We start from the raw sequence: 461,373 nt of genomic DNA, 5'->3' as shown, positions 1-461,373 counted from the left end.
GCATTAGGTCAAGGTTATAACGGAGGATTAGCACCTTTAGCTACAGGCTATGGAGTGGATATTGCAGAAAAGACAACAGATGACACAACAAGCCCTACTCATAATAACCAAACTTCTCAGGCAACCGCATCTAAACCTATCGACTTAGAAAAGAAATTACAAGAAAAAGCTCCCAGGCTAATTAATCTAGCCAAACCAATTAAAGTTTGCTTAGAAAAAAAACAACTTACGGATGTCAAAGCTAAAGTTGCTTTTATTTTAGATGCTTCAGGCTCAATGACTAACCAGTTCAAAAGTGGCAACGTACAAGCTGTACTAGATAGAATCACGACACTTGCGGTTCAGTTTGACGATGATGAAGCGCTAGAGTTATGGGCTTTTGCTGATAAATTTAAAAAATATGCCGATGTATCACTTGATAATTTAGATGATTATATAGAAATACTCACCACAAAAAGTAAGAAGAAAAAAGGTTTTTTTTCTTCAATTTTTTCTGAAATTATTGAAGATTTAGGATTTGGCAATAACGAACCCCCTGTTATCAGCGATATAATAAAAAGCTATCAAAACTCAAATTTACCTGCTTATATAATTTTTATTACTGATGGCGGTATTTATAAAGATAAAGAAATAGAAAAACTCATCAAACAAGCCTCAGACTTTCCAATATTTTGGCAGTTTGTGGGTCTAGGTGGATCAAATTATGGTGTTCTGGAAAAACTAGATGACCTTTCCGGACGCACTACAGATAATGCTGATTTTTTTCCTATTGATGACTTCAAGAAAGTTCAAGATCAAGAGTTGTATGATCGATTATTAAATGAATTTCCTGGTTGGCTACGTGAAGTAAAAAGAATTGGTATCATTAGTTGACCTAAGAGGCTAATGACAGCCTCTTAATCTGAATTGTATATCAAAGACTTTGGGCATTCTGACTAAACATTTTGAGTTATTCCTCAACATGCCTTGGTCGCTCCAAGGCTGAGATTAATCTTCATCATCTTCGTCATCATCACTCACTACATCAATCACAGCCCCACCCACTTTAAAAGGTACTTTGGCAACTTCTATGGTCGCATCAACTGCGGTCCCAATAATAGTACTCACACAGCCACTTATTAAACAGCTTGCTAGTAGCATTACAGATATCTGACTCTTCTTATTGATTACCATTCATCAGCCTCAAAGTAGCACATAAACGCTGTAGTATAATAGCCCAACAAGATTGAAGCTATTTGTGAGTTACCGCAATTATTACACAACTAGCAAGTATAGATACTTATTAATAATTTATCACCGCTATATGACATAACTAATGATATCTAAAAAACCTCACACAACACCAACTAACAAGCCAGCTTGTTGTTATGGATGACATCATCTACACTCACTACAAGGTCAAAGTTATATACAAAGATATAGAAGGAAAAATAATGGCCCAACCGAAAGCTATCGAGCACCCTTTGTATGACCTCCTGCAAGACGAAAAAATTAAAGAATTCAACAAAAAAAGAGCTTCAGGTGACACATGCGACTTTTCTGGAGGGCACTTTAGAGGACTGGACTTACGAGGAATGAATGCAGATGGAATCAACTTTTCAGGCGCTTACTTTCGTGCAGCCGATCTACGTGGGGTTGACCTTTCAAACGCAAATATAGAAGGTGCTAGCTTTGCTGATGCAAAAATCTCTGGAGTCTATTTTCCCAAACAGGTGTCCCCAGAAGAAATACGTCTATCAGTAGATAAGGGTACCAGAGTGAGATATAAGTAATCAACAGTTTTCCTATAAAACTACCTTTCTAAATACTCAAGAAAGAAGAAGTTACATAACCCACAAGTTATACTTATTGATTATCAAGAACTATAAGTATTTATTCAAAATATTTTCATAACGTTGACTACTTTTAAGATCATTTATTTTTTTGTCAACCTCATCAAAGAGAGCAGAAATTTTTGAATTTTTATGAAAAGCAAACCTGTAATTATAACTACTTATATGCTTTCTAGAATATTTAATTTTATTTTTAAACTGATATTTTTTAGCCAACCATTCACCGGTTCTGTCAGCTACAATACCACTATCAACTCGCTTATTTAGAATCATCTTCAAGACTTTCAAGTCAGAGTCAACTTCCATTCGACCTATAGCTTTTTCTTCAAAATAGGGTTCAAGAGTAGGATAATTATATCCTCTATGAGTTGCTATATTCTTACCCAATAAATCTTTTGGTTCATTATATAATAATAAATTTTCTGATAAATACCACAGCACATCATTTACTGAAACTATCGTATTAGTAAAATGATAGTCATTTGAATCTTCCATCCACTCTTTAGCGGTTGCAATTATATCAAGTCTTCCCTTATCAAGAAATTGGTGTATACGCTTTCTTGGAAGGGTTTTGATTTCTACTTTGTAACCTAAATCATTCATTACCACTTTTAAAATATCAAACATTATACCTTTATTCTTTTTCTGGCTTGGCATTACATAAGGGGGAAAATCATTTGCTGTAAAGCCAAATCTAACGGTTGAATACAATTCACTAGCTTCAATATTAAAAAGCACACATGAAAACAATACCAATACAGTTGAATAGAGCCTCTTCATCATAGAGCCGCTCCTCGCTAACAAGTTATTAATTTATCACGCAGCTAACATATTACATCAATATAAAACCACAATAATCAATATAAATCAACCAATAAACTCACTCTATAAAAACCATATAAGCCTTACTGATCAAAAAATAAAAAATTACATGCAATTTAACAATAAATTAAAAACTATAATATTTTTTTTAATTTATGCATTTAAAGTTAGTACATCCTTTTTTAAATAAATCTGTTATTATATCAGCCTTTAATGGCTTACTATATAGATATCCTTGTACCTGATCACAACCATAATCCCGTAATATAGCTAGCTGACTTGAGCTTTCAACCCCTTCAGCAACAACGGCTAAACCTAGGTCATGACTCAAGGCAATAATATTACGAGCCAGTACAGAGTCTGTTCTATTTTTGTCAATATATTGAATAAAACTACGATCTAATTTAATCTTGTAAATAGGTAAACGTTGTAAATAACTTAAAGAGGAATAACCTGTACCAAAGTCATCAATTAAAAATTTAAAGCCATATTCTACCATTTTTTCTATATTAGCAATTGCTAGCTCAAAATTACTAAATATACTACTTTCAGTTATCTCAAATTGTAAGCTTGATTTATTTATCTCTTTATCCTTAGAAATAGATTTTATAAAGTGTAAAGAACTGTCATCAAGTAGCTGTACACTTGATAGATTAACAGTAACAAGTATTGGTGAACTAATATTTTTAATACTACTCCATTGTTTCAATTGTTCACATACTGTTTCTAATAACCACTTGCCAATTGGAATAATTAACTCAGTCTCTTCAGCTACAGGAATAAACTCTACAGGAGACAACTCTCCTTCAGCTGGATCATTCCAGCGGATTAAAGTTTCTAGACCCACTAATTGCTCAGTTTCAATATCTACTATCGGCTGATAAACCAAGTAAAGATGACTATCCTTTAGTGCTTTTTGTAGCCCTTGTTCTATATTAAAATGCCGAGATAGCTCTTTGGATTTATTATTAGAAAACGTATTTGTATCTCCACCAACACCGACTGATTTAGCACATATTCTTGCATTTTCTAATAACTCATAAGCAGTACGTCCATTTTTGGGAAATTGGCTAACACCTATTTTTAGTTTTAAATGTAGTGGCTTTTCATTAATCCGCAAAGGGTATTCAAATAATGAATGAATCTTTTCAGGTAATAACTCACAAGTGTTTTTACTACAGTCTTCAATAGCTAAGATTGCAAACTTATCACTATCTAAATGTGCCACAGTAAATTTTCTATTCAGCGAAGAGCCAAGACGTTTAGCTACATTAACTAAAACATGATCACCCCATTCTTTACCCCATGCATTAATTAAATTTGAAAAGCGTCTAATATTAACAACACAAATAACTATATGATCATTGACAGAATGATTAACGATTGAATGCTCTAGTCGATCAAGAAATAATTTTTGGCTTGGTAGGTGGGTAACTGAGTTAAAGTAGGCATTTGAAATACATTCATTCTTCAACTGTAATATTTTAAAGGTTTTGTGCAATTCATTTTCAATTAAATGAGAAAAAACAAGTAAATGTTTTCTATCCTTATCACTAAAGCTTCTAGCTTTGTAGTCTATAATACAACACGTTCCCACTGGCTGTTTTCTCGGGCCACGTAAAACAGCCCCCGCATAAAATCTAATAAAAGGTTTATCAATAACAAGAGGATTTTTTGAAAACCTTTTATCTTCAACTGCATTTTCTACAACAAGTATTTCTGACTCAAAAATAGCATGTCCGCAAAATGAAATATCCCTTGGTGTTTGTGATACATTAAGCCCGCAGGCTGATTTAAACCATTGTCGATGAGTATCAACTAACGACACTAGCGCAATCGGCACATTAAAAATATCTGCAATTAATGACGTTAAGGAGTCGAAGCGGTCTTCAGCTTCTGTATCAAGAATATCAAGCCGTTTAAGATCTTTAATTCTCTCAAACTCAAAGGAAGGTATTGGAGCAGGCTTGTAGTCAATATCTGTATATTTATCCATAACTTATAGCTTAATACATCAGTTATCCCTACTTTACCTTCAAGTATATATCATATCCTCGTGTAGTTTCATACTCACTATAGAGTGCCTCTAACGATTTCACTTATCACACAAAGAGATTACGATTATATTTTTAATATATATTAAATAACTAAAGTTTAACCATAATATTTAATCCACTAACTGAAGCATAGTGCTAAAAAAACTACCTACTTTAAATGAAGCCAGATTAGTGATGCTTGCTAATTTATTGTCACCCAAAAGTCATCACTCATACCATGAAATTATGTCAGCAACTATTGGTATCAGTGATGGGAAAGATATGCTAATTTACCAACATCCAAACTCTTATGAAGATATTAAAAGAACAGCTATCGGAAGAGACGCATTTGACCAGGTAGAAATTGCAAGCAAAAAAAATAATATTAACCCTGATATAGAACGATTTCATTGAGCGAGTGACATGATTATAATACAAAGTATAAACTATATCTATATTCAAAAAGCTACCTAATTATCATCATACCTAAGCTATATTTAGTAGCTTACCTGGTAGTGGAGGTGTTCTCAGTGCTACAAATGCTAGCCTAGGAATAAATTCTACTAAGCTAAATCTTCGATTAAATCGATACTGAAATTCAGCAAGATAACGTTGTGCATATTTAGCGCGAATAGCATGATAAGTACTACGTAAAGCACTTTTTAAGTTTCCAAGGATGGTGTTAACCCAATAAAATTCAGGTTCCTCTACTGATGCACGACCACCACCGCATACAATTTTATCATGAAGACAACCTGCTTCTATGACACCATTAAAACAGGCCAGTCCATCGGAGATTACGGTACTGCCCTTGGCCAAATTCTGCCTACTCCAAGCCGTTATCTCTTCTTTATTAAACCCTTTTAAAATGCTCAGTTTAATTCGTGTCGGTTGACCTTGTTTTGTTGTTTCTACGGCTGCTACAAAAGGTATTTTCCCATCTGCTCCCCTACCTCTTTTGCAACCTGTACGCTCACCACCAAGATAGGCATCATCAATTTCAATAAAACCCGACAATTGCTTGGTGCCTTCTCTTTCTTGCATCACTTTCATGAGCTTATGTTTCATTCTCCAGGCAGCTTGATAGGAAATACCTAAATGGCGATGTAATTCTATGGCTGATATACCTTTTTTGTCTTGGGAGATCAAATACATCCCTTGGAACCAAGTCTTTAATGGTAATTTGGTTGATTCAAAGATAGTACCTGCAGTTACAGATGTTTGCTGGTGACATTTATAGCACTGCTGAAGCTTTCTAGTAGTGAGTTGACAGCATTTGTCGTATCCACAATTGGGGCACTGAAAACCTTCTGGCCATCGCAATTTGTATAAGGTATTAAAGCATTGTTCTTCTGTACCATATTGTTTGAGAAACTCGTTTAAACTCAGGCCTTTTTGAAATTGAACTTTGTTGATAGCCATTATTTATACCTTCTCAATTAAGTTTCCATGCTGTTCAAATATACAGCAGTTAATGGCTTAGGTATAGTGATAATTAGGAAAAGCTAACACATAGATATGTGTTAGCTTTTTGAATCAATCATCCATGGGCTCAATCAACACCAGATTATGGCTAATATCATATCCTTATCTGGTGTCATAATTGGTTTAAAACAGCTCGAATAAATTTCATAATCTAACATAAAATTATAATTTTATATTTATTAATAAAGTTTTTTTGAAACCTCTTACAGTTGATTACCATAACACCACTGCATAAATATTGCACTTTCGTTGTCACCGTAGTAATTACGACGTACTAGTTTTTGTTTAAACCCCAATGATTCATATAATTTAAGTGCACTTTTATTTGTCTCTCTCAATTCCAGTTTAACATTGTATATATTGAGAGCAATTGTCTCTTTAAGCACATGCTCAAGAAGAGCTCTAGCCACTCCTCGCCTTTGATAAGCAGGGTTAGTGGCTATTGAGTAAATACGGACAGATAGCCTACGAACAAATACAAGTATATACCCCATTACCTCTGTTGAGGAATCATCTTCTTTAGCAACAAGGAATAAATTATTCGTTCTCATATGATAACGAAAGCTGCGTTGCGTAAGCATACCATCTGATGGAATAAATACACGATTTTCAAGCTGCACAAGCGCAGGTAGATCTTGTGCCACGGCTTTTTGAATAATGAAATCCACTGGTAATACCAATCAACGCTTGTATATTGTATACTTTGGTATCAACTTACTCGGGCGGTAGGACATTTTAACCTTCTTAAGGTTTTCAAACCCCATGTCATCACCCACATTGATGTGTGATACTCCATATTCAGCAGCAAGTTTTTTTGCAAACTCCCTAAAAATAAACTGAGCACACCCTAAAATATCAAAATCTGTTTTTTCTATAATGACACTTGCAGTATCAACATTAATTTTTTCGCCTACTGTAAACCCTTTTACTTTTCCATCAATGATAATGACCAGACCAATTAAGTTAAGTTTTTCATAGTCATTCAACATGCGTTTCACAGCAATACGCTCACTATGAATGCCATCAAGAAATGCTTCCGTTTGCTCAACAGGCAAATATTTCATGCGATCAGAAATCCATTTATTCAGTAGCTCCATAATCCCAGGGGTGTGCCTGTTTGTATCAAGTATATCTACTTCATAGCTAGGGTTAATTCGCTTGAACTTATTAATTTCATTACGCTTTGCACTGAAAGCATTACCTTTTAACTCAATCAAATCAACACAATCATAGACATAGTCTACAAGTGTTCGCTCAATAACATAATCTTCAAGTAAATCGAATAGTTCAGCTCCTTCTTCTAGCTCATTAACAAACACTGAAGCAATAAACTCGTCAACATAGTCAATCTTTGTGTATATCTGGGCACTGTTATTTTCTTCCATTAGATTAAAGCATATGGTAATCGCTTTAATGACATCATCTTGTTTTCCAATTGGGGGAAGTAACATCGAAAGCTCCCCATTGGTAAGAAGGAAGAAACAAAAGGTGTTCTCAATAACCGAATAAAACCCACTACCACCACTCAACCATAAATAGTTTGCAGCAAAAGTATAATCACTGGTATCTAGATTTAACGATGCCAGGTAACGATCCATCGTTGGCTTTGCGGCCAAATCAAAAGGTAGCAACTCGTACTGATTAATTTGAAGAAAACTCATATGTTAAAGTTCATTCTCATAGTTAATATTAGATCACCTCCCCTTCCAACAAACAGCATAAGGGGCTATACACCAACACCACATACATAACAGTTACAAACTACTCTGGTTTAGAAACTTTCTGGCCACTATTGATAGTCGCAGCCATTACATTTTTAAGACTTTAAAGGGTAGACTTTGCTCAGCCCCATGCGTCTTTTTTTAGTGATAACTCTATAGCACAGGCAAGGATGAAGAAGCAATAGGTACTTCTAAACAAGATACATAACGTCTGTCCGTAACACATACTTAGTACCTTCCGTTAACCTTTCCCCTTCATGCCAGGTTTCGTGGACAAACATCAACGCCTTCCCTGTTTCTGGCTTAACACTAAAACCACGAAAAAGGGTATCACCACCTTGATAGCCATCATTCAAATAGATCAGAAAACTCAGCCGGCTTTCTAAACCATCCTCCTTTAAACGACCATCTTTGTGCATTTTAAAACGCTGCCCTGGTGTATACTTGTAAAAACGAAACTGGCGAGATAAACATTGCGCAGTACAACCATCCAACACAGGGAGTTCAACTTGCGCTAGTTTTTGCCAAAACTGTTGAGCTAACTCAGGATCATTAAGAAAAACCCTTTCGTTATTGCGAACAAACGGCATGGATTTATAACCATTATGGGTTCGCACAGTAGCTTCATCAAAGCCAATATTTTCGGCTTGTTCAATTAGTTTGGTGCATTGATCATTTAAAATAAAGTGATTGATAGTCCATACACTATCACTGACATATTCAATAAGCATATAAAACTAATATCTCTCGTATATAGGCCAATCACTTGGATCTATACTTGAATCCTCGTCATCAAAGCTTTCAGATTCTATCTGTATTTCATTTCCAAAAGGGTCAAGAATACAGGCAGCATATCCACCTGGATGAGAACACATTAATGTAAACTTTACACCCTGATCTTTTATTTTTTTACAATATGATAAAAAGTTTTTTTCAACAAAGTAAGTAAATAGTGCGACCCTACTTTGTTTTTTATTCTTTTCCCTTATCTCTCTATCCATTTGCAGCCGTATTCCAATCTCATCATACTCAATATTTTTAGGTACAAAAAAATCTCTCTTTTGCTTAAAATCCAATATTTGAACAAAAAAAACTTCCGCAATTTTAGCATCATCTACAGGAACAAATATAAATAACTTTGGCATATTAACAATCTAATTTTGACATTGGCCTTTGACTCACTGGAGCTTCGGCTCTCGCCTTTTTAATTTGTTTAGATGCTCCCTTATAAACCTTAGCACCTACCTCTTCTAGAGTTCTTAACTCAGTTTTATAAAACGAGCTTCTATGTTTTGCAGCATCTTCACCCATATCAATAAAGACATAACCTTCTTTATGTCTATCTCTTATCCACTGAGCATTTGCTTCGTTTGCAACTATTTCCCAATTTTTTGAACCAAACCTTTCCCTTACTGCACCAGACTCTTCCATAAGGGATGTCCAATCTTTCTTAATTGTTCTAAACTCTTCATTTGGTCTTAATTTCCTCATATTCTTTGCATACGCTTCTACTGCTGCTTGACCCTCTCCTATCAGAACGTAATTTGCAAGCCCTAAAGGATCAATCCAATGCACAGGATTTTGAACGTAGCTATATAGGTTATTTCCACCCACCAACCCAATCGGATCCTGATTAATAAACCGTCCTAACCCTGGGTCATAATACCGGTGTCGGTTGTAATGCAGGCCAGTTTCTTCATCAAAGTATTGGCCCTGGAACCGCAGGTTGTTTTGGATATGTTCCACTTGTTTTCTAATGACATTGCCATAAGCCCGGTATTGAACGGACCAGACGATGTTGCCTCTGGCGTCGCTGATTTCCTGTGGAGTGCCTAAGTGGTCTAGGTGATAAAAATAAACCTGGTTATCCTGCACTAACGCAAGTGGTCGAAAAGACTCTGGTTCATATAGGTAGGTTTTATGGATATTTTGCCTGGTTTCTGATAGCAGGACATCCCCATTCCAGAGGAATTCGGTTTCACCAAAATTATCTTTTTTACTGACTCTTCGCCCGAGTGCGTCGTATGTAAACTCAGAGGTTTGGCTGGCGCTTTCAACTTTAATGAGTTGGTTTGCGTGATTGTAAGTGTAGCGAGTGACCAGTTTGCCGTTCTTACCGCGTTTTTCGGCCGCTAAATTACCGCGACTGTCGTAAGCAAAATGGCGGTCCCCTTGGAATAACAGCCGGTTACCTTGTGATTGACCATTGAGGTAATCTGTTTGCGCTAAAATAGTACCTGCAGGGTCATGGGCAAAACTTTCTTTAATAATGCCATTAACTACGGTTAGCCGATCTAGAGCATCATATTGAAACTGGGTTTCGCCTTTTTTCAAGTCTTTGATTAAGGCTAAATTACCTGCACTATCATAGCCATATTCCCGCTGGATGATTAACTGCCGTGTTTCTCGGCTACCCACTCGGTGGCGGGTAAGCCTTCCCATTATGTCGTATTCAAACTGGCTTTCTACTACCCCTTGAATACGGTTGATTTCCCGCCCGTGGTTATCACGCCTTACTTGCGTGATTAACTGGTCGTTTAAGGCTACATCAGTAAATAAACCATCAGGCGTGTAACGGTAATGAATACTTTGACCATCAGGCAGGGTGGTGTTAATTCGGTTGCCTAATGGGTCATAACGGTGGCTGATGGTTTGGTTATCCTGACTTTCTTGGGTAAGTAAGCCAAGAGCATTATATGCCAAGCTCAGTTGGCGATGAGGGTTATTGGCTTCAATTAAGTGCCCAGCAGCATCGTATTTAAAGGTGCTGACTTCACCATCACTGGTTTGTTTTTCAAGCAGTAGTCCCAGTTTATTACGTTTAAATTCGGTAATGGGAATACTGGGTTGTTCGGGGTTTGTTGGGCTTGCTGCTTCCCTTCGGTTTGCATCGGTTGTTGGGATTTTTGGCCCATCAATATGTCTGATTAATTGACCGGATTTGTTGTACTCATAGTGTTGTTCTCGGCCATCAAAACCCACCTCCTTAATCAGGTTCTCATTGAGGTCATAAACTAATTGATAGGTTTCGCCATTTTCGTTTTTCAGGCCCGTTAAATTACGTTCGGTATCGTAAAAGTATTCAAACACTTGGCCAGCAGGGTCAATGCGTTTTTTAACCTGAGCTAGCCCCTCATATTCATACTTTGTGGTGTGGCCGACTTCATCGGTAAAGGCTGTCAGCTGCCCTGCGGGGTTATACCCCAGTTTAATCTGTTTACCATTGGGTAGTTGCGCCGCAATCGGCTGGCCTAAGGCATCATATTGATAATAAGTTTGGGCCCCTTGACTGTCTTGGCTGGCAACTACCTGACCTAGTTCGTCATAATGGTATTGGGTGATTTGACCTTCGGCATCGGTTTGGCTAATTAACTGGGCTTGTTCGTTCCACTGTAGTTGCCGTACATTCCCCATAGCATCGGTAATTTGTACGGGTAAGCCCAAGGGATTGTAGTCAATTTGGGTTGGGTTAGCATCTGGATCAAGGGTTTTAACTAACAGCCCTCGCGCGTCGTATTGACGGCCCCAACGGTTACCTAATGGGTCAGTTAATGTAGTTGGCCGACCTTCGTCATCGTATTCAATCGCGTGGCTATTACCTTCCGGGTCGGTGACTTTTATCAATAAACCATCAGGACTATATTCATAAAGCGTGGTATTACCTGTCGGATCAACTGTGCTGACGACATTACCGGCATCATCATATTGGTGTTCAGTCACCCCTCCTAGAGGATCTGTTTCACTGATAATCTGGCCATTGTCGTTATAGCGATACTCAGTGGTGGCGTCACGACTATCGGTAGAAGTGCTGCGGTTTTCATCTGGGAACCAGGTAAATTGATAATCATAAATGCCATTGTCCCCCCAGTTGCGTAAACACTTGCCTTGTGGCGTGTATTGATCCCATTCGAAATAAAAGCTAAAGCCACTTTTTAAGGTACGTTGGGTGATAACATGATTGTTATAAGCGTACTTTTCCCCATGGCCTAAGGCATCCAATACCGCAACTAAATCCCCATGACTGTCGTATTGGTATTGCACGACAGGTTGGGTATCTGGTGGGGTGTCGGCATCTGGCCCTCGAGTAATGGCCGTAATCCGGCCTTGTGGATCATGATAAAACCAAACGGCCTGCCCCCAGCTGCTGGTCAATTGAGTGGGCTGTTCCGCATTACCATGACTGATATGAATGGTGTTATCACAGTCATCCCGCAGTCCAATTAATTGGCCCTGTTTGTTTGCAGCATCGCCGGTAAGTCGGAAGATTTTTTCTGGGCCTTGCTGGGGTTTAATCGAAATTAAATCATTACCTAAATCAAAAACCCGTAGTTTTTCAGTTTGGTTATAACTTTGGCCATTAGCTGGCGGTAATGGTAAGGGAATTGAGCGACCTTCCTGATTGAAATAAAACAGTTGGCTACCTGCTTGTTGAAGCTTTTCACCTAACGGGGTGGTCCAACCTGTGCCTAACTCGGCAGCTTTATTATTACTGGTACGGTAGGTGCGGCTCCAAACAAAACTCAGTGGCCCACTTAATACAAAATCCGTTTGCTCAAGTAGCTCTTCGCCTGCCACCATACTAATCGGACAACCACTGGTGCAGGTTTTATCATTACTGGGAACTTTTTGGCCATTACCGTTTTCACCCGAGGCTTTATTGGTTTTTACTTCCGGTTTTTGTTTGGCAGCCGCCACTTTTTGTTGTTTAGATTGCTTCGCATTAAAATCGCAGGATTCACATTTGCCTTTTTTTTGTTTTTTGAATTGGTTTTTGACTTTACCTATGGCATCGCCCACCATGCCACTGACTTTACTGGCAGCTTGTCCTAATGCCTGTTCAGCCTGATCGGCCACCTTACCAACTTGTCCTGCTACTTTACCCACTTGATCAGAAATTTGTCCAACGACTTTACCCGCTTTTTGCGTAGCAATTTCTGCGACTTTTTCCAGTTTTTTTAGTTGCTTGATGCGGGCCTGCATTTTGGCAATTTTTTTGCCAATATCTAATACTTTTTTCGCCGTATGCCCTGCTTTTAAAGGCTTAGCAATCGCATCACCTACATAAGGGATAACCGACACCAACGACAAAGCACCACCTAAAAAATCACCACGGGCAAAACTCATCCCCGCACCTACCAAATCAGAGGCAGGCGTTGGATCAATTAAACCAGCTACATCCACAGCAGCAATCGCCATTTCAGAAGCTTTGGCTTTTTCTAATTGGGCTAATTCCTTTTCAGCATTGGCAAGCGCTAGTTTAACGTTCATTTACTTTACTGCTCGAATTTACAAAGTAACTGTTCTTTTAAAAATATTATATTTTAATGCTGTTATTGATATATAATCTCCAAAGTGAAGGGCTATTTATACCCCTAGGGCACAAGAGCGAGGCAATGAAGCCCCAGGAGCTTATGTACAATAAGTGACTGGGGGAATTGCGAAGATAACAAAGCATAAAAGTCATTCACGAAGAAGATTTAATCCCATGCATCAATATCATAGGCTTCAACTGCCGCCTCCCATTCTTCTTCTGTCGTGGTTTCAACCATATATTCAAACCGCTCATCTTCAGGAATCGACTCATCAGTAAGACGGGCTTTAATTCCTGGCTGTTCTGCAAAATTAGGGGCAACCACAAACATCATCACTACAAAGCTAATTAAATCCACTTCATCTGTTAACCCATATTTGGCTCCTTTTTGTAGCCCCTTATAAGTCATTTCTTGCAAATCATGATCAGTTTGCCCTTCAACCAAATCCGCCTGTTCTTCTTTTAAATGCTCAACCATTTGCCACGACAAATTTAATTGCGCCTGAATGTCAAATGCCTCAACTTGCTTATCTGTCAGTTTTAACCAAGGCATGGTTAGCTGTGGGTTTAATTGAAAGTCAGCCGCAGCAGCATTATTTAAGCTAAACCAAGTATTCGCTTCCGCCTGAATAAATAACCCTTCTACCGGGCCCAACAATAGCTGTTGCTGTTCTGGTTTACTGGCACCTAAATAAGCAAATAAAACACGTGGGTCAGCAAAACGAAATAACATCGGCTCCCCTTCCGGAGTATTCACTTTAAGCAAGCTTCGCCAATGGGTTAACTGAGTTTCAAATGAGTGTGAGGATAAATAGATAATGGGAAATAAGTGATTATTAGTTGCCTCAGCTTGTTCAATACACCAGTCTAAAAAAGGGCTATCCTCAGTCACTTTAACTAAATAAGGCGAGGCATAAACCAGCTCAGCAAACTCTGTTTCCATAAATAATGGTTGGTAGTCAGGCTGGTCTTCTTTTAAAAACAACTCGGCAGGCAGCGACTCACTGGCAGCGGGATCAAATAATACATAAATAGCCCGTTTTTCATTTTGATCCAACTGAATTTCAATGGTTGTTTTAATATCATCGCATGGGGTCATTACAACATCCTTAGTCAAGCTTAATAATGAATTACTAAGCTTTTAACTTACAATTCTGTACTAACGCTTTTGCATTGGTCATAGCATCAGCCAAGGCAATTTGTTGGGCCATACTTGCAAACTGAATCCCTTGCCCTTCAGCAGGTGCTGGTGGCGGCGTTGGGGTGAATTTTTGCCCGCTAATATCTTTATCCGCTTCTACAGCCGTTGTCGGCGCATCGGGGGATGACGCTGTACCCGTTCCAGGTGAGCCGCCACTGTTAAGGCTAACCGTTGGGCCGTTTAACGTTACTCCTGAAGGATCAAATTTAATAAAAGAGCCTCCTGCCTTTATGGTTAATTCCATTGCTGCATCTAATACGGTTTTCTGGCCACTTTTAAAATGGACTTCAGAGCCCGCCTCTTCTAAATAATTATTACCAACTTTTAATTGACGACTTTGACCTATGCTTTCAGATACTTTTTGCGCGACTTTATTAAATTGGCTGACATTAACCTTATGATGGCTATCCGCCTTGATATGTTCAAAACGGTCTTTTTCGACAATTAAATGCCGATCCACCTCAACATGATCACGACGATCATTTTTAACCCTAATATCCATATCTTTTTCAGCATGGATAAAAATTTGCTCCTGCCCTTTTTTATCTTCAAACCGAATTTCATTAAAACCTTCTCCCCCTAACGAACTATTGGTTTTAGTCGTACTGCGGGTTTTATGCTCAGGCAAATCATAAGGCGGCATACTTTCGCCATTATAAACCGACCCCATTACTAACGGCCGATTAGGGTCACCATCGATATAATCAATAATCACTTCATGACCTATTCGAGGTAGCTTAAAAGCCCCCCATTCACCACCAGCCCAGTCCTGGTTTACACGAATCCAACAAGAGGTTTTTTCATCCTGCTGGCCTTCTCTATCCCAATGAAATTGTACTTTTATTCGACCATATTCATCTGTATAAATTTCTTCACCAGAGGGGCCAGTGACAAAAGCCGTTTGGGTACCATCAATGGGAATAACCAAAGGTTTTTTACCTTTCGGGCGAAAAGGTGTATCCGCTTCTACTGCAAAGTAATCATTACTGTAACTACTACCGTCATCACCGCTGGCACTATCTAATGACTGGGTTTGATACCCGGTATGATTGACTTTCTTTAGCAAATACTCCTTGTTATAGCCTTCCCGTTCATAGCGCTTTAAAGCAAAAATATAGCCTGGTATTAAACGACAACTATTACTTAATCCCCCAACTTCATAACGTTGTGTTTCATTGGCTTCGGTTTTTACTTTAGCGTAGTGTTGCCCTTCACTCTGTTCAGTATAATTGCCAGGAAATACATATTGCTGCAATTCAGAAAGTTTTTCACCAGACTGCTCAACTTCTAAAGTCATTTTAGGTTTTTCAAAGTTATAATCACGAGTGACAACTTTACCTGGCACTGTTCTCTCCAAGTGATGAAAAGTCAAGCTCACATCACTCTCGGCTTCTAAGCCAGATCTTGGGTGATACTCCAATTCGTTCAGAGGAATTTTTTGAAATACTGGTTTAGCATCACCCATTACTAGTACATGTTTATCTTCAGAATGCTCAAAATGATAATGAATTCCCTCTTCCTCCATTAAACGGCATAAGAAGTCATATTCACTTTCATTGTATTGAAGGGTATAAACTCTAGGTTGATAGTTACCGGTTAACTTTAGCTGGTAATGTTCTTCGGTTATGTTTGCTTCATCCAACACTTTTTTGATAATTTCAGGCACCGATAAATTTTGGAAAATTCGAGTACCCACTCGGTGTTTTAAAAACCAAAACTTAGGCACCATTACCAACTGGTAATGAGTAAATTTTTGTCCCCAATACATACGTGAAAACGAAGCAACTTCACCATGTATAAAACGAGGGCTATCCGGGTCTTGAATGACTAACAGCGTAGGTTTACCCACTAAACCTTCAACATCAATTTCCTTGTTAGCGCTAACTACCTCTATTGTAAACTTATATAACCCTGAAATTGTTTCTTCACCAGAGAAGTACACCACCCTGCAGTCATTTAAGTTAGCTACCTGTATATTAAAAATGCTTTCGTTTGCTGCCAATGTCATAAACCTTCCCTACTAACTAAACAATCGCATAATGACTAATGAACACACCATCTTCTGTACCCTTCCAGCATAATCTTCAGGGGATGTAGTTTTCTCGACCAACTGGTTATATTTACATCACATGTTTAACTTTTATTGTAGACTCATTTAAACTTTTACGATTATCTCTTTACGAGTGCATTCATTACTCCCTGCGTAAATAAAATACTACGCCTGCCAGATATTCCCTACATATGCTACCATCCCTATGCATTACACTTAAGTTAGAAAAAAGCACAATGCGAAACTGTTGCACTCGCTCACAGCGAACAGCTTTAATTTGGGAATACTGATGAACACTGCCTTCAATATCACAACTCGTTATTTAGCTGTTGGTTTATTAACCATTGCTATCAGTGGCTGCGGTACAGGCTCAAAAAGCTACCGTCCCGTTGGTGCATCCAAACCAGCAAACGTGGTTATTCAAACTAAAAAGCCTGCTCCAGTAAGCCAAGCGGACAGCACACAACCAACAACCAGTACCCAGACAACCTCAAGACCAACTGAGAGTACTGAGACTGATGTACATTACATTAGGCCTGGCCAGTCTGCTCCTGATTATCGACGACCAGACACAACAGCAACTAACAGCCAGCCACTGAGCAGCACAAGTACAACTCGCCAGCCCTTTAACGGCAACAGACCCTCAACCTATACAATTAACAAAATTTCAAAAACAGTAGCGGTACACTGTACCAAACAAGCGCTAAGTCAGTCCTTCAACTTTAATCGTAGAAGTAGCCAACAAGGGCCTCAAACGTTCTGCAGTTATCAATTTCCCAAACACTGTGGAAATCACCGTTTTAGCTTGATTGAATCCGGTGCCAAACAAATACTGATGTTTCATGACCAACAGTTGCAACTTAATTTGCTGGATAGCCTTAGTTTAAGTAATCAGTCCCGAGCAGGGGTATGGGATTTAGATGACTACGTTAGCTCTACCGCAAGAGACGTATCCAGTCTGTTTAGTGGTAACGCTCAACAAGATCGTTTAGTAGGCAGGATTATTCAAGCCTCTGCTAGAGATAAGCAACGATTAGCAGATAATTATATGAGAGCAGTCAGTCAAACCGCCAACTGCTTCTAGTCTTTTTTGCTTATTCGCACAAACTAACAGATAAGGGCTAACAGGGTATGTTACCCCTTATGTCACACATCAAATTAGTCTAGGTTTTTGGCGCTCGCCAATCATCATCCCCTTCAGTACCACAAACCTCATGAGTCCACGTAATTTTTCGGTAGGTAAAATGCACATCTTCAAGGTGGGTAAAATGTGCAACCCCAGGGTCTTGACAGTTAGGCATTGACGCATTAATAGCCACAATAATGGCGTCAACTATCTTAATAGTAAAATAATGCTCTTGAGTCCCTTGAGCAGAAGTACGATACCAATGGATCTCACAATTAGTCAGTCGCTCACCACTAGTTAATGCGTTGTAAAGGAGTGGCGAACTTTTATCAAATACTTTTGTTATCACTAATGGCTGGTGAACCCGTTGGCCAGTTGGCTGACCACTTTGCGGATCACGGGGAATAATGACATCATGACGAAAAGCCTCAACCAGAATTTGGTCTTCATGGCCTTCCTGGTAAATATTCCCCACTGAGTCCTCAGTGAAAGTACCAGCAGTTATTAAGCCTTGCTTTTCACCCTCAATTTTCATATACGCGGGAGTTGGCATAATCTACACCTTTTTGCTTTTTAAACATTACATAGCCTCTAGCTTGTAGATCAACTGACTGTGCTAGAGACAACCCCAACAATGGTTGCTTAACAGTGTAGACGCCTTCAGGAAGAGCGCCATATCTAAAGCCATATACTCATCACAAATGAGTTTTAGACTGTAATGAGTCATATTATGAGCGTATTTCAATAGAGGCCAGCAGCAAATAATTACTAGATTTGCCTATATATACATTTTGCAAAATGACAAAGAAAAGATTGTTTAATTGACTGGGAATTATAATTATAAAGTAAGCTCTGGAGTTATTCCGAACACAGAAAACCTACCAAAGTGGATCTAAAATTATCCATAAATTTAATGAAAGCTTATATTCTTTACAAAATCCCGTGAAATATAGTCAGTTTTTGATTTTTATAGCATAATCCAGACAAACACAAGTCTATATAGTCAAACATTTACCACTCATTAAAATGATTTTTATTATATAAATAACACGGTTGCACAACTACCAGTAAAAATAAAAATCAACGCAATAATAAAAATATACTCACAGTGAAGAATGGCAATAAAGCCAAACCAATTTAGCAGATCAAATTGGAACAGCTTTAGGTAAATGTCAGGAAGGCATTTATAGAAATCATTCACGAAGAGTAGAAAAGGGAAGAATATAATGAAAACAAAAACCTTATGGTCCTATGCTAGCCAATTTTTTTATTTATTAATACTTTTTTTAGCAAAGCACGTATATGCTGATAAAGCCTTTAATCAACCTGATCATAGCCCACCGATGATTGTAGGTGGCTCTCCAACCTCTGCAGCTGCACAACCTTATCAGGCTATGTTATTAATGAATGGGCGACAAGGTTGTGGTGGTACCTTAATTGACCCTTACTGGGTTTTAACTGCAGCACATTGTATCGATCAAGCAAATATTTATAACTTAACTGTCAGGGTAGGCGCTACTCGCGTTAGTGATAATGCAGGTCAAACTATACCTGTTAGCCAATTAATTGTTCATCCATACTGGATGGGACTTCAAAATATTCGTAGTGGTTGGGATATTGGCTTAATTCGACTAGCTTATCCTGCAGACGCCCGCTACACCCCTGCGAAACTACCCAACACTGAAGTCATGAATAATACGGCATCAGTCGGTCAGTATGGCACTGTATCAGGATGGGGAGCTACTCATGCAGGAGGTCGAGGCAGCGACCAGCTATTAGCAGCCCAACTTTCTATTATTTCGAATTTATCCTGTCAACAACAACTTAACTTCCCTGTGCCTAACTCTGCAATTTGTGCTGGTTATCCATTTGGTGCCTCTGCCTGTAATGGCGACAGTGGCGGTCCCTTTGTCACATCCTATGGCGGTGAATTCTACAGCATAGGTATTGTAAGCTGGGGAGAGCAGTGCTCAAGCACCAGCGTATTCACCAAAACTTATAGCTATAATAGTTGGATTACTCAAAATACAGGTATAAAACCCGTGGAATGGTAGTATCCTCTTCGCTAATTTTTTAGAATTTAGATAACAAATTACAATTGCAGTAAATATATAACCACAGTAAATGCTATATTTTACTGTGGTTATTCCTATTGATAGCTTTCTTTAGCTTTAAGCAATAAGCGGCTATTGGGGTGATATTGCAATCCTTTTTTAATAAACCGAGAAGCCTGTTGTTTGTCACCCGCTTTGGCATGATGTTCAGCTAAATTATAATACAATTTTGCCATTTGCTCTAAAGCATCTTTCAGCATAAATTTATCACTTGCCCCTAACAAGCGACGCAGTTTTCGATAAGAACTCTCTGCTCCTTTTTCATCACGCGCTTTCACTTGAATTGCAAACTGGGTTTTCAAAACTTTAACTTGTGCTGCTCGATTAGATGCTTGTAACTCTGTTTTATAAGCCGCTTCAGAAGCTTTTAAAATAGCTTGCTCATCAGCTAATCCAAATAAATTAGGGGCTAAGTTATAGGCTTTTTTTAGATCATTGCGGGCAGCAGAATAGCGTTTTGCCTGTCGCATTTGCTTAGCGTGTTCTAAATAGGTTAAAGCCATTTGCTGTTGAGTGCTCATTAACCAGTCATCGCCATTAGTTAGTTTAGATTTTATTGCTTCATATTTTTGCTCCAGTTCAAGCCCCCAGTTAGCGTGGCTAAATGGTTGACGTAACATTTGCTCAATTTCTTGTTTAATAGTTTCTATGCTGTTATTAGCCAGAATTGCTGCTATGGTATTCCTATCAACACCCTGAGTATTCTGACCTCTAACCACTCTTACCCTATCAACTAAATCAATTAAGCGCTTATCTTCCGGATAGAGCAAAATCGCCGTTGCCAAGATTTTATCAGCTAAGTCTATTTTTCCACTACGGATAGCCTCTGATGCAGCCTCACTATAAGCAATAGCCAAACGAGGATCGGATAACATGACATGCTCAGGATCAATCTTTCGCACCACTGCAATAATATCCAACACATCCCGTTCGCTTTCTTTTGGATAAATTTTATTTTCATCCAATAGCACGTTAAATTCCTGATAAAAGTAATTAATTAATTGATCCTGACGCGCTTGTATTTTATCAAATAATGCATTTAGCTGTGCGGAATCTGGATAATACCGATTGCCTTGAGAGATAACATTTCTTGCTCCAACAAAGTCAAATCGCTGCTCTTCCTTTGAAACCTGCTGCATTGCTTTTGCTTCTAGTAATTCAAGTATGGTTTTCTTAGCTTCATCAATGACTTTTTCTTGAACATTAGGTTCTTCTTGCTCAATTAGATTAAAAGCTTCCAATGCACGCTCAGATGGCAATTGATGTATAGCTCGTATAACTTCATTTGCTCGTTGATCAGCCAGGATGGATTTCACCATATTATAACCAACCGGCGCAGCCCCCAGCATTAAAGCCATTAATACCCCTACTAATGTCAGTGCCCGGCGTTTCGGCTGACCAGCAAAAGCATTAATAAATTCATCAACTGTTTTTGGTCGGTTTTCCTTATTGAAAGCCAGCGCACTGGCTAATGCTTTCCAGCGATTGCTTGACAACTGTTTTATTTTAGCCGGCTGCTTCTTTTCTTCTCGGGCTTTTAGTGCAGACAACTTTTTAAATGGATGTGTTCCGGTTATACATTCATAAATAACACAAGCAAAGGCGTACAAATCGTCCCGTATATCTGGCTCTTGTCCCAGCAACATTTCCAAACTGGCATAGGCAGGAGTTAAAGCCCCCAGCTGCCCAGCATCAAATAAGGTTTGCTCACCCTCGCCATGAGCTTGACTAGAGACTGCCCTGGCGATACCAAAATCAAATACTTTAGCAGTGCCATCACTCACAACAAAAACATTACTGGGTTTAAAGTCAGAATGAATAATCCCTCTCTTATGGGCATAGCTCAAGCCATTAGCAACACCACGGGCAATTTTCAGCACCTTTTGCATCGGCATGCCGTCGGGATAATCCTCCCGGATTAATTCATCCAGTGCTTTCCCTTGCAACCATTCCATGGTCATAAAAACCACATCGTTTTCCCGGTCAAAATCATAAACCGTAGCAATATTGGGGTGAGCTAATTCCTGGGCTTTACTCGATTCCCGCTGCAAAGCTACTAGTGATTCCGGGTGCTGACGAAACTCTTCGTTCAATACTTTAATCGCCACATAAGGCTGACGATCATTAGCCTCCTGCTTACGCCGATCCAAGGCTTTATACACCACCCCCATACCACCAGAGCCGAGTATCTTGACTAGCTCAAATCGTTCTTTTAAAACCGAGCCAACCCGAATGGTCGCCCGGCGTGGACCACCACTAGGATTACTACTATGAGTTAGTGGCTGGGAAGTAATAGGCTTACCTGATAACTGAGTAATATCCTCAGGCAAAGCACCTGTAGCAGCTTGTCCCACTACTTCAGATAACTGATCAGGTTTGCTAACAACTGTGGCTTCATCAGCTACAGTTGTCGTATTTTTAACGTTAGTTGAGTATTTTCCAGTGACAATGGTTTTATCTTCTTCATCAATATTATGATCAGCAGCTTGCGCTTGAGATGGCTGATGGGGTGGAATTACGACAGTTTTATCATCACCGACCAATTGTGTTTTATCACTGTCTACCAACTGGTTTTTATCTTCATCTACTGACTGCTGGCCAGTTGGCTGAACATCGGCATCATTAGTTGGCACTTCATATTTACTGCCTAGTTTTATTTTTTTATGTTGTGTCTTATTATCCGATGCCATATTTGCTACTAATTTATATTTAATACGCCAAGTGATTTACAAATTACTGTTAAGGTTTTTTTGAGACTGCTACCAAAGAAGACTAAAACCCATATTCAATCGACCTTTCTTCAAACACATCAATTACACTAACAGTTACATTATCTTTGGCTCGCCCGGCTACTGTTTGTTCAATTAGCGCTTCAACACACACTTCAGGTGTTTCATGTTCCAGTGCTTCTTTTATTTCTGCTGCAGGCAGCTCTCCATACAAGCCATCGCTGCAAAGCAACAAGCGATCACCAGGCTCTAAATCAAAAACATTAACATCGACTTTTAAATCTCCTTCAGTGCCCACGGCTCGGGTAATCACATTTGACTGCGGGTGATTAATCGACTCTTCAGGAGTAATAATGCCATTATCAACCATTTCCTGAACCACTGAGTGATCATGACTAATTTGATAAATTTTGTCGCCACGATAAACATAAAGCCGACTATCGCCGGCCCAAAGACAGGCACACTCATTTTCAAACAAAAAGGCAACAACGACTGTACTACCAATTATGTAGTTACCCGGCTTAATCGTTACATCTTCCTGCAACCGCCGATTAACTTCTTTTAATGCAGACACAATTTGTTCAATACCCTGGTCTAACGAAACAGCTTTGGGTAACTTAGCTAAAGACTCAACAATTAAGCGGCTGGCAACATCACCAGCATAGTGTCCTCCCATACCATCAGCGATTGCCCAAATGTGGTTCTCTTCCCCACTATAATAAGCATCTTCATTAATAACTCTAACATTACCAGGGTGTGTATCAGCAGCAGACTGAAAGCGAAGCTTACATGGCATCATTAAACTTATTTACTCCATAAGTGTGGCTGAATCAGTATGGCTTATTGCATTGCCTAAGTTCAACCATCCTCCTTCATGCCACATGCCAGTCAATAAACTGGTAAATGCCGGCAGTGCAGGAAGTCCTTCACTGCATAACAATGCCGGTTGAATTTGTGTGGTGCCTTGAGTCCACCAGAAACTGTAACTATTAAAGAGCTTATTAATTAAATATTCACTAACAGCCGGCATGGCTTGTAATGGTCTTATTTTGCCCACATCAAGTGTTACCTGTAAATGAGGACGACTGTGCATTTTAGCCGTTGTACCTGTAAATAAGTCATCCGCTTGTCGTATGGTGGGATTGCCTAGCTTGTTAAGGTCCTGTTCCATGGTTTCTAAATCGAAATCATCATCCAGCACGCTATAGGCGATATCTTCCAACCTCTCTATCCAATAACCACACTCTGCCATTAGTTTCATTGGACTTATTTTTTGTTGAATATGTCCAGCAAAGGTTAATGGAAAGTAACGCCCCACTTTATCCATGCTGGGGATAATGACACCATACCAGATGCCCTCCCCACAAACTCCATCAGATAGCAAGAAGCGCCAAACCGGCGCATTCAAATACAAATTAAGCCATTGGTCAGCAAGCACTTTCTGGCTATGAGCAATTCCCCCTTGTAACCACTCATCCCAATGATCTAAAAACTCCCGCGGTAACCGGCGAGAGATAAAGTCCCCATGGGAGGGGATCTTGCCATAAAAGCCTGTTAACAACATAGCTAATCCACTATTTAAAGTCTTTGCCTTTTTTATTACCCACTGCGTAGAGCCAAGCCATTCGCACAGGGTAATTTTATAGCCTGTTTACTGCGCGATAACTTCTCAACAGCCGGCTATTAAATGGGTTAATTACACTGTTTGCTGAGATTTCATAATCAGCCTGCCGTCCATCTAACTGATAAGACACCCTAAACCGATCAGCAATACTGGTATTAGACACTTTAAAGTGATCCATCATCCTGAAAAATGACCAAGTACCTTTTTCTTTGTAACCAACCCGTAAGCCGTTTAAGTCTTCAAAAATAATACCAGACTCATTTAAACTATTATCCACAGGCCAAACCAACCGCGTAGGCACCCTTGGGCCATGTCGATAAACTAAGCGTTGACCATCAATATTCAGCTGAAATTTACCAATATTGGCATCCAAATAAACTGGCTTCATGGCAAACTTAACATTGGGTTGTTTTGCCCCATCAGGGAAAAATACCCGGCGGATTTTGTCAGAGGTTTCAAACTGTTTTAAAGCACTACCGCTAATTCTGATTGACTGGCCATCAACCTTTTTAATACTCCAATTACGGCCACGAGTATTCACAAAAGGTTTGATATATTGCTGGAAGAAGTTATCTTCTACCCCACCAGGACGGAAATACTCAGAAAAGTCACGCAAGGTCACTTCGCGCTGGCTATTACCATATAAGGGATAACGACCATCTAAACCTTTTTTGTACAAAGGTAAAACCGTATTAGCATAAATTTGATTGAGATAACCATTTGCACCACCAATCATTAATTTCCAGCTTTGATCAGCAATATCCATTAACCAATATTTAATCGGCTCTGGCGTGGTTGCCGCTATGGTACGCACTTTACGAATATGTTCATCACTGCCGCCAATTTTACTTTTGGCTGCTTTATAAGACGCTTCTGCTGGATCACTACTTTGTGCAATCGATGCCACATAGCTTTTCAAACCATTTAACGTATCAATAATCCGATCCAGCTCACTATTACGGTTATCACCTGCATCACTGACTTGGTTAACATCACGAAAGTGTTTTTCAACCGGTGTTGCAACTGCACTACTAATCGCGTCAGTTTTGATATTGGATTTTTTCGCAACTTTACCTGCCACTCTGGCTAAGCGATCAACTTTAGGTGTTCTAATACGAGCTGCTTTTTTTATTTCGTTGGCTTGCTCCAACTTATCTAAATTACCTTCAGTAAATAACGACAGTTGTGTATTTTTCCTCACATCATCCAATACTTGCCTAAATGGTGAGTAGCTACCTGTAATCTGACTTAACTGATTAGCAGCCTCTGATAAGTTGGCAAATGGCTTCAACCGTAGTTGATTTAAGCCAGTCTCCCAGTGTTTGTTGTAGTCTTTAAAATACAAACTCTGTACTTGATCATGAAATTTCTTGATATCTGCTGGGCTATAATCAGTTTTTGAAGTACCCAATACCCAGTTATCTTTAGCTAGCTCAGTTAAATACTTTAAGCTCTCTGGTTTAAAGGTACGATAATAACCATCATAGGTGTACAGGTTAGGTATTTTATGATCTGTATTGGTAAATATTTTGTTAATTTCTTTACCCAATACATCTTCAAAACTACGATAACGATCAGGCTTGATATAATCTTTTTTAATTTGTGAATAAACTTGTACTGGTAAAGGGATTTTTCGCAACTCGTAGCGAGCACGTTCAACTAAGTCATTATCCAACTCTACAGGCTCAAAGCCGCCCGCAATTAAATCATCCAAATATTCCTTAAGGGTATTTTGTTCATTAGCTTGCCCCGGCAACGTTGCCTCCCAGTCCAGTGCCATCCAGTTTTTAATAAAGTCTTCATTGCGCCGCTCTGGCATACCTAACATTAAATAGGCTTTTAGGGCCAGCAATAAATATTCTGGTTCATTAAAGCCACTGCGCATTTGCTCTTCTAATCGCCTTTTTATCGAAGGCAAATAAACTTCTTCTAATTGATTATAATAAGCCTGCCGAGTAACCGGTTTAATTCGATTCCCCTGATATAACCCCAGCCTTTCGGTAAAAGCGATATTATCCGTATCAAACACACCAATCGCTTCTTTTAAAGGTGAAATAACCGGAATTGTATCTACCTCACCATAATGCCGAGTCAGTTGCTTTTTGCCTTTTTCAAATCCTTCTAACTGATCTTCAACATCATTTAATTTCAACTCATTTTGCGTAAAACTAGTGGACCAAGCAAAAGCCCCCAGAGCCGCTGTACCGACTACAGCCCCATATGAAGCCCTTTGTACCCACAAACGGCTACTTTCATAACGCCTATTAAGTCCGACTAGTCCTGCCTCAGCAAAAATTAAATCGTTAAGCAAACGAGTGATGAAATAGCTTCGTCCAGTGCCTGCTGCATTTGGCTGCGCAGCCATACCCATTTGATTGGCATAACTATCAACCACCCGGTCAATCATAGTGACATTCTGGGTACCACTGGTGAAGTAGAAGCCACGGATATATGGCTTGTCATGAAAACGAGAGCCAGAGAATACTTTTTCAATAAAATCACTAACAACTGGCTTTAACTGCTGTATTTGCTGGCTAAAGGTTAAAATTCTGCCACGACGGTTAACATCTCGTTCTTGATGAATTTTTGTCAACATTTGCTCATCAAGTCGTTTGATAAGCTGCTCAAACCCCTGATTAAATAGTTCAACAACATTAAATTCATCTTTTTCTGGGAAAGTGGTTCCCCACACCTGAGCACGTTCTTCTCGACCTAAATCTTCAAAGAACTCATTAAAGCCAGTAATTAAGTCACACTTGGTAAACATCAAATAAACAGGAATTTTAATGCCTAACCGCTTATTTAACTCTTGTAACCGTGCTTTAACTGCTTTGACATGGGTTGTGGTTTCTACTTCGCTTTGGGCAGCTAAATCCTGCAGGCTAATCGCTAAAACCACGCCATTAATTGGACGGCGCCGACGGTTTTTCTTTAACATATCCAAAAAGCCTAGCCAAGCCGTAGCATCAACACTTGCATGACTATCTTGGGTGGTATAACGCCCTGCGGTATCAATTAGTACTGCTTGATCGGTAAACCACCAATCACAGTGGCGAGTGCCCCCTATTCCTTTTAAAGCTTCTTTACCAAACCTCTCAGCTAATGGAAATTCCAAGCCTGAATTCACCAGTGCAGTGGTTTTACCACATCCTGGGGGGCCAATAATAATATACCAAGGCAGTTCATAAAGCCCCTGGCCTTTACTACCTTCAGTTTTTTTCAGCACTTCCAGCGCTTCAGCAAAGCGCTCTTGTAATATACCTAACTCTTCTTCTGATTCATTGCCCGTATCAAATTGTTGAGACGCAGCATCCTCTTGGATACCTTGGATAAACTCATTATTTTCTTTTTTCGCCTTCATTGAGAGGCGGACATTATTAAGCCCCCATAAGATTAAAATCGCCATTATAATCAGCAACCGAACTACTTCACCTGCTAATGGTTTCTTTTCAGCAATGGCAATTAAAGGGCCAACGAACCAGATTAAAATACATAAAGCAACCACTCCAATTAAGGTGATTACCCATTTTTGCTTAATAAACTCTATGAATCGCTTCATGAATACTATCCATTAAAAAAACAGCACACTTTTCCGGTTATTGGCTCACTCTTCAGTGGCAGTCTCTTCTTCAGTTGCTGCAGGTTGTTCCTCAATTGTTGCTGCTGGCTGCTGCTCTTCAAACTCAGTTTCTTCAGGGATAACCCGCCCTTCTTTTACCAAAGGTTTAAAGCCAGTTTCTAATGCGATTGTTTCTTTATTAAGGAAGTAAGCAAAGCCAGAGTACATACCCAACACAATCACTGCACCAACCACTGCCACCACCCACAATGGCACAAAACGTATTAAAACATTTCGACGATCTTGAATGCCTTTCCACTGGGTAGACAGCTCACGCTCATGATCACCTTTTAGCATCCGCAACTGCCGGTATAAATCATCACGCAACTCTTCCAGCTTGACATTACCCCGGTCGATAACACGATATTTACCTTCAAAACCCAGGCTAATCAGAATATACATCAGTTCGAGTAAGTCTTGATTACGATGTGCATCAGAACGCAGCCGCTCTAATAAAACAAAGAATTTTTCACCGCCCCAGGTTTCACCATGAAAAATACTCAACAAGCTACGTTTACTCCACTGAGCCTGGCTACCCCATGGAGTAAGGGCAATGGTTTCATCCAGATAAGTGCAAAGCACATAACGGGAGGCGCCTACTACTTTTTCTTCAATATTTTGTTGGCGCGCTTTCATTTCGAAGTTTTTTATTTCCTGGCAAAGCATATCCCGCAACTGCTCAACATTGCTTTCCTGTGCTTGATTACGCAGCCGAATTCCCATATTAATCAGGGGGGAAGCCGCATTTACTAGGGAATTAACACCTGTTACTTCACGACTAACAACTTGTCGCCACTCATCACTGAAAGTTGCCGGTTGTTGCTGATAGGCAATATCAGGTTGACCAGAAGGAGCCATAGGCTGCTGGGCCATCCCCCGATTACGACGACCAGGGGTAGGTTTGACTGGCTGACCAGAAGATTGATGAAAATTAACTACTGTTTTATCCGAATTCTCGTCGAATCCATCCATGCCAATGCCTCTGTTTTACTGCTGTTTAATTGCCCAGAACTCTAACTCTAAGCCAGGAAAATCCCCTGCCACATGGAAGGCGAAACCACCAGATTTAGCAATGCTTGGCCAGATATCTGAATGAGGATCCAGCTGGAAGTAGCAAAAACCAGCATGATAGGGAATTTGGCGCGGTGCCACATTTAATGGGGAAATACGAATACCAGGCAACTGTAGTTTAACCAACTGCTCGATTTGCTCCACGGTGCCTATTTTTACCTGTGATGGAAAACGGCTGCGAATAATTTCGTTAGCCACACTGGCTTTTGCTGCCAGAATGAAAACTGCTGAGCGGAACAAGTTACGATCATTAACCGTAGCCACTCGAACCCCATAACCACGATCTTGCAGATCAAGTCGCACGGCATTTTGTTCCAATACTGTGCTGAGTGATTGACGCAAATCAGCCATGACTTTCATAAAAGTGGTTTCTAGATCATCGTGCTGATAGGTAGGTAAATCGGTTGGCCGTTTTTGTTTAGTGGTAAAAGTAGCCAGTTCACCAGCTAGCATCACTAAATGGGTATAAAATGTTTGAGGGTGCAAAATATCTAAACTGGCAACATGCTTATAATAAGGCTCATGTCGATTAACCAACTGCAACATTAAAAAGTCAGCGATATCCGACATCCCTTGTTTGGCAGCCCCTTGTAACCTAGCTGCTAATGCTTCTCCACGGTGATTTAATAATGCTTGTACTTCACTTAAATAACTTACCAGTTTGGGAACTGCCTTAATATCAACGCAGGGAGGAATATAGTCTTCATCCAGCACGATACTTTTATCTGGACGAGACTCAATGATCTTGCAAACTCCAAGTTTGACATAAGCCCCTTCCACATCATCTTCTAGCTTCAAGGTCAGCCTTAATTGCCCGGTTTTAATCTCAGCAATCGTGTCATCACCTGCATTACTGTCGTGTACGACAGTTTGGTTATGAGTGAACCTGGCAACAAGTTGATCATCGGAGTTTTGATCTGCTTCGATATCATCCACCGATGATAAAGGGCAAACCAAATAAACCATCTTTTCTTGGATATTTTCTGGCACATCCAATGCCAGCTGCCCATTAGCCGTATTACGCACTGAAAAAAGAGTGCCATCAGGTAGCACCCCATCACAGCTATTTATAACAATTTTCCCCAGAGCCAAGTGTTGCTGGTCAATACTTAAGTTTTTCACCCCCCAACTGTAAGCCAAACAACTACGTAATCGCTCTTTTAGTTGAAAATCATAAAAACGGTCATGTTGCTGAAAATGCTGTGGCCGTAAAAACATGCCTTCTGACCAAATGACTTTATCCTGCATGGGCATTGATGTGTTCCTTAACTTCTTGAGGCTGTTGCAAAAGCTGCTTTTGCAACAGCCTCCTGACAGAATGCTATTGAGTTAAATTAATACTTAACCGGTTAACCAATAAGGTAGCGGAACTACGCTCTTTGGGTTTCACTGGTATAACCAAGCGCCAGTTAGCATTTTCAATGTCTCGATAGGCTGCCAGCACTGCGACAAAATGAGTATTAGGGTGCAGTAGCAGCCGGTGTTCTACTTGGGTGCCTGGGCTAAATTCATGCTCTTCCTGATTTAACAGACTGCTACCCAAGATTTGTTGCGGCTGCTGATATAAACCAAAAAACTCTGCATTTTCAAATACGGTGGGTGTTGTTAACTCAAACAGTCGTATAACCACTGGCGATGGGCGCTGATTATGGTCTGGGTTTACATCCGACGCTACTATATACTTTAAATCTAACTTGGTTTCGTTTGAGGGCATACAAGCACTTAACAAAAAAACTGCTGAAAGCAGCATCAGCCACTTTGCTAACAGCTGCCCAAGATATTTTTTAGCAATAATGCTCTCTCTAACTGCAAGCTTCACTTTCTAACCTCCTTTCTTACCGTTTAAATAGGCTTGCACTTGTTTTTCATAGGCATTGGCAAATTCATTACCAAATAAAGACTGAAAAACATTTTCTTCTTCTAAAATGTCTTGATAAAACTCTTTGTAGGCTTCCCAATAACGGGCACGTTTATTACCTAACACCATCCCTTTGCTTTTTGAATCTTCAAATTTCTGCTCCAACCGCTCAGGGTCAAGCCGTTTTAACATATAGTTGAGTGCCGAACGCGTCGCAGACATAACCGCCAACTGATGTATTTGAAAGTCATTTAGCGCTTCTTCCACTGCTTCAACAGGATCAAGATAGCCTATCATTGGATTAACCAGCATTTGCTTAATGGCTTGTTCTTCATTCACACAAAACTTCAACGGATTATTTTCTTGAGTTTGAATCATGGTGACTGACATCCGAAACTCATTCTTCAGATTAGCCCGACTCATTAATAATTGAATCAACCCACCGATGGTTTTTCGGGTGATTTGGCCAATAATTCTTGGCAACACTTGCAGCTGCTGAGGTGAAACCGCATCTGGGTCAATACCAAGCTCATCCAGCAACATTAAAAATGCTTTATCCATTTTCACTGGTGCTTGAGGAACAGTTGGTTGCGGTGGTGGTGATGACTGGGCAGCTGGCTGGTTGTGGTTTTGGTATTGTCTAATTACCGGCTCTTGGTGGCTGGGCTGGGCTGGTTGTTGTGGTCTTGAGCTAGCTGGTGGCTCTGATACTGAACTAGCAGATGGCTCTACCTCAAACGATGACGACTGAGGTATGTCTGGTTTTAGCTGTTCCAGTGGTGTCTGATTTGCAAAGGACATTTCTGGCTCTTTTTGTTCAAAAGAGTTGAAAGACTCCTCTGCAAATGGACTTTTTTCTGTTGGGTCTTCCTCTGTTTCTGGCTTATCAACAAAGCCAAACATGGTTAGCCCAAACCCGCCATTTTCAGTAGACTCGCTGCTTGGTTCTGGCTGAGCAGAGATATCTTGATCAGGTATATCTGCGGGTACCTCTTGAAAAGACTCAGTAGTAAATTGGTCAAACGCGCTGAAGCTCTCCCCAGAAAAGCTGTCATTACTAGAAGACTGTTGTTCATCAAACGGAAAGATAGGCTCTTCTGGCGCTGCCTGTTCTAACTCTGGCCGTTGCTTAAAATCTTCAGAGAAGGTTGGTTGTTGTGGCTCCTCAAAGTCTGGGAATGAGTCTTTTTTAGCAGCAAAGTCATCAGCTGGCTCTTGCGACTGGGGTTCTGGTTGACCAGCAAAATAATCAGTCGGTGGCTCTGTTTTCTGCTGCTCGGTGGCACCACCAAAGCCAGCTAAAATATCTTCATGGGGTTTTCCCTCAGCTGGCTGTGGTAAGTTATAAGGGTCTGGATCAAGCGCAGAAAAACTCTCAAAACTTTCTTCGCTGCTTTGCTCTGGTGGGGGGTTATCTAAACTGGCGTTAAAGTTTTCCCATTGGCTTTCTTGGGGTTTAGGTGGCTCGAAGTATGAGTCCATCACTGAGTCATGATCTTTTTGTAATCCATCATCACTTAAAAAGCCTTTATAAGGATCATGGCTACCACCACTCCCAAAGCCATTTAATAAGTCATCTCCACCAAAACCACCAAACGATGAAGACTCTGCTGGTTTTTCATCACCAAAGGCTGAAACTGGATCAAAACGGTCTTGGTCCACAGCTGATTGAATTAGGTTATCTTGGCCAAAACCTGCTGCGGGATGGCCAAAGTCCCCCCCTGTAAATTCTGTTTTATCAAAGTTATGGGGTATACGGTGGGCATCGTCTCTGACTTCAACCACCATTTCAAAGTCGGCAAGTTGAAGCCTGTCACCATGCCTGAGTTGATATTGATTCTCACGCCCAAGCGGTTCTACAGAACCATTGATAAATACACCATTAGTACTTGTGTCAGTGAGATAAAAGGCCCCATCACGATAGTTGATGGATAAATGCTTACCAGAAAGATGACGTTGTTTATCTGGCAACACCCAGTCACAACCAGCAGATCGCCCCACTGTACCACCAGAGGTTTGAAACAAACGGCTGGCCTCAGAACCCATTTCATGTTTTTGAGCACTTACTACAAGAAGCAACAGCTCCATGTTTCTGATCCCTTACTTCTGATGAGAATGTTACAAAGATTTACAAGCCCAACCACAAGGCGAGAGCCGAATAAAAAGCACTGCTGATTACCACCGAATAAATAATGAGCGCCGTTTTTCAGTGCCTGGCTAGTAAGCGTAATAGTATTGCAACACCCTCTAGGTTTGACGAAAAAGCTAAAAACAGCTGCCTGTTTATTCCACTTCATGATAAAGCCTACATCTGCTTCCTTAAACTGGCAAAGTAGCGAAAAGCCTGCTTTGTTATCAGCCGTAGCGAGAAACTGTCTTATAATTCACACTTCTTAAAGGCAGCAGCAATTATTCAACATATTGATTAAAAATGCACATTTCAGCTGAATCGACTGACTAAAAAGCACTCACTTAATCATTAAAAGTAGTACAACTCTACCTTGCTGGGGGAGCCTCTGACGTAAATAAAAGGAAACACAATTTTCTAACAGTTATCTTTTAAACAAGCTATTAGACTTAAGATGAAAATACTATTGGTTGCGCACTAGAATATAGTGAACAAAGAGTAGACATATTATCTTAATAAATAACCCTCACTTATTTTTTTCAATTTGGCTATAGCCAAGTAAAAGTCATCCGGGTATAATCCTGCCTCCATTCCGGGCCCATAGCTCAGTTGGTTAGAGCGTCCGACTCATAATCGGCAGGTCCCAGGTTCAAGTCCTGGTGGGCCCACCAGTTTACAGCAATAAGAACAAGCTTCTTGTTGTAACAAGACACTAACAAAACGCCCAAATCACGGGTGTGTCAACAAAGTGTCAGCCCTAACCCGGGGTTACCCAATTATCTCGATTAACGCACCGAGATGGTTATTACAAAGCCGGCTAATGTCGGCTTTTTTGTTTAAAAATACCCATTAAATCCCCTGTTTATTTATTGCCCTTATAAACCCATTAATCACCATTGCGCTAGCAACTAAAAAAAGGCCGATGTAAAATTTAACCTATTTCAGTCAATATCAGTTAAAATAGGTAAATATTTACATACCCCTATTACACTAGTAATGCAGACAGTTGACAAAAAAGCGGATAAAAAAATACCCAACAGCTAAAGAAGCAATTGGGTATTGATTGACACAAAAAAGCAGAGTTAAAAAGTAACGCTAAAAGGTGGTCGTCTCAGCCGGTTGTTTGATTGCTAAAAACTGCATCAGCTTCATAATATAATCAATCACCAGGGTCATCCCTTCCCGATCAGCTACGGCATAATTAATAATATTCCCATCTGCTTCCTGCTCACCCAGCAAAGTTTGCAGCAAGAAATTCAGGGTTTCAGCCTGAGCAATTGCATCTTTTACTGACAGCTGAATAAAGGGATTTAATTCGTGTAGCTCAGCCTCACACAACCAATACACTTTATTTTTACCGACTACCTGAATTTTACCGGCAGCTAAGGCTTTTTCTTGTTCAGGGGTTAATTGAATCGCTTCCATTGTCGTTATACCCCCAGCCCTAATTGATTACGGTTTTGCCCTAACAATTCCAGGTTAGGCATGGGTTCACCTAAGCAATTACACAAGCTTGTTAAGCGACGTTTTAATAAATCAAAAATAAACGCATCTTGGGTATGGCTTAATTCTTTCACTAATTTCACAATGGTTTTAGTGATTTTAACTTGGTCTTGTTGGCTCACCTGGTCATAACAACCTTGCTTACGAATAGTAGGGATAATTTCACAGCACACCCAATTGGTAAAATCTACGGCTAGGGATTTATTCGAGCGAAACACCAACCGATACAAAGCCGGCTCGCAAATAATATACATATCCTGTTGAAAATCCCCATTCGGTAAGCTGGCAATACTGATCCACTCGGCTGGAATATTCCGCAGGGATTTACCTACCCCCTGCCAACGTAACCCCACCGCCTCACAAACATCCTTAGCACAAAACCAAATCTCACCACTGTGATGTAAGGCAGTACGGATTTTAGCGCGATTATATTCAAAGGGATTAGGGACGATATGATAAGGGTTAGGTACTAACTGAAAGGGAGTACTTGCATTTAAAGTAGCCATCCTGGCCTCCTTGGTATTTTAGTTTAAAAGCCTTTCGGGAAAGGCAGGTGTCAACTACCGTACCAAGACGGCGGGGGCTATTCCCATAGAATGGTATTATATTTACCCCTCTCCACCCGCCATAACAAACATGCATGGCAAAGCAGGATTGTGCGCAAACAACAGGCACAAAAAAACCGCAAATCTGACGGGTGCGGAAACCGCTTGGTATTTAGTAGTGATTTAAGGCTACACCTGAGGTGTGTTAGGTGTCAAGATGTTGGAGTGTGAAGGTTTAATTTAATTTTTATAAACTATGAATCACTTACTCTACTCCTCTTTCCTTGTAACTGGTTCCAACCAATATTTATATTTCAACAAATAAAAGTACCTATATAATAAATATTCCAAACGATAATCGATTCACATAAAATAAAAAATACTCACCCTCCTAAAATTGAAAATGATTTCATGCTCACTACCAGTTACTTTCCAATTATTTCAGTCGTAATAGATCTAACATTAGGATTAGCCATTAATCCTTGTATCTTAGGGTTGCTTTGCAGTGCATTAAGATCACCACTGCTAATAAGACGCATAAGCTCCGGATCAGCAAGAATAGCTTTTATCTGTGGGTCATTCTGTAGCGTTTGAATAGCTGTCATTGCTTTAGGGATATTAACAATAGAATTGATTGATAAATCATTTCCTGAACTAGAGACAACTTTCCCTTTGCTGATTGAGCGAACCTTACTTTGCTCTATCCGCACTTGCCCTAAGCTAGACGTATTGATTAAATAAACCCCACCATTGAGTGAAGTGACATCTCCTACAATTATAGTTCCATCTACCAACTCAATGGTTTCAGAAAATGTTGTTACACTGATAAATAATCCAGCTGATAATATAATAGTTTTAAGCATGGAAAACATAGTTCACCCTATAGTTACTTAACGTATCAGAAACCTTATGCAAAGAATCTACAAATATTTCGAACTTATTAAAAAAACAGACTTTTATTTACTTACTTGCATCAATCCCCATTTGCAACGACTTGATATTATTTATCAATAAACGATTAGGGTAGTAATCTTGGTATTTTATATGAGAGCTAATTTCAGCCAAAATCTTCTTGTTTAACCAACATAATGCATGGTTATATTTGGTATCTTCAGATATTTCATGTAAGTACATACTCATATCTAGTAGGATACTCGCACATGCTATTCTTGCAGCACTATCCAAATTTCCTCCTCTTTTTTCTTCAATCTGAGTAATAAAGTAACTATCTAAAAAGCTAAGAATAGCTTGCACATCATCACTTTGTAGCTTTTTCGTTGATTGCAGTTCCATATATAAAGTTCCTACAGGATATTGAAAAATCAAAATAAATTACATTTCACTATATTTAAACTTGAAGCTGTTTTACATAATTCACTCTAGTTAGACTTGTATATTAGTCTAACCCTTTTGCTAAAAGTTCATTTATTAGCATATACTTAAATAAGTAACTTAACTTTCCCCACAAATATTTTAAGGTCAATAAAATAGGTGTTCTCATGTCAGTAATCAATAAAAGAGAGTTAAATTATATATATCATTGGAAAACAAAATCTAATGATTCTAGACTAAAAGGAAACTTAGGGATGGATTTATTCAATAAAAATGAAGGTTATGAAGTTCTAAACCTTATTAACAAGATTGCGCAATCAGAAGGTTACTCAAAAGATGAAGCTTTAATGATCGAGAAGCTAATCAAGAGAAATTTTCATGCTAACAATATATCTCAATCAAAGGTTTACCACTGGATTAAAGAAGAAATGGAAAAATTAGACAATGAAAAATAGAGTTTTTATCTCGCAATACAGTATTTTTTATTAGCTGTTAAAGCTTATAGCTTTTTAACCAAGTTGTTTCTATTTGCTATTCCATATAGTTTAAAACATTTGAACAAACATAAATTTGTTTATTAAATCACATACCCAAGTACTGAGAAATAATGACATGTCGTACCTGCTAAAACAAATAAATGTCAGATGAAGTGGCCAAACTTTAAGCACGAGCCTGTGGCAAAAAAATGACTCCGACTGTATCCCCCGCCAAGACAAAGCGATATCTGGCATTGTATGTTCAGGTCTAATGGAGCCGGACTCTTGCCAATGGGTAGTGAATGATAAAGTGTAGATGAAAGGTAAAGCAGTATAACTCTCGAAAGAAAGATGCTAACACCAACAATAATACCAACATCGCCATATTTAAGAAATGGGGCTCCAATCAATACCGCAATCAAACCGATTCCGTGACTGATGCTGTTTACAATTTCTTCTCCTTGAGATTGTGGATGGCTAGAAGTTATAAGCAACATTTTGATATCACCTATTCGATATAATGAATGGGTATTTACAGGTGGGTATGGTACGTACTATGCCGAATTAAAACCTTACTAAGTTAGTAACCCACTTAATTATCCAGTTTTTTTTCAAAAGCAGCCCATAAACTCAACAGTGAGATACCTAATATTGCAGAAAACAATGACGCTGAAAAAATCCCCAGCTTGGCAGAATTGATTAGGGTTGGGCTAAAAGCTAAATTGGCAATAAACAACGCCATTGTAAAGCCAATACCTGCCAAAAAGCCTCCCGCCAATAATAATAACCAGCTTAAGTTCGCTGGGCGTGAAGCTATACCTGTAAATACAACTATCCAACTGAAGATAAGTACTCCTATCGGTTTACCTAGTGTAAACCCCAAAAAAACAGCTAAGGTAATGGAGTTTCCAAAATCTGTGAAATTTATTAATATTCCAGCATTAGCAAAAGCAAAAAGTGGCATAATAACGAATCCAACCCATGGGTGTAACAACGCTTCCAATCGCTCGACTGGTGATAGTGCTTCACGTGCTGCAGCCTCCGCTGTTCGTAATGCCATTCGGTGATTCGTGGCTTTTTTTTATGATGAGCTTCTGGCATCACTCCCACACTGTCCAAAATGGTATGCAGATGTTTATCAGTTACCCATTTAACGGTTGGTGTCATCAAGCCAAGGATGATACCAGTAATTGTTGCATGTACTCCGGATGCATCAATTATGAGCCAAATTATCCCACCTATTAGAAAATAGAGAGTTATGCTTCGAACACCAAGCAATGTCATAACCCTCACAATAACAACGCCGATAGCAGATAAGGCAAGGATTTCCCAATGAATGCGACTACCATAACCAATGCTTACAACTAGGATAGCGCCAATATCATCAACAATAGCTAGTGACAGCATAAATATTCGTAAACTCTGGGGAATGCGAGCCCCCAGTAATGCCAGACACCCAATAACAAACGCTGTATCCGTTGCCATTACGGTACCCCAGCCATTCTGGCCTGGCTGACCTAGTTGCAGCATTAAATAAATGGTAGCTGGTATTAACTACCTCCCAGTGCCGCCGCTATTGGTAAGGCTGCCATACATGGGGTACGTAACTCACCGAGCACAAGCTCCCGTTTAAGTTCTAGTGCAATAAGAAAAAAAAACAATGTCATTAAAGCTTCATTGATCCATTCACGTAGTGAGCGACTGAATTCTAGCGAACCAATATGAATACCTATTGGAATTTCCCATATTGCCATAAAAATATGGCTCCAAGAAGAATTAGAAAGTACGAGTGCCGCAATAGTAAATAATAAAAGTACCCAGCCCACAGCTGTTTCAATGTGCAAAAACCGCTTTACTGGCCTAGCTAACCAGTCAATGAGTTCTTTGGGAAGTTGAGTTGGATGCCCTCTATCATTAAGTTGGTTATCGCTTTTCATATTTTTTATATCAGACAATCATTCGAAAAAATAACTTCAAAATAAAAATAAATTAAAAGACTCTCTTAAGAGCACCTTTAATAATTTTATCCGGTACAGTATTACTCTTTAATGTTTATACTTACGTTATTATCAGGACTCATACCTTTTAGAAACTTGAATAGGTCACTGTCAGTGGATAAAACGAGGGTTGTATTTTTGCCAATAATAGACTTATAGGATTGCATCATGCGGGTAAACTCATAAAAAGCAATAGCTTCAGGGCTCTGGTTATACGCACTTGAATAAATTTCAGTTGCTTTGGCATCAGCTAATCCACGAATTTGTTCAACTTGATGATAAGCTTCAGATTGGATTTTGTTCAGATCACGTACGCGATTACCACGGATTCTAGCTGCTTCACCATTGCCTTCTGATAGAAAGCGTTCAGCAATTTGACGGCGCTCACTTATCATTCGGTCGTAAATTTTTGGGCGTACACTGGCATTATAATTAATTCGTTTAAACCGTATATCGAGCAGTTCAATACCAAATACATGTACTTTTTCAGCAGCAGCTTTAAAAATTTCCTGTTCAACTAATTTGCGACCTTTGTTGATTGGTACTAACGCACCAAGTTTCTGTTCCCGTTCTGTTTCAGTCAGCAATTCATCTCGTAGTGGCTCGCGATTTTTGGTAGTACGAATAATTTCAATTAATTCATGCTTTGCCACAGCGTTTCGTGTTTCGCTGCCTAATATATCGTCCAAACGGGATTGAGCACTGCGTTCATCGCGTAATCGCAAAAAATACTGTAAGGGCGCAGTAATTCTCCATCGAGCATATAGGTCAACTGAAATATATAGCTTGTCTTTGGTTGGCATATCTGATGGTGTTCCGTCCCACTCAAGTACTCGCTTATCAATCGGATTAACATCCTGAATAAAAGGAAGCTTAAACTTGAGTCCAGCATTGGTTACAGGTAAGCCTACTGGTTTGCCAAACTGGGTGATAATCACTTGTTCAACTTCACTCACAGTGTAAATAGAACTCTTTACCACATAAATAACAATGAAAAAAATTGCTAAAAATGTAAGCTGCTTAAAGCCATTCATGGTTTACTTCTCTTATAAGCATTAAGATTTAATAGTGGCAAAATATTTTTTGCTTGCTCATCCACAATAATTTTAGAGCGTATACCAGGCATGATTTCCTGCATCGTTTCAATATAGATACGACGTTGCGTCACTTCCGGCGCTTTAATATATTCCGCTAACAACGCATTGAATCGAGCTACATCGCCTTTAGCCTCATTAATCCGTTTAAGTCGATATCCATCAGCCTCACGAATTCGTTGGTCTTTCTCCCCCTCAGCTAAAGGAATGACCTTATTGTAATCTCGTCGTGCTTCGTTAATAAGTTTTTCTTTTTCTTGTTGAGCCTGATTGACCTCATTAAACGACTCCTGTACCGCTTGGGGAGGATTGATATTTTTCAACTGAACTTGGTCAATACTAATGCCCATTACATACTTAATTGATAATGCTTGCATCTTAGTTAATGCTTCTGTTTCAATTTCCTGTCGACCAATAGTAATAACTTCATCTACGGTGCGATCACCAACCACTTCGCGCATGACTGACTCAGAAACATATCGAAGCGTTTCACTTGGCTCACGCACTTCAAATAAGAATTTAACTGGATCAGAGATGCGATACTGAACAACCCATTCCACTAAGGCAGCGTTCAGATCACCTGTTACCATCTGCGTTTCTCGCTTTTCCTCATTAGGACGAGGGCTTTGGTATGGGTCATTAGCACCGGGCGTCGTAAAACCAAATTCCTGCTTCAACTGCCGTTTAACGGGAACAATTGTTGCCTTGTCAATACCCATCGGTAGTTTAAAATGCAATCCAGGTGGTACATTTTTTAAATACTTACCAAACCGCTGGACAACAGCAACAGAGTCGCTTGGCACGGTATAATAGGCTGTCCAAATAACCAGTCCTACAAGCCCAATGACAGCCAAGATGACAGCACCATAGGGAACACCATTTGCCATCAACTGACGGGGCCAGTTCTGCCTTTGTTGGATAAGTGTGGCCTTTTTTTTCCAAGGGTCATCTGTGTCGCTTCCGCCATTGTTTGATGCCATCGCTGTATTGACCTACTTGTTGTGGAAGGGATCTTTTTGTAGTGACTCTGAACACTTTCAACAAACTAAACTACTTTCTATCTTAATAGAATAGTGTATGCACTTTAATTAGAAACAATCCTAGAGAAAAGAGTTAATACAGAATGATTACACTGCTGTATGAAGGGGATAATAATGAATTTAACAATGGATTTAATTTATTTCTTGACTATTGCAGATCGCCAATATTGCACAGACTTATTACTGACTCTGTTAATGATTACATTTACTTGCTCTTTATTACACAGTTTTGCACTTTGTGAAAAAACCACCCACCGACATACTTCTTGATCTGTAAGGGCTAGCCGCTTATTACTGCACTGATTTCATTTTCACAAAACTTTTATGACGCAAAACCCGCAGGGGGGAGGATGAGTGCTTTTTTCCGGTCCCTGGGATTCCGGGACCCTCTTCCATAGCGGTCTCAGTCTTCGGCTGGATGGAAGTGGTGTTACATAAATAAGAAAATAATCTGACGCAGGTAGAGACAGATGCTAGTGAAATAGCAGGATAATGCTTAAGTTAAGAAAAGCTATGGGTTACTCAACATAGATTGCTAAGATGCAAGGCAATACTATAATCAAACAAATATATTCATATAGGCAAACATCGGAATAGACTTTAAAGACTTCACAAGGTGCACTATGGGGAAGTCTTTAATTAATAGATATAGCAAAACAAGGTTTTGTACGATTCATTAAATGTTAATATAGAAAAGGAGCAGGTCTTGAAAGAGCGGCCAGTACTCGAAGCTAGCCTTGAAACTTCAGAGGCTTTAATTGACGCCCTAACTTCTAATGAAGTTCTTTCTAATATTCCTTTCGTAGGTACTGCTTTTAAAATATTCAAGGCTGCCGAATCGGTTCGTGATAAAGCCTTTGCTATGAAGTTGGAGAGATTTGCCAATCCTTTAAGTGAACTTTCAGATGATGAAAGGCAACGTTTCCTGGAAAAGCTCCAGCAAAACCAAGAAGAAGCAAAAAAAGTTGGTGAAACTCTATTTTTAGTCATTGATCGTTTAGCCGATGTTGATAAACCTGAAATCCTTGGTTTAGTGTTTATCGCTTATCTGAATGAGAGTTTCCCGTATAGTGACCTTCGCCTCATGTCGCAAGCTATCGATATGTCTTACGCCGAGGATCTTGGACTCCTTGTGAATAGCGAATCAGAACCAGAGCAATCAAAGGAGGATTGGATGCAACGTTTGGCATCAGCTGGGCTTACAAAGTCAATAGGAGGAAAAGCATGGAATGATAGTGGTGAAATTTATTACCAAGTAACTCCGCTAGGAAATATGTTGCGCAATGCATATCGAGAGGTCAAACAAAGGATTGGTTAAAAGTCATTTAATAACGGGAACTAGATATCAAAATTATAATTAAAAAATGTGCTAGTTTTCCCCAGCTTACTCAATATAAGATTCAGTCAAGACCAAGCTAATAACCAATCTGTCATATACTTCTTAATAACTACCTTAGCTTTGAGTAGGAAATCAAAATATGACAAGACTTTACCTTCTTGTAAGTATTATCACATTTTTATATGGATGTACTAATTCTAGCAAAGTATACGAAAAAAATGGTAGAGAAGCTCTGCTTATTGAGTGTGGTGCAGCGCTATCGTTTTCGATTTGTCATGAGAGAGCAAAAAAAGAGTGCTCTAATGGCTATATAACATTATCTGAGTATGCTGGAATTAACCGTAAAGAAATAAGGGTTAGATGCAACTAGACTTCTATGATTTCTAGACAAACAAGAAAGGATAAAACATGATCACAATTAAGTGTGCATATGTAAATTTATCTCCAGATGCATTCCAGCTTTGGGCAAACCACTACTATAAATGTAAGCAAGATTTTCAAAGCCCATCAAAATTTTCACCTGTACCATATTTCTTGCTTTGCAGGTCAATAGAGTTGACACTTAAAGCAAGGCATCTTCATGGTGATACTAAAAAAGCAGTAAAAGATAAGTTTAGCCATAACTTGAAAAAATGTTATGACGCACTAAAAGAGGATTTTAAACTATTAAATAAAGATGAGTACAAAGTGTTAAAATTTGCTAACAAAATATACTCGAAAAAAGGCTTTGAGTACTTTAATGCTGAACACGCCATTAAAGGTTACAAAAATTACCCTGAGCTAAATAAACTAGATGTAATAGCTAAAAAATTAATAGATAGTTATGTCTAAACTATCTATTAATTAATACCAATCCAAAGTCTGGCTTAATTTTGTATAGAATCCACTCAATCCAGCTAACAATTAGAGCTTTAGTGCGTAAAATCATTTCCTGTAGGCTTTTGGTTTGCGCTATCTTAAAAACTTAAGCTCTAAAGCATAGCATTTAAGTCAGAGTTTTGTTGACTAACACTACCTGCCTGCTTTATCAGATTACGTTTATTAGTCGGCCCAGCTGGCGTGTGTTCATGACTGGAAAGGTCTAAAAAGGCCTGCTCAACCACTGTCATAAATTCTGACAGCAACTGCAGCACATTATCACTTTCGTTACCTAGCCAGACCTTACCGCCATCTTTCACTTGGGTAATTTGCTTTAGCTTAGCCAGGCTGTGTTTAATCCCGTTAATGTGTTCCTGCATGTCATTACCCACGACAGTATGACTATCATTGCCTGTCGCTACCTTGAGATTATCAATAGCGGCTAATTCAGCTGTACCACCGGAATGCAGTTTAAGGCTCCCCATCGCCTCTATAGCTTTGGTGCCACCAATTGTTTCAGTGCTGTGCTCAGCTACTGTCGTTTGGCTGGTTTGTGTTTTGGTTTCCTGGTGTAGGGTTTCCAGCTGATAACTTAAACTCTCATCCCTGATACTACTGTCTGAGATTCGTTCCCAGGCGCCCTTGTGATCGCAACGTTGGTAGCTTGACGGATTAGGCTGCCAACGTTGTTCTTTTTGCTCAAGGTTAGGGAATGATAAACCATTCGGTAATAACTGTTGTATAAAGGGCTTATTCGGCAACCCATACGCAAACCCGACCACCACCCAGGTGCCAACCTCTGGTAAGCCATATAAACCCTGTTCCTGACCTGCAATCGCCATAGGGACAGTTAGACTGTGCAAGATGGGTAATTGTTTATCGGGTTTGCCTTGTGCGTTTAATACTTCGATATCTACCGCATAATGAGGCCTAAACTCATCACAGAGACTCCCTTTCTCAGGTAAATCACTGATGGCCACTACACGACCAAAGCGGGGTAAATGGTATTTCCCTGCCAACTCTGGAAATAAACTTAAAACGATACGTTTAATAGCCTCTACCATGATATGACCATTTGGTTATTATTAATCTGAGTTTGTTTTATCCGGTTGCCATCTTCCAATAGCACCCCTGGGCGTATTTGGGGTATTGCTGCAATTTGGGCACTGTTATGGGATTGGTGATTAATAAAAAACTGTTCAGGGATTTTTATTGGTTTATTTTGCCAATAACTGTGCTGCCAACTCCCCACATACACCTGACCATTCCCTTGCTGTTGCCAGCAATAATCATTGATGTTAAAAGCCTGCGCTATTGAACTCATGGCAAACAGCCCATTATTCAGGCTGTAAAAATAAGGGATTTTAGTGGTGCAATAGACTTGCTCGGGAGTAATAAACGTCAGTCGGGTTTGTTTAGCGATTTGGTTTAACACGTCATTTAAATGCACATGCCGTAAATTCATGGATAGCGGGTAATGCAATATACCGGTTAATTCCCTACAAAATAATTGCTGCTGATGTTTATCCACTGGGGTGATTTTTTCGATATAGCCTACAAATACCTGCTGTAAATTATCACCATACCCCATGGCCATTTTTACTACGGTTTTTGCTGTTAATGGGACTTTAGGCCGTACCACAAAGGTGGCACGACCGGGCGTATTTAAGGCCAAGCGGATATCATGCCGCACTAGCGGTATTATCTGCTGATTGATCATCAGTTGGCTTTTCAGTTTCACGGGGACCTATTTGCTCGTCTATTTGTTTTAACAGCTGTTCAAACTCGGTTAATTCCGGTTCATTGCTTGCTTGGTTGTCTGGTCCAATGGGCTGGCCATCGGCTTGTTGTTTTTTCGGGTCTTTTTTCGGTTGGCGTTGCTCAACCTTTTCCGGCACAGAGCGGTATTCCGCTAAGGTAAATTGCACCTGCCATAAGCGTTTATCAGCGGATTCTCGCGCACTCAAATTGTCGTTAAACTGCACCTGGCGGATATTCATCGCTTTAGCGGTATTATCCACCAGGGTATAGACCGTTTGTTTACCAGCTTTATCCATGCCCTCGGCTAACTCAATCAATCGGGTTAATTGCTCGGGTTGGCTTTGTTTGATCTGTAGAGACACGGTTAGGGTTTTGGGTTTAAACCCTTTATGAGCACGGTCGGTGGCGCTACTGGCACCGCTTAACTCTTCATTGCTGATCCGTAAACTCCCCACGACCTGCAGGTTGCTACCTTGGACCTGATAGTCACCAATCATCATAAGTTAAACGCCTCCTTGAGCGGCTGTAAGGCGTCTGTCGTACCAGCAAGTAAAACACCTGCCGTTAATACCTGATCATGGCCCGGTACGCTCAGTTGGGTTAATTGCTGGCTGATATTCCCCATTAAGTACTGCCCTACTACATCTTGTAGGGTTTGTGTGGTTTGTTGCCAGGTTTGATTAAGCTGGGTGAGGTATTGGCGTTTTTTAGTAATCAGTTCAGTTAAGATCGCTTTGGGTGATTGATCATCGGCCATCGCTTCTATCGCTGCCTGAGTTGCCCCCAGTTGCTTTAAATAATTTTGCGGGCTTTGCCACTGGGTCAATTGTAATTGCCGCCAATACGGCATCTGGGGTGCTTTGGGTTGCTCCCATTTAGTGGTCTCCAACTCAATTAACGCTTTTACGCGCCGGGTGAGTTGTTGTAATTCCGGTATCGGCATCACCTGGTTAAATGCCGTTAGGGTTTGGTAGAACGGCGTTAAATGCGAGGCAGTGACTAATACCACAATGGCCGCCTGGCTGTTGTGTGGCTGCTGCAGGTCGCGTTTGTCCTGGTATTTTTGCTGTAACGCTTTAATCGCATTGGGTGCGGATAAATACCGGTGATGCCCCTCCCCTTCACCTACCGTATGTTGGTAGGGGTGCACAACACAACAATGGATGTTTTGCTGTAAGTGTTTATTAAAGGCGACTCTTAAGTCCAAAATAGTCTGAGCAGAAGCTTTATTTTTATTTTCAATATAATTATCGTGTAAGAGCATTACTTTAGAGGCCAACGCCTGTAATGGGGCGTTGGCCTTTACTATAACGGCAGCTTGTTTTTCTTTTACATTTCCCAATGTCATTGGAGTTTTAATATGGATAGCCTTCATGATTAAAACACTTCAAATACGATTGAAGCACTTTCAATATTTGCATAATCCAGTGGTAACCCTTTTTGAACGTCTTCAGTCGTTAAACGCTTTATTCCCATCGAAAAAAGCTCTTCATCACCATCAATCGTATTGCCTGGTTGAATTTTTTTCACATATTCGCTTTGATGGTTTTGCATATACAGCAAGTCATCAATGATATCGCCGGTTAATGTACTAATACTGACTTCACCGTTACTATTATTGCTTGTCAACCAAAATTCATCATCACTATCTAATTCAACATTCATGTTGTCACCATGATTGTTTCCTCTCATGGTAAATAATGCAGTATGTGCTTTATCAACTGATTTAAACAAAACATTTCCCTGCTGCAGTTGATTTCTAATTGTGACTAATAAACGAAAAGAACGATCACGATAACCTAGCGGCAACCATAGCGTACCATTGCCGGAAATTTGTGGACGATATAAACGTTTAGTGGCGATAATGGCAGGGTAATAATCACCGTTTTCAACTTTACCAATCAACACATCATCATAAGAGGTATCAAACTGCACATCATGTTCAGCTAAATTATTTGGATTATAGGGAGTATCATTTAAATCCTTTAAATCAAACCCACCTAGTGGCGACCACCTCAAATGATAGACTTTACTTTCATCAATAAAAAATTGCCGCTGATTTTCTGAATAACTAGCGGTATTAAAATCTTGCCAGCCTCGCCAGCGAATAACTTGATCCGACAAAATCGTTAATTGTTGGTGCTCAATAATGACCGCTAACCGATTGGTAGGGGTTAAGACTTCCGGCATAATAGGCAGCTGTAACGCCAACGATTTTGTTAAATACTGATTATGGGGGTTATCACTAATAAAATGCTCGGCAAAGCCATCGGTGACCCGTCGGGTATCAATCACTTCCCCCTGGCTATTAATTTCGGCTAATTTTGCGACCCAATGACGGCGTTCAAACCGATCCGTATAGTCGGTTAGTTCAGCAGTTACTTTAAACTCCACTACCGTTTCAATATCACTGGTGACACTGCCTTGTTGGCAGACATCCACCCAAATCGCTGTGGGCTTTTCGGTGACTTTTATTAAATGTTTTTCCGTGGTGACCCGAACACCGCCCACATACCCCACACCCGCCGTAATTAAATAATGAGCATCCTGTCGAATGACTTTAAATCCCTCACTAAAAAACACGTCATGGCCGTATAAATCCAGATTGGCTAGCCGTTGTCGTTCATCAATACCATTTAACCTTGCAGTGTAATCAATTTGCCAGGTGTCGGCGTTAACATCGACTTGGGTAATATCCTGGGCGCCGCTGAAGGCCAACATAAAATTACGGGTTAAACTGTTCCCCGCCTGGCTACCCTGGGTTTTGCGTTTCCATTGTTTGGGTACATAACTGACGGCGACGAGAGTATTATCATCCGACACTAAGCCCAGCCAATTAAATTCAAAGTCACCCACCGAGGTATCCATCACCAGGGAGTAAACAACGGCATTGGGATTAATAAACCCGGCTTGGGTCACTGGGGCTTGGTATTGAATTAAATCATCACTCGGCAACGGCTCGTGCCGATTTTCTGGATCAGTGTCATTTAAATCCGGTAGATTAGCCAACACAAATTGTTTAATAATCAGCGGACGTTGCATCCCTTGTTTTTCGGCAATCAATCGCTCGCCGGCATGGGTTATGACAGGCATTTTATTTTCCTTTTATTTCTGCATTTTTCTTTATAACTGAGCACATAACACTTGTTGTGAGTGGTCTAGTAATTGACTTTGGCCGTATAAATGGGCGGTATTATGTAATTGTGCAACTTGGGTCATCTGGTCATGACTAAATTCATTAACGCCAATAAATAATTTCACCGGGGTAATGGTGCTAAACACATAACGCCGACAGGTACGGCCATACATCTGTAAAATAATGCTAAGTAATTCCGGGTGTTGGGCGAGCTGACTATCGGATAATTTCAGGGTAATAATATCCCAGTCCAGTCCCGGGGTGCGTTCGTCCACTTCACAATAGCCAACCCCCAACCGTTCGAGTATTCGTTTAATGCCTGCGGTTGAACCGGCATCAACATTATTGATAAAGGCATACTGCACCCGCTTTCGAAACAGGCTTAACGGCTCCTCTTTAAACCGGCTAATGTCCCGTTGCCAGGCTAAAAGATTTAACACCCCTTCGCTACAGGTGCCCGGGTCTAATTGCGAAAGTGGCCAACGTAACCAGTCTTCCACTTCCGAATAAAATTGCTCACAGCTATTGGTGAGCTTGGCTAATTCCGGCCCACCTAACCAAAAGGGTAATGTTAATTTAATCATGGAGTACCACCGTTAAGCTGTTAATTTGGGGCAACCATAACTCGCTGACAATATCGGTATTCTCAAAATGTAACGAATCAATATCGGCAAATTGTCGGTGTAATTCCTGGGTGAGTTTCGAAAAACTAAACCGGCTGCGTGGACTCACTTGGGTAGGTTGATAATTATCGGTGGTGCTTTCCCGAAAAGCCGCTTTAATAAAGTGTTCAATATTGGTTTTTAATTGTTGTTTATTGCCTTCTGTTAAAAAGGTATTCGGCCACACATTCAGTTTGATATCAAAGGCTTTTTCTGGCAGTGCAAATACCTGCAGGTCATCCCCATGACCGTGATTACCTTCCGACTGAATATACTGGTTTATTTTTTCCAGGTATTCATCTGCAGGGGTATCCGCCGCAAATAAAATAAAGGCATTCGCCGTACCTGGCCCACGCGGTGCGTTATGCTCAAAATAAATATGACGGCTATCAATCCCAGCAAACTGCGCAATTAAACTCCGGTAGACACTATCGGTATGCCACTGATTGACTGCGCCAAATTGATTACGGGCACGCCAGCGCAATGCCTCGTCGGTTTCTTCATCGGCACCAGGTGTCGTCAACCACCCATCCGGGTTGGTCACCTGGGTAATGCCATTAATGGGATTGGGTAAAATCGCATAATAGCCCGGGGCCAGGTTATAGGCTTTACCGGGTTCGGTGGCTTTTACTGGCGCTTTAGTAATTAATTCCCCTTCTGCAAAAGTGGTGGCTGTTGTGGTTTTCACCTCATAAATAATGCCATTAATAGCAACAGATTGAACGGCTGTATTTTGTGGAATGGTAATGGCGGCTTGGGTATTTGCTCGGTGAAATTCGATTACCCCTTCAGCGTTTGTGGCGGGCTTGCGTTCAATATGCACCGCCCAGGCTAAAATATCTAAATAGCGGCCCCGGGCATGTTGTAAAAACGCATTCGGCAGTACCTGGTCAATCAATAAATCAATTAGCCACAACACCGGTTTTGTAACTAAAGCGGTAATAATTCGCCAGAATGGGGAATAGCGGCTGTCATTGCTTAATTGGCTACCATCCGCTTTGGCCAATTGGTTAAACCGGTTTTTTAATTGGTGTTCTTCGGTGGGTATATTGGCATCCGCCACCAGGCGTTTAAAGAGCGAGCGCATCGGGTACCTCAACCGGTCCATAGTCATAAGTGTCTGCTGTTAATAAATAACGGCCTTGGCTGGATTCATGAAACACAATGGTGCCCGGTATTAATCGCTCGTCGTCTTCAATTAATAAGGTGAGTTGCTGAATTAATCCCTGGCGTTTTTCTGGGTGACGCTCGCCAATCATTTCCACCAATAAACCGCTTTCCCGGATCGCATGTTGTATGTCTTGCGCTATACTGGCTCTATCACTGATTAATTGCGGTTCACCCGCGATGGTTAATGCCAGGTCATTATTTTCAATTAATAAGTCAATGTAGTTCATTAGGGCGCGGCCATTATCCATTCATTTGCTAAAAATTGACTGTCCACCGATTGGGTATAAATATGATTGGTTTGATAATTATTTTGGTTATGTTGTTGCTGATTGTTGTTAATGGTGCTTGATAAACCACCCACCGGTACTTGGGATTGCAATGGCTGTTTTAACTTCGGCATTTGTGGTGTGAGCTCGGCTTTATCGATTTCAATATGAATGCCGGGGATCATATTGATTTTATCGATCACCCAATCCACAATGCTGCCTAAAAATTCAAATACCCCAATATCCGCAAAGGTCTTTTTGAGTTTGTCCCACCATTCACCTAATTGTTGAAACCCTTTAATTAATAATCCAATGCCCGGGCTTAAAAAACCCAGCACTTCCATTATGACTTGAAAAACACCCACCTCGGCTAAGTGGGTGGTAAAACGTTGCCATAATGCCCCTAACCAATTAAAGCCCTGGCTGAGCAAGCCGATGGCTGGACTTAAAAAAGATAAAACCTGTCGCAGGATTTGAAAGACGACGGTATTGGCCAGTACGTCTAATAACCATTGCCAGCCATTCACTAGCCACTCTATGGCGTCTGTCGTCCAACTGACAGCGGAATTAAACCAGCCCAGGGGCACATCTAAAATCGCTTTACCCACAGCAATCAGCACTTGTTTACAGGTATCCCAGTGCTGAATCATTTTATAAACGCCGAAGCTGATTAAGGCGACAGCCGCAATAATTAATCCAATCGGGCTTAATAAAAACGTTAGCGCCGCCCCCATCGCGGATAGAGCCCCACTGACCACAACGCCTAAAATGCCGAACAAACCGGGTAAAATCACCAGGGTAAATTGCAAGACCTTACCCGCAAAACTCACCGCATAAAAGGCCCATTTTAATAAGGTGAATAAGCCGGTTAAGATCGGAATTAATAGCTTAAGTCCCATTAATGAGCCATACACTAATCCACTGATTAAGGTTAAGGTGGCCATCCCTGCAATAAGCCCCATGATGCCTAAAAAGAAATACCCCACCCAGCGGGTAACATTCGGAAATAATTGGGTCCAGCGTTGTAAGGTTTGCCCCATATCCGCCAATCGATCAATGACGGGATTAATCACCGGTAGCAAGGTAGAACCAAAGCCAATTAATACCGCATCCACGGCGGCACCAAACCGCTCCCAGGCATCCACCTGGGCCCTGGCCATCATTTCCGCTTTGTCTAAGCCTTTAATCTCACCCAGCTGATTAATATTGCTATTAAGCCCGTCGATATCCTTCATTAATAATTTAATTAAACTAACGGCTTCATCGGAGCCAAAGGCTTTTTTGAGTGCATCAGACTCGGCAACCTCCAAGGTGTCACCAAATTTTCCTTTGAGCTTGTCGAGAATATCCGCCATGGGTAATAAGCGGTCTTGGCTATCGGTAAATTTCAGGCCCAACTTGTCTTGGGCAATGCCTACCCCAGATAAAAAGGCTTTGTATTTAGTCCCTGCTTCCGAGCCGGACATGGTGGCTTGCAACCGACCTAAAATCGCCATTTGTTCATGCATAGCAATACCCGCTGCCGTCGCATTAGCGCCCAATGCAGTAAAAGCCCCCGCCATTTCGCCGCCGGTGGTTTTAAACATTTGCACCGCACTGGCCGTTTGACCTGCCACGGTATTCACCCAGTTGGCATTGCCCATGACTTCGGCTTGCTCACTGAAAATACCGTACATGGTGCCCATATAACTGGTAATAGTGGCCGTATCGGATTTAGTGGCCGCCGCTAATACCCCACTGGCTTTGGTGAATTGACCTAACTCCTCACCGGTTAAGCCACTAATGGCTGACTGAATATCGTAACTGGCCCGCACAAACTCCGAGGCCGACTTGCCGTATTCCACCGAAAAATCCAGGGCCGTATTTTTTAATTGGGCTAAATCACTGTCGATAACGCCCAGTGATTTCACTTCCCCTAATGCCCGATCCATATCAATGGCCGGCTCTAAGGCGGCTTTCAGCGTATAACCAACCCCCATTAATCCAGCAATCCCCACCCCAACATTGGCAAAGGCTTGGGTGGCACCGCTTGATAACTGGTCAAGGCGATTTTGTAAACCTGCTATCGGTGAGGTCAGCCGGTCGGTTAAGGAAATAATAAAATTTAATCGACCGGTGGCGGCGTTTGCCATACTGCAATTACCCTTTTCAGTATCATTAGCCTGTTAATATCAATTACCCTTTAAAGGCTTTCGCTATCCCATTGGCCACCGCGATTTGCATTTTTTGCCAATAATCGTGTTCAAAAAAACAGGCGGCGCCCATGGTTTCCGTCGTGACCGGCTCATGGGGAAAATGTTTTTTCGCCAGCCACTGCAATTGCAATAAATGGTTTTCGGTTAGGTGGTTGCTGTAGTCACTACAGGCTTTACCACAATGTTTAATTCCGGCACATAGGCTTCCATTAAAGCCGTCGCAATTTGTATTTCTGCAGCAGGTTGTTTGAGTAACTGTCTTAAGCGGTCTTTATCGTCAGCCACCACCGTTTGCATACAAAAGTTATAAGCCATGGCCACTTTATTTTTATGGGATACCCCATTCACGAAGCGGTTATATTCATCCAGGGTAATGGTAAACGTCAGGTCTTGTTCACCGATCGTTAAGGTAAAGGTTTGGTTACTCATGTGGTTTTCCTTGTTTAATAAGATGGTTAAATAATTGATCCAGGCGCTTCTGAATCGTGGTTAATTTGCTATCTAAGGTGGTGATATCGGTTTTTTTGGCGTAGTTTTCAGCCACCCACACTTTGAGGTTTAACACTTCCCGCTCATTGGTGGCGACTTTGTTATATAAATAAATATTCCAGGTCACTAAATTACCGAGTAATAACACCACGATTGACACGGCTAATTTATGTTTTAATTCAGGGTGATTACTTAGCATGGCGGCTTACCTGATTAAAAAAAGGCATCACGTTTTGTATGGCCCGCTCCCCGAATAAAAACCCTAACACCAGTAAATTAATAATGGTCAGTGCCTTTTCTTGTTGTTCACTCAGCTGCCAGAAAGCAAACCAGCACCAGTCTAAATATAACGTGGCAAAACCCCACACCGGACGTTGGGCACCCCGTAAAAAAAGTAATAACCGACCTAATACAGGTAACGACAATAAATCTTTGGCGGTCCCTTCCAGTTGGCTAATGCGTTCAGTTAATAGTTTTTCAGCTTGATTAATCAGTCGTTGCGTCTGCTGGGCGTGCTTTATTTGGAGTTCACGACACGCTAATTCAAACTGTGTTTTTTGCTCGGGGGTTATATCCGGCGGAAAATATTTCACCGCCGTATCCACCAGTTTATCCACTAAACCGCTACTGGTTAAATCAGCCATTTTTTTTAAGATAGCGCTAAACATATTAATAGCTCCAAATAAAGGGTCGTGGCCGATAGACTGTCGCGGTAGAAGCATCCAAATGAATAAAGCGACTGCTGCCTTTTTGTTGGATACCAACCCCGGTAAAACCTAACACCAGGGCCTGTTGAATCACCTGCAGCGCTTGTTGCCCTCGGCAACGGATATCCACCGCTTCGCCTAATTGATGGGTACCCTGATGGGTTTTATGTTTTTCTGCCGGGTGATTCGCACAGCGGTAGCCACTGGTCACGGGCAGCGGAAAATTACACGCTTCCCGTAAAGTAATGAGCCGTTCCATAAAAGCCGGTTGCATTACGCATTGACCACAGCCACAACGACAAGCTAATTCATGTCTAGAAAAATACGGCCAGGGGTGATTTATGGTTTTAACAGTTTCCATTTTCTTCTTTATGATTTTTTATTCAGCAATGGATTACGAATCAGATTGCACAATATGCTCAGTTTCTTCTGGGCGTAAATACGGTACGCCATTAATTCGCACAAAATCACTGTCAGTGACTTCATAGGGTAATTTAATGGAGGATTTTTCCCCGCCTTTGCTGTCGATATCTAACAGGCTGGAGATTTTAAACAGGCAGCCGAACACCTCGACCTTTAATTCGTTGTCGCCGGATTTAGCAAAATACACCATGTCAAACGGTTCCAAGCCTTTAAAGCTACCTTGCTGTTTGGCGGCATCCAGGACTAACTGAAAATTCACGCTATCCAGTTCCACTTCACCGGAAGCAGACACGTCACCATCCACATAACCGTCAGGCACACCCCGGGTATAAGTTGGGCTACGGTTATCGGTAATATCCAAAGTGGCTTTATTGACGTGCACCATAAAGTCACCAATGTGAATATCAAAACTTTTGCCAGAAATATGCATGGCTTAGGTTTCCTTTTCGGTTGATAAATCCAGCGCAATATTGACGGTGATGGATTTAGGGGCGTTATAAGGCTGTAGACTTAAATAAATTTCGACGTCTTTTTTACTTTTCCAGATAATTTCAATATCCCCCTCACTGGGTTGGTGAATTTCCCCGGGAAAGACTTGATCCATAAACCGCACCGATTTACTCATTTTGCGTAGAGGTCGCATAAAAAAGGATTTATTGGCAGCAATGGAGGCGTCCGTGCTATTTAATAACCGGTTACCAATCCGACTAATCGCCAGTAGGCGTATTTTACGGGCGGCTTTATCCACAATCCGTAGGTGTTCCATCACCTGATAATCACCGCCGGGTTGCTCCAATAAATTGGCATCGCCCCAATAAGTTCCCGGGTAATCGGGATAAGTCTGGGGTACTGAAAGCCGTATTTTATCCAGCTCGGTAATAATAGCCGTGGGCAATGATTGGCCTTCTTTATCTGAAGGTACTGGGCCTAATAAAATTAATGGCCCGGTCGCCACCCGCATCGGGCTATCGGCAATACTCACCTTGCTGTTACATAACCGTCCGGCTAACACCCCTACGTTATTACCGTGTAATTGCGGCACCACACAGACCCGAGGGGCGGCCACCTCATTGACTAATTTTTTTTGCGCCACTAAATACTCAGACCACGACTGTTCGGGGGTAATGCTGGATGTCGTTGCGATCATAATCACCCGTCGGCCGTATTGATTGATTGCACTTAATGAAGCCGCGTGCATGGCTTGTAAATCCGTTTTATTGGTCACTGGGGTGGTAATCACCACCGCCTCGGGTGACACGTCCTGAGTCATGGCTAATTCAAAGCCCGCTTGCCAGGTATCCCCATCTTTTAACGGGACGGCATAAGCCGCCCAATGTTGGCCGCCATTGGCTTGTGCCGCTGTTAATTGGGTTTTTAAATCCGAATCGCTGCTACCCAGCAAATTATCCAACTCGGTTTGGGTGTTAATGGATAACACTTCACCGTGTCGTTGGGAAGCAGCACCAATAAATAAAAAAGTACGCTCAATTGCTGTAATTGGTCCCTGATAAAGATTTAAATTATTAACCGTGACCCGTCCCAGTGCCATGTGATTACCTCATTGCGTGCATTAACTGTTGTAATTGGTCCGCTAACAGTTGGTTAATTTCTTGATTCGTTGCCCCTAAAAAGGGCCTAGCTTCAAGTGGAATACGCCAACGGGATTGCTGCGGTTTATTTAATAACTCCCGTAAAATGGCCCCTGCTATCCCAAACGTTAAATGTTGAGTGATCCAAGCAATGGTGGGCCGTTTTCGTCCACTGCCCCGCTGACGCTTAATGGTATAGCCTGCCCGGATTAATGCTTTAGCCATTGCTTTGCTACAAGCCCCATCATAAGTAGACCGGGGAATCGCCGGCAGTTGTTGCTTCGTCATGGTTTGCGGCAAGCCTTCCTGTTGCCGCTTGGCAATTTGTCCACTTAATGGATTTTGCCAACCCACCTCGGCTTGTTGGGCATTGGCTTTTACACCCAAGGTTCTGCCTAATCCCCGCAACATTTTTTTACGCTTGCGTTTGTTTTTACGGGCTTTAAAGGATCGACCGGTTAAATCTTTTTGCTGGCGAATGCGAGCCCGACTATTTTTTTGGACGGCCTTACCCGCCTTCCATAATAATTTGCGTTTTTTATTGGCCGGCAACTGCAGTAGTTCTAATTGCTGGATTGCAGACAAGCCATTGTGTTGGAGTCGAATCGGACTAGCGGGTGCTGGCATCGGTCACCTCACCGGTTTCTGCGACCCATAAATCATAATCGCCCGTATCATAACGTTGGTTATCGTAAGCAATCGGGCCGTCAGTGTTTTCAACTAAATAGACCGACTCACAAAAAGGAATAGTCAGTTGTATATCTGTGGTGTGATCGCTTTTTAGATCATAATCAAATTCAGGATTATCCAACTCAAACCGGGTAAATCGGTCATGGTCCTGTTCCACTAGCCAAGCGCTTATAATCGCTGCAATATGATGAAAAGACGCTTTCACTTCGGTTAATTCGATAATCCCATCATAATAAACCTGGGTAATTTCCAAGCCTTGTTTGCCCGGTTTACTGATAATATCCATGCGGCCATTTTCCGGGTAAGCCTCGATTTTTTCCGAGGTCACCAGGCGCAGTTGAATTAAATAATTTTTTAAGGCATTCAACTTATTCATAATAATTCAACAGTAATTAACGGCTGGTCTTGTAATTGACTCAATGCCCGCTGCGACACCGCTAACCAAAAGTCATAGGTTTCCTCATTGGTTTTGGCGACATGCTCGGCTTTTTCACTGGTAAAAATTACCTGGTATTGCTGCAGCACATTGGCTTTGGCCAAACTCATTACTGCCCGTTGATATAAAAAGCTATCTCGATGTTGTCCACCAACGTTGGGGCTAGCTTTATCGGCTAATTGATTAATCCCTTTTGCTTGCAAAGTCGCTTTAAAATTATCTAACTGACTGTTGATCGCAATTACCGCTTGGATTAATTCACTTTCGATTAAATCTTCCGTGTATTCATGCAGCCGGTAAAGCTGTTGAAATTCCCCCACCGACACCGCAGGGAAAAAGTCATCACTGGTAATGGTACCCGTCGCCGGTTGATATAGACTGTCGTGAATACTCATCTTATTTAATTCTGCTTTGTTCGCTAGTAGTCGTTTAAAAAAGGTCAGGGCACAGCCCAATCAAAAAGTAAAATACCATTGCTTTTTTTATTGGGCGGCCCGACCTGGGTGGGGGAGCTAGTCGCCTTTTTCCAGTTGTTTGCGTAATTTATCCAGCTTGGTTTTTACCTGGGCTTTACCCCAGCAAGCGTCGGCTTTTTCGTAATAGGCCACAGCGGTTTCAATCGCTTTATTCATTTCTGCCTGCGTGCCCGCCACTTTAAAAAACTTGGCTTTTATTTCCGGGATCACGGCCCATGCGTCCGTTTCGATTAACGACAAGGCTTGCTGAAAAATCGTCTCGGCCTGATCCACCCGAAAATCCAACGCCCGCAGTATTTCGTCACAAACAAAGGTCACCACATCCCGGCGTTTAAATCGGTCTGGCATCGGTTGTTGCTGGTCAATCGCGATTAAGGCTAATGTAAAAGCCGTTTCCAATTCACCGGTATCAAAATGCCACACCACAAAATAGCTAAAAACTTCATTCGGGTGCTGCAGACCAGATTCAATATAGCGATCAATATAATCCTGGTATTTAGGAATAAGTGTTTCACGCTTATACGCCACTTTATCCGGACGGTTACGCATGTCAGATAAAATCGCCAGGTCACCTCGCAAGGCGCGTAATTGCACCTGGCATAACTGCTTAGCATTTTCCACAGTGGCAAAGGCATTTTCTGCACTGTAAGGCACCGGTTCGCGGGGATAAGTCGCCGCTTGTGCTAACCGTTGCCGTTGCTGCATCGCCAAACTTAACATTAGGTTTCACCTTTAAATTTCAGTTCGGCAGGTTCCACAAAGCTGACTTTTTCGTACTGCTCCACCACATAGCCTTCATTGCGTGAGTTGTAATCCTCTACCCGCTTCCGCTTGGGATTATCAATGACTTGTTTACGCCAGGAGCCCCGTTGCACATAAAGGGATAAATTAGAAAAGCTGGTGACCATGGCTAACCGTTGGGGCATCCCCGGAAAATTAAACGCCGGTAATCCGCCAATGGTTTGAATCACCTGTTGCCCTTCAATTTTTTGTTTTTCGGAGGGGGTTTCACCATGAGCCTGGTATAAGCGCATATGGTAATGGCCTAATAAATCACTGCCCAATAACGCCACTAAATCCGGGTCACCCTGAAAAATGGGATTAATTAAATAACGTAAATCCACCACCAAGGCGTCCAAGTTCGGGTAATCGTCCCCTAGCACAATGGGTTTATTATCCGACTTATGGAGGATTTGCCCGGGCTTTTTCTCCCGCATGATTTGCAACCAGCCTTTATTCACATCCTCTAATAACGGGTTGTCATCAGGATTGGTTTCGGTGGCTACTTCTTTGCCGTACCAACCGACTTTAACTCGATCCACCCCAATTTGATGTTGGACGGCTTTACTGTAGCGAGCGCTAAAATCTTTAAACTTGGCCCAGGTATCCACTTGGGCATAGGTTAAACAGACATCGGAATCCGTTTCATACAACTGGTAACCATCATTATCCAGTTGGGCCACATTGCGGGGTTCACGGTCTTTTTCTTTGACATTCGTGCGTCCGGTGACCGAACCGCTGACACCTAAAAAGACTTTTTCACCCTGCAATTCATCCACCGGCACCACATTAATTTTTTGTAAAAAAGGGTTACTGTCTACAATCGCGTCATGCAATTTTTGCTCAACCGATGGTGTCACATTAAATTGCTCGGCCACATCATCCACCCCATAGGTGGCAGCCATATTGGTTTTTAACGTTGTAAATAATTCTCGGGTATCGCTGCGCATTACAACACCTCAATGTGTTCATCAGCAGGGCCTTCGCCTGCTGGGGTTTGAGTGCCTGGTACGGCTTGCTGGCTTAGCTCGGTGAATTGTTGGCTTAAGTGTTCAATCGCGGTTTTTAATCCATTAAAATCTTCGGCTGATACACCAGTCGTATTATCAGTATTATTTTCCGGTGGCGTGTTTTTATCTGCCGGGGGATTATTGTCAGCCGGTGTGTTTTTATTATCACCCTCTTCCTCAGACGACGTATGTAGTTTAGCTAGCGTCGTCGTCAGCTGGGTGATCGCCTCCGTTTGTTTTTGCTGGTTTTCCAGCATTTGATTAAATTGCTCTTTATCCATCGGGTTGCCCTGTTCCTGGGTGTCTTTGGGTTTACTAAACCAGCGACTGAATAAGCCGGGTTGTTCGCTCATGTCGTCAACACACCACTGAATGGGTTGACTAAAATAACTGTCGGCCGATTGGCGGCGGTGACTGAAGTGTAATTGTGAGGTGCCCACACTGGCGGGTTGGTCGGTAATGGCCAGGCCCAATAAATAGGCTTTACCCGTATTCGCAAAGTTGGGCAGAATTTCCCCGGAAAAAAATAATTGTTGTTGCTGTTCGTTTAATTCATATAACCGTTTATTGGGTTTTATTTTGGCGAATAAACACTGTCGGTCTTGATCATCCACTTCGGTTTTTAATTCAACCACCTGACCAAAATTGCCGTAAAAACGAAAATGTTCATACCATAACAACGCGGTGTATTCTGCCGGATTATAGGCAGCCGCCATATCCAAAATGGCCTGGGCCTCAATGGTGCGCCCATCCACTGTCGGGCCGCTTTTCATGATACAAAGCCAATCCGTGATTGTTGGCATATTCGTTTTCTCTTACGTTTTTCAATTGTGGCGTGGTGGTGGTTTTAAAGATAATCAGGGTTTTTATCAGGAGCAACGGCTTGATTTACGGGATTTTCCTACGGTGGGTAGTTTAGGAAAAATGCGCAATAAAACCCGCTTATTTTTTGTGAATAGCCTTTTATGATTAAGGCATGAAATATTCAGACGACCTCAAACAACAAGCCAAACAGTTGTATTTACAACGACACAAGGTGCCGGAAATTGCCAAACAATTGGGCATTGCATCGAAACGGATTATTTATTATTGGGCGGCGCAAGAAGGCTGGACCGATTTAATCCAAAGCGAAACGGCAGAATCGGCCTTAGCCCGGCGGCTAATTATTTTATCAGTCCGAGAAGCTAAAACCGATCGCGAACTTAACGAAATGGACCGGCTGGTTAGCCAGTTGGCTAAGCTGCAAAAGAATAAAGCCTGTGCCGAGTTATCACAGACAGCTTTAGCCGATAATTCATTGCCTAGTCATCGATCCGATAAGCCCCGTAAAAAGCGTAAATCGATTAAAAATGATATCAGTAGCTTAACTGCCCAGGATTTTGAAGAGAAGTTTGTTAGCCAATTATTTGATTACCAGCGGGCATTACGTGAGGTGAAAAGCAATCGTCAGCTAAACCGGATTCGCAATATTTTAAAAAGCCGGCAAATTGGCCTGACCTATTATTTTGCTGGGGAAGCATTCGAAGATGCGGTGTTAACCGGTGATAACCAAATCTTTTTATCGGCCAGCCGTTCCCAGGCCGAAGTCTTTCGCAGTTACATTACCCAGTTTGCAAAGACATGGTTTGATATTGAATTAAAAGGTGATCCCATTGTGTTAAGCAATGGGGCTGAATTGCGCTTTGTTTCTACGAATGCCAGCACCGCCCAAAGTTATCACGGCCATGTGTACACCGATGAGTATTTCTGGATACCCAAGTTTAAAAAGATTAATTCGGTGGCCTCGGGTATGGCCATGCAAAAAGATTGGCGCAAGACGTATTTTTCCACACCCAGTGCGATGGGCCATGAGGCTTACCCGTTCTGGATGGGGGAAGCCTTTAAAAAGCAAAATAAAGACATTGAATTTCCCAGCCAGGCCGAATTAAGTGAGGGGGCCTTATGTCCCGATGGCCAATACCGGCAAATCATTACCATTGAAGATGCTATCACCGGCGGCTGTGATTTATTTGATCTTGACCAATTGCGCTTGGAATATTCCGAGGATGAATTCAATAACTTGCTGATGTGTCAGTTTATTGATGATAAACAAAGTGTCTTCAAGTTAAATGAGCTTGAGCAGTGTTGTTCTGATCGCACCTTGTGGCTGGATTTTGAGCCCCACCATAGCCGGCCATTTGGCGACAAAACGGTGTGGATTGGCTTTGATCCCAGTCGTACCCAGGACGCGGCCACCTGTGTGGTAATGGCGCCCCCTGACCCGGAATATGGCGACCGGTTTCGGGTATTGGAAAAACACCAGTGGTATAACGCAGACTTTTCTTATCAAGCCCAGCAAATTAAAGCCCTCACTCAGCGGTTTAATGTGCAGTACATTGGCATTGATATTACCGGGATTGGTCGCGGCGTCTATGAGTTAGTGAAAGGCTTTTTTCCCAATACCCAAGCCATTCATTACAGCGTCGATAGCAAAAACCAGTTGGTGTTAAAAGGCTTGGATGTGGTCCGTAAAAATCGGATAGCCTGGGATATTGAGATGACCGATATTCCCCATGCCTTTTTGACCATTAAACAAACCACGACCCCCAGTGGCCAAATGACTTATAGCGCTAACCGCACTCAAGAAACCGGCCATGCGGATGTGGCCTTTGCCATTTTACACGCTTTATTTAATGAGCCGATTAATACCGAGTATCAACAGACCTCGACCTGGGCCTTTGAGGATTAATTAATATGCGCAAAAAATCGACCCCATCTGTTGCATCAATTAAAACCCCAACACCGCCCCAAGACTTGACGGTGTTTAGTTTTGGGGAACCAGAATCGGTGTTGATGGATCACTTACACGACCGGTTAGGGGTATTTATCCAACCCAATGGGGAGTATTACGAGCCCCCTGTTAGTCAAACCGGGTTAGCCAAATTGTTACGGGCTAATCCCCACCACGGGGCATGTGCGGGGTTTAAGCGTAATATGTTGGTCAAGCATTATGTGCCAACCGACAGATTACATCGCGCTGATTTACATCGCGCCTGCTATGACTTTCTGGTGTTTGGCCATTGTTATTTTAAGCGGGTATTAAATCCGTTTAAGCAAACAATTCGATTACAACATGTGCCAGCGATTAATATCCGCCAAGGGGTGCAGCCAGATCGCTATGTATGGGTGCAACCGGATCAGACCGTTACTTGGTTTAAAAAAGGGGAAATTATCCGATTGATGGAATACGACGTGTGTCAACAGTTATATGGGTTACCCGAGTATTTCAGTGCCATGCATTCTATTTTATTGAATGAGGCTTCCACGTTATTCCGCCGCCGTTATTACAATAATGGCGCCCATGCGGGATTTATCTTTTATACCAATGACCCGGGTTTATCCCCGGAAAGCAAAGACGTCTTGCAAGAGAAAATCCAACGCTCGAAAGGGGTGGGGAATTTTCGGAGTTTGTTTCTCCATATCCCAGGTGGCACAGAGCATTCCGTCAAAATTATCCCGGTCGGGGATATTGCCACCAAAGATGAATTCGAGCGAATTAAAAATATTAGCCGCAATGACATTATCAGTGCCTGGCGAATGCCGCCGGCGTTGGCGGGGATTATGCCAGAAAATACCGGTGGCTTTGGGGATATTGAAAAAATTTCTCTGGTGTATACAGATAATGAAATTCGTCCATTATCGGAAATTTTTTTACAGCTCAACGATTATTTAAGTACAGCAGCTATTCACTTTGATTTATGATTTTTTTATTATTTATCAACACCTTATGACAGTTTATGGTATACTACAGGTTTAATGGAATCGAACAATAAACAGGGGGATTTTCCGATGCGGGTTATCTGCCCCAGCTGTGAAAGAAAAGCGATTATTAAGTCACGCGCCAGTCTCAGTAAGGAAGTCTCGGATTTATATTGTCAATGTACCAATGTGCATTGCAGCCATTCCTTCGTGATGAAACTGGCCTTTAGCCATACATTAAGCCCACCGGCGAAACTTATGGACCAAATAGTGATTGAATTTATTCGGGAATTACCTAAACAAAAAAAGCAAGCGATCACTAAAGCGTTAGCAGAGACCCGTTAAGGTCTCCACTTTTTTCGATTACGTTTTACAATCGTTCATGGCATCATTCAGGCAGTAACATAAGCCTTGTGCCTCTGGCCGACTGACGATTTTGCAGTCTTCATCCGGCGGGATATCAGAAAATAATGATTGAAAGATCAATAATCGAAAATAATTCCGGGTAAGCTGCTCCCGGTATTGTTGGTTTTCCATTTTATATTTTTCAAGTTCATTTGTTAATTGTGTTATATCGTCCATTACAGGCATTCCGTTGTACTCCTTTCGGTACTGATGATTAATGAGGTTGTATGGATGATTCAATTTCCACTATTTCAACAGGAGGAAATAGCGCTCAACAATATAGGTCTTCGCGCTTAGCCGCGCGATAATTATTATTTATTTTCAAGTGATATATATATCACAACTGTTGTCTTAAATGTAGTCTCAACCATGAAGTGCTCCTTACTGATTGAGGGGTGAAATTAAGTATTACTTAACATGCCGTAAAGAGAAGTAAAATAATATGTATATAGATAAAAGACGCGGCCAACGCTTAACGAAAGCCATGCGCACTCGGGAAATTTCGAATAAAGATTTGGCCCAAAAAATCAAAGTCTCTTCCACTGCCGTATCACACTGGCGACAAGGTAAAGAAATTAAAGTCACTCACCTTATCCACATCTGTGATTTATTATCATTATCAACGGATTGGCTACTGACCGGCGATGAGTGGTATTTTTTAAAGGGTTTAACGAAGGAACAACAACAATCCGTGGTGCGTTTAATTGAATCACTACGCCAAGATAATCGGGATAATAAAATAGCGGGGTATCGGCAGAAAAAAAAGCCAGATGACTTACGCTAGGTTGCTGGTTGTCAGGGCCCTTAGAACATGTTTTAACAATAAAAAAATGTAGAACTCACTCAAATAATGTTTGGTTTGCAATCTATGAGTCATCTCATGTGAGGGTGGGATTTTGATTTATAGTGTAAAAGCAAGTATTAACTTTGATTCGCTGAAGTAAGATAGGTTAATGGCTAAACGGTATGCATTCACTATTTTTAAAACACGTTCTAAGGCTTGATAATTTACATAGCGTATTAGTAAAGACAGTTGTTTATTGTGATAGCTCTTGTTTGCTTCAAAAGCCATCCCTAAATCAGGAATGGCGCGCAAGTGATCATGCTTCAATTCAAAGCTTAATGAAAGGGATATTTAATATTTCCAGAAACCGTTCCCCAGCACCCCATCCAAGCAACACAGTAGTCATGTCCTCTGGAATCAGTTGACATACATATATTATATCGTTCTAAGTAATAATCACGCCGCTCAATACACAAGTTAAACGGAACCCTTGAAATTGTTGCTGTAGTCCCATCGGTTGCCGTAGCTTTTACAGATAATTTGGGAAGGTTGCTTTTATCATCAAATGCTTCCGCCGCACCATTTATAGTATAATCAAAATTTACAAAACTACCTTTAGCATCGTCAAATACATTGTCTCCATTAGAATCCCAGCTGAAAGTTACGTTATCAGTATTGTCACCAAATGCAAAAGCACTCGCATTAACTAGTGTCATTGTTGTATTTGGTATACTCAATATAACAATAACACTTGCATCTGTATCCATGTGTACTTCTAAATTCGAGGCTAAGTTTTGATCATTTGCATAAACGGAAGTTGCTACTAAAACCAAACCTGCCATTAATGATAATTCTTTCATATATTTCTCCTTATAATAACTGAAATACTCCATATAAAAATGGCGCCAAGTCGATGCTCTAATACTGTATTCAAATAGTCAATACGGACTTAAATGATAACATCTAAAGGCGATCACTCACTTTTATTTTATACAACAGAAGCTGAGTATTTATAAATATTAGATGTCATATTTTTCGGTCTACATCCACTTGAAATGTGTTGTAGCATTCGAGGAAAACATGGGCAAAAATAATAAATAAGAAAAACACACCTTTAGGCGTTACCAAAAAAAAGCCGGATGATTTACGTTAGGTTGCTCCTTCAGTGACAGGCTTTTACACTAAAAGAGCAACGTTTGTTGGTTGTCAGGGCCCTTATAGGATTGTGGCGATCGGATAAGGGCCTGGTTTTAACTTAATTGCACTACCTTTATGCCTTGATTGCCACAGGCGTAAAATTCCAGGTCTTCCCGACGGTAGCAATCACTGACCAAAGGCCCTAAGCACCAAAAGTGATAGCCATTTAAATCCTTTTCGATTTGGGTCACCTGCATGAGTCGAGGTTGACCGTTTCGATCGAGTCCTTGTTCATAGTATTTAGAGCTAGGCCGTAGCTTCGCACAGAGTTTAAAAAGCATGGTTTCTCCTTGTTGTTAGTGAGTAGTTCCTGTTATTGATTAATAATCAATGTCTTACCGGGTAGATACTCAGCCGCGATTCGACGACCGATGTAGTATTTAAGAAAGCGCGGTAACCGTTGCATATACACCGCCCGTTGTGCAGGGCTTAATGCCATCACTTCTCGATAAATTTGCTCTTTTAAATACGTTCGCATCGCGGGTGGTTGCTTATTGATATAGCTTCGGATGCTCCCTGGTTTTTTACGGACCAGATACGGTAATAAACAAGCCACTCGAAAGTCTGTGGCCGAACGGGTCATTTCCATAACACTCCCTTCTTTATTCCTGGTTGGTTGTTGTCTGTGTTGGTAATACCTGACTGTTATACTGCTCAGCCAACCGACGACTGATGTCGTGTCGCAGTGCTTGGGGTAATCCCTTCATATACACCGCCCGTTGTGCAACCGGTAAAGCCAATACTTGCCGGGTGAGTTCCTGGCGCATCCGCTCTTTCATTGCCACTTGCATGGCAGGGGTTTGCTTACTCATAAAGGTGCTAATGGTGGTCTTATCCTGTTTGAGTAAGTGCCGTGCTAGGCAGGCCAACTTATAGTCTTCACTCGTTGTATCTTTTTTGTTCATCAAAGGTCCTTTTTCATTGTTTTAGCGGTTTGCTCGACCCAGGTATCGGAAAAACCTGACCTTCATGACCTGGCCGATTTTCGTTTGTAACTTACTGTTTTCTATAGGGTTTTAGGGTCATGGAATTTTCATGACCATTCCTAACCATTTTCCATAACTAATTGATTTTCTTAGCTTTATATTCATGACCAAACAAGACTATTAAGCCTTCAGTAACAACCTGACTAATCAGGTTTTGGTCAGGTAAAAGTCAGGTTTTTAGGTTTACTATAAGCTTCTGTTTTAGTTAGGTTTTTCGGTACTTTTTGGGCGTGGTCATGAAAGTCAGGTTTTTCCGATACACACCCTACTTTTTGAAAATAAGGGATTAAATAAAAGTATTGCATTCTTATTACTGTGCTCCTTTGCTGAATAACCAACACCACTTACCTTTGCCAGTGATGGCACTTTTAATCGCTGCTTGTTTGATAAATTGATGGCGTTGTGAGTTGGGTAAGACGGCTTTTAATTCCCGGGTGGTAATGGTTTCTACCCGTGCGGTTTGGCAAAGCTGATTAAACTCATTGAGGTTGATCGCAATCACGCGGCTATCCAAGCTATGGTTAAGTCGTTGCCGGGTAACGATATTCGGGCCAACCATTCCCGGTTGTTGCTCTTCTGCCTCGTTGAGTAGGTCATACAGCTCCCAAAACAACTCTACTGTCGGGTGATCTCCCCCTAAGCGTTGGTCTTGATACACAGCCCTTTTATAAAGATGCTGATACAGCCTTTCTAATAAGGCGTTATCCAACTGGGGAATGACCTGCTGTAAAGCCTTTGCAGCGGCTAACACTTTGGCATGCACCTGGATTACCCGGTATTCCTGGATTTGTTTAGCCTGCGACAAGCGTTCTGAATATTCTGGGTAGGCTTGCCTAAAAGCCTGTAATATCCCTCGCTCTTTTAACAACGCTTGAAATAAAAACCCGGCTAATTCATCACTGCCCATCCGGTGCAAGTTAGTCGCGATCTGTCGTGTTTCTGGCGTATGGTGCTCTTTGGTGCAATGCAAATACACTATCCGCGATAACAGGGCTTTGGTGCCGTCTACCTGGGCATTTTGGGCTATCACCACTGCCGCTCTAAAAGGTGGTTCAATAGTTTCTGAGCCTTGAGTTTTTACCCCAATTGCCCGAATCCCCCGGCCATTAAACGCCGTTTTTAATTCCTCTAAATCAAAACTACGCTGTTTGGCTTTATCGTTTTCCCGATCCCCTTCGATTAATACCACCGGCAAATTACTGACCCGCATAAAATTACGCGCCCGGCTGGCTGGGGTGGCTTTTACCGGGTCAAACCCTTCATAGTTTTCAATACCCACTAACCGCCATAAGAATTCCAGCAAGGTGGATTTACCCGCGCCATGCTCCCCGGTTAATTCTAAAAAGGGCCAGGATTCAAACTCGGCGCGGATTTGTTCGGCAAATAAAGTCCCAAACCAAAACGCTAACGCGGCTACGCCATTTAAATCAAAACAGGTCACGAAGTCATTAAACCAGCTAGGCTCAAACTGCGGTTGTAGTTTTACCTGGTAATTTTTGACGTTGGTTTTGAGTTTATGTTGATTCGCGGTAATAAAATCAAACTCGTTGTAACGGAGTAATTGCCCTTGATAAAACCCAAACTGATCAAAAATATAAATGCCTGATTCCCGGTCATAACCGATATAATCCACCGTCCTCACATAATGCACCTGGCGGCTAAACCACTGATCCCTGAGTTTTTTTAGTTCGTAATGAGCACCGTCAAAGGTTCCGCCGGCCGTTCTGGCTAATAAGGCTTTATTAAAACTGCTGGGGGATTCCAGTGATTGCCCGTCTAACGGTACTTTTTGCGGGGCATTCTGCTTGGCGTGCTTGACCAGAAAAAAGTATTTTTGCTCCTGAGTTAAAGCATTTTGTTCGATGTATAAGAATTCGGGGTAACAATTACTGATTTCCCGTAGATTAACATTGCCATAGAACTTACTGCGCCCTTCCCGTGAATCAATCGCAATATCGCCCTCTTCTAATTCTTCATTGAGTTTATCACTGACCTTGGCACTGTAGACTTTATTATTAAATTCAAACACCCGATGTTTAATCGGCTTTTGTAGATAACAATAATAAGCTCGTTCTTCCGGGGTTTTAGCCTTAAAAATATTACCCCGACTAATACAGTCCTCGATAAAGTCATCCGTGAGCTTTTGTCGTTGATAGCAGTCATCCCAATCCAGATCTTCATTGCCGGTTAAGGCAATACACACCGATTGTTTTTGTTGTTTTAATTGCTGGTAATATTTTAATGCTGCATTTCGTCCAGCTTTATCATCGTCATAAGCCAACACCCAATGTATTTGGTCTTGTTTATGTTGGTTAATCAGTTCATTAGGTAAGTTTTTACAGCTAAACGCCGCGATGGCTTTTTTACCTGTTAAATAAAACGCAATGGCATGAAAGATTCCCTCAACAATAAATACCGTGTCTTTGGGGTTTATCTGTTGGCCTGGTGGAGTCCAACCATCATTACGGTATAAACTACCATCAGCTTTGCGTTTACCCCCGAAGTGGGCTTTTTTATTGAGCCTACGGATGGCGGTATTGTCTAACAGCCGTTCCCACCAGCGAGTTCTTTCAGCATCTAAATAGAAACGCACCGTACTGGCATACAGATACTGTTGGGTGTTGCTATCCACTAAAAAGCGGGGACGGTGTTGTTCATACCAACCAGACAATTTTGCAATATCAAAGCCCCGGTTATTAAGAAAAAATTTAGCGGTGGCATTCGGGTCTTCTTCCGTGGGTGGGGCTATATCACTGCTATCCCCTAAGCTGTCCCGGTAGCGCTCAAAAGTTGTTTGTTGCCAACCGCATTTGTTCTCATGATTACACTTCAGTTGATAGGGATTACGATAGGAAATAAACACTGAACGTTTACGACAATTTGGGCATACCCCCTTTTCAAAGTAACGCTTGGTTTGGTTTAATTGAAAACGAAATTCTTGATCTTGGGTTAGACGCTGGATGATGGCGTCTAGCTTTTTTTGTTCGACCATTGACTTACCTTCCTTATTATTCGTCTTTAAACACACTGTCTATTTGCGCCACGTTGATCAGTGACTCGTCTATCGGGCCAGTCATGTCCAATGAGGGGTTGTTTTGCTTTAACCACTCATTGACGATATTGACTGGGTAACGCTCGCGCCCTAACACCTCAATGTGAGGGGGCACTAGGCCTTTCTTCTTGTACTTATGGAATGTTTGGCGGGTCACCTTGAGCTTGTCGCAGAGTTCTTCCTGCGTAAAAAGCTCATCCTTGCTTATATCCATTCGCATATCCGCTCCTTTTATGTTTTAATTTTTAAGAAGGAAATGGGTAAATTCCGTTAAAGTAGGTAAAAACAGGTATAATTACGTCAACCAACCCTCTTAGAATCATATTAACGCACAAAGAGGGTCTGTCAACAACTATAAACCATCAACAAAAAAGGACTCATCGGTCATGTCATCCACAGCTATTGCTATGCCCAGCACGCTAGAACAGCGGATTCGCTATGTGCAGGATAAGGTGGGCACCTTGGAATTATCGAAGTTATCAGGGATTTCAACGTCTCAGCTGAACCGCTATTCAGCCGGCCATTCCAAGCCGACCGTGAAACGGATTGAGCAGATTGCGACGGCGGCGCAGATCAATGCACACTGGTTACTCACTGGAGAAGGCTCCGCTAATCATGACCAGTTGCCCTTTGTATCCAGCACCTTGTGTTTTATTGATGATGTGAAAGGCCACCCTCATGATGATATGGCGTTCAGCACTACCCTACTCTACGCATTGAAAGCCTCCAATGATGATTTGGTGCGTTTTGATGTGCCAGACGATGCCATGTCACCCACCTTACACCCCGAAGATACGGTGTTAGCCACCAAGAAATTCAGTAAATCCAATGGGCTGTTTTTACTGGAAGCGAATGGGGTGGTGATGATACGGCGGTTGGCGTACGAAATTGATGGGTCAATTGAGTTAATCACCGATAACAGTGCGTATAAGAATGTTGAATTGCACCCTGATCAGCACCAACAAATTAATTTAATCGCTAAAGTCATATGGCGTAGTGGCAAGTTGTAATGGCAAGACAGAAAGTATTTATTCAGGGGGAACATTTTATCGGGGAGTTCCCCCATGATGCGGAGATTGGTTTTCAGGCATCAAAACGAGGGTTAAGACGGCGGTTATGTAAAGTCGATGAATTGCGGGGCATGAAAAACGAGGAACGCATTAAAAGACTGCAAGCGCTGTATGTGACAAAGGAAAAGGCTATACGGCATGACCAATTAAAACAAGAAGCCCAGGATAAACAACAAACATTAATCCGACAAAAAATGACGGTGAAGGATGCCGGTAAACAATGGTTAGCTGAGATATTAGCCACCAATAACCCCAAGACTTACCGGAATTATAAGCGGACCATCGATTTATATTTAGCCGCTTGTGGTAATCATGTCCTACGACAGTTTAGCCGTCGCCATAACATTACCTTTTTTAATTATTTACAGGCGATGCCCTCACCCAATGGGGGTACCCTCAGTGCGGCGACTCAAAATTACCATATGCGCCAGCTCAATGCGTTTTTAATGTGGGCCTATGAGCATGAGATCATTAACAAGCGGCATCAATTAAAAAAGGCAGTACAACCCCAGAAGGATATGGAAACCCTCGATATTGAGTTACTGGAGCGCTTAGGTAAGCATATTGAATCTCGCTTAACCCATGCACAGACTACCCGAGAACATCGTCACTTAGCTAACATGCTACGGGCCTATAAGATGGCCACCCAATCATTACTGCGCATTGGGGCCATATGGGCGATGAAATTAGAGTGGATTGATTTAGACAGTAAGTTAATCCGAATTCAGGATAACCTGGAATTAGACTGGAAACCTAAAAAACTGAAGTGGCCAAATAAACCAATTAACCAGCACTTATTCAGTTTTTTAATGGCCGACTTAGCCACTCGTCCACCACAAGAGCGGTATTTTTTAGATAACGGTAAAGGCCAACCCTGGTATGCCGATAAAAGTGATATCTCGAAGTTTGCGACCAAACTCTGTAAGGAATGTGGGTTGCCTGCGATTAAACCCTTTCATTGGGGGATGCGGGCCACCATGATCACCCATTTACTCTTAAACGGTGCTGAGCCTCATAAAGTACAACAACTGGCGGACCATAGCAGCTTGGCAACTACCATGTTGTACTTTAATACCCGTAAGGTAGATCAAGCGGAAGTGGCTGAGCTGTTGCCCGAAGTGTAACTTTAGGATGATTCAATATTAAAAAGTATCAATTAATACCTATTCACCTCATTAAAAACATTAAAAATAACAGTAAACACAAACTTATTTTTATATAAAATTTTAACTCTTAGGATCATAGAGTTTCAGTCCAGCAACATAGTACTTTAATACTAAAAAAGCAGATAAAGCAAACAAAACCGAGCCATTACTAGCAACTTTTAAATTCATTATGCCCCAATAAAATTTTTGTGATAAAAACACCCTGATTTATAACTGGCATAGATGCAGCCGACTAATAAATACATTAACAGGAAAGGATATCAGTGAAGAATATTCCACTACTTACTTTTTTAATGTTACTGACCTCACCAGCATGGTCCAGTGAAAGCAAAGTAGTCACTCTAAACTTAACGCAAAGCTGGGTGGGAATTACAGCATTAGCTGTTTTTATAATCGCTTATATACTAGTCATTTTTGAAGAAAAGCTACATTTAAGAAAGTCTAAACCCGTCTTATTAGCAGCAAGCATCATTTGGGCTCTAATAGCATTGATGTACCATAACCACCAGTTAACTGACGTGGTGGAGTCTTCAATACGCCATAATTTTCTTGAATATGCAGAGCTTTTTTTCTTCTTGTTAGTTGCTATGACGTATATCAACGCCATGCTAGAGAGAGGAGTTTTTGAAGCTTTACGAAGTTGGCTAGTAACAAAAGGCTTTAGCTATAAAGCCCTCTTTTGGTTGACCGGCCTACTTGCATTTTTTATATCCCCCATTGCGGACAATCTAACAACTGCATTAATTATGTGTGCTGTAGTGTTAGCCGTTGGTGATGGTAAACCCCAGTTTGTTGCTATCGCTTGCATCAATATCGTTGTTGCTGCTAATGCCGGCGGTGCTTTCAGTCCTTTTGGTGACATCACAACGTTGATGGTATGGCAAAAGGGTATTGTAGAATTCGGTGAATTCTTTACTCTTTTCGTTCCCTCCTTAGTAAATTTTCTGTTGCCCGCACTCATCATGCAGTTAGTATTGCCTAACGGTTGTCCTCCCCCTTCAAGAACACAAGAAAGGCTACTTAAGGTTGGAGGTATACCGATCGTAATTTTATTTTTACTTACCATCATCACTGCAGTGAGTTTTCACAATTACTTACATATACCACCAGTTTTTGGGATGATGGCAGGGTTAGCTTATTTGAAATTTTATGGCTATTACTTACGACGTAAATCAAAAACCTGGACTCACAGTACAGAAAACCCACCAGGCTCAACAGACGATCCATTTAACTTCGATGTTTTTACCAGAATTGCTCACGCCGAGTGGGATACACTTTTCTTTTTTTACGGCGTCATTCTAGCTGTTGGGGGACTTGGATTTATCGGCTATTTAAGTTTAGTCTCAGAAATCATCTACGGGCAGTTAGGCCCAACCTATGCTAACGTGCTGGTCGGTATACTCTCCGCCATAGTTGATAATATTCCCGTGATGTTTTCAGTACTTACTATGAATCCTGAAATGTCACACACTCAATGGCTGCTTGTTACTTTAACTGCAGGTGTTGGCGGCAGCCTGTTATCTATTGGATCAGCTGCAGGTGTAGCACTTATGGGACAAGCTCGGGGCCAGTATACTTTCTTTAGTCACCTGAAATGGACACCAATAATTGCGCTTGGCTATGGTGCAAGTATTTGGGTACATATTCTATTGAATGGATGAGACTAACTAGAACCTTAAAGCTCCTCAGAATGGGGGCTTTTTCTCAACGAATGACTAGTAGATCCCAGGTTCAAGTCCTGAAAGGCTCATCAAAGTACAACAATATGAACAAGCTTATTTTATCAACGGAAATTAGTTTACATTCCTTGTTTTAAATCAACTTACCGTCGCTATCAGTCAAATTTCAGTAAACATTTTGTATTAGTCTAAGTCTCGTCAATCACTCAACACAAAAAGGAATTTGATATGATTAAACGACTCTTACTACTACTTTGCCTGCTACCAGGTATCGCTCTATCTCAACAATATTCAGATTATCAACTATCTAATGAGGCTAACCCACTAGCAACTAATGTAATTCCTGGTGGCTGGTCACTATTTAGAAGCGACCTTAGTATGAATGAGTACTTTGTGTTTAGTGAAGCTTTACGTTATTCCGTGGGTGTTAAGTACACTCCAATCGCCGTATCTACACAAGTTGTTGCTGGAACTAACTACCGGTTCATTTGTAATGGTGAGCCTGTTGCTCCTGGCGCTGCTCCAACAGCAGTGGTGATTAATATTCACCAGTCCTTACATGGTGATCCAAAGATCATGTCAATCAACGATATCCAGTAACAAACCGCAACCGAGCCCCATTATATCGGGGCTTTTTATTTGCTTTTTTAGCTTACTTCTCGACTCATAATCGGCAGGTCCCAGGTTCAAGTCCTGGTGGGCCCACCAGTTTGCATCAATAAGAACAAGCTTCTTGTTGTAACAAGACACTAACAAATCGCCCAAATCACGGGTGTGTCAACAAAGTGTCAGCCCTGACCCGGGGTTACCCAATTATCTCGACTAACGCACCGAGATGGTTATTACAAAGCCGGCTTATGTCGGCTTTTTTGTTTAAAAACGCCCATTAAATCCCCTGTTTATTTATTGCCCTTATAACCCCATTAATTATCATTGCACTAACGACTAAAAAAAGACCGATGTAAAATTTAACCTATTTCAGTCAATATCAGTTAAATAAGGTTAAAATAGGTAAATATCTACATACCCCTAAGACAGTTGACAAAAGATCGGATAAAAAAATACCCAACAGCTAAAGAAGCAATTGGGTATTGATTGACACAAAAAAGCAGAATTAAAAAGTAACGCTAAAAGGTGGTAGTCTCAGCCGGATGTTTGATTGCTAAAAACTGCATTAGCTTCATAATATAATCAATCACCAAGGTCATCCCTTCCCGATCAGCGACAGCATAATTAATAATATTCCCATCTGCTTCCTGTTCACCCAGCAAAGTTTGCAGCAAGAAATTCAGGGTTTCAGCCTGAGCAATTGCATCTTTTACTGACAGCTGAATAAAGGGATTTAATTCGTGTAGCTCTGCCTCACACAACCAATACACTTTATTTTGACCGACTACCTGGATTTTACCTGCAGCTAAGGCTTGTTCTTGTTCCGGGGTTAATTGAATCGCTTCCATTATCGTTACACCCCTAGCCCTAATTGATTACGGTTTTGCCCTAATAATTCTAGGTTAGGCATAGGCTCACCTAAGCAATTACACAAGCTTGTTAAACGACGTTTTAATAAATCAAAAATAAATGCATCTTGGGTATGGCTTAATTCCTTCACTAATTTCACGATGGTTTTAGTGATGTTAACTTGCTCTTCCCTGCTTACCTGGTCATAACAGCCTTGCTTACGAATGGTAGGGATAATTTCACAGCACACCCAATTGGTAAAATCTATCGCCAGGGATTTATTCGAACGAAACACCAATCGGTATAAAGCTGGCTCGCAAATAATATACATGTCTTGCTTAAACTCACCATCGGGCAAGCTGGCAATACTAATCCACTCGGCTGGAATATTCCGCAGGGATTTACCTACCCCCTGCCAACGTAGCCCCACCGCTTCACACACATCCTTAGCACAAAACCAAATCTCACCACTATGATGTAGAGCTGTGCGGATTTTAGCGCGGTTATATTCAAAGGGATTGGGGACAATATGATAAGGGTTTGGTACTAGCTGAAAGGGAGTACTTGCATTTAAAGTAGCCATCCTGGCCTCCTTTTTGGTTTAAGTATCTGCGTGGCTTTTGGGAAAGCCGGGTGTCAACTAGAGCCCAAAAAGGTGCTCCGGGCGCTATTTCCCTGAAAGGGTATTTTATTAACGCCTCTCCACCCGGCATAACAAACATGCATGGCAAAACTATAATTGTGCTCAAATTACAGGCACAAAAAAACCGCAAATCTATCGGGTGCGGATACCGCTTTTTGGTTCTAGTGATTTAAGGCTACATCTGGGGTGTGTTAGGTGTCAAGGAGTTGGAATGTTAAGATTTGGTTTCAGGTATACTTTGAATAGGCTACTTTAGAAGCGATTTAGCAACAACTACCGAAAAATGTATATGCATGAATGAAATTTAGTCTATATAGCTGCTCATTCAAGTAAATCCCTTGAAAAATAAAAACACCTGAACGAGCTAACTCTTTAGTAATTACTAAAAAATGCTTAATAATTTAATTTAGAACTTCTATAAGCTCACCTTCCATATTATAAAATGCGTATAAAAAGCACCCTTGCCCATCAAAAACAAGTCTCGGTTTTGAAAGCACTTCTTTAGGAGTTTTTCCAAAACCTAGCATAATAAGCTTTTGAACGTAGCTATCACAGACTGCAATTGCTACCACTTTCTTACCTATAAACCATCTTGAGCTACCAAATAACTGCACATGGTATTTTTGGTCTTCTAGAAAATCAACTTTATTAGACTCCACTAACCCACTAAAATTTTGAACTATGTGATCATGCTTCAACCCTGTTAATTCAAAATACGGTGGTCTCATTTTAAAAACTTTGAGTGTTTTTTCAGACTTTTCCAGATTACTCTTAGAAAGAAGTGTAGTACTTATTAGCCTGCTACTATTAGCAGCGTTAGCAAATACTGACAAAAATAAAACACAAATTGCTAAGACTAGTATTCTAAATTTATAGAACATATTTTAATATCCATCTCTTGAAGGAACATCAATTCCATTTTCTCTATAATCTTCTCTAATCTGATTTTCTGTGTCACTACCCTCAAATGGCCAACTTCCTACTGTTTCTCTCTCCTCAAAGAATCTTGTAAAACTAGTATCGTCTTCTAAATCTCTTTTAGCATGAATTAATTCGTGTCCAAGGATAATCTCAGGTGGTATTTGCATATCTGGCCTCTTAGATTTAAAGTAGCGGTTGTACTGTAACAGATTCTCGTCGGGATCATATTTGTTTACAGGTCCATCAGTTATAACAACAACTTCTTTACTTTTTTCAATGTCTTTAACTATACGATCGGCATTCGCAGAGTTTTTTCTAAGAGTATTTAGAGCATCTTTTAAAACATCTTCCATTACAGAAGAACTTCCAATGATTTTTATTTCTAGCCCGTCAGGATCAATGTACCCGTATGGATTATTATTAGCATATCTGTTAAACCCAAAAACAGGGTTATCCTTTTTGATATAATCCAGCACATCCACCGGATCAATCGCCATAAACCGACCCAACACAGGGTCGTAATAGCGTGCTTGCATGTACACCAAGCCCAGGTCACGGTCTTGCACATGGCCTGTAAAACCACGGCGGTTAGTCGCCGCTTTCGGGTCTTGGGTTAATTGCTCAACCACAGTCATAAACTCTGATAGCAGTTGCAGTACATTATCACTTTCATTCCCCAGCCAGACCTTGCCGCCGTCTTTTACCTGGGTGATTTGCTTTAGCTTAGCCAGACTGTGTTTAATCCCGTTGATATGTTCCTGCATATCGTTACCTACGACAATATGACTATCATTGCCAGTGGCGACTTTGAGGTTATCCACGGCGGCTACTAATTCAGCTGTACCACCCGAGTGTAGTTTAAGGCTCCCCATCGCCTCTATGGCTTTAGTACCACCAATCGTTTCCGTGCTGTGCTCCGCGACTGTCGTTTGACTGGTTTGGGCTTTTGTTTGTTGGTTTAGCGTATCTAGCTGGTAGTTAAGGCACTCGTCTTTAATTTCACTCGGAGGTTCGAGCCACGAAGAGGCATTTTTTGTGATGCAAATTGTTATGTATTTTTAAAAACAATGCCGTTCTCATTTATACGACAGCACCATTTAGCTGCCTTGCTCCACAAACCATTAATATTGGGATTATTTAACTCTACGAAACCATCTGCTAACAAATATTCCTTTGTACCGTCCAAATACTCGTTATATTCATAGATAGAAATAGGTAAACCCTCGCTTAACTTTAAAGATTTACCCTCTGAGTCAATCACATCATCTACTTTTGAAAGTAGTACAAGATTTTCTTGTACCATTTCATTGAAATCTACTTTTAATCTTGGTCTATTCATAATTAGGTAACGACACATAACACTGTGGTAATTTAACTGCGTTGCGGAAGTCAAACTTTCAGTAATATAGAAGGAAGCATACCGAGAAATGAAACGAAGCAATACATGTAGAATTGATCGATTTATTATGCAGTTTCTTCCCAGTAATCAAGGTTTTCATCTCCACTCAGCTTCGCCAACCTACCTAGAAGAGCAATTTCAAAGGATTGGCAAACCGTTTTCGTAAATGGGCAAGCCAAGTCAAATTCACATTTACCGTTGAATTTTGCAATTTTAGTGCGTGAGTGCTGCATTAAGAGATTTCTAATCTCTCTTTCAGTAATTAGCATTGCCTCAAAAGAACGCCAGCCATCTTTTCCTTCTACACCTTTCCAAATACCATCATACAACACATGCTCTATGAGCAGTTCTGCTTTTTCTTCTGGCAAAGGTTCACAGCCCATTTCATTCGCCATTTTTTCGATCGAGTTTTTTACTAACTCTATATTGGGATACATAAACTTCCTAGCCGATAGTTCCATAGTTTATAAGGGTAGATTCATCATTTGGACTTGTATCTAAGACACCTTCAAGTAATTTTTTTGCTTCATCAAAATTTTGATGCCACTTGGAACTATCTTGCCAAGTTTCATCTATCAATAACTTCGCTCTCTTGTTTATATCATCAATATTCATGTTGAGTCTTAACACTTCAATCAGTAGTGTACGCTAGCATACTCAGCCACGAAGTAACATTGCTGACTTGACTTGTTAAGGGTTGCTCTAGCATTTGTTGAGTAAACTCATAAGCAACTGGAGACAACCCGATAGTAATTATTACTGCGACTAAAATACTTTGATAAAAATCAGCGCCAAGCTGCCAGTACAAAACAAAGAATAAATAAGCCAACAGTAGTCCCGATAGTGCCGTAGCCAATGTCAGAAAAGACAGTTGCTGGAAAATTAGAATAAAAATTACCGAAAGTGATTTACAAATGAGTGTCACGAGCAATGGTGCAATTACAACTAAAAGCAAGTTACGAAATTTAGGGTGGAAACAAGATATGAGGCATAAGAGTACCGACGTAATAATATAGATCCACCAATATTGATCGGTAACTCCCGCTGTCCAATTACCAACAAGCAAGTATGCACTGATACTATGCGTTAAGTACATAACAGCAAAGCAGCAAAAAATAAGTACTGTGATGGCTATCCGTAACTTCATATGACCCTTTTATTAAGCATTGATAGCTTCTGTTAATTTTTCAATCGTTCTTTTCCACTTGTCCTGGCCTTCCCATAGCTCTACAAGCTCTGACTTATCTGACATTACTAAAATTAATACTTTATTTGCTTTTGCAATCAGTTCACTACTTGGCTTTAAGCCAATATTCTTCACCCAATTATCTACATCTGCTGTATAAGCATCAGATTGAGTTCCTCTACCAAGAATTTTAGCAATAACCTCGACAGCAGCTATTGCTTCTTCACCTTCCGATGCCTCTAAATAGTCCTGATCTGCGCTCAATGCTTTATCAATCGTTTGCTCTAAAAATCGTAGATCGCTATATTCTTCAAGATCATATTTCCAGTCACAGGAAGTATCATTTCCAAACGGTTCGTGGGACCATGCACCCATGCTTTTCTCCTTTATTCGTAAGAGTGGAAATAGATAACTCAACGTCCATAAGAACGCAGTTAATGGCTCTATGATGTTTAGTCTTCCCAATAAAACAGTGCATCAAAAACATGCTCTGAATCCAGTATTGTAGGTATCTCGACTGAAAACCATAGAGGCTTTAGAACTTCTTTCTTTAAAAGCAGCGTATATTTGTATATATTCAGAAAATTTCGCACCTCATTTAACTCGATGCTCCAATCCCCTACTGGATATGACGAGATACATGAACAGTCCAAAAAATGGGAAGCAAAACCATCAGTTTCATTTATTGCTTTTTCACCCTCACCAAATACCGCAATTGGAGCAAGACGAGAAATATAAAGGCTAATGCCTTTTATCTCTATATAACCATCTTTTTGCACATAAAAGCTTTTATCTTTCTTCGTAATGAATAAATCAAAATATGAAGCATAACCAGAACCATAACTATCAGGTTCTAATATTACCTCCAACACTTTGCTGCTCTCAATTTTGTTGCATAGTTTCCTAGCATATTGATTACAGGCTTTAGTATCTGAATTAGAAAAAGGCGGGAAGTCACCAACCGGATACCTCCCTACAATTTTTCTTATGTTCGACTCATTGATATTCATGCTTTATAAGACTAACGCTTTTATCAAGAACAACGCTCCAGCACATGAAGTGTGCTACTTATATTTAGTTGTTAAATGTTGAAATCATATGCTTGGTCCTTAAATTTAATAACAAACTCTTTAGCTTGCTCTAGATTTTGTGGATATCGTTCCCGCTGCCAGACAGAACCTTCTTTACGGTATACCTTTTGAAAATTAAAGCCATTCTCTACTAGAAACTGAACTTTTTTCCACTGCTTATCATTGGACTTTTTTGGCGGACGAAATCTTATGTCCATTGATAATGACTGACCACCACAGGTAGGGCACTTACGATAAAGTACACCCTCAAATGGGCGTTTATATGTGCTCCGGCAGTTAAAACAAGTATAGGGAACTAAATTTGAACGTGTTGGATTACTCATAATATTTAAAACTGCCCAGCTTTACTGCATCCAATGAGGGCCTACAGCCATCGCGAATTTAATTGCCTTATTGCGAGTAGTCAATATACTTTGCAATCCGTTTTATATATGACTTACGATACTTCTTCCAGTCACCATGAATATATGTTTGATAGAACTTATAAGGATGATCAGTAATGCTCAAACCCTGTAAGTATTTATATATCATATCCAAGTGTTTTTTGTTCCAAGCCCAAAGCACTTCACCACGACCTTGTATTTGATAATACGGTTCAGTCAAATCTAGATAACAGAGACTATTCTTTCTATAGCCGCACTCTGTACAAGTCACCAAAAATGGGGACTGTCGCCAGCTCGGGGACATATCCCCCACAAGCTCAAAGTCTGGGTTAGCGAGTGTATCTTGGGCAATGGCCAAACCATCGCATTTAAAACACTTAATATCTATCTGAGCTGGCCGACTCTTGTGATCATAGCGAACATGGTTCATTCCTCCACCGAAAAATGAGCCTCTCTTTCCTATTTTCTTACCTGTTGGATTCTTCACTGCAAACCTTCAAACCATTGCTATGAGTAAGTCTCACTCTAGCGTAATACATCCCTTTACGTTGACGTATAACAGCCGAATACATTTTAACCAAGCCACCCTTTTATTACAAAACAAAATCAGCCAATAACTACTGATTAGCTGTTCCCAACTCCATTCGACTACATTTCAAACAGACTAGGGTTATCAAATGGCCTCCATTGATAGGTATTGCACAATTTTTCACTTCTTTGCACTTCCTTTCACTTTTTTGCATTTTGTGAAATTAGCAGTTAGTACCTAGCCACCATATACAGTGGGGCCTAGAGTCACATCACTGCATCACTTTTAATTTCACAAAATACTTATGACGCAAAACCCGAAGGGGGGGGGAGGATGAGTGCTTTTTTCCGCTCCTCTGGATTCCGGGTCAGAATTTTTTGTCGCAATGACAACGGATTAGGAATGAGTTTGAGACACCACTAATGCAGTTGAATAGATAGGAGTAAAAAGCGGACTAACGCCCTGTCAGGGGCTTAGGGATGATTGCGAGTTTAAGTGAGGTATCTAGTGAGTAGAGACTGGGCATTTCCGGTTTTGGGACCAGTTTTGAAGGGGGGGGTAAGTTGATAATGGATCACTCAGTAGATCTTATAACCTTGTGGCTTAGATTTATACACCACAGAAGAGTTCAGAATGCAACCACAGTTGTGCGTCAGAGTAACGTTCATCAATAACTAGTTTTACATATTTCAATATAAGGTATTAAAATATGATACTTCTATTATTTTAGTATCTTAAATATTGTTTATAAGTAATATTCGTATCGTTACCAATAGGGTAGTGAAAGCTAATACCTAAATTGGTAACGATGCTTAACTAATCAGCTTCCCGCAAAAAGAGTAATACTTGTTAGGAGTAAAAATGCGTATTTTGTTTGTGATTATATTGATTATCATCATAACAGGGTGTTCTGCAGCTGGAGTTATCTATACTTCTGATCCTGGTAAAAAACTAGCTCAAGCAAATGAGCTAGTTTTAATGAATCGTCCAATACCTGCTGAGAAACTAGCTAAAGAGTCATTAAAAATATTTACTTTAAATAAAGATGTATTCGGTCAATCTGAAGCAAATTTTTTCTTGGGAATTTTTTATAAATATAAATCTAATTGGAAAAATGTGCCAACTGAAAGGTTTTTGAATAAGTCATTAGAACATTTAACCTCTTCTGCTTCAGGCTTTTTATCTTTGGAGGAAAATATACAAGCTTCAAAGGTACTATTTGAAATTGGACAAGCATATCGAGCTTTGAATAAATTACCTGCAGCTTGTCAAAAATATAAGAAATCTCTAAGTCTATTTAATAGCGGTAAAGGGAAGCATCAACACTTTAAGATTAATAATCAAAAGCTGAACAGTCCACAAGAAATCATCCAGACTCATATAGATAACTTATGCGTTCAGCCCCCTGTAAATCAATAGCATAGATTGCAAGTTGCCCTAAAGCATTACCTTTAAATCAGAATTCTGCTGATTTACCTTGCCTGCCTGTTGTATAAGACTGGGTTTATTAGTCGGCCCTGCTGGCGTATGACCATGCGTTGAAAGGTCTAAAAATGCATGTTCAACCACAGCCATAAACTCCGACAGCAGTTGCAGGACATTATCACTTTCATTTCCCAACCAGACCTTGCCGCCGTCTTTAACTTGAGTAATTTGTTTGAGTTTGGCCAGGCTGTGTTTAATGCCGTTAATATGTTCCTGCATATCATTACCTACGACGGTATGACTGTCGTTGCCTGTCGCTATTTTTAGGTTATCGATAGCGGCTAGTTCAGTTGTACCGCCCGAGTGTAGTTTTAATGAGCCCATCGCCTCTATGGTTTTAGTGCCGCCAATCGTTTCGGTGCTATGCTCAGCGACTGCCGTTTGACTGGTTTGGGCCTTTGCTTATTAGGTATTTATAATCACTTTCCATCAAAGTCAACACTAGCCGTTTCTTCAATAATAAGTTTTGCTTTGTTTTCGATGCACCAACTTTCAAGCTCATCTTTTAGCTCAATATAACTATTTCTTGCCCATTCAGGTGCCTTGAGTTGCCAGGTACTTTCTGAAGGTAAATATACAGAGAGTACTCCCATTGGTAGCTCAAGTATGAACTGGCCTCCTTCGCCTATCACAATTAGCTCTTCTTTCCATTTCACCTGGAATTTAAATTTGCTCATTGGATACCAAACAGAAATTTGTTATATATTTACTCTTTAATACCATTTTTATAATGATAATGATCTAAAGTTGCTGTGGTGAATGTACCAATAAAATCAGGATCATTTTGCTTGATTACGAGTTTCTCTGGTTTTATATTCAAAAGATCATTTTCCACAGCCCATTCAAATAGCCCTTGATTTATTGGCATAGCACTAAGCATACCTGTTAATTGATGTTTAGACATCCACTCTTCAGCTTTTTTTATTTCAGTGAAGGCTGATGATGGAAATCTTCCACCTTCTCCAATAAATATCCAAATATTATTTTCTGGTTTCATGATATCTTTAACACATTACTTCTCTGCTCAGCAGGTGACATAAATTGATCCGCTGCAGTTTCTTATTAAGTGTGGGCACCTATTACACTCTTCATCTTTTCTATTATACCTAGCTGCTCACTATTGGTGATGTACGCTTCTAGCTTATGCAGCCAAACATTAGCAGCATTCCAGTCTAAGCTAACTTCAACACTCGTAGTTCTATTTATTAGCACAGGGGAGCCATGTATGACACCTTTACCAGAATCACTGAATTTTGTGAGCATTAGCCAATATTCACAGGAATCATCTGACTGAAAGCTAATAATTAGAGAGCCACCATCTCTTAATTCTTCAACGCTTAATACATGGTTGATGTTCATAAAATACTTAATGCTTTTAGCTACATGACCAGTTGTCAGCTTGACTTCCTTGTTAGCCACGTATCTTATCAAGCTTACCTTCAGCTACCAATTTAAGTATATTTTCAATTTTGGACACTACGATTGACCTACCTTTAGAACGTAGTTCGGCTAGCTGATTACCATGAAAGTCACCGTCAAAAACTTGCAACTTATAAGAGCCATTGATTAAATCGCCTTCAGGATACCACCCAAGATCCAGTAAGCAGTTATAATTCTTATGGTACATTTGAAGCATGTCTTCCTTAAAAATCCACCATCGGTCATCTTCAGGAATTAGGCAGTCATCAGGATCAATCTCCCAAAAACCATTGTTGTAATTTATAAACCAACCAGCAGGAATACGTAAAGGCTGTAGTTCCAAGTTAGAGAAATCTTTATTCACTTATTTATGCCTATTTTTTAATTAACTAATATGTCCAACACTTTAATAAACTACGCCGCTCCAAACCTTGACTAATTTTTTAAGCCGATAATTTGCCTAGCTTCATCATTCAGCTCAATCATATAGCTCATTGAAGATAGAATGCGATACACATTTTTGAGATCCATAATAGTTCCTACTTCCAATATTTTAGATGGTGAAACCCATAAAAACTCATCACATTCATCTAGCTTTAAGCATATTTTTTGATTTTGATCCGATAGTTGACACCTAAAGTAATTATTACCATTAATCTTGGCGACTAGGTGACAAGCTTTAATATCTAAACTTGTTTCTTCTTTTACTTCCCTAATACAGGCTTCTTCCGGTGACTCATTCTCTTTAATCCCACCACCTGGGAAACACCATTGACCCGATCGAGACGTTTTAAGGCTACGCCTAATCAATAGTATCTTTTTCTCATTTTCAATGACTGCCCATGTTGCCATAAAATTCAAGCAACTTGTTGCAGGTTCAGCACCGAAAGTACAATTTTCGATGGCTTTGTTATAACACTATATTTTGTCTTGAAAAACAGGCGCACCATATAATTCTATCTCCCAGTCTTCATATGGTGGTGACACCTCATATGATGGATCGCAATATGATTTTAAATAGTCAGTTGCTCGCTTTTGAGCATGCGTGAAGTTTAAAACATTTCCTTCTTCATCAAGCTCTATGACATTTGCAAATATAGCAAAAACCATTTCAATTGCGCTCGGCTCTGAGCCATAAAGATCCAAGTACTCAACGTCTTCTAACATGGAGTGGGTACCACTTGCCATAAAATAGGCAAATGTTCGTAATGCACCACTAAAATCATTGCTCAGTTTCATAGTTTTGTACAGATTTCCATCGGGTTATAACACTCAGCTAAACCAGGGCTTGCTTGATATTTTTTAATGTCACAAGCCCCAACTTTACAGCTTAATTAACTTAACATAAGTCTATCAAAACCAATGGCAAACCCCACACCTTGTCTATAAGCCCCTCCACCTAATATCTGTTTTTGGGCTCCCAGACCAGGCACAGAGATTTCGAAACCATCTTCAGTGTAGTAATCAAGGCCTCTTTTTACCGCGGAATCTAACTCATATTCAGATGTTTTAACTGAAATCATTTTTTGAGCAATCACAATCAACTCGTTTGTCGCAATGTTTTTATCGCTTGGATTGAGAATCTCTAATCCAAACTGGAAGAATTCACGATACCGACCTAAGGAAGGACGCTCATATCGCCAGCAACGCTCAAAATACCAAAACTTGACATCCTTTTTTCTTTTAAAGTGTTTATCTGCTAAAAGCTGGATAGTTGCGGTTCCTTCGGGCCTTAAACATAGCTCACGCCCCTTTTTATCAGGGAATGCATACATTTGCCCTAAAATCTCTGGACCTGCCTTATCTGTATAAACCGTAGTAGGTTCAATACTTGGAAGCACAATTTCAGAAAAGCCATACTCTTCGGCAACATTAATAAGCCGGTTCAGTAGTTCTCGCCTTTGCTTCGCTTCTTCGCCAGATATTATCCTAACCCCTCTGGCCTGGGCATCAATTTTATATTCCATGCTACATCACTCAAATTTTTCACATTAAAAAAGCCCTCGCAGCCAGGCTGGGAGAGCTTTCTTAGTGAATGGGCTTAGTATTCATCCAAGCAATAGCTCCCCCAGCCAAATATGTGGCTGTGAGTGATGAATATGAACTGAGGTGCATTTGAATATAAACATGGTGAGATTCTATTCCTCAATGAGTGCTGCTGTCAATCCGTAAGGCATAATGCCAAGCTATGCAACACTTTCAGTGCGTCCTTGGTTGAACTTCCTGTTAGCAATTGTTATTAAGCATACATATTTTCTTGATAATTCATAAATAAATTGTTTTGTTCACTAGATACTTTTCTGAAAGATACCAGAGGGTCAAAAGAAGGTTTATATAATGACCGTTGTCTGCATGAAAGTATTTTCTGTGAAAGCCCTACAATCTCAATTTACCCAATTGAAGATGATAAATAAAATTTTATTAACCCTTCCTTAACCCTTCCTTCTATAAAATTACCGAAGTAATAACAAAGTTTTTTTGGACTACTCTAGCCTACACCAAAATGAAGATAACGGCTGCCTCAGTTGAACAAGTGGAATGTTGTTAGTAGTGATCTATAAATTTATATACAGACTCAAGAGAAAAAAAGTAGTATGTTAACTTTTTTATTGGTAGAAGATGATAAGGATTTAGAACTGGAAGATATCCGTTGTAATTATGCCAGTAATAGGGTGGATGGGCCTAAGCTAAAGGGTCAGCACTATTTCAACACTTTATTATTAGATCTGAATTTACCCCGCCTGGATGGCTTGATTGTTTATCAGCGATTACGGGTTAGCGGTAATGATACACCTATTTTGATGTTGACTGCTCGTGATCAAATGTCGATGGAACGCCTTAAACGCGTCTTCAGCATTGATACCTCCCAGTTCCCTCAATGCCACCAGGGGTCTGTGCGAATTATTACTTGTATCGAATATCCGCTGATTATTTCAACTATTTTAAGTCACTTCCCAGTGGCCTTAACTGCACAACCAGCACGCGCACCTCCTCTTCAACAATACTCTCTGTTTTAGAAATTACTGATTTATTTACTTATCATTTATTCTTTGTGGACAACTACAAGGACAAGAGAAGGGTATGTCTTTTTTCAATATTAGCCTAAAAAGCTAGCCATTGGCCAGAGGGCACCTATCGCTTTAACGGAAAATGGCGCCTTGTGTTTGAAAAAGCATAGGCAAACCAGCTAATAAATACTTCCCATACTTGGGTTATACTTTAAAATAACACTTATTTTTACCGCTTTTAATTAAGGAAAACAGAATGTTAAAAAAAACTATACTAGTATCTTTTACTTTTTTAAGTGTAAGTTCTATTGCTGACATGACTTCAACAGAAGAACAAAATAAAAAGCTAACAAAAGAGTTTTATGCTGAGGTAGATAATAAAAATTATGATGTCATTGACAGACTATTTATCGATAATTATGTTGAGCATGAAGTTGTACCTGGCGTTCCTCCAACTAAAGAAGGAATGAAACTGTTTTTTGCTAATACAGGAAAGGTTTTTCCTGACCGTAAACATAATATAAAATTTATGATGGCTGATGGTGATAAAGTGGCTGTATATCTGAATGTTACTGGCACACATAAAGGAGAAATAATAGGTAAGCCTGGCTCAGGTAAAACTTTCAGTATAAGTGCTGTTGATATATTGCATTTTAAAGATGGTAAATTAGTAGAACACTGGGGTTCTGGAGATTATTTAACCATGTATACTCAACTTGATTTTATAAAAATGAAATAACTTCGTTGGCTCAATATGGATTTCTGGTGGGGTAGATTAATAAACTCTAGCAAATCATTTATTAATCCCTTACCAAGACATTTTAAATTATACGCAAACTCAAACAACACTAAATAATAAAGCAATGAGGACCTTCAAAATCTCCTATCTGTCTGGTAGTCACACATTCATATACATAACCGCCCCCATGGATGGGATAGTGGCTCTATCATTGCTTCAATAGCAAAATCTGACTTTTTCCAAAGAACATAGTTACTTACGTGTTCGGCACCCATGCCATAATATTTTCATTAAACAACTTTTCAGAACCTGCCCTTGAAAAATAATTTCTTAACGTACCCTCAATTTCAAAACCAAAAGAACGAAAAAAGCTAAGTGCCCGCTGATTGTCAGAAGCCACCAAAAGCTCAATTCTTGTATACCCCTCACCCTTTAATTTACTTAATAATTCACTAAAGAACTTCTTACCGATGCCCTTTCCCTGAAATTTCGGATTTACTGCCAAAGAGCCAATATACACAGAATGATTCAGCCGACGAGTTCGCCGTATTACTTTGCACACAACCTCTATGCCCATTGAACCTTCTTCTACAATGAGTTCTCCCCCACTGATGAGCTCTAAATATATTTCATCGAACTCTTGTCTAGAACATGGATCAAAACCCATATTGGGAGCTACAGATTCATCTGAGTAGATTTCATATAAATCTTCAATATCAGTAACTTCTGCTTTTCGCATATTTACTCGAAACACGTAGCACTTGGGTAATCTTCACCACCAAGTATCAGATTAAACCTTTTGTTATGCACTTGCCGCTAGCAGTTTAATGAAAGCTATTAATATACGTCACACTGCCACATAACAGCCGAATATATTTTAACCAAGTCACACTTTTATTACAAATCAAAGTCAGCCAATAACTATTGATTGGCCGCTGTCGAACCCATCCAACTAAATTTCGAACAGATCAGGACTATCAAATGCCCTCTTCGATAGGCATTGCACAACTTTTCACTCCGTTGCACTTCCTTTCACTTTTTTGCATTTTGTGAAATTAGCAGTTAACACCTAGCCCCCATATACAGCGGGCTCTGAAGTCACACCACTGCATCACTTTTGATTTCACAAAATGCTAATGACGCAAAACCCCCAGGGGGGGAGGATGAGTGCTTTTTCACGCCCTTTTGGATTCTGGGTCCGGCTTCTTGCCCTAATGACATCTGATAAGATAAGAGATGTGTTGGAAAGCCACTTAGACTCTTGAAAACAAAAGTAGGCTCCAGTCCTGTTAGGGAGTTGTAACAGAACTTCTCTGGGTTACCCCCTCCATTCTCCCCTCACAATTTCGTCTACTCTTATTAGAAACATACTGGCCTTGTTGTATATTGATGTTTCTGAGGAGAGCCAGCCCTAAAATGACCTATCGAATCAAAACCTTTCGTGGCAGCATATACGAGCTTTACACGTCCATTGAAGAACCTAGCGAAGGCTTCAACCCTATAGGACTTTGCAGTGAAAGAGAAATTCGCGAGTTCTTTCAAGAGTGTGTTTCTTCCGCTAGCAGATCACCAAATGGTACGCTTGATGGCATAAGGATAATGGAGTATTTGCTCGGTTTTAGTGCTTCAGAACAAGAACTAGAAGACCGATTTGTCGAAGCTGTAGAATGGAACCGGCTCTATATTGCCAGCAATAAAGAGTCCATACTCATGCCTTTTGTTGTGAGAGAAAAGAAACATATCCCAACGACTCAAAACTACAAATCAATTGACCAACTTCAAAAAGATGCTGCTGAGCTAAAAGCGGATAATCAAGATAAGTCTTTGGCTGATACTGACATAGAGTTTCCCAATTGGTTAAAAATACAAGCTAACTATGATGATGCTTGGAACACACCATTGCCTGCAGAAAATGTCCAGCTGAGCATCATGAGTAATTTAATCAATGACAAAGTAACACTCAATAAAGGCATTGGAATAAACTCTATCGCTAGCAATATTGATGAAGCTCGTACCACTGCAAAAGAACCTGGCGTTGCATTTATAGAAAGCTTGCCAATTGGTAGTGCTCAGGTTGATTTTCAACGCCAGCCAGGCTTAGAAAAAAAGATCGCCAGTTTGCGTGAAGCATTAGAAATGAAGCTTGATGGTGCCTACCGTGACACTGTAAAACAAATGTCGGAGTTTCAGGGGCAATGGGAAACCTATGGTTATATGTCAATCGCCCTCAGTGGTGGTGAAGGACTTTACGCCGGCTCATCAGATTGGATAGATGATCAAGCCGACTTATTTGAAGCAGAAACCTGGAGTAAATTAGGTGACACAATTTCAGAAGCTACAGGTAAAGCCTTTGATACAGCAGCCGATTATGCCCAGGAAGTCTATGAGCGTGCAGTAAAAAATGCTAACGAAGCGGCTGAATGGGTAGATGAGCATAGCGATGAGTTACACAATTTTCATTGGTGGTCTACCCAAGCAGAAACAGCTATTGAAGAGGCTAAAAAAGCTTATCGTGATCACAAAGCAAAAGTACAACAACACTTGGATGATGCCGCAGACTTTTTATCAGAAAGCAAGGAAAAGGTTGAAAAGCTTTATAAGTATAAAGAGGAGATATTAAAACTACCTCAATACATCACTGAAGGTGATCCCATCAAAGTAGAAAACTTTGTTGATACTGTATTGATGGATGTTGATCCTGAACTAGCAAACAGTGTAAAAAATAATCCTAATTTTTATATTGCCTTAGAGCTTATTGCAGACCATGACAGTGCTTTAACTTACTTTGCGTATGTTGATTTATTTATGGAGGCAGTTCCTCCTAACTTTTATGCCTATATTGCTGGTAAAGGCGGCTCTTATATTGCAATTGAAGTACTGCTACTGATAGCCCTTTCATTTTTAACTCTAGGCACAGGTACCATAGCAAGAATTACAATGCTTGGGGCAAGACTGGCTACCAGTAGTGCACGAGTGGCTGGTGTGACTAAAAAAATAACCCAAGCTCAAGCCGCTATCCAAGCATTTAAACGAACTCTTGAGGATTTTGCAGACTCCACAAAAATATTGAAAGACTTAGGTGAAACATTACATAAAGCGCGTAATGGTAGTATTACTCAAAAAGGCTCCGTTAACAGCACCTTGACAATCAAAAAGCAAAATCAGAAAAGAAACTCTCGTTGTAGAATTTGTCATAAAAGCGATCATACCACACCCCGAAGTCAGCGTGGTTGTGTTGTTTATAAGTAGAGAATTAATATGACTGAAGGAATTATAAATAAAGACAGTAGCGACTATAGAAAATCTCTTTTAAACAGAGTTGAAGGTAAAGCTAGCCATCCACTAAATAATGGAATCTACATGCAAGCTCATCATTTAATTTCCGAAAAAGGAGTAAATTTATCTGGCATGGGGAATCTGCTAAAAATGAGAGGATATAATATTAACGCAATAAAAAATTTAGTATTTCTTCCATGCACCTTGCCTGGCGCCTGCCATTTGAATGTACAACCGCATAGAGGTGACCATACATACCATGATGATGAACACCCAATAAGTTATCACCTTGAAGTAAGAGATAGAATCAGAAGATTGGAGTCATCGGTAAGGACCTGTGGGTCTAATGCATCTGAGTCAAAAATTCAGAAGTTACTTGATATTGAAAGTAAAGAAATACTCAGGAAAATACAAAATTTTCGAATACCATTAACTTCTATTATGAAAAAATTCAAGTCAGGTAATGAGGTAGGCTGCGGAAATTGCATCAATGTAAAAGAGCATGAAAAAGACTCGCTTGCTTGTACATCTCAACGAGACCATTATGGTGAAGAGCATCCGCTTTTCAAAAGCGGTAAAGATAGCCAGAAAATTACGAAGAAAAAACCTGCAAACAGGTATGTACTAAAGGTGGGAAGATGAATGAATATAATGAGCAGTACTATATAGTTACAACATATTATGATGATGATCAAATTCACCCTTGCCCGGATCAAAAAACATTTAATAGAAGCTATTCATATGAGCGCTTACTTCCTGGTGGATCCCCACTGTTTTTCTATAATGGCTTTAAAGACGAAGACTTAAAAGCTAATCGAAAACGTAACCTAACTGATATTATGCTGGATGGAGCAAGCTTAATTATTAGTGATAGAGTAAAAAAGGATTTACACCTATCAGACATTGATGGAATGCAAGTTTATCCAGCAGTATATATAGATGATGAAGATAATTGGCATGAAAGTTATTGGTATCTCAATTTTTTTAAAGAACTAGACTGCTGGGATAGAAACTTATCTATTATTGAAAGCCTTGATGATTTTGAAGAAGACGACGAAGATTAAGATGTTTATGATGATGAAGAGGATGATATTAGCGAACAACTTTACTTTGAAGTAATTAAATACCATTTAAGTAAAGAGATTCTAGACGACATACCTTTAGAAAAGCGATTTTTATTTAAGATGGGGGGAGCTAAAAAGGCATACATTTTTGCTCATGAGTTAGTAGTTGACTTGATGAAAAGGAAAAATTTTACAGGAGTACGCTTCTTTAAAGTATCCGAGTTTGAGGAAGGTGATCAATATTAATACTGATTAGAGAAAGCACAGTTATTGCCATGAGATGATTAGCTTGAATATTTATAATGAACAGTACTATATCACCATAAGACCAATTAATGACAATCAATTATACCTAAAGCCAGATAAAAAAACTGAGCACAGGGATTATGATTTTAGAAAATTGCAACCTGGAGGGGCACCACTATTTCTCGAAAATGGAACTAAGGAAAAAGATAAGCGGTTAGGTAAACAACGTCATTTAACTGATGTACTTATGGAAGGTTCGAATTTACTGGTAAATGACAATATTAGAAATCATCTAGTATTGAGCAGCATTAAGGTTATGCAGCTGTATCCCGCAATTTATATAGATGATGATGACGAAGATGATGATATTGACTATGATGCTGAAGTGACTCAGTATTACCTTGACGATAAGGTACTAGATGAAATACCCGAGCATCAACGTTTAATGTTTAAAATGGGAGGAGCTACTAAAGCATATATATTTGCTCATCAAGTAGTTGTTGATTTTTTTACATCTAGAAAAATTTCTGGTGTGCGCTTTATGAAGGTTTCAACCTTCAAAGAGGGTGATCAGTTTAGACCTTGGATTAAAAAGTATACCTATATTTGATAGATAAATGACTAACTATAATGAGCAGTATTATATACTGGATACATTCTATAACGATAATCAATTACACATTACTGCAGACAATAAAACATCAAATAGAAACTATGAATATGAAAAGCTAGTTCCAAGTGGCGTACCACTTTTTTTTGAGAATAGTTTTAAAGATAAAGAAAAAGCTTTAGGTAGAAAGCGTCTATTAACTGATGTATTATTTGATGGCTCAAGCTTGGTAGTAGTTTATAAAATACATGATTTTTTAAAAATGTTTAGCACCAAAGGAATGCAGCTTTATCCTGCTATATACATTGATGACGATACAAACTGGCATGAGAATTATTGGTATCTAAATTTCTTTGAAAAGCTTGATTGCTGGGATAGAAAGCTATCGGTACTTGAAACTTTTGATGATGAAGATGACGACTTTGATGCAGAGATTCGCAAGTATTATTTAGATAAAAAAGTACTAGATGCAATCCCAGAAGAGCAACGTTACTTGTTCAAAATGGGAGGAGCAACAGAGTCATACATTTTTGCGCATGAAAGATTAGTTGACATTTTTAAAAGACGTAATTATACATGAGTACGCTTCTTTTAAGTATCCGAGTTTGAGGAAGGGGATCAATATTAGAGAAATCCCAATTATTTCCATAAGATGATTAGCTTGAATATTTATAATGAGCAATACTATATAGTTACAACATATTATGATGATAATCAAATTCACCCCTACCCAGATCAAAAAACATTTAATAGAGACTATTCACATGAGCGCTTACTTCTTGGCGGAGCTCCACTGTTTTTTTCTATAATGGCTTTAAAGACGAAGACTTAAAAGCTAATCGAAAACGTAACCTAACTGATATTATGCTGGATGGAGCAAGCTTAATTATTAGTGATAGAGTAAAAAAGGATTTACACCTATCAGACATTGATGGAATGCAAGTTTATCCAGCAGTATATATATAATTGGCATGAAAGTTATTGGTATCTCAATTTTTTTAAATGACTGGACTGCTGGGATAGAAACTTATCTATTATTAAAAGCCTTGATGATTATGAAGAAGACGACGAAGATGAAGATGAAGATGAAGATGTTTATGATGATGAAGAGGATGATATTAGCGAACAACTTTACTCTGAAGTAATTAAATACCATTAAAGTAAAGAGATTCTAGACGACATACCTTTAGAAAAGCGATTTTTATTTAAGATGGGGGGAGCTAAAAAGGCATACATTTTCCTAATTATCATCATACCTAAGCTATATTTAGTAGCTTACCTGGTAGTGGAGGTGTTCTCAGTGCTACAAATGCTAGCCTAGGAATAAATTCTACTAAGCTAAATCTTCGATTAAATCGATACTGAAATTCAGCAAGATAACGTTGTGCATATTTAGCGCGAATAGCATGATAAGTACTACGTAAAGCACTTTTTAAGTTTCCAAGGATGGTGTTAACCCAATAAAATTCAGGTTCCTCTACTGATGCACGACCACCACCGCATACAATTTTATCATGAAGACAACCTGCTTCTATGACACCATTAAAACAGGCCAGTCCATCGGAGATTACGGTACTGCCCTTGGCCAAATTCTGCCTACTCCAAGCCGTTATCTCTTCTTTATTAAACCCTTTTAAAATGCTCAGTTTAATTCGTGTCGGTTGACCTTGTTTTGTTGTTTCTACGGCTGCTACAAAAGGTATTTTCCCATCTGCTCCCCTACCTCTTTTGCAACCTGTACGCTCACCACCAAGATAGGCATCATCAATTTCAATAAAACCCGACAATTGCTTGGTGCCTTCTCTTTCTTGCATCACTTTCATGAGCTTATGTTTCATTCTCCAGGCAGCTTGATAGGAAATACCTAAATGGCGATGTAATTCTATGGCTGATATACCTTTTTTGTCTTGGGAGATCAAATACATCCCTTGGAACCAAGTCTTTAATGGTAATTTGGTTGATTCAAAGATAGTACCTGCAGTTACAGATGTTTGCTGGTGACATTTATAGCACTGCTGAAGCTTTCTAGTAGTGAGTTGACAGCATTTGTCGTATCCACAATTGGGGCACTGAAAACCTTCTGGCCATCGCAATTTGTATAAGGTATTAAAGCATTGTTCTTCTGTACCATATTGTTTGAGAAACTCGTTTAAACTCAGGCCTTTTTGAAATTGAACTTTGTTGATAGCCATTATTTATACCTTCTCAATTAAGTTTCCATGCTGTTCAAATATACAGCAGTTAATGGCTTAGGTATAGTGATAATTAGGTACATTTTTGCTCATGAGCTAGGGCCTGTTAACACTAATTAGTTTGTCGACGATAAGTGCAAAGTGAATAAAAAAGCGAAAAGCAGTATCTAATTTTTCAAATCGAGAGAATATACGTCTAAAGCCTTTTAGCCTACGAAATAAGCGTTCAACTTCATTACGTTTCTTGTACATTTCACGATCATACTTCCAAGGTGATAACCGATTACTTTTTGGCGGAACCACAGGCTGCATATTTAAATCAAATACGAGTTGCCTGGTTTCGTCACCTTCGTAGGCTTTATCCATAATGACGTGCGCACCTTCCCAGCCAAAGTTTTCAAGCCTTTTTAATAGCTTTCTACCTTCCGATGCATCACCTGCTTGACCTGGAGATAATGAAAAAGTGACCGCCGTTTGATCATCTGCTGCTACCAGGTGAATTTTAGTTGACCATCCTCCTCTTGATTTACCAATCGCTTGTGGACCGTTTTTTTTAACGCGTCTGTACCATCAGGATGAACTTGTATGATTGTGCTATCGAGCGACACAAGGTCAACCTGGATATTGATGACATCAGCTTCTTGTAATACAAAAAAAACATCATCTAAAACACCTTTTTTGGCCCATCGATTAACGCGTGTATAAATGCTGTGCAGTTGCCAAAATATTTCGGTAACCCTCGCCACTTACAACCATGCTCGGCAACATAGAGAACGGCGTTGAGTACTTGTATATTCGATAGTTTTACATTGCCGCGCTGAACAGGCAGCAAGTGTTCGATCATTTTAAATTGTTGTGTTGTAATCTCCATGAGCCTATTGTAACAACATTAGTGTTAACAGGCCCTAACATATGTACTCGACTCTCGCAAGGATGAAGCCTTTTGGAATTAAGTTATTTTCTACAGATAACTGGGAAGCTTACAGCCGACATATTCCAGCAGAAAAGCACGTAATTGTGGCAAAATATGTAGAATACATTGCTAAATCACATGATTTTAATTGCAAGATAATGCTTACCAACTACATATTAATTATAAACACACAGCCCCCACCAACCCGTACGGCGATAGGAAATATTCAATCCAACAATCTGAAGGAATTATTTGCTTAGATGGACAGGTTCAATTTACGTTATCTCACTATATAAAGCCCCGTAAGGTTTCCTGAATTCACTAAATATTCAGCTACGGAGTTTTAACGAGGTTCAACATTACAACTTTCCTCCCTTCATCAGCAAGCTTATAAAAAATAGAGCTATGCTATGAGATGCCAGATAAATTATATAAAACCATGATTTGTTTGAATTTCTTATAGTTTGGCACCTCAATACACTGAAACACCAGTTCTAAATATATATCTCATCTTACAGACTCAATTGAAATACTTGACTTATCCCTTTAGTTACCCACGTCGTCCCAGTAGTCTCACTTGTTATCCCAGAAGTTTAAGTGTTATCCCAAAAAGCTTGGTGAGGCACACTAGCCGCGCTAAACCTGGCACTCGTTACTTCAAAACCAAAAGGAACTGCTTCATAATTAAAAGACTATTATTTGTTATTTGCTTACTTCCAGGAATTACCCTCAGCCAACAACTTTTAGACAATCATAATGAAGCTACTTCATTAGTAAACACTCTCACTCCTGGTGGTTGGACACTTTATAGAACTGATATATCAGCCGCGATGACTATAACGTCTTTACTAAGGCTATGAGTGGCTTCATGGGTACCAAATACACTCCTTTTGCTGTATCCACCCAAGTGGTTGCAGGCATCAATTACAAGTTTATTTGTAATGGAGAGTCAATTAATGGAACTCCCAGTTTAGCAATAATAAAAGTTCATCGTCCCTTACAGGGAGAGCCTGAGTTCCTAACAATTACTGAAATTGATCAATAATAACTAATGTTCACTATCTATCTTCTTCCTGGTTAAATATATTCCCTACAAAGTTCCATTTATGCCCCTTCACAGGGGCTTTTTTGTTTGCTTTTTAACTTACTTCTCAACTCATAATCAGCAGGTACCAGGTTCAAGTCTTGGTGGGAAACAGCTGAGTTATTGACTGAAGTTTAACAACAAGAAAAATCTGTAAATTTTCGCCCTAATATAGGTCTTGCACTTTTTCAAAGAATATCGAACACTTATACATAAGTACTGATGTAGCATCTTATTCTTTTAATCAATAACTATTAATATTCTATTGTTTTAAATCAATTTACCGTCGTTATCAGGAAAATCAAATTTAACCATTTGTATTACCCTAAGCTTCGTCAATCACTACAGACAAAAAGGAATTTGATATGACTAAACGATTATTACTGCTACTTTGCCTGCTACCTGGTATCGCACTATCTCAACAGTTTTCTGATTATCAATATCGAGCTAACGAAGCGGCTTCATTAGCAAATACCGTTATTCCTGGAGGTTGGACACTATATAGAACAGATTTAAGTCGTGATGAAATGACTGTATTTAACCGAGCCTTAGATGGTCTAGTCGGTGTTGGATATACACCCTTTGCTGTATCTACCCAAGTCGTTGCAGGTACTAACTATAAGTTCATTTGTAATGCACAACCTACTTATCCCGATGCCGCTCCCTATGCTGTTGTTATCAAAGTCTACCAATCTCTTGACGGAGAGTTAGAGCTTCTATCCATCACTGACATTTCAGAGTAATAACTAATAGACAATCAATTTTTATTAACTCCTAATAAATAAATCACCCTATGAGGCCCCATTATTTTGGGGCTTTTTATTTATTTTTAGATTACTTATCACTTCATGATCGGCAGGTCCCAGGTTCAAATCCTAGTTTGCAGCAATAAGAACAAGCTTCTTGTTTTAACAAGACACTCACAAAACGCCCAAATCACAGGTGTGTCAGCCCTGACCTGGTGAAGTCATGCAAGCACATTGTGAATGGCTATTTGAAGACACGATAGACCGAAAAAAACACGCTTAAGTGAGTTAGTTCTGATCTAACTCACTTAAATGCCGTTATGTATTCCTGCACTAGAACGACTATCGTCACCAGTGGCTACCTTCAAAATAACCACCAGCTCTGCAACAACACTCGAATACAGTTTAAACAAGCCTAACACCCCATATGTCTTTAGTACTAAATAGTGCCTGACCGAAAACTCCTTAATCCCTTCATTGACAAGGCTTACCATACGTAAACACCACCTGAAGTTTACAGCCTTATGTTTGGAGAATGCTTAAAATCAGCCATTTTTCAGTTAAAATAGGCAAAACTTCGGTGGATACAACAGTATGCGGCACGTACACAACCCTCAACTTCAGTTTGGTCAAACAGACATCTCAACGATTCATTTTGACCCTAAATCCCGAGATGATATTCCCCAAGCGCTGAGAGGCTTACAACACCTGTATTGTACTGATGAGCTTCGAAACCAGGTGTTTAGCATTATTGAAGAGGAGATGGCCAGCCGGGCCAACCCAATGCTAGGGCGCCCTGGGATGGATTGGTGGAAAATACTGGTGATGGGGATACTCCGGCTGAATTTAAATTGTGATTTTGACCGTTTGCATGAACTGGTGAATCAACATCGAACCATCAGGGCCATGTTGGGTCATGGAGAGCATTGGGAAGATTTAACGCCCTACCATATCCAAACACTCAAAGATAATGTCCCGCTGCTAACCCGGAGATGCTAGATAAAATTAATACCCTCGTGGTTGAGTCAGGTCATGCCCTGTTAAAAAAAACACTGAAGAAAGCTTGCGGGGCCGCTGTGACTCATTTGTAGTTAAAACGACGGTCCATTACCCTACCGATATTCATTTATTATGGGATGCTTTACGAAAAGTGATATTGCTGATCAGTCGGCTATGTGAATGCTACGGGCTGAGTGATTGGCGACAATATCGGTATAATTTAAAGGCACTTAAAAGATGTTTCAGACAAGCGCAGAAAAGCAATCAAGCGAAAGGTAAAAAATCAGCGGCAGCCAAGCAGGCTGCCTATCGGCACTATGTCACCCACGCCAAAGGGCTTATGCAAAAGGCCCAATACACCTTAGCCAAATTATCAGCATTGTCTGCGCCGGTCTGGGAGTTACGAAACATTCATCATTACCTGAGCCATGGGCAACGCCAAGCCTCTCAATGCTGGCGACGGGTGATTGAAGGAGAAGTCATCCCCCAAGATGAAAAAGTGTATTCAATTTTTCAACCACATACAGAGTGGATAAGTAAAGGTAAGGCTGGCGTGCCTGTTGAATTAGGCATCAAAGTCTGTGTACTAGAGAGCCAAGCAGGTTTTATTCTGTACCATCGCGTGATGGAAAATGAGCAAGATGTCGACGTAGCAGTAGACATGGTGAAAGCCACAAAGGCTAAATTTCCTTTACTCCGTCAGTGTAGCTTTGATAAAGGCTTTTATTCATCGAAAAACCAATTGAAATTGGAGAAAGAATTAGATCAGGTTGTGCTACCTAAAAAAGGGCGTTTAACAGTTAAAGAAAAAGCAGATGAAAATGAAGACCAGTTTAAAAAAGCAAGAAAACAACATTCAGCTGTAGAGTCTGCCATTAATGCCCTAGAAGTCCATGGACTTGATCGATGCCCTGACCATAGCATTCGTGGGTTTAAGCGCTATGTGTCACTGGCCGTGTTGGGACGGAATATCCAAAAGTTAGGGGTTATTCTTTACCAACAAGAAAAAGAAAAACGCTATCGCCAAGCAAAAAGTTCACGTCGAAAAGCCGCGTAATAAATATTTTGCCAATAAACAAAGCATTATCATCTAGTCATAAAGTCACTCTAGAGGGGGCAGCCTGCTTAAAATTAAGCAACTCCACCCTTTCTTGTGGATAAAAAACCCTATTTTTACTGGAAAGCTATTTTTGCTAGCAAAAATAGCTATTGTTAAACAATTTATAATCCTAAGAGCAATTTACGGCTTTTTCTGTCAGGCACTAAATAGTTTCCCTGCAATACTCCACTTGAGTGGTTTAATCTTGGGTACTTTGGTGTACCGTATCTAGTTGGCAGTAAGACTCTGCAAAATAAAATGACTAAACAAATGAAACTTTTAGCAGCAATATTGACTAATCGCCTTCATAGTAATAGGTTCCACGTGCAGGATATTGATTACTCGGTTCTCTAATCCACTCCAGCCCACGTACTAATGATTCAAGTTCAGGACGTACAAATGGATTATTTGAGATATCCACAACTTGAATATTACCTTCATTATTAACAATAAATAAACCAGGCTCTGAAAAAACATGGTCTGTTTCCTGCTCTGATCGTGGATATGAAAGATATAGACCCAGTTGTTGCATTTGCTCAATAGTCAAACCATAAGCCAATTTAAAATTTACTATTAATTGCTTTTTATGATCTTCTAGTTGCTCTTTACTATCTGCAGAAACAGCTATTAGGTCAATTCCAATTTTCTCCAATCTTTGTTTAAATTCTTGCAACTCATTTAAATACTTTGTACACAATGGGCAATGCTTTCCTCGATAAGCTACTATCATTTTCCAGTCAAAGCTACCACCAGGTTTACCAAGTTCTTCTTGGCTGAGGTTTTCTAGTATTGTATTTAATACAGGAAAGCGTGAGCCAGCCACTATTTTTTTACTATACATAAAACTATTTTCTAAAAAATTATACTATAACTTTACTATTAGTTTACCTCTATTCTCACCAGTAAAGAGTAAATTCAATCCGGTGATTGCAGACTCTAAACCTTCTATTATATGAGAACGATGCTTAATTTTACCCTGCACAACATAAGGAGTCAGTTTCGTTAATAAGCTTGGTATATCTTTGTAATGGTCAGTCATAGTAAAACCTTGTATACTTAGTCGCCTTTTAATCACATTCATCCAGCTTGGCCCAGCTGCTGGCACGGCCTTACCATAGTCAGCAATTAAACCACAGACAATGACTCGACCATGAGGATTCATACGATCAATAATCAGCTGCTGAATAAAGCCTCCTGTGTTTTCATAGAATAAATCAATGCCATCAGGGGTAAGTTTGGTTAATTGGCTATCAAAAGCTTCTGTTTTATAGTTAATCGCACCATCAAAACCCAACTCACTCATAATCCAGTCTGCTTTTTCATCACTACCAACAACTCCTATAACATTTAACCCTTTAGCTTTAGCAAGCTGACCTACGATTGAACCAACAGCACCTCCAGCACCAGTGACAACAATAGTTTCACCTTTTTTAGGCTTACCTATATTTAATAATCCTTGAGTGGCTGTTAAACCTGGTAGTGCAAGAACTGATAAAATGGTTTCATCAGGTAATTGAACTTCAACTTTATTAATAGCTTTACCATTTGTGATTAAATATTCCTGCCAACCCATTTGCCCCATTACTCGATCACCGACAGCAAAATCGGTATTCTTACTTTCAACCACCACACCTATGCCTGAGCTACGCATTACAGATCCAAGCTTTATTGGTGGCATATAACTTTTAGTATCCGAACTCATCCATCCAATCATCGCAGGATCTAATGACATATGAGTTTGCTTGACTAAAAACTCACCAGAATTTACTGCAGGTAATTTTTTTTGAATTACCTCAAATAATTCAGGTTTAATGACTTTTCCCTCAGGACGATGAATTAAATTAATAACAGTAAATTTTTTCATTATTTTCTCATTTTAGAATAAATCAGATACTTTATTTTTATGTCTTTAAAGACTAGAATTTACTACTAACTTTAAGTTAATAAATTCCAACAAAATTGATTCACTCAACTACTGCTTAGCTATTAGTTTTAAGGATATTTATTAACAATTAATATTATGTGTAATGGATTATGATTACCATTACACATAATACAGCTCAGCCTGGCTTACTTTCTCAATTAGGGGGTCAAACCTCGGGATATCATTTCCCAAAGATAAACGTCAATATGAGTCCTTGCATTGATATCAAACTCCTTTTCTCTACCTAACCGGTATTTCTTAGATAATAAGCGATATGCATAGTCAATTACCTCCCTGCTATACGAGTCATACCACTCAAAAGGCACATCACTTTTTAGGTGGTCATGAAGGTTTGTCGTTTTAAAACCTTCATGTAAGTATTTTCGGATATCTGAAATATACCCTTGCAAAAACTTAACATCCTCTTTATACCCTAGGTTACTATGACCTGTTACCATAACATCCCAATCCATACTTAATAAAGTATCTATATCGTTTTGGTACAATATGGGATCTTCAGCTAATGAAAAATTTCTGAACTCTAATTGATCAGGATGAACTATATCAACAGCATGTAATATCTTGCGGTTTCCATCTTTAATCAAAAATATCGTATTGTCTGACGCATGTCCAATAAGGGTTTTATTTACCTTTATATCATGCCCCTCAAAATTTATTCTATTAGAAATAATTTTTGTTGGCTCTGGCATATTCATCTTATGAGCAATAAACGAATTTCTAACTTCTTCAGTTGCATACAAATCAATAACTCTGTTACCAAGTTCTTCAATGATTTCTCCTACACCACCAACATGATCTGCGTGTGAATGAGAGTAAACAATAGCACTCAGTGGTTTATCTGTTATTGTTTTAATCGCATCAAGTACCCGCTTGCCTCCCCACATAGGCGCATCAATAAGTAAGACTGAATTTTGGCCTACAATTACAGTAACATTGTAATAGGATACAGATACCCAATAGACATTTTCACTCAGCCGTTGAATTTCAAATGGCTTGTGATATCGATCAAGTTGCCCTCCTTCAATCTTCTGCAAATCAGAAGCAATTTCTATAGGAGATGCAGGTTTGTAGATAAACTCTGCAGCTGTTGTACTCCCAACTAAAGACAGAGCAAATACAGACACTAGTACCTTCTTCTTATTAATCCTTTTCATTGTTTCCTACTTTATATTTACTTAGTGGTTATAACCCTATCTTCGTACTTCATAAGAGTTATGTTGTGAAGCCATCTGCTGACTGTTTTAGTCATTTCTGATGGTATTTGTTGCTTTTTAGATAACTTACCAATTAAGGGTATTTATGTTATTCTCATAGTATAATAATTATACATAGTGTATAAACCACCCTTGGTATGTTTTATATACCATAGTGATACAGTAAATTAAGGTCAAGTAGGCACAAAAATGTGTTTAAGTATGGAAAAAGTTACCTATGAATAAAAACAATGAGTTAACAAATAATAATTGTGATCTTGAAAATTTAGACTGCCCGATAATCACAGCAATGAACGCAATTGGAGGAAAATGGAAGTTGATTATCTTATTTCACCTTAGAGACAATACTTTAAGATTTGGCGAGCTAAAGAAACAGATTCCCAAAATAACTCAGAAGATGTTGACTCAGCAGTTACGTGAACTGGAAGCAGACCACCTGATAGAGCGAAAAGTTTATGCTGAAGTCCCTCCTAAAGTTGAATACAAAAGTACCAAACTAGCTGACGAGTTAAGGCCTATTTTAAATATGTTATGCTCATGGGGTGAGCGTTTCATTGATATTACCAAAAGTGGTTAAAAAAACCACAGTTCGATATTTACTAGAATCAGAAAAAAACAGGTGAAAACGATGTTTTCACAAAAAAATCACCAAATTAGCTTAATAATGTGCGCACCAGACGTCATAGTGATTTGTTTATTATGACTCTTATTACACAAAAAAATCAGATTGCTTGTAGGTAAGAGGGGTACTCTTACCTTTATCAATACAGGCAAATATTTTTGCAATAACTAACATTTGTTCATTCAACTCCTGAGCACTAGCGACTTTGCATAAATATGTAGAACAACAATCACGAATAGCAGGAATCCCCCATTCTGTGTTAACAATTACAGCATGCGACTTATCTACCAATTTTTTCTGTTTACTACCCCCAAACTGACGAGCAATTTCTATCTGTGATTCAGCAAGCAGGTTTAGTGTAAATCGCTTATCGACCAAAGCTTTTTGAGTTCCTAACGCGCCTCTAGGCAAAGAAACCAAAACATGTTCCTTTTCAACTTTAGTCAACCACGCAATAGACATGCCGAAGAAATCTTCTTGAGTACCACAAAGAACAACCCCCACTCCATTTAAAAACACAATTTTCTCCTTGAAGCATAACGCTGCACTTTGCAGCTAGTTTCAAAAGTTATCGAAACAGCACCTTGTTAGAGCTTTCTTTTACCAAAACTTCCACCATGGCCTTTGAGCTACCTTCTTTGCACCTTTTTCTAGGCAGCCTTCAAATGGGAAGAATACTTCAGGAACCCATTTAATCATTCAATCTAATATTCAGCATTCCCTGTACTACCTCCAATACAAAAAATAAAATGCCCTAAACACACGATAAGTGTCATCATAAATGTAACCATATTGTAACTACTGATTAGCTGTATTCAACTTCATTTGATTACATTTTAAACTATTCAAGCTCATCAAGGGGACCTCCATTAATGCCATTGCACAAATTTTCACTTTTATGCATTTTGTGAAATTAGCAGCTAGTACCTAGACCCCATATACAGAAAGGCTTAGAGCCACATCACTGCTTCACTTTTAATATCACAAATGTATCCTTCATATTGATTTCAATATACTAAATAAAAAGGATATGGGTACGGTTAAATCTGTGGGAGCCCCTTAGTAAAAACGGGGGGAGAGGTTATCTTAATTATATTTTATGATAATTCTTGCTTTGTTTTACCTTCTTCAATAATTTCTTCATACTTATCGTAGTGCCCAGGGCTAATGCACGTCATACAAGCGACCTCCCCTTTATAATCAATATTAACGCCAATCTGAAACTCATTAGCTTGGGTGGATGAAATCGTCAAGATAAATAAAGCAAATACAATTTTTTTAACATGACCTTTCCTTTGACTAAAATTTATGAAAATTAATGTAATTACTCGTACGTATTAGTAGTCCATTACATAAAAGCCATCCGTAGCGTGCTCGAATTATTCTACAAAATATTTGCATATGCAATAGTTGCATTTTATATTTTGACTTATGAATTTTTACTAACTCTGATCAACCGGTTGCTATTTGGTATCAAAAATCCTCTATAAAACTCAGTTTTTGCATTCTAAAATATAAAATACCTTTACAACTCTACTAGGGCTTGTTAGCACTATTTGAATATCATTGTTGTGACTGCAAGTACGCTAAGAGACAAAATTCAGGCTACCGTGGTCACCCACCTGTGACTGATTTTAGCCTCATTTAACGGACACCTCACTTTAGGAAATTTGTCGCTACAGAGTGAAAACCATTGAGACAGATATCAGTCTACACTGGAGGAGGGACTGCCCACATCTAATAATTATAGGGAAATTTTGATGAAAATTAACGGTAAACAACCTAACTTTCTGATTATCACTACTGATGAGGAAAGATTTCCACCTCCTTACGAAAACCCTGAAGCCAAAGAATACCGACTAAAGAACAGCCTGTGTCTTGGCCAAATGCGCCGCAACGGCATAGAATTTATTAATCACAACGCAGCATCAACTGCCTGCGCCCCAAGCCGAACATCTATCTATACTGGCCAATACCCATCACTACATGGTGTCAGTCAGACTCCTGGTATTGGCAAATCATCATTCGACCAGAATATGTTCTGGTTGGAACCAAACACTGTACCAACCATGGGGTCTTGGTTTCGTCAGGCCGGTTATCAGACATACTATAGGGGGAAGTGGCACTTGTCTGATGAAGACATTAATATTCCAGGCACTCAAACTACACTGTTAAGTAATTCTACAACGGGCCAACCCTACCCAGAAAAAATCAAACTGTATGATAAAGCCAATCGTCTAGATAAATACGGATTTGACCAATGGATTGGCCCAGAACCTCATGGGGCAGCAGAAAACAACTGTGGTACAGTTCGTGATCCAGGATTTGCTGACCAAGTATGCAGAACACTAGCAATGCTGGAAAAAGCAGCGCAAACAGGCGAACAACAGCCATTTTTGTTGGTGTCTTCCTTTGTTAATCCACACGATATTGTATTACCACGCCAAAAGACCTGGTTTGAAGACTTTTATAAACAAAAAAAAGCAGGCAATCTGCCCCATGTAGCTGCAGCACCAAGTCAAAATGAAAGCCTAGCGGATAAACCTCGCTGCCAAAAAGACTATCTATATACCTATCCCCGTATGTATGTTCCCCAACCACCAGACGAAACCTACCGTCAGTTTTACTACTTTCTAATGGCTGAAGTGAACAAACATATAAACACCGTATACGAAGCATTGAAGAAAACTTCATTCTATGAAAATACCATAGTAGTGTTTACATCTGATCATGGTGAATTGTTAGGCGCACATGGTGGCTTACACCAGAAATGGTATACCGCTTATCAGGAAGTATTGAACGTGCCCCTGATAGTGTCTAACCCGATTTTATTTGAAAAATCTCGACAGCTAGACCTAACAACTTCTCATATCGATTTATTACCAACTTTACTAGGCCTAGTAGATGTTGATTTAGAAAGCACACGCTGTGCTTTAGCTAAAAACCATAGTGAAGCCCGGCCTTTGGTTGGACGTGACTTATCGAAAGTGATACTAGACCAACAAGTACCAGTAGAAGAAACTATCTACTTCATGACCAACGATAATGTAGAAGTTGGCGCCGACATGACTAATCCAGTGACAGGTGTTGCCTATAATAGTGTTGTTCAGCCCAACTATATTGAAGCTATAGTGACCAAACTACCGGATTTAACCGGAGATACACGTTGGAAGTATGTGCACTATTTCGATAACGCCCGTTACTACGCTGGAGAAGGGACCCTTGCAGGACAAACCGGCAATCGACACAATGCGGGCAACCTGATTGGTGCAAGCAACCCAGACGGCATCACCACCAGTCGCTTTATTCCCAGCGAATATGAATGCTATGATTTAACCTCGGATCCCACCGAAGAAAACAATCTGCTCAGCCCATTGTGTCCTAATCCAGTAAATGATCAGGTGCTTAATGCACTCAAAGCCAATATGCAGGAACAGCGTAGAACCAAGCGTCTGCTACCACATAACATTAATAATGAAGACGAACTTGAAGAATCTAACAAAGTACCACTGCGGGACTAGTTATTTTCTTTAATAAGATGCCGTAAAAAATAGTAGGAAAAATAAAACTCAGTTAAGTTAAGCTATATTATTCATAACTTATCTATAACTGCGGCTAATTCAATCGTGTATTTTGCACGATTGAATTACACTGCTTAATTTTTTGTAAGCGGCTTAAATTTTACAGTAAGATTCTGTAAAGAAATCTCTATTTATTTTCCTTACTTATTGCTTTTTTGCATAGTTAAGTTTTTCTCAAAAAATGTTAATACACGATATTCATAAGTTTTCTTTTTTACATGATGAAAATTAACATGGCCCACCCCAGGAATCAGCCATAAGCTTTTTTTAGATGAGCGAATACTTTTACCTAATTATCATCATACCTAAGCTATATTTAGTAGCTTACCTGGTAGTGGAGGTGTTCTCAGTGCTACAAATGCTAGCCTAGGAATAAATTCTACTAAGCTAAATCTTCGATTAAATCGATACTGAAATTCAGCAAGATAACGTTGTGCATATTTAGCGCGAATAGCATGATAAGTACTACGTAAAGCACTTTTTAAGTTTCCAAGGATGGTGTTAACCCAATAAAATTCAGGTTCCTCTACTGATGCACGACCACCACCGCATACAATTTTATCATGAAGACAACCTGCTTCTATGACACCATTAAAACAGGCCAGTCCATCGGAGATTACGGTACTGCCCTTGGCCAAATTCTGCCTACTCCAAGCCGTTATCTCTTCTTTATTAAACCCTTTTAAAATGCTCAGTTTAATTCGTGTCGGTTGACCTTGTTTTGTTGTTTCTACGGCTGCTACAAAAGGTATTTTCCCATCTGCTCCCCTACCTCTTTTGCAACCTGTACGCTCACCACCAAGATAGGCATCATCAATTTCAATAAAACCCGACAATTGCTTGGTGCCTTCTCTTTCTTGCATCACTTTCATGAGCTTATGTTTCATTCTCCAGGCAGCTTGATAGGAAATACCTAAATGGCGATGTAATTCTATGGCTGATATACCTTTTTTGTCTTGGGAGATCAAATACATCCCTTGGAACCAAGTCTTTAATGGTAATTTGGTTGATTCAAAGATAGTACCTGCAGTTACAGATGTTTGCTGGTGACATTTATAGCACTGCTGAAGCTTTCTAGTAGTGAGTTGACAGCATTTGTCGTATCCACAATTGGGGCACTGAAAACCTTCTGGCCATCGCAATTTGTATAAGGTATTAAAGCATTGTTCTTCTGTACCATATTGTTTGAGAAACTCGTTTAAACTCAGGCCTTTTTGAAATTGAACTTTGTTGATAGCCATTATTTATACCTTCTCAATTAAGTTTCCATGCTGTTCAAATATACAGCAGTTAATGGCTTAGGTATAGTGATAATTAGGTACTTTTATACAACCACTGTGTATCCTCTAGTGTTGTTCGCGTATCCTTTTCGCCTCCAATAACTAAGATGGGCTTTGTTATATTTTCAATGTCTTTCACTGGTTGTAAGTCACTTGGCTTAACTCCCAGTCGCAGTGGCAATTGGTAAGTAAGCAAAGGTTCGAAATAAGTACCCCATTCTCCCATTCGAGCGGTAAGCCGATTAGTAATTGCCTTTTTAATCGTTGGGTAAACAGACTCTATCACTATTGCTTCAACTGGTAATGGCACATCATTCAATACAGCAGCTGCACCACCTAATGACGTTCCAATAATCCCAACTGTCTGGAGTTTCGCTTTTTGCTTAAAAAGTCGAATAGCTAGTTTTGCATCTTGTGCTTCTAAATATCCAAACGTTTTATAATCTCCTCCACTTTCTCCATGAGCTCGTAAATCAAATAACATCACTGAATAACCAGCTTGGTATAGAAATTTAGCTCGTGATAACATGGATAATCGATTACTTTGATTACCATGTATCAAAAGCACACCAGCACTTGAGACAGAATTCCTTATAAGCCATCCTTTAAGCTGAATATTATCTATACCTCTAAAGGTTATTATTTCTACTGGTAAGCTCATTTCAGGCTTAATGATATTACTCAACGTTGGACGAATGAGCTGTGTCCCAACCGCGTAAAGAACAGTTAATGAAAGAGTCAATACTGCTACAACCCCTACAATTAATTTTTTCATTGTTACAGCTCATAATTTACTTACAATAATTATTCATCATTTGACTTGCTTACTTTTCTTTATTTTTATCAAAGACATATTAATAAAACAAGCTAAAACTAGTCACGTAAATGTTTTGTCTTTTCAACCATAAAGTCAATGAATGCCCTAAATTTTGGCAACATAGCGTTTTTCTTATCATAAAACAAATAGCCTTCCATTTTTTTTGAAAATATATCTTCAAACAACGAAACTAATCGCCCTGATTTTAAATAAGGCCTACATATTAGCTCAGGGCAATCAATGATCCCCAAGCCTTGCAAGCCAGCAGAAATAACAGCATCCACAGAATTAAACATAATTTTTGCAGGTGGAATAACAGCTTCTACGTCAGCGAAAAATTTCAATGTTTGTTGTGGTGATCGAGTTTTATGATAGATAAACTCATGATTTTTTAACTCGTTTAAAGTTTTAGGGGTACCAAATTTTTTCAAGTAAGTCGGTGATGCCGAAAACATCGCAGAAACTGATAATAAACGCCGACAATATAAGTCTCCAGGTACCTCTTTATAACGGTTGCTAAATCCAACTAATATATCCACTTCTTGTCGGCTAAAGTCAGGGATTCGATCAGATATTTCTACATCAAGCTGTATCTTAGGATAGCGATTATAAAACTCTGATAGGTGTTCAATTAAAAAACGATGCCCAGTATAAACTGAAGTAACCACTCTTAACTTACCTGCAGGCTCTTGATGGGAACGCTCAGCAAATGACTCTGTAACCGCTAACAACTCCTGCAGCTCCTTACAGTGCTCATAAAAACGAGCCCCCTGTTCCGTTAGTTTAATTATCCGAGTGGTTCGTTGTAATAACGAAAAGCCAAGTTCTTGTTCAAGCTTTTTCATCTGAATACTGACTGCAGCTGCAGATAGGTCTAGCTTACTAGCAGCGCGGTTAAAGCTTTGTTTTTCAACTACTTCTATGAAAGTCATCATGTAAGGTAGTGCAGCTATCATTGAGCAGCCTTCTCTATTATTAAATATTTTTTAATAATAAGTTAAAAGAAAACATATTAATTAAATGTTGTCAATCAATATACTTCTACTTCTATACAAGAACGTCAGTGATAACAATGAACACAGCAGTAGCAAGTGATGAACTCTCTCCTCCACCGGTATACTTACTGATGCTATTAATGAGCTTTGCCTCTCTAATAGCAGTATTAATAACGCCCGCATTACCAGATATCAGTGAAGCCTTTCAATTAGAGTCATCACACTCAACCTGGCTAGTTACTGTTTACTTGATTGGATATGCATTAGGCCAGCTGCCTTATGGGCCATTATCGAATCGCTATGGGCGTAAAAAAGCCGCTTTGGCTGGCCTAGGAGTAGCCTTATTAGGTAGTTTGATTCAACCAATAGCCATTGCTGAAAACAGCTTTTCACTTTTGGTATTCGCCAGGGCCATTATAGCTTTTGGCGGTGCATGTGGCCCTGTGATTGCGTTGACAGTATTATCTGACTGTTATGATGAACAAAATTCTAGAAAAAAGTTATCTACACTGTTTCTTGCTTTTGCTCTTATGCCTTGTATAGCTATCGCTATTGGAGGATTTTTAACATCACACTATGGATGGCAAAGTACTTTGTATATCGCCAGTATTTACATTGTCGCTATATTAATAGCTATATACATTCAATTGAATGAAACACTACCTGCAAGCCAATATAAGCAAATTCAGCTATCCGGTAGTTTAACTGGGGTAATGAAAGTTTTAACAAGTCCTAGCTATTTTACCTTTACTCTACTGGCAACAGCAGGTACAGCAACTAGTTATATTTTTACTAGCCTATCTCCCTTTATCTCTATCAATATTCTTAACATTAACCCTCAAGATTTTGGGTTGCTAAGTATTATTACATCAGTAGGGTTATTAATTGGCTCTTATCTATCTAATAAAGCTAGTCTTATATACTGTGGTAGAAGAGTACTTACGTTAGGGGTTACCATACTACTCATCAGTAGTATTATTTTATTTGTTTTTTTTAGCATAAATACAATAAATATATACAGCTTATTTATACCAGCATTTTTTCTATTTATAGGAGTAGCATTAATTCTTCCTAATGCAACAACACTGGCAATATCTTGTATTGAAAATAAGGCCAGTGGGGCAGGATTAATGAGTGCCAGCAACTTATTGCTGACAGGTATATGTGTTTCAGTGAGTGGCAATTATGCAGAAAGCAGTATCATGGCATTGCCTACTGCCGTACTAACTATTTCATTAACATGTTTAGCCATTCTTATGTATCGGGCGATAAGAAAAAATTTGTCATTTCTGCCCCGCTAGCGCCAACAAAGAGCCAGCCCCGATAAACATACTACCAAAGACCCGGTTTTGTATCTTCATATGGCGCTCACTGTGAACATATTGAGCTAAACGAGCGGCCAGCAATCCATAACCAATCATCACCACTAGGTCCACAAGCACAGAGGTTGACCCTAAGATAAAAACTTGTATCCCTTGCGGTAAATCAGGGTCAATAAACTGAGGAAACAGGGCAACCAAAAAGACAATACTTTTCGGGTTTGTGACATTGACTAAGAGCGACTGAAAGAAGAGCACCCAATAGTTTTTTGGTATGCAACTTGAGTTAGACGTGGTTTGCTTTTGAGTACTAACCTCTCTGAACTTTTGAATGCCCAAATAAATCAAATACAATACACCAAACCATTTGATCCAAAGAAATAGTGTTTCAGACTGGGCTAAAACGGCACCTAGACCAACACCTACCAGCGTAATAACAATGACATTACCAAATTGTAATCCTAGGTTAGAAATCAAACTGACCTTAAAACCATGATTCATTGCATTTGAAATGGTATTTACAGCGCCCGCCCCAGGGGAAATGCTTAGTATCACTGTTGCAACAAAATAAGCTAGCCAAACTTCAATAGCCATCACTAGTTTCCTTTGACATATTACGCAAAGAGATGAGACCTACTTAGCTTCAATAACTAATTGAATGACTCTATAGACTACTTTGGTCACCTACTCATTACAAGCTTTTGGCCACAGGATGACCAACATTTACATTAGACTATACTTTATAGCGCTAAGTCCCTTCATATCCGGTCTTTTTGCTGCTTGCCCTTTTTCTAAGGACAGGTATATTAGAGTACATGAGATACCTAATTATTATAGTCATCGTCATTGTGGCAGTAATTGCCGCCTTTATGTCAATGGATGACGATCTAAGCGATCAATCCAAAAGTTATTTAAATTTGATTCAAAGTAGAATCGAACAAGGCAGCGAAGCTTTTTTTTTCTTGTATGGCATCTCTGCTTTGGAAGGTGAAGACCCTATTATCAAAGGTAAAGCCCTATTAGCTGAGCCACAAGAACTAAAAAATAAAGCAAGTTCTTCAACCAATGATAGTCAAACACTTTCTAAACCAATGGAGAGCAATGAGCTTTACTGTCGGTTTTGGGAGGATGGCTGTTTTAAAAAAGTGGTTAGTGCCTCATCAAAATGGCAACATGAGATTGATAGCAGAGCAACCCTGCTGAGTCGATATAAACATTTCTTTAATTATAATGAGTTTTCAACACTAACAGAGCCAACCTTTTTTACACCATTGCCTGAGTATAAATATCTTAATTATGCTAATCGTTTACAAGTCTTCTCTTCACTTCATAGTGCCAAAAAAGGCAATGCTCTTGAAGGTATTAAAAATTTAATTGAGGACACTCATTTACTAAAAAGACACCTAGCACTATCAGATGACCTTATTTATAAAATGATTTTAATCAACTTAATTTCAAATAATTTAGAGGTAATTGCTCACATAAAGACTGTTTATCAGATTGAAACACACCTAGAAATACCACCGCTAACAAAAGCAGAAACCAGCTTAGAAGCACCTATGGCTAGGGAATTTGTGATGCTTTATAACGCCTATGCCGCTATAGAAAATGACCCACAGTACTTAGATAGTGAAGACATACAACTACCCAATTGGCTTGTAAGACTTGGCTTTAATTTGAATAAAACAGCCAACCGCTCAGCTGAACATTTTGCAAAAATTATTAAGCTATCTACTATACCCGCAACAGAATTTACAAATTCACTCCAACAAATACAATTAGAGCAACAGCCTGATATAGAGTTAGACAATATCATTGGCTCAATAATGAATAAGCTAGTAGCTCCAAATTATGTGGAATACGTAGCCCGATTACATGACCTAAGCTGTAAAATTGCATTAACTAATCACATGTTGAGTGATAAAAAGGTTGCTATAAATAATCCTTATGGTGATGCGAAATTCTCGATCCAACAATCAGAAGATATTACCTGTTTAGATGGTCCTCTAAAAGACAAGCATAATTTACGCTGCCTCTCTATGTAAGGTGAAGGTGGTGGATTTCATTTCTAACCATTGATTCTCGGGATTATCAGCTTGTTGGATTACCTGTTGATATTTTTCAGCGCATTTCTGGCAGCAACATTACTGCCGTTTTATTCAGAAGTGCTGGTCATTGCTCAATTACTCAAAAAGCCTGAAGCCTGGTTTTTAATCTGGCTAGTGGCTTCTGTGGGAAATACTCTGGGTGCTGCGGTAAATTGGCTAATTGGTCGATATCTTCTTCACTATCAAGACCGTAGGTGGTTTCCGTTCAAACAAAAACAGTTATACAAAGCTCAACATTGGTTTCAGAAGTATGGTGTGTGGTCTTTGCTTATGGCTTGGGCCCCTGTAGGTGGAGATGCATTAACGTTTATCGCTGGCTTGATGAAAGTCAGGTTCTGGATATTCTTTTTGTTGACGTTCATGGGTAAGGCTATACGTTATGCCGTAGTAGTCTATCTAACCATCATTACCCTCTCCTGACTATTTTTCCTTTAATTTTTATAGCGTTTACTGGTCATTACAAGGTAATTTAACAAGCGTATCTTGACCTAAGGAACACTAAATAAAACAATAATCAAGGAGGGAAAGATGTTGTTATACCACTGGCTCCTACTTAAAATCTCATCTCAACGATTGCCCTATTCCTTATATCTAGCAATTGCTAGCTTGCTCCTTTACGGAGTATCCAGTAATGCCTTGTCAGCCTATAAATCAAACCCTGAGGAAACCCGCCGAGTTATTTTTGTAGGTAATAACTGGGAGGGGATGATTGATGTAATAGATGCTGAAACTTATGACAAAGTAGGACGTATCAACGGCATTCCAGATAAACAACAGCGAATAACTGAAATTATATTTAACCCAATAAAGCTGTTGGCTTTTCAGGCAATTCGACACCTGATTGGCGAAGGTCATGATCAACTTGTTGACGACATGTATAGCACCAAAGATGGCCAGCTGCTGATTGTTTCCCGACCTAGTCTTGCAGATGTTGTAGGCATAAATATCGTAACTAATGAAATAGCCTGGCGTTTTCCTGTGAAAGGTATCCGTTCAGATCATATGGCATTGTCTCCAGATGGAACTCAGGTAGCTGTATCCGCTTCAACAGGCAAAGTGGTTCATATTCTGGATGTGGAAACAGGGAAGGAATTAGGGCAATTTCCAAGTGGCGACTCCCCCCATGAGAATGTTTATTCTAAAGACGGCAATAAAATATATCATGCCAGTATTGGTATGGTATTTACCCCTTTAGATGAATATTTTCTGGATTTCACCAAAGGAAAGCGTACATTTCAGGTCGTAGATGCCAAGTCACTCGAGATAATTAAACAATTTAACATGGCTAATAAGTTAAAAAAAGCTGGTCTTAAAGGGCTAAGCCCCGCTATTCGACCGATGACTCATACGCCAGACGAACGCCTTTTTTATTTTCAATTATCATTCCTTCATGGCTTTGTTGAGTATGATATGCAGGAAGACAAAATCACCCGGCTAGCACAATTGCCTAACCTAGTTCCTGCTATGCCAATCAGCCAGTATGTTAATGACTCTGCCCATCATGGTATTGCGATGAATAGCGCTGGTGACACTTTATGTGTAGCGGGCACCATGGATGACTATGTTGCGCTAGTGGACCGTACTACTTTTGAGTATAAAGTACTTACCGGTCTAGGAGAAAAACCTTACTGGGTCACTAGTGACCAGACTGGGGAAAATTGCTATGTTTCCTGGAGTGGAACCGATCAAATATCAGTCATCAACTATAAAACAGCTGAAGAAGTGATTCGTATTGATGTTGGAAACCATCCTCAACGAATTCGTGAAGGCTATGTGCCAGCAGCTTGGGCCAATTAACTAGTATTTTCTTTATACAACAAATGCTTTTAACATAAAGGAGGCTTTGCCTCCTGTTGTATTACTTCTATACAATTAATACCCAATATGCTTCGCTTTATTTGCTTCTTGTTGGTCAAGGCTAAATTTGATGAATTTAATCTACACCAAAACAAAAGCTCAGACTCGTTGTTCATAATCACAAATAAAATCATATTGCTCCTGGGTATCAGGTATACTGACACCTCGTGCAGCTGACACCATATCAATAGCAGCTTGAGCACTATATTGATCTTTTATTAATAAACAACACGCAAGCATACCTGTGCGTCCTATACCAGCACGACAGTGAATAGCAATATCTTGGCCACTGACAAGCTCTTTATATAAGCTATTAACTAACTCATTAAATGGCGTTATTTGAGACAACCCCCTGTCCTTAATTGGAAAACTAAGATATTTAATTCCCAAATGATGAAGCTCATTCTGCTCTTTTTGTAACCCCAACTCATATTCTTCAGTTGTCTCAAGTAGTGAAACTACCTTATTTATTCCAATAGAAGACAAGTAATGGACATCTTCTTTTAACCACTCTGATGAGGGTTTAGGCATAACGTATAACAGTCCATTACCAATTTTTGTTACTTCATATACCTGTGGAATCATAAAATCTTCATATTATGTTTTTAATAAGTCAAGCATACAAGCTATAAGCATCCTGCTTGACCTATTTATACTAACCAATAATAGCTGTTAAACAAGAATCATTGTATAAAAATCAACAATAATTTTATTTGCTTGGAATATACTTCAATATATCAATCAAGTATTCCCAAAATTTACCAACCGATGCAATATGTACTTTTTCATCAGGAGAATGAGCATTTCTAATAGTTGGTCCAAAAGAAATCATATCCCAATGGGGATAAGGGTAACTCAGTAAACCGCACTCAAGTCCTGCATGAATAACTTTAACTTTCGGCACAGCTCCAAATAATTTCTCATATCGATCCTTCATCAGACTTAATATTTTCGAGTTAGGATTAGGCTTCCAGCCTGGGTATTCACCTGATAAGGATACTTCTGCACCAATAGTTTTAAAAGTAGCTGCTATACTGTTAGCCAAGTCATCTCGTGCTGAATTAATCAAGCTTCTCACTAGGGACAATACCAACACCCTATTATTATCTGATTTTACAATTGCAAGGTTGTTTGAAGTTTCTACAATACCTTTGAACTCATGACTCATTCTTGATGGACTAGAAATACAAGCAGCTACAGAGTAAATTACCTTTTTTATACTTTCATCAGTGTAAGTTTTTTTAGGTAGATTCACCTTAACAGCCTTAATTGATAAATTAGGTTCGACTGAACCATACTCTTTTTTTATAACCTGATCAAAGCCGTCTAATGCCTGCTTAAATTCAACTTCCTTATGCTTCTTTACAACAATAGTTGTGAATGATTCTCTGGGAATAGCATTACGCAAAGTACCGCCATTGAATGACGAAACCTTTAAATTCAGCTTATCTATACTTTCAAGTAAAAATCGATTAACTATTTTATTGGCATTCCCTCTACCTTGGTCAATATCTAAACCTGAATGCCCACCTCGAAGTCCTGTTACTCTCACTTCATAAGCGATATCATCATTATCCGTATTTTGCCAATTCATTGTGATCTCAGCACTTATATCAATGCCACCAGCACAACCAACATAAAGCTCCCCTTCATCTTCAGTATCCATGTTTAACAGAATATCACCTTCCAAATAGCCAGCTTCTAAACCAGCAGCACCAGTCATTCCCGCTTCTTCATCTATCGTTAATAGCACTTCTAATGGCCCATGCTCAATATCACTTGCAGTCATAACAGCTAGTGCTGCCGCAACCCCTAACCCATTATCTGCACCCAAAGTTGTGCCTTTAGCCGTTACCCATTCGCCTTCAATTAATGTGGTAATTGGGTCTGTGAGAAAATCATGGTCTGAGTCAGCATTTTTTTGTGGAACCATATCCACATGACCTTGCATAACCACTCCACGTAGGTTCTCCATACCAGGAGTTGCAGGCTTTCGAATAATCAAATTTCCTACTTTATCTCTTTCATAAAACAGATTATGCTCTCGGCACAAGGACTCAACGTAACATACGACGGCTTCTTCGTGTTTTGATGGCCTGGGAATTTGGGTAATTTGATAAAAAATACTCCAAAGGGATGTAGGAGTTAAACTTGTAATTGTTGTCAAAACTTGCTCCTAAATATGGTACACCTTAAATTCTGCAGAATACCACTACCTGCAAGGTTATAAAAGCTAACTAGTCTTTTAGTCTCTCCAATTGCTGTTTCAAACGATTTCGATCAAATACATATAAATACAGCATTAAGAAATCGCAAAGAACTCCAAGATGTGGTTTGGTTGCATGAGGTGAGTTTTTCTGGAATATAAAATGACCTATCAGGGCAATGCTATACCCTACAATACCTATCAAAATACCAACAAGAATATTTATATAAATAAAACCCAGTAGTCCCCCAACAACACCAATTGATGTACCAATGTAATGGCACATTCGATTAGCGGGATTTGTGTGAGACTTTAAATAACTAAGCCAATAGTTATCAAATTCGATATTTTTTGAAATTTTATTCATAATATGCCACTTTAAACTAATCCATTAACTTACCTATCGCCCTCATAGGCAGCATTATAATCTCAGCTGAAATTTCTATAGATAACTCAAGCATGTCAATCCACCAATACCTATCACAATGGTTAATATGCCTACTTCTTTTAGGCCAAATATAACGTGCAGCAATAAAGCCTAGCAGTGATACTATTAGAACAAGCCAGCTGAAGCCATTGATTAATAACAACATAAGTAAAAAGAAAGAAGTGATAAATAAGGTTGTAGAAAAGAATACTCTGAATGGGTACATAAACTTTATCTCCTTTCTCATACAAAAAAAGCCCCTAAAAAGGGGCAAAACGCTGATGGGCATGAAACTTATTTAACTTTGCTTTTTCGCTTTTAATCGGGCTAGCACATCATTAGCACTAGACGCATTCGGTTTAATACCTGCAGCTTTCATTTTACTCTCTAAATCACTGTCACCCTGCTCAGTTGATAGCTCATGTGCAGCTTCCATTTGTGCAGCACGTTCAGCCTGCTTTTGCTTAATTCTCTCTAAAGAGTCTGCAGCAGTGGTCATTTTAGAGTTTGCACCACTGTAACGGGCCGCAACTGCTGCTTGTGCTTTTTGCACACTGTCGGTAGCTTTAACCGTATCCACCTGTTGTTTTAATCTCTTCAAGTTGCTTTCTGCATGCTTCACGGCATTACGTAAGCTTTCGACACTTTTGGTATACCCTGTTTTTACTTCCTCTTCAGAGGTCAATTGAGCTTCCAGCTCCGCAATTTTCTCTGCAATACTTACAGCTAAAGCTTCGTCACCTTTGTCTAATGCCTGCCCAGCATATTGTTCATATTCTTTAATTTTAGCGGTTAGCTGATTACATTTATCCGTAGCAAGTTTTTGCTTAGCCATAATATTCGCTAAAGCGGTTTTAGAACGATTTAACTCTTCACTAGCATCTCGAATTTCCTGATCAAGAATACGAAGCGCCTGACTATCAACAACCGCTTCTCCAGCTTCAGTTGCCGCACCACGAATAGCTGTCATTAATTTACTTAAAATACCCATGCGCTTTTACCTCTCTCTATTCAAGTTTTGCTTGTATTTGGGGTGTGGGATAACTCCTTAACCACCATTACCTGTAACAATGATTTTTATGTTACATGTCAGAGCAAAGTTTGTCCACAAGTTTTTACATGTAACAACAAAACAATAGTTCATAGCCTATCTATATTAGGTGGCTATATCAGAGTAACTAATTGATATTTATGAGTTTTATACATATAAAGGCTTGCGCCTATAAAGCTATTTGATACAAGGCCAAGCCGTAACCAGAACCAAAAATCATTAGGTGGACTTCATTGATTAGTCTTTGTATCAGCCTAATCACTTGTTCTAAATTGCTATTTACTCAGTCACTCACTATAAAGTAGATAAACCAAATCCCACTTTTAGCTTTGCTGACGAAACAATAATCATGAACATCAAAAAGTATCTAGCTGCTGTTTTTTTAGCATTACTCAGCTGGATTACACTGGCTGCAGAAGAAATTTCTATTTGGACCTACTATGAGTCCCCACCCTTCGGTATTAATAATGACGGCAGCGATATTACCAACTTCCTGGCGAACCACTTAACAAACAACAACAGCGGCAAGTGGATATTTAGCGCTAAATACCTACCTCGTACTCGTTTGAATAAGTATCTGGAAGAGAACCAAAAAGGTATTGCAATATGGGCGAACCCTATTTGGTTTGGCGATAAAAACGAATCTCGCTACAATTGGACCAATAGTGTTGTTCTAGGTAGAAATGAAATCGTCTCACTAAAAGAAAACGCTGTACCTTACCAAGAGCCCAGCTCGCTCATAGGTAAAAAGTTTGGCGGTGTTAGAGGGCACCGCTACATTGGTATTGATGACTTAGTAAAAAGTGGCAAAATTAACCGCAAAGACAGCGCTTCGTTTGAAAAAAACTTTCTAAAGCTTTTAAGTCAGCGAGTCGATGTCATTCTTATCCCCCGCGGAGAACTTTTTCATCTAATGAATAAAAACCAAGTGAAAGATAAAATCTATATTGCAAATACACCTCATCAAGTCTACGAACGAAAGATTTTAGTAACTAAAAATCTTCCTGGTATCCGTGACTTTATTAATAGCCAGCTTGAAACCCTAAAAAATAATAACGACTGGAATACACTATTAAAAAATGCAGGAATTTATCAAGAAAACCCGTAGCATCATCTAAGCCCGTTTACTTGCAGCCTATCAACCAGAAATGTTTAGAATAACCCACTCTAACAAAGTTTGAGTCTGATTTTGTCCTACCATACTTGATGTTTAAAAACTCTTTTTCAAATAACTTTTGCAAATCAGCAGCAACTGCCCTTATACTGAATTGCAATAAGAAGCTAGTGCAACTTGCTCTAACAGGGTTTAGAGCATATTAAGAAGGACAAACCTCAAACTGACTATACTATAGTGATAGCCTACACTTTGTCGCATTGCTTTTGATGGTTTAGCAATAACGCTAATTATGAAAGACCACCATTCACTTTTATCTTTTCCAGTCAACCTAAACTATGCCGATGAGCTAAATAATGACTTTCGCAGGCTTAAGTTCAGTCCTGATATAGAAACGGTATTTCGAAGTTACTATGACGAAGAAACCCTGCGTATGCGACAGCTGGCCATTTTAGTAGGGTGTGTTCTCTGGCCACTTTTCACTGTTATGGATATTTTTATCGCACCAGCACAACACTTATCTATCTTCTTGTTTATTCGATTAGCTGTAGTAATGCCAATATTGTTAGTTATGTTGAAAGTGGTTTACTCCATTCGCTGGCAGGCTTATACACGATATTACGCAGTGCTAGTAGGGGCATTTGTCAATGCTGGGGTTGTTATCATTGTTAATGTAGGCCATTTCTATAATCCGGACTACCCTTATGAAGGCATTATTTTAATTTGGCTATTTTGCTTCTTTCTCTCTGGCATGGTAGTGAGAGAAGCTATTCTGGTTACATTCCTACCCTTTATATGCTATATCGGCATTGAGCTATTGATCATAGGGAATATTGCCCTTGCCATGACCAGCAGCCTTATTTTATTTGGTGCATACATCATTTGCGCTATTGGATCTTACTTAGTTGAGTTTCGCACACGAGAAAGTTTTTTAACCAAAGGCATGCTAAGCCAGCTAGCAGATACTGATAGCTTAACTGGCATTTTCAATCGCCGATATTTCAATAATCAGTGCTTAAGACTATGGAAACAAGCATGCCGTGAAAATAAATGCCTTGGAATCCTTTTATTAGATATCGATCATTTTAAACAGTACAATGATAACTATGGGCACAGCGAAGGTGATGAGGCACTAAAACAAGTTGCCAGTTTTTTACAAAAGCTAGCAAAACGTCCAATGGATGTAGTGGCCCGTTATGGAGGAGAAGAGTTTGCAGTAATCCTATATGACATTAACATGGAAGGACTGGAAAGATACTGTCAAAAGTTGGTAACAGGTGTCCACGATTTAAAGATTCCCCATGGTTTCTCTCCAAGCGGCGATTTTATTACCATCAGCTGTGGCGCCCGCTTAATGGCAGCCAACAGCAGCACAGCATTGAACCAAGCCATTAAAGATGCAGATCATAGTCTTTATGAAGCAAAAGCCCAAGGTCGTAATCAATACAACATTTACGGGCTTGATTTATTACCTAGAGACTCAGTAATGAAAATTTTATAAGGATAACCAATACTCGTAGGCTTGTTCCAACTGCAACTCATTAAAAACCTTTATTCCATGCTGAACCAACAATGCCGCTGTTACTCCCTCACCTGGTCTTAACTGACCAGAAAACCTTCCGTCGTATATTGCTTCATTACCGCAAGAAGGGCTGTTTGCCTTGAGAACAGCAAGTTGAATTTGATACTGCTGAGCCAGCGTTAAACATTGTTCAGCTCCTATTTTAAACGCCTCGGTTACGATTGCACCTTCGTTAGTTACAACTTCAGCTTTTGCTAGAATTTCTTCTTCTGTAGCAACTTTGTTATTTATAGTAACAGCTGTATTGTTCCAAATATTTTTTCCTGTTCCCCTTAATATTTCAGCTGGTGAGCGAGGTATTGACAACCCTCCTGCTACTTCAGGACAAAAGGCAACAATAACCCCTTGTCTTTGCCATTCAGTAATAATGGAATGGGATGCAAGACAATCACTACCATTGTAACGAACCTTCTCACCTAGCAAACAACTGCTTATCAATACTTTCTGCTTCATTAAAATGCTTATTAACAAACTTATACTCTTCGTGAATGGTTTTTAGGATTTGTTGTCGTCGCTAAGAATTCAGTTTATGCAGGAACAATAAACAGTCTTCACCCTAATCATTTATTGAAACATAAACTCATAGGGCTTCATCGCTCGACGACCATCCCTAAAAGCCGTTCACTTTGACTATATAAACCTAAAGATTTTACTTATTTTCAATAAAAGGTTTCAGCAAATCAATAGGTAGAGGGAAAATAATAGTCGAGTTTTTATCTACAGCAACTTCTGTTAGGGTTTGCATATAACGCAGTTGTAGTGCTTGCTGTTGCTGGGACAGGACTTTAGCTGCTTGAAGTAGCTTTTCAGAAGCCTCCAACTCTCCTGTTGCATGAATTACCTTAGCTCGTCTTTCACGCTCAGCCTCTGCCTGCTTGGCAATTGCACGAATCATACTTTCATCCAAGTCCACATGCTTTATCTCAACATTACTAACTTTTATTCCCCAGTTATCAGTTTGTTCATCTAGAATCGACTGAATAGCTTCATTGAGGTGGTCTCGAGCGGTTAACATTTCATCCAGCTCATGCTGCCCAAGTATAGATCTCAGTGTTGTTTGCGAAAGCTGACTGGTTGCTTCCAAAAAGTTTTCCACATTGATTATGGCTTGTTTTGCATCAACAACTCTAAAGTAAATAACCGCATTCACTTTTACAGACACATTATCACGAGAAATCACGTCCTGCGTAGGTACATCCAGCACTCTTGTTCGTAAGTCTACTTTCACCATCTGTTGTATAAGAGGAATAACAATTATTAAACCAGGACCTTTTACTCGATAAAACTTTCCTAATAAAAATACAACAGCTCTTTCATACTCCCTCATCATATGAAAGGTATTAGCTAAAATTACCACAGCCAACAAAACAACTGATGCCCAAAAATAATGCATTAGGTTTCTCCCCGTATTACTGTTAATGTTAAACCACTAACAGCCTTTACTATAATGTTGTCCCCCTGTTTTAAGGGTAAATCTGTTACTGCTTTCCATAATTCTCCATCAACTTTCACCATACCTTGTTGGTCAAAATCCGAGATAACAACTCCGCTACGCCCTACAATTGTATTAATGCCTGACACGACAGGTTGCCTGCGACTGGTAATCAGCATTTTTAGTGTTACAATGAATACCAATATTGATACCAAAGTGAAAGCCGCAATAACGGGCAAGCCCACTTGGTATGGAACCTCTGGCGAGTCAATCAACATAATTGACCCTAAAATAAATGCTACAATGCCACCAATCCCTAAAATGCCAAAGCTTGGAGAAAATGCCTCAGCTAACATAAGCAAAGCCCCCAAAATAATTAGTCCAAATCCCGTCCAATTAAAGGGCAGCATTTGAAAAGCATAAGCAGCTAGTAATAAACAAATAGCGCCAGTAATTCCTGCCACGCCAATGCCAGGATTATAAAACTCCAAAATTAACCCATAGATGCCAATTAACATTAATATATAAGCAATATTCGGATCTGTAATAACCTGTAAAAACCTGTTCCTCCAATCAGGCTTTACATAATGCAGAGGCTTACCAGCAACCTCAAGTGTCACTGTAGCTTCATTAATGGCGACTTGTTTCAGATGTAACTGAGTAACCAAGTCCTCTAAATCATTGGCAATGAAATCAATAACCTTTTCTTTTAATGCTTCTTTAGCTGTTAAACTCGCCGCATTTCTTACTGCTTGTTCTGCCCACTGACTATTACGATTACGCTCTTTTGCCAAGCCTTTAATATAAGCAACAGCATCATTAATTTGCTTCCTTTCCATAGTAGTGTGTGCATCGTTAGGGCTATCCTGGTTACCACCCTCTTTACTTTCTGATTTATGATTTTCTTCTTTTTCCGTTTGCTTAGGTAGTTGTGGGGCCCCTATTTGAACTGGGGTTGCGGCTCCCAGGTTGGTTGCAGGCGCCATCGCTGCGAAATGGCTAGCATAAAGAATAAAAGTACCTGCACTGGCTGCCCTGGCACCTTTAGGATAAACAAAAGTAGCCACTGGTACTTTACTGGCTAAGATAGCCTGGACGATATCTCTCATTGCCATATCCAAACCACCCGGAGTATCCAGCAACAATACAACTAACGATGCATTTGCCTCTGCAGCCGAATTCATACCCCTGATGATATAATCTGCTGAAGCAGGCCCAATAGCTCCTTTTACTTCCAATACCCATATTGCTTGCTGGATTACCAAAGCATCATCTTGAATAGTATCAGCTGCACTAAATTTAACTACGCCCACCAACTGGAAGAGAAAAAACAGCAAGAGCACAAAACTTTTTGCGTTCCATAAAGCTTTTCTATGAGAGCCTAATACTCTGCTACTATTATTCATTCTGGTTACACGTTAGTCTACAGTTCCTATTTGCCCCTTCAACTCTCTGCTATACATCCTTGGCAAAAATCATACAAAAACAGTTTTATCTTTAATAACTATAGTCAATATAGTTAAATTGCTTCGGAACGAGCATTACCCTGAAGGGAAGTTATGAGTAAAAAAGACTATTGCAAATATCATCAACGTGAGCCTGCTACCTGGAAATGTAGAAAATGTTTAAAACTCTATGGTGATTGTTGTGTTATCAAACCACCTCAGTTCCTGGCTGCGCCCAAGTGTTTAATGTGCGCAGAGCCACTTACCTATCTTGGCTCTTCTAATAAAATCCCTCCATTTTGGACGCAAATTAACCTATTTTTTCTCTATCCTTTCAACCAAGATTCAATAATATTTCTATTGATAGCATCGTTTGCATTTGCAGCACTAACCCTGACCGGACTATTAGGCATCGTTAGCTGGCTAATACTGGTGAGCATTATCTTTAAATACTCTTATTCTATTATCGAATTAACCAGCCAGGGAGATATGAATCCGCCCAGTGTTGCCACTTTGTTTTCAGGCACTGGCTTCAGTTTGTTTCTCAGGCAGCTCATTGTATTTTTTCTTCTAGGTGGTTTGTTATTTTTTCTAGCCAAAATCAGTATCTTTTTGTTTTTTATCGGGCTAGTAGCGGTCATCTTTACATTTCCTGCCAGTATAATGGCACTTGCATGGGATCACTCAGTACGTTCTGCTATTGATCCTACCCGGTTATGGTTTATCATCTCCGGTATTGGCTGGCCCTATTGTATTCTTTGTATATTTTTATTTATCTTATCTATTGGTAATACCTTAGTCGAAACATTTATTGCATCCAAAGTCCACCCTTTATTATTACAAAGTGTCAGTACTTTTTTTAATGGCTATTTTGTTTTAGTTATGTTTAGTATGATGGGATACACCCTTTTCCAAAGCCAGGAAAAGCTAGGCTATACGGCAGATATGGAAGATGATAATGAACTATCAGAAGAAGAATATTACGTAAAACAAACACTTGCAGATGCTGAAATCTATTTTAAAGAAGGCAAGCTAAACGAAGCATTATCAGTAGTACAGAGCAAAATAGACCAGTTCCCCAATAATTTGGATATCCACAAACGCTTTCATGAGTTATTAACAGAATCGAATGATGAACAGCGCCTTGTTTACCATGGAATTGCCTATCTTAAACTATTACTCCAAGCCAATAACAGCTACCAGTCTTCGCAGGTTTATTTAAATTGCCGAAAAGGGGCTAGCTCATTATCAATCAAAGATCTAATTGAAACACCTAAAATGCGCCATCAAATGGCAGAAGCCCTTATCAAATCAGGTAAGCCCAAGGAAGGTTTATTGGTAATGAAAAACCTTCATCAGCTCGACCCTCTATACCCCGGCTTACCAAAAGCCTACTTATTGGCAGGTAAAACCTATTCTGATCGACTACATATGGATAAACAGGCTATTCAGCTTTTGAGCTTTGTTGCAAAAAAATTTCCAAAAACAATCGAAGCCAAAGAAGCTATGGAATTTATTAAAGTAGTTAACAGCTTATAGAGCAGAGCCTGATCCAGAGGATCATTTACCCCCTCTGATTTCCCAACTAGATGTTGCTATCGCTCATTAGGTAGTAGCTAATAAACTCTTCTCCCTCTGAGGAAGAAGAGTTTTATTTTGGATTACGCAACAACTTTGTAAAGAAGAGGCTACTTATATTTAATACAGTCACTTTTTAGCTAATGACATTCTAGCCAATTTTGCCTCTTCAGATTGAGGAAACTGTTTAATTAGTAAATTAAAATACTTCGACTGAGTATTTTTATCACCCTTTTTACCATAGCTATTACCCAGCAAATAAATAATTTTTTGGATACCTTCCGGAAACTGGTTTTTCTGTAAAAGATTTTTAACCAGTTTTTCAGCACAAGCAAAATAATTATGATTAATAAATTTATTAGCCAAGAGTAAGCTAAGTTTAGGCACCCGCAAAATACCTTCAAACTTTGTTATATTATAATAGTCATTAAACACTTCGTTAATTAACTTAATACTATCAGGTGATGCAGGCAGTTTAAATACAGAAAAAACCAGCTGGTTATATTCACTTTTTGGATCTTGATAAACAGGACGGTTTTTTAATAAATTATAATACTGCCGATAAGTATCGAGTTGTTCTGGATAATCTTCAATTATTTTTTTGCAAAGTGAGCGAGCTTGATCAAGTTTCATATCCGAAATTAGCTGATCTAATCTCTCAGTTTTTTGATAATATTCAGCTAAAGGATCAACTTTGTCAATATAGTCTGTATCTACTGTTATTAACCGCTGTTTAGTCGCTAGTACTATGAAATAGCCACTTAACAGCCCACCTAAATGCGCCCAATAATTGACATGATCTTCAGCAGCTAGCGCCCCATAAAGCTCTTTACCAACCCAGAATGGGAATACCCAAAACGCAGGTGCTTTTATATAGTTAAAATAAAAAAGCACCCAATAAAAAAACTGTATCTTTCTTGCTCCATATAAGGCAACATACATGCCCATCAACCCAGAGATTGCCCCAGAAGCCCCTACACCAGGCCGATACTCTCCCCATTCTAAAACCACATAGAGAACATTGGCAAATATACCTGTTAGCATATATAAACTGAAGTAGGTTAAACGACCAAAAGCAATTTCTAAGGAATACCCTAGAATAAACAGAAAAATCATATTCCCAAGCAAGTGGTCAATACTGCCATGCATGAAAATAGAACCCAACATCCCTGCTGTTGTAACATTACCTGGAATAATTCCAAAGCGGATAATGCTCGCATCATTCCTTAATACTTCAAATTCTTGTCGGCTTTTTATCCAATTATTGATTTCCTGTGTTCTTGGTTTGTTGTCAAGCTTTGCTTTCAAATAATAGTCAAAGCCAAGGTCATTCATAATGTCTAAACGAAGTATCTTATCTTTTTCATGATCTACCAGTCTGATTGCATGCTTATATTGATCAATGTCTTTTTGTTTCAAATATTGTAAATAAACATCCCGCTCATAGCTGTACAATCCATGGTTTTCATAATACTTTAAAGCACGGTAATACTTTTCATCGTCATTAATCTGATAACCAAAGTAGATAATTACATTAATCAAGATGACTAATAAAGTAGCAACTGGTGGATTTTTCCAGTTAATTTGATGCTCTACTGGGATGATTAGCATGCAATAAAACCTAAACCCGTGAAAAACAATCAACTTATCTGCCTCTGCTACATCCTTCGTACTGGCTGTCAGCTGGCATAGAACTATGTAGAGTAACAGAACAGAGTGTAGCTGCCACCTCTTCCTATTAGTACTACACTGTAAGCATCAGGAAAATAGTAGCTTATTCGTCATACAACTAATAAACCTACTATTAAAACAAAATATGCATAATCATGAAGCACTTGCTGAACGATATTATCTTTATCATTGTTGGTCTAACAATTAACCAACTAAGTATTTGCTATGGAGAAGACTGGAAAACTATGCGTAAAGAAATGGTGCAAGAAATAGCCGAAGAAGTTAAAGAAACCAGCTATTTTATAGGCAAATCCAGTTTATATGATACAGTAATGAAGGCCATTGCAACGGTGCCAAGACATGAGTTTGTGCCCGTGTCAGAACAACCCTGGTCATATGATAACCGCCCTCTCCCCATTGGTTATGGACAAACCATTTCACAGCCCTATATCGTGGCTTTAATGACTGACCTGCTTGAGCCAGACAGCAATGATATTATTTTGGAAATAGGTACCGGCTCAGGCTATCAAGCTGCAGTGTTAGCCTCATTGGTCAAACAAGTATATACCATAGAAATCGTTGAAGAGCTTGCCAAAATCTCTTCGGAACGACTTGCTAAACTTGGTTATGATAATGTGATGACCAAGCTTGGTGATGGTTATTACGGTTGGCCAGAACATGCACCATTTGATGGAATAATTGTTACAGCTGCTGCCGGCCAAATTCCACCACCTTTGATAAAACAATTGAAAATTGGTGGTAAAATGATTATTCCAGTCGGTGACCAGTTTTTTACCCAACACCTTATTTTAATTGAAAAAACTTCAGACAACCAAGTAATAACCCGTCAAGTGCTGCCAGTTAGATTTGTGCCATTAACGGGTAAACACTAGTCATTTCTACATGATGGGCAAAAGCTCGGTTGATATTAGCCGTCACTCTTTACCTTTTAAAGTACCTTATATAAGTATTTTTATTATCTCAGTTGCACTACTGAGTTATGAAATTCTACTTATGAGGCTTTTTGCCATTATTCAATGGAGCCACTTTGCCTACATGTTCATTAGTCTGGCTATCTTAGGTATAGCAATTAGTGGAACATTTATTAGTCTTTATATCAAATGGTGTACTCAACACTTCACCCTAATTTTTACAGGGAGTTATTTGCTATTTGGTATTAGTACAATCGGTTGTTTTTATATAATACAAAATATTCCCTTTCACCAACAAGCTTTGCTTTGGAGTTATCAAGCCTGGCTACAGTTTACGATTATTTTTCTTTTACTACTAATTCCTTTTTTCTTCTCTGCAAATTGCATAGTGCTGTGTTTAAAATATTTCAAACAAAGTATACCTACAATATACGGAATAAATTTAGTAGGCTCAGGAGTAGGAGCTGGCAGCATTATCATCCTACTAGAAATATTATTACCTCAAACTATTTTACTTATATTAACAAGTACAGTTGTTTGCACATTATCTATTGCTTATTATGAATTAACAGCCAAATTAAATTCAAAGCTACTTTTAAGCATCACTATTAGTGTGACTATTTGCTTAAATTTACCACTACTACAGCAGCCACTCAAAGTCAATCATTTTAAATCATTTCATCAAGTTTTACAGTTACCACAAGCAGAAGTTGTCTTGCAATTATCTAACCCCCTGGGTTTAATAAATATTGTAGAAAGCCCTATAATTCCATTTCGTGCAGCAGCAGGCTTAAGTCTCCAATCAACAGCAGCTATTCCAGAACAGTTAGGTCTATTTATAGACGCCAATCATTTTACTGCTATTAACCAGTTTTCTGAAAACCAACCAAACAAGCTAGCATTTTTGGCTGACATAACATCAGCACTGGCATACCAAATTAACAAAAAACCACAGCAATTAATTTTAGGTTTATCTGGCGGCAACAGTTTACTTCAGGCATTTTATCATCAAGCTAAGCATATAGATGTTATCGAGCCGAATCCTCTACTTATCAATATTTTTACCAAAAAACTGGTCAACTATACCGGCTGGACTTATATCAATAAGTATGCTCAACTTTATAACCAAAGTTTTCGTAGCTTTTTTTTAACTTATCCAGACAAAAAGTATGACATTATTCAGCTTGATTTTCTTGATGGTAGCCATATAGGTAGCAATCTTTATTCACTTTCAGAAAATTACAGTTACACGCTTGAAGCACTGGAACAGTATTGGCAAGCACTAACCCCCAAGGGAGTCATTCAGTTTACTCAGTCACTAGATTTACCCGCTCGCAGCAGTCTTAAACTAGTCAATAGTATTAAAGTTATGCTTAGTAAACAAGCTATTAGCACACCAAAAAACCATTTACTGTTAATCCGTAGCTGGAAGACCTTAACAATTTTACTAAGCAAACAACCATTCACTTCTGATAATATTACAAAGGTTATTGGATTTTGTAATACCAGAGGGTTTGATACTATTTATTATCCAGGTATCACATCAAAACAAACAAATAAATATAATATTATTCATACACCAACCTTTCACCAGCTTATTAATCAGGTTCTCAGCAAAGAGAGCCAAGTTTTCACTTCAAACTATAAGTTCAACATTTCTCCAACATCAGACCAAAAGCCTTTTTTTAATCATTTTTTTAAATGGGGTTCCTTGAATGAGTTTATTAAGCTTTCAAAGACTGGCGGCATATCACTTGTTGAAACCAGTTACCTTTTGCAACTAGCTATTTTAATAATTTGTATAGTTTTCAGTTTATTACTTATCATTATCCCCGTTATATTACGTGCCAATCACTATACTATTCATTATTTACTAAAAAACCGTGCTTTAGCTTTTACCGACTATTTCTTATTAGTTGGGGTTAGTTTCTTTTTCATAGAAGTAGCATTTATTCAATACTTTATTCTATGGTTCAATAATATACTACTAGCCGTTACAGTAACCACTTGTAGTTTTTTATTATTTGCTGGTGCAGGAAGCTTATTAACTAACTTACTCATTAATAAAGAACTTAGCTATGGACGTATTATAAATACTTCAATAATTTGGATCTTATTATCACTGCTTTTACTCTGGTTTATCCTACCAATGCTATTTGAGTGGTTAAAAGATAGTTCTCTACTAGCCAAAAGTGTCGTTGCTGCAGCCAGTATCTCTCCTTTAGCTTTAGCAATGGGTTTACCCTTTGCTACAGGGTTAGCATCTCTACACCAACAACCCGCTCAATTGATTCCTTGGGCATGGAGCATTAATAACAGTGCATCCGTCACTAGTATTTTATTGTCCCCCATTATAGCAATCGAGCTAGGGTACAACAGCTTGTTGTTAATTGCTGCTTGTTGTTATGTTGCGGCTGCTTATTCTTTTCATAAATTTAAACCCTAAAGGTCATTCGCGAAGAGTATACATGTATCGCTAATACAAAAGCATCCTGAAGGAAGCTACACTGTCAAGTAACTTTAAAATAATTCAATACTAGGAAGTACCTAAAAAGAAGTAAAAGGGGCTATCCGCCATGAAATTTCTTACTCTACTTGTTTGCTCAGTTTGTATAAATATACAAAGCTATGCTGCAGGGTTAGTGCTCTTCAACTGGCAAGAGTATTTATCAACCAAAGTCATTCAAAAGTGGCAGGATGAAACTGGTATCCCGTTAAAAGAAGTCTATTACGACAGCGATGAAATGCGTGATGAGGTCCTAGCGACCAAAAGTGCTGAGCAATTCGATCTGGTAATCATCGATAGTATTTCTGCTCAGCTATTTGGTAAGAACAACAAGCTATTACCACTAACAACCTCAGAAGTAAAAAATATTACCAATATAGAAAAGCGCTGGCTACGCAGTTGTGGTAACTTTGGTGTTCCTTACTTTTGGGGCACAACAGGCATTGTTTATCGTGCAGATAAAGTCAGCTCCCCTCCCACATCTTGGAAGGATTTACTTTATCCATCACCAGCACTTTCTGGACACATTGGCATGGTGGAGGATTTTACAGATACATTGATCCCAGCGTTAAAACTAAGTGGTTATCCTATTTTTAGTGAAAATGTTAATCATCTAAAAGCAGCTTATGAGTTATTAAAGCAGCAACTACCCAAAGTCCTTACTTATAACTACATAATTAGCTATATCAGTGCTAAACCTAATGACGAGGAGCTATTCATGGCTCTGGCTTATAGTGGTGATGAATATTCACTGAATGACCTAATTGGTAAAGAAATTTGGAAATTTGTAGTCCCCAAGGAAGGAACGTCATTATGGGTGGATTGTATAGCAGTACTCAACAGTAGCAAAAATCAACAACAGGCTTTAACTTTTATTAATTTTTTGAATTCATCAGAAATTGCTGCACTAAATGCAAATGATACTGGCACAGCTACCGCAAACAAAGCTGCCATGCCTTTTATTGATGAAGAACTAAAAAGTGATCAGAGTCTTTATCCTAGCTTAGAAATATTAGATAAAAGTGAGCCTTACCGCATTATCTCTGATAAAAGTATGAGTCAGCGTAACCGGATCATGAGAGCTTTAAGTAAAGAGCATGAGACTAAATAAACGCGTTCGTGTTTTAATATTACCTGTCTTAGTTTTTAGTTACCTGGTTACTTTTATTGGAATTTACCAAGTACAAAAGCAATCAATCATCCACTTTCAATCCAGTGAAGCCAGATTGCAATTAAACCAGCTAGTTGCCAATTTAAACCGCTATTTAAGTTTTGCCGACACTTATTTCCCTTCATTGATTCGCAGCACAGAAATCCATCAATTTCTAAAAGTAGAAGATAAACGTTTTAAAGCATTAGCTATTGAGGGCAACTTAGAAGAAGCTATCAAAGAACTGGACGAAGTTAACATAGGTTATTTATCCCTGGCTATTTTAGCACCAAATAACAGTGTTGAATTTTATTACGAAAACAGCGATGACCCTTTCAGTGAAATTGATCCACGCTTACCTGAAATGGTTAAAGATATGCGAAAAAACTATACCGCTAGTGGCAGAACTTTAATAAACAATAATGGAGCCACTCGGCTAGTCTATGTTCGATTTATTGACCGCTACACATTACGCAAGCCTTTAATGAAAGAATGGCCACAATCAGTTGCAATATTAATGGCATTTGATGCAACCGGTTTCGATCAGTTGAGAGAAACCTTAAAAAAAGAAAATGGTAGAGTCGCTCAGCTATACCCTAGTGGTAAAGAGCCAGCTCATTTGAAGAAAACAGCAATGGTCAAAGTTTCTCAAACAATCCCTAAACTGGGTTCAATTTACTTAGAAATTGACAACAAACTTATTCAAGAATTGCTCAATGAACTTTATTTAAGAATTTCAATTTCATTTGTACTATTAACATTATGTTCTTATGTAGTACTCAACAACCTGATAAAACGCTATATAACTGGTCCTATTCAAGGATTAGAACAAGAAATCACCGAGGTACTTGAAGGACATAAAGAACAACCACGTCCTTCAAAAAAGGATGACGAAGTTGGCAGCTTAAGTCGTGTTTTTTCTAAACTCTATGGCCAACTACATGGTGCTTATGAAGTCACCAAAGAAATGGCTGAAAAAGATGCACTCACTAAGCTTTATAACCGTCGCATGTTCACTCGCTGTTTAGAACGAGTGCTTAACCGAGCAGAGCATAAACAGCAAAAAGTTGGTTTGTTATATGTTGACCTAGACAACTTTAAGTTCGTTAATGATAAATATGGTCATGAAACAGGTGATATTTTATTAAAAGCTTTTGCAGAGCGCTTACAAGACACAGTACGTACTACCGACATTGTACTTAAGTTCTACAACCATGATTTAGCACGACTGGCTGGTGATGAGTTTGCAGTGCTGCTGCATGATTTCAATAAAGAAGCCGTATTATATAAAGTAGCAGAACGAATATTATCTTTATTTGATAATGGCTTTACTTGTGAAGTAGGCCATTTTCCTATATCCGCCAGTATTGGCATTGCTATTTACCCTGATGATGGTGCTAACCCAACAGAGCTTATTTCTAATTCTGATGCAGCTATGTATCAAGCTAAACATGGTGGACGAAATCAGTATGCCTTTTATTCTCAAGAACTTGCCTCACAGGCACGTAGAGATAAAGAAATTGAAACTGAACTTAAAAAGAAAAATTTTTCTGAGTTTGAAGTTTATTACATGCCTATTGTCATAGCAAAAACAGGCAAAGTTGCGGGTGTTGAGGCTCTATTAAGGTGGCACTCTAAATCCTTAGGTTTTGTTTCACCCGCAGAATTTATCCCCATTGCAGAAAGTAGAGGCTATTTTGAAGATATTGACTTATGGGTTATTCAACAAGTAATTCGTGACTCGAATACTTTACTCAAAATATTTAACAGCAATATAAAGCTTTCTATAAATATTTCTTCAGCACAACTTAGCTCACAAATATTTAGTGAAAAAATAACTAACCTATTTAATCAAACTAATCTTAAAGAAATTGTTTTCCAGCTAGAAATAACCGAAACGTTTGAAATTCAAGATTTAACAAAAGTAGAAACCAACCTACATAGTCTTCGTAAACTTGGCTTATCCTTAGCAATAGACGACTTTGGCTCAGGCTATACTTCATTAGTTCAACTATTAAACTATCCAATTGATACCATTAAAATTGATAAATCTTTGGTTGATATGATGGTAGATAAGCGCCGCTGCGCCATGGTGGTGGCTCTGATCAAGTATTGTAAACAACAAGGTTTTCAAGTGACTGCTGAAGGGATAGAAAGAGAAGAGCAAGCATCTATACTCATTGAAGCAGGATGCGACTTTTTACAAGGTTTCTACTACGCTAAACCAGAGCCATTATCTGCGCATATTGCAAAGTCCCAAGCTGGCCAATCATAAATTGCTATACAAACTTAGCGTATGTAGGAATACCCTCAGCCCCATTAACAGGTCGATATTTACCTGAAGTATAATTTTCAAATAAGCTTTGGCCTAGCTTCATTTCTGCTACTAACTCTTTCACTGAAAATGCTACAAAACGGCTAGGATTTGGCATAATAACAGGCGTTAACTGTTGTTGCAGCAGTAATTTATTGACAACCAATACACCAATTGTTCGGATATTACCATCAATAAAGGGCCTCGCTCTGGCCAATTCCTGACAGCAGCGGGCAATAGCCGATAATTTATCATATTCCGTTTTGGACAAGCTTTGTGCCTGGCTGTACTCTGCTAATATATCTTCAACTAAATCCACGCATTGGGCAGTGGTTTTAGGATTAATATTCAAGCTAACTTGGTTTTGGTCCTGATATTCCAGCGTCCCTTCCTTTAATTTCACACCCGCTACTTCAAAACAAGGCTCCAGTTGATATCCTTTAATTAATTCAATTAACCCTGCTTCAGATGCATTACTCTTCAGGTCTAATAAAGAGTCACCAACAACTAAGCTTTTGGATGTTGACTGCTGGTCCTGATAGCTGGCTGGCAGGGTAATTTCTGGCAATCCATATTGTGCCTGGATCAGTTGTTCCTGCATGGTTTTACCCACTGGTAACACCCCTGCCACCGCCTTATCATGCAATTTTTCCAATAACGCAGCATCTAATGGCTGCTCAACATTAGAAAGCATGAAGCCAAAACCATTATACATGGCGGCTAAATAACCGGCTTCATCCTCAAAACCATATTCGCCTTTTAGCGCCTGCTGATAATGATTAACCATTAACCGCCAGGCTTGCTGTTTATCAAATGCCTGGAAAGATTTATGACTATCCATGGCCCGATGCAATTCAGGCTCTACTTCCAGCTTGCGGGAAATACCTATTAAAATAGTCAGCAGCTTGTCTTTTAACCCTTTAAATTCAGGATTAATTTTATCATTATCAAGAATTGCCTGTTTCAGTTTGGCCGCCACCTCTAAGGTGGGTGCAGGTGATGACGCACCTTTCTGCTTCATCTCAATGGCACGTACAAGGGCTTTAGTTAGCTCTTGATGTGATGCCTGATCAGTCAGTTGTTTAGCTAAAAGATTGCTAATCGCCTTGTAAGACGGGTTAGTCGCAAGTTTATTTCCCCCAGGCAGAGCTGTTGACTTATTTAAAACACCACTGATCATTTATAAGCACCACGATCATTTATCAGCAAGGCAATCATTATCAGTAAAGATATACTACAAGAACCAGCATGAATTATAAGGAGCATATGTAAAATAATTCCTGTTTTCTCCCTACTTACAAAGCCATTTACTTGCAAAATACTGTTCAAGCAAAGGAATTCCCTGAAAAACTACTCTTTATCAAAGCACGTTTAAATAAATACTGGAAAATTATTTTATACATGTTCCTTGACGTGCATTGTATAACAATTTCAACTTTTATATATGAACAATCACTCACTTTGGCAACCACTTGACGGCTAAAATAGGGTGTCAGTTGTACAACCAGGTAAAGATTTTAGGCATCACTTCTAGTTCGTTTTAGCCATTGATAGTAATATCTACCTCCGCCCTCTTATTATCCAATGGTTTTATACTGTGGCAATTTCCAACAACATATTCCTTACCTTCATAGCGAAAGTCAGAAAAACGCATTTTACTTTAAACAAAAAATTAGCTGTGCTGTTTAGCGTTATACTGATTTTGTTTTGTAGCATCTTCAGTTATATCGCCTATGAAGAAATTAATACCAGCGCCCATCAACAGGCTGAAGCCTTTGGACTCACCATTAGTAAACAAACAGCAAACATGGCTGGAGAACTACTGATGGCCAATGACCGAATCAGTTTAAATGTATTGCTTAACGACTTAGTAGCAAACCCCTACCTTCATAGTGCCCGTATTTACAGCGCTAACAACCAGCTGCTAGCTTCAGCTACTACCAAATCAAGCAAACAACAACTCGCCACGCAAAAAACTTATACAGCCCCCGTTCATCACCAGGAAGTGTTTGTTGGCCTGGTTAGAATCAAACTCAATGATGTATATATCAGCAAGCCAGCAAAAGACGCCACTACCATGGTTGTTTTTACTAGCATTATGTTACTTATCTGCGGCTTGCTATTATTTATCCAGCAAACTAACCGGCTCAGCCTTGATTTACGAAAGCTCACAGCTATCATTCAGCGAAAAGACAAAGATGCTATTTATAAACTAAAAAATACAACGCGCAACGATGAATTAGGCCAGCTTGCTAGAGCAGTTCCTGACTTATTACCACCAGCCTCATCAACCACGCCCCCTGTTGCGAAAGTTCCTAGTAATATCCTCGATTATTCTGCAACAATTTGTGTACACTTTTCAAATATTGATAATCTTAAACAGTGTTTAACCAGTGAGCTGTTTAATCAAGCCCTTACCCAGCAACTTAGCTATATTGAACAACTGACTAGCCAACATGATGGTCATATTAACTACTCAACGGAAGGTGATATTTTTATTAGCTTCTTGCAAAACCAAGCGGAAGACTTCTTTTTTAAAGCGGTGCAAGCTGCGATTGATATTTTGAATTACCAGCCAGGCAACCAACACACCAATAAAATTACTATGGGTATCGGTGTAAGCATTGATAACCAACCACACAAACACCCAACCCTTACCAAACACCCTGCCTTACAAGCCAGCGCCGCATGTGAAGCCAAACAACTAGCAAACCTGGCAACAGCAGAGCTATTTATTCATGAAGCAACATTGGAAATCTTTGACGACAGTAGAATCCAGACAGAGGCTGTCTTAGAGTTACCAAAAATCAAGCGGATTATTGCTATTGAGTTTGATGACGATGATGAGCAACACAGCCAAGCTGGTTAGATAAATAGCAAGTTCTTTCTCCCCCGAAAGGGAGAAAGAACTTATTTGAGTTACTCTTCTTCTGCCTCTATCACCTCTACACCATCAACTTTCTGGAACCCCCTCGGCAACTTGCTACCTCGACGCCCTCGCTCACCAACATAATGTTCAATATCTTCAGGTTTAAGCACCAACTTACGTCGCCCAGAGTACACCATTAAGCTGTCTGCTCTACCCAATACTTGTAGGCTGACAATATACTCTTCCCGCTCTGCTGCACGAGCAGCAGGGATATTAATAATTTTATTGCCCTTACCCCTAGCCATCATTGGCAAGTCAGCAATTGCAAATACCAACAACCGACCTTCATTGGTAAATACCGCCAGGTCTTCATTCTCTATATCTCGAACGACTGATGGTGTTAACACCTCTGCCCCTGCAGGTAAGGTCAATACGGCTTTACCTGTTTTGTTTTTCGTCAACAGGTCTGTGGCTTTAGTAACAAATCCATAGCCTGCATCTGATGCTAATAACAATAAGGTATTTTCATCACCATTAAACATGCCCTTAAAGCTGGCACCAGAGGGTACGGATAAGCGCCCGGTTAACGGCTCACCCTGACCTCTTGCGGATGGCAAAGTATGGGTTGCAACAGTATAAGAGCGACCGGTGGAATCTATAAACAAGGTAGGTTCATTACTCTTGGTGCGCACTGAAAACATGTAGTCATCACCCGACTTATAGTTTAGCGCGGTAGGATCAGCCTCATGGCCTTTAGCTGCTCTAACCCAACCTTTTTTCGACAGCACAACCGTTACTGGATCTGAAGATAATAAGTCAGCTTCAGTTAATGCTTTGGCCTCTTCACGGGCAACCAGTGGTGAACGACGGTCATCACCATATTGCTTAGCATCCGCTTGCAGCTCTTTTTTAATCAAGGTTTTCAACCGTGCTGGTGAGTTAAGAGTCTTTTCCAGCTTATCTCGCTCTTTACTTAACTCATCCTGCTCACCCCGGATTTTCATTTCTTCCAGCTTGGCTAACCGGCGTAGTTTTAACTCTAAAACGGCTTCAGCTTGTTCATCAGATAAGCCGAAGCGTTCCATTAATGCTGCTTTAGGATGGTCTTCAGTACGAATAATCTCAATCACCTCATCTATATTGAGGTAAGCGATTAACAGACCTTCTAATAAATGAATCCGCTTATTAACCTTATCCAAACGGTATTGCAGTCGTTTAGTAACAGTATCCCGACGGAAACCAAGCCACTCATTTAAAATAACATCCAACGATTTAACCTGTGGGCGACCATCTACCCCGATCATATTCAGGTTAACTCGGTAAGTGCGCTCTAAATCCGTCGTAGCAAATAAATGCGCCATCAGCTGTTCAATATCCACCCTATTTGAGCGAGGTACTATCACCAACCGAGTGGGGTTTTCATGGTCAGACTCATCCCGCAAATCCGCTACCATTGGCAGCTTTTTCTTTTGCATCTGATCTGCTATTTGTTCAAGTACCTTGGCCCCTGAAACCTGGTGGGGCAACGCGGTAATCACCACATCACAATTTTCAGTGTGGTAAATCCCTCGCATCCGCAAGCTACCACGACCAGTTTGGTACATTTTTAAAATGTCTTGCTTAGGGGTAATAATTTCTGCTTCGGTAGGAAAGTCTGGGGCTGGGATATATTCCAGTAACTCAGGTAAAGCAGCCTTGGGGTTATCTAACAAATACACACAGGCATTCACTACTTCTCGCAAGTTATGAGGTGGAATGTCAGTAGCCATCCCCACCGCAATACCCGTACTGCCGTTTAATAGTACCGTCGGCACACGTGCGGGCAGCATTACTGGTTCATCTAGCGAGCCATCAAAGTTCGGCTGCCAATCGACAGTACCTTGCCCTAGTTCGGACAATAGCAATTCCGAAAAGCCCGATAACCGCGATTCGGTATAACGCATCGCTGCGAAGGATTTAGGGTCATCGGCCGAGCCCCAGTTCCCTTGCCCATCAACCAGCGGGTAACGATAAGAAAACGATTGCGCCATCAACACCATGGCTTCATAACAAGCACTATCACCATGTGGATGATACTTACCCAATACATCACCCACCGTACGAGCAGACTTTTTATACTTGGCTGTATTTTTCAAGCCAAGCTCACTCATGGCATACACAATACGTCGCTGGACAGGCTTAAGGCCATCACCAATATGTGGCAAAGCACGATCTAAAATGACATACATTGAATAGTTCAAGTATGCACTTTCTGTGTACTGGTGTAGCGACTGGCGCTCAACCCCATCATCGCCAATCACGATGTCATTCATAAAGAATTACCTGCTTTAGCTTTCTAAACACTTTAAACTTTGTGAACGGTCTATTTAACTCAGCTATCTAAACTGTATATCAGACGTTCGTAACTTCAAAAGATCATGAATATAGTATGCATACCCAATAGTAAAGGGTAAAGCTACGACTTTTGGATAAGATATATCACCTATAGTGGTGTTTATTTGATCAGAAAACAGCCTGTAAGAGATAAACCCTTAATCTATACACAAGTAGTAACCATTCCTTAAACAGCAAATGAATGATAGATCACTACTTACTGTAAACATATAATCACCCAGATACATAAGTCTAATAACAACTCTTCAAAAAGCAGGTATATCCTTTATAAAAGTAAAACAACAATATTATTTGTATAACATTCACCCAACAATAAAATTTTCAGGAGCTAACAGCTGTTAAGATTTGTTCCAGTTAAATTTGTGAGCATTTAAAGTCTATTTTTAAATTCAGTATTTACAAGCATAGTATTTTTACGACAGTCTCTAAACATTCGGTATTAATAAGGGAAACATGAAAAAAATAAATGTAATCTGCACAAGTGGTAGTGGTAAATCCACTTTTGCGAAAATATTAGCACAACAACTAAATTACTCATATATAGAAATGGACTCAGTATTTTGGAGTAAAAACTGGTATTGGATGGTAACTACCGTCGTACTACACCGATAAAGTGGAAAGAGGTCGATACCATTATTTGGATAGACTACAGCTTTACTAGAACTTTATACCAAGCAATAAAGCGCCCCCTATCTAGATCCCTGACCAAACAAGAACTATGGCCTGGCACAGGCAATCGGGAAAGTTTTAGCAAACTTTTCTCAAAAGACTCAATTGTACTTTGGACAATCAAAACTTATTTTAAAAATAAGGCTAAATATGCGAAGCTAGCTGAAGATAAAACATACCAGCATATTCACTTTGTTCGCTTGAAAAGCCCAAAAGAATGCCACAGATATTTGAGTCAATTACTTTAAAATATCTCTTTTAAAACCTGATAACTCCCCTACCACAACACAATAGGAACTCATTAAGGTTGGCCTTAACAAACCTATCAATATAAGGTCGCCGTATCCTACGGGGCTAAAGCTTTAAATTGGCTTTTCAATCCAATAGCTAAAGTCTTTTTAACAAAGATTTACCTTTAGCAGTCAGCCAAATTAGCTTGAAGCGCTTATCCTCTTTATCCTGTTTAACCTTGATAAGCTTTGTACTACCACTACCTTCCCTTCCCTCTTCCAAACGACGAATCGTAGTAGCAACATTTTTCTCATTAACACCCATAAACTGAGACAACTCAGATACAGAGCAACCCTCGTTGTCTTTGATAGCCATAAGTGTAGCTAGCGTCCTAACGGTAAGGCGAGGGTGTTGGGTAGATAGATTAACTAGTTTTTTTGTATTCATTGTTGGCACTTCTATTACTCGCTTGAGATAATGATAATAATGGCAGGTAACTGGGGAATATCAAGGAATACAAGCTACATCACTTGTTAAAATCCTCATAAGCGGGTTTAGGGAGGCCAACCGCTGTTTTCCTGTAAGTTGGCCTGTAGAAAAGTGGGTAACTGTACAATCAGGTCTGAGACTCTACACATTATACGAACAGCTTTAATTTACTCAAAGTAATCCTGTCGAATGACCATCTTAGTGCTATCTTCCGTCAACCACTTATAAATTGCTTGCTTTTTCTCTTTCACTGATTTTAGGTAAAACTCGACATCTAGTGATTTATTTACTTTTAAAGTTTTTCCACCTTGCTTCGCTTGTTCTTCATTCTTCAAATACCATTCAGCATCTTTTTTAGTTTGTTTCAAGTCCTTATATTGCACCCACGGGCATCGTTCCATATCCAACATTTTATTAGGTAAGGTTAATTCAAACTCACCATTAATATCTTCATTTTTCAACCCAGAGTTACCTGTAGTACTGATTTTTGCTTTAACCCCCCAATAGGCGTTAGGCATAATTGGCTTATTAGGGTCAGAGTAATAATGAGGGCGTGAGTCTAAATTGAAATTCCAGTGTTTATAGGTGATACCAAATGGTCTCAATGCTTGTACTTTTTTACCCGTAAAGTTGGTGTACTCAGGTATAATCCGGGCCATATAAACTTGTTTAGTCTTATCTTCATAAATATCCTCTCCCATCATCAGACCAAACAAGCTAAAACCCCAAGCTTGACTAAGCGGATCTTCCTCTAAATCAGATATAACTGTTAAGGCGGCACTATCAGTTAAGCCTTGAACGACATCTCTTGCCGCACTAGAGACACTATTAATATCAGCTATACGCCATTTAATGGATTTTTCACCTCTTCCTTCACGGACAATCTCTCCAACATGTTCAAGCTGCACACCAAAACTTGGCCCTTCATTACCACTATTAACTTCCTCCAAAGTTACTTTAGCAGGAATATTTTTCCAGTTAATATTTTGATTTTTATATGATTCAAGTTTTAATTCATCACAAACGACTAGCACCACAATCTCTATTGGAGATGCCCAGTTATAATGTACAGCTGTATTAATAGGTCGGTCATCATCATAACGTACATTATTATAGCCAAGTGCTTTGATGTAACTTGCATTAGGATAAATATAATGTTTTTGTCCTTTTAGCCGAATTAGTAAATGAGCTTCTGGATTATCAAATAACTCTGGATATTCAAAGCCTTGCTCACCAATGGCTAAAAAATCAGGGTCTAGCAATAAATGCTCATCTTTTATTGCTGCCCCCTTAGAGCCAGGATGTTTATATTCTCGCTCAGGGTCTAAAGTAACATGAAACACACTATTAAAAGAAAAACCTACTTCATGGGCAAGGCGACTTGTATCCTCACCATAGATATGGCCTTTAGGATAGTCTTGTCCAGATACACGAATGTAACGCCGAGTTGAACTGTTATTCCCCAGTGTCACTTCAAAGAAGTAATCCATCCACCAAGCCCCAAAAAATGTTTTATACTCTTTGCGACGTTCAGCAAAAAACTTACTGGCTAGAGGTTTAACCCCTAAAATAACCTGACTACCATACTGATAAGAAGGATGATAAATAACCCCATATAAACAATCCTTATTTAACATTTCGAGTACTTCTTTGGTTTTATCTTCAGACCTTAAATCCTTACTTGATAACTTACGAACCCAAGTGGCCTGTTTTGGCCCTTTCATATTCCACCAATCACAGCGAGTTGGTTGAAACTCTGCAGGGAGAATATAAGTTGTACCTTCCAGATCTAGTTTTTTAAGCTCCTCTCCCACTTCTTGTTTTAAAACTACAATTATTCTTAGTTGATGGTAGGGTGAAATAGCACCATATTTATGAAGTGGCTTCCAATCATTATCATTTTTTGAAAAACGATCACGAACATAAATACATGTATACTCATATGAGTTATAATCCAAGAATGCAAAGTCAGTCCTAAAACTTTGCATTAGTCCAGTCATACTGCTGGTATCAATATAGTGAATTGGGAAATATTGCTGAAAGTCGGCTTTTCTAGCTAAATCAACAGGTGCATTAAACCTTGCGCCAATATAACTCGCACCATGAATATAATATGTTGATTTTCTGTTTAAAAAGAAACTGGCAAAACCAGCTCCTCCTCCAGACTTTAAATCAACAGGCGAATAAATATCATGTATTCCTTGAGCTGTTTCCATAGCCTTTACTACAAAACTTTTTTGATTAGCTACATCATCTGAAGCCCACTCAGTCATTAAGTGCTTTTTCGATATAGAGCCTCCAGTTAGTACATCGATAATTTCTGCCATTTGCACCCTAGTTGCCCAGTATTCATCTAGTCCAACAGGCACCACAGCATTAAAATCGGCATACCAATCATCACTTAATACATAAGTTTGGATATACTCTTTAACAAAAAATTTCTCCAATGCTTCTTCATAGTTCTGATTTTGCCCAGCACTCCCTCCTTTGCTCGTAGCATAAATGCTAGCCCTAAAGAGTAAGCCCACTAAACCATTTAGTGCCATTGCACGAATATGAAACTGTATATATAAGCGCCGGAAGTATTCATTTTCTTTACTACTATTTTCTAAAGCATGAATTTGGTTAACATAGTCTAGCTCTTGATAATGGTTAAATAATTTTTTGGCTTCTTGCACCCCATGACCATGCAAAATATTATTCAACTCATCCATTACTGAGCACAGTGCTTTAACACCATCTTTAAGTAATTTAATACCAATTGCATAAAGCTGTACTCCAGGTACGTAAGATAGAACCCCTAACACAGTATCTAACGCCGACTCTGCTGCTGCAACAATTTTCTCATCAATTTCAGCTTTAGTAGCTACTGCTTTAGCCCTGAACTTTTCTAACATATCCGTCCCTTCCCTGCTGGGGGGATATATATAATTAAGGGGGAATTTAGGAATAACCGCCACTACCCGTCGGCTTTTCTCATAATCTACTTTACCACTAATAATAATAGGATCTTGCTCTCCTACGCCTATTACATTGACCCGATGCGCTTTAATTTTACTCGAAATACCTAATAACTTTTCCTGAACAGTTTTTGCTCGCCGCTCTGATAAGGTTAAATTATATTTAGTGGGGCCTTTAGGGCAAGCATGACCTTTTAGTGTAATCGATAAATAAGGCAGCTTTTCCATTGCCTCAGCTAGCTGATTTAAACTACGGTCAAACTCAGTGGAGCTTTGATCAAAAGGGAATACCACATTTAAATAGAGAGAGCCATCTGTTTTATCTTCAATGAGCTGGGTTTCTACTCCAGACTGAATTATCTCCTCGAGCTTTTGCTGATAAGCCTCAATTTTTTGCTTATCTTCTGTTTCTTCTACAGGCACAGCAATATGCTCATCATAAGCTTTTACTGCCCCAATCCAATCACTGGTAGTACTACTCCCTTTTTTCAGTGAGTCACTCACCCCTTTTATATCATTAAATAATGAAAATACAGATGCAACTGTGCCCGCCACCGACAACCCTCTCATAACAGGCACCATAAACCGCTCAGGTATTCGAACCGTATGGGCAAAGGTTTGGTTATAGCTAGGGTCAGAAATCCACCAAGCACGAGTTGCAAATTGCCTAAAATCTGGCAAATCTCGTGTAGCAGGGTTCACAAGATCCAGAAAATCTCGGGAGGCACTAACTAAATCATTCCCTGAAGTAATTAAATCAATTGCAGTATTAAAGTTTGAATCTGTACTTATAGCTTTCAAATTACTTATTATTAGCATCGCCCAAGCTTTAGGGCCATCTGCCCCTAAAATACCTGTAGCAAGGTCAGTATACCCTTTAGCAACATTATAACTATGTAACGCCGTTTCTATTCCTTCAGGACCATGATCAGCCTCTTTAGCCTTTTGCTCAGGCACATCCCCCCGATCAGAAGCCACCATTACTCTATTAGCATATAAATTAGGAAATTGCTTTACCAAAGATTCTTCTACACTAAAAGGATCACCATTAATTATTTCAAATTCACCAATAGGCTTTTTAATACCAAAGCGAAACTTTTCTTTTAGAATATAAAAACCATCTTCTTCTATTTTATTTAAATAGCTAGTTTTTTTTATACGTTGCCATGCCTGTTCTGATGGTATAATTTTAAGTTGATAAAAATCGGGGGGCAATTTTGATTCAGATACTATAAACGCAACATACATCGTTGTATTGGCAGTAGCTAGAGGTTCAACATTCTTCCTCACTCCTATAGGCTTACCATTTTTATCAAGCAGCTCTACTATTGTATCCACGTAGTCCATATTAGAAAACACAACTAGTATCACTTGATAATATGGAATTAAAAACCCTCTAATGGTTTTACGATTATATTGCTTATACCAATCTTGATATTTTAACTCACTTTCATCTTTTTTTCTTATTTTATCTTGATCAGGCTCCCTCATTCTAACTACTTTTGAATCACTAGTTACTTTTTTTACTGGAACCTCAACCGCTTTTAGCTTAACCGCTTTACCGTTAAAACCACCATCCAGCTTATCAAATAACTCCACCATCGTTTCTGCCCAAGTTTTCTCACCCGGCTTGGCTCCTGCATATATATAGCTAGCAGCCGATAATGGTGGGAAAAAGAATGCTTCTTCTTTATTCTTAGCATAAATATTAATCGGTTCCCCTATTTTCCAACAGGGGACCTTTTCTTGAGATACAGTAACCTGTAGTTTTGATGCTTCTTTTTTATTGGTATTAGCATCTTCAGCAGCAACAATAGTGACAATCGCACCTATTTCATCGGTTTGCAGTAAAACTGGTTGCTTCTTGGCTTTCTCTTTATCATACTTTCTTGTAGAAGTTAGTTCACCCTTATCATATTTTTGCCTTTCTACAAACACCATCGACTCTTTAGCCAGTAATACATTTGGCTGTAAGCTAACTTCTCCCTCGGGATTACCACTTTTATCTACCGAAGCCGATAAAAGATAAACTCTGTCTTTATTTACTTTTTTCATCGAAAACTCTTATTATAAACTGAAAAAGATTTAAATAGACTTCCTCCCCTTGGAAAGTTTTTAAGCCTAGTTATTTTCTTTGTTTTCAAGTCAATACTCTGCAAATAAAATGAAGACTTTTCTGAACTACCTCCCTCTGCTTGGTAGCTGAGAAGATATAGTTTATTATCTGGCCCAATGAATGATTTTTTCTGAGCTGAATATGTATAAAGACTGCTCTTTGGTTCACTAAAACTAAAAACTCCCCTTTTATAGTAGTCTCCATAGGTTGTGTATATATACCTACTTTGATTTGTATTTACATACACCTCATCGTGGTTAATCTTTTCACTCCACTGCCACTTCTTGACAACTTCACCACTTTCAAAGTCAGATATCATAAATTCCTTACCAGAAGCAGAGAACACTTTTTTCCCAGAATCAAACAAATAAAAAGGTGATCCAAATTTATGCGAATGCTCTTTTATTTCGCTTGTCTTCAAATCGTAGCGTTTCACAGTTTGAGCATTCAAGTAGTGAAGAAAACGACTATCTTGACTCCAATTAAATGAAGGAATTCCAACACCATCCTCAATAACTACTCGTTTACGCTTTTTTAGATCCCAAATACAACGATAATAGCGTGACTTTGCAGGGACTAGCCAAGTATAAGCTAAGTAACGATTATTTGGTGAACGAGAGATAGTTGCTCCAAAAGGACCTATTTGCCCTTGTTCTCCACCACCAAGCTCGTTATTTGAGGCAACCTGCCTTAAATCTCCTCCAGTTAAATCTGAGCTCCAAACTTCTCTGATAGCCTTTTTGCTGGTAGGAGGTTTCCACAAAAACTGGATCCGTGGTGTTTTATATATAGAAGGATCATTAATATCTTCTTTAGCAAATTTAAACTCAGGTGGTTTAGGCTTGGCAGCTTCTTTTGCTGCTTGTTGTGCTTCTTCAATAGCAGCTTGGGTAGCAGGATTGATCACTGCCTCATCGGTTTGTTCACAGCCTGATAGCAACAATATGCTGCATAAAACTGATATCACTGCTTTATTCATTAGTTTACCGTTTATTTCCTTCATTCTTTTTAGTAAGGAATATTAAAAATTCCTCTTACCCTTATTACATTCTAAAGTTCACACAAAAGTTGGAGATATGGAGTGACAGGGGATTCTGTAGCGGCGACAAGGATGTCGCTTTAGCTCTTGATGAGCCAAGGATGGCACTTCAAGAACGGAGGAAGAATGGCCTGTAACTCTATATCAAACACCCAAACCTGTTTTCTAAAACCCCTAATAACATATGTTACTCTTCAGCTGTACTGAATGACTGAGCCACTTGATCATTTTCAGTTAACTGCTCCATAGTCATCTTATAAAATAAAAACTGTGGTGGTATATCCAGCTGATTTGGGTCTTTAATTAAGTCGAAGGTATCCCCTTCTGGGTAATCCTCAAATGCCGTTTGTACCCAACCTGGCTCTACATCTTCCATATCTTTAACAAAAATAGTTTCAGTCCAACCGCCATTACTTTGTAAAGTAAACGACATATCAACTGGCTTAGGCATACCAATGCCATACTCATACGTCAAAATAAATGAACGCGGCACTGCATCCAAATACGCCACTGCAAACTTGTGGCCCCGATGTTCATCCAAATAATTGGAATGCTTTTTTCTGGGGTTTTCTGGTGGTGGGACGACTTCTGGGTCTTGATCTAGCAGTGCAGGTGCTATTGGGCCAACGGGGCCTTGATTTAGGTCGAAGTGTTTGCCGCTTTCGTATACATCAATAGCATCAATCGGTGTGGTACGTTTGTTCAGTTCTACTGGGCTGCCTTCCAGTTGGTCTATTTGTTCCCAGGTTAGTTGCTTACGGGAATACATCATTCGGTAGCCGGTTATTATGCTGCCGTTGGCTTTAAATGGAATCCAAATGGTGTGGAAAACAGTGCCTAATGCCTCTCGCTTTTCCGGGTTGTCTACGGCAAATTTATTGGTGCGCATACTACGGTAGTAGTGTAACCGGGTGTCACGATAGGTTTGGTGTTTATTAACTAACAGCTCACGCCATAGCTCATTACCTTTAAACACATACACCCAACCGCCTTCAGGTAGGATATCCGACTCTCGTCGTAGCTTGTTTTCAGTAATATAGCCCAGAGGTTTCACTGGGATGATCACATTATCCCATTCCTCCATTTCTGTATCTTTATGCACTGGTTGGACATTCTCAGCAAACGGCAGATTAAGCGGAGGCTCTGTAGCACCGGCATTGAACTTATGCATCATTATCCGTAAGCTCAAATTGCGCGGCTTATTCGGAATATTACTGATAGTGACCAGGCTACGGTGCAACGTGCCGTCTTTTTTATAAGGAACTGCTCCCTCATTGAGCTCGACCAAACCATCCTGACGATTACCCGAGATCACCACTTGGTTCATATCCTTGCAAATGCCAGCCACTTCCACGACTATTTTGTAATCAAGGTCCTGCTTTTCTTCTACATCGGGCCTGACGGGTTCCGGTACATACTCTGGTTCTTTCGGCTTACGAGGCTTAACCTTAAAGGGAATACGGGTTGGTTCACCGCGAACACTGATTTGTAGAATGCCATCCTGAACCCGCTTCACTACTTGGTCTTTAAGATCACCTGCACCTGACGATCCTGCAATAGTGGCGAGTTTGCTCTCCAGCATGGGATCAGATCTGCAACATTCATCCAAAAACTGTCGCATTTCATTGTAGGTAGTAAATGGCTTTTCGAAGAAGTCATCTTCACTGGGGTACCCGCGGTAATGTATTTCGTAGGTTTTTCCGCCAGAGGTGAAACGGGCAGACATTAGACAAGCACTCCTTAGCAACAACAATTGATATCAGCAGGCATTGGCTACTATATTTTCTCATTAAGGATAGTACTAGTGCTGCATCCTATAAATAAGAGGCAGCTCCAAATTGTAAAATAAAGCGGGCACCTTTATCACTATCAGCAAGGGTAATACTGCCTTGATAGGTTTTCATTAATGATTTGATAATGCTTAGACCCAGCCCTGTACCACTTTGCTCTCTACGGGTAGTAAAAAAAGGTGTGAAGATTTTTTCTCGATTGGCTAGAGATATTCCTTCACCATTATCAGCAATTGTCAATGCGACTAATTGATTAGTTGTTTTAACATCAATATTTATTATTGAAGCACCATGCTGTTTTGCATTATCAAATAAATTGAGCAGAATGGTTTCAAGGTTATCCTCTGCCATTTTTATCCAACAACTGTTTTGTTCAGGTAGTTCAAGCTGTAATCCCACCTCTCGATAGCGTGGCGCCAATTTGTTCAATATTGCTATTAAATCAGCCGTTTCATTATCACTTGTTTGGCTGTCTGCTCTAGCTAATTCCAACAGACGGGTAACCAAACGCTTTAGCCTGTCTGTATCCTGCTGAATATTTGAAAGAAATTGTTGCTTAGTGGCAGGCTCCATTTCATCCATGTGATCCATTAACAACTCCGCTGCACCTTGAATACTGGTTAGCGGTGTTTTTAATTCATGAGAGACATGGGCAGCAAATTCGCGGATATATTCTGATCGCTCATGCAATGACTTAGCCATTTTCGAAAAACTTTTTGATAATAGCTCCAGCTCTTTGGTAACAGGGTATTCCAATGGCTCCATTGACTGATGATCACCTTCCGAGACTTTGGTCGTTTTTTTAATTAACCGATAAATTGGCTGTGAGATAGTATAAGAAGTAAAAAGTGCTAACAGGAATGTTAAAACAATGATGGTTATACCCGCTAAAATCACCTTGTCTTTTTCTGCATATAAATGTTTTAGAATATTTTTAGGGGTTCGGGACAAATAAACAATCCCCCACAGTTGTTCACCTTGAATTATAGGAAAAGCGACAAATACCCTAATGCCAGTGCCTCGACTGATCGAAGCCAATGCAGGTGGTGGTTCATCGGAAATCCGTTGCCTGATAACACTGGTGTAACGCCCTTCCATTGCAGATTTTATTTCATGCAAGTGGGCAAAGGACAAGCCAACCTCTCGCTGCCCTGCAATCACATTACCTTGATAATCCAATAGCCGGATGCCTGTAAGAGTGGTTTTTTGCGAATCTCGCAATACGGTTGATAAAGTGTTGCCAACTTGAACAGCTAATGCATCTGCAGGGGATTGTGGTGTTACTCCATTTGGCCTAGGAGGAAATAACTGATTATTAGCCAAATCAATTTGCGGGTAAACAGGTGTATAATAATTATCAATTTTCTGTTTAATATAGCTGGTTACTTTTATTCCATAATTAGATTTATCCAGCAATAAACTCGACACTTGATGTTTATAGCTAGCAGCAATTACCGCCGCCTGAGAAATTAACGATAATTCTGTTTGCCTGACCAACTCGTTTTCATAAATTCTAAAGAAAAATATACTCCCCAAAGGTAAAACCAGCACCGCCAAACTGACAATAAGAAACACCGTTCGTAATTGCAGCCTACCTCGGTATTGCTTGCCATCTGTCAGCATGTTTTTTTGGCTAACCGATAGCCCACACCATGAACTGTTTCAATAATTAATTCACACCCAGCTTGCTGAAACTTGTTTCTTATGTGCCTAATATGGCTATCAATAGTACGGCCACTGACGTGGATATTCATATCATAAGCAGCATTCATGATGCTATCACGATCAAACACTTTTTCTGGGCGACGTATAAAGCTATGGATAATCGAAAACTCCATTGCTGTCAGCTTAACCAGCTTACCGCTCCAAAACACTTGATGAGTTTCTGGCTCAAGCACTAATAGGCCATAAGTTAACTTTTCATATTCATCTGCTTGTTGAGATAGCGTTTGCTGTTGATCAGCACTGGTTGGCTGTACCCGTTTTAAAATCACATTGACTCTGGCAACCAGCTCTCTAGGGCTAAAGGGCTTAGTGACATAATCGTCACCCCCTATTTCCAGACCAATGATTTTATCTACCTCATCATCCCGTGAGGATAAAAATAAAATCGGCACTTCCGAGGTTTTTCTAATAGCCTTACAGACTTCCAATCCATCCAGTTCCGGCATATTAATATCCAAAACAATCAAGTCAGGCTGATGTTGTTCAAACAACTGTAACGCCTGTCGACCATCCTTTGCTTCCACTGGCTGCATACCCGCCTTTTCTAACGCAAACACTATAACCTGGCGAATATGCGGGTCGTCATCTGCTATTAGTATTTTCTTATCCACTGGGTGCTTAACCCCCACCCCGTTTAGCCGGATACCCTAACTTATTCAGCTCATCCACCAGGGTATCGCAATGATCACCTTGAATTTCAATCACTCCCTGCTTTACTGCTCCACCAGTGCCACAACGTTGTTTCAATTTTTTCGCTAATGCCTTCAAGTCATTACCTGTCAGCGTCAAACCTTGGATAGTGGTTACGGTTTTTCCCCCTCTACCTTTCACTTCTCGGCGCACTCTTGCAATCCCATCTGCAAACACTTCTGGCGCCGTATCAGTTACCTTTTCTGGTTTGACCCGACCTTGTTCAGTAGAATACACTAGTCGACTATTATCAGATGGTTCACGTTTTGTCATATGGGGATACACTCTACATACTGGGTAATCTAAATCATAGATTTTACCTGGGATAATAGCCCAAGCAACTGCTGTATTAACCTACCAATAACTATACCCTTCTTGAGTGGACCATTCACTTTGGCTATATATGCCCCCTATAATTAAGCTAATAAACTATTCATTCGCGTAAAATACGCCCTTATGAGAGAGAGCCATGAACACTTCGCAAGAAATTTTCACACTTGGTAGTGATTTTATTATTGCCGTTATTTTAGTCGCAATTATCTCTCTCATTATTATAACTATTGTTTGTTATATCATTGATATTACCCAAACCAAGCATGCTATACGCCGTAACTACCCTGTCATTGGTCGGTTTCGCTATTTTTTTGAACACCTAGGAGAATTCTTCCGCCAGTACTTTTTTGCTATGGACAGAGAAGAGCTTCCCTTTAACCGGGCTCAACGTAGCTGGGTGTATCGCACCGCCAAAAACGTAGACTCTACAATTGCTTTTGGATCAACTCGCAACTTGAGTACTCCTGGTACGGTCTTATTTGTTAACTGTCCATTTCCAACATTAGAAGAGGATGCAGTTTCCCCCCAGCCTATCACCATTGGCCCTTACTCACACCACCCCTACACCACAGAGCGTTTTTTTCATATATCTGCAATGAGTTATGGGGCTATTTCCAAACCTGCAGTGCAAGCATTATCCCGCGGCGCCAAGACAGCTGGGTGCTGGCTAAATACTGGAGAAGGAGGGTTATCCCCTTATCACTTAGAAGGTGGCTGTGATCTGGTTTTTCAAATTGGTACAGCCAAATACGGCGTAAGAGATGAACATGGACAGTTAAGTGATGAAAAACTTCAAGAAATCGCTGCTCATCAGCAAGTCAAAATGTTTGAAATTAAAATGAGCCAAGGGGCTAAACCGGGTAAAGGGGGAATATTACCTGGCGTTAAAGTCACTTCCGAAATTGCAGCCATTCGAGGCATTCCTGAAGGGCAAAGTTCAATTAGCCCTAATGGCCATCCTGATATAAAAACCGTTGCCGACTTATTGGATATGATTCACCGGATTCGCACAGTAACTGGCAAACCCGTTGGTTTTAAAGCCGTTATTGGTGCCTATGGCTGGTTGGACGACTTATTTGCACTAATTAATCAGCGAGGCATTGAAAGCGCCCCAGACTTTATCACTATCGATAGCGCTGATGGTGGTACCGGTGCAGCCCCCATGAGCTTAATGGACTACATGGGGCTGCTATTAAGGGAAAGCTTACCTCTAGTTGTAGATAAACTTGTAGAATACGGCTTACGTGACCGAGTAAAAGTTATTGCATCGGGTAAATTGATTAATGCAGCAGATGTTGCCTGGGCATTGAGCTTAGGCGCAGACTTTGTAAACTCAGCACGCGGTTTTATGTTTGCATTAGGCTGTATTCAAGCACTTCAATGCAACAAAAATACTTGTCCCACAGGCATCACCACTCACAACCCGAGGTTACAAAAAGGCCTAGTCGTTATGGACAAAACAACACGTGTTGCCAACTACGCAAAAAACATGGAGCATTACGTTGGCGTCATTGCACACTCTTGCGGAGTGAAAGAACCTCGCCAGCTAAAACGCTATCATGCCCGCGTAGTAACCGATAACGGCCTTTCCATACCACTGGATCAATTACATCCGAATATCATCGCCACCGATAAAGTGCCAAGTCATCACTCAACAGCTGCCACCACGTCAGATCTACCAAGTTAATAATTACTCATTTAATGAAACCGGAATAGTTTGATCAACTAATCAGTAAATACCAATTGCCAATTTGGCTAATAGCATAATAGCTATTCACAGGTTAAAGTTACCGGCTGATGCTGCATCCTGTTCAGCATTACCGCTAGCTAAATGAACAGTCAAAGCCTGGGTAAAGAGCTATGTTTACATAAGGCTGTATGTGCATTGTAAGCCCATCATTTTGTTTTCAGACAATAATGGGTTTGAGGAAAATCACATATCCTTGATCAATTGGCACATTTTTTGGGTTATGCTTTGGACCATAGTAAAACTATCGTTATTATTGGTCCCAGATTAGACATATCCTTCTCAAATGACTTTAGAGAGAAGTACAGGGAACATGACATGAAGAAAAAACTATTGGCATGCGCCATTTGCACCAGTCTTGCTTTTAGCTCTGGCTGCGAAAACATGAATCTAAATAAAGAGTCGCTTGGTACAGCGATAGGTGGTGTTGCAGGTGCTTTAGCTGGCTCTCAAATTGGCAAAGGTAAAGGTCGAAAAATAGCCATTTTAACGGGTGCTGTACTAGGTGCTTATATCGGTAATCGAATTGGTGCTCACCTAGATGAACAAGATCGTATCGCATTACAACAACGCTCAGTAGAAGTACTTAACCAAACCAAAGATAACCAACCTGTTGTATGGAAGAGCGAGAAAACAGACGCTTCAGCGACGATTACACCTTCCAATAGCCGCAGTGAAAATCGCCCTGTTTCAATCGTTAGAGATAAGCGGGTAGAGCCTGTTGCTAATATGACACTCATTGGCAAGCCTTATAAAGTCGTAAAAAGCGTAAATATCCGTAATATGCCCAGTACCATCGGCAATAAAGTGGGTGGTCTTAACTCTGGGGATGTAATTACTGCTGTCGGTCGCACTAAAAGTGGCTGGATTTTAGTGGCAAAAAATAACATCACCCTTGGCTACGTCAGTGGCTCTTTCCTAAAACCTCACAGTGCTGCATCTTCATCAGGAGACTATCAAGCAGTCGCCATGCGTGATGGTGGCGTTACCCTGGAGCAAGTGAAAAAAGACCAGTCTGGCGCAATTGATCTGGACAGCGTTAACCTAGACGATATCGAACTGGTAGAAGATAAAGTCGTTGCCCAAACTGACTGTAGAAATGTGGATTACAAAATAACCAATAAAGGACAAGAAACCACAGAAACCTTCAACGCCTGTAAAGGAGCTGATGGTGCATGGGAAATTATTTAAAGTGGTCTCGAGCTACCAAGCCCCCACATTTTAGTTATGTTCCCAAGCTCGCTTTATGTATCTTTTTAACTGCTGTTTTCTCGCTAGCACACGCTAGCGAGAAAACAAAACGCGTTGCCTATTCAAAAAAGTTTGGTATTGAAGTTTTTGCCTTATACCAAGGTAAAAGTTGGTGTAACCCTATTGTTAACATTGAGCTAAAAGCAAACAACCCAGCTATTTTTAAGTCTCCTAACATCAGTGCATTTATTAAAAAAATAGGAGCTGTGTTGCCTACAGAGTGCGAGCAAGCCCACCAGTTAAACATACAGGGTAAAGATCAGCAGAACCAATTGCACTTTACTGCAGAAGCCAGCACTAAAGACCAAATTGCCTGGCAGGTGACTATTTTAAAAACAGCCCCTACCGCCGTTGAACCCAGTCAACCAACGGTTCCTACTGCTCAGCCTGACACCAACACCCTGGTTGCAGAAGAAGCTAAGCCAAGCAAAAAAACAACAGTAGCAGCCTGGCAGCCTCCTAAATCACAACCGCCAATAAAATATTCAGCAGGCGCGCAAGACTTTGAAATATCAACAAACGACTGGCGTTGTAAACTTAAAATTAATCAGCTAAATAATCCTCGTGAACAAAAACTACTTGTGCTCAAACCCCAAGGGTTAGGCTGTGATGAAAATCGCCTAGCCTATGGACAAGGTGTCGCTAATATTAGCTTCTATGACGGGCGAACTTACGAACAGTTAAAAGGTAATTTTTATTTGGGTTACCATTTTGACTATACCGTTGCAATAAATAAAAAGTTTTTGCTTCATCGCTCCCGTATTGATAAAAGAGAAGCCCTCTCCTTTTATCTTGGTGAATTACCTGTTTTTGATACACAATTAATTGGTGTTTTATTTCACACCAACCAGGGCTGGAGTTTTAGTAATGGCGCTGTTATTGCTCTTACCCAAAATAAATCTTTATTTCAAAATACTCGCCTAATTAAACAATTTGAAAAAGCTGTCAGTGCCAAAGCAGCCGCTATTAGTCATGCAACAAATAACTATAACCTATACGTAATGGATCAGCTTGAATTACCTATTAAACAAGATAGTAACATGATGTATAGTGCACAGTTTACCAAGCAAAATGAACAGTGGCAGACTGCTGACGATACTATCAAAAATTATATTGCAGGTAATATTAACCAAGCAACTCAAACAGCCCTATCACAAGGTTCCTTAGCTAGCCGCATTCAACAAGACACTAAGCGACTGAAAAAAGCAGCCTTAGAAGATCGGCTGACTTATTTATATGATGATGTCGATAAAATCAGCAACCCGTTATTACAGGCAGCACAATTTTTCTACACCCAAAACAAACTAAAAACATTTGTTTTGGTTAAAGTTAATAAAGTTGGCAACCCTGCCACCGTAGACTGGCCCTACCCTATCGAATTACATAACACAAACAATATTAATAAACTGGGTTGGTTTTTGGTTTGGGGAGAAGTTAGAGGAAACCCCAATAAAGTTTCCCCCAGTGGTTTTCTTATTCCACAAATATTTGTCGATAAAGTCAAAGCTTGCGAGCAAGAAGCCTGCCGTGAATACAATGATGTCACTCATTTAGTACTCGAACGCTACCAAATGACCGAGTGGCAATAGCCCCATAGGGATTGATGCATGATTAGAGTTTTAATAATTATCGGCTGTGTTATTGGTATTCTTACTGGTGGCTGGTTTTATTTGCAACTCAATGCTGTACAGCAGTTTGAAAAGGCTTTAATAGACATAGAGCTAGATCAACATCTCAGCTATCAAAGCATATCAATGAACCCTATCACTGGTGTTATTACATTAACCAAACCTGTGTTAAAACACCAAGGTGGAGCAAGTAAATGGGGTAACTTGCCCGCTTTTAATTTAGAGGCTGAAACATTACAAACCAGCTTTACCCAGCTGCAAGACATTACCCATTTACAGCAAGGTGAATTAGCGATAACCGGCTATAAAGCCAAACTAATTGAAGACGCCGATTTATACCGCACTATTGGTGATAACCAATTTGTTTATATGTTGGTTGCAATGGGCTATGACAAACTACCCATTAATTTTCATGTTGACTGGAATTACAATCAAGCTGAAGACTTGTTAACACTCAACCTTAAAACGAGTGCAAATCAGTTAGGCGAAATTAATGCCAAATTATCCTTAGATAGGCTTTCACTACTTGAGACAGCCGCTGCACAATTAAATATTGTTAACCTGTTTAGTAACCAAACAGACTGGGAAAGTGTTCGCTTAACGCAACTGCAAGCGACTTATCTGGATCAGGGCTTTATTCGCAAATTTCAACAATGGTTCCAATTGGCCCAAGTCAAAACCCCTGACTCTACGATTATTGAATTACTTTCAGAGCCACATTATCAGCAACTGCTAACACAGTTAGAGTCACAACAAGTTGTCAAACGTAATGCCCAGGACTGGCTTGATGCCTTAAAAAGTTTTATTGATAACCCAGCCCAACTAACCATTTCAACTAATTTTAGTCGTCCCATTAGCTTTCGTGCTTTAAATAGTCAGCCCTCTACAGGTAAGGTGGCGGAGCTACTTGAGTTAGATTTGGATATATAGTTTGATAAACTCAGCTACTTGATGTTTCTGCTTCAAGCTGAGGAGCCTGCCGAGTTGGCTTAGTGGTTTCTAAATGACTATATGCCCGCTTCTTTTTGAAAATAATTTTAGGTTGTTTTTTATTCTCTTGAGCTTCGCTTTCAAAGCTAGTGTTTGTTTCCTCCATAAAAGGTAAGTGAACACTTTTAGTTCTATAGTTACCAAACTGTGGCGAGTTAGAGCTTTTTAGCGGACTATTTTTAAAGTTATTTCCTTTAACCAGCTGTTTTTTCTGTTTATTTTTCTTAACACGCTTAAAATAATCATTTAAATCTTTTTCTATCTCTTCCCTATTTTCATAAATCTCTAAGCGCTTTACTGGCACCTCATCAGGTGCAAATATTTTCGTTTTAACATGAATTTTATCTTTATAATGCTCAGGTTCAAATTCAATTCGAACATCATCCCCGATACAAATAGCATGACCTTTTTTAATGGTTAATTTTAACATCAGCTCAACTCTCTCCTACTAGTTACACCTTTCGCCGTGAGTATTCCTGCTATTGGTTCTACATCTAAAAATGAAGCACGACTGTATACTTCAATGACCGTGTGGCTACAGTTCATAATCAACATTGCAAACTTTTCATTGCTTAATTTTAATAAGCAGCCTATAAAGCACATCCAAAAGATAAGTAATTATTAACAAATAAATTGCTACTTGTTCACTTCCCTATTATTATATGCGAGAACGTTCGTACTAATCATAGATTGGCTATTTGCCCTTCATACACATATCCTTCGCATTGTGGGTATAGCTGCATTGGACATAACGACAATACTCTGGCTGTAACAATCGTTACCATTCGCCCTGAGCTTACTGCAACCAAAAAAAGACGACAGTTTATACCCTAATACCCAATAAGCAAATACGCTATAATGTGAAGAAGTTCATAAATAATCGGGTTGATTATTTCCTTCTTTCAACTTCTACTTTTTTCTAAAACGTATGTATAGTCATACGACACCCAAATTGTAATACCTAAGCATACTACCGTAGTTATCTATAAACCGAGATAAACAACTGGGTTATACTCTGCCGATACCTAAAAATACCTTAGCTTTAAGCAGTTATCATTTGCGGTAAATAAGCAATTCTTAAACCAGCTTTAGAATATGATATAAATCAGCAGCTTAAAATTTTATATTGGTTATAAACTACAAGCCTTGTAAAAATAACAAACAAAAAAGCCGTGGTTTTGACACGGCTTTTTGACAAAAGTTTAATCTAAACTAAATTTATCCTTTCTGTAACAAGTCCATTAAATCAATAATACCAGCATTAGCTCTAGAAATATAAGATGCCATCACCAATGAATGGTTTGCCCAAAAACCAAATCCACCACCATTAAGCACCATTGGGCTCCAAACGGTTTCCTGGGTGGCTTCTAGTTCACGGATTATTTGCTGCAAACTGATCAACGCATTCTTCTTTTTCAGTACACCAGCAAAATCTACTTCTACTGCTCTTAAAAAGTGAATCAAAGCCCAAGAAGCACCTCTTGCCTCATAAAATACATTATCAATTTCAAACCAGGGCGTTTTCTTTTGTTCTATAGTTTGTTGGTAAGTTGCACTTTCTGCATCAGGATCACCAGCAAGTGATGTATTTAATCGGGCTTTCCCTACACTGGCACTTAGTCGTTGTGACATGCTACCTAGTCGACTTGATACATCTTGCAACCAGTCATTCAAGTTATCTGCACGGGTATAAAACTGTGCATCAGGCTCACTTGGGTTTGCCAACTTTTCAATATATTTATTTAACAGCTGCAAGCCTTCTTTATATTTACTTTCAGTGCTGGGCAAGATAAAGCTTTTATTATCGAAACTGAACTTAGGTTCTGCTTTTGCTAATAATTTATCTTCAACAGACTGGGATTGAGAGCGACTAAAACTCTTTCGCATGGCTCTTGATAAGTCACGAACCTGAACTAATACTCCAAATTCCCAACTTGGAATATTATCCAAGAGTACCCCAGGTACCATCACATCGTTAGAAAGATAGCCGCCCGGCTTATTTAATAGTGTTCCTGTAACTTTTGATAAAGTAGTCGATGTAGTGAAACCAGGCACAACTTCCATTTGCAATTCTGCAGCTTTTTGTTTAGCTGCTTCCTTTACATCAAACAGGTCTGGCTCAATACTCCAATAGCTGCCTATTGCAAAGCTCACAATAGCCAGCACTACAACAACAGCAATAACCGTTTTTGCCAGTTTACCTCTCACCAAAGGGACCTTTTCTACAAATCTAAATAAACTCAATTTTGCTGAATCAATTGACATATTGGCTTCTCTTCCATACTTAGCGCGACAGAGCTAGATTATATATCGTATAACCTGATTTGAATAACACTTAGAAAGGCCCAAAGGGTTATTTACATAACGATGTGGGTAATTTAAAGCGACTCTGGTCGGTGTAATAAATATCCCTGACCACCGTCAATCCCCAAACTTATCAACAACTCCCATACTTCTTCTGACTCAATTCCTTCTGCCAAAATAGTAATATCTCGACTATGGGCAATTTGTACCAACGACTGAATAAAAAACTGATTGTCTTTACTCTCCAGCAACTGTTTTAAATAACTACTATCCACTTTAAGGTAATGAGCTGAGAGACTTTGTAAATAAGCAAATGCATTGGCCCCCACGCCAAAGTGATCAATACTAAAGCTTCCTCCCAACTTATTGAGCTTGGTTGCTAATTGTTGCATAACAGGCAACGCAAGTTGTACACAATATTCCGGTACTTCAAATACTAGTTGCGATAATAACTGTCGATGCTGCTCAAACTTATCAAGTAACCAGTTACTAAACGCTTCACTCTGTAGCGACCTGGGAGACAGATTCACACAATAAGGGCAGTCTGCCGATTGTTGCTGCAGATGCTGAATAACCAGCTCAACAATTAATTTATCAAATTCCTCTGCTAAACCAAAACGCTCTGCCATAGGCAAAAACACCCCTGCAGAGACTATATCGCTGTTTAATTTAACTCTGACCAAGACTTCTTTTTGTATTAACTGTCGTTTATTGTCATACACTTGTTGTCCATAAAGTATCAGAGATTTACTCGCTAACACTGTTTGTAACTGCTGATGCCATTCGTTTGCTGGCCAATCCATATAATCAGCCTGCTCCACTTCGACTTTACTGCAAGACCAGCCACTTGCGCCCTTAGATTGCAACTGTCGTAAACTAATATCTGCATCAGTTAACAGCTGCACCAAAGAACAACGATTTAGCCGCAACACTGCTGCCACATGCAAGGTATCTGGTGCATGAATACTTTCTAGTAATTGCAAACCTATTAGCTGACGATAAAGGGTTTCCGTTAAGCTTTGCAGTAACTCTATTGAAACCCTTGGTACAAATACGGCAAAATCACCTCCGCTGCGTCGGCTTAATACATTGCCTGGGTAGTCATGAAATACAGCTTGTAATTGTTCCGCCACTTGCTTGACTAATGCATCACCCGCTTCCCTGCCCTGCTCTAAATTCAGCTGCTGCAAGTGCCTTATTTGTAACAACACAACCCCACCCCCTGACTCTCCCTGCTCCGACTCCATCCAAGCACCGACTCGATTATCAAATGCTTGTCGGTTTGGCAGCCCAGTAACAGAATCACGATGAGACTGATCTCTTAATCTTTCGATAACCTCGACCTGCTCATTAAATAGATATTGCAGACGTTTAGCCATGTTATTCATGGCCTCAACCACTCGCCTTAAATCACGGGTTTTAGGTAACTGCGGTTGTACTTCAAATTGTTTTTCACAAATAGCCTTGGCTTGTTTTTCCAACAATGACAATGGTCTTAATATTAATCTCAATAAAAGCGTAAGCGCCAACCAGGAAGCCAATGCCACCAAAGCAAACAATACTAAATTTGATTTAGCTTTATGCCATAAATTTCGGTATGCAAAACCAGGGTGACTGGTAACCGCCAATTTACCCAACATTACCCAGCCCTGGTTAACTTCAGATGTTGCTGTTGGTACAGTCAATTGAATCCAATTAACAAACCATTTAGGTACACCTTCCAGCCGAACAGGTTGCTGACTATTTACTAATACCTTGCCATCAATATCAGTAAAAATAATTTGTTGGTAATAGCCACGGTCAAAGATGGCATCTATCATCGAATCGATTGTAGCAATATCCCCACCTTCAACAGCTGCAATTGAAAGCCCCAATGACGTCGCTGTATCCTGGGCATGAGACTCAAGTTGTTCTTGCAAATAGGAGCGGGCATCGTAGACATTCAACAAAAAGTTGGCTGAAAATAGCACGACAATAATTAGGGTTAAAAATATCAGTAACAGCCTTAACACCGTCATTTCAGGGCTCCTTATTAGCTTCCCTATAAATAAATGGCTTTCAGCAATTTAAAGGGCTTACTATTTATAGGGTGTAGCACCAGTTACAACTTTTCACCTTGCTGCTGTTTTAGCATCCTTTCTCTTAACTCTACCCACAAACTAATTCGTGTGGATTTACCGACCCGTTTACCTTCACCACGCTGTTTGGCCAACCATAAACCGTCACCATTAAAGTTATAGACAGGTAACAAGTCTTTACGCGTAGAGGCAGGCTTTATTTCACTAATTAAATTATCTAGTATGAGGGGAATACGTTGACCTTCAGGAAAATAGCTCAACACCATATGGGCTTGATTAAGGCTTAAAGCTTTAACGTAGGTAATGCGCATTTTCTTATCTGGCACTCCTAACAGGCGCAAAGTGAAGTATTTTGCAATGGAAAAGTCTTCGCAATCTCCTGCCCCAGATGCCATAAACTCAACAGGTGTCGCCCAATAATCTTCTTTTTTCCAATGATCAATATCGTTAACAAAGCGTAGCTGATTAAAAAATCTATTAACGGCAGCAAGCTTTTCTGACTCAGATAAATTCTGGCTTTTTGTTACTAACTGTTGCCATTGCTTTAATCGGTTAACCGCTGACTGACCATAACCACTTTTAACCTGCTGCAAAAGCTCCTGAGACAAGCTCAATTCATTTGCCCAAGTTATGCTCAGCAGGCTGGTAATCAGTAGGAAAGTGCCTAGCTGGCGCTTAAATCTCGCGGTAATTCCTATTGTTACCACTCATTCCACCCATTCCCCCCTAACCCAGATTTGCCGGGCTAGTCCGGTTTTTTGTTATCAGTGAAATGTGGTGTAACTACAAGTGAGTTACACCACTATAGTAAGCATAGTCAAAGAGAGGAGGGAAAGATTAAGGCGCTTCATACAGGTAGGTTACTAAATGTCGTTTATTAATTAATCACTCTTCAAACATTACTTAGCCTGGCCTTGCTTAATTAGGTCGGCGACTTCTTGTAAACTGGGATGGTCTGGTTGGATTTGCTGAGCCTTGTTCAAATACTCTTTCGCTTTAACCCAACGCTGTTGCTTAGCTGCCCGATAAGCCCAAGCAGAGTATTGTTCTACAATCCGTGCTATCCCTTGATTTGCTTCAACATTATCTGGTTGTAAGCGAATTACTTCACGATAATAACTTAAAGCGTTATCACCTTTTGGTGTAGTTAGACGTCGTTCCTTGAAGGCATCTTCTGCTTCAAGTAAAAGCCAAGCTATTTGGGTTTGAAGATTACTCTGCTCTTGCTCTGGTTGATCGCTATCAGTTTGTTGAGCATCAGCATATTCAACCAACGGCTGACAACCAGTGAGACTAATTATCATGACGACTGACAGCCAAAAATGTACTACGTTATGCAGCATAGTAATAAGTATCCAGTTGCTTTATCTAATTTAAGCTATTGTATTGTTTCTGGTATTGAAAGCAGGCGAATAGTTGAGTCAAACCAAGCTATAACCTATAACTTACAAGAAAACCTTAACATTAAAACATGTCGCTTACTCACCAAGAAATTGCCAGTTAGTTAGATGCTATTGTAAGGGCCTTCAATTTTATTATGACTGAGCTTGTAGTAAAGCCATCAACCACTTCACAAACAGCACGTTTAAAGGACCATTTTGCTCAACGCGTAACAAACCGTGCCCGCCAGGTTATTGAGTGCTGGCATCGACTCAATACTGAGCACTGGTCTAAACAGTGGCTAACTGAGTTTCAACGCGCTAATGAAAAGCTACTTAAATATGCTGAACGCTTTAAACAGCAAGCCCATTCTGACATTGCCAAACAAATCAGTGATGTACTACATAACTTCAATAAAGAAAAAGCCCCTGACAGCGACGTTATTCGTCACTTAAACGACTTAATTATCAAGCTCAGTTATACTGCCCTGCGCAAAGGCGACACCACTGTACAAATCACTTCTATCCCAACCAGTAAGCCCGTTTATATCAGCCTAAACCACTTCAGTATGGCCACTAAACTACTAAAGCAAATGGAGTATTTTGGCTTAAGGGCCAAAGTTTTTCACACTCATGATGAGTTTATGAAAGGGTTTGAAAACCGCCATCCTGCCGTTATCGTTATGGATGTTGATTTCGGAGGTGAAAAACGTGCTGGCATTGAGCTAATCAATAATATCCAAGCTCAAAAAGAAACCCCTATCCCCATTTTGTTTTACTGTCATGAGGAAGAAGATGACATCCTCACCCGCCTAGCCGCTGCCCGAGCAAATGGCTGCGAATTTTACACCCATGGACTGGAAGCAGGCCATGTAATCGAGCGAGTTGAGCAACTTACTCGCATTACCTTAAACGACCCTTATCGAGTGCTCATCGTTGATGACTCCAAAGCCCAGGCATATTTCACCCAAAGCACCTTAAATAAGGCAGGTATTATTACTCAAGTTGTCACTAAACCGCTAGAAGTACTGGATGTATTAGAAAAATTTGATACTGACTTGATCATCATGGACATGTACATGCCCGACTGTAATGGTATGGAGCTGGCAAAAGTCATTAGGCAGCAGGAAAAGTACGTTAGTATCCCTATTATTTATCTTTCGGCAGAAGGAGATATTGACAAGCAGCTCGCCGCAATGGGTGAAGGTGGAGACGATTTTTTAACCAAACCTATTAAACCCCGTCACTTGATAATGACTGTACGCAACCGTGGTGAGCGAGCTAGAACATTGCTATCACGAATGATTCGCGACAGTTTAACTGGTTTATACAACCACACCTATACCTTACAACAGTTACAGACTGAGGTAATGCGCTCAGAAGAGTACAAACACCCTTTAGCCTTTGCCATGATTGATATCGATAAGTTTAAGAGCGTTAATGACACTTACGGCCACCCCATGGGTGACCGAGTGATCAAAAGCCTTGCCCTGTTCCTAAAACAGCGCCTAAGAAAAACAGACACCATTGGCCGTTATGGTGGAGAGGAGTTCGCAATCATTTTACCTAATACAGAACAACAAGCTGCACTTGGGCTTCTTGACGATATTCGTGAGCACTTTTCACAAATGAAACAACCTGCTCACCCTACTGACTTGCAGGTAACCTTTAGCTGTGGCTTGGCTATGTTTAATGGCAGTAACGGTGAGCAACTCTCAGTTCAGGCAGATAAGGCATTATATGAAGCCAAGCATGCAGGACGAAACTGCGTAAAAGTGTATCAAGGTAGTTAAACATGCAGTTCACTTGATTGGATTAGAAAATTTTCTACCCGTTCCTTATCCCGTGTTATCCTCTTTCCCCAACATTAAGGAAATAATGCTTATCTGAAAGTTTTTCTTTCATCAGCAGCTCTGGTAGATAAAGAGCAATACTTATTAGTGACAGCTCTAATTACAGATGCAGGAACCTCGACTGAAAAGCTTAGTCAAACGTCATTTAATCATCAGCCACCAAAAAATACTGGAATAACCTGACCATGCACCGGCTTTCTCTTGTTTTTGTTATTTTTTTCAGTTTCTTTTCAGTTAATTTGCAGGCAGGGCTTGATGATTTATTCGGAGGTAATGACGACCCAGCAGCCTACCTTGGTGATACTGAATTTTTACCTGTTGAAGAAGCTTTTCAGGTAAGCGGCCAGATCGTTAATCAAGAAGCATTGATTACTGTCAAAGTCACTCCAGAGCATTACCTCTATAAAGAACGCTTTCGCTTTCAGTCTCTCACAGAAGGAATAAGCCTAAAAGAGCCAATCTTTCCCAAAGGGAAACTTAAATTTGACCAGTTTGCACAAAAAGATCTGGAAGTATATCCAACAGATGTCGTAGTAAAACTTCCCCTCAGCCAATCCAAAGACATTTTAGAAGTAGCTGTCACTTTTCAAGGCTGTGCGGATGCTGGTTTATGTTACCCACCCCATACCATTAATTTAGCCTTAACACCTGGTAACACTTCATCGGCAGAAGCCTCAACTACTACCAATGCGCTTCAATCAACTAATAAGTCTGCCAGACAAGTCTCTGCAGTGCCTCCTTCCGAAGAGTCACAGCTCTATTCGTTACTTTCATCTGGTAGTTGGGTACTGATTATTTTCTCATTCATTGCAGGTGGGATTGCTCTGAGCTTTACCCCTTGCGTACTGCCAATGGTACCAATTTTATCTAGCCTAATTATTGGCCAACAGAAGCACTCTACTTCTCACAGTAGAAACTTCTGGCTAAGTGTTGCTTATGTAGCAGGTATGAGCCTAGTTTATACCGCTCTTGGTGTATTAGTCGGGTTGCTAGGTATTAGCTTCAACTTACCTGCAAAACTACAGTCCGCCTGGGTGCTGGTCCCCTTTGCTATTTTCTTTGCCGTTTTATCGTTAAGCATGTTTGGCTTATATACCTTGAACTTACCCCAGGCACTACAGGCAAAAATTCACGCCATCAGCGAACAGCAAAAAGCAGGGGCTTTTACTGGGGTTTTTATCATGGGCATGTTATCCGCCGTAATGGTATCCCCTTGTGTATCTGCTCCCTTAATAGCCGCATTAACTTATATCAGCCAAACCGGCGACCCACTGATTGGGGGTGTAGCTTTATTTAGCTTAAGCATTGGTATGGGCCTTCCTTTGATTTTAATTGGTGCTGGAGCTGGCAGCTTAGTACCTAAAGCTGGCGCTTGGATGAACTCAGTCAAGAATGTATTTGGTGTTATGCTGCTAGCAGTAGCCGTATGGATGCTAGAAAGAGTCCTACCAGGCCCTGTTACACTGGTGCTTTGGGCAGCGCTTTTAATTGGTAGCGCTGTTTATATGGGAGCACTTCAATTTGAAAGAACCAAAGGCTGGCCTGCCTTATGGCAATCCCTTGGCATTGTTATGATGGTTTATGGTTTCTGCCTGATTATTGGTGCTGCTCAAGGCCAGCAAGACCCGCTTCGCCCCCTGTCTTTTGCTAGTAAGGTCAGTGCAAGCACTGCTTCTAATTCCAGCAGCAATCAAATTTTTACCAAAATCTACACAGCTCAAGAGCTACAGCAAGCATTGGCATTAGCCAAAAGTCAGCAAAAGCCAGTAATGGTTGACCTATACGCTGACTGGTGTATTTCCTGTAAAGTTATAGAGCGAGAAGTGCTTCCTGCAGAAAACGTAAAGCCTCTTCTCACACAATTTTCGTTGATCAAGCTGGATATCACTGCTTTTAATCACGAACAGCAGCAATTACTCAAAAAATACTCAATTTTTGGCCCGCCTGCCCTGTTATTCTTTAACAAGACAGGTGAAGAACTGCCAAACCTCCGTGTTCAGGGAGAAATCACCGCAAACTCCCTGGAAAATCATTTAAGATCAACGCTAAATCGCAGCTAAACTCTGAAAACTTTGACATTTGCTTCTATAATTACAAGTTCAGCTTATAAATTGGATAAAGTTACGCGATCTTGCAACTAATATTAGAGACTTTGCCTTTAAAGTCTTTAATCATGCAAATAGTGGACAGCAGCTGCCATTTTATGCACAATCGGCCGTTACATTTTTGATCATTGACTCTGTCATTACCCGTTTCTGGTAGCAGCTGAGTGTGACCACAATCGGTAAGATTTGTAGTACAAGCAGAGACAGCGCAAACTCTGAGAGCCTTAAATTATGGCAACTATCTTAGTACTGCACGGACCTAATTTAAATTTATTAGGTACTCGAGAGCCGGCCGTTTACGGCTCGACGACTTTGGATGATATCAACTGTACTCTGACTACTCAGGCCGTTGATCATGGTCACCACTTACAGACGCTGCAAAGTAACGCAGAATACGAGTTAATCGAACGGATTCATGACGCAAAGCGTGAAGGGGTTAACTTTATTATTTTTAATCCTGCGGCTTTTACGCATACGAGCGTGGCATTGCGCGATGCATTATTAGGGGTAGCCATACCTTTTATTGAGGTTCACCTTTCTAATGTCTATCAACGTGAACCTTTTCGGCATCATTCTTACTTTTCAGATGTTGCTGTTGGCGTGATTTGTGGGCTGGGAGCACAAGGCTATGAGCTTGCGCTTCAAGCAGCCATCAAGCACCTTAAAGGCTAAAAAAGTATGCTAAATCGCTACTACTTAGCCCCTTTAGCCCCTGACAAAATTTAAGACCAGAGTATAGGTAACAACCGCGAGGATGCTTTATAGCAGCAAGTTCTCGCTGTTTTGCCACTGTTTTAACAATAAGTTCAATTTATCCGAGATGACACTATGGATATTAGAAAAGTAAAAAAGCTAATCGAGTTACTTGAAGAATCAGGCATTGACGAGTTGGAAATAAAAGAAGGGGAAGAGTCTGTACGGATTAGCCGGCACTCTAACTCTCCGGTAATGGCACCTGCTCAATATGCTATGCCTGCTGCTCCTGCTGCACCCGCACCTGTTGCAGCTAGTGCACCTGCCGCTTCAACCGAGACAAAAGAAGAACCAGCAAAGTCAACCGGCCACCAAGTTAAATCACCCATGGTTGGTACTTTTTATCGCGCGCCCTCACCTAGCTCGCCAGCTTTTGCTGAAGTCGGCCAACATGTTAAAGCCGGTGACGTGCTTTGTATCGTCGAAGCAATGAAAATGATGAACCAAATCGAAGCAGATAAAACCGGTACAATCGAAGCAATTCTGGTGGAAAATGGTCAGCCTGTCGAGTTTGATCAACCGCTATTTACCATTGTTTAAACTGACTCGATAGTAGCAGGATACCCACCATGCTTGAGAAAGTACTCATTGCCAATCGCGGGGAAATTGCACTACGGATTTTACGGGCCTGCAAAGAGCTTGGCATTAAAACCGTTGCCGTTCATTCAAAGGCAGACGAATCACTAATGCACGTGCGTCTTGCAGATGAAAGCGTCTGTATTGGTCCTAACAACCCCGCCGAAAGTTACTTAAATATTCCAGCACTCATCAGTGCCGCAGAGGTGACTGATGCTGTTGCAATCCACCCTGGTTACGGCTTTTTAGCCGAAAATGCCGACTTTGCAGAGCAAGTTGAAAACAGTGGATTTACCTTTATTGGCCCATCACCTGATGTAATCCGATTAATGGGTGATAAGGTGTCAGCCATCAAAGCTATGCAAAAAGCAGGCGTGCCCACTGTACCTGGATCTAATGGCCCACTTACGGGTGACAAAGAGCGCTCTATCGCCATTGCCCGAGATATTGGCTACCCCGTTATTGTCAAAGCATCCGGCGGTGGTGGTGGCCGCGGTATGCGAGTTGTTCACAGTGAAGCTCACTTGCTTAGCGCCATTAATGTTACACAGTCTGAAGCCTTGGCTGCATTTGGTAATGAAATGGTTTACCTGGAAAAATTCCTGGAAAACCCACGCCATGTTGAGGTTCAGGTATTAGCTGATGGCCAGGGTAATGCTATTCACCTGGGTGATCGTGACTGTTCTCTACAGCGCCGCCACCAAAAGGTTATAGAGGAAGCTCCTGCACCCGGCATTCCTGAAGAAGCACGCAATGATATTGCAACGCGCTGCGTTAATGCTTGTATCGAAATTGGTTACCGTGGCGCAGGCACCTTTGAATTTTTATATGAAGATGGCAAGTTCTACTTCATTGAAATGAACACACGGGTTCAGGTTGAGCACCCAGTTTCAGAAATGGTAACTGGTGTCGATATCGTCAAAGAGCAACTATTGATTGCAAGCGGCCAACCTTTAAGTATCAAACAGGAAGATATCACCATTAAAGGCCATGCAATTGAGTGTCGAATCAATGCAGAAGACCCTAAAACCTTTATGCCATCACCTGGAGAAATAAAGCACTTCCATGCCCCTGGTGGTATTGGGATTCGAGTTGACTCTCATTTATACAGTGGCTACAGCGTTCCTCCCTATTACGACTCACTAATCGCCAAAGTCATTAGTTATGGCGACTCCCGAGAAGTTGCTTTGGCTAGAATGCGTCACGCACTGGACGAGCTGGTAGTTCATGGCATTCGTACCAATGCGCCACTACATGCTGAGCTAGTAAGAGACGCTAACTTCGCCAAAGGTGGGGTTAACATTCATTATCTAGAACAGAAATTATCTCAATAACTAACAGATAGCGACTGAGGCGAGCTTTACTAAGCTCGCCTCCCTTCATCAATCAAGCTAAAAACTTTCCTCTCATGCCCTGGATTCAAGTCAAACTGGATACAACCCGCGACCAAAGTGAAATGCTGGAAGACTTACTACTGGCTATTGGCGCTAAGGCGGTTACGCTACAAGATGGTCAAGATCAGCCGGTGTTTGAGCCAGCCTTAGGCACCACACCACTCTGGGACCACACCCAAGTTGTTGGTTTGTTTGAGGCAAATACAGAAATTGACCTGGTCATGGCGTTTTTAGCTAATGAGCTTAGCCCTCAGCCACTGCCGAATTATAAAGTAGAGATTGTTGAAGATAAGGACTGGGAGCGGGAATGGATGGACAGCTATCACCCTATTCAGTTTGGTAAAAGACTTTGGGTATGTCCTAGCTGGCGAGAAATCCCCGACCCAAATGCAGCCAACTTGATTTTGGACCCAGGCCTGGCATTTGGTACAGGCACTCACCCCACTACAGCGCTTTGTTTAGAGTGGCTGGGTAACCACGAAGTCACTTCCAAGCAAGTGATCGATTACGGCTGTGGTTCTGGCATCCTGGGTATTGCTGCTTTAATTTTGGGTGCAACGAATGTCACTGCAATTGATAATGACCCGCAAGCATTAGAGGCTACTATTGCTAATGGCCAGCGCAACAAAATAGCACCAGACCGCTTAAAAACTTTTTTACCAGAACAAGCTCCAGATCAACCTGCCGACATTATGTTAGCCAATATATTAGCAGGCCCATTAATCAATCTTGCCGAACGGTTAGCTTTATTAACCAAAACTAGTGGTAAAATTGTGCTTTCTGGCATTCTCAAAGAACAAGCTGAAGCAGTAGTAGAATGCTATAGCCAGTGGTTTACAATGAAACCGCCTGTTATCAAAGATGACTGGGTATGCATTTGTGGCGTTAAGAAGTATTAGTAGGAGCTGGCTAATCAGTCGCTAAAAATTTAAACCTTTATGGAAGCACCTTACAGATTCGAGGTCATATTTTTAGCCAAAGCAAGTAGTTTGGCGCCTATAGAGCAACATAAAAACTACGAATACCTACACAATACTGGCTATTATTATTAATCATTAGTTAAGATATACCCAATGTGTAGGGTTTAACCACTCACCAAGGGTATTACGACCAATTCAGTCGCTGGGAAGTTACGCGAACTATGGCAGAAACCTGGGTAACCCGCTGTCCTCAATGTGGCACCTCCTTTAGGTTAACCAAAAGCCAACTTAATGCAGCCAACGGCTCAGTACGTTGTGGCTCCTGCTTGCACGTTTTTCTAGCAACCAACTACCTGATTAGTGATAAGCAGTTTTCTCAACAGCCCTCTACCCCGAAACCACCCGCAAGTAGCACCAAGCCCAGCCAGCCTGCTATTCCTTCCACAAATAATCATGAAAACAATGATAATGGTCTACTCATTCATGATGATATGGATGATGATGACGGCGAAAACATTGAGCTGAGTGATGAGGTTCTGTCGATAAGCAGTAAGCCCAATGCAGGCCCTTCACCAAGCAAAAAACCTGCTACAGGCCCAGAGCAGAAAAACAATACTGATGAGTCATGGGCACTAGCCTTATTGGAAGAGCTGGAGCAAGAAGAGCAGCGGGAAGCAGAAGTCATTAACCAGCATAGTGCTCAAAAAAAAGCGAAGGAGCACAAGTTCACACGCTCTCATCAGCCGCCTCTAGCTAAATCCGCTCAAGCTGGCTCAGCGTCACCAGCTCAGCCCATACAATCACAGACAGAAAGTGCAAAAAGCGCTGTTAATAAACCTACTGCTAAACAGCCTGTTACCGATGATAAAGCAGCTGCCCTCCAAAAGTCTGTGGTATCTATATCACCACCCACTGACACTACAATAGATGCCCATGAAAAAGAGCAACGGCCAACAAAGGAAGCCTTAGCTGCTAGCCATGATCACGATTTATTAGGAGATCTTAAAGCAGACCCTATTGAGCTAATTTACCCCAGTAAATTTGCTTGGTTCAAAAGACTTGGCTGGCTATCAGTTAACCTAATTGCCATTTTTGCTATTGTGGCTCAACTGGCCTGGTACAACTTTGATGAATATGCCACCAAATTAAGCTGGCGACCTTACTATGCAACTGCTTGTAAGATAGTTGGCTGTCAGCTTCCTCCACTGGTTGATGTGGATAAAATCGTGAGTCGCAAACTAATTGTCAGGAGCCACCCCAAATTTCAAAATGCACTCATTATTGATACTGTCATTGTCAACAAAGCCCAGTTTAAGCAGCCTTTCCCTGTTATTGAATTCAGCTTTTCTGATTTAAGTGGCCGGCTGGTTGCCTCCCGGCAATTTCAACCCGATGAGTACTTATCTGGAGAAGCAGCCGGGTTAACCATGATCCCTTCCAATGTGCCTGTACGCTTGTCACTTGATGTGGTTGATCCTGGCCCCACTGCGGTTAACTACAATATTAGCTTTTCTCCAAGCCCTAACTAACCATTGCTATCAACTAATGACTCACCCAATAAATCATAATAATCTGACTGGCTTATAGTGATTACTTAACCCAGAAATTCACCTCCAGCCGATTACTGACTTTAAAACAAACAATTTTTTCTTTCAGGTGCTTTATCCATAGCCAGCAACAGAGTATGATAGCCACCCCTTCCAATCAGTGAAGACGAACCCTAAAACCTAATCGCTATTCATTCAGTCAATATTATCTGATATGTTTGATTGATGGCGCGATTTGCTTAAATATTAATCAGACACTAAAGGCTAAATGTGCTCCAAATTGGCCCTTATACAATTGAGCCGCCTGTTGTACTTGCACCCATGGCAGGTGTAACCGACAGGCCTTTTAGGCAGCTATGCAAACGCATGGGGGCCGGCCTGGTTGTGTCTGAAATGGTAACGTCTGATACCCGCTTATGGCACAGTCGAAAATCTCAACTTCGCTTGGATCATACTGGCGAAACAGAGCCTCGCTCAGTGCAAATTGCGGGTGGTGACCCAAAGATGATGGCGGAAGCTGCCTCCATGAACGCTGATCGAGGCGCTCAAATCATTGATATTAATATGGGTTGCCCCGCTAAAAAAGTATGCAATAAAGCGGCAGGTTCAGCGTTACTGAAAGACGAACAATTAGTAGAAGCTATTTTAAAAGCGGTTGTTCAGGCTGTCCCCCTACCGGTCACCCTGAAAATCCGCACCGGTTGGGATCAAGCAAACCGTAATGGTACAACCATTGCTAAAATTGCTGAGGATTGTGGTATCGCGGCGCTGGCTGTCCACGGCCGAACTAGGGCCTGTGGTTATAAAGGCGAAGTTGAATACGACACAATCGCAGCAATCAAACAATCGATGAGTATCCCTGTTATTGCTAATGGAGATATTCGATCACCTGAACAAGCCAAAGCGGTTTTAGATTACACCGGTGCTGACGCGGTAATGATCGGCCGGGCTGCTCAAGGGCGACCCTGGCTCTTTCAAGAAATTAACCATTTCCTGCAAACAGGCTCACATTTACCGCCTCCCAGCCTCAGTGAAATCAAAGCAATACTGCTCACACATTTGGATCACCTATATCAGTTTTATGGCGACTATATGGGGATACGTATTGCTAGAAAACACGTCGGCTGGTACCTGGCAGCGCAACCTGGTGGAAGCTGTTTTCGCAAACAGTTTAACCAGCTTGAAACAATTAGTGCTCAGCGCGCCTGCGTTCAGGAGTATTTTGAACGTTTAATTAACGGAGAGGACATTGCGGCATGACTGCATCTGAAACTACTTCTCAAGAACAAGCTCACTCTGCAACTGAAAACCATGAGCTTCGTCAACACTTGACAAGTCCGGAGCAAGAGTCACAGACATTACGTGACAGTGTAGAAAAAGCTCTAAGTAATTATTTTTCTCACCTCGAGGGCCAGACAGTAACTGACGTTTATCAAATGGTACTTTCTGAGGTTGAGGCTCCACTGCTGGAAGTGGTCATGGGCTACGTCAAAGGCAACCAAACCAAAGCTTCTCAGATTCTTGGCTTGAACCGAGGCACACTTCGGAAAAAGCTAAAGCAGTATGGCCTGCTATAATTAGTTCAAAAAACAAAGGCGGATTTTATCCGCCTTTTTTATTTAACTTAAAAAATCTGCCACCCTGTAATATCGCTATGCACACCCCAACTATTCAACGCGCTTTAATCAGTGTTTCTGATAAAACTGGCATTGTAGAGTTTGCCACTGCACTTCACCAACAAGGTATTGAAATCCTCTCCACTGGTGGCACATTTAAGCTGCTTAAGGAAAACTCAATTCCTGCTGTTGAGGTTTCTGATTACACAGGTTTTCCTGAAATGATGGATGGCCGAGTAAAAACCTTACACCCAAAAGTACATGGCGCTATCTTAGGCCGACGAGGCCAAGATGACCAGGTGATGGCTGAACATAGCATTAAGCCCATTGACCTGGTTGTAGTCAATCTCTATCCATTTTCACAAACTGTTGCCAAGCCAGACTGCTTGCTATCAGATGCGATAGAAAATATCGACATCGGTGGCCCAACTATGGTGCGAGCAGCAGCGAAAAACTTTAAAGATGTCGCTATCATCGTTAACAGCACCGACTATTCAGCCATACTAGAAGAGTTGGCTGAAAACAACCATAGTTTGAATGACCGCACTCGCTTCGACCTGGCAGTAAAAGCCTTTGAACATACAGCTGGTTACGACGCAGCTATTGCCAACTATCTAGGCAAACAGATCTTGCAGACTGGTGACCAGTCAACTGCGTTCCCTCGCACATTGAATTTGCAGCTCAATAAAGTAGAAGACATGCGTTATGGGGAAAATCCTCACCAACAAGCCGCTTTTTATGTAGAAGCCACTCCAGTTGAGGCTAGTGTCTCCACCGCCAAACAGTTGCAAGGCAAGGCGCTATCCTTCAACAATGTAGCTGATACAGATGCCGCATTAGAATGTGTTAAAGCCTTTGTAGAGCCAGCCTGCGTCATCGTTAAGCATGCTAACCCCTGTGGTGTCGCGGTAAGCAGCGATATTTTGCAGGCCTATAACCTAGCCTACCAAACTGATCCAACCTCTGCCTTTGGGGGCATCATTGCGTTTAACCGACCATTAGATTCTCTCACTGCTCAAGCGATTATTGAGCGTCAATTTGTTGAAGTGATTATTGCTCCAGCCATAGATGAGCCAGCACTTGCCGTTCTTAACCAAAAACAAAATGTACGTGTCTTGGTATGTGGTGATCTACCTACAGTGCCTAGCCCTCAGCTTGACTACAAACGGGTAAACGGCGGCCTGCTAGTTCAAGACAGCGATATCCATCAGGTTCGTATGGAAGACTTAAAAGTTGTTACTGACCGCGCTCCCACAGAAGAAGAGTTAGCTGATCTGAAGTTTGCTTGGAATGTAGCGAAATTTGTGAAGTCCAATGCCATCGTTTATGCCAAAAACGGCCAAACCATTGGCGTAGGTGCAGGACAAATGAGCCGGGTGTACAGCGCTAAAATTGCAGGCATTAAAGCCAAAGATGAAAACTTAACCGTTGCTGGCTCAGTAATGGCGTCTGATGCATTTTTCCCTTTCAGAGATGGCATTGATGCCGCAGCTGCTGCTGGCATTACTGCCGTGATTCAGCCCGGTGGTTCGATGCGTGATGAAGAAGTCATCCAAGCTGCTAACGAAGCAGGTATGGCTATGGTGTTTACTAGTGTTCGTCACTTCCGCCACTAAGGTTAGGTAACAGAATGAAAGTATTAATTATTGGTAGTGGTGGGCGTGAACATGCCCTCGCCTGGAAAGTAGCTCAAGGTGAGCAAGTCACTGAAGTGTTTGTTGCCCCAGGTAATGCAGGTACAGCACTGGAGCCTAAGCTGACCAACGTGGCAATTGACGTCTTAGCTATTGATGAACTCATAGCATTTGCCCAAGCCAAGAATATTGGTCTTACCATTGTTGGGCCTGAAGCGCCATTGGTGGCAGGTGTCGTAGATGCCTTTGATTCAGCAGGTTTAGCCTGTTTTGGCCCCACTAAAGGAGCAGCCCAACTGGAAGGCTCAAAAGCCTTTACCAAAGACTTTTTAGCAAGACACCAGATTCCTACCGCCGAATACCAAAACTTCACTGAAATTGAGCCAGCCAAAGCTTATATCCAAGAAAAAGGTACCCCTATAGTGATCAAGGCCGACGGCTTAGCTGCTGGTAAAGGCGTTATCATTGCCCAAACTGAAGCTGAAGCTTTTGCCGCTATTGAAGATATGTTGGCAGGTAATGCCTTTGGTGAAGCCGGCCATCGAGTGGTGGTTGAGGAGTTTTTACAAGGAGAAGAAGCCAGTTTTATCGTAATGGTTGATGGCGAACAGGTATTACCTTTGGCCTCTTCACAAGACCATAAGGCCCGCGATGATGGTGATAAAGGCCCTAATACTGGTGGAATGGGTGCTTATTCACCCGCTCCAGTCGTCACTCCAGAAATTCACCAGCGAGCCATGGAAGAAGTGATCATGCCAACAGTTCGGGGCATGACTGCCGAAGGTAACCGCTACCGAGGCTTTCTATATGCTGGTTTGATGATTGCCAGCGACGGAACCCCCAAAGTGCTTGAGTACAACTGCCGGTTTGGCGACCCAGAAACGCAACCCATCATGATGCGTCTAAAGTCTAGCCTGTCCAAGCTCTGCCTCGCTGCTATTGAAGGCAAGCTGAATCAAGCCAAGTGCGAATGGGACGAGCAAGTCGCTTTAGGTGTGGTGATGGCAGCAGGTGGTTATCCAGAAAGCTATGCCAAAGGCGATATAATTAGCGGCCTGGATAATCTCACCCATGTTAAGGTCTTTCATGCAGGCACCAAACAGCAGGATGGCCAGGTTGTTACCAATGGTGGCCGAGTATTATGCGTAACGGCTTTAGGTAAGACTGTTCAACAAGCCCAAGATGCGGCTTATCAGGCAATCGAGCAAATTTCTTGGAATAATGCTTATTATCGAAAAGATATTGGTCACAAGGCTATTGCCAGAGAACAAGCTAAGTCATAATCAAAAGAGCCTGTTGACACTTGCTCACTATACAAACAAATGCCAACAGGCCCTGACTAAATAACTTTATGAAATACTCAGGTTAGACAACCTTTTAACGTTCGTTATAATGCTAATTTAATCTAGAAGGGATATCGCTCGTGCACAGGTCTGAAGTACAGGCTAGCCGCCACAAAATACTCCGATGCCTGCTCGCGATATTGCTCTGGGTTTGCCTTCCTGCAACAGCCGAAGTTGTTATCAAAAACACCAACTACCAAGTTGACCTTGCCAATTATTTTGAATTTTATGAAGACAAAAAGGCACTGCTAACTATTGAGCAGGTAAGATCAGAAGCTTACACTCATCGATTTTCACCCTACCGGCAAAAATTTTTCCAGTTTGATCAAAGCCATTCGGCAATCTGGCTTCGTACAACGATTCATAACAACACAGCCACAGCTCAATCTCCTTTTATCACTTTACTAGGTGCTGATATCAATTGGCTTGATGCTTATGTTGAACAGGACAGCCAACTAAAAAAAGTGAATACAGGAGACCAACAGCTGTTAGATGGCCAATTAGCCAGCCACCACCGCCTGCTGATTCCACTACACTTGGCCCCTAATCAAACAGCAGTGGTCTTCTTACGCGTTCAGTCACAGCAGTCCCTCAACTTTACCAGCTACTTAAAGTCACCTGCCCAGGCACTAGTAAGCAGCAACCGCAGTCAATGGTTAAGCGGCTTATTATTTGGCCTGTTTTGTTGTGTCGCTATTTATAACTTGCTGGCGTTTTTTCACTTAAAAGAACGCAACTTTTTGTATATGTTTGCCTTAGTTAGCTGCTCCCTAATATTCCAAGGTTCCTGGCAAGGAGTGTTCAGCCAATTCAGTTCCCTATCCTTTGCCTCACAATCACAGCTTAGTGATATCGCCCTATTACTTGGCTGCGCTTTTGCCAGCCACTTGAATCGACGTTACTATCAAATAGGGATCGACCACCCTAAACTTGACCTTTATTTTGCCTGGCTTTGTGGTGCCTGCCTGCTTGCCACACTATTTAGTACTCTTTTTCCTGCCTGGCAGCCAGCTAAACTCAGCCTATGGCTAACCAGCTTTATCGTATTTAATATTTTTGGCTGCTCACTGTATTTCCTCAAGCAAGGAGATAAATGCGCCCGTTTCATGCTAGCTGCCCAGTCTCCTTGTGCATTAGCTATTTTAATCAATATCGCTCTCACTCTAAATATTATTCAGCTAGCGCCTTATAAAGCAGACTGGTTATTGCTTAGTATCACTAGTTTAACCTTGTTTGGTGTATCCTACGCGTTCAGTTTGCAGTTTCATATACAAGCAAAAGAAAAGCTGGCCGCTGTAGAACAACTTGCCAGACGCCCAAATAACCAGCTTAATCAGGCCGACTTTCTGGGCAAGATCAGCCATGAGTTACGTGGCCCAATGAATGGAATTTTAGGGATGAGCGAATTACTGATGGATACCAGCCTCACCCCCAAACAGCAAGACTATGCCAATACGATTTACCATGCAGGTAATGAGCTACTAAACCAGCTAAACCAAATGCTCGATATCAGTCGCTTAGAACAGCATGCATTACAGCTGGAAAACACTGATTTTGAATTGCCAGGATTAATCGAAGCTTGCGTTAATATGTTCCGACTAACAGCTGAGCAACGCAGTATTGAGCTGATCAGCTATCTGCAGCCAGATGTTCCAGCTATTATTAATAGCGACCCCAACCGGCTTCAGCAAATTTTGCTTTCGTTGCTAAACCATGCATTTAAACAAACCACTGCAGGCGAAATATTACTGGCAGGTACGGCCGAACAATACGAGCAAGGCCAACAGTTACGTATTGTTGTCAAAGATACCAGCGATGGCATGAGCCAATTTGAAAGACAACAGTTGCTAAGTAAAAAAGTGACAACAACTGAATTACTTAACAGCAACCAGCCTGATATTGCCATTGGAATTATTGTCGCTAAAGCCTTGATTCAACAAATGGGCGGCACCTTTAGTATTAACAGTGAAATCGGCATTGGCACCACTTTTTGTTTTACCCTGCCGCTTGCGCCTGTCAAACAAGCTAAACAACCTCAACAGGAGTTTGACTTTAAAGGGGTTCGTGTGCTTGTGGTTGATGATAATGAAACTTGTCGTAAAGTACTGACCCAGCAATGTCTTAGCCTTGGCATGGATGTTACTTCTGCCAAAAATGGTAAAGAAGCATTAGCTTTATTGCGAACCAAAGCGAACTTACAAGCACATTATGACTTGGTTATTTTAGATCAAAATATGCCGGTTATGAATGGGCTACAACTGTCGGCCAAAATAAAAGAAGACCCCAATATTAGTAATGATGTATTGGTAATCATGCTTACTGGCGTCAGCCACATGCCTAGTATTATTGAAGCCAGAAATGCCGGGGTTAAACGAATTCTAACCAAACCTATTGCTCACTATACCTTGGAAAGTGCCTTAAAAGAGGAGCTAGTTAAATTCCAGCCACAGTCAAGCATGATGGCTAAAGATTTCCTCACTCATCATGAGCTTCCACAAAACTTAAAAGTTTTAGTGGTTGAAGATAATCCTACCAGTACCAAAGTCATTAAAGGAATGCTTGCCAAGTTGAATGTCACACCTAAAGTGGCAACCAATGGCAATGAGGCCGTTGAAGCGTTTAAAAATCAACGTTTCCAAATTATTTTTATGGATTGTGAAATGCCTATTATGGATGGCTTCGAGGCTACCGAGCGCATCCGCCAATGGGAACAACAGCATAGTTTGCCCCCTACTCCAATTATTGCCCTTACCGCCCATGGCATACAGGATCAAAAGCAGCGGATTGCTGCAGTAGGCATGAATGGCCAGCTCACTAAACCTCTTGAACTGGTCGCACTTCAGGAAACTCTACAAGTCTGGGCATTACCCAGAGTAGAACCTGTGGTCGAAAGCTAGCCTCTCTTATTAAACATCAAATGACTCGATAATCTGTCGCTCTTGATCACTTAATGCTACTTGCCTGAACTGGTCAATAGCAACTGACGTATTTGTTGCTACTGGTTCTTCTGCTTCATTGGCCACAACTGCATCAGCCGTATTGCTGTTAGCCTGGTCAGCTGTCACCTGATTATTTGCGTTAGCTGACTGGTTCGGATTAGGGATGGCCACCACATCTGCGTTATTAGCCTGAATATTATTCTCATTGGCAGCTGTTATTTCATTATCTACATTAGCACTCACATTAAGACTTTGTTCAGCTGTGTTAGATTGATTTTGTTGTGCCTGATTATTTTCGTCAGCATCAGGAACGACTTCCCGAATATCAACTGCTAACACAACTTCATTATTATTGTTGTTAGCTGAGGTATTGAGAGAGGTTTGATTTGCCGTAGGTTGCTGAGTGGTTAAGTTGTTCTGTACAGGTGGTGGATTAGCGGTAGTTGAATTGGGGCTCTCAGCATCAGTCTGTTGCACCTGCTGCTGTGGTGCTTGCAAAGTCTCTCTTGGCTGCGTAGCGGCACCAGACTCATCTGCCCTAACATCATTACTGACCGCTACTTGAGCCTGCTGTGGCTCATTATTCAGCCTGACTGTCACAGGTGGTCCATCCACAGCAGTGGACTGGGCACTAGGGGGAGGCGGCTCTGAAAGGGTGATTGGTTGAGTTGCTAAATTTGCTTGCGAGGCAAATGTATTACGTGCTTCCCGGCTGATTTGTACTTCAATACCTGCTGGTTGCTGTACCCTGGCTTCCCGCTGCTGTTGCTCCTGATTTAGCTCAGGACGCTGAAGCAACCTATTTGACGCCAGTGATGAAGTATGACCCACTTCCATAGTATAAGCCCCACCATTAACCTTGGCTGATACCCATTTTATAGCATATCCAGTCAGGTTATTTTACTGGTGGTTAGATGGTTTACTAATAACAGTCAGAGCTAAAGCTATTTCAGCTGCAAGGGACTAAAACCATGCCTATTTACTCAAAACCCTCATAAGCCCCAGGCGCTAAATTCTCAAACCGGGTGTACTTGCCAATAAAGGCTAGCTTAACGGCCCCTATGGGACCATTCCGCTGCTTACCAATAATGATTTCTGCTACTCCCTTTTGCTCAGTATCAGGGTTATAGACTTCATCCCGGTAAACAAACATGATTACGTCAGCATCCTGCTCAATCGCTCCCGACTCCCGCAAGTCGGAGTTAACTGGGCGTTTGTTAGGCCGCTGCTCAAGGCTCCGATTCAACTGAGAAAGAGCAACAACTGGAGTATTAAACTCTTTGGCCAGCGCCTTTAAGGATCGGGAAATTTCAGAAATTTCGTTGGTACGACCTTCAGAGCTACCAGGTACCTGCATCAGCTGCAGGTAATCCACCATCACCAGGCCTAAGTCACCATGTTCCCGAACAATGCGCCGCGCTCTTGAGCGCATTTCAGTTGGGCTGATACCTGCCGTATCATCCACAAACAATTTCTTCTCGTTGACCATGTTTACTGCCGCCGCCAGCTTTGGCCAATCATCTTCTTCCAGCTTACCAGTACGTACTTTGGTCTGGTCAATTCGCCCAAGTGAGGACAGCATCCGCATCATCAACTGCTCTGCTGGCATCTCTAAACTAAAAACCAAAACTGATTTGTCAGAGTTAAGCAATGCATTCTCTACCAGGTTCATTGCAAAGGTCGTTTTACCCATCGATGGACGACCTGCCACGATCACCATATCTGAAGGCTGTAACCCTGCAGTCATTTCATCCAGATCAGTAAAACCTGTGGTGATACCTGTTAAACTGTCACCTGCATTGAATAACTCATCAATTCTATCAATAGCTTTATTCAGTAGTTCTTTTACTCCAACTGGCCCACCATCTTTCGGCCTGTCTTCTGCAATTTGAAAAACTTCACGCTCGGCCTCATCAAGAATTTCGCTACTGGATCGCCCACCAGTGTTATAAGCCCGATCAGCAATCCCCTGGCTAACTTTGATCAGTCGACGCAAAATTGACCGTTCATAAACAATATCGGCATAAGCACGAATATTTGCGGTGCTGGGTGTGTTTTGTGCCAAATCGGTTAAATAGGCTAAGCCTCCACTACCCTCTAATTGGTCAAGCTGAGTTAGCTCTTCTACTATGGTGACGGGGTCAAAAGGCTTCCCAGCTGCTACAGCACTGGCAATAATGCGGAAAATATGTTGATGGGGACGATGATAAAAATCGACAGAGGTAATGCGGTCTGATATAGAGTCCCAGGCACTATTATCTAATAACAGCCCACCAATGACGGACTGCTCGGCCTCTAAAGAGTGAGGTGACTCCCGCAGTGATAGGGTTGTCTGTTCAGCTTGTTCAGTTTCTAGCGAAGGGCCTTGATCCATTGCCTACTCGGTATTCAGCTTAAGATAGGGAATAGATAATTAATCTATACACTACAAGCAGTGTAGTTAGATTGAATTATAGAAAAGTGCTTATAACACAGAATAAAAAGCACTCGCAATTGCAATGGGTGCGAGTGCTTTTTACATACTGAGTAATTAATTTTATTAAATTACTCAGCTTCTACGAAAACCTTCAGAGTTGCATCAACATCTGTGTGCAAGTGAATACTTACATCAAACTCACCTATGTGACGCAACGGCCCTTCAGGAAGACGGATCTCACTCTTACTGACTTCAACACCAGCTGCAGAAATAGCATCAGCCAAGTCACGAGTACCAATAGATCCGAATAGTTTGCCTTCGTCGCCGGCTTTCGCAGTTAAGGTCAGCGCCAATTCGCTGATAGCCTCGGCCCGCTTTTGTGCAGCAGTTAAGTTTTCTGCTGCAACTTTTTCCAGCTCAGCACGACGAGCTTCAAACTCAGCCACATTCGTTTTAGTGGCTGGAACCGCTTTATTGAAAGGAATCAGAAAGTTTCGGCCATAGCCTGGCTTAACTGAAACCTTGTCACCTAAATTGCCAAGATTGGCAATTTTTTCTAACAAAATCACTTCCATCTTGCTTACCTCAAGATTTTTATCCCTCTTAGCGGCCTATTGGCTTATTCATTCGGCGTCGAAAGTCAATAAAGCTATCTAAGAGGGCAACTAAAACCGTAAAAGGAAACATAACTTGGGCAAAAACCACCTGAATCAAGTAGAACACGGCTAAACCCAAGGCACTATTACTCTGTAAAGCAATGATCGAGTGGAACATCGCCAGCCCTGAAAAAAACAGGGGTGTTAAACCAATCAGCAGTACCGTAGCAAAGCCCACGTTGATATTCATCCCTACTATTACTATCAACAGTATTGCGATAGCCAATTTAGGAGGAATCCGTAACTGGAACAGCTCTTTATGAAACCCACCGGGCACATAGAGTGCTGATTGCCACCACCGAGCTAGCATTAATGCAGCTACGGCTAACAGCTGATGTAGCCAAGCATTAGCACCAGCAACCACCTTCAATAACAACGCTTGAAACTGCTGGCTTATTGCTGCACCACCCTGCTTATCGAGCTGCTTATAAAAGCCCGCCTGGGTGAGTACTTGGTGTAGCTGATCAGCAATAGTCTTTAAAAGGTCTGCTTGAAATGTTAGTAACACTAACATCATTGCCAGCCCAATCAAGATGCTGACTAATAAAGTCAGCAACCAAGACATTGAGCGCCTTAATACCACAGCTAACAAGCTAGCACCCAGGATAGTTATCAATGGGCTGAAGTCCTGTCGAAAGACAACCAACCCCACAGCAGGCATCAAGCCCCAAGCCAAAATCATGCTGCCTGACTGCCAACCTCGACGTAAAATAATCAAGGCTACCGTAGCCGCACTTAACCAATAAGTGAAAGGCACTATAGCAGACACAGCGGCTACACCCGCTGCGTGCTTAGGGCTACGCATGATAAATTCAGCCAGGCCTCGCATTATGTTTCCTTTACACTAAACAACTGTCGCCGGCTAATAATTAGTGGCGATCAGTGTATGGCAATAATGCGATATAACGTGCGCGCTTAACGGCAGTTGCCAGTTGTCGCTGATACTTCGCTTTAGTACCTGTAATCCGGCTTGGAACGATCTTGCCAGTTTCAGAAATATAAGCTTTCAGGGTATTGGTATCTTTGTAATCGATTTCCTTTACGCCTTCAGCGGTAAAGCGGCAAAACTTTCTGCGACGAAAAAAACGTGCCATAGCAACGTCTCCTATAAAATGTTAGGAAAAACCCAGGTGAATTAATCTTCCGCTTGATCAACTTCTTCGGTTTGATCAACTTGATCAGCTTTTGACTGATCATCACGACGCTGCTCACGAGTATCTTCTGGCTTCATGATAATTGAAGGCTCAGTAATTGCCTCGTTACGACGTACCACCATATGGCGAATAACTGCATCGTTGAAACGGAAAGAGTTTTGCAATTCATCCAGAGCTTCATTGCCACACTCAACGTTCATCATCACATAGTGTGCTTTATGAACTTTCTGAATTGGGTAAGCAAGCTGGCGACGTCCCCAATCTTCTAAACGATGGATCTTACCTTCACCCTGTTCAATCAGCTTGGTATAGCGATCGACCATGGCGCCAACTTGTTCACTTTGATCAGGGTGAACGAGAAACACAATTTCATAATGACGCATAGCATCTCCTTTCGGATTAATAGCCTTCTGCTCAAGCCAACAGCACTATTGCTATTAACCGCAGTAAGGCAAGGAGCTAAATAGTTGCTTAATAGCATTTCAATGCTTTAAAGCAACTTAACTGGTTAGCCTGAATTGATTGTTGAAAGCATATCCAGGCTTAAGTGAACCGCGCATTCTAGTGAAGCTGGGCACAACTTGCAAGCAACTACAAGCTTAGCCTGAATTTGCTACTGGTGGCTATTATCAAGCTATAGAGGCAAGAGAAGTCCCTTTTAGTGACAATCTATATTAGAAAGGTGCTAACAGACCTGGTTAATTGGTTCTCCTGCCAAAAAAGCCGCTAAGTTTTCACCAGCCATATTCACTAAGGCTTGTCGAGCAGTTTGAGTTCCCCAGGCATTATGCGGGGTAATATAGAGATTAGGGATATCAGGCTTAAATAATAAATGCTCCAAGGGTGGAGGCTCCTCACTCACCACATCCAAGGCTGCCCCACCCAGTAACCCCACTTTTAAAGCATCTATCAGCGCTTGCTCTTCTATTAGCCCACCACGAGCAGTATTGACCAGCAAAGCACCTGGTTTAACCAAACGTAAAGTATGGCGGTTAAATAAATATTCGGTTTGCTCAGTTAACGGGCAATGCAAAGAAATAACATCAGCCAATGGTAAAGCCATTTCAAATGGCAACCGCTCAATTCCCTTTACTGGCTGACTTTGGTGCCCCTCAAAAGTAGCTGCAACTACCCGCATGCCAAATGCTTTTACCAATGCAGCAACAGCCTGGCCTAGCTCGCCCAAACCAACAATAAGGCAGGTTTTACCAGCCAACTCTAAAATAGGCTTATCTAGCAAACAAAAGTGCTCGCTTTGTTGCCACAGCCCCTGTTTAACCGCAATTAAATAATCTGGCTGACGGGTAGCTAAGTTAAGTATTAACGCTAATGTATGTTGAGCAACACTTTGAGTTCCATACCCCCGCACATTGCTTACAATAACTTGATGTGCTTTTGCCGCCGCTAAATCAATATTATTAGTGCCTGTTGCTAGTACTCCAATATACTTAATTTGTGGATTATCTTTTAAAGTTTGTTCAGTAATCGCAACTTTATTGGTTAAGACAATCTCTGCACCTGCCAACCTGTCATTGAGTTGCTGACCAGTGCTTTGCTCATAACACCACCACTCTAGCAATTGTTGGGTAATTGGCTGCAAGTTGAGATCATCCGGTGCTAATGAAGCCACATCAAGAATAATCCCTTTCATGAACTATTACTCCACAGTTAATTTTTGCTGTAATCGACGCTGGCGAACCGCTTCAAATAAACAAACACCAGTGGCAACTGACACATTAAGACTGGATACAGCGCCCGCCATTGGAATATTGACTAGAAAATCACAGTGCTCTCTGGTTAAACGACGCATACCCTTGCCTTCAGCCCCCATAACCAATGCAATTGCGCCCTTCAATTCAACCTCATAAATCGATTGTTGTACTTCTCCTGCTGTACCTACAATCCAAACACCATTTTCTTGAATTTGCTTAAGAGTTCTCGCCAAGTTGGTAACAGAAAATAATGGTATTACTTCTGCGGCCCCACAGGCCACTTTTCGAACCGTAGCATTTAAACCAGCGGATTTATCTTTAGGAATGATAACCGCATCAACGCCTGCAGCATCAGCAGTACGTAAACAGGCTCCTAAATTATGGGGATCAGTCACTCCATCAAGAATTAACAGCAGCGGCTCATGGGATAAATTTTGCAAAAAGCTTGTTAGCTCTTTTTCACCAGCAGCAGTAATCGGTTTTACTTTTGCTAACACCCCTTGATGCACACCAGTAATATCCCGAAAGTAGTCTTTATCAGGATAACTGACTCGAACACCATGACCATGAGCCAACTCAGTCAGTTTAACTAATCGCTCTGGAAGTTTTTTAGCTCGTTGAATGTTTAACTCAACCACTTGCTCAGGATGTTGTTCAAGTAACGCTTGAACTGCATGTATTCCTATTACCCAATCAGGTTTTGACATATTTTTACAATCAACTACTTTGCAGCCAGCACGTTAAAAAGCTGGCTATGTTATTAATTTACAGTTTTTCACTTAGTAGGCCGTTTTCTCGGCATTTTAACATTATCTGCAGGCACAGCCTGACGAAACTCTGTTTGTTTAGCCGCTTTTTTAGCTGACTTTTTAATTTTATGTTTAGGCTTTTTCTTTTTACCCGTTTTATCCAATTCAGTTTTAGTAGGTTTACGTTTATTTTTGCCACGCCGAGTCTTTTCTTCTGAATCTTTCGTGTGAAATTTTCTTTTAGCGTTTTTTTTAGTTGACTTACTGGTTAATTTTATTTCCTTATTTTTTCCTTTCCGCTTTCCTTTACGTTTAGATGGAGTAAATTCAGCCACCTCAAAGTCAATTTTCTTATCATCTAAATTAACCCGTACCACAGTAACACTAATAGAGTCACCCAAACGGTAAGTGACACCTGTACGCTCTCCTCGCAAACGCTGATGAGCAGGGTCAAAATGATAATAATCACCTGGCAAATTACTAATATGTACCAAGCCTTCAATATAAAAATCAGTTAACTCAACAAAAATACCAAACCCAGTTACTGCAGAGACTACTCCAGGATAAGTTTCACCTATATGAGCTTGGATAAATTCGCACTTCAACCAATCGACAGCATCTCTAGTGGCATCATCCGCACGCCTTTCTGTCATTGAACAGTGCTCACCCAAAGCCATCATATCAGCTGGCTGGTAGGGAAATATATTTTTCTTGGCGATCACTCGAGCGCCTTTTACTCGCTGTACATTCACAGAGTCATTTTTACTGCGAATCACATGACGAATGGCACGGTGCACCAGCAAATCCGGATATCGGCGAATAGGCGAAGTAAAATGGGTATACGCCTGATAAGCCAAACCAAAGTGACCTTTATTTTCTGGCTGGTAAACCGCCTGACTTAATGAGCGCAACAGCATGGTTTGAATAATATGGGCATCAGGCCGATCAGCTATTTGTTCCATTAAATGCTGATAGTCAGCTGGCTTGGGTTTGGCTGACTTTAAGGTCAGCCCCAACTCACCTAAAAAGCTCTTTAAATTAAGCAGCTTTTCCGACTTTGGCCCCTCATGCACACGATATAAAGCCGGCAATTGATGTTTTTCCAAAAACCTAGCAGTGGCAACGTTAGCGCACAACATGCACTCTTCAATTAGCTTATGAGCTTCATTACGTTCCGCTGGAATTATTCGCTCAATTTTACGGTTTTCACCAAAAATAATTTGTGTTTCTGTCGTTTCAAAATCAATAGCACCGCGCTTTTCTCGGGATTCACGTAGCACATGGTACAGATCGAACAAACTATGCAAATCTGGCAGGATTGAGGCAAATTGCTTGCAAAGTGATTGACCTTCCCGAGAGCGAGCCTGGGTCAACATTTTATTAACTTGGTTATAGGTTAGTCGGGCATGGGAATGAATCACTGCCTCATAAAAGCTGTAACCACTTAGCTTTCCTTTAGCACTCACCGTCATTTCGCAAACCATTGCCAGTCTGTCGACTTTAGGGTTTAACGAACATAAGCCATTAGATAATACTTCAGGCAACATCGGCACAACATGCTCTGGAAAGTAAACCGAATTTCCTCGCAAAAATGCTTCTTTATCTAAAGCACTATCCACCTTTACATAATGAGATACGTCAGCGATAGCTACATATAGTCGCCAACCACCACCTCTCTTGGTTTTACAGTAGACAGCATCATCAAAATCTTTTGCATCTTCACCATCAATGGTAACAAAAGGCAGCTGTCGTAAGTCATGGCGCGCTTTTTTATCGGCCTCATCAACATGATCAGTAAATTGCTGAATGTCTCCAATTACTTGTTCCGGCCATTGATGAGGAATATTGTGGGCACGAATGGCCACGTCAATTTCCATGCCTGGTGCCATATGATCACCCAACACCTCCTTAACAATACCGATAGGTTGTCGGTGCAGAGAAGGCTGCTCAACCAGCTCAACTATGACATATTGACCATGTGCCGCTTGGAGTGAGCCTGGCTCTATTTGAATATCAACATTAATTCGTTTGTTATCTGGTACTACAAAAGATGCACCGCTTTCAGTGAAATAGCGGCCAACTAATTGATGGGTGTTGCGTTCCAACACTTCAACAATCACCCCTTCCCTTTTTCCTTTGCGATCTACTGAGGCAACCCGAGCCATAACCCGGTCACCATCCAATACCTGACGCATTTGCTTGGCAGATAAAAATAAATCATCACTGCCATCTTGTGGGATTAAAAAGCCGTAACCATCTCGATGGCCCATTACCAACCCCTGGACTAAGTCCATTTTTGCAGCTAGCCCAAATGCACCTCGACGGGTTTGCAATAACTGGCCATCCCGCTGCATAGCACGTAATCTTCTGCGTAGGGCTTCTTTATGCTCGTCAGAGATTATGTCGAGCTCTTTACAAAGCGCAGCATGGCTTGCAGGCGCTCCTCGTTGGTCGAGTAACTCCATAATAAGTTCTCGACTAGGAATTGGGTTTTCGTATTTTTCTGCTTCTTCCGCTGCTTGCGGATCTTTTTCTTTCCACCATTCAGGCATATTATTACTTTCTTTTTCCTAAAATATTATGGGCTAACAGCTTCAACTTAGCACTGATTAGACCCTTTAAGTTAGTTCAAAACCTCCTTTTTGATGAAGGTCTGTACTTGTCGTAACAAGGATTACGGATGACCTTTAAACCGACAAAGCGTAGCCTCTGCGATTAAAAACCTAAATGTATATTGTCGGTGAGCAATGTGTCGTATTGCATCCTTGTTTATAGGATACAGCACTTATCGTCAACTAAGGAACTCTCAATAACTAACTTGAATTTTCCCCTCAAATCCACCTCGCCTGGCTATATAGCAAATGCTTGACGTGTCATCACTTTTGCACTTTGCGATGCGAGCACTTCGGGGACAAAAAATTCTCGAGTTATTTCACGAGTATTCCTAAAGAATATACCCTGCACTATAGCTATTCAAAATTGAGAGGATTTACTTGGCGGGCTAGCGTTATCTTTGCTTTTATATTTATTTGCTGACTACTTCACTACTGCTTAACAATTACAATTTAACGGATTCATCCATTTAAATACTACCTTGCTTATCTAATAACGCAGAGCAAGGTAGCACTATTTATTAAAAAACTGAGGGTAGCTTAACTAAAAGGATGGCGTAATACAATTGTTTCCTTTCTATCAGGCCCAGTTGAAATTATATCAATTGGCGCTCCCACCAATTCTTCTACGCGCTTAATGTAAGCTTTAGCATTTTCAGGTAGTTGATCGTAAGACTGCAAGCCAATCGTAGACTCTTTCCAACCAGGCATTTCCTCATAAATAGGCTCAACATCTTGATAATTGTCCGCATCAAAGGGTGAGCCAGCCATATTTTCACCCTGGGCTCGATAGCCTTTACAAATTTTAATGGTTTCCAAGCCATCTAACACATCCAGCTTGGTTAAACACAGCCCTGAAATACTATTGATTTGCACCGAATAACGTAACGCTTCAGCATCAAACCAGCCACACCGGCGGGCTCGTCCAGTTGTTGCACCAAATTCATGACCTTTTTCAGCCAGATGCTTGCCAACCCCACAGTCTAATTCCGTTGGGAAGGGGCCTGCTCCAACACGAGTGGTGTAAGCTTTCGTTATGCCTAACACATAATCTAAATACAAAGGGCCAAAACCGCTACCTGTTGCTGTACCACCTGCAGTGGTATTAGATGAAGTAACAAATGGATAAGTACCGTGATCAATATCCAGCAATGATCCCTGAGCACCTTCAAATAAAATATTATCACCTGCTTTACGGTAACTATGTAAATCTTCAACCACATTACTGATCAGAGGAGTAAGCTGTTCTGCCATCACTAAGACATCATCCAGCACTTGCTGATAGTCTAATGGCTGCTCCTGGTAATATTGGGTAAGCACAAAGTTGTGATATTCCATTACCTCTTTTAACTTAGTGGCAAACCGTTCTTTATGTAACAAATCCCCTAACCGAAGGCCGCGTCGAGCTACTTTATCTTCATAAGCAGGGCCAATTCCACGACCAGTGGTGCCAATCTTTTCTTTACCACGGAATTTTTCTCTCGCTAAATCAAGCGCTACATGGAAAGGTAAAATTAATGGGCAAGCAGGACTAAGGCGCAAACGCTCCCTCACAGGAACACCATTTTGCTCTAATTCAGCCATTTCTTTTAACAAAGCATCAGGCGCCAAAACCACACCATTGCCTATATAACACTTGACGTTGTCACGCAAAATGCCAGAAGGAATTAAGTGCAATACGGTTTTTTTACCATCAATTACCAATGTGTGGCCAGCATTATGACCACCTTGGAAGCGAGCAACTGCAGCTACACGCTCTGTCAGCAAATCAACAATTTTTCCTTTGCCTTCATCACCCCATTGTGTGCCAAGCACAACAACATTTTTACCCATGATCACATCTCTAAAGTTTAAATTGACTCAATTAACTTTCAGGACACCTCTAAAAATAGCAATTTTTAGAGTCACCTTTTAATAACTATTCAATCAGTTACCTATTTAAAGCTTACAGTGCAACCACTTGCCAGTTGCCATCGATAAGCTGCATTGTTCGGTTGCAGCCCATCTCTTTTGGCTGCTGAATTTGATCAGGCAGTTCTCTGATTACCCTTTCTCCTTGGGCTCGTAATGCCTGAATAACTTCCAGTGTCACATCAATAGGTGCCCAAATAGCATTATCAGCAGGCTCAACTGGCGTTATTAAATCAAGTAATACTTTCAAATCAGAACTAAACCCAGTTGCAGGGCGAGAGCGCCCAAAAACCTTACCTATTCCATCATAGCGACCACCTTGAGCTACTGCCTGCCCCTGACCTGGAACATAAGCCGCAAATAAAATCCCAGTATGGTAGTTATAACCTCTTAATTCACAGAGATCGAAATAAATAGATAATGACGGGCTAAATTGATGAATAGCTAAGCCCACTTGTTCAAGTGTGCGAATAGCGTTGTGCACGTTTTCATTGGCATTCGATAAAACTTTTCTTGCCTGATTTAAAGCATCAAAATCACCTGCTAACTCAGGCAGCGCCAATAACATATTGGCAACATCAACATCATCAACATAATTAGCCACAAAGCTAGTTAACTCCGTAGCATCTTTACGCTGTAAAATATCAAATAATTCTTGCTGACGTTCTTCAGATAGTTGAGCTTGGGCCACTAAACCACGAAAAATACCCACATGGCCCATATCCAAATAAACATTTTGGATATTTAAGCTGTTGAGTGTCTCTAACAATAAACTAATAACCTCAACATCACTGGCTATGCCACTATGCCCATAAAGCTCTGCACCCACCTGAATAGGACTACGCGAAGCTGCAAGAGAGCAAGGCTTAGTATGAAATACACTGCCTGCATAACAAAGCCTGACAGGACCCTCCCGTTTCAAAGTATGAGCATCCATTCTTGCTACAGAAGGCGTAGTATCCGCACGAAGCCCTAATAAACGGCCTGTCAGCTGATCAATTATTTTAAAGGTTTGTAAGTCAAGGTCATGACCTGCCCCAGCTTGGAGGGATTCCAGGTATTCAAGGTGAGGAGGAATAACCAGGTCATATCCCCAGCAATGGTATAGGTCTAGGAGTTGACGCCTTAGCTGTTCAATTTGCATTGCTGCAGGCGGTAACACTTCATCTATACCGTCCGGCAATAACCAACGATCTGCAACTGTCATGTTATATCCGGCCTTTTATGGATAGTGTCTCTCTTAATTTTTTAAGAATTAATTTGTTGCTGCCTTTTAAGCTGTTTTAACTTAAATTGCTTTAATAAAATCAAACTACCAACTTATTTAGCTTAATTAGCGCACACTTACAATTCATGATTAGGGAAATACTTCTTGATGTATTTACGAGTTAACTAGATATAACAAACCAGTTCCTACTAACATGCTGATCAAGCCTGCCAATCGTAACTGGCGATCCTCAAAGGTTGCTAACTTTGCCACTAAGTCTCGCCAACGGTTGGGATATAAGAAAGGGATTATCCCCTCAATCACCAACATCAGGCAAAATGCAACTAATAACTCGTGCCAAAAACTCATGATTTCCCTTAGGCAATAAAAAAACCGGGTGATGACCCGGTTTGGATGATACTAACATGATTTATCAGCAAAATTGAAGCGATTTCAACCAGCTTGCTCCCAGCTACCTGCCCCCGTTTTTAATCAAGTGAATACAAGCAGCTTATTGATTTCTACAGCTATTCAGCTTACTGACTACTTACTGCACTGGAAGTATTTGCCGCCCCATTAGGTGCTTTTAAGTACTTAAAGAAATCACTATCAGGCTTTAACACCATAATATCACCCTGCTGTTTAAACGCTTGGCGATAAGCTTGCAGACTACGATAAAAGTTATAAAACTCTTGATTACTGCCGTAGGCTTCTGCATAGGTGGCAGCGGCCTCCTGATCACCTTCACCTCGCAACTGCTCTGCTATTTGGTAAGCCTTCGCCAGCAACTCACGGCGTTCACGATCTGCTTCTGCACGAATCTCTTCTGCCTTTTGCTTACCATAAGAGCGAATCTCCTGAGCTTCTTTTTCCCTTTCAGTTACCATCCGCTCATAAACAGAGTCACTGACCTGCTCTGGTAAATCAATACGCTTGAAGCGTACATCAACGATTTCAATACCATACTTTTCTTTGATTTTAACCTGCTCATTCAGGCTCTTTTTAATACTGAAAATCAACCGATCACGCAGATCTGCAGGCTCCTCTTCAGGCGTACTAGAAGCTGCTTGTTGTTTTTGAGAAGCTTTTTGCTCCTCTATTTTAACCTCAACTCCAGAAGCCAGCTGAACAGCAGTGTTATCAAGCACCAAAGTTTCTTGAGCACACTTAAAACGAGAGCGCTTTTTCATATTAGGCTTACCTGAAACCACTTCTTTCAGCTCGCATTGAGCAATTAAGTTACGTAAGCCAGATTCAATTAATTGTGCCAGCAGTCGATTTGCCTGAACAATATTGCCAGATGTTGCTGTATAAAAGCGCTGCACATCAGCAATTCGCCATTTCACAAAAGAGTCAACCACTAACGCCTTTTTTTCTTGAGTAAAAAAGCGCTCTTGCGCCGCATCTAATGTCAGTAATCGACCATCAAAAATTTTCACTTTATCAATAAAAGGAAATTTAAAGTGCAAGCCAGCAGGTACGTCCGGTTTTTTTACCTGCCCAAACCGCAGAACCACTGCTCGCTCACGCTCACTAACAATATAAGCAGACTCCCAGCCAACAATAACAATAGCCAGCGCAATAATAATGGTTGCTAAGCTTTTACCTGTCATCTTGCAACCCTCCCCGTCCGGCTAGAAGAAGTACGCTTACGCAATTGGTCCGCTACTTTGTCAGCAATCTCATTCATTTCTTGCTGGGTAAGCCCAGGCTGACCTAATGAAGAGGCAGAAGCTGAGTTAGCTCCCATCAGTTTATCAAGTGGCAAATACATCAGGTTGTTACCACCTTCTACATCAACAATGACTTTGTTGGTTTCACCTAACACGTCTTGGATAGCTTCTATATACATCCGGCTGCGGGTAATTTCTGGCGCTTTTTGGTACTCAACCAACACTTGCTTGAAGCGAGCAGTTTCACCATTTGCCTTAGCAATTATTTCTGCTTTATAAGCCTGAGCCTCTTCTTCTATCCGCTTACTTTTACCCTTTGCTTGGGGAATAATCGCATTACGGTATGCAATTGCCTTGTTTTGCACCCGCTCACGGTCTTCCCTAGCACGAATCACATCATCAAACGCAGCTTGTACTTCTCGGGGTGGCTGAGTACTTTCTACGTTGACCTTGCTGATATAAAGACCAGACTTATAGTCATTCACATATGTCTGAAGCCTTTCTGCTACTTCAGTAGCAATAAGGCTACGGCCTTCGGTTAAAACCGAGTGCATTTTTGAAGTACCCACCACATGCCGTAAAGCACTTTGTGTTGCCTGTTCTAAAGTACTAATTGGGTCGGCAATTTCCAGCACATAGTCTTTCAGATTGGAAACGTTGTACTGAACGGACAAAGACACCTCGACGATATTTTCGTCTTCAGTCAGCATCTTCTGTCTTACATTGTAGGTACGCAGCTCAGTCACATTTTCCTGATATTTTGAGTCAATAGGAGGAAAATAAAAGTGCAAGCCAGGCCCTACGGTTTCTTTGTACTCACCAAAACGCAAAATAACCACTTGCTCTTTTTCATCTACGGTAAAAGCAGCATTCCAAAAATATAAAATGCCAAGCAAAACAAATGCTAATGGAAAAATTCCGCCAGCACCTGAGCCAGACGACCTACTGCCGCCCTGGCCGCCCCCTTTACCACCAAACAGGCTGCCAATTTTTTCATTTAATTTACGGAAAGCTTCATCCAGATCAGGAGGGCCCTGGTTATTATTACCACGTTTCCCCCCGCTGCCCCAGGGATCTTTATCATTTCCGTTACCACCCGGTTCGTTCCAGGCCATAAACTTCTCCATTACACCAGTGTTGGATTAGTAGGCTGATTAACAAAGTTCTTGTTATGGCTATAATACTTGTTAATTTGGATAAATCTACGACTGTGCATTGTAAAAGCGGCAGTTGCCGCCTTCAACAGTAAAGATTAATGAGTTGCCAATAATAACGCTTCAGGACTCACTCCTGAGCGACCTAACAACCTGTCGTAGTCTTGCTTAGGCATTCTGATTTTTACTAGCGTATTACCCGCAGCATCTACTGTCTCAGATTGCACCGCCCCCAGCTCATAGAACTGTGCTCTTAAACGACTTTGCTGAGGCGTTAAGGTAATTGTTTGCTGAACCAGCTGATCCCCCATCTGCTCAGCAATTGCCTTGATTAGTAACTCTGTGCCATTGCCTTGTTGAGCAGATAACCAAACCCTGGTGGGTACACCTTTTTCATTATAATCCACTCGTGGCCGTACATCAGATAATTGGTCAATCTTGTTGTATACCTGAAGGCAAGGCAACTCATTAGCACCGATTTCTTCTAAAACCGCTTCAACCTGTTCAATGTTATCCTGATAATTAGGGTCACTAACATCAACTACATGAATTAACAGATCAGCCATTACGGTTTCTTCTAAAGTTGCTCTAAATGCTTCTACCAACTTATGCGGCAAATGCCGAATAAAACCTACCGTATCAGCTAAAACAACAGGACCTAAATCAGGCACTTTAATTTTTCTTAATGTTGGATCCAGTGTGGCAAATAACTGGTCAGCCGCATAAACTTCTGCTGAAGTTAAATAATTAAATAAAGTCGACTTACCTGCGTTGGTATAACCAACAAACGAGATACTGGGTACTTCCGCTCTTTTTCGGGCTCTGCGCCCTTGGTCTCGCTGCTTACGAACCTTATCGAGACGCTTGGTAATTGACTTAATTCTTGCGCGAAGCAAGCGTCGGTCTGTTTCTAACTGAGTTTCACCAGGCCCCCGTAAACCAATACCACCTTTTTGTCTTTCCAAGTGGGTCCAGCCTCTAACCAAGCGAGTACTCATGTGCTGCAATTGAGCCAACTCGACCTGCAGCTTTCCTTCGTGGGTGCGTGCACGCTGGGCAAAAATATCCAGAATCAGTCCAGTACGATCAAGTACTCGACACTGTAATTCTTTTTCCAGATTACGCTCCTGAGAGGGGCTGAGTGCATGGTTAAAAATCACCAGTTCAGCTTTATGGCTTTTAACCTGATGACGAATTTCTTCAAGTTTACCGGTACCAACTAAATACTTTGGATTAGGCTGCTGCTTGGGGATGGTTAGAAAGGCTACTGGGTTTGCCCCCGCAGAGCTGACAAGCTCTTTAAATTCACGGGGGTCTTCCCTATCTTGATCACTGACTAACTCAGGATGTACCAATACCGCTTGCTCGCCACCTTGATGGCGTTCAAAAAACAACGACAAACTCCTTAATTATTACCAGGCTCGCCACTTTGCTCCTGCCCTTGCATTGGTAATCTAACGGCACGGGTGGGAACCACTGTAGAAATAGCATGTTTATATACCATCTGGCTGACGGTGTTTTTCAGCAAAATAACAAACTGGTCAAATGACTCAATTTGCCCTTGTAGCTTAATACCATTAACCAGATAAATGGAAACAGGTATACGGTCTTTGCGCAACACGTTCAAGTAAGGGTCTTGTAGAGAATGCCCTTTTGACATTGCTGTACTCCTTTAATTAAATATCAAAAAAATTAAAAAAATGCTTACTAATAAATAAAATAATCCGCTTACAAAACTTCAAACCTAGAAGTAAGGCCAACAGCTTTAGCAAAAGCCAATCGCTTTAGTTAAAGTTCTATACCTGTCATTTCCAGCGTTAGCAGCGATAAGCGCAAACCAAACAATAATAATAGTAGCTGTATATGATAGCTTAAAATTAAAACCTAAGCTCTATATAAGTTCCTGCTCCAGAAATTTCAAGGCCTGAGCAGTTAAATCCTGATCAAGGCTGTCGAACCAATGGAGCCCAGGCCAACTGCGTAACCAGGTAAATTGACGCTTCGCCAGCTGACGTGTAGCAACAATGCCTTTTTCGATCATCTCTTCATAGCTTAGTTCCCCCGCCAGATACTCCCAAGCCTGGCGATACCCTACTGAGCGAATAGAAGGCAAGTTAGGGTTAAGGTCAGAGCGTTCCCGAAGGGCCTCTACCTCTGCCAACAATCCCTGGTCAACCATCTGTAAAAACCGCTTTTCTATCCGCTGATGTAAAACTTTCCGTTCTTGTGGCGCAACTGCCATACTAATAACCCGGTAGGGAAAACTCAGCTGTTGAAGTTGCTGTTCCTGACGATACTGAGTCATGGTTTTGCCAGAGCTTTGATAAACCTCTAGCGCCCGCTGCAACCTTTGCGGGTCATTTGGATGAATCCGTTGCGCAGATTTAGGGTCAACTGCTGCTAATTGGGCATGAATATAAGCCCATCCATGTTGGCTCGCTTCAGCCATAATCTGTTGTCTAATTGCGTCATCAGCAGCAGGCATTTCCGCAAGCCCATCTTTAAGCGCTTTAAAATAAAGCATGGTGCCACCAACCAGTAAAGGTATTTTTTTTCTGGCAACAATGTCTGCTATTAATTGCAATGTATCAGAACGAAAATCAGCAGCAGAATAAGGTTCTGCAGGATCTTTTATATCAATTAAATGATGTGGATACTCAGCTAATATTTCAGGGGCTGGCTTTGCTGTCCCAATATCCATTCCCTTGTATACCAGAGCCGAATCTACACTAATTAACTCACAGGGTAGATGCTTCGCTATTTCTATTGCTAAATCAGTTTTACCCGATGCCGTTGGCCCCATTAAAAAAATAACCGCAGGCTTAGGCTGGCTAGTCGTTTTTTTCTCAGTATTTTCGATGCGGTCCACTACACACTACACTTCAAGTCAGAAACAAACATTAAAAAGACTTAACGCCCTCTCAAAAACAGCTTATCTAATTCTGCTAAAGAAAGCTGAGTCCAAGTCGGTCGGCCATGGTTGCACTGACCACTACGCTCAGTTTGCTCCATGTCTCGAAGCAGCGCATTCATTTCAGGGTGAGTGAGTTTTCGATTAGCCCGCACCGAGCCATGACAAGCTATGGTGGCTAAAATTTCATTGATATGTGCTTGAATCCGATCACTGGTACCATGCTCCAGCAAATCAGACAACACTTCATGGACAAGCTGACTGACATTAGCCTGCTTCAACAGTGCTGGAATAGCTTTAACCACCACCGTTTCTGGCCCCATCCGGAGCAGCTCAAAACCAAGGCTGGCAAATAGTGATTGGAACTCCTCTGCACAGTCCGCTTCTCGTTGGCTCACTGCCATGGATTCTGGCACCAATACTGGCTGGCACTTTATTCCTTCAGCCTGATAAGACTGCTTCATCCTCTCATAAGTAATTCGCTCATGAGCTGCATGCATATCTACCAGCACAAGGCCATGTTGATTTTCAGCCAGAATATAAATTCCTTTTAGCTGTGCTAATGCGTAACCCAATGGTGGTATTTCTGGCTCATTATGCTCACTTCCAGCATCGACTATAGGCTCCGATAAAACCCCTGGCTGTGCTGCAATAATTTCATCTGCAGCTTCGGCCAGCTTCCCATAACCCGCCAGCTGTTCAGCTACTTGATACCTATTAGGTTGTTGAGAGTATGTTTGAGGCTGACTACCAAAAATCGACTGACTAGCTGCAGGCTGATTAAAACGGATTTGCTCTTGCTGTTTAAACTCACCCGCTTCAGCGCCTGTAGAAGCACTTGAACGAGTCTCAATAGCTGATGGCTGAACAGTAGAAGATAGCTGATCGCCAGGGCGTACTTCAGCTAATGCATGATGCAATGTACTGAACAAGAAATTATGGACAGTGCGACTATCTCGAAACCGTACTTCATGCTTGGTTGGATGAACATTAACATCGACTGTGGCAGGATCAACGCTCAAATACAAAACAAAGGTTGGGTGTCGCCCATTATAGAGCACATCTCGATAGGCCTGACGAACTGCATGACTCACCAACTTATCACGAATCACCCGACCATTTACAAAGAAGTACTGTAAGTCAGCCTGACTACGAGAATAAGTGGGCAACCCTACCCAACCCCATAAACGCATTCCAGCAGACTCAACATCCAAGCAAACGGCATTTTCAATAAATTCAGGGCCACAGGCCTGAGCCACCCTGCGATCTTTTTCTTGCTGGGTTTTAGCTACTTTAAGCTGATGAATAGTACGCTGGTTATGACGCAAATTAAAACTGACATCAAAGCGACTTAAGGCTAACCGTTTGACCACTTCTTCCAAATGACCAAACTCAGTTTTTTCTGTTTTGAGAAACTTCCGTCGGGCCGGGGTATTAAAAAACAAATCCCGAACTTCAACCGTAGTGCCCACCGGATGAGCAGAAGGCGCAACCACTGGCTGCATATCCCGTCCTTCAGTTTGCACACGCCAGGCACTGGATTGGCCTTTAACTGCAGAGGTCAACGTTAATCGGGAAACCGAGCTGATGCTTGCCAGTGCCTCTCCTCTAAAACCAAGACTGGCAACCGCCTCAAGGTCTTCAAGCTCAGTAATTTTACTGGTGGCATGGCGACTTAGCGATAATGGCAAGTCATCTTTCATTATGCCAGAGCCATTGTCGCGCACTTTAAGCAGCTTTATACCACCTTGCTCTACTTCAACATCAACTCGGTTCGCACCGGCATCAATGGCATTTTCCAACAACTCTTTAGCAACTGATGCAGGCCTTTCCACAACCTCACCAGCCGCAATCTGGTTAGCTAAGCGAGTACTTAATAATTGAATTCGTTTCATACAGCGTTAGATCAAGCGACTAGTTTTATTACAAGCATTTAGTTGGGAATTTGCAGCACCTGCCCTTCACGGATCACATCAGCTGCCAATTTATTGGCTCGGCGTATACTGGCAACCGATACATTGTGACGAGCAGCAATGGTAGAAAGGGTGTCCCCTCTGCGAATGACGTAATGAGTAAGATCACGACTGACTCGAGCAGCCAGTAGTGTACCTGGTGGTGGCCGATCATCAAAGTACTCTTTAATGCCTGAAAAAATCGCTCTAGCCAATTGCCGTTGATGAGACCTGTTGGCCAGCTTTTTTGATTCAGAGGGGTTTGAAATAAAGCCAGTTTCCACCAGTATCGAAGGAATATCCGGTGACTTCAACACCACAAAAGCTGCCTGCTCCACATGCCGTTTATGTAAGCGATTAAAGCCTCCTATACGTCTTAATACCTTACTTCCTACATCCAAGCTAGCGGTTAAGCTGGCAGTCATTGATAAATCTAACAACACACCTGCTAGCACTTTGTCTTTATCATCCAAACTGACGCTGCCAACCCCACCAATTAAGTCAGCATTGTTCTCCCGACTGGCCAGCCAACGAGCCGTTTCTGAAGTGGCACCACGCTGGGATAGTGCAAACACAGAAGCACCATAAGCACGCCGGTTTTTAAAGGCATCTGCATGAACTGAAATAAACATATCTGCGTTGGCTTCTCTGGCCATTTGAGTTCTGCGCCGTAAGCCAATGTAGTAATCGCCTTTTCGTAACAACACCGGCTTAAAACCAGGTTCTTGTTCCAACAGGTACGCCAACTTTCTGGCAATTGAAAGCACCACGTCTTTTTCTCGCAATCGGCCAAAGCCAACGGCGCCGGGGTCCTCCCCACCATGCCCAGCATCTATGGCTATGATGACATCACGCTGACCAATAGGGGCAGTCGCTTTGGCCACTTGATCAACAGACCTTGCGGGGGTTTTAATTTGATTGAACAAATCAATGACCAACCGATTACCATAGGTTTCGTTTGGCTTTAGCACAAAGCTTTTTGGTTTTAATGGCTGCTTTAAATCCAGTACCACCCGAAGGTCACGCTGATTGCGAGCGCCTGAACGAATCCTGGCAATAGGGGTTTTACTCACATCCAGTTTATCAAGAGATGTGCTCAAGCTTGCTGACTCTAAGTCAATCACCAGCCGATCAGGGTTTTCCAGCTTAAATACTTTGTGCTCAATAGGGCCTGACAGGTCAAATACCAGCCGAGTATTGTCAGGTGCCGGCCAAACCCGAACCCCCTCAACTGTTGCCGCCTGACTGCTTGCTACCCCCAAGCAAAACCAGATCAAAACAAAAAGACTACTGAGTCTCATCTATCTGATGACTCCTTATGATCATTTATTAGTGGCCATGCAAAATGTCATGTGCAATAGTGTTTTGCAAGGCACTTGTCGTCATTTATTCGTTATTCTGTGACAAACCTGTCGGCCTTTTTCAGTGTGAGCAGCAAGCTTGACCGTACGCCCTTGCCCCTGATAACTCAGTGTGACAGTAAGGTCTGCCTGGGGCAAAAAACCTTCCCCTCTTTCTGGCCATTCAATTAGACATAAGTTGTCGTCCAGCAAATAATCTCTTACCCCTAAAAATTCCAGCTCTTCAGGTTCTCCTAGCCGATATAAATCAAAATGGTAAGCTTTATACTCATCCAGCTCATAAGGCTCGACAATGGTGTAGGTAGGGCTTTTTACTGAGCCTTGATGACCCAATGCTTGTAACACACCACGGCATAATGTGGTTTTTCCTGCCCCTAAATTACCCTCTAAATAAAAAATACCTTTACCGTCAGCAGCTAATGCAAGCTGCTTACCAAAATCGACGGTTGCTGCTTCGTTTGCCAGAACAAAAGTAATATTTTCAACCATGCCCACTCTTCACTGCCATCTGGTTTATCTGTTTTCTGATTAGGGGAATAAGCTCCGTTGCCCTCAACCCATAGTAGCCGCCAATCAACTCTGCTAACTGGTCAGCACTATGGCTATGCAGCCAGGTACCTAAGCCAGCAGCATCTACTGTGCTTACCCCCTGTGCCAGTAAGGCGCCAAGCAAGCCACTTAACACATCCCCCATACCACCTACCGCCATGCCTGGGTTCCCAACATTAGCCAGCTGAATCTGTCCTTTAGTACAAACCAGGCTACCTGCCCCTTTCAGTACAATGGTGCTGTTATATTGATCAGCCAGCAGCTCTACAGCAGCAAAACGGTTTTGCTGTATTTTTTGGGTAGATACCCCCATCAACCGGCCGGCTTCTCCTGGGTGAGGTGTCAATAACCAGTCGCTTTGCTTTTGCTCTAGCAAAGTGGGCTCTACAGCCATTAAATTCAATCCATCGGCATCAATTACTAAGGGTAAACCTGAATTAATAGCAGCTAACAAACACTGTCGAGACCAATGGCTTTGGCCTAGTCCTGGGCCTACCACAATAGCAGTTTTACCCGCCAGCACCCGTGCAATCTGATCTGGGTTATCACAGCCAACTGCCATTACTTCCGGACAGCGTGCCTGTATAGCAGAAATATAAGCTGGACGAGTCACCACTGAAACTAATCCAGCTCCGGTATGAAGAGCAGCTTCGGCAGCCATGGTAATGGCACCCGCCATACCGTGGTCACCACCAATTAGCAGCAAGTGACCAAAAAGACCTTTGTGACTGTTTTGACGACGTATGGGTAAAGCATTTGAAAAACAGGCTGGATCAAGCAAATGGCTATTGCAAGGGGTCGCATGGTAAACCAGCTCAGGCACCCCCAAACCAGCAAAGCTAACGTCACCCGCAAATTCAGGCCCTTGGTGGGTATACAGGCCTCGCTTACGGCCAATAAAAGTGACCGTATTCTCTGCTTTAACTGCTACCCCCAATACAGCCCCAGTATCCGCACATAACCCAGAGGGGATATCAACAGCTATGACCGGCTTCTCAGTTACGTTAAGTGTTTCAATAACAAGAGCATAGGTATTTCGAACCGAGCCAGTTAGCCCAGTCCCCAGTAACGCATCAACAAACACATCTGCAGTTAGTTCATGTTTTTCTTGCCAGGGGATTATTGGTACTAACTGCTTCAGGCACCACTGATAGGCAGTAAGAGCATCTCCCTTTAACTTACCTGGGTCACCCACTGCAATAACTTCAACCTCAACACCCTTCTGCTTGGCCAAGCCTGCCACGATATAGCCATCACCTGCATTATTGCCTGAACCACAAAGCACTTGCAGGCTATAACCCGCTTTGCCAAACCACTGTAGGCATTGTTGCTGCAGTACCTTGAATGTGGCTTTGCCTGCACGCTCCATTAGGGTATAGCCAGGAATCCCCTGCTGATGAATCGCATAGTGATCCAGTTGCCTTACTTGTTCTGCAGTGTAAAGCGGTTGTGATAAACTGTTGGCCATAAGCGTTGTCAGTACAAGTCACTCCAATGAATGTTGAGATTATTAAGTGTATTTAGCAATTATACGTCAGCTATCTTCTGTCACCAATGCGAGCTAATTTCAAGGGGCTACACCTGTTACAAACAGGCCAAGATCACTAGGCAAAAACATTAATTTGACCAATAGCGATATATTCAAGTTCCCAATAGTTGTAGACAAGTCATTCCCCTATTATGAAGCAGTTACCTGAAGCCAAACTGAATTTACTGGCAACCGACATCAAACGCTGGGGGAGAGAACTTGGCTTTCAAGATATTGGCATCAGTGGTGTCGATTTAGGCCCCCACGAGCAGCATTTAAGAGATTGGCTGGAGCCTGGCTATCATGGCGAAATGGACTATATGGCAGCCCACGGCACCAAACGCAGCCGTCCTGCAGAGCTGGTACCCGGCACTTTAACGGTAATTAGTGCCAGAATGGACTATCTGCCAGGTGACACGGAAACCGTACGTATTCTTAATGAGCCTGATCAAGCCTATATCTCTCGCTATGCACTTGGGCGGGACTACCATAAAGTGATTCGTAAACGCCTAGCCAAGCTTGCCGCAAAGATCACCGACGCGGTTGGCGAGTTTGGCTATCGTGCCTTCGTAGACAGTGCCCCAGTCTTAGAAAAAGCCATCGCAGAGCAAGCTGGGCTAGGCTGGATAGGTAAAAACACTCTGGTACTTAGCCGAAAAGCTGGCTCCTGGTTTTTCCTGGGTGAGTTATTTACCGACTTGCCATTACCTGCTGACACTCCCACCGATAAAAATCATTGCGGTCGCTGCACAGCCTGCCTGGATATCTGTCCAACCGATGCGTTTGTCGGGCCTTATCAATTGGACGCAAGACGCTGCATTTCCTACTTAACTATTGAGTTGAAAGGGGCAATCCCCATTGAGTTGAGAAAAAAAATGGGCAACCGAGTATTTGGCTGTGATGACTGTCAGCTAGTTTGCCCTTGGAATCGCTTTGCCAAACCCACTCAGGAGACCGACTTTTTACCTCGCCATAAGCTGGATAGCTCATCGCTAGTGGAGCTGTTTTTATGGACTGAAGAAGAGTTTCTCAACCGAACAGCAGGCTCGCCTATTCGGCGCTCAGGCTACCAAGGCTGGCTAAGAAACTTAGCCGTTGGGTTAGGCAATGCCCCCACTTCAACAAAGATATTAGAAGCTCTGAAGAGCCGCTTAGAGGATAGTTCTGAGCTAGTTAGAGAACATATCGAGTGGGCCTTGGAGCAGCACCTAAATCCGCAAGCTAAAGACTAACTTGGCTCTTTGGACTTAGCATCCAGGCGAATAAAGTGCTCTCGATAATAACGTAGCTCTTCAATCGACTCACGAATATCTTCAAGGGCAAGGTGGGAATTTTTCTTGTTAATATGCTTTAGAATTTCCGGGGTCCAGCGCTGGGCTAGCTCTTTAAGCGTGCTGACATCAATACTGCGATAATGAAAAAACTTTTCTAGCTTAGGCATGTACTTAACTAAAAAACGACGATCCTGACCGATAGTATTACCACACATAGGTGAAACCCCTGCCTCAACATATTGCTGCAAGAACTCGATAGTGAGCTTTTCTGCGTGGGCCTCATCTATATTGCTGTTTTTTACTCGCTCGGATAGCCCTGTTTGGCCATGGGTAGTGGTACACCACTCGTCCATTGTCAGCATATGTGCGTCAGGCTGATGAATCGCAAACACAGGGCCTTCAGCAATAACTTCTAAATCCTGATCAGTGACTATGGTCGCTATTTCTATAATACGGTGCTGCTCAGGGTCTAACCCTGTCATTTCGAGGTCAATCCAGATCAGGTTTTCAGCTTTCGACATCAACGCATCCTTAATCGGATAAAGCGGCTTACATTTAATTAAAACGCGCCTTAATACATAGTGATAGTATTGATTCGCAAATTTCGCTCAATGATAATGCCGATTTATGGCTTCTAGCAAACTGTTTGGAATTATGAAAAACCACTTTTATGAGTAAACGCCGTCTAAACCGCCGCCAAGCTTGGCGTATTGAAAAAATTCAGCAAGAACGAGCCAAGCGAGCCGAAAGAAAAGGCGACTCGTTAGAACAGCAACTGACTTCAGGCAAACTAGGGCCTGAACAGCATGGACTGATTACTACTCACTATGGCGCCCAAATTGATGTCGAGCCATTAGACCAACCAGGTACCCGCTATCGCTGCCATATTCGAGCTAATTTACCAGCCCTGGTAACAGGAGACCAGGTAGTCTGGCGAGCAGGAGCCAATCAATCCGGGGTCGTTGTCGCTAGCCTGCCAAGGAACTCACTGCTGTCTCGCCCAGATAGCCGTGGCCAACTAAAACCCGTCGCTGCCAATATAGACTATATTGTGATTGTAGTTGCTCCACGGCCCACCCCCTACGCTAATTTGATTGACCGTTATCTGGTTGCTGCTGAACTCAGTGACATAGAACCTGTTATTCTCCTTAATAAAACCGATTTGCTTACTGATGAGCCTGAGTTTGAAAGCACTCTGACAGATATGCTGAATATTTACCGTCAGATTGGCTACCAAGTTTTACATGCATCTACAACGCGTGAACACGGTTTGGATCAACTAACTTCACTACTAGATGCCCATACTAGCGTATTTGTTGGTCAGTCGGGGGTAGGAAAGTCCTCTTTGGTGAATGCTTTATTACCTGATGTAGAAGCTAGAGTGGGCGATTTATCTGCCATCACAGGTAAGGGTACCCACACCACTACTGCAGCCACTCTTTTTCATTTCCCCACCGGGGGTAAGCTGATTGACTCACCCGGCATTCGTGAGTTTGCCCTGTGGTCCATGGATCGCGCTACCCTGGCACAAGGCTTTAAAGAGTTCAAAGAAATACTGGGGTTATGCAAATTCCGCGACTGCAAACATGAACAGGAACCTGACTGTGCTCTCCGCCAAGCAGTTGAAGAGGGAAAAATTCACCCCAACCGGATGGCAAGCTTTAAACACATTGCTCGTTCATTAGAAGAAAGTAGCTAAGAGTATTATTTAAGCTGGTTTTGTTTCGCTTTTTCTCGAGCATCGAATATATTCAGCCGCTTTCGATCAAGTAGCGGCTGTTGAGGACTGGGAGACCCTTTCTCAGCCTCTTTAGATTTACCTGAAACTCTTGATAAGTTCGTTTCTGCCTGTTTACTTAAAATTAAAATATCAATGCGACGGTTAACCGGACTTCTTGGTTTTTTAGCATCAAAAAGTACAGAATCACCCAGCCCAACCACTTGAGCCACTTGCTGCTTTTTCACACCACCAAATATTAGAGTTCTGCGGGCCGTGTTAGCCCGGTCAGCAGACAACTCCCAGTTGCCATAGTCATCCCTAGTACCAAATGGCGTCGCGTCTGTGTGCCCACTGATGCTGATTTTATTGGGTACCGACGCGATCATAGGGGCTAGCTCTAATAAAATATCTTCAAAATAAAATTTTAATTCGGCACTACCACTGGCAAACATTGGTTTTTTGTCAGCATCAACTATCTGGATGCGCAAACCATTTGGTGTAACATCCATAATCAACTGGTCTTTAAATTTGTTTAATACCGGGTTTTCGTTAACTTTTTTCTTTAGCACCGCTAACAGTGCTTCCAGCCTTTGTTGTTCCAATTGATCAGCCAACGTGGTCTTAGCGCCCACTTCAGTTAATTCATCCGTTTCATCCTGCTGAGTTTTGTGTTGCTTAGGTGAGCCGATACCACTTTGATTGGAAACTACTGGGCTTCCACCTAAATCGATTGCATAAGGGCTGGCTTTATCACTTTGGCCAGTAGGGTCTTGAAAATAACCTGCAATTATTATTTTTTGCTCCTCAGTAGATTGAGAAATCAACCATAACACCAGAAAAAATGCCATCATTGCAGTAGCAAAGTCGGCAAAAGCTATCTTCCATGAACCACCATGATGACCATGCCCGCCTTTCTTGACCCGCTTGATGACTATAGATTCTTCACGTTCCATAACTACCGTGATCTAATATGCTGCTCCAGCTCTAGGAAGGATGGACGAGAATGTGCGTAAAGTGCTTTACGACCAAACTCAACGGATAGCGCTGGTGGCATCCCCCCTAAAGACGCAACCAGACAGGCTTTTACGCACTCATAAGCATTGAGTTCTTCTTGTACATTATGTTCCATTGCCTGAGACATCGGCCCTACAAAACCGTAGGCAAATAAAATACCTAAAAATGTCCCAACCAATGCAGCAGCAACATGAGCACCCAATTGCTCAGCAGGCCCCCCAAGGTCTTTCATGGTGATAACAATTCCCAAAACCGCAGCGACAATCCCAAAACCAGGAAGGCCATCAGCCACTTTAGTGACCGCGTGAAAAGGGTGCTCAAGTTCTTCAGCCAAGGTTTCAATTTCCATATCAAACAGGCTTTCCAGCTCATGAGGCGCCATATTACCAGACGACATCAACCGTAAATAATCAGCAATAAATTCTGTCAAATGATGATCACGTAAAATTGTAGGGTAACGAGTAAAAATAGCGCTGCCAGAAGGATCTTCCAAATCAGCTTCAATTGCCATCATCCCATCACGACGACTTTTATTTAAAAGCTCATATAAAAGCCCCAGCAGATCCATAAAAAAATCATTATTAAATTTTGAACCAAATAAGACAGTAGGAATTTGTTTTAGTACATGGGTAAATGTAGAAAAAGGATTCGCAATAAAAAAAGCACCTAGCGCCGCACCACATATTATCAGTACTTCAAAAGGCTGCCACAGCGCCATTAACTCGCCATGAGAAAGTACATAACCACCAGCCACGCTGCCGATGACAATCAAAATACCTATGATCTTAAACATCTTCGCTTAAGCCCTAAGGTTAAAAAAAAACCACCTGGTAATAAATTAATAATCATTACTTTATATTTTGACACTGCGTAAAATAACCAACGTAGTGAATCTTATTGCACTCATTCCCTTGTCATTATTGTTTAAGCAAAAAAGCCAAAATTCACTAACATTTAATAGCGACTGACTATAATCAAGTAAAGGCCATTAGACTGTTTTAGACAAATCTAACCATGGAAACGACACCACCCGTGCATGGAGTAGCTGCATGGCAACAGCTGTTGAAAAAAAAAGCTTTGCCTATTCCACAAACAACAAAAGCTGCCTTATTAGAGGCTATAGCTGGAGATAATACCTTGCCACCGTTGGTTGCTATTATCCGACACTGCCCGCTGACTGCTTTCCATATGTTTCACCAAGCCAATAAAAACCGCGACATTACTCATGACACACGAGTAAAAAGCCTTGAACATGCTATGGCCATGCTTGGTGTAGATGCCATTAAAGCATTTATCAAGTCAGTTAAAGCCTTTGATCCGTTAAGTAATAATTTAAAGGTTAGCTGTTTTATCAAAGAAGTAACCAACAGCCTGCATGCTGCCCACCAAGCCCAATATTGGTTCAAACAAAAAACCCATAAAACCAGCGAAGAAGTTTTTTGGGCAGCCCTCTTCTTTAACGTCACCCGCTGGGCTATGGCGTTACATAGCCCAGAAAAAATGCAGACGATTCAACAGTACGGTGGTAAACATGCATTGACAGTAGAACGCCAAATTTTGGGCTGTACCATCTCAACGCTGCAATTGGCACTCGATGACTATTGGGCACTACCAGGAATTAGCCACCATGCATGGGAGCAGTTGAGGGAAACCAAGTCAACTAGCTGGATTGCAATGAGCCGATTTGGCAGGCAGAAACCAGAACATGGGTATACACTGGCTAGCCAACGAGCAGAAAGACGATTTCAACAAAAAAAAGAACAAGACCCTCAGTTTAGGCTTTTGCTGGGTACTACTGCGGCATTTGTATTTTGGGCAAATGCGTTGGCTCAGAGCAGTCGATATAGTTGGTTTAGCCTGAGTAACAACCGACTTAGCGGGATAATGGCTGCGTTGTTGAATAGGGGCTGGGATAAAACCACCCAAGCTATCCACCAAGAAGCCGTCCATCTTTCTCATAAGCTAACCTATGGCTATGGCCCAGCACCAGCCACAGGCCTGGTTAACCCCGAAGTGCTTTACCATGAACCAAAGCTGGCAAAACTAGTTAGTAAAGCGAGCGAACCTCTCCCAGCACCAACAGAAGAAACCAAAATCACTATTGAGCCAGCCATAAAAACTGCTCCACCCACACCACAAAGCATTGCTGAAAAACATGGCAATATTGAGCATTTCAAACAAATTGTAGAAAATCTAAAGAATCAGCCAGAAAGATACCCTACACTTGCTTCTTTGCTTGATATATTAACTGAAGCCATTATGGAAGCTTTAGCCTACGAGCGGCTAGTCATTGCTTTAACCAACAAAGAAAGGACCCGATTAAAAGTATTTCGTTGCCATCCCAAAACTGAAAAAGTGGAATTTGAAATAGTTTTAGCAACCGCGCCTTTTTTAAATGATTTATTAAAAAAACAGCAAACCATTTGGGTAAAAGGCAAAGAGCAGCCGGATATTTGGGCAAAAATACCAGGTCCTTTTAAAAAAGCCGTAGGACACGACCACTTTATGCTACAGACGCTCACTATGCCAAACAAAGCAATTGGCATGTTATATATGGATATGGCCCACTCAAATAGCCTATTTAAAGTAGCTGATTTTAGATATATGCAAGCCTTAGGTAACGCCTGCCGAGTCACTTTACTGGAAATGGCGCAACGAAAAAAACAGCGGTAACCAAAAATAAAACCATGCATATGTAAAATAATCTGACAAAATACGCTACTACCTATCTTTAGTATCAAATTCAGTTATCACCACTAGATTTAGACAAGTTTGTTCAGTCATCATTTAAGCTCAATATACTAGAATAACTGACTGCTAGACTGCTTACGAAAAATCCACTGCTTTACCTACAACTTTAGAATATATTCTGCAAACCAAAAAAACTGAACTATTTCATAAATTATAAAAATAAACAAACCTTGACCAATTTTACATTCAATAAAAAATTATACGCGACGCAAAATATAAATCTAACTAAAACCTTGGAATTATTCAAAGTATTAAATGACTAATGGTTGATAAAAAAACTAGCGTGAGTATTTTATTTAAAACGCCTTTTATAGAAGCAATCATTTTTTACCAGCTGTATGAGAAATGCAGCAAAAAACAAAAGGCGTATTTAATAAGATGAGCTGTTATACAAATAACATTGACAGAAAACAAACTAAATTTGTGATCACTGTCAATAAACATTTGATATCACCTAAACAACATTGGAATACATAAACAGCGTTTTCATGAAGAATAATAGGAGCAACTGGATGACCCAATCAATCAGCACAAAGCTATACCAATGGTGTGGTCTATTGCTTTGTCTGATGGGCACCATTTTCAGTAGCGCCGCAATTGCAAGCCAAACAGTTCGCATTAAAGTAGATACACTTAATGTTCGTGCCAACCCCAGTACCCAAGCTAGCATTATTGGTACTGTTACGGCGGGTCAGGTTTATGTAAGCATTGATAACCGAAGTGGCTGGCGAAGAATTTGGTTTGATAGTCGCACTGGCTGGATAAGCAACAGTTATGTCAGCCAAGCCAGCAGAAAGTCCAAAAAAGTCAAAGTGGGCTCACTCAATATCAGAAGTGGCCCTGGTACTCACTATCGAACTGTAGGCCAAACTTCTCGTAATGCAGAGTGGGCAGTGGCCGAAACTCGTGGAGGATGGGATAAAATTTACTTTGGAGGCAATCAGCGCTGGATTTATGGAAAATTTCTAAATAACCCCAACCCACCCAGACCACCAAAATCTAACGCTGGTTTCATTCAGCTACCTGCACAAGGAAAAGGGTTTTATTCTACAAAGCCCGCCAACCGTTCTTGGGGCTTGCCTCGCTTAGTTTACGGCTTACAAAAATCCTCTTTAGCCTGGCACCGGGATCACTCCAATTGGGGCAAAATTGGAATTGGCGACCTGTCGCTTAAACACGGTGGTCGAATATCAGGCCATGTCAGCCACCAGCGCGGAGAAGATGTTGATATTAGACTTATTCGCAGAGATGGTGCTTCAAAAGGAACTACCATTTACCAAAAAAACTACTCTAGCAAACGAAGCCTTGAGTACATTAAAAAATATCTAAAAAAACACTTTGAAGTTGATTTAATTTTCTTTAATGATAATAAAGTGTTTAGCATGCTACCGTCACACTCAGGTAAACGCTATGGCGACTGCCGGAAAAAACCAGGGGCAACAGGTGTTGCCTATGTGATGTGCTGGCCTAACCACCACGATCACTTTCACCTACGTATTAAGTGATATATATGGACGTTACAGGTCTTATTACTCAAACAGAGCAAAAACTAAAAAAACAACTTTTTATTGGTATTTGTCTTTCTAGCCTAATCAGTGGCGCTTTGGGTTATTCACTTGGACAACATAATACAGTTGTACCGGTCACTCAGCTAACAAATACAGACACCACTAAAAATGACAAGTCGACTATGGAAGACAATCCATTTACAGTCTCTCCTGCCCAAGAAAATCAAGAATTAGCAGCTGAAGAAACCTCAGAGCAAAATAAGTCTGGTGAAAACAGCGAAATCGTTAAAACACGTCCCGAACAAGCAATTATTGATTTGTTTGCCAAACTAGAATCACTAGCTGAACATCCAACTCCTTTTGCTGAAGGGTTACAGCAACAATTAGAAGCAAAATTGTTACAAGAAATACAGCAAAATCCAGCAGCATTAAAGTGGGCTATTGCCAAGTTCCGCTCTAACTTAAGCTCGATCCCTGGGCAGATGCTGGGCGTATTATTAGGCACCATCCAGGACCCGGAAGTTGAAGAGCTTTCTTTAGAGCTGACTGGAAGCACTGTTAAATCAGAAAAAGTTGCTGGGTTAGAATTAATGAGCCGCCTTGGTATTTTCCAGCAAAAACAGCGAGACAAAATTCTTAATGTAATTAATAGTGAAACTGACCCTGAAGTATTGGGTGCTGCTATTTTTGCTATGCAGAAACACCCTACCAGCCCTGATGATTCCCGCTTAATAATGGATAGTTTCCAATCATTGAGCCAACATCCAAACCCAGAGTTAAGAAGGCGCTCTTTAATCGCAATTGCCGACTGGGCATCTGACATTGACCAGCTTCAACCCGTAGTAACTGCCTTAAATGATAGCTCTGTAGATGTTCGCGCTGGTGCCGCATTCGCCTTGGCACGTTCTCGCTTTGTTAATGACTCGGCCACCAGTGCACTAGTCAGTACTCTGCAAGACACAGAGGAAGACTGGGCTGTACGCGAGCTTGCCTGGCAAGCACTTGCTGACATACCTATGAATAAAGAGCAATATCAGGCTTTTAAAGAGTTTGATGATCAACGCGCGGTGATGTTTGAAGCCAGTGACTACAATCCCGGCGGGGATGACATCATGGCGCCTTAACCTGGATAGTAGTGATTAAAGAAAGGCAAAATAAAAGGGGCAAAATCAAATTTGCCCCTTTTTTTGTTAAACGACTATTAAAGAGCTTGTTTATTATGCACCACATTAAAAATATCAGAAAAGTTCTGTGCTTTTTCTGGAATATTTAAAGCAGTGTCAGTGACTCTTGATAGATAAGCTGCAGATACCACACCAATCATTGCATCGCCCGCCACCACTAGAAGATGTTGGGCCCCTTGTTGCTGAAGGGTTTTTACTAGATTACCAACTTTAGCATGACAAATATCAGAATACTTTAAAATTCCCAATTGCTCAATTGGTACCATGATATCTTTGACAGTTAATTCTTGCCGCTGCTTATTCATTTTATTAGCAATAGCCAAGACTTTACGTCCTTCTAAGTCTGCAGTAGTAATAATGCCAAGAATATCATCATTTTTACTTACAACAAATTTAAGACAGTCATGACTATTATGCATAATCAATAACGCAGTATTAATATTTGTGTCTGTTTCCATAACATGGGCTTCAAGCTGAATAAATCGCAATAAGGCTTCTTCAGCAGGGCTTTCAAACCGAAGCCGTTTAGTCATTACTGAGGCTTTGTTTACTTGAAAATCATTTTGTTTAACAACAGGAAGTTCATTGAAGCTAGTCATTTTAATACCCTCAATTATAATTTTATCTGCTAATTCTAAGTTATTTATGCAAATAATTTTTATACTGGAGGGGCTCTAGCTTCTAAAAAGCATTTGAACTGCTCAAAAGGATATACAACTTTTCCAAAAAGGAAATATTGATTGATGGTGCGGGTAATTAAGGGTTGATGTTGGGATGCAACTATATCTAAATCAGAGGTACAGCTGTCTTCAGCAGCACACAACTCAATATTACTATCATTCTTTACATCAACCACTGCCAGCTTATAATTGGAAGCCACGCCAGCAGTAATAAACCCAATAAGTAAAATGGTTAAAAGGTTTTGTATATTACTGTTGCATCTAAAACTGTTCATGACTTACCCCAAAGCCGTGGGTAAAGATTATGTATTACTTTTAATTCATTTATAGGCTTCAATAGCATTAACCTCAATCAGTAGTAATACTTAACCCAAGAGTAAATAAACCTAACTAATATATAGCAATGCTTATTATGCAACCAAAGCTAACCAGATAACCTAATCACTGGTAGCTATTAGGTCGATCTATTACAATTCTCTTGATACTAACTGATTGCGATGCCAAAAAATGACTCAGCCCTTGCCACTACTGCCTTTAGTTATAGATCCAAAATCTCTTCAACAGTTTCAAACTCACCCCGACATACTGTTAGTTGACCTTTCCCGACAGGAAACTTACCTAGAGCAGCATTTGCTGGGCGCACATCATATTGCGCCGCAACAGCTGATGTTAGGCCAGCCGCCAGCACCTGGCAAACTACCCTCAAAAACGCAACTAGAACAATTACTCAGCAGCATTGGTTTTACTGGCAAACAGCACGTAGTTGTATATGATGATGAAGGTGGTGGCTGGGCAGGTCGCTTTATCTGGACTCTGGATGTTATTGGCCATAAACAGTATTCTTACTTAAATGGCGGCTTACATGCCTGGTTGGGAAATGATTTACCAGTGACTGCTGAAATTCCCCCTCAGCCGCAACCCACTCAAGTTGCTATTACAATTGACACCACCCCTATAGCGGACGTTGACTATATAAAAAGCCAACTAAATTCTCCTGATTTTGTAGTGTGGGATGCCCGCTCACCAGCCGAATATCAAGGGATCAAAGTGCTCGCTCAACGTGGTGGACACATACCAGGTGCCATTAACTTTGAATGGACTCGCGGTATGGATCAGCAAAACAATCTAAAAATACGTGATGATATCCAGGAACAACTTGAAAACTGCGGTATTACTGCAGACAAAACTATCGTCACTCATTGCCAAAGCCATCACCGTTCAGGCTTCACCTATTTAGTGGCAAAATCCTTAGGGTTTAAAAATATTAAGGCCTATGATGGCTCTTGGTCAGAGTGGGGAAATCTACCCGATACCCCTATTGAAAAGTAACCTATGCAGTCTTTTTTGTTTTCGTAGTATTGGTTTTATAAGCTTATACAAGAGGTAATGCGTGAAATCTCCGTTGTTTGTTAAATTACAGCATTTAACCCCACACCACTGTTTATCCAGAGCAGCCTATTGGGTGGCAGAATGTCGTTGGAGCTGGTTTAAAAACGCTTTTATAAAATGGTTTATTAAACGCTACCAAGTGGATATGAGCTTAGCTGAAAATGAATATCCAGAATCATTTGAGCATTTTAATGACTTTTTTACTCGTCCATTAAAAGCAGATGCCCGCCCGATTCCAACAGACGACAATATTATTATAAGCCCTGCTGACGGTGCTGTTAGTCAATTAGGCAAAATAGAATATGGCCGGGTATTCCAAGCCAAGGGCCACGACTATAGCCTAACAGAGTTAGTAGGTGGAGATGTTACTCTAGCTCAAGAGTTTAATGACGGATCTTTCGCGACCATTTACTTGTCACCAAAAGACTATCACCGTGTTCATATGCCCTATGGTGGTACACTTCGCTCAATGATTTATGTTCCTGGTCGGTTATTTTCCGTTAATAAAGCTACTACCGAACATGTACCAGGCTTATTTGCTAAAAATGAGCGAGTGGTTTGTATATTTGATACGGATATAGGTCCAATGGCAGTAATAATGGTAGGAGCAATGATTGTTGCTAGCATTGAAACTACCTGGGCAGGATTAGTCACACCACCTAGACGCCAGTTAAAGCAAACTGATTATACCGAAGCAGCAAGACAACCCATCAAATTAGCCAAGGGCGATGAAATGGGTCGCTTTAAATTAGGCTCTACGGCAATTGTTTTATTTGGTAAAGATGCTATTGATTGGGAAGCAAGCTTAAAGGCTGATAGCACCGTATTAATGGGAAGTGCAATCGGGGAAAAAACTACCTAACCTCAAGGGCACCTCTAAAGTTAAGAAAAGGGCTTAAACACCCTTTTCTTTTATCTTTTATGTAACCTTATCTTGTAACCAACTCACTTACAGCACGATAAGCCTGGTCAATAGCTACATCCGTATAGGCATCTGCACCCGAGTCTGCGTTAGCAATAGTAATTGGTCCAAAAGGCTTACTCCCTCTTATATGTGGGCCATTTTCTTCAAAGTCATCCCCTTCATTTAAATCAGAGTAATAATAGGAGTAACCATGCCCCCAGCGGTTAATAGTGATTGCTTCAATATCACGATCCGCATCAAACCCCACAGGACCTAGCATACCATTTAAATGGTCTTTAATTTCTTTTTCAAACTGAGCAAAAGTTATACTCAGTATTTCTCTCCGCCCTGCCTTAAATTGTTCTTTAACAGGCTGACCGACTTTCCCCATTGGCACAGCAATCATGGTTAAACTCATCGGCATATCCGGGTTACTACTATGTTTATATTTCCCAATATCAACTGGGTAATCAACCTGAACAATGGTGTGAAAATTACCTGGGCAGTAAGCAACAGCAAGCCCCTGTTTTTGCACTGCCTGCCAGTTTTTTAATACAACTGTACTGTAAATCAGCGGCATTTTTACTAATTCAGTTAAAGCCTCTTTTTGCGTATCAGGCAACTGGGGTACCAAGTGTGGGATCATCATATTGTAACAAGCCAGCACGCAATGCTTACTTTTTACTGTAAAGGCTTTGTTGTTATTCACATAAGAAACAGTCACCCCACTCGCTTCACGCTTTACATTATAAACCGTGCTATTCAATCGTAACCTGACCAATGAACTTGGTTTATCCAGACGATTATAATAAAACCTGGCAGTAACCAAGTCTTCCATGGTTTTACCATCAGCCACACCAGGTATCAACTGACGCACTAATGCTCTGGCAATCGAGGCATTTCCATCAGGAAAATGATAAATATAATCTTCCTCTTTATCCACACCTAGATCTTCACCTGCCGCTTTCAATATTCCATACATTTGATCAGCATCAATACCAGGACAACCACTATCTACCGCCTCATAAACAGATAAGGTATCAGTCCCCATTGCCCAGTCGTCAGCGATCATATAACGAAGTAAACGCAGCACCAATGGGTCAGTTACCCCGTATTCGTCTTGTACAAACTGATAATAAGACGTGTTATGTAAGTATATTGCCTGCTTTTTGACTGGCATGGATAACATCTTTTTCGGCTTATTTGAAGTCAAATTTAATAGTTGCTGACGCGCCGTTTCAGATAAAGGCATTTGCTTAATGGCTTGTTCAGCATTAATAGCATTATCCTGAATCCCGGCCATAAACTCGGCAAGCTCCTTAAACACAAATGGTACCGTTGTATCCTTGCCATAAACAGCCTTACTAAAATAAGTGATTCCACTCAGCTGATTACGTTTAAAAAAGTCTTTTTTATATGCTTTTTGGAAAAAGGAAGTTTCAATATTCAGCTCTTTGAGCAGTTGCTTAGCCTCTTCACTATAAGAGCCAGGGTTCTCGATGGATTGAGTTCCTCCATAGCCAAGCCGCATTTGCCCATTGATATTAAACTCATTACGTCGTGCATGCCCACCAAAATCATCATGATTATCTAACAATAATATCCGTGCTTTTTTTCCAAACTGTTTTTGATAAAAATAAGCAGCGGATAATCCACTGATACCCGCTCCAACTATAATTAAGTCATACTCTTCTTTTAATTGAGTAGGCTTACCAAAGTCTTTTTTTCCAGCCCACGCAATGGAATGAGCTGCATCATACGAACCTGGTTGACTACCTCGCATACCTGTTTTTAATGGAGGATAATCTTTCAATTCACCAGCAATAGCCGTATTTGTAAAACCAAACTGGGCCAGTGGTGCTGCAGCCGTACTGATCAGCACACCATTAAGAAAATCCCTACGTGTTATAGACATGACGAGACCTCATGACAGTTATAATTTTCAGTAAAAACACAAAGTCAAATTGATTAAATAATATAAAACGTCGGTAAGTCCATTTATAGCCCTGGTAGCCCAGAAATTGGGGCTCGACACTGCTCCGTAGAATGAGCACATTTCACCCGCGTCCAATACCTTATCATTGAGCGTTGTAATCGTAACTCATATTTGGGGATAGAGAACAGTTTAGCTTGTACACTCTCTGTCGGATAAATTGTCTGATCATTAACAACAGCTTTATCAACTAATGATGTCGAAGCAGGTACATTATTAGCGTACCAAACATAGTTAGTGATTTTGGCAATTACCTCAGGCTCCATTAAATAGTTTAAAAAAGCATGGGCAAGTTCAAGGTTAGCTGTATCACTGGGTATAGCGACCGCATCTATCCAACGAGAAGTACCCTCTTCTGGAAGAATATACTGCAATTCAAAGTCTTTTTTAGCTTTTTTGGCTTGGGAAATAGCTTGAAGAATATCACCAGAATAGCCTATAGCAACACAAACCTCGCCCTCTTGTAAACGCTCCATATAACTTTCAGAGTCAAAGTAAGTAATACCTGATGCTAACCCCCTTAAGTATTTCGAGGCATACACAATATCAGAACGCTTCTGGCTATCGCCATGCCGACCAAGATAATTTAAAACCAGAGGAAAAATCTCAATTTCACTATCTAAATAAGAAATACCACAAGAGGCTAGCTTAGTTGCATACTCTGGATTAAAGACCAAATCCCAAGACAGTGGAACTGTATCAACATTAAGGGCTTTCTTTACTTGCTGGATATTAACACCAAGACCAACTGTTCCCCACAGATAAGGGTGCACATAACTATTAGTCGAATCGTATTTTTTCAGATCTAATAGTGCTGTTTTAGAAAGATTTTTAATATTAGGTAGTTGTGTATTATCAAGCTTATATAAAACATTCCGTTCAATCAAAGCTGGTATATAATCAACGGGAGGGAATATTATATCATATAATCCACCAGGATTTTTGACTAAAAATTTTTGCCTAAAGCCATCAATATCATCAAAAGTGTCGTACTCTATATCAACATTGTATCTATCAGCAAAATCATTGAGCACTGACTTATCAATGTAAGCAACCCAATTTAAAATTCGAAATGTTTTTGCAACTGCTACTTCCGATAAAATCAGAATAATCAAAGCAAGAAAATACTGCATAAAAAATACTACTGATATCAACCATTACAATAATGTTCAACATGCTAACATAAAAGAAAACAGGGCGCACTCATCCTCATACCCAACCACTATTGTTCACATATCATACTATTATTGATCTAGTACACACTACTTATCCAACCTTGTTTTTAGCATAATAAAACCACATAGAAAGACCATTCAGAATTAAATTTAGCTATAAAATTGGTATTAAAATGGAGTAGCTAAAGCATTCTATTTCTTTGAGTAGCTTCCCTTTACAAAAAAATCAATAATTCTTTTTTAATTAGAAAATAATTAAAAATAATCGCTCAAGCGATTAAATAACCCCAACACGGCTGCTAGCTAACTTTACTTTTTAATATAAACGCTCTTTAAAAAACATTATATAGTGCATAACCGACTTTCATAATCCACAAAAAAATCACCCACTCAAAAACTTGTATACATTTCTTAATAAAGGAACGCATTTAAATAAACATGGTTTTGTGAACCAATTAACTCTTTGTTTATGCACTTTTTATAGTATAATTTATCCGACAAAGCTTATGTCTTTAACTCAAGCTAGGAAAGCAAACAAAACACTCTGACTTTTCGTGCCAACTGTTTTAGTTACAACAAGACACAGCACAAAAGCAATGAAAACTTTGCAGTCTATGTCGTGTTTTGTAGTAACGGGATAAATTGGGAATATCAACGAAAATGAAACTTTTCGTGAACGTTCCTTAGTTGCTTAATATTATTTTAGGTTAGCAGTATGGGATCTACCGATATTACTCCTGAACAGGTTATTGAAACGGGTGAACAGCTTGAGCATGCAGGCATGCTAGTGACAGGCTTTGCATTACGCAAAAACCTCAAAGCAGGTGATCCAAAAGCCTTGATGGAAATATGGAAACGCCATATAACAGATAGAAAGATAATTGACCCAAATCTAACCAATGAATTTGTAGCAGCTATTTCAACCAGTCTTGAGCAACAGTTGCAGAAGCTAGAAGCTAACTTCCACCGTAGTTATCAAACAATTAGCCAGGACGCAACTTCCGCTATTGAAGAGTTAGAAGTTGAATTAGAATTAGCTAATACTCAAATAGAGCAACTCAAACATCAGTTAAACCAAACAGAACAACAAGCACAAATCAGCTTAGATGAGTTTTCTAGTTTAAGCACCGAAAACACCGCACTGATTGAGAGACAGCAGCAGCTCAACCAACAACTGTCCCTTACTGAACAACAAACGAACAACTTAAGGTCTGAGCTTAAACAGGCAAATAGCTTTATAGACCACTTAAAATCTGACAAAACAATGCTGTGCCAGCAATCTCAGCAGGCAGATAAAGAATTAAATGAACTGTATAGCCAACTACATCAAGAGCAACAGAAATCCATTACTTTAGAGCATTCTAAAGTGTCACTGCAAAAACAGTTAAATGATCTAAAACAACAGCTTGAAAGCACCCAGCAACAAACAGAAGCAAACAGCCAATCCACAGGCCAATACCAAGATAAAATTCAACAGTTACAAGTTGAGTGTGCTGAATTAAAAGCACATAACACAGAACTAAAAAGCCAACTATCCACCTCCCTTGCCCAGCAAGACAAACTGTTATCCCATAACCAGGAACTTGAAAAACAAGTGATTGCACTGGTCAATAAATATCGAATTTTATTAAAACAATAAATAACAGCCTCTTGAAAGTGGAACGTTACCAAAAGCTGGATGAGTTTTTTAATAGAGGCCTTAATGTTAAGGCTTCTTTACTTTTTTAGTAGCTATTTCGACCTTACTTCGTATGCCATCAATTGCTTTCAGTCAGTGCCGCCTGAACTTCTTTGTCACTTAAAATTTCGGCCAACTGATCACGATATGCTTGCAATACTTTATTTTGTGGTGAATCTCCTGCTTCCTCTTCTATAACATCACGTCCAGCAAAGTTTTTTTCCAAAGTTTTGCCTTGCTCATATTGATAAACATAGACATTAGAGTCTGTATCAAAATTAAATGAGGATACCCAATTTAGGTTAATACTGAAATACCATTCATTTAATAGCAACACAAATAATTTATTGGCTTGATCTTTTGAAAGTAAACTCTTTGCTTCAGCAGCGCTAGGCACACTATTAAGCGCTATTGCTTGTGAAGCCCAACCTTTATTATTTAATCCAGTAACTACACGATGAGCTAAAAACTCAGATAAATTACGTTCTTTATCTTCTTTTTCTGTAGCCAACACCTGCTTTACATGCCAGTCAACAGGAATACCAAAGGATGCATGAGCTAACCCCACAAAATCTTTTGGCTTTCCTTTTTTTACTCGTTTTCTTTCATCTACTACAGCAATAAGTACTTTATCTTTGGTTACATACTCAACTGAAGGGGCCTGTTCATTAAGGGGAATTGGAGTTACACAGCCAGACAAAATTGATAATGCTAAAGCAACAAAAGCCAACCTATACATCAATATACCTCGTTGGATAAATAAAAAGCGGCACGAAATGCAATATAAGCTCAACAGGCAAACACAGCATTTTACGAGGCGCGGATGTTAATACATATTAAATACCAACTCTACCCCTTGTTCTTACTTAGTTCTGAACAATTAACGTACAACCAACATAGGTTATCGCTAATATTTCTTACCCGCCTGAGGATGCTCTATATTATCAAGGTTGACCAAATCCCATGGCTGACCTGCATTACGATAGATGCGTTTATTTTGATTAGGGTAATCAGCCACATCATGATTTAAACGCTGCCCAGCAACAATGCATTTAAGCAAGAGACTACCTGTGTTTTTCAAGGTATGAGCGAGGCCATCAGCTCTATAGCCTATAAAATCCCCTGCACTGACTTTAGTAGATTCACTCCCAATAACGGCTAATGCCTCTCCTTCGAGAATATACACACATTCTTCTTCAAACTTATGAGCATGAAGCTCTGTGCTCTCAGCACCAGGAGGCACTTCAATAAGATGAAAACCAAGCCCGGTTAATCCCGTTAAATCTCCTAATGATTTATTAATGCGCTTGGCATTGGTATTTAAGAAATGGGTTTTATTTAACCCTTCCATATTATCAATTTCTGTTTTTTTTATTATATATTTATCCATTTCATTACCTTAATTTAAAATTTTGCAATATAAGCTTCAACTAACTGACGCTTTTTCACCCAATCCTTCCCTCAAAAAATACCCTACTCATCAGTTAGCTTCTATAAGCACTCACCTAGCTTGATAGTACAACAAAACATCAAAACAAGACTCACATACCAACTACAGTTAACTTTTCTAAAAAAAACTAATTAATTGCACAAGTTTAATTAAGTACGTCGGGTTACTATTTGCAAACACCAAAGATAACTAGAACGGGAACTATGACGTATACGACAAGCGTAGGTGGCCTATCCACACACCTGATCAACAATCAACCACCATCAGTTTTGAAAGCTACTGACGGCAATCGAACGCTATCTCCATTGGGCTGTTCTATATCGCTGCTTGATGCGGGTAATAATACCTTTCGCAAATCTGTTTTTAGACTAAACCTCCACAAACAAAGCCCCGAACTTAAAAGTCTAAAAAAAGAAATAAAACTTACTCAAACAAGCCAAAACCCCAAACAATTGCAACAACTTGAACAAGCGCTTGAGCTTTGGATAAAAAAACAGCCCAAAGAAGTAAAACAAAGAGGCAAATTAATTCCACAACTAAAAACTGCTATTAAAGAGCAAAAACAATTATCAGACCCAAACTATCAAGCTTTTGAGAAAAAAAGAAGAGATGAAATACAAACAGAACTAACCAGCTTAGTGCAAAAAAAACAGTTTAATAAGCAACTTGAAGAAATAACAAAAGAGCTTCTTGAGTTACAGCTAGGACTTAAATTTAATAACCGACCAAGATGTAATGCAGACATTCGTGAAGCTATCGTTAATGCTTTCTCACCCCAAGCAGAAAGTTATATTCTACATAGGTACCCAGAATTTAAAGATGATGGTCCTATTAACATTGGTAAACTAATGGACTCCATTGATTCACTGGGCACTTTGGTTAACCCCGGTGTGGTTACAGCACAAAAAAGCAATGCAAAACAGATAACCCCTTTCCAGCAAAACCTGTTTCTTGGTAACAGAACGTTTGGCAAAGTGGGTATTTGTGCCGCCCTTTCAGCAAAATGGCTGACTACTCAACATGCCAACATCAATTTCTATGAAGATATCGGCTTTAATGATGGCATCAAGGCTGATGGTCACACCGACGGCCACGAGGAAGTAATGAATTTAGCCATTCGTTACTATGGCGGGCACTCTGGAAATAAAAACACCGATGCACATTGGTCTGCTGATGTACCTCATGGTTTTTATGCGTTAATGGATTATTTTAAAAATTATCAATTATCGATGGATATTCAAAAATCAGATACCACCAAGGGAGCTGATTTAAGTGCTATTAGTAAGCCTGGATTATATTATCTTGGTATTCACAGTGGTAAAGGTGGCGGACATGGCCTGGCCGTTAAAGTGTCAGCCACTGCTCAAAATAAAACAACAGGATACACACTGTTTGATCCAAACTATGGGGAATTCCATTTTAACAATGAGCAACATTTTAAACAGTTTACTTACTCGCTTATTAACCAACTATACCCTGAGCTAAAACATAGCACGTTAGTCGTTGGCCTAAAATAACAAGCCATAGAAGCGCTTACTTATAAAAAAGCGAGTGGATAACAGCTTCACTCGCTTTAAGTAGCACATCAAGATCGCTCAAAATCAAACGCAATAACATCAGCAATTTCTTGGGTGCCTGCCAATAGCATTAATAACCGATCAACACCAATCGCCACACCTGCACAATCAGGTAGTCCTTCAGCTAATGCAGTTAATAAATGCTCATCATGTGGGTTTTGCGGATAACCTAATTCTTTACGCTTATTTTGATCGTGCTTAAATCGCTTGGCCTGTTCAATACCATCAACTAATTCATGATAACCATTAGCCAGTTCAACTCCGTTAATAAATAGCTCAAAGCGACTAGCCACTTGCTGGTTATCAACATCAGTATCTACTCTCGCTAATGCAGCCATAGAGGCTGGAAAGTCATATACATAGACACCTGCCAGCTTATTTTCTGCTGCCCAGCCCAAACTAGGCTCAATATAGTGGGTAAATAATAAATCCAATAACGAGTTTCTTTCTAGGCCAACTAAATGATCATCAATTTTTTCATGGACAATTTTTTCTAATTTTTGTGTTGCTGTCCGATGGGGATTAATCCCTAAATGTTCTTCAAATACTTGCTGGTAAGACACTCTTCTTAGTTCGGTAAAATCAACAATTGATGACAACAGTTTGGTCATATCATCCATTAACTGGTGGTGATCTAAACCAATTCGATACCACTCCAGCATAGTAAACTCTGGGTTATGCTTACCACCAGCCTCACCATTTCGAAATACATGACAAATTTGATATATATCTTCATGAAACGCAGCCAGCACTCGCTTCATATGAAACTCAGGCGATGTATGCAAGTAAAGCGTTTTTCCATCAGGCTCACCAATAGGCTTAAAATGCGTAACAAAGCTATCTAAGTGAATATCCGTGACCGATGCCTGTGACAATATTGGTGTTTCCACCTCTATGACTTTCTCATTAGCAAAGTAATCTCTAACCCCCTTGAGGATATCTGCTCTTAATTTGATATTGGCTAATGGGGCAGAAGGTTGCCAAAATTGTTGGGTCATGGGATTTCTCTGTGGAGATGGGGCGCTACAAAGTTTGGCAGCAAGCACCCATCCTTGGGTTACGTATTAAAATGAGAAGCTACTTAGTGGCACGGCTAACGTATTCGCCAGTACGTGTATCGATTTTCAGTACATCACCTTCATTCACAAACAAAGGTACTTTTACAACCGCACCCGTGCTCAATGTTGCAGGCTTAGTTCCACCCTGAGCTGTATCACCTTTTAAACCTGGGTCAGTTTGGGCAACTTCTAAAATAACAAAGTTCGGGGGCGTAACAGAAATAGGGCTGCCGTTGTACAATGTAATGGTGTACACGTCTTGCTCTTTTAGCCAATTAACCGTATCACCTACCGCTTTAGTATCAGCAGCGTACTGCTCATAAGAGCCATCAGTCATCATGAAGTGATAAAATTCGCCATCAGAGTACAGGTACTCCATATCCACATCAATAACGTCAGCCCCTTCCAGACTTTCTCCAGATTTGAAGGTTCTTTCCCATACCCGACCAGTGTTTAGGTTACGCAACTTAACTCGGTTAAAAGCTTGGCCTTTGCCAGGCTTAACAAATTCGTTCTCTAATATCGAGCAAGGCTCTCCGTCCAGTAATACTTTGAGACCTGAACGAAATTCATTGGTAGAATAGCTTGCCATTTTTCCTCACCACAAGTTTTAGTAAGCACCTATGATAACTCGAACCGCTGCCAGTGTAGATACCCATTTTACAAGTAGTCGCTGGCAACAGATTTTGTCCAGTGTTGTCACTAATGCCGATGAATTATTTAATTTATTACGCTTAAACCCAGCTGAAGCGCCGCCACATATTGAAGCAACTCAACAGTTCCCCTTACGAGTACCTTTGCCCTTTATTAATAGAATAGAGCCTGGCAACTGGGATGACCCATTACTACTACAGGTGTTGCCCACTGCACAAGAGCTTGCCCCCCAGCCTGGCTTTACTACCGATCCATTAGGCGAACAAGATAAAAATGTGGCTAAAGGAATTATCCACAAATATCAGGGCCGCCTGTTGCTTATTGTTGGCACCAGCTGCGCTGTTAACTGCCGTTACTGTTTTCGACGCCATTTCCCGTATGAGGACAACCGTCCGAATACTCAACAGTGGCAATCTGCGCTGGAGTATATCACTAACGATAATAGTATCAGCGAAGTAATCTTCAGTGGCGGTGATCCACTTGCCGTTAATGATAAACGGCTGGCGTGGTTAGTTGAGTCCATTGCAGATATCCCTCACGTCAAACGGCTACGAATCCACAGCCGATTACCCATTATGATTCCCCAACGGATTACTGATGAAATGATTCGCTGGTTTACAGGTACCCGACTTCAGCCTGTGATGGTGATTCACTGCAATCACCCAAACGAAATCGATCAAGATGTTAGAGCAGCTTTACAAAAATTAAAGCAGCATAATGTCACTCTGCTTAATCAAGCGGTTTTACTCAAAGGTATTAATGACCAGCTGGAAACTCAAATACAACTCAGTGAAACCTTATTCCAGCAAGGTGTGCTTCCCTACTATCTGTTTCTCTTAGATCGGGTATCAGGTGCAGCCCACTTTGAGTTGTCAGAGCTTACAGCTAAGCAGCTAGTGGGTAATATGCTTAAACAATGCCCAGGTTATCTAGTGCCCAAGCTTGCTAGAGAACAGGCAGGCGCACCAACTAAACTGCCTATTTTACCCGCCTTATAATCTCAACAGTCACACCTTTATTCAATATCGCACTCTATTTGTAAATATTTACTTATTTGTAGGGTGCAGATACAACCTGCTGTTTGTCATAAAAATTCAACACTAAGTAAACGCTCACGACAGAGCACTTTAACTATTAGCCTTTAACTGCCAATTATGATTATTAGCTAATCATTGTCGATAATTTAATCTTAATTTTATTCAGGGCTCCCAGCGAATGTGGTCTATATAAATAGTAATAACAACGACAAATATAATACCGGCTGCTTTGCGTCCATGAATGGAATCACCTCTCCAGCACTAAAAGTGCCTAAACAAGTACGCACCATGCTGTCTTTCGCACCCATTAATGTGCGAAAAATAGAGGCTTGGCTTAATGACCTACCAAGGGCCAACCTAGGGATGATGTCCAAACAACTTTATCATGCAGCGGTAGAGTTAAACCAATTGAAAGTAGCCCCAGAAACCCGGCAAGAGATGATGGAGAGTATTCGCCCTTCCATCTACTATGTTTGTCACCAACTCAGCCAACATTTTTTAGGTCAGGTTATTGTTCTCAGCCCCCAACAACGTAAAGTCGCAAACTTAGCACTTACCTTATTGTATCACTTAGGTACCGGTTACAAACATGTTGTACTTAATTTGTATACCAGCAGCAAACCACAAGAACAGTCTTTATTAGCTAATGCCATTCATCGTGCTATCTCCGACATAAGCCACAACTTATTACAGGCGCTGCAACTGTTTGCACCAATTCCTCAGAGCATTTGGCTAGAGCTGAACCAACTCTATTTGCTGGCTGAGCAGAAGAAAATACTTAACCATCAACTGGATGATCCACAAAATACTTATCAACACGCAATTTCTATTGCAGATTGTTACAAACGGGTCATCATGCTTAGTTGCAGCAGACCAAATCAAGTGCGTCAGCAAAGCCTGCACCAAATATTTCATAGTTTAGAATTATGGGGAAATATTATTGAAATAGCGCCAGCCAGCAGCCACCATGGTGAGTTTATCATTGCCCTTGACCATGATATTGGCCCCAAACATACGGCACTTGCTAATGAGTCAAACAATGATAACCAACGGGTAATTAACCCAGCTGAATTACGCAATAAATTGAAAGAATTTGTTAATACTCCCGCAGGGCAGCGGGAAACCCTATCCCTGACGGTGCCAGAAGGGCTCACTGATGACTTAATTAACCACTTAGTAAAAGCCTGGGGGCCTTTACAAAACCGGGCATTTAAGCGCGCTAGTAGCTCTGGTAAGCTAACCATAACTGTTGGCTTAAGTGCCACACACTACTACTATACTGGCGAGCATGAATTTAAAGAGTGGCTTCATGGCCCAGATATTCCAGCTCCTCAACAGCCTGATAACAAAACAGCTGATACCTGGTCTTCTAGCTTTGGGGCAGCAGCCAATCCTCAACGAATAGCAGGTAACCAAAACACGACAGCCAGCCAACAAGCTGACAGCCAAGCTAAGAAGCCTTACCCGGTATTTACTACTCACTTAATTAATAGCAGCCCCGGTGGTTATTGTGTGAACTGGCAGGGCAATTTGCCTAACCAATTACAAACAGGTGAGCTAGTCGGTTTGCATGAAAACAATAGCGATAACTGGAGTTTAGCTGTTATCCGCTGGATAAAATTGCATTCTGATCAACAAGCACAGTTAGGCATCGAATTGCTAACGCCTAATGCTAAGCCCTGTGCAATTGCCTTGCTAAAAAAAACCGATGATGACAGCCAGTTTATGCGAGCATTTTTTATTCCTCCGATTAAGGCTCTGTCTCAACCAGCTAGCTTGATTACGCCTAAAGTACCTTTTCAGGTTGGTCATAAAGTCAAACTCAGCGAAGGTGGAGAAATCTACAAAGGTCAGCTCGTTCAGCAAATTACCAGTACTGGGAGTTTTTCAATGTTTGAATTTCACGGGCAAGACACACCGAAAGAAGGCCAAAAACAAACCAGTAGCAAAGACGACAGTAGTGATGAAGATTTTAGTAGCTTATGGGAAATGCTATAAGTGGCCATATAAAATTGGGGACTGTTATCTGCCAACCGCTGCCAAGTGACCTATCCTATAGTGATGCTTGGATAAAAAAACATAACATTAAGTCATTTAACATTTAATCTGTGATGAGTATTATGTTAATTTCACTAAGTTGTCACAAACAAATTTTACCTCACACAGATATAAGATTGACGAAGTCAGTTAAACCATTAATGACGTATAACCCGGCAGGTTGGCGCTTTATTGCCAAGTACCAGCCTTGAAGTATACCTTTAACTTAAAGCAATTATGCAGAACGACAGTAATACAATTCGCTTATTGATCGTCGAAGCCTCTCAAAATGAGGCCGAGCAGATGGTTAGTCTATTTCGCAATGCTGGTCAGGCCACTCGGGCTCACCGGGTTACTTCTGTTGATGATTTAGAAGAAACAACCCAAGCCCAAACCTGGGATCTGTTACTAGCGTGCCATGCTATGGATGAAATAAATGCTGATACTGCCAATGAAACTATTAGCCGGTTAAATAAAGATATCCCTATTATTTTAATGGCAGACGAGTACAACAGTGAGTCCTATACCAATGCATTAAAAACTGGTTTTAAGGATGTTGTGCTGTATAACGAAGAAGAACGTCTAGTGCTGGTCGCCAATCGGGAACTACAAAATTTACAAGATCGCCGCCAACGCCGTATTGCCGAAGTAAATTTACGAGAAACGGAAAAACGCTGCCAGCTATTACTTAATAGCTCTATGGACGCGATTGCCTACGTCCATGAAGGCATGCATATCTATGCCAACCAATCCTATGTTGATCTATTCGGTTATCCCGATGCAGATGACCTGGCTGGCGTTCCTATTATTGATATGGTTGCCTCAGAAGATTTAGACGCATTTAAACGCTTTCTAAAAAACTATCAGTCGACTGAAAATGCCTCCGATGAAGAGCTGGCATGCCATGGTATCAAAGACAATGGTGAAAAGTTCAAAGCCAAAATGAGCTTCTCACCCGCCTCTTACGATGGTGAACCTTGTACTCAAATTGTTATCCGAGTTGACCAAGGCAATGCTGAGCTTGAAGAAAAACTGAAAGAAATTAGTACCCAAGATTTATTAACAGGTCTATTCAACCAACAGTATTTTTCTGAGCAGTTAGATAAAGCTATTGATAAAGCGGTTGGTGGCAAAGGTAACGGTGCCGTATTTTATATCACACTGGACAGCTTCGATAAAATTAGAACTGAAATGGGGATATCTGATGCCGACTTAGTGTTAGCCGACCTAGGCACACTATTAAAAGAATACATCCCCGCTCCCAGTATTTTAGCCCGCTCTGGTGATGACTTATTTTTGGCCCTAATCCCTACAGATAATCAAACAGAACTATCAGAGCTAGCTGCCAAAGTAAATAAAAGCGTTGAAGAACACCTTTCTGAAGTAGGTGGCAAAACAGCACAAACCGCCTGTAGTATTGGTATTACGATTATCAACGAAACTACCGCTAAAGCGAAAGATATTTTAGCTCGTGCCCAACGAGCACGTGAAAAAGTGTTAGATAAAGGCGGCAACAACTATCACTTCCATACAGCAAAAGACGACTTAGAAGAACAAGCCATTGAAGGCAATGTCGTTGCAATGATTCAAAAAGCATTGCAAGACAACTCTTTCAAATTATTGTTCCAGCCAGTCATTAGTCTTCGAGGCGACAGCGAAGAGCACTATGAGGTACTGCTAAGGTTAATCAACCCCAATGGCGAAGAAGTGCCCCCTAAAGACTTTTTATCTGCAGCAGAAAAGTCACAAATGGCAACTAAAATTGATCGCTGGGTAATTTTGCAATCAGTCAAGCTGTTAGCCTCTCACCGCGCTAAAGGTCATAAAACCAGGCTATTTATCCACTTAAGCGCTTCCTCTATTCAGGATAAAACCCTATTACCCTGGGTGAGCGTGGCACTAAAAGCAGCAAGATTGCCGGGCGACTCAATTATCTTCCAATTAACTGAAGAAGATGCCACGACTTATTTAAAGCAGGCTAAAGAACTAACCAAAGCCATTGACGAGCTTCGCTGCAAAGTATCACTTACCCACTTTGGTTGTGCCATTAACCCATTTACCACCTTAAAACATTTAACCGTTCATTATGTAAAAGTCGATGGTAGCTTCTCTGGTGATATCGGTAACCCAGAAACCCAAGAAAATTTAAAAACCATGATCAGCTCATTACAAGGACAAGGCAAACTCACTATAGTGCCCATGGTAGAAAACGCCACCATGCTAGCAACCTTGTGGCAGGCTGGGGTTAATTATATTCAGGGTTATTATTTACAAGGCCCCACCGCCGAAATGGATTATGATTTTACGAGTGATGATGATGAGTAATCATTTCAGCACACTGTAAAAACCTTACCAAAAGCCCAGTTTATCTGGGCTTTTTTTAGTTTTCATCCTATTCTAATAAGCTATTAAGAAAATAATTTCCCTATATAAAACAATATTCATATAGCAAAAAAATCAAGGGGGTTTTTAACATTTCTTATATTCTAGATTACTCTATTTTATAATACCTACATTTTATCAGTTACATATGACCAACTTATCCTTCACAATCAAACAACTACTAGTCTGTTTAATAGCAACCACAAGCATATGCGTTAATGCACAATGCAAAAAAAATAACTTTATCATTGGCTGGGATCCATATGAGCCTTACGGTGTGGTAAATGAAAACGGTAAGCTAATTGGGCTGGATATTACATTAATCAAGTCTGTTTTTGATATTGCAAAGTGTAACTATGAAATTGTTGTCATGGCATGGAAACGATCATTGAATGAAATTAAACTTGGTAGAATAGATATTCTTCTTACCGCATCAAAAACAAAGGAGCGAGAAAAATTTGTTTACTTTTCTCCTCCTTATAGAAATGAAGAAATGCGAATAATGATTAGAAAAGGAGAAGAAGATAAATGGGAGCTAAATAGTCTTGAAGACATCATCACCAGAAAAATGAAAATTTCAGCCACTCTTGGCTCTTGGTTTGGAGAAGAGTTCGACAAGCTAGTCAAACATAATGAAGAATTTAAATCACTTGTCACAAGAACACGAACAACCGATCAAGGCATAAAAATGGTTGTTACAAATAGAACTGATGGGGTGATTCAGGATGTTATTGCAATTAATGCTAAAGCTATCCAACATGGCATTAGAGATAAATTTTCTGTACATCCCTATATTGTTGAGTCAGGGCCAGTGCATTTTATGTTTAGTAAAAAATCAGTAAACATTGAAGATGTTGAGTTAATCAGCCAATCGCTAGAAAACTTCAAAAAAACCACAAAATATAAAGAGCTATATAAATTTAATTAAAATCATATAGCTATACTTCTATATTTTATCAATTATTACTTCTATTAAATCCCCTGCACTTCTCCATACCAATAGCTCAAACTACTTTATTATTTATATGAGCTATCCAAGTAGTCAATTAAGCACTTCAAAGACTCTAATTTATTTAATAAACATATTATGCGACAATAACGACCTTTGCTGTCACTAATAACACTTTTATGTAGTAATACAATGAAAAATACGATCTCATACTTAGCATTTGTATCCTCACTTGTCGCAGGTTGTACCTATACCAATTATTCATTAGACACAGCTAAACAAGCTAAGGTAGGCTGGCAATATGCTTACTCCTCTCCTACCATCACATATGTTAAACAAGCCAGCTTACAAAATAACAGGCTACTATCATTGTGTTTTGCCGCTAAAGAAAATGACAACCATTCTCAACGAGAGTTTACCTATACAATTGATTTAGCTGAGTCCAATATAGAAAACAATAACAGTGTAAAAAGCGATATATTCACTATTCATGAAATGGACAACCTAAAGTTTTCTGAAGGCTGTAAAAATACAGTCAGTGATGAGAATAAGCTCCCTGTTTTAGAAGCAGAACCTCAAATGCTAAAACTACTTTCCAAGAATATCGATAAAACAACACTTTATCTCATTAAGAAAAAAAATCCTCGGCTTAACTACCTAGCATTAAGTTCCCCCAACCCAGTTATTAATAACTATAAAACTATTTTATTTAAAATCAAAAAACTAAGAAAAATTAACGGTATTTCTATAGACAAAGAAATTTTGTGGTACGCAGCTGTTCCGTTTGCTGCTATTGCTGATACGGCTACGGCACTAGGGTATGTAGTCATGGGTATCTGTTCTAACACAGACTCGACAACGGAAGACGATCCTAGATTTGATCGCCATAATCCTTGCTTAGGTGGTTTTTAGCAATCATCCATTGTGCGCCTTTGAGAGATACTTATTTGAGACGAGTTCAAAGGCACATATAGAGATTCTACTTAAACTAGCTCAACTGCTGTATATCATGCTCAGTTAAGCCTAATAAATACAAAATGGCATCTAACCCTAAATAAGAAATAGCATGTTTAGCTGAGGCTTTAACTAAAGGCTTCGCCTGAAAGGCCACTCCCATGCCTGCAATCCCTAACATAGGTAAATCATTGGCACCATCTCCCACAGCAATGACTTGCTCTAGACCAACACCTTCCTGTTTAGCCAATATTTTTAATAATTCCGCTTTGCGTTGGCCGTCCACTATTGTGCCTTTTACTTCTCCAGTAACTTTACCATCAACAATATCCAGTTGATTAGCATGTACATAATCTATCCCCAAATGCTGTTGTAAGTATTCAGCAAAGTAAGTAAAACCACCGGATAAAATAGCAGTTTTAAAACCCAATCGCTTCAAGGTTCTGATCAATTTTTCAGCACCAGGAGTAATGGGCAATCGCTGTGCTATTTCACTTAGCACTGCCTCATCAAGTCCTTTCAACAACGCCATTCGTCGTCTAAAACTTTCATTAAAATCCAGCTCCCCTTGCATTGCTTGCTCTGTGATTGCAGCAACTTGCTCTCCTATACCCGCTGCCTTTGCCAATTCATCAATCACTTCAGTCTGAATGAGGGTTGAGTCCATATCAAAAGCAATTAAACGGTGACAGCGACGAAAAATCGAGTCTTCTTGAATTGCAAGGTCAACCCCCTGTTCACTACTGATATGCAATAACTGCTGACGAAACTTAACCAAGTCATCAGGCTTACCTCTTAGTCTAAGCTCAAAACAAGTCACTTGATCAGTATTATCACTTTTAACTGGCTGACGCTGTGATAACCGTTTCATATGACTTATTGCCAGACCATGCTGGTTAACTTCTGCTATTACATCAGACAGCGCTTTGGTGTTAATTTCTGGTGCTAAGAGAGTGACCTGATAATGTTCAGGTGTTTTGTCTTGCAGCCAGGCCTGGTACTCCTGTTCACTCAATTCACGATAGCTTATATGTGCTTGCCATACTTCTTCAATAGGCTGCAAGCGCTCAACAAGTTCATCTTCCGTAAAAGCAGGCGGCAATTGTAGTAACAGCGTCAGGGCAACTTGATCTTGAATTTGCATTTGCCCCAGATCCAGCACTTTAATAGCGTCATCAGCCAGCTGTTGAGTTAAGCTAGGCAAAATATCCACCTTGTTTTCGCCTGCTACTGTTAATATCAATAGATTCGCCATGCCAAAGCCTTCAACAAAAGTAAATACTCATCATCCTCAAGAAAATCCATTTTAACTGTTATTTGCTTACTAATCTATTATAACCCATCCTTCACTATCCAAAGCCTAATAATGCATAGACAATACCTCATGTGCCAGCCGAAGATTGCCAATTTTATTAATAATACATATACTGCTTTATTTTTATCAGCCCGCTACCTTAATTATACGGATGTAAATCATGCAACAAACAGTATTAGGACTTGCAATCTTTGTTAGCGTTGCTACTGCTCAACCAATCCAAGAAACTCAAGCAAACTATATTGACCAAGAGGTTAAAATACCAGACAAGCTTGTTACAATTAAACATAATAATGGCCAAACAACTATCCAGCTATTTCAAGAGCATGGCAGTGGTGCTTATTATGACTTTACTACACAAAGCTTATATACTGTCAGCGACCGTGGTCCAAATATCAAATGCAAATATACTAGGGCTTTTTTTGGTACAGCGAGTTTTTGCTCCAAAGGGCGTGTTATTCTAAATCCTGAGTTTCAACCGGCTATTTTTCAATGGAAATATAATAGCGCACAAAATAAATTCAAGTTAACAAAAAAAATTTCCATCACAACCCAATATGGCACCCATGCTTTAGGTTTGCCATTACCAAGTTCCAAGCCACACAAGTTAATCGATATTAAACGCCGTCCTATTCCAATATCCACCAAAGGAATTGACCCAGAGTCTATTGTTAAACTACATGATGGTAGCTTTTATATCTCCGACGAGTATGGCCCCTCATTACTCCACCTTAATAAAAATGGCCGAATTCTAACCCGCTATGTACCTTCTGGCGCCACCAATTTTATTGAGGATGAAGAAATACCCGTCGTAGGTTTACTACCGAGCATTCTACATAAACATAAATCAGGACGAGGCATCGCAGGTATTGCAATCAGCCCAAACAATAGATGGCTATTTTTCATCCAGCAAAGCCCCTTAGCCAACCCAAATAAAAAAACCTATGAACAATCTCGCTGGGTAAGACTGTTTAAAGCACGGTTAAATAAGAATGGTTCAATCCAACAAGTAGTCAACGAATATATCTATCCATTGGATATTCCTGCCACCTTTATGAGTAAAGATAAAACTCAGGGGGACTTTAGTATTGAACAAGATGACGTAAAAGCTAGTGATTTAACAGCCTTAAGTAATGATACTTTATTAGTATTAGAACGTATTTATATCACGACGAAAATTTATCGGATTGACCTAAACCAAGCAACTGACATTTTAAATACTCAATGGGATGATGTAACCCAAACCCCAAGCTTAGAACAACTAGACTATTTAAATAGCTTTAACCTTAATCCAGCTCCAAAAAACCTGGTGTGGAGCACCCTTAATACTCCTAACACACAATACCCTGGGAAAATTGAGGGAATGGCGCTTATTAACAAAAATCGTTTGTTGTTAACGAATGATAATGACTCAGGTGTTTATGGCTCTCACACCCACTTTTTTTCAGTGGATGCGCCTCTTTGGAAGTAATTATGAGGCAGTGTGCAAGGTACTTTGATTTCGCCCACCTTCTTTAGACTTATAAAGTGCTTGGTCTGCTGCTTCAATCCACTCTTTAATACTTGTTATCTTTCCATTAATTTCAGCTAACCCCAGGCTAATCGTAAACTGAATGGATTGATTATGGTGGGTAACGGGTGTTTCACTAATGTCTTGACGTAATCTCTCGGCAAAATTCAGCCCATCTTCAGCTTTGGTGTTTATTAAAATAACGCCATACTCCTCCCCGCCATAACGTCCACTGATATCCGATGCTCGCTGATTTTTTCTCAGTAAATCAGCTACTGTTTTTATTACCTCATCACCTGCCTGATGCCCATAGGTATCATTTACCTTTTTAAAATGGTCAATATCAAACATTACTAGAGTAGACGGCTCCTTAGTGCGTAAATAGCGATTAAATTCTCTAACCAAGCATTCCTCCCAAAAGCCCCGATTGAATAATCCTGTCAGTCGGTCTGTTCGACTCATTATTTCTAACTGGGTATTGGCCTGTTCCATGCCTTTTTTATTAACAGCGATATCAGTCACATCATAAATTAGAATACAAATATGATTAACCGTGCCATCTGCTGACATTAATGGATTGATTGTCAGGTTTTGGTACATATATTCTTCAGTACCAGTAATCGGCCTAAAATTTTTAAAACGAAAGATAAACGGACGTTGTTCCCATGTGGAAAAAGTTTTATTTTTTAATAAAAATACTGATTCTGTTTTACGTAAAAACCAATCTTTAGGGATTTCACCAAACAAGTCAAATACATTTTCTCCCCTTACTTCCAGTGCATTTTTACCACTATGATTCTCCATAAAGCTGTTCCAAATTTGGATTTTATAGTCCCTATCAACCACGACTAATCCTACTTCAATATCCTGAAGCATTCCCATCATCCAATGCAGCTCTTTAAAACCTGTATCTACAGCCATTACCAACCTCAAGTTAATAGATAGGAAATTTTTTCTCCAAGTGCTTTCATTGAATCTTCAGTAAACAGCAGCAGTAAATCGCAACTAATATCGTAGTTCTCAATGTTATAACACAGTTCGATGGCCAGCGTTTGCTTCCAACGCCAAGCACCTTGACTTAGCAACCTTGAAACATCGACATGTTGTCCTAACACAATTGGATGGCCCTGACTAAATGCAATATCTAACTGCTCAGCAATACCTTTAATACAAGCGCCAATTAGAATATTGGCAACTTCCATTACTAGCTCTAATTCAATCGTTTCGGTTAATTTACCTTCATAATGAAGCAGCTTGGCCATATCTTCAAAAGAGGAATCATAAAAAAGTAGCAAGGCTTCACCTGCAATGCCAGAACCGATAAAGCCCTGACAAACAGCGGAAAATGTATCTTTACCTTCAGAGGTTTGCAGCGCCATTTGTAGTTCGGTTACCTCTAACATATTTACTTTCGGCACTGGCAATAAGATAAATACATTTAACAATTTTGCTAATAAAGCAGCAGCCTGCCCCATAGCCACATTGGCGATTTCCTGATAACAATCCATTTCATCAATGCTGGCATTTAATTCTTGAATTTGCGCTTGATGGGTTTGGATAATGGCACTATCGTTTGCTGCAGCATATAAACCATAGCGTTTTAAAATTACTTCAATATCTTCTGCTGCAACAGGCTTTTTAATAAACTCCATAGCCCCTAACTGCAAAACCCGCTTTCGAGCATCTTCTTGAATATCACCAGACACTACAATGGTCACTACATCAAGGTTGTTATTTTTTATTTCACTAAGCACCTCATAGCCATCCATAACCGGCATATTCAGGTCTAAAAATAAAACCTCCCCTTTACCATTAGCTAACGCCTCCATACCCTCCTGACCATGTTTAGCAAAGGTTACTTCAACATCCCACTCTTCAGGAAGGGCTCGCGCCATTTGTTTGCGTGCTACTGTGGAATCATCACAGATCAATACGTGTGTAGACATCGTTCTTATTAGTTAATTAAATGAAACTACTTGTGATTGTTCTATTAAGCAATCACTTCATGTTTATTAATTAAAGATGAGAGTAACCAGTAACGCTAATTTATTTCAGCATCAACAGAACCAGAAAAAAGAACTCTGAAAGAGAGAACAAAAGCAAATGGTGTATAAGAAAGGGGAGATAAGCAGTGCCGCCAGTAGCACTGCGCAACTCATATATTATGATAGAAGCTTATTTTGATGGGGCTCTGGTAAACCACAATACCCCTCCACCAACAGCAAGCATAAAAGTCGCCACTAAATTAAATAATCCCATATCGGTTCCATCACTTTGCAAGCTAGCCATTGACTGAGACATAGCAACTAACAAAAAACCAAAGCCTAATAACTCATCCATAGTTGTAAGACATTATCTGTATAAAAAGGTAATTTTAATAGCAAATTCTATTAAATAAAATATTTTTGTAAGAATAAATTAGACAAAAGAATTAACACCCACTTGAAACAGTTGTATTAATTTAACCAAAGACAAAAGCAGAATAGCCATAAATTACGGAGACTTAAACGTTTAAGATAAATATCGCGTAACTTAGTCAATATTAAATAATACGTATTTTCCGCAATTCATTCACCAAAACAATAAATGAGAACAATTATTATTTGCTGATAATAAAGTACTCAATATAACCACATATTCCTAATCTGGAAATACCGCTTTGAACAAAGTGGAGCGCTATACCCAATAAAAAGGATTTTTAGGTGAGGCTATCGATCAACGAGCTCCAGTACAATTTAAGTAGCTACCGCAGTTTTTACAGCCCTTATGAGCTTACATAAATAGGTGGTTGGGGTGAGTAACAAAGAAAGCAAAACCTAAAAAAAGATTCGCAACAGGTATACACCCAAATATTTTACACAACGTTAAGGTACACTCTTTATTAGCTGCTAACACTTCCGTAGACTATTCAACCAAAGAATATGACTATTATATCCAGGAGTGTCTCATGCCAGTTTATCGTTCACGCACCTCAACCCATGGGAGAAATATGGCAGGCGCCAGAGCCCTATGGCGTGCTACTGGAATGAAAGATGATGACTTTAAAAAACCAATTATTGCAATTGCCAATTCATTCACCCAGTTTGTACCTGGACACGTTCATTTAAAAGACCTTGGTCAATTGGTAGCCAGAGAGATTGAGCAAGCGGGTGGTGTAGCTAAAGAATTTAATACCATTGCCGTGGATGATGGCATTGCCATGGGCCATGACGGCATGCTGTATAGCCTTCCTTCTCGTGAGCTAATTGCTGATGCCGTGGAGTACATGTGCAATGCCCATTGTGCTGATGCCTTAGTTTGTATTTCCAACTGCGATAAAATCACTCCCGGAATGTTGATGGCCTCGCTACGCCTAAATATTCCCACTATTTTTGTTTCTGGTGGCCCAATGGAAGCAGGTAAAACCAAGCTGGCAGGTCAGGAGCTAAAACTAGACTTGGTTGATGCTATGGTTGCTGCAGCAGATCCTACGATTTCTGATCAGGATGCTGAAGCTTATGAGCGCAGCGCATGCCCAACCTGTGGCTCTTGCTCTGGAATGTTTACTGCCAACTCAATGAATTGTTTAACAGAGGCACTGGGGCTATCACTCCCCGGCAACGGTAGTCTATTGGCCACCCATGCAGATAGAGAACAACTATTCCTTACCGCTGGCCGCCAAATTGTCGAAATCACCAAGCAGTATTATGATCAAGATAATGAGGCTGTTTTACCAAGAAACGTAGCCAACTTTAAAGCATTTGAAAACGCCATGATGCTGGATATTGCCATGGGTGGCTCCACCAACACCATTCTGCACTTATTAGCTGCGGCTCAGGAAGGAGAAGTTAATTTCACCCTGGAAGATATCGACCGCTTGTCTCGAAAAGTGCCACATTTATGTAAAGTGGCCCCTGCCACCCATCAATATCATATGGAAGATGTCCACCGTGCAGGTGGGGTATTTGGAATTTTAGGTGAACTGGCTCGTGGAGGGTTATTACATACCGACATTCCTACTGTGCATAGCAGTAGCATGGCTGAAGCAATCACAAAGTGGGATATCACCCAAACCACGGATGAGCAAGTACATACTTTATATAAGGCAGGTCCTGCAGGCATTCCTACCCAACAAGCCTTTAGCCAAAGCACCCGCTGGGCTTCTTTAGATAATGACCGGGAAAGTGGCTGCATTCGTAGTTTAGAACATGCCTTTTCAACAGAGGGGGGACTGGCTGTGTTATATGGCAATATTGCCGAAAATGGTTGTATTGTAAAAACGGCAGGTGTTGACGAAAGCATTTGGGTATTTGAAGGCCCCGCCCGCATTTATGAAAGCCAAGATGCCGCCGTAAGAGGCATTTTAGAAGACGAAGTACAACCAGGTGAAGTGGTTATTATTCGTTATGAAGGCCCAAAAGGTGGCCCTGGCATGCAAGAAATGCTTTACCCTACCAGTTATTTAAAGTCGAAAGGCTTAGGTAAACAGTGTGCCCTATTAACTGATGGACGTTTTTCAGGGGGTACTTCCGGGTTATCCATTGGTCATGCTTCACCTGAAGCCGCAGAAGGCGGAGCGATTGGTTTGATAGAAAATGGCGATCAAATCAGAATTGATATCCCTAACCGCAGTATCCAACTATTAGTGGATGATAAAGAATTGTCAAACCGCCGCCGCACCATGGATGCCAAAGGAAAACTAGCCTGGAAACCCTCTCACCCCAGACAGCGTCGCGTCAGCACTGCGTTAAAAGCTTATGCGGCATTAGCAACTAGTGCAGATAAAGGCGGGGTTAGAAACTTAGATCAGTTGGATTAAACATTAATTACTTATCATCAAAAAGCGCTTGTTAATTAACCTCAACAAGCGCTTTTTTAAAACTAATTAAAAGAAAACTTTAACTATCAAATCTTCGCCTGCGTACCTGTCCACCAAAGCCCAACATCAATAAAATACCACCTAACATCAATGAAATCATATTAGGTTCTGGTACAATGCCAGGATTACATTTTTCAGTTTGCTCACAGGCCCTTAAGTCTCCCACAAAAGCTACAGAGTCATAAATAGTATCAGCTGTGTCAGCAATAACTATTTCCAACGTATGCTCATCTAGGGTTTCATCTAACAAGCCAATCACAGTTAGCACATCAGAAACACCGTCATATTCAATGGGTAAATTATCAGTACCCAATTCATTATTATTAAAGTTATGAGCATTAGCCCCAGTTAAAAAGGAAATTAATGAGCCATCCTGAAAATAGGCGTAATTTTTACCATCCACAATAAACGTAAAAATATCCGTCACAGCTTGATCAGGAAATTCTTCAGTGGCAAACACAAACATTGATTGAATAGCTTTAATCCCTTCTGCCACCGTAAATTTTACTTTTACCGAGTTATAGTCACGGTTAGCACTTGGTAACCCTGCGTTTTTTAATATATTCCCTACTCCAGCATGAGAAACTGAAGGTAAAGGTGGTGCACCAGAACGAGAGTGGCTGTAGTCAACATAGTTATTGGTTTTCGGTACATTAGCCGATCCAGTGGACAGCACCGCTCCTCGACTTAATTGAATACGTTTGCCACTGGTTGCATGGGTCATATCCAGGTTTGTAAACGTACCAGATTGAGCAGTATATAGATTACTTTCATCACCTAAGCGGCCATGAAACTCAGCGCTACCTTCAATAATTTTAATCCCGCTATTATTGGCCAGCATACTGTTGATAAGCGTCATTGCCGGGTCTTGCCCTTCGGTCTTATTCAACAAACCAATATCAAATGATGCTTGCGCCTGAGATGACAGAATTGCCCCCGCAAAACCTAACGCAGTAATAAGTTTTTTTATTGACATGAATTGTTCCTTGTCTATTTTATAATCGCGTTTCGCTATTAAAAAATCATGCCATACTTGGCTTAGTTATTTCGCTATTTTCTGAAGCCTTTGGTAGTAGGTGGCGGAGCAAGACTTGATAACTGTTGTAGATACCCAACTCACATCACGCAATAATAGCGAAACAGTTATCGTAAAATTAACTGACAAAACAAAAGGGAGAAATGGTCATTTAATCGTCCCTTTTCTAAACGACCATTTAGTCAAGTCAAGTTAAACCCAGCAAATCAATGAGTTAAACAAATGTAAAATTTTGTAACGCAATCCAAAGTTTTCTAAGCCTAGGCGGAAGGTTACACTCGATTTAGGATTTGATAGGAGTATTTCAACGGCGGCTGATGATCCGTTTCTTGAATCTGCTCATCTACCAGCTGCCACTGATTGTCGTCAAACTCAGGAAAAAAAGTATCGCCTTCAAAAGCTCGGTGCACTCGCGTTAAGTAAAGCCGGTTCGCCAAAGGCAGTGCCTGCTGATAAATTTGTGCGCCACCAATCACCATCATCTCTTCACAACCATCAATCAGCCCAATGCTTTCAGCCAAGTCAATTGCCTCATCAAGGGTATGCACCACTTTTGCTCCCGCTGCTGCAAAGCCTTGATTGCGAGTAATCACAATATTAGTCCGGCCAGGTAACGGCTTACCTAAAGACTCAAAAGTTTTACGCCCCATAATCAGTGGCTTACCCATAGTGAGTTGCTTGAAATAACGCAGATCACCTGGCAAATACCAAGGCAGCTTATTATTAATGCCAATAGCATTGTTTGCTGCCACTGCAGCTACTAAACAGATACGCACCTTGTTATTACCTCTTAACCCTGTTTGCGACAAAAGCAGGCCATTCTAGCTTGAATATTTCATCAGATCACATAGTTTTCAGGCATAATCCTACACTACCAATATCTTTGCACCCTTCCGAGCCTACTTAGCGTGCCCCCCCCCTAAACAACTAAGCTTGCTACTAACTCCTAACAACTTTATCTGTTTAAATAGCCTGTCAATACAACTTGTGTCTTATTCTCCAGCAACAAATAGCATATAACATACTACTAAACAGAGTTTTAGCTATTTAAACAAGGAACCACGCAATGCGCCTGCCATACTATGAACTATCCAGCGAAGCACTCAATCATTTTCGCCAAGTTAAAAACTACCTGGCTGGCAGTTCACTAGATATAAGACTTGTTGAGCTTATTTACTTACGTATCTCTCAAATTAATGGCTGCGCTTTTTGCCTTCAAATGCACGCTCAGTCACTAAGAAAAGCTGGCGAAACCAATGAGCGTATTGATTCCCTAGCAGGCTGGAAAGTGAGCAACTTATATACAGATAAAGAACAAGCTGCCTTAGAGTGGGCTGAGTCAGTTACTCGCATCGAATCAACGTATGCTAATGATGATGCCTACAAACCTTTGCAAGATCACTTTTCAGACCAAGAAATTTCTGACTTAACATTTGCCATCTCTCTAATGAACGCGCTGAACCGATTGGCCATCGGTATGCGGCAATAATCGTCTAAACTTTGCTGTATCTTTCAAGTAACTAAGCTAGTAGATCGATTATTATTAGCTTTTTTTGTTTGCTGAGGAGATTCATATGGCATCAGGGTCCAAGAAAGTCATTGTTGCTGCACTTATTGGCAATAGTTTAGTGGCTGCAACCAAGTTTATTGCCTCATTTCTAACTGGTAGCTCTGCCATGTTCTCCGAAGCTATTCATTCTGTAGTAGATTCTGGCAACCAGATTTTATTGCTGTATGGGCTAAAGCAGTCTAAAAAGCCACCCAGTGAAGAGTACCCTTTTGGTCATGGCAAAGAGGTGTATTTTTGGAGTTTTGTGGTCGCTATCTTAATTTTTGCAGTAGGTGCTGGTATTTCTATTTATGAAGGCATTCACCACATTTTACACCCCACTCCTATTACCAACCCAATGGTTAACTATATCGTTCTCACTTTGGCTATTGTTTTTGAAGGAGGCTGCTGGTGGGTGGCAATGAAAGAATTTAAAAAAGTTAAAGGTGATCTTGGGTATGTAGAAGCCGTACATAAAGGTAAAGATCCTTCATTATTTGTCGTATTTTTTGAAGATTCTGCTGCTATTTTAGGATTATTAATTGCTTTAATAAGCGTTATTTTAGTTCAGATGACAGGTATCCTATATTTTGATGGCATCGCCTCTGTATTAATTGGAATTATTCTCGCTACGACCGCTATTTGGCTTGCCTATGAAACAAAAAGTTTACTCATTGGAGAGAGTGCCAGAGGCCATATCGTAAGAGGTATACGTCAATTGGCCAGTGGCGAATCCGGCGTAGAATATGTTAACGAGGTGGTCACCATGCAAATGGGGCCAGAGTTTATTTTAGCAAACCTCAGTGTTGATTTTGATGACGACTTACAAGCAACAGACATCGAGCGTATTATCGTTAGGTTAGATCAAACCATAAAGCTGACCTATCCAAATGTAAAACGGGTATTCATCGAAGCTAAATCCCGAGTCGATGCCGTTTCCAGCCAAATTCAACCAGTTAATCTTGGAGAATAAATAACAACTTATAACTATCTCAATATACACGTTGAAGTTGGTATTATTACTGAATGCCAAGGATGGTAAATACAATAGAAAATAAATGGTCCCTTAGCAATCCTGTGTAATTTAAGTTTTTAAGTTTTACAGGCTAGCCAAGCAGCACATTGTTTAGCTTACCGGCAGGCTCCCCTCACTAAGCCGCAACCTTGACACAAACTTTTGCAATTTTTCGCCACTTATATGGAATGAACAAAGTCATTCAATGAATTATTCGTTTCAAATATAGTATATAACATTTTATTTTCGTTATTATTATAGACAATATAAGTCGTATTTTTGCGCGCGCCACACTACCCATTGAAAATATTCAAAATATGCTAATATTCAACTGAGTTTAAAAAATATTTGCAATAAAATTGATAAGGAAATTAGAAAATGTGCACTGAATTTATCTTACCATCTCAACTTTCACCACAGTTAAAAGACTTTCCTTTTTCTGGTCGAACTATGGACTTTGAGTATAATTTTGACTGGACAGTAGCGGCAATTCCTGAAGAAACTAAACTACATGCTGTTGGTAGCAAAGACTTACCTGTTGCTAAAAGGCTTCCGGGTTATAAATGGGAGTCTAAATACGCCTATATAGGAGTAGGAATTCGTGCAGAAAAAAATGTATTAAGTAAAGTATTCGACTCTGTATCAGATTTGCCCAGCAAAGTATCTGATGGCCTTAATTCAGAAGGGCTTACAGCTGCAGCACTATGGTTACCCGGCTCTGAATATCCTCATTTAGATAATGTACCTAGTGATGATTATTACCTACTTTCAATGATGGATATCTGTTGTTGGGCTTTAAGCCAATATAAAAATATACCTGATTTAAAAGCTGACTTAGAACAAATTAGTCAAGGAAAGCCAATACAAGATGGTACAAAACTCTATATCTGGGACCCACTACAGTTCAACTCTGATAGTACTGTAAACCTTATGCCACTTCATTTTCAATTTCATGATAGGCAAGGGAATAGTTTATTGCTGGAATTTAGAAATAGAAAACTGGAGATTACCGATAATACTGATTTAGGTGTTTTAACAAATGCTCCTTTTTATGACTGGCATCGTACAAACTTACAAAATTACTTAAATGTTACTAATATCGAACCCAACAAAGAAGGCAAACCCATTATAGGAATGCATGTTAAAGCGGCTGGAAACGGTAGTGGTACTATAGGGCTTAGTTCATCACCTTTACCAGCTGACCGCTTTCTTCGTACCGTACAAAGTTTAAACTTTGGTATTGACTGGATTAAAGATAACAGTCATTTCCCGAAAAAACTACTAGCTTACGTAATCAACATTATAGCTGGCGTAGTCGTTGCGCCAGGTGTATGTAAAACCCATAAAAATGAAGGCACTGGCGATTATACACAGTGGTGGATAGTTCGTGATCCCATTGAAAAAGAGTTACATTTAGCGACTTACGATAGCCTTGGAACATGGACAGTACGTTTTAAAGACTTTAAGTTAAACGCAGGCAGTAAACCAGTTTATCTTGACTTAAATGCTGCCATAGAAATGCCAATATTAAAACCATAAAAATAGGTATGTTTAACTGCATGACCATTATAGTTGTTTGGTCATGCCTCGATCTAACCCTGATTGATGAGTATGTAGCACTGAAACCTGCCACTTACTAACTTAGTGATTCAGGCAGCCTCTGTCCGCCATCCACTACTATAGTCTAACCTGCTTCATCGGCAGCAAAAAAAAAGCTGCATTGCTGATATCCTCTACACTCCCAAGATGGTTAAAAGGAATAGAAGATGACATTGAATAAAGATAATGAAAAACCAATTAATGCAGTAATCGTTATGAAAGAAACAAAAAAATCACTAACCTTTAAGTCTACACATAGAATATGAATAATTATTAAAGATGTTCTAAAGTCAAACGATTTATAACATACAAATTGACTTCAATCAAAAAAGCATTAAAAAACTTACCAAACCAACTAAGTATTGTTAAAATATAGCACACAACTATTGTATTACTTTGGTACGAGCCAAAAGCTTAACCTGCCTTAAATGGCCACAGAAAACAGTAGTCATTTTCTATAAACTGCGATAGGAACCACGTAGTATTATGCCTATATCAACAGGTATTAAATGGTAATCGCCCCTATATAATCAAGGAGAGTATTTTGAAAATCACAAACATCGCTGCTTTAGCAGGTGCACTTATTACCTCACCTTTTGTTTCAGCTGAAGGTACCAAAGAAGTATTAATGGGGGTTGATATTTTACCAAACTCCATTGAATTACACGTTGCATCAGGTGGCTGCACGAGTACCAATAGTTTTACTATTAGTGTAGATAAAACTGCTTCACCACACTCTGTAACGGTCCTACGCATTCAGCCAGATTTCTGTGAAGCCCACATTCCTGATGGAATAAAAGTATCGTTTGACAGAGCTACTTTGGGCTTGGATGGAAAGGTCGAGTTTATTCTTACTAACAGGATTGGTAATACTTCTAATCGCCAATAACTGACTGTATTCATTAACTTAATGCTTACCTTCTTCATAGAAAAATTGACTAATAAAAATTAGTCAATTTCTAACCAGCTTTGCTTCTTACAAAGATCTCAAGTTATTAACTGGAATGATGACTGGTTAAAACCATAGCAAGTTGAGTAATAGAAAAGTTCACTTAAAATGTTGAGTTAGTCAGCTTTTAAATAAGCTCTAAACTTAGTCTTACAATTTACAAAGGAGCATTCCTAAAATAACCCATTAACCTAAGCTACTCATGAAAAACTTAACAGCCCAACCAGGTTCGCTTAGCCAATAAGGTAACACACCAAATATTGGCAGCATTACTAGTAATTCAAGTGCCCAGGAAGTAGCACCTTTATTTAGCTTATAAGTACGAAACACCAATACCAGTAACGATGCTATAATCACAATCAAGCACCACACTTGGGTTAGTAACAGGCTTTTACCAAAGCTTGACAAGTTTAAAAAGAACTCAACGATATTAGTATGAGCATTAGCAAACTCTATGGCTTCAGCTCTTAAATTACCTTTCAAGTTATATACTGCCGAAATATTAAGCCCTGCAATTGAAGCTATTATTAATGACACAGGCATATCTTCATCATTAAAGCCTTTTTTAAAGAAGCCATGAATAATGTAGGTGGTAATAAATCCTGCGAATAATAAAGAGCTCGCAAACATAATGTCTACCAACCAGTGGCCATACTTGGCAAATACCCAGGTTAAAACAGCACTCACAAAGAAAAACCCGATAACCATAGCAAATACATAATCAGTACTATCGTTAGTGTTATTACTACTGTGATAATAATTATGCACCTCATGGCGGTTATTTGAATGATTAATATGATTAACCTGATTACTATTTCCTTTAATGCTTGTTTTTTGTGAAGTATTGTTATTTTTTTCCACTTGCTGATGCTTTGCCTTCTCTTTATTCCGCGTAAAAAGCCAACTCCAAAATACTCCAGCTAAAGGCCCCAATACTAAAATACCTAACCAATAATTTGACAGTAATTTATCCATTCAATACTCCAATTGTTGTTTAATAAACTAAATAACTAATAGCTTCTATAAGCCATATTTGACAGCTTATAGAAACTAAGAAGTGCCCTTGAACTGAATCAGTTATTTTTCTTTTCTTACCCCTTTAAAAGGCGTTTTGCTTGATGTTTTCACATCCACAAAACGCCCTGTTTGCATATCCCTTTTCACATAATTACCTGAAGGGGTTTTGGTTTGAGACCAACCACGAACAGCACCATTACGATGTCCGTCGCCTTTTGGAGGATTAGTAGCCATGGTTTTCTCCTTAAGAAAATTTCATATAAATGATTGATAGTGCTATATAAGTCTGCAGTCGATTAGTTATAAAGCAATTGGCGTGCCACTACTGAAGTATGTCAGTAGCACAGGTAAATCAAGTGTCTAGCTGAATTAGGCAAAATTCAGGCAAACCATATAATAAAAATATTTATGTGATAATAAATATTTTTATTTAACCTTTAACGCTTGCTCAACTTAACCACACCGCACATTATGAACGTTGTATTAACTATTTTATTGTGTAAAAATTACATTTCTACCAGATAGAAACAGCCTGAGTTTTGCTTTCAAAAATAAAAGGAGTAGTCCTTGCAATTAGTCGATGTAAGTTGGATAGAGAAAAACTGGGTAGCCGTTGAACATGAGCCTGTTAATGAACAACCCTGGTATTATAGATACCAGCTTAATCCAGTAATTTTTTCAATTCGTTACACCACACCTTGTGGCCTACTGGTTGAAAAAACTGCCACATCAGAAGAACTTATGGAGTTACTGGGTTGTTTGCCAGAACCTGCCGACTATACTGCTTGCATTATGTGTGGTTATTGCATAATGCATGAGGATAATATTATTCAGACGGTAATTGGTAGTACTGGGATTCCTCATTAATGAGTAGTTCATCCTCCAATAAAATGAATAAACACGTTGCCATGTTAGAAGCTGGTAATAAAATAGCTATGGATCAGTTAAAGAAAAATCTAACCGCACCTGTTTTACCCAGCCTTCTGCGCTAGATGAAAGCCGCTATTCTAATACCCATTTATTAACTAAAAACGAAGGCTGGGAGCCACTACATACTAATTTATGTCAGCATTTATTTTCGTCATTTTCAAGCATATTTTCCTGAATATAACTCAGATAAAAAGCTAGCAACGTTATTAGGTGTATCCAGTGACCGTCGTATAAGAGAGTTTAAACAAGGCAAACGCAAGGTACCTTATGGAGTATGGCGGAAATTTTTAGTGATAACTGGGCAAGCACCACAGGAAATTATTCCTGTGCTGGGGATTTTTACACCCTCTCCCCCTGGGAGAGGGTGTACCTGCTTTAAAATAACTACTAAACGGAACAGCCAGCATTTTTATTCCAATTAACATTGCTGTCGCTAGTCTTGCAGTTGCAGACTAACCCCCTCATCCTAACCTTCTCCCCCAAGGGGGAGAAGGAACTTAGTTTCGAGTCCTTCTGCAACAACCTTTAAAAAATCAAATTTCATTGATTCAATAGGCCTAGTTTTAAAGCTTTCCTGCGAAGGCTTTTTGGCTTAAGCTCAAAAAAAGTTCATTAAAACCGACTTTCGATTCATGAAAAGCTCTTAGCTTCTTTCTTGTTTCAATAACAACCTTTTCATATTTTTCTTGCATTTCTATTGGGGGATTCAAAATTCTTATATCCTGCATTTCTTGCGCATTGATGTTTGCCATTCCCACAATACTTTTACACATATTTTGTAGAGTATTTTTTCCATGCTTTGAGTTTAGATACCCAGATAAATAATAACTGTTACCTTTTTCATTAGGTCTAACTCTAATTAAATATCCAGCAAAAGCCATAGGAGCATTTTCTTCGTAAACCGCTGTTTTCCCAACTAGCTCTTTACTATTTGTCCTATTGAAAACTAAGTCTCCTTTTTTTAAAGTGTATTTAGATTTATCTTTTTCATTTAAGTCTATGTACTTCAAATCAGAAAAGTCCCAGCTTCCCTCATAAGTAATATTTCCCATGCGAAGGATTGGATACTCTCCATTAGTCTTAGAAGCCTTTGATGAAGACCCGTAGTTTGCTGTATCAACTAAATCTCTGATTGTACCTACTGCAAACCCCTTCGGATTCGTCACCGGATCACCAAACATATCCAAAAACACTGAGCGAAGAAACTCATCAGCTAGTTGAATCGCTTGTTGGCGTTTACGGCGAATTGCATCTGCCTTATCCAAAATAGCAGCAATGCGTTTTTGTTCGGCTAGGGATGGGAGGGGTATTTCTACAGCCTCTAGCTTTCCTTTGGTAATGTGTTTTAAACCAACCCCACCATGAGCCTGGTCAATTATCATATATAATTTAGAGTTTATTGCATATCGAAGATAAGCTTTATCAACTTTTCTTTCGTCAACATCAACCCTAAATATATGTTGATTTAAAAAACCTTTACCTCTCTTCCAGAAAAAAGCGCCAAAAGAAGTACCTGGAGTTCCAGACCAAGAGAACAATAAGTCTCCAGTATTAATATGAAATTTTTCATCTACTTCAAAATTACAATAATTAAATGGTTTAGTTTCATCATTCAAATTTTGAATACGAATAATTGGCACACCAAAATCAGACCATTCAATTGGTTTAAAAGCTCTTCCATTTTGCAATTTGCAAGTTTCACCAAAAGGTACTAAGTTCACACCCCCCCCTCCTGAGTCGCTCTACTATTTCCCTCCATCCACAACACTTGTGCATCCATACACGTCGTCATCCAAAACGCACTAGAATAATTCATTAAAGCATTTCCTCTAGTTCGTTAATATCCGCCAATATCTCCATCTCCAACGTCTTTAGCTTTTTCAAAATCTTTTTCGGGGGTTCGTAGGTTTCTTCTTCGTATACCACTTCTTTATAGCGGTTGATGGATAGGTCGTATTTGTTGTTTTTAATATCCTCGGCGTTTACTACAAAGGCTTGTTGGGTTTTGTCGCCAAAGTGTTTTTCTATGGTGGCTGGGCGGGAATTGTTCTCGATTAATTGACAGTATTTGTGCCATTGTTTAATGGCATCGGGTAAGTCGTTACTGCCTTCGCCGGTTAACGGGGTGCGTTTGTCGTCTAATGAGTAGCCATCCGCTTGTAAGTCATAAAACCATACGCGCTCGGTGGTGCCACCTTTAGTGAACATTAAAATGGCAGTACTCACCCCCGCGTAAGGTTTAAATACTCCGCTAGGTAAACTGACGATACCTTCCAGCTGGTTATTTTCAATTAATTCCTGGCGTAATTGCTGATGGGCTTTACTAGAGCCAAATAACACCCCGTCAGGCACAATAACCGCCGCACGACCTCCTAAGGTCAAAGCTCTTAAAATATGAGCAACAAATAACAGTTCGGTTTTTTTGGTTTTAACCAGCCCCAATACATCCGGGTTGGTATTAGATTCATCCAGGCTGCCTTTAAATGGTGGGTTCGCCAGGATGACATTAAAAAAGTTTTCTTCTTGCTGAGGAAAGTGCTCTTTTATCGATTTACTTAAACTGTCTTGGTAATGGATATTGGCACCATTGACGCCATGCAGCATCATGTTCATGCTGGAAACCCGCAACATGGTGCTATCAAAATCAAAGCCCCAGAACATGTGCCTATTTATATGAGTTCGGTAGGGTTCTAACAGGTCACCGGAATAGTGAAGATTGCCATCTTCATCTTTAAACGTACCCGCCTCACTGGAATAAACTTCATTTAAATATTCCATAGTGCGAGCTAAAAAGCCCGCAGTGCCACAAGACGGGTCGCAAATCACATCAGTGGGTTGGGGGTCTATTAGCTCAATCATCGCATCAATAATATGACGAGGGGTACGAAATTGGCCATTAATACCTGCAGTGGTGAGTTTACTTAATAAATATTCGTAAATATCCCCTTTTACATCACTTTGGGTTAGCGGCAGGTTATCCACCATTGCTACAGCAGAAACTAATACTGACTCATTTTTTATGGCCAGATCAGCATCCTGCATATATTCCCCAATATGAGCCAGGGCACGCAAAGCACTACCCACCGTACCAGCCTGGTTATTGCTTAACGCTGATTTTTTAGCCAATTTTTTTGCTTTGACGTCTTTAGTCTGCTCAGGATGACCCAGGCTGGCAAAAAAAGGAAAAACGTTGTTTTTAATATGTCCATGTAACTCACTGCCGCTCATATTTTTAAAGTTTTTCCAGCGCAGTTGTTGCCCTTCTGTCGTATCAGGAAAAACTCGGTCAAATGGCTTTTTGGTTCTGGCTGCTTTTCGCTCAGCTACTTCTTCTTGCATATCCAGCATTCGCGCAAACATCAGATAGCTGATTTGCTCGATTACGGTTAAGGGGTTGGTAATTCCCCCTGTCCAGAATTTTTCCCAAAGTTTGTCAATGTCGTTTCTTAATTGACCTGTTAGCATTTAATGGTCTCTACTTCTTGGGTTGTATATATACCCAACGCTTTGGAGGCTGTCGCAAAGAGGGTTTTGCCCCCTCATCCTAACCTTCTCCCCCACAAAGGGAGAAGGGACTTGGCTTGAAGTACTTCAGGGGCACTCATTGGGTATAGCAAATTGCACAATAAATAATGGTCGCTAATATTAAGCTAAAGCTTTCTTTTGTTCATTCGTTTATTTGGGCACTTGTGATTCTGTTTCAGCCCGTAAAAACGGTTTTAGAACCCCTATCACTCGCTCGGCATCTTCAAGTGAAAATACGCCATCAATACCTTCATGGCAGATATGGGTGAATGGGGGTTCAAAAAGCTTACCCAATACAATAGAGCCATGCTCCGCTAGGTAGTTTTTCAGCAGATTCATAAACTGTACTTGCTTGGCTGTGAGGTCGGGGTGCACATGTAGAAAGCCTTCAAAGTGTTTTTCAACGGCTTGCAGGTCCAGCCCAATTAATTCGCGTATAGTAATATGCAACTGTTCTGCGGTACGGCCATAAAACTCATTGAGTACTTCCAGGTTAACACCAGGATGACTGGTAAGAATGGTTGAAGTCAGTGTTTTTAGCTCTGTTTCAACAATGGGCTCATCTCGATGAATTTTCTGCAAAATAGGGTTAGCTGCCACCATCTCATCCAGTATAGATTTTAACCGGCGCCGGTAGAGCATAGCCTCATTAGCTCCTACAATTTTAAACTCCCGTTCTTCCTCCCTTACCCCTGAATCACCCGTGCGGGTTGAAGGCATAGCAAATACACCACCCCCTACTGACTGACGATATTTCATAATGCCACGCAATTCTTTACGGGCTTTTTCCAATGCATCAATGCTAGGGTTTTGCCAAAACTCAGCACTGCGCACCTTAGCAATGACTGCATCCTTTTGACGTACAGCTTGAATGTTAACGGCTAAAGTATCAAGCTCAGCTAATAGCTGATCACGCCCATCTTCAAAGCAACTGGCCTGCTCAACCAGACAGCATTTAATATTGGCCACCAACTTATCAAATGTTGTGGCATGCTTATCCCTCAACACCCGAGCACTCATCAATGGTGCAATATTATTCGCAAGCTTATGTTGGGTGGTTGCATCAAACCGCTGGAGCAGATCCGTCTGTTGTAGCTGATGAACCAACCGCAACTCCCGTTTAACTGCAATACTGGTATCCGGCAGATCATTTATATCAGCCCGTAACAATTCAATTGCCGTATCAAAAGCTGCTGCATGGTTCTGTTTTAATGCAGCTTGCGCCAGTTCCAACCGAGCTTCGAAAGTGGTTTGCAACAGTGATTTACCACCGGTGTCTTCTGGCTCTCGGTATTCTTCTTCGAAGTAACCAAAATTACCGTAGTGGTCAAAGATAAAAAATTCGGTTTTATCTTTACCTGGACCAAACAAGTTAGAGCAAAGGCGAGTACCCCGACCAATCATCTGCCAGAATTTAACCCAGGATTTAACTGGCTTGGCAAACACCAGATTAACTACCTCTGGCACGTCTATCCCGGTATCTAGCATGTCTACCGAAATAGCGATACGAAACGGGTTGTCAGCCTTTTTAAACTCTTTAATCAGGCTGTCCACTTTAGGAATACGGTTATGAATAACTTTACATACCTTACTACCGTATTGGGGGTAAAGCTTACAAAACAGTTTTTCAAGATGTTCCGCATGGTCCTGTCGCTGGGCAAAGATAATCGTTTTGCCTACCAGTGAACCGGTTTCGTCTTTAATACCATTATTGATTAGATTCTCTAGAATAATCCGGTCAGTATCTTCACTGAAAATCTTTCTGCCGATATCCTTACCGGCAATTGTCGTGTTTTGTGCCTCTTCCAGCCCCAGGTCTTCTTCCAGTTGGCGTTTTTGCTCTTCGGTAAGATCATTGTAGTGAATCCCTTCCCGCAAAAACTCAGTGGTCAGGTCCTTAGCACGATATGGCACCAGATAAGGTGGCTCGTTATTAATCGCTGCATCCAGCCCAAACTCGTAGGTAGGGTCAGTATTTTCACAGTCGAATATATCAAAAGTGTTGCGGCTGATAAATTTAACCGGCGTAGCTGTTAACCCCACTTGCAAAGCATCAAAATAATCAAATAAATCACGGTATTTGTTGTAGATACTACGGTGGGACTCATCCGCAATAATTAAATCAAAAAAGCCAACATCCAGCTGGGTAAAACGATTCATCATGCCAGGGTAAGTGGCAATGTAAATGCGTGCGGTTTGGTCTATTTGATTAGTTTCACCAATCACACAGCGGGGCTCACTGGGTAGATTTTGCTTAAAGGCGTCATCGGTCTGGCTACGCAGCTCTTTGCGGTCACATAAAAACAGTACCCGTTTAGACCAGCCAGTGCGCAACAATAATTCTGCCAAAGCAATGGCCACACGGGTTTTTCCTGTGCCTGTGGCCTGAATAATCAGCGCCTTTCGCCGTTGATTCTGAAAATGCGCCGCCACGGTTTTAATAGCTTCTATTTGGTAAGGTCGGTCAGCAATATCCAGATTAGGGTTATGCTTTTCTAATTCTGCTGTTCGATAATGACGTTGATAAATCAGGTATTCCAGACTGTCTTTACTATAGAAGCCGTATACTGGCCGATAGGTATTGTATTGATGGTCATCCCAGATAAAGCTTTCATAACCATTGCTATAAAAAATAACGGGCCGTTGATAGCCCATATATTCCAGGGCATCGGCATATAACCTGGCCTGCTCACGACCCGCCTGAAGGCTGGTATTGCCCGACCTTTTGGCTTCAACTACCGCTAACGGCTGGCCATTATCCCCCCAAAGTACATAGTCTGCTGCACCTTTTCCTGAAATATTATCAGGGAAATCAACCGCTACCTCCTGACCAACCTGATCTTTGTTGTTTATATCCCAGCCTGCTTGCAACAACATAGCATCAATTAATAACGCACGGGTTTTGGCTTCGTTCCATTGCAATGAGTCAGCCACTTGCTGGCTGGCATTCAGCCGCTTTTGAGCATCGGGCTTCACTGGGGGCTCCAAATACTCAAGGTTTTTGGTGCGCTCTCTTTCTAGCTGCTCTAATATTTGCTGAACCTCTTCCTGCTTTTTATCCAGCTCTTTTTTGTAACCACTGACAGATTTTTTTAGCTTTTTCAGTTCAGCTGTTGGATCAATAATATCTTGAAAAGGTGGAATACTGTCTTTTTTCTTACTGTAGTATTTAATCCCCATATACATGGCAAGCTGATGGGCTGTACCCAAGGCCATGTGGGCACTGCGAATATCTCCTTTGGCACCATGGGCAGTATCGTTACCTTGAATGCGTAAAAAATTAATTTGATGGATCAGAGGCTTGCTGACACAGCCTTCAAATACTGGGTTTTTTATAAGTTCATATAGATTGGATTGCGGCATCCTCGGTAATAATTCCTCCTTATAAATAGCCTTGGTGACTTCTTCAGCAAAGCCACGTAACCGTGTCAGCGCACTGCCAGGGTCAATAAATAATACGGCTTCAGCCAGCGAGCCTAAATTAGCAAGCGCGTCATTTTCGGGCCGAAGAAACTCAAAGTTAACTGATTTGATAATGTTTTTTATATCCATAACAAGTCTTAAGCTAAAATCATGCCACTTTTTATTTTATACCGTATTTTTCCATCCAGTTGTTAAGGGTTTGATAGTTTTTTAACCCTAGCAACGCTGCCGCTTTACTCTTATTAGCATGGCAATGCGCCATTGCCCGCTCAATATAATGGGTACATACTTCTTCAATAACGCCATTAATATCAATACCTTCTGTTATTTCTCGACCCAATATAGGATCTTTCGCTGCTGGCAGTTGCTGCAAGGCATGTTTGATATCAAGATCAGTTAATCGCTCACCTGGCTGCCATAGACTGGCTCTTAACAAAGTGGCATACAGCTCCCTCACATTACCTGGCCAAGAATAGGTTTGGATAACTTTTTTTGCCTTGGCAGAAAGTTTTTTATGTTTGTAACCAATTTGGCAGGCCGCGTCGTTATTGATCTGTTCAAGCAGGTTATTAGCAAGCAAACCCAAGTCTTCGGGGCGAGCTCTTAAAGGCGGCAAGTTGAGTACACCAATCGCTACCCGATAAAACAAATCTTCCCGAAAATGCCCATTCGCCACCTCATGGATCAGGTCTTTATTCGTTGCAGCAATAATTCTCACATTCACTTGCTGCTCAGAAGTTGAACCAACTGGGGTAAAAGTGCCATCCTGCAAAACCCTAAGTAGGCGCACTTGGGAGTCTAACGGTAATTCACCAAACTCATCCAGGAACAGAGTACCGCCATCTGCTTGAGCAAAATAGCCTTTATGCGCAGCCGTTGCACCCGTAAAGGCTCCTTTCGCATGGCCAAATAACGTGGAATCAATCAGGTCTTTGGCAATTGCACCACAGTTAAGGGTTAAAAATGGTTTGTTAGCTCTAGGGCTACTGTTACGAATCGCCTTTGCGAACAGTTCCTTGCCCGTGCCGGTTTCTCCATAAATCAGTACTGGTACATTACGCTGGGCAATCATGGCTGCCCGCTGTTTCAGTTCCTGTATTATTGGGTTTTGAGTAATGATATGATCAAAAGCCGCTGTTGTTGGCGCTACCCCCTCCATTAAGTTTTTTAACTGCTGATCATTACGCTCCACCAAAGCAGGTAAGAAGTCAGCAGCAATATCAAAGGGGATAACTTCTTCTTTAACCCCCTGTTCACGGGAAGCCTGCAAAAAACGAGCAGAATACTTCGCTTTACCCACTAAGATAGAAACCGCCGACATGGCTGGTGTACCCGACGTAAGCTGAATAGTGATATTAGCTCCTGGATGTCTTTTTGCAGCCTCAGCCATGACACCATCAAATGCAGTGTAAATATCTCCAAAGTGGATAGGGCTGGTCAACTGAACCGGCTTGACAACAACATCACCAGAAAATACTACACCAAGTTTACTTAAAAAAGAGTCAAGCGGATCAAATGAGCCATCTTGAAGTAAATAAAGCACTTCAAAATGCGCTTCCTCTAAAATTCGCAGCAGTGGGCCAGGCGATTCCCCCTTCGATATTCCTTCAAAGTCAGCGCGGCCCAGCCAGGAAACTAATACCTTTGTCATTCAACTAACTATTTACCTATCCAGAGAAGACTTATAATCCAGAAGCAGTATAAGCAGGTCGGCTGAATGATTCCAATTTACCCACTCTATTTGTTATATCCCCAACCCTTCCTGTTTACATTTAGCCTGCCATGCTCTTAGTTCCCGTTGTGAAATGCCCATACCACTAATGGTAAATGGCTGAAGATTTTTCAGGTCAACACTCACATCGGAATAAAATTTTTCCTGGTGTTCAGCTGGAATTTCTGTTCTGGTAAATTCTTCCAAGCGAAGACGTAACGCAGCTCCACAAATTCCTTCGGCAACAATTTCACCAATTAGACGGCGTCGTTGTTCACGATAGCGCACTCGCAAAGAATCAAAACCAATAGCTCCTGTAACTGCCGTATATTGTTCACAACTACGTAAATATGAGTGCACATAAATTTCTGCCAAAGGCCTCACATTATTAAGCTCATAAGTCACTATCACTGCTGAGGCGTAATCGTCTTTATCTACATCAATAAATGACAATGGCACTAAGTTATTTTTTACCAAAGGAATATTTGCACTCAAACGAGCCGTACGTTTATTAACATCAATAAATGCCTGCAAATAAGCAATATGCACTAATAGAAAAAAACTTTGTTCAAAGGGGTTTTCAATTTTATTCGCTTTAGAAACCACTCGTTCAAGTTGACCAGTCAACCGCTCTACTCCTTCCATTGGCATATAAGTGGTAGCAGATACCCTTACAGCATCTTTGCGAATATGCCCTGCAGCGCCAGGTGCTACTAAACCATCTGCCAATAAATAATGCAGGGTTTGTATATTTTCCATATTAATTTGTAAACGATTGATACCATCAACCAAAAACTGTATTGCATCCTTGTGGTTCAGAATCATCACTTTATCAGTATCTATTTTATCGGAAGCAGCTGTACCCTCTAATAAAAGCTTTTCGGTATCAATTAACGAATAGGTATTCCCTTCAAGCCTTGAAGAATGGTAGGAAAGATCAATTAGCATTCGATTAAAAATTTTTCGTGCGTAAGTACCTGCTGGCATTTCTGAGCTTAAACGACTACCCACTGATTTCAGACGATTACGCTCTGCGTCAGTTAAATAAAATGTTCTATTTGGCTGGTAAGCTTCAAGCCATGCCGCATTATAAGAACAAGGAGAGCGCTGATAGAGTGGCTGACGAACTTGATCGATCAACTGCTGACATTGTGGAGTATACAGCTCTATTTTTTCTTCAACCTTAATTGCTGCCTCTGCCGGTAAAAGTGGCTTAGCATAAACCGAAGGCAAGAGGTAGCGGCGACCTTTTCGTTCTCCAATAGCCTGTAGCTTACCCTCTTTAACCAGCTGAGCCAGCCAACGCCGTAAGGTACGGTCAGGGACTTCCAACCCTTGCTTGATTTCAGCGAATGGGACTGGTTCTTCAAACTGCTGAAGATGCTCTAACAAAGTGGCAATATCTATATGATGAGGCATATATCCATCCTACATTTTGGCCACTTATCGGCCACTTATCGGCCACTTATCGGCCAAAAATCGAAGATATCGACCTTTATTACAACACAAACTGGTTTTATCGGCCACTTATCGGCCAAAAAAAGAATATATCGGCCACATCCACCTTTGCCTGATAAATGTTATAGTTAGTCTTATTTAGGGGTAACTGATTGTTTATATCGATGATAGATACAGCCAATACTGTTCAACAATGGGAACAAGAGCTACAAAGGCTGGTTAAGGGCCATTTTGCTGCTGCCCATCAACGCGTAGATGTTGTTTATCAACAGCACTTTGCTTCTTTACGTAGAGTGCTACATCGGCATTGGCAGCATCGGAAGGATATTCCTCGGGATTTAGCTAATATCCCCCGTGCGAGCTGGCGATTGGCCAAGCGTTTAGGGGGACGGCAACTTGATAACACCATCAAGCTGAGCCATAAAGAAATCGCTGTCGCCCAAGTGTTAACTAATGATTTACTGGCACTACAACAACTTGAACAAAAGTTAGTCGAACACATAAAAAAACACCCACATACTGATATTAATCAACTGAATGAGTTGCAAAACTTAATTAATGAATTTACCCCAGAGCAGGCTCAGCAACGTCTTCAACAAGCACTTAGCCGTCTAACGTTAACCCATGAAGGTAGCCGGGATATGGTTATCTTTTTCACTTTAGGACTGGTAGGTCGCTCATTCAGCGATAAGCTGGCATTCGGCAGCGCACTGGGGTTGGGGTCAGCGGCTGCAACCAGTCTCTATCTTAGTCAGCAGTCATTTTGGGGAGCCCTTTGGGCCAAATGGGCAGGCGTACCAACCTGGGTTTCAGTGGGTGGTGCATTTGGCGGCGCTTTATTTCTACTGGCTGCAACGCCGATTATTGCCCCCCTAACTGAATATGGCGTTAATAAAGTCAGAGCAAAAAAATTCCTTCATGAAGTAGTGACAAGGGTTGAGCAAAAGATTTTACAAACCAACCCCGACGCTACCAGCGTAGTTGCTCATATTGGCACTTATATACAGCTACTGCCGGATTTAATACAAGCGCTTCGGGTTATTCGGTAGCCTCATTCTAACTAAAAAATATAAAGTGCAGATAAATCATAATCTACTTGCACGGGCAAATGTGCTGATTTATTTGACTTATATATACCAAATTTAAAATAAGGCACCCATTGATCATTATTACCAATCGGCCCATTATAATATGCCAGTTTTTGACCTGTTTCAGAATTATATAACTGAACCCTACCATTTTTTAGTGTATCAAAGTAATTATTTTTCCAGTTAGGCCAGTCAACAATAACCGTTAGATTAATCCATTGATCAAATAATGAGAGTGTAATGGGATGTTTCCAAATAATACTCACTCCAGATGCCCAGTCACGATTATATGAGCTGTCAGAATAATTTATTGAATTTACAACAGAAAAAGGCTTTAACTGCTTTTCTTTATAGTCACAAACATAAAACTTCCCTATTACAGCTGGTTTTTCCCCAGATATTGAAATTTTGGGACACCTTGTTAGTCGCCGGTCATGAACAGGATATCTAAAATAGTTTGCAATAAGGGCAAGATAACCATCTTTTATTTTTAAAGCCATTGGCGGAAAACCACCTTGATCAAATAAATAGCTTTGTTGTTTAAGTACATGATATTGGGTTAGTGACTCATTCAATGCATCATCAGAAGAATCAACAATATCAAGCTGTTGATACTGCCATGGCTGATCATTTTCATGACGGTATGTCAGTCGATCTGGAGTGCCATGCCATTGAGCAATAATTACAGACATATCTTTAGATAAAAGACTCGATTGATTAGTCGTAGATAATAGTGGCTTTATCTCTCCTCTAAAAGCTGACGGCAGCCGGAATCTCAGCTGATAATATTGATAATGAGAGTTTGTTGGCCATTGCCCTGCCATCATCGATCTTGTTTCAGACTTAAACTGCAATTCCATTTTAGAGTGTTGTTTAAGCATAAATTTGTTAAGAGGAAAAAATCCGGTTGTAAATTCTACTCTTTGTCGCCCATCAGCAAGTGAGCCAAACTCAGGTAGTACTGTTATGGGAATTGCTGATAATGAAATTTGGTTGAGTCCATATATATGACTAGGTAACCTACCTAATGAATGCTTAACACCAACAGGAGCAATAGCTGCTTGATGTAATTTAAACGTACATTTTTGATCAATCAAAAATCTTTGGGGATTGATCTTTCCTTCAATTGTAAAATCGCTAATATAGCAGTCTTGCTGAATATAATCGTTTATAGAATGGTTTCTATTTGATTGACCAAAGGCTTGGCTACTCAAAACCAAGCCAAAAAATAAAAAGTTAGCACAAATTTTCAAAATATTTACCTTGTTGACTTTTATTGCTTTGTGCGAACTATAAATTCTTTCAATAACTGGATCAATTTCTTGCTTAATCAAAATCATGAAAGACAAATTAAAAACCAATATCCATCTCTCTGATACTATATGCGAATGGTATATTTTTACTTCCTATCTTCTGACTCAGAAACACCTTCACTATAACCTACCCAACGATTCATTAAGTGAGCTAGCGACTCTTTATCAATGGGTTTAGCGATATAATCATCCATACCAGCATCAAAACAAGCTGCTTTATCTGCTTCTGAAACATTAGCCGTCATTGCTATGACAGGAACATGACGGTGTGGTGGTGTGGACTGTTTTAAATCTTTAACTAGTTTTAAACCATTTTGATCAGGCAACTCACAATCAAGAAATACCAAATCGTAAGGGTGTGCCTTATATAACATCAGTGCCTCTTTTCCACTGGCTGCAGTGGTAACATCACAGTGCATTTTCGCTAGCATCCGTACAGCTACCATTTGGTTAATGGCATTATCTTCTACAACTAATACTCGATAATGGGGCTTTTCAACCAATTGATTTAATAACGGGGGGTACACAATTGCACTATCTCGTAGCATATCTCTGGTAACAATAGAATCATCATCGGTTGCCAGTATCCGACAGATCATATCTTTTAAAACCTGAGCTTTGACTGGCTTAACTAAAAAACCTGCAAACCCAGCTTTAGCAAACTGTTCTAACGCTACCGTTTCATCAGAAGAACTTATCATTATCAGCTTAGTATCAGAAATGGTTGGATCTTGTTTAATACCTCGACCTAATTTTAAACCATCCATTAATGGCATTTGAAAATCCAGTAAAGCCAGTTGATAGGGCTGATTGGACAATGCTGCCTGGGTAATCCGTTCCAATGCTTCACGTGCCGTACTTGCCAAGTCACATTGCATCCCCCATTTAACTAATAAGCGATCAAGGATGTAACGATTTACTTGTGTGTCGTCGACTACCAGTACTCTCACATCTGTTAAAGAAACATCGGGTACCGGTTGTTTATGTGCTTGCTCATCGGTATGGAACGGCAACATTATAGTAAAAGTAGAGCCGACACCTGGCTCACTTGACAGGTTAATATTTCCTTCCATTAAAGCAACTAATTGCTGACAAATTGTCAGACCTAACCCTAAGCCGTGAAAAGCTCTGGTAACAGATGCATCACCTAATTCAAAGGCACTAAATAAGCGTTCCTGTTCTTCTTCAGGAATCCCCATGCCCGTATCTGTGATATCAAGTTGTATATAAATCTGGTCATTTTCTTGTTTTTGCAACCCTACTTCTACCATGACATAACCTGTTTCGGTAAATTTAGTGGCATTACCAATCAGATGATAAAGTATTTGCCTGACTCGTCCAGGATCGCCTGATAATATCCCTGGAATTTCGTCACCATAATGCATAACCAAATCAATAGACTTTTGTTGAGCTGCACAACGGTAAAACTCAACAACCTCATCAACTAATGCTTTTAAGTCAAAGCTAACCCGCTCTAACACTAACAAGCCTGCTTCTAACTTGGCATGGTCCAGTAAGTCATTAACAGTAAAGAGTAGTATTTCTCCTGAGCGACGAATTTGTTCTACATAACTAAATTGTTCTCTATTTAATGAGGTTTCTTGTAATAGCCCGGTTAAACCAATTACACCATTAAGCGGGGTGCGAATTTCATGACTTAGCACAGCAAGAAAGTCAGCCGAATGGGGTTGTTGATAAGGTGCTTTTTCTGCTACTGGCTGTGTTTGTTCAGTTTGAATATTAATAGGTACTGAAGCCAGCTCATCAGCATCAACGGTTTGTATTATTTGAGTGATTTTAGGTAAGCTAAATAGCAGACCTAAAATTACTATGCCATAAGCAAAACTGCTTAACAGTACAGCAGCCGTATTAAACACCAATTGTGGCTGAGTATAACCTAACCCCCAATACCCTAGCGCTGCAAGCGTTAAAAAAACATAGCCACTAATACCCGTTGCAGTAAAATCATTTTGTACTGACTTTAATGCTTGTAACATACATAACGTACTCATCAGGGCAACTACACTCACACTAAGTGACAGTAGCGTTTTAAAACCATCCTGCACAGCCAATAACATAAATAGGCTTACTCCCCCTGCTACAGCTGCCAACATGATAGCAACGACCCAAGCAGCTAAACGGGGAAACAAACTACTTAACTGTTTTTGATAAAATAGCGTCACTGTAACTGTAATAAAAATTAAAATACTGCTTGAAGCCTTGCTATATAATACGGCATCAGCAATTCCTAACCGGGGGGGCATAGCAATAATAGCGGGTAACTGTATTGCAGATAATAAAATGACAACCTCCAGTGAACACCCAGACCAAAAAGCGACTAAAAAGAGTAGGATTAACGGGGAATTTTCAGATGGTTGTGAGCGAGGCCAAAAAATCAGAACAGATGTAAGTAATAACCAACATAACAGTAGATTGGAGAAACACAGCCAAAGTACAGGGTTATATTGCCAATTGCTATCAATTAAAGGTAAACCTGGTAGTTGTTGAGCGATAAGCCAGGGAACAATACTAACAGTACAAATAAATAATAAACTTAACCACTTAAATACAGCTGGCGTCTCTTCCGGATAAGCTGATAGCGGTTGTTGCACATCCATTGTGGTAAACCCTAAAGTGTAAGCCTATGCTATGGCTATATATTGGTTATAGTGCCGTACAGTATTAGCTCTTTATCTTTATAAAAATATAGATGAAATTTAGCAACATCCATTCATGTGCTTTTAGCTTTCTTAAGGTAAAGAGTCAGTAGGCATATCCTGTAGCCAGGTTCTTTGAGTTTTTTCCAAGCGGCCAGATTTTACCAGGGCCTGCTTTCCCTTATCAAAAGCAGTAATTAACTCTTTTGCCCTCGGGTTATCAATTGAGCTCACAACAAATTCGTAAGTACTGTCAAATGCTGGTAATTTACGATATTGGTTTGACCAGTTCGCTTTATTTAAGGCGTAATCAAAAATTGGAAAGTAACCAGCAAAACCATCAACCCGATTATTATCAAGCATCTTAAATCCCTGCAGCACATCACTTACAGGCACCTTTCTAATACTTTGTAATGCTTTCCACTGCTCTCCATAGTTCCAGCCTCTCATTAAGCCAATACGAAGATCTTTAAGTGCATTCAAACCTTTCCACTTTATAGTACTGTTTTGCTTTACATAAATTAAAAAATCAACCTTATTAATTGATTCATTTGAAAATAATAAGTACTCACTTCTGTCCTTAGTCCAACCCGCTGGAAATAGTAAATCAACATTCTGTTTTTTTACTTCCTCTATAGCTCGTGCCCAAGGGTAAACTTTCAAATTAATGGTATAACCTTGCTGATGGAAGCTATCACGAAATACATCCCAGCTATAGCCCATAATATTATCAGAGTCTACTCCTGGTGGAACGACTTCATGGTGCGCTGCACGTAAATTTCGTTTAGCAATAATAAATGGTGGATACCCTACCAACGTAGCTACACTTAGCTGTTTTAATTGACTTAAACTTGCCTGTTCCTTATTTTGACCACTGACTTGCTCTGTAATACCTATTAAGCCCAGGCAAAATGTAACACTGCATAAGGTGGACCTGATCATATATAATTACTACAAAAACTTTAACTAAAACAAATACTTAATCGGCTGTATCAAGTAACCTGACAATAGTCAGGCACAAATACTGCCATAGCAACAACATATAACTTCAATATAGCCATAATAGGTATAGAAACATAGCTTCTCTCATCACCTCACAAGGCAATAACAAAATTGTAGCATAATTGTAGCTATGACTTGCTCAGATATTTTCTTGCCTTGAAGCTGGTGACTTATTTAGGTTAAAGAGGAATGTAAAATAAAAGACTTTATATTGCTTTTGTGCATTTTCTATTCTTCATCATCTTCTTGCTGGTGTTTTACATCATCTTGCTGTTACATTTTTTAATCATAAATGGCATTATTTACTACCCATTAGACTTTGAGAATAAAATGCTCAAGGAGAAGTATATATGGCTGTAAGCTTGCTATCTTAATGATAGTCGGCTTAGGTTGTATACTAAATGCTGTTTTAAAGTTACATGGCTTTTAATACATAACTGATAAGATAACTTTTAACAATCACTTTCAACAGTAGTGAATAATGGCTAGTTTTGCATTAAGAGTTGTTCAGGGTTAACTATACTGATCTTTGCTTGCTAGCTTGCCAACATAAAAACATGGAGATGCATATGAAAAAACCAATCTTTAGCAGGAAGCTGTCTGCTTTTTTATTGGTAATCCCACTAGTGCTTACCGGTTGTGCCACTCAAGGCCCATGGTATGAAGACTGGCGCAATTGTGCTTATGTAGGTGCCACGACAGGTGCTGTTATTGGATCATTCGAAGACTCAGAAGATGCTGCTATTGGCGCAGTGGGGGGCGCAATAATTGGTGGTGTTACCTGTGCTCTGATGAATCGTGACACAGATAGTGATGGCGATGGTGTGCCTAATAGTCGAGATAAATGCCCTGCTACTCCTAGTGGTGCTCCAGTTGATGTACATGGTTGTGCACTTGACTCAGATAACGACGGTGTACCTGATTACCGTGATGAATGTCCAAATACACCTCCTGGCGCCAAAGTTAATGTGCGTGGTTGTCTCCTCGACTCAGATAATGATGGTGTGACTGACAATAAAGACCACTGCCCTAACTCACCTCCTGGAGCTAAGGTCAATGCATTGGGTTGTACAAAAGCCTTAAAACTTGATGGTGTTGAATTTGAGTTCAACTCAGACAAACTTACCTGGGCAGCTAAAGAATACTTAAATTCAGTAGCTGAAAAACTCAAATTACATGCAGGTACTCGGCTTGAATTAGGTGGCCATACAGACAGCCGTGGCAGCGACCAATACAACAGAGACTTATCTCAAAGACGGGCAAACTCAGTTCGCCGTTATTTAGTCAGCCGCGGTATTAGAAGCAATGACTTAAGAGCAGTAGGCTATGGTGAATCACGCCCAGTTGCCGATAATAACACTGACTCAGGTCGTGCCCGCAACCGTCGAGTAGAACTAAAAGTATTAAATTAACAACACCCAAAAAGCCCGTCTTATGATGGGCTTTTGCCATTAACTTAATTTATATCACGCAAAGTTTTTACCCCTTATTAACAGTAATCACGCAACTAAAATCCTAGCAGCAAAGTATTCAAAACAGTGTCAATAAGCTCTCGTCTAGAATATTTGATAGCCATTAGGTTAATGGTAGATTCATATATCATATAGTTGTTACCTCATTTTGCTCATGGACCACTATGCAACAACTCACTAACACTTTATCCTTACGTTTTGTTTGACAACAGGTAATGGCTGATGAAGAAAAAAATATACATTGCCTATACAGGCGGCACCATTGGGATGCAACGCTCTGATAAAGGCTATGTTCCCATGAGCGGGCTAGACAAACTGATCACCAACAAAATACCTGGTCATATGTCAGCCAATATGCCTGACTATGAGCTACATGAATATGATCAGTTAATAGACAGTAGTAATATAATTCCTGAAAACTGGCTAGCTATTGCTAAGGACATTGCAGACCGTTACAACGACTACGATGGCTTTATTATTTTGCATGGTACTGACACCATGGCTTATACAGCATCAGCCTTATCGTTTATGTTACAAGGCATTAACAAGCCAGTCATTGTTACTGGTTCGCAAATCCCTTTAAGCGAAATACGAAATGATGCCCAAGACAACTTAGTCACTGCAATGATCCTGGCCAGTCATTACCAAATTCCAGAAGTGTGTTTATATTTTAATGGAAGGTTATTACGTGGCAATCGCAGCAGTAAATTAAAAGCCTCTGGATTTGACGCGTTTGATACACCTAACTATCCATGGTTAGGACAGGTAGGTATTCACATTGAAATTAATCAATCGGCCTTATTACCTGCCTCTACTACAGAGCCTGAGTTTATCTTGCCAGAAAGCTATCGCCAATGGCGAGTAGTGCCTTTAGTGCTTTACCCAGGAATGCCATCAGAACTTATTGATAAAGTCGCAGAACTTGAAGTAAAGGGATTAATACTACAAACCTACGGGGTAGGCAACGCTCCTGATAATGATAAAGCACTACTGAAATCGCTAACCAAAGCCAATGAGCAAGGGATCATTTTGGTTAATCTAACCCAATGTATTCAAGGCCGTGTAGATCAATCCAGTTATGCGACTGGATCAGCACTAGCCGACACAGGCATTATTAGTGGTTATGATATGACCTTAGAAGCAGCTTTTACTAAATTACATTATTTATTAGCTCAAAAACTCACCGTAGAAGAGATCCGCCAAAAAATGCAAGAAAGCCAATGCGGCGAGCTAACCTGTTAACCGCTTTAGTAACCAATATTACTACCAGCAGATAATCTGCTGGTTCTTCCTGCCTTTTTTACTATATTATTAGCCAAATGCCTGCCAAATTAAGCATAGCCTGCATTGATTTATTGGCTGGAAATGAAGTAATTAGACAAATATTTCATGAAAAATTTACTAGAAGCAAAATATAATGACATATCCAAGCAAATCATTTTTATAGAGCCAGCACTAAAAGTAAACGAACTACATCTCGCTATTTCAAAGAATTCAGCTAACCACCTTAAGAAACTACGTGATTTTAAGCATGGCATGAAAAAACTGCTACCTGATGGTACTTTTTTAAAAATATTAAATAGTCACAACATATATACTTCTTCTCAATAAACTTACCCCCCTCAACAAAAATCATCTAAATAGTTTTATCATTCATTTTTGCCAGAAAATATTATCTTAAGCCCCCTTTCACTCATTTTTAAAGTATGCTGATGATCCCAATTGATTTTACTAATAATTTTTTCTATCGCTGGCTCAATCTGGCTAGAGCTATTAAAATTCAAACCTAATTTACAACTCTTAGTTCTACAATCCACTGAATTTAAATAAGCACCTTCAATTTCCCCTAAAGAAATTGACTGACGAATAGATACAATCGCGTCAGCTGCCCAGCCTTCATCTACTGGCAACGCATCATGTTGTTGTTCTGCAAGAATCATTGGGTCCATATTATCATGAGTTTTTATACTATTAGTTTCATTTAGTCGAATATCAGTTATGTTTTGCTCTAACGATATATTTTCCATAGGATGATATTTCTTTATCTGCTCCGAAAGCTGTTTTATTTCCAATAAAATGAGCTCATTTGAATCTAGATATGTTTTAACCTTTTCAAAATCTTCACTACTTTCTTGATCCTTTATAAGATCTATCAACTGTACTTTAACCCCTTGAAGATCGAGCCGTAAATCATTAAACATAGTTTTATAGTTATTTTTATGATTTAACAATATTTTACTATCGAACATTAAAAATATGGCATTTACCATTAATGAAGTAATCAAAATCATAAAAAAAATGATTAAGTAGTTTTTAGCCGAAGACTTTTCCATACTGCCTCCAATAGATAAATAAAGAACGGCTAATGCATATCTTGCATTAGCCGTCACTTAGTTTATTAAAGCTCATTAGCAGAATATGAATAAAGTGTAGAAGATGGCGGTAATTTACACTTCATATGCATCGTATATTTTGATCCACCTTGATTTAAGTTTGGGAAGTCAAGCTGCTGCATTGCAGTTGATGAGCCAGAAGAACGCTTAACACTACCACCAGCTACATTCCCAGTATCATAAACACGATAGAAGGCACATTCTACATCTAGTGATGCATTCTGATCTTTTACTCTTACATAACCAGCAGATGCCTCATTATTAGCCGTTGTATCGTCTCTAACTAATGGGCACTCAAGATAAAGCCACTTTGAGGATGATGTATTCTGAACATAACCAAAAGGGTGACTATATCTGTACTCTGATGAATACGTACTACTAGAGGTTATTGGTACACAATGTGTGCCTTGATAGTTTTTTATATCAGCTGCATGACTAAAAACAGCAATAGTACTAGACATTAGCATACCAAATATTGTTAAAGATTTATTTTTCATCATCAAACTCTCCATGTTTAAACTTAAAAATCAATTCACCTATTTATGTGTAAAAGCACAATCCATATTTATATTTATTTGCAATATCAGTACAACCCAAATCAATTTATTACAATTCACTATTTTTAAACACAAGGAAAAATAATAATATTTTTTAGGAATCTAAAGATAGAATATGGCTTTTCAACTGACAAAGAGTTTTCAGGAATAAGTTTTCTCCTACTTATATATAAACAGAGAAACATATAGTAAACTGTATACCAATCAAACAACTGACGATATAAATCTAACTTTATAGCAAAATGTCTTAAGAGCTTTTAATTTTTTATCGCCTTTAAGCCAATCCATCATTTAGTTCGAATTAAAGTATCCACTTACTAAAACACATCATTAATCAACTTAAACATTAACAATTAAACATAAGATGCTTTCAATCATTTTAAGACTAGTTAGTCAAATCTAGCAAAAAGCTACTTCTAATTGCTAACAACAAATAAATTCAAAGCTTTTATAGTAAGTAAGCTTTTTCACACAGATATCAATACACAACTTGTAAGACGCAAATTATTTCTAAGTGTATACAACAGCATTAAGATAACATTACAATACCAACAGATTTACTATAACCAGCTATAAAAGTAAGCACTTACAGAATCATTGCACAAAAAATATGTTATTCAAAATCAATAAACATATTTTCTAGCTATCTTAGAAAAATTTACTTACTGCACTTAGGAGTTTAAATTTTGGAGGTCCAAGAAAAAATAGCTTCCCACCATCCAGACCAACTATCTGGAATTAAGGTGCTGTCTTATAATGACCTGTTAGAAAATAAATCATGTAGCGGACTTGGATTACATCACAGGGAAATTTTGGGAGTAATATACCCTGAAAGCAGTACCGAAGTACAATTTATTATGTCTACTGCATACAAACATAAGACTCCTGTATATCCAGTCTCATGTGGTAAAAATTGGGGATATGGAAAAAGCTGCCCCCCTAAAGAAGGTTGCATCATTTTAGATATGCATAAAATGAATCATATTATTGATTTCGATCCAATACTAGGGAGTGTAGAAATTGAACCCGGTGTAACACAAGGACAGCTTTCTCAGTTCCTAAAAACTACAGATTGGATGATAGATTGTACGGGGGCAGGACCAGATACTAGTATTATTGGTAATATATTAGAAAGAGGATTTGGACATTCCCCCCTAGGTTATCGTGTACGTCATTTCGCTATTACTGAGTTAATACTATCTAACGGCGAAAATTATTCTTTATCTCTACCAGGAAAATATATAGGGCGTGTAGGCTTAAGTGCTGGAATTCATGAGATATTTACTCAAAATAATATAGGTATTGTTACTAAAATTCGGCTTGAACTAGTTCCACGTCTTGAATGTAGCTTGCGTTGTATTATTAAACTTAAAAGCCATGCAACAATTGGTCAATACATCAATGCAATGCGAGAACTTAAATCAGAAGGCACGGTCGATGCATTACCACATATAGGCAACCATTATCGCATGCTTGGTATGTTTTCTCAGTTTGATTTTACTAACTGGAATAACAAAACAGGCCCCAATACAAGCGACATAAATAGTTTACTGAGGAAATTAAAAATATCACCATGGATGGCTACATTTTCTATTTTTGGCCATACCTCCGTAGCAAAAGCAAAGGCAAAAAGAATAAAAAGAAGACTAAAAAAAATAGCAAATGTATATGTTATTTCCTACAGTTTTTTCCAAAAAACTCAGTCTTTAGCCAACTGGTTTTCAAATAATGCTAGCTGGATACCCAACATTGAGTCCACTAATAAAAAAATAACTGAAATATCAAAAGCAATGGGAATTTTTGAAGGTGTTCCAGATAATGTTGCGCTTAAAGGTTGTTATTGGAGAAATAGAAATAGTAAGCCTCGAATAGACGTAGATCCAATTGATAATGGATGTGGTTTTTTCTGGCTCGCACCCTCTCTACCCATGATTGGAAAAGATATTGAAGAGTGCCTATCTGTAACGGAGTGTGAGTTTGATAAGGCTGGCTTTGAAATGGCAGTGACATTAACTGCAGTGACATCAAGGTTATGTCAAGCCATTATCAGCTTATATTATGACACATCAAATTACGATGAAACGAAATTAGCCCACGAAACCATAAAAAAACTAAGAAAACAATATATTGATTATGGTTGGATACCTTATAGAAGAGCTGTTGACGAAATGCCTCTTGACGATGGAATAGAGCAAGATGCTCTTTCTTTACGAAAAATCATTAAACAGGCTATAGATCCTCAAAACTCTATAGCACCCGGACGTTATGAGTGTTAGGCTGAAAAAATGAGATTCACTTCAACAAAAATAATTAAAGATAAACAGGGACTACAAGAGTTCAAAAACAAATATTACCATGTTTCTGGAAATAATGTTGATAGTAAGTACCTTGAAAAGGCTTCAATAGTTCGAGGGATTTACAATAAAAAGTCCGAGATAATTGGTGGCTATGTATTAAACTCTAACATTCCACACAGATACCTTTCCGATATTCCTAAAGAAGCACTATTACAGAGTAAAATCCCATCAAAAAATAATTTGGTTGAAGGCTGTTGCATATGGATGAACAATGAACTTAGCTCATTTAAACGAGGTTGGATCTATCTTTTGACATTTTATGATTATTGTTCATTAGGTAAGCGTTACATGCTTGGTGCATCAATTGAACCAAAAGTAGTAAAGCTACAAAGATTAGTCTTTCCAACTGTATTATATGAAGGACCTATTGCTCATGCACCTTGGTGCTGTATGTACTACGGAACTCGTCGTCATATGGTCAGACTGATATTAGTTATTATCTTCAAGTACTGGGTATCAGGCTTTATAAAATACAGAATAAAATCTTTCAAAAACCTATTTACTTTACAAAGTAAAACATAATTTGATACATCCACTCAAGAAAGGAAGCATTCCATTACTTATTCTTATTCTATAAAGTCCATTCGATTAATATACTTTCGGATGAGGTATAGCTATATAATGATATTCAAATAGTGCTAACCGGCCTCAGAAACCTCCATTTTCCTATGGAGGTTTTCAGTTAATTTTTTTCCTAAAACATAGGGTGCCTTCTGAGTAATTTAACTAAAGGGCTTCTCTAAAGCTCATTTCCGGAAGTTTTATTTTCATAAAAACACTTCACATTATACAAAGTAGTGCTTGCTATCGCACTAAGTGCATCTTCAGTAAAAAAGCCTTGATGACCAGTAATCAATACATTAGGGAATGTTAATAACCTACCTAATACGTCATCAAGTAATAATTCGTTAGAATGATCATCATAAAGCAATGGCTTTTCATTCTCATAAACATCAAGACCTAGGTTAGAAATTTTTCCCGATTTTAATCCTGCAATAACTGCATCAGTATCAATTAGCCCACCACGGCTCGTGTTAAGCAACATAACACCATCCTTCATTGCCTTAACCGCTTTTTCATCAATAATATGATAATTATCTTCAGTCATAGGACAGTGTAAAGTAATTACATCAGATTCAGCTAGAAGCTCAGGAAGACCTACATAGTTAACCCCTAGCTCAAGACAAGCTTCGTTTTGCACAGGATCATATGCAAGTACTCGACACCCCATGCCATGCATTATTTTTACAACAGCAGTTCCAATTCTACCAGTTCCTATCACACCAACAGTTCGATTATGGAAGTCAAAACCAATAAAGCCATTTAAAGCAAAATTACTTTCTTTAACCCGGTTATAGGCACGATGTATCTTACGATTTAACGTCAGCATCATACCTACAGTATACTCAGCAACAGACTCGGGTGAATATGCCGGCACATTGGCAACATTAATGTCGTATTGCTTGGCAGCCGCTAAGTCCACATTATTATAGCCAGCAGAACGTAGCGCAATTAACTTAGTATCACCTTTAGCAAGCTGTTCAATAACTTCCCTATCAACTACGTCATTAACAAAAGCACAAACAGCTGGATACTTTTCAGCCAGCTTTACCGTTTCAACTGTCAAACGAGGTTCGAAAAATGAAATATCTAAACCAAACCCATTATTAGCCTGTTCAAAAAATGCTTTATCATAACTATGGGTATTAAACACTGCTAACTTCATTGACATCTCATGATTTTCCTTTACTTTTAGCTGATTAAAAAATCAGCTATCTAACTTTCTATCTTATACTAACAATTAGTTTTATTATTTGACTTACAACAGTGTTGAATCACTACAATAACTCAATTCAGTTAACGTCTTCCTCCAGCCAATTCAATAAAACTACCAGTGCAGTATGATGCCTGGTCAGATAATAGCCACATAATGGCATTAGCTACTTCTTCAGTTGTACCACCCCGTTTTATAGGAATTGCCTCTTTTAATCGATCGACACGACCAGGTTCACCACCACTGGCATGGATATCAGTATTAATTAACCCAGGCCTAACAGCATTTACTCTTATCCCCTCAGCAGCTACCTCTTTAGCTAATCCTATCGTCAAACTATCAATAGCTCCTTTAGAAGCTGCATAATCAACATATTCATTAGCCCCTCCAATAAATGAGGCTGCAGAGGATACATTGACTATTGCGCCTCCCTGTCCTCCATGCTGAGTAGACATTCGTATAATCGCTTCCCGTGCACAAAGCATACTGCCAATAACATTAATATTAAAAATACGTTGCCAGCGCTCGACTGACATATTTTCAAATTTAGTTTGTTGATCAAGCACTCCTGCATTATTGACCAGACCCGAAATAGGTCCTAAGTCATTTTCTGTAATTTTAAATAAATGCTTTACATCTATCTCTTTACTGACATCAGCAGCAACAGCAATTGCCTTACTACCTGTTGCCTGAATAGTATTGACTATTTTATTAGCAGACGCTTTATCTTTTTGGTAATTAACGCAAATGGCATAACCTTGCTTTGCAGCTAATAACGCTGTAGCAGCGCCAATACCCCGACTTGCTCCAGTAATAATAACTACCTTTGTCAATGCTATACTCCCAGTTATAGTTAAACCAGCAAAAATAGTAATCAATCTCCTTGGATTGGTAAAGTGTGTTTATAATAGACTATATATAATTCTCTTGTAGTTTAATATATCATTAAATCAGAACACTTATTTTCTGTATAATCCTCTCCGTGAATTTTCTAAATAGTTATCATATTTACCACTATTCTTTAGTTTCTTAAGACCTGTATTAAATAACTGCATCAGATGACCACTGCCTTTTATTTTTTTACTTAAAATCAAGTGGTATGTTGTTGTATTATATGGCCGCGCATGATGAGTAACTTTACTTATTTCTTCCTCAGAAAAGTTATCATACAAAATTGCATAACCTGCATCCAAATCAGAAGGTAAAATGTCGACTCTTTTATTTATTAACATTTTAAAAATAGCAATTTCAGAATAGGCTCTTTCCACTTTAATATCTTTATTTGATTCAAATTGGTATTTATAGCCAATTACACCGCCTACTTTCAGCTTGACAAAATCAGAGTAATCCTTCCAGTCGAAAGGTGTTGACTTCAAATGAAATAAAACTGATTTTCCATGAATGAGTATATCGCTAAATAAAAAATCCTTTTCACGCTCAGGATCAGGGCTCCAAATAAGAGAGCCATCAAATCGCCCTTCTTTCGCTTCAATATAGGCCCTTTTCCATGGCATAAAAACATATTCTACTTTAATATTTTCACTAGCAAATGCCTCTGTCACCATATGTGATGCAACACCGTAATGTTTAAGATTTTTTGATTGAAAAGGCAGCCATTCCCCATTGGTCAAACGGACAGTTTGTTGACTGGCTGCATGTACCAAGTTAATAGATAAAAAACTAATTAACAAATAGAAAAACAGCTGCATATCGGCAGTCCTATACAAACTACGTGCTAACTTACAGTATAGCCGTAGACACCGTCAGAATTGCTCAACCACAGTAAAGTCATCCTCACCCAACAACCATTGACCACTCTCCTGTCGCTGCCATAGCTCCCTACTAATGTAGCCTCGACCAACGTTCATTTGCCAGTTAGCTGATAAAACAGCATTATGCTCATCGAGTACTTCAATGCTGACATCTTTATACACCAAATCCGTCGCCCCAGTGGACTGAACAAATTGTTGCCAAAAATCCAAAATTGCTTTACGCCCTATAAATTGCCCAACAGGTCTTGCATCCATTACAGCATTTGGCCTGTAGGCATCAGCACATCCGTTGATATCCCCATTGTTGAAACTTGCTATCCACTGCTTGCTAGTGGCTAATACTTGTTTTTTAACTGCTTTAACATCATTCATCATTTTTCTCCATTATAGCTTGTTAACTTAAATGCTATTATATTTGTACTGATTTTTTTAATAATTATGGTTTTATTGAAATTACTGATTAGTAATACTGAACAATAGTCAAAGTTGGAAGCCAATGAAGAACATTTATCGAATGTTGGTGTTCGCAGAAGTTGTACACACCGGTTCCTTTACCCGAGCAGCAGAAAGTCTAGGGCATACCCGATCAGCAATAAGCCAGCATATTAGCCTGTTAGAAGAAGAGTTAGAGGTAAGACTAATGAACCGCTCTACTAGGCGGCTCAGCTTAACTGAAGAAGGTAGAGTCTTTGCCCGCCGCTGCCAATCGATTAAAGAGTTAGTCAATATTGCATTCGACGAAATACAATCACAAGCCAGTAGCCCCGAAGGCCCTCTGGTTATTACAGCACCTCATGCATTTGAAAACCAGTTGGTATTGCCAACACTCACAGAGCTTTGTAAATTATTTCCTAAAATTGAGCCTAAACTGATTATTAACGACCAACGCTTAGATTTACTCACCCATAATATCGATATAGCAATTAGCGTAGGTTCATTACCGGACAGCAACTATAAAGTAAGGAAACTTGGTGAGCTCACTGAAATATTCTGTGCTGCTCCAGACAAACTCCATCAATTAGGCGAGATAAACCAGCTAGAGCAATTGGCAGCACTTCCCCATATAGCAACCAGCTGGCAGGAAAGACGAAAAAAACAGACTCTTTTATGGAATGGTAAAAAAGTTAAACTAGAGCTAAACCATCGATTTCGAGTGAATACATTACCTTCAGCCACAAATTTAGCAGAAAAAGGCTTAGGTATAACACTATTACCTGATATTTACGCTAAAGAATTAATCGAGCAAGGTAAATTAATACAGGTTTTCCCCCATATTGTATCAGAGCCACGGGATATAAACTGTCTTCACCCCTATAGCCAACAAGTACCATTAAAAGTACGTACATATATCAACTTACTTATTGATAACATAAGTATTAACAACAAATAAAAGCTAATATCATATTATAACAATCACACTCCCCAATAATGTAAAAAGCGTAAATTCAGTTGTTAATAAACTCTACAGTTGATACTAAGGTGACGTATATTACCTATGATGTAAGGAGTATTCAATTGAATAAGCTTTTTAGTTCCCTATTACTATCTATTGGTTGCATTGTTACGCCAGTTACTACTGCAACAGAAGTTATCAAGTTAAAACAAAATATTTATGCTATAGAAGAAGATGGATTCACTAGTTTGGTTATTTTATCAAATAATGGAGTATTAATTACTGATCCAGCTAATACTTCAAGAGCAAAAAAACTACAACAACAAATTAAAAAACTAACCAAAAAACCAGTAACAAAAATAGTCTTATCACATGAGCACTATGATCATGTCGGAGGAACTGAAGTATTTAGTAGTGCTCAAGTTATTTGTCATAATAGCTGTGAAAAAGTATTTCAATTAGATAATAGAAATATCGCACCTAAAAAAGTACATTTTACATTTGATAAAGAACTTACTTTTAAAATTGGTAATACTCCTGTGAGTCTACATCATTTTGGACCTGCCGATGGGTTTAGCAGCACCGTACTTCACTTACCCGAAGATGCTATTGCCTTTAGCGCAGACTTATATTCAGATCGCTATTTAATTCCAGGTATGTGGATGGAAAACGATAACTACCTTGGTGTTTTAAATGCGCTTAAACAAATGCAGTCCTGGAAGTTAACACATGCTGTGAATAGCCATGCTACATCAACTTCAGTACAACCACTCAATGAAAATGTTGAGTTTGTTACAGACCTTTACAACCTGATCAATAACAAAATTAATGAAACGATTGAATCCGAGGGTGTTGGAAAAGTATTTGATGGACTAAACAAGTGGCCACAAACACTACAATTGCCAAAATATAGAGATTGGACTAACTACAACACAGAACTATCTGCCCATATTCGCAGAATGGCCCTATCTATTTTTCACGGCGGCTAGTGCCCCTCAATAGCACAAACTTTGATATTTAGTCTTGTTAGGCAGCTTCTGACAAGACTATATCCTGCCTCTCTCCCACTTTATCCTCACCCAACAGTAATTCTTATGTGTAGCATCAGTTTTTCCTGCTACAACAACCATAGCACTTAAGTTACAGTTCTATACTTCTAGCATGTTCTTAATCTTGGAGCGATATCAATGATCTCTCTCAAAAATAAAACTATTTTACTAACGGGTGCCTCAGGTGGAATTGGCTTAGCAACAGCTAAATGCCTATTAAGAGCAGGTGCAAAATTAATTCTGCACTACAATAGTTCTGCAGAAAGCATTAATTTGCTACAAAATGAATATGGCGCTAACCGCTGTCAGCCAATTCAAGCTAACTTAGCAAAACCTGAACAAGTTGATCAATTATGGCAAAATGCCCTTGCATGGCAAGGCACTATCGACGGATTAGTCAATAATGCAGCTTTTGAGTCACCCGTAGCTATTGATGATGCCACATCAAAATGGCGGGACTTATGGAAATCAACCTTAGATATAAATGTTATCGCAGTAGCAGATTTATGCCGTTATGCCATCAAACACTATCAACAACAGACTGGTGGTGTGATTATCAATTTAGCCAGTAGGGCTGCATTTCGAGGTGATTTACCTGATATGATGCATTATGCAGCTTCAAAAGGTGCTATTGTTTCACTAACTCGCTCAATCGCTAAAGCTTATGCAAAAGACAGTATTTATGCATTTAATATTGCTCCCGGCTGGGTCAATACAGATCGTATCCAGAAAAAACTAGCTAAACCAGGTAATGAAACATTACTTAATGAAGTCCCCACAGGCAAACCAGCACCACCAGAAGAGGTTGCCAATATAATTGCATTTTTACTATCTGGCCTATCAAATCATGCGACTGGTGCAACCATTGATATCAATGGCGCATCCTACTTCCACTAATTGCAGAAAAATATATACAATGATCAAAAACAACCCTGATTTATCCAATAGCGCTGTTGTTATTATCGATGTACAGACTGATTATATAAGTAATACAACTACTTTACTAGAACAGCAGAAAACTAGCCTCCTTGATCAGTTTCCTGAATTCCCCGATAAAATTTGTTTACTGTTGAAAAATGCCAGAAACAATAAAGTACCCATTATTCATATTCGAGAGAAAGATAATAGTCAAAAAAGCACATGGATTTCTTGGTGGAATAAATTACACCCTCCAGGAAATGTTGCTTTAGGTGAAGGATCTCCAGAGCCCTATGCAAAAGAGTTGAATAATGAAAAAGTATTTATCAAGTGGACCTATGACTTATTTCATAGTATTGGTGACGAGTTTGAAGCTTATTTAAAAGACAATAATATAAAGCGACTATATATGTGTGGTGTACTAACTAAAGCATGTGTTATGTTTTCTGCTAGCTCAGCCTTTTGTAAAGGCTATGAAGTATACGTTCTAGAAGATTGTTGTGCTGATAGAGATAGAGCACACCATGACGCGGTACTTAATATCTACGACGGTTATCATATTAAAGTTATTAACTCGAATATTCTATGGCAAGATAGCAAAGCAACTGATTAACCTGACTCACTTTGAAGCAAATTAACTAAAAAATTTATTAAACTAGTATTAACCGTTTGTACTGGGTATAACAGCACAACTTCTCTTTGGTACTTTCTAATATCCACATGGTTAATAGCAATATTATTTGCAATTTTTTCAAGCCCTTTCCAATAAGGGATTAAACTTACACCTACATCTTCTGATACCAATACGGCAATTGCCTCCAAACCATCTAAATCACACAATGGTTCTACTGCTATGTGCTGATCATGTAAATACTCTATCGCTAATCGGCCACCCCAGGAGTTTGGGTCATACTGAATATACGGCCCAGCTTGTATAGCTTGTTTAATCGGCAAGGATAAAGACTTAGGTTTTATAAAAACCAGGGGCTCTGCATAGAGTGTTATTTTTTTCATCATTTTTGGTGTATCAAAAGGTGGATTAACCACTATAACAGCGTCCAACTCTTCAGCCATTAGCCTCTCATACAATGAGGCTGATGTACCTGGTACTATACTCAATTTAACATCTGGCGCTTGAGTCATTAGTTTTTTCAGTAATTGTGGTATTAAACCTGTTAGTGCTGTTGAAATAGCACCAATACGCAGTTCACCCGTTAACCCTAATGGGTCTAAATCAGTTCTTAATGCTTGTATCTCTTGCACAATTTTTCTCGCCCGAGGGACCAACCTCATACAACTTTCTGTTGGTTTAGCCGTATTCCCAATACGAGAAAACAGTGTGACTCCCAGTTCTCTTTCTAAAGCCTGAATACGTTGGCTAACCGCTGATGAGGTTAAGTTTTCAAGTCTAGCTGCATCAGCTATTGAGCCTTTATCTATTACAGCGAGTAAGCTTTTTAAAAAACGTACATCCATAAGTTTTCCTAGCGATTAGCAACAGTAACTTTCATTAACAAATGGTTTCCTACTATTGCTGAATAAGTTAGGATTAATTTTATAGTAAAAAACTCAGGAAATACAATTATGCAATCTATTTTTCACTTTGCTTATCATGTTAATGATTTATCTGAAGCTAGAGATTTTTACGGTAATACATTAGGCTGTAAAGAAGGCCGAAGCACTGAAACTTGGATTGATTTTAACTTCTTTAACCATCAAATATCATTGCATCTTGGCGTCCCATTCACTACCACACTGACAGGTTTTGTAGGTGAACATCAAGTTCCTATGCCTCACATAGGAATGATTTTAGAGCTAAATGAATGGCAGAAAGTTGCAAACCGCTTAACTCAAGCAAATATAGATTTTATTATTCCACCTACTATTCGTTTTGAAGGTAAACCCGGAGAACAATATACAATGTTTTTTTCTGATCCAGCAGGAAACCCTATCGAATTCAAAGGTTTTCAAGACTTTAAGCAAGTTTATGAGAAATAGTTAACATATAGTGGTGCTTGCACCACTACCCCAAAGGCTTTCCTAATTATCATCATACCTAAGACCTGGTAGTGGAGGTGTTCTCAGTGCTACAAATGCTAGCCTAGGAATAAATTCTACTAAGCTAAATCTTCGATTAAATCGATACTGAAATTCAGCAAGATAACGTTGTGCATATTTAGCCCGAATAGCATGATAAGTACTACGTAAAGCACTTTTTAAGTTTCCAAGGATGGTGTTAACCCAATAAAATTCAGGTTCCTCTACTGATGCACGACCACCACCGCATACAATTTTATCATGAAGACAACCTGCTTCTATGACACCATTAAAACAGGCCAGTCCATCGGAGATTACGGTACTGCCCTTGGCCAAATTCTGCCTACTCCAAGCCGTTATCTCTTCTTTATTAAACCCTTTTAAAATGCTCAGTTTAATTCGTGTCGGTTGACCTTGTTTTGTTGTTTCTACGGCTGCTACAAAAGGTATTTTCCCATCTGCTCCCCTACCTCTTTTGCAACCTGTACGCTCGCCACCAAGATAGGCATCATCAATTTCAATAAAACCCGACAATTGCTTGGTGCCTTCTCTTTCTTGCATCACTTTCATGAGCTTATGTTTCATTCTCCAGGCAGCTTGATAGGAAATACCTAAATGGCGATGTAATTCTATGGCTGATATACCTTTTTTGTCTTGGGAGATCAAATACATCCCTTGGAACCAAGTCTTTAATGGTAATTTGGTTGATTCAAAGATAGTACCTGCAGTTACAGATGTTTGCTGGTGACATTTATAGCACTGCTGAAGCTTTCTAGTAGTGAGTTGACAGCATTTGTCGTATCCACAATTGGGGCACTGAAAACCTTCTGGCCATCGCAATTTGTATAAGGTATTAAAGCATTGTTCTTCTGTACCATATTGTTTGAGAAACTCGTTTAAACTCAGGCCTTTTTGAAATTGAACTTTGTTGATAGCCATTATTTATACCTTCTCAATTAAGTTTCCATGCTGTTCAAATATACAGCAGTTAATGGCTTAGGTATAGTGATAATTAGGAAGGCTTTTGTGACAGTCAAAAGAAAGAAAAACTAAAATAATTAATAGTAATAAGCGTTTTTATTTAGTGTTTAAAATTCAACATACCTTCAACTTATTAATTCTGCTACACTTACAAATATATTAAAACTAAAGTTTCACCAAAACATTTAAGCCACTAACTGAAGCATAGTACTAATTAAATTATTATTATGGGTTTTGGTAAATATCCCCAAACCCTTGCTGAATTTTTCCTGTTCAGTTTCTTCCGCAAAGAGACGGCGGATATCAGAAAAAGCGAAAGAGCTCCGGTTTGCAACAGAGTGGCGACGAGTAGGTTTACTAGACTGTTGTGCCACATAAAACCAAAGCAATGACATGGCCATCATACAAAAATGGAGATGGTTCGTCACGGCATGCTCTGTTCTAGCCTGACAAGATAAGCTCCCTAATTCCTGTTTTAACTCTTTAAACCCAGCTTCAATCTTCCAGCGTGCACCGTACCATTCAATTATTTGAGTCACCGTTAAAGAGGTATCTGTTGAGTAGAGAGCAACCCAAGAAGCTCGTCCGGAATAAATCCACACGACTCTAATCTGTGTTTTTAACGATTGACTCATCACTAGCTCAGTATAAGCCTGTACCGCGCGGGTCTTACCGTAGAGCTTAACCTGATACGTTGTTGCATTTCTTTTATGTCGCCTTGCCAGAGTTGCTACATTGCCACGACGCTTGCCGTACTTTCTAGGCGCTCCTCTTTTTCTTTTCTTGGGTTGAGTAGGCTGATCATATAAGACACTATTCGAACGCAATCGAGAGAGGAGATGAAACTGTTCGCCAAGTGCTTTTTTCAAAGGCAAATATAATGACCCGTTACCAAACCAGTTATCACAGACTAACAATACTGAGCGATGGCCACATACTTTAACTACACGTAATATCATGGTAATTGCTTGATCAATCCGTGTTTGAAAGTCTTTTTTAGCGACATCTTTATTCAGCTGATAAAAACGAAAGTTTAGAGGTAAACTAGCCCAACGACCGTGAATATTTTTTAAGCAGCTCAGTTTGACAATATTTTGCCCCCAGATATAACGCGACTGATTTTGTTTAGCTGCATGATCAAAGTGTTTGCCACAAGCAAATATGTTTCTTCCAGTTTTAGGCAACATAGAATCATCTGTGGCAAGCAGAATAGGTCCTTCTGTCTGATTTAAGGGTAATATTTTTTGCCAGACAATTGGCCATAATTTATCCCAAGCTAACTTAGGAGAAGCCATAAATCCATAGAATCGACGGAGGGTGACGTTATATTTAAAGAGCTTTGTTATTGCTCGGTAGATATGTGAAGCTCTGGAACCTATTACTGGTAGCATAATGGCGATCAAAGTATAAACAAATAGTGCCTTTCTTTCTCCATTTTGCTTAATTTGAGTTTGCAATTCCTTAAGAAGATCGATTAAACTTTGCACTGAAGCCTCTTTTTTGGGTGTTGTTTTTTGGCGAAAACTAACATATCAAAAAAGGGGCTTTTTTGTTACTGGAATGGTGAAACTTCAGTATTAAAATAACCTGAGTGAGTTTTATAATAAGCCAAACTGTAATTAATAAGACAGTTTTTTGTTATCTTATTTAACATGCTTAAGATATACTCCAGCCAATAGATATATAAAGTATAAATGAGAATAAAGCATGGAAAGCTTAAGAGAGCAAGAAAGCCAAATTCCTTCTATTTACCCCAGCCTTGATTCTACATCATCTACATTAGTTCAAGTTGTTCAACAACTGTCTTTGGCCCACAGCCTAGAAGATGTCATGAAAATAGTTAGAACAGTTGCAAGAAAATTAGTAAATGCAGATGGAGCAACTTTTGTACTTCGAGAGAATGAGCAATGTTATTATGCCGATGAAGATGCTATCAGCCCACTATGGAAAGGAATGCGATTCCCTTTAAGGGCATGTATTAGTGGCTGGAGCATGCTGCATAAGGAACAGTTATGTATTTCAGATATATACAAAGATAGTCGTATTCCCCATGATGTGTATAAACCGACCTTCATACATAGCTTAGCAATGACTCCAATTCGTAAAAAAGATCCTATAGGAGCAATCGGTACTTACTGGGCCAAAAGTTATACGCCAACAGCTAAAGAATTGGATGCTTTACAGGCCGTCGCTGATGCCACATCAATAGTCATAAATGATTTAGCAGCTAGAAAATCGCTTGACAGAGTTAGAATCAGCAAATCATCAATTAAGCCGGCTTACCTGGATGGCATCTCATGATCTTAAAGAGCCCCTCCGTGGAATCAGTATGTTATCTTCACTATTAGAAGGTTAGTTACTGATAGGTGAGACACAAGGTTCTCTTACCCTTCAAAAAAATTCAATACAAGAGCTACCTCTCAAAGTATATATAGAAAAAATTAAAGACTCAGCCAAGCAAGCCTACCAATTGGTAGCTGATTTGCTAGAAATTTCATTAGTAGAAAATCATATCCCTTCATTGCGAGCTGTCGATTTAACTAATTTAGTACAAGACACGCTTAAGATATATGAGCAAACCATTGCAGAAAAAAACACCAAAGTGTATTACGATCAGCTACCTACTGTTTGGTCTGACCCTGTTTTATTATATCGAGTTTTCCAAAACATCATTTCTAATGCAATAAAATTTCATAAAGATGATAGTAATCCTAGAATAGAGATTAAAGCAAGTTTAGAAGGTGCATTTTGGCAAATTACTATTTGTGATAATGGTATAGGTATTGATTCCCAGCACTATAATAAGGTATTTGAATTTTTCAATAAGCTTAATACACGTGCAGACTATGTAGGTAGTGGTGTTGGTTTAGCATTTTGTAAAAAATCTATTGAATCAATAGGCGGTTCTATATGGATCAAATCACAACCAGATAAAGGCAGTTGCATTTACTTTACCTTACCAAGGAATGTCACATGAATACCCGTGGCCAAACCAATAAAAAGTGCAGGATAATCCTTATAGAAGACTGTGAGGAAGATGCACTGATTTTAAAGTACTTTATCCGTAACGCTAAACTCAACGTGGAAGAAATTGTTCACTTTGATGATGGTATGTCAGCCTATGAATTTCTAGACTCGGAAATAGTTGATGACAGATTACTTACAAATAATTTAGTTATATTGGATTTAAACCTACCAAAAATGACAGGACAAGAGATTCTTGAAAATCTGCAGAAAAATAAAAAAAACACGGTTGTCAATATAATTATTCTGTCAGGTTCCGAAAACCCTGCAGACAAAGAGAAGTGTTTTTCTTATGGTGCTAAAGCATATTATGTAAAGCCCTGGCACATGGATGGTTATAAAGAGTTTACCGAAAGCCAACTACGAGATGAAATTCACCTTATTTGCTCTATAGATAATTCACAATAAAATATAATTCGAAATTTCTTAGAACTGTTATATCAAGACTTCTAGTAGGTGAAATACTACTAATGTTTCATTCTACTTATAACTTCTCTATATTCTTTAGCTTCTTTAACAACTGGCGAATTAGGGAACTTTCCTTCTATAAAATCCAGATATTTCAAAGCTAACTGATCCTGGGATAGGCCTTCACACAATGCTTTTGCAGCCAATAAATAGGCTTGAGGTATTTCATAAGACCCTGGAAACTGCTTGTGCATATCTTTTACAAGTTGCACTGTTTCTTTGTGTTTTCCTATACTATAAAGCCCTTGAGCAACGCTGTTTCTTAACTCAGCTGTTGGCAGGGTAAAATCTGAGGCCTGATTAATGACATTGCAATATACTTGGGCAGCTTGACGTTGATTCTTAGCATTTATTAATAACTGGATCAAATGTTGGCCATGTCTGACTAACCGGTCCTGCTCTTTAGTTAAAAGCAATAAGTTATGATATTTGAGGTTTAAATCCAATACTTCAGGATTCTTTTCTAACACCGAGCGAAGGCGGCTAACAGCTTCTTCATAGCGCTTTTCTTTTTCTAAAACCGTACATTCCGCCATCGAAGCAATTCTTATATAGGTTGCCTCATCAGCATAGTAGTCGTCATCGTAGTTAGCATCATAGCCAAGATCTTCCTGGTGACGATAGAGGCAGTAACCCATCATGGCATGGAAAACAAATACAGTATATTCAGAAATAAGTGCAAAAAATAATAATCCTATAATTGTTAATAAAATTGTAGAGCTAGCCCCTTCACTTTCTCCACCTAAATAAACAGATGCCATAATAGGTAGCACATTCAGCACTGCAAAAAATATTAGCAAATTTATATAGTCCCCACCTAGCGTTTTAATCATCTCAAATATTCTACCAGGGCTAATAGCCTCACCTACATTATGCTCTTTTGCCATTATCATAATAATGGCTGGCCAAGCCAGTGCGACAATAAAAGCATATAGCAACACAAAATACTTTAAAGTAAGTAAAATAAAAAAACCTATACCGATAAAAACTAAAGCAACACCCAGCATTCTAAGGAATAACAAAAAACCTCGACCACTAAATACGTCTTCGAGTGGTGGTGGCTCCAAGTTACCTTCACTGATTTCAGAAATAACCTGAAAAGTGTATTTAAAATATACTGAAAACCAAATTACTCTGAGAACAAATGATATAACTACTGACTGGACACTACTGATCATTGCTGAAATCAAGGCCATCACAACAATAAAAATGATAATGTTCCAATCAAGGCCATATTTTAGAAAGTAAGGCACTTTCATCCAAAAAGGATCAGTGCTCTTGGTGCCACCTAAATAATCTAATGAAGAGCTGCATATATAGCATTTCGTCATAGGATAGTGTTCAGGAGGAATTGGTACGCAATCACCACAATATAAACGCTTACATTTACCACACCGCCATACAGCAGGCTCATTAGCATGGTACTTACAGTTCAAAGGTTCTGCCATTTAGTTACCTCTTATAGCGAACAGCATCATGCTTGCAGCCCAATCCTTTTGAGGCGACTTATTGATTATCTGATTAACAGCAGTGTAGTTCACTCAGTTAAACTGTGTGTTTTGAAAGCAACCGATAAACTCCATCTATCGGCTGCTTTAATAGTAAAACTAAAAGCAAAATCGTTTTTCAGGTAGGCGTTCTTTGTGTAGAAGATGAAAAATAAAGTTGAGTTTTGAGCCACACAACTCAATTATTCCTTTATCGGCATTCTGCTCGCTTTCAGACTATCTTTTATTGCTTTCAAGTGCTTTTGAAAATCAACCCCTCTTTTCAAAGTGACTCCTGTTGCCAAGACATCTAACACTGTTAAGTGCACCATGCGCGAAGCCATCGGCATATAAACGTCAGTATCTTCCTGTGTCGTTACACCAATTGTTAAAGTGCATTCATCTGCTAAATAAGAATTAGGTGCAGTAATACCAATAACCGTGGCGCCAGCTTCACGCCCCATTTTGGCAACTTCCACTAATTCCCGGGTGCGGCCAGTGTAGGAAATAATGACAATAACATCGCCTGTTCGGGCTACAGAAGCGACCATTCTTTGCATTAAAAAGTCATCATAAGCCATTACGGGAATATTAAATCGGAAAAACTTGTGTTGAGCATCCATTGCCACTGGGCCTGATGCCCCTACTCCAAAAAAGCTAATTTGTTTTGCCTGGATTAGGTAGTCAACTGCTTTGGTAATTTCGTTAGCATCAATGCTTTGCCTGGCAGAATCTAAGCTGGCAATACTAAAAGAAAAGATTTTATCAGTGTATTCCTGAGCAGAGTCATCTTGCTCCACATTACGACTAACGTAAGGGGTACCACTAGCCAAACTTTGAGCCAGTTGCAGCTTAAAGTCAGGGTAGCCCTTAGCATCAAAGCTACGGCAAAAGCGATTAACTGTCGGCTCACTAACTCCTGCCTCCTGAGCCAATGCAGCAATACTGTAACGCGTAGCGGATTGTGGGTCTTTTAAAATGACATCCGCTACTTTGCGTTCTGAGCGGTTTAGCGTATCTAAACTGGTTTTAATACGCTCGATTAAATTTATAGATCGAGTCATAAAGCAATCAGATGACCGGTTAAGTGACGAAGGGGCATATTGTAGCCAATAGTATTTTGCCAAGTATTGCTATTATCCCGCCTGCAAGCACCTAAAAGTATGCAGTGACTTAGGTTGCAAGCACTTTGCTGGCTATACTTGAACTTAAAAATGCGGCTTATCATAACTTGGCTTACCTGACCCTACCAGTATTTAAATGATCAAAACTTATAGCAGCATACTACTTACTCTAGCGATATGTAGTAAATTTAACAAACTAAATTGCAATATCAAGGTTTTACCCCTATCATCAGGCTAAAAAAGTAATTAGATAACTACAAATAGATCATTTGTATGAAAGCTGGTTATCAGTATGAACTCCAAACAAGACAAAGTGTGTGACTTAGCCATATTTGGTGCCCAAGGGGATCTGGCGCTCCGTAAGCTCTTTCCTTCTTTATTTCAGTTGGATAAAGCCGGTTTGCTGGCACCAGAAACTCGAGTTATAGGTTTAGCCCGTGACAACATTGACCAGCCTGGCTTTAAAGCCAGCGTTGTAGAGCACCTGAAAAAGTATATTGCTGCTGATGAGCTGGATAACGAAACACTGCAACGGTTCAGTAACCGCCTTCAGTATATCAAACTGGACTTTGCCACCGAGGAAGGTTACGACCAACTGGTTGCCAGCCGCGCAGAGGTTGATCACCGTTTAATATGCTATTTTGCTACTCCAGCTTCTGTTTATGGCCCTATCTGTGAAAACCTGTCTAAACACCAGCTAATAGACAACGAAACACGTGTGGTGTTAGAAAAACCCATTGGCTATGATCTAGAGTCCTCCTGTAAAATCAACGACCAGGTAGCTAAGTATTTCCACGAGTGCCAAATTTATCGTATTGACCATTATTTAGGTAAAGAGACTGTTCAGAACCTCATTGCTTTGAGGTTTGCCAACAATTTATTTGGTTCTCAATGGGACTTAAAGCATATTGACCATATAGAAATAACAGTAGCGGAAAAAGTAGGCATCGAAGGCCGTTGGGGTTATTTTGACAAAGCAGGTCAACTACGCGATATGGTGCAAAACCATCTATTGCAATTACTTTGTTTAATTGCCATGGATCCGCCCAGTGATTTGTCTGCTGACAGTATTCGCGATGAAAAAGTAAAAGTGCTCAAAGCGCTACAGCCTATTACGCCAGAATTACTAACGACACATGTAGTACGTGGTCAGTATAGTGCTGGCACTATTGATGGCAAACCAGTACCAGGCTACCTGGAAGAGGAAAATGCCAAACCTAGTAGCAGTACTGAGTCCTTTGTTTCACTGAAAGTAATGATCAACAACTGGCGCTGGGCCAATGTGCCGTTTTACCTAAGAACCGGTAAACGGATGCCAGAAAAACTATCTCAAATCATTATCCACTTTAAGCAGCAACCGCATTATATTTTTGCCCCTGAACAGCGAAGCATTGCTAGCAATAAATTAATTATCCGACTGCAGCCTGATGAAGGAATTTCTCTACAGGTAATGACTAAAGACCAGGGCCTGGATAAAGGCATGCGGTTACGAGCAGGTCCTTTACAACTGAGCTTTTCTGATACATTCCACACTGACCGTATACCCGATGCATATGAGCGTTTATTGTTAGAGCTAATGAAAGGCAACCAGTATCTGTTTGTACGACGCGATGAAGTGGAATATGCCTGGCGTTGGTGCGACCGAATTATTCAGGGCTGGGAAGACCAAAACACCCGCCCACAAAAATATCCTGCAGGCTCCTGGGGGCCGGTTTCTTCAATTGCAATGATTACTCGAGATGGGAGATCCTGGTATGAAGACTCAGCTTAATCAAATAGAAGCGCTATTGAATAATAAGCTTGTTAATTTTGATAACGCTGACCAGCTAACCACTGCTTTAGCTGAGCATATTACCAAGCAATTAACAGAAGCTATTGCAGATAAAGGCAAAGCAACCCTGGTATTATCAGGTGGGCGTACCCCAATACCCCTATTTAAGCAGTTAGCCAATGCAAACATAGCATGGGATAAAGTTTACATTACTCTAGCCGACGAGCGCTGGGTAAGTCCCAGCGACGAATCTAGCAACGAACGTTTAATTCACCAATACTTATTACAAAACCATGCAGCTAATGCCAACTTTACTGGTTTAAAAACACATCATGACTTAGCCACCGCCGGTGAAACTGAGTGCAACAACCTATTGGGGAAATTGCCCTATCCATTTGATGTTGTGGTATTAGGGATGGGTAATGACGGGCATACAGCTTCATTATTTCCAGAGTCATCTCGTTTAGCAGAAGGGTTGGATCCAAACAACCCCAATCACTGCCTTGCTATCACCCCAATGCATGCCCCTCATGAACGAATGAGCTTAACCTTTGCTTCGTTGAAACAGGCCAAACAACTTATTTTACACCTTTGCGGTACAGAAAAACTAAACACCTTACAAACAGCCTGTGAGGATGGGCCCATAGAAGATATGCCAATCAGGGCATTTTTGCGCAGCCATCTGCCGTTGACAATTTATTGGAGCCCATAGGGAATAAAGGTTTTAAACATCATGACAACTATACAACTGCCAACGTCTATTACAAACCAGATTGACCATATTTGTAGTCAATCACTGATAATGCCAGTGATTACGATTAACTCAGCTGAACAAGCACAGCCTTTAGCAGAAGCATTATTAGCTGGTGGCATAAATGTATTAGAAATAACCCTGCGCTCTGAACATGGCCTGACAGCTATTGCAGCGCTGAGAAAAAAATTGCCAGAAGCTTGGATTGGTGCTGGAACAGTAACTAACCGAGAGCTATTAAAACAAGCCCAAGAAGCTGGTGCACAATTTATTGTAACCCCTGGCAGCACTAATGACTTACTGACAGCTGGTGTTACCGCTAATATTCCACTATTACCAGGCATTGCTACAGGCTCAGAATTAATGATGGGACTTGAAAAAGGCTATCAACGGTTTAAATTTTTCCCAGCCTCAATAAATGGTGGCACAGCAGCATTAAAGGCATTTTCAGGCCCATTTAGCCAAGTAAAATTCTGCCCAACTGGTGGCATCAATTTAGAGAACGCAGCAGAATACTTAGCCTTGAAAAATGTTATGTGTATAGGCGGCAGCTGGGTAGTACCGAAAGATGCCGTAGAGAATGGAGACTGGAAGAAAATCACCACTATCACTAAAGAAAGTATTCAAGAGTTAAGTTAACCCATCAAACGGAATGGTGCATTAATAGCACCATTTCAACCCCTTCAAGATAATTGAAACGAATCAAAAGTATTTACCCCTTTCATAAAGCCTTTTTGACTTACATCAACCGATGCTTATATTCCTATAACAATACTATTTTATTAGCTTTATTTAATCATACAGGCCACTAAAATAATGCTCTCATAATCAATAATTTAATGAAGGAGTAAATCATGTTCGCTCGCATGGGACTTGCTATTATTATATGGGCTTTAACTATCATAGCAATTAATGCTCAGGCAGCTAGTATAAGCACTTACACTCAATCCAGCGAGCAAACTTACAACCTATTAGATAAGGAATAAAGTGCAATCAAATAAAAAACTGACTGTTAACATACCCTTCACAAATAATTTTTATGGTGCTAAAAAGTAGTCAGTTAGCACCATAAAAATTCTATGCTTTGGGTATTAATTAGGGTAACATTTTTACTTTTAAGCACTATCACTAGTTATGTCTAAAATACACACCATTTTTTAATAATAGTTTTTTAGCTTTATAGGCAAGTAAGCGGTGTGTGGATGCTGACGGATGCAACCCATCCCAGAATAAATACTCATTGGGGTCATCTGCTATTTTATTATTAGACCAGTTCCAAGCCGGCTCAAGAACATGCTTTATAAGAGTATTGGTTTTTTCATGCTTGAATTGCCCCGTTGACTCAATGCGATCTATCACTTTAGTGAACAGCTTATGCACATCAAACAAGTAAATAGTTGGTTGCTCATACTGCTGAATATCAAGCTGAGCTAATTTATCACTTAAAGTTTTATTAAACTCTTCAATAAACACTTTGGTTTTCTCTGCATAAGGGTTTAATACAGCCCCATATTGAAATGACGGCAAGTTCATAACTAAAATGTGTTTAGCACCCAATCCTTTTAACTGACTAATTTGCTGTATCAGTTTTAAAGCAGCTCGATGCCCAGTATCATTCAAATCACCAAACAGAGTAAACCACAGATTGTTAGCTCCTCCTTGCAAAATAACCAGATCAGATGACAAGAAGCGACCATGTTGAGCAGCAAAATCATTAATCTGCTGACCAATATTTGGCATAATAGTACCACCTGAAGTTAAAGTAGCTCCATCTTTTAAATCAATATCAACAAAATATCCACTACCTGTCATCGCACCACCCACAGCCCAGTTATTACCCTTCAAAGGTTGGATAGATAAAGGAAATGAAAAATGCTCAGTACCATTATTAATTTCTAAAATAGAGTCTATACCAGCCATTGCAGGAGTAGAAGGTTGTCGCCACAAACTAATATTTAATTGGTCTACCCAACTAAATCCATTACTAAAACGGGCACTTACATTAGGTGGCATTCCCCTAACACCAATAACCCCTTTAGCAGCCTGATTCATCTGCAAGGTAATTAAATGCTTATTACCTGCATCAGATAAACTGTCACCAAAGGCAATAATCCGACTAATTCTTTCCTGTTGATTTGCTAATAACAAAGCAGGCAAAATCGCTAATATTAGTACAATTATCCTCAACATAACTCCCTCAAGAAATTCATGAATAAACATCAAAAATACAAGGCAAAACCATTCTATATAAATATCTTATAATGCAGAACAAACATATGATGCAATTTAATTCAAAGCAACAACATTATTATTAATAATTGTTTTATTTATGTTAATAGACTATTAGTAAGTGCATACTCCAAAACCATATAAAAGCACCCCTTTTCTTTTATATATAATTAGCCAAATCATATTTCACATAACTGTATTTTTTATACCAACAACAATATTTACATTAGTAATAGAATAGTTAATTGATAGAATTAGTAGTCATATAATATATTTTAACATCTACAAGCTTTTAGTTTGCTAGAATAAATTAACACAGTTGAAAATTTTCTTTCACTGATACTTAACAATTTACCTAGCTTAATTTAACTACGGCTCTTTGGTTAATATAATGGCTAATAACACTAGTTCTCACTTAACGGTTGAACCTCTTCCTGAGCCTATAAAATCTACTAGAGCGCTGCATAACAAAATTGAAGTGGGAAGTAATCCATTATCCTATCGCCTTGATGTTTTACTCATTGTATTTGGCTTTCTATCACAAGAAAAAAGACAAAAAAATATTGATATTTTAAATAAGCTGAATACTGACTCCGATATAGGTCATTATTTAATAGATAAAAAGCTAATTACAGAAAGGGAGTTTCAGCGTGTTTTAGCCTATAAGCTAGGTATGCCTTTTGTCTCCCTTATAGACATAGAGTTTGATTCAAACATCATTAATCTGTTACCTGAGGAAGTTGCTAGAAACCATACAGTAATCCCAATATTAGATCTTGGTGAAAAATTAGTTATTGCATTGGAATTACCAATACAAAGCCAAACAATAAAATATTTAGGTTTTTTAACTAATTGTGTTATAGAACCTGTGGTTGCAGAAAGAAAAGATATTGAGTTCGCAATAGCTAGGTTGTATGGTAAAAATAGCGAACTTGAAGCCATGGAAGAGTTTCAAGATCATTATCATGAGAAAAACAAACTAACCAGCAAAGAGAACCTTCTACTTGGCCAGAAAAAACCCATTGTAAAACTTGTTCATAATATGATTCTTGATGCTATTGGTAGTAAAGCTTCAGACATTCACTTAAGGCCGGGGGAAAAAGATGTAGACTTACTATTCAGAATTGATGGTAGTTTAATAAAAATTCGAACTTTTACTAAAGGTCTACTAGCCCCTATTATAAGCCGCTTGAAAGTCATGTCTGGAATGGACTTAGCTATTCACAATTTACCACAAGATGGACAAGCCTATCTAAAGAAAAATGAACGAAAAATTGATTTACGTTTTTCAATAATACCCTCAACATATGGAGAAAGTGCTGTTATAAGAATTCTTGATGCAAAATATGGCATGAAGAATTTATCTGGCATAGGTTTCTCTGGAAATGATCTAACTTTATTTACCAATTTGCTGCATCGATCAAATGGTATCATTCTTGTTACAGGGCCAACAGGATCAGGCAAATCGACAACCTTGTATGCAGCGTTACAAGAAATAAAGAGTCGTAATGTCAATATTATTACAGTAGAAGATCCCGTTGAGTATCACATTGATGGCATTATACAAATACAAGTTAATCATTCAATAGGCTACACTTTTTCTCGAGCATTAAGACACATCCTAAGACATGATCCTGACGTGCTTATGGTAGGTGAAATTAGAGATTTAGAAACAGCGCAAATGGCAATTGAGTGCAGCCTAACAGGCCATATAGTGCTTTCTACGCTACATACCAATAGCGCGGCTACAACCATAGCACGGTTATTGGAAATTGGGATTGATCCTTACTTAGTTAACACTTCATTGTTAGGAGTGTTAGCTCAACGCTTAGTGCGGTGTAATTGCCAACATTGTTTGGTAGAAGAAAAAGTAAGGGCTGGAGTCCACTCAAGCTTAGGCCTTAAAAATGATGAATTGTTTTATCACGGTAAAGGCTGTGATCATTGCCGAAATACAGGGTATGTAGGACGCCATGCCGTTTATGAACTGTTGGTTATGAACAATGATATCCGAAAAATAATTAATAACAGCGGTAGTGCCGAAACGATTAAATCAGCGGCAGTAACAGCAGGCATGACACCACTTACCCAGCAAGCACTCAGACTAGCTCGTGATAAAACAACCTCTTTAGAAGAAGTATATCGAACTATTTTAGACTAACAAAAATTGAAGCTTGTTCACAATGGAATTATTTATTATGCATATATCTCTAACCAAACCAGAACTAAATAGAGCCTTAATCAAGGCAACTGAAATGTGGGAAAAAGGTGATGATCGTGACTATTTAGCAAAGTCATTACTTTATCACAATCAACTAGTAAAAACATTAGATACCGTCTATAAAGCAGCTAAACTGTATTTACATTCAGGTAACAGCGCAAAAGAACATGCTCAACTCATTAGAGCAATAGAAAAAGTAGAACAGTTCGACTCAATAAAAGAATGGTAAGCAGATATAGTCAAAGCTTGTAGTTTTTAGAGGCCTAACTTTGCAATAGCAAATTAGCCTCCTAATCATCATGTTAGAATAAGCATAGATGCATACTAAACCAGCATCTATATAATATATAACTATGATTTGAACTGATTAAAGCTTAAACCAAATTTTGATAAATACACTCGCAAGCGATGACTGTCATTACTCGATGCTTTTTGTGTCCGAGAATAGTTAAACAGCTCGCGTCCTGCAGCTGATATTGACGACTGTTGCTGGCAAATAGCAATTACTTGCTGCAATTGCAGTTGATCAAATAAATCCATGACTTCTAATTGATCTTCATCAAAGTATTTAGTTAAATCAGCCCTTGCATTTTTAGTAGCAGATTGGTTGATTTGCCAATGGTGTGAAAGCCGCTCAATTTCATGACAAACAATTTCTTCATTAATCCTTCCCCCTTCCGCCAAAGTCAGCATCCGTTCAACACTGGCATTTAAATCACGAAAATTACCACGCCAACTGGCTTGCGGAGAAGTTGCGAAAGATAAATATTTCTGTTTGGCTGGCTGATTAAAACTAGCTTTATGGGCTGTTTTTCTTTCATACTCTTGTAATTCGTAATTCAGGTTAGGCTCAATATCTTCTTTACGCTGAGCCAGTCCTGGTAGTTGATAGGTCCATAAATTAATGCGTGCTAATAAGTCATCACGAAATAAACCTTGTTCAACTGCCTGATATAAGTCTTTATTAGTACCGGCGATTAACTGAAAGTCACTTTGCACTGGTTTATCACTGCCCAAAGGATAAAACGTTTTTTCTTCTATGGCGTGTAATAACATAGCTTGCTCATCTACCCCTAGCTCACCAATTTCATCAAGGAATAACAACCCCTGATTTGCCGCCAACAATAAACCATCTCGCTTACTTTGCGCCCCGGTAAAAGCCCCTTTAATATGACCAAATAAGGCAGACATAGCATTATCACCTTTTAAGGTCGCACAATTAACCGCAATAAAGGCACCAGCAACTAGACCTTTTTGCTGTTTAAGCTGATAAATCCGTTTCGCCAGCATCGATTTACCTGCGCCGGTCGGCCCAGTAATGAGCATAGGTGCCGTACTGCGAACCGCTACTTTTTCGATCTGTTCGATCATTTGGTTAAAGGCTTTATTTTTAGTTTGAATACCGCTTTTTAGAAAAGACTGGTCATCTAAGGCTTCTTTTTGAAAACGCTGAGCTAAAGCATCATACTTGGATAAATCCAAATCAATAACAGAATAAGTACCAATGGCATTGCCTTCTTCGTCTCTTACACCTGGTGACGACTGTAGCAAACGAGCCGGTATATAGTTTGCCTCACACAGTAAAAACCAGCAAATCTGCGCCACATGGGTGCCGGTAGTAATATGCAGATAGTAGTCTTCCTTTTCTGGCTTAAATGGATAAGACTGACAAAACTCTAACAGCACACTGTAAACTTCTTCAAAATCCCAAGGGTCAATAAAACGGACAGGGTATAAATTATAGGCCGTATGGCTAGACACCTCCTGCACATCCTCACATACCTTGGTAGCCAAGTTCTTATCCCTTGGCTGATGCAGCAACTCTAAACGATCCAGCTCAAAATCCTTTTGCTGAAAAATACTCACCGTTGGCCGCCAACTATTCCAGCGCTTCGCTCCTTTACCACGACGATCTTTCGATGTACCCAACAAACCAATCACAACCTTGGTCTTTTCCATTCACCATCTCCAGCATTGCCATATAAAATCTATATAGATTCATAGTAATCCATTTAGATCAATAATGTATATCCCCCACTTTTCCAAAAAGCAATGGCAATTTCTGCTATATCAGCAAACCAACCCAAGCATTTTTTCAAACTTTGAAGCTACAAGAAAACCCAGACTGAACTTGACCGGCAGACAACACCAATAAAAGACAACAAATTTTATTTTGAAAAACTCAAACCTTTTGGTTCAATATTGTCCTTAACAACTTATTAATTGTTCTGATACTTACCTTGGTAGAGTTCTTCATGGTATTGCCTCAATTTCCCACTTTGTTTCAACTGTTCCAACCCTAGGTTGAATAATATCAACACTTGTTTATTTTTCTCGATTTTCTTCGATAATAAGAGGTGCAGGTTTCTCTCCTTAGACGGGGTGAGACTTTGAGTATGATGGGTAATTAGTTGCTGATCTTTCAGTCTGAATTTTGTTTGTAAAATATAATAACCAACTTCAGTAGTAATGGGAAAAATATCAATTCGCCCAGCTAATAATTTAGCAAAATTTTGTTCATCTCTAGGAACCCGATGAATAATGAACTCTTGGCTTTGCTCTGCCTTATCGTACTCTTCATTATACCCATAACCAATTGTTCCCCCTATTCTCATACCTTTAAGATCATCAAAACTATTCCATTTAAAAGGGAAATTTTTCAAGTGAAAAAAAACCGTATTAGTTCCTAAAACTGAATCACTGTAATAAAAGTCCTTTGCAAATTTGTCTTTATAACGCCACACAGCAGTCCCATCCAAATCGCCCCGTTGTGCTAATATCATACCTCGTTTCCAAGGAAGAAACTTATAGTTAACCTTAATACTCTTTAAAGCAAAAGCTTCAGTTATAATGCGTGAAACAAACCCATAATATTTTAGTTTCTTGGAATGGTAAGGGGGCCACTCTCCATTAGCTAAGTTGATCGACTCTACTGCCATGCAGTTGATAGAAAAGCTTAAGCTAAGTAATAAATTTAAACCATATATAGCCAGTTTTTTCATCAAAAAACCTAAATTTCAACTGTATTAAACTGCTCTGCAGTTTCTATATTTGCTGATAATGCACCCCATTATACGTTTCAAATATCAGTCAGGCTCCTCTCACCTAAACCCTTCACAATTTCAATAGTAGTTATCTCTTGAGAACCAACTAAACTCCAATTTTCCTTCATCATCAGATAACAACCATGTCAATATTATTCTAAAGGTTACACCAATAGAGAACCTGTGAAAGCTCTAATCCACCAAAACTTTCTTACAACTACCTTACATTAGTTTAGCCTAAGCCAAGTGCAAGAAAATTTTATTTCTATCTATATTGATAATATATTATTTATATTGATAATAAATTTAAAAAGTTCATTTAATAAATCTATAGCCCACCAACCTCTACAAACCTTGTGTAACCCTTACCTATCAAGACCTACAGCCATATTAAAGTAGAAACTAAAAAAGTTGGCACACTAATCGCTATATGAATACTGTGCAAAACGGAATGCTTTAGCAGGCCTGGTTGTTTGCTTAACACCAAAGCCAGCCTGGCAACTCTTGTTTCAAGTAAGTTGTACCAAAGCATCCAAGACACAGTGCCCTGTCACGGCATAGATTCGTAAGAATCTTATTGGTTTTTTATGATATGGCATACAACCGGGTTCGAGTCCCAAAAAACCACCATTAATACTGGCTTAAAACCAGTGCTTGATAGCTCATTTGGTAGAGCAGTTGCTTAGGGAGCAATGGGTAGAAGGTTCAAATCCTTCTCAAGCTATATAAATGTAAAAGACTACGAAAGTAGTCTTCCGTAAAATATACCTAAAGCGAAGGGTTTTTAGAGGAGGCCATCAAGTGATGAGTCCCATGAGCCTATAGATAATAGGTGATTGGGGTGAGTCACGATGATAACAAAACCTAAAAGCGATTCGCAAAAGGTATAAAAAAGGTTAGCGGTTGTTACCGCTGTTTAGCTTAATTAAATAACAAAATTAAACTTGCCAAAACTGAAAGTGAATGCAGGAAGCAAATACTTAAAAGAAGGTAATTTTAGTAAGGTGACTTAAGCTGTATTAACAGTTACATGTTATTTAATTATTTAGGTTGTTTTTGAATCATTCCTTGCAGGGTTACATTCTGTGGATAAAACACACGAGAAGTACTAATGCATGAGAACCATTCTTTAACCACCACTACTCAAGTAACCGCCCCTAACTTCTTTTGTCTTCGTGAATGAGTTTTAGAGTTTGTTGTCGTCGTTCTTCACCCCAATCACCTATTATCTATAGGCTTATGGGGCTTCATCGCTCGACGGCCTCCTCTAAAACCCCTTCACTTTGACTAATAAGCCCTGCATTTTAGGGTATTTAGATTTAATGGAGATGTATTGTGTTTAAGAAAATGGTTGTTGGCCTTAATGAACGGCTAATTATTGTTAAAGATAAAAGGTTAAACAAAGTTCTACCGACAGGTGTACATTATCTGCCAGCTTGGCAATATGATGAAGTAGCGCTTATTAGTACAGAATCAATATGTTTTGCTGACAGTAATATAGAGCAATGGCTGAAAGAACCAGCATTTTTGCAAAGTTTCGATAAACTGGAATTAGGCCGTTTTGAAGTTGGGTTAGTTTATAAACACGGTCAACTATGGCAATTATTAAACCCAGCTACTACCCACTATTTGTGGAAAGATTTAGATGATGTTGAAGTACGTACCATTAACATAGAAAATAGTTTTTACATTGAAGATAGCTTGCTGTGGCAGTTAACAAACAAAGAGCAAACTGTTATTAATGCCAATACCAACAACGTAACCACCCATAAAGTTAGCGCAGGATTTGTTGCATTAATTTATGTTGATAGCCAACTTATCGACTTGCAAGGTGAAGGTGAATTTGGTGTTTGGCAATATCAACGTAAAATTGATGTAGTCATGATAGATACCCGTAAAGGGTTAAAGCTTGATTATATACTGCAGGAAAACTGGTTAGAAATTCCTGCGGTAGCCGAGCAAATTGCACTATTTAAAACTGAAGCTCAGCAAGTTGGACTTTTGTATGAAGTACAACATGGTCAACGTCGCTTTAATCAATTGTTGGCACCTAATATCGAAGTAGCTGTTTGGCAGCAAAATAAAGTATGGGAGCTTGACCTGGTTGATATCAGTAGCAACTTTCGTGTAACTAAGTCATTACTGGATAGTTTACGCCAGATATTAAGTGGCCAATGGCTAATGACCTCAATTGCTCAACAGCACATTGGTCTGCTGCTACAAGATGGTCAATTAGTTAATACCCTGAGTACAGGCTTGCATGCTTTTTGGCCATTTGGTCGTCAATTGGAAATAAAACAGTTTGATCTACGCTGGCAAACTGCTGAAATTAGCGGGCAAGAAATATTAACCAAAGATCGCGTTAGTGTGCGGGTTAACCTAAACGCCAACTATCGTATTTTAGATGCGGTAATGGCTTTTGAAAACGTTAACAATGTTAATGAGTTTATTTACCGTACTTTACAACTAGCTTTGAGAGAAGCCATAGGCACACGAAACCTGGACGACTTGTTGATGGATAAAGAGCTGGTTAACCAGCTATTGCTAAAGCAATCTGCACAGCACTTATCATCTATCGGGATAGAGCTTGGTCAGCTGGGAATAAAGGACATTATCTTGCCTGGTGAGATGAAGGAAATTCTCAACCAAGTGGTTAATGCCCAGAAATCTGCAGAAGCTAACAGCATCAAACGTCGCGAAGAAACGGCTGCTACCCGTAGCTTGCAAAACACCGCTAAAGTAATGGAAGGCAACCCAACGTTGCTGCGCCTGAAAGAGCTGGAGTCGCTGGAAAAAGTAGCTGAAAGAATTGATCAACTGAATGTATATGGAGGATTGGAACAATTAATGAATGGATTAGTGAAACTAAAATAAATTCTGTGGTGCATACATATGCACCACTGTTTTTTATCAAAGCTTTAATCTAACGAGAATTACAAGAATATCTACTGACAAATAGCCCATCAGGATTTTTGGCTTTAGCAATATCAGCTGTTGGATAATTATCACACATTTTTGTAATTCTACTGCCAAGATTAAATTTATCTTCAATATGGTGTTCTTCAGATGCAATAACTCGACCTTCTTTATAAGCATAAAATGTGTATGTTCCCTTTGGCAAGCCACCAACTGCATTCCTTATCCATTGCCCACTACAACCACTGAGCAAAACTGAACCAATAAAAAACAATATCAATTTTTCTTTCACAATAAATCATCCAACTATGTAAATACCTAGAGAAAAAAGCTACCAATGATTTACAAAATTCAAATCAAACGTTACATGAATGTAACTTTAAATTCAACAAACCTACATGCTGTCACGTATAAATACTTATAGGACTTAATTTATATACTACTTTCTCTAATTATATATGAACTTACCGCTTCCTTGATAAAGGTAAATACTTTTAGAAGCTCTAACACCAGAAGAGCTATTGATATCCAATATATTAATTACTTTTCCAATTGAATACCGAACCATCACTGAAATGCATCACTACCATATTGGGCTTCACCACTTGCTTGTTTAGCAGATAATCTTTACTGCTAAAATTTGCTGTAATCGTGGAACCATCACTAAACATGGTTTGCTGCACTTGACGGTTTTTTGTTAAATCAACAAATTTAACTAAAGTCTTATCCCAAAGTTTTTCATGGGTTAATTGAAATCCTTTCGCGTAGTGCTTTAAAACAGGCAACCGTTTTTTTAGGCTATTACGACTAATATGCAACATTGGCGGTGTGTTATATAACATGGCGGTTAAATCACGTACCACTTTCACATCGGTAAACTTTAAGCTGTCTGCTCCCCAATGGAAGCCATTAATAACAGCATCATGAAAGACTGCTTGATATAACGGTAGCTTATACTCAGGCGCGAACAACAAATCTTTATAAGGTGCTTTGACTTGAACAGGCTTAAAGAAAACCTGCGGCTCATCATCTGGCCACCAGGCACCAAGATAGTATGGTGATTGCTTATTTTTACGCATGTCTGGGTCGAGCCAGCCAAATCCCATGGTTTGAATGCCATGAGCAAACAATATTGATGACGTATTAATTGCGTTACCATCTTCAGAGCCTAACGGTACTTGATATCGATCCACGAACCACTGCAAGCGATAATTAAATCCTTTTGCCATTGTCGACTGGGAGTGTAAACGTTTGGGCTGGTAGTCCTCATAAAGCATTCCAGTGGCATCAGCATCCAAAAATAAACTATTAAAACCGCCATAGCGCATTATTTTCGTGGAACGCTGCTGGAAATAAGCTTGCATACACTTTGGATTGGTATACACCCCTTTTCCTTGAAAGCCCATTTTTTTATGGCCATCTTTTTTAACAATGGCACAGTTTTCCCGTAACTGACTTGGTATCTGTGCAGTCAGCCAATTATCATTTACACCCATCGGTATTGCTGTATTATACGAGTCATAGGTACCTATTAAATAGCCAGCCTGTTTTGCTGCTGTGACAGCTTCTGGATGATAAAAAGCCGGAGTCCAACTGGGGGTCAGCAATAACAATTTATTCAATTTGGCTGTTTGCAAAGCCTCTATGACAGGTTTAGATAGTGCCTGACAGAAAAAGCCGTAAATTGCTCTTAGGATTATAAATTGTTTAACAATATGCTTATTAACAATAGCTATTTTTGCTAGCAAAAATAGCTTTCCAGTAAAAATAGGGTTTTTTATCCACAAGAAAGGGTGGAGTTGCTTAATTTTAAGCAGGCTGCCCCCTCTAGAGTGACTTTATGACTAGATGATAATGCTTTGTTTATTGGCAAAATATTTATTACGCGGCTTTTCGACGTGAACTTTTTGCTTGGCGATAGCGTTTTTCTTTTTCTTGTTGGTAAAGAATAACCCCTAACTTTTGGATATTCCGTCCCAACACGGCCAGTGACACATAGCGCTTAAACCCACGAATGCTATGGTCAGGGCATCGATCAAGTCCATGGACTTCTAGGGCATTAATGGCAGACTCTACAGCTGAATGTTGTTTTCTTGCTTTTTTAAACTGGTCTTCATTTTCATCTGCTTTTTCTTTAACTGTTAAACGCCCTTTTTTAGGTAGCACAACCTGATCTAATTCTTTCTCCAATTTCAATTGGTTTTTCGATGAATAAAAGCCTTTATCAAAGCTACACTGACGGAGTAAAGGAAATTTAGCCTTTGTGGCTTTCACCATGTCTACTGCTACGTCGACATCTTGCTCATTTTCCATCACGCGATGGTACAGAATAAAACCTGCTTGGCTCTCTAGTACACAGACTTTGATGCCTAATTCAACAGGCACGCCAGCCTTACCTTTACTTATCCACTCTGTATGTGGTTGAAAAATTGAATACACTTTTTCATCTTGGGGGATGACTTCTCCTTCAATCACCCGTCGCCAGCATTGAGAGGCTTGGCGTTGCCCATGGCTCAGGTAATGATGAATGTTTCGTAACTCCCAGACCGGCGCAGACAATGCTGATAATTTGGCTAAGGTGTATTGGGCCTTTTGCATAAGCCCTTTGGCGTGGGTGACATAGTGCCGATAGGCAGCCTGCTTGGCTGCCGCTGATTTTTTACCTTTCGCTTGATTGCTTTTCTGCGCTTGTCTGAAACATCTTTTAAGTGCCTTTAAATTATACCGATATTGTCGCCAATCACTCAGCCCGTAGCATTCACATAGCCGACTGATCAGCAATATCACTTTTCGTAAAGCATCCCATAATAAATGAATATCGGTAGGGTAATGGACCGTCGTTTTAACTACAAATGAGTCACAGCGGCCCCGCAAGCTTTCTTCAGTGTTTTTTTTAACAGGGCATGACCTGACTCAACCACGAGGGTATTAATTTTATCTAGCATCTCCGGGGTTAGCAGCGGGACATTATCTTTGAGTGTTTGGATATGGTAGGGCGTTAAATCTTCCCAATGCTCTCCATGACCCAACATGGCCCTGATGGTTCGATGTTGATTCACCAGTTCATGCAAACGGTCAAAATCACAATTTAAATTCAGCCGGAGTATCCCCATCACCAGTATTTTCCACCAATCCATCCCAGGGCGCCCTAGCATTGGGTTGGCCCGGCTGGCCATCTCCTCTTCAATAATGCTAAACACCTGGTTTCGAAGCTCATCAGTACAATACAGGTGTTGCAAGCCTCTCAGCGCTTGGGGAATATCATCTCGGGATTTAGGGTCAAAATGAATCGTTGAGATGTCTGTTTGACCAAACTGAAGTTGAGGGTTGTGTACGTGCCGCATACTGTTGTATCCACCGAAGTTTTGCCTATTTTAACTGAAAAATGGCTGATTTTAAGCATTCTCCAAACATAAGGCTGTAAACTTCAGGTGGTGTTTACGTATGGTAAGCCTTGTCAATGAAGGGATTAAGGAGTTTTCGGTCAGGCACTAGATAATCCCTGCCCCCAGTTAACTGCTGGTTTAAGAAAAGCTATCAGTTTTTCTTTCGCTAATTTTTTGCGTTCTTGTGCTGCCTGATACTGTTGATCAATAAAATTTCTTTTATTGGGATTAGAAGAAACTGGTACTACTTTTGTGAGTGCTTGCTTAAGCATGTCAATCACACTGCGTTGATGATACTGGCTAACCCATTGTGCATTTGGATTAATTTCTTTAAGCACTTGTTTTTGCTCTTTAGAAAAGTATTGACTTAACCATTTTGATTTGAGTGATGTTAAGTACTCAATCAAACCTCGCCAATTCTTCACATCTTGCCTACTCAATAAGTGTTCGCCAAATAAGTAAATGTGGGTTGCACCAATAATTTTCTCTCCATCGTTTAACTTGGCTAGTTTTTCAGATAATAAAGGCAGTTGATTTTGTTGTTGTAAGTACAGTCGATAACGCCGCGCACCTGATAATAAGTCATTGCCTAAATGTACCAGTACTGAAAATTGCTCTACCGAGTTTAACTGATTAAACGTATGACTAGCAGTCATTTTTAACTGACCATTTGCTTGCTGAAAATGCAGTTTATTATTGTAAGGATTGAGTAAAATCCAACTAACAGTTTTTCCTTGGCTGGTGGTTTGACTCCAAAAGGGTAATTTTAAATCCCAAGTGGTATCTATTTGGTCAAACTCCTTTGCTAAATACTGTTGCCAACCTTGGTGTTTTACAGGTACACGAAAGCCTTCAGCTAATGGCAATAATAGCTCATTAGTGGTTTTTGCCGGGAGTGAAAACCATGTCAATGTTTGTTGTGGGATAAAGTGTGACTGGTTAGTTTTGTGTTTGGATAGATGTTTAGTTTTCTCACTTTCTCGAATTTTTTCAAAGCTAATGAATAGGTCATTATTGTTAAGAGTAGCTTTTCCTTGAACTCCCAATTTAGACCACAGCCATCGTACACTACTAGCAGACACCTGCTCTAAATTTGTCGTTATTTTTTTGGTCTTTGCAGCACTAGCAGCAAACTCACCCGATGAGGTCTGCCAGACTAATGCCATGGTTTCAGGGTTAAAATCAACCTTAAAACGACCATTAACAAGCTCAATAGCATTTAACTCTGTTGCAGCTAAAAAATTAACTAAACAACTAATTACATATATGTAAAAGTGATTCATAATTAGGTATTAACTTATCTACTTTAGCTAAATGTGTTTAATACCATAACAACGTATCATGAAATGTCATGCCTATGTCATTTTATACCCAACACGAATGACTTTTAGGTGCAGCCATCAGGTAACGACAGCCTCAAAAAATACGTGATTAGGAATAAAGATAACTTTAATTTTATGGTTTAGCGAACAGGCAAAATAAAAATTAGGGTAACTAGTAATACTAATAATTATTTCAGAATATCTCTTTATTACTGTAGATAAGACCAGAAGGATTAATTAGAAGGATAGTATGCTTGTGGTGCATGCATATGCACCACTATTTTCTTGCAATAAGAACTTAATTAATATAATTATTATCAAGTGCAGCGGCTGCACCAATCAACCCAGGATATTCACTCAATACTAAATAGGTAGGTATTTTTTCTGCGTAGTTTTGTAAACGCCCTTTATTTTCAAAAGACTGTCTAAACTGACTTTCTGCAAAAAAATCCTTAATGCGAGGAATGATACCACCCATTATATATACCCCACCTTCGGCACCTAAAGTCAGCGCCGCATTACCTGCAGCCGCTCCTAATAAATCACAGAAATGGGCTAGCACCTGATGCTCTATTGAATTTTCGTCACCTAAAGCTTTAGACGAAATATCTGCTGCCGTTTGCTGTTTTATGGGCTGGCCATTTAACTGACAATGGGCTTCATATAAATCAACCAAACCTGCTCCACACAGCAACCTTTCTACAGAGACCCTTGGATATTTTTTTAAAAAAACTTCCAGCACCCCCATTTCAAACTTATTACGAGGCGCAAAATCTACATGGCCACCCTCACCAGACAAAGCTAACCAGCCACTACTGGTAGCAGCCAAACCGGCCATACCTAACCCGGTTCCAGGGCCAATGACTAATTTGGTTTTATTGGCAACGACTTCTCCACCACCTATTTTCATTAATTCATCATCAGTTAAATAGGGGACAGACAAAGCAAGTGCTGTAAAGTCATTAATCACTTTGAATGAATCAAAACCAAACTGCTGTTGTACCGCTGACCGGGAAAAATCCCAATGGTTATTGGTCATTTTGATTTGGTCTTGATGAATAGGACAAGCAAACGACAAGCAAGCTTGTTTGATATCAGGGTTTCCTACTGATGATAAATAATCAGCTAAAGCATCTGGCATATTTTTATAATCTGCACAGGGGAGCACTTTAATTAATTCAGGCTGTACTCCCCCGTCCAATACCATAGCAAACCGGGCGTTAGTACCCCCAATATCCCCAACGACAACGGGCTGGTTCATTCAATTTCCTCATTCGCAAAACCAAACACTGAAGCCCCCTGCTCTGCACCACTAGCAAAAGCACGCATTTGCCCAAACAGTTCTCTACCCATTCCTTGATGCGAGTGAGCCAAGTCCACTTCAACTGCTGTACGCTGCTGCCAGTCTTTTTCATCGACTAATGCAGTCAACTCACCTGTTTGTGCATTTAACCGCACGACATCGCCATCTTGCAGCTTGGCTATAGGACCATTCTGGGCGGCTTCAGGATACACATGAATAGCGGCAGGCACTTTACCAGAAGCACCTGACATTCGGCCATCAGTAACTAAAGCCACTTTAAAACCTTTATCTTGTAACACCCCCAAATAAGGCGTCAGTTTATGTAATTCTGGCATACCAATCGCCTGAGGCCCTTGGAATCGAACCACCGCAATAAAATCTTTTTCCAGTTCCCCACGTTTAAACGCTTCAGCCAGATCATTTTGATCATGAAAAATAACGGCAGGTGCTTCGACGATTTGATTTTCTTTAGCTACTGCAGATACTTTGATAACACCACGACCTAAATTACCATTTAATACTTTTAAGCCTCCTTCTGGACTAAACGGCTCAGCAACAGGTCGCAATACATCAGCATTATGGGTTTTCTTAACCCCATCTCGCCACACTAATTTATCTCCATCTAAAAAAGGCTCTTGCGTATATTGGCGAAGTCCTTCACCAACAACAGTTGTGACATCATCATGAAGCAAACCATTATCCAGTAGCTCACGAATTAAAAAGGCCATACCACCCGCAGCTTGAAAGTGATTAATATCTGCCTGCCCGTTAGGATAGATTTTGGTTAATAAAGGCACCACCGCAGAAAGCTCAGAAAAGTCATCCCAGGTAATTTTTATTCCTGCTGCTGCAGCCATCGCCACCAAATGCATGGTGTGGTTAGTAGAACCACCAGTCGCCAACAATGCAATTACGGCGTTAACAATCGTCTTTTCAGATATCACTTGATACATTGGCGTAAAATCACTACCTAATGCAGTGATTCGAGCCGCTTGTCGAGTTGCTTCTTTGGTCAGCTCATCACGTAATGGAGTGTTGGGATTAATAAAGGAAGCCCCTGGTAAGTGTAACCCCATCACTTCAACCAACAACTGATTACTGTTCGCTGTGCCGTAAAAAGTACAAGTACCTGGGCCATGGTAAGACTCAGACTCCGCTTCCAGTAACTCCTCTCTGCCCACCTTACCTTCTGCAAACAACTGACGAATCCTAGCCTTTTCCTTATTTGGTAAACCTGATGGCATTGGACCTGCTGGCACAAAAATTATGGGTAAGTGACCAAAGCGCAGAGCCCCAATGAATAACCCAGGCACAATTTTATCGCACACGCCTAAACACAACGCTGAATCAAACATATTGTGGGAAAGCGCTACTGCTGTAGCCATAGCAATCACATCACGACTAAACAAGCTAAGCTCCATACCTGGTTGACCTTGGGTAACCCCATCACACATTGCGGGTACACCACCTGCAAACTGGGCCACAGAGCCAATTTCATGAGCAGCTTGTTTAATGAGTTCAGGAAATGCTTCCAAGGGTTGGTGAGCAGATAACATGTCGTTATATGACGAAATAATACCAATGTTAGCTTGGTTCATCATTTTCAGTGCCTGCTTGTCTCCACCAGAGCAAGCTGCAAAGCCATGGGCCAGGTTGCCACAGGATAGTACGCCACGATGAGGACCCTTTTGCTCTGCATGCTGCATCGCTTGCAGGTAAGCTTGTCGAGAGCTTCGGCTTCTCTCGATCACCCGTTGGGTTACTTGTTCTACTATTGGATGCATAGGGTCTCCTCGTTTTTGATCTACCTAAAACGTCAGGTATGGGCTCAGGTTCCTGAAAATATTGTAATATTACATAACTTTTTAAATTTATTTCAGTATGCCAGCTTGTTAACTGGATTTTTTATTTGTAATATTACCAAACAAACAGAATAAGAGTCTTCATTTTATTTTCTCACAAACTGGCAAGAGTCGCCTGTAATGTGAACACTTACTCTATATGCATGCTTATATAGCCTGTATCAGCTTGTTAGGAGGTTCTAATGACCATTCGGGTTGCCATTAATGGTTATGGTCGTATCGGTCGCAACATTTTGCGTGCGTTGTACGAAAACGGTTATCGAGATCAAATCCAAGTCGTTGCTATTAATGACTTGGGCGATGCTGAAATTAATGCCCACCTAACACGTTTCGACAGTGTCCACGGACGTTTTGCTGGAGAAGTAAAAACCGAAGGCAATAACTTATTGGTCAATGGCGATGTTATTCGTATCAGCTCAGAGCGCGATCCAGCCAAACTGGACTGGGGATCACTCAATATTGATGTGGTTTACGAGTGTACTGGCCTTTTCACCAGCAGAGAAAAAGCCGCTGCTCATTTACAAGCCGGCGCAAAGAAAGTGATTATTTCAGCGCCAGGTAAAGAAGTAGATGCCACCGTAGTGTATGGTGTTAACCATGATGTGCTTCGTCAGTCACACCAAATTATCTCCAATGCTTCTTGTACTACCAACTGTTTAGCCCCCATCGCTAAAGCGCTGAATGATACGATTGGCATCGAGTCTGGCTTGATGACGACTATTCATGCCTACACTAATGACCAAAATTTATCAGATGTTTATCACCCAGACATGTATCGGGCTCGTTCAGCTACTCAATCCATGATTCCAACTAAAACTGGTGCAGCTGCAGCAGTTGGCTTGGTGCTGCCAGAGCTTAACGGCAAACTAGATGGACAAGCGGTTCGCGTACCAACCATAAACGTCTCATTGGTCGACTTAAACTTTGTTGCCAAGCGCGCTACCTCCGTTGATGAAATCAACAGCATTATGAAAGCAGCCAGTGAAGCTTCTTCTATCCTGGATTATAACGATATTAAGCTAGTGTCTATTGACTTTAACCACAGCGTTGCTTCTTCCACCTTTGATGCATCTCAAACACGAGTAAATGGTCAGCTGGTGAAAGTAATGGCTTGGTACGATAACGAATGGGCTTTCTCAAACAGAATGCTCGATAACACGCTAGCTTTAATTAATGCACCTGCATAAGTAACTGAAGATTGTCTGATGATTCGCAGAACTAAAATTGTTGCAACCCTGGGCCCTGCCTCTAGCGATATTGATACGATAGAAAGTATGATCGCCGCAGGGGTAAACGTTGTTCGCCTGAATTTTTCCCACGGCGAAGCCCAGGATCATATCAACCGAGCACAGTTAGTTCGTGAAGCTGCAGCCCGTCAGCAAGCCTTTGTAGCAATTTTAGGCGACTTGCAAGGACCTAAAATTCGTATTTCGCGCTTTCAAAATAAGCAAATTCAACTAAATAATGGTGATACTTTTATCTTAGATGCCAAGCTGGATAAAGAAGCTGGCACAGAAGAACGGGTCGGAATTGAATATAAAGCATTAGTCGTCGATTCAAAGCCTGGCGACATTTTATTATTAGACGACGGCCGTATTGAACTAGAAGTGACTAATGTAACTGAGCATGAAGTCATTACCAAAGTTATTATTGGCGGTCCGTTATCTAATAACAAAGGGATTAATCGTCAAGGCGGCGGGTTATCAGCAAAGGCACTTACTGATAAAGATAAGCAAGACATTAAAACAGCTGCAAAAATTGGCGTTGATTATGTGGCGGTATCTTTCCCCCGTTCTGCAGAAGATATGGAAGAAGCTCGGCAGCTTTTAAAAGAAGCAGGCTCAAGTGCAGGTTTAATTGCCAAAATAGAGCGTGCTGAAGCAGTAAATGATGACGATATTTTAGATGGCATTATTAAATCGTCCGAAGGGGTCATGGTGGCCCGTGGTGACTTAGGCGTAGAAATTGGTAATGCACAATTGGTTGCAGTGCAAAAACATATTATCGAACGCGCCCGAACCTTAAATAAAATTGCGATCACCGCGACTCAAATGATGGAGTCGATGATTAATAACCCAATGCCAACAAGGGCTGAGGTATCTGACGTAGCCAACGCTGTATTAGATGGCACCGACGCCGTTATGCTTTCAGCCGAAACTGCAGCGGGGCAATATCCAATACAAACCATTGAAGCTGTACATAATGTTTGTATTGGAGCAGAAAAACACCCTCTCGCTTCTCGATCAAAACATCGAATTGACGAGCCATTTAAACGTACTGATGAATCAATTGCATTGGCAGCCATGTATACTGCCAATCATTTACAAGGTGTAAAAGCAATTATTGCCATGACAGAAACAGGGGCAACCCCCTTAATCATGTCACGAATTCGGTCTCATTTACCTATTTTTGCTTTTTCACGTAGAAAAGACACCCAAAACCGAGTCGCTCTTTATCGCGGGGTTTGTACTGTTCCCTTTGATACTGAAAAAATTGACAACGCCGCAGTTAATCAATGCTCTATTGATAGACTGAAAGCACTAGAAGTTGTTGAAGACGGCGACCTGGTTATTATCACTAAGGGCGACTATGCCAATGCCCAAGGTGGCACTAACACCATGAAAGTGGTTAAAGTGGGTAACAAAATTCTTTAGATCAGTAAAAGTTATTTATGACTTTTTCTGGTTTAGGGAATCATGGGAAATTACTTAAGCTCCCAAGTGCAAGGCTGTTTTCAGTCCTGTGGACTTTTTAGAGGGTACTATTTAGTACCCTTTTTTTTGCTTTTTTATAATCGAATGATTAATGTGGTGCCCAAGGATCAGTAGCCAAAACAACTGTTGCTGTTTAGCCAACAACAATCAGCTATTGTTAAATATCATCACCATCCCAACCATGTTTTTTCATTATTTCTTGAATCTTTCCCTGTTGTTTTAATAAATTAAATCCTTTATTAAAATTTTTTAGCACGCTATCATGCTTTAATGATCTTTTAGGAACCATTAAAAACAACTTGTGAGAGACTAGCGGTTTATCCAATATATCTATTTCAACATCGTGGCCTTTAAATTTTGTTTTTAATAAATACTGAGTTACCTTTTTTTCTGCAACAATCAGATCTATTCGCCCAATTAACAACAAATTAATATTTCTTTCGGTATGGACTTGTTCCAGTTTTTGTAAATAGTCAGCCTTATTAAATTCATTGGTATAGTAGTAGCCTCTTACAACACCAATTCGATACGGAGATAAATCTGTTAAGGATTTATAACTGATTTGCCTGCTCTTTTTTTTAAAAAACACCAAGTGGCTGATTGAAATAGGTTCAGAATAGCTAAACAGTTTCTCTCGTTCTTTTGCATAAAAAGCTCCCACCAACCCATCGTATTTACCCTTCTTGCCTAGCTCAAAAGCTCGATTCCATGATGTATATAAAATACCTGCCGTTTTCCCCACTTGCTGAAAAGCTTGATAGATAATATCGGCAAAATATCCCTCATCAGGTAGCTTAGGGCCAAAATGAGGCGGCCAAGGCTCAGTGGCTAACAAATAATCACGTTTAACCTCTGCCACCACTGTACTCACAGTCAAAATACAAAAAAACAACACTCTTTTCAGGGTAGGCAGAACAGACATAGTTACGGCTAGCTTCATACTATTTACTAAAAATAGCATATTAACTTTAAGCCTGTACTTTAGGGATTGAAAGATGTTTAAGAAAAGAAGGCAGGATAGCCAGCCAAGCAGGCGGGTCATTCACGAAAAGAATCAATAACCCATTTACTCAAAGTGAAGGATTCTTTAGGCAAGGCCATCGAGTCATGAGTTCAAGTAGCGTTTTATATAAACTAAAGTAGCTACCGCAAGTCTTACAGTAGCAGACTTGCCCCCAGGAGTTTAGATCAACTAAATAACTGGGGTGAAGGCAAATAAATGCTCCTCGGCAATTGCTCCTGCATTGCCCTAATACATGACATCCATGTAGTCACCATCCTTAGTGATTAGCGAAGATAACAAAGCCTAAGGATTATTCACGAAGGCTGTGTTATTCAGATACTTAGAAAGTAATTAGCGATCAATACGCTCGTCAGTATTAGGATCAAAAAATACCGCTTTGCTCATATCAAAGCTTAAATCCAATACTGCATCTAGCCGAGCATCACAGTCAGGGGAAACCCTTGCAGAAATTTCCACACCATTTAGCTCAGACATAACTAACGTATCAGATCCCATTGGCTCAGTAACATGCACCGGACAAGCAATTGTGCGATTCAATGGTCTTGAAACTAAATGAGGTAAAGGCTCAGTAATTTGCTCTGGACGAATACCTAAAACTACTTGCTTGCCAACCCAACTTGATAGCCCTTCGCAGCGCTCGGGAACTGGTAATAACTGTGGTTGACCACCTTTATAGCTTACTTCAATTTGCAAGCCTTTATCAGACTCTACAATTTGTGCAGGAATAAAGTTCATTCCCGGAGACCCCATAAAGCCCGCTACAAAACGGTTCGCTGGGTCATCATAAATCTCTTTTGGTGTACCTAACTGCTGTAACTCACCATCCTTCATTACTGCAATACGGTCAGCCAGGGTTAATGCTTCAATTTGATCATGGGTCACATAGACAATAGTGGTTCCTAAGCGTTTGTGTAGCTTTTTAATTTCTGTGCGCATTTCTACCCGCAGCTTAGCATCCAGATTACTTAATGGCTCATCAAATAAATAGATTTGCGGTTTCCTCGCTAAGGCTCGTCCCATTGCTACCCGTTGACGCTGACCACCAGACAAATGGGCTGGTTTGCGATCAAGTAAATGCTCAATCTGTAGCATTTTTGCAACCCGCTCAACTTCTTGAGCACGTTCTTGCTTAGACACACCCCGCATTTCCAAACCAAATGCAATATTATCCCGAACCTTCATATTGGGGTATAAAGCATAAGACTGGAATACCATGGCTATATCCCTGTCTTTTGGTGCACTGTTGGTAACATCATTGCCATCAATCATAATCCGACCATCGGAAATATTATCGAGACCAGCAATTGAGTTCATCAGAGTGGATTTACCACATCCAGATGGCCCTACTAAAATCAAAAACTCTCCACGATCTATGGCTATATTAATACCTTTTAATACTTCGTGGTCACCATAGCGTTTTTTTACATTATCAATAGTTAAAGCAGCCATTATTTATCCCTCCATTACCCCTTAACAGACCCAGCAGTTAAACCACGCACGAAGTACTTACCCGCCAAAACATAAACCAGTAAGGTAGGCAACGCAGCAATGATGGCGGCAGACATTTCGACATTATATTCTTTCACGCCAGTACTGGTATTTACCAGATTATTCAGCGCAACGGTTATTGGTTGTGTATCACCTGCCGCATAAACGACCCCAAACAGGAAGTCATTCCAGATTTGGGTAAACTGCCAGATAACACAAACTACAATAATTGGTGTTGAAACAGGTAATAAAATTCGCCAGAAAATTGTAAAGAAGCCTGCACCATCAATTTTTGCTGCACTCACCAGCTCTGAAGGCACAGAAACATAGAAATTGCGGAAAAACAAAGTAGTAAATGCCATACCATAAACAACATGAACTAGCACTAAACCTGCCGTGGTATTAGCCAAACCTAACCACCCGAGGGTTTGAGCCATGGGTAACAGCACTACCTGAAATGGAATAAAACAACCAAATAGCAACAAACCAAAAAATAAGTCACTACCTTTGAATTTCCATTTTGTTAATACATAACCATTCAATGCCCCCAGAAAAGTGGAAATAAGTACTGCAGGCAAAACGATTTTAATAGAGTTGAAAAAGTAACCAGAAACACCTTCACAAGCGACACCAGTACAGGCGCTTGACCAAGCCTTGCCCCAAGCATCAAACACAAACTCTTTTGGCCAGGAAATTAAGGTACCCGTACGAATATCAGCCATACTTTTAACTGATGTTAAAAGCATTACCACCAATGGCATTAAGTAAAATAAAACTAAAAATGCCAAAATTGCGTAAATAAATACCCGCCCTAGTTTTGCAGAAGAGGTCTGCGGCCCTAATACAGTATTATCATGCATTGCGGGTACCTCTCAGCTCTGAATATAAGTAAGGAATCAGAATCGCTAATACACCAGCTAGCATCATCATAGCACTAGCAGAACCTAAACCAATTTGGCCACGAGTAAATGAGAAGGCATACATAAACGTCGCAGGTAAGTCTGTAGAATAACCTGGACCACCATTAGTTAAGGCTTTTACCAAGTCAAAACTCTTGATTGCGATATGACACAGGATAATAAAAGCACTGAAAAATACTGGACGTAAACTAGGTAGAATAATCCGCAAGTAGATTTTTGGTAAGCTCGCACCATCGATTTGTGCTGCTTTAATTATTGAACTATCTATTGAGCGCAAACCAGCCAAAAATAACGCCATGACAAATCCGGAAGACTGCCATACCGCAGCTATAACCAGAGTATAAATAGCCATATCAGTGTTAACTAGCCAGTCAAAAGTAAAGTTTTCAAACCCCATGTCTTTAACTAAACGCTCAAGACCTAGACTAGGATTTAAAATCCATTTCCAAGCTGTACCCGTTACAATAAAAGAAAGCGCCATTGGATAAAGAAATACGGTTCTGATGGCCCCTTCCGCACGAATGCGTTGGTCAAGCAAAATAGCAATAAAAATGCCCAATGCCAGACAAATTAAAATAAACAAACCGCCAAACACAAATAAGTTATCTACAGCGACACCCCAGCGGTCATTTTCGAATAATTTTTCGTATTGCAAAGTACCCGCAAATTTATAATTGGGTAAAAAACTGGATTTGGTGAAAGACAACACACCCGTCCAGATTACATATCCATAAATAAATACTACGGTCATTAAAATGGTTGGCGAAAGCACCAACTTAGGTATCTGATCCGCAACTAAGTCAAGCAGCGGCTTCTTTTTTACTTTTGCAGTCACTACTTGCATCTCTTCTGCATGCACACTCATAGTACAAGCTCTCTTTGTTTAATCTGCTTATAGAGCCCTAACCAGCCAGACAAAAAAACCAGGCTAATATTTTTCAGTAATTTAAAACAGGCTATAAAATAGTCGAAAATGCTAGCTGCAGTTGTAGCCACAGCTAGCATTGACCACTTACATACTGGCTTTAACAGCTTTGGCTAATTTCTGAGTGGCTTCTTTAGCAGACATTTTGTCACTATTAAAGAAGTTAGAGACCACATCAAAAATTGCACCTTGTATATAAGAGGTTGTAGACATTCCATGAGCCATACTTGGCACTAAGCCACCCGACTTACTAGTGGAAACAAAGCTGTTCATGGAGTCTTTGGCACAACTATCAAACTTATCCATATTCATTCCTAAACGCACAGGTATAGAACCTTTGTTCAGGTTGAATACTTCTTGGAATTCAGGCTCAAGAATGGTTTTTGCCAAGGCAGCCTGGGCCTTTTTGTTCTCTGGGTCTTTCACATTAAACATAGCAAAACTATCTATGTTAAAAGTAAAGCTGTTTTGCGTACCCGGTGCTGGAACACAGAGGTAATCTTCACCTGGCTTTTTGCCCGCTGCAGCAAATTCACCTTTAGCCCAGTCTCCCATTAACTGCATCGCTGCTTCACCTTTAATCACCATAGAGGTCGCAATGTTCCAGTCACGGCCAGGAGCATCTTTATCCATATAAGGCTTCAAGCTTTTGAACATTTCAAACACTTCAACCATTTTGTCGCTTTGCAAGGTTTTCATGTCATGCTCAACAAAGGCTTTGCGGAAAAACTCTGGACCACCAAGACCTAACGCAACTGATTCAAATACAGTTGCATCCTGCCAAGCCTGGCCACCATGAGCTAGAGGTACAAAACCAGCTTTTTTGATTTTTTCAGCCGCTTCTTTAAATTCAGCCCAAGTGGTAGGTACTTTAGCACCGGCTTTTTTGAAGATTTCGGGGTTAACCCATAACCAGTTTACTCTGTGCACGTTGACTGGCACAGCTACATACTGATCATCATATTTCATTACTTTACTGACGATTTCAGGCATTAAAGAAGACCACTTGTTTTCTTCTGCCACTTTATCTAAGTCAGTAAGAAAGCCCAGTTCTCCCCACTCTTGAATGTCCAGCCCCTTAATCTGGGCAGCAGAAGGAGGATTTCCGGAAACTGCACGAGACTTCAATACAGTCATCGCACTTTCACCACCACCCCCGGCGACAGCGAAGTCTTTCCAGGTGTGACCTTGTTTTTCAAGCAGTTGTTTCAGTACTGCGACAGACTTGGCCTCACCACCAGATGTCCACCAATGCAATACCTCAACTTCTCCAGCATAGGCACTTAAGCTCATAACACTGGAAGCAGCAATGGCAAGTAATGACTTTTTAAATTTTTTCATAAATCAGACCCTGTAAATAATTATTATCGTCGTCTGTCTCTGACAAATGCCCCTAAAGAGTGCACTCCTGCACTATAGCGACTACCTGGAGTGTATTAAGAGCGCTAGAGGATGTAACGTAAGATAACGCAAGCTAATGTAACAAAGTCTTACAAGTGTGGCACTTAATCTTTAAGAGGCGGGTGAATTGGTTGCTTTTCAATCAACCCTGTTAAGATTTGGTTACAAAAAAGTCGAAGGGCTGAAAAAAGTTATATCTAGCATCTAAGCAGTTTGCTACAAACGTCACACTCTAATTTGTTACAAAACGGTGATCAACTATCAGTTCTGACTAAACAAAATGACTAAATGACAACAATGAAGTTTTAATGTCAAAAACATTAAAGCCAGCAGAAGCTGATTAAAAGCTATCCTCTATAGCCCTTGTCAGTTTCTCAGCAGCCTGTTTTGGGGTGATTTTTTCATTACGGAAAAAATCTGTTACTATATCAAAGATCGCATCTTGAGTATATATTGAGGTAGCCATACCATAAGAAAAACTAGGCAATACATTAGCATAACTGTCTGCTACAAGGGTGCTCCTGCTTGCTTTTGCACATAAATCAAAGGTATCAACATCAATATCTTTACGAACAGGTATAGAACCTTTATTCATGTTAAATGTTTTCTGAAACTGCTTATCCAGGATATTTTTTACTAACGATGCTTGAGCTTTTTTATTATCAGTATCTGATATCTCAAACATAATAAAACTATCAATCACATAAGAAAAAGTTTTAGAAGTAGATGGCATAGGTATACATAGGAAGTCCTTCCCTAGCTGTTTTTCTTCAGCAATAAATTCACCTTTAGCCCAGTCACCCATAATCTGCATAGCAGCCTTCCCATTTATCACCATACTTGTAGCTGTATTCCAATCTCGATCAGCAATATTTTCATCCATATAATTTTTTAGTTTTCTAAAAGCCACAAAAACATCAATAATTTTCTCACTACTTAAACTCTCTTTATCCAACTCCACAAATGCTTTTTTATAAAATTCCACACTAGTCATTCCCAACAATAACATTTCAAACACAGTCGAGTTTTGCCATGCCTGATCTCCATGGGCAATAGGAATAATTCCTACTTTTTTTAATTTATCCGCTGCAAGCCAAAACTCTTTTAACGTTGTAGGTATACTTACACCCGCTTGTTTAAACAGCTCCGGATTTACCCACAACCAATTCGCACGATGAATATTAACTGGTACAGCAACATAATGACCATCATACTTCATTGTGTCATTTACAAAGTCATGTAATATTTCTATCCAATTTTGTTCGGCTGCTATTTTATCCAAATTAGTGAGTAAACCTAGCTTACCCCACTCCTGAATATGTTTACCTTTAATTTGCGTAGCTGTGGGTGGGAACCCAGATAATGCTCTGGACTTTAATACAGCCATTGCTTTGTCACCACTCCCACCAACTACAGCAAAATCCTTCCAACTATGACCTTGCTCTACCATTTTTTGCTTGAGTACATCCAATGAACGTGCTTCTCCACCAGAGGTCCACCAGTGTAATACTTCTACTTCCCCAGCAACTAATATCTGACTATATGCCCAAACTAACAAACTAAGAAAAAGGTAAATTCTCTGTTTAAATTTCATATACCAACCTTATCCTCATTCATTTTGGCTATATACTTTATTTGCTGTAATTCAACTACCTTTCTATACTGTCAGCAGACGCTTTCGTTTCCACACACATACCACTTAGTTAATATAGATGTTGCAAACTGATTTTGTACAATAAGCTAAAGACTTGGTGTCAATTATTGTTTATCAACAACACCCTATCGCTTTCTTGTATCAATTTTTTACTCTGTCTAAACCTAGCATTTACAGCAGGTTATGTTCAGCATTTAAATGCAACTCCTCCCCCTATCACTACATGCCATAATACTTCTTTAACTTTTGCAGCCCCTCTATCTCCTCCATATCATACAGATAGTCAACAAGGTTTTATTGATCAGTTTGTGAAGTTAATTTTTGCTGACATTGGTTGCAAAGTTAATATTATTACTCTTCCCGCCATGCGTGCATTAAACAATACGAACAATGGAAAATTAGATGGAATTTTTTTATTTTCTAATGAATTAGATATACAGGAATACTCTAATTTAATAAAAATCCAACCAAGCTATTTTAATTACTTCTTAGCTTTCGCTGGGTTTGGTAAACTACCTGAGTCGACCCAGGAAATATCAAACTACAGAGTAACTACTATAAGGGGCATGTCATTACCTCATACTCTTTCAGCGCATGAACATATTTTTCAAGCAAAAGATCTTATTCAGATAACAACATTATTAAAACGAAATCGAGTAGATATTGCTATAATACCAGTAGCAATTGCATACTTTTATAAACAACAAAATTGTTTTAGATCACTAAATATAAAAGTTTATTCAGAGTTAAATGTAAATTTATACATTTACTTACATAAGCGTCATGGCCCCATAGAAAACACTCTCAGTAACAGTGTTCGCCGACTAAAGCGTAGCAAAAAATATCAACAGTTGTTACAAAACTCTATTAAAGAAGGCCTGAATATACCTCTTCCAGAGTGCTAATGCCTTGGCAGGCTAACAACAACAACCAATCCACATTCTGGGTGGTTATCAAGAATAAGTTCACCGCCATGGGCTTTCACAATACTTCTAGCTATTCCTAAACCTAAACCCGTGCCACCAGTATTTCGATTGCGGGATTTTTCGATACGATAATAAGGCTCAAAAACATGTTTACGCTCTTCGAGTGAAATGCCAGGCCCATAATCACGGATAATGATTTTAACTTCCTCAGTACCATCTATTAAATTAACCTCTGCTCGCTCGCCATAAAAAATAGCATTATCGATCAAGTTGGTTAAACAACGTTTAAGGGCCAGTGGTTTCCCCATATAGGGTTTATTTATTTTCCCATTAATATTAATCAAGTGACCAGCTTCTTCCACGTCTCGTTTTAGTTTATAAATAATATCCATTAAATTAGTCGGTGACTGCGGCTCATCCAACTCCGTATCCTTGGCACACTGCAAAGCACCTTTAACCATAACTTCCAATTCTTCCAGATCAGTGACAAATTTTCCCCGTATTTCATCCTGATCTAACATCTCTGCTCTGAGCCGTAGCCTGGTAATCGGTGTCTTCAAATCATGAGAAATAGCAGCAAACAACCTAGCGCGATCGTCAATATAACGTTTTAGCCGTTGTTGCATAGCATTAAACGTACGCGCTGTGGCGATCATTTCTTTACTGCCTTCTTCTGCAATAGGTGGATGATCCAAATCTCTTCCTAAATCATCCGCGGCTTTAGATAACTTAGCTAAAGGCTCAGTCAGCCAGCGTACTGCAAAAAATGAAATAAGTAGTACACAAAGAATGGTCAAGCCTAAAAATAAAACTCGTTCAAATGAAATAAACTCTGTTTTAGCTAAAAACGTCGGGTGTGGTATTAGTGCAGCAACATACAACCACTCCTGTTCTTCCAGTTTTATTTGGGTGACTAAAATAGGAGGAGATAAAGGCTTAATCAGTAAGCTATGGTGCGCCCAACGAGGCGGTAAATCTGTCAGATAAGTATTATTATTAAAAACTTTGAGTTTATCTGCTTCAGCAAATTGCACAATAATTTTTGGTTTGCTGCCTAATTCCTTACGCAAAATTGTATAAAATTGATCAACCACGATGTCATGCAGATAACTCTCAGGCAGATCATCGACCATAATTTGCTCTTGATTCACGCTAACAAAAAAACGAGTTCCTCCCATGTTACGTAATTGATCAAGCACAATATGACGATACTGAAGAGGTAAAGACTGGAAAAACTTTACAGTAGATGCAACCCCATAAGCCATATGATTAGCCATGTTAGTGACACTGGCTTCCTCTGCCCGGCGTGCCTGAGTTATCCAAATAGCACTACTGATGAGCTGAGCCAGCAATACCCCTAATAATAAAACAGCCACTAGCCGCCAACGTAACGAGCCAGGCCAAAGCTTTTGTTGCCAGAGTTCAGATATCCACTTCATCTTGCTGGGTTACAGGTACAGCTAAAACGTAACCAACCCCCCTCACCGTTTTAATAATCTGAGGGTTCTTGCCATCATCACCTAAGCGATGGCGTAAACGGCTAATATGCACATCAATTGAACGATCAAATGGACTGGCTTCTCGCCCACGGGTTAGGTCAGAAATTTCGTCGCGTTTTAGAATGGTTTGTGGACGCTCTAAAAAGAGCATTAACAGAGCAAAGTCAGCACCAGATAAAGTGACTTCATTCGAGTGTTTTTCAGTACCAACATTCTTATCATTTAGTGTTCGGGCATCAATAAGCTTTCTGGCTGTCGAGTCTAAGATCCAATTGGAGAAACAAAAAAACCTTTTAGTCTCAATGGGTTCTGGTTGTCTGTCAGTTTGCCCAGTTCTTCGTAAAATAGCTTTAACCCTTGCCAATAATTCACGAGGATTAAAAGGCTTGGCCATATAATCATCAGCCCCCATTTCCAAGCCTACAATGCTGTCAGTTTCTTCGGAACTGGCTGTTAGCATGATGATAGGCACATCCGACAACTGACGAATTCTTTGGCAAAGTAAAAATCCATCTTCTCCAGGCAACATTATATCCAACAAAATTAAATCAACTGACTGCTGAGGAAATAAACGAAAAAGCTCAACTCCATCACTGGCCTGAAGGACTTGAAAACCATTCTTTGCTAGATAATCATGGAGCAACTGTCGAAGTTCATTATCATCATCGACAACTAAGATTTTTTTTTCATTATACATGCGGTGTTTTATTGCCCCCTAACGTCAGAGGGTGTCGTACAACAATTAACTGCGCTCACAACTTTTTGCAACACCCTCATCACCTGCTATACCAACTATTCACATCAGGCATTCACGAAGGTATAACTATACCTAATGCAAAGGGTTTCACCAAACTACACGACGACGGTGGAACTTGCGAGTTTTGCTTTTGATTAGATTTATCTATTCGTTCACGCAACCGCCAAATCTCTTGCTCTAATTCCCGTATCCTCTGCTCAGTTTCGTACACATGCTGCCCTTGCCGTAAAGCCCGTAAAAATTCTGGCTCTTCTTCTGCAGAGCAAACACCAGTATAGCTATAGCCATGACGACCCAAATAATACCCATTAGCTGGCCGACAATAGTGGCGAACCCCCTCCTCTCGACCCTGTTGATAAGTACTCAACTCTGGTACAACACCATGCTCAGCACAGGCCTTACGGTGTTCAGCAACAAAACTGGGTAAGCGGCCTTTCGCTCCGTCTTCGTATCCGATCGTTCGCCAATTAGCCACTAAACACTCTTCTCGAGTTAAAGTGGCACAACCTGTCAGACCAAGTATTGTGAGGCTCACTAACCACCAGTGTCTAAACTGATCTCCTGTTATAGTTCTGGACAGCATTGTGTGAACCCCTGCTTACTCAGCTACTTGTTTCATTATACAGCTTGTCACTGCTCCTGTGTTTTCCCTGAATATCGAGCTATTGTTGATTATCTTCGCTATTCCTGACAATGCCACCTGACAATATCAAGGTCATAAACTTGCCAGGATCCATATCCACTAGTGTCACCTGCGACTTTGGCACCAGTAATAAATTACCCGCAATATTGAATGACTGAGGCAAATAAACACTGACATGCTCCTCCATATCCTCTAGCCCAACAGCCATTTCACTCATAAACCCCAATAGCTTGACAGACTTATCTATACCCAAAGAAACTAATACTGGCTGATTAAAATTTGTCTTGTTACCCACTACTGCTGCAAAAACATCACTAATTGCTCCATGAAGCATTTTTAATATGGGAATACGATTTAATAATTCTTGAAACCAGGAAACAATTTTGTGGCCAAGCCGATGGGAGGTGAATGCCCCCACCAAAGTCATTCCAACCACTACCACTAATAAACCTAAGCCAGGGGTTTGGAGCCCAACCAAACCATCTATCCAGCGGCTGGCAGCAATAATCAAGTAGAAAGACAACACTATAGGTAAAACAATCGCAGCTCCTTTTAGAAAACTACCAATTAATCGCTGTGTAGGACTTTTATCTAGCATTCAAATGCTCCCAATATTGATTTAACATACACTTTGTTTGGTCTATATTCTCAGTATACTGGTTTTCAATCGGCAACTTTATACCTCTGTTGCTGTTTATTTATATTGAACTTTGTACTAAATGACATAATCTTTTAAATATTACCTAATCAAATAGTCAGTAACCTTAATCTAAAAGTAGTGCTCAAATCGAATGAAGCAATATCACCAATCACCCTTTGTTATTTTATTTGTTTGCTTTTTTGCTTTAACAAGCTGTACTAATCAATCTTTTCGTGTAGAAAACCTAGCCAAAACCGATACTGATCTAGTTACCGATTCCGTTCGGCAAAATATGGATAAACAACTAAAACGCTTATTAGTAAAACTGTATAAACGTAACCCTGCAGAACTCGCTAAAAATCCACACCATACTATCGAGACACGCACCAAGCAACTGTTTAACAAACCAGGTCTCATGCGTTTTCCTGAGTTGTCTGGTAAACAGTCTATAGACGCTATGCTGCTCGCATTTGACAACCATTTTAACGGTGATAGGGTATTTGCCTTAATGGCTGGCTTAACCGATATGATCAAACAGTCTTATAATTATCGCAACGAGTTTTTTGTATTAAACGAATTAGACCAGCAAAAGCTATATAATAGCGCAAGAAATATTGAAGTATTGGCCTGGAGACTTAATCATCGGCGTAACCAGCAAGGAAAACCTTTTTTACTTACTAATGCAACTAACACGAAATCCCCAAACCTCAGCTTTGAACGTTTATTTGGCAAAATGATTGCGCTACAAGATATGATGGCGATGATAATTGCTGATAAGACCAACCGAACTATTAATTTTATTGTTAGGGGCGTGGCAACCGGAACTTTTATACCGATTTAAGTACATTATCATCAAGCATAGTGGCAGTATTTTCTTTTAATTGCTTAAGCTATTTTTAAGCCAACTAACGCACAAAGCACTTTGTTATTCAAAGTTCTAATAATGCACCAACACTTATAGTGATAATACCTAAATTATAGTGAATCGCGAATAACTAATGATAAATTGTTTTATTAAATTTGTAGGCTAAGTTAATAGGATTGAGCTAGGATTGACTAGTCGGCTGTTGTATAGGAAAGGAGCCTCAGAGTATGTATCTCAGGAAAATAAAATCACACCATTTACCCGTCCATGAGCTCAACATTATTTCCCATGAAGGTGATATATACATAGCAGAAGTCCGTATCCATGATCATGTCAGTGTTATTCGAGATGAAATAACAGACCAACCGGTTATTTTCCATAGTGTTAACAGTGTTAAAGAAAGCTTTCACGGCATCAATATTGGCTACATGAATCTTATCCACTATACCCCTTACGATGAAATGATAGGGAATGATGCCGAATGTGCTGGGAAAACCATTATGCACTCAAATGTGGCCTAATAATCTACTTTACTTCCTAAAAACCTTTCAACAACCCGGCAAAATAGCTCGGGTTTTTCTGCGTGCAGCCAGTGTCCCGTATTCGGTATTTCCCTTACTTGTGCATTAGGAAACATTGCTAAAATTTCACTACGATGGCTTGGCTGCAAGTAATCAGAGTTACCACCTTTAACAAACAATACCTCCCCTTGATAGGGCTGATCAAAAGTTTGCCCATCAATAATATTATGGTACTGACTATGCAAGGCAGTTAAATTCATACGCCAAGCAAAACCTGACTCTGTATTTTTAACCAAATTTTTTAATAAGAAACTTCTCACTGGCATCTCTGAAATATATTGCTGTAAGATTTTATCTGCTTCTATTCTTGATTTTATAGTTTTTGGATTAATAGCCAACAAGCCTGCAAATACATCATTGTGTCTAGCACTGTATTTCACGGGAGCAATATCGGCTACTATCAATTTTTTCACATACTGTGGGTAAGATAAGGCTAGCTGCATCACCACCTTCCCCCCCATGGAATGCCCCAGAAAACGAGCTTTATTGATACCTTTGTCTTGTAAAAAATATACAAGATCACTGGTCATCAACTGGTGATCCATTCTATCCGAGTGAGGTGAACGACCATGATTACGCATATCAAGTGAATATACAGTAAATTGCTTAGCCAATATTTTGGCTATGCCTCCTAGATTTTCCAGCGAACCAAATAAGCCATGTACCAGTACCAACGGCTCACCATCACCAAATTCTTTATAATGAAGTTTTAACATGCTAGCTTTGCTTTCAAACAGCCTTTCTATCAAATAAGCGAAATTATAATATGACTTCAATTATATTAAAATATACATTTCAGTATACCTGTACTTTCAACAGCATTGCTTTTGCATACTCATCATAACTACGCTATTACACCACTACAATCTGTCTAGTTTGACTATAGTTAAAATTTAAAATTCGCTTAAATTATAAATTTAATCTGAAGTACCAACCAAACTGTATTAGAATAATATAACAAGGTACTTTGCAGACACGGGGTAGCAAAATGGAAATTTCCCCTTTTTTCTTTTATGCTGGCATCGAAGTTATTGCTGTGCTGGCTCTTTGTTGTTTTCTGCTTAGCTTCCTACTATTTAAAGCAAAAAAGCTGCACTATAACATCTTGCAAGAGCTATATAACTATCAACCAAATAAGCACCCACCATTCATTGAAACTTTAAAATATTTTAAAAACCATTCGCCAACAGCAAAAATACATCAGCTTAAGTCTGTTTGCACTGAGCAAGAAAAAGTTATTAGTATAATGAAACTACAACTGGAGAAACTGAGCTACCATGAATCTCCCGATGATGAAGATGGTGACTCACAAGAACTCATTCAACAGCAGAGTGAAGTCATCAAACAGCATGAAGAGACTATAAATAGACTTCAACAAGAACTCGAAAGTGCAAACTTAAAAAATAGCGAACTACAAGCGTTATCAAGCAAACACGACTTGATCTCTGGCTCTGAAGAAAACCTTCGCTCTATTATTCAAAGGTTTATTATAGAAACAAAGGAGCTAATGAGTTGTATCTATACACTTGAAAAAGAAAACGACTCACTTAAATCCAAGCTAAGTATGGGCTGTATTGAAGTAAGCTAATTAGCAATAGGAATAAGCAAATACAACTGGCTTCTCCGAACAGATAAAACCCTTTAATAATCAAGTACTAAGCCCTCTATGTAGGCAAGCACACTGTAAATATTCCTACCAGCGTAGGTGGTATCACGATCGCCATAAGCACATTCGCTTATTTATTTTCCAACAAAATGATTCAAAATACACGTTACAAATTTTCACAGATTTTGAAACTTTAAAATAGCCAACGTTATACATTGCTTGCGGATGGCTAGTTATAACAAGCTCCTGATTGCAACTCATCGCCACCTTAGTCAAGACTAATTCACGGATTTGCAATTGAAGGTAACTGGTTAGTAGCTAGCAATCAAAAACTGTGACTTTAAGGTTTGAGTTTATCTCTGCTTGAGACTATGTTTTACCGCCCGTTATTCACTACTCAATGTGAAAAAGGATGCAAACATTTAAAGGACAACTCCATGAAAAAAGTAACCCTTTTTGTTTTATTTGCTGGCTTAACTCTCGCTGGCTGTTCAAACAATACAGTCAATGATGGATATGAATCTCAGTACATTTCTAACATTGTGACTAAAGAAGCCGCTTCTACTTGTACTGAATGGGCAGCAGAAGATAAAGTTCCTTCACAATCAGTTAATAAATACGTTAATGAATGTGTTTCCTACTTAATAGGCGAAAGTGATGAGCCTGCCTATTTATGATACTTGTTATCAAGCATAATCAGAATCGCTGTAGTAGTGCGCGTCCCCTAACAGCACTACTACTCTGATTATTAGATCTTCCTGCCAGTAACAACTTCTTGCCTTGAATAAAATACCATTAACACCTAACTAAACTGCAACAGCAGCTTTTATATGCGGGTGCGCTTGGTAATCAACTAATTCAAAATCTTCATAATTAAATGAAAATATATCAGTTACATCTGGATTAATGTTCATTTTTGGTAATGGGAAAGGTTTTCTTGATAGCTGCTCTTCTGCTTGTTGTAAATGATTACTATAAAGATGTGCATCTCCTAGCGTATGGACAAACTCGCCGTACTCCAAACCACAGACTTGTGCAATCATCATGGCTAACAAGCTATAAGAAGCAATATTAAAGGGGACACCCAGAAAAATATCTGCACTGCGCTGATATAGCTGACAAGATAATTTGCCATTTGCTACATAAAACTGAAACAAACAATGACACGGAGGAAGTGCTTGCTTGCCCTTGGCAGCATTTTCATCGGGCTTCAATCCAGTGTCTGGCAACACTGCCGGGTTCCAAGCACTGACGAGCAAGCGGCGAGAGTCAGGGTCATGTTTGATGGTTTCAATCAACTCTGCAATCTGATCAACGGCTTCCCCGTTACTTCCTTCCCATGAACGCCACTGCTTACCATAAACAGGGCCCAGTTCACCTTCAGGCGTAGCCCACTCATCCCAAATTGAAACACCATGTTCTTGCAAGTATTTAATATTAGTGTCACCACGAAGAAACCAAAGCAATTCATAAATAATCGATTTCAAATGACACTTTTTCGTTGTCACTAAAGGAAAGCCAGCTGCCAAGTCAAAACGCATTTGGTAACCAAACACACTATAAGTGCCTGTACCTGTTCGGTCTGCTTTATAAACACCATGTTCTTTTACATGGTGCATCAGGTCTAAATACTGCTTCATGCTAATTTACGAATATTCAATAGTGGTGAAAGTTACTTAGAAGATGCTTCTGCTGGGTATTTATCTAAAAATGCCTTGTCATCAGCATTCATCCCATTAATTAAAGGATAGCGCTGGTAAGCGAGAATAATAAAGACAACCCCCAAGATAATCATTGGCAGTGACAATACTTGTCCCATGGTCAGCCAGTCGAAAGCTATATATTGAAGATGCGCATCGGGTAAACGCACAAACTCAACTAGCGACCTAAACAGGCCATACCCAAGTAAAAATACTCCAGAGACTGCCATTCTTGGACGTGGTTTTTGAGAAAACCAGTACAAAATCAAAAACAATACGACACCTTCTAAAGCAAACTCATATAGTTGGGATGGATGCCTAGGTTCAACACCAGCATTAGGGAAGATAACCCCCCAGCTACCATCTGTGGGTTTGCCATATAGTTCACCATTAATAAAATTACCAATACGTCCCGCACCTAAACCCAGCGGTACTAATGGTGCAATAAAATCTGTCATCTGAAAGAAGGATTTATTAATTTTTCTGCCATAAAGAAGCATGGCAACTAGTACACCCAACAATCCACCATGAAAAGACATGCCGCCTTCCCATACTTTAAGCAACATCCATGGCTTAGCAATAAAGTCATCAAAATAGTAAAACAGCATGGAGCCCACACGGCCACCAATCACTACACCCAAAGCACCATAGAAAATTAAATCGGATACCTGGTCTTTACTCCACAACCCTTGCGACTTTGCTGCCCGGCTGTTCGCCAGCCACCAAGCCAGGGCAAAGCCGACCAAATACATAAGACCATACCAGTGTATCTGGACTACCCCTAAATCCAGGGCAACCTTATCTATGTTATGGGTGTATACCATTATTTCGTCTCATTGAATAACTTGAAATGGGTTATCAACTGCCGTAAAACCCTTCAACAAAAAGATTGAATTTTGCACAACTCAGTAATGCGCAGCTTGTTTAAAAAGCCACCATATATATCCCTACTGCGCAAAGCAATAAAGCAAACAGCTTGTGTACATAGTCTGAAGGTAGCTTGTGTGCCAACCATGCTCCCAGCTTGGCAAATATCACACTTGCTAAAATAATTCCTAACAGAGCCGGCAAGTATACATAACCAATTGCTAGCTCGGGTAGTGCTGGATTACCCCAACCCACCACAATATAAGTAGCAGTACCAACAATAGCGATAGGCAGGCCACAAGCTGCTGAAGTACCAATTGACTGCTTAACCGGCACCCCTTGCCAAGTCAAAAAAGGTACAGTCATGGTACCTCCGCCAATACCAAAAATGGCAGATAAAAACCCTATCACTACACCACCACCACTCAGTAGAGGCTTATTAGTTTTATCTAGCTGTTGGCCAGGCGCCCAATTAATAGCCATTTTTATCCCTACCAAAAATGCAAAAATACCAAACACTAGCTGCAACTTCTCACCCGACAACGAGGCAGCAAAAAACACCCCAAACGTTGAGCCAACAATAATCCCTAAACTCAACCACTTTACCAGCAGCCAGTTAACGGCTTGCTTATTATGGTGAGCTTTTACGGAACTTATGGAAGTAATCACAATTGTCGCTAGCGACGTTCCAATTGCTAAGTGAGTCAATATATCAGGAGCAAACTGTTGTAATTCAAAACTTGCAATCAACACTGGTACAATAATTAACCCACCACCAACACCAAATAGTCCAGCAAGGGTTCCCGCCACCATTCCCACTAAAATATAAGACAAAAACAAGCTCATGAAATTATCTGCCAGGTATAGATAAACGTGTTTTCAGAATATTTTTTCATACATTGAACCCACAGGTATACAACGGGTCTTACATATGCATAATTATTCACATGAATGAGCGTTCCAAAATACTAATAAAAACCCGAAATCGTTCAAAATTTAAACACTTTGATTTTTAGTATCTGGTTTACAGATCAAAAATTTAATTTTGAAAGGTATTAATTGTGCGCAACCGAAGCATGGAACAGAAACTATCTCGTCGTCAGTTTCTGATGTGTTCTGCTGCTACCTTAACCACTGCAGCACTTTCAAGTTACAGCCAAGCATCTATTTTTTCAGACTTTGCTCAACCTGCCTATAAGTCTCTCGTGCTAAATAATACTCACACGGGGGAAAAAACGTCTGTTACTTTTTGGGAAAAAGGTAAAGTCGTACAGGACGCCATGTCTGAAATTAATCGAGTGCTTCGCGATCACCGTTCTGGCGAAGTATGTGACATGGATCCAGAATTAATGGACCTACTATTTTGGCTAAAATATCAACTGGATGTTCCAGATAACACACCTTTTAATGTTATATCAGGCTACCGCTCACCGAAAACCAACGCCATGTTACGCCGTAAAGGCCGTAATGTAGCGAAAAACAGTTTCCATATGAAAGGCAGAGCCATTGATATTGCTATTCCAGGTCGAAGTTTAAAAGATGTGAGAAGTGCTGCACTTAGTCTAAAAGGTGGCGGGGTAGGCTATTATCCAGGCAGCGGCTTTATCCACTTAGATACCGGCCCCACACGTATTTGGTGAAGTAGTAACTTCTGTTGGGTTGAGCTCTTTGGCAGGTGTCAAAATTTTTCCCAAACCTGCCTTTCTTAGCTCTAACTCCAAAGTACTGTGAATTATTTTAGCATCGTCTAATTCCATGACCTTGCCCAGCACTTCTCTAGCCCAACTAACGCTGATATTACTGAGCACCCACTTTACTTTAGGTAAATTGGTTGCATTCATCGATAACACATCAAACCCCATCGCTACTAATAATACGACAGCTGATGGTTCACCAGCCATTTCTCCGCAGATACTAACAGGCTTGCCTGCTGCATGTGCATCTTTAACCACCGATTTTAAAGCATATAACACTGCTGGATGAAATGAGTGATATAGATCAGCCACACGTGGATTATTTCTATCCACTGCCAAAATATATTGGGTAAGGTCATTACTACCAATGGATAAAAAGTCAACGCGCTTAACAAACTCAGAGACCTGATATACGGCTCCTGGCACTTCAATCATTACCCCTACAGGGGGGAATTGCACATTAACTCCTTCGCTGACCACTTCACCATAAGCACGATGAATTAAGTGTAAAGCATCATCGACTTCCGCCACGCTGGAAATCATTGGCAACATAATACGTAAATTATTTAGCCCCGCACTGGCTTTTAACATCGCACGGATTTGTACCAGAAAAATTTCTGGGTGATCAAGCGTCACCCGTATACCACGCCATCCCAGAAATGGGTTATCTTCTTCAATCGGAAAATAAGATAGTGATTTATCGCCCCCAATATCCAAGGTACGCATAGTAACAGGACTAGGCGCAAAAGCTTGTAACTGGGCACGGTAAATTTCTTGCTGCTCATTCTCACTTGGAAAGCGCTCACGTATCATAAAAGGCACTTCAGTACGATATAAGCCAACACCTTCAGCCCCACGATCCAGTGAACGCATAACATCTGTCATTAACCCCGTATTCACCCACAAAGGTATACGAAAGTTGTCGCGTGTAACACAGGGGCGGCCTTTTAAACCTTCCAAACCAGCAATAAATTGTTTTTCTTCATCAACAACATCTTGATATTGACGACATAATTCAGCGGATGGGGATAAATAAACCCGGCCCAAGTTACCATCCACAATGACGCTTTTGCCACTGAGCTGGTTATACGGCAGATCTACAGCCCCCATCACTGTGGGAATTCCCATAGCTCTAGCTAATATCGCCACATGAGAATTAACCGAGCCCAGTACTGACACTAACCCCACTAATTTTTCTTTAGGAACCTCCCCCAACATAGTGGGTGTTACTTCTTCGCTTACCAAAATGGTGTTATCGGGGTAAGTAACATTAATCTTATTATCTTCCTGGAGGTAAGCTAGTACTCGACGACCCAAGTCTTTGACATCAACAGCCCGCTCTCTTAAATAAGGGTCTTCCATCATTTCGAAGGCGCGAACATGCTCTTCAATCACTTGCCTTAACGCACCTTGCGCCCACTGCCCTTGGCGAATCAAGGCACTGACTTCTGCACCAATGGCGTTGTCATCAAGCATGCGTAAATAGACATCGAATAACGCCTGCTCTTCTGGGCGAATCCTGTCTGCAAGCTTGCTAGATGTACGCCGCATGTCCTCACGCACAGCTTCCAGTGCCTGTTGAAAGGAGCGCAACTCAAGCTCAGCATCTTCACTTTCTTTGTCAGGTACAGCATTTAAAAATGCCGGTGGTAAAACAACCACTACCTCACCAATTGCTACGCCTGGCGCTCCTGCAACCCCATTAAACTTAGCCTCATGAGGCTCACCACTTTTGAGGTTGGCCTTTTTAATAGAACCAGTTGCTTCAGCATGGGCAATTACCCCAGCCAACTGAGCAGACATAGTAACTAAAAATGACTCTTCACTTTCTCTAAAGCGGCGGCGTTCTCGCTGCTGTACAATGAGCACACCCAGAATTTGCCGATGGTGGATAATAGGGACACCTAAAAAGGCATGAAAGCATTCTTCACCCGTTTCTTCGAGGTAAAGAAACTTCGGGTGGGTAGGAGCATCTTCAAGGTTGATCGGTTCTTCACGTAAGCCAACCTGGCCAACCAAACCTTCTGAACGGCCAATAGTAATACCAATAGCAGAGCGGTTAAGCCCCTCAGTCGCCATCAGTGTATAATGGTTGGTTTCATGGTCAAAAAGATATACAGAGCATACCTCGGTATGCATAGCCTGGCGAACTTGCTTGACAATAATATCCAATGCCGTCTCCAAGTCGTGAGCGGCATTCACCTCTTGGACAATCCTCCTTAATGTATTAAGCATACTTACCTTATCCGCAACCTTATACCATTAGGATAGCTGGGTTGGACTAACGGTTATTAATATTGTTCAGTCGGCTCATTCGTGGCGCTAACTCTTTCAGTGCCCGACGGTATACTTCACGTTTGAACGAAATCACCTGGCCTAAGGGGTACCAATAGCTGACCCAGCGCCAGCCGTCAAATTCAGGCGAATTTGTATGACTAACGCAGACTTGATCATCGGCCGTTAATAACTCCAGCAAGAACCATTTTTGTTTTTGTCCTACACAAATCGGATGGCAATGATGGCGAACGAGTCGTTTAGGTAAACGATACCTTAGCCAACCCCGAGTACAGGCTAAGACACTGACATCTTGAGGCTGTAATCCCACCTCTTCATGAAGCTCACGATACATAGCTTCCTCTGGAGACTCACCAGAATGAATCCCTCCTTGTGGAAATTGCCATGCATCTTGACCAATTCGTCTTGCCCACAACACCTGGGAGTGCTGATTGGCAAGGATTATACCTACATTAGGCCTAAATCCGTCCGCATCAATTATTCCAGTCGACTGTTGTATCTCACGATGACTATCACTCATAGCGTGCATCGTTATCAGAAATCTGTAAACATTAACTGCATTGTTCCACAAATCAGCAAGTTTCAGCAACGTGCTTTAAAAGCTATCTGCAAAAAATGGTTAAACTTAGGGGCTACCTGAAGATACATAAGTGTAACTTCACCCCCCATCAAAATGATTTACATCTGGTGATGCATCCTGTAAATAAGAGGTATCCGTATTTTCAAACCTCTTAGTAATATAGCTTACGAATAACATAGCTGTCGGCTATTAAAGCTATATTCACTTATCTTGGTAATGGTTTTAGAAGCACACGCTATATAAATCCAAACCATACTAGTCGTTGCTCTATAAAAGCGCGAGCTTTTTAAGTCAACAAAAGGGAAAAGGGGCAAAGGGTTTGTTTGGTAAGCAGAGAAGCTTAGAGTTAATTGAAAGTTTTAGGAGTTAAGTTAGGAGTTAAGAAAGTGGCACTAGCAATATTTGATCTTGATAACACATTACTTGGTGGTGATAGTGACCATGCCTGGGGAGAGTTCTTAGTGGAACAAGGCATTGTTGATGCTGAAGCCTATAAACAGGCCAACGATTACTATTACCAAGCCTACTTGAATGGCACGCTAAATATTAATGAATTTTTACAGTTTTCTTTAAAGCCACTTAGCCAACACAGTACCAAGCAGCTTACTCAGTGGCACCAGCAGTTTATGTCAGAAAAAATAGAACCATTGATGCTGGAGAAAGCCACCAAACTATTAAACGATCATCGCGACCAGGGTGATTATCTCTTAATAATCACTGCGACCAACGCTTTTGTCACCTCCCCTATTGCTGAGCGACTAGGCGTGGATCATCTTTTAGCCACCACGCCAGAATTTCTCAATGGCCGCTATACCGGACAAGTGTCAGGCACCCCCTGTTTCCAGGGAGGTAAAGTCAAGCGACTCCATAATTGGCTGACAGCAACCAGCCATAGTTTAGCAGGCAGTTTCTTTTATAGTGACTCACACAACGACTTGCCGCTATTAGAAGAAGTGGATAACCCAGTTGCTGTTGATCCAGATGACACTTTGCGGGAAGTAGCCCAAACCAACGGTTGGCCAATTATTAGCCTGAGGTAGTAGAGTAAATATACCCTCTCCAAGAGGAGAGGGTACTAAAATAGCAGTTTAAATCAATGTAACCCTACAAAATAAGGCTTTTAAATATTCCGTCTCAGGAATTGCCGGCAACACAGGATGATCTGGACCTTGGTAACCCTGTTCAATAATTTGTAAATTGCGGTCTAGATGACGACTTGCCTGACGCAGAATATCCACCAACACATCCCGTTTTAAATGCATAGAACAGGAAGCTGACAATAAAATACCGTCTTTTTCCAATAGCCGAATAGCCAGCTCATTAATTCGCCGGTAGGCTAACTCACCATTTGATAAGTCTTTACGACGCTTAATAAAAGCAGGTGGATCTACTACTACAATATCAAACCGCTCACCATTTTCCTTAAGCTGTTTTAGTGCCTCAAAAGCATCGCCACATAAGGCTTCTACCGTATTTTTAACGCCATTTAATTCTGCATTGGCAGTCACAAATTCTAAGGCTGTTTTAGAACTATCAACACAGATGACTTCTGATGCCCCCGCTTTAGCTGCTTGAATTCCCCAGCCCCCCACATAACTAAAGACATCTAACACCCGCTTGCCTTTAGCATAGTTTTGTAGTCGTGCCCTGCTCATTCGGTGATCATAAAACCAGCCTGTTTTTTGACCATGTTTTGCTGGGGCTAGGAAGAATACATCATTTTCTTCCAGTTGAAGGTTATCAGGCACTTCACCAGAAACCACTTCTACATATTCAGGCAACCCTTCCAAAGCTCTGGATTGACCGTTGTTTTTAAATAAAATCCCTTTGGGCTGCAGCGCTTGTTCCAAAGCTGCTATGATTTCACCTTTGGCTAATTCCATCCCAGCAGTGCTTAATTGTACCACCAGATATTCACCATAGCGGTCAACCACCAGTCCAGGTAATCCATCACTATCACCATAAATCAAGCGATAAAAAGGTTTATTAAAAACCTGCTCACGCAAAGACAGTGCAATATTTATTTTATGAATAATAAATGACTTGGTTAAGCTGTATTGAATATCTCTGCTAATCAAACGACCGCATATTAAAGTATTAGGGTTTATTGTTGCTACACCCAACGGCTTTCCTGTAGAGCTTTCAACAATGGCTTGAGTGCCAGGCTCAAAGTTACTAAATGGGGTGATTTTAACATCTACCTCATTACTAAAAATCCACAAGTGCCCCGCCCGGAGCCTGCGATCTGCTTTTGCTTTTAATCGTATAGTTGGAAGTGACATAGCACCATTCTATCCACACAAAATTGGCTTAACTTGCAAGTTACACCGCCGAATAAATTAAAGGATAAATATACCCAAAGCTTCAATATTGATTGCGATTTCGCTCAAAAGGTATAACCAATGCTCCTTTAAAGTTTGGCTAGTTAACGGTAATACAATCGTTTCTGGTTACATACTGCCATACTTTGGCTTTGCTTAGTATACCCGTCATGAATCATTTCTAGGTTTTGTTATCATCGCTCCTCACCCTAATCACCTATTTATATAGGCTCATGAGGCTTCGTCACTTGATGGCCTTAACTAAAAATCCTTCGCATTGGGTATAGAGTCCTTATATATCATATTCATCCTTATCAGCCAGAGACTGATCTAAATATTTCCCCAAACTAACAAAATATTCAGGCCTATCGTTAAAGCTAACTACTTTTCAATTTGCCATAATTGGATTACTGTGTAATGTCATTAAATATACCCATCACGCTGGCAATACCAACTTATACCCTAAAAAACCGCAGAAACAAAATAAACGACAGTACCTCAGAGGAATTATTGATGCAAACAAGTCTTATATTATCGATTATTGCCGACGACAAACCTGGTCTAGTAGGAAACCTATCGAATATCATTAGTCAACACCAAGGCAACTGGTTAGAAAGCAGAATGAGCCAAATGGCAGGTAAATTTGCAGGCATCGTTCGAATTGAAGTACCCGAACAAAACGTTGATCTATTGGTTAAACAGCTAAAACGCAGTAATTCAGACAACTGTCATATCCACTTTGAAATCAGCAACCAATCCTCTAAGCCAGAAACAACCTACCAAATAACATTACATCTCGTCGGCAATGACCATCCTGGCATTATTAAAGAAATTTCGGCAGCGTTAGCTCAACGTCATATTAATGTTATAGACTTACATTCTGAATGCAGCCCTGCCCCCATGTCCAACGATATGTTATTTAAAGCAGAGGCTATCCTGCAAGTCCCTATGAATATAAATAAAGAAAAACTAGCACAAGATTTAGAGTCATTAGCAAACGAGTTAATAGTTGAAATTAATATGAATTAATAATTACTCACACTATTATCAACCATTCTCACCTATACCAGAAGATAAAAATAACGATTAGTGGTTATAGGTGTGATTAATCACAACCACCAAGGATAGCATGACCAAATATAAACTAGCTGTTATTGCTATAGCAACCGGAATTTTAATTGGCTATTTTTTCACTTTACTACTGAACAACAGAACCCATACTAAACTAGTAGAAACTGTAGTCAATAATGAAGCCAGCCTGTCAAACCAATTATCATCACAACCCAATATCATAAAAAAAATAACTGTCAGTCATCATACAATCCAGAGATTACTGTCTTATGATAAAAGCTCTTTATTACAAGCAGCTGTTGAGGCTCAACCACAATTAACAGCAAGCTTTGCATTAATCATGAAACAGTGCCCAAGCACCCAAGTACAAGCCTGTATTAAGTTATTCAGCAATTTGATACCCAAAAAACATCCATCAGAGCTAAAAAACTTATTGGTTAACCTTTATCGATTCTATCTCGCTGACCAGTTACTAAACGCAGACCAATCTCCAAAAAAAAAACCGCTCATTGCTAATAGCCTGGAAGAAATTTTAGGTGATGAGTTAACCCAGTCTTTTCAAGCACCACAAACAAGCAGTCAGTTAACATCACTGTTTCGACACTTAGAAGATCAATCATTGGAAAGTGAGCAATATCAACAGACCTTAACAAAAATAGAAAGCTTGTTAGATGAATCTTTATCTAAACAAGAGTCCTTAGCTGCAGAGCTAAAACTACTAGAGCAATCTGCTAATAAAGATGAACAAGAACTATTTAAACAAGCAAAAGCAATTCAAGCGAAATATTATGCTAGCAACAGCTCTGTACAAAACAGTCAACAACAAAAGCTTCACAAGGAATATCAACAACAAGAACTTATTTTATTAGCCGCTATAGATCAACAATATCCTAACCTTCTAGAAACAGAGAAACAACGGCTTATTGCCAAAAAACTAGCCGAGCTCAGAGCAAAAATATATTATCCAGCTGAGTCAAATAGACCAAGTAACCAATAATATTTATCCTTAGTGAGTAATTTACAGGACAAGCCTTATCCTGTAAATCAATCACCTTGACTATTACAATAGTATCTTATTACTTACAATATACCATGTTAGTTATTTATACCCATCATCATATTGATGATACGATACAACCAACTTACCGGGCGCTGAAAATCTCTCGTGCTGTCATACTCTACTTTCTTTAAAAGCGGCGACGACTGATTGAATAAGTTATCGACAAAATCGTTAAACTCAAGCCCTTCCTCTTGAGGCAAACTCCAGAACTGTTGTACAGTGGCTGCCTGCTAGGCCACGATACTGAGGAAAAAAATATCCCCAATTGCCGTATTTATCCAACTCACTAATTAAGTTATCAGTATCTTGGTACCAATATTGATGAATTAGCTGCTTACGCTTGTTTTTATCTGGCTGATTATAGATTTCAGGATAAAATCTTTCATAAGAATAAGATGAGTAAATTAAATCCTCTCTGAAGTGACTATAAGCTAATCTGTCTTCAGTATAATAATTAGCTAAAGCACCATAAAAACTACCTAAATTCTCTTTAGTTAAGCCAACTAAGTCCTGCCCCAGTTCTTCTATTAAAGGATCAAGCCCCCAAGCCTTACGAATGGCTAAATGCCCTGGATAAGATTTCCAATCACCAGAGTTATTCAATGCATTAAATACTGGCCCAGAGTCATTTAGTAAATAACTACCTAATTATCACTATACCTAAGCCATTAACTGCTGTATATTTGAACAGCATGGAAACTTAATTGAGAAGGTATAAATAATGGCTATCAACAAAGTTCAATTTCAAAAAGGCCTGAGTTTAAACGAGTTTCTCAAACAATATGGTACAGAAGAACAATGCTTTAATACCTTATACAAATTGCGATGGCCAGAAGGTTTTCAGTGCCCCAATTGTGGATACGACAAATGCTGTCAACTCACTACTAGAAAGCTTCAGCAGTGCTATAAATGTCACCAGCAAACATCTGTAACTGCAGGTACTATCTTTGAATCAACCAAATTACCATTAAAGACTTGGTTCCAAGGGATGTATTTGATCTCCCAAGACAAAAAAGGTATATCAGCCATAGAATTACATCGCCATTTAGGTATTTCCTATCAAGCTGCCTGGAGAATGAAACATAAGCTCATGAAAGTGATGCAAGAAAGAGAAGGCACCAAGCAATTGTCGGGTTTTATTGAAATTGATGATGCCTATCTTGGTGGTGAGCGTACAGGTTGCAAAAGAGGTAGGGGAGCAGATGGGAAAATACCTTTTGTAGCAGCCGTAGAAACAACAAAACAAGGTCAACCGACACGAATTAAACTGAGCATTTTAAAAGGGTTTAATAAAGAAGAGATAACGGCTTGGAGTAGGCAGAATTTGGCCAAGGGCAGTACCGTAATCTCCGATGGACTGGCCTGTTTTAATGGTGTCATAGAAGCAGGTTGTCTTCATGATAAAATTGTATGCGGTGGTGGTCGTGCATCAGTAGAGGAACCTGAATTTTATTGGGTTAACACCATCCTTGGAAACTTAAAAAGTGCTTTACGTAGTACTTATCATGCTATTCGCGCTAAATATGCACAACGTTATCTTGCTGAATTTCAGTATCGATTTAATCGAAGATTTAGCTTAGTAGAATTTATTCCTAGGCTAGCATTTGTAGCACTGAGAACACCTCCACTACCAGGTAAGCTACTAAATATAGCTTAGGTATGATGATAATTAGGAATAACTATTTGTAGGCTGCAAATCTCTCCTTAGATAATGGTAATTCATAATTGCACCATTACCACCTGCACTACAACCGGTTGTTAGCATTGCTCCGGCTGACTAAGGTTTTCTCTTAACCAAGCAACCACTGCACGAGAGTTTCTGACTCCTCGGTGATGCCATACATAAGACTTTCCTTGTCCGTTTGAGTCTTTATAAACAACAGTCCGATCTCCTGCATGTACATCACCTGTACAATAAGGTAAAAAAACCTGAATCCAGTCTTGTGCTGGAAATTCGTCCCGATAATGATCACGATATAGAAAAGGCGTTAAATAAGCAGTCTCCAATTTATTCATGTAGTTATCTGGAATACCATTGATATTACGCGCTCCACTAATACCTTTTTCACCTTTGCAACTAGCATAATCCCAACAAGCACCACCAGGTTCAAAGTTAATACTTAAATTAGTCGTTCCTCGGGCCAAATTTACATAGAACTTATAGGGAGACCCATTACCACAAGTAGCCCCTGTATAAGGATGCAACTCAACTTGTTGCCATTTGCCAAATCGCCTAGGGTCAAAACCATCATTAAAACTTGTTGGGTTGGGTATTAATGGAAAACTCCCCTGTTTCTCAGTCTCAGTTAGCTTGTTTATTTTGTTTAACGAAGTTAATTGCTGTTTAGCATACTGCTCCATTGAAGAGTTAGCCTGCGTATGGCCTATTAGTAGAGTCAATACCAACAGAACACTAAAATTTTTAACCCTTGATAGTCGTAAAGCCACTTTTTGACCTCCTTGTCTTTATTTTTATTAAACTGACTTACCAACCAATTTTTTCAAGCTAATACAGCTTGAATAGCCTGTCGAGCTATCAGAGTATAGGTGGTTTCTAGCATTTATTTTTTCATCAAGCTGTAGTCAATACATATAGTCAAAGCGAATGGTTTTCAGGGACAGCCATCGAGCGATGAAGCCCTATGAGTTTATATTTCAATAAATGATTAGAGTGAAGACAGTTTATTTCTCCTGCATAAACTGCATTCACACCATCCTTGGAGCTTAAGGACGACAACAAACCCTAAAATTTATTTAACAAGAGTATACTTTAAGAAGGGACTATCACATGATAAGAAGCACCACTTTATTTTGTTTACTATTTATACTACCTTGCCTAGGATATGGCTTTCCATTTGCAGAGCTTGAAGTACAGATACAAAAACAAAGTGACATAAACAAGTATCTACTAGAACTTGATAAACAGTTTAACAATCAACTACATAATGATTTGAAATCAATCAAAACCTTAATGTCTATTATTGGCATGGAGTCTGATAACAACGACATAGTGGCTGCTATTGAAAGCTACTACGCTGTTGATATAGCTCAAACTAGTGAGTTGCTTAATTTACACCCACTCAATATTCAACTACTACACATTAAGCAAAAAAAATATAATTTATCATTAATTAAAAAATATAAAGCTTACAAATGGACAAATACAATTAATGAGTTTAAGAGTCTAGCTCAGTTAATATATTCTTTCTTACCTCAAGAGCAGCAAGAATATTATCAACCTAAGTTTGATGAAGCTATAACAACGTTAGACTCTCTAAATAAAAACATTAAATCAACCATTTTGATTGCCCACCCTAGGTTTAATAAAATAAATATCAAACAGCTACAAAAGCAGTTTACTGGAGAAGGTGCAACAATAGCAGTATTTGATGTATTTGAAGAATCACTCATAACCACACAAAGAAAAAAGCATAAAACCACTACTATCGAATCTATCAAAAAATTTGGTGACCCTGTTTCCATGAGCCATGGCAATGCAGTAATTGATATAATTCTTTCCATAGCCCCAAAATCTAAAATTATACCAATCAGCACTGACACCCAAAATTATAATAAAACCCTACGATATATACTTACTAGAAAAGACATTACTATCGTCAATATGAGTAGAACATTTCTGGAAAAAGAAGGTCACTTAGATTCTAATTTTAGAGATCAATTAATTGCATTAACAAGACAAGCAATTGTTACCAAATCATTAGGAAACTGTGGTACTGATCTATATGAAAACTTATCTCCTATCCGCCAACAACTTGGCTTAGGTAAAGTAGGTGCCATTACCTGTTATGATACCAAACTAATTAATAGCTTTTTAGTAGATCCTGTTTCAAGTAAGCATCAACAACATATACTTTATGCTATAAATACAGCCCCCTTCGCAGATCAAACCGCGCTAACTGCTACTGTTCCTGGCAATTTTCCATTAGCTCAACTGCATAGCCTGGCTGTTCCTGCAGAAGGTGTTTATACTGCAATTACTGATAACTTTGAGTCTGGTAGCTCTTTTGCTGCTCCCCAACTTGCAGCCATCAGCGCTTTACTCTACCAAGCATCTACTAAATATTATCCCAATCACATTAAACAATTTCATCTTTGGCAAACTACCCATGCAATTAAGCAAACGGCAAATAGCCAGATAAAACCCAGTGAAGAGTTTGGCTTAGGATTAGTAGATGGAGATAATGCTCTACAAAAGGTAAAATCAGGCCTTAAGCTTTAATACCTACTTATATAACCCAATGTTTACTCCACCCTTCGAGAGGATGGAGTAAACATTAGACAAAAAAAAACATTAAAAGCTGTAGTAAAATTTTTCTTCATAACAAATTACCTATGTAGAAACTTACTTCAATTAATTTCCACATACAAGGAATTTCAACATTCAAATCAGCTATTTATTCCACCAACAAAGACATACTTACAACAGAATTAAAAACATCGTCCTAAGCTATTAATTTTCTTTACTTTAGCTCTTTACACTTACACAACATCCTTTCAGTTCATCTGCTATTTCAGTATATTCTCAACAAAAACCAACATCACAATATATTTATTTATATTTTTTTCACATAAAGCTACATTTCAATTAATAAACTTCACACCTAATATAGCAAATCAATGTATAAGATGCTTTACAAATTCTTATTTCGTTGTTCCTAAAAAGGAAATTTATATAAAAGATCATTAAACTTAAAATAGGAAGAGGTACAAGCCATGGAAAAGGTGCCTAGTTGGATTTGCATGCTGTCATTAGTATCTTCAGTAATTTTATCACCAGTATCTAATGCAATAATATATATTTACGAAACCACTTCATACGTTGACTATATAGCGAATGTTACAATGCCGAGTTTTATCACAGATGTAACTATTATTGCTAAAATTAAACCAAAGGTTGCAAGACCACGTAAGCGCTCAGGCTAATTCTAAACCATTCAATTTTAGAAAAACACCATTTGTTCGTTTTTAAAATATGCAGCCAAAAAATAATAATCATTTAGTAATTATGGCTAATTTTTTGCTGCATATTTTAAGTCAGTTAGCAAACAAGATGTTTTGGAGATATAATGAATACACAAAATACTTCTTTATGTCATAATGGTTGTAGTGATAGTGAAACTGAAATGGCATTATTACTTCTCAGCAAGCATGAGAAGTTCCTGCAAAAACATTTCGAATTGCAACCAAATAGAAACCAAACAACTTTTTCCAAATGGGCATGGTTCACTGTACTTGAAGCTATGCTAATAGCATCCTTATACAATCTGCCTCATGACAACTTTGAGGAGCTATTATTATTTACAGTTAAATCTTATTCCAGCTTATCTTACTCAGTTACCCAACAGGTTGAGCTTGAAACTTTCGTCTAACAATAATGCAAAGATAAACAATAAAAATATGTTTTAACAATTTTTGCACGGGTAAACTTATACCCGTCAGTATTTTATACATAACAAAAAATCAAACTTCAATAAGTATAATCAATTTAATTACTTCGGTAATATCACTGAAAGTAATTTACACAAACGTCAACCTAAGGGAATCCATATCCATAATTACGACCTCGTTATCCCTACAAATAGGAGTCAAGGATAAACCAGTCGCAGCACGAGTAAAAATGCAGCGTATACCTGCAACTTTAGTGATCAAATTACTTCACCTAACATGAATAAACAAAATACTGTTAATAAAGAAAGAAGGTTTGATCCACATACCCTAGCTATTTAAATCTAGATGCTACTGATTTTAAAGCATCATTGAGTGAATCCTTTGCATGATCAAGACCGGTTTTAAGGTCTTCCCAAGCATCGTTACTTGCTACTTTTAATTCATTTAACTTAGTACGAGCATTTTCTTGCATAGTTTTAAGCTCTTCAATATGTTTATAATACTCAAGCTCAGTATCTGCTTCAGTTTGCTTTGCTTTTGCCTTTAACTTATCAATTTCAGCACTTAGCTCATCAAGTTTAGCCTCTAGCTTCTTTTCATAGGATTCTTTCATACTCATAATTTTTTCCTTTATAATTTGCAATATATAGTTAGCCTGCTATGAAAGTGTATACATTATCTATCACTACAGTACTGCAATTTTACTCTTGATACAGCTTCATCCAAGGTAATAACTGTAGGCCCAGCATTGGTGAATTGAGATGCAACTATCATTAACTCAGTTTTAACTGGTATTTTAGTTGCGCCACATCCTTGATATTCCTGAGGTAGTTTATTCCATGGAATTGTCACATTATAGTCATTTATTTCACCATTTTCGCCATCTCTTTTATAGTGGTAAAGTTTACTCGAACGATAAGGGGCTGCATTACCTACACCGTGAGCAATAGATAACCAAGCAGACCCTCCTATTGAAAATTTATAGATACTATCCATAGCAAATTTTAAGCTACTTAATCGATAATCTCGCGGAATTGTGACATTATATTGAATAATACATTTACGTATTTCAGGACTTGTTACCATTGTAGTGGTTGTCATATCATTAAAATATGCCTTTATATAAGCACCTCCTAACTCTTTAATTACTTGAATATCATCATTAATACAATTCCCTTCTAATGACAAACTATCAAATTCAATATTATCAAAGGCGGAAACAGAAGCTGTTACTGTAACCATACTTATAAAAAGTATAATAAAAGCAATTACTTTGCATTTCATATTTATGACCTTATCACAGTGAAAAGAGACTCAAAATAAAAAATCAATATAATTATTAAATCAACTAAGTTATACGATAAACAACCACCAACACCAAAATGAGTACTGTATTCCTATTAGCATATGACTAATTAAGCCTAGATATTCAATTAAAATCTTATTAGTCTTTAGCTTGCTATTTTATTTTAAGTATGGCAAAAACTGCCTTTCAAATAATAAATCTAACTATATCTGAATCAAAGGAGTGATTCATGTTTAAAAAAGCACTTACAGCATTATCTCTTTCATTTATAGCAGCAACAGCATCTGCGAACCCGTTGCATATTAGTCAACCACAACTATCTGGCGATTGCATTGGAGATGATATTAGAATTGTTAACGAAGGAGGTAAAACCTATATTGCCGCCTTTTTTAATGATATGACAGCCAATAGCACGGAAGGTGTATATTCAAAGCGCCGCTGCACAATGAATTATAAAGTTAATCTGCCAAGAGGCTATCGACTTGATTCATTTGTATTTGCAGTTGATGGTATATACCAACTATCAGAACAGGGCTCTGGTCGTGTAACTGTTTCCCATCGCGTTGCAAATGCACCTTCTGTTCGTAATACTCGTTTTTTAAATAAAGAAGAAGATGGTGGAGCAGGAGATATCAATGACTATGTTGGCACTATTTCCCGAAGCCAGTTATCACCACAGCATCAAAGTTGCTATGGAACTTCAGTTCCTTTAACCACCAGTTTATATGTATCAACAACTCAACCCAAAACTGACAGAAGCGGCATTACACTCGTTTCTTTAGATGAAGGTGTTTCAGATGCTGGTTATGTAAAACTTTGTAGAATTCAGTTTAGCCCTTGCCAACAGGGAGCTGACTCTACACTTTAAAATAAGACTATTAATATAAATAGTAGAGAGTAGCAACTAAACTGCTGCTCTCTTTTAATTAGAATGAGGATATGTGATGCGATACTGCCACTTAACTTATGGCTGGCTACTTTGTCATTGTAGCTTTATTATTGCCTCACAACAGCAGGACGTCATTGAACTATTGAATGTTGATGTTAGTCAGTGTAAAGGGGCCTATATAGTAGAACAAGTGGGTACAACTAAAATAGTTTTTGATATACGTTCACTAAAAGTCGATCGTGAAAATACCCAACCAATAACAAAATGCCGTATCACAGGGGAAGTTTTTGTACCAGAAGGCTACGCTATTGACTATCGCCATTCAAAAGTGATAGTAGACTTCTTAGGACAAATGACCCATGAAGGCGATAGAATCACCTCCAAATTACTTGTCGGCTATCATAATCAGCGAGCAACAGATTTTACTTCTAAGACCTATACAAGCAGCATTAGTAATGAACTGCAGCCCTTGGATAAAGAGCACTATACACTTACTTTAAATACCTTATTGCCAGAGCTTGAACAACCAAGTGACTCAATGTTACTGCCATTTCATATCTCATTGACAGGTTTGATCAATTATAATCTGGATAGTCTTTCTGACATTTTTATCCAAGGAACGAAGCTAGAGATTTATTTATTTTCAAAACCATTATAGCTATTATTCAACAATTATATTAATGCCCCAGTATAAAGAAATGTAGCACTTTTAATCAATCTAATAAGTAACTACCAGCTTACCTATCATTTTCCCGCTTTCTATTTTCTGATGGGCCAGCTTGAATGTATCTACATTTAGCCCATTCATCGTTTCTGTTAAAGTTGATCGAATAATACCTTCATCAGTTAACTTGCTAATTTGCTGTAAAATATGATGTTGCTGAACCATATCTAGCGTATTAAACATTGGCCGAGTAAACATTAATTCCCAATGAAAAGAGGCTGATTTCCCCTGTAATTGTGAAAGATTAATTGGCTCCTTACTTTCTACAATCCCCACAATTCCACCTTGTGGTTTAATAAGCTGCACCATTGCTTCCCAATGATTATAAGTATCAGCCGTATTAAAAATATAATCGACTTGTTCTATCCCCTGAGCTTTAACATCTTCCACTAATTGGTGATGGTTAACCACTGTATCTGCTCCCAGCTCCTTCACCCACTGTTCTGTTTCTGACCTTGAAGCTGTTGCAATCACATTAAGCTTTCCAACTTGCTTAGCCAGTTGAATAGCTATAGAACCGACACCACCAGCTCCCCCAATAATTAATATTGTCTTGTTTTTTCCTTCTTCTGTTTGTATAGAGAGACGGTCAAACAAAGCCTCCCAAGCTGTCAATGAAGTTAAAGGTAATGCCGCCGCTTCTTCAATAGACAGTTGAGTGGGCTTATGACCTACTATTCGCTCATCCACCAGCTGAAATTCAGCATTACTACCTGGACGACTAATGTCTCCTGCGTAAAAAACCCTATCACCTACTTTAAATAAACTCACATCTTGCCCAACTGCAACCACTTCACCCACAGCATCAAAACCTAAAATTCTAGGTTCCGCTAATTGAGTTTGCACTGCAGCACGTTGACGTACCTTCACATCAACGGGATTAAGCGAAACAGCAGAAACTTTGACCAATAAATCTCGTGGACCAGGCTCAGGTCTATCAAGCGAAATCTCTAATAAACTCTGTTCATCAGTAATTGATCTTGATTCAGTAAAACCTATTGCTTTCATATTAGTTTATCTCATTTACGTTATAAACATTAATAATATATTTTATTGCCAACTTTATTATTTAATGACCAGGCAACTCACTTACAACCTTTATACATTAACTTAGTTCAGGTCTTTATCAGCATTATAGACAGATACATTAATAGTGATTAGACTATATTATCAAACAATAGTGTTCATAAATATGAACAATGAGAAGTCATTATGATACCGCTAACGAAAATGGCCAGCTTTGCATTGGTCGTTAAGCATGGCAGCTTTACAGCAGCGGCCAAAGCATTAGAAGTACCAAGATCAACAGTGTCTCAGCACATATCTTCATTAGAAAATCAGCTTGATGTAAAGCTATTGTCGCGTAACACGCGAAAACTCAGTTTAACAGCAGCAGGCGAAGTGTATGTTAAGTACTGTATGCATATGCTAACAGCTGCTGAGGAAGCTAACTTGGCTTTAAATGAGTGGCGAGATCAACCTACGGGTAAATTACGGATTACTGCTCCTGAAGCTTCAGGCACGACAATACATGGAAAAGTTATTACACAATTTCAACAACTATATCCAAATATCTCTATTGAAATGCTTGTATCAGATACAACAATGGATATTGTTAGCAATAGCATTGATGTGGCCTTTCGTACTGGCCGATTACAAGATTCTAACTTGATTTGTAAAAAAATTTCCAACCTGAAACGAGTAGTTGTTGCCAGCCCTGACTACATTAAGCAGTTTGGTGTACCAGATATCCAGACACTACAGAAACATAACTGTATTATTCATGACTCATTACCTAAGTGGCCACTTACAAGCACTAATAAAACAGTTAATATTGACGTCAATGGTACAGTGAGTAGTAACAGCTTGTTATTTATTAAGGAAGCCAGTATTAATGGACAAGGGTTAGCACTTCTACCTATATTTTTCTGTAAAGAGTCAATCAGGGAACAAAAATTAATAACTATTGACACACTCAAAGTACCTGACAATAGATATTATGCTATTTACCTAAGTAGAAACCAACAACCTAAAGCATTAAAGTGCTTTCTAGATTTTGTAAAGCGCTATCCTTTTTTTAAGGACTAGGTAGTTAAACACCAAATGGATTATCAATAATATAGTATTATCTGCCAACTACTTTCAGCTTTTATCCCTTTATGTTACCAATCAAACCTAATCATTATTATATAAATATACTGAATAGCATTCCATAAAAAATATTATATAAATTTAATTAGTAAACCAGATTAGTTTAACCTCTACATTTATTTTCCTAATTTTTATATTCAAAGTAGAAATTCTTACACTATAATTACTAAGAGTCCATAATAGTAGGAGGTTTCCTTGAATAGCAGATCAAATACTTCTCTTAGTGAAGTGCTATATATATCTCATGGTGGTGGGCCTTTATCACTATTAAATGATAAAGGACACATAAAATTAGTAGACAATCTTAAAAAAATTGCTTCTATCGTCGAAAAACCACAGGCAATTGTGGTTATTAGTGCTCACTGGGAGGAAGCCATCCCAACCATTACTAGTGGTGAATCACCTTCACTAATATATGATTCTTATGGTTTTCCAGAAGAATCCTATAATATCCAATACCCTGCCCCAGGTCACCCAATCCTAGCAAAAAAAATATTTAATTTATTAAAAAACAAAGGTATTGAGGAAAACCTTAATGAAGATAGAGGCTTTGATCATGGATTATTTATACCACTTAAAATAATGTATCCAGATGCTAATATCCCCTGCGTCCAAGTATCCCTGTTAAATACATTAAATCCTGAACAACATATTCAAGTCGGTAAGGCACTTTCTGAGTTGAGAAAAGAAAAAGTAATGGTTATTGGCTCAGGTTTTTCATTTCACAATCTCAAAGCATTTTTTGGAGTATTTCCAGAAGCAGAAATGGCTTATAGATACCTGTATAAGTCAGAAGCTTACAGAAGCTGAAAGAGAAAATAAACTGATTAACTGGCACTCTGCTCCAGCAGCTTTTTATTGCCATCCGAGAGAAGAACACTTATTACCATTACACGTTTGCTATGGTTTAGCAAAGTCACCAGCTAAACAGGTTTTCACCTTTAATGTATCCAAGATAAAAACAAGCTCTTATCTTTGGTAGCCTTAAAAAACTTAATACTCCCTAAGAAGAAGTTAACTTTTATTTAAATGACAAAAGGATTCTTTACTATTTGACTGTTTAGTTTTTAAAGATCAGAGCTACTAGCCATGAGCAAAAAACTTAAAACCAACATCAGCAATATAATAGGTATTAGGCGTCAAGCTTGACTTTGCTTTGCACAAACTGATAATGAAGGACTTACCAGTTATGGCAGGTGTTAATCCGAGGCATATTTATATGCATATGAAAATTTTTTACATTTTCATCCTTTAGCATATCAATCACATCTATCCTAAATAAAAAACATCTCAACCAATGGAACTAAAAGACCTATCAATCAAAATAGTCAGTCATTGCAATATGTCATTAATCAACTCAATATGTTGTATACTATACACTAGTAATAATAGCTTGCTCCGAAGTATCAACCAATATTACAACCTACTAGGATAAAAATAATATAGACTAGCAGCATTTAAAATTTCATATATTATTTTTTTAATGAGACTATAAAAGTTTAACTGTTTCAACTTTTATATAACTAAGTAACTATATAATAAGATACTATCAAACTATTAGTTATTTTGATAATACTTACTAAATTTACACAATCTTATACTTTAGCCTTTTATTAGAACTAAAGTATCATTACACTCTTGCTGCTTTTACAGTATCATTATATATGGTATTGACCATGCTTACTTTACAACAGGATTATTAATCAATGGAACCACGTATTAGCATTATCACATTAGGAGTGTCAAACCTAGAAAAGTCCTATCAATTCTATACTACTCTTGGGTTTCCTACTTCTAAAAAACCTGAAGATGGTATCATCTTTTTCAAAACAAGTGGTGTGTGTTTGGCTCTTTACCCTCTGAATGAGCTAGCTAAAGATGTATCTTCAGAGTTTATAATCAATCGATCAAGTTTTTCTGGAATCACCTTAGCACATAACACCAAATCCAAAGCTGAAGTGAACACAGTTCTGGAGCTAGCCCAGCAAGCAGGGGGCACAATAGAAAAGCCAGCCCAAGACGTATTTTGGGGTGGTTATAGTGGCTACTTCTCAGATCCAGATGGTTATTTATGGGAAGTTGCTTATGGGGACTGTTGGGAGTTCAATGAAGATGGCAGTCTTATTATTGAATAATATATGGTTTTTAGGTGCAACCATCAATTGATGGTTTTCAATAGCACTCTTAAGAAAATTAAAGTAGCTACCGCAAGTCTTGCTGCATCAGACTTGCCTCCATGCATAAGCTGTATTCGCACCATCCGTAGAGTTCAACGAAGACAACAAATCCTACCAATTTAAAGAGATCAAACTGGTACCGCTTTAGCTGGACGCTAGGTAAATATTAGGATGGAATTTATAAAAATCATTTACTTCCGCATCCATCTATGAAATTTTTCCAGCCAAGCTAATATAGTGGGTGATACATTGGCTTTTTTCCACATACCTGCAGCATATTTATTCGCTTCTGCTAATGTGGGATAAATATGAATGGTTCCAAGGATTTTATTTAAACCTAAACCATGCTTCATAGCACTAACGAACTCAGCAATCAGTTCTGCTGCGTGATAACCAACTATTGTCACACCTAAGATTTTATCTTTTCCAGGCTGAGTGAGTACTTTGACAAATCCATGGTCTTCTTCATCAGCAATTGCTCGATCTAAATCATCAATACCATAATAAGTGACTTCATAGGGAATCCCTTGATCTTTAGCATCTTGCTCATTCAATCCTACTCTAGCGACTTCAGGATCAGTAAAAGTTGCCCACGGAATTACCGAATAATCAACTTTGAATTTTTTTAATTTACCAAAAAGTGCATTAACACAAGCATACCATGCCTGATGAGCCGCTGTATGGGTAAACTGATAAGGGCCTGCCACATCACCACAGGCATAAATATTTTTATAGTTGGTTTGCAGATATTCATTTACTTTTATTGTGCCCTGTGGATTTAATTCTATCCCTAGCTCTTCTAAGCCAAGTCCTTTAGAATTAGCCTGACGTCCTACAGCTAATAAAACAGTATCACACTCAACTTCAATATTTTCTCCCTGGTATTCAGCAATCAATATTTTCTTATCATTTTGTTGCTTAAACTCTATTGCTTTATGATTTACTCGAACATCAATACCTTCAGCTTGAAATTTATTAGTCACAAATTTAGCGACATCTTCATCTTCTCTAGGTAAAACACGTTCAGCCATATCCAACTGAATGACCTCAGAACCCAGCCTGGAAAAAGCCTGAGCCAACTCACAACCAATTGGACCACCGCCTAATACCAGTAGCCTTTTTGGCTGTTCACGAATTTCCCAAATAGTATCTGATGTATAATAGTCAATGTTTTCTATTCCAGAAATAGGGGGAACAAAAGGCCTAGCACCAGTTGCAATTACAATATTTTTAGTTGTAATGACTTTATCATCGACTTCCACTTCATAGGGGGACTTTATTTTAGCACTTCCAGTAACACACTCAACTCCTAATCCAGTATAACGCTCGATGGAGTCATGCGGCTCTACCTTTTTTATAATACGTTGTACTCGCTCCATTACTTTAGCAAAGTTCACTGTTACTGCTGTCTGCTCTAGCCCAAATTCAGCTGCTCGATCAATATAGTGTTTAATTTTTGCTGAGCGAATAAGCGCTTTTGATGGAACACACCCTGTATTTAAGCAATCCCCACCCATTTTATGACGTTCAATCAAGGCTACCTTGGCTTTAACGGCAGCAGCAATATAAGATGTTACCAAACCAGCAGAGCCTGCACCAATTGCAATAATATTTGTATCAAATTGTTTTGGCTTGGTAAAAGATCTTTGAGGATTGTTCATACGAGAAACCTTACTATAAAGCCCTACTATTTTATTAAAAGTAACTAAGCGGCACCTATTAGAAACACCTAAAAGGTACCTCTAAATTATTCTATATCTTGATCCGACTGTTTAACCTTAATCAATTTAACAATACCTTTTGCAATCCAAGGGAATGCTGCTAATAATAAAAATGAAATAATGATTCCAGGAGTAAATAGCCCTGTAACAGAAAGTTCTTCTACATTTGACAGGCTAGCTCCTGCATTTACATAAACAATGGTTCCGGGCAGCATGCCAACTTGGCTAACCAAAAAGAATTGTAATACTCTAATTGGTGTTAGCCCCATGACTAGATTAATTATAAAAAAAGGTATTGCAGGAATTAATCTTAAAGTAAACAAATAAAAACCACCTTCTTGCTCAATCCCTTCATTTATTGTTTTCAAGTGACTAGCAAATTTATGCTGTACCCAATCACCTAGTAGGGTTCTTGAAATTAAAAATGCTAATGTTGCTCCTATAGTACTGGCGAATGAAACAATAATCACACCAGTTAACAACCCAAATATTAAGCCAGCAATAATCGTCATTATTGCTGCACCCGGTAAAGAAAGGGCTGTTACAAATACATATACCACAAAGAATATAGCAATTAGCATAAATGGATTGTTTTCTTTCATTGGACCTATTTGTTCAGCATAAAGGTTTTTTATACCATCCACCGTTAAGTGCTGATGAAAACCAAAGGCAAAAAACAACCCAATCCCAATTATTACTATGGCTAATACTATTAACTTTGATTTAGACATAACTTGCCCTATTGTTGTTTGAATGGTAAGGCTATCATCCAACGAATAGATGATGTATCACTCTTTTGATATTCTGTTAAGCCAATCGGCATAACCACTTCATTTGTTGCGGGCTCCTCTCGATAACTTCCAAATAGATAATCCCACCAGCTTAGGTTAAATCCAAAATTAGCATTGGTTTCTGTAGGGATAACAGAGTGATGAATCCTATGCATACTGGGAGTTACAATCACTTTCCGCAATAGTAGATCAACTTTTGCTGGCAAACGAAAGTTTGCATGCTCAAAGAGAGAGGATGTACTTAGCAAAATTTCAAAAACAATGACAGCAATAGTCGGTATACCTAACAGTATTATTAAAAGTGACTTGAATAATACTGAAATAATCATTTCAATCGGATGGAAACGAAAACCGGTAGAAAAATCAAACTCTCGGTCAGCATGATGTATTTTATGGAATCGCCACAAAATCGGTATTTTATGCATCAACCGGTGCTGCCAATAAATAGCACAATCTAATAGAATGACCCAACCTATAATCATTAAGACATTTTCTGTCAGATCTGTGAAGCCTAACCAATAGGACAATCCCCATTGATTTTGACTAGTAACTATAGCGACTGAAAATGGTAATAATAATTTAAAAAATAACCTGAGAATTCCTGTGGATATAATGATTAGTGCAAAGTTGCCTAATAAGTGCCGCCATTTCTTTGTAATTAATCGACATGGAAACCGATGCTCAAAATAGCCTATTAGCACGATGGTTACCAAAAATATGAGTAATCTAGATATATTAACTATATCAAGCTCTGTCATAACCAAACCTTATATAGAGTGTTTGTTAGGTCATTATCTTATAGAACCTGATATAGATAAATTTATTTCATTATACTTACTAACAATGCAACCTATAGATGTCCTTTAATATGCATTACTCACAAATGATGCCTAAACTTGTCCGACAGGCATCGTTATAACCCACATCATAGCAACTTGAGTTAATAATACAGAACAAAAAAATGGAGCCTAAGTAGCTCCAAATGATTGCAGAGAACATCAGCAAACTCTAGGGTTATTGCTACCAGTCAACTACAGTGCTTATATACCCTTCCCTAATGGTTTTTAGTGTTTGTTGTCACTATCGCTAATCTTGAGGTCAAAAAACCATTCGTTGTGGCTATTATATCTACTCAAAGTGGTTAGATTAACGGGCATCCAATCTAAACGATATTCCTCGGTACGAAAGAAAAGTTACGAAACTGACGTTTATAGGGTGATTCACTCATTTTTTTAGCCCTGGCAACTCCCATTTTAAAGTTGTAATTACCACTGATATTATCAACAACTCTGGCAGTTAAAGCATTGGTTGGCTGCCGCATGTCGAGCATATTTGAATACAACACACCTTGCTTAATTGCTGGGGTAACCATAGCAATGGCTGTTACCGCGGCCTGTTCTAGCTCTATATGCCCCTTGGCTAACAGCTCAGTAAACTGAAATTGATCTTCATAGCTGCCATGCAGAGTGTCTTTAAAACAGGGCACTCGATCAGAATACAAAATTACCCGATCACCGGACTCAATACCTCTGGCTTTAGCATCTATTGGATGAATTTCTACCCAATTTTCTGGCCAACGCTGCATGGTAAAAGCCCGGCGCTGAGTGTCATCAAAACCCGACTGCCATATTTCATTAATGCGTCCGTTAGTAAACCAAAGTTCATCTTCTTTCGGTTGCATCCATTGATGAAAATCAGCAAATAAACTCCATGGATGCTTTTGTAAATTAACTTTTCCTGTATGGGTATTAAATGCTAACAATGTTTTAGGTATAATATTAGCGCCTTGTGGACCATTTTCTAAGCCTTTTTCTGCCAATGCTTGTTCCGACATTTCAGTATCATGCAATCGTTTGGTACCAATTAACTGGTCAGTTTTATAATTATAAAAGACTGGTGCTTGGATACCATTTGTTCCCATTCGCCTCAATTGTTCATGCAAGTTTATTCCAGCTTTGTTAGCCGCTATTTTAACCATGTAAAAATCTTTTCTTGAGCCACGGCTAAAACGAGCAGCTTCTTCAGCAACACTATTTGAGTCTTGCCAGTCAAATCCATCATAACCCATTTTGCGTGCAAGCCTAGCAATAATCCACCAGTCGGGTTTTGCATCACCGGGTGAATCATAAAATTTTTGATACAGCCTTAATCGTCGTTCACCATTAGCACGGGTGAAGTTTTCCTCTCCCCAGGTAGCAGCAGGAAAAATAATATCAGCAAACCGAGCACCTATAGGGTCACGTAAATAAATATCCTGGTTAAAAACAACCATCCCTCCAGATTCAACTCGTTTTTTTAAAGTTGCGATTATTTTAGCTTTATCAAAACTATCCACCTGATGGGGATTGTTTTGAGTTAACTCACGAAATTTGCTGTATAGCCCTTGTGATCCTGTCATTGACTGAATCCAAGTGGTACCTATCACATGGGCTAATCGGGTATGACCTGAAACTAACCAGCGATCAACATCCAACGCCCTACGCCTTCTACCAGGCAGTTTTTCAGGCGATTTATTTCTTGGTAATTTACCTCCCCAAACTCCTCCCCGTTGATGCCCACCAAATCGACCTATCACTCTTCCCTCACGGCCACCAGTCCCACAAATAGTAGCCAAACTTGCAATTGCATTGGTATTACCCGTGTTATTACTCCAGTAGAAGCCTTTTTCAATGCCAAAAGAAGCTTTTTTTCTAGACCCATCAATATTTGGCTTTGCCAGCATAACCGCTGCTTTATAAATCTTTTCTACATTAATTCCAGCAATTTTAGCTGCATATTCCGGCTCATATTCAGGTTGAGAGAAATTCCATTTTTTATAATCATCAAAACCATCTGTTTGAAACTTTTTCCAGGTAGTACGCCATTGCCATGGGGTATTGCGAGTCCCCTGGCCAAAGCCAGAGTTTGACTCCCACTTATTGTTAACCCATTGCTTTAGCCACTCACCGTCTTCCCAACCATTTTCCATAATAACTCTTGCAATAGCGCCCAATACTAACGTATCGGTACCTGGATATAAGTCTATATGTAAACCTCCCATTTTTTTCATATAAGCAATCCCAGAAGTTTCTCGGGGATTAAGCGTAATAGTTTGCATCCCTTTTTGAATGGCTGGCATTATATACTGGGTAAATAGTATAGTTTTCGTTTCATAAGGGTCTGTACCACAAATCATTAATACATCAGCAGCACCCCAGTCATCGTAGCTTGGCCCAAAGTTATCAAACCCAGCATCACGAAAGCCAGGTGTAGAAGTGACATCAGAAGGCGTATCATGAAAGGTAAAATTTGCCGTATTTAAATGACGCAAGGCGTATTTAGTAATTGCATAAGTATTTTCAATATATTGATACGAGTAAGTTTTTACACAATAAGCATTAGCTCCAAATTTATCCCTTACATAAACAGCAATTTCACTTGCTACATCCATTGCAAAATCCCAGTTGACGGGCTGTAGAATCCCACCTACACGAATTAATGGTTGTAACAATCTATCTTTCGTTGCAGTCAAAGGATTACCTAATTATCACTATACCTAAGCCATTAACTGCTGTATATTTGAACAGCATGGAAACTTAATTGAGAAGGTATAAATAATGGCTATCAACAAAGTTCAATTTCAAAAAGGCCTGAGTTTAAACGAGTTTCTCAAACAATATGGTACAGAAGAACAATGCTTTAATACCTTATACAAATTGCGATGGCCAGAAGGTTTTCAGTGCCCCAATTGTGGATACGACAAATGCTGTCAACTCACTACTAGAAAGCTTCAGCAGTGCTATAAATGTCACCAGCAAACATCTGTAACTGCAGGTACTATCTTTGAATCAACCAAATTACCATTAAAGACTTGGTTCCAAGGGATGTATTTGATCTCCCAAGACAAAAAAGGTATATCAGCCATAGAATTACATCGCCATTTAGGTATTTCCTATCAAGCTGCCTGGAGAATGAAACATAAGCTCATGAAAGTGATGCAAGAAAGAGAAGGCACCAAGCAATTGTCGGGTTTTATTGAAATTGATGATGCCTATCTTGGTGGCGAGCGTACAGGTTGCAAAAGAGGTAGGGGAGCAGATGGGAAAATACCTTTTGTAGCAGCCGTAGAAACAACAAAACAAGGTCAACCGACACGAATTAAACTGAGCATTTTAAAAGGGTTTAATAAAGAAGAGATAACGGCTTGGAGTAGGCAGAATTTGGCCAAGGGCAGTACCGTAATCTCCGATGGACTGGCCTGTTTTAATGGTGTCATAGAAGCAGGTTGTCTTCATGATAAAATTGTATGCGGTGGTGGTCGTGCATCAGTAGAGGAACCTGAATTTTATTGGGTTAACACCATCCTTGGAAACTTAAAAAGTGCTTTACGTAGCACTTATCATGCTATTCGCGCTAAATATGCACAACGTTATCTTGCTGAATTTCAGTATCGATTTAATCGAAGATTTAGCTTAGTAGAATTTATTCCTAGGCTAGCATTTGTAGCACTGAGAACACCTCCACTACCAGGTAAGCTACTAAATATAGCTTAGGTATGATGATAATTAGGAAGGATTATAAACTTTTTGCGCCAATAACCCTCCACGCATACTGGAATCACCTGATTTATTTACCACTTTCGTCTGTTTATCGGGCACAATCACGATGTGATGAGGCTCTCCGTTATGCATAATTACATTATATTGAGCAGGTGCCACCCAAGCCTGCAAAGGAAAACTCGGAAAGTCTATGCCAAAAGCATTTTCATTAGCTTTCATCCCACCACTTGGTTCTCTAATTGGCCAACGATAAACTTTAAACCCACAGGCAACTACACAATAATCACAAGCAGTGGTAATTACTTCAGCAGTTGGTGGCGGTAATGGAATATGATCTTCCTGTGAACACATATGCCTGGCCATTGCACTAACCTCCTGCTGATGCAATTAAATTATCAGTACGTCCAAACAACAACCCCATGATGCCTGTAGCAATTATTGCTTCATTTTGTATTTCCAAAACAATTTGTGGCAAGCTTTGATATGCTTGCCCAGCAACTAAAATACCATGGCGGGTTAAATCAAATAGCGACAAGTGAAATGGACAAGGGCCTAATACCCTATGTCCATCAACTGCCTTATAAGTACCTTGTAATGGACCTCCCTGGTGGCTGCAATAATAACTAAACGCCACAATATCGGCTTCAGAGCCAACGCCCCCTCCTGCTGATACCCCTAGCTTTACTAAAATGGAAGCTGTATTTACTCCTTCATCCGGATAATGGATATTAATCGGCTCATTAACTCTCAAGTTATTAACATTAGCTACCTGCTTATTAGGGTACTTAACCATTTTGGCAGTTAATGACTGTGCTTCACCAGCTTGGTTATAGACGACCAATGGGACCAAAGAAGCCACTGCCGCTTTACTTGAATTAAGCAAAAACTGCCGACGATTCATTAAACAAGAGGCTTTTTTATTTTCAGCATCCATTGCTATATTAGTAGGGATCATTTCTTTGCCTCCTTTAATTCATTTTTACTGAACAACGGCTGATAGGCAGGTAGTTTAGGACGTTCTATGGTAATTTTTTCTCCAGAAAATGCTTTTAAAAATAATAACAATTGCTGTTTTTCCTTCTTTGTCAGGCCAAGTGGCTTAATGAGTTGGCTCTTGGTTGCTGGATACGCTGTGGTTCTTCCATCCTTAGTAAATCCACCTCTATCATAAAAATTAATCACTTCTTTCAAGTCAGCTAGTTCACCATTATGCATGTAAGGTGCTGTATAAAGGGTATAACGTAAAGACGGTGTTCTGAATTTACCTTTCATAGCAGAATGTTTGGTACGAAAATAAGCCCCAGGATCAGCCTTAGTATGACGATATTGCTGTTCATTTATTCCCTTAGCATACAGTTCATAACGCATGGTTATTTGAGCCAATGGGTTAGTTAACCATTCACTGCTAGGTGGGACACCAACATTATGATAGGATTGATCTGAAGCTAAAGCACCATTATGACACTGAATACAGCCAGCTTTACCTTCAAATAATTTTTTGCCAGCGATTTGCTCTGTTGTTAGTGCTGCCTTATCTCCTATTAAAAAACGATCGAGAGGAGTATCAGTTTGAATTAAGGTACGCTCAAATGCTGCAATTGCATTCCATGCATTATTAATTTTAGGCCATTCATCACCAAAGACTTTTTTAAATTGCTCACGATATTCAGGAATTAATGCCAACCTGGCTTCCATAATGTCATCTTCACCATTACCCGCAACCGCTCCTTTAGCAGCAGATCGAGCTTGTCCCTCTAAGGATTTAGCAGAACCCGCCCAAAATAACTTATCATAATAAGCTGCATTAATTATTGTTTGAGCATTTCGCCAGTGAATTGTACCAGGGTAGCCTAATGACAATTTACCTGGCCAATCCCACCCCATTTCTGGTACATGGCAGGAAGCACATGCTGTTGAGCCGTCACCACCTAAACGACCATCAAAGAAAAGCAGTTTTCCTAATGCTACCTTTTGTTCTGTTGTTTTATTATCATTAGGCTCAGGTACTTTACCTAAAGGACTTAATGGTGGAAATTGACTGGCTTTAGCTTGCTGAAATAAGACTTGTTGTGCCCATAACAATAGCAGAGTAAACGTAGCAACCTTGAACCACAAGTATTTTAATCGTTTCATTAGCAATCCCTGCTTACTATAAATCTATTTTACGTATGCAGCCTCTTTTAAATTATTTTACACAACACTTACCTCTCCAACCTTAATAACTAATAAATAATTAATTCACTTTTTCCTGCCATTTTTCAATTAAATGATAGCTATACTGTTGTTTTAGATCGCTATATTGTTTAGCTACATTCGTAGGTGATGATAATGATTCAAGAAAAGCAACAAGTGACTTTTGTTCTACTTTTGTTAAGTTTAATGGCTTAATCCTTTTATCAAGGTTGCGATCTTTACCACCACCTTTGTTATAAAATGATATCACTTCATTAAGGGTATTAAAAACTCCATTATGCATATAAGGTGCTGTATATTTTAGTTCTTTAAGAGTTGGGGTAATAAACTGCTCTCTATCGCTACCGTCTGCCTTATGAGTTAAAACATGTGCACCTACATCGCGCTTAAGTGACATATAATCAGATACTCCCATAAACATGTTAAAGGCAAGAAAGGCCTGATGCCTTAGGGGATCAAGAAATACTGATAAATTTTCAGGCACTCCTGTGTTATGGGGTAATTCATCTGTAAATAAAATGCCCCTATGGCATTGACTACAGCCAGCTTTACCAAAAAATAATTTTTTACCTTGTTTCGCTTGTACTGTTAGTTCGTCTGTATCATAAGCATTTTGCAAAGATGTTAGAGAGGCCAAAAACGCAGGCAGTGCTTTTCTGACTCCACCATTACTGGGCTCACCCAGTCCTGCTTGATCAAATAGTGTTGGATAAATCGGGTCTTGTTTCAATCGCTCTTGCATTAAGCGCATATCCATATTCATGATATAGTCTTCTGTCAACATTTCCCTGACTACATCATTTAAATTAGTTGCAATTCTACCATCATGAAACCAACGGGTTTTTAACGCAGTATTAATTAACGTAGGAGCATTGCGAAAGTGCTTGTTACCAGGATATCCTGGTGACAAGGGTGAGTTGTGGGTAAAGCCATGCTGTGGCTGATGACAATCACTACAAGCAATACTACTATCGCCCGAGAGACGTTTATCAAAAAACAACCGCTTACCTAATTCAACCAAAGCAATATCAGTATCGCTATTAGCTTTGAGACTTTTAGTATTATCAGCTGTTATCAATGTACTGTTTATTATCAATACTAATAATACAACAATTTTAAATTTTTTGGCCTGTACTATAAGCCTCATGGTATGTGACATCCTTGTCTTTGCATGAATTAAAGTAGATTCTGTTACTAGTAAATTTTGTACCTCTAAAAATCATATAAGGCAAAACCTAAGCCAGTTACATTTTTTCACAACTAATTGAAAGTAAAGTATTTTACTAAATATACATATATGTACCCAACAAACAGAACGTTAAATAAATCACAAGCATTAAACAAATCATATAACAGATTTTGGTTTTCAGCTATCCACTTAACCAACTTGTTACTGTTTAGTTTATTTAGGGTGTGTTAACAGAGTAATTTATATTACAACTGGAGAGAAACTCATTTTAATAAAATGTAATTTTAGAGAAGGGAAAAGTTGTAAAAATTTGAGACTGTATAGAAAATGAGTAGCTGTAAAGCCTACCTAGTTACCCAGGTAAGCCTTAGTTACTAATTATTTACACCAGCAGCTCGTGTAAATCTAAGTTTTCCATTTCAGCAATTTTATCCCGTAAAAACTTCTCTACAGTAGAACAAGCCAATAACCAGGGTCGATCAGTTATCGTAATAGTTGCTACTTTACCGTTGACAACATATTTACCTTTAATTTGGCCAATTACTGGAATTGTAAGCTGAAAAGATGCTTTTTTCTCATTACCTGTGACAGTACCATTATACTGAGCCAGCATTGTTTTTACTTTTTCAAAAAGTACTTCAGGTTCACTTTTAAATGCTACATCAAATGGGCTGCAACTTGCCATAATTAGTCTCCTTTTTCTGTTTTCTATTGACCTTTGAGAACCTGGATAAAGCAACCTTGCTTATCAGGCAGGGTTAATGTTAAAGAGACTTAAGCTAAGAAGTAATTTGGAAATGATGCCCTGGAAAAATTAGGGCATCTAATGAGGAGAGTATCAATGGGTAAAATCACCCCAGAGGTTAACAACGTAGGGTAACTTTTATTTTTAGGTAGTCTATCAGTGAATTACTTGCTTATAGGTATTGTGTGTGACTTGCAGAATAAAATGAGGTACTCATTGGGTCTTGGTTATTCACACTATCCGTATTGACATCAGTTGCAGTTGCTCCGTCAGTACCCGTGACATAACTAAATTGTTTTAGCTCATCTAACTCGACCAACTTAACTGGTTTTTGCACTGTTAATGTTAAGCTCTCAGTAAATTGATTGCCTACCAACTCAGCCTGCTCTTGCGTTGCTAGTATAAACCGTAAGTCGCCTTTTGCTGTGACTGCACACAAGCAAATAGCAGTTGGGGAATTGTCAATATCATTAGTTATCGGATGATTGCTAATAAAATATAAAACTTCTCTACTTTTTTTAGCTTCCATCTTGATCACAGCAACCCGTTCACGAAGAGAGTCATTAGCAGAAAAGTCATAATCTTCTTTACTGTAAATGCCTAGCTTTGCCAGTAAGCGACTTACTCCAGTTTTACTGATTTTCACTTGAAAGGTTTGCTCGATGACCAGCTTAAAAGACTCTCTGTCCCAAAGTGCTTTTTCAATACCAAACTCAGTTGGTTTTTTTTGCAGCACTGACACCAGTTGATTCAAATGCTCTTCAGTCAATTTTGGTGGACGCCCAGTAATAGGCTTTGCTTTCAAGCCTTCTTCACCGTGCTTTTGATACTGAGAAAGCCAATCGTAAATACATGAACGATGAAAACCAACTGACTTGATTACTAGCTCAGGACTTTCTCCTGCCAATACACGCTTTACTGCAGCAATTCTGATTTTTTCTAGCTCTTCATGTGACAGCTTTCTACCATCAATCTTAGTCATATCTACAACGCACCCATGGTTAATAGCATATAAAAACTTATAATCGAAAGGCTGCTTTTTTATAATGAATGAAGAGGATTAATATTATTAACTAAGCAATGTTAGCTTGTATTTCACCAAAATTAAAATTTGTTGCTTTCAACTTACTGTCTAAAAATACTATTCATAACATAGTTGATCACAATCAAACCACCTTATGGGATTCCTCTTATTTGCCTATCATCGATTACTACCCTGCTAGAAAGTTCCACAAAGACTTCTAGCCTTTTTTTAACTTCCTGTACAAAATTCCCTGTTTCTCCCCTCGTCAATAAACCTTGAACCATAAAAATCTATTGGCCTATTGTACTAATTGCTGTTCTTTTACAGTTGTCCATCAACTAGTGACAGCCCACTTGATCTATAGGACACAGCTAACTAGTTTAAACTTTCAACCAAACTAAAATTTTTCTTATATTTTATTTGAAAGATTATATATAACTTTCAAACAGCCTAATTACACTAAAAAATGCTGAAGCTACATCTAAACACTGTATAACTTAGAAGTACCTTGTCCTACATTGGATGTTTTATAGGCAAAGTTCAATAAAACACTTAAATTGACGCATTTCATCAAAGTGTAACTTGAAGGTGTTTATTTATCATATGTGCTCTTTTTAAAAACCTTTATAAGTTAAGGCTTTTTCTTAGATCACTACTTACATTAGCAAGTTGTTTACTTTGAGTTGTTGGTCACATAGCCAATAAAAGTATTTTTTAGTTCCAATATATGTATTAACCGAAGTAAATTATGGGTAAATATCCTTCTATACATATAAAATTCAATAGAACTGTTTTGTGTTATTCCATTATGTCTTGCACCTTTGACTAAAAACCACCAAAAAAAAGCTATCGTACTGATAAATAAAACTAATAGAATAACTACTCACTATTAAAGTTTATCGTATCTTCATTAAGCTATTTTTTGAAGCCAAAATGAGGCTTAAATACCACTCTTGAACCAACTTTTTACGTCATGTTTTAACATATCACGACACTAATACCTTTTTAGTGCTACTTTATGTAAAAAGACTTACTAATTCTGTATATCTACCTACAGCTTCTCATTACTTACCAGCTAAACATAACTTATTGAAGTTTAAGATATTTTTTAGATGTTCGCTCGATATTGGCCTCTAGCAGTTCATTCACTGTTCCAACAGCACCCTAGGTTCTACATAGGGTGGAAAGAGCTGGAAGAATAGCCCTGGTTGTGGTTGTGGTTGTGGTTGTGGTTGTGAACGATCAATGCTTAAGTTTGAAATAAGTCACAATTTGTTTCTGGTGTGTCTATTCTGAGTGGCATTGCAATTGTTCAGAACATGCTGACAACAACTGGGTAAGTAACATACTACCAAGTACACCAAAAGTGAAAAGATAAAGACCGATGTGCACTGTCACATTAGCGATAACACCAAACTTAATTGTAACCAGCATAATCGCCACAATAAATACATCTAACATTGACCATTTGCCCAAGGTTTGGAGGATTTTGATATATCTTTTATTTTTTTGCAAAGATTGACTTCCAAATAGAATAATAAAAATTAGCGACAGCTTAAAAACAGGAATAACAATACTAAAAATAAAGACCGCCAGAAACAAAATCAGTTGTTTTTCACTGAGCAGCTCGATAACGATTGAAGCAAGCGACACTTGATTTTCTAAAAAATAGAACCTTTCCAAGGTAAATAAAGGCAAAAACATACCACATACAATCAGGACAGATATAACCAACCAGCCAAGTTTTAGAATTGTAACTAATTTCATATGCACGATGTTTACTAATGATAATAGCTGGCTGCATTTCAACCAGCAATTTAAAATTATTCCCGATGAGTATTCAAACCATACCGATCAATTTTCTTTAGTAATCCCTGTCTTGATAACCCTAGTTTTTGTGCTGCATGCGTTCTATTACCATTGCTTTGCTCAAGTGCTGCTGTAATCAAACGGATTTCCAATTGTTTCACTTGCCGATCTAATGACTCATCAGTCATTTTTGCTGGTGTTACTTTATCCGCAGCAAACAGGAAATTAATTTCCTCAGAGGTGACATGCTTTCCCTGAGAAATAGCAGCTAGGCTTTCTACTGTATTTTTTAATTCTCGAATATTACCTTGCCAATGATGGTTAGTCAGCCAAGCCAATGCATCTGCCTGGATAGTAATTGCTGTTTGATTTTTTACATTGTAACGAAGTAAAAAATGTTGGATAAGCGCGGGAATATCCTGTTTACGTTGCTGTAAACTTAAGGTTTGAATGGTTATACCTTTGATTCGATAAAATAAATCATCTCGAAAATCACCAACAGCTACAGCACTCGGTAAATCACGGTTTGTTGCACTAACTATACGGATATTCACTTTAATCAAGTCTCTACCACCTACAGGATAAAAACTCCCTTCTTGCAGCACTCTTAGCAGCTTAACCTGCATAGCACTGGGCATTTCACCTATTTCATCTAAAAATAAGGTTCCATTATCTGCTAAGGTAATCAAGCCATCGCGATCTTTATCTGCGCCAGTAAATGCCCCTTTTTTATAGCCAAATAACTCGCTCTCTAATAAATCTGCTGGAATAGCACCACAATGCACTGAAATAAAGGGCTGTTTTTTTCGGTTACTATGTTGATGAACCGCTTTCGCAATGATTTCTTTTCCTGTACCTGAAGGACCAGTAATTAATACGGGTACATCAGTCGGTGCAATACGCGCAATTAATTGCCTGGTAACTTGAATATTTTCACTACCCCCTACCAGCCCCATATCATCATCTTTTACTAATTGCTGACGTAACTGGTTTAGTTGTTGTTCTAACTCATGCTTAACCAACGCGCGCTTTACTACAACTGCTAACATTTCTGGGTCTAACGGTTTGGCTAAAAAATCCCAGGCACCATTTTTAATAGCCGTTAAAGCCAACTCTCTATCAGCATGCCCTGTCATTACAATAACAGGAGCCTTACACTCAGGAATTAAACGTAGCCCTTCTTCTGGAGTAAAAGAAGGTGGTAATGCAAGATCAAGTAAAATAAGGTCTATCGATTGCTGTGCTAAAACCTGTTTAGCTTGTTCAGTATCTGCAGCAACCGATACCTCATAACCCTGCTGAGTCAGCCATAATTTGCATAACTCGCAAAATGCCGGCTCATCATCAACCACTAGGATATGCTCATTAATCATTGTATTTTTTGCTCAATCAGGAAATGGAAACTGACAGATGAAACTACAGTTCCAACCCATGGAATCTGAGTGATAAATATAACCATCATGCGCATCCATAATGCGCTTAATTATTGCCAGCCCAAGACCGCTACCACCTGCTCGTTTACTCACAAAGGGTGTGAATAACTGCTTTTTCATCTCTTCAGTGATTGCAGGCCCATTATTATGCACAACGATTTCACAACAGATATTTCTATTATTTTTTTGGATGCTATTTGCGCTCACTAAAATATGTGGATTTTGCTGGTTACGTGTAAAAGCAGCTGCGTTCTCCAATAAATTAGTTAGCACTTGCTGTATTTTTCCGCAGTCGCCATAGATAGCTAGATCACTTTCAATATCTATTGATATCTTCACTTGGTAATTTTGTTCTATATAACTGGCGACAGTTGAAATAATCAATGCAAGCTTATTTATCTCACAGTTAAGTTCCAACTTACCAGAATAACTGAGCATATCGCTCACTAATTGATCTGCTCTTGCTACTTGTGCCTGAATATAACTACGGGTGGTTTTATCTGTTTGAACCGCTGCCATTGAAATGATATTAAGCGGATTACGCAGTTCATGAGCCATTGCTGCAGATAAACTACCAAGTTCAACTAAATGCTGCTCAGCAAGCCGCTGTTTTTCTTGTTTAGCTATTTGAAAACGTTGTTCAAGTAAACGGGCACTACTTAATAATAAAGCAGCAAAAACTTCACCTACATGACGCAAACTAGGTGTTAGATCTTCCCAACCAACTAACTTTATTTCCCAATCTGACTCATTTAAACAATAGATGGTTGGCTCATGATGCTTTTCTGTTACGACAAATTCCACTCTCAATAATCGACCCACATGCTGTTGTAATAATTCTTCAGCTGTTGTTTTTAACAATTGCCAGCTCTGGCATTGCTGCATGGTGGCTAGCCACTGATCTATAGTTCCCTGATCCAGGTGCGCCCCTGGATAAATAATTCGATCCGCTAATAAGTGAGCTGGCTGGCTTAACATCCAGGCTACAGCTAAAACAAACAATGAGTAAAGCCAGAGTTGTATGAGTGGTACCTCAGCAAAAGCCGTTATCCCTATTGAACCCGCAACAGCACTAAAAAGTGCGATAGCAATAAAAAGCCCCGTCACTAAAGCTAGCCAGTTAATGGCTTTTCTAGCCCAGTGGTTGACTTCCACCAGCTGATAACGAGTTACGCCATAAACCAACAAGACAGCATAACTTGGCAATAGCAGCATTGGATAGGGAAACACATTAATATTCACCGAAGGAAACACGAAACTAGTGGCTAACAGTAATCCCCAGCCCCCAGCAATAAACATGGCAACAATTGATCGCCGTTTATTTGCTGAACTGACTTGCCATCCCCAAACCAGTAACGAGTGCGCTTCTAACCCAACAAGTACTGTATATGCTAAATTTACCCAGCCAAACCCCTCCAACCGAACAAATTCATTAAATGATAGCCAGGGCTGCAACCAGTCGTCATCAGCAACCAGCCAGCTAATAAGAGAAATTACCGCAGCTAACCAATACCAAATCGTTATCCGGTGCTGCATGGTTTTTATAAGTGCTGGTGAAGTTTGTGGCTTACTGGTGTCACCTATAAAACGAAGCGTGAAATGCAGAAAAAAAGTAGGTATAAATGGATTAGCTAATAATAAAGCTAAACCGACTTGTTGGCAGCCTCCAGCATCAAACTGCACCAATAAGTGCCCTGCGCACCAGCCCGCCATGGCCAAACAAAACCCTGCCAAAGGTTGCAGTACTTTATGCTGGGCAGACTTAGCAATTAACCAGGCTCCTGCCAATACAGCCGTAATGACTGTCAAGCTCATGGAAGCATAAAAAGCGGTCATTAAAGCCATTGCTTCAGTGTTAACAGTGTTGATAGTTGCTTCTCATTAATCTGTAAATGACGTTTACAGTTATTCTACCAAAGCCAGTTACATTGCGCTAAATCATTGCAATTTACTTGACGTTTAAAACTGGCATGTTCTTTGTAGTGTAACTAGTACAAGCACAAGCAGTAATCATAACTAAAGCATGTTGAGAGGTAGGCTGAGATGAATAATAGCGTTCTTATGATGGACTTACTATCTGCTGGATTGATCATCACTATAGCGTTGCTTCCTGGTTTAATTCAATTAGCGCAAAATCAACGTAATGCCAGCTAGGGGATAGCATCATGGAATTAGACCCCGCCGTACTTTCCCGTATTCAGTTTGCCTTAACCATTAGTTTCCATATTATTTTTCCAACTTTATCTATTGGCTTAGCTTGTTATATTGCCATCATGGAAGGGCTCTGGTTAAAGCTCCGAAAGCCAGTTTATTTACAACAAGCAAAATTCTGGATAAAACCCTTTGCAATTACTTTCGGGATGGGGGTCGTATCTGGCCTGGTACTTTCTTATCAGTTCGGTACCAACTTTAATAAATTTTCTGAACTAGCATCACCTGTGATAGGCCCTTTACTTAACTATGAAGTACTCACCGCTTTTTTCTTAGAAGCTGGTTTTTTAGGCATAATGCTATTTGGCTGGAATAGAGTAAGCGAGAAAATCCATTTTGGTGCTTCCGTGGTAGTAGCCGTGGGTACCATCCTATCTGCTTTTTGGATTTTGGCGGCTAATTCATGGATGCATACTCCTGCTGGCGTCATTATTGATAATAATCAAATTCTAGTAACCAGCTGGCTAAAAGTGATATTTAACCCTTCATTTCCCTATCGCTTTGCTCATATGTTAATTGCCAGCTTTATCACCACTTTGGTGGTGATAGCCAGCGTTTCCAGTTATTACTTGCTAAAAAAACACCATCAACCATTTGCTAAAAAAAGCTTAGGGATCGCGGTTGCAGGGCTTGTGGTACTGACTCCTATTCAAGCCTTTGTGGGTGATCTACATGGTCTTAACACATTAGAACACCAACCTGTCAAAGTTGCTGCAATGGAAGGCATTTGGGAAACAGAACAGGGAGCAGGTCTGCGGTTGTTTGCTATTCCTGATCAAGCCCAAGCGAAAAACGATTATGAAATAGTTATTCCAAAGCTGGCAAGTTTAATTTTAACCCACGACACTGAAGGTACTGTAAAAGGCCTCAATGCAGTGCCAGCTGATGAACATCCTCCCGTTGCAGTGGTTTTTTACAGCTTTCGTCTGATGCTGGGCATTGGCGTCTTTTTACTAACCGTAGCTTACTTAGGTCTATGGCTGGCCCAAAAAGGCTCTCTATTTAGTAACCGCTATTATTTAACAATTCTGAAATGGTCAGCACCATTAGGTTTTATCGCCACACTAGCCGGCTGGTATGTTGTAGAAGTGGGTCGACAACCCTGGTTAATTCAAGGCTTATTCCGCACTAGTGACTTAGTAACCCCTTTACCTGCTGAAAGAATTCTCATCAGCTTAATCGGTTTCGTGATCATTTACACCTTGCTATTTGGAGTTTACTTGTATTTTTTCAAGAAGCTAATACGTCAAGGGCCAGAAGTTATTAGCTCAGGAAATACTACAGAAGTCGCCACCAGCAATATAGCCAAAGCGAATGGCTTTTAGTGACAACAGGTCCTAAAAAATCATTCGAGAAGGGCATACCAAGCAAGTTAAACCTGCATAAAAGTGTGTAAATATAAAGAGAGAATTTTAAGCTGAAGGTAAAACTTTATGGACTTAGCAATAGTATGGTTATTAGTGATTGTTTTCGGCATATTTGTTTACGCTATCCTGGATGGGTTTGACCTTGGTATTGGAATTCTTTATCCATGGCTAAGTAAACAAGAACGAATGACAGCCCTGCATTCCATCAAACATGTATGGGATGGTAATGAAACCTGGATGGTATTTGCTGGTGTTTGTTTGTTGGTTGCATTCCCTAAAGTTTATAGCCTGGTTTTAGGGACTCTATATATCCCAGTTTTCCTCATGCTCTTCGCTCTAATTTTTCGTGGCGTTGTTTTTGAGTATCGTTTTAAGGCAGACCGAAGTAGTGTATGGTGGGACTTTAGCTTCTTTGCCGGATCAACCATCGCCGCATTTAGCCAGGGTACTATATTGGGCTCAGTTCTACTTGGCTTACAGGCAAATACCGAGCAACTGATTCCTATATGGTTACATCCTTTTTCCCTAGCCATGGGATCTTTAATAGCCATCACTTATTGCACACTAGGTAGCTTATGGTTACAAATTAATACTGAGTCTATGCTTGAGAAAAAATGTAACTCTATCGCGAATAAAATGATTGTCTTATTCAGTATTCTTTGTCTGATTGTTGTATATAGCTTTTTTGGTGGTTTTACCTGGGCGGAAGAGGCGTTTGTTGCTGCTTTTATTAGCTACAAATGGATAGTTCTTGTTGTCACAGGATTTTTTAGCTTTATTACGATAAGAAGCAATATCAGTACTCATAACCAATCTAAAAAGACCTTCTTATTGTTTTGTGGTTATTTATTGATTTTATATCTAGGCCTGTTAAACCTTGTCTTCCCCTACATTATTCCAGAACAACTTACCATTTGGGAAGCAATGGGTAATGAAAATAGTTTACAGTTTGCCTTAGTTGGGGTTGCACTATTACTACCTATAGTGCTTGTTTATACGGTTTACAGTTATAAAGTATTTTCCGGCAAACCAGACAGCGCAGGAGCTTACTAAAAATTAGCCTAAAAATCATTCGAGAAGAGTATATGAATATTTTACAGAAACATTTAGGCGAATCTTACAACAATCTACCACCCTTGCTAGAGCAAGCTCACAGAGGGGACATATATTTAAAAGGAAAGGCAATCGTTAAACGAGGTAACAGACTTGGAAATATAATCGCCAATATACTAAAAATGCCACCAGCTAGTACTGATTGTAATTTACAGGTGTATGGCAACCATACAGAAGACAGTATGAAATGGCAAAGACATTTTGAAAACCATATAATGACCAGCAACTTTAAAATAGCGGGAGAATTTTTAACTGAACAGTTAGGTCCTATCAGTTTACTGCTTAAACTAAACATTAAAGATAATAAGCTTTCTTACCATGTTGTAAAAACATCAGTGTTTGGTATACCAATTCCTAAAGTATTCAGTCCAACACTCACTGCATATGAAATGGAATATAATGAATTATATAGATTCCATGTTTCTATAAGCTTACCTATTATTGGCTTGCTTATCAGTTATAATGGCGACCTAAAGCTAATTTAAATGACATACTAAGAATAATTTTCTAATAAACAACAACTGCTTACAACAACTAACAGAAAATCATTCATATGAAAAATAACAAATGCTATTAATGGTTTACAACTATTAAAACAAATCAATTGCTTACTCACCTAACCACTATAAGGATTTTTAAGCTAAAATTACTCTAAATACATATAAAAAAATACAAGAGCTACCATACAGGCTACATGGACAGATAGCCTTAACATAATAAATGGTGAGTCAATATGAAGGGAATCAACGAAAGACAAAAACTAAATTTTACCACAATTTTAGTAATAATATTTTTTTCACATTTTATCATTGCCGCAACCATTATAGCCATAAATAATAATCTTATAAAAAATAAAAACAACCAAAAAAAAGAAACTACCAATGACTTTTCTTACGTTAAAATTGCAATACTAGACCGTATAAATAACATAAAAAAAGATATACGACTTATTGCAAACATCATTCATAACACCACTGATAGTAGCAATGTAGCAAAAGATAAGACAATCATTGAGCTATTTGAGTCTATGATTGAGACAAGAGGATTTTACGATCAAGTTAGAATACTTAATACCAAAGGAAAAGAAATTTTACGCCTAAATAAAAATGAAAATAGTGCAGTTAAAGTCACAGATGACAAATTACAAGACAAGTCGAATCGTTATTACTTCACAGACATATACTCAAGCCCTCCAGATAAGTTTTATATATCTAAATTAGACTGGAATATAGAAGCTGATGCAGTTGAGCTACCTTTAAAAGCAACCATTCGTATTGGTATACCTATAAAACTTGACCTTACTACTAATACTAAAGTTTCACCAAAACATTTAAGCCACTAACTGAAGCATAGTACTAATTAAATTATTATCATGGGTTTTGGTAAATATCCCCAAACCCTTGCTGAATTTTTCCTGTTCAGTTTCTTCCGCAAAGAGACGGCGGATATCAGAAAAAGCGAAAGAGCTCCGGTTTGCAACAGAGTGGCGACGAGTAGGTTTACTAGACTGTTGTGCCACATAAAACCAAAGCAATGACATGGCCATCATACAAAAATGGAGATGGTTCGTCACGGCATGCTCTGTTCTAGCCTGACAAGATAAGCTCCCTAATTCCTGTTTTAACTCTTTAAACCCAGCTTCAATCTTCCAGCGTGCACCGTACCATTCAATTATTTGAGTCACCGTTAAAGAGGTATCTGTTGAGTAGAGAGCAACCCAAGAAGCTCGTCCGGAATAAATCCACACGACTCTAATCTGTGTTTTTAACGATTGACTCATCACTAGCTCAGTATAAGCCTGTACCGCGCGGGTCTTACCGTAGAGCTTAACCTGATACGTTGTTGCATTTCTTTTATGTCGCCTTGCCAGAGTTGCTACATTGCCACGACGCTTGCCGTACTTTCTAGGCGCTCCTCTTTTTCTTTTCTTGGGTTGAGTAGGCTGATCATATAAGACACTATTCGAACGCAATCGAGAGAGGAGATGAAACTGTTCGCCAAGTGCTTTTTTCAAAGGCAAATATAATGACCCGTTACCAAACCAGTTATCACAGACTAACAATACTGAGCGATGGCCACATACTTTAACTACACGTAATATCATGGTAATTGCTTGATCAATCCGTGTTTGAAAGTCTTTTTTAGCGACATCTTTATTCAGCTGATAAAAACGAAAGTTTAGAGGTAAACTAGCCCAACGACCGTGAATATTTTTTAAGCAGCTCAGTTTGACAATATTTTGCCCCCAGATATAACGCGACTGATTTTGTTTAGCTGCATGATCAAAGTGTTTGCCACAAGCAAATATGTTTCTTCCAGTTTTAGGCAACATAGAATCATCTGTGGCAAGCAGAATAGGTCCTTCTGTCTGATTTAAGGGTAATATTTTTTGCCAGACAATTGGCCATAATTTATCCCAAGCTAACTTAGGAGAAGCCATAAATCCATAGAATCGACGGAGGGTGACGTTATATTTAAAGAGCTTTGTTATTGCTCGGTAGATATGTGAAGCTCTGGAACCTATTACTGGTAGCATAATGGCGATCAAAGTATAAACAAATAGTGCCTTTCTTTCTCCATTTTGCTTAATTTGAGTTTGCAATTCCTTAAGAAGATCGATTAAACTTTGCACTGAAGCCTCTTTTTTGGGTGTTGTTTTTTGGCGAAAACTAACATATCAAAAAAGGGGCTTTTTTGTTACTGGAATGGTGAAACTTCAGTACTAATAGACAAGGGGTATTATTAATAAATTACTTGGCAGCAGGACTAGTTAATAATTTAAATCCCATCAAAGGAGAAGAGTATCTAGTTATCAGCCAGGACGGCGTAACAGCTTTTAATCCAAATGCAGCCAGCCTATTGGACTCTGACCACCTTTTTAATCATAAATATCCTGAGCTTTGGCAAGTCATGCAAAGCAATAACCAAGGCATCTTTACAAACTCCAATCATAAATTCAAATACGAAAAAATTTTATTTAGTGAGATAAATAATAATTCATATTCAACAATATGGCTCGTAAAAAAACAAGACTTAATACCTATCACTGAATCTTCCAACTCAACTGTCTTAATGTACTTAGCCTCACTAATAGTATCACTTGTTCTAGCAGTTATTGTGGCTCTGATCATCGATGTTAAAAGAAGACAACCCAGCAGTTTATCAAAACCAAGCGCTGTTACTGCCTAAGAAAACATGGACGGTATATTCTCAACGGATGGTAAGGTGGTGGTATCTATGAAAATGCTCACATTGACAATCATTAATATATTTTTTTTCAGTTAGCAAATGCGAGCAATGAGCAGTTTAATGAAATTTTAAAGCAGAAACTTAATAACCCAACTGCTTTACACAATGCAATATCCTCTGCAAAAGACAAAGTATTCATATGCTCTTATTGTCATGGAATTGATGGAAATAGCCAAAAAGGCAACATTCCCAGTCTTGCTTCTCAAAACCCTGAGTATACTATTACACAGCTCATTAATTACTCCCTAGACAAGAGAAAAAGTCAATCCATGGGGAAAGTATCTGCAGATCTTTCTCTGGAAGAGAAAGTTGATATTGCTATATTTTATTCAAAATCTGAAATAAAAAATAAACGCAAAAAAATACTCTAAACTAAGTAGACGAGGCAAAAAAATTTTTGATACTGCCTGCTTTATATGCCATGGCAAGCAAGGGCAAGGTAACAAAAACATACCTATGCTATCTAAACAAAAAGAACAATATCTGACTGACACTTTATTAGAATTCAAAACAAATAACAGCTATCGGCCACATTCTCCTATGTTTGATATAGCAAAAAAGCTGTCTCGTAATGATATAGAAGCCTTAGCAGCCTATATATCAAGGATGCCTGAAGAGGATAGCTAATTTACATTGCTAGTATAGGATGTACAAATGGCAATACATTATTCATTCTATAGATCTAATAACATAAAGTTAGTTCTTATTAAAAAAATTCCTTCAGCTCGACTTCGCGGGAGCAAGCTCCCGAGATATCTTTCTTTATATAGCTCAATTTGTGTATTAGCATTTTTTGCTGCAACTGTACTTGCCTATTTTCATAAAAAGAACAAGCAAATACAAACCTTACATCAGTATGCAGAAAGTTATAGACAAGTTTTAAAAAATTCAGCTTGTAGCAGTTACTGTCGACCAGAATGGTATTATTGAATTTTGTAATAACTTTTTCTTATCTTTAACCAATTTTAGTAAAGAGCAAGTTGTTAGCAAATCTTTTATGAAAATTTTCATTCCTGAAAAGTTACGTCACCAGCTTCAGAGTAAAATTAACCAGGCTTTTATGCAGCAGAAGAGTTTCCGCTGTTATACTACGTTACTACAATGCAACGAAAACTCAGTCAAAATAATTAACTGGACAATAACTTACAGCCCTGCTCTAACCCATCATTCTCATTCCGTAACTTTGGTTGGAGAAGATATTACTAGTCAAGTGCTTAATGAAGATCAACTATTAAGGTTAAGTCATATAGTTGATCAAAGCCCATTTGGAGTAATCTTGACAAATCCAGAAGGATTTGTCGTTTATGTAAATCAAACCTACAAAAAAATAACAACAATGCCTGCGACAAAAATTCTGAACAAACCTGCTCAATTATTTAAATCCGGTCTTGACCCAGCGCTAAAGGAAGCTATTTGTTCATAACGTAAAAAATAATCAGTCCTGGACTGGTGAACTCAAGCTGAACTTAGTTAAGTCAGCTCAGCCAGCTTGGATTCGTTTGGCAGTTTCAGTCATTAAAGAGCAAGACAAATTATTACCTAATTATCACTATACCTAAGCCATTAACTGCTGTATATTTGAACAGCATGGAAACTTAATTGAGAAGGTATAAATAATGGCTATCAACAAAGTTCAATTTCAAAAAGGCCTGAGTTTAAACGAGTTTCTCAAACAATATGGTACAGAAGAACAATGCTTTAATACCTTATACAAATTGCGATGGCCAGAAGGTTTTCAGTGCCCCAATTGTGGATACGACAAATGCTGTCAACTCACTACTAGAAAGCTTCAGCAGTGCTATAAATGTCACCAGCAAACATCTGTAACTGCAGGTACTATCTTTGAATCAACCAAATTACCATTAAGGACTTGGTTCCAAGGGATGTATTTGATCTCCCAAGACAAAAAAGGTATATCAGCCATAGAATTACATCGCCATTTAGGTATTTCCTATCAAGCTGCCTGGAGAATGAAACATAAGCTCATGAAAGTGATGCAAGAAAGAGAAGGCACCAAGCAATTGTCGGGTTTTATTGAAATTGATGATGCCTATCTTGGTGGTGAGCGTACAGGTTGCAAAAGAGGTAGGGGAGCAGATGGGAAAATACCTTTTGTAGCAGCCGTAGAAACAACAAAACAAGGTCAACCGACACGAATTAAACTGAGCATTTTAAAAGGGTTTAATAAAGAAGAGATAACGGCTTGGAGTAGGCAGAATTTGGCCAAGGGCAGTACCGTAATCTCCGATGGACTGGCCTGTTTTAAGCAGGTTGTCTTCATGATAAAATTGTATGCGGTGGTGGTCGTGCATCAGTAGAGGAACCTGAATTTTATTGGGTTAACACCATCCTTGGAAACTTAAAAAGTGCTTTACGTAGCACTTATCATGCTATTCGCGCTAAATATGCACAACGTTATCTTGCTGAATTTCAGTATCGATTTAATCGAAGATTTAGCTTAGTAGAATTTATTCCTAGGCTAGCATTTGTAGCACTGAGAACACCTCCACTACCAGGTAAGCTACTAAATATAGCTTAGGTATGATGATAATTAGGAATTATTATATATTGTACTGTTATTGCAAGACATTAATGAAGAAAAAATACTCGCCAAACAAGTACAAAAAGAAAGCCAAAAGCGGCAAGCTAGTGAAAAGCTGGCTGCTATTGGCCAAGCCTCTACAACAATTGTACATAATTTACACAACCCACTTTACTCAATTAAAATGGCCCTACAAATGAGCCAACGCCATTATGTAAAGCAAGAAACCCAAAATAATGAACTGTTTTCTATAGCACTGGAACAAATTAGCTATATGGAAAAGACATTAGATGATTTATTGTCATTTAGTCGACCAGAAAAACTTAATCCTGAGTGGATACCAATAAAGCAAGTGATTGAGAGCACTTTATCTTGCCAGCATAAATTAGTCAAAGAAAGTAACGATGTTATTTCATCAATTATAGGAAATAACTTGCCCCATGTATTTGCTGACATAACAAAGTTTCGCAGAATATTACAAAACCTATTGGCGAATGCTATTCAAGCAACTTATATTCTACCTACCTCTAAACGCAGCGTGATAATTAAAGTAAAAAAAGAATTTAATGACTCTAAGCAATTTTAAAAAATGAATAAATTAACCTGACATTGTATTCCCCCATATTTTAAAAATTGGAGGGGGAATATACTTATTACTACTTCAAGCCACTATAATAAGCCGACAAATTAGTAATATCTTCATCCGACAAACTAGCCGCTTGAGCTTGCATAACAACTGCCTGCCCACCTTGCCGTTGTTTAGCACGATAGGCTTTGAGTGAACTTTCTAAATACGCTTGATTTTGTCCTGCCAGATTGGGATAAATTGGCACCATGGCGACGCCATTTTTACCATGACAAGCAGCACACACTGCAGACTTTGCTTTACCCTTTTCTGCATCACCTCCTGCAACAGATACTGCAGGTAACAACATACTTACCAGGGCTAATAGAGCTGCTTTTTTCACTTAATATCTCCTCATGTTATCAGGCTTCGTTATTCAAAGTCTTTTACCCCTCACGAATGATTTCTAAGTTTTGTTATGACCACCATGTAGGTGGGAATGCAGTTTTTAACTGTCTTCATTCCTCACCCCAATCATCTATTACTTATAGGCTCATGGGGCCTCGTCACTCGAAGGCCCCCCCTAAAAACCATTCTTACTGGGTATACTTTGTAAAAAATTCCATTTTCTCTGGTGATTATTTTTTAACAATGAGTTCAGTCAAGGTTTTACTTTATCATGACTGCCTTAACTTGAAAAACCACAAAAATAAGTCTCTGCAACGGTTTTACCATTAAGCAGCTAACTCAATAAAACTGATTTGATCTGATTTACCTAAAACCAACTATAGTTATGAAGGAATGTACTAGTAGAGTACTACAGGACAAGTGATTAATGCGGCCTATAACTGTTCCATTAACCTGGTTGATAACTTATGTCAGCTGTAATGCTGATTCAACATTATATGATTGCCGATTCACGACACTTATTGAAAATCAACAATATACCCCTTTGTTACAAGAGACAGTGCTTTTTTATGTAGACACGAGCATCGGCGCCTTTGTAGTGGATGACAAGGGGGAAGCAATTGTTGAAAAAGTAACAGCTAACCAACAAAAAACGTTTATTTTAACTGATAAAAGTTCTCAGTTATCTCATGTCACGACTATAAAAGAAAATGGGCTATCCTATCATGTAAAAAATATCACACTACTCGGCGAAGATAGTTCAACAATTTTTCAAGGTCATTGTACAACCCAGCAAACCTTTTTATAACCCAGTTACTCATGTTCTGTAGTATTTTAGAGGTGTCCTTAAGCCCTATATACTGAAGCCGTGATCTTATATAATCACTGCCGTTTATTCAGTAAATCAGGTGCATTGTAATGAAAAGTCAACGTAACTATCCTTCATGGCGTTCTCGTCGTATAAGAGCACACTCCTTTTCTCGTCAGCTGACTCAAGAACATGCTGTGACAGTTAATGACTTAATTTACCCGATGTTTGTTATTGACGGACAAAATATCTGTCAGCCAATTCCTTCCATGCCTGGCATTAGCCGTTACTCAATTGATTTACTAATAAAAGAAGCTATAGAAGTACACGCATTAGGCATTCCGGCCATTGCTTTATTTCCAGCACCAAAACCAGATTGTAAAACACTTACTGGTGAAGCAGCTTATGACCCTAATGGCATAATGCAACAGGCCGTGGCTGCTTTAAAAGATAAGTTACCTGAGCTTGGCATTATCACAGACGTTGCACTTGATCCTTACACCAGCCATGGTCAGGATGGCATTCTCGACCAAAATGGTTATATCCTGAATGAAGAAACCATTGAAGTGCTGATCAAGCAAGCCCTTTCCCATGCTAAGGCTGGTGCAGAAGTCGTTGCTCCTTCTGATATGATGGATGGTCGAGTGGCAGCTATCCGCCAAGCGTTGGAGCAAGAAGGCTTTCTTAATACCCAGATTCTCGCTTATTCTGCTAAATATGCCTCTAATTACTATGGCCCTTTCCGTGATGCAGTCGGCTCAGCGAGTAACCTGGGCAAGAGCAATAAGAAAACCTATCAAATGGATTTTGCTAACTCTGATGAAGCACTTCATGAAGTAGCCCTCGACTTAGCCGAGGGGGCAGATATAGTAATGGTAAAGCCCGGCATGCCTTATCTGGATATCGTGAGACGGGTTAAAACGGAATTTCAAGTGCCAACGTTTGTCTACCAAGTGAGTGGCGAATACGCTATGCATATGGCAGCCTTTGAGAAAGGATGGCTTAGCCAGGATGCAATAATAATGGAATCACTAACCTGCTTTAAACGAGCTGGAGCAGATGCGATTTTAACTTACTTTGCTAAATCAGCTGCTGAACTACTGAATCGATAGTTTAAGCAAGGACCACTATGAGCCTAACCCAACCCACAGATAATGCCTCTCTACAAACGAAAGAGGAGCCAATTCCACCTGAACTAGACAACTCCAACAATGGAGACGAGCCACAAAAAGTCACAGACTTGTCTAACCCTGAATACTACATAAATCGAGAGCTTAGTCATTTACAGTTTAATGCAAGGGTATTAGAGCAGGCCCTTAATGATGACTACCCACTGCTAGAACGATTACGCTTTCTATTAATTTTTAGCAGTAATTTAGATGAGTTTTTTGAAATTCGGGTAGCCGGACTCAAACAGCAAATTACCTTTGCCAGAGAGAAGTCCAGCATTGATGGATTACAGCCACAACAGGCATTAGACGAAATTAGTCGTACTTGCCATCAGATGGTGCAACATCAATATGAAATTTTAAATCAGGTCTTATTACCGGCTCTCGCAGAGCAGGATATTCGCTTCTTACGCCGCAGTCAGCTCAACGCTAAACAAGCTGCCTGGGTGAGCGAGTATTTCTATCAACAAATCATGCCTGTCATCAGCCCAATTGGCTTAGACCCTGCTCACCCCTTTCCACGTTTGGTCAATAAAATCTTAAACTTTATCGTTTCTCTTGAAGGCAAGGATGCTTTTGGCCGGGAAACAGGGATGGCAATTATCCCTGCGCCCCGATCACTACCCAGGCTAATCAGACTACCTGATGAAGTCTGTAACGGTGGCGATAACTACATCTTTCTTTCATCTATTATTCATCACCATGTAGAAGACTTATTCCCAGGAATGACTGTAACTGGCTGTTATCAGTTCCGGCTGACTCGCAACAGTGATTTAAGTGTTGAATCTGAAGAAGTGGAAGATTTAGCTCGTGCATTACAAGGTGAACTACTGGCCCGACGTTATGGCGATGCCGTCCGCTTAGAAATAGCCGCTAACTGTCCCAAAAAGCTATCTACCTTTTTGCTGGAACACTTTGGTCTTTCGGAAGATGAGCTATATGAAATTCAAGGCCCAGTTAACCTCACTCGGCTAATGGATATCTGTAATGCAAAAGATCACCCTGATTTGTTGTATGTCCCCTTTAGTCCAGGGTTTCCTAAAATTATCCAGAAAAAAAATGCCGACATGCTTCAAGCGATTCGGCGCAGTGATATTTTATTGCTTCACCCTTTTGAGTCATTCACCCCCATTGTTGACTTAGTACGACAAGCAGCGAAAGACCCAGAAGTACTGGCCATCAAACAAACTTTGTATCGCACTGGCTCAAACTCGGAGCTGGTCGATGCTTTGGTTGAAGCCGCTAGAAACGGTAAAGAAATCACTGTAGTTATTGAAATCAGAGCCCGCTTTGATGAAGAAGACAACCTGCTATTAGCTAGTCGGCTTCAGGAGGCAGGCGCTGTTATAGTATATGGGGTGGTTGGTTACAAGACCCACGCAAAAATGCTACTAATCGTTAGGCGTGAAGGTAAAAAAATGCAACGTTATGTGCATTTAGGTACTGGCAACTACCATGCTGGTAATGCCCGAATCTATACCGACTACAGCTTGCTCACCTGTGATAAGTGCTTAACAGAAGATGTGCACAAAATTTTTCAGCAGCTCACCGGAATGGGTAAAGTGGTTCAGCTGAAAAAGCTACTACATGCCCCATTCACTCTGAAAAAAAGCCTGGTAGAGCTCATTTACAAAGAAGCCCATAATGCTAAAGAAGGTAAGCCTGCCCATATCATTATTAAGGTCAATGCGCTTACTGAAACTAAAGTCATGAAGGCATTATTCCGAGCCTCTCAAGTAGGCGTTAAGGTTGATTTGATTATTCGTGGCATCTGCTGCCTTCGCCCAGGTATCCCCGGTCTATCTGAAAATATAAGAGTTCGCTCCATTGTTGGTCGCTTTTTAGAGCACACTCGGGTTTATTACTTTCAGAACGACGACTCACCTAAAGTTTATTGTGCGAGTGCTGACTGGATGGAGCGTAATCTGGACAATCGGATCGAGACCTGTTTCCCAATCGAAAACCCAAAACTGGTTGCTCGGGTTAAGCGTGAGTTAGACATTTACCTTACTGATAACAGTATGAGCTGGCAGCTACAAACCGATGGTAGCTATTTACTGAATACACCAGGTGAAGAGGAAGAACCAATTAATGTACAACAAAAACTATTAGAAAAACTAGGGAGTTAGAGGCTTAAGCCTCTACTCCGCTATTAACTGATACCCTGCCTTAGCAAAGTACTTCTGTTCTCTCTCAAAGTCTGCTTCAGTTAGTGGGTGTTGCTCCAACCAGCCAGCACCTAATGATACCTTGAGCCAGTCAGCACCCGCAGTTACAGTATATTCCGGTAGCACTTCGTCTAAACGAATATGGTTTAACACAATAGAAAGCCGCAATAACATACAAAGCTTTTTCAATCGGGTAGCTAGTCCTGGCGGAAAACCTGCCATAAGGTCGAGTGGAAATGAGCGACGGTGACCTCTAACCAAAACTGCCAGTTGATGCTGATAATCTTTGGAAAAGCCAAGCAGGTCAGAATGACTGATAACATAAGCACCATGCTTATGAAACTGAGAATGGGAAATATCCAAACCAATTTCATGGACTAATGCAGCCCAGTTCAGTAGCTCACGATCTTCCTTTTCCAAATGCCACTGGTCAGCTACATAGTCAAAACACATTAGTGCATGGCGAGCCACCCGGCGAGCATGTTGTTTGTCAACGTGATAACGCTTCATTAATGCAGTGATGGTTCGCTCCCTTACATCCTCATGCTGTAAGCGTCCAACCATGTCATACAGTAAGCCTTCCCGTAGAGCACCTTCTGAGTAACACATCCGATCAACTTTAAAAGCATCAAACACTGCCATTAAAATTGCCAAACCTGCTGGAAAGATATTGGCTCGCTCAGGTTTTAGGCCTTCCAACTCAACTTTATCCACATGACCTAGGTTAATAATTTGCTTACGCAGCTCTTCCATCCCTTCAGCTGTAATACCCGAGCTGGTCAAGCCTTTAGCAATCAAGACATTTTGAATAGACTTAACAGTCCCTGATGAGCCTATAACATCTTCCCAGCCAGCTTCTTTATAAGGCGCAGCGATATTCAACAACTCCAGGCGAGCTGCATAATAAGCCTCCTGGAACTGCCTGCTAGTAATCACACCGTCTGGAAAAAATTGCTGACTGTAAACAACACAACCCATATGCAAGCTTTCGAGCAATTGAGGCTCAAAGCGCTGACCAATGATAAATTCGGTACTCCCGCCCCCAATATCCACCACCAAACGCCGACCAAAGTCATCGGCTTGAGTATGGGAAACACCTAAGTAAATTAAGCGAGCCTCCTCTCTACCTGAAATCACATCAATTGGATGGCTCAAAATTTCTTGAGCGCGCTTAATAAAATCATCGCGATTATGAGCAGTCCGTAGAGCATTTGTTCCCACCACACGTACTTTGCCAACATTCAGATGTGTAGTGTATTGAGCAAATCGCCTTAAGCAGTCAAGGCCCCGTTGCTGAGCCTCTTCACTTAAGCAATCGTTTTCATCAAGCCCTGCAGCTAGCTGGATTTTTTCTCCCAGCCGCTCCAGTGGTCTTATTTCTCCTTGATCCAAACGAGCCACTATCATGTGGAAGCTATTTGAACCAAGATCAATTGCAGCAATTAAACACTGGTCAGAGTGGTTTGAGCGAGATATCCTTGCGGTCATTAGCTATGCCAATAATTTCAATGACAAAGTGATATAGCTTAACAAAATAAACCACTGGTTAGGGATAGTTTCGGCATATTTTGTTGCCTCTAATAATGCAAAATAGTTGCAAAGTAAGGCAACTGTCGAATACAGATTGTCCTCATAGCTTATCAACCGTATAGCTTCTCAGCCGTTGTGACACAGTGCTATGATAGAATCAATCAACTGACTTGTAATAAATGCTGGAGATTTCAATAATGAGCGAACATATCTTGAATGTAACGGATGAAAACTTTGATCAAGAAGTACTCAACGCAGAAGGACCTGTACTGGTTGATTATTGGGCAGAATGGTGTGGCCCATGCAAGATGATTACTCCCATTCTTGATGAAATTGCTAACGAATATAAAGACCGCTTGAAGGTGTGTAAATTAAACATCGATGATAACGAAGCAACACCTCCAAAGTACGGTGTTCGTGGTATTCCAACCCTTATGCTGTTTAAGAATGGTAATGTAGAAGCCACCAAAGTGGGTGCTCTTTCAAAAACTCAACTTGTTGCTTTTCTTGAAGGTAACCTTTAGAACGAGCACCTTGTAGCACCCAACTGTAAGCAAGGGGAAACTCCCCCTTGCAGTACCCGTAACCTATTGAGCTATAACCCCTATCAATTCTGGGCATTAGCTTCAATTTTTGATATTAATTTGATTATTTTCCAATTAATACTGGACTTAAAACTCGACAGTTTCTATTATTCAGTGTTAGATTAACCTTGATAACCACCGTTACTCATAAGTCTATAGTCGTTCAATATTCACATACAGATGATAATCGTATATAAATAGCGATCTATGGATGAGTTACTCTCATTATATTTAAACCGTCTTATAGATGGTTACTCATCACTTAGCTGTTTATAAGTAGTTGTCAATAAAAAGTGGTTTGTAAATAAACACTTATAAAAGTCTGCTTATAAAAACTACAGTGATCAAAAACCCGAGTAACTTCAAGAATGATAACGGCAAGCAACTACCACTCGACAATAGCCAGTAGATAACTCGGCAGCTGTCAGATAATCAGGTAATAGATAAAGGTAGGGGTTATCCCAAGCAATCCAGGTAAATTAATCTTAACACTACCCAGAGACCAGTTCCTCCGCTGCATTCAGCACCCACAGAGAGTCACCTTTCATCAACGTATCTTAGTTTACTATGAACCTTACTGAGCTAAAGCAAAAATCCGTTCCTGAATTATTAAGAGTAGCCGCCGAGATGGGGCTTGATAACTTAGCCCGTTCTCGAAAACAGGATGTTATCTTCACTATATTAAAACGCCATGCACGTAGCGGTGAAGATATCTATGGCGATGGGGTATTAGAAATTCTGCAAGACGGTTTTGGTTTCTTGCGCTCTTCTGATAGCTCCTATCTTGCAGGCCCTGACGATATCTATGTTTCACCGAGCCAAATTCGTCGTTTTAATCTACGTACCGGTGATACCGTATCAGGTAAAATCCGTCCTCCGAAAGATGGCGAGCGCTATTTTGCACTGCTGAAGGTTAACGAAATCAATTTCGACAAACCTGAAAATGCAAAAAATAAAATTCTTTTTGAAAACCTCACTCCATTGTTCCCTCAAGAACGACTGACAATGGAAGCAGGCAATGGCTCAACAGAAGACCTCACTGCCCGTATAATTGACTTGGTAGCGCCTTTTGGTAAAGGCCAGCGTGGCTTGATCGTGTCACCACCAAAAGCGGGTAAAACATTAATGCTGCAAAATATTGCTTCTAATATTGCCCGCAACAATCCTGAGTGCCACTTAATTGTGCTATTGATTGACGAGCGTCCTGAAGAGGTAACTGAAATGGCTCGCTCAGTGCGTGGAGAAGTGGTTGCCAGTACCTTCGACGAACCACCTGCTCGTCATGTTCAAGTAGCAGAGATGGTTATAGAAAAAGCTAAACGACTGGTTGAACATAAAAAAGATGTCGTTATTTTACTTGACTCCATTACTCGTTTAGCACGTGCTTATAACACCGTAATTCCTTCATCAGGAAAAGTATTAACTGGTGGTGTTGATGCACACGCACTAGAAAGACCAAAACGCTTCTTTGGTGCTGCTCGTAACATTGAAGAAGGTGGCAGTTTAACAATCATTGCTACTGCACTGGTTGATACCGGTTCAAAAATGGATGAAGTTATTTTTGAGGAATTTAAGGGAACCGGTAACATGGAATTACACCTGGACCGGAAAATATCAGAAAAACGCGTATTCCCTGCAATTGGTATTACTCGTTCAGGCACTCGTCGTGAAGACTTACTAACAACCGAAGAAGAATTGCAAAGAATGTGGATTTTACGCAAAATCCTTCACCCCATGGATGAAATTTCTGCGGTTGAGTTTTTATTAGATCGCATGAAAGACACCAAAACTAATGATGAATTCTTCCAGTCAATGAAGCGGAAGTAATTTTTCAAAAAGGAGAAGCCTCAAAGCTTCTCCTTTCTAATTTCCCTCCCCTAATTAATATCAAGTAAATTTTCGAAGGGTATATCTATATAGCCAAAGCGAATGGTTTTTAGGGGAGGCCGTCGAGCAATGAAGCTCCATAAGTTTATGTTTTTAAGAGCGAAAACAGCAAACCCTAAATATCATTCGAGAAGGATATAGCTATCGTCAGGGGTATTAATGAAATATAAAGACCTGCGAGACTTCATTTCCCAACTAGAAAAAAAAGGCGAATTAAAACGAATCAATACGCCAGTTGATCCCTATTTGGAAATGACTGAAATTGCTGATCGCACTCTACAGAAAGGGGGGCCAGCATTATTATTTGAAAATCCTAAAGGTTTTAACATTCCTGTTTTGGCTAACTTATTTGGTACTGCTGACCGAGTGGCCATGGGAATGGGAGCAGAAAATACCAAAGCACTTACCGAAATAGGTGAATTATTAGCATTTTTAAAAGAACCAGAGCCACCTAAAGGAATGAAAGATGCCTGGGAAAAATTACCTATTTTTCGCCAGGTAATGAATATGGGTCCCAAGCAAGTTAAGTCGGCACCTTGCCAGCAGGTCATTATCACCAAGGAAGACGTTGATTTAAGTACCTTACCAGTTCAAACTTGCTGGCCCGATGATGCCGGCCCATTAATTACCTGGCCCCTGGTTGTCACTAAAGGCCCCCATAAAACACGGCAAAATTTAGGTATTTATCGCCAACAAGTGATTGGCCGGAATAAAGTCATTATGCGCTGGCTATCCCATCGCGGTGGCGCCTTGGATTTTAAAGAATGGCAAGCAGCTCACCCAGGTGAGCCATTCCCAGTAGCGGTTGCTTTAGGTGCAGACCCAGCCACTATTCTAGGTGCAGTGACACCAATACCTGATACTCTCTCAGAGTATGCATTTGCTGGTTTGTTAAGGGGTAGTAAAACAGAGCTAGTTAGCTGCATGACCCATGATTTAGAAGTGCCAGCCTCTGCCGAAATTATTTTAGAGGGCTATATTTATCCAAATGAGATGGCCGATGAAGGTCCATTTGGTGACCATACGGGTTATTACAATGAAGTTGATCAGTTTCCAGTTTTTACGGTTGAAACAATTACCCATCGTAAGCAGCCTATTTATCATAGCACCTACACTGGCCGTCCACCGGATGAGCCCGCTATTTTAGGTGTTGCACTAAATGAAGTATTTGTCCCTATTCTGAAAAAACAGTTTCCAGAAATTGTCGATTTTTATTTACCCCCAGAGGGCTGTTCCTACCGGCTTGCTGTCATATCAATGAAAAAACAATATCCTGGACATGCCAAACGGGTAATGCTGGGTATTTGGTCATTCCTAAGACAGTTTATGTATACTAAATTCGTTATTGTTACTGATGACGATATTAATATTAGAAGCTGGCAAGATGTTATCTGGGCTATGACCACCCGTATGGATCCGAAGCGAGATATGACTTTCATTGAGAATACCCCTATTGATTATCTGGACTTTGCTTCACCTGTATCTGGTCTTGGTTCCAAAGTGGGTCTTGATGCAACAAATAAATGGCCTGGAGAAACTAACCGGGAATGGGGCGCAGCAATCACAATGTCTACTGATGTCAAACGTCGGGTTGATGAGTTATGGCCTGAACTTGGTATAGACTAACGGGAAAAGCAAGCAAAAAAGTTTGGAGTGCATAAGTAGTGACAATTCACACCCTTCCTATTCTTCAAGTCCACCAGCCACATAACAATATCTACCGAGTTGAGCTGGATACCTCAGCTCATTCGAATATTGAGTTCTTCCCTGGCCAATATTTAGAAGCTATTTTGCCTGACCAAAGCCGCTGCCCATTATCAATTGCTAGTGCACCCAGTACTATGCATACCAATCAACTGCTTGAACTGCACATTCAGCACCAGTTTACCAGCGACTTATCCAACCAGCTTGTTCACTTGATTAATAGTCAGGATGAAATGACTGTGAACATTGCTAAAGGTAACTGCTACTTGTGCCAAACTCCCACTTCCCCTTTAGTGTTTATGGCAGCAGGAACTGGGTTCGCCCAAGCTAAAAGCATGATTGAGTATTGTCTTAACTGCCAGTATAACCAGCCATTATTTCTTTATTGGGGAGTAAGGAAAATGAGCGATTTTTACCTGCTAGATGTTCCCAATCGCTGGGCTCAACAAAGCAAAGTAGAGTTTCACCCTGTTGTTAGTGAAGACGATATTTCAGGGGTAGTGCAACGAGCTGGTTTATTAGTTAATGCTGTCATTGAAGATTTAAGTAACTTTCCTGAAGCCCACTATTATATTAGTGGCTCACCACAAATGGTGTATGCCAGTTTAGATAGACTAACGGCTGAAGGGATAGCGGAAAATCATGTGCATTCTGATGTATTTGATTACGCCCCCAGATAAATATACTCTTCGCGAATAGTCTTTAGGCTTTGTTGTCATCGCTGAGCACCTAGGAAGGATGGTATGAATGCCGTTTATGCAGGAGCATTAAAATTTCTTCGCCCCAGTCACTTATTACTATAAGCTCCTGGGGCTTTAGCCCTTGACGGCCTCGCCTAAAGAACCCGTCTCGGTGAGTATTTGCTTCTTAAACTCAAATATAAAAGCAAACTACTTTGAGATAAAAAGTCCAAAATAAAGGCCCAGCACTTTTAATCATTTCTTTATAAAACGATTAAAAGCTATAAATATCGCTTGGTTAATTGATCGTAACTTCCATCTTTCATCATTCCATCTAGGGCCTGCTGTAAAGCATTTATTACACTATCAGATGTTTCCTTATTAAAGGCTAAATACATTTCTGTCTTTTTAAAGGTTAGTAATGGCTTTAACCCCATGATTCCTTCTTGAGCGGCAAAATAAACGCCCGACATATGGCCAGAAGCCCAGAGATCAATTTTATCAGACATTAGTTTTACTGCATTTTCATTATCTCGAAAAGAGGTAATTATCTTAAAGTCTTCAGACTCTAGGTAGTTAGCCAACGCATCTCCTTTATATCCTCCCACTCGAAGCCGCTTAGCATCATCTAGCTTTGTCAGTTTAATTTCACTACCCGGTTTTGCCAAAAACACCCACTTATTAACGACTAGAGGCCCAACCCACTTAAACAGATCTTCACGTTCTGGCGTGCGCGTAGTTGAAAATAGCCCATAATTTGGCTTTTCCAGGGTTAGTCTAAATACTCTTTTCCAGGGAAAGCGTAATGTGAGTGAGTAATCAATGTTCGCTCGCTTAAACATCTCTCGTACAACTTCTGTCGAGAGACCTGTAATATTACCCCCTCTTGCAAAGTTTTTCTGATTAATACTCATGTTAAAAGGCGGGTAGTTCTCTGTTAAAAGTACTATTTTATCTTCAAGCCTTGCATTAGCAGATATAGCTAATAAGCAAATATACACCGTTAATAATACACGACATATCCAGCAATTCTTTCTCACTGGCTTCTCCCCCTCGACTGTCGAACTTCCAGGATTGGTACACCCTTTGCGTTGGCCAAATATACAATTTATTGTTAGACAAAACTCTCTCTACTTAAACGCCTGCATCTATATGTTTAGTTTAATTAAAGAGCGTCCATAGCCTAGCCAGGATATTACCCCTAAACACTAATTAGCGAACTAAGGTCTATGCAATCATCAAAAAAAGTAATAACCCACTCACAAAAATAAGTAGATTAAGTTATTAATCATATTATTTATTTATATGCCGAATAGTGTAACAAAATACTCTACCGTTTTTTACCCTTAATTGAAACTCTGCAAAATGCTCAGCTAGACTAATACCTTAGTGATGTCTGACGAAGTATCCAAGTAACCACTTAATGACATCACTTGACCTCTAATTCAACAAACAAGTACCTTTCAATTCATTAGCGCAGTCAAGTAAATTTCCTATAAGAAACTTTTTTCTCGCTATTACTAGAGTCTTGCTGGGCGTAAAATCATCTATGGCATTGGTGGTTAATAGGCCCTAGCTGTGCTTAGAAGCACTGAGGAACTCAATACTGAAAAAACATTCGATTAGTTGGATTGGTAGCAAATAAGTAAGGCTGTAGGACAAGTACTAGCAGAACTCTGATGAAACGGATAGCAGGCTTTATAATAAAAAAACCTCATTTACGAGGCTTTTGTTTTAGCGTATATAATCAAAACGAATGGTTTTTAGGGGGCCTTGAGTTCCAGTAGCACTTTTATGTAAATTAAAGTAGCTACCGCAAGACTTGCTGTATCAGACTTGCCCCCATGAGTTTATGTTGCAATAAATGAAGAGTATCCTTTACATATAGTCATTAACCATTTGCTCATGAGAACCATCCCTTACCATCTCATCCAAGGCATTTTGCAATAAATTAATCACCTCATCAGAAGTGTCTTTGTTAAAAGCTAAATAAAGCTGACTTTTCTTAATGGTAAATACCGTTTTTAATCCAGTTACACCCTCTAGCTGAGCTAAATAACGACCAGATAAATCACCTGTTGCCCATAGATCTATCCTTCCATCAACCAGTTTTTTAACATTTTCATTATCTCTAAATGAGGTAATTAGATTAAAACCCCGTTCTTCTAAAAAATTAGCTGTTGCATCACCTTTGTAGCCACCCACCTTAAATTTTTTAGCCGCATTCAAGGTATTAACACGAACAGGATTCTTATTTAATGCTAAAAATACCCAGTCGCTGGAAGCAAGTGGGCCGACCCATTTAAATAAGTTTTCTCTCGCTTCTGTACGTGATGTAGAGAAAAGTCCATAATCACGCTTCTGCAAAGTTAACTTATAAATTCTACTCCAAGGAAAGCGTAAACTTAGGCGATATTTTATATTTGCCCGCTTAAACATTTCCCTCACAATATCAGTAGATAACCCATCAATATTGTCACCTCGAGCAAAGTTTTTATCATTAACACTCATATTATAAGGAGGGTAATTTTCAGTAAGCAGAATAATCGTCGTTTTTGGGCTCACTTCTGCTTTAGCTATAAAACTTAGGCAAAATAGCAAGGGCAATAACACAAATAACTTCAAAAAGTGTATACGCTTCATTATCTTTCTCGCTTAGCAGGCTTTAAGTTAGCTCTATTATTGGGCCATTCCCTCCTTCTTCATTTCACATATCCCTGTGTTTCACCGGCTTATCTTTCTCTTTCATTCTTGAATACACTATAGTGCAATGCAACTTTTTTTCAGTAGTTACATCAAACAAATAGCAAATTTTAATTAGCACACTAAATTCTATTGATAATAACCAAGCTGGCTATCTTCCAACTTTTGTCACCAAAGGCCTTCATAAAAAAGAGTAAGTTTATTTTTTTTGTCCATAGCGCTCTCCTGTTTACTTTTACAAATTATCAGTCCATCAATGCTTTTTCTTAACCAATATTTGTTTTATTTATATTAACTTGAACTCAATTTTGTTTGGTTGTAAAAATGTCACAAATAATCAAAAGATAGTCAACGTTTTAACTTATGACAGTTTTAAATAGGTATTAGCACTATAATTACAAAGCTAAATATGCACTTTTAATCTGCAATAAAATAGTAAAAAGAAATAAAGCAAGAAAATAATTTTTTAATCAAGCGAGGCAGGAATTGAAACTCTGCAGACTATGAATAACAAAGTCTGCAGATAATTAAGTATTAGGACAATGCAACTAGCTGACGACTTTGATCTACCAAAGCCAAGCCTTCTGTTAAATACTGAGTACTTTCTTCGACACGACCTTTTTTTGCAAAGACCTTGCTCAATTCAATATAAACAGATTCAGTTTTATGAAGTTTTAGGCTATCGCGTAATACCTGCTCTGCCTTGTCTAATTGATTATCCCTCAAATATAGCCTTCCTAATGCTAGTGCAACTTCAGGCGACTTGGCATTTTCATCTCTTAGCTCTTCCATAAAAGCTAACTGAGCTTTTAAGTCTTCCCCTTGGGCCTGACCATACAATTCAACTAACTCAGGATCATAGTTCTTATCTAAGGCTTTCCGCAGCTCTTTTTCAGCATACCCCAGTGCTCCTGCTTTAATTAATCCTCTGGCATATGCAGCCAATACTGCTGGCAATTTGCGCTGTTTACGAGGAACGGCTGCCCATGCTTCTTCTATTAACTCTATGCGTTTGCTAACATTTTCATCACTATTCAAGCTTTTAGCGATGACCTTATTCAGCTGACAGATAGAAGCCTGTTGTTGTAAGGTTTGATACTCCTCATCATCAACCACATGGCGTTTTCGCAAGTCTGGTAGCAATGCATTCAGCTGTTCCCATTCATGCAACTTCACATAAACCTGTTTAAGCAGCTTAAGCACATACTGGTGACGAGGTTTATGGCGACGAATTTCCTCTAAAGTAGCAAGGGCTTGTTCCCATTGCCCGTTAGCCAACTGAATTTGTGCCTGGGTAATACCGATTCCAATTTTGCCATTCGGTACCTGATCATCGGCTTTACGCAGATATTCAATAACCGTATTGCTATCGCCAACTTCGTTAGCGGCCTTGGCTGCGGTGAGATAATTAATTAATGGGGCTTCACCTTGATCAGCTGCTTTACCTAATAATTTACCAGCCTGTTCCCACTCTCCATTTATCAACAAATCCAAGCCTTTCATTGAATACCGTTTGGCTCGTTTTAGTCTGCTTGATGTAGTTACTGGCAATAAAAAACCAACTGAACGCAAAGAAGTAATCGTAAGTCGCTTTACTATATTATAAATAATGACTGCCAAGACAATAATGGCAAAAAACATCCACAAACTAGTTTCAAAGGACATATCTCCATAAGCAATCAGTACATAACCACTGTCATGCACTATTCCCAGCGATACCAGCCCTGCTAAAATAAATAATAACAATAGTTTGGTGAAAGCCTTCATTAATGCGCCTCCCCATCCAGGTTAGCACTAGTGGCTTGCTCTCCAGCATTAGCCACTTCATCTTTACGAGGCAGTTTGCCTTTATGTAAACGATGTAGCTCATCAATATATTGTTTCGCGGCTTTCAGCGAACCAGATATATCGGGCAATTGAGGGTTAAGTTTTACTTCCGTTAGTTGCTGTAGCTGTTTATTGATAGCAGCAACTTTGGCGCTATCGTAAATAAAAAACTCTTTCAGCCAATCTACTGATTTTTTTAAGCTGTTACTATAAATAACCTGATTTTGTTGCAACAACGCTAACTGGGCCTGTTCAAGCATCATGCGAAGATTTTGCCGCAAAAACATTTCTTCTTTAGGTGTTAACAACACCTGTACTGGTTTATCTCGGCTGATATTAATTCGTAAATGGTCGCTAAAATTATCCCAGGTTCGTTGCAGTTTGGCAGAAAGCTTAGATGAAAAGTTGGTCTCCTCCTGTTCTGATTTGGCAGGCTCAGACTGGCTTTTCTGATAATCAGCCACAGGCATCAAAGGTAATGCCATAATCTGATTAACCAAAGCATCTAATTGTAAATAAGTGCCTTCTACATCAATTTGCTCAACGGCTCTGACTGCAGCCAAATCTTTGGCTAATGCCTCTCGAACACTATAAAGAGAGTAATTATCTAGCCCACGTAAAATAGCATCGGCACTTACTAATATGGCTTCTACCCCCCGGATATCACCTTCCATTAACAATCTCTGATTCGCCAGGCGCAACATATATTCAACCTCAGCTAATTGCCAGTCATCACGACTAGTGCCTTGCATTTGGTTAAACTGTCGTCTTAGGTTGCTAACGTTTTCAGCTACACCCAATACTTCCTGTTTTAATTTCTGTTCAGTATTACTCAGCTGCTGCTGTTGTTGACCAAGCTGAGCAGTCACCTCATTTACCTTACTGGTTACTTGTCGTGCAGTAGAATTAACAGATTCTGCAAGTTTTGACTCAACTTTGGCGGCTTCTGTTTGACTAACCTGAATGGGATCAAAAGACTGCTTTTTATCCATATAATAGCGGATATCGTAATCTAAATAGGCAATCCCACCCACGCCAGCCAGTGCAGCTAGACTAATCACCAAAGCTATAGGGCCACTCCACCCTCGCTTCACAACAGTTGCCGTAGACTGAGGCGCTGACTGTGAAGAACTATTACCTGCCGCTTGACCAGGGTTAGTTGACTGCGTTTGAGATGATGGCGTAGTGGAGAGCGGAGTAACCGGCTTACGGGTAGACTGTGCTTCAGGTGTCGTTGAGCTGGATGTTTCTGATTCGTGACCAACAGTTGCTTTACTTTTTTTAGCGGTTGTAGAGGCACTTTCCGCTTGGTTAAGGCTATTATTTTGCTTTAACTCTGCTGAAGGTTGCTCCGTAACTGTTTGTTCATTTTGCTTCTGCTGTGCTTGCTCAGATTGCTCTTGTTTTGTCTGTTGATGCTTGGATTGTTGGTCTTTAGCCTTATCTGACGATTTTGAGTCAGTGGGTTTATTTCCATTCGTGTTGTTTGTCATTTATCTAGATACCAAATGCTTTCAACTTTTAAACGTAATTTAACCCGAAAATTTCATAAAGTAATAATATTTACGCAATATCCGGGATTTTGAGTCTTGTGCCACTTTCTTATGTGCTTTTTACGTGTTTTCTTTTCTATATATCTTAATCTGTTTAACGTATTTACTTACGTCCAATCAACTTACTTACACTATTTAAACTATTTTAAAGTTAAGATGTATATAAACCTGTTGTCATTATTTATTAACAAGCTAACTATGCAAGACGCTTGTAGCATAAGTTAAAAACTAAACCAGCACCTTTATCACTGCCTCTTCACTTGCCCCATTGGCATTAATCACTTGAGCAAAACCCAGCGTGCCAGACAAGTCTGCAACCCTTGCACTGGGTACAATTAGCCTTAGCTTATTCCGCCATTGCTGGTCTAAAAAGCCAGCTAAGTGAGTAACAATTTCACCACTGGTAGCCACAATGGTATCAGTCTGATGACTAGCAAGCAGGTTTTGTACTTCAGTTTTGTTATATTGTGCAGGCACTCGTTGATAAAGTGCTAGCTCTGTTATCTGAGCTCCCCGTTGTTGCAACACGTCCTTCAGAAGGTCTCGCCCTCCCACTCCTTTCACTATTAATATTTTATTATTGTCCACCTGTTGTAACTGTGGATGCGTTAATAGTGCCTCGCTATCTACGCCAGAAGAACATAGCGACTCAATATCCCATTCCGCTAATGCAGAAGCGGTTTTACCACCAATAGCAAACCACTGAATTTTAACGGGCCATTGTGGCCAATAATGGTCTATTAATGTAGCGAAACGGATTGCACCATGATAGCTAACCACAATTATCTGCTGAAATAAGTCCAGATTCAGGACTAACTCTCTTATCTCAGGGGTTTCTGGCAAATCCTGACGCTCTAACATTGGCAGCGCCCATGCCTGTAAACCTTGTTGTTGAAGGCTAGCAACAAGCTTGGAAGCCTCAGGCTCTGGTCGGGTTACTAAAATCGACATGACTTGAGTTTAGCTTGACTGGTATAGCTTGCTCAGGATATCCCCCGCACCTTGTTTAAGCAGGTCCTCTGCCATACTAATACCTAATTGCTCAGCGGTTTGCAGATCCGTTACGCCTATTACTGACTGGCTTTGCTCACTAGATATAAAATGAGAACCATCCGGCTCTGCCACCAAACCACGCATGGTCAGCTGCTCTCCTGCCAGTTGCGCATAACAAGCAATTGGTACCTGACAACCACCTGCCAAACGGCGATTCATCGCTCGTTCAGCACTTACACATAAAGCAGTTTCTGCATGATGTAAAGGTGCTAATAGCTTGATAATAGCATCATCTGCTGTACGACACTCAATGCCTACGGCACCTTGCCCACCAGAAGGAAGGCTCTGCTCTGGACTAAGAGAGCTCTTGATACGATCAGCAAATTCAAGTCGGATTAAACCTGCAGCGGCTAAAATAATGGCATCATATTGGCCTTCATCCAGCTTAGCTAGCCGGGTATTAACATTGCCTCGTAAAAACTGGACTCTTAAATCAGGCCTCAATTTCAGTAACTGAGCTTGGCGACGCAAACTGGAAGTACCCACCACAGCACCTTTGGGTAACTCATCAATCGTTGCATATTTATTAGATACCAAAGCATCCCTAGGGTCTTCTCGTTCACAAATAACTGGAAGGCAAAGCCCGTCAGGAAATTCCATCGGCACATCTTTCATAGAATGCACAGCGATATCAGCCTCATTGGCTAACATGGCATTTTCCAGCTCTTTAACAAACAGCCCCTTCCCACCTACCTTGGCTAAGGGCGAATCCAGCAACTGATCACCACGGCTGGTCATTGGGACAAGCTCAACATTTAAATTAGAGTGATGGACGAGCAGTTGCTGCTTGACAAAGTTTGCCTGCCACAGGGCTAAAGCGCTTTTTCGGGTTGCTATGCGTAAGGTTTTCACATCTAAATCCGGCTACTAAATTACTGAATAACTAATGATAAGTGAGCAAAACTAATTTAGCACCTTCAATTGCCAGATTCATCGATAACCAGAAACAAGGCGTTAATTTCAATATACTGTGGTTAAAGCGTTTGCAATAATTTACGCATACCCGCAACATGCCGTCGGCTTATTAGTAACGGTTCATCAACCCCTTTTAAGCGAACTTCATAGCCTCCCTGATCATTTCGGCTCATGCCTTCAATAGCACCTTTAGCAACTAAAGCATTGCGATGAATTCTAACAAAAGCACCTTCAAACTCCGTTTCCAGCTCTTTTAAAGTTTCATCAATTAATACTTCACCTTTTGTATGATTCACTGTTACGTATTTATTATCTGCAATAAAGTAGCGCACTTCATTCAGCGGTATTAACTCGACACCTTTATAAGTTTTGGCACTGATATGACTTCGCTTGCCTGGTTGTTCTCCTGGCCGAAACTGATTGATCGCATTGAGCTGGGATCGATTGGTTTTTTTCGCATTTTGTAGCGCCTGCACAAGTGCACTTTGTTTCACAGGCTTTAGTAAATAGCCAACAGCTTGTACATCAAATGCTTCTAGCGCGTATTCACCGTAAGCGGTACAGAAAATAACTGCAGGTGGACACTCCATTTCGCACAAATGTCTGGCCGCTTCCAAGCCATTCATATTGGGCATACGAATGTCCATCAGCACTACATCCGGGTTATGCTTTTGGGCCAGTTCTACTGCCTCCAAACCATTTCGCCCTTCCTCCTCTAACGGGCTGCAACCATCTACCTGTTCTAGCATTCGCCTTAATCGGTCACGGGCTAGTGGCTCATCATCCACGATCAACACATTCATTACATTTACACACCCTCTGACTTACTATTTGCTCTATTGGTTGCCAGCTCTTTCAATGAGCTCTAATCCTCTGTTCAACATGGGTAACTCAACTGGGTTACAAAACCAGCACCTTCTTGTTTAGCTGATAAAGAAGCTTGCTTGCCGTAAAGCGCCTGAAGTCGGTCTGCAATATTTCGCATCGCCATACGGTTACCACGTTTAGGCTCTGAAATGTAAGCAGCATCCAAAGGGTTCCGCACAGTAATTGTCAAATACTGACTGTCATATTGGCCCGCGATACTAATAGTGCCTCCTTCAGCCAATGGTTGAATACCATGATAAACCGCATTCTCTAAAATAGGCTGTAGAGTAAGCGGTGGGATGGGCAAGCTATCTGGCACCCCCTCTAACTTCCAGTCCACCTGAAGCCGCTCCCCTAAACGATGTTTTTCTATCCTTAAGTATTGCTTACAAATCTCAAGCTCGTCAGCTAAGGTGACTTTAGCTGCCACCTCATCCAGGCAAGCACGCAGTAATGCAGCCAAATCTTCAACAGCTTGCTCTGCTTTTTCAGGTGAAATCTGAATTAGGCTGGCAATACTATTCATGCTGTTAAACAGAAAATGAGGGTGAATTCTGGCTTGCAATGCCTGCAAGCGAGATCTGAGTTCAGCCTGCTCCTGCTGACGCAATTGTTGCTGCATATAAAAATAGCGAAGCAATAAACTGGTAATAATCAATGCAACCAATAAATTTTTTGCAATATGCCAGGTATCCAGCTGCAGCCAAAACTGCCCCCAATCTGTAGGATAAATAACCCACTCCGCGATGAGTGAAAATAGCAAGGTAACGATGAGTACCACGCTATAACAGGCAGCTAAGGCATACCCAAGCTGAGTTTTCTGAATAAGCGGCCTAACTCGACACAAGCAGCCAGCACTGGCCAATACCACCCACTGAACAAAGAATGATGTTAATGCTAGGCGATTCCAGTCGAATCCCATTGAACTGGGTAAAGCCAACACGAGAATTAACACAAATAGCTCCGCCAGCACCACCAGCATAAATACCGCCCTGGTAGTACATAGGTCAGGCAAGAAAAAGCCTTGATCCAGCCAATCTTGTTGTTCTTTTGTCAAAGTAGTATCCGCCACTATGGTCTTTTTATTGTTTTCAAGACGTATAAAAATACTCACAAGAATAGCGGAGAACTATGACTAAGTGCTTATTAGTTATGTGAAATGGATAACAACTAAGAATAACGGACGGAGGAGTTAGGCTGGTATGAAATAAAGTGAGGGAGGTGGGCCCTCCTCCACTTTAGCTTAGTTACAGCAGATTTATTTTTTTAATGTAATCGATCTAAAGCTAAGCCTCTTAACCACCTTAAATCAGCGGTAGTTTTAACAAGATCTTTTACATCATAGTAATTAAGCTGACTTTGCTGAAACTTCTTTTGTAACTGATTCTGTAGTTCAGGGGTTAAGGTTAATTTATCTTTTTGTCTAACCTGGGAACTTAAATAACTTGTCACATCCAATAATGCTTTTGTCTTATCATCAGTAGCTGAGCGGCCATTGAAAGCTGTTCCTTCAACATACTGCTCTTCCAGCATGTTTACTCGCTGTTGAGCGGTTAGTTGAGTTATCGTTTCAGCTGCTTCAGATACCTGCGTTGATTGCAGTTGATGGTTTAACTCTTCAGACTCCTTGTCCTGCTTATTTAATGCTCCATCAAGCTTTACGCTTAATACTTTTGCTTCTTCAGCCAGTTCTATTACTCTGTCTGCGACTTGTTGTGGGGTGGGCTCTCTTTCAGTTACAGGATCTACAAGCCCTTTAGCATAAGGCCCCTGGCCATCCGTTGTTCCCCAACTGGAAAACTTCGTATCAAATACTTCTGCAGCTATAAGTTGCTGGGCTTTTTGACTTACTTCCTTCAGCTCAGGAGAAAGAGTTGTTTGAGTTAGTGCTGCAATTTTATCCATCTCCTTTAAAGCTGTAAGCCCAGTTATAAGCGCCCTCAAAGGTCCATTACCACTGCTTTTTGTATCTGCACCACCAGCCAAAGCAGCTTGTTTTTGTTTATCTATTCCTGATTCTTTTAAGTCATCGGCCTGTCCTAAAAGGCCTTGCCACCCTCTGTTCAATCCATCAATACCGGTTTGCAACATGCCTCTAAAGTCTGTAGCAACAGAATAAGTCTTAGCAGCTGCTTGTGACGTTTGTCCTGAACCTTGAGTAGACAAACTAATATTCGACTGACTGTGGCTCTGAGTCTGTTGAAAAAACTGGGTTACTATTTCGGGCACTTGTTTAAGCCGACTAAATGCTTTTACCAAACCCTGTTTAACCTGCTGTAATGGCTGGCCAACAAGTTGCAGAAACATTTTTTTAGCGACTTCATTCGCTTTTTCAAGCTTAATAGTTCTGCCAGCCAACAGCCCTTCTGCCGGCCTCACAGGCTCTGCTACTACACTATTAGGAGTGAACCCTGCGGCAGGGACTCCATTTACACTCATAGTCATCAATATCTCCAAACTGCCTTAACAATTCACCGTTAATAAATACAAATAGGCAACACTTCATATAGTACTCATAATTGCTGAACAGTTACTTATCAATAAGCTGTAACTTTTTAGCTAACAGCAACTTTAGATACATATTGATACAACTACTTATGTAACGATGATGGATCGATAGTTGTATAATTTATTTTTTATACGTCAGCTTTAATCGGGAAGAACCAATGTCGGAAAAACCAACGAATCAAGCCAACCAGCAGTGGGGTGGCCGGTTTTCAGAGCCCACAGATCAGTTTGTCGCTAAATTTACTGCTTCAATTGATTTTGACCAACGACTCTATCAGCAAGATATCAATGGCTCTTTGGCTCATGCGGCGATGTTAAATAAAGTTGGTATCTTAACTGATCAAGAGCTATCCGACATTCAGCAAGGCTTACGGGACATTCAAACAGCCATCGAAGCAGGTGAAATAGAATGGTCTGTAGCGCTGGAAGATATTCATATGAATATCGAAGCACGCCTGACTGACCGTATCGGTATTACTGGCAAAAAGCTCCATACAGGCCGTTCACGTAATGATCAAATTGCTACCGATATACGACTGTACCTTCGGGACGAAATTGATATCATCTGCCAGGAAATTACTCGACTACAAAACAATTTAGCTGACTTGGCTGAACAAGAAGCTGAGACCATCATGCCTGGTTTTACCCACTTGCAAACCGCACAACCCGTTACCTTTGGCCACCACCTAATGGCTTGGTTTGAAATGCTCAGCCGTGATAATGAGCGCCTACAAGATTGCCGCAAACGGGTGAACATCTCTCCTTTGGGTGCTGCGGCATTAGCTGGAACCACCTACCCAATTGATCGAGAATTTACAGCACAACAATTGGGCTTCAGCAAACCCAGTGAAAATTCGTTAGATTCAGTCAGTGATCGGGATTTTGCTATTGAGTTTTGCTCTGCGGCCAGTTTAATCATGACTCACCTGTCGCGTATTTCCGAAGAATTAATTCTCTGGACTTCAGCTCAGTTTAATTTTATTGAGCTACCCGACAGGTTTTGTACTGGCTCATCCATCATGCCACAAAAGAAAAATCCCGATGTACCTGAATTGGTTAGAGGTAAAACAGGGCGTATAACCGGCCATTTAATTTCATTACTGACGCTAATGAAATCTCAACCATTAGCCTATAACAAAGATAATCAAGAAGACAAAGAGCCACTCTTTGATACTGTGGATAACTTAAAAGGCTGTTTACGTGCCTATGCTGATATGGTGCCTGCCATAAAAGCGAACAAAGCCAATATGTATGAAGCCGCAAAACGTGGTTTTTCCACTGCAACTGATTTAGCCGATTATTTGGTGAAAAAGCAAATGCCCTTCCGCGATGCCCACGAAGTGGTAGGTAAAGCCGTTGCTTATGGTATTGCACAAACTAAAGACCTTTCCGAAATGAGCTTGGCAGAGTTACAGCAATTTTCAGATATTATTGAAAACGATGTGTTCGATGTACTAACTCTGGAAGGTTCAGTCAATGCACGAAACCACATTGGTGGAACAGCACCAGCGCAGGTTAAAGCTGCAGTTAAGCGGGCTAGAAAAGCATTAACGTCGAGATAAAATAACTTCAGTATAAAACAAAAAAAGGGTATACAATGTATACCCTTTTTTATTTAGACTATAATTAATGGATTAAATTAAGCTGTTTTTTTACGCTTTTTTAACCTAATCACAGATAAGCCTAAACCAAGTCCTAATAAAGCAATACTACCTGGAACAGGCACTGGATTTACTGGGTCAACAAAATGAAGGCCACCAGCACCAGCAAATTGCACATCAGAGCCATTACCGATTTCAACATTAATCAGCCTACCGTTATAAGCTCCAAAAGTTTTGCGAGAAGCTGAAATTTGGATGCTATTAATACTCTCACCAATGGAAAGACCAAAATCAGAAAGGTCAAATAGGCCAGCAAAAACCCCTTTACGTTGATTAGCCGTACTTACCCCAGGACCAATTAAGTTATCAGCAAAAATATCCTGATAAACTCCATTAATGGTTACGCCAATAGTACCGCCCCAAATAATATTAGGACGGTACATGAAAATAGCACCATCCTTCCCTGCTCTGTTTTTAATTGGGTTTGCATAAGTCAAGGTAAGATTTTTATTCATGGAATTACCATGAGGCCAGAAGGTATAGGTACCAGAAAGTGGATTATCATCACCCACTCGATGTTGCCCAGCCCCAAAGTTAGCACCCTGATAGCTTACTGATGCTACCAAATCATTCGAATCGACATTATATTGATCATTAATCTTAATTAAACCAGCCTGAGCCTGCATGCCAACAAAGGTAAGTGCGCCAGCGATTAGTCCTATTTTAGTTATTTTCACTTCTTAATACTCCTTAGTAAATTATTGACCTACTTTTTAAAATTCCAGCCCACCAAAAAGCTTCAATAACTAGGTAGGAAAAAGGAACAGGGTATGTAGCAAGTATCAGGCCAGCACTAAATTTCTCTATAATTACAGTACTTTAACACTTTAGTGACTGCCGAGTGTAAACTTTTCCGACTAGGCTATTCACCTAAAGTATGACGCCAATCAAATAATTTTTATAAGGAAATGAAAGTAAAGAGAGTTATTGGGTTAGAAGGAAGGGCATTTTATTTTAGTGATTGGGGTGGCAACAGCCACCCCAACAGGTAAGAAGCAATGAATATTAAATCAGTTGGTTATTAGCAGGCATTCCAAGGAGATACAACCACTTTGTTGCTCACCCCACCAACCATTTGCGGGCCATTATAAGTAAATTCTGTACCACTTTTTAAAACAAACCGAATTTTATAATTACCTTGTTTAATGCCTGTAAACTGATAATTTCCATTTAAAACAGTCACAGTAGAAGCAACAGGTTTGCTTGATTTACAAGTTAGTAATTGAACAGCAGCGCCGTTAATTCCAGGCTCATTTTCTTCTTGAATACCATTAGCATTTTTATCATTCCAAATACTATCTTTAATAGCGGTATTGTCAGCTGCTGCTGTAAAAGGAAGGGAAAATAAACCTAATAAAACTGAAATTGAAGCTACTTTTTTCAACATTGCTCAAACCCTGGCTAATAGAAAGTTAATATTCAAGTTCTTAAACAATGTGGATAAGATACCAGAGCTGATCAATATTCAAACAACCTAATCTAATTAGTATGACGCGTGTAACAAAGTAGATTGGGTAAGTATGATGCGGTTCAAAAACACAATTTCATTCGCGCAAAACACCGAAAAAAGCAGGCTTAGTGGTAGGTATTAGTACCTAAAAAATACTGACAAGCTTCACAGTTTTCTCCTAAGTAACTCTTAAGGGCACCTCTAAAAATAGTGATTTTTTTGTGAGAGCAAGGAAGCTCCGCACGGAGGGCCACAATGTATAAGTCATACATGAGGACCTGAGTACGGAGCTGACACAGCTATCGCAGAAAAAGTAGATTTTTAGAGGCGCCCTTAAATCTCTGGAGATAACAACTATTACCTCTCCAAGACAATTCGATAACGCGCTTTTCCACTATCTAAATGGGCCAGAGCTTCATTGACTTGATCAAATTTATACATTTCTACCATTGGTTTAATGTCATGCTGAGCCGCAAACTCCAGCATTTTCGCAATAGTGCCAGGACTGCCTACCGGAGACCCTGAAATAGAACGTTGTTGCATTATCAATCCGAACACATTGATATCCAGTGGCTCAAGAGTAGCCCCTACAAAATGTAGCCGTCCTTTGGGCTTAAGAGTTGATAAGTAAAGATTCCAATCCAGCTTCACATTGACCGTCGATATAAGATAGTCAAAACAATTCGCAGCAGCCTCAACGGCTGCTGCATCCCGAGAGTTAAGGGTATAGTGAGCACCGAGCGACTTCGCTTCTTCAGCCTTACGCTCGCTAGAGGTAAATGCTGTCACCTCACAACCCCAAGCATTCAAAAACTGCAAAGCTAGATGCCCTAAGCCCCCAATACCGATTACCGCCACCTTATCCGTTGGTTTAATATCAAACTGAACCAATGGATTAAACACCGTGATGCCACCGCAAAACAATGGGCCTGCCGACTTTACATCAATACCTTCTGGTAGCGGCACCACACATTTGGCATTAGCCCGCACCTTATCTGCAAAGCCACCATGATGTCCCACAATGGTGCCTTGAGCGGTTAAACACAAATTATGATCCCCCGCATTACAGTGTGAGCAAGCCTGGCAATAGTCAGCATGCCAACCTAATCCAACCAACTGACCCGCCTGTAAATGGGTAACATGCTCACCCACTTGAGCAACCCGACCAACCACTTCATGCCCAGCAACCAGTGGATATTCAGATAACCCCCATTCATTATTAATCATCGATAAATCTGAGTGACAAATACCGCAATAATCCACATCAATCTCAACTTCCTGAGGCCCCAACTCACCAGGGTCATATTCAAATTCAGTTAATTTACCTTTCGGTTCTAAAGCGGCGTAGGCTTTGATCATGGTTTGTCCTTAAAAATTTTATGATGTATTTGAAACACTAAAAATAGTTCTTTTGATTTTTAACCTATGACAATGACATTCAGTTTAACCAATGTTGTTAAGTAGTGTTTCTTTAGGTTAGATAAAATCTATGTGCAAAAAAAAACAGTAATTGAAGGTTAGATTTCAATTTTAATAGCTTAACTCAGCTGTCTTTAACCACCAGAAAACACAAGCACGCCATAGCGCTTTGACCTCTTTATGAATACAACATAAAGTGTCGCAGTTATATAGACTTGGTATAATCCGAGGGCAGTCTGCGCATATTTTATTGCTTCAACTGTTTTATAGAACATTTTTTATACAAAACCCTAAACTAAATATTAAGTTAGGTTTATAGGTATGACATCCATCAATCAAGATTCTATCAACAAGGCCTTATGGGCAGCCTGTGATACCTTCAGAGGTACCATCAGTGCCGATACCTATAAAGACTTTATTCTGGCTATGCTGTTCTTGAAGTACATCAGTGATGTATGGCAAGACCATTATGAAGCATACCAAAAAGAACATGGTGACGAGCCAGCGTTGATTGAAGAGCTAATGAAGCAAGAGCGCTTTGTGCTCCCCAAATCCGCCAGCTTTTACACACTCTGGGAACACCGCCACGAGCCTGGTAATGGTGAGCGCATTGACCAGGCACTGCATGCGATTGAAGAAGCGAATGGCAACAAATTAAAAGACGCCGGTAAGAGTGTATTCCAGGATATATCTTTTAACACTGACCGGCTCGGTGAAGAAAAACAAAAGAACACCATCTTACGCCACCTGCTAGAAGACTTTGCCAAACCTGAACTCAACCTGAAGCCCAGCCGGGTCGGTTCACTGGATGTCATTGGTAATGCCTACGAATACTTAATCAAAAACTTTGCTGCCAGCGGCGGACAAAAAGCTGGTGAGTTTTATACCCCACCTGAAGTATCCGAGCTGATTGCTGAGTTGCTGGACCCAAGGCCCGGCGATACCATTTGCGACCCAGCCTGCGGTTCCGGCTCGTTATTAATGAAATGTGGCCGAAAAGTAAAAGAGCACCACAACAGCAAAAACTATGAACTGTACGGCCAGGAAGCGATTGGCTCAACCTGGTCATTAGCCAAAATGAACATGTTTTTGCACGGTGAAGACAACCACAAAGTTGAATGGGGCGACACCATCCGCAACCCCAAGCTGCTGGATAAAAACGGGAATTTAATGCTGTTTGATATTGTTACTGCCAACCCGCCCTTCTCGCTAGATAAGTGGGGGAATGACGAAGCAGAGCACGATAAATTCAGCCGGTTCCGCCGAGGCATTCCACCTAAAACCAAAGGGGACTATGCCTTTATCCTGCATATGATCGAAACCCTCAACCCCACCACTGGTCGAATGGGTGTAGTAGTCCCCCATGGCGTATTATTCCGCGGCAGCAGTGAAGGGAAAATCCGCAAGCAATTAATTGACGAAAATTTATTAGATGCCGTAATTGGCCTGCCAGAAAAATTATTTTACGGCACGGGTATACCAGCGGCTATTTTATTATTTGCTCGTGATAAACAAGATGATTCCGTCATGTTTATCGATGGCAGCCGAGAATTTAAAGCCGGCAAAAACCAAAACCTACTTACTCAAGACAATATCGATAAAATCGTTAACACCTATCGTGGTGGCGAAAATGTCGATAAATACGCCTACGTCGCCAGTTTAAAAGAAATCCAGGAAAACGATTACAACCTGAATATCCCCCGCTATGTCGATACCTTTGAAGAAGAGGAAGAAATTGATTTAGTCTCTGTGCGGCAAGAAAGAGAGCAATTAAAGGCTCAATTAGCAGCATTGGAAGTGGAAATGGCTGGGTATTTGGAGGAGTTGGGATATGATGTATAGGATACAACAGCACAGCAACCACATTAGTATACAGAAGCAACTAATACTGGGGGTAATATGACCTCCACCGACAATGATAAACTAACAAGTGAAGGAAAGGGTTCCCTCTTTGAGAGTATCCGCCAAATAGTTGCCCAAGCAAAAAGCCAAATTCAGCGATCAGTTAACCAAGCAATGGTACATACCTATTGGCATATTGGTCGCCTTATTGTTGAACACGAACAAGCAGGCCAATCTCGTGCATCTTACGGCAAGCAACAGCTACAATCTCTATCACAGCAGCTTTCCCAGGAATTTGGAAAAGGTTTTGATACAAGAAATTTACGGAACATGCGCGCCTTTTATCAAGCCTTTCCAATTTGGAACGCAGTGCGTACCGAATTGAGTTGGACTCACTACCGAAGTCTGTTGAGAATTGATAACCCGAAAGCCCGAGAGTGGTATATCCAAGAAGCAATTGGACAAAACTGGAGTGCTCGTGCACTAGATCGGCAAATCAGTGTATTGCACTATGAACGGTTACTTTCAAGTCAAGATCAAGAAGCCGTTCAAAACGAAGCCAAACAGAAAACAGCCGTGCTGGCAAACTCTCCCGCGAAAGACTACCTACGCGACCCTTATGTATTGGACTTTTTAAACCTACCCTATGGCCGTTATGTAGAGAGCGATATTGAGCAAGGCTTAATTAATAATTTGCAGCAATTTCTGTTAGAGCTAGGTAAAGGTTTTGCCTTTGTCGAGCGTCAACAACGTATTAGCACCGAGGATCAAGATTTTTATATTGATCTGGTTTTTTACAATTTTAAATTAAAATGTTTTTTATTAATTGACCTGAAATTGGGAAAACTCACCCACCAAGACGCAGGGCAAATGGATACTTATGTGCGCATTTATGATCAACATAAAAAAGGACATGATGATAATCCCACCATTGGCTTAATCCTTTGCAGCCAGAAAAGTGAAGCGGTAGTAAAATACTCCGTATTAACTGACAGCGAGCAGCTCTTTGCAGCAAAATACCTACCCTACCTTCCTACTGAAGAAGAGTTAAAACAAGAACTTGAAAGAGAAAGAGCATTAGTTCTACAGCAGTTGGAGAAGAATAGTGAAGAGTAAGCAAATTATAGAGTTAATGGCCAGGTTTGGGATACGATGTGCAGGAGACAATAAAAAATGATGCCTAATGACTGGGATGTATTGCCTCTTGAAAAGTTAGCATTAGTCGAACGGGGAAAATTTTCAGCTAGACCAAGAAATGATCCAAAGTATTACGGTGGTGAAATACCCTTTGTGCAAACAGGTGATATTTCTTCTACTGGTACATACTTACAAAACTTCAGTCAAACTTTAAATGAAGAAGGCTTGAAGGTTAGCAAGCTATTTTCAAAAAACACGATACTTATAACAATTGCAGCCAACATTGGTGATACAGCCATAACTACATTTGACGTAGCTTGTCCTGATAGTGTCGTAGCTATTCAACCATTTTCTAATATGGCTAATACCTACTGGTTAAACAAAGTACTTGAAACTAGAAAACATGAATTAGACTCCCAAGCTACTCAAAATGCCCAAAAAAATATAAACCTGCAAGTATTAAAGCCACTTTTAATTAAAACTCCCCCCCTACCCGAACAAAAAAAAATCGCCAAAATCCTATCCACCTGGGATAAAGCCATTACCACCACAGAGCAACTACTGGCTAATAGTAAGCAACAGAAAAAAGCATTAATGCAGCAGTTGTTGACAGGTAAAAAGCGTTTGCCTGGGTTTAGTGGGGAGTGGAAAGAGGAAGAGATAAAGAACATAACTACCCTGCTTAAAGACGGTACTCATAGTACACACCAAAGATATGAGCAAGGCATTCCCATGTTGTCGGCAGTCAATATAACAAAATCTCACAAATTAAATTTTGAAGATGCACCTCTAATATCAGAGGAAGATTTTAAAAAGATTCATTCAAAATATCAAATCCAGATGGGTGACCTATTACTAACAGTTGTTGGAACATTAGGTAGAACTGCTATTGTGAATACCACTAGACAATTTACTTTACAAAGGAGTGTCGCTATTTTGAGGTTTAAAGATAAGTATTGTACAAGTTTCGTTAAACAAATTTTTAGCTCACTCTTTTTTCAAAAGCTTCTTCAACGAAAGTCTAATTCAACTGCACAAGCTGGAGTCTATCTAGGTACATTATCCAAAATAAGGCTATCACTACCACCGTTACCAGAACAACAAAAAATCGCCAGCATACTCTCAACCGCTGACAAAGAAATTGAAACTCTACAACAAAAGCTCGATTGCTTAAAGCAAGAGAAAAAAGCCTTAATGCAACAATTACTAACCGGTAAACGCCGAGTTAACGTTGACGAGTTGAAGGTTGCTTAAATGGATTGGTCGGTGGAGGAGGTTTATCAAGAATTATTAGCGCTGGATGAACACCCTCGCATCGAGGCGAAACGCGCCACGCATATTGGCGACTCTATTATGCAAACGGTTTGTGCATTCGCCAATGAGCCTGGCTTGGGCGGTGGCTTTTTATTACTGGGTATTTCAGAGCCAGATGAAACACACGACAATTATTGGGTAACAGGTGTTACTGACACCGATAAATTACTAAACGAATTACAGGGCAACTGTCGTACCCAGTTTGATAGTACTATACCAGTCCAAAGCCAGCATACCACTATTGAAGGAAAACTGGTGATTGGTGTTTTTGTACCTGAGCTAGACCCAGCTGCCAAACCTTGTGCTTTTATTAGCAAGTATGGCAGTAAAAACAAGCGTAAAACGGGGGTTTGGCGCCGAGGCTTAAATAGCGACTATGAATGCTCTCAACAATAATTAGCGCCATTACTACTGGCTAAATCTGGGATGAGTTTTGAGCAGGTCATATTACCTGATGCAGAATGGGATGACTTAGACCCTACTGCCATTGAGCTTTACCGGCAACTACGCTCCCGAGTACGTCCCCAAGCAGAAGAACTGCAAGCCTCTGATGAGGAAATGCTGCGTGCATTAAGGCTGGTAGAAAAACGTAATGGCAATTATATACCCAATGTAGCCGGGTTATTGCTACTGGCTAAACCACTCTCTCTACGCCGTTTACTGCCTGTCGTCAGGGTGGATTATGTGCGTATTCAAGGCACCCAATGGGTAGAAGACCCAAGACAGCGCTTTGCAACAACCCAAGACTTTCGAGAACCGATTATTCGGCTAATTTCCCGGTTAGAAGCCACTATTTTGGATGATATGCCTCGCCACTTCATTTTAAAAGAAGGCGAAACGCAACGGGCAGACCAACCATTACTTCCCCACAAGGTGGTTCGAGAGGCTGTAGTCAATTCACTTATGCATCGTGACTACCAAGTAAATCAACCAACGCTGGTGGTGCGTTACAGTAACCGGCTGGAAATTCGCAATGCGGGTTACTCTTTAAAGCCAGAAATCATGCTGGGTGAAATGGGCTCGCAACTCCGCAACCCGATTTTAGCCGCCGTATTATATGACCTAGACTTTGCCGAAACCAAAGGCACTGGCATTCGCACCATGCGCCGCTTATTAACTGAAGCAGGGCTTACTGTGCCCGTTTTTACCAATCACCAACTTGAAAACCAATTTACCGCCACCTATTTATTGCACCAGTTAATGGATGCAGAACAGCTGGAATGGTTAAAGCAATTTTCATCCTTGCAACTAGCCGATGTAGAAGCAAAAGCACTGGTGCTGGCGAAGGAAACAGGGGCGATTGATAATGCTACCTTCCGTTCAATAAGTGGTTTGGACACCTTATCTGCAAGCCAAGTACTTCGTCGTTTAAGTCACCAACTAGCACTTCTTGATAAAGCAGGTGCAGGGCCTTCAACCTATTACCAACTGTCTAGCAACGTATCAGTTGATACAAATACAAGTGAGCGCGAAGCAAATACAAGTGAGCTCGAAGCAAATACAAGTGAGCTATCTAAATCACTACAAAATGCCATCAGCCAACTTGGCCCTAAAGCACGAAAAAATAAACTTTGGCCAGTCATTTTAGAATTATGTTCCTTGGGCCCACAGAGTGCCGAGCAACTGGCTAATTATTTAGGTAAACAGGTTAATTGGCTTAAAACCAGTCATTTAACCCCATTACGAAAAGAAGGGCTGATTAACTACCTTTATCCGGATGTAATCAAACACCCAGAACAGGCGTATCAGATTACAGCTAAAGGGAAAGAGTGGCTCAAGGATCACCCCATTTAAATTTGTAACTTATTATTGAATTGAAGCCTTAACTGAATTAAATATAAATCAGTAGCTGTATAAAACAAGGACTTACCATGCAAGTCGGCCCAAAATTTCAAGAAGAATACAGTGCCAAAATCCCTGCTTTAACATTGCTAAGCAAACTTGGCTGGACATTTTTACCCCCAGAGCAGGCACTAAAAATTCGTAATAATAATACCATTGATGTACTGTTAAAAAGTGTTCTCAAACAAGAGTTACAAAAGCGCAGCTTCCCGTTTAATGGCAAAAGCCACAGGTTAAGCGATAAAGCAATCGACAATATTATTGGCATAATTGCCAGTCCAGCGCTTAACGAAGGCTTAGCAGCAGCTAATGAAAAGCTCTACAACCATTTACTCTACGGTATTTCAGTTACAGAGTTTATTGAGGGCAAAAAAGCCAACCCCACCATCCCCTTGATTGATTGGCATAATACTGAAAACAACAGCTTTCTCTTTACTGAAGAATTCACTGTGTTACGCAGTAATGGCATAGAAAGTCGCCGACCTGATATTGTATGCTTTGTTAATGGCATTCCTTTTGTCGTCATTGAAGCGAAACGCCCAGATAGCCAGGCCAAAAAAGGCCCAACAGTTGAAGAAGGGATTTCTCAATGCCTGCGTAATCAGCGCAACGATGAAGTTCCACAACTATTTGCCTATAGCCAATTATTACTATCAATTAATGGTACTGACGGACGTTACGGCACCTGTCGTACACCGGCAAAATTTTGGGCAACCTGGCGTGAAGAAGATATCAGTGAAACTGAAATGACAGGTTTGAAAAACCAAAGACTTTCTACAGAACAAAAATCGGCTATTTTTACTCATCGACCAGCGAAAGACTCAGATTGGTATGAAACACTCATTGCTAGCGGCGAACTGATCGTAACAGGGCAGGATAAATTACTCATCAGTTTATTAACACCTAAGCGATTACTAGACATGACGCGCTTCTTTACCTTGTTTGATAAAAAAGCCGGGAAAATAGTCGCCCGTTATCAACAGGTATTTGGAATTAAGCGCTTAATTGAACGCATTAGCACTCACAATAATAAAGGTGGCCGCGAAGGTGGTGTAATTTGGCATACCACAGGATCAGGCAAGTCCTTCACCATGGTGTTTTTAAGTAAAGCATTAATATTACATGATTCACTCAAACAATGTCGCATCGTGGTGGTAACCGATCGGATAGACTTGGAGAATCAACTCAGCAGCACTTTTATGTCCAGTGGCGAGCTGGCTGCAAAAAAAGATAAAGCTGCTGCCATGGCTACATCAGGACAACGCCTGGCAGAACAAATTGGCCAAGGCAATGAGCGTATTATTTTTTCATTAATTCAAAAGTTTAATAGCGCCACTCAGCTACCGGCTTGTAAAAATAATAGCGCCGATATTATTGTGCTGATTGATGAAGGACACCGCAGTCAAGGCGGCGGAAACCATATGAAGATGAAGCAGGCATTACCAAACGCAGCATTTGTTGCATTTACAGGCACACCACTATTAAAAGAAGACAAAACGACCAACAAATTTGGCCCCATCATCCACGCTTACACTATGCAACGCGCAGTGGAAGATCAGGCGGTCACACCTTTGCTTTATGAAGAACGTATCCCTGATTTAGATGTTAATGAACGAGCAATCGACAGCTGGTTTGACCGTATCACCGAAGGGCTGACTAGTGAACAAAAAACTGACTTAAAACAAAAGTTTGCTAAAAAAGGTCAAGTCTATCAATCAGAAGACAGGCTTCGCTTAATCGCACTGGATATTGCCAATCACTTTGTCAAAAATATTGATGATGGGTTAAAAGGCCAACTAGCTTGCGACAGTAAAGAATCAGCTATTAAATATAAACAGTATTTAGATGAGGCAGGGTTATTTGAAAGCGCAGTGGTTATGAGCCCACCTGATACCCGTGAAGGCAACACGACGGTTGATGAAGCTTCAATTCCAGAAGTAACACAATGGTGGAAAGAGAATGTAGGTAACCAGGAAGAACAAGCCTACACCAGACAAGTGATCGACCGCTTTAATAAAGACGACAAGCTTAAACTGTTGATTGTCGTGGACAAGCTACTCACCGGTTTTGATGAGCCAAAAAACACGGTGCTTTATATTGATAAACCACTTAAAGAGCACAACCTCATCCAGGCAATTGCCCGAGTGAATCGTTTACACCCACACAAGAAGTTTGGCTTATTAATTGACTACCGTGGTATTTTAGCTGAGCTTGATACCACTATCCAAAAATACCAGGACTTAGCATCTAGAACCCAAGGAGGCTATGACATTAATGACATTGCCGGCCTCTATAATCAAATGAACACTGAGTATAAGCGTTTACCCCAGCTGTATAAAAGACTGTGGAGTATTTTTAGTGGCGTTAAAAATAAAAGTCAAATTGAACAATTACGGCAGGTATTGATCCCAAAGATTGTTGAAAAAGACGGCGAGCTAGTCGATGCCAATTTAAAAGTGCGAGATGACTTTTATGAAGCACTTGCCGAATTTTCCAGCTGCCTGAAAGTGGCATTACAATCCGCTACATTTTATGAAGATAAAAGCTTCAGCGATGAAGATCGCCGCCACTATAAAGAAACAGTTAAACAACTGTCTAATTTACGCCAAGTAGCCAAACGAGATGCTGGCGAAACCGTTAACTATGATGAATATGTGAGCCAAGTGAAAAAGCTGTTAGATAAGCATGTAGTAGGTGTAGAAATAAAAGAACCAGATGGTGTTTATGCGGTAAACAAAATGGGTCAGCAACAAAAACCCGAACAATGGAGTGAAGAAAAAACCCGTAATGAAACAGATATCATAAAAACCCGAGTAACAAAAATGATTGAGCAGGATTTACGTGATGATCCTTATGCTCAGGAAGCTTTCTCAAAGCTACTACGCAAGGCTATTGAAGAGGCTGAGCAGCAATTTAACCACCCACTCAAGCAGTATTTAATTTTTCATGAACTTGAAACAAAAGCCAGCGCCCGTCAACTGGATGATATACCCAAGGCTCTGTCAGGAAATATACATGCACAAAAATATTTTGGTGTGTTTAAGAAAGTATTACCAGCAGCTTTTTCTGTATTTAATGAAGATGAGCAAAAGGCTTGGATTGATTTAGCATTTAAAATAGAAACACTGGTTGAAAAGGCTGTTGCAGAAAATTCCATTAATCCACAAAATATAGAAGCAGCTATTCGTAAACAATTGTTACCTATATTATTTAAAGAATGCAAAACTATCGGTAGCGGTATGGACCAAGCGAAGGCTATAGTAGAGTGGGTGGTACAAATTACCCGTGTAGGTATATCAGACACTTAGATTCTTCACTACTAGCTAGAATGAGTACATTTATTGAGCATAACAAGACCACTACTACGCTAACAAACCGAATGTTAGCGTTTTACTATGGCGATGAGTGTATTACTTTTGAGCGAACAAACCGAGTTAACTCAATACAACGAGTGCTTATTAAAGTGTACCCAGACTGCCGGGTATGTGCTCATGCCCCATCTACCGCAAGTGACGCAGAAGTATTAGAGGCCGTGAAAAAGCGAGCCCGCTGGATTTATCAACAATTACGAAACTTCCGTGAACAGTTAACCCATATCACCCCCAGGCAATATATCAGTGGCGAAAGTTATTATTATTTGGGCAAGCAATACATGCTTAAAGTACTAGAATCACCTGAAGTAGCTCCGAACGTCAAGCTATTTAGAGGCAAGCTTGAAGTTACCGTACAAAAGCGAAACCCTAAAAAGGTTCAGGCTTTAATTGAAAGTTGGTACAAGTCCCGAGCCAAAGAAATATTTGCTAAACGCCTTGACGCAGTTATAAACCAAACCCTATGGGTAACTGAGCAGCCTCCATTACACCTTCGTACCATGAAAACCCAATGGGGTAGTTGCTCTCCTAATGGCCGCTTAACCCTCAACCCCCATCTGGTTAAAGCCCCGTGCGAATGTATCGATTATGTCATTCTTCATGAACTCTGCCATATTGCAGAACATAATCACAGCGAACAGTTTTACCGCTTAATGAAACAAGTAATGCCTAGCTGGGAAAAAGTAAAATCCAGATTGGATAGCATGGCAGCTAGTTTTCTTAATGGGATTCAAAAGTAGCGTATCAAAAGAGCTTGCCAATAGCTTTTTTCGCCTAAAGCTGTGGAGCCAACAAGATTTAATCGATCAATTATTTGCTAATTACGATAAATTAGACAAGGAAATTAAGGCGGAATTACCTCTAAAACAGGTTTGGGCTGTCGCATTACAGGAGTAAACATAAGCCGTTTAATATTTGCCCTGGGCAAGAGTGCCCAGGCTTTCATTGCAACAAAGTCACACTAGAAAACTTGTGTTGTGCTTGCTCGTCTTCAAGCCCCTCAATTCGCTTAAGTTTTTCACATAACCACCACAGTAGCGGCAACAAAATCACTTCGTAGCTTATGCGCAAGCCAATCAAACAAAAATATATCTTCATGACATTATTTGGCGTGTTATAAAGCATTATTGGTAACATAGCAGTTGTATCAACTATTGCAGCACAAGCCGTTGAAGCAATAGCCCTTAAGGGGAAAAAACGTCCATTAACCAGACGGCTTAACTTGGTTAAAACATGAGCATTTATTAGTTCAGAAAGTAAATAAGCGACAGTACTGGTTAGTAAAATATAGGCAGCTGTTTGAATCACAGGGTTAAAAGCTAGCTGTCGTATTTGCCAAAAGTCTGCACTGTTTAAATGCACTACAGAATAGAGAAAGATAGCAGCAAACACATTACAAAGTGCTCCAGTAATAATCATTTGTTTAGCATACCGAAACCCATAGATTTCGGTGACTAATACGGTGGTGAGATAACTTAAGGGAAAAATTAAACTACCAGATGAAAGAATAAAGTCACCAACAGCTAGCATTTTTTGCCCAGCAATTGAGCTTGTGATAACAATACAATAAAAAAACATTGATATCGGCACTAACAACTTATATTCCTTTACGGGCATAATATTTCCTCTGTTTGTAACAAGCTATTTTATCAAAAAAAATTTTGATAAAAATCTAAGAATATTTATAAAAAATATGCTTTTAGGGGTATTCCTAAAAAAGATTATCGATAGGTATATTAGCAAAACTATTTGGTAAAAACTGTTTATTTAGTTTTTGCTTGCCTGCTTCCACTCCTATCAAGTATGCCCCTACGGGATTAAACAAGTTAATTAACTCTTTTGCCGCAGCTATTTCTTCAGCAGGAAGCACAATATTGTTACTAGATATAGGATGTACAAATTGCACATTATGATGGCAATCAAAAGAAATGGTTGAATCTGCTGTATAATGATTGACAGTTGATTGACAGACAAACCCATATTTAAGAGCAAAGGCATACTTTATCCCAACAAAACAAGCTTGCTCAGGTAACAAATGAGAGATGATACCTTTATTGGCTATTACCTCTTCAATATTAAGTCTCAAAACTACTCGTGTATCAAGACATCGAATAACGGCAATAAAGCTGTCGTCAAGGAAATCAACAATTGTATATTTATGACTATATCTGAAGTGACAAAGTAATAGCTTCAACCACTTAATCAGTTTCACTATGCTAAAACCCATATTACAAATGGAGCAATTTCCGTTTCAATTAACCAGGGCCTATCATCCCTGTCTTGTCCTAGCGGATAGTATTTCTCTATTAATGAAAAGCCACTTCCAGCAAAAAACTCAAAACAATCACTCTCAGACCACACAATATCTGTAACTGTCGTATTATAATCTTTTAATAGTATTTCGGCTGGCAAACCTGAATTAATATTCTTAGTCATCGGCTTCATAGAGAGCCATTCATGTAGATACATTTCATTTGAAGCAGTTATTACTACGACTCGCCCATTGGGGTTTAGTTGTTTTTTTAGCTGTTGAAGGGTTACTACGATATCAGCTGCCTTGGTCATTTCCATTAAAACAAATGATAAAAAAATTAAATCATAAGTTTCAGTCAGTAGCCGGTTAAGTGGACGATCTACAACTTTAAACTGGATTTCACTAGTCAACAATCTGGCTGAATTGATCATTGTAGACGCAATATCTACCCCACAAACATCATATCCAAGGGCATTTAAGATTCGGCTACTTCTGCCTGCTCCACAGCCAAAATCCAGTGTTTTTTTACCCACTACGTGTTGATTAAGAATATTTGGAATATCTCTAAATGCTAAAATGCCAGTTCCCTTAGGGAAGTCCTTAATAGCTTTTAGTAGCTCACTAGGATCGTATAGAAAATGACTATTCATAATATACTACAAATAATTTATATTTTAGACCACTCAACCCCGACAAGAGCATTTATTCCATTAGTCAGTCGCTATAACTATCAGCAGCAAAACCCTATGAGTCGTTGACACATCAATACTCAAAAAAAATAATTATGCGCCAGGTATTATGAAAATCAATACACAGGCAGTCAAGCGCCAACTGACGTATAGTTAATTTATTTTAATAGTTAGTTTTAACTTACATTTACTACAATCAATCTATTCCCTTAAAAAAGCTATTACCACCCTTTATATAATATAAAAAGAGCAGCAATTTTTTGCTGCTCCTCTCTTCGACTCACCCCAACTCCAACTCTACTTCATCACCGCTTTGCTCACTCATAAATCGGTTCAACATGCTGATGAACGCTTCATTGGTACTGTCGCAGACCCATTGCTCTTCGTTTGATTGATAGTTAAAGTGGAACCCACCGCTTTTGGCTGCTAACCAAAGTTGTCGAAGTGCAGGTTGGCGACTTAGGATGATTTGGCTACGGTTTTCAAACTGCATGGTTAGCATACCGTTGCCAGACTCACAGTCGATATCTACATCTAGCTCGTCGATGGCATCTTCAATAGCTACCATTAGCTCATCCAGCAACTCATTAAATTCTGCTTCTGTCATTAGCGTAACACCTGTACCTAAAAATCGTCTTTGCTTTGTTTATACCAATACGTTGAGCATCATTGTACAAATTTGTATAGCCGCTATCACTTTAAGATATTGAGAATGATAGTGACATTAGCCGAGCTATAACAGACAGGGTATACTTTGCCATCATTATTGTACTATTAGTGAGGGATACCCAATGCGCGTTCTATTTGCTGTTCTTTTACTTACCTGGCTGGCTGGTTGTGGTCAAAAAGGGCCTCTTTACTTACCAGAGGAATCTGAGCAAGAATCTACAGAATCTGTTAACCAATAGGCTATTGATTAAGTAACGATATGGATCACTTTCTTTACCGCGATGGTGAATTATTCGCCGAAGATGTTCCGGTTGCGGAGCTTGCCAAACACTACGGCACCCCATGCTATGTGTATTCCCGAGCCACTCTGGAGCGCCATTATAAAGCCTATACCAAGGCGATGGGTGAACACCCCCACTTGATTTGTTATGCGGTAAAGGCAAACTCCAACCTGGCAGTACTGAATGTATTAGCTAAATTAGGCTCTGGATTTGACATTGTATCAGTGGGTGAGTTGGAGCGTGTTTTAGCCGCTGGCGGTGATCCTGCTAAAGTGGTTTTCTCTGGCGTTGCCAAGCAAGAAGCTGAGATTGCCCGTGCGCTTGAAGTGGGTATCCACTGCTTTAATGTAGAATCTGAGTTTGAACTTGAGCGCATTCAAAAAGTTGCCGCTGAGATGGACAAACAGGCAGCTATTTCACTGCGAATCAATCCTGATGTTGATGCTAAAACCCACCCTTACATTTCAACCGGGCTGAAAGAAAACAAGTTTGGTATTTCGTTTAACGATGCAGTTGCCGTATATCAGCAAGCTACTCAGTTACCCAACCTGGAAATTATCGGTGTTGATTGCCATATTGGCTCACAGCTGACTGATATTGACCCATTTTTAGATGCCATGGATCGCCTGTTATGTTTAGTGGACGAGCTGGCAGAACTGGGTATTGAGTTAAAACACCTGGATTTAGGTGGTGGTCTTGGAGTGCGTTATCAGCATGAAGTACCACCAGAGCCGGATACCTATGCCAGCGCCGTCATGAAAAAAATCCAAGGTCGCAACCTAACCCTAGTGTTTGAACCAGGCCGTTCAATTGCTGCCAATGCTGGAATTTTAGTGACTCAAGTTGATATGCTGAAAGATAATGGCCATAAGCACTTTGCCATTGTCGATGCAGCTATGAATGACTTAATTCGCCCTTCTCTTTACAGTGCTTGGCAGGAAATTATTCAAGTAAAACCCCGAACTAACGGCTTACACGCCAGTTTCGATATTGTCGGCCCAGTGTGTGAGACTGGCGACTTCTTGGGTAAAGCCCGTGAGCTAAACCTAAAACCTGGTGACTTACTGGCAGTTCGCTCTGCTGGGGCTTATGGTTTTGTTATGAGCTCTAATTACAACAGCCGTAACCGAGCAGCCGAGGTAATGGTCGATAAAGACCAACACTACTTGGTAAGAGCGAGAGAAACCATTAATCAACAACTGGCAAACGAAAACTTACTTCCTAACTAATTGCACCCGGTTACCTCATCAATTAGTTATGAGGTAACCAATAGAAGCGCATAGAATTACTACATCATGCTGTTACGCTTTACTAAAATGCACGGTCTTGGCAACGACTTTATGGTTGTCGATTTAGTGACTCAACACTGCAAACTTAACGAAGACTTAATTCGGTCGCTGGCTGATCGCCATCGAGGAATAGGCTTTGACCAACTATTGGTAGTTGAGCCACCCAGCCAACCCAACAATGACTTCAAGTACCGCATCTATAATGCTGATGGCGGCGAGGTAGAGCAATGCGGCAATGGTGCGCGCTGTTTTGCTCGTTTTGTGCTAGACAAAAAGTTAACAACAAAAAGCCATATTAAGGTTGAAACACTGTCAGGTGATATAGAATTAATAGTAGAGACTGATGGCAATATAACCGTAGACATGGGTATTCCGAAGCTAACTCCAAGCAGCATTCCTTTTAACGCACCTCAGCAACAAGCTTTTTACAAAGTAAAGGTAGCTGAGGGTGATGTGGAATTAGGTACTGCCTCAATGGGTAACCCACATGCTGTAATCAAAGTGGACTCCATTAACAAAGCACCAGTTGAACGTTTAGGTGCCGAACTGGAGTCACACACTGACTTTCCTCAGCGGGTTAATGTAGGCTTTATGGAAGTGCTTAATCACCAGGAAATTAATTTACGGGTGTTTGAACGCGGTGTAGGTGAAACCCAAGCTTGTGGCACTGGCGCTTGTGCGGCAGTTGTTGTTGGTCGAATTCAAGGCTTGCTGGATGAGCAGGTAACTGTGAATTTACCAGGCGGTAGTTTAACGATTCAGTGGCAAGGTGAAGGACACAGCGTAAAAATGACAGGTCCTGCCTGCCGGGTATTTGAAGGTCAAATTAGGTTATGACAAAACCAACCAATAAGCTGGCGTTTTCGGAAGAAATCACCGAACAGCAGGTGGTTGCTTATCTCGAAGCTAACCCTAACTTTTTTTTGCACAACCCTGATTTACTCAAAACACTCACTGTTCCTCACCCTAGTGGTAAAGCAATTTCTTTATTAGAACATCAAGTTAATTTGTTCAGAAAAGAAAACAAAGAATTGCATAAGCGCTTAGGTAATTTAATTGCGATCGCCCGAGAAAATGATCAGCTTTTTGATAAAACCCGTCGACTTATTATCAACTTGCTAGCTGCCAGTAGCTTGGAAGATATTCAAGTCATTATTGAAGAACACTTTAGAGAGCAATTTAAAACAGACGCCTGCTGCTTACTTTATTTTGCCGATCAGCCACTTAATACTCATGGCCGAACCTTTCCATTAGCAGAAGCTAAAAAGCAGTTAGGAGATATTCTCGATAATACCAAACCTTTTACCGGTTTATTAAAGTTAGAGCAAAAGCTCGTGCTCTTTCCAGATCAAGCCCATCAAGTTGGCTCTGCTGCAGTGGTGCCACTTTATCATCAGCGGCTGTTAGGGATCTTGGCCATTGGCAGTGAAGATATGAACCATTTTCGCACCAGCAATGGCACACTCTTTTTAACCCATATTGGTGAAGTGCTTAGTCAACTGGTTTACCACTTTCAAGAGCAGTCCAATTAACAAGAACAGCCAACTAAGCGTGTTAAAACAAGCACTTGAGGAATATTATCAACATTTACGTGTTGAGCGCGTATTGGCTAAACATACCCTTGATAATTACCAGCGAGACCTGCAAAAACTTGTCTCCTGGCTTGATAACCAACAGTGTACAAGCTGGGAACAGGTTACCCCACCATTACTCAGGCAATACCTCAGCCAATTAAAACACAACAACTTAGATCACCGTTCAATACAGCGTCACTTGTCCAGTATTCGCTCGTTTTATGGCTTTTATTGCTTCAAGCACCCTAAGCTACAAAACCCAACTGTTGCTCTACATGCACCTAAAGCAGCCCAAAAACTACCGCAACTGTTGGATGTAGACCAAATAGCCCAGCTTTTAAATACAACACCTGATGACCAGCTATTGATTAGGGACCATGCAATCTTAGAGCTTTTTTATTCATCAGGGTTAAGATTAAATGAGCTATCACAACTTGATATAAGTGGCATCGACCTTGATCAACAACAAGCGACAGTTATAGGGAAAGGCAGTAAAACTCGGTTGGTGCCTATCGGCAGTTACGCTTGTAACTGCATAAACAAATGGCTGAAAACACGAGGCCAATTAGCTAAGCAAAATGAACCAGCTTTGTTTGTATCTAAACAGGGAAATCGTATTAGTAATCGCCAAATCCAAAACCGGGTAAAACATTTTGCCCAGTTAATGGGGATAACAGGCAATTTACACCCACACATGCTTCGCCACAGCTTTGCAACTCATTTATTGGAAGGCAGCGGTGACTTACGCGCTGTGCAGGAGCTTTTAGGCCACAATGATATTAGCACCACGCAGGTATACACTCATTTAGATTTTAACCATTTAGCTAATGTGTACGACAGTAGCCACCCAAGAGCCAAGCGCAGTAAAAACAATGATTAAAGCCATCACCTTCGACCTTGATGATACCCTATGGAACAACACACCTGTACTTCTAAAAGCGGAGCAGGATGTTATCGAATGGCTGCTAACCCACTTTCCTAAAATCAATGACCACCAAGATGTCGCTACGACTACTAATGAGTTCAGAGATTTTAAGGATCAAGTCAAACAAGCCAACCCAGCCCTCACCCACCAAGTTACTAACCTAAGAAAAGTGGCATTAGAACAGTTTCTTACTCACGCAGGTTATTCAGAACAGTCAATAGAAGGTGCTGCACAAGCTATGGAGATATTTCTTCATGGCCGACATCAAGTTAATTACTTCGATTATGTAGAATCTGTATTAGCCGAGCTAAATCAACAATACACCTTAGGTGTGCTCACCAATGGCAATGTGAATATAAAGCGCCTGTCGATTAGTGATTATTTTGATTTTGCTTTTTGCGCCGATGAGCTAAACACTAGTAAACCAGATCCAGTATTTTTCCAAACAGGTATTCAAGCAGCCAAGGTTCTTGCAGAAGAAATAGTACATGTAGGAGACCACCCCGAATACGATGTAATAGGCGCAAAAGAAGTCGGCCTGAAAGCCATCTGGTTTAACCCCAAACAGAACTCATGGGATTATCATATTAAACCTGATGCAGTGATTAGCTGTATTAGTGAATTACCAAGGGTAATAAATAAATTATAGGTGAAAGTTTATTAGCAGCTTAGCCTCTCCCCCAACTATTAACAAAAAAGATTGTTTATAAGTCAATAAACCTTGAACTTAATCACATCATCTATTTAAAGCTAATTATCTAAAACTAGCCGACTGAAATTAATTTGTTTGCCATCCTGTCTTTAGGATTGAGCCATTATTAATCGCTCAATTTAATTATAAATTTTTTATTACTATTTGTATTAGGAGTACATTATGAGCACACAAAAGAAAGTTTCAGGTACTGCGTTAGCAGTTGTTGCTGCTGGTCTATTTACTTTAGGATCGCAAGTAGCAGTCAGCGCTGAATCTAGTCAGGTTCAATGCTGGGGTGTTAATAGCTGTAAAGGCCATAACGACTGCGCTACTGCAAGTAATGCTTGTAAGGGTCACGGCTCTTGTAAAGGCCAAGGTTACTTGAATATGTCTGCTGAAGAATGTGAGGCTAAAGGCGGTACTGTGAAAGAAGAAAAGTAACTTTTTCTTTAATGAGAATAAATGGATTTGGTGATTATCAGTAGCCTGCCATTATTGATAACGACCAAAGTCCATTTATCTCTAACTGGTTTATATCAACAGTTTTTATATAAAAGATTGTGGAGGCAACCCGAATGAATCGTCCTTTTTATGGTTTTGGCCTAGGGTTGCGCCATGACTATTATCAGGAAATTCTCGAAACCCAACCCAATGTTGACTGGTTTGAAATAATATCAGAAAACTATTTTGTTGCAGGTGGTAAACCACTCTATTATTTAGATGCAATCAGAGAAAAATACCCATTGGCGATGCATGGAGTTTCCCTTTCTATCGGTAGTACTGATCCGTTAGATAAAGGCTACTTAAAACAACTCAAGTCGCTTGCCCAACGAATTAACCCTATCTTTATTTCTGACCACTTATGCTGGACAGGAGTTGATCATATTAATAGCCATGACTTACTACCACTTCCTTATACAGAGCAAGCAATACAACATATTGTGTCCCGTATTCAGTATGTACAAGACTTTTTAGGCCGACAAATTTTACTAGAAAATCTATCCAGCTATGTCACTTTTGCTGATTCAGAAATGACTGAATGGGAGTTTATTAAAGAAATAGTGACACGAGCAGATTGCTATCTTTTATTAGATATAAACAATATCTATGTCAGTGCTCGCAACCACCAGTTTAACCCGGTATCCTATCTTCAGGGTATTCCTGCAGAACGAGTGATGCAACACCACTTGGCAGGCCATAGTGACTATGGCAATTATGTTATTGATACTCATGATATGCCAGTTGTTGATAGTGTCTGGAACTTATATCAGGAAGCAGCTCAATTATTTGGTCCTGTATCAACAATGATTGAACGCGATGATAATATGCCAGTTTTTTCAGAATTATTAGCTGAGCTAAACCAAGCCAGAGCTATTGCAAAGCCTATTTATGCAGGTTATAAAGGTTATGCCAATGCTTGCTGATTTACAAAAAGAATTTCTTGCATTTTTACAGGGTAGTCCTAGCAACGTTGAACCACTGGTAACATTCGAGACTCCAGGACTCTCTATTTACAAAAATGCTTATAATCAACGTTTAAAAGAAGCATTAGATACAGATTTTCCCTGCTTAGGAAAATTGTTAGGTGATGATTTATATGATCAATTAATTCATAATTATATAGTAGAAATGCCTTCTACCAATCCTTCCTTGCGCTGGTTCGGTAGTAACATGCAATGCTTCTTAAAAAGCCATGCCCTATTTTCTAAGCAGCAAATCGTTATCGAGCTGGCTGATTGGGAATGGCAGCTCAGATCAGCTTTCGATGCTGCAAATAGTCATGTTATTCAACTTGAACAACTTGCAACGGTACCACCTGAACAATGGCCAACGATCCGACTACAACTAGTCCCCAGCTTACGTACTATTAAATACCAAACCAATGTAGTTAAAGTTTGGCAAGCACTTGAAACAAACCAGACACCTCCTGTTGTTATCCAAGAAACCAACCATTGGTTAATATGGCGTAAAGGACTTGTTACCCAATTTCGTTCTGTATCAGAAGACGAATGGCAAATAATTCACCAAATAATGGCTGAAGTTACTTTCGCTGATATTTGTGAGCAGCTATGTCAATGGTATTATTTTGAGCAAGCACCACAAAGAGCAGCCCAGATTATTCAACAGCTAGTTAATGATCAGGTCGTGAAGTCTATTCGTTGAATAATATATTTTTTGCATTTCCACCTGAATTTTATTAAGTCTAACTGTCTGTAGTTAATGATCGAGTAGCTTGCTTTTTATAGTTAATAAAATACAAAGCAATTAACACCATATCATATGCTTGCAGAATTTATTTATGCGATAAAAATATATCAATTACAGTACCATAAAAAATACTATACATATTTTTTATAGTTAAGCTAAAAGCATGTCAGTAGACTTTAATTTTTACACTATAACACTACCTCAGCAATAACTGGCAAATGATCAGAACCAATATCAGGCCCTTGTTTAACACTAATCGTCTTTAGATCTTTGCTTAGCAAAATATGATCAATGGGGATTAGAGGTATAACTCCCGGCCAAGTAGGCAACATACCAAACCCTTCACGAGCAGAAAATAAGTCAGCTGTATTAATTAACTTATAGAAGCTATGGCCCCATGGCGTCGTATTTAAATCACCCAATAATATGGCTGGTTTTTGTTGGTGTTTTAACCAACTTGCTAACTCTGCTAATTGCAAATCACGAGAGATTGCTTTAGTCCTTGATATCGGGGGCAGTGGATGGGTAGCTACTAATTGTACTTTTTTTTGGTTCCAATTCAGCATTCCAGAAATTGAAGGCAGCTTATCAGGGCCAAAGTAGAGTGTTTGAAAATTCTCGATGGGGTATCGGCTAAATAAAGCGATACCAAACCCGCCATTTCTTGGCTCTTCCAAATGGTAAGGGTAAAGGCTATGCAACTGCTTAAATGCTTCTGCCCAAGCAGGAGTGAACTCCTCCACTGCAACTACATCAGGCTGCTCTTGCTGCAACCATTGCAACAGTGTGAGTGTGTCATCATTATTTAAATTAACATTAACTTGAACAACCGTTATCGCTTTTTGCGAAAAAGCCAATGTAGCGACAGACTTTGGTAAACCATATAATGAGACCACTGGATAATTTAGCATTACAACCAGTAGTGCAATACTTACCCATATCCACTTACGAGCAAAACTGAACAATACAATACCTAACAAAGCTGCAATCAAGTAATACCATCGAAAATGGTTAGCTAAATCAGCTAACCAATGGTGCTCACCAAACCAACCAATACCGCTAGCAAAACCAGCCAACAAAATCACTAACAATATTCGCTTCAATAGCCACACAACCACAGTCTCCTATCAGTGTTCTCGAATGACTGTATACGATAGTTGTGGAAGTTTACATAAAAAACTATGTCTGCACTGACTTTCAAATGTATATCTTTTCAAGTTATTACAAGTCAGCAGATAGTGACACTATTTCTGTGAGTCTGAACAAATATTACTAAAAACTGATGTGTTTAGATTGGCTTCTGCTTAATATTAAAATGAGTTTAATGGTTATTATTTATCTAATTTTTTAAATGATCATTAATCTAATATTTAATTTATTTAATAACTACTAAGTCAACTCATTCTGTAATATACCCATAACTTAAGCGTATATTACGGAATTATAGTCAAAGCGAGTGGCTTTTAAGGGCGCCGTCGAATGACGAAGCCCCATGAGCCTAAATGTAATAGGTGATTGGAGTGAGAAATGAATGCAGCACAAACTGCATTCCCACCATTCAAGGTGGTCACAGCAAACCTTAAAAATCATTCGCGAAAAGTATAGCTAATACATCATGGATGGCCTTAGTACATAAGCAGCGCATGACTCCCAATAAAAGAGAATGATCAATGAAGTGGCTAATATGATGACTCCTAAATTTGCAAAAACCTTATTGTATAGTGCCTGTGTGATGGTGCTGACAGGTTGTCCAGGTGATGATGATAATAAGCCAAAACCATCCAAAAATAAAAAACCTGTCGCTAAGTTTACCCATTCATGTGATGAGCTGAGCTGTAGTTTTGATGCTAAAGGCAGTTCAGATCCAGACGGCACAATTACCAAATATAGTTGGAACTTTGGTGACAGCATGAATGGTGAGGGGCCAATGGCAACTCATACCTATACCAAAGCGGGTAGTTACACAATTTCCCTTACTGTGACAGATAACAAAAATGCCACAGCTGAGCATAAAGTCGAAGTCAATGTTACGACTAAACCAGATAATCCAGATGATGACGACGATGATGATAACGATGATCCAGTCGGCATGAATGAGTGTGAAAACTGGCAAAGCAACCATCCAGAATGGTTATGGTGTGATGATTTTGAAACAACCGCGTCATTAACAGAAAAATACGGCAAAAACAGTGTTAAACCAGGTAAAGATGCAGACTCGCTACAACGCGTCGAATCAGACCCCGCTCATGGCAAGTTTGCATTAAGATTAAAAGCAGATAGTGAAAGCAAAAATAGTGGCAGCTTCCGTCGTAACTTTGGCCGAGTACCTTATAACAACTCAGTTGATGATTTAGGTGCCAAGCCTTATTTTGACGAAAAAGTTAATGAAGTCTATTACCGCTTTTATGTGAAATACCCAGAAAATACTCAAGGCTGGCCTGCTAATATAACGCGAGCATTTGGCATCGCAGCAGGTGCCGATCAATTTGGCCCTCAGTCGTTTATTGCAACACTTTCTCATGATAAAGCAAATGCCACGGTAGTCTCAGGCGAACCCAAACTTAACGCTTATAGCGGCTTTGACCCAAACAACCCAGACTCTACTTTAAAAACCATCAAGTGGGATGATATGGATAATTTAACCCAGCTTGGTGATAGTAATGATCCTCTACCACCTGTACCACCACCGCCTACTCCCCCAGAAAAACCCTCATTTAGTAAGTTTGCAGTGAGTCAAGACGATGGTGATGATGATATTCCCCCACCGCCACCACCCCCAGGTGATCCAGAGCCTCCCGTTCCACCCGATAATCCAGATGGCGATGACAAAAACCCACTTGCGAAAGGTAAGTGGCACTGTGTTATTGTCCATCTCAAACTAAATAGCACCGCTCCTTATAAAGCAGATGGCTTATATGAAATAGCAATCGATGGTAAGCCTTACTCAAAATATACGTTGAGTGATTTAAACTGGACGGGTAAGTGGCGAGAATATGCTATCAACGGCATTCAGTTTGAAAATAACTGGGCAATGATGGGACAAAACAACCGAGAACCCGTTACCAACAACCTTGTCTCAACTGATGTACAAACAACAGAAGAAGTCATGGAAAGCTATCTGGATGCACTGGTTATCTCTAGAAAGCCTGTGAACTGTTTAGATACTAATAATCCTGATGACCCAACACCTCCACCAGAGCCACCAAACGATCCAGACAAACCCGATGATGGTGATGATGACACACCACCGGATATTCCACCACCACCTCCTCCAGGTGACCCAGATACACCAGATGATGATGGCGATAACCCAGAGCCTCCACCACCAACACCTGATGATGGGGACGACGATGGCGATTTACCGGATGATATTCCACCGCCACCACCACCGCCCACAGATTCAGTTAGTTTATAAGACTACTTTATTATAAAAAGCCAGCTTTCAAGCTGGCTTTTTTAATTTTAGCGCTTTATACCATTCGCGAATCACTTTCAAGCTTTGTAATTATCGCACTTAATCACCAATTATCTATTAATACTTCGCTTTGGGTATATTCAAAAACAGCGTAATAACAAAGCTTACCAGGAAACAATAAAAAATTATGTAGCTAATGCTGTACAATGTTATCCTTATTATGCCAGCCTATTAAATAAATCAATTACAAGATATGCATAGCATTAAATGGCCAGTATTAATTAAATATTCTGAACGTATTTTTCGAGTAACTACCCTTAATATTCCAGAAACAGGGGTATTAGTTGAGTCAAGTATGTTGTCGTAAAATTTCGCTGCTTTCAGTTTGGTATAGAATTTACAGATATAGAAAAATCTGCAAAAACATTTATTGCTAGTTTTATCGAAAATATTTAACTAAAAGCTGCCTAATAAACCATTACGAATATTTTGTGATTTTATTGTTTGCTCTTGCCTTCAAGTACACTTGAAATATAAAAACTACTTTTATTTATTGTAAATATTAATGACATATCTAATATAGTGCTAACTATCATTCTTAAGCTATTGCTTAATATCTACTTTTTTCCTCAGCGGATTCATTTAAAACTGTGAAATGAAGTCCAGTTTGACGGATATTACTGATTGCCCATTCAAGTTAATACATTGTAATTTTATTGAAATGGATTCAAGTTAACAGGTAATATCCTAATGAATAACTGGCTAAAGAAAGTAGTATTTGCATCTGGGCTGCTATGCTCAGCAGTTACATTTGCCAGCCCAATCAACATTATCAATGGCGGCTTTGAAGGGATAGGTATCAATGGCTGGTTTACAGAGCCTGGCCCACTGTCTCCTTATGTAGCTAATCAGCTTACACAACACGGAACACGCTACACTGCAGCTGAAGGCAATCAATTTGCGGTTTTACCAGCAAACTCATCAATTCGTTCCGAAACCAATTGGCAAGCAGGAGATACTATCAGCTTTAAATGGCTTGCCTTAGACGCCATCGACCCCACTTTTCAGATTTATGAGGAAGATCTAGCGGTAACTAAAACCTTAGGTCTGATCGGAGATGCAGGTGTTTGGCATGAGTTCAGTTACACCTTTCAGGATTCAGTTAATCCAAATCTACCAAGCTTTGTCGGGTTTCAAGGGTTTTCCAAAGGCGGTCCTGATGCATTGTTACTTGTAGACGATGTCAAAATTACTCGTATCCCTGTACCCGCTACTTTAGGTTTAGCCTTACTCGGTATAGGCTTAATGGCAAGACAGCGCCATAACCGCAAAAACACCGCATAAAAAATAACAGAACTTCGCTATACTACAGTGAAGGTATAGGATTGAGAGTAACGAGTAATAACGTTACTCTCAATTTTCTTCTAGTTAACCCCCAACTTTACTGTTCTGCCTCCCCGGCCACTACTACTAAATGCTCTAAGCTTTACCACCCCTGTTGCACTAAAAGAGTCTTTGTAGATGCTGGAGTTAACCGTTGGCTCTGAGCCATCAGTTGTATATCTTATAATTGTCCCAGGCAAACCAATATTTGCTGTAATCAAACCATCTTCATTTAGTTTGGCACCAGGTATAGGCAGCCGATAATAAAAACCGCCAAATAAGTAGTCCAACTTAGGCAGTTCGATTTGCCCCACTCTATTAGCAAAACGATTCCAAGCTTGATTATACAATTGGCTATTTATTTTTTTATCACCAACCCAGTTTGGTTTAGCTGCCCAGGCACGCTCAGCTAACCCCAGCAATTTGGGTAATGTAAAATACTCTAATTGTTGTGGAGTCTTCATATTTTCACTCCACAGCTGACCTTGCAAACCCATAATATAGCCTTCATTTTTACCTTGTAAACGTTCTTTATTTTCAAACTGATCAGGCTGAATCACTTTACCCATTCTGTCAGTTTGGGCACTTTGAAATATATCCAGAGGAACAAACCGATAAGGGGATTCAGTATTAGTAAAATTAGCCCAATAATAGCCTGGTTCTGATGGATGTTTTTCATAGGCTAAGTCGAAATAGAGGTTGGTTGCATTAGCCAACACAACAGGGTATTGTTTATTTGCTAGTTTATAGGCATTATCTTCATCCCCCCAGCCCCATACATTATTCCAAATATATGACGTTAACTTACCACCTGTATAAAACCGATTTACGCGTTTAGCTCCATAGCCATCTTCACCAAGCCTGGTAAAAGCAAGCTCCTCCCAGCCAGCCAGTTTTAAGCCATGTTTATAGTAAATATTACTTAGCTGTTGCATAAAGTATTGCTTTAATAACTCAACATGCGCCAAACTAATATTTTCTGTTTGTAATAACTGCTGGCAGGCTGGAGATTGCTGCCATACACCTTTGGGCACTTCATCTCCACCAATATGAACTGTTATTAAGTTTGTATCTGCTTGTGAGTATAGCTGTTTTATCTCATTTAATACTTTATCAATAAAAGTATAGGTAGACGGCATACACACATTCACCACATTATCTTTCCATCCTTGCACTGATTGATAATTTGATTGATCTGTCAAATCAGACAATAAATACTTGCTGGCTTGCTTTTGATGATTTTCATTTAAATGCCGATAACGGGCTTCCATTGACTTGATAGCTGCTCTTGCATGGCCTGGTAAATCAACTTCTGGAATAATGCTAATATGATGGGCTTTAGCAAATTTTAAGATATCAATAAAATCAGCTGAGGAATAAAAACCGCTGCCTTGATTAACACCAGGAAATGGACCAGAACCAAAAGCAGGCAATAGATATTCGTCTTCTGTAGTGGAATGACCTCTACGTCCACCAACTTGAGTCAACTCCTCTAAACCATTAATTGCAAGCCGCCATCCTTCATCATCAGTTAAATGCAAATGAAGCCCGTTCAATTTGTAATGAGCCATCACGTCAATTAATTTCTTCACTTCTGCAACAGGTTGAAAATGCCTTGCTACATCCAAATGAATCCCACGATAAGCAAATCTTGGATAATCCTCTATTGCCATAGCAGGAATATTAACTGATACCTCATCTACGCTACTCACTTTAAACTGCGCTAATAGTGTTTGACTCCCGTAAAAAATACCCTGCTTAGTATTTGCAGTGATTTTTACACCCTTTTCAGTTATGGTAAGATGATAACCTTCTTTATACAGATTTGAGTTTTGTTCTTCTTCTAAATTAGTCTTTAACTTCAGTACAATGTCAGACGGGGCTGATTTGGTTGAGTCTACGACCTCTGGGCGATAACCTAACATCATTTCTAACTGTTTAGCCAACAAATCTGCTTCATTAGTCAAACTATTACTAGCTAAAACTCTAATTAAATTATCTGGCTGCCAATAAGATTCATATTTTTTCACCTTAACTGGTTCTGGAATGGCTATTGGTAACTGTTCTTTTGGTAACAGTTGTAGCCTGGCATTTTGCTCAAAATGCCACTGAGCGGTAGCTAATGGCCAAATATCTTCTTTTATTCGATTCCATTGTTTTGGCTTAGTCGGCTTAATAAACTCAACCTCTGGCAATACCTCTATATGCTCCTCTCCCTTAGCAGGATTAGTATAAACAATATAAAATCCTGCCGGTTTATCAGTGTCATTAATAGCCCAAAAGCTTGCGTTAAAAGGAATTTTGATCATTTGCCCTGGACTTAGTGATTTAAAGCTCTTTTGTGGAATTATTTTATGTAAATCCCCATTTATATGTTCTATTAATACCGTGTCAGGATAAGAGCCAGGCTTTATCAACCTGGCAAAATTAAAATAAATTTCCCAACCATGAGTTGGCAGTGGCTTATTGCTATTATTTTTTATAACCAACTGAGAACTAAAACTATTAGCGCCATCTTGGTAATTATCTAATACTTGCCAACTTACGTTTAGCTTGCTATCCAACGTCAGCGAATAAACTAGAGGAAACGATAATGCTAAACCAATGACGTAAAATATGATTTTTAACATTCTATAATCCTTTATATTTTTTAACACCTATTAATAACCAATCCCTAACAACTAGTTTTTGTTAGCTCCTTTTTAATTTACATCATAGCTCGTTTATTAGCCTGTCAAATCAAACTAAAGTCACGGGAATAATCCATAAGCCCAATATTAATAAGTCGTAGTTTAAATATTTCATCAGCACCAAAGGCTCAGAACACTTTGGTTAGTATTCGATCGAATCTGTATACATTTCACCGACCCAAACCAAAATGAAATAATTACTAACTCTTTACATAGCAATACAACTGGATATAATGCCCGCCCTAAATGTGATGCCAATCACATATAAATCATACTGGAGCAGTAACTCAATGAAGATCAAACCTATCCTAACAAGCATTTTTCTCAGCTCAACTTTACTCACAACTGGTTGTGCATCAATTGTTAGTGACTCAACTTATCCGGTAAACATCACCAGCATCCCAGAAAACGCTGCTTTTACCATCACCAACGAGCTGGGTGAAACTGTCCATACAGGTACTACCCCTGAAACAGTTGAGCTTGCCAGTGGAGATGGTTATTTTTCAAGTAGCGCTTACACAATTGCCTTTGCTAAAGAAGGTTATCAACAGCAAAGTATTATGATTACCAGCACTCTGGATGGCTGGTATTTCGGAAACCTATTTCTGGGTGGTTTAATAGGAATGGTAATTGTTGACCCTTTAACTGGTGCAATGTTTAAGTTGCAAGATACTGCACAAGTTGAACTAATTGCTACTAATTACCAGTCCAACAATGCTAATAAAAGCTTACAAGTTGTTTCTCTAAGTGATCTTCCTGAAAAATATCATGCTGAATTAGTAAAAATAAACTAAGGTCTGTTAAAACTATTTGAATCACCACTGCCGTCGACCGTTTTGTCGCCCAGCAAGGCATCAGGAATACCGTGTAATCAATGGCTTATAACACGGCTGGATGGAAAAATAATTACGGGCCTAATAAAATAAAAAGCCTCCTTGATTATTGACATATTAAATCAAAACCAAGGAGGCTTTTCTTGATATTGGTTTTATTAATGAAAAACTAATGTACTGAGTGATTACCTGTCCTCCCTGATTCAACTTCCTGAATTGTACCACCTGAATTAAGAAACTCTTCTATTTGCTTCTCTATCGTTTCCCTTACTTTTTTTCTTGACTGAACTGTATATGTTTCTGCATCTCCTCCAATATTACCCCAATCACCATCACTGCCTTTTTTTGGTGTAGTGCCTTGCTCTCTTGCCATAATTATTCATACCTCATGTATTTATAACCAAACATCCTAAATCTAATAGACAGTGTTATACTCCTCTTCAGATGCCATTAAATACATTTATAGCTCAATGAATAATTAAGAAAAGAAAAAATATTTCAGCAGTTAGTATTTTTTTACCTTAATGGCAATATATATCCAAGCGAAATGTCATTTATAATGCATTGACGCTATATAGATAGTTAAATTAATAGCTTTTAATTTAACTATTACCATATATTTCAATAAGTTACAGCGGCTGACTAATTAATTTTCTAGTTTTTCTTACTCTATTAATCCTATAAAATATAGTTTTTATATATTTTTCAAAAAGATACGTAATATTACTAAACAGTGACTAATTCAAAAAACCTCTTATAACCAGATTAAATTGTTTTTTTGCTTAGGCAATAATCGTTTTCACCGTTAAGTATTTACTTTTTATTCATTATTTATAAACTACTTACAGTCAACTTTTAGGCAAATTTATTAAGGACACCTCTACTAAAACCGCTCACCTTGAATAGTGACAACAATTCGACGGCTTCCACCGTGATTGCGATGCTCACCTATATAAATACCTTGCCAAGTTCCTAATACTAGTTGACCACTGCTCACTGGTACGGAAATTCCAACTCCCAATGTACTAGTTTTAAGATGTGCAGGCATATCATCTGAGCCTTCATAGGTATGTTGATAGTAGGAAGCATCTTCAGGAACAAAATGATTAAAATGAGCTTCAAAATCACTTCTTACTGTTGGATCTGCGTTTTCATTAATCGTTAATGATGCTGAGGTATGAAGAATAAAAAAGTGCGCTAAACCAACCTGAAACTCATCTAATTCTGTTAATTTTTTAACCAGCTCCTCAGTTATAAGATGAAAACCTCTTGGTTTCGGAGTCAACTGTATTGTTTTTTGCAGCCAGCTCATTTGCAATCTCTCTCTTCCTCAATGACACTTTAACTATATACTACTCCCCCCAAAACAAAAAAACTCCCTTTGGGAGTTTTTTCTTATCTGCCCTAGAATGTTATTTAGGCTTTATTAGAAGTAAATTCTGGATATGCCTCCATCCCACATTCAACTAGATCAGTCCCTTCAAACTCTTCTTCTTCAGTTATCCTAATACCTACTATTTGCTTAATGACATACCAAATAATTAAGCTAGTAACAAAGACCCAGCCAAATATCATAATAATACCCAACAGTTGCGGCCAAATGCTTGCCTCAGCATTAGTGAATGGCACAGCTAATAGCCCCCAAATACCACAAATACCATGAACAGAAATGGCACCCACAGGGTCATCAACTTTCAGTTTATCTAATAAAATGATGGAAAAAACAACTAGCCCCCCCCCTACACCACCAATCAATGTCGCAGCAAATGCACTAGGAGTAAGCGGTTCGGCAGTGATCGATACCAACCCAGCCAATGCTCCATTTAAGGCCATGGTTAAATCTGCCTTACCAAATAATAACCTAGCGATAACTAATGCAGCTATTACACCGCCCGCAGCGGCTGCATTGGTGTTCACAAAAATCTGGGCAACGGCATTGGCATTTTCCACATCTGCCAGTTTGAGCTGTGAACCACCATTAAAACCAAACCATCCTAACCATAAAATAAAGGTGCCTAAAGTTGCCAAGGGTAAATTAGCACCTGGTATCGCATTAACTTGCCCTTTGGCTGTATATTTACCTTTTCTTGGACCTAATAATAATACGCCTGCGAATGCCGCTGCGGCACCACACATATGTACGACACCTGATCCAGCAAAGTCTAAAAAGCCTTTTGCTTCAAGAAAGCCACCACCCCATTTCCAATATCCTTGTACTGGATAGATAAAGCCAGTTAACACTGCAGCAAATAATAAAAATGACCAGAGTTTCATCCGTTCTGCTACAGCACCGGAAACAATAGACATAGCGGTTGCTACAAAAACGACCTGAAAGAAAAAGTCTGAACGGGTTGAATAGTAAGGTGCATCTTCTCCACCTTTTAAAACGCTGGAAAGCTCATTTTCTGAGCCTAATAACATGCCAAAGTAAGGAATAATTTCTCCTTCCCCTTGGCCAGGGTACATAATGCTATAACCACACAATAAAAACATAGTGCAAGCGACAGCAAATAAAGCAATATTTTTGGTAAGAATTTCTACGGTATTTTTAGCACGAACCAAGCCTGCCTCTAACATCGCAAACCCAGCCGCCATCCACATAACGAGTGCGCCACACATTAAAAAGTAAAACGTATCTAACGCATAAGACAGTTGCAAAATAGTATTAGACGTATCCTGTAATGTTTCCATTATTGTGCCCCCCACTGGCTCAACTAATTGAAAAACTAACTGGTTGATTAAAGTTAAATTGCTTCTGTACCCGTTTCGCCGGTACGAATACGTATAGCTTGCTCCAGAGGGGTAATAAAAATCTTACCGTCGCCAATTTTGCCCGTATTAGCTGCTTTGCTAATTGCTTCTATGACTGGATCAACCAATTCATCAGAAATAGCAATTTCTATTTTAACTTTGGGTAAAAAGTCGACGACATACTCAGCACCTCGATAAAGCTCTGTATGACCTTTTTGCCGTCCAAACCCTTTCACTTCTGTTACAGTAATCCCCTGTACTCCAATTTCGGAAAGGGATTCTCGCACATCATCTAATTTAAAAGGTTTGATAATGGCTGATACTAATTTCATTAGTAGTCTCCTAACTGGTTAGTCTTGCCTTGGGGGCAGTGACAAGTCTACGTTTTGCAATCAGGGTTAAGCAATTCATTTTGATTGCTATAGCTTAGCTTTTCTCAGCCTTCCTTCCTTGAACATTACGCTGTTTATTTCTGCCTAACAAAAACACTCATTTCCTTTGGTCATTTTCAAACTTGTCACTGCCATATGCTGCCTGCCTTAAAGGCAAAACAAGTGCTATTAGTCACTCACTTTCTAACAGCACTTTTTAGTCCATAGCACTATTTGTGCCATAATCACTAAAACCTGAATATCAGCTAAATAGTGACGGACATGCTAACCATTCAAGCACTTTTTTGTTTCAGCTAATGGCAATACGCACCAAAAGCGATCACTTTTTATTCAACATAAATCAATTCTGGTGCATATGAAGCAGACTATTAAAAATAGAGCTGTGATAAACTACGACAAGCCTTAATTCATACAGCGACATTACTTAACTGAATACAGCCATGATAAATAAAGACTTTATCCAGTCCTTGAGCGAACAAATCGGTCAAACTATAACCAGCAAAGCACAAAGCTTCTTGCAGGGTGACAAGACCCATCTTCAAACGGAGCTTGAAAACCACATTAAACTACTGTTGCAGTCTGCATTTAATCGGCTTGACTTGGTTACCCGCGATGAGTTTGATAATCAAACAGCAGTCTTACAACGCACGCGAGAAAAAGTTGATTTGCTAAGCAAACAGGTTGCTTTGTTAGAACAGGCTCTTTCAGCGACAAACAATATTCAACCCGAGCAAATCACTAAACAAGTTGATAAAGAAGTAAAAGATGAAGCGATGTAAATTGGCAAACTTTATTTTGTAAGGAGCACCTGAGAAATAACTTGAAAAATTTGTGAATTATCCGATTTAACAAGTCACAAACTTTACTGAAACAGTTCGATGGAATATTGAGCAAGTTTTAAACTACTGTGCTTTAAGCAATTATCAGACTAAGTTAGTCAGGGATGCTGTATGTCTCTAGCAGTAGTTTATACACGGGCCCAAGTTGGCATTGATTCACCACTCGTTACTGTAGAAACTCATTTAGCTAATGGTCTACCAGGCTTTTCAATTGTCGGTTTGCCTGAAGCCGCCGTTAAAGAAAGTAAAGATCGGGTAAGAAGCGCATTACAAAATGCCAACTTTGAGTTCCCGACCAAACGAATAACAGTCAACCTGGCTCCAGCAGACTTGCCAAAAGAAGGTGGACGTTACGATTTAGCCATCGCCATTGGCATTCTGGCTGCCTCAGGCCAAATAGCAACAGAACAGCTTGCAAACTATGAGTTTCTTGGTGAATTAGCATTATCCGGAGAGCTTAGAAGCATAAAAGGTGCCCTGACCTCAGCCATTGCTTGTCGAAATGCCAAACGCCAGCTGGTGGTGCCCACAGGCCGTAGTAGTCAAGAAGCCTGTTTAGTTGAGGATTTAACTGTACTTGAGGCAGGCAATATCCTAGCCGTCTGCGGTCATTTCAACCAGTCCAATTCACTTAAGCAGGCTACCAGTAAAACCACACGCCAGACAATATCTGCAACCGAGCCAGATCTTTGTGAAGTAAAAGGTCAAATGCACGCAAAGCGGGCATTGGAGATTTCAGCAGCAGGTGGCCATAACCTGTTATTCTTTGGCCCACCTGGTTCAGGTAAAACCATGTTAGCCAGTCGCCTTCCATCTATCTTGCCCTTGTTAGCGACAGATCAAGCACTAGCAACCCAAGCAGTTTATTCCATTGCAGGCAAACCAGTAAACCTCAAGCAATGGGGCCAACGCCCTTTTCGCGCACCACACCATACAGCTTCTGCTGTAGCCTTGGTAGGCGGAGGCAGCAGCCCAAAACCGGGTGAAATATCTCTAGCCCATAACGGAGTACTGTTTTTGGATGAACTGCCTGAGTTTAGTCGCAAGGTTTTAGAGGTTTTACGAGAGCCACTAGAATCAGGTGAAATTGTTATATCCCGAGCCTCACACCAGATCACCTATCCAGCTCAATTCCAGTTAATTGCTGCAATGAATCCTTGCCCCTGTGGTTATTTGGGAGATAGTCAGCACAACTGCCACTGTACGGCAGAACAAGTACGACGTTATCGCAACAAATTATCGGGACCACTGTTAGATCGTATTGATATGCATGTTGAAGTGTCCGCTATGCCTCAAAGCTTATTGACCCAATCCTTTGATCAGCTTCAAACAGAAACATCTGCTCAAGTGAGAGAACGAGTGTTCAAGGCACAGCAACAGCAATTAACCAGACAGCAGAAAACCAATCAAGGCTTATCAACCACTGAACTAGAAACCCACTGCCAATTAAACAAAACAACTCGACAGTGGTTAAGCCAAGTTATACAAAGATTAAAATTATCTGCCAGAGCTTATCATCGGGTTTTGAAAGTCTCACGAACGATTGCAGACCTTGAAGAAAAAACAGAAATTACCCAAAAACATTTAATGGAAGCCATTAGTTATCGAAAGTTAGACCGAGGGGCTTAAGAAATACTCGAAAAAAACACTCAAGTTATTTCTTGAGTGTTTCTCATTTACAAAGCTTACCTACACAATTCAAGTCGGCTATTTTTTGTAATTAATATTTATTTTTCTATTAAGTATAAACACTTATAAAAGTGCTTCACCCCTTAAAAAGCCTGCTAATCCAATTTTAAAAAGTGATCTATTAGACTAATTTTAATTTAATCACAGATTAATTAATAAATACGACAAAACTCTTTCACAAAACAGTTGTCAATTAATTCTAGAAAGAACAATACCCTGTTATAACATTGATATACTTCGTAGAGTAGTTGGTAACAAACGACAATATTATCTTAAACACTTGTTACAACTGCCTCGAAATATTGTAATTAGCGATTAGTCAATGTGAATGATTCTTAGTAACAACAAATCCTAAAAGTCATTCGCGAAGACTATACATGGAGATAAAACAAATGAACTCAATAAAATTAGAAATAGTAACTGGCCCAGGAAATAAAGAAACATTCTTTATCGGCAGCTATCAGGTTTTACCCCCCAAACGTTTAAAAACCCCTGTAACCATTGCTAATAAAAATACCAAAAAAGTTATTGCTGCTATTGCGAAAGGTGAAGAAAGAGAATTTTTATTAACCGAAGACGAACTAAATGGCTTTACTCCGCAAGAAGAGATAAAAACACCTTCTTATTTAATTCTATTGAGACTGGATAAGCCAACAGCAACAAGCTTTTTCGAATAATATAACAATTTTCAATTTAAAGGTCTGTGTTTTCAGTAAGACAAAAGAATGCTTTTGGCAGGCATAATTTTAAATTTAGACAAAGTAAGGGGGAAATTATAAATACGTTTTATTTAACATAAAGCTACTGATATTTATTATCAGCATTTTATTAAGCAGAATTAATAAGCTCTAATGGCTTGTTCTTCTACTAGACGTTGGCATAGATCTTCTATGCTTAAAGGCTGGCTTAATAAAAAACCTTGCATTTCATCGCAACCAGCCATTTTCAGCCATTCTGACTGGGCACAGGTTTCTACACCTTCGGCAACAACTGTCAAGCCAAGGTTATGGGCTAACTCAATAATAGCCGCCACGATAACTTGATCACCCCGGTTAATGAGCACATTTTTTACAAAACTACGGTCTATTTTTATGGTATTGACAGGCAAGCCTTGAATATGGCTGAATGAAGAAAATCCCGTACCAAAATCATCAAGAGCAAAATTAATCCCCAACTGCTGTAGCGCTTTCATTTTGGCTGCCACTTCAGCTTGCTCTTGTAAGACAGCCGTTTCCGTTAGCTCAAACTCAAGCAAATGTGGCTTCACCTGATGCTTCTTAATAATATGAGAAACTGTAGCCAGTAGTTTGGCATCTTTAAACTGATGGAACGATAAATTAATTGCTACATGGAGATCACCCACCCCCCACTTTTCCAGCAAAGCAATATCACGACAAGCCTGGTCAATAACCCAATAGCCGATTGGCACAATCAAGTTAGTGCGCTCAGCCAAGGGAATAAAGTCAGCAGGCATCAATAGACCACGCTGAGGATGATGCCATCTTAGTAAGCCTTCAACAGATGAAACTCTACCTGTCTGGCTGTCTACTCGCGGCTGGTATAACAACTGCAACTGATTACCACGCAAAGCCTGGCGTAGCTCTGCTTCCATCAGCAAACTATCATGAACATCTGCCTTCAAATCTGGCTCATATACAGCGTAATGGTTACCCAGCCGTTTTTTTGCAGTAGAAAGAGCAATATGTGCATGACTAAGCACTTCATCCACTGAACTACCAGCATCAGGACAACAGGCTAGACCAATACTGCAGCCAATCAACACTTGGTGGCCAGCAACAAAAAATGGTTCAGCCAGTGCTTTCAACGTTTGCTTAGCTTGCAGTATCAACTGAGCTTGGTGAGTTGCATCTGGAATGATCAAGCCAAACTCATCACCATTAATACGGGCGATATAGCTACTGCTATTTCTGTAAACTTGTTTCAGTCGCTCGGCCACTTGCCAAATTAAGCTATCACCGGCTTGATGCCCTAGCGCCTGATTAACTTTGCTAAAGCCATCAAGGTCTACCAACATCAACCCTAACTGGTAGCCTTTAGCTAATACCGACAACTCTTCAGCCAAGGTTTCTTGAAACCAGGTGCGATTAGCAATACCCGTTAGTCGGTCATAGCACGTCAGGCCTTTAATATCTCGCTTAGTTTTGGTTTGCTCTAAGTTGTAACGTAGGGTTCGACGAACAAATTCATCGTCATCAAGACGAGAATAAGGAATGAAGTCCACAGGAGGTATTGTTGTGTTCTGCTTCAGCTGATAGCAGTTAGCATCTTCACATAATAAGACAATTGATTGATAGCTGTCATTCAACTGAGCAACTACTTGTTCATAACTGTCGTAATTTGTCAGAATTAAATCAGGTACAAAGTAACGAATAGATCGTGAAAGTTCATCAACTGACTGACAATGACTCCACTGCCAGCGTGGCTCGTTATATTGCCAACTGGGAAGTAGTGAGACCAGATGACGAAACAGGTCAGGCTGTTCACCTACAAGTAAGATTTTGACTTCACGTCTTCTTAACTGCCTGACCACCCGCCACACACCCCTTCAACTGATAGGTCATTGATAAACCGGCAAGTATTATATGAACATAACGCAAAGTAAATAAAAACCAGCCATTATCCAGAATAGAAATTAAATTTAACAACTAGATCAATTTTTTCAATTGTCCTCTAGTAGGGTTTGCGTAATATGTCTTGACTGAAAAGCTTCTGGTAAACTGCGCAGCTCGGCAAATTTGAGGTTATAAGGTAGTGAGACAATTAAATCCAAGACAAGCGGAGGCAGTACGCTACATTGACTCCCCATTATTGGTATTAGCGGGCGCAGGCAGTGGTAAAACCAGTGTAATTACCACCAAGATTGCGTACCTGGTTGAAACTTGTGGGATTAAAGCTCGCCATATCTATGCTGTTACCTTTACCAATAAAGCTGCCCGAGAAATGAAGGAACGGGTTAGCCAGCTAATTAAAGGTAAAGAAGCGAGGGGGCTTACGGTATCAACATTCCACAACCTGGGGTTAAATATTATTCGTCGAGAACATAAATCACTCGGCTTAAAAGCAGGCTTTTCATTATTTGATGACTTAGACTCTCGTCAGTTAATCACTGAATTAAAAGCACAATACGAGGTGTTAGCTGAAGAAGCGGCTGATTATCTACAACATCATATATCCAATTGGAAGAATGATATGTTGCTACCTAGCGAATGCCTTTCTCATGCAGAAAACCCTAAAGAACAAGCGATTGCCTATTTATACCAAGATTATGACCGCACCCTTAAAGCCTATAATGCCGTTGATTTTGATGATTTAATTTTATTACCCGTACTATTGTTTCAGAAAAACCCTGAAATACTTGAGAAATGGCAAAATAAAGTACGCTATTTATTAGTAGATGAGTACCAGGATACCAACTCTAGTCAATATTTATTAGTTAAATTACTTGTTGGTAGTCGTGCACAGTTTACTGTGGTAGGTGATGACGACCAGTCTATTTATGCTTGGCGCGGTGCTCGCCCTGAAAACCTGGTTAAACTCAAAGAAGATTTTCCTTCATTGCATGTAATTAAACTAGAACAAAACTATCGTTCCACAGCTCGCATATTAACCGCCGCCAATACTTTAATTGCTAATAACCCTCACGTATTTGAAAAAAAATTATGGAGTGAATTAGGTTTAGGGGATGACCTACGGGTTATCCGTTGCAAAAACGAAGAAGTAGAAGCAGAGCGTGTTGCGGTTGAAATTATTACCCATAAAATAAAACTCGATACCCACTATAAAGATTATGCTATTTTATATCGCGGTAATTTTCAATCCAAATTACTAGAATTAAAACTTCAGCATCACCAAATCCCCTACCATATTACTGGCGGCACCTCATTTTTTAGTCGTGCAGAAGTGAAAGACATAATGGCTTATTTACGGCTGATTATTAACCCAGATGATGATAATGCTTTTTTACGAGTTATTAACGTACCTAAACGGGAAATTGGCGCAGCCACTTTGGAAAAATTGGGTACTTATTCCAACCAACGGCATATCAGTCTGTTTGCAGCCAGTCAGGAGTTTGGCCTAAGTCAATTTTTGAATGAAAAAGCTCTTGACAAGCTAAAACGTTTTACATTATGGATTGATCGCATTACTCAAAAATGTCATCAAGAAGATCCTGTAGCAACCATAAAAGAAATGATTTATGACATGGACTACGACAACTGGCTTAGACAAAATAGCAGCAGCGAAAAAATTGCCAGCCGTCGTCTGGAAAATGTTTGGTTCCTAGTAGAATCTCTGGCTAAAACCATCGAAACAGCCGACCCTGATGAACCCATAACAATTAAAGAAGCAATAGCCAAACTAGTACTTAGAGATATGCTGGAGCGCCAGGAAGAAGAAGACGACCAAGATCGTGTGCAATTAATGACTTTACATGCATCCAAAGGATTAGAGTTCCCCCATGTATTTCTAATTGGTATGGAAGAAGACTTATTACCACACCGCACCAGTATAGAAGAAGACAATATTGAAGAAGAGCGGCGCTTAGCTTATGTTGGTATTACCCGCGCCAGAAAATCTTTAACCATGACCCTGGCAGGTAAACGAAAACAATATGGTGAAATAGTAGAAACCAGCCCTAGTCGCTTTCTAGAAGAATTACCTCAAGATGATTTAGTTCGAATAGGCTTTGGCGAAGAAACCACTCAAGAAGAAAAGAAAGTCACTGGTAATGACGCCCTTGGAAGTATCAGAGGATTAATTAACAGATAATTAAAACTATATTAAGTATCTGTAGCTTTAATTATTATACCAAAACCACCTTTAACACCTTTTGTAGTCAAAGGTGGTTTTTATATATAAATCTAGAATTGTTTATGAGTAAGATAACATTTTTATGTATCACTATATTTTTAATCAACCTTTATTGACTCGATAATATCTCCATTAAAAATAACTTTTCTATCTTTCCTGCCACCGACTCCTTTATACGTCCAAACTACTTTCTCCGTATGAAGTACTCTTCTAGAACCATTTTCTTTTTTTTCGATAATTTTTTCACTGTAAGTATGTTTTGACAGAGGTTTGCCACACAGCTTTAAAACTTTCTACTTTGAATAACCTTCTAAAACAAGCTTACTTCCACAACGCATTGCATAACTATCAAATGCAACAACCATTAAAAAAAAGCAAAAAATGTATTTCTTCATGTTTCAGCCCAATAGTCTCATTCACCAAAAACCATTTATAGCTTTCTAAAAAGCGTTTAAGCACACAGCTGTTAAAGTTCACCGAAAGAACTAACTAAGGGTATTTTTGATTAGCGAAGTAGTAATGCTATTTATCCAAACAAATTCTGGTACGAGTCTCAACTATATTTACAATACTTACAAAAAATGGTAAGTATATTTCACTTGACATGACCAAACTTGCTACTAGTTTAGGTTACCCTCAAAGAATATAAATGCATAATTTTATTCTGATCTAATTGTTTGAGAAAAACGAATGCTTATTGATGTTGCTGTTTTGAATGCATTTACGCATCAAAATACAGGTGGAAATCCAGCAGGTGTATTACTAGGTGCACAGCACCTTACAACGACCCAAATGCAACAGATTGCAACACAGGTGGGACTATCTGAAACAGTGTTTATTCTCCCATCAGTACAAAGTGACTTTAAAATGCGCTTCTTTACACCAACTGATGAAGTCGATTACTGTGGCCATGCAACACTGGCTGCATTTTCATTAATGCACCAAAGACAAATCATTCAACCCGGCTTCTTCCAACAAGAAGTTAATCATCAGCTCCTCAGTGTTATCGTTGAAACAGATGGTCGAGTACTTATGACCCAGCAGTTACCACAATTTTTAACTCAATTTCAGCCAAATGATATTGCACCACTACTTAACCTGCAAGCTGAGTTGCTTGCTGAAACAAGACTGCCTATCCAAGCAGTTTCCACAGGGCTTGTTGATATCTTTGTGCCTATTCCCGAAGGTCATCTTGACCATATTGAACAGGATGAGGTTGCAGCTACAAAGTTCTCAGCAAAAAATAATGTTGTCGGGCTACACTTATTTGAGCTTTCAAAAGAGCTAACTCCTTTTTCGGCACGCTGCCGTAATTTTGCACCTAGAGTTGGCATTTCTGAAGAGTCTGCGACAGGAAGTGCTTCTGGCGCCTTAGCCTGTTATTTATCAACTTATGTAGACCAATCGCAAACCAGCTTTTTATTTGAGCAAGGTAAATCAATGCAGTGTTGTTCCAGTATAAGTGCAACAATACACAAATCAGGGGCAGATATTACTCAGGTCCAGGTAGGAGGTTATGCAAATCAACCAAGACTGGTAAAGGTGCGTATCTGATAAACAACACCTGTCTAATAATACCCTTAAAGGATTAACTACCTAGCTTGTTAATCCACTCATTCATAACTACATGGGTTTTTATTTTTGTAATACCTTCTATGTCATTTAAAGTTTCATATATTTGCAGAATTCTTTGCATATTTTCTGCTCGAACATAAATAATTAAGTCTGTATCACCACTCACGCCATAACAGAGCTTCACTTCTGGTACGCGTGAGATTACAGGTATCACCACTTCATCACACTTAACACTTAAGTGCTGGATCTCAATCAGAGCTGCCACATGGTCTTTCTCTGATTCACGCAGCAAAACTTGATACCCTTTTATTGTACCGTTTTGTTCCAGCTTTTTGATTCTTTCTGACACTGCAGAACGCGACAGGTTTACTTGCTCTGCTATGGCTGCAACTGGTTGACGGGCATTCTTGCTGAGGGCTTCAATAATCAGTTGATCAAATTTATCCACACCGTAGACACCTAATGCTTTTTTCATCATTGTAATGTCTCTCAAAGCCCTAAACCACTCTAACCTTACAGTACAAACAGCAATTCGAAGGCAAATTGAGCATTTCACCAACGAAATGCCGGAAAAACAAAATAATTGTCGTTCATTTCAAACATTTTGATGCAGCAGAAAGCATTAGAATCTCAAGAAACTAAATAACGTTAGTAATGAGTTTCCCCATGAACCAACTGCATAAAACCATAACACTAGCTCAAGGTGTCGGCTTATTAGTGACCACCATGATGGGGACAGGCGTATTTGTTTTGCCTCAACTTACTGTCCAAGATGCAGGCTTTGCAGCTTTACTAGCTTGGTTACTATTGATTTTAGCCATGCTACCCGTGACCTGGGTCTTTGCAGAATTAGGTAAGCGCTTTCCCCATGCTGGAGGGCCATCGCATATTGTCTCTAAAGCATTTGGTGAAACCCAGGGCAAAATTATTGGCTTACTTTTTCTGTTATTAGTACCAGTCGGAGCACCCGCAGCTATTGAAATTACTATGCAGTTTGCTCAGGCACTGGTTCCACTAAATAACATCCAAATGCTGATTGTAGAATTGGTATTTATTGCTGGACTGCTGATCCTAAACTGGCGAGGCGTCCAAGCCTCTGGTCGTATTCAAACTGGATTGACATTAACTATGGTTGTTGTTGTATTGGCTGTGTCACTGAGTCAGTTTTCTAACCAAACAGTTATGCCTATACCAGCATTCGATTATAGCCAATGGCCACTGCTGGCATCTGCAGCAGGTTTAGCTTTCTGGAGCTTTATGGGCATCGAAACGATGAGCCATCTGTCAGCAGAATTTAAAAACCCCGAGAGAGATTTTGGTCGTGCCTTATTAATTGGTGTAGCAGTAGTAGGCCTTATTTATTTAATTTGTACTTGGACAATTTTACAAGCGACTCCTGGCTTCAACACTTTAGCAATGGTTGATGTATTTGATCAACAGTTTGGTCAAGGCGGTCGCTGGGTAATAGGAGTATTGGGAATATTCAGTGGTGCTGCAACAGTTAACGTCTATTTAGCCAGCACTGCCAGGTTAGCATTCAGCTTATCAGAGCAGGGAGCATTACCAAATTATTTAAGCCGACTCAATCAACATGGTGTGCCATCAAATGGGCTCATCACTACCTGTGCCTTAACTGCTTTGGTTCTCGTTATCGCTCAAATGATAAAAATTCCTTTTGAGTCACTGGTTCGCTGGACTAATGGAGTATTTGTACTGATTTATATTTTCACAATGGTCTCTGCTTATAAGCTACTATCAGGCACATTCAAAATTGTAGCATTTTTTGGTGCAACAGTATGTTTACTATTGGGAATATCCCTTGGCGCTAGCATGAGCTATGCCCTATTTTTATGGGTTTCTCTTGTCTTATTTTATACTATAATTCGAATGACCATACGCCGAGCAAAATCAACAGCTTATTAATTAGAATTACACCTCTCTTGTTGTCATCCTCTGATAAGGATTACCTGATGATGGCAACAAGAACCATTTTATCTTTACCCCTACCTTACCCTTTCATTTTCTTGCACTTTAGTCTACTTATTGTCTAATACATAATAAATAGTGACTGATTTTGCTAACCCAAGTGGTAATTAAGTATTTACTCTAATAAAGAAGAGAGCTTATATCATGGAATAGACTAGGGGTTAGTTATGGGCATTAGCATTAGTCCTGATGTAGTTAATCCATTTAATCGCTTTAAGCCACGCAAAGCGAGCAAGATATCAACAACAATATCGCCAGTGGGCTTTATTAATGGCCGACAGGTTTCATTATTAGAAAACCAAAGTAGTGGGGCTACTGAACAAAACTCCATTACGAGTTTACGCCAAAAATTTACACCTAACTTTCTCTTCAGCAAACCTCACAACAAGCCTTTTATTAGCTCAACAGAGACTCAAACCTGTTATGAAAATGAAAAAAGATCAATAAAAGCTGAATTAAACGATGCTATTCGTCAATATTTAGCAGTGGATAATGATTTTCATGAGAGCTATATGCTTGGCTATGCACAAGATTATCGATTTAAAAGATACCTTGCAAAAGATGCAACAAAATTCAATCATTTACCAGAAACAGTAAAAGAGCTTCGAGACCTATTAAATAATCTACTTTCTGGACATAGTAAAGCAGGCTCGCTATACAAATCTATTAATAGCAAAATGACGCCAAATCATGCATTAGGTCGTATTCTAATAGCAGATGGTTTTCTGTCACCCCATTTATCAGTTCGTAAACAGCCTTTAGCTGATCCTGCAATTATTAAACAACACACAAGCAAAATAGTAAAAGAACCTACAGCAACTCAACTACCTACAAATCCAGAAGCCATTAAGCGTCTATTAAAAGAAAAGAAACAAAGAATCTCTCAACAGCTGAAAGAAAGAGTAGCTTTACAAACTGCAGCCAGACTAAGTGTTGCTATTATTTCAAAACGAGCACAAATAGCTACACCCGAGTTAATAGTTCACAAACCTGAGCTACAACCATTCAATGATCTTTTTTCACACAGTCAGGACTTAGCCTATTTGGAATCAGCAGAGCAAAGCCTAAATGTTGATATTAAAAATCTGATAGCTACTATTAATCGCAACCTTGAACAACTACCCACTAAAAAAGAATGCTCTTTAATGTCCCTAAAAAAAGAAGCAAATACCACCATTAGCGAAGCATTAAATATTCTTCACAAGAATAAGAAAAGTCTCAAAGAACGTTTATTTAAGTTGTTTTTCCCCAAAAAATATGCTGATCAAGAGTCAATAAAAAATCAGTTGATTGCAGACTTAAATGAACTCCAATATCTGCGGAGACAAATAGTCCGTCAGCCCAACTGGAATAATATGGATAAAGCAGCCTGGTTTCAAGATACTGTTTATCAGCTATTACAAAAAGCTACGGCAGCAAAGTTATCCTTTGGGCCTTTTGAGGTCATTCCTAGCTATTGTAAAGAGATTGACAAACAGCTATCAGAACAATCGCCAGAGAGTCAATCTACATTTTATATGTAGATATTTGCAAGCCCAGGCTAAATATACTCTTTGCGAATGAATATAAAGTATACAAGCAGGGCTTATCAGCTAGAGCCTACTATCGACCCGTTTTAATTTTAGTCCAAGATCGCGTAACAAAACGCTGAATTTTTTTAGGCATTTCTGTGAATAAAAACAGCTTGTCATTTACTTCATTTGGAGGGTAAATGCCTGGGTTTGCTTTCACTTGTTCATCTACAAACGGCTTAGCACCATCATTGGCACTGGCATATTTTACGTAATTAGTAACACCAGCAATTACTTTTGGTTCCAATAAATAATTTAAAAATTTATGGGCATTTTCAACATTTTTAGCATCTTTTGGTATAGCTAACATATCAAAAGACAAAGGTGCCCCTTCTTTTGGAATAACGTAGTTAACTTTCACACCATTATTTGCTTCTGTCGCACGGTCAGATGCCTGGAACACATCACCAGACCAACCAATAGCTACACAAATATCACCATTGGCTAGATCACTAATATACCGAGCTGAATGATAATAGGTGACATATTGGCTAATACTAGCTAGCTGTTTTTCTGCTATTTGATAGTCTTTAATATTATGTGAGTTAGGGTTTTTGCCTAAATACTTTAAGACAATAGGAAATATTTCACTTCCAGTATCCAAAAAAGCTACTCCACACTTTGATAATTTTTCCATATTTTCAGGCTTAAAAACAGCTGCCCAACTATCAATAGTCTCTTTACCTAATACCGCTTTAATTTTATCTGGGTTATAGCCAATACCAGTGGTGCCGACTAGATAAGGAATTGAGTATTTATTATCAGGATCTACTTTTGCGGCCAATTCTCCCATTATATGCTTGTTCAAATGGTGATAATTGGTTAGCTTGGTTTTATCTAAAGGTTGAAATGCACCCGCTTTAATCTGTACCCTTAAAAAATTATGAGTGGGTACAACAAGATCATAGCCTGACTGGCCAGATAATAGCTTGGCTTCTAACACTTCATTATTATCAAATACATCATAGTTAACCTTCACTCCAGTTTGCTTTTCAAACACAGGGATAGTATTAGGGTTGATGTAGTCATTCCAATTATAGAAGTTAAGCTGATCTGCCATTAGCTGAGAGGAAAGAGCAACCAGGCTTCCGCAAACAATTCTCTTCATAAGCAAGTTCTTCAATAAATAGTCACCAAAGCATCAAGTATACCTAAAATGCACTCAATTCAAATAATAGAGAATATGCACGCTTTTATGACTACTGGTCGCTTAGTAACCACCCGCTCTTAATTCGGCGATATATTGATCATAAAGCCCTTCCGTTTTAAGCTGATGTAGACCTTTGTTAAATTTAATAATAATTGTATTAGCATTAGGGTTTTTCTTACTAACAATTAACCGATAGAGCCTTGCTTCATCGATCGCCCTAGGATGATGGGTGATTAAGTTTGCTTGGTCAGGAGCCAAATATTTCCTCATTTGGTAATAACCTGCATCAATACTAATCGGAAATAGTTTAACACGCTTATTAAGTATCAACCCATAATTCTGTTCGTCTTTTTTTACTCTGACAACATTAATTATTTTATTAGCTTCTGCTTCTTGAAACTCAGTTCTATAATTATAGCCGAGCGTAGCACCAACCCTCATAGTGCCTAAATCAGAGAACTTATCCCAGTTAAAAGATAAACTTTTCAAATGAAAAAAAACTAGCTTATTTTCAAAAATAGGATCACTATAATATACTTCTTGCATTCTCTTGCTCAGTCTGGATCCAACCTGGCGAAGCATCCAGTTTCCCATCAACAACCGACTGATATGCCCGCTTCCAGGGAAGCCAATCATAGGTGACATTAATGCCCTCCACTTTAAATGCTTCCGTCACAATATGAGTAACTACACCATAGTTTTTCATCTTGTTCGATGTATAAGGCTGCCATTCTCCATTAGCAATTTTTACTTGCTGTAATGCTTTAGCATTCAAGTAAGTAGAACAGCATGCTAAAAAGATAACAAATAAAGCGGCTATGTTGATTAGAGGGAATACAGCTTTCATTTCAACCTCCAGTAACTGATTAGTCTAACTATAGTCTTTAAAGCTACAACTCATCAGCTAATTACACTGTATCTATATACAATAACTACTTGTATAGTCACCACTTATACAACCTATTAACTATGATTTAGATTGGGAAAGTTTATCGAGCAGATATCAATGCTGAGAGCCAGGCAACTCGTACACAAACTGACTACCTCAACGCTATTCACCTGGCTAGCCCAACTATTTTTGCTGATGTATGCAATCACTAACATCAATCATAGCTTTGGTAGCTGCTCAGTAGAAAAGTTACAGCTTGGCGGGCGGTTAACGGAGCCTTATCACACTGTGACCGGGGATGGTCTTGTTGATCAGCATATCCGGCTCATCTTTGCTGGACTAAACTGCAAAGTTGAGTTGTTGACTATTCCTTCAGAACGCTCTTTACGAGATTCCAACCGAGGCTTGCTTGATGGTGACTTTGTTCAGCTACCAAATTTAGACACAACTACTTATAGCAACTTGATTCAAATTAGCCCCAGCTATTTCTCGTTTTTCATGGCCTATGTCAGCTTGCAAAATATCACTTACCTAGACGACAGCCTAAGCGGTTATAGAATTGGCGCAATGGTTGGAATGCCTCTATCTGCGCATGCTCTAAATGATGTTAAGATTGTTCGAACCAAAAGTTACGGCCAATTAATGACTTTACTACAGCGAAAACGTATCGATATTGCCGTATTGCCTATAGCAGTGGCTTATTTCTACCAAAAGCAAACCTGTTTAACTCAGTTAAATATTGAAGTAAAACCTGAACTTAAAGTAAACCTGCACATTTATTTACATAAAAAACATCAAGCCTTGGTTGAGCCTCTTAGCCAAGAAATAGAAAGCTTTAAACACAGTAGAAGATATCAACAACTAATGAGACTCTTTTTAAAAAAGGGGCTAAATAATATATCCGCGCCAACGTGCGATTAAAAGATAAACCCTGTTACTATTTCTTACTTATGGAAGATTAGAGCTTGTTAACCCTAGTAAACACTTTCGCTTACCAAATATAAAAATAGCAAAAGACATAGGAGAAATGACTACAGCTGTTGTAACAATATCCAACACTGTATGATATTGTTGATATAACATTAGTAAACAATAAGCTATTAATGAAACTATAAAATAACTTTTGTATTGCTGCTTATAAACCACCAAATAGTTCACAATAGCAATTGCCAAGGCTGTATGAGTACTATAATCCATTGAAAATGATGGCCAGATCTGCAAAATAATATCCAGATACATAATGAAATATACAAGCACCACGCCAATAAAAAATATCAGTAAATACCTAGCAGCAAACATCAAGCCTTCTTTAATAGCCACTAAACCAATTAAAAACAAAATATAAAGGAATAACAAAGGAATATAACTATCAGCAATAAAATCTAATACTTCATATGACAACATCAATAAATTTCCTACCCACCTAATATTTATCTCTATATCAGTTTTAAATATTATTTAGCCAACCACTCTATCGCTTTTTCTCGTTCTTCGTAAGCAAAGTATTGGGCCTCTATACTTGGAAAGAATTTATCACTAATGGTAACAGTCTTTTCAATCCATACTTTATCAGACACAATTGCTTTTTTACCAAACTCTTTAAAGTGAGAAACAGCAAACTTCAACTCTTCAATGAGTGCATCAAGTTCAATACCCGAAAATTTTTTTATCTCTACATAGATATTCAACTGCTCATGATACTTTAACCTGTCATCTATAACCTTGGTCAATCTGTCAATGTCAACTTTTTTAATCTTACCGTCAATCTCAATTGCAATAATTTTGTCACTAATGAGTGGGAATACATCAAGCATATTCGCCTCCGTCTATTTATTAGGATAAATAATGTTAGCCCTATAGAGTTTAATTTATTATTACCTGGCCAGTAAGAATATTTCATCTGATCAGAGACTTTAACTTAAATTTAAAAATAACAACGAATAGGGTGAACGGAGGGTTTTAGTCAGTGAACATTCAGGCTAGGACCTATCAACAGGCCCTATCCAAAGTTAGCCTTCATATGAATTATGAGTTGATAAAAGAATATTAAGCAGCGTCTGCAACCCCTTGCTGATACGACTGCCTTTCTGCTACACGCTTCAAGTAATCCTGTAGCACTTTATGCCCACCAACAAGACGGTTACTGTCGGGAAGTTTGACTAGATAATCTAATATCGGCACCAACAATGCGTCTGCTATTGTAAAACTATCTCCCACAATATATTGCTGATCAGTTAGTTGATGGCTTAATACTATTAAAGCTTTTTCCACCCCAGGCTCTGCAGCCTGCAGCTTATCAACTCGAATCGCTCCATTTTCACCTTTAGGAAACGCTATCTCCAGTAAGTAGTGACGTACTATCGCCTGATCAATATCACCTGCAATCAAACTGCACCATTGATCATGTTTAGCTCTCATTACTGGGTCTGCGGGTTGTAACTCAGGCCCAGGAAATACCTGATCCAGATAGCGACAAATTGCAACCGTCTCGCAGATAGTAGCGCCATCATGGACTAGCACAGGTAATTTACCAAATGGATGCAGTTTAAAGTGCTCATCACTCTTAAACGGTACCTCTTTGCCATTAACAGTAAAGCCGGTTGTATAACTGATACCCTTTTCTTCACATACAAGCCTGACTGAACGGACAAAGCTACTGAAATTAGGTCCATAAATTTGTACTTGCGGACTCATCGCATTCTCCTTATTGGTTAATTTAGGCTTTACAATTTAAGCTCAATGAGAATATGATCAAGAACATATTCTAAATCCATGTAAAAATGTTGAAGTATTGATGAATGAGATTTTCAAAGAGGGTAAATCATAGTGCCTTGGACAGACAACCATAAACAAGTTACTCGCAAACGTATCCTAGACAGCGCTGCTCGCTTGTTCGCCCACAAAGGTTATGACAATGTCAGTATTAATGAAGTAATGCAAGATGCCGGTCTAACCCGTGGTGCTTTTTATGCCCACTTTGGTTCTAAGTCTGAACTATATGCTGAATCCATTATTACAGCTGCTACAAACGGTAGTGATTCATTACAACAGTTTAGCAGCTCTACTCAATCCTTTGATTATTTAATCAAAGCCTATCTAAGCCAGGAGCACAGAGCAGGAGATGAAATGCACTGTCCATTAGCTTTCTTGGTTACAGATGTCAGCCAACGAGATGATACTGTGCGTAATGTTTATACCCAAGCATTTAAAGGCTTTGTTAACCGGTTATCAACTATAAAACAAAACCCAAAATCACTATCTACCGAGACAGCACTGCAAAATGCAGTACTAATGATTGGTGGTTTAGCCATTGCCAGAGCAATTAATGAAGAAGCACTGGCAGAACAGTTGTTAAATGCTTGCCAGCAAGGTGTTAAATTATAAGGCAAATGAAGTAAAACGCCTGAAAAATATTAATAGACTAAAGTTAAAGCTATAATCCACATTACTAAACCAACGACAATATCTATTACTCTCTGCACCTTTATACTCGAAAGTATGGGAGCAAGCTTGGCAGCTAACATTGAAATAAAATAAAACCATATAACTGAAGCCAACATACATCCCAAAGCGAATTTCAACTTCTCTATACCCATATATTGCAGGCTTGCTCCACCCAAAATCATTATCGTATCTAAATAAGCATGAGGATTTAATAAGGTAACAGCTAAACCCGACAGGATTACCAATTTTATTGTTTTTTTAGCTTCATTTTTATTCACCTCGGTTGAACTATCAACCGGTTTTAATGCTTTTTTTAAAGATCCTGCACCATATATAAAAAGAAAGATTGCTCCACCCCATATTAAAAACTGATAAATCAAATCTCCTTCATTAACTAAACTGCCACTACCAAAAACACCAATTGTTATCAATAGAATATCACATAGCATGCAAACTGCTGCAGCAATTAAGTGATGATTTCTTTTTATCCCTTGATTAATCACAAAGGCATTCTGTGCTCCTATTGGGATAATCATGCTACCACCCAACAATAAGCCTTTAAGTATAGGAATAATTGACATCTTCAACCTCAGACAAATAAAACTCATTACATTTTAATAATCATGCTAACATTAATAAAATTAAATATTTTAAATTAAGATTAGAAATACTGATGAAGCCACATAACCATAAAATGTTTGACTACAAACTATTACAGGCACTAGATACAGTAGTGAAAGAACAAAGCTTTGATCGGGCCGCAGCTGCCTTAGCCATTACCCAGTCCGCCATTTCACAACGAATCAAACAGCTTGAAGAGCAGGTAGCTCAACCGCTGTTAATACGTAGTCAGCCAATAGAACCCACTGCACTGGGTCAGAAGTTGCTTGGCCACTTTCGCCAGGTAAAACAACTTGAACAGGAGCTAAGACAAGAGCTGTTTCCTTCAGAGCCCAATCAATTGTTAAATGTTACCATAGCAGTTAATGCCGATAGCCTAGCAACCTGGTTGATTCCTGCAATGGGTTCTCTATTATCAACTCACTCTATTGAATTGAACTTATTAATCAGCCATGAAAGCCATACTTTAGAAAGAATTAAACAAGGTAAAGCCTTCGCTGCTATCAGCAACAATCAAGAAACACTGCCAGGCTGTATAGCCAACAAATTAGGCGTAATGGAATATGTTTTAACAGCCACTCCTGGCTTTAAACAAAAATACTTTGGCAAAACAGTGACATCAGCTAAGTTGCGGCATGCTCCTGCTGTGGCCTTTGATCAGAAGGATGATATGCATGCCACTTACCTTTCACAACACTTCCAGCTACTACCCGGTACTTACCCCTGCCATACTGTTCGATCTTCAGAGGCTTTTGTCAGCTTGGCAGTAGCTGGGGTTGCTTATTGTCTGATTCCAAGAATGCAAGTACAAAACGAGCTGAATGAAGGGCTATTGGTTGAATTAACCCCTCGTTACAAACTGAAAGTACCTCTTTATTGGCATCGATGGGTATTAGAAAAAGGTGTCCATAAAAGCATTTCAGCATCAGTCATTAACTATGCTAAAAAACACTTGTTCTAAATCAAATAGATGCCTTCACGAAATGCAAGCTGATAACTTTCAAGACTCTTCATATACCAAGCCTGACCATACAGCTGCCAACCTGTTGAGTTTTTTACCCCTATTACAGATGATGCACCATAGTAATGATCATGGCCATAAACCTCATCATTATATAATCGCTTATTATCTATCTCTGTTATTGAGTCTAACATTTTATCATTAGGGTATTTCTCACCATCAATATGAAATACCCTAGGGTATCCAGTGTCTTCCACTGCAAAACCACAACCAGATAAACCAGCAGTGAAAAAGTAATCTGCTTCATTTGCTAATTGCGATGATTCCACTGCATCTTGCTTATAAGCTAAATAGTAAGCAGTAATAACTGGTTCTGAATAATCTGGTACTTGTTTTAATAAGCAACAATTAATTTTTTTACCATTATGATCCATTGCTTGCTTGTCTGTTATTGACTCTAACTGAAAATAATAAATACCACTACTTATTGGTACGTTAGTTGGTTCATTATTAATTAATAGTAAATTTTTCTTTAAAAAGGCTTTCGGGTCTTTTTTAAACGTTTGCATCATAGCGTAATTACTCACATCCATATCAGACTTACGCCGACATTGAGAGGCTGAACTAATTGAATTTATTGTTGAAAGCATTATTTAAACTATCCTTAATTTTAATTATGATTATTTTGTGCAGCTAATTTAACTAGTTCTTTATCTAGAAAATATAAATATCAGCAATTTTCTTTAATAATTTGCTCATTTAATAAAACAAATAAATTTTGATACCATAGTGTCTACTCATTTTTGTCAGACAACAGTAGTTTTATTAAAGCCTCTATTGATATAGCCAACTTACAGTATTACAGTAATACGCTAAGTACATTCAAAGTGCAGGATATATAAGGAGAAGTAATGTCTAACACTATCAAGAACCAATGCCATACATTTTTTTATGGTCACCATGAGTTAACGGCAGCAGAAGAGTTCTCTGCCATGGCTGAGTGGTGCAAGAAAAATAATATAAAACACGACTTTTATGGTGAAGGCGAACTAATTCAACAGTTTGAACAGAAAGTAGCTGATTTACTTGGTTTTGAAAAAGGCTTATTTATCGTCACGGGTACCCTTAACCAGCCAACTGTATTACAACTAGCTTGCCAGCAAAGAAAACTTGATTCTGTTGCTATGCATCACACAGCACATATATTAAAACATGAGCATCAGGGGTATCAGCTACAGAATAGATTTAAAGTATTACCTGTTGGTGATCCTTTTAAAGTTTGGACAGTCGAAGACCTTAAGGATATAAAAGATGACATTGCATCGGTATTGTATGAACTACCGATGCGAGAAATTGGTGGACAATTACCAACTTGGGATGAACTGGAAGCAATCAAAACCTACTGTAACCAATACAATATTCATTTACATATGGATGGAGCAAGGCTTTGGGAAACACAACCTTTCTATTCCAAAAAATATTCTGAAATAAGCAAGGGTTTTGACAGTGTCTATATTTCGCTGTACAAAGGCATTGGTGGGCTAGGTGGCTCTATTCTTGTAGGTAGCGAGGAGCTTATCGATAAAGTATCAATATGGGCAAAGCGACAAGGTGGTAATTTAGCTAGACGATCACCTTATATCGTCTCTGCCGCAATGAAGTTTGATCAACAGTTACAAAAGATGCCAGCTTACTTTCAACGAACTAAAGAAGTTTATAAAATATTGGCCGACTACTCTTTTATAGTGCCTAACCCCAAATACCCTCAAACTAATATGCTACATCTCTATCTATCGATCAGTTGCGACCAAGCAATGCAAATTCGAAATAAAATAGCAAAAGAGTATGGTATTTATTTTTTCCATGCTATTCACAGCACTCCTTTCACTAATCAATGTTTTTTTGAATGGTATGTGGGAGATTGCTTACTTGATATACCAGATGAGAATTTGTGCCATTCCCTTAGTATACTAGAAAAAGAAATTAACTCTTTATAAGAAGCCTCTAAAATAGTTTATGTCCTTGTTATACCCTTTGCTAAGGGTATAAAAAAAAATTATTTTTCACCAAACTGCGGCATAATCACTTTAATTGCATTATCAAAAGCAGCAATATCACTTAGTGTATGAGCAACCATCATGGCACCTTCCAAGCTAGACAGTAAATAAACTGCCTTATTATTTGCTGAGCTTTCTTCTTTTTGACTATATCTGGCAAAAACAGCTGTTAACCATTTAATATTTTCTTTAAAAAATCGCTTGGTTTCTCTAACCACTTCCTCTGGCAAAGAGTCAGTTTCAGCACCCAACATACCACACAAACATAATTTTTGGTCTTTTATCAATGCATTTCGGAAAGCTTCGATATACCGCTGGATGAGCTGCTCCGGCTTGATTGCTAAATCCTCTGGTTCACCCAAAGCACTTAAGAAACGTTCTGTGTAACGTTTAACTACTGCAGCCCCTAGATCACCTTTTGTAGGAAAATGATAGTGCACACTCGCACTCTTTATACCAACAGCACTTGCTATTTCACGAAAACTAAAAGAGTTATACCCCTTACTTCTAATACAAGATTCTGCGACATCTTTGATATTTTCAACAGTATCTACCTTCATTAATGGTCTCTATTAGCTCTCTAAGGATTAGGATAATCTGCTTATAATACTATATACCTATTGATAGATTGACCATAAATTCATAATTTTAATTAAATTAAATTTTTTAATAGACTTTAAAAATAAATACCTTATTATTCCAACATGAGTTGTTGACTAAAGCTAGCATTTATTACTTATCTCATCTCGACGGATTAAATTTCAAATTCATATGTTTTACCAATCTTAATAGTTTAATAAAAAACTACTAAGCAGAGACCAGAGCTTCTTACTAAAAAAGTAGTCGCATCCATGCCACTATGTGTAAACTGCATTCTTAATATCCTTGCTAATCAAGCCCTCTATTTATAAAAGTACAAAGAGTAATTGTCTAAATAATTATTACTTCAGCCTTTCAATTAGGGCATCAGCCAATGGAGACGCACTTGCAGGGCTTTGACCAGTCAATTTGCCACTAATGCCAATCTTATTTTCAGATGACATAATAAACAGGACTCTTTTTTGAATATTGTTTGTTTTCTGTGTTGCTACTGTGTTCATAAATAACTCCGTAATACAAGAAAATAAAAAACGATAAATTCTTTACCCAGACATTTACCTATCAACAGATAGATATCCACTCTATAGCAATCCTCTTGAATTTTCAACAACTATCTATTGATAGGTATATATTTAATCACTATTATTATGGATTAATAAGCAACAATGCCTATTGAGACCTAAAAATGAAATTAACTAATTGATTTTTAAGCAAAATGAAGGAAAGCGTTGAAACTCAGCAATTCACGTGAGTCAGGGGTTTACTGAAAGACCATCTTACCAAACGAACTCAATGCAGAGCTATTAAACACAAAGGAACTGAATAAACTCATTATCACTACTAAAAGATTTCACAGCCTGCCTGAAAAAAGTGGTTTAATTGATTAACACTTCTAGCAAGACAAGCTTGTTAACCCGAATATTTCTCCAAATTACAGAAATATTCGGGTTAAGCTTTTGACAAGATACTCAGCAGCTTCTGAGATATTTACTCATGCTTCTTTTTAATTCAAACTCAAATCGCCCAGTCGGTAAGTCATAATAATTATAAGGGTTAAATGCTCTTCTAACACAAATCCAAGCCCACTTGCTATAGCTCATTGACTTACCTTTAGCTAACAGAACTAAAAAACCCTCTTTCAATGAATGCTCATATTTTTTTGTTAGCCGGGTTATTTCCTCTGCATCTTTTTCAGAACAGTTATAAGGGTATTCAGGTTCTTTCACTTGACCAAAGTCCATTACTGCTTACCTCTACTTGCTTAGAGCCAAAGTTGAGAAATTCATTAAAAGCTAAGCAACTTGTTCGCCAACCATTAATAAATTTTGTTCTACAACTGAAGTAAGCATCAATATAGTGACTTAAAATAAGTTTAATTTTTTATGTATTTTTTTTTACTTAAGGTGCTGTATAAAAGGCTAACGACTATCGCAACTCAGGCTGCATTAACATCTCTAAGTGAGGTATACCATCTTCATCGTAAAGATCTGACACTGAACGAAAACCAAAGTCTTGATAAAACCTTTCCAAATAAGCTTGAGCAGAAATCCTTATTGGTTTTTTCGGATATAAGTCCACTATCCATTCTAAAGCAACTGACAATAGCTCCTTACCTAAACCCTGGCCACGGGTAAAATTAGCTGTAGCCACTCTGCCTAACGAAGCTTCCTCATATTTCAAGCCTGGTGGAGCGATTCGTAAATAAGCTGCTAATTGACTCTCTCCATCTACCTGTTGCCAACCTAGCAGGTGAAAACAGCTTGGATCAGCTCCATCAACATCTTGATATACACAATTCTGCTCAATAATGAAGACTTGTTCCCTCAATGCCAAACAAGCATATAACTCGTCTGTTGTTAGCGCTTGGAACGGTTTTTTACTCCAGCTAATCATTTTTTACTACCTGATATTAATTATTCTTACTGAAAATAAAAACTTAACAGGGTAGCTTCATAGAAGACAAGAAAATTTACAGCAATAAAAGCAAAAAACCCCCAACACGAAGTGCTGAGGGTTCTCTTAAATAAGGCGCTTGACGATGACCTACTCTCACATGGGGAGACCCCACACTACCATCGGCGCGGAGCGGTTTCACTACTGAGTTCGGGATGGATTCAGGTGGTTCACACTCGCTATAGTCGTCAAGCAAAACTGGCATTTGGAACTGTTTTGCTTAGCTTGTTTTGTAATCTGAATTCTGCTTTGTCTTGATTGTAATACTCTATTACGTTCGATGTATTTCTTCGTTGTGCTTGCCTGTTTCGCTTTGATTTGTGTTTCCCAAATCATTTTGGCGTTATATGGTCAAGCCTCACGAGCAATTAGTACGGGTTAGCTCAATGCCTCACAACACTTACACACCCCGCCTATCAACGTCGTCGTCTTCAACGGCTCTTCAGGACCCTCAAGGGGTCAGGGAAGTCTCATCTTGAAGGGGGCTTCCCGCTTAGATGCTTTCAGCGGTTATCCCGTCCGAACTTAGCTACCGGGCAATGCGTCTGGCGACACAACCCGAACACCAGTGGTTCGTCCACTCCGGTCCTCTCGTACTAGGAGCAGCTCTCCTCAAACTTCCAACGTCCACGGCAGATAGGGACCGAACTGTCTCACGACGTTCTAAACCCAGCTCGCGTACCACTTTAAATGGCGAACAGCCATACCCTTGGGACCGGCTTCAGCCCCAGGATGTGATGAGCCGACATCGAGGTGCCAAACACCGCCGTCGATGTGAACTCTTGGGCGGTATCAGCCTGTTATCCCCGGAGTACCTTTTATCCGTTGAGCGATGGCCCTTCCATTCAGAACCACCGGATCACTAAGACCTACTTTCGTACCTGCTCGACATGTACGTCTCGCAGTCAAGCGCGCTTATACCTTTACACTAACCGCATGATGTCCGACCATGCTTAGCGCACCTTCGTGCTCCTCCGTTACTCTTTGGGAGGAGACCGCCCCAGTCAAACTACCCACCACACACTGTCCTCGATCCCGATCAGGGACCAGAGTTAGAACCTCAAACATACCAGGCTGGTATTTCAAGATTGGCTCCACGATGACTAGCGTCACCGCTTCAAAGCCTCCCAGCTATCCTACACAAGTAGGCTCAAAGTCCAGTGTGAAGCTGTAGTAAAGGTTCACGGGGTCTTTCCGTCTAGCCGCGGATACACTGCATCTTCACAGCGATTTCAATTTCACTGAGTCTCGGGTGGAGACAGCGTGGCCATCGTTACGCCATTCGTGCAGGTCGGAACTTACCCGACAAGGAATTTCGCTACCTTAGGACCGTTATAGTTACGGCCGCCGTTTACCGGGGCTTCGATCAAGAGCTTCGCCGAAGCTAACCCCATCAATTAACCTTCCGGCACCGGGCAGGCGTCACACCCTATACGTCCACTTACGTGTTTGCAGAGTGCTGTGTTTTTAATAAACAGTCGCAGCCACCTGGTATCTTCGACCGGCTCCAGCTCCATTCGCAAGGAATTTCACCAGCTCCGGCGCACCTTCTCCCGAAGTTACGGTGCCATTTTGCCTAGTTCCTTCACCCGAGTTCTCTCAAGCGCCTTGGTATTCTCTACCTGACCACCTGTGTCGGTTTGGGGTACGGTTAATAATGACCTGAAGCTTAGAAGCTTTTCCTGGAAGCATGGCATCAATTACTTCCTCATCCGAAGATGAGTTCGATATCGGCTCTCAGTATTAGCACCCCGGATTTGCCTAAGATGCCTACCTACAACCTTAAACCTGGACAACCATCGCCAGGCTAACCTAGCCTTCTCCGTCCCTTCATCGCAGTCATTACTAGTACAGGAATATTAACCTGTTTCCCATCGACTACCACTTTCGTGCTCGCCTTAGGGGCCGACTCACCCTGCGCCGATTAGCGTTGCGCAGGAAACCTTGGTCTTCCGGCGAGGGAGCTTCTCACTCCCTTTATCGTTACTCATGTCAGCATTCGCACTTCTGATACCTCCAGCAGACCTCCCGATCTACCTTCGCAGGCGTACAGAACGCTCCTCTACCACCCTAACCTAAGTTAGGATCCGCAGCTTCGGTGTCTAGTTTGAGCCCCGTTACATCTTCCG

420 protein-coding genes, 2 tRNA genes, 2 rRNA genes and 3 pseudogenes (2 of these 427 cut by a window edge) are annotated in these 461,373 nt (G+C 39.7%); 171 read left to right on the top strand and 256 right to left on the bottom strand.

Annotated features, from left to right (window positions below):
- A protein-coding gene (locus G4Y78_RS04615) for a VWA domain-containing protein (RefSeq protein WP_163831915.1) crosses the window boundary here: on the top strand, window positions 1-873 show its 3' portion. 471 nt of this gene lie to the left of the window's left edge; the window shows 873 of its 1,344 coding nt (coding positions 472-1,344); the start codon falls outside the window, past its left edge; the stop codon is at window positions 871-873.
- A gap of 114 nt (window positions 874-987) precedes the next feature.
- Here G4Y78_RS04615 and G4Y78_RS30950 read toward each other — a convergent pair whose 3' ends face one another.
- Window positions 988-1,140 carry an NF038104 family lipoprotein gene (locus G4Y78_RS30950; protein ID WP_178124470.1) on the bottom strand — a complete coding sequence of 51 codons (153 nt, stop codon included), beginning with the start codon at window positions 1,138-1,140 and terminating at the stop codon, window positions 988-990.
- Window positions 1,141-1,433: 293 nt separating this feature from the next.
- On the opposite strand from G4Y78_RS30950, the gene G4Y78_RS04605 reads away from it, so the two are divergent.
- Entirely contained in the window at window positions 1,434-1,772 is a 339-nt protein-coding gene (locus G4Y78_RS04605) for a pentapeptide repeat-containing protein (RefSeq protein ID WP_163831914.1), read from the top strand.
- Between the two features lie 90 nt (window positions 1,773-1,862).
- On the opposite strand, the gene G4Y78_RS04600 is transcribed toward G4Y78_RS04605, so the two are convergent.
- Both G4Y78_RS04600 and G4Y78_RS04595 read right to left on the bottom strand, forming a co-directional pair.
- Window positions 1,863-2,615, bottom strand: coding sequence for a substrate-binding periplasmic protein (locus G4Y78_RS04600; RefSeq protein WP_163831913.1), 753 nt, complete (start codon window positions 2,613-2,615; stop codon window positions 1,863-1,865).
- A 187-nt stretch (window positions 2,616-2,802) separates the two neighbouring features.
- Window positions 2,803-4,650 carry a sensor domain-containing phosphodiesterase gene (locus G4Y78_RS04595; RefSeq protein ID WP_163831912.1) on the bottom strand — a complete coding sequence of 616 codons (1,848 nt, stop codon included), beginning with the start codon at window positions 4,648-4,650 and terminating at the stop codon, window positions 2,803-2,805.
- A gap of 193 nt (window positions 4,651-4,843) precedes the next feature.
- Between G4Y78_RS04595 and G4Y78_RS04590 the strand changes: the two genes are divergently transcribed.
- The gene (locus G4Y78_RS04590; protein ID WP_163831911.1) at window positions 4,844-5,104 is read left to right on the top strand and encodes a hypothetical protein; all 261 of its coding nucleotides are present in this window, start codon (window positions 4,844-4,846) and stop codon (window positions 5,102-5,104) included.
- A gap of 72 nt (window positions 5,105-5,176) precedes the next feature.
- Here G4Y78_RS04590 and G4Y78_RS04585 read toward each other — a convergent pair whose 3' ends face one another.
- The 8 genes from G4Y78_RS04585 to G4Y78_RS04550 form a co-directional block, all read right to left on the bottom strand.
- On the bottom strand, window positions 5,177-6,112 hold the full coding sequence (locus G4Y78_RS04585; protein WP_163830705.1) for an IS1595 family transposase: 936 nt from the start codon (window positions 6,110-6,112) through the stop codon (window positions 5,177-5,179).
- 266 nt (window positions 6,113-6,378) lie between these two features.
- On the bottom strand, window positions 6,379-6,843 hold the full coding sequence (locus G4Y78_RS04580; RefSeq protein WP_163831910.1) for a GNAT family N-acetyltransferase: 465 nt from the start codon (window positions 6,841-6,843) through the stop codon (window positions 6,379-6,381).
- Window positions 6,844-6,855: 12 nt separating this feature from the next.
- Window positions 6,856-7,836: a DUF2156 domain-containing protein gene (locus tag G4Y78_RS04575; RefSeq protein ID WP_163831909.1), complete on the bottom strand. Its 981-nt coding sequence runs from the start codon at window positions 7,834-7,836 to the stop codon at window positions 6,856-6,858.
- A 251-nt stretch (window positions 7,837-8,087) separates the two neighbouring features.
- Window positions 8,088-8,627 carry a prolyl hydroxylase family protein gene (locus G4Y78_RS04570; protein WP_222937641.1) on the bottom strand — a complete coding sequence of 180 codons (540 nt, stop codon included), beginning with the start codon at window positions 8,625-8,627 and terminating at the stop codon, window positions 8,088-8,090.
- 6 nt (window positions 8,628-8,633) lie between these two features.
- Window positions 8,634-9,041, bottom strand: a complete 408-nt coding sequence (locus tag G4Y78_RS04565) for a VOC family protein (protein ID WP_163831908.1) — start codon at window positions 9,039-9,041, stop codon at window positions 8,634-8,636.
- A gap of 1 nt (window position 9,042) precedes the next feature.
- Window positions 9,043-13,164, bottom strand: coding sequence for an RHS repeat-associated core domain-containing protein (locus tag G4Y78_RS04560; RefSeq protein ID WP_163831907.1), 4,122 nt, complete (start codon window positions 13,162-13,164; stop codon window positions 9,043-9,045).
- Between the two features lie 209 nt (window positions 13,165-13,373).
- A complete protein-coding gene (locus G4Y78_RS04555) occupies window positions 13,374-14,306 on the bottom strand; it encodes a DUF4123 domain-containing protein (RefSeq protein ID WP_163831906.1) in 933 nt (310 codons plus the stop codon).
- Between the two features lie 34 nt (window positions 14,307-14,340).
- The gene (locus tag G4Y78_RS04550; RefSeq protein WP_163831905.1) at window positions 14,341-16,416 is read right to left on the bottom strand and encodes a type VI secretion system Vgr family protein; all 2,076 of its coding nucleotides are present in this window, start codon (window positions 16,414-16,416) and stop codon (window positions 14,341-14,343) included.
- Between the two features lie 331 nt (window positions 16,417-16,747).
- Here G4Y78_RS04550 and G4Y78_RS04545 point away from each other — a divergent pair, with 331 nt between their 5' ends.
- Complete coding sequence (locus G4Y78_RS04545; RefSeq protein WP_163831904.1) at window positions 16,748-17,542, top strand: hypothetical protein; 795 nt, start codon at window positions 16,748-16,750, stop codon at window positions 17,540-17,542.
- Window positions 17,543-17,621: 79 nt separating this feature from the next.
- Here the strand turns inward: G4Y78_RS04545 and G4Y78_RS04540 are convergent, their stop codons facing one another.
- On the bottom strand, window positions 17,622-18,137 hold the full coding sequence (locus G4Y78_RS04540) for an Hcp family type VI secretion system effector (protein ID WP_163831903.1): 516 nt from the start codon (window positions 18,135-18,137) through the stop codon (window positions 17,622-17,624).
- 673 nt (window positions 18,138-18,810) lie between these two features.
- Here G4Y78_RS04540 and G4Y78_RS04535 point away from each other — a divergent pair.
- Window positions 18,811-19,638, top strand: coding sequence for a serine protease (locus G4Y78_RS04535; RefSeq protein WP_163831902.1), 828 nt, complete (start codon window positions 18,811-18,813; stop codon window positions 19,636-19,638).
- 95 nt (window positions 19,639-19,733) lie between these two features.
- Here the strand turns inward: G4Y78_RS04535 and G4Y78_RS04530 are convergent, their stop codons facing one another.
- From G4Y78_RS04530 to tagH, 8 genes are all read right to left on the bottom strand, one after another.
- Entirely contained in the window at window positions 19,734-22,388 is a 2,655-nt protein-coding gene (locus G4Y78_RS04530; RefSeq protein WP_163831901.1) for a serine/threonine-protein kinase, read from the bottom strand.
- An 82-nt stretch (window positions 22,389-22,470) separates the two neighbouring features.
- Window positions 22,471-23,226 (bottom strand): PP2C family protein-serine/threonine phosphatase, encoded by a 756-nt coding sequence (locus G4Y78_RS04525; protein WP_163831900.1) that lies wholly within the window; start codon window positions 23,224-23,226, stop codon window positions 22,471-22,473.
- 9 nt (window positions 23,227-23,235) lie between these two features.
- Complete coding sequence (gene tagF, locus G4Y78_RS04520; protein ID WP_163831899.1) at window positions 23,236-23,991, bottom strand: type VI secretion system-associated protein TagF; 756 nt, start codon at window positions 23,989-23,991, stop codon at window positions 23,236-23,238.
- Window positions 23,992-24,067: 76 nt separating this feature from the next.
- Window positions 24,068-27,610 (bottom strand): type VI secretion system membrane subunit TssM, encoded by a 3,543-nt coding sequence (gene tssM / locus G4Y78_RS04515; protein ID WP_163831898.1) that lies wholly within the window; start codon window positions 27,608-27,610, stop codon window positions 24,068-24,070.
- Between the two features lie 45 nt (window positions 27,611-27,655).
- Window positions 27,656-28,642, bottom strand: coding sequence for a type IVB secretion system protein IcmH/DotU (icmH, locus tag G4Y78_RS04510; RefSeq protein WP_163831897.1), 987 nt, complete (start codon window positions 28,640-28,642; stop codon window positions 27,656-27,658).
- Between the two features lie 15 nt (window positions 28,643-28,657).
- On the bottom strand, window positions 28,658-29,995 hold the full coding sequence (gene tssK / locus G4Y78_RS04505; RefSeq protein ID WP_163831896.1) for a type VI secretion system baseplate subunit TssK: 1,338 nt from the start codon (window positions 29,993-29,995) through the stop codon (window positions 28,658-28,660).
- Between the two features lie 67 nt (window positions 29,996-30,062).
- Window positions 30,063-30,560 carry a type VI secretion system lipoprotein TssJ gene (gene tssJ, locus G4Y78_RS04500; protein ID WP_163831895.1) on the bottom strand — a complete coding sequence of 166 codons (498 nt, stop codon included), beginning with the start codon at window positions 30,558-30,560 and terminating at the stop codon, window positions 30,063-30,065.
- A 3-nt stretch (window positions 30,561-30,563) separates the two neighbouring features.
- Complete coding sequence (tagH, locus tag G4Y78_RS04495; protein WP_163831894.1) at window positions 30,564-32,687, bottom strand: type VI secretion system-associated FHA domain protein TagH; 2,124 nt, start codon at window positions 32,685-32,687, stop codon at window positions 30,564-30,566.
- Window positions 32,688-33,321: 634 nt separating this feature from the next.
- Here tagH and G4Y78_RS04490 point away from each other — a divergent pair.
- Window positions 33,322-33,398 (top strand) — tRNA-Ile (locus G4Y78_RS04490).
- A gap of 424 nt (window positions 33,399-33,822) precedes the next feature.
- Here the strand turns inward: G4Y78_RS04490 and G4Y78_RS04485 are convergent.
- From G4Y78_RS04485 to G4Y78_RS04470, 4 genes are all read right to left on the bottom strand, one after another.
- Entirely contained in the window at window positions 33,823-34,152 is a 330-nt protein-coding gene (locus tag G4Y78_RS04485) for a hypothetical protein (RefSeq protein WP_163831893.1), read from the bottom strand.
- A 5-nt stretch (window positions 34,153-34,157) separates the two neighbouring features.
- The gene (locus G4Y78_RS04480; RefSeq protein WP_163831892.1) at window positions 34,158-34,736 is read right to left on the bottom strand and encodes a BRO-N domain-containing protein; all 579 of its coding nucleotides are present in this window, start codon (window positions 34,734-34,736) and stop codon (window positions 34,158-34,160) included.
- A 464-nt stretch (window positions 34,737-35,200) separates the two neighbouring features.
- The gene (locus tag G4Y78_RS04475; protein ID WP_163831891.1) at window positions 35,201-35,638 is read right to left on the bottom strand and encodes a hypothetical protein; all 438 of its coding nucleotides are present in this window, start codon (window positions 35,636-35,638) and stop codon (window positions 35,201-35,203) included.
- A gap of 97 nt (window positions 35,639-35,735) precedes the next feature.
- Window positions 35,736-36,068, bottom strand: a complete 333-nt coding sequence (locus G4Y78_RS04470; protein WP_163831890.1) for a hypothetical protein — start codon at window positions 36,066-36,068, stop codon at window positions 35,736-35,738.
- 206 nt (window positions 36,069-36,274) lie between these two features.
- Between G4Y78_RS04470 and G4Y78_RS04465 the strand changes: the two genes are divergently transcribed.
- Window positions 36,275-36,562 (top strand): hypothetical protein, encoded by a 288-nt coding sequence (locus G4Y78_RS04465; RefSeq protein ID WP_163831889.1) that lies wholly within the window; start codon window positions 36,275-36,277, stop codon window positions 36,560-36,562.
- Between the two features lie 613 nt (window positions 36,563-37,175).
- On the opposite strand, the gene G4Y78_RS31275 is transcribed toward G4Y78_RS04465, so the two are convergent.
- The 5 genes from G4Y78_RS31275 to hflK (G4Y78_RS04450) form a co-directional block, all read right to left on the bottom strand.
- A complete protein-coding gene (locus tag G4Y78_RS31275; RefSeq protein ID WP_268935048.1) occupies window positions 37,176-37,577 on the bottom strand; it encodes a Na+/H+ antiporter NhaA in 402 nt (133 codons plus the stop codon).
- Window positions 37,511-38,113: a Na+/H+ antiporter NhaA gene (locus G4Y78_RS31270; protein WP_222937639.1), complete on the bottom strand. Its 603-nt coding sequence runs from the start codon at window positions 38,111-38,113 to the stop codon at window positions 37,511-37,513. The genes G4Y78_RS31275 and G4Y78_RS31270 overlap by 67 nt, the downstream gene beginning before the upstream one ends.
- Window positions 38,114-38,133: 20 nt before the next feature.
- Window positions 38,134-38,520: a Na+/H+ antiporter NhaA gene (locus G4Y78_RS31265; RefSeq protein ID WP_222937638.1), complete on the bottom strand. Its 387-nt coding sequence runs from the start codon at window positions 38,518-38,520 to the stop codon at window positions 38,134-38,136.
- A 101-nt stretch (window positions 38,521-38,621) separates the two neighbouring features.
- Complete coding sequence (gene hflC / locus G4Y78_RS04455; protein ID WP_163831888.1) at window positions 38,622-39,614, bottom strand: protease modulator HflC; 993 nt, start codon at window positions 39,612-39,614, stop codon at window positions 38,622-38,624.
- Complete coding sequence (gene hflK / locus G4Y78_RS04450; protein ID WP_163831887.1) at window positions 39,611-40,654, bottom strand: FtsH protease activity modulator HflK; 1,044 nt, start codon at window positions 40,652-40,654, stop codon at window positions 39,611-39,613. Before hflK (G4Y78_RS04450) ends, hflC (G4Y78_RS04455) begins: the two co-directional genes overlap by 4 nt.
- Before the next feature lie 766 nt (window positions 40,655-41,420).
- Between hflK (G4Y78_RS04450) and G4Y78_RS04445 the strand changes: the two genes are divergently transcribed.
- Window positions 41,421-42,032, top strand: coding sequence for a hypothetical protein (locus G4Y78_RS04445; RefSeq protein ID WP_163831886.1), 612 nt, complete (start codon window positions 41,421-41,423; stop codon window positions 42,030-42,032).
- Window positions 42,033-42,461: 429 nt separating this feature from the next.
- Entirely contained in the window at window positions 42,462-42,884 is a 423-nt protein-coding gene (locus tag G4Y78_RS04440; protein ID WP_163831885.1) for a hypothetical protein, read from the top strand.
- A gap of 140 nt (window positions 42,885-43,024) precedes the next feature.
- Here the strand turns inward: G4Y78_RS04440 and G4Y78_RS04435 are convergent, their stop codons facing one another.
- The 22 genes from G4Y78_RS04435 to G4Y78_RS04335 form a co-directional block, all read right to left on the bottom strand.
- Window positions 43,025-43,975 (bottom strand): hypothetical protein, encoded by a 951-nt coding sequence (locus G4Y78_RS04435; protein ID WP_163831884.1) that lies wholly within the window; start codon window positions 43,973-43,975, stop codon window positions 43,025-43,027.
- Entirely contained in the window at window positions 43,969-44,652 is a 684-nt protein-coding gene (locus tag G4Y78_RS04430; RefSeq protein ID WP_163831883.1) for a hypothetical protein, read from the bottom strand. The genes G4Y78_RS04435 and G4Y78_RS04430 overlap by 7 nt, the downstream gene beginning before the upstream one ends.
- Complete coding sequence (locus G4Y78_RS04425; RefSeq protein WP_163831882.1) at window positions 44,594-45,172, bottom strand: baseplate complex protein; 579 nt, start codon at window positions 45,170-45,172, stop codon at window positions 44,594-44,596. The genes G4Y78_RS04430 and G4Y78_RS04425 overlap by 59 nt, the downstream gene beginning before the upstream one ends.
- Window positions 45,169-46,047 carry a hypothetical protein gene (locus tag G4Y78_RS04420; RefSeq protein WP_163831881.1) on the bottom strand — a complete coding sequence of 293 codons (879 nt, stop codon included), beginning with the start codon at window positions 46,045-46,047 and terminating at the stop codon, window positions 45,169-45,171. The genes G4Y78_RS04425 and G4Y78_RS04420 overlap by 4 nt, the downstream gene beginning before the upstream one ends.
- Window positions 46,048-46,049: 2 nt before the next feature.
- Window positions 46,050-47,765 (bottom strand): phage tail protein, encoded by a 1,716-nt coding sequence (locus G4Y78_RS04415; protein WP_163831880.1) that lies wholly within the window; start codon window positions 47,763-47,765, stop codon window positions 46,050-46,052.
- 30 nt (window positions 47,766-47,795) lie between these two features.
- Entirely contained in the window at window positions 47,796-48,392 is a 597-nt protein-coding gene (locus G4Y78_RS04410) for a phage tail protein (RefSeq protein ID WP_163831879.1), read from the bottom strand.
- On the bottom strand, window positions 48,385-49,557 hold the full coding sequence (locus G4Y78_RS04405; RefSeq protein WP_163831878.1) for a baseplate J/gp47 family protein: 1,173 nt from the start codon (window positions 49,555-49,557) through the stop codon (window positions 48,385-48,387). Before G4Y78_RS04405 ends, G4Y78_RS04410 begins: the two co-directional genes overlap by 8 nt.
- The gene (locus G4Y78_RS04400; RefSeq protein ID WP_163831877.1) at window positions 49,541-49,867 is read right to left on the bottom strand and encodes a DUF2590 family protein; all 327 of its coding nucleotides are present in this window, start codon (window positions 49,865-49,867) and stop codon (window positions 49,541-49,543) included. The genes G4Y78_RS04405 and G4Y78_RS04400 overlap by 17 nt, the downstream gene beginning before the upstream one ends.
- Entirely contained in the window at window positions 49,867-52,038 is a 2,172-nt protein-coding gene (locus tag G4Y78_RS04395) for a phage tail tape measure protein (RefSeq protein WP_163831876.1), read from the bottom strand. Before G4Y78_RS04395 ends, G4Y78_RS04400 begins: the two co-directional genes overlap by 1 nt.
- Window positions 52,039-52,081: 43 nt before the next feature.
- Window positions 52,082-52,225: a DUF6890 family protein gene (locus tag G4Y78_RS31600; protein ID WP_408022089.1), complete on the bottom strand. Its 144-nt coding sequence runs from the start codon at window positions 52,223-52,225 to the stop codon at window positions 52,082-52,084.
- A 20-nt stretch (window positions 52,226-52,245) separates the two neighbouring features.
- On the bottom strand, window positions 52,246-52,530 hold the full coding sequence (locus G4Y78_RS04390) for a putative phage tail assembly chaperone (RefSeq protein ID WP_163831875.1): 285 nt from the start codon (window positions 52,528-52,530) through the stop codon (window positions 52,246-52,248).
- The gene (locus G4Y78_RS04385) at window positions 52,523-52,789 is read right to left on the bottom strand and encodes a hypothetical protein (protein ID WP_163831874.1); all 267 of its coding nucleotides are present in this window, start codon (window positions 52,787-52,789) and stop codon (window positions 52,523-52,525) included. Before G4Y78_RS04385 ends, G4Y78_RS04390 begins: the two co-directional genes overlap by 8 nt.
- Window positions 52,779-53,258 carry a hypothetical protein gene (locus tag G4Y78_RS04380; RefSeq protein ID WP_230425698.1) on the bottom strand — a complete coding sequence of 160 codons (480 nt, stop codon included), beginning with the start codon at window positions 53,256-53,258 and terminating at the stop codon, window positions 52,779-52,781. Before G4Y78_RS04380 ends, G4Y78_RS04385 begins: the two co-directional genes overlap by 11 nt.
- 1 nt (window position 53,259) lies before the next feature.
- Window positions 53,260-53,658, bottom strand: coding sequence for a D-Ala-D-Ala carboxypeptidase family metallohydrolase (locus tag G4Y78_RS04375; protein ID WP_163831873.1), 399 nt, complete (start codon window positions 53,656-53,658; stop codon window positions 53,260-53,262).
- 33 nt (window positions 53,659-53,691) lie between these two features.
- Window positions 53,692-54,150: a phage protein gene (locus G4Y78_RS04370; protein ID WP_163831872.1), complete on the bottom strand. Its 459-nt coding sequence runs from the start codon at window positions 54,148-54,150 to the stop codon at window positions 53,692-53,694.
- 3 nt (window positions 54,151-54,153) lie between these two features.
- Window positions 54,154-55,269 carry a DUF2586 domain-containing protein gene (locus G4Y78_RS04365; protein ID WP_163831871.1) on the bottom strand — a complete coding sequence of 372 codons (1,116 nt, stop codon included), beginning with the start codon at window positions 55,267-55,269 and terminating at the stop codon, window positions 54,154-54,156.
- 4 nt (window positions 55,270-55,273) lie between these two features.
- The gene (locus G4Y78_RS04360; protein WP_163831870.1) at window positions 55,274-55,936 is read right to left on the bottom strand and encodes a virion morphogenesis protein; all 663 of its coding nucleotides are present in this window, start codon (window positions 55,934-55,936) and stop codon (window positions 55,274-55,276) included.
- Window positions 55,920-56,375, bottom strand: a complete 456-nt coding sequence (locus tag G4Y78_RS04355; RefSeq protein ID WP_163831869.1) for a phage tail protein — start codon at window positions 56,373-56,375, stop codon at window positions 55,920-55,922. The genes G4Y78_RS04360 and G4Y78_RS04355 overlap by 17 nt, the downstream gene beginning before the upstream one ends.
- Entirely contained in the window at window positions 56,372-56,830 is a 459-nt protein-coding gene (locus G4Y78_RS04350) for a head completion/stabilization protein (RefSeq protein WP_163831868.1), read from the bottom strand. Before G4Y78_RS04350 ends, G4Y78_RS04355 begins: the two co-directional genes overlap by 4 nt.
- Before the next feature lie 117 nt (window positions 56,831-56,947).
- On the bottom strand, window positions 56,948-57,565 hold the full coding sequence (gene gpM, locus G4Y78_RS04345; protein ID WP_163831867.1) for a phage terminase small subunit: 618 nt from the start codon (window positions 57,563-57,565) through the stop codon (window positions 56,948-56,950).
- 65 nt (window positions 57,566-57,630) lie between these two features.
- Complete coding sequence (locus tag G4Y78_RS04340) at window positions 57,631-58,641, bottom strand: phage major capsid protein, P2 family (protein ID WP_163831866.1); 1,011 nt, start codon at window positions 58,639-58,641, stop codon at window positions 57,631-57,633.
- Window positions 58,641-59,474 carry a GPO family capsid scaffolding protein gene (locus G4Y78_RS04335; protein WP_163831865.1) on the bottom strand — a complete coding sequence of 278 codons (834 nt, stop codon included), beginning with the start codon at window positions 59,472-59,474 and terminating at the stop codon, window positions 58,641-58,643. Before G4Y78_RS04335 ends, G4Y78_RS04340 begins: the two co-directional genes overlap by 1 nt.
- Between G4Y78_RS04335 and G4Y78_RS04330 the strand changes: the two genes are divergently transcribed.
- From G4Y78_RS04330 to G4Y78_RS04315, 4 genes are read left to right on the top strand one after another with little or no spacing between them, the layout of a single operon-like run.
- On the top strand, window positions 59,473-59,670 hold the full coding sequence (locus G4Y78_RS04330; RefSeq protein WP_163831864.1) for a hypothetical protein: 198 nt from the start codon (window positions 59,473-59,475) through the stop codon (window positions 59,668-59,670). The two genes, G4Y78_RS04335 and G4Y78_RS04330, sit on opposite strands and share 2 nt — an antisense overlap.
- Before the next feature lie 7 nt (window positions 59,671-59,677).
- The gene (locus G4Y78_RS04325) at window positions 59,678-61,429 is read left to right on the top strand and encodes a terminase large subunit domain-containing protein (RefSeq protein WP_163831863.1); all 1,752 of its coding nucleotides are present in this window, start codon (window positions 59,678-59,680) and stop codon (window positions 61,427-61,429) included.
- Window positions 61,430-61,434: 5 nt separating this feature from the next.
- Window positions 61,435-62,442, top strand: coding sequence for a phage portal protein (locus G4Y78_RS04320; protein WP_163831862.1), 1,008 nt, complete (start codon window positions 61,435-61,437; stop codon window positions 62,440-62,442).
- 54 nt (window positions 62,443-62,496) lie between these two features.
- Complete coding sequence (locus tag G4Y78_RS04315) at window positions 62,497-62,784, top strand: ogr/Delta-like zinc finger family protein (protein ID WP_230425697.1); 288 nt, start codon at window positions 62,497-62,499, stop codon at window positions 62,782-62,784.
- A gap of 18 nt (window positions 62,785-62,802) precedes the next feature.
- On the opposite strand, the gene G4Y78_RS04310 is transcribed toward G4Y78_RS04315, so the two are convergent.
- Window positions 62,803-63,030: a hypothetical protein gene (locus tag G4Y78_RS04310; protein ID WP_163831861.1), complete on the bottom strand. Its 228-nt coding sequence runs from the start codon at window positions 63,028-63,030 to the stop codon at window positions 62,803-62,805.
- Between the two features lie 256 nt (window positions 63,031-63,286).
- On the opposite strand from G4Y78_RS04310, the gene G4Y78_RS04305 reads away from it, so the two are divergent.
- A complete protein-coding gene (locus G4Y78_RS04305) occupies window positions 63,287-63,628 on the top strand; it encodes a helix-turn-helix domain-containing protein (protein ID WP_163831860.1) in 342 nt (113 codons plus the stop codon).
- A gap of 335 nt (window positions 63,629-63,963) precedes the next feature.
- Here the strand turns inward: G4Y78_RS04305 and G4Y78_RS04300 are convergent, their stop codons facing one another.
- The 6 genes from G4Y78_RS04300 to G4Y78_RS04275 all read right to left on the bottom strand — a co-directional run bounded on the left by G4Y78_RS04300 (window position 63,964) and on the right by G4Y78_RS04275 (window position 69,083).
- Window positions 63,964-64,488, bottom strand: a complete 525-nt coding sequence (locus G4Y78_RS04300; protein WP_163831859.1) for a hypothetical protein — start codon at window positions 64,486-64,488, stop codon at window positions 63,964-63,966.
- A gap of 390 nt (window positions 64,489-64,878) precedes the next feature.
- Window positions 64,879-65,106 (bottom strand): hypothetical protein, encoded by a 228-nt coding sequence (locus G4Y78_RS04295; RefSeq protein ID WP_163831858.1) that lies wholly within the window; start codon window positions 65,104-65,106, stop codon window positions 64,879-64,881.
- Between the two features lie 32 nt (window positions 65,107-65,138).
- Window positions 65,139-65,414, bottom strand: a complete 276-nt coding sequence (locus G4Y78_RS04290) for a hypothetical protein (protein WP_163831857.1) — start codon at window positions 65,412-65,414, stop codon at window positions 65,139-65,141.
- 13 nt (window positions 65,415-65,427) lie between these two features.
- Window positions 65,428-65,730, bottom strand: a complete 303-nt coding sequence (locus tag G4Y78_RS04285) for a hypothetical protein (RefSeq protein WP_163831856.1) — start codon at window positions 65,728-65,730, stop codon at window positions 65,428-65,430.
- 391 nt (window positions 65,731-66,121) lie between these two features.
- A complete protein-coding gene (locus tag G4Y78_RS04280) occupies window positions 66,122-68,803 on the bottom strand; it encodes a toprim domain-containing protein (protein ID WP_163831855.1) in 2,682 nt (893 codons plus the stop codon).
- A 16-nt stretch (window positions 68,804-68,819) separates the two neighbouring features.
- Window positions 68,820-69,083: a helix-turn-helix transcriptional regulator gene (locus G4Y78_RS04275; protein ID WP_163831854.1), complete on the bottom strand. Its 264-nt coding sequence runs from the start codon at window positions 69,081-69,083 to the stop codon at window positions 68,820-68,822.
- 166 nt (window positions 69,084-69,249) lie between these two features.
- Between G4Y78_RS04275 and G4Y78_RS04270 the strand changes: the two genes are divergently transcribed.
- The 4 genes from G4Y78_RS04270 to G4Y78_RS04255 all read left to right on the top strand — a co-directional run bounded on the left by G4Y78_RS04270 (window position 69,250) and on the right by G4Y78_RS04255 (window position 73,378).
- Window positions 69,250-69,873, top strand: coding sequence for an XRE family transcriptional regulator (locus G4Y78_RS04270; RefSeq protein WP_163831853.1), 624 nt, complete (start codon window positions 69,250-69,252; stop codon window positions 69,871-69,873).
- Entirely contained in the window at window positions 69,873-71,057 is a 1,185-nt protein-coding gene (locus G4Y78_RS04265) for a tyrosine-type recombinase/integrase (protein ID WP_163831852.1), read from the top strand. The genes G4Y78_RS04270 and G4Y78_RS04265 overlap by 1 nt, the downstream gene beginning before the upstream one ends.
- A gap of 335 nt (window positions 71,058-71,392) precedes the next feature.
- Entirely contained in the window at window positions 71,393-72,760 is a 1,368-nt protein-coding gene (gene nhaD, locus G4Y78_RS04260; protein WP_163836384.1) for a sodium:proton antiporter NhaD, read from the top strand.
- A gap of 246 nt (window positions 72,761-73,006) precedes the next feature.
- A complete protein-coding gene (locus tag G4Y78_RS04255; RefSeq protein ID WP_163831851.1) occupies window positions 73,007-73,378 on the top strand; it encodes a hypothetical protein in 372 nt (123 codons plus the stop codon).
- A gap of 527 nt (window positions 73,379-73,905) precedes the next feature.
- Here the strand turns inward: G4Y78_RS04255 and G4Y78_RS04250 are convergent.
- The 11 genes from G4Y78_RS04250 to G4Y78_RS04200 all read right to left on the bottom strand — a co-directional run bounded on the left by G4Y78_RS04250 (window position 73,906) and on the right by G4Y78_RS04200 (window position 80,346).
- Window positions 73,906-74,235, bottom strand: coding sequence for a hypothetical protein (locus G4Y78_RS04250; protein ID WP_163831850.1), 330 nt, complete (start codon window positions 74,233-74,235; stop codon window positions 73,906-73,908).
- Between the two features lie 5 nt (window positions 74,236-74,240).
- Window positions 74,241-74,819 (bottom strand): BRO-N domain-containing protein, encoded by a 579-nt coding sequence (locus tag G4Y78_RS04245; RefSeq protein ID WP_163831849.1) that lies wholly within the window; start codon window positions 74,817-74,819, stop codon window positions 74,241-74,243.
- 461 nt (window positions 74,820-75,280) lie between these two features.
- A complete protein-coding gene (locus G4Y78_RS04240) occupies window positions 75,281-75,760 on the bottom strand; it encodes a hypothetical protein (RefSeq protein WP_163831848.1) in 480 nt (159 codons plus the stop codon).
- Between the two features lie 3 nt (window positions 75,761-75,763).
- Window positions 75,764-76,672 carry an RHS repeat-associated core domain-containing protein gene (locus G4Y78_RS04235; RefSeq protein ID WP_222937636.1) on the bottom strand — a complete coding sequence of 303 codons (909 nt, stop codon included), beginning with the start codon at window positions 76,670-76,672 and terminating at the stop codon, window positions 75,764-75,766.
- A 176-nt stretch (window positions 76,673-76,848) separates the two neighbouring features.
- The gene (locus tag G4Y78_RS04230) at window positions 76,849-77,139 is read right to left on the bottom strand and encodes a hypothetical protein (RefSeq protein ID WP_163831847.1); all 291 of its coding nucleotides are present in this window, start codon (window positions 77,137-77,139) and stop codon (window positions 76,849-76,851) included.
- A 125-nt stretch (window positions 77,140-77,264) separates the two neighbouring features.
- Complete coding sequence (locus G4Y78_RS04225; RefSeq protein WP_163831846.1) at window positions 77,265-77,636, bottom strand: hypothetical protein; 372 nt, start codon at window positions 77,634-77,636, stop codon at window positions 77,265-77,267.
- A 7-nt stretch (window positions 77,637-77,643) separates the two neighbouring features.
- Window positions 77,644-77,814, bottom strand: a complete 171-nt coding sequence (locus G4Y78_RS04220; protein WP_163831845.1) for a hypothetical protein — start codon at window positions 77,812-77,814, stop codon at window positions 77,644-77,646.
- A gap of 544 nt (window positions 77,815-78,358) precedes the next feature.
- Window positions 78,359-78,760 carry a DUF4259 domain-containing protein gene (locus tag G4Y78_RS04215; protein ID WP_163831844.1) on the bottom strand — a complete coding sequence of 134 codons (402 nt, stop codon included), beginning with the start codon at window positions 78,758-78,760 and terminating at the stop codon, window positions 78,359-78,361.
- A 77-nt stretch (window positions 78,761-78,837) separates the two neighbouring features.
- The gene (locus G4Y78_RS04210; protein ID WP_163831843.1) at window positions 78,838-79,395 is read right to left on the bottom strand and encodes a hypothetical protein; all 558 of its coding nucleotides are present in this window, start codon (window positions 79,393-79,395) and stop codon (window positions 78,838-78,840) included.
- 71 nt (window positions 79,396-79,466) lie between these two features.
- On the bottom strand, window positions 79,467-79,799 hold the full coding sequence (locus G4Y78_RS04205) for a hypothetical protein (RefSeq protein WP_163831842.1): 333 nt from the start codon (window positions 79,797-79,799) through the stop codon (window positions 79,467-79,469).
- Between the two features lie 67 nt (window positions 79,800-79,866).
- Window positions 79,867-80,346 (bottom strand): hypothetical protein, encoded by a 480-nt coding sequence (locus G4Y78_RS04200; RefSeq protein ID WP_163831841.1) that lies wholly within the window; start codon window positions 80,344-80,346, stop codon window positions 79,867-79,869.
- 903 nt (window positions 80,347-81,249) lie between these two features.
- Here G4Y78_RS04200 and G4Y78_RS04195 point away from each other — a divergent pair.
- On the top strand, window positions 81,250-81,807 hold the full coding sequence (locus G4Y78_RS04195; RefSeq protein WP_163831840.1) for a hypothetical protein: 558 nt from the start codon (window positions 81,250-81,252) through the stop codon (window positions 81,805-81,807).
- 18 nt (window positions 81,808-81,825) lie between these two features.
- Here G4Y78_RS04195 and G4Y78_RS04190 read toward each other — a convergent pair whose 3' ends face one another.
- The 8 genes from G4Y78_RS04190 to G4Y78_RS04155 form a co-directional block, all read right to left on the bottom strand.
- Window positions 81,826-82,197, bottom strand: coding sequence for a hypothetical protein (locus tag G4Y78_RS04190; RefSeq protein ID WP_163831839.1), 372 nt, complete (start codon window positions 82,195-82,197; stop codon window positions 81,826-81,828).
- A 95-nt stretch (window positions 82,198-82,292) separates the two neighbouring features.
- On the bottom strand, window positions 82,293-82,550 hold the full coding sequence (locus tag G4Y78_RS04185) for a hypothetical protein (protein ID WP_163831838.1): 258 nt from the start codon (window positions 82,548-82,550) through the stop codon (window positions 82,293-82,295).
- A gap of 29 nt (window positions 82,551-82,579) precedes the next feature.
- On the bottom strand, window positions 82,580-82,870 hold the full coding sequence (locus tag G4Y78_RS04180) for a DUF7710 domain-containing protein (protein ID WP_222937635.1): 291 nt from the start codon (window positions 82,868-82,870) through the stop codon (window positions 82,580-82,582).
- Window positions 82,871-82,935: 65 nt separating this feature from the next.
- Window positions 82,936-83,232: a hypothetical protein gene (locus tag G4Y78_RS04175; protein ID WP_163831837.1), complete on the bottom strand. Its 297-nt coding sequence runs from the start codon at window positions 83,230-83,232 to the stop codon at window positions 82,936-82,938.
- A gap of 52 nt (window positions 83,233-83,284) precedes the next feature.
- A complete protein-coding gene (locus G4Y78_RS04170) occupies window positions 83,285-83,656 on the bottom strand; it encodes a hypothetical protein (RefSeq protein ID WP_163831836.1) in 372 nt (123 codons plus the stop codon).
- A 71-nt stretch (window positions 83,657-83,727) separates the two neighbouring features.
- Complete coding sequence (locus tag G4Y78_RS04165; RefSeq protein WP_163831835.1) at window positions 83,728-84,144, bottom strand: NUDIX hydrolase; 417 nt, start codon at window positions 84,142-84,144, stop codon at window positions 83,728-83,730.
- A 66-nt stretch (window positions 84,145-84,210) separates the two neighbouring features.
- Window positions 84,211-84,531: a DUF7677 family protein gene (locus G4Y78_RS04160; RefSeq protein ID WP_163831834.1), complete on the bottom strand. Its 321-nt coding sequence runs from the start codon at window positions 84,529-84,531 to the stop codon at window positions 84,211-84,213.
- Window positions 84,532-84,626: 95 nt separating this feature from the next.
- Window positions 84,627-85,259: an ATP phosphoribosyltransferase regulatory subunit gene (locus G4Y78_RS04155; protein ID WP_163831833.1), complete on the bottom strand. Its 633-nt coding sequence runs from the start codon at window positions 85,257-85,259 to the stop codon at window positions 84,627-84,629.
- 627 nt (window positions 85,260-85,886) lie between these two features.
- On the opposite strand from G4Y78_RS04155, the gene G4Y78_RS04150 reads away from it, so the two are divergent.
- Both G4Y78_RS04150 and G4Y78_RS04145 read left to right on the top strand, forming a co-directional pair.
- Window positions 85,887-86,309, top strand: a complete 423-nt coding sequence (locus G4Y78_RS04150; RefSeq protein ID WP_163831832.1) for a response regulator — start codon at window positions 85,887-85,889, stop codon at window positions 86,307-86,309.
- 247 nt (window positions 86,310-86,556) lie between these two features.
- On the top strand, window positions 86,557-87,039 hold the full coding sequence (locus tag G4Y78_RS04145; RefSeq protein WP_163831831.1) for an ester cyclase: 483 nt from the start codon (window positions 86,557-86,559) through the stop codon (window positions 87,037-87,039).
- 256 nt (window positions 87,040-87,295) lie between these two features.
- Here the strand turns inward: G4Y78_RS04145 and G4Y78_RS04140 are convergent, their stop codons facing one another.
- Complete coding sequence (locus tag G4Y78_RS04140) at window positions 87,296-87,778, bottom strand: GNAT family N-acetyltransferase (RefSeq protein ID WP_163831830.1); 483 nt, start codon at window positions 87,776-87,778, stop codon at window positions 87,296-87,298.
- Window positions 87,779-88,455: 677 nt separating this feature from the next.
- Between G4Y78_RS04140 and G4Y78_RS04135 the strand changes: the two genes are divergently transcribed.
- The 5 genes from G4Y78_RS04135 to G4Y78_RS04115 all read left to right on the top strand — a co-directional run bounded on the left by G4Y78_RS04135 (window position 88,456) and on the right by G4Y78_RS04115 (window position 92,815).
- Window positions 88,456-90,288, top strand: coding sequence for a hypothetical protein (locus G4Y78_RS04135; protein WP_163831829.1), 1,833 nt, complete (start codon window positions 88,456-88,458; stop codon window positions 90,286-90,288).
- Window positions 90,289-90,297: 9 nt separating this feature from the next.
- Window positions 90,298-90,957, top strand: coding sequence for an AHH domain-containing protein (locus tag G4Y78_RS04130; RefSeq protein WP_163831828.1), 660 nt, complete (start codon window positions 90,298-90,300; stop codon window positions 90,955-90,957).
- Window positions 90,954-91,379: an imm11 family protein gene (locus G4Y78_RS04125; RefSeq protein ID WP_163831827.1), complete on the top strand. Its 426-nt coding sequence runs from the start codon at window positions 90,954-90,956 to the stop codon at window positions 91,377-91,379. The genes G4Y78_RS04130 and G4Y78_RS04125 overlap by 4 nt, the downstream gene beginning before the upstream one ends.
- 289 nt (window positions 91,380-91,668) lie before the next feature.
- Window positions 91,669-92,235, top strand: a complete 567-nt coding sequence (locus tag G4Y78_RS04120; RefSeq protein ID WP_163831826.1) for a hypothetical protein — start codon at window positions 91,669-91,671, stop codon at window positions 92,233-92,235.
- Between the two features lie 7 nt (window positions 92,236-92,242).
- Window positions 92,243-92,815 (top strand): imm11 family protein, encoded by a 573-nt coding sequence (locus G4Y78_RS04115; protein ID WP_163831825.1) that lies wholly within the window; start codon window positions 92,243-92,245, stop codon window positions 92,813-92,815.
- Between the two features lie 676 nt (window positions 92,816-93,491).
- On the opposite strand, the gene G4Y78_RS04110 is transcribed toward G4Y78_RS04115, so the two are convergent.
- Both G4Y78_RS04110 and G4Y78_RS04105 read right to left on the bottom strand, forming a co-directional pair.
- Entirely contained in the window at window positions 93,492-94,427 is a 936-nt protein-coding gene (locus G4Y78_RS04110; RefSeq protein ID WP_163830705.1) for an IS1595 family transposase, read from the bottom strand.
- Between the two features lie 96 nt (window positions 94,428-94,523).
- Window positions 94,524-95,298: pseudogene (locus G4Y78_RS04105) on the bottom strand (IS5 family transposase).
- 41 nt (window positions 95,299-95,339) lie between these two features.
- Here G4Y78_RS04105 and G4Y78_RS31595 point away from each other — a divergent pair.
- The 3 genes from G4Y78_RS31595 (at window position 95,340) to G4Y78_RS04090 (ending at window position 97,167) form a co-directional block, all read left to right on the top strand.
- Window positions 95,340-95,600 (top strand): IS1 family transposase, encoded by a 261-nt coding sequence (locus G4Y78_RS31595; RefSeq protein ID WP_163831824.1) that lies wholly within the window; start codon window positions 95,340-95,342, stop codon window positions 95,598-95,600.
- A 608-nt stretch (window positions 95,601-96,208) separates the two neighbouring features.
- Complete coding sequence (locus G4Y78_RS04095; RefSeq protein ID WP_163831823.1) at window positions 96,209-96,385, top strand: hypothetical protein; 177 nt, start codon at window positions 96,209-96,211, stop codon at window positions 96,383-96,385.
- 404 nt (window positions 96,386-96,789) lie between these two features.
- Window positions 96,790-97,167 (top strand): hypothetical protein, encoded by a 378-nt coding sequence (locus G4Y78_RS04090; protein WP_222937634.1) that lies wholly within the window; start codon window positions 96,790-96,792, stop codon window positions 97,165-97,167.
- Between the two features lie 311 nt (window positions 97,168-97,478).
- Here G4Y78_RS04090 and G4Y78_RS04085 read toward each other — a convergent pair whose 3' ends face one another.
- Window positions 97,479-97,664 (bottom strand): hypothetical protein, encoded by a 186-nt coding sequence (locus G4Y78_RS04085; protein ID WP_163831822.1) that lies wholly within the window; start codon window positions 97,662-97,664, stop codon window positions 97,479-97,481.
- 100 nt (window positions 97,665-97,764) lie between these two features.
- Between G4Y78_RS04085 and G4Y78_RS04080 the strand changes: the two are divergent.
- Window positions 97,765-99,226 (top strand): annotated as a pseudogene (locus G4Y78_RS04080) (ISNCY family transposase).
- Between the two features lie 337 nt (window positions 99,227-99,563).
- Here G4Y78_RS04080 and G4Y78_RS04075 read toward each other — a convergent pair.
- From G4Y78_RS04075 to G4Y78_RS04065, 3 genes are all read right to left on the bottom strand, one after another.
- Window positions 99,564-100,109, bottom strand: a complete 546-nt coding sequence (locus G4Y78_RS04075; RefSeq protein WP_163831821.1) for a redoxin domain-containing protein — start codon at window positions 100,107-100,109, stop codon at window positions 99,564-99,566.
- Window positions 100,110-100,133: 24 nt separating this feature from the next.
- Entirely contained in the window at window positions 100,134-101,132 is a 999-nt protein-coding gene (locus tag G4Y78_RS04070; RefSeq protein WP_163831820.1) for an NADP-dependent oxidoreductase, read from the bottom strand.
- A gap of 218 nt (window positions 101,133-101,350) precedes the next feature.
- A complete protein-coding gene (locus tag G4Y78_RS04065; RefSeq protein ID WP_163831819.1) occupies window positions 101,351-102,367 on the bottom strand; it encodes an MBL fold metallo-hydrolase in 1,017 nt (338 codons plus the stop codon).
- 277 nt (window positions 102,368-102,644) lie between these two features.
- On the opposite strand from G4Y78_RS04065, the gene G4Y78_RS04060 reads away from it, so the two are divergent.
- Window positions 102,645-103,004: a winged helix-turn-helix transcriptional regulator gene (locus tag G4Y78_RS04060; protein ID WP_222937633.1), complete on the top strand. Its 360-nt coding sequence runs from the start codon at window positions 102,645-102,647 to the stop codon at window positions 103,002-103,004.
- A 132-nt stretch (window positions 103,005-103,136) separates the two neighbouring features.
- On the opposite strand, the gene G4Y78_RS04055 is transcribed toward G4Y78_RS04060, so the two are convergent.
- Window positions 103,137-103,568: a flavin reductase gene (locus G4Y78_RS04055; protein ID WP_163831818.1), complete on the bottom strand. Its 432-nt coding sequence runs from the start codon at window positions 103,566-103,568 to the stop codon at window positions 103,137-103,139.
- A gap of 578 nt (window positions 103,569-104,146) precedes the next feature.
- Window positions 104,147-104,302 carry a hypothetical protein gene (locus tag G4Y78_RS04050; protein WP_163831817.1) on the bottom strand — a complete coding sequence of 52 codons (156 nt, stop codon included), beginning with the start codon at window positions 104,300-104,302 and terminating at the stop codon, window positions 104,147-104,149.
- A 507-nt stretch (window positions 104,303-104,809) separates the two neighbouring features.
- On the opposite strand from G4Y78_RS04050, the gene G4Y78_RS04045 reads away from it, so the two are divergent.
- Window positions 104,810-106,570, top strand: a complete 1,761-nt coding sequence (locus G4Y78_RS04045; RefSeq protein ID WP_163831816.1) for a sulfatase-like hydrolase/transferase — start codon at window positions 104,810-104,812, stop codon at window positions 106,568-106,570.
- A 365-nt stretch (window positions 106,571-106,935) separates the two neighbouring features.
- Here G4Y78_RS04045 and G4Y78_RS04040 read toward each other — a convergent pair whose 3' ends face one another.
- From G4Y78_RS04040 to G4Y78_RS04030, 3 genes are all read right to left on the bottom strand, one after another.
- On the bottom strand, window positions 106,936-107,871 hold the full coding sequence (locus G4Y78_RS04040) for an IS1595 family transposase (protein WP_163830705.1): 936 nt from the start codon (window positions 107,869-107,871) through the stop codon (window positions 106,936-106,938).
- Between the two features lie 73 nt (window positions 107,872-107,944).
- Window positions 107,945-108,685 (bottom strand): alpha/beta hydrolase, encoded by a 741-nt coding sequence (locus G4Y78_RS04035; RefSeq protein ID WP_163831815.1) that lies wholly within the window; start codon window positions 108,683-108,685, stop codon window positions 107,945-107,947.
- 98 nt (window positions 108,686-108,783) lie between these two features.
- Window positions 108,784-109,683 (bottom strand): LysR family transcriptional regulator, encoded by a 900-nt coding sequence (locus G4Y78_RS04030; protein ID WP_163831814.1) that lies wholly within the window; start codon window positions 109,681-109,683, stop codon window positions 108,784-108,786.
- Between the two features lie 116 nt (window positions 109,684-109,799).
- Here G4Y78_RS04030 and G4Y78_RS04025 point away from each other — a divergent pair, with 116 nt between their 5' ends.
- On the top strand, window positions 109,800-111,023 hold the full coding sequence (locus tag G4Y78_RS04025) for an MFS transporter (RefSeq protein WP_163831813.1): 1,224 nt from the start codon (window positions 109,800-109,802) through the stop codon (window positions 111,021-111,023).
- On the opposite strand, the gene rhtB is transcribed toward G4Y78_RS04025, so the two are convergent.
- Window positions 111,006-111,635 carry a homoserine/homoserine lactone efflux protein gene (rhtB, locus tag G4Y78_RS04020; RefSeq protein ID WP_163831812.1) on the bottom strand — a complete coding sequence of 210 codons (630 nt, stop codon included), beginning with the start codon at window positions 111,633-111,635 and terminating at the stop codon, window positions 111,006-111,008. The genes G4Y78_RS04025 and rhtB overlap by 18 nt on opposite strands.
- 179 nt (window positions 111,636-111,814) lie before the next feature.
- Between rhtB and G4Y78_RS04015 the strand changes: the two genes are divergently transcribed.
- The 3 genes from G4Y78_RS04015 to G4Y78_RS04005 all read left to right on the top strand — a co-directional run bounded on the left by G4Y78_RS04015 (window position 111,815) and on the right by G4Y78_RS04005 (window position 114,946).
- Entirely contained in the window at window positions 111,815-113,086 is a 1,272-nt protein-coding gene (locus G4Y78_RS04015; protein WP_163831811.1) for a hypothetical protein, read from the top strand.
- Window positions 113,087-113,152: 66 nt separating this feature from the next.
- Entirely contained in the window at window positions 113,153-113,569 is a 417-nt protein-coding gene (locus G4Y78_RS04010; protein WP_230425696.1) for a YqaA family protein, read from the top strand.
- Between the two features lie 108 nt (window positions 113,570-113,677).
- Complete coding sequence (locus G4Y78_RS04005) at window positions 113,678-114,946, top strand: YncE family protein (protein WP_163831809.1); 1,269 nt, start codon at window positions 113,678-113,680, stop codon at window positions 114,944-114,946.
- Window positions 114,947-115,105: 159 nt separating this feature from the next.
- Here the strand turns inward: G4Y78_RS04005 and G4Y78_RS04000 are convergent, their stop codons facing one another.
- The 4 genes from G4Y78_RS04000 to G4Y78_RS03985 all read right to left on the bottom strand — a co-directional run bounded on the left by G4Y78_RS04000 (window position 115,106) and on the right by G4Y78_RS03985 (window position 118,630).
- Complete coding sequence (locus tag G4Y78_RS04000) at window positions 115,106-115,591, bottom strand: protein-tyrosine phosphatase family protein (protein ID WP_163831808.1); 486 nt, start codon at window positions 115,589-115,591, stop codon at window positions 115,106-115,108.
- A 124-nt stretch (window positions 115,592-115,715) separates the two neighbouring features.
- Window positions 115,716-117,173, bottom strand: a complete 1,458-nt coding sequence (locus tag G4Y78_RS03995; RefSeq protein WP_163831807.1) for an aminoacyl-histidine dipeptidase — start codon at window positions 117,171-117,173, stop codon at window positions 115,716-115,718.
- Between the two features lie 70 nt (window positions 117,174-117,243).
- Window positions 117,244-117,579 (bottom strand): DUF962 domain-containing protein, encoded by a 336-nt coding sequence (locus G4Y78_RS03990; RefSeq protein WP_163831806.1) that lies wholly within the window; start codon window positions 117,577-117,579, stop codon window positions 117,244-117,246.
- A gap of 358 nt (window positions 117,580-117,937) precedes the next feature.
- Entirely contained in the window at window positions 117,938-118,630 is a 693-nt protein-coding gene (locus G4Y78_RS03985) for a PspA/IM30 family protein (protein ID WP_163831805.1), read from the bottom strand.
- A 409-nt stretch (window positions 118,631-119,039) separates the two neighbouring features.
- On the opposite strand from G4Y78_RS03985, the gene G4Y78_RS03980 reads away from it, so the two are divergent.
- Both G4Y78_RS03980 and G4Y78_RS03975 read left to right on the top strand, forming a co-directional pair.
- A complete protein-coding gene (locus G4Y78_RS03980; protein WP_163831804.1) occupies window positions 119,040-119,798 on the top strand; it encodes a type 2 periplasmic-binding domain-containing protein in 759 nt (252 codons plus the stop codon).
- Between the two features lie 298 nt (window positions 119,799-120,096).
- Window positions 120,097-121,305: a GGDEF domain-containing protein gene (locus G4Y78_RS03975; RefSeq protein WP_163831803.1), complete on the top strand. Its 1,209-nt coding sequence runs from the start codon at window positions 120,097-120,099 to the stop codon at window positions 121,303-121,305.
- Here the strand turns inward: G4Y78_RS03975 and G4Y78_RS03970 are convergent.
- From G4Y78_RS03970 to G4Y78_RS03960, 3 genes are all read right to left on the bottom strand, one after another.
- Complete coding sequence (locus tag G4Y78_RS03970; RefSeq protein WP_163831802.1) at window positions 121,300-121,839, bottom strand: DUF523 domain-containing protein; 540 nt, start codon at window positions 121,837-121,839, stop codon at window positions 121,300-121,302. The two genes, G4Y78_RS03975 and G4Y78_RS03970, sit on opposite strands and share 6 nt — an antisense overlap.
- Before the next feature lie 196 nt (window positions 121,840-122,035).
- Window positions 122,036-122,779 (bottom strand): slipin family protein, encoded by a 744-nt coding sequence (locus tag G4Y78_RS03965; protein WP_163831801.1) that lies wholly within the window; start codon window positions 122,777-122,779, stop codon window positions 122,036-122,038.
- Entirely contained in the window at window positions 122,779-124,224 is a 1,446-nt protein-coding gene (locus tag G4Y78_RS03960; protein WP_163831800.1) for an NfeD family protein, read from the bottom strand. Before G4Y78_RS03960 ends, G4Y78_RS03965 begins: the two co-directional genes overlap by 1 nt.
- Window positions 124,225-124,377: 153 nt before the next feature.
- Between G4Y78_RS03960 and G4Y78_RS03955 the strand changes: the two genes are divergently transcribed.
- Window positions 124,378-125,802, top strand: coding sequence for a DUF4013 domain-containing protein (locus G4Y78_RS03955; protein WP_163831799.1), 1,425 nt, complete (start codon window positions 124,378-124,380; stop codon window positions 125,800-125,802).
- Window positions 125,803-125,970: 168 nt separating this feature from the next.
- On the opposite strand, the gene G4Y78_RS03950 is transcribed toward G4Y78_RS03955, so the two are convergent.
- On the bottom strand, window positions 125,971-127,452 hold the full coding sequence (locus G4Y78_RS03950) for a rhomboid family intramembrane serine protease (protein ID WP_163831798.1): 1,482 nt from the start codon (window positions 127,450-127,452) through the stop codon (window positions 125,971-125,973).
- Window positions 127,453-127,667: 215 nt separating this feature from the next.
- Here G4Y78_RS03950 and G4Y78_RS03945 point away from each other — a divergent pair, with 215 nt between their 5' ends.
- The 4 genes from G4Y78_RS03945 to G4Y78_RS03930 all read left to right on the top strand — a co-directional run bounded on the left by G4Y78_RS03945 (window position 127,668) and on the right by G4Y78_RS03930 (window position 134,375).
- The gene (locus G4Y78_RS03945) at window positions 127,668-128,405 is read left to right on the top strand and encodes a protein-L-isoaspartate(D-aspartate) O-methyltransferase (protein ID WP_163831797.1); all 738 of its coding nucleotides are present in this window, start codon (window positions 127,668-127,670) and stop codon (window positions 128,403-128,405) included.
- Between the two features lie 652 nt (window positions 128,406-129,057).
- Window positions 129,058-130,890, top strand: coding sequence for a spermidine synthase family protein (locus tag G4Y78_RS03940; protein ID WP_163831796.1), 1,833 nt, complete (start codon window positions 129,058-129,060; stop codon window positions 130,888-130,890).
- Window positions 130,891-131,020: 130 nt separating this feature from the next.
- Window positions 131,021-132,061, top strand: a complete 1,041-nt coding sequence (locus G4Y78_RS03935) for a polyamine ABC transporter substrate-binding protein (RefSeq protein ID WP_163831795.1) — start codon at window positions 131,021-131,023, stop codon at window positions 132,059-132,061.
- Window positions 132,048-134,375 carry a bifunctional diguanylate cyclase/phosphodiesterase gene (locus G4Y78_RS03930; protein WP_163831794.1) on the top strand — a complete coding sequence of 776 codons (2,328 nt, stop codon included), beginning with the start codon at window positions 132,048-132,050 and terminating at the stop codon, window positions 134,373-134,375. The genes G4Y78_RS03935 and G4Y78_RS03930 overlap by 14 nt, the downstream gene beginning before the upstream one ends.
- A 4-nt stretch (window positions 134,376-134,379) precedes the next feature.
- On the opposite strand, the gene G4Y78_RS03925 is transcribed toward G4Y78_RS03930, so the two are convergent.
- Window positions 134,380-135,594: a hypothetical protein gene (locus tag G4Y78_RS03925; protein WP_163831793.1), complete on the bottom strand. Its 1,215-nt coding sequence runs from the start codon at window positions 135,592-135,594 to the stop codon at window positions 134,380-134,382.
- Between the two features lie 417 nt (window positions 135,595-136,011).
- Here G4Y78_RS03925 and G4Y78_RS03920 point away from each other — a divergent pair, with 417 nt between their 5' ends.
- Entirely contained in the window at window positions 136,012-137,283 is a 1,272-nt protein-coding gene (locus G4Y78_RS03920; RefSeq protein ID WP_163831792.1) for a hypothetical protein, read from the top strand.
- Window positions 137,284-137,333: 50 nt separating this feature from the next.
- On the opposite strand, the gene parC is transcribed toward G4Y78_RS03920, so the two are convergent.
- Window positions 137,334-139,595 carry a DNA topoisomerase IV subunit A gene (gene parC, locus G4Y78_RS03915; protein WP_163831791.1) on the bottom strand — a complete coding sequence of 754 codons (2,262 nt, stop codon included), beginning with the start codon at window positions 139,593-139,595 and terminating at the stop codon, window positions 137,334-137,336.
- 535 nt (window positions 139,596-140,130) lie between these two features.
- On the opposite strand from parC, the gene G4Y78_RS30940 reads away from it, so the two are divergent.
- A complete protein-coding gene (locus G4Y78_RS30940; protein WP_230425695.1) occupies window positions 140,131-140,289 on the top strand; it encodes a shikimate kinase in 159 nt (52 codons plus the stop codon).
- A gap of 444 nt (window positions 140,290-140,733) precedes the next feature.
- Here G4Y78_RS30940 and G4Y78_RS03905 read toward each other — a convergent pair whose 3' ends face one another.
- The 7 genes from G4Y78_RS03905 to G4Y78_RS03875 form a co-directional block, all read right to left on the bottom strand.
- The gene (locus G4Y78_RS03905) at window positions 140,734-141,024 is read right to left on the bottom strand and encodes a MarR family winged helix-turn-helix transcriptional regulator (RefSeq protein ID WP_163831790.1); all 291 of its coding nucleotides are present in this window, start codon (window positions 141,022-141,024) and stop codon (window positions 140,734-140,736) included.
- A gap of 209 nt (window positions 141,025-141,233) precedes the next feature.
- The gene (locus G4Y78_RS03900; RefSeq protein WP_163831789.1) at window positions 141,234-146,081 is read right to left on the bottom strand and encodes an OmpA family protein; all 4,848 of its coding nucleotides are present in this window, start codon (window positions 146,079-146,081) and stop codon (window positions 141,234-141,236) included.
- Window positions 146,078-147,121 (bottom strand): hypothetical protein, encoded by a 1,044-nt coding sequence (locus tag G4Y78_RS03895; RefSeq protein WP_163831788.1) that lies wholly within the window; start codon window positions 147,119-147,121, stop codon window positions 146,078-146,080. Before G4Y78_RS03895 ends, G4Y78_RS03900 begins: the two co-directional genes overlap by 4 nt.
- Before the next feature lie 247 nt (window positions 147,122-147,368).
- Window positions 147,369-148,907, bottom strand: coding sequence for a hypothetical protein (locus G4Y78_RS03890; RefSeq protein ID WP_163831787.1), 1,539 nt, complete (start codon window positions 148,905-148,907; stop codon window positions 147,369-147,371).
- An 88-nt stretch (window positions 148,908-148,995) separates the two neighbouring features.
- Entirely contained in the window at window positions 148,996-150,594 is a 1,599-nt protein-coding gene (locus G4Y78_RS03885) for a HAMP domain-containing sensor histidine kinase (RefSeq protein WP_163831786.1), read from the bottom strand.
- Complete coding sequence (locus G4Y78_RS03880; RefSeq protein ID WP_163831785.1) at window positions 150,588-151,307, bottom strand: response regulator; 720 nt, start codon at window positions 151,305-151,307, stop codon at window positions 150,588-150,590. Before G4Y78_RS03880 ends, G4Y78_RS03885 begins: the two co-directional genes overlap by 7 nt.
- 7 nt (window positions 151,308-151,314) lie before the next feature.
- Window positions 151,315-151,659, bottom strand: a complete 345-nt coding sequence (locus tag G4Y78_RS03875; protein ID WP_163831784.1) for a translation initiation factor — start codon at window positions 151,657-151,659, stop codon at window positions 151,315-151,317.
- A 196-nt stretch (window positions 151,660-151,855) separates the two neighbouring features.
- Here G4Y78_RS03875 and G4Y78_RS03870 point away from each other — a divergent pair, with 196 nt between their 5' ends.
- From G4Y78_RS03870 to G4Y78_RS03855, 4 genes are all read left to right on the top strand, one after another.
- Window positions 151,856-153,406: an FMN-binding glutamate synthase family protein gene (locus G4Y78_RS03870; RefSeq protein WP_163831783.1), complete on the top strand. Its 1,551-nt coding sequence runs from the start codon at window positions 151,856-151,858 to the stop codon at window positions 153,404-153,406.
- Between the two features lie 378 nt (window positions 153,407-153,784).
- On the top strand, window positions 153,785-154,657 hold the full coding sequence (locus G4Y78_RS03865) for a glycine zipper 2TM domain-containing protein (RefSeq protein WP_163831782.1): 873 nt from the start codon (window positions 153,785-153,787) through the stop codon (window positions 154,655-154,657).
- Window positions 154,642-156,306: a hypothetical protein gene (locus tag G4Y78_RS03860; protein WP_163831781.1), complete on the top strand. Its 1,665-nt coding sequence runs from the start codon at window positions 154,642-154,644 to the stop codon at window positions 156,304-156,306. Before G4Y78_RS03865 ends, G4Y78_RS03860 begins: the two co-directional genes overlap by 16 nt.
- An 18-nt stretch (window positions 156,307-156,324) precedes the next feature.
- The gene (locus tag G4Y78_RS03855; RefSeq protein ID WP_163831780.1) at window positions 156,325-157,275 is read left to right on the top strand and encodes a hypothetical protein; all 951 of its coding nucleotides are present in this window, start codon (window positions 156,325-156,327) and stop codon (window positions 157,273-157,275) included.
- Window positions 157,276-157,285: 10 nt separating this feature from the next.
- Here the strand turns inward: G4Y78_RS03855 and G4Y78_RS03850 are convergent, their stop codons facing one another.
- The 5 genes from G4Y78_RS03850 to G4Y78_RS03830 all read right to left on the bottom strand — a co-directional run bounded on the left by G4Y78_RS03850 (window position 157,286) and on the right by G4Y78_RS03830 (window position 163,060).
- Window positions 157,286-157,765, bottom strand: coding sequence for a carbon storage regulator (locus G4Y78_RS03850; protein ID WP_163831779.1), 480 nt, complete (start codon window positions 157,763-157,765; stop codon window positions 157,286-157,288).
- Between the two features lie 788 nt (window positions 157,766-158,553).
- A complete protein-coding gene (locus G4Y78_RS03845) occupies window positions 158,554-159,600 on the bottom strand; it encodes a DUF2333 family protein (protein ID WP_163831778.1) in 1,047 nt (348 codons plus the stop codon).
- A gap of 113 nt (window positions 159,601-159,713) precedes the next feature.
- Window positions 159,714-161,657, bottom strand: coding sequence for a bifunctional diguanylate cyclase/phosphodiesterase (locus G4Y78_RS03840; protein ID WP_163831777.1), 1,944 nt, complete (start codon window positions 161,655-161,657; stop codon window positions 159,714-159,716).
- 83 nt (window positions 161,658-161,740) lie between these two features.
- Window positions 161,741-162,424, bottom strand: a complete 684-nt coding sequence (locus tag G4Y78_RS03835) for a transglutaminase-like cysteine peptidase (protein WP_230425694.1) — start codon at window positions 162,422-162,424, stop codon at window positions 161,741-161,743.
- Window positions 162,425-162,616: 192 nt separating this feature from the next.
- On the bottom strand, window positions 162,617-163,060 hold the full coding sequence (locus G4Y78_RS03830; protein ID WP_163831776.1) for a hypothetical protein: 444 nt from the start codon (window positions 163,058-163,060) through the stop codon (window positions 162,617-162,619).
- A 194-nt stretch (window positions 163,061-163,254) separates the two neighbouring features.
- On the opposite strand from G4Y78_RS03830, the gene G4Y78_RS03825 reads away from it, so the two are divergent.
- From G4Y78_RS03825 to G4Y78_RS03770, 12 genes are all read left to right on the top strand, one after another.
- A complete protein-coding gene (locus tag G4Y78_RS03825) occupies window positions 163,255-164,889 on the top strand; it encodes a GGDEF domain-containing response regulator (RefSeq protein WP_163831775.1) in 1,635 nt (544 codons plus the stop codon).
- A gap of 245 nt (window positions 164,890-165,134) precedes the next feature.
- The gene (gene dsbD / locus G4Y78_RS03820; protein ID WP_163831774.1) at window positions 165,135-167,009 is read left to right on the top strand and encodes a protein-disulfide reductase DsbD; all 1,875 of its coding nucleotides are present in this window, start codon (window positions 165,135-165,137) and stop codon (window positions 167,007-167,009) included.
- Window positions 167,010-167,285: 276 nt separating this feature from the next.
- A complete protein-coding gene (gene aroQ, locus G4Y78_RS03815) occupies window positions 167,286-167,726 on the top strand; it encodes a type II 3-dehydroquinate dehydratase (RefSeq protein ID WP_163831773.1) in 441 nt (146 codons plus the stop codon).
- A 156-nt stretch (window positions 167,727-167,882) separates the two neighbouring features.
- Window positions 167,883-168,347: an acetyl-CoA carboxylase biotin carboxyl carrier protein gene (gene accB / locus G4Y78_RS03810; RefSeq protein WP_163831772.1), complete on the top strand. Its 465-nt coding sequence runs from the start codon at window positions 167,883-167,885 to the stop codon at window positions 168,345-168,347.
- Window positions 168,348-168,376: 29 nt separating this feature from the next.
- Window positions 168,377-169,717, top strand: a complete 1,341-nt coding sequence (accC, locus tag G4Y78_RS03805; RefSeq protein ID WP_163831771.1) for an acetyl-CoA carboxylase biotin carboxylase subunit — start codon at window positions 168,377-168,379, stop codon at window positions 169,715-169,717.
- Window positions 169,718-169,791: 74 nt separating this feature from the next.
- Complete coding sequence (prmA, locus tag G4Y78_RS03800) at window positions 169,792-170,676, top strand: 50S ribosomal protein L11 methyltransferase (RefSeq protein WP_163831770.1); 885 nt, start codon at window positions 169,792-169,794, stop codon at window positions 170,674-170,676.
- A 242-nt stretch (window positions 170,677-170,918) separates the two neighbouring features.
- A complete protein-coding gene (locus G4Y78_RS03795; RefSeq protein ID WP_163831769.1) occupies window positions 170,919-172,226 on the top strand; it encodes a DUF3426 domain-containing protein in 1,308 nt (435 codons plus the stop codon).
- Between the two features lie 288 nt (window positions 172,227-172,514).
- Window positions 172,515-173,504, top strand: coding sequence for a tRNA dihydrouridine synthase DusB (gene dusB, locus G4Y78_RS03790; RefSeq protein WP_163831768.1), 990 nt, complete (start codon window positions 172,515-172,517; stop codon window positions 173,502-173,504).
- Entirely contained in the window at window positions 173,501-173,821 is a 321-nt protein-coding gene (fis, locus tag G4Y78_RS03785) for a DNA-binding transcriptional regulator Fis (protein WP_163831767.1), read from the top strand. Before dusB ends, fis begins: the two co-directional genes overlap by 4 nt.
- Before the next feature lie 77 nt (window positions 173,822-173,898).
- The gene (gene purH / locus G4Y78_RS03780; protein ID WP_163831766.1) at window positions 173,899-175,476 is read left to right on the top strand and encodes a bifunctional phosphoribosylaminoimidazolecarboxamide formyltransferase/IMP cyclohydrolase; all 1,578 of its coding nucleotides are present in this window, start codon (window positions 173,899-173,901) and stop codon (window positions 175,474-175,476) included.
- A gap of 14 nt (window positions 175,477-175,490) precedes the next feature.
- Window positions 175,491-176,777: a phosphoribosylamine--glycine ligase gene (gene purD, locus G4Y78_RS03775; protein ID WP_163831765.1), complete on the top strand. Its 1,287-nt coding sequence runs from the start codon at window positions 175,491-175,493 to the stop codon at window positions 176,775-176,777.
- Between the two features lie 140 nt (window positions 176,778-176,917).
- Window positions 176,918-179,734 (top strand): hybrid sensor histidine kinase/response regulator, encoded by a 2,817-nt coding sequence (locus G4Y78_RS03770; RefSeq protein ID WP_163831764.1) that lies wholly within the window; start codon window positions 176,918-176,920, stop codon window positions 179,732-179,734.
- Window positions 179,735-179,743: 9 nt separating this feature from the next.
- On the opposite strand, the gene G4Y78_RS03765 is transcribed toward G4Y78_RS03770, so the two are convergent.
- The 21 genes from G4Y78_RS03765 to G4Y78_RS03665 all read right to left on the bottom strand — a co-directional run bounded on the left by G4Y78_RS03765 (window position 179,744) and on the right by G4Y78_RS03665 (window position 203,261).
- Complete coding sequence (locus G4Y78_RS03765; protein WP_163831763.1) at window positions 179,744-180,613, bottom strand: hypothetical protein; 870 nt, start codon at window positions 180,611-180,613, stop codon at window positions 179,744-179,746.
- Window positions 180,614-180,755: 142 nt separating this feature from the next.
- Entirely contained in the window at window positions 180,756-182,150 is a 1,395-nt protein-coding gene (gene dnaB, locus G4Y78_RS03760; RefSeq protein ID WP_163831762.1) for a replicative DNA helicase, read from the bottom strand.
- A gap of 170 nt (window positions 182,151-182,320) precedes the next feature.
- Window positions 182,321-182,767: a 50S ribosomal protein L9 gene (rplI, locus tag G4Y78_RS03755; RefSeq protein WP_163831761.1), complete on the bottom strand. Its 447-nt coding sequence runs from the start codon at window positions 182,765-182,767 to the stop codon at window positions 182,321-182,323.
- Between the two features lie 28 nt (window positions 182,768-182,795).
- Window positions 182,796-183,677 carry a hypothetical protein gene (locus G4Y78_RS03750; protein WP_163831760.1) on the bottom strand — a complete coding sequence of 294 codons (882 nt, stop codon included), beginning with the start codon at window positions 183,675-183,677 and terminating at the stop codon, window positions 182,796-182,798.
- A 40-nt stretch (window positions 183,678-183,717) separates the two neighbouring features.
- A complete protein-coding gene (gene rpsR, locus G4Y78_RS03745; protein ID WP_163831759.1) occupies window positions 183,718-183,942 on the bottom strand; it encodes a 30S ribosomal protein S18 in 225 nt (74 codons plus the stop codon).
- Window positions 183,943-183,983: 41 nt separating this feature from the next.
- A complete protein-coding gene (rpsF, locus tag G4Y78_RS03740) occupies window positions 183,984-184,385 on the bottom strand; it encodes a 30S ribosomal protein S6 (RefSeq protein ID WP_163831758.1) in 402 nt (133 codons plus the stop codon).
- A 302-nt stretch (window positions 184,386-184,687) separates the two neighbouring features.
- A complete protein-coding gene (locus G4Y78_RS03735) occupies window positions 184,688-185,653 on the bottom strand; it encodes a D-2-hydroxyacid dehydrogenase (RefSeq protein ID WP_163831757.1) in 966 nt (321 codons plus the stop codon).
- 6 nt (window positions 185,654-185,659) lie between these two features.
- The gene (gene rlmB, locus G4Y78_RS03730) at window positions 185,660-186,421 is read right to left on the bottom strand and encodes a 23S rRNA (guanosine(2251)-2'-O)-methyltransferase RlmB (RefSeq protein WP_163831756.1); all 762 of its coding nucleotides are present in this window, start codon (window positions 186,419-186,421) and stop codon (window positions 185,660-185,662) included.
- Window positions 186,422-186,489: 68 nt separating this feature from the next.
- Window positions 186,490-189,015, bottom strand: coding sequence for a ribonuclease R (gene rnr, locus G4Y78_RS03725; protein WP_163831755.1), 2,526 nt, complete (start codon window positions 189,013-189,015; stop codon window positions 186,490-186,492).
- Window positions 189,016-189,615: 600 nt separating this feature from the next.
- The gene (locus G4Y78_RS03720) at window positions 189,616-190,908 is read right to left on the bottom strand and encodes an adenylosuccinate synthase (RefSeq protein WP_163831754.1); all 1,293 of its coding nucleotides are present in this window, start codon (window positions 190,906-190,908) and stop codon (window positions 189,616-189,618) included.
- A gap of 112 nt (window positions 190,909-191,020) precedes the next feature.
- Entirely contained in the window at window positions 191,021-192,193 is a 1,173-nt protein-coding gene (locus G4Y78_RS03715; protein ID WP_163831753.1) for an ATP phosphoribosyltransferase regulatory subunit, read from the bottom strand.
- A gap of 174 nt (window positions 192,194-192,367) precedes the next feature.
- Window positions 192,368-192,562 (bottom strand): DUF2065 domain-containing protein, encoded by a 195-nt coding sequence (locus G4Y78_RS03710; RefSeq protein WP_163831752.1) that lies wholly within the window; start codon window positions 192,560-192,562, stop codon window positions 192,368-192,370.
- A 167-nt stretch (window positions 192,563-192,729) separates the two neighbouring features.
- Entirely contained in the window at window positions 192,730-193,806 is a 1,077-nt protein-coding gene (gene hflC, locus G4Y78_RS03705) for a protease modulator HflC (protein WP_163831751.1), read from the bottom strand.
- Window positions 193,803-194,981, bottom strand: a complete 1,179-nt coding sequence (hflK, locus tag G4Y78_RS03700) for an FtsH protease activity modulator HflK (protein ID WP_163831750.1) — start codon at window positions 194,979-194,981, stop codon at window positions 193,803-193,805. Before hflK (G4Y78_RS03700) ends, hflC (G4Y78_RS03705) begins: the two co-directional genes overlap by 4 nt.
- 137 nt (window positions 194,982-195,118) lie before the next feature.
- Entirely contained in the window at window positions 195,119-196,414 is a 1,296-nt protein-coding gene (gene hflX / locus G4Y78_RS03695) for a ribosome rescue GTPase HflX (RefSeq protein ID WP_163831749.1), read from the bottom strand.
- An 11-nt stretch (window positions 196,415-196,425) separates the two neighbouring features.
- Entirely contained in the window at window positions 196,426-196,680 is a 255-nt protein-coding gene (hfq, locus tag G4Y78_RS03690; RefSeq protein ID WP_163831748.1) for an RNA chaperone Hfq, read from the bottom strand.
- 231 nt (window positions 196,681-196,911) lie between these two features.
- Window positions 196,912-197,823 carry a tRNA (adenosine(37)-N6)-dimethylallyltransferase MiaA gene (miaA, locus tag G4Y78_RS03685; protein WP_163836378.1) on the bottom strand — a complete coding sequence of 304 codons (912 nt, stop codon included), beginning with the start codon at window positions 197,821-197,823 and terminating at the stop codon, window positions 196,912-196,914.
- Window positions 197,824-197,930: 107 nt separating this feature from the next.
- Window positions 197,931-199,826 (bottom strand): DNA mismatch repair endonuclease MutL, encoded by a 1,896-nt coding sequence (mutL, locus tag G4Y78_RS03680; protein WP_163831747.1) that lies wholly within the window; start codon window positions 199,824-199,826, stop codon window positions 197,931-197,933.
- Window positions 199,827-199,864: 38 nt separating this feature from the next.
- Window positions 199,865-201,184, bottom strand: coding sequence for an N-acetylmuramoyl-L-alanine amidase (locus tag G4Y78_RS03675; protein WP_163831746.1), 1,320 nt, complete (start codon window positions 201,182-201,184; stop codon window positions 199,865-199,867).
- Window positions 201,185-201,265: 81 nt separating this feature from the next.
- A complete protein-coding gene (tsaE, locus tag G4Y78_RS03670; RefSeq protein WP_163831745.1) occupies window positions 201,266-201,733 on the bottom strand; it encodes a tRNA (adenosine(37)-N6)-threonylcarbamoyltransferase complex ATPase subunit type 1 TsaE in 468 nt (155 codons plus the stop codon).
- Entirely contained in the window at window positions 201,726-203,261 is a 1,536-nt protein-coding gene (locus tag G4Y78_RS03665; protein ID WP_163831744.1) for an NAD(P)H-hydrate dehydratase, read from the bottom strand. The genes tsaE and G4Y78_RS03665 overlap by 8 nt, the downstream gene beginning before the upstream one ends.
- Window positions 203,262-203,473: 212 nt before the next feature.
- Here G4Y78_RS03665 and queG point away from each other — a divergent pair, with 212 nt between their 5' ends.
- Window positions 203,474-204,553, top strand: a complete 1,080-nt coding sequence (queG, locus tag G4Y78_RS03660) for a tRNA epoxyqueuosine(34) reductase QueG (protein WP_163831743.1) — start codon at window positions 203,474-203,476, stop codon at window positions 204,551-204,553.
- Here the strand turns inward: queG and orn are convergent.
- Complete coding sequence (orn, locus tag G4Y78_RS03655) at window positions 204,550-205,116, bottom strand: oligoribonuclease (RefSeq protein WP_163831742.1); 567 nt, start codon at window positions 205,114-205,116, stop codon at window positions 204,550-204,552. The genes queG and orn overlap by 4 nt on opposite strands.
- A 149-nt stretch (window positions 205,117-205,265) precedes the next feature.
- Between orn and rsgA the strand changes: the two genes are divergently transcribed.
- Complete coding sequence (gene rsgA, locus G4Y78_RS03650; protein ID WP_163831741.1) at window positions 205,266-206,294, top strand: small ribosomal subunit biogenesis GTPase RsgA; 1,029 nt, start codon at window positions 205,266-205,268, stop codon at window positions 206,292-206,294.
- A gap of 5 nt (window positions 206,295-206,299) precedes the next feature.
- On the opposite strand, the gene motB is transcribed toward rsgA, so the two are convergent.
- Together motB and motA are read right to left on the bottom strand one after the other, a co-directional pair.
- Entirely contained in the window at window positions 206,300-207,268 is a 969-nt protein-coding gene (gene motB, locus G4Y78_RS03645) for a flagellar motor protein MotB (RefSeq protein WP_163831740.1), read from the bottom strand.
- 2 nt (window positions 207,269-207,270) lie between these two features.
- On the bottom strand, window positions 207,271-208,122 hold the full coding sequence (gene motA / locus G4Y78_RS03640) for a flagellar motor stator protein MotA (RefSeq protein WP_163831739.1): 852 nt from the start codon (window positions 208,120-208,122) through the stop codon (window positions 207,271-207,273).
- A 221-nt stretch (window positions 208,123-208,343) separates the two neighbouring features.
- On the opposite strand from motA, the gene G4Y78_RS03635 reads away from it, so the two are divergent.
- From G4Y78_RS03635 to G4Y78_RS03625, 3 genes are all read left to right on the top strand, one after another.
- Window positions 208,344-210,002, top strand: a complete 1,659-nt coding sequence (locus tag G4Y78_RS03635) for an HDOD domain-containing protein (RefSeq protein ID WP_163831738.1) — start codon at window positions 208,344-208,346, stop codon at window positions 210,000-210,002.
- A gap of 590 nt (window positions 210,003-210,592) precedes the next feature.
- Window positions 210,593-211,585 carry a penicillin-insensitive murein endopeptidase gene (locus tag G4Y78_RS03630; protein ID WP_163831737.1) on the top strand — a complete coding sequence of 331 codons (993 nt, stop codon included), beginning with the start codon at window positions 210,593-210,595 and terminating at the stop codon, window positions 211,583-211,585.
- 5 nt (window positions 211,586-211,590) lie between these two features.
- Window positions 211,591-212,712 carry a HEAT repeat domain-containing protein gene (locus G4Y78_RS03625; RefSeq protein ID WP_163831736.1) on the top strand — a complete coding sequence of 374 codons (1,122 nt, stop codon included), beginning with the start codon at window positions 211,591-211,593 and terminating at the stop codon, window positions 212,710-212,712.
- A gap of 77 nt (window positions 212,713-212,789) precedes the next feature.
- Here G4Y78_RS03625 and G4Y78_RS03620 read toward each other — a convergent pair whose 3' ends face one another.
- Window positions 212,790-213,371 (bottom strand): CBS domain-containing protein, encoded by a 582-nt coding sequence (locus tag G4Y78_RS03620; protein ID WP_163831735.1) that lies wholly within the window; start codon window positions 213,369-213,371, stop codon window positions 212,790-212,792.
- Window positions 213,372-213,430: 59 nt separating this feature from the next.
- Window positions 213,431-213,727: a hypothetical protein gene (locus G4Y78_RS03615; RefSeq protein WP_163831734.1), complete on the bottom strand. Its 297-nt coding sequence runs from the start codon at window positions 213,725-213,727 to the stop codon at window positions 213,431-213,433.
- A 232-nt stretch (window positions 213,728-213,959) separates the two neighbouring features.
- On the opposite strand from G4Y78_RS03615, the gene G4Y78_RS03610 reads away from it, so the two are divergent.
- Window positions 213,960-214,781: a rhodanese-like domain-containing protein gene (locus G4Y78_RS03610; RefSeq protein ID WP_163831733.1), complete on the top strand. Its 822-nt coding sequence runs from the start codon at window positions 213,960-213,962 to the stop codon at window positions 214,779-214,781.
- A gap of 61 nt (window positions 214,782-214,842) precedes the next feature.
- Window positions 214,843-215,703 (top strand): archaetidylserine decarboxylase, encoded by an 861-nt coding sequence (gene asd, locus G4Y78_RS03605; RefSeq protein ID WP_163831732.1) that lies wholly within the window; start codon window positions 214,843-214,845, stop codon window positions 215,701-215,703.
- A gap of 67 nt (window positions 215,704-215,770) precedes the next feature.
- On the opposite strand, the gene G4Y78_RS03600 is transcribed toward asd, so the two are convergent.
- Both G4Y78_RS03600 and G4Y78_RS03595 read right to left on the bottom strand, forming a co-directional pair.
- Window positions 215,771-217,660, bottom strand: a complete 1,890-nt coding sequence (locus G4Y78_RS03600; protein ID WP_163831731.1) for an FAD-dependent oxidoreductase — start codon at window positions 217,658-217,660, stop codon at window positions 215,771-215,773.
- A gap of 83 nt (window positions 217,661-217,743) precedes the next feature.
- Window positions 217,744-218,871 carry an extracellular solute-binding protein gene (locus G4Y78_RS03595; RefSeq protein ID WP_163831730.1) on the bottom strand — a complete coding sequence of 376 codons (1,128 nt, stop codon included), beginning with the start codon at window positions 218,869-218,871 and terminating at the stop codon, window positions 217,744-217,746.
- A 757-nt stretch (window positions 218,872-219,628) separates the two neighbouring features.
- On the opposite strand from G4Y78_RS03595, the gene G4Y78_RS03590 reads away from it, so the two are divergent.
- A complete protein-coding gene (locus G4Y78_RS03590) occupies window positions 219,629-220,552 on the top strand; it encodes a DNA-binding protein (RefSeq protein WP_163831729.1) in 924 nt (307 codons plus the stop codon).
- Window positions 220,553-220,670: 118 nt separating this feature from the next.
- Here the strand turns inward: G4Y78_RS03590 and G4Y78_RS03585 are convergent, their stop codons facing one another.
- Both G4Y78_RS03585 and G4Y78_RS03580 read right to left on the bottom strand, forming a co-directional pair.
- A complete protein-coding gene (locus tag G4Y78_RS03585) occupies window positions 220,671-221,330 on the bottom strand; it encodes a hypothetical protein (RefSeq protein WP_163831728.1) in 660 nt (219 codons plus the stop codon).
- Window positions 221,331-221,498: 168 nt separating this feature from the next.
- Window positions 221,499-221,981 (bottom strand): cupin domain-containing protein, encoded by a 483-nt coding sequence (locus G4Y78_RS03580; RefSeq protein ID WP_163831727.1) that lies wholly within the window; start codon window positions 221,979-221,981, stop codon window positions 221,499-221,501.
- A 263-nt stretch (window positions 221,982-222,244) separates the two neighbouring features.
- On the opposite strand from G4Y78_RS03580, the gene G4Y78_RS03575 reads away from it, so the two are divergent.
- A complete protein-coding gene (locus G4Y78_RS03575; RefSeq protein WP_163831726.1) occupies window positions 222,245-223,558 on the top strand; it encodes a YopT-type cysteine protease domain-containing protein in 1,314 nt (437 codons plus the stop codon).
- 68 nt (window positions 223,559-223,626) lie between these two features.
- On the opposite strand, the gene epmA is transcribed toward G4Y78_RS03575, so the two are convergent.
- Window positions 223,627-224,616 carry an elongation factor P--(R)-beta-lysine ligase gene (gene epmA / locus G4Y78_RS03570; protein ID WP_163831725.1) on the bottom strand — a complete coding sequence of 330 codons (990 nt, stop codon included), beginning with the start codon at window positions 224,614-224,616 and terminating at the stop codon, window positions 223,627-223,629.
- A 79-nt stretch (window positions 224,617-224,695) separates the two neighbouring features.
- A complete protein-coding gene (gene efp, locus G4Y78_RS03565; protein WP_163831724.1) occupies window positions 224,696-225,268 on the bottom strand; it encodes an elongation factor P in 573 nt (190 codons plus the stop codon).
- A gap of 31 nt (window positions 225,269-225,299) precedes the next feature.
- On the opposite strand from efp, the gene epmB reads away from it, so the two are divergent.
- The 5 genes from epmB (at window position 225,300) to G4Y78_RS03540 (ending at window position 232,647) form a co-directional block, all read left to right on the top strand.
- The gene (epmB, locus tag G4Y78_RS03560) at window positions 225,300-226,328 is read left to right on the top strand and encodes an EF-P beta-lysylation protein EpmB (protein ID WP_163831723.1); all 1,029 of its coding nucleotides are present in this window, start codon (window positions 225,300-225,302) and stop codon (window positions 226,326-226,328) included.
- Window positions 226,329-226,604: 276 nt separating this feature from the next.
- Window positions 226,605-228,365, top strand: coding sequence for a hypothetical protein (locus G4Y78_RS03555; protein WP_163831722.1), 1,761 nt, complete (start codon window positions 226,605-226,607; stop codon window positions 228,363-228,365).
- A gap of 276 nt (window positions 228,366-228,641) precedes the next feature.
- Window positions 228,642-230,729 carry an EAL domain-containing response regulator gene (locus G4Y78_RS03550; protein WP_163831720.1) on the top strand — a complete coding sequence of 696 codons (2,088 nt, stop codon included), beginning with the start codon at window positions 228,642-228,644 and terminating at the stop codon, window positions 230,727-230,729.
- A 205-nt stretch (window positions 230,730-230,934) separates the two neighbouring features.
- Entirely contained in the window at window positions 230,935-231,714 is a 780-nt protein-coding gene (locus G4Y78_RS03545; protein ID WP_163831718.1) for a substrate-binding periplasmic protein, read from the top strand.
- Window positions 231,715-231,927: 213 nt separating this feature from the next.
- Window positions 231,928-232,647 (top strand): hypothetical protein, encoded by a 720-nt coding sequence (locus G4Y78_RS03540; protein WP_163831715.1) that lies wholly within the window; start codon window positions 231,928-231,930, stop codon window positions 232,645-232,647.
- Between the two features lie 76 nt (window positions 232,648-232,723).
- On the opposite strand, the gene serB is transcribed toward G4Y78_RS03540, so the two are convergent.
- Window positions 232,724-233,944 (bottom strand): phosphoserine phosphatase SerB, encoded by a 1,221-nt coding sequence (serB, locus tag G4Y78_RS03535; RefSeq protein WP_163831713.1) that lies wholly within the window; start codon window positions 233,942-233,944, stop codon window positions 232,724-232,726.
- Between the two features lie 220 nt (window positions 233,945-234,164).
- Here serB and G4Y78_RS03530 point away from each other — a divergent pair, with 220 nt between their 5' ends.
- Complete coding sequence (locus tag G4Y78_RS03530; protein WP_163831711.1) at window positions 234,165-235,475, top strand: esterase-like activity of phytase family protein; 1,311 nt, start codon at window positions 234,165-234,167, stop codon at window positions 235,473-235,475.
- Here G4Y78_RS03530 and G4Y78_RS03525 read toward each other — a convergent pair whose 3' ends face one another.
- From G4Y78_RS03525 to G4Y78_RS03515, 3 genes are all read right to left on the bottom strand, one after another.
- Window positions 235,476-236,435: a sensor domain-containing diguanylate cyclase gene (locus G4Y78_RS03525; protein WP_163831708.1), complete on the bottom strand. Its 960-nt coding sequence runs from the start codon at window positions 236,433-236,435 to the stop codon at window positions 235,476-235,478.
- A gap of 8 nt (window positions 236,436-236,443) precedes the next feature.
- A complete protein-coding gene (locus G4Y78_RS03520; RefSeq protein WP_163831706.1) occupies window positions 236,444-237,460 on the bottom strand; it encodes a response regulator in 1,017 nt (338 codons plus the stop codon).
- A 229-nt stretch (window positions 237,461-237,689) separates the two neighbouring features.
- Window positions 237,690-237,854, bottom strand: coding sequence for a hypothetical protein (locus tag G4Y78_RS03515; protein WP_163831704.1), 165 nt, complete (start codon window positions 237,852-237,854; stop codon window positions 237,690-237,692).
- A 607-nt stretch (window positions 237,855-238,461) separates the two neighbouring features.
- On the opposite strand from G4Y78_RS03515, the gene ilvD reads away from it, so the two are divergent.
- On the top strand, window positions 238,462-240,312 hold the full coding sequence (ilvD, locus tag G4Y78_RS03510) for a dihydroxy-acid dehydratase (protein ID WP_163831703.1): 1,851 nt from the start codon (window positions 238,462-238,464) through the stop codon (window positions 240,310-240,312).
- Between the two features lie 79 nt (window positions 240,313-240,391).
- On the opposite strand, the gene G4Y78_RS03505 is transcribed toward ilvD, so the two are convergent.
- The gene (locus G4Y78_RS03505) at window positions 240,392-241,348 is read right to left on the bottom strand and encodes a choice-of-anchor L domain-containing protein (protein WP_163831701.1); all 957 of its coding nucleotides are present in this window, start codon (window positions 241,346-241,348) and stop codon (window positions 240,392-240,394) included.
- A 332-nt stretch (window positions 241,349-241,680) separates the two neighbouring features.
- Window positions 241,681-242,184: a dihydrofolate reductase gene (locus G4Y78_RS03500; protein WP_163831700.1), complete on the bottom strand. Its 504-nt coding sequence runs from the start codon at window positions 242,182-242,184 to the stop codon at window positions 241,681-241,683.
- Window positions 242,185-242,474: 290 nt separating this feature from the next.
- On the opposite strand from G4Y78_RS03500, the gene G4Y78_RS03495 reads away from it, so the two are divergent.
- From G4Y78_RS03495 to G4Y78_RS03480, 4 genes are all read left to right on the top strand, one after another.
- Entirely contained in the window at window positions 242,475-242,897 is a 423-nt protein-coding gene (locus G4Y78_RS03495; RefSeq protein WP_163831699.1) for a carboxymuconolactone decarboxylase family protein, read from the top strand.
- Between the two features lie 85 nt (window positions 242,898-242,982).
- On the top strand, window positions 242,983-243,930 hold the full coding sequence (locus G4Y78_RS03490) for a cation diffusion facilitator family transporter (protein ID WP_163831698.1): 948 nt from the start codon (window positions 242,983-242,985) through the stop codon (window positions 243,928-243,930).
- A 420-nt stretch (window positions 243,931-244,350) separates the two neighbouring features.
- On the top strand, window positions 244,351-245,511 hold the full coding sequence (locus G4Y78_RS03485; protein WP_163831697.1) for a linear amide C-N hydrolase: 1,161 nt from the start codon (window positions 244,351-244,353) through the stop codon (window positions 245,509-245,511).
- 604 nt (window positions 245,512-246,115) lie between these two features.
- Window positions 246,116-246,460 carry a hypothetical protein gene (locus G4Y78_RS03480; protein ID WP_163831696.1) on the top strand — a complete coding sequence of 115 codons (345 nt, stop codon included), beginning with the start codon at window positions 246,116-246,118 and terminating at the stop codon, window positions 246,458-246,460.
- 246 nt (window positions 246,461-246,706) lie between these two features.
- Here G4Y78_RS03480 and G4Y78_RS03475 read toward each other — a convergent pair whose 3' ends face one another.
- Together G4Y78_RS03475 and G4Y78_RS03470 are read right to left on the bottom strand one after the other, a co-directional pair.
- Window positions 246,707-247,495, bottom strand: a complete 789-nt coding sequence (locus G4Y78_RS03475) for a hypothetical protein (protein WP_163831694.1) — start codon at window positions 247,493-247,495, stop codon at window positions 246,707-246,709.
- A 102-nt stretch (window positions 247,496-247,597) separates the two neighbouring features.
- A complete protein-coding gene (locus G4Y78_RS03470) occupies window positions 247,598-247,771 on the bottom strand; it encodes a hypothetical protein (RefSeq protein WP_163831692.1) in 174 nt (57 codons plus the stop codon).
- A gap of 333 nt (window positions 247,772-248,104) precedes the next feature.
- On the opposite strand from G4Y78_RS03470, the gene G4Y78_RS03465 reads away from it, so the two are divergent.
- Together G4Y78_RS03465 and G4Y78_RS31260 are read left to right on the top strand one after the other, a co-directional pair.
- The gene (locus G4Y78_RS03465) at window positions 248,105-248,404 is read left to right on the top strand and encodes a hypothetical protein (RefSeq protein WP_163831690.1); all 300 of its coding nucleotides are present in this window, start codon (window positions 248,105-248,107) and stop codon (window positions 248,402-248,404) included.
- Window positions 248,404-248,529: a hypothetical protein gene (locus G4Y78_RS31260; RefSeq protein WP_268935045.1), complete on the top strand. Its 126-nt coding sequence runs from the start codon at window positions 248,404-248,406 to the stop codon at window positions 248,527-248,529. Before G4Y78_RS03465 ends, G4Y78_RS31260 begins: the two co-directional genes overlap by 1 nt.
- Before the next feature lie 501 nt (window positions 248,530-249,030).
- Here the strand turns inward: G4Y78_RS31260 and G4Y78_RS03455 are convergent.
- The 5 genes from G4Y78_RS03455 to G4Y78_RS03435 form a co-directional block, all read right to left on the bottom strand.
- Window positions 249,031-250,188 (bottom strand): restriction endonuclease subunit S, encoded by a 1,158-nt coding sequence (locus tag G4Y78_RS03455; protein ID WP_163831689.1) that lies wholly within the window; start codon window positions 250,186-250,188, stop codon window positions 249,031-249,033.
- A 94-nt stretch (window positions 250,189-250,282) separates the two neighbouring features.
- Window positions 250,283-251,932, bottom strand: coding sequence for a type I restriction-modification system subunit M (locus G4Y78_RS03450; protein ID WP_163831687.1), 1,650 nt, complete (start codon window positions 251,930-251,932; stop codon window positions 250,283-250,285).
- A 210-nt stretch (window positions 251,933-252,142) separates the two neighbouring features.
- On the bottom strand, window positions 252,143-255,544 hold the full coding sequence (locus tag G4Y78_RS03445; protein WP_230425693.1) for a DEAD/DEAH box helicase family protein: 3,402 nt from the start codon (window positions 255,542-255,544) through the stop codon (window positions 252,143-252,145).
- 31 nt (window positions 255,545-255,575) lie between these two features.
- Window positions 255,576-257,066, bottom strand: coding sequence for a sigma-54 interaction domain-containing protein (locus G4Y78_RS03440; RefSeq protein WP_163831685.1), 1,491 nt, complete (start codon window positions 257,064-257,066; stop codon window positions 255,576-255,578).
- Between the two features lie 93 nt (window positions 257,067-257,159).
- Window positions 257,160-258,545, bottom strand: coding sequence for a Fic family protein (locus tag G4Y78_RS03435; RefSeq protein ID WP_163831683.1), 1,386 nt, complete (start codon window positions 258,543-258,545; stop codon window positions 257,160-257,162).
- A gap of 191 nt (window positions 258,546-258,736) precedes the next feature.
- Here G4Y78_RS03435 and G4Y78_RS03430 point away from each other — a divergent pair, with 191 nt between their 5' ends.
- Complete coding sequence (locus tag G4Y78_RS03430; protein WP_222937632.1) at window positions 258,737-259,633, top strand: hypothetical protein; 897 nt, start codon at window positions 258,737-258,739, stop codon at window positions 259,631-259,633.
- 11 nt (window positions 259,634-259,644) lie between these two features.
- Here the strand turns inward: G4Y78_RS03430 and G4Y78_RS03425 are convergent, their stop codons facing one another.
- From G4Y78_RS03425 to G4Y78_RS03415, 3 genes are all read right to left on the bottom strand, one after another.
- Window positions 259,645-260,925, bottom strand: a complete 1,281-nt coding sequence (locus G4Y78_RS03425; protein ID WP_163831680.1) for a heparin lyase I family protein — start codon at window positions 260,923-260,925, stop codon at window positions 259,645-259,647.
- A gap of 146 nt (window positions 260,926-261,071) precedes the next feature.
- The gene (locus tag G4Y78_RS03420; RefSeq protein ID WP_163831678.1) at window positions 261,072-263,603 is read right to left on the bottom strand and encodes a response regulator; all 2,532 of its coding nucleotides are present in this window, start codon (window positions 263,601-263,603) and stop codon (window positions 261,072-261,074) included.
- A gap of 132 nt (window positions 263,604-263,735) precedes the next feature.
- Window positions 263,736-264,584, bottom strand: a complete 849-nt coding sequence (locus tag G4Y78_RS03415; RefSeq protein ID WP_163831677.1) for a substrate-binding periplasmic protein — start codon at window positions 264,582-264,584, stop codon at window positions 263,736-263,738.
- A gap of 629 nt (window positions 264,585-265,213) precedes the next feature.
- Here G4Y78_RS03415 and G4Y78_RS03410 point away from each other — a divergent pair.
- Both G4Y78_RS03410 and ansA read left to right on the top strand, forming a co-directional pair.
- Entirely contained in the window at window positions 265,214-266,056 is an 843-nt protein-coding gene (locus G4Y78_RS03410; RefSeq protein WP_163831674.1) for an OmpA family protein, read from the top strand.
- 282 nt (window positions 266,057-266,338) lie between these two features.
- Entirely contained in the window at window positions 266,339-267,358 is a 1,020-nt protein-coding gene (gene ansA / locus G4Y78_RS03405) for an asparaginase (RefSeq protein ID WP_163831672.1), read from the top strand.
- Between the two features lie 407 nt (window positions 267,359-267,765).
- On the opposite strand, the gene G4Y78_RS03400 is transcribed toward ansA, so the two are convergent.
- Together G4Y78_RS03400 and G4Y78_RS03395 are read right to left on the bottom strand one after the other, a co-directional pair.
- Window positions 267,766-268,506, bottom strand: a complete 741-nt coding sequence (locus G4Y78_RS03400) for a hypothetical protein (protein ID WP_163831670.1) — start codon at window positions 268,504-268,506, stop codon at window positions 267,766-267,768.
- 8 nt (window positions 268,507-268,514) lie between these two features.
- On the bottom strand, window positions 268,515-269,009 hold the full coding sequence (locus tag G4Y78_RS03395; protein ID WP_163831668.1) for a hypothetical protein: 495 nt from the start codon (window positions 269,007-269,009) through the stop codon (window positions 268,515-268,517).
- 743 nt (window positions 269,010-269,752) lie between these two features.
- Between G4Y78_RS03395 and G4Y78_RS03390 the strand changes: the two genes are divergently transcribed.
- Both G4Y78_RS03390 and G4Y78_RS03385 read left to right on the top strand, forming a co-directional pair.
- Complete coding sequence (locus tag G4Y78_RS03390; protein WP_222937631.1) at window positions 269,753-271,342, top strand: FAD-binding oxidoreductase; 1,590 nt, start codon at window positions 269,753-269,755, stop codon at window positions 271,340-271,342.
- A gap of 9 nt (window positions 271,343-271,351) precedes the next feature.
- On the top strand, window positions 271,352-271,945 hold the full coding sequence (locus G4Y78_RS03385; RefSeq protein ID WP_163831666.1) for a hypothetical protein: 594 nt from the start codon (window positions 271,352-271,354) through the stop codon (window positions 271,943-271,945).
- Window positions 271,946-272,162: 217 nt separating this feature from the next.
- On the opposite strand, the gene G4Y78_RS03380 is transcribed toward G4Y78_RS03385, so the two are convergent.
- The 4 genes from G4Y78_RS03380 to G4Y78_RS03365 all read right to left on the bottom strand — a co-directional run bounded on the left by G4Y78_RS03380 (window position 272,163) and on the right by G4Y78_RS03365 (window position 275,344).
- The gene (locus G4Y78_RS03380; RefSeq protein ID WP_329604944.1) at window positions 272,163-273,155 is read right to left on the bottom strand and encodes a 2-hydroxyacid dehydrogenase; all 993 of its coding nucleotides are present in this window, start codon (window positions 273,153-273,155) and stop codon (window positions 272,163-272,165) included.
- A gap of 125 nt (window positions 273,156-273,280) precedes the next feature.
- Entirely contained in the window at window positions 273,281-274,030 is a 750-nt protein-coding gene (locus tag G4Y78_RS03375) for an SDR family oxidoreductase (protein WP_163831664.1), read from the bottom strand.
- Between the two features lie 126 nt (window positions 274,031-274,156).
- Window positions 274,157-274,906, bottom strand: a complete 750-nt coding sequence (locus G4Y78_RS03370) for a substrate-binding periplasmic protein (protein ID WP_163831662.1) — start codon at window positions 274,904-274,906, stop codon at window positions 274,157-274,159.
- Window positions 274,907-274,960: 54 nt separating this feature from the next.
- A complete protein-coding gene (locus tag G4Y78_RS03365) occupies window positions 274,961-275,344 on the bottom strand; it encodes a YybH family protein (protein WP_230425692.1) in 384 nt (127 codons plus the stop codon).
- A 121-nt stretch (window positions 275,345-275,465) separates the two neighbouring features.
- On the opposite strand from G4Y78_RS03365, the gene G4Y78_RS03360 reads away from it, so the two are divergent.
- The 4 genes from G4Y78_RS03360 to G4Y78_RS03345 all read left to right on the top strand — a co-directional run bounded on the left by G4Y78_RS03360 (window position 275,466) and on the right by G4Y78_RS03345 (window position 278,942).
- Window positions 275,466-276,359 (top strand): LysR family transcriptional regulator, encoded by an 894-nt coding sequence (locus G4Y78_RS03360; RefSeq protein ID WP_163831660.1) that lies wholly within the window; start codon window positions 275,466-275,468, stop codon window positions 276,357-276,359.
- Window positions 276,360-276,484: 125 nt separating this feature from the next.
- Window positions 276,485-277,351, top strand: a complete 867-nt coding sequence (locus tag G4Y78_RS03355) for an MBL fold metallo-hydrolase (protein WP_163831658.1) — start codon at window positions 276,485-276,487, stop codon at window positions 277,349-277,351.
- A gap of 198 nt (window positions 277,352-277,549) precedes the next feature.
- Window positions 277,550-278,308, top strand: coding sequence for an SDR family NAD(P)-dependent oxidoreductase (locus tag G4Y78_RS03350; protein WP_163831656.1), 759 nt, complete (start codon window positions 277,550-277,552; stop codon window positions 278,306-278,308).
- 19 nt (window positions 278,309-278,327) lie between these two features.
- A complete protein-coding gene (locus tag G4Y78_RS03345) occupies window positions 278,328-278,942 on the top strand; it encodes an isochorismatase family cysteine hydrolase (RefSeq protein WP_163831654.1) in 615 nt (204 codons plus the stop codon).
- On the opposite strand, the gene G4Y78_RS03340 is transcribed toward G4Y78_RS03345, so the two are convergent.
- Window positions 278,939-279,805 carry a LysR family transcriptional regulator gene (locus tag G4Y78_RS03340; RefSeq protein ID WP_163831653.1) on the bottom strand — a complete coding sequence of 289 codons (867 nt, stop codon included), beginning with the start codon at window positions 279,803-279,805 and terminating at the stop codon, window positions 278,939-278,941. The two genes, G4Y78_RS03345 and G4Y78_RS03340, sit on opposite strands and share 4 nt — an antisense overlap.
- A gap of 108 nt (window positions 279,806-279,913) precedes the next feature.
- On the opposite strand from G4Y78_RS03340, the gene G4Y78_RS03335 reads away from it, so the two are divergent.
- Window positions 279,914-280,327 (top strand): VOC family protein, encoded by a 414-nt coding sequence (locus tag G4Y78_RS03335; protein ID WP_163831651.1) that lies wholly within the window; start codon window positions 279,914-279,916, stop codon window positions 280,325-280,327.
- A gap of 42 nt (window positions 280,328-280,369) precedes the next feature.
- Here the strand turns inward: G4Y78_RS03335 and G4Y78_RS03330 are convergent, their stop codons facing one another.
- Together G4Y78_RS03330 and G4Y78_RS03325 are read right to left on the bottom strand one after the other, a co-directional pair.
- Window positions 280,370-281,305 (bottom strand): IS1595 family transposase, encoded by a 936-nt coding sequence (locus G4Y78_RS03330; RefSeq protein WP_163831649.1) that lies wholly within the window; start codon window positions 281,303-281,305, stop codon window positions 280,370-280,372.
- A 227-nt stretch (window positions 281,306-281,532) separates the two neighbouring features.
- On the bottom strand, window positions 281,533-282,834 hold the full coding sequence (locus G4Y78_RS03325; protein WP_163831647.1) for an IS701 family transposase: 1,302 nt from the start codon (window positions 282,832-282,834) through the stop codon (window positions 281,533-281,535).
- Between the two features lie 220 nt (window positions 282,835-283,054).
- Here G4Y78_RS03325 and G4Y78_RS03320 point away from each other — a divergent pair, with 220 nt between their 5' ends.
- The 3 genes from G4Y78_RS03320 to G4Y78_RS03310 all read left to right on the top strand — a co-directional run bounded on the left by G4Y78_RS03320 (window position 283,055) and on the right by G4Y78_RS03310 (window position 284,779).
- Window positions 283,055-283,648 carry a GAF domain-containing protein gene (locus tag G4Y78_RS03320; RefSeq protein ID WP_163831645.1) on the top strand — a complete coding sequence of 198 codons (594 nt, stop codon included), beginning with the start codon at window positions 283,055-283,057 and terminating at the stop codon, window positions 283,646-283,648.
- 169 nt (window positions 283,649-283,817) lie between these two features.
- Entirely contained in the window at window positions 283,818-284,324 is a 507-nt protein-coding gene (locus G4Y78_RS03315) for a sensor histidine kinase (RefSeq protein ID WP_163831643.1), read from the top strand.
- Window positions 284,321-284,779 carry a response regulator gene (locus tag G4Y78_RS03310; RefSeq protein WP_163831642.1) on the top strand — a complete coding sequence of 153 codons (459 nt, stop codon included), beginning with the start codon at window positions 284,321-284,323 and terminating at the stop codon, window positions 284,777-284,779. The genes G4Y78_RS03315 and G4Y78_RS03310 overlap by 4 nt, the downstream gene beginning before the upstream one ends.
- 59 nt (window positions 284,780-284,838) lie before the next feature.
- On the opposite strand, the gene G4Y78_RS03305 is transcribed toward G4Y78_RS03310, so the two are convergent.
- Complete coding sequence (locus G4Y78_RS03305) at window positions 284,839-286,098, bottom strand: DUF4013 domain-containing protein (protein WP_163831639.1); 1,260 nt, start codon at window positions 286,096-286,098, stop codon at window positions 284,839-284,841.
- A 431-nt stretch (window positions 286,099-286,529) separates the two neighbouring features.
- Complete coding sequence (locus tag G4Y78_RS03300; protein ID WP_163831637.1) at window positions 286,530-287,390, bottom strand: MurR/RpiR family transcriptional regulator; 861 nt, start codon at window positions 287,388-287,390, stop codon at window positions 286,530-286,532.
- A gap of 352 nt (window positions 287,391-287,742) precedes the next feature.
- Here G4Y78_RS03300 and zwf point away from each other — a divergent pair, with 352 nt between their 5' ends.
- The 3 genes from zwf to G4Y78_RS03285 are packed head-to-tail and all read left to right on the top strand — an operon-like array spanning window position 287,743 to window position 290,611.
- On the top strand, window positions 287,743-289,221 hold the full coding sequence (gene zwf / locus G4Y78_RS03295; RefSeq protein ID WP_163831635.1) for a glucose-6-phosphate dehydrogenase: 1,479 nt from the start codon (window positions 287,743-287,745) through the stop codon (window positions 289,219-289,221).
- Window positions 289,205-289,933, top strand: coding sequence for a 6-phosphogluconolactonase (pgl, locus tag G4Y78_RS03290; RefSeq protein WP_163831633.1), 729 nt, complete (start codon window positions 289,205-289,207; stop codon window positions 289,931-289,933). The genes zwf and pgl overlap by 17 nt, the downstream gene beginning before the upstream one ends.
- A gap of 21 nt (window positions 289,934-289,954) precedes the next feature.
- Window positions 289,955-290,611, top strand: a complete 657-nt coding sequence (locus G4Y78_RS03285) for a bifunctional 4-hydroxy-2-oxoglutarate aldolase/2-dehydro-3-deoxy-phosphogluconate aldolase (protein ID WP_163831631.1) — start codon at window positions 289,955-289,957, stop codon at window positions 290,609-290,611.
- Window positions 290,612-291,100: 489 nt separating this feature from the next.
- Here the strand turns inward: G4Y78_RS03285 and G4Y78_RS03280 are convergent, their stop codons facing one another.
- Complete coding sequence (locus G4Y78_RS03280; protein WP_163831629.1) at window positions 291,101-292,162, bottom strand: SGNH/GDSL hydrolase family protein; 1,062 nt, start codon at window positions 292,160-292,162, stop codon at window positions 291,101-291,103.
- Between the two features lie 430 nt (window positions 292,163-292,592).
- Between G4Y78_RS03280 and G4Y78_RS03275 the strand changes: the two genes are divergently transcribed.
- Together G4Y78_RS03275 and G4Y78_RS03270 are read left to right on the top strand one after the other, a co-directional pair.
- Window positions 292,593-294,362, top strand: coding sequence for a GspE/PulE family protein (locus G4Y78_RS03275; protein WP_163831628.1), 1,770 nt, complete (start codon window positions 292,593-292,595; stop codon window positions 294,360-294,362).
- Window positions 294,363-294,399: 37 nt separating this feature from the next.
- On the top strand, window positions 294,400-294,651 hold the full coding sequence (locus G4Y78_RS03270) for a hypothetical protein (RefSeq protein WP_163831626.1): 252 nt from the start codon (window positions 294,400-294,402) through the stop codon (window positions 294,649-294,651).
- Window positions 294,652-294,773: 122 nt separating this feature from the next.
- On the opposite strand, the gene rtcR is transcribed toward G4Y78_RS03270, so the two are convergent.
- Together rtcR and G4Y78_RS03260 are read right to left on the bottom strand one after the other, a co-directional pair.
- Window positions 294,774-296,381: an RNA repair transcriptional activator RtcR gene (rtcR, locus tag G4Y78_RS03265; RefSeq protein WP_163831624.1), complete on the bottom strand. Its 1,608-nt coding sequence runs from the start codon at window positions 296,379-296,381 to the stop codon at window positions 294,774-294,776.
- Between the two features lie 260 nt (window positions 296,382-296,641).
- The gene (locus tag G4Y78_RS03260; RefSeq protein ID WP_163831622.1) at window positions 296,642-297,424 is read right to left on the bottom strand and encodes a substrate-binding periplasmic protein; all 783 of its coding nucleotides are present in this window, start codon (window positions 297,422-297,424) and stop codon (window positions 296,642-296,644) included.
- Window positions 297,425-298,118: 694 nt separating this feature from the next.
- Here G4Y78_RS03260 and G4Y78_RS03255 point away from each other — a divergent pair.
- Window positions 298,119-298,190, top strand: a tRNA-Pro gene (locus tag G4Y78_RS03255).
- A gap of 611 nt (window positions 298,191-298,801) precedes the next feature.
- Window positions 298,802-300,340: a slipin family protein gene (locus tag G4Y78_RS30935; protein ID WP_230425691.1), complete on the top strand. Its 1,539-nt coding sequence runs from the start codon at window positions 298,802-298,804 to the stop codon at window positions 300,338-300,340.
- Between the two features lie 49 nt (window positions 300,341-300,389).
- Here G4Y78_RS30935 and G4Y78_RS03245 read toward each other — a convergent pair whose 3' ends face one another.
- The 6 genes from G4Y78_RS03245 to edd form a co-directional block, all read right to left on the bottom strand.
- Window positions 300,390-300,674 carry a hypothetical protein gene (locus G4Y78_RS03245; RefSeq protein WP_163831620.1) on the bottom strand — a complete coding sequence of 95 codons (285 nt, stop codon included), beginning with the start codon at window positions 300,672-300,674 and terminating at the stop codon, window positions 300,390-300,392.
- Between the two features lie 244 nt (window positions 300,675-300,918).
- Complete coding sequence (locus G4Y78_RS03240; RefSeq protein WP_163831618.1) at window positions 300,919-302,130, bottom strand: glycoside hydrolase; 1,212 nt, start codon at window positions 302,128-302,130, stop codon at window positions 300,919-300,921.
- Window positions 302,131-302,263: 133 nt separating this feature from the next.
- Window positions 302,264-303,726 (bottom strand): ISNCY family transposase gene (locus G4Y78_RS03235; RefSeq protein WP_408022081.1). Its coding sequence is split into 2 segments (ribosomal slippage): window positions 302,264-303,268 and window positions 303,271-303,726, totalling 1,461 coding nucleotides; the frame shifts between segments, so codons are not numbered across the junction.
- A 140-nt stretch (window positions 303,727-303,866) separates the two neighbouring features.
- On the bottom strand, window positions 303,867-305,051 hold the full coding sequence (locus G4Y78_RS03230; RefSeq protein WP_163831614.1) for a hypothetical protein: 1,185 nt from the start codon (window positions 305,049-305,051) through the stop codon (window positions 303,867-303,869).
- A 337-nt stretch (window positions 305,052-305,388) separates the two neighbouring features.
- On the bottom strand, window positions 305,389-306,351 hold the full coding sequence (locus G4Y78_RS03225; RefSeq protein ID WP_163831611.1) for a glucokinase: 963 nt from the start codon (window positions 306,349-306,351) through the stop codon (window positions 305,389-305,391).
- Window positions 306,348-308,177, bottom strand: coding sequence for a phosphogluconate dehydratase (edd, locus tag G4Y78_RS03220; protein ID WP_163831609.1), 1,830 nt, complete (start codon window positions 308,175-308,177; stop codon window positions 306,348-306,350). Before edd ends, G4Y78_RS03225 begins: the two co-directional genes overlap by 4 nt.
- A 260-nt stretch (window positions 308,178-308,437) precedes the next feature.
- On the opposite strand from edd, the gene gap reads away from it, so the two are divergent.
- Window positions 308,438-309,442: a type I glyceraldehyde-3-phosphate dehydrogenase gene (gene gap, locus G4Y78_RS03215; protein WP_163831607.1), complete on the top strand. Its 1,005-nt coding sequence runs from the start codon at window positions 308,438-308,440 to the stop codon at window positions 309,440-309,442.
- A gap of 18 nt (window positions 309,443-309,460) precedes the next feature.
- The gene (gene pyk, locus G4Y78_RS03210) at window positions 309,461-310,909 is read left to right on the top strand and encodes a pyruvate kinase (RefSeq protein ID WP_163831605.1); all 1,449 of its coding nucleotides are present in this window, start codon (window positions 309,461-309,463) and stop codon (window positions 310,907-310,909) included.
- 217 nt (window positions 310,910-311,126) lie between these two features.
- Here the strand turns inward: pyk and G4Y78_RS03205 are convergent, their stop codons facing one another.
- The 6 genes from G4Y78_RS03205 to G4Y78_RS03180 form a co-directional block, all read right to left on the bottom strand.
- A complete protein-coding gene (locus G4Y78_RS03205) occupies window positions 311,127-311,909 on the bottom strand; it encodes a substrate-binding periplasmic protein (protein ID WP_163831603.1) in 783 nt (260 codons plus the stop codon).
- Between the two features lie 414 nt (window positions 311,910-312,323).
- Window positions 312,324-313,442, bottom strand: a complete 1,119-nt coding sequence (locus tag G4Y78_RS03200) for an ABC transporter ATP-binding protein (protein WP_163831601.1) — start codon at window positions 313,440-313,442, stop codon at window positions 312,324-312,326.
- A gap of 14 nt (window positions 313,443-313,456) precedes the next feature.
- The gene (locus G4Y78_RS03195) at window positions 313,457-314,341 is read right to left on the bottom strand and encodes a carbohydrate ABC transporter permease (RefSeq protein WP_163831599.1); all 885 of its coding nucleotides are present in this window, start codon (window positions 314,339-314,341) and stop codon (window positions 313,457-313,459) included.
- Complete coding sequence (locus G4Y78_RS03190; protein WP_163836372.1) at window positions 314,334-315,245, bottom strand: carbohydrate ABC transporter permease; 912 nt, start codon at window positions 315,243-315,245, stop codon at window positions 314,334-314,336. Before G4Y78_RS03190 ends, G4Y78_RS03195 begins: the two co-directional genes overlap by 8 nt.
- A gap of 168 nt (window positions 315,246-315,413) precedes the next feature.
- Window positions 315,414-316,667, bottom strand: coding sequence for an ABC transporter substrate-binding protein (locus G4Y78_RS03185; RefSeq protein WP_163831598.1), 1,254 nt, complete (start codon window positions 316,665-316,667; stop codon window positions 315,414-315,416).
- 400 nt (window positions 316,668-317,067) lie between these two features.
- Complete coding sequence (locus G4Y78_RS03180; RefSeq protein ID WP_163831597.1) at window positions 317,068-318,321, bottom strand: ABC transporter substrate-binding protein; 1,254 nt, start codon at window positions 318,319-318,321, stop codon at window positions 317,068-317,070.
- A 167-nt stretch (window positions 318,322-318,488) separates the two neighbouring features.
- On the opposite strand from G4Y78_RS03180, the gene G4Y78_RS03175 reads away from it, so the two are divergent.
- The gene (locus G4Y78_RS03175; protein WP_163831596.1) at window positions 318,489-319,286 is read left to right on the top strand and encodes a hypothetical protein; all 798 of its coding nucleotides are present in this window, start codon (window positions 318,489-318,491) and stop codon (window positions 319,284-319,286) included.
- Here the strand turns inward: G4Y78_RS03175 and G4Y78_RS03170 are convergent.
- The 4 genes from G4Y78_RS03170 to G4Y78_RS03155 all read right to left on the bottom strand — a co-directional run bounded on the left by G4Y78_RS03170 (window position 319,283) and on the right by G4Y78_RS03155 (window position 322,804).
- Window positions 319,283-320,746 carry an ATP-binding protein gene (locus G4Y78_RS03170; RefSeq protein ID WP_163831595.1) on the bottom strand — a complete coding sequence of 488 codons (1,464 nt, stop codon included), beginning with the start codon at window positions 320,744-320,746 and terminating at the stop codon, window positions 319,283-319,285. The two genes, G4Y78_RS03175 and G4Y78_RS03170, sit on opposite strands and share 4 nt — an antisense overlap.
- Window positions 320,730-321,503, bottom strand: a complete 774-nt coding sequence (locus G4Y78_RS03165; protein WP_163831594.1) for a response regulator — start codon at window positions 321,501-321,503, stop codon at window positions 320,730-320,732. The genes G4Y78_RS03170 and G4Y78_RS03165 overlap by 17 nt, the downstream gene beginning before the upstream one ends.
- Window positions 321,504-321,615: 112 nt before the next feature.
- A complete protein-coding gene (locus tag G4Y78_RS03160; protein WP_163831593.1) occupies window positions 321,616-322,146 on the bottom strand; it encodes a DUF2799 domain-containing protein in 531 nt (176 codons plus the stop codon).
- A 79-nt stretch (window positions 322,147-322,225) separates the two neighbouring features.
- Window positions 322,226-322,804, bottom strand: a complete 579-nt coding sequence (locus G4Y78_RS03155) for a DUF502 domain-containing protein (protein WP_163831591.1) — start codon at window positions 322,802-322,804, stop codon at window positions 322,226-322,228.
- 193 nt (window positions 322,805-322,997) lie between these two features.
- Here G4Y78_RS03155 and G4Y78_RS03150 point away from each other — a divergent pair, with 193 nt between their 5' ends.
- Complete coding sequence (locus G4Y78_RS03150; RefSeq protein WP_230425690.1) at window positions 322,998-323,687, top strand: hypothetical protein; 690 nt, start codon at window positions 322,998-323,000, stop codon at window positions 323,685-323,687.
- A 251-nt stretch (window positions 323,688-323,938) separates the two neighbouring features.
- Complete coding sequence (locus G4Y78_RS03145) at window positions 323,939-324,232, top strand: DUF6482 family protein (RefSeq protein ID WP_163831589.1); 294 nt, start codon at window positions 323,939-323,941, stop codon at window positions 324,230-324,232.
- Here the strand turns inward: G4Y78_RS03145 and G4Y78_RS03140 are convergent.
- Window positions 324,229-325,008, bottom strand: a complete 780-nt coding sequence (locus tag G4Y78_RS03140; RefSeq protein ID WP_163831587.1) for an alpha/beta fold hydrolase — start codon at window positions 325,006-325,008, stop codon at window positions 324,229-324,231. The two genes, G4Y78_RS03145 and G4Y78_RS03140, sit on opposite strands and share 4 nt — an antisense overlap.
- Before the next feature lie 272 nt (window positions 325,009-325,280).
- Between G4Y78_RS03140 and G4Y78_RS03135 the strand changes: the two genes are divergently transcribed.
- Window positions 325,281-325,880, top strand: coding sequence for a hypothetical protein (locus G4Y78_RS03135; protein ID WP_163831585.1), 600 nt, complete (start codon window positions 325,281-325,283; stop codon window positions 325,878-325,880).
- 455 nt (window positions 325,881-326,335) lie between these two features.
- Complete coding sequence (locus G4Y78_RS03130) at window positions 326,336-326,575, top strand: YgdI/YgdR family lipoprotein (RefSeq protein WP_163831583.1); 240 nt, start codon at window positions 326,336-326,338, stop codon at window positions 326,573-326,575.
- 129 nt (window positions 326,576-326,704) lie between these two features.
- On the opposite strand, the gene G4Y78_RS03125 is transcribed toward G4Y78_RS03130, so the two are convergent.
- The 3 genes from G4Y78_RS03125 to G4Y78_RS03115 form a co-directional block, all read right to left on the bottom strand.
- Window positions 326,705-327,538: a thymidylate synthase gene (locus tag G4Y78_RS03125; RefSeq protein ID WP_163831581.1), complete on the bottom strand. Its 834-nt coding sequence runs from the start codon at window positions 327,536-327,538 to the stop codon at window positions 326,705-326,707.
- Window positions 327,539-327,570: 32 nt separating this feature from the next.
- Window positions 327,571-328,422, bottom strand: coding sequence for a prolipoprotein diacylglyceryl transferase (lgt, locus tag G4Y78_RS03120; protein ID WP_163831579.1), 852 nt, complete (start codon window positions 328,420-328,422; stop codon window positions 327,571-327,573).
- Between the two features lie 100 nt (window positions 328,423-328,522).
- The gene (locus tag G4Y78_RS03115; RefSeq protein WP_163831576.1) at window positions 328,523-329,311 is read right to left on the bottom strand and encodes a sulfite exporter TauE/SafE family protein; all 789 of its coding nucleotides are present in this window, start codon (window positions 329,309-329,311) and stop codon (window positions 328,523-328,525) included.
- 215 nt (window positions 329,312-329,526) lie between these two features.
- Here G4Y78_RS03115 and G4Y78_RS03110 point away from each other — a divergent pair, with 215 nt between their 5' ends.
- A complete protein-coding gene (locus tag G4Y78_RS03110) occupies window positions 329,527-330,105 on the top strand; it encodes a YcbK family protein (RefSeq protein ID WP_222937629.1) in 579 nt (192 codons plus the stop codon).
- Here the strand turns inward: G4Y78_RS03110 and ptsP are convergent.
- Window positions 330,076-332,394, bottom strand: coding sequence for a phosphoenolpyruvate--protein phosphotransferase (ptsP, locus tag G4Y78_RS03105; RefSeq protein ID WP_163831574.1), 2,319 nt, complete (start codon window positions 332,392-332,394; stop codon window positions 330,076-330,078). The two genes, G4Y78_RS03110 and ptsP, sit on opposite strands and share 30 nt — an antisense overlap.
- Window positions 332,395-332,440: 46 nt before the next feature.
- A complete protein-coding gene (rppH, locus tag G4Y78_RS03100) occupies window positions 332,441-332,935 on the bottom strand; it encodes an RNA pyrophosphohydrolase (protein WP_222937718.1) in 495 nt (164 codons plus the stop codon).
- A gap of 485 nt (window positions 332,936-333,420) precedes the next feature.
- Here rppH and G4Y78_RS03095 point away from each other — a divergent pair, with 485 nt between their 5' ends.
- A complete protein-coding gene (locus tag G4Y78_RS03095) occupies window positions 333,421-334,074 on the top strand; it encodes a histidinol-phosphatase (protein ID WP_163831569.1) in 654 nt (217 codons plus the stop codon).
- 48 nt (window positions 334,075-334,122) lie between these two features.
- On the opposite strand, the gene G4Y78_RS03090 is transcribed toward G4Y78_RS03095, so the two are convergent.
- Complete coding sequence (locus G4Y78_RS03090; protein WP_163831567.1) at window positions 334,123-335,316, bottom strand: class I SAM-dependent rRNA methyltransferase; 1,194 nt, start codon at window positions 335,314-335,316, stop codon at window positions 334,123-334,125.
- Between the two features lie 552 nt (window positions 335,317-335,868).
- Here G4Y78_RS03090 and G4Y78_RS03085 point away from each other — a divergent pair.
- Both G4Y78_RS03085 and G4Y78_RS03080 read left to right on the top strand, forming a co-directional pair.
- Window positions 335,869-336,384: a glycine cleavage system protein R gene (locus G4Y78_RS03085; RefSeq protein ID WP_163831565.1), complete on the top strand. Its 516-nt coding sequence runs from the start codon at window positions 335,869-335,871 to the stop codon at window positions 336,382-336,384.
- A 100-nt stretch (window positions 336,385-336,484) separates the two neighbouring features.
- Entirely contained in the window at window positions 336,485-337,423 is a 939-nt protein-coding gene (locus G4Y78_RS03080) for a hypothetical protein (RefSeq protein WP_163831563.1), read from the top strand.
- Window positions 337,424-337,663: 240 nt separating this feature from the next.
- Here G4Y78_RS03080 and G4Y78_RS03075 read toward each other — a convergent pair whose 3' ends face one another.
- Complete coding sequence (locus G4Y78_RS03075) at window positions 337,664-338,089, bottom strand: hypothetical protein (RefSeq protein ID WP_163831561.1); 426 nt, start codon at window positions 338,087-338,089, stop codon at window positions 337,664-337,666.
- 118 nt (window positions 338,090-338,207) lie between these two features.
- On the opposite strand from G4Y78_RS03075, the gene G4Y78_RS03070 reads away from it, so the two are divergent.
- A complete protein-coding gene (locus tag G4Y78_RS03070) occupies window positions 338,208-339,143 on the top strand; it encodes an IS1595 family transposase (protein WP_163830705.1) in 936 nt (311 codons plus the stop codon).
- Between the two features lie 101 nt (window positions 339,144-339,244).
- On the opposite strand, the gene G4Y78_RS03065 is transcribed toward G4Y78_RS03070, so the two are convergent.
- On the bottom strand, window positions 339,245-339,934 hold the full coding sequence (locus G4Y78_RS03065; RefSeq protein WP_163831559.1) for a pectin acetylesterase-family hydrolase: 690 nt from the start codon (window positions 339,932-339,934) through the stop codon (window positions 339,245-339,247).
- 340 nt (window positions 339,935-340,274) lie between these two features.
- Between G4Y78_RS03065 and G4Y78_RS03060 the strand changes: the two genes are divergently transcribed.
- Window positions 340,275-341,726, top strand: coding sequence for a S8/S53 family peptidase (locus G4Y78_RS03060; RefSeq protein WP_163831557.1), 1,452 nt, complete (start codon window positions 340,275-340,277; stop codon window positions 341,724-341,726).
- 847 nt (window positions 341,727-342,573) lie between these two features.
- Window positions 342,574-342,876: a hypothetical protein gene (locus G4Y78_RS03055; RefSeq protein WP_163831555.1), complete on the top strand. Its 303-nt coding sequence runs from the start codon at window positions 342,574-342,576 to the stop codon at window positions 342,874-342,876.
- A 350-nt stretch (window positions 342,877-343,226) separates the two neighbouring features.
- Here the strand turns inward: G4Y78_RS03055 and G4Y78_RS03050 are convergent, their stop codons facing one another.
- Together G4Y78_RS03050 and G4Y78_RS03045 are read right to left on the bottom strand one after the other, a co-directional pair.
- Entirely contained in the window at window positions 343,227-343,514 is a 288-nt protein-coding gene (locus G4Y78_RS03050) for a sll1863 family stress response protein (protein WP_163831553.1), read from the bottom strand.
- A gap of 56 nt (window positions 343,515-343,570) precedes the next feature.
- The gene (locus G4Y78_RS03045; protein ID WP_163831552.1) at window positions 343,571-344,179 is read right to left on the bottom strand and encodes a hypothetical protein; all 609 of its coding nucleotides are present in this window, start codon (window positions 344,177-344,179) and stop codon (window positions 343,571-343,573) included.
- Between the two features lie 251 nt (window positions 344,180-344,430).
- Between G4Y78_RS03045 and G4Y78_RS03040 the strand changes: the two genes are divergently transcribed.
- Window positions 344,431-345,069 (top strand): hypothetical protein, encoded by a 639-nt coding sequence (locus G4Y78_RS03040; RefSeq protein ID WP_163831550.1) that lies wholly within the window; start codon window positions 344,431-344,433, stop codon window positions 345,067-345,069.
- A 76-nt stretch (window positions 345,070-345,145) separates the two neighbouring features.
- Window positions 345,146-345,748: a hypothetical protein gene (locus tag G4Y78_RS03035; protein WP_163831548.1), complete on the top strand. Its 603-nt coding sequence runs from the start codon at window positions 345,146-345,148 to the stop codon at window positions 345,746-345,748.
- A 60-nt stretch (window positions 345,749-345,808) separates the two neighbouring features.
- Here G4Y78_RS03035 and G4Y78_RS03030 read toward each other — a convergent pair whose 3' ends face one another.
- Complete coding sequence (locus G4Y78_RS03030; RefSeq protein WP_163831546.1) at window positions 345,809-346,822, bottom strand: zinc-binding alcohol dehydrogenase family protein; 1,014 nt, start codon at window positions 346,820-346,822, stop codon at window positions 345,809-345,811.
- Between the two features lie 204 nt (window positions 346,823-347,026).
- Here G4Y78_RS03030 and G4Y78_RS03025 point away from each other — a divergent pair, with 204 nt between their 5' ends.
- From G4Y78_RS03025 to G4Y78_RS03015, 3 genes are all read left to right on the top strand, one after another.
- The gene (locus G4Y78_RS03025; protein WP_163831544.1) at window positions 347,027-347,902 is read left to right on the top strand and encodes a LysR family transcriptional regulator; all 876 of its coding nucleotides are present in this window, start codon (window positions 347,027-347,029) and stop codon (window positions 347,900-347,902) included.
- A gap of 258 nt (window positions 347,903-348,160) precedes the next feature.
- Window positions 348,161-348,775, top strand: a complete 615-nt coding sequence (locus G4Y78_RS03020) for a DODA-type extradiol aromatic ring-opening family dioxygenase (RefSeq protein WP_230425689.1) — start codon at window positions 348,161-348,163, stop codon at window positions 348,773-348,775.
- 896 nt (window positions 348,776-349,671) lie between these two features.
- Window positions 349,672-350,100: a VOC family protein gene (locus G4Y78_RS03015; RefSeq protein ID WP_163831542.1), complete on the top strand. Its 429-nt coding sequence runs from the start codon at window positions 349,672-349,674 to the stop codon at window positions 350,098-350,100.
- A 233-nt stretch (window positions 350,101-350,333) separates the two neighbouring features.
- Here the strand turns inward: G4Y78_RS03015 and lpdA are convergent, their stop codons facing one another.
- The 4 genes from lpdA to G4Y78_RS02995 all read right to left on the bottom strand — a co-directional run bounded on the left by lpdA (window position 350,334) and on the right by G4Y78_RS02995 (window position 356,165).
- Window positions 350,334-351,803, bottom strand: a complete 1,470-nt coding sequence (gene lpdA / locus G4Y78_RS03010; protein WP_163831540.1) for a dihydrolipoyl dehydrogenase — start codon at window positions 351,801-351,803, stop codon at window positions 350,334-350,336.
- Window positions 351,804-351,889: 86 nt separating this feature from the next.
- On the bottom strand, window positions 351,890-352,594 hold the full coding sequence (locus G4Y78_RS03005) for a TVP38/TMEM64 family protein (protein WP_163831537.1): 705 nt from the start codon (window positions 352,592-352,594) through the stop codon (window positions 351,890-351,892).
- 8 nt (window positions 352,595-352,602) lie between these two features.
- Entirely contained in the window at window positions 352,603-353,412 is an 810-nt protein-coding gene (locus G4Y78_RS03000; RefSeq protein ID WP_163831535.1) for a sterol desaturase family protein, read from the bottom strand.
- 404 nt (window positions 353,413-353,816) lie between these two features.
- Window positions 353,817-356,165, bottom strand: coding sequence for a molybdopterin oxidoreductase family protein (locus G4Y78_RS02995; RefSeq protein ID WP_163831533.1), 2,349 nt, complete (start codon window positions 356,163-356,165; stop codon window positions 353,817-353,819).
- Between the two features lie 85 nt (window positions 356,166-356,250).
- Between G4Y78_RS02995 and G4Y78_RS02990 the strand changes: the two genes are divergently transcribed.
- Entirely contained in the window at window positions 356,251-357,186 is a 936-nt protein-coding gene (locus G4Y78_RS02990; protein ID WP_163830705.1) for an IS1595 family transposase, read from the top strand.
- A 12-nt stretch (window positions 357,187-357,198) separates the two neighbouring features.
- Here G4Y78_RS02990 and G4Y78_RS02985 read toward each other — a convergent pair whose 3' ends face one another.
- From G4Y78_RS02985 to G4Y78_RS02945, 9 genes are all read right to left on the bottom strand, one after another.
- Window positions 357,199-357,555, bottom strand: coding sequence for a hypothetical protein (locus G4Y78_RS02985; RefSeq protein WP_163831531.1), 357 nt, complete (start codon window positions 357,553-357,555; stop codon window positions 357,199-357,201).
- Window positions 357,556-357,559: 4 nt separating this feature from the next.
- Complete coding sequence (locus G4Y78_RS02980; protein ID WP_222937628.1) at window positions 357,560-358,147, bottom strand: arsenate reductase (azurin) small subunit; 588 nt, start codon at window positions 358,145-358,147, stop codon at window positions 357,560-357,562.
- The gene (locus G4Y78_RS02975) at window positions 358,144-359,325 is read right to left on the bottom strand and encodes a cytochrome-c peroxidase (protein WP_163831529.1); all 1,182 of its coding nucleotides are present in this window, start codon (window positions 359,323-359,325) and stop codon (window positions 358,144-358,146) included. The genes G4Y78_RS02980 and G4Y78_RS02975 overlap by 4 nt, the downstream gene beginning before the upstream one ends.
- Window positions 359,326-359,425: 100 nt before the next feature.
- Window positions 359,426-360,532: a cytochrome-c peroxidase gene (locus tag G4Y78_RS02970; protein ID WP_163831527.1), complete on the bottom strand. Its 1,107-nt coding sequence runs from the start codon at window positions 360,530-360,532 to the stop codon at window positions 359,426-359,428.
- Between the two features lie 424 nt (window positions 360,533-360,956).
- Window positions 360,957-361,259, bottom strand: a complete 303-nt coding sequence (locus G4Y78_RS02965) for a hypothetical protein (RefSeq protein ID WP_163831525.1) — start codon at window positions 361,257-361,259, stop codon at window positions 360,957-360,959.
- Window positions 361,260-361,491: 232 nt separating this feature from the next.
- Complete coding sequence (locus tag G4Y78_RS02960; RefSeq protein ID WP_163831523.1) at window positions 361,492-362,301, bottom strand: helix-turn-helix domain-containing protein; 810 nt, start codon at window positions 362,299-362,301, stop codon at window positions 361,492-361,494.
- 1,329 nt (window positions 362,302-363,630) lie between these two features.
- Window positions 363,631-364,110: a paraquat-inducible protein A gene (locus G4Y78_RS02955; RefSeq protein ID WP_163831521.1), complete on the bottom strand. Its 480-nt coding sequence runs from the start codon at window positions 364,108-364,110 to the stop codon at window positions 363,631-363,633.
- 56 nt (window positions 364,111-364,166) lie between these two features.
- On the bottom strand, window positions 364,167-365,525 hold the full coding sequence (locus tag G4Y78_RS02950; RefSeq protein WP_163831519.1) for a sigma-54-dependent transcriptional regulator: 1,359 nt from the start codon (window positions 365,523-365,525) through the stop codon (window positions 364,167-364,169).
- A gap of 12 nt (window positions 365,526-365,537) precedes the next feature.
- A complete protein-coding gene (locus G4Y78_RS02945) occupies window positions 365,538-367,421 on the bottom strand; it encodes a sensor histidine kinase (protein WP_163831517.1) in 1,884 nt (627 codons plus the stop codon).
- 329 nt (window positions 367,422-367,750) lie between these two features.
- Between G4Y78_RS02945 and G4Y78_RS02940 the strand changes: the two genes are divergently transcribed.
- The 4 genes from G4Y78_RS02940 (at window position 367,751) to G4Y78_RS02925 (ending at window position 371,618) form a co-directional block, all read left to right on the top strand.
- Window positions 367,751-369,121: a cytochrome ubiquinol oxidase subunit I gene (locus tag G4Y78_RS02940; RefSeq protein WP_163831515.1), complete on the top strand. Its 1,371-nt coding sequence runs from the start codon at window positions 367,751-367,753 to the stop codon at window positions 369,119-369,121.
- 108 nt (window positions 369,122-369,229) lie between these two features.
- Window positions 369,230-370,216 (top strand): cytochrome d ubiquinol oxidase subunit II, encoded by a 987-nt coding sequence (locus tag G4Y78_RS02935; RefSeq protein ID WP_163831513.1) that lies wholly within the window; start codon window positions 369,230-369,232, stop codon window positions 370,214-370,216.
- A gap of 32 nt (window positions 370,217-370,248) precedes the next feature.
- On the top strand, window positions 370,249-370,761 hold the full coding sequence (locus G4Y78_RS02930; protein ID WP_163831511.1) for a DUF4166 domain-containing protein: 513 nt from the start codon (window positions 370,249-370,251) through the stop codon (window positions 370,759-370,761).
- Between the two features lie 248 nt (window positions 370,762-371,009).
- Window positions 371,010-371,618, top strand: a complete 609-nt coding sequence (locus G4Y78_RS02925; RefSeq protein WP_163831510.1) for a hypothetical protein — start codon at window positions 371,010-371,012, stop codon at window positions 371,616-371,618.
- Here the strand turns inward: G4Y78_RS02925 and G4Y78_RS02920 are convergent.
- Window positions 371,607-372,908, bottom strand: a complete 1,302-nt coding sequence (locus G4Y78_RS02920) for an IS701 family transposase (RefSeq protein ID WP_163831508.1) — start codon at window positions 372,906-372,908, stop codon at window positions 371,607-371,609. The two genes, G4Y78_RS02925 and G4Y78_RS02920, sit on opposite strands and share 12 nt — an antisense overlap.
- A 122-nt stretch (window positions 372,909-373,030) precedes the next feature.
- Between G4Y78_RS02920 and G4Y78_RS02915 the strand changes: the two genes are divergently transcribed.
- The 5 genes and pseudogenes from G4Y78_RS02915 (at window position 373,031) to G4Y78_RS02895 (ending at window position 376,653) form a co-directional block, all read left to right on the top strand.
- Window positions 373,031-373,465, top strand: a complete 435-nt coding sequence (locus G4Y78_RS02915; RefSeq protein ID WP_163831500.1) for a hypothetical protein — start codon at window positions 373,031-373,033, stop codon at window positions 373,463-373,465.
- Window positions 373,466-373,873: 408 nt separating this feature from the next.
- Window positions 373,874-374,152, top strand: a complete 279-nt coding sequence (locus G4Y78_RS02910; protein WP_163836368.1) for a c-type cytochrome — start codon at window positions 373,874-373,876, stop codon at window positions 374,150-374,152.
- Between the two features lie 259 nt (window positions 374,153-374,411).
- A complete protein-coding gene (locus G4Y78_RS02905) occupies window positions 374,412-374,948 on the top strand; it encodes a PAS domain-containing protein (protein WP_268935089.1) in 537 nt (178 codons plus the stop codon).
- A gap of 193 nt (window positions 374,949-375,141) precedes the next feature.
- A pseudogene (locus G4Y78_RS02900) lies at window positions 375,142-376,064 on the top strand (IS1595 family transposase).
- Window positions 376,065-376,104: 40 nt separating this feature from the next.
- Window positions 376,105-376,653: a histidine kinase dimerization/phospho-acceptor domain-containing protein gene (locus tag G4Y78_RS02895; RefSeq protein WP_163831495.1), complete on the top strand. Its 549-nt coding sequence runs from the start codon at window positions 376,105-376,107 to the stop codon at window positions 376,651-376,653.
- Between the two features lie 70 nt (window positions 376,654-376,723).
- Here G4Y78_RS02895 and G4Y78_RS02890 read toward each other — a convergent pair whose 3' ends face one another.
- Window positions 376,724-377,035, bottom strand: a complete 312-nt coding sequence (locus G4Y78_RS02890; protein ID WP_230425688.1) for a c-type cytochrome — start codon at window positions 377,033-377,035, stop codon at window positions 376,724-376,726.
- Window positions 377,036-377,467: 432 nt separating this feature from the next.
- Between G4Y78_RS02890 and G4Y78_RS02885 the strand changes: the two genes are divergently transcribed.
- The 3 genes from G4Y78_RS02885 to ppk1 all read left to right on the top strand — a co-directional run bounded on the left by G4Y78_RS02885 (window position 377,468) and on the right by ppk1 (window position 381,146).
- The gene (locus tag G4Y78_RS02885) at window positions 377,468-377,848 is read left to right on the top strand and encodes a hypothetical protein (protein WP_163831494.1); all 381 of its coding nucleotides are present in this window, start codon (window positions 377,468-377,470) and stop codon (window positions 377,846-377,848) included.
- A gap of 110 nt (window positions 377,849-377,958) precedes the next feature.
- Window positions 377,959-378,960, top strand: coding sequence for a porphobilinogen synthase (gene hemB / locus G4Y78_RS02880; protein ID WP_178124449.1), 1,002 nt, complete (start codon window positions 377,959-377,961; stop codon window positions 378,958-378,960).
- Window positions 378,961-378,977: 17 nt separating this feature from the next.
- Complete coding sequence (gene ppk1 / locus G4Y78_RS02875; RefSeq protein ID WP_163831492.1) at window positions 378,978-381,146, top strand: polyphosphate kinase 1; 2,169 nt, start codon at window positions 378,978-378,980, stop codon at window positions 381,144-381,146.
- A gap of 12 nt (window positions 381,147-381,158) precedes the next feature.
- Here ppk1 and ppx read toward each other — a convergent pair whose 3' ends face one another.
- Entirely contained in the window at window positions 381,159-382,673 is a 1,515-nt protein-coding gene (gene ppx, locus G4Y78_RS02870) for an exopolyphosphatase (RefSeq protein ID WP_163831490.1), read from the bottom strand.
- A 239-nt stretch (window positions 382,674-382,912) separates the two neighbouring features.
- Between ppx and trxA the strand changes: the two genes are divergently transcribed.
- The 4 genes from trxA to G4Y78_RS02850 all read left to right on the top strand — a co-directional run bounded on the left by trxA (window position 382,913) and on the right by G4Y78_RS02850 (window position 387,570).
- Window positions 382,913-383,239 carry a thioredoxin TrxA gene (gene trxA, locus G4Y78_RS02865; protein ID WP_163831488.1) on the top strand — a complete coding sequence of 109 codons (327 nt, stop codon included), beginning with the start codon at window positions 382,913-382,915 and terminating at the stop codon, window positions 383,237-383,239.
- 627 nt (window positions 383,240-383,866) lie between these two features.
- Complete coding sequence (rho, locus tag G4Y78_RS02860) at window positions 383,867-385,126, top strand: transcription termination factor Rho (RefSeq protein WP_163831486.1); 1,260 nt, start codon at window positions 383,867-383,869, stop codon at window positions 385,124-385,126.
- 219 nt (window positions 385,127-385,345) lie between these two features.
- Window positions 385,346-386,812 (top strand): 4-hydroxy-3-polyprenylbenzoate decarboxylase, encoded by a 1,467-nt coding sequence (ubiD, locus tag G4Y78_RS02855; protein ID WP_163831484.1) that lies wholly within the window; start codon window positions 385,346-385,348, stop codon window positions 386,810-386,812.
- 38 nt (window positions 386,813-386,850) lie between these two features.
- Entirely contained in the window at window positions 386,851-387,570 is a 720-nt protein-coding gene (locus G4Y78_RS02850) for a ferredoxin reductase domain-containing protein (RefSeq protein WP_163831482.1), read from the top strand.
- A 281-nt stretch (window positions 387,571-387,851) separates the two neighbouring features.
- Here the strand turns inward: G4Y78_RS02850 and G4Y78_RS02845 are convergent, their stop codons facing one another.
- From G4Y78_RS02845 to G4Y78_RS02805, 9 genes are all read right to left on the bottom strand, one after another.
- On the bottom strand, window positions 387,852-388,610 hold the full coding sequence (locus G4Y78_RS02845; protein WP_222937627.1) for a substrate-binding periplasmic protein: 759 nt from the start codon (window positions 388,608-388,610) through the stop codon (window positions 387,852-387,854).
- 838 nt (window positions 388,611-389,448) lie between these two features.
- Window positions 389,449-390,213 (bottom strand): substrate-binding periplasmic protein, encoded by a 765-nt coding sequence (locus tag G4Y78_RS02840; RefSeq protein WP_163831480.1) that lies wholly within the window; start codon window positions 390,211-390,213, stop codon window positions 389,449-389,451.
- Window positions 390,214-390,807: 594 nt separating this feature from the next.
- The gene (locus G4Y78_RS02835; protein WP_163831478.1) at window positions 390,808-392,040 is read right to left on the bottom strand and encodes a heme biosynthesis HemY N-terminal domain-containing protein; all 1,233 of its coding nucleotides are present in this window, start codon (window positions 392,038-392,040) and stop codon (window positions 390,808-390,810) included.
- A complete protein-coding gene (locus G4Y78_RS02830; RefSeq protein ID WP_163831476.1) occupies window positions 392,040-393,593 on the bottom strand; it encodes a uroporphyrinogen-III C-methyltransferase in 1,554 nt (517 codons plus the stop codon). Before G4Y78_RS02830 ends, G4Y78_RS02835 begins: the two co-directional genes overlap by 1 nt.
- A gap of 288 nt (window positions 393,594-393,881) precedes the next feature.
- Window positions 393,882-394,604 (bottom strand): uroporphyrinogen-III synthase, encoded by a 723-nt coding sequence (locus G4Y78_RS02825; RefSeq protein ID WP_163831474.1) that lies wholly within the window; start codon window positions 394,602-394,604, stop codon window positions 393,882-393,884.
- 9 nt (window positions 394,605-394,613) lie between these two features.
- Window positions 394,614-395,558 carry a hydroxymethylbilane synthase gene (gene hemC / locus G4Y78_RS02820; RefSeq protein ID WP_163831472.1) on the bottom strand — a complete coding sequence of 315 codons (945 nt, stop codon included), beginning with the start codon at window positions 395,556-395,558 and terminating at the stop codon, window positions 394,614-394,616.
- Window positions 395,559-395,680: 122 nt separating this feature from the next.
- Complete coding sequence (locus G4Y78_RS02815) at window positions 395,681-396,424, bottom strand: LytR/AlgR family response regulator transcription factor (RefSeq protein ID WP_163831470.1); 744 nt, start codon at window positions 396,422-396,424, stop codon at window positions 395,681-395,683.
- Between the two features lie 74 nt (window positions 396,425-396,498).
- Window positions 396,499-397,545: a sensor histidine kinase gene (locus G4Y78_RS02810; RefSeq protein ID WP_230425687.1), complete on the bottom strand. Its 1,047-nt coding sequence runs from the start codon at window positions 397,543-397,545 to the stop codon at window positions 396,499-396,501.
- A 209-nt stretch (window positions 397,546-397,754) separates the two neighbouring features.
- Entirely contained in the window at window positions 397,755-398,933 is a 1,179-nt protein-coding gene (locus tag G4Y78_RS02805) for a hypothetical protein (RefSeq protein WP_163831468.1), read from the bottom strand.
- A gap of 221 nt (window positions 398,934-399,154) precedes the next feature.
- On the opposite strand from G4Y78_RS02805, the gene argH reads away from it, so the two are divergent.
- Window positions 399,155-400,558 (top strand): argininosuccinate lyase, encoded by a 1,404-nt coding sequence (gene argH, locus G4Y78_RS02800; protein WP_163831456.1) that lies wholly within the window; start codon window positions 399,155-399,157, stop codon window positions 400,556-400,558.
- 77 nt (window positions 400,559-400,635) lie between these two features.
- Here the strand turns inward: argH and G4Y78_RS02795 are convergent, their stop codons facing one another.
- From G4Y78_RS02795 to ahr, 3 genes are all read right to left on the bottom strand, one after another.
- The gene (locus G4Y78_RS02795) at window positions 400,636-401,334 is read right to left on the bottom strand and encodes a PEP-CTERM sorting domain-containing protein (RefSeq protein ID WP_163831454.1); all 699 of its coding nucleotides are present in this window, start codon (window positions 401,332-401,334) and stop codon (window positions 400,636-400,638) included.
- Window positions 401,335-401,678: 344 nt separating this feature from the next.
- Window positions 401,679-402,044: an SdrD B-like domain-containing protein gene (locus tag G4Y78_RS02790; protein ID WP_163831446.1), complete on the bottom strand. Its 366-nt coding sequence runs from the start codon at window positions 402,042-402,044 to the stop codon at window positions 401,679-401,681.
- A 420-nt stretch (window positions 402,045-402,464) separates the two neighbouring features.
- Window positions 402,465-403,466, bottom strand: a complete 1,002-nt coding sequence (ahr, locus tag G4Y78_RS02785; RefSeq protein WP_163831444.1) for an NADPH-dependent aldehyde reductase Ahr — start codon at window positions 403,464-403,466, stop codon at window positions 402,465-402,467.
- A gap of 381 nt (window positions 403,467-403,847) precedes the next feature.
- Here ahr and G4Y78_RS02780 point away from each other — a divergent pair, with 381 nt between their 5' ends.
- From G4Y78_RS02780 to G4Y78_RS02750, 8 genes are all read left to right on the top strand, one after another.
- Window positions 403,848-405,368, top strand: coding sequence for a type I restriction-modification system subunit M (locus G4Y78_RS02780; protein WP_163831442.1), 1,521 nt, complete (start codon window positions 403,848-403,850; stop codon window positions 405,366-405,368).
- A gap of 57 nt (window positions 405,369-405,425) precedes the next feature.
- Complete coding sequence (locus G4Y78_RS02775; RefSeq protein WP_163831440.1) at window positions 405,426-406,484, top strand: PDDEXK nuclease domain-containing protein; 1,059 nt, start codon at window positions 405,426-405,428, stop codon at window positions 406,482-406,484.
- Window positions 406,485-406,541: 57 nt separating this feature from the next.
- Complete coding sequence (locus G4Y78_RS02770) at window positions 406,542-407,759, top strand: restriction endonuclease subunit S (protein ID WP_163831439.1); 1,218 nt, start codon at window positions 406,542-406,544, stop codon at window positions 407,757-407,759.
- Window positions 407,760-408,215 (top strand): AlbA family DNA-binding domain-containing protein, encoded by a 456-nt coding sequence (locus tag G4Y78_RS30930; RefSeq protein WP_230425686.1) that lies wholly within the window; start codon window positions 407,760-407,762, stop codon window positions 408,213-408,215.
- Window positions 408,216-408,245: 30 nt separating this feature from the next.
- Window positions 408,246-409,613, top strand: a complete 1,368-nt coding sequence (locus G4Y78_RS02765) for an ATP-binding protein (protein ID WP_230425685.1) — start codon at window positions 408,246-408,248, stop codon at window positions 409,611-409,613.
- Window positions 409,614-409,690: 77 nt separating this feature from the next.
- On the top strand, window positions 409,691-412,969 hold the full coding sequence (locus tag G4Y78_RS02760) for a type I restriction endonuclease subunit R (RefSeq protein ID WP_163831437.1): 3,279 nt from the start codon (window positions 409,691-409,693) through the stop codon (window positions 412,967-412,969).
- Between the two features lie 20 nt (window positions 412,970-412,989).
- The gene (locus G4Y78_RS02755; RefSeq protein ID WP_230425684.1) at window positions 412,990-413,772 is read left to right on the top strand and encodes a M48 family metallopeptidase; all 783 of its coding nucleotides are present in this window, start codon (window positions 412,990-412,992) and stop codon (window positions 413,770-413,772) included.
- Window positions 413,756-413,929, top strand: a complete 174-nt coding sequence (locus G4Y78_RS02750; RefSeq protein ID WP_163831435.1) for a hypothetical protein — start codon at window positions 413,756-413,758, stop codon at window positions 413,927-413,929. The genes G4Y78_RS02755 and G4Y78_RS02750 overlap by 17 nt, the downstream gene beginning before the upstream one ends.
- Before the next feature lie 45 nt (window positions 413,930-413,974).
- Here G4Y78_RS02750 and G4Y78_RS02745 read toward each other — a convergent pair whose 3' ends face one another.
- From G4Y78_RS02745 to cyaY, 4 genes are all read right to left on the bottom strand, one after another.
- Window positions 413,975-414,649 carry a queuosine precursor transporter gene (locus tag G4Y78_RS02745; RefSeq protein WP_163831433.1) on the bottom strand — a complete coding sequence of 225 codons (675 nt, stop codon included), beginning with the start codon at window positions 414,647-414,649 and terminating at the stop codon, window positions 413,975-413,977.
- A 94-nt stretch (window positions 414,650-414,743) separates the two neighbouring features.
- Window positions 414,744-415,244 carry a hypothetical protein gene (locus tag G4Y78_RS02740; protein WP_163831431.1) on the bottom strand — a complete coding sequence of 167 codons (501 nt, stop codon included), beginning with the start codon at window positions 415,242-415,244 and terminating at the stop codon, window positions 414,744-414,746.
- Window positions 415,244-415,936 carry a class I SAM-dependent methyltransferase gene (locus G4Y78_RS02735; RefSeq protein ID WP_163831430.1) on the bottom strand — a complete coding sequence of 231 codons (693 nt, stop codon included), beginning with the start codon at window positions 415,934-415,936 and terminating at the stop codon, window positions 415,244-415,246. The genes G4Y78_RS02740 and G4Y78_RS02735 overlap by 1 nt, the downstream gene beginning before the upstream one ends.
- 319 nt (window positions 415,937-416,255) lie before the next feature.
- Window positions 416,256-416,582 (bottom strand): iron donor protein CyaY, encoded by a 327-nt coding sequence (gene cyaY, locus G4Y78_RS02730; RefSeq protein ID WP_163831428.1) that lies wholly within the window; start codon window positions 416,580-416,582, stop codon window positions 416,256-416,258.
- A gap of 184 nt (window positions 416,583-416,766) precedes the next feature.
- Here cyaY and lptM point away from each other — a divergent pair, with 184 nt between their 5' ends.
- The 9 genes from lptM to G4Y78_RS02685 all read left to right on the top strand — a co-directional run bounded on the left by lptM (window position 416,767) and on the right by G4Y78_RS02685 (window position 423,570).
- Window positions 416,767-416,883 carry an LPS translocon maturation chaperone LptM gene (lptM, locus tag G4Y78_RS02725; protein WP_163831426.1) on the top strand — a complete coding sequence of 39 codons (117 nt, stop codon included), beginning with the start codon at window positions 416,767-416,769 and terminating at the stop codon, window positions 416,881-416,883.
- 20 nt (window positions 416,884-416,903) lie between these two features.
- Window positions 416,904-418,154 carry a diaminopimelate decarboxylase gene (lysA, locus tag G4Y78_RS02720; protein WP_163831425.1) on the top strand — a complete coding sequence of 417 codons (1,251 nt, stop codon included), beginning with the start codon at window positions 416,904-416,906 and terminating at the stop codon, window positions 418,152-418,154.
- Between the two features lie 66 nt (window positions 418,155-418,220).
- Window positions 418,221-419,051 carry a diaminopimelate epimerase gene (dapF, locus tag G4Y78_RS02715; RefSeq protein ID WP_163831423.1) on the top strand — a complete coding sequence of 277 codons (831 nt, stop codon included), beginning with the start codon at window positions 418,221-418,223 and terminating at the stop codon, window positions 419,049-419,051.
- Window positions 419,048-419,746, top strand: coding sequence for a DUF484 family protein (locus G4Y78_RS02710; RefSeq protein WP_163831421.1), 699 nt, complete (start codon window positions 419,048-419,050; stop codon window positions 419,744-419,746). The genes dapF and G4Y78_RS02710 overlap by 4 nt, the downstream gene beginning before the upstream one ends.
- A 19-nt stretch (window positions 419,747-419,765) precedes the next feature.
- Window positions 419,766-420,668 (top strand): tyrosine recombinase XerC, encoded by a 903-nt coding sequence (gene xerC, locus G4Y78_RS02705; RefSeq protein WP_230425683.1) that lies wholly within the window; start codon window positions 419,766-419,768, stop codon window positions 420,666-420,668.
- On the top strand, window positions 420,661-421,362 hold the full coding sequence (locus tag G4Y78_RS02700; protein ID WP_163831419.1) for an HAD family hydrolase: 702 nt from the start codon (window positions 420,661-420,663) through the stop codon (window positions 421,360-421,362). Before xerC ends, G4Y78_RS02700 begins: the two co-directional genes overlap by 8 nt.
- Before the next feature lie 225 nt (window positions 421,363-421,587).
- Window positions 421,588-421,848 (top strand): BufA2 family periplasmic bufferin-type metallophore, encoded by a 261-nt coding sequence (gene bufA2 / locus G4Y78_RS02695; protein ID WP_163831417.1) that lies wholly within the window; start codon window positions 421,588-421,590, stop codon window positions 421,846-421,848.
- A gap of 134 nt (window positions 421,849-421,982) precedes the next feature.
- Window positions 421,983-422,831: an MNIO family bufferin maturase gene (gene bufB / locus G4Y78_RS02690; protein ID WP_163831415.1), complete on the top strand. Its 849-nt coding sequence runs from the start codon at window positions 421,983-421,985 to the stop codon at window positions 422,829-422,831.
- A complete protein-coding gene (locus G4Y78_RS02685; protein ID WP_163831413.1) occupies window positions 422,821-423,570 on the top strand; it encodes an HvfC/BufC N-terminal domain-containing protein in 750 nt (249 codons plus the stop codon). Before bufB ends, G4Y78_RS02685 begins: the two co-directional genes overlap by 11 nt.
- 233 nt (window positions 423,571-423,803) lie before the next feature.
- Here the strand turns inward: G4Y78_RS02685 and G4Y78_RS02680 are convergent, their stop codons facing one another.
- Window positions 423,804-424,733 carry an endonuclease/exonuclease/phosphatase family protein gene (locus G4Y78_RS02680; protein WP_163831411.1) on the bottom strand — a complete coding sequence of 310 codons (930 nt, stop codon included), beginning with the start codon at window positions 424,731-424,733 and terminating at the stop codon, window positions 423,804-423,806.
- Window positions 424,734-425,299: 566 nt separating this feature from the next.
- Here G4Y78_RS02680 and G4Y78_RS30605 point away from each other — a divergent pair.
- On the top strand, window positions 425,300-427,030 hold the full coding sequence (locus G4Y78_RS30605; RefSeq protein WP_222937626.1) for a PKD domain-containing protein: 1,731 nt from the start codon (window positions 425,300-425,302) through the stop codon (window positions 427,028-427,030).
- A gap of 750 nt (window positions 427,031-427,780) precedes the next feature.
- Window positions 427,781-428,374, top strand: a complete 594-nt coding sequence (locus G4Y78_RS02670; protein WP_163831409.1) for a hypothetical protein — start codon at window positions 427,781-427,783, stop codon at window positions 428,372-428,374.
- A gap of 80 nt (window positions 428,375-428,454) precedes the next feature.
- Here the strand turns inward: G4Y78_RS02670 and G4Y78_RS02665 are convergent, their stop codons facing one another.
- Window positions 428,455-431,043, bottom strand: a complete 2,589-nt coding sequence (locus G4Y78_RS02665) for a family 20 glycosylhydrolase (protein ID WP_163831407.1) — start codon at window positions 431,041-431,043, stop codon at window positions 428,455-428,457.
- Between the two features lie 350 nt (window positions 431,044-431,393).
- Between G4Y78_RS02665 and G4Y78_RS02660 the strand changes: the two genes are divergently transcribed.
- Complete coding sequence (locus tag G4Y78_RS02660; RefSeq protein ID WP_163831405.1) at window positions 431,394-431,897, top strand: hypothetical protein; 504 nt, start codon at window positions 431,394-431,396, stop codon at window positions 431,895-431,897.
- Window positions 431,898-432,105: 208 nt separating this feature from the next.
- On the opposite strand, the gene G4Y78_RS02655 is transcribed toward G4Y78_RS02660, so the two are convergent.
- The 4 genes from G4Y78_RS02655 to glnK form a co-directional block, all read right to left on the bottom strand.
- The gene (locus G4Y78_RS02655; protein ID WP_163831403.1) at window positions 432,106-432,309 is read right to left on the bottom strand and encodes a hypothetical protein; all 204 of its coding nucleotides are present in this window, start codon (window positions 432,307-432,309) and stop codon (window positions 432,106-432,108) included.
- 510 nt (window positions 432,310-432,819) lie between these two features.
- Window positions 432,820-433,248 carry a secondary thiamine-phosphate synthase enzyme YjbQ gene (locus G4Y78_RS02650; RefSeq protein WP_163831400.1) on the bottom strand — a complete coding sequence of 143 codons (429 nt, stop codon included), beginning with the start codon at window positions 433,246-433,248 and terminating at the stop codon, window positions 432,820-432,822.
- Window positions 433,249-433,352: 104 nt separating this feature from the next.
- A complete protein-coding gene (locus G4Y78_RS02645; protein WP_163831397.1) occupies window positions 433,353-434,627 on the bottom strand; it encodes an ammonium transporter in 1,275 nt (424 codons plus the stop codon).
- A 53-nt stretch (window positions 434,628-434,680) separates the two neighbouring features.
- The gene (gene glnK / locus G4Y78_RS02640; RefSeq protein ID WP_163831394.1) at window positions 434,681-435,019 is read right to left on the bottom strand and encodes a P-II family nitrogen regulator; all 339 of its coding nucleotides are present in this window, start codon (window positions 435,017-435,019) and stop codon (window positions 434,681-434,683) included.
- 500 nt (window positions 435,020-435,519) lie between these two features.
- Between glnK and G4Y78_RS02635 the strand changes: the two genes are divergently transcribed.
- From G4Y78_RS02635 to G4Y78_RS02625, 3 genes are all read left to right on the top strand, one after another.
- Entirely contained in the window at window positions 435,520-435,858 is a 339-nt protein-coding gene (locus tag G4Y78_RS02635) for an accessory factor UbiK family protein (RefSeq protein WP_163831392.1), read from the top strand.
- A 171-nt stretch (window positions 435,859-436,029) separates the two neighbouring features.
- Window positions 436,030-437,547, top strand: a complete 1,518-nt coding sequence (locus G4Y78_RS02630) for a YifB family Mg chelatase-like AAA ATPase (protein ID WP_163831390.1) — start codon at window positions 436,030-436,032, stop codon at window positions 437,545-437,547.
- Between the two features lie 452 nt (window positions 437,548-437,999).
- Window positions 438,000-438,284, top strand: a complete 285-nt coding sequence (locus G4Y78_RS02625; protein WP_163831388.1) for a hypothetical protein — start codon at window positions 438,000-438,002, stop codon at window positions 438,282-438,284.
- Window positions 438,285-438,445: 161 nt separating this feature from the next.
- Here G4Y78_RS02625 and G4Y78_RS02620 read toward each other — a convergent pair whose 3' ends face one another.
- Window positions 438,446-440,158, bottom strand: coding sequence for a putative bifunctional diguanylate cyclase/phosphodiesterase (locus tag G4Y78_RS02620; protein WP_163831385.1), 1,713 nt, complete (start codon window positions 440,156-440,158; stop codon window positions 438,446-438,448).
- A 221-nt stretch (window positions 440,159-440,379) separates the two neighbouring features.
- Here G4Y78_RS02620 and rep point away from each other — a divergent pair, with 221 nt between their 5' ends.
- Window positions 440,380-442,395, top strand: coding sequence for a DNA helicase Rep (gene rep, locus G4Y78_RS02615; RefSeq protein ID WP_163831382.1), 2,016 nt, complete (start codon window positions 440,380-440,382; stop codon window positions 442,393-442,395).
- A 732-nt stretch (window positions 442,396-443,127) separates the two neighbouring features.
- Window positions 443,128-443,991 carry a PhzF family phenazine biosynthesis protein gene (locus tag G4Y78_RS02610; protein WP_163831380.1) on the top strand — a complete coding sequence of 288 codons (864 nt, stop codon included), beginning with the start codon at window positions 443,128-443,130 and terminating at the stop codon, window positions 443,989-443,991.
- A 34-nt stretch (window positions 443,992-444,025) separates the two neighbouring features.
- Here G4Y78_RS02610 and G4Y78_RS02605 read toward each other — a convergent pair whose 3' ends face one another.
- On the bottom strand, window positions 444,026-444,490 hold the full coding sequence (locus G4Y78_RS02605; RefSeq protein ID WP_230425682.1) for an Lrp/AsnC family transcriptional regulator: 465 nt from the start codon (window positions 444,488-444,490) through the stop codon (window positions 444,026-444,028).
- A gap of 188 nt (window positions 444,491-444,678) precedes the next feature.
- On the opposite strand from G4Y78_RS02605, the gene yjeH reads away from it, so the two are divergent.
- Both yjeH and G4Y78_RS02595 read left to right on the top strand, forming a co-directional pair.
- Entirely contained in the window at window positions 444,679-445,935 is a 1,257-nt protein-coding gene (gene yjeH, locus G4Y78_RS02600) for an L-methionine/branched-chain amino acid transporter (protein WP_163831377.1), read from the top strand.
- 230 nt (window positions 445,936-446,165) lie between these two features.
- Window positions 446,166-447,521 (top strand): hypothetical protein, encoded by a 1,356-nt coding sequence (locus G4Y78_RS02595; protein WP_163831374.1) that lies wholly within the window; start codon window positions 446,166-446,168, stop codon window positions 447,519-447,521.
- A gap of 79 nt (window positions 447,522-447,600) precedes the next feature.
- Here the strand turns inward: G4Y78_RS02595 and G4Y78_RS02590 are convergent, their stop codons facing one another.
- The 3 genes from G4Y78_RS02590 to G4Y78_RS02580 all read right to left on the bottom strand — a co-directional run bounded on the left by G4Y78_RS02590 (window position 447,601) and on the right by G4Y78_RS02580 (window position 449,566).
- The gene (locus G4Y78_RS02590) at window positions 447,601-448,677 is read right to left on the bottom strand and encodes a polyamine ABC transporter substrate-binding protein (RefSeq protein ID WP_163831372.1); all 1,077 of its coding nucleotides are present in this window, start codon (window positions 448,675-448,677) and stop codon (window positions 447,601-447,603) included.
- 102 nt (window positions 448,678-448,779) lie between these two features.
- The gene (locus G4Y78_RS02585) at window positions 448,780-449,265 is read right to left on the bottom strand and encodes a substrate-binding periplasmic protein (RefSeq protein WP_163831370.1); all 486 of its coding nucleotides are present in this window, start codon (window positions 449,263-449,265) and stop codon (window positions 448,780-448,782) included.
- Window positions 449,246-449,566 (bottom strand): type 2 periplasmic-binding domain-containing protein, encoded by a 321-nt coding sequence (locus tag G4Y78_RS02580; RefSeq protein WP_163831367.1) that lies wholly within the window; start codon window positions 449,564-449,566, stop codon window positions 449,246-449,248. Before G4Y78_RS02580 ends, G4Y78_RS02585 begins: the two co-directional genes overlap by 20 nt.
- Before the next feature lie 159 nt (window positions 449,567-449,725).
- Between G4Y78_RS02580 and G4Y78_RS02575 the strand changes: the two genes are divergently transcribed.
- Window positions 449,726-450,529: a substrate-binding periplasmic protein gene (locus G4Y78_RS02575; protein WP_163831365.1), complete on the top strand. Its 804-nt coding sequence runs from the start codon at window positions 449,726-449,728 to the stop codon at window positions 450,527-450,529.
- A gap of 27 nt (window positions 450,530-450,556) precedes the next feature.
- Here the strand turns inward: G4Y78_RS02575 and G4Y78_RS02570 are convergent, their stop codons facing one another.
- The 3 genes from G4Y78_RS02570 to G4Y78_RS02560 all read right to left on the bottom strand — a co-directional run bounded on the left by G4Y78_RS02570 (window position 450,557) and on the right by G4Y78_RS02560 (window position 452,302).
- Window positions 450,557-451,012: a hypothetical protein gene (locus G4Y78_RS02570; protein ID WP_163831362.1), complete on the bottom strand. Its 456-nt coding sequence runs from the start codon at window positions 451,010-451,012 to the stop codon at window positions 450,557-450,559.
- A gap of 50 nt (window positions 451,013-451,062) precedes the next feature.
- Window positions 451,063-451,422, bottom strand: a complete 360-nt coding sequence (locus G4Y78_RS02565) for a SpoIIAA family protein (protein ID WP_163831361.1) — start codon at window positions 451,420-451,422, stop codon at window positions 451,063-451,065.
- Between the two features lie 232 nt (window positions 451,423-451,654).
- Complete coding sequence (locus G4Y78_RS02560; RefSeq protein WP_163831359.1) at window positions 451,655-452,302, bottom strand: glutathione S-transferase family protein; 648 nt, start codon at window positions 452,300-452,302, stop codon at window positions 451,655-451,657.
- 132 nt (window positions 452,303-452,434) lie between these two features.
- On the opposite strand from G4Y78_RS02560, the gene G4Y78_RS02555 reads away from it, so the two are divergent.
- A complete protein-coding gene (locus G4Y78_RS02555; RefSeq protein ID WP_163831356.1) occupies window positions 452,435-452,992 on the top strand; it encodes a TetR/AcrR family transcriptional regulator in 558 nt (185 codons plus the stop codon).
- A 29-nt stretch (window positions 452,993-453,021) separates the two neighbouring features.
- Here the strand turns inward: G4Y78_RS02555 and G4Y78_RS02550 are convergent, their stop codons facing one another.
- On the bottom strand, window positions 453,022-453,633 hold the full coding sequence (locus G4Y78_RS02550) for a LysE/ArgO family amino acid transporter (protein ID WP_163831354.1): 612 nt from the start codon (window positions 453,631-453,633) through the stop codon (window positions 453,022-453,024).
- A 92-nt stretch (window positions 453,634-453,725) separates the two neighbouring features.
- Between G4Y78_RS02550 and G4Y78_RS02545 the strand changes: the two genes are divergently transcribed.
- Window positions 453,726-454,634: a LysR family transcriptional regulator ArgP gene (locus G4Y78_RS02545; RefSeq protein ID WP_222937624.1), complete on the top strand. Its 909-nt coding sequence runs from the start codon at window positions 453,726-453,728 to the stop codon at window positions 454,632-454,634.
- Here G4Y78_RS02545 and G4Y78_RS02540 read toward each other — a convergent pair.
- A complete protein-coding gene (locus tag G4Y78_RS02540; RefSeq protein WP_163831352.1) occupies window positions 454,631-455,284 on the bottom strand; it encodes a hypothetical protein in 654 nt (217 codons plus the stop codon). The two genes, G4Y78_RS02545 and G4Y78_RS02540, sit on opposite strands and share 4 nt — an antisense overlap.
- Window positions 455,285-455,545: 261 nt before the next feature.
- On the opposite strand from G4Y78_RS02540, the gene G4Y78_RS02535 reads away from it, so the two are divergent.
- Window positions 455,546-456,631, top strand: coding sequence for a threonine aldolase family protein (locus tag G4Y78_RS02535; protein ID WP_163831349.1), 1,086 nt, complete (start codon window positions 455,546-455,548; stop codon window positions 456,629-456,631).
- A gap of 59 nt (window positions 456,632-456,690) precedes the next feature.
- Here G4Y78_RS02535 and G4Y78_RS02530 read toward each other — a convergent pair whose 3' ends face one another.
- From G4Y78_RS02530 to G4Y78_RS02505, 6 genes are all read right to left on the bottom strand, one after another.
- Complete coding sequence (locus tag G4Y78_RS02530; protein ID WP_163831347.1) at window positions 456,691-457,251, bottom strand: TetR/AcrR family transcriptional regulator; 561 nt, start codon at window positions 457,249-457,251, stop codon at window positions 456,691-456,693.
- Between the two features lie 381 nt (window positions 457,252-457,632).
- Window positions 457,633-457,791, bottom strand: a complete 159-nt coding sequence (locus G4Y78_RS02525) for a hypothetical protein (RefSeq protein ID WP_163831344.1) — start codon at window positions 457,789-457,791, stop codon at window positions 457,633-457,635.
- A 468-nt stretch (window positions 457,792-458,259) separates the two neighbouring features.
- The gene (locus G4Y78_RS02520; protein ID WP_163831341.1) at window positions 458,260-458,532 is read right to left on the bottom strand and encodes a hypothetical protein; all 273 of its coding nucleotides are present in this window, start codon (window positions 458,530-458,532) and stop codon (window positions 458,260-458,262) included.
- A 184-nt stretch (window positions 458,533-458,716) separates the two neighbouring features.
- The gene (locus tag G4Y78_RS02515; RefSeq protein ID WP_163831340.1) at window positions 458,717-459,184 is read right to left on the bottom strand and encodes a GNAT family N-acetyltransferase; all 468 of its coding nucleotides are present in this window, start codon (window positions 459,182-459,184) and stop codon (window positions 458,717-458,719) included.
- A gap of 137 nt (window positions 459,185-459,321) precedes the next feature.
- Window positions 459,322-459,437 (bottom strand): 5S ribosomal RNA (gene rrf / locus G4Y78_RS02510).
- A gap of 154 nt (window positions 459,438-459,591) precedes the next feature.
- A 23S ribosomal RNA gene (locus tag G4Y78_RS02505) occupies window positions 459,592-461,373 on the bottom strand; it runs 1,109 nt beyond the window's last position.

The sequence above is a fragment of the Spartinivicinus ruber genome, assembly GCF_011009015.1.
Taxonomy (GTDB): domain Bacteria; phylum Pseudomonadota; class Gammaproteobacteria; order Pseudomonadales; family Zooshikellaceae; genus Spartinivicinus; species Spartinivicinus ruber.
Note: the sequence above shows the minus strand (reverse complement) of the source record. Positions and strands in the feature narration are given on the sequence as shown.

Bases quoted from the DNA above. Each gene is read 5' to 3' on its own strand.
- G4Y78_RS30950 (WP_178124470.1), bottom strand. From the start codon at position 1,140: ATGCTACTAGCAAGCTGTTTAATAAGTGGCTGTGTGAGTACTATTATT.
- G4Y78_RS04605 (WP_163831914.1), top strand. From the start codon at position 1,434: ATGGCCCAACCGAAAGCTATCGAGCACCCTTTGTATGACCTCCTGCAA.
- G4Y78_RS04600 (WP_163831913.1), bottom strand. From the start codon at position 2,615: ATGATGAAGAGGCTCTATTCAACTGTATTGGTATTGTTTTCATGTGTG.
- G4Y78_RS04595 (WP_163831912.1), bottom strand. From the start codon at position 4,650: ATGGATAAATATACAGATATTGACTACAAGCCTGCTCCAATACCTTCC.
- G4Y78_RS04585 (WP_163830705.1), bottom strand. From the start codon at position 6,112: ATGGCTATCAACAAAGTTCAATTTCAAAAAGGCCTGAGTTTAAACGAG.
- G4Y78_RS04575 (WP_163831909.1), bottom strand. From the start codon at position 7,836: ATGAGTTTTCTTCAAATTAATCAGTACGAGTTGCTACCTTTTGATTTG.
- G4Y78_RS04570 (WP_222937641.1), bottom strand. From the start codon at position 8,627: ATGCTTATTGAATATGTCAGTGATAGTGTATGGACTATCAATCACTTT.
- G4Y78_RS04565 (WP_163831908.1), bottom strand. From the start codon at position 9,041: ATGCCAAAGTTATTTATATTTGTTCCTGTAGATGATGCTAAAATTGCG.
- G4Y78_RS04560 (WP_163831907.1), bottom strand. From the start codon at position 13,164: ATGAACGTTAAACTAGCGCTTGCCAATGCTGAAAAGGAATTAGCCCAA.
- G4Y78_RS04555 (WP_163831906.1), bottom strand. From the start codon at position 14,306: ATGACCCCATGCGATGATATTAAAACAACCATTGAAATTCAGTTGGAT.
- G4Y78_RS04550 (WP_163831905.1), bottom strand. From the start codon at position 16,416: ATGACATTGGCAGCAAACGAAAGCATTTTTAATATACAGGTAGCTAAC.
- G4Y78_RS04545 (WP_163831904.1), top strand. From the start codon at position 16,748: ATGAACACTGCCTTCAATATCACAACTCGTTATTTAGCTGTTGGTTTA.
- G4Y78_RS04540 (WP_163831903.1), bottom strand. From the start codon at position 18,137: ATGCCAACTCCCGCGTATATGAAAATTGAGGGTGAAAAGCAAGGCTTA.
- G4Y78_RS04535 (WP_163831902.1), top strand. From the start codon at position 18,811: ATGAAAACAAAAACCTTATGGTCCTATGCTAGCCAATTTTTTTATTTA.
- G4Y78_RS04530 (WP_163831901.1), bottom strand. From the start codon at position 22,388: ATGGCATCGGATAATAAGACACAACATAAAAAAATAAAACTAGGCAGT.
- G4Y78_RS04525 (WP_163831900.1), bottom strand. From the start codon at position 23,226: ATGATGCCATGTAAGCTTCGCTTTCAGTCTGCTGCTGATACACACCCT.
- tagF (WP_163831899.1), bottom strand. From the start codon at position 23,991: ATGTTGTTAACAGGCTTTTATGGCAAGATCCCCTCCCATGGGGACTTT.
- tssM (WP_163831898.1), bottom strand. From the start codon at position 27,610: ATGAAGCGATTCATAGAGTTTATTAAGCAAAAATGGGTAATCACCTTA.
- icmH (WP_163831897.1), bottom strand. From the start codon at position 28,642: ATGGATGGATTCGACGAGAATTCGGATAAAACAGTAGTTAATTTTCAT.
- tssK (WP_163831896.1), bottom strand. From the start codon at position 29,995: ATGCCCATGCAGGATAAAGTCATTTGGTCAGAAGGCATGTTTTTACGG.
- tagH (WP_163831894.1), bottom strand. From the start codon at position 32,687: ATGGAGCTGTTGCTTCTTGTAGTAAGTGCTCAAAAACATGAAATGGGT.
- G4Y78_RS04485 (WP_163831893.1), bottom strand. From the start codon at position 34,152: ATGGAAGCGATTCAATTAACCCCTGAACAAGAAAAAGCCTTAGCTGCC.
- G4Y78_RS04480 (WP_163831892.1), bottom strand. From the start codon at position 34,736: ATGGCTACTTTAAATGCAAGTACTCCCTTTCAGTTAGTACCTAACCCT.
- G4Y78_RS04475 (WP_163831891.1), bottom strand. From the start codon at position 35,638: ATGCTTAAAACTATTATATTATCAGCTGGATTATTTATCAGTGTAACA.
- G4Y78_RS04470 (WP_163831890.1), bottom strand. From the start codon at position 36,068: ATGGAACTGCAATCAACGAAAAAGCTACAAAGTGATGATGTGCAAGCT.
- G4Y78_RS04465 (WP_163831889.1), top strand. From the start codon at position 36,275: ATGTCAGTAATCAATAAAAGAGAGTTAAATTATATATATCATTGGAAA.
- G4Y78_RS31270 (WP_222937639.1), bottom strand. From the start codon at position 38,113: ATGCTGCAACTAGGTCAGCCAGGCCAGAATGGCTGGGGTACCGTAATG.
- G4Y78_RS31265 (WP_222937638.1), bottom strand. From the start codon at position 38,520: ATGAAAAGCGATAACCAACTTAATGATAGAGGGCATCCAACTCAACTT.
- hflC (WP_163831888.1), bottom strand. From the start codon at position 39,614: ATGAATGGCTTTAAGCAGCTTACATTTTTAGCAATTTTTTTCATTGTT.
- hflK (WP_163831887.1), bottom strand. From the start codon at position 40,654: ATGGCATCAAACAATGGCGGAAGCGACACAGATGACCCTTGGAAAAAA.
- G4Y78_RS04440 (WP_163831885.1), top strand. From the start codon at position 42,462: ATGATCACAATTAAGTGTGCATATGTAAATTTATCTCCAGATGCATTC.
- G4Y78_RS04435 (WP_163831884.1), bottom strand. From the start codon at position 43,975: ATGGTAGAGGCTATTAAACGTATCGTTTTAAGTTTATTTCCAGAGTTG.
- G4Y78_RS04425 (WP_163831882.1), bottom strand. From the start codon at position 45,172: ATGATGATTGGTGACTATCAGGTCCAAGGTAGCAACCTGCAGGTCGTG.
- G4Y78_RS04420 (WP_163831881.1), bottom strand. From the start codon at position 46,047: ATGAAGGCTATCCATATTAAAACTCCAATGACATTGGGAAATGTAAAA.
- G4Y78_RS04415 (WP_163831880.1), bottom strand. From the start codon at position 47,765: ATGCCTGTCATAACCCATGCCGGCGAGCGATTGATTGCCGAAAAACAA.
- G4Y78_RS04410 (WP_163831879.1), bottom strand. From the start codon at position 48,392: ATGATTAAATTAACATTACCCTTTTGGTTAGGTGGGCCGGAATTAGCC.
- G4Y78_RS04405 (WP_163831878.1), bottom strand. From the start codon at position 49,557: ATGCGCTCGCTCTTTAAACGCCTGGTGGCGGATGCCAATATACCCACC.
- G4Y78_RS04400 (WP_163831877.1), bottom strand. From the start codon at position 49,867: ATGAACTACATTGACTTATTAATTGAAAATAATGACCTGGCATTAACC.
- G4Y78_RS04395 (WP_163831876.1), bottom strand. From the start codon at position 52,038: ATGGCAAACGCCGCCACCGGTCGATTAAATTTTATTATTTCCTTAACC.
- G4Y78_RS04390 (WP_163831875.1), bottom strand. From the start codon at position 52,530: ATGAGTAACCAAACCTTTACCTTAACGATCGGTGAACAAGACCTGACG.
- G4Y78_RS04385 (WP_163831874.1), bottom strand. From the start codon at position 52,789: ATGCTAAGTAATCACCCTGAATTAAAACATAAATTAGCCGTGTCAATC.
- G4Y78_RS04380 (WP_230425698.1), bottom strand. From the start codon at position 53,258: ATGTTTAGCGCTATCTTAAAAAAAATGGCTGATTTAACCAGTAGCGGT.
- G4Y78_RS04375 (WP_163831873.1), bottom strand. From the start codon at position 53,658: ATGGAAACTGTTAAAACCATAAATCACCCCTGGCCGTATTTTTCTAGA.
- G4Y78_RS04370 (WP_163831872.1), bottom strand. From the start codon at position 54,150: ATGCATATTTCTGGCAAAAGTTTTGATATTCACATTGGTGACTTTATG.
- G4Y78_RS04365 (WP_163831871.1), bottom strand. From the start codon at position 55,269: ATGGCACTGGGACGGGTCACGGTTAATAATTTAAATCTTTATCAGGGA.
- G4Y78_RS04360 (WP_163831870.1), bottom strand. From the start codon at position 55,936: ATGCCAGCACCCGCTAGTCCGATTCGACTCCAACACAATGGCTTGTCT.
- G4Y78_RS04355 (WP_163831869.1), bottom strand. From the start codon at position 56,375: ATGAATAAGTTGAATGCCTTAAAAAATTATTTAATTCAACTGCGCCTG.
- G4Y78_RS04350 (WP_163831868.1), bottom strand. From the start codon at position 56,830: ATGAGTATTCACGACAGTCTATATCAACCGGCGACGGGTACCATTACC.
- G4Y78_RS04340 (WP_163831866.1), bottom strand. From the start codon at position 58,641: ATGCGCAGCGATACCCGAGAATTATTTACAACGTTAAAAACCAATATG.
- G4Y78_RS04330 (WP_163831864.1), top strand. From the start codon at position 59,473: ATGATACAAAGCCAATCCGTGATTGTTGGCATATTCGTTTTCTCTTAC.
- G4Y78_RS04335 (WP_163831865.1), bottom strand. From the start codon at position 59,474: ATGAAAAGCGGCCCGACAGTGGATGGGCGCACCATTGAGGCCCAGGCC.
- G4Y78_RS04325 (WP_163831863.1), top strand. From the start codon at position 59,678: ATGAAATATTCAGACGACCTCAAACAACAAGCCAAACAGTTGTATTTA.
- G4Y78_RS04320 (WP_163831862.1), top strand. From the start codon at position 61,435: ATGCGCAAAAAATCGACCCCATCTGTTGCATCAATTAAAACCCCAACA.
- G4Y78_RS04315 (WP_230425697.1), top strand. From the start codon at position 62,497: ATGGAATCGAACAATAAACAGGGGGATTTTCCGATGCGGGTTATCTGC.
- G4Y78_RS04310 (WP_163831861.1), bottom strand. From the start codon at position 63,030: ATGCCTGTAATGGACGATATAACACAATTAACAAATGAACTTGAAAAA.
- G4Y78_RS04305 (WP_163831860.1), top strand. From the start codon at position 63,287: ATGTATATAGATAAAAGACGCGGCCAACGCTTAACGAAAGCCATGCGC.
- G4Y78_RS04300 (WP_163831859.1), bottom strand. From the start codon at position 64,488: ATGAAAGAATTATCATTAATGGCAGGTTTGGTTTTAGTAGCAACTTCC.
- G4Y78_RS04295 (WP_163831858.1), bottom strand. From the start codon at position 65,106: ATGCTTTTTAAACTCTGTGCGAAGCTACGGCCTAGCTCTAAATACTAT.
- G4Y78_RS04290 (WP_163831857.1), bottom strand. From the start codon at position 65,414: ATGGAAATGACCCGTTCGGCCACAGACTTTCGAGTGGCTTGTTTATTA.
- G4Y78_RS04285 (WP_163831856.1), bottom strand. From the start codon at position 65,730: ATGAACAAAAAAGATACAACGAGTGAAGACTATAAGTTGGCCTGCCTA.
- G4Y78_RS04280 (WP_163831855.1), bottom strand. From the start codon at position 68,803: ATGGTCGAACAAAAAAAGCTAGACGCCATCATCCAGCGTCTAACCCAA.
- G4Y78_RS04275 (WP_163831854.1), bottom strand. From the start codon at position 69,083: ATGCGAATGGATATAAGCAAGGATGAGCTTTTTACGCAGGAAGAACTC.
- G4Y78_RS04270 (WP_163831853.1), top strand. From the start codon at position 69,250: ATGTCATCCACAGCTATTGCTATGCCCAGCACGCTAGAACAGCGGATT.
- G4Y78_RS04265 (WP_163831852.1), top strand. From the start codon at position 69,873: ATGGCAAGACAGAAAGTATTTATTCAGGGGGAACATTTTATCGGGGAG.
- nhaD (WP_163836384.1), top strand. From the start codon at position 71,393: ATGTTACTGACCTCACCAGCATGGTCCAGTGAAAGCAAAGTAGTCACT.
- G4Y78_RS04255 (WP_163831851.1), top strand. From the start codon at position 73,007: ATGATTAAACGACTCTTACTACTACTTTGCCTGCTACCAGGTATCGCT.
- G4Y78_RS04250 (WP_163831850.1), bottom strand. From the start codon at position 74,235: ATGGAAGCGATTCAATTAACCCCGGAACAAGAACAAGCCTTAGCTGCA.
- G4Y78_RS04245 (WP_163831849.1), bottom strand. From the start codon at position 74,819: ATGGCTACTTTAAATGCAAGTACTCCCTTTCAGCTAGTACCAAACCCT.
- G4Y78_RS04240 (WP_163831848.1), bottom strand. From the start codon at position 75,760: ATGTTCTATAAATTTAGAATACTAGTCTTAGCAATTTGTGTTTTATTT.
- G4Y78_RS04235 (WP_222937636.1), bottom strand. From the start codon at position 76,672: ATGGGGAGCCTTAAACTACACTCGGGTGGTACAGCTGAATTAGTAGCC.
- G4Y78_RS04230 (WP_163831847.1), bottom strand. From the start codon at position 77,139: ATGAATAGACCAAGATTAAAAGTAGATTTCAATGAAATGGTACAAGAA.
- G4Y78_RS04225 (WP_163831846.1), bottom strand. From the start codon at position 77,636: ATGTATCCCAATATAGAGTTAGTAAAAAACTCGATCGAAAAAATGGCG.
- G4Y78_RS04220 (WP_163831845.1), bottom strand. From the start codon at position 77,814: ATGAATATTGATGATATAAACAAGAGAGCGAAGTTATTGATAGATGAA.
- G4Y78_RS04215 (WP_163831844.1), bottom strand. From the start codon at position 78,760: ATGGGTGCATGGTCCCACGAACCGTTTGGAAATGATACTTCCTGTGAC.
- G4Y78_RS04210 (WP_163831843.1), bottom strand. From the start codon at position 79,395: ATGAATATCAATGAGTCGAACATAAGAAAAATTGTAGGGAGGTATCCG.
- G4Y78_RS04205 (WP_163831842.1), bottom strand. From the start codon at position 79,799: ATGAGTAATCCAACACGTTCAAATTTAGTTCCCTATACTTGTTTTAAC.
- G4Y78_RS04195 (WP_163831840.1), top strand. From the start codon at position 81,250: ATGCGTATTTTGTTTGTGATTATATTGATTATCATCATAACAGGGTGT.
- G4Y78_RS04190 (WP_163831839.1), bottom strand. From the start codon at position 82,197: ATGGGCTCATTAAAACTACACTCGGGCGGTACAACTGAACTAGCCGCT.
- G4Y78_RS04185 (WP_163831838.1), bottom strand. From the start codon at position 82,550: ATGAGCAAATTTAAATTCCAGGTGAAATGGAAAGAAGAGCTAATTGTG.
- G4Y78_RS04180 (WP_222937635.1), bottom strand. From the start codon at position 82,870: ATGAAACCAGAAAATAATATTTGGATATTTATTGGAGAAGGTGGAAGA.
- G4Y78_RS04175 (WP_163831837.1), bottom strand. From the start codon at position 83,232: ATGAACATCAACCATGTATTAAGCGTTGAAGAATTAAGAGATGGTGGC.
- G4Y78_RS04165 (WP_163831835.1), bottom strand. From the start codon at position 84,144: ATGGCAACATGGGCAGTCATTGAAAATGAGAAAAAGATACTATTGATT.
- G4Y78_RS04160 (WP_163831834.1), bottom strand. From the start codon at position 84,531: ATGAAACTGAGCAATGATTTTAGTGGTGCATTACGAACATTTGCCTAT.
- G4Y78_RS04155 (WP_163831833.1), bottom strand. From the start codon at position 85,259: ATGGAATATAAAATTGATGCCCAGGCCAGAGGGGTTAGGATAATATCT.
- G4Y78_RS04150 (WP_163831832.1), top strand. From the start codon at position 85,887: ATGTTAACTTTTTTATTGGTAGAAGATGATAAGGATTTAGAACTGGAA.
- G4Y78_RS04145 (WP_163831831.1), top strand. From the start codon at position 86,557: ATGTTAAAAAAAACTATACTAGTATCTTTTACTTTTTTAAGTGTAAGT.
- G4Y78_RS04140 (WP_163831830.1), bottom strand. From the start codon at position 87,778: ATGCGAAAAGCAGAAGTTACTGATATTGAAGATTTATATGAAATCTAC.
- G4Y78_RS04135 (WP_163831829.1), top strand. From the start codon at position 88,456: ATGACCTATCGAATCAAAACCTTTCGTGGCAGCATATACGAGCTTTAC.
- G4Y78_RS04130 (WP_163831828.1), top strand. From the start codon at position 90,298: ATGACTGAAGGAATTATAAATAAAGACAGTAGCGACTATAGAAAATCT.
- G4Y78_RS04125 (WP_163831827.1), top strand. From the start codon at position 90,954: ATGAATGAATATAATGAGCAGTACTATATAGTTACAACATATTATGAT.
- G4Y78_RS04115 (WP_163831825.1), top strand. From the start codon at position 92,243: ATGACTAACTATAATGAGCAGTATTATATACTGGATACATTCTATAAC.
- G4Y78_RS04110 (WP_163830705.1), bottom strand. From the start codon at position 94,427: ATGGCTATCAACAAAGTTCAATTTCAAAAAGGCCTGAGTTTAAACGAG.
- G4Y78_RS31595 (WP_163831824.1), top strand. From the start codon at position 95,340: ATGTACTCGACTCTCGCAAGGATGAAGCCTTTTGGAATTAAGTTATTT.
- G4Y78_RS04095 (WP_163831823.1), top strand. From the start codon at position 96,209: ATGGGTACCAAATACACTCCTTTTGCTGTATCCACCCAAGTGGTTGCA.
- G4Y78_RS04090 (WP_222937634.1), top strand. From the start codon at position 96,790: ATGACTAAACGATTATTACTGCTACTTTGCCTGCTACCTGGTATCGCA.
- G4Y78_RS04085 (WP_163831822.1), bottom strand. From the start codon at position 97,664: ATGGTAAGCCTTGTCAATGAAGGGATTAAGGAGTTTTCGGTCAGGCAC.
- G4Y78_RS04075 (WP_163831821.1), bottom strand. From the start codon at position 100,109: ATGTATAGTAAAAAAATAGTGGCTGGCTCACGCTTTCCTGTATTAAAT.
- G4Y78_RS04070 (WP_163831820.1), bottom strand. From the start codon at position 101,132: ATGAAAAAATTTACTGTTATTAATTTAATTCATCGTCCTGAGGGAAAA.
- G4Y78_RS04065 (WP_163831819.1), bottom strand. From the start codon at position 102,367: ATGAAAAGGATTAATAAGAAGAAGGTACTAGTGTCTGTATTTGCTCTG.
- G4Y78_RS04060 (WP_222937633.1), top strand. From the start codon at position 102,645: ATGAATAAAAACAATGAGTTAACAAATAATAATTGTGATCTTGAAAAT.
- G4Y78_RS04045 (WP_163831816.1), top strand. From the start codon at position 104,810: ATGAAAATTAACGGTAAACAACCTAACTTTCTGATTATCACTACTGAT.
- G4Y78_RS04040 (WP_163830705.1), bottom strand. From the start codon at position 107,871: ATGGCTATCAACAAAGTTCAATTTCAAAAAGGCCTGAGTTTAAACGAG.
- G4Y78_RS04035 (WP_163831815.1), bottom strand. From the start codon at position 108,685: ATGAAAAAATTAATTGTAGGGGTTGTAGCAGTATTGACTCTTTCATTA.
- G4Y78_RS04030 (WP_163831814.1), bottom strand. From the start codon at position 109,683: ATGATAGCTGCACTACCTTACATGATGACTTTCATAGAAGTAGTTGAA.
- G4Y78_RS04025 (WP_163831813.1), top strand. From the start codon at position 109,800: ATGAACACAGCAGTAGCAAGTGATGAACTCTCTCCTCCACCGGTATAC.
- rhtB (WP_163831812.1), bottom strand. From the start codon at position 111,635: ATGGCTATTGAAGTTTGGCTAGCTTATTTTGTTGCAACAGTGATACTA.
- G4Y78_RS04005 (WP_163831809.1), top strand. From the start codon at position 113,678: ATGTTGTTATACCACTGGCTCCTACTTAAAATCTCATCTCAACGATTG.
- G4Y78_RS04000 (WP_163831808.1), bottom strand. From the start codon at position 115,591: ATGATTCCACAGGTATATGAAGTAACAAAAATTGGTAATGGACTGTTA.
- G4Y78_RS03990 (WP_163831806.1), bottom strand. From the start codon at position 117,579: ATGAATAAAATTTCAAAAAATATCGAATTTGATAACTATTGGCTTAGT.
- G4Y78_RS03985 (WP_163831805.1), bottom strand. From the start codon at position 118,630: ATGGGTATTTTAAGTAAATTAATGACAGCTATTCGTGGTGCGGCAACT.
- G4Y78_RS03980 (WP_163831804.1), top strand. From the start codon at position 119,040: ATGAACATCAAAAAGTATCTAGCTGCTGTTTTTTTAGCATTACTCAGC.
- G4Y78_RS03975 (WP_163831803.1), top strand. From the start codon at position 120,097: ATGAAAGACCACCATTCACTTTTATCTTTTCCAGTCAACCTAAACTAT.
- G4Y78_RS03970 (WP_163831802.1), bottom strand. From the start codon at position 121,839: ATGAAGCAGAAAGTATTGATAAGCAGTTGTTTGCTAGGTGAGAAGGTT.
- G4Y78_RS03965 (WP_163831801.1), bottom strand. From the start codon at position 122,779: ATGCATTATTTTTGGGCATCAGTTGTTTTGTTGGCTGTGGTAATTTTA.
- G4Y78_RS03960 (WP_163831800.1), bottom strand. From the start codon at position 124,224: ATGAATAATAGTAGCAGAGTATTAGGCTCTCATAGAAAAGCTTTATGG.
- G4Y78_RS03955 (WP_163831799.1), top strand. From the start codon at position 124,378: ATGAGTAAAAAAGACTATTGCAAATATCATCAACGTGAGCCTGCTACC.
- G4Y78_RS03950 (WP_163831798.1), bottom strand. From the start codon at position 127,452: ATGCTAATCATCCCAGTAGAGCATCAAATTAACTGGAAAAATCCACCA.
- G4Y78_RS03945 (WP_163831797.1), top strand. From the start codon at position 127,668: ATGAAGCACTTGCTGAACGATATTATCTTTATCATTGTTGGTCTAACA.
- G4Y78_RS03935 (WP_163831795.1), top strand. From the start codon at position 131,021: ATGAAATTTCTTACTCTACTTGTTTGCTCAGTTTGTATAAATATACAA.
- G4Y78_RS03930 (WP_163831794.1), top strand. From the start codon at position 132,048: ATGAGACTAAATAAACGCGTTCGTGTTTTAATATTACCTGTCTTAGTT.
- G4Y78_RS03925 (WP_163831793.1), bottom strand. From the start codon at position 135,594: ATGATCAGTGGTGTTTTAAATAAGTCAACAGCTCTGCCTGGGGGAAAT.
- parC (WP_163831791.1), bottom strand. From the start codon at position 139,595: ATGAATGACATCGTGATTGGCGATGATGGGGTTGAGCGCCAGTCGCTA.
- G4Y78_RS30940 (WP_230425695.1), top strand. From the start codon at position 140,131: ATGAAAAAAATAAATGTAATCTGCACAAGTGGTAGTGGTAAATCCACT.
- G4Y78_RS03905 (WP_163831790.1), bottom strand. From the start codon at position 141,024: ATGAATACAAAAAAACTAGTTAATCTATCTACCCAACACCCTCGCCTT.
- G4Y78_RS03900 (WP_163831789.1), bottom strand. From the start codon at position 146,081: ATGAAAAAAGTAAATAAAGACAGAGTTTATCTTTTATCGGCTTCGGTA.
- G4Y78_RS03895 (WP_163831788.1), bottom strand. From the start codon at position 147,121: ATGAATAAAGCAGTGATATCAGTTTTATGCAGCATATTGTTGCTATCA.
- G4Y78_RS03890 (WP_163831787.1), bottom strand. From the start codon at position 148,907: ATGTCTGCCCGTTTCACCTCTGGCGGAAAAACCTACGAAATACATTAC.
- G4Y78_RS03885 (WP_163831786.1), bottom strand. From the start codon at position 150,594: ATGCTGACAGATGGCAAGCAATACCGAGGTAGGCTGCAATTACGAACG.
- G4Y78_RS03875 (WP_163831784.1), bottom strand. From the start codon at position 151,659: ATGACAAAACGTGAACCATCTGATAATAGTCGACTAGTGTATTCTACT.
- G4Y78_RS03870 (WP_163831783.1), top strand. From the start codon at position 151,856: ATGAACACTTCGCAAGAAATTTTCACACTTGGTAGTGATTTTATTATT.
- G4Y78_RS03865 (WP_163831782.1), top strand. From the start codon at position 153,785: ATGAAGAAAAAACTATTGGCATGCGCCATTTGCACCAGTCTTGCTTTT.
- G4Y78_RS03860 (WP_163831781.1), top strand. From the start codon at position 154,642: ATGGGAAATTATTTAAAGTGGTCTCGAGCTACCAAGCCCCCACATTTT.
- G4Y78_RS03855 (WP_163831780.1), top strand. From the start codon at position 156,325: ATGATTAGAGTTTTAATAATTATCGGCTGTGTTATTGGTATTCTTACT.
- G4Y78_RS03850 (WP_163831779.1), bottom strand. From the start codon at position 157,765: ATGTTAAAATTAACCATTAAAAAAGGTCATGCTATTTGTATCGGGGAT.
- G4Y78_RS03845 (WP_163831778.1), bottom strand. From the start codon at position 159,600: ATGTCAATTGATTCAGCAAAATTGAGTTTATTTAGATTTGTAGAAAAG.
- G4Y78_RS03840 (WP_163831777.1), bottom strand. From the start codon at position 161,657: ATGACGGTGTTAAGGCTGTTACTGATATTTTTAACCCTAATTATTGTC.
- G4Y78_RS03830 (WP_163831776.1), bottom strand. From the start codon at position 163,060: ATGCTGCATAACGTAGTACATTTTTGGCTGTCAGTCGTCATGATAATT.
- G4Y78_RS03825 (WP_163831775.1), top strand. From the start codon at position 163,255: ATGACTGAGCTTGTAGTAAAGCCATCAACCACTTCACAAACAGCACGT.
- dsbD (WP_163831774.1), top strand. From the start codon at position 165,135: ATGCACCGGCTTTCTCTTGTTTTTGTTATTTTTTTCAGTTTCTTTTCA.
- aroQ (WP_163831773.1), top strand. From the start codon at position 167,286: ATGGCAACTATCTTAGTACTGCACGGACCTAATTTAAATTTATTAGGT.
- accB (WP_163831772.1), top strand. From the start codon at position 167,883: ATGGATATTAGAAAAGTAAAAAAGCTAATCGAGTTACTTGAAGAATCA.
- accC (WP_163831771.1), top strand. From the start codon at position 168,377: ATGCTTGAGAAAGTACTCATTGCCAATCGCGGGGAAATTGCACTACGG.
- prmA (WP_163831770.1), top strand. From the start codon at position 169,792: ATGCCCTGGATTCAAGTCAAACTGGATACAACCCGCGACCAAAGTGAA.
- G4Y78_RS03795 (WP_163831769.1), top strand. From the start codon at position 170,919: ATGGCAGAAACCTGGGTAACCCGCTGTCCTCAATGTGGCACCTCCTTT.
- fis (WP_163831767.1), top strand. From the start codon at position 173,501: ATGACTGCATCTGAAACTACTTCTCAAGAACAAGCTCACTCTGCAACT.
- purH (WP_163831766.1), top strand. From the start codon at position 173,899: ATGCACACCCCAACTATTCAACGCGCTTTAATCAGTGTTTCTGATAAA.
- purD (WP_163831765.1), top strand. From the start codon at position 175,491: ATGAAAGTATTAATTATTGGTAGTGGTGGGCGTGAACATGCCCTCGCC.
- G4Y78_RS03765 (WP_163831763.1), bottom strand. From the start codon at position 180,613: ATGGAAGTGGGTCATACTTCATCACTGGCGTCAAATAGGTTGCTTCAG.
- dnaB (WP_163831762.1), bottom strand. From the start codon at position 182,150: ATGGATCAAGGCCCTTCGCTAGAAACTGAACAAGCTGAACAGACAACC.
- rplI (WP_163831761.1), bottom strand. From the start codon at position 182,767: ATGGAAGTGATTTTGTTAGAAAAAATTGCCAATCTTGGCAATTTAGGT.
- G4Y78_RS03750 (WP_163831760.1), bottom strand. From the start codon at position 183,677: ATGCGAGGCCTGGCTGAATTTATCATGCGTAGCCCTAAGCACGCAGCG.
- rpsR (WP_163831759.1), bottom strand. From the start codon at position 183,942: ATGGCACGTTTTTTTCGTCGCAGAAAGTTTTGCCGCTTTACCGCTGAA.
- rpsF (WP_163831758.1), bottom strand. From the start codon at position 184,385: ATGCGTCATTATGAAATTGTGTTTCTCGTTCACCCTGATCAAAGTGAA.
- G4Y78_RS03735 (WP_163831757.1), bottom strand. From the start codon at position 185,653: ATGAAAGGGATTATTCTTGATGTGGCTTCATTAGCACCGGATGATCTC.
- rlmB (WP_163831756.1), bottom strand. From the start codon at position 186,421: ATGTCAAAACCTGATTGGGTAATAGGAATACATGCAGTTCAAGCGTTA.
- rnr (WP_163831755.1), bottom strand. From the start codon at position 189,015: ATGCCTGAATGGTGGAAAGAAAAAGATCCGCAAGCAGCGGAAGAAGCA.
- G4Y78_RS03720 (WP_163831754.1), bottom strand. From the start codon at position 190,908: ATGGGTAAAAATGTTGTTGTGCTTGGCACACAATGGGGTGATGAAGGC.
- G4Y78_RS03715 (WP_163831753.1), bottom strand. From the start codon at position 192,193: ATGACAGTTGCAGATCGTTGGTTATTGCCGGACGGTATAGATGAAGTG.
- G4Y78_RS03710 (WP_163831752.1), bottom strand. From the start codon at position 192,562: ATGAGTTTTTGGCACGAGTTATTAGTTGCATTTTGCCTGATGTTGGTG.
- hflC (WP_163831751.1), bottom strand. From the start codon at position 193,806: ATGACAGGTAAAAGCTTAGCAACCATTATTATTGCGCTGGCTATTGTT.
- hflK (WP_163831750.1), bottom strand. From the start codon at position 194,981: ATGGCCTGGAACGAACCGGGTGGTAACGGAAATGATAAAGATCCCTGG.
- hfq (WP_163831748.1), bottom strand. From the start codon at position 196,680: ATGTCAAAAGGGCATTCTCTACAAGACCCTTACTTGAACGTGTTGCGC.
- miaA (WP_163836378.1), bottom strand. From the start codon at position 197,823: ATGGGGCCAACGGCATCGGGTAAAACTGATTTAGCAATAGAAATAGCG.
- mutL (WP_163831747.1), bottom strand. From the start codon at position 199,826: ATGAAACGAATTCAATTATTAAGTACTCGCTTAGCTAACCAGATTGCG.
- G4Y78_RS03675 (WP_163831746.1), bottom strand. From the start codon at position 201,184: ATGAGACTCAGTAGTCTTTTTGTTTTGATCTGGTTTTGCTTGGGGGTA.
- tsaE (WP_163831745.1), bottom strand. From the start codon at position 201,733: ATGGTTGAAAATATTACTTTTGTTCTGGCAAACGAAGCAGCAACCGTC.
- G4Y78_RS03665 (WP_163831744.1), bottom strand. From the start codon at position 203,261: ATGGCCAACAGTTTATCACAACCGCTTTACACTGCAGAACAAGTAAGG.
- queG (WP_163831743.1), top strand. From the start codon at position 203,474: ATGAAGCAGTTACCTGAAGCCAAACTGAATTTACTGGCAACCGACATC.
- orn (WP_163831742.1), bottom strand. From the start codon at position 205,116: ATGTCGAAAGCTGAAAACCTGATCTGGATTGACCTCGAAATGACAGGG.
- rsgA (WP_163831741.1), top strand. From the start codon at position 205,266: ATGAGTAAACGCCGTCTAAACCGCCGCCAAGCTTGGCGTATTGAAAAA.
- motB (WP_163831740.1), bottom strand. From the start codon at position 207,268: ATGGAACGTGAAGAATCTATAGTCATCAAGCGGGTCAAGAAAGGCGGG.
- motA (WP_163831739.1), bottom strand. From the start codon at position 208,122: ATGTTTAAGATCATAGGTATTTTGATTGTCATCGGCAGCGTGGCTGGT.
- G4Y78_RS03635 (WP_163831738.1), top strand. From the start codon at position 208,344: ATGGAAACGACACCACCCGTGCATGGAGTAGCTGCATGGCAACAGCTG.
- G4Y78_RS03630 (WP_163831737.1), top strand. From the start codon at position 210,593: ATGACCCAATCAATCAGCACAAAGCTATACCAATGGTGTGGTCTATTG.
- G4Y78_RS03625 (WP_163831736.1), top strand. From the start codon at position 211,591: ATGGACGTTACAGGTCTTATTACTCAAACAGAGCAAAAACTAAAAAAA.
- G4Y78_RS03620 (WP_163831735.1), bottom strand. From the start codon at position 213,371: ATGACTAGCTTCAATGAACTTCCTGTTGTTAAACAAAATGATTTTCAA.
- G4Y78_RS03615 (WP_163831734.1), bottom strand. From the start codon at position 213,727: ATGAACAGTTTTAGATGCAACAGTAATATACAAAACCTTTTAACCATT.
- G4Y78_RS03610 (WP_163831733.1), top strand. From the start codon at position 213,960: ATGACTCAGCCCTTGCCACTACTGCCTTTAGTTATAGATCCAAAATCT.
- G4Y78_RS03600 (WP_163831731.1), bottom strand. From the start codon at position 217,660: ATGTCTATAACACGTAGGGATTTTCTTAATGGTGTGCTGATCAGTACG.
- G4Y78_RS03595 (WP_163831730.1), bottom strand. From the start codon at position 218,871: ATGCAGTATTTTCTTGCTTTGATTATTCTGATTTTATCGGAAGTAGCA.
- G4Y78_RS03590 (WP_163831729.1), top strand. From the start codon at position 219,629: ATGGGATCTACCGATATTACTCCTGAACAGGTTATTGAAACGGGTGAA.
- G4Y78_RS03585 (WP_163831728.1), bottom strand. From the start codon at position 221,330: ATGTATAGGTTGGCTTTTGTTGCTTTAGCATTATCAATTTTGTCTGGC.
- G4Y78_RS03580 (WP_163831727.1), bottom strand. From the start codon at position 221,981: ATGGATAAATATATAATAAAAAAAACAGAAATTGATAATATGGAAGGG.
- G4Y78_RS03575 (WP_163831726.1), top strand. From the start codon at position 222,245: ATGACGTATACGACAAGCGTAGGTGGCCTATCCACACACCTGATCAAC.
- epmA (WP_163831725.1), bottom strand. From the start codon at position 224,616: ATGACCCAACAATTTTGGCAACCTTCTGCCCCATTAGCCAATATCAAA.
- efp (WP_163831724.1), bottom strand. From the start codon at position 225,268: ATGGCAAGCTATTCTACCAATGAATTTCGTTCAGGTCTCAAAGTATTA.
- epmB (WP_163831723.1), top strand. From the start codon at position 225,300: ATGATAACTCGAACCGCTGCCAGTGTAGATACCCATTTTACAAGTAGT.
- G4Y78_RS03555 (WP_163831722.1), top strand. From the start codon at position 226,605: ATGAATGGAATCACCTCTCCAGCACTAAAAGTGCCTAAACAAGTACGC.
- G4Y78_RS03550 (WP_163831720.1), top strand. From the start codon at position 228,642: ATGCAGAACGACAGTAATACAATTCGCTTATTGATCGTCGAAGCCTCT.
- G4Y78_RS03545 (WP_163831718.1), top strand. From the start codon at position 230,935: ATGACCAACTTATCCTTCACAATCAAACAACTACTAGTCTGTTTAATA.
- G4Y78_RS03540 (WP_163831715.1), top strand. From the start codon at position 231,928: ATGAAAAATACGATCTCATACTTAGCATTTGTATCCTCACTTGTCGCA.
- serB (WP_163831713.1), bottom strand. From the start codon at position 233,944: ATGGCGAATCTATTGATATTAACAGTAGCAGGCGAAAACAAGGTGGAT.
- G4Y78_RS03530 (WP_163831711.1), top strand. From the start codon at position 234,165: ATGCAACAAACAGTATTAGGACTTGCAATCTTTGTTAGCGTTGCTACT.
- G4Y78_RS03525 (WP_163831708.1), bottom strand. From the start codon at position 236,435: ATGGCTGTAGATACAGGTTTTAAAGAGCTGCATTGGATGATGGGAATG.
- G4Y78_RS03520 (WP_163831706.1), bottom strand. From the start codon at position 237,460: ATGTCTACACACGTATTGATCTGTGATGATTCCACAGTAGCACGCAAA.
- G4Y78_RS03515 (WP_163831704.1), bottom strand. From the start codon at position 237,854: ATGGATGAGTTATTAGGCTTTGGTTTTTTGTTAGTTGCTATGTCTCAG.
- ilvD (WP_163831703.1), top strand. From the start codon at position 238,462: ATGCCAGTTTATCGTTCACGCACCTCAACCCATGGGAGAAATATGGCA.
- G4Y78_RS03505 (WP_163831701.1), bottom strand. From the start codon at position 241,348: ATGTCAATAAAAAAACTTATTACTGCGTTAGGTTTTGCGGGGGCAATT.
- G4Y78_RS03495 (WP_163831699.1), top strand. From the start codon at position 242,475: ATGCGCCTGCCATACTATGAACTATCCAGCGAAGCACTCAATCATTTT.
- G4Y78_RS03490 (WP_163831698.1), top strand. From the start codon at position 242,983: ATGGCATCAGGGTCCAAGAAAGTCATTGTTGCTGCACTTATTGGCAAT.
- G4Y78_RS03485 (WP_163831697.1), top strand. From the start codon at position 244,351: ATGTGCACTGAATTTATCTTACCATCTCAACTTTCACCACAGTTAAAA.
- G4Y78_RS03475 (WP_163831694.1), bottom strand. From the start codon at position 247,495: ATGGATAAATTACTGTCAAATTATTGGTTAGGTATTTTAGTATTGGGG.
- G4Y78_RS03470 (WP_163831692.1), bottom strand. From the start codon at position 247,771: ATGGCTACTAATCCTCCAAAAGGCGACGGACATCGTAATGGTGCTGTT.
- G4Y78_RS31260 (WP_268935045.1), top strand. From the start codon at position 248,404: ATGAGTAGTTCATCCTCCAATAAAATGAATAAACACGTTGCCATGTTA.
- G4Y78_RS03450 (WP_163831687.1), bottom strand. From the start codon at position 251,932: ATGCTAACAGGTCAATTAAGAAACGACATTGACAAACTTTGGGAAAAA.
- G4Y78_RS03445 (WP_230425693.1), bottom strand. From the start codon at position 255,544: ATGGATATAAAAAACATTATCAAATCAGTTAACTTTGAGTTTCTTCGG.
- G4Y78_RS03440 (WP_163831685.1), bottom strand. From the start codon at position 257,066: ATGACAAAGGTATTAGTTTCCTGGCTGGGCCGCGCTGACTTTGAAGGA.
- G4Y78_RS03435 (WP_163831683.1), bottom strand. From the start codon at position 258,545: ATGCCTCATCATATAGATATTGCCACTTTGTTAGAGCATCTTCAGCAG.
- G4Y78_RS03420 (WP_163831678.1), bottom strand. From the start codon at position 263,603: ATGGATGTGCAACAACCGCTATCAGCTTATCCGGAAGAGACGCCAGCT.
- G4Y78_RS03415 (WP_163831677.1), bottom strand. From the start codon at position 264,584: ATGATCAGGTCCACCTTATGCAGTGTTACATTTTGCCTGGGCTTAATA.
- G4Y78_RS03410 (WP_163831674.1), top strand. From the start codon at position 265,214: ATGAAAAAACCAATCTTTAGCAGGAAGCTGTCTGCTTTTTTATTGGTA.
- ansA (WP_163831672.1), top strand. From the start codon at position 266,339: ATGAAGAAAAAAATATACATTGCCTATACAGGCGGCACCATTGGGATG.
- G4Y78_RS03395 (WP_163831668.1), bottom strand. From the start codon at position 269,009: ATGATGAAAAATAAATCTTTAACAATATTTGGTATGCTAATGTCTAGT.
- G4Y78_RS03385 (WP_163831666.1), top strand. From the start codon at position 271,352: ATGAGATTCACTTCAACAAAAATAATTAAAGATAAACAGGGACTACAA.
- G4Y78_RS03380 (WP_329604944.1), bottom strand. From the start codon at position 273,155: ATGTCAATGAAGTTAGCAGTGTTTAATACCCATAGTTATGATAAAGCA.
- G4Y78_RS03370 (WP_163831662.1), bottom strand. From the start codon at position 274,906: ATGCAGCTGTTTTTCTATTTGTTAATTAGTTTTTTATCTATTAACTTG.
- G4Y78_RS03365 (WP_230425692.1), bottom strand. From the start codon at position 275,344: ATGATGAATGATGTTAAAGCAGTTAAAAAACAAGTATTAGCCACTAGC.
- G4Y78_RS03360 (WP_163831660.1), top strand. From the start codon at position 275,466: ATGAAGAACATTTATCGAATGTTGGTGTTCGCAGAAGTTGTACACACC.
- G4Y78_RS03350 (WP_163831656.1), top strand. From the start codon at position 277,550: ATGATCTCTCTCAAAAATAAAACTATTTTACTAACGGGTGCCTCAGGT.
- G4Y78_RS03345 (WP_163831654.1), top strand. From the start codon at position 278,328: ATGATCAAAAACAACCCTGATTTATCCAATAGCGCTGTTGTTATTATC.
- G4Y78_RS03340 (WP_163831653.1), bottom strand. From the start codon at position 279,805: ATGGATGTACGTTTTTTAAAAAGCTTACTCGCTGTAATAGATAAAGGC.
- G4Y78_RS03335 (WP_163831651.1), top strand. From the start codon at position 279,914: ATGCAATCTATTTTTCACTTTGCTTATCATGTTAATGATTTATCTGAA.
- G4Y78_RS03330 (WP_163831649.1), bottom strand. From the start codon at position 281,305: ATGGCTATCAACAAAGTTCAATTTCAAAAAGGCCTGAGTTTAAACGAG.
- G4Y78_RS03320 (WP_163831645.1), top strand. From the start codon at position 283,055: ATGGAAAGCTTAAGAGAGCAAGAAAGCCAAATTCCTTCTATTTACCCC.
- G4Y78_RS03310 (WP_163831642.1), top strand. From the start codon at position 284,321: ATGAATACCCGTGGCCAAACCAATAAAAAGTGCAGGATAATCCTTATA.
- G4Y78_RS03305 (WP_163831639.1), bottom strand. From the start codon at position 286,098: ATGAAAGTGCCTTACTTTCTAAAATATGGCCTTGATTGGAACATTATC.
- G4Y78_RS03300 (WP_163831637.1), bottom strand. From the start codon at position 287,390: ATGACTCGATCTATAAATTTAATCGAGCGTATTAAAACCAGTTTAGAT.
- zwf (WP_163831635.1), top strand. From the start codon at position 287,743: ATGAACTCCAAACAAGACAAAGTGTGTGACTTAGCCATATTTGGTGCC.
- pgl (WP_163831633.1), top strand. From the start codon at position 289,205: ATGAAGACTCAGCTTAATCAAATAGAAGCGCTATTGAATAATAAGCTT.
- G4Y78_RS03285 (WP_163831631.1), top strand. From the start codon at position 289,955: ATGACAACTATACAACTGCCAACGTCTATTACAAACCAGATTGACCAT.
- G4Y78_RS03280 (WP_163831629.1), bottom strand. From the start codon at position 292,162: ATGTTGAGGATAATTGTACTAATATTAGCGATTTTGCCTGCTTTGTTA.
- G4Y78_RS03275 (WP_163831628.1), top strand. From the start codon at position 292,593: ATGGCTAATAACACTAGTTCTCACTTAACGGTTGAACCTCTTCCTGAG.
- G4Y78_RS03270 (WP_163831626.1), top strand. From the start codon at position 294,400: ATGCATATATCTCTAACCAAACCAGAACTAAATAGAGCCTTAATCAAG.
- rtcR (WP_163831624.1), bottom strand. From the start codon at position 296,381: ATGGAAAAGACCAAGGTTGTGATTGGTTTGTTGGGTACATCGAAAGAT.
- G4Y78_RS03260 (WP_163831622.1), bottom strand. From the start codon at position 297,424: ATGAAAAAACTGGCTATATATGGTTTAAATTTATTACTTAGCTTAAGC.
- G4Y78_RS03230 (WP_163831614.1), bottom strand. From the start codon at position 305,051: ATGAATCACTTTTACATATATGTAATTAGTTGTTTAGTTAATTTTTTA.
- G4Y78_RS03225 (WP_163831611.1), bottom strand. From the start codon at position 306,351: ATGAACCAGCCCGTTGTCGTTGGGGATATTGGGGGTACTAACGCCCGG.
- edd (WP_163831609.1), bottom strand. From the start codon at position 308,177: ATGCATCCAATAGTAGAACAAGTAACCCAACGGGTGATCGAGAGAAGC.
- gap (WP_163831607.1), top strand. From the start codon at position 308,438: ATGACCATTCGGGTTGCCATTAATGGTTATGGTCGTATCGGTCGCAAC.
- pyk (WP_163831605.1), top strand. From the start codon at position 309,461: ATGATTCGCAGAACTAAAATTGTTGCAACCCTGGGCCCTGCCTCTAGC.
- G4Y78_RS03205 (WP_163831603.1), bottom strand. From the start codon at position 311,909: ATGAAGCTAGCCGTAACTATGTCTGTTCTGCCTACCCTGAAAAGAGTG.
- G4Y78_RS03200 (WP_163831601.1), bottom strand. From the start codon at position 313,442: ATGGCTGCTTTAACTATTGATAATGTAAAAAAACGCTATGGTGACCAC.
- G4Y78_RS03195 (WP_163831599.1), bottom strand. From the start codon at position 314,341: ATGCATGATAATACTGTATTAGGGCCGCAGACCTCTTCTGCAAAACTA.
- G4Y78_RS03190 (WP_163836372.1), bottom strand. From the start codon at position 315,245: ATGCAAGTAGTGACTGCAAAAGTAAAAAAGAAGCCGCTGCTTGACTTA.
- G4Y78_RS03185 (WP_163831598.1), bottom strand. From the start codon at position 316,667: ATGAAAAAATTTAAAAAGTCATTACTTGCCATTGCTGCTTCCAGTGTT.
- G4Y78_RS03180 (WP_163831597.1), bottom strand. From the start codon at position 318,321: ATGAAATTTAAACAGAGAATTTACCTTTTTCTTAGTTTGTTAGTTTGG.
- G4Y78_RS03170 (WP_163831595.1), bottom strand. From the start codon at position 320,746: ATGAAGTGGATATCTGAACTCTGGCAACAAAAGCTTTGGCCTGGCTCG.
- G4Y78_RS03165 (WP_163831594.1), bottom strand. From the start codon at position 321,503: ATGTATAATGAAAAAAAAATCTTAGTTGTCGATGATGATAATGAACTT.
- G4Y78_RS03160 (WP_163831593.1), bottom strand. From the start codon at position 322,146: ATGCTGTCCAGAACTATAACAGGAGATCAGTTTAGACACTGGTGGTTA.
- G4Y78_RS03155 (WP_163831591.1), bottom strand. From the start codon at position 322,804: ATGCTAGATAAAAGTCCTACACAGCGATTAATTGGTAGTTTTCTAAAA.
- G4Y78_RS03150 (WP_230425690.1), top strand. From the start codon at position 322,998: ATGAAGCAATATCACCAATCACCCTTTGTTATTTTATTTGTTTGCTTT.
- G4Y78_RS03145 (WP_163831589.1), top strand. From the start codon at position 323,939: ATGTATCTCAGGAAAATAAAATCACACCATTTACCCGTCCATGAGCTC.
- G4Y78_RS03140 (WP_163831587.1), bottom strand. From the start codon at position 325,008: ATGTTAAAACTTCATTATAAAGAATTTGGTGATGGTGAGCCGTTGGTA.
- G4Y78_RS03135 (WP_163831585.1), top strand. From the start codon at position 325,281: ATGGAAATTTCCCCTTTTTTCTTTTATGCTGGCATCGAAGTTATTGCT.
- G4Y78_RS03130 (WP_163831583.1), top strand. From the start codon at position 326,336: ATGAAAAAAGTAACCCTTTTTGTTTTATTTGCTGGCTTAACTCTCGCT.
- G4Y78_RS03125 (WP_163831581.1), bottom strand. From the start codon at position 327,538: ATGAAGCAGTATTTAGACCTGATGCACCATGTAAAAGAACATGGTGTT.
- lgt (WP_163831579.1), bottom strand. From the start codon at position 328,422: ATGGTATACACCCATAACATAGATAAGGTTGCCCTGGATTTAGGGGTA.
- G4Y78_RS03115 (WP_163831576.1), bottom strand. From the start codon at position 329,311: ATGAGCTTGTTTTTGTCTTATATTTTAGTGGGAATGGTGGCGGGAACC.
- ptsP (WP_163831574.1), bottom strand. From the start codon at position 332,394: ATGCTTAATACATTAAGGAGGATTGTCCAAGAGGTGAATGCCGCTCAC.
- G4Y78_RS03090 (WP_163831567.1), bottom strand. From the start codon at position 335,316: ATGTCACTTCCAACTATACGATTAAAAGCAAAAGCAGATCGCAGGCTC.
- G4Y78_RS03085 (WP_163831565.1), top strand. From the start codon at position 335,869: ATGCAAACAAGTCTTATATTATCGATTATTGCCGACGACAAACCTGGT.
- G4Y78_RS03080 (WP_163831563.1), top strand. From the start codon at position 336,485: ATGACCAAATATAAACTAGCTGTTATTGCTATAGCAACCGGAATTTTA.
- G4Y78_RS03070 (WP_163830705.1), top strand. From the start codon at position 338,208: ATGGCTATCAACAAAGTTCAATTTCAAAAAGGCCTGAGTTTAAACGAG.
- G4Y78_RS03060 (WP_163831557.1), top strand. From the start codon at position 340,275: ATGATAAGAAGCACCACTTTATTTTGTTTACTATTTATACTACCTTGC.
- G4Y78_RS03055 (WP_163831555.1), top strand. From the start codon at position 342,574: ATGAATACACAAAATACTTCTTTATGTCATAATGGTTGTAGTGATAGT.
- G4Y78_RS03050 (WP_163831553.1), bottom strand. From the start codon at position 343,514: ATGAGTATGAAAGAATCCTATGAAAAGAAGCTAGAGGCTAAACTTGAT.
- G4Y78_RS03045 (WP_163831552.1), bottom strand. From the start codon at position 344,179: ATGAAATGCAAAGTAATTGCTTTTATTATACTTTTTATAAGTATGGTT.
- G4Y78_RS03040 (WP_163831550.1), top strand. From the start codon at position 344,431: ATGTTTAAAAAAGCACTTACAGCATTATCTCTTTCATTTATAGCAGCA.
- G4Y78_RS03035 (WP_163831548.1), top strand. From the start codon at position 345,146: ATGCGATACTGCCACTTAACTTATGGCTGGCTACTTTGTCATTGTAGC.
- G4Y78_RS03030 (WP_163831546.1), bottom strand. From the start codon at position 346,822: ATGAAAGCAATAGGTTTTACTGAATCAAGATCAATTACTGATGAACAG.
- G4Y78_RS03025 (WP_163831544.1), top strand. From the start codon at position 347,027: ATGATACCGCTAACGAAAATGGCCAGCTTTGCATTGGTCGTTAAGCAT.
- G4Y78_RS03015 (WP_163831542.1), top strand. From the start codon at position 349,672: ATGGAACCACGTATTAGCATTATCACATTAGGAGTGTCAAACCTAGAA.
- lpdA (WP_163831540.1), bottom strand. From the start codon at position 351,803: ATGAACAATCCTCAAAGATCTTTTACCAAGCCAAAACAATTTGATACA.
- G4Y78_RS03005 (WP_163831537.1), bottom strand. From the start codon at position 352,594: ATGTCTAAATCAAAGTTAATAGTATTAGCCATAGTAATAATTGGGATT.
- G4Y78_RS03000 (WP_163831535.1), bottom strand. From the start codon at position 353,412: ATGACAGAGCTTGATATAGTTAATATATCTAGATTACTCATATTTTTG.
- G4Y78_RS02990 (WP_163830705.1), top strand. From the start codon at position 356,251: ATGGCTATCAACAAAGTTCAATTTCAAAAAGGCCTGAGTTTAAACGAG.
- G4Y78_RS02985 (WP_163831531.1), bottom strand. From the start codon at position 357,555: ATGGCCAGGCATATGTGTTCACAGGAAGATCATATTCCATTACCGCCA.
- G4Y78_RS02980 (WP_222937628.1), bottom strand. From the start codon at position 358,147: ATGATCCCTACTAATATAGCAATGGATGCTGAAAATAAAAAAGCCTCT.
- G4Y78_RS02975 (WP_163831529.1), bottom strand. From the start codon at position 359,325: ATGAAACGATTAAAATACTTGTGGTTCAAGGTTGCTACGTTTACTCTG.
- G4Y78_RS02970 (WP_163831527.1), bottom strand. From the start codon at position 360,532: ATGAGGCTTATAGTACAGGCCAAAAAATTTAAAATTGTTGTATTATTA.
- G4Y78_RS02965 (WP_163831525.1), bottom strand. From the start codon at position 361,259: ATGGCAAGTTGCAGCCCATTTGATGTAGCATTTAAAAGTGAACCTGAA.
- G4Y78_RS02960 (WP_163831523.1), bottom strand. From the start codon at position 362,301: ATGACTAAGATTGATGGTAGAAAGCTGTCACATGAAGAGCTAGAAAAA.
- G4Y78_RS02955 (WP_163831521.1), bottom strand. From the start codon at position 364,110: ATGAAATTAGTTACAATTCTAAAACTTGGCTGGTTGGTTATATCTGTC.
- G4Y78_RS02950 (WP_163831519.1), bottom strand. From the start codon at position 365,525: ATGATTAATGAGCATATCCTAGTGGTTGATGATGAGCCGGCATTTTGC.
- G4Y78_RS02945 (WP_163831517.1), bottom strand. From the start codon at position 367,421: ATGACCGCTTTTTATGCTTCCATGAGCTTGACAGTCATTACGGCTGTA.
- G4Y78_RS02940 (WP_163831515.1), top strand. From the start codon at position 367,751: ATGGAATTAGACCCCGCCGTACTTTCCCGTATTCAGTTTGCCTTAACC.
- G4Y78_RS02935 (WP_163831513.1), top strand. From the start codon at position 369,230: ATGGACTTAGCAATAGTATGGTTATTAGTGATTGTTTTCGGCATATTT.
- G4Y78_RS02930 (WP_163831511.1), top strand. From the start codon at position 370,249: ATGAATATTTTACAGAAACATTTAGGCGAATCTTACAACAATCTACCA.
- G4Y78_RS02925 (WP_163831510.1), top strand. From the start codon at position 371,010: ATGAAGGGAATCAACGAAAGACAAAAACTAAATTTTACCACAATTTTA.
- G4Y78_RS02885 (WP_163831494.1), top strand. From the start codon at position 377,468: ATGCGGCCTATAACTGTTCCATTAACCTGGTTGATAACTTATGTCAGC.
- hemB (WP_178124449.1), top strand. From the start codon at position 377,959: ATGAAAAGTCAACGTAACTATCCTTCATGGCGTTCTCGTCGTATAAGA.
- ppk1 (WP_163831492.1), top strand. From the start codon at position 378,978: ATGAGCCTAACCCAACCCACAGATAATGCCTCTCTACAAACGAAAGAG.
- ppx (WP_163831490.1), bottom strand. From the start codon at position 382,673: ATGACCGCAAGGATATCTCGCTCAAACCACTCTGACCAGTGTTTAATT.
- trxA (WP_163831488.1), top strand. From the start codon at position 382,913: ATGAGCGAACATATCTTGAATGTAACGGATGAAAACTTTGATCAAGAA.
- rho (WP_163831486.1), top strand. From the start codon at position 383,867: ATGAACCTTACTGAGCTAAAGCAAAAATCCGTTCCTGAATTATTAAGA.
- ubiD (WP_163831484.1), top strand. From the start codon at position 385,346: ATGAAATATAAAGACCTGCGAGACTTCATTTCCCAACTAGAAAAAAAA.
- G4Y78_RS02840 (WP_163831480.1), bottom strand. From the start codon at position 390,213: ATGAAGCGTATACACTTTTTGAAGTTATTTGTGTTATTGCCCTTGCTA.
- G4Y78_RS02835 (WP_163831478.1), bottom strand. From the start codon at position 392,040: ATGAAGGCTTTCACCAAACTATTGTTATTATTTATTTTAGCAGGGCTG.
- G4Y78_RS02830 (WP_163831476.1), bottom strand. From the start codon at position 393,593: ATGACAAACAACACGAATGGAAATAAACCCACTGACTCAAAATCGTCA.
- G4Y78_RS02825 (WP_163831474.1), bottom strand. From the start codon at position 394,604: ATGTCGATTTTAGTAACCCGACCAGAGCCTGAGGCTTCCAAGCTTGTT.
- G4Y78_RS02815 (WP_163831470.1), bottom strand. From the start codon at position 396,424: ATGAATGTGTTGATCGTGGATGATGAGCCACTAGCCCGTGACCGATTA.
- G4Y78_RS02805 (WP_163831468.1), bottom strand. From the start codon at position 398,933: ATGACTATGAGTGTAAATGGAGTCCCTGCCGCAGGGTTCACTCCTAAT.
- argH (WP_163831456.1), top strand. From the start codon at position 399,155: ATGTCGGAAAAACCAACGAATCAAGCCAACCAGCAGTGGGGTGGCCGG.
- G4Y78_RS02790 (WP_163831446.1), bottom strand. From the start codon at position 402,044: ATGTTGAAAAAAGTAGCTTCAATTTCAGTTTTATTAGGTTTATTTTCC.
- ahr (WP_163831444.1), bottom strand. From the start codon at position 403,466: ATGATCAAAGCCTACGCCGCTTTAGAACCGAAAGGTAAATTAACTGAA.
- G4Y78_RS02780 (WP_163831442.1), top strand. From the start codon at position 403,848: ATGACATCCATCAATCAAGATTCTATCAACAAGGCCTTATGGGCAGCC.
- G4Y78_RS02775 (WP_163831440.1), top strand. From the start codon at position 405,426: ATGACCTCCACCGACAATGATAAACTAACAAGTGAAGGAAAGGGTTCC.
- G4Y78_RS02770 (WP_163831439.1), top strand. From the start codon at position 406,542: ATGATGCCTAATGACTGGGATGTATTGCCTCTTGAAAAGTTAGCATTA.
- G4Y78_RS30930 (WP_230425686.1), top strand. From the start codon at position 407,760: ATGGATTGGTCGGTGGAGGAGGTTTATCAAGAATTATTAGCGCTGGAT.
- G4Y78_RS02765 (WP_230425685.1), top strand. From the start codon at position 408,246: ATGAGTTTTGAGCAGGTCATATTACCTGATGCAGAATGGGATGACTTA.
- G4Y78_RS02760 (WP_163831437.1), top strand. From the start codon at position 409,691: ATGCAAGTCGGCCCAAAATTTCAAGAAGAATACAGTGCCAAAATCCCT.
- G4Y78_RS02755 (WP_230425684.1), top strand. From the start codon at position 412,990: ATGAGTACATTTATTGAGCATAACAAGACCACTACTACGCTAACAAAC.
- G4Y78_RS02750 (WP_163831435.1), top strand. From the start codon at position 413,756: ATGGGATTCAAAAGTAGCGTATCAAAAGAGCTTGCCAATAGCTTTTTT.
- G4Y78_RS02745 (WP_163831433.1), bottom strand. From the start codon at position 414,649: ATGCCCGTAAAGGAATATAAGTTGTTAGTGCCGATATCAATGTTTTTT.
- G4Y78_RS02735 (WP_163831430.1), bottom strand. From the start codon at position 415,936: ATGAATAGTCATTTTCTATACGATCCTAGTGAGCTACTAAAAGCTATT.
- cyaY (WP_163831428.1), bottom strand. From the start codon at position 416,582: ATGACAGAAGCAGAATTTAATGAGTTGCTGGATGAGCTAATGGTAGCT.
- lptM (WP_163831426.1), top strand. From the start codon at position 416,767: ATGCGCGTTCTATTTGCTGTTCTTTTACTTACCTGGCTGGCTGGTTGT.
- lysA (WP_163831425.1), top strand. From the start codon at position 416,904: ATGGATCACTTTCTTTACCGCGATGGTGAATTATTCGCCGAAGATGTT.
- dapF (WP_163831423.1), top strand. From the start codon at position 418,221: ATGCTGTTACGCTTTACTAAAATGCACGGTCTTGGCAACGACTTTATG.
- G4Y78_RS02710 (WP_163831421.1), top strand. From the start codon at position 419,048: ATGACAAAACCAACCAATAAGCTGGCGTTTTCGGAAGAAATCACCGAA.
- G4Y78_RS02700 (WP_163831419.1), top strand. From the start codon at position 420,661: ATGATTAAAGCCATCACCTTCGACCTTGATGATACCCTATGGAACAAC.
- bufA2 (WP_163831417.1), top strand. From the start codon at position 421,588: ATGAGCACACAAAAGAAAGTTTCAGGTACTGCGTTAGCAGTTGTTGCT.
- bufB (WP_163831415.1), top strand. From the start codon at position 421,983: ATGAATCGTCCTTTTTATGGTTTTGGCCTAGGGTTGCGCCATGACTAT.
- G4Y78_RS02685 (WP_163831413.1), top strand. From the start codon at position 422,821: ATGCTTGCTGATTTACAAAAAGAATTTCTTGCATTTTTACAGGGTAGT.
- G4Y78_RS30605 (WP_222937626.1), top strand. From the start codon at position 425,300: ATGATGACTCCTAAATTTGCAAAAACCTTATTGTATAGTGCCTGTGTG.
- G4Y78_RS02670 (WP_163831409.1), top strand. From the start codon at position 427,781: ATGAATAACTGGCTAAAGAAAGTAGTATTTGCATCTGGGCTGCTATGC.
- G4Y78_RS02665 (WP_163831407.1), bottom strand. From the start codon at position 431,043: ATGTTAAAAATCATATTTTACGTCATTGGTTTAGCATTATCGTTTCCT.
- G4Y78_RS02660 (WP_163831405.1), top strand. From the start codon at position 431,394: ATGAAGATCAAACCTATCCTAACAAGCATTTTTCTCAGCTCAACTTTA.
- G4Y78_RS02655 (WP_163831403.1), bottom strand. From the start codon at position 432,309: ATGGCAAGAGAGCAAGGCACTACACCAAAAAAAGGCAGTGATGGTGAT.
- G4Y78_RS02650 (WP_163831400.1), bottom strand. From the start codon at position 433,248: ATGAGCTGGCTGCAAAAAACAATACAGTTGACTCCGAAACCAAGAGGT.
- G4Y78_RS02645 (WP_163831397.1), bottom strand. From the start codon at position 434,627: ATGGAAACATTACAGGATACGTCTAATACTATTTTGCAACTGTCTTAT.
- glnK (WP_163831394.1), bottom strand. From the start codon at position 435,019: ATGAAATTAGTATCAGCCATTATCAAACCTTTTAAATTAGATGATGTG.
- G4Y78_RS02635 (WP_163831392.1), top strand. From the start codon at position 435,520: ATGATAAATAAAGACTTTATCCAGTCCTTGAGCGAACAAATCGGTCAA.
- G4Y78_RS02630 (WP_163831390.1), top strand. From the start codon at position 436,030: ATGTCTCTAGCAGTAGTTTATACACGGGCCCAAGTTGGCATTGATTCA.
- G4Y78_RS02625 (WP_163831388.1), top strand. From the start codon at position 438,000: ATGAACTCAATAAAATTAGAAATAGTAACTGGCCCAGGAAATAAAGAA.
- G4Y78_RS02610 (WP_163831380.1), top strand. From the start codon at position 443,128: ATGCTTATTGATGTTGCTGTTTTGAATGCATTTACGCATCAAAATACA.
- G4Y78_RS02605 (WP_230425682.1), bottom strand. From the start codon at position 444,490: ATGATGAAAAAAGCATTAGGTGTCTACGGTGTGGATAAATTTGATCAA.
- yjeH (WP_163831377.1), top strand. From the start codon at position 444,679: ATGAACCAACTGCATAAAACCATAACACTAGCTCAAGGTGTCGGCTTA.
- G4Y78_RS02595 (WP_163831374.1), top strand. From the start codon at position 446,166: ATGGGCATTAGCATTAGTCCTGATGTAGTTAATCCATTTAATCGCTTT.
- G4Y78_RS02590 (WP_163831372.1), bottom strand. From the start codon at position 448,677: ATGAAGAGAATTGTTTGCGGAAGCCTGGTTGCTCTTTCCTCTCAGCTA.
- G4Y78_RS02585 (WP_163831370.1), bottom strand. From the start codon at position 449,265: ATGCAAGAAGTATATTATAGTGATCCTATTTTTGAAAATAAGCTAGTT.
- G4Y78_RS02580 (WP_163831367.1), bottom strand. From the start codon at position 449,566: ATGAAAGCTGTATTCCCTCTAATCAACATAGCCGCTTTATTTGTTATC.
- G4Y78_RS02575 (WP_163831365.1), top strand. From the start codon at position 449,726: ATGCTGAGAGCCAGGCAACTCGTACACAAACTGACTACCTCAACGCTA.
- G4Y78_RS02570 (WP_163831362.1), bottom strand. From the start codon at position 451,012: ATGTTGTCATATGAAGTATTAGATTTTATTGCTGATAGTTATATTCCT.
- G4Y78_RS02565 (WP_163831361.1), bottom strand. From the start codon at position 451,422: ATGCTTGATGTATTCCCACTCATTAGTGACAAAATTATTGCAATTGAG.
- G4Y78_RS02560 (WP_163831359.1), bottom strand. From the start codon at position 452,302: ATGAGTCCGCAAGTACAAATTTATGGACCTAATTTCAGTAGCTTTGTC.
- G4Y78_RS02550 (WP_163831354.1), bottom strand. From the start codon at position 453,633: ATGTCAATTATTCCTATACTTAAAGGCTTATTGTTGGGTGGTAGCATG.
- G4Y78_RS02545 (WP_222937624.1), top strand. From the start codon at position 453,726: ATGAAGCCACATAACCATAAAATGTTTGACTACAAACTATTACAGGCA.
- G4Y78_RS02540 (WP_163831352.1), bottom strand. From the start codon at position 455,284: ATGCTTTCAACAATAAATTCAATTAGTTCAGCCTCTCAATGTCGGCGT.
- G4Y78_RS02535 (WP_163831349.1), top strand. From the start codon at position 455,546: ATGTCTAACACTATCAAGAACCAATGCCATACATTTTTTTATGGTCAC.
- G4Y78_RS02530 (WP_163831347.1), bottom strand. From the start codon at position 457,251: ATGAAGGTAGATACTGTTGAAAATATCAAAGATGTCGCAGAATCTTGT.
- G4Y78_RS02525 (WP_163831344.1), bottom strand. From the start codon at position 457,791: ATGAACACAGTAGCAACACAGAAAACAAACAATATTCAAAAAAGAGTC.
- G4Y78_RS02520 (WP_163831341.1), bottom strand. From the start codon at position 458,532: ATGGACTTTGGTCAAGTGAAAGAACCTGAATACCCTTATAACTGTTCT.
- G4Y78_RS02515 (WP_163831340.1), bottom strand. From the start codon at position 459,184: ATGATTAGCTGGAGTAAAAAACCGTTCCAAGCGCTAACAACAGACGAG.